We start from the raw sequence: 392,321 nt of genomic DNA, 5'->3' as shown, positions 1-392,321 counted from the left end.
CGACCGCTATCTGGCGGGCGCCACCGGGCTGCCGGCCCCGGTCGGACCGGCGGACCGGCCGATGACCGCCTGACCGCCGGGCGGTGTGACGGCCTGCCGCCGCGGCGGCCGTGGACCGCTATCTGGCGGGCGCCACCGGGCTGCCGGCCCCGGTCGGACCGGCGGACCGGCCGATGACCGCCTGACCGCCGGGCGGTGTGACGGCCTGTCGGGCGCTCTGTCCTGCGGCGTGCCGACCGGCATACCCTGCGTCCATGATCTCGACGTCGCCGTTACTCACCGTCGCCGACGGTGTCCATCTCTGGTCCCCCACGCCGAGCACCGGATGGGGGCTGGCCAACTGCGGTCTGATCGTCTCCCCCGAAGGCGCCGCCGCCTGGGTCGACACCCCCTACGACCGGCACATGGCCCAGGACTTCCTGGACCGCAGCCGGTCGCTGCTGCCCGACGGCGGACGCATCGGACGGGTGATCGTCACCCATGCCAACGGCGACCACCTGTGGGGCGCCGACGTCGTGCCCGAGGCGGAGGTGGTCGCCACCCGCGAGGCGCTCGGACACATCGCCTGGGAACCCGAACCGCGGCACCTGCACGCCATGGTGCGCGGCAGCGATCCGGCGACGCCGCTCGGCTGGTATCTCCAGCGCCACTTCCAGCGGTTCGACTGGTCCGCCACCCAGGTCGTCGAGCCGAGCCTCACCTTCGTCGGCGAGCTGGACCTGCGGATCGGCCGGGTGCCGGTACAGCTGTTCGGGCTGCCGTCCGCCCATACCACCGGCGATCTGGTCGCCTGTCTGCCGCAGCAGAAGGTGGCGTTCACCGGTGATGTCATCTTCGCGTCCGGTCCGCGGGACCCCGGCGACCACGCGGTGCACTGGGCGGGCCCTCTCGGCAATGTGATCTCCGCCTGCGAGCGGGTGCTGGCCACCGGGGCACAGGTGATCGTCCCCGGCCATGGCCCGGTCCTGGACCGGGAGGGCGTCCGTGGCCATATCGGCTATCTGGAGCATGTCCGCGACCGTGCCCATCAGCTGCACACCGCCGGGGTCCCCGCCCTGGAGGCGGCCCGCACGCTCATCGCCGAGAACACCTTTCCGTCCCTGGGGTTGCCCGAGCGGTTGGTGATCACGGTGGCCACGGAGTACCGGCATCTGAACGGCGAGGGCGACCCGCCGGACATCGTGGCGACCATGGCCGATGTCGCCCAGGTGGCCTGGGAGCTGGACCAGGGCCGGAACATCTCCTGACGACGGCCTCCCTGGATCACATGTTGATCATGTGTCCGGCGAGCCCGTGGACGGCCTCTTTCACCGCCTCGCTGAGCGTGGGGTGGGCGTGGATGTTGCGCGCCACTTCGTGGACGGTCAGATCCCACTGCTGGGCGAGGGTCAGCTCGGGCAGCAGCTCGGTGACCTCGGGGCCGATGAGATGGCCGCCCAGCAGCTCGCCGTGGCGGCCGTCGCTGATGAGCTTCACAAAGCCCCCGGGGTCGCCGAGCCCCTGCGCCTTGCCGTTCGCGGTGAACGGGAACTTCGCCACCCGCACGTCGAAGCCCTGCTCGCGCGCCTGGGCCTCGGTCCAGCCGAAGCTGGCGATCTGCGGCTGGCAGAAGGTCGCCCGCGGGATCATCACATACTCCAGCTCCATGGTCTCCGCGCCGGCGATGGTCTCGGCCGCGACGATGCCCATCGCCTCGGCCGCGTGCGCGAGCATCAGCCTGGCGGTCACATCGCCGACCGCGAAGATGTGCGGCACGCTGGTGCGGCACCGGCCGTCGACGTCGATGGCGCCCCGCTCGGTCAGCCGGACCCCGGTGTTCTCGAGGCCATATCCCCGCACCCGCGGCTGGAATCCGATCGCCTGGAGCACCCGACCCGCCTGGAGGGTCTGCCGCTGGCCGCCCGTGGTCACCATGACCTTGACCGCGGGCCCCGCGTCGTTGATCGCCTCCACCCGGGTGGAGGTCAGGACGTTGATGCCGAGCCTGCGGTAGCGGCGGGTCAGCTCGGCGGAGACCTCCTCGTCCTCCAGCGGCACGATCCGGTCCAGGAACTCCACCAGCGTCACCTGCACCCCGTAGCTGTGCATGATGTACGCGAACTCGACGCCGATGGCGCCCGCGCCCGCGATGAGCACGCTGCCGGGCAGCTCCGGTGACAGGATCTGCTCCTCGTACGTCACCACGCGCTCGCTGAGCGAGGTGCCGGGCAGCAGATTGGTGGTCGCGCCCGCGGCGATGACGCAGTGGCCGAAGGTCAGGGACTCCGTCCGGCCGTCGCCCAGCGCGACCCGCAGTTCATGGGCGCCGGTGAAGGTGCCCCGGCCGTCGTACTGGGTGATGTTGTTCTTCTTCATCAGATAGTGGATGCCTCTGACCCGGCCGTCCGCCACCTTCCGGCTGCGCTCGAACGCCACCGCGTAGTCAGCGGTCACCTCACCGTTCACCCGGATGCCGAAGGTCTTGGCCTCATGGATGAACAGCTGGGCCAGCTCCGCGTTGCGCAGCAGGGCCTTGGACGGGATGCAGCCCACGTTCAGGCACACGCCGCCCCAGTACCGTTCCTCGACGATGGCCGTGGTCAGACCGAGCTGCGCGGCGCGGATCGCCGCGACGTAGCCGCCCGACCCCGCCCCCAGGACCACGACGTCAAAATGTGCGCTCATGCGTCGCACCTTAGACATTAGAGTCGGGGTATGGCTTCAGACGAGGGGTCCGTACGGGTGGACAGCTGGATCTGGTCCGTACGGCTCACCAAGACGCGCTCGATGGCGGCCTCGGCCTGCCGCGCCGGCCACGTTCGCGTCAACGGCGAACGGGTCAAGCCCGCCCACCCGGTGCGAGCCGGGGACGAGGTGCGGCTGCGCCACGCCGGGCGGGACCGGATCGTCGTCGTCTCACGCATCGTGCGCAAGCGGGTCGGGGCGGCGGTCGCGGCCGAGTGCTTTGTCGACAACAGCCCTCCCCCGCCGCCCCGCGAGCACACCGTGCCGATCGCGCTGCGCGACCGCGGCGCGGGCCGTCCCACCAAGCGCGACCGGCGCGAGATGGAGCGGCTGCGCGGGCTGTGAGCGCGTCACCGGTCACTCGGCCGTGATCCGTACGGGCCCTTGTGCGCATCGGCCCTGGCGACCCACTCGGCGGGCGGACGCGGCGGCCGGCATGAGGAGCGAGGTCCGCGCACACGGTCTCCGCCCGCCGGCGGCCCGCGCGTTGGCGAGCCGGGTGCGGAAACCTCCGTACCCGGCTCCCTACGGCCGGTTCGGCCTCAGCGCCGGCGCCGCAGCGACGCGGCCGGCGGCCGCTCGCGCATCGCGCCGTAGGCCAGGAAGTACGCCGGCACCCGTTTCAGCCACGGCGCCCTGGTGAGCACCTCGGCCGGCCGCAGCGGCCGTCCCCGCCCGCCGGCCGGCGCGCGCCCGGCCAGCAGCGGTTGGATGACCCGGGCGTGGGCGAGGCGCTGCAGCCCCTGTGTCGCGGCGGCGGTCGGCCACCGGCGGCGCTGGACGGCGCGTACGTCGCCCAGGCCGACGGCCCCGTCGTGCAGCGGTCCTGCGAGATACCGGGCGGCGGCGACGGCGTCCTCGACCGCGAGGTTGATGCCGATCCCGAACACGGGGGACATGGCATGCGCCGCGTCGCCGATGCACAACAGCCCGGGACGGTGCCAGCGCCGCAGCCGGTCCATCCGTACGTCCAGCAGCTTCACCTCGTCCCAGTCCCGCAGCTCCGGCTTGCGGTCCGCGATCCAGGGGGTGGCGTCCGCCAACGCGGACAGGAACCGGTCCAGGCCGTCGGCGCGGCGCTCGGCATCGGCCCCCTTGGGGATCAGCACGGCGCACTGCCAATAGTCCCCGCGGTCGATCATGGCCGTCACAAAGCGGTCGCCGACGTTGCCCACCAGCCCGCGCGGATCTCCCTCGTGCCGCGGCAGCCGGAACCACCACGCGTCCATCGGGCACGCGAACTCCCGCAGGCCCAGTTCGGGCAGGTCTCTGGCGAGCGAGTCCCGGCCGTCGCAGGCCACCGTGAGGGTCGCGCGCAGCTCACCGGTGCCCCCGCCGGGGGTGCGGTCGCGATAGCGCACTCCGGTGACCCGGCCGCCCTCCATGAGGAAGGAGGTCGCCTCGGTGTTCATCCGCAGGGAGAAGGAGGGCTCCCGCGCGGCCTCGTCCGCCAGGAGATCGAGCAGATCCCACTGCGGCACCATCGCCACGTAGTTGTAGGGACCCGGCAGTGCGCGCAGGTCCCCGACGGTGAGCAGCTCCCCGTCCTGGCCGATGGGCAGCTGGACGGAGTGCACATGCCGCTGCGGCAGGGCGGCGAACCGCTCGGCGAGGCCCAGGTCGTCCAGGAGTGCCAGGGTGCTCGGATGCACCGTGTCGCCGCGGAAGTCGCGCAGGAAATCCCCGTGCTTCTCCACAACGGTGACCTCCACGCCCGCCCGCGCCAGCAGCAGACCGAGGACCATCCCGGCGGGGCCGCCCCCCACCACACAGCATGTGGTCCGCTCCATCGCATGGACTCCCTTCGCTGTCCCCGAGGCCAGAGCACCATTTTGTAACGAGTACCCAGCGGCGCCACGCCGCCGCCGGATGGCGATCGATTTGAGTCATCGCGGGCTCGCGCCCGTATCCCCGCGTGACGCTATGGGGCGCAGAAGGAGGTCTGTATGGCAGCCGAACCCGATCCCGACCGGCCGACCGGGCGTCAGGTGATCGAGCCGACCGCGATCTTCCGCCCGGTGCTGGAGCCCGACGCGGCATCGGACCCGCCGGTGGAGGAGTGGATGGAGGAGCTCCATCTCTTCCGGCCGCCGGGCGCCCCGCCTACGCCGGAGGCCCGATCCCTTGCCGAGGACGACACCCAGGAGCTGGACGGCGGCCCGGCGGCGGCCGACGCGTGGACCCCGCAGGACGCGCCGCACGCACCCCCCGGCCCGGTCCTACGGCGCCCTCCCCGCACCGCCGTCACGCTCATCGCCGGGCTCGGCGCGGGCGTCGCCCTCTCCCTGGTGCTGATGCTGCCCCGTGAGGCGGCGACCGGGGCGGCCCAGCCCGGGGCGGGCGGCAGAGCGTCGGCCCCGGCGTCCGGCGGCGCGACCGCGTCCGCGACGCCGAGCGCACCCGGGACGCCGAGCGCTCCCCCGGCACCCAGCGCGACCGTCTCGCAGGCTCCGGGCGGCGGGGGGCAGCAGAGCGTGCCGGGCAACGTGCTGACCCTTGGGGACACCGGCCCGCGGGTCATCGACCTCCAGAAGCGTCTGCTGCGGATTCCGAACGTCTATCAGGACGGGCCGGTCGACGGCCTGTACGACCAGGACCTCTCCCAGGCCGTGTCCCGCTTCCAGGTGTGGTACGGGATCCGCGGCGACGCGAACGGGGTGTACGGGGACGCCACCCGGCGCGATCTGGAGGCCCGCACCTGACGCGCCGCCCCGCGCGGCCATGATCCCAGGCGCAGCTATCCGGCGGCGCCGAAGAGCTGGGTCCAGTAGGTGCCGGCGCGGCTGCCGGTGGCGCAGCCGACGCCGATATGGGTGAAGTCGGGCCTGAGGATGTTGGCGCGGTGGCCGGGGCTGTCCATCCAGCCGCGGACCACCTCGGCCGGGGAGCGCTGGCCGCACGCGATGTTCTCGCCGATGCCGCGATGGGTGGCTCCGGCGGCCCTGGCCCGGTCCCAGGGCTCCTGGCCTTCCGGGCCGGTGTGCGCGTAGAAGTCGCGGGCGACCATGTCGTCGCTGTGTGCCTGTGCGGCCCTGGCCAGCCGGGGATCGGGGGCCAGCGGTGCCAGCCGGGCGGCGGCCCGCTCGGCGTTGGTGAGCGCGGTCACATCGGACGCCAGGCGTACCAGGCCGTCCGCCGTGAACGGCCGTGCCCACACCGCGGTCCAGTAGACATCCCCGGTGGCGGGGCCGACGGCCCGGCCGATCCCCAGATGGACGACGGCCGGATCCCGGAACGGGCCGCTGCGCTCGTGGCCCGCCAGGCAGTAGTCCACGAACTCCTCAGCGGTGCGCGGGCCGGAGACGAGGTGCTCGGCCACCGTGAGGCAGACATAGCCCTGGGCCGCGATCCGGTGGAACAGCGACGTCCCGTCGGGGCTCTCCAGCGCGAGCCGGCCGTGGGCGGCCATCGCTCCGGCATGCGCCTCGGCCGCCGCGGTCAGCCTCCCGTCGAGGGCCACCGGCGCGGCCCCGGCCCGCGACCGCGCGGCGTTCACCACCTGAAGGGCGGCGCCGCCCGCCGTACCGCCGGGGGCCGGACTCGTGGGCGGGGCCGGAGTCGTGGGCGGGGCCGGAGTCGTGCGCGGGGCCGGAGTCGTGGGCGGGGCCGGACTCGTGGGCGGGGCCGGACTCGTGCGCGGGGCCGGAGTCGTGCGCGGGGCCGGGGCGCCGTCGTCGGTGACGTCGACGCCGAAGTCCCGGGCCAGGGCGGCCAGTCCCTCCGCATACCCCTGGCCAAGCGCCCGCACCTTCCATCGGTCGCCGCGCCGGTAGACCTCGGCGAGCAGCAGCACCGTCTCCCGGGCCGGACGCGGCGGGGTGAACCGGGCGAGCAACCCTCCCCCGCCGGCCAGCACGCTCAGCACGGGCACCGGCAGCCGGCCCAGCGAGGTGCCGGGGTCGGCGGGGCTGACGACGACCGTGACCCGGTCGGCGCCGGGGCGCAGCCGGGGCGGGTGCAGGGTGACGGTCTCGCCGTGCAGCCGGGCGCCGGGCGCGGACGGCTGGTTGAAGAAGACGAAGTCGCCGTCGCCCGCGACCTTTCCGTCCGCACCGGTGATCAGCACGGACAGATCGAAGGGCCCCGGCACGTGGATCGTCAGCGCGCCGTCCGGCAGCGCCTGATTGCCGCCGGGGACCAACTCGCCCATGCCCGCTCCTCACCGCCGCGCCTGTGGGAGCAACGGCCGGGCAGGGCCGGCGGTTCCGGCCACGGCACGGCGCCCGCCCCGGACCGCGTGGGGTCCCGGGCGGGCGTGGGAGGTCAGCCGGTGGATCAGACCGGGACGGCGACGTACTTGTAGTCGAGGAATTCGTCGATGCCGACCCGGCCGCCCTCGCGGCCGAGCCCGGACTGCTTGACGCCGCCGAAGGGGGCGGCCGGGTTGGAGACCAGGCCGGTGTTGAGGCCGACCATGCCGACCTCCAGCCGTTCGCTCACCCGCAGCGAGCGGTTCAGGTCCCGGGTGAACACATACCCCACCAGGCCCCATTCGGTGCTGTTGGCGGTGGCGACGACCTCGTCCTCCTCGTCGAAGGTGAGGACGGCCGCGACCGGTCCGAAGATCTCCGTCTCCATCAGCCGGCTCGCGGGGGACACCCCGGTGAGCACGGTCGGCGGGTAGAAGCAGCCCGGCCCCTCGGGGGTGGAGCCGCCGACGAGGACCTCGGCCCCGCGGGCCACGGCGTCCGCGACCAGCTCCTCGACCTTGTCGCGGCCCGCCTGGTCGATGAGCGGGCCCACGTCGACGCCGGGGCGGCTTCCGGGGCCGACGACCAGCGCGCCCATGCGCCGGGCGAGCCGGTCGGCGAACTCGGCCGCGACGGAGGAGTGGACGAAGAAGCGGTTGGCCGCCGTGCACGCCTCGCCCATGTTGCGCATCTTCGCGGTCATGGCGCCCTCGACCGCGACGTCCAGATCCGCGTCGTCGAAGACGATGAAGGGGGCGTTGCCGCCGAGCTCCAGGGAGGTACGGACCACCGCGGGCGCGCACTGGGCGAGCAGCGTGCGCCCGACCTGGGTGGACCCGGTGAAGGAGAGCTTGCGGATGTGCCCGCCGGCCAGCAGCGGCTCCACGACCTCGCCCGCGCGGGAGGTGGTCACCACGTTCAGCACCCCGGCCGGAAGCCCCGCCTCTTCCAGGATTCCGGCGAGGGCGAGGCTGGACAGCGGGGTCTGCGGGGCGGGCTTGAGCACCATCGTGCAGCCGGCGGCGATCGCGGGACCGATCTTGCGGGTGCCCATGGCCAGCGGGAAGTTCCACGGGGTGATGAGCAGACAGGGGCCGACGGGCCGGCGCATGAGCAGCATGCGGTTCTTGCCGTCGGGCAGGGTGGAGAAGCCTCCGTCGATACGGACGGCCTCTTCGGAGAACCAGCGGAAGAACTCCGCGGCGTAGGCGGCCTCGCCCCGCGCCTCGGCGAGCGGCTTGCCCATCTCGGCCGTCATCAGCGCGGCGAGCGCGTCGGCCCGCTCCATGATGAGCTCATAGGCGCGGCGCAGGATCTCGCTGCGCGCGCGGGGTGCGGTGGCGGCCCACTTCTCCTGGGCGTCCTGGGCGGCGAGCAGGGCGCGCTGCCCGTCCGCGGGGCTCGCGTCGGCGACCTCGCACAGCACCTCACCGGTGGCCGGGTCGTCGACCGGCATGGTCGCACCGCCGGCCGCGTCGGACCACGACCCGGCGATGTACAGCTTCTTGGACACCGCCGCGAGGACGTCGTCGGCGGCGGGATACGAGGGGGTGGACATGGCGGCACTCTCCTTTGTTGGCCGCCGCCGGCCCGGGGTCCGGGCAGGCGGCGGCCGATGGCTCCCGTTGAGTGAAGTGCGGCGGTCAGGAGGCCGCCGTTCCGGCGGTCACGGCGGCGGACCAGGCACGCAGCCCCTCATCGATAGCCGTCTCGTCGACGACCAGGGCGGGGATCATCCGCACGACGTGGTTCCAGGCCCCGCACAGGAGCAGCAGCAGCCCCTCGTCCACGGCGGCGCGCTGCACCCGGGCCGCGGTCGCCGGGTCCGGCTCGCCGTCCTCGGTGACGAACTCGCTGGCCAGCATGAGGCCGAGGCCGCGGACGTCGCCGATGGCCGGGGTCTTCGCGGCCACGTCCTCGAGGCCGGCGCGCAGCCGCGCGCCCATGGCGTCGGCGTTGGCGACGAGGTTCTCGTCGCGGACCACGTCGAGGGTGGCGGCGGCCGCGGCGCAGGCCACCGCGTTGGCGCCGTAGGTGCCGCCCTGGGAGCCGGGCCACGCCTTGCTCATCAGCTCCTCGGAGGCGGCGATGCCGGACAGCGGGAAGCCGCTGGCCAGGCCCTTGGCGGTGACCAGGATGTCGGGGCGGATGCCGAAGTGGTCGTGGCCCCAGAACCGTCCGGTGCGGCCGACGCCGGTCTGCACCTCGTCCAGGATGAGCAGGAAGCCATGGCGGTCGGCCCGCTCGCGCAGCCCTTGGAGGAATCCCTCGGTGGCGGGCACATAGCCGCCCTCGCCCAGCACCGGTTCGACGATGATCGCGGCGGTGTCGTCGGGCGGGGAGATGGTCTGCAGGACGTAGTCCAGTTCGCGCAGCGCGAACCGGGTCGCGGTCTCCTCGTCCCAGCCGTACCGGTAGGCGGTGGGGAACGGGGTGACCACGACGCCGCTCATCAGGGGCGAGAAGCCGGAGCGGAAGCGGGTCCCGGAGGTGGTCATGGACGCGGCGGCGACTGTGCGGCCGTGGAAACCGCCGTGACAGACGAGGACATTGGGCCGGCCGGTCGCCTGGCGGGCGAGGCGCAGGGCCGACTCCACCGCCTCGCTCCCGGAATTGGTGAAGAACAGACTGTCGAGTCCCTCGGGGAGCACCTCGCCGAGCTTCGCGACGAGCCGCGTCAGCGGCTGGTGCATGACCGTGGTGTACTGGCCGTGGATCAGGGTCCCGACCTGCTCCTGGGCCGCGGCGACGACCCGCGGATGGCAGTGTCCGGTGCTGGTGACGCCGATACCCGCGGTGAAGTCGAGATAGCGCCGTCCGTCCTCACCGTCGATATGGACGCCCTCTCCGCGGACGGCGACCACCGGAGTGGCCTGACGCAGCTGCGGTGACAGATCGGTCATGGTTCTCTCCCACACCCACAAGGTCGGCGTATGAACGGACTCTTCGAGCGTGGTGGAGCGAGCCGGGCGAAGACAATGATCATTGTGTCGCCGGGATGTGATCGGTATGGACGATCTGTCAACGGGGGCCGGCTGGACATTGTGTCAACCGCGTGGTTGCGCAGGGTGTACCGGCTTGTCAGAGTGATCGGCATGGACGGCTCCGGCGGCACCGAACCCCGCGCCGCCGCCGCGCGGCCCGCGCCGCTCACCCTCGCCGGTGTGCTGCGGCTGCCGGTGCTGGCCGCCGGGGTGCCCGAGGTGGTCTCCGGCCACGGTGGGCTGTCCCGGCCGGTCCGCTGGGTCCATGTCACCGAGCTGCTCGATCCGGCGTCGTTCCTCAAGGGCGGGGAGCTGGTGCTGACCACCGGCATGCCGCTGCCCGAGGACGCCTCGGTGGTGCGCCGCTACGTGGACGAGCTGGCGGACGTCGGCGCCGCGGGCCTGGTCATAGAGCTGGTGCGGCGCTACCACCGGCCGCCGTCGGAGCTGGTGCGTGCCTGCCAGGCCCGCGATTTCCCGCTCGTGCTGCTCTCCAGGAGCGTCAACTTCGTGGAGGTCACCCAGATCATCCACTCGCTGATCATCGGCAGCCAGATCGAGAGCCTGCGCCGGGCGCAGGACGTTCATGACACGTTTACCGCGCTGACCCTGCGCGGCGCCGAGCCCGATGAGGTGGTGGGCATGGCGGCCGAGCTGAGCGGGCATCCGGTGGTGCTGGAGAACCTGGTTCACCAGGCCGTGATCTGCGGCGCCCTGGGCCAGGGCGCGGAGGGCGTGCTGACCGGCTGGGAACGACGGTCACGCGCCACGGCCTCGCCCGACCGCACCGGGGCCAGTGGCCCGGAGGACTGGCTGGTGACCGCGGTGGAGTACCGGGGCGAGCGCTGGGGCCGGCTGCTGATGCTCCCGGACGCCGCCGGTGCCCCGGCGGTCGGCCCCGAGCACGCGATGGTCCTGGAGCGTACGGCCACGGCCCTGACCATCGCCCGGCTCACCCATCACACCCGCTGGGAGCGGCGGGCGCAGCGCACGCTGCTGCTGGACCTGGTCGAACAGCGGTGCCGCTCGACCGGTGAGGCGCGCGCCCGGGCCGAGGCGCTGGGCATGCCGGTCCTGGGCCGCCGGCTGATCGTCGTGCTGATCACCCCCGGCCCCGGCGCCGAGGAGACGACCGAGCTGGAGGACCGGCTGACGGACGAGTTGGGGGCGGCCGGTGCCGCCGTGCTGATCGGCGCGGTGCCGGGCGGCCACATCGGCGTGCTGCTCGCCTTCCATCCCTCCACCCCCTGGCGGCCGCTGGTGGAGCGGCTGAGCCGGTCCGTCCGCGCGTCCCGTCCGGAGGCGGTCGTCAGCGTCGGCTCCGAGGTGGCGGATCTGTCCCAGACCGCCCGCTCCTTCCAGGAGGCGGCACGGGTTGCCGACGCCGCCGTTCCGGGCACCCCGGACAAGCCGTTCCACGAGCTGTGCGATATCGGGCTGCGGCAGCTGCTGTACGCGCTGCGCGGTGATGTGCGGCTCCAGGACTACGTGGAGCGGCAGTTGGGGCGGTTGGTCGACTACGACGAGCGGCACGGCACCGATCTGCTGGCGATACTGCACGCCTATCTCGACGCGGCGGGCAACAAGACGGTGGCGGCCAAGCGCGCGAGCCTGTCCCGGCAGGCTTTCTATCAGCGGCTGCACGCGATAGAGCGGCTGCTCGGCTGCGATCTGGAGTCGGGCGAGCAGCGCACCCAACTGCATGTCGCGCTCACCGCCTTCAGCGTGCTGCGGCTCTCCCGCGGCCCCGCTGCGCCCAGCTGAGGACACGGCCGTGGCCGACCCGGTCGGGGTCGGCCACGGCCGTATGCACACGAGGGCTCACTTGACGAAGTCGTCGACGACCTTCGGAGGCCAGGAGCCCACTTTGAGCACACCCATGGAGTAGGCGCGGGAGACAAGGGCCGCCCGGTTGGGGACCCGCAGCTTACGCAGCAGGCGCGTCACGTGGTATTCGACGCCCTGCCGGCTGAGGTAGAGCCGTGCGGCGAGGGGCACCGTGGACATGCCGGCGGCGATGCCCTCCAGAATGCGCGCCTCGATCTCGCTGACGATCTTCTTGCGGTCGGTGACCATGTCCACCGTGCCGCCGCCCGCGGTGGGGCGCAGCACCACCAGGATCGAGGCGACATGGGAGCTGCCCTCGCGCACGGCGACGGCCGTGAGCGCGCCGGTGAACGCGGAGCCCCCCGCTCCGACGAGGACCGCCTGAGCGGCGAAGCGATGGCGAGTGCCGTCGACGAGCCGGGTGAACTGCCACCTGAGGGACTGCTGGACGCTGGGATGGACCAGGTCGCAGAAGTCTCGGCCGCAGACGTCCGTCGAGGAGTCCTCGAACTGCCGGAAGAATGCCCGGTTGGCCTGCTGCACCGTCAAGGACGGGTCGAGACAGACGACACACACCCCGGGCTGGTCGAACTGGCGCAGAAGATCCGCGTACTCGGTCTGGTCGCATCCGGACTCGTGGGGGGTTGACCGAGCCGAATCTGCTGGAGCGGACATTCCCAAGGGACTGCCATCCCTTCCTGAATTTCTCATTACGCGAAACGAATAGCGGGCTATCCGCAGCATTCGATTTCCAATGTGATTTCAGAATGGAGACTAAGGAGCCCCGGGCACATCAGTCAACGTCAACAGGGCCCTGACCGCCCAATCCTGTGGTCGGGGGCGCCGAAGGTTCGGTCCGCACCGCAGGGTTTCGGTGGGTCGGTACGGTCGGTTCACCGGGGTTCGGAGAGCATGTCTCCCCGGCTTGAATTAGCACCGTTTACGAGACGTTTAGCCATCCATGCGAGGCAGCAGCTCGATCAGCTCGCGGCGGCCGGAGACGTCCAGCTTGCGATACGCGTGCGTCAGATGCTTCTCGATCGCGCGGGAGGTCACTCCCAGCTCATCGGCGATCTCCTGATTGGTCAGACCCCGGCCGACGAGGGAGACCACGGTGCGTTCGGTACGGGTGAGGGTGGCTTCCGGCCGTACGGCGCCCGCGCCGCCCCCGGCCGCGGTGCGGGCCCGTTCGACGAGCCAGCCGGCACCGCACGCCGAGGCGAGGGCGGATGCCTCCCGGAGGACGGCGCCCGCTTCGGCACTGCCCGTCAGCCGCCGCCCCAGCAGGACGAGCGCGCGGGCGAGTTCGAGCTCGTTGGCCGACGCGCGCAGGATGTCGACCGCTTCCCGCAGCAGACCGACTCCGCGTTCGCCGCTGTGCAGCCGGCCCTTCATCCGCAGTGCGCGGCCGAGTGCGACGGGTGCTCCCCAGGCCGTCGCCCGCTCGTGTTCCTCCTCGGCGAGCGCCAGCGCGGCGCGCGTGTCACCGAGGCGCTGCTGAAGGGTGGTCGCCAGGGGCCGCCAGGGGAACAGCACGGGGTTGCGCCAGCCCGACGCCTCCAGCTGCCGGCCGCAGGCCAGCACGGTCTCCAGGGCACTGGTCCAACGGCCCTTCCCGGCCTCCTGGGACGCCCCCAGGATCTGCAGCGCGGCGGTCAGGGCCAGGCTCGAGGACCGGCGCCGCCCGGGGCCGTCCAGGATCGACTCGACCAGCGCGGGGTCGTGCAGATCCAGGGCGACCCCGGTGAGGGCGACGGTGGAGATCGCCCCCACCTCCTGCCAGTGGGTTTCGGCCAGCCGTACGGCGCGCTCGGCATGGTCGCGGGCCTGGGCGGCACGCCCGCGCGCGGTGAGCACCATCGCCTGTTCGACGTTGACGAGCGCGTCGACCACGGTGGTGTCCTGCCGCCGGGTGTGCTGTTCCAATGCGAGCCAGGAGCTGACGCCCTGGATGGAGTCGGCGGCGACCAGCGCGATCGCCACCAGCGGCAGCGCCGTGTGCGCCCGGCCGGAGGTGGCCGGTTCGCGCTCCAGGATGCGGTGGGCCAGCCGGGTGACCTCGGCCGCGGGCAGCCGGGTGGTGACGGTGGCCGAGGTGAGCAGAACCGCCACCAGCTCGCGCTCGGCGGCGGAGCCCAGCGGCGGGTCCTGCCCCATCCCGGTCAGCCGCTCGACCGCCGCGGCCAGCTCCGCCGGGTCCTCGTGCCCGGCGTGCCGCAGCCGCGCCTCCAGCCGCAGGGCCACATCGCGCGCCGTGCCCTCCAGCGACCAGGCGGGGCCGAGGTCCTCGGCGACCTGGTGCAGCAGATCGATGACCGACGGGGGCGCCAGGCCCACGATGGCCGGGGAGATCCGCAGCGCGGCGGCGGCCCGGTGCCTGGCGGTGGTGAGCAGGGGTATGGCCTGCGATAGATGGCGTTCGCAGGCGGCGGGGTCGAAGCCGCGCTCGGCGGTGGCCAGATCGATCAGCAGCCGGGCCCGGGACTCGCCCGGCAGGGAGCCGTCCAGCAGCGCGCGGCGCAGATAGCGGGCGGCGATGTCCGGCGCCCCGCGGCGCAGCGCGGTGTCCGCGGCGGCCCGCAGCACCTCGACCGACCAGGGGTGGTGCGAGGTGGTGACGGCCATCAGCTGGGCGGCGACCAGCTCCGCCGGGCATCCGGCCTGGTAGAGCAGCGCCGCCGCCGCGTCGTGCAGCCGCTCGCGCTCCGCGACCGTCAGCGAGGATTCGACGGCGTCGCTCACCACCGGGTGGACGAAGCGCGGCTCCTCCTCGGCGGCGAGCAGCCCCAGTTGGTGGATGGCGCGCAGGCCCGCGGCGAATCCGATCGGGTCCAGCCCCGCGAGCCGCGCGATGAGTTCGGGTTCGCCCGGCTCGCCGAAGACCGCGATGGCGGCGGCCAGGTCCCGTACCGCCCGCGGCTGGGTGCGCAGACCGCCCGCGAGCCGCTCCCGCAGCTGGGAGGGGCGCATGTCGCGGGCCGCCACGGTGTGGCCGGCGGTCGGCCGGTGGCCGCTGATGGCGAGGCTCGTCAGCAGCGACCTCAGGAACAGCGGGTTGCCGGCGGAGATGTCGTGGCAGGCCCGGGCGAACTCCTCGTCGCCCGGCTCACCGAACTGCTCGCGGATCATCCCCTTGACGGCGCCGAGCGTCAGCGGGGCGGGACGCAGCACCCGCCCGGCCGCGTCGGTGACCTCGCGCAGGACGGGGTCCTGGGCGCGCGGATCGCCGTCGCGCAGGGTGCAGACGAGCACGGCGCGCATTCCGTGCAGCCGCCTGGACAGATAGGCGAGCCAGCGCAGCGACGGGGCGTCCACCCACTGCAGGTCGTCCACGAGGATCAGCAGGGGGCTGTCCGTGCTGACATCGGCCAGCAGAAGCCGCAGACCGTGGAGCATCGCCTCGGATGCGGCGGATCGGCCCTCACCGACGGGCCTGGCGTCGTCGGCGAAGACCGTACGGGCAAAGCCGCCGTGCTCCCGCAGCCAGCGCTCGCGGAGCTCCTCCGGGGCGCCGGTCAGCAGGCTGTCGAACAGCTGACGGACGACGCCGAAGGCGAAGTCCGATTCCATCGGGGCGGCGTTGGCGCGCAGGACGCGGACGTCCTCGGCCCCGGCCAGGGCGGGCAGATGCTGCAGCAGAGCGGTCCGGCCGATGCCGAGCGGGCCGGTCAGCAACAGCAGCGAGGAGGTCCCCGTACGGGCGGCCCGCAACGCGCCCGCCAGCTGTGCCGACTCGGTCTCCCGCTCAAGCAACATCCGTTCCATACCCCTCCGTCGCCCGCACCAGTGCGCGCAGCTCCACGCGCCCGCCGATGCGCAGCTTTCTGTACGCGCCGCTGAGCCGCAGCTCCACCGTGCGTCTGGTCACCGTCAGCATGTCGGCGATCTCCCGGTTGCCGTGGCCGAGTCCGGCGAGGATCGCGGTACGCCGCTCGGCCTCGGTCAGCGTGGGCCACGCCGGATGCGGGCCGAGGGCGGGGGCGGCAGGCCGGCCCAGCCGTCCGGCGAGTGAGCGCGCCCGTTCGGCCAGCTTGCTCGAGGGCCGGTGGGTGGTGGTGAACGTGGCCAGCTCGGCCACCAGCGGTGCCGCGGCCTGCAGGTTCCCCGCGTCCAGTTCGGTCTCGGCGAGATCCGTCAGCGCTCCGGCGAACGCCAGCCGGGCGGGGGTGCCACGCAAGGTGCGCACCGCCTCGCGCAGCTGCCCGGCCCGGTCCTCATGGGACACCCGCCCGGCGCCCAGCTGGGCCCAGCCGAGCGCGCTGGCCGCGCCCCACCGCCGGGCCAGCGCGATCTCCTCCTCGCTCAGCCGCCGCGCCTCGGCGTGGTCCTGGAGTGCCTCACAGGCCCCGGCGGCCATCGAACGCCAGGGCATCACGGCGGGGTTGAGGTGCCCGCGGCGCAACAGCTCACGGCCGGCGCCCCGGAACAGCTCCACCGCCTCCGCGGTCCTGCCGTCCAAGGAGGCCACCGTTCCCCTGGCGAAGAGCAGATAGGCCCAGGCCATGCCGTCCTGCGACGCGGCGGGGGCGGCCGCGAGCGCCCTGGCCTGGTCGTCATGGCCGCTCTCCAGAGCGACGGTGATCCTCACGGCGGTCAGATAGGGGGCGGAGTGCGGATGCCACTGGGACTGCGGCAGTGCCCGTTCGGCGGCGGCGACATCCCGTTCGGCCATGTCGAGCCGGCCGCGGCGCAGATTGAGTTCGCCGCGGAAGGCCAGCACCATCGCGGCGGCGGCGCGGACGCGGCGGCGGCGCACCTCGGTGTGCAGAACGTCCAGCCTGACCTCGGCCTCGTCCATGTCGTCGGTCAGACACAGGGCGCGGGCGGCGGCGAGCCGGGGCAGGATCAGCGCGGTTCCGCAGTCCTGGCCGGTGAGGGCACGGCGGGCCAGGGCCCTGGCCATGGCCAGGTCCTCGCCGCGCAGTGCCAGTTGCCAGGCGCGGGCGCCGGCCTGGGCCGGCGAGAGGGGGTCCTCGGGCAGCGGGTCGAGGTCGTGGAGCATCAGCTCGGTGTCGTCCCGGCGGTCCTCCTGGGAGAGCCAGAACAGCGCCGTCATCTCGTCCAGTTCACCGCCCCGGGCGGTGGGCAGCGCGCTCGTCACCGCGCGGCGCAGCCCCTCGACGCTGCCCCGGGCGAACCCCAGGTCGGCGGCGCGGGTACGGGCCTGGGCCAGCTCGTCGCCGGGAGTCCGGATGATCTCCTCCAGCCGGCGGTCCGCTGCCTCGGGGGCGGTCAGCACCTCGATGGCGGCCAGTTCAAGGCCCAGCTGGGCGCGCGCGGCCGGTTCCAAAGGCTCCTCCAGCGCCCTGGTCAGACAGGCGATCGCGTGCGCGGACCGGCCCGCGCGCAGCGCCGCCGCGCAGGTGCGGCGCAGCGTGTGGAGCGCCCACGGCTCGCCGACCGGCCGGGCGGCGAGGAGCAGCCGGGCGATGTCCTCGTCGGGTACGGCCGCCCGGTACGCCAGCTCGGCGGCGCGCGCGTACAGATCGGCGCGCTCACCGGCGGGCATCTGCGCGAGGACCCAGCCCCCCGCCTCCGGGCAGCACAGCCGCAGTCCGGTGCCGCCGGCGGTGGCGAGCCCGCTCGCCTCCAACGCCAGGCGCAGCCCCGGCTCGCTCGCCGTGCGTGACCCGGCGAGCGCGTACAGCAGGGGCAGGTCCACCAGTTCGCCGCAGACGGCCAGGGCGCGGACGACGGCGACCGCCGTGTCGGACAGTCCGCTGAGCGCGCGGTCGGCGTATTCGCCGCAGACGGACTCGATGATCGCGCGCAGCTCGGGCACCCGCGCGGCGACCGGCTCGTGTCCGCGGACGGTGAAGAGTGCGAGCGCCTCGTGCAGCACCGCGGGGTTGCCCACGGTGATCTCCCGCGCCGCCGCGGTGAAGGGTTCGTCGCCGGGCGTGCCGCAGATCAGGGCCACGGTGGTGGCGACGTCCCGGAGGGTGAGCGGGGCCAGCGCGAGCTGGGTGCTGCGCACCAGCCCGGAGGAGGCGACCCCGCACCAGCCCGGGTGGACGGCGCCGGTGGCGCTCGCCAGCAGGGCGACGCGGGTGCCGGGCAGCCGCCGCACGAGGGCTTCGAACCAGTGCAGTGAGGCCGGGTCCAGCCATCCCACATCGTCGGCGACCAGCAACGTCGGCCGGTCGTGGGCGGTCCGCAGCAGCTCGGCCAGGCCCGGTAAGCGGCCCTCCGGTCCCTGTCCGGCCAGGGCGTGGAGCGAGCCGTCGCTGAGCCCTTCCATGGGGGTCAGCAGCTGCCCCACCATGCCGTAGCGCAGTTCGCTCTCGCCCGGGGTCCCCCGGGCGCGCAGCACGCGCAGACCGTGGTCCTCGGCGAACCCGGCCGTCCAGCCCAGCAGCTCGCTCTGGAGGAAGCCGGGCCGGCCGGTCACCGTCATCACCGCCGGGCGGCCCTTGCCCAGCTCGGTGACCAGTTGGGCCAGCATGGCCTGCTCTCGTTCGCGGCCTGGGAACGGGAGCCCGTTGAGCTGCATGGTGTGACTATAAGCCGGGCGCATAGCCGAGGCGCGTAACCGGGCTGCCATGACGGCTCAGCGTCGGCCGCGTGAGGCGTGGACCCAGGCCGGCGCCTGGGGGTCGGGGATGTCCGGGGCGCTCATCACGGAGGCCAGTTCGGCGCGCTGAGTGAGGCTCAATTTCCGGTAGACGCTGGTGAGATGCATTTCGACGGTGCGCACGGTGACGAACAGTGACTCGGCGATCTCGCGGTTGCCCGCCCCGCGGGCGGCGAGTTTGGCGACTTTGCGCTCGGTGCCGGTGAGCAGATCGATCGGCGAGGCGGTGATCTCACGCATCCGGCCGCCCGCGGAGACCAGTCGGCGCCGGGCGTCCCGGGCGAGCGCGAGCGCGCCGCAGCCCTGGGCGAGGTCGGCGGCCGTCCGCAGCCGCTCCCGCGCGTCGCGCGTCAGGCCGGCGTCCAGCAGCGCCCCGCCGAGCAGGAGTTCGGCGCGGGCGTGCTCGGTGCGGGCGGGCGAGCCGGCGAGGTGTCCGACCGCCTCGGTGAGCAGGTCGATGCCCGCCTCGCCCGGGCTGGTCACGCCCCGGGCGACGGCGGCGAGTCCGAGCGCACGGGGCGTGTCCCAGCGCCGGGCCAGCTCGGTGCCGTGGTCGACGACGTCCCGCGCCTGGCCGGGCCGCTTCTCCGCCGCGAGGACGCAGGCGGCCTCGACCCACCAGGGGACGAACGCCGGGTTGGCGAACCCGGTCTCCTCCAGGGAGGCGCCGCAGTCCAGCAGCAGCCGCAGCGCGGTGTCGGCGTCGCCGAGCGCCCAGCGGGCCCGTGCGCGGGCCAGCAGGTAGTAGTGGTACTCCAGCACGAACCCGTCCAGGTTCGGCCGGGTGACCGCGGCCAGCAGCTCCTCGGCGCGCTCCGGTTCGCCCCGTTCGATCAGGATGAGCGCAAGGGAGGTCTGGGGCATCGTCACATTGGCGCTCCACTGCTCCTCGCCGATGATCTCCACGGCGGTCTGGGCGTCCGCCAGCGCGTCGGGGATCGCGCCGATGCCGTACAGGACCAGGGCGCGGGTGGACAGGGTGATCACATACGACCACACCGCCGCGTTCTCCTGGCCGTGCCGCAGCGAGCGGTCCAGCGCCCGCAGCGAGTCCTCGACCTCGTCGGCCAGACTCAGCGCGAACGCCGAGGTGAGCAGCGACCAGTTGCCGAGTGCGGGGCCCGGGGTGTGCAGGGCCCGGCGGGCCTGTCGCACCGTCCGCTCCGGTGACCGGCCCTCCATCGCGGACAGCACGGTCATCATGGCGAGCATCTGGCGCTGTGCGGGCGTGTCCCCGACGGGCTCGGTCATCCGCGCGAAGCGTTCCCGGACCGTGCCGATCGTCGCCTTCTCATCTGACCCGGTGATCAGCAGCGCCGATTCGACGAGGGTGCGCAACTCGGCGTCGCGGGGCTCGGGTTCGGGACCGATCTCCTGGTCGAGCTCGTCGAGCACCGCGCCGAGCACTCGTACGGCGGCCGGTGACCGCTGCACCGTGAGGCTGGTCATGCCCAGCTGCACGGCGATCGGCGCCCTGGTACGTACGTCGGGGGCGAGGGTGAGCGCGTGCTCGAGCAGGCGGATGGACTCCACCGGGTTGGTCTCCCCCAGCGCCTTGGCGAGTTGGACATGGACCGACACGCTCTGCGGCTCCGCCTCCAGGACCCGGTGCAAATAGCGGGCGGCGGCCTCGGGGGCGCCACGGTGCTCGGCCTGCGCGGCGGCCTCCCGCAGCACCCCGCGCATCCACGGCTCGGGGGTGCCGTCCACCAGCAGCAGCTGGCTGGCGACTTCCTCGGCGGGCCGGCCGATGTCGCTGAGCAGCTGGGCCGCCGTGGCGCGCAGCCGGGCGAGCGCCCTCGGCCCGGCGGCCTCCAGCACCGCCGAGCGCACCACGTCATGGGCCAGGTCCATCCGGTCCGGCGCCATCACCTCGACGCGGCGCAGCAGCGCCACGGCCTCCTCGACGCGGGCGGCGGGCACCCGGGCCAGCGCGCCGATGTGTTCCGCGTCCTCCTCCCCGAGCACCGCGACGGCGGTGGCCACCTCGCGCACCCAGTCGGGCTGACGGTCGAAGAGGGCGCGCACCGACAGGGCGACCACGTACTGGCCGACCTCGGCGATCGCGCGGATGGCCGTCTCGTCGGGCCGCGCGCCCTTGGACCGCAGCTCGCTCAGCAGCCGGGCGATCGTGAGGGGGTTGCCGCCGCAGACGGCGGCGGCGCGCTCGGCGAAGGACGGCGCGATGGGCGCCTCGAAGACCTGCCGTGCCATCTGGGCCACATCGGGGCCGGTCAGCGGGGTGAGGCGGATCACCGAGGCGCGGGGCCCGGCGGTGATGTCCGCCAGGGCCGCGGGGGCGGCCGGCTCCGCCTCGGTGCGCTGGGCCAGCACCACCAGCAGCGGAAGATGATCGGCCCGGCGCAGCAGGAAGTCGATCCAGCGCAGCGACCGCTCGTCGCACCAGTGCACATCGTCGAGGACGAGGACGAGCGGACCTTGCGCCACCAGATTCACCGCGAGCCAGTACAGGCCGTGCAGCACCGGGTAGACGGCCGCGGCCGTGGGCGGCTCCTCGTCGGCGGGGCAGGGCATGAGGGCGGGCAGGGCGCGGCCGGCGCCGCCGCGCAGCAGCGGGGAGTCCTGGGCGCCCTCGGCGGTCAGGCCCAGGCCGCCGAAGAGGGCGCGTACGCCGCTGTAGCCCGCGCCGGCCTCGACCTCACCGCATCGTCCGTGCAGGACGGTCATCGTCCGGCAGGCGTCGCCGTCGAGGAAGGCACGCAGCAGGCTCGTCTTGCCGATTCCGGTGGGGCCGGACAGGACCACGAGGCCGGACCGCCCCGCGCGGGCGGCCTCGGCGTGGCCGCCCAGCGCGGCCAGTTCGCCGGCGCGCCCGGCCAGCGTGCCGGGTAAGCCGGAGGCGTCGGTCCGGTTCAGCACGGCAGCCCCCTCCGGCCCGTCTTTTCCACGAATGTCTTTGCGAGGTATCGGAAAAGTATGCTACTCAGTGCGATCGTAAAGCTACCCGAACCGAACGACGACGATCAATTGTGGCCACATCGCAGGCCCGAGGACGGAAGGCGTGGTGAGGGCTTTCACCATCCCGTCCCCGGGCCGATCGGTATCACTTGTGTGTGGGTACGAGGCATGGAGTCGTCTATGGCATCTCCCTTCGTCGGCTCACGGTCGGTCGGTGTGGTCGGCACCGTCCTCCAGGACGGCTTCCAGGGCCGAACGGCGGGTGTGGAGCTCGAACCAGACGACCTTTCCCGCCGCGCTACGGGTGCTGCCCCAGCAGCGGGAGAGTCCCTCCATCAGATGGAGCCCCCGCCCACCCTCGTCGTCGTCGCACACCCGGCGCACCCGGGGCAGCCCGGGGTCCTCGTCGGAGACTTCACACCGGAAGGCGCGGTCGGCGGAGCAGAGCGAGAGCGTCAGCCTGATCGGCCCGACGGCGTGCCGCAAAGCGTTGGTGACCAGCTCGCTGACGAGCAGTTCCGCCTCGTCGGCGAGCTCGTGCAGCGTCCACGCCGCCACCTGAATGAGCGCGAGGCGGCGGGCGCGGGGCACCGAGGCGGGCTCGGACGGCAGCAGCCAGGACATCCCGCCGCTGGTGGCGGGTCCCGGCCGGGCAGGCCGGCGCACCGTGCTCATGGGCGCGGTGAGGGTGAGTGTCGCGGCGTTCATGCCGGCTGGTCCGGAGCCTCAGCGGGAGGACAGGGAGGCTGATGGATCATCGCTTGGTCTTTCGGTCGTCCGCCGACGGCCGACGGAATTCGTCACCGAGACCTCCAGCATGGAGTGGCGCGGCACCATCCGAGGAGGGGAGATATCCCCGGATGGGTACCTGATCCGGCCGCCGCGGCGAGGTCACGCTGGACGATGGCCGGCCGCCCTCGCGGCGGTGGGCGACGCCTGCCCAGCGGGCATAGCCTGGAAAGTGGCGGCTCGGTCCGTGCGGGCGAGCCCCGCCCGCCCGAGGCTGGTGCGAGGCATCGATGGGTGCGGTGGCAACGAGCACCTCGACCGGGCGGCAGACAGGCAGGCTGCCGGCCGAGGTGACGAGTTTCGTAGGGCGACGGCATGAGGCTGCCGAGGTCAAGCGCATGCTGTCCGCCTCGCGTCTGGTGACCCTCACCGGGGTGGGCGGGGTCGGCAAGACCCGGCTGGCGCTCCGGGTCGCCGACGACGCGCGCCGGGCATTCCCGGACGGCGTCTGGCTGACCGAACTCGCCGAGCTCGACGATCCCGCGCTGCTCGCCCAGAGCGTCACCGAGGCCCTGGAGGTACTGGACCACTCCTCCCGGCCGCCGATTGACGTCCTCGTCGACCATCTGCGGGACAAACAGGCTCTGATCGTCCTGGACAACTGCGAGCATCTGCTGGAGGCCTGCGCCCTGCTCACCGGCCGGCTGCTGCGGGAGGCGCCCCGGCTGCGGGTACTGGCCACCAGCCGGCAGGCGCTGGGCACCGCGGGCGAGCAAACCCTTGCCGTCCCGACGCTGGGGCTGCCCGACGCCGATGGCCCGCGGCTGTCCACCGGCGCGCTCGCGCAGTGCGACGCGGTGCGGCTGTTCGTCGAGCGGGCGCGGGACATCCTGCCCGGCTTCCACATCACCGAGGACAACCGGGGGGCCGTGGAGCGGGTCTGCCGGCGGCTGGAGGGCATTCCGCTGGGAATCGAGCTGGCAGCCGTACGGCTGCGCGCCCTGTCCGTCCAGCAGTTGCTGGACCGGCTCGACGACCGCTTCCGGCTGCTGACCATCGGCTCCCGGACGGTGCTCCCCCGGCATCAGACCCTGCGGGCGCTGATCGACTGGAGCTATGAACTGTGCACCGAGCGGGAGCGGTTGCTGTGGGCCCGGGTCTCGGTCTTCGCCGGATCCCTGGACCTGGAGGCCGCCGAGGCGGTCTGCGCGGGCGAGGGCATCGCCCGCGAGGAGATCCTGGACCTGGTGACCGAGCTGGTCGACAAGTCGGTGCTGCTGCGGGAGGAGCACGACACGGCGGTGCGCTACCGGATGCTGGACACGCTGCGTGAGTACGGCCGTGAGCGGCTCGGCGCGTCCGGGGAGGAGACCGCACGGCTGAGCCGCCACCGCGACTACTACCGGATGCTGGCGGCCGACGCCCGGGCGGCGCTGTTCGGACCGGCCCAGGTGCAGTGGTTCACCCGGCTCCAGCTGGAACACGCCAATCTGCGCACCGCCCTGGAGTCCAGCTTCGCCGAACCGGAGCAGGCCATCTTCGGTCTGGGCATCGCGGCCGACCTCCTCTACCACTGGATCACCAGCTACTACCTCGCCGAGGGCCGCCGCTGGCTGGACCAGGGGCTCGCCCTGTGCCACGAGCCGACCGAGATACGGGCGCGGGCGCTGTGGACCGACAGCTGGCTGGCCATCATCCAGTCCGACACCGACGCCGCCGCGGCCATGCTCGACGAGAGCCGGGACCTCGGGGACCGGCTGGGCCTCGACCCCGCCCTCGCCTATGCGGCGCTCTACTCCGGCATGGTCGCCATGTACCGCGGCGACACCGCCTCCGCGATGGCGCTCTACGAGGAGGCCGTGGCCCGCCACCGTGCCATCGGCGACCCGGTGGGGCTGGCCCTGACGCTCATCCGGCTCTCGCTCGCCCACTCCTTCGTCGGTGACTCACCGCGCGCCATCGAGCTGGGCGAGGAGTCGCTGGAGGTGTGCGACGCGTACGGGGAGGGCTGGCACCGGGCCTACACGATGATGGCGCTTGGCATCGAGGTGTGGCGCCAGGGCGACAACGCCCGCGCGGCGGCCCTGGAGAAGGACAGCCTGAACTTCAACCGCTCGCTGGACGACCCGCTGGGCGTCGGGGTCAATCTGGAAGTTCTGGCCTGGATCGCGGCCACCGACCGGGACCACCCGCGGGCGGCCAGGCTCCTGGGGATCCTGAAGACCGTCTGGCAAGCCATCGGCGCCCCCCTGTCCGGCTACGGGCATCTGGTCCACTACCACGAGGAATGCGTGGCGAACGTGGTCCGGGTTCTGGGCAAGTCGGCCTACAACGCGGCCTTCAGACAGGGTGCCAGGCTCCGTTACGACGAGGCGCTGGTCTACGCTCTCGAGGACGAACTGCCCACGGCGGAAGCGGCGGTGGGCGAACGGCCGTCGCCGCTGACCCGGCGGGAGACGGAGATCGCCCGGCTGGTCGCGCAGGGGTTGAGCAACAAGGAGATCGCCGCGGCACTGGTGATCGCTCAGCGCACGGCCGAGGGCCATATTGAGCACATTCTGAGCAAGCTCGGTTTCACCTCGCGTGCACAGGTGGCGTTCTGGGTAGCGGAACAGAGCCGGACCGCGCCCGCCGGCGGCGAGCGCCCGGCCGGCCCTCCGGGCTGACGGCTTCCTACGCGTCCAGCGGCGCTCTTCTTCATTAGGAGCGTAAGGGGCGGAATTCTATTCGACACAGGCGCACTTGTCCCGCAACTCTTCACAGACCCCACGAAAATCCTCACCCGCCCCGCGTTCGAGGGATCATGCGTCAGGCTCGAGGGACGAGCCGCAACGGCCGTGTCAGTCCATCGACGCGGCCCACGCGACCGAGGAGGTCCCGCCGTGACTGTTGCCCCAGTCGGCCATACCGGTGATGCCATGGAGCTCTTCCGTGGCACCGCCCACAGCCCGTCGTACTTCGCGCTGAACCGCGCCGGGGTCACGGGTGGCGGACAGGAGCTCGTGGACTTCTGCATCCCCTGCAATCCGTACTTCCCCACTCCCGCCATGTTCGCCGTGATGGCGGTCCGGCTGCGGGACATCCTCACCTACTACCCGAGCTCCGCGGAGACCATCACCGCCGAGCTCGCGGATGTGCTCGGGCTCCAGCCGCAGACCATGGCGATGGGCAACGGCTCGACGGAGCTCATCACCTGGATCGACCATCTGCTGGTGAAGGAGAGCCTGGCGGTCCCGATCCCCACTTTCGGGCGGTGGACCGACCAGCCGATGGAGACCGGTAAACGGGTCGACATGTTCCAGCTCCCGGAGATGAACGGCTTCGCGCTCGACCCGTCCGCGTTCGTCAACTTCGTCCGCTCCCGGGGCTCACGGGTGGCCGTGATCTGCAACCCCAACAACCCCGACGGCGGGTTGCTGTCCCGCCAGGCCGTCATCGGCCTCATGGACGCCCTCTCCGACCTCGACCTGGTCGTGATCGACGAGTCCTTCCTGGAGTTCGCCGACTCCGAGGCGTATCCGAGCGTCGTCGACGAGGCGGTGCTGCGCCCCAATGTCATCGTGCTGCGCAGCCTCGGCAAGAACTTCGGGCTGCACGGCGTCCGGTTCGGCTATCTGGTCGCCAATCCGGCGCTGGCCGTGCAGATCCGCTCCCGGCTGCCGAAGTGGAATCTCAACTCCTTCGCCGAGGTCATCGTCTTCATGCTGAAGCGCTACCGGCAGGAGTACATGGACAGCCTGCGGATGATCAGCCTCGACCGGCAGCAGATGACCAACCAGCTGGCCGGGCTGCCCGGGGTGACGGTCTATCCCTCACAGGGCAACTTCGTCTTCATCAAGCTGCCGGGTGGTATCGACGGCACCTGGGTCCGAAGCCAGCTGCTGTCCCAGCACGGGGTGCTGGTCCGCGAATGCGGCAACAAGCTCGGCAGCAGCAGTCAGTTCATGCGTCTGGTGGTGCGCTCCCAGCCGGATGTGCAGCGGCTGCTGACCGGGCTGAGCACGGTGCTGTACGGGACGTCCTTCTACGCTCCCCAGGTCGGCTACGACCAGCAGACGCCGATGTACTCGGCGCCCCAGCAGCAGTCGTTCGACTACCTGTACCAGCAGATGCCGCAGCTGGCCGCCGCGCCGGCGGCGCAGGAGCAGCCGCTCTACCCGGCGGCCGCCCTGCCGGCCTCGCAGGGCGGCGTGGATCCGTACGGGCAGCCGGCGTCCTTCCAGGGCGGCTCGAACGGATACACCCAGCAGCAGGGGCCCGCCGAGCTGGCGCCCGCGTACGTCGCCACTCCCCCGGTGCAGACGCCGTACCAGGCCCCGGCCGCGGTCCCGCAGCAGGCTCAGCAGTTCCAGACGCAGCTCCAGCCGGCCCAGAGCCAGGCCCCCCAGATGCAGCAGCCGTTGATGCAGCAGGCGCCCCAGCCGCAGAACTCCCAGTTCCCGAGGGCGCAGTTGCAGGACCCACAGCTGCAGAACGCCCTGGCGCAGACCTCCCGGATCCCGGTGGTCCAGGCCCAGGCGCCTCAGCCGCAGATGGCGACCGCCGCATACGCCCAGCCGGGGATGTCTCCGGAGGAGACGACCGTCGACAACATCCCCGTCTACGGACAGAAGACGGCGGCCGTCATACCGGAGCCGTCCCCGGTGGAGCAGACGCGGGCCATGCCCTACGACCCCGCGGATCTCGCTGCCCTTGCCGCCGAGCCCGACGAGGAGCCCACCGGGCGCGGCCCGGCGCTGCGGCGCTATCCGAGCCCGGCCGCCTATCTGCAGGACGACGGCCTGTCATGACGGTGGCCGCCGGTCCTCGCGCGGCCAGGCCGGTGAAATTCCGGCCGCCGCGCAGACGGCGATGTGCAGCAGCAGCGGGTGGGTGTACGGCTCGTTGTCGCGGGGCCAGTGCACCAGCCGTGGTTCCTCCCCCGCGAGGCCGGTCCGTCCCTCGGACGGACCGGCCATCCGGCCGCCGACGGCGTAGTGGGTCAGCGGCGGCCAGCTGACCCCGACGTCGGACTGGGGCGGCACGATCCACCACCAGCGCCCCGCGTCGGCGAGCACACAGCCCGCCCGGGGCAGCAGATCCATGACCCGGGGTCCGTTCCGCTCGGTCACCCCCACGGCGTCGTAGGCACGCCCCGTCCTTGGGGTCAGCGCACCGGCGAAGGCGTGAGTCATCCAGCGAAGGCCGGCCACGGCCGCGTTAAGGGGATCATGAGGCAACTATGCGCACCGCCGAACACACTTGGCAAGAGCCACTGTGAATTGTGCAGAGTTGCCTGTGCAGTGTGTCCGGGCCGTCCTGGGCATGGCACACTGCGCGCATCGGCAAGAGGGACGGTCAGGGAGGGTTTCAGGTGAGCGAACCGCGGTCGGCCCCGACCGTGGGCCAGGTCGTCCTCGGCAAGCGTCTGCAGGATCTGCGCGAGAAGGCGGGGTTCCGGCGCGAGGAAGCCGCGAAGGTGCTGCGGGTCGCGCCCGCCACCGTCCGCAGGATGGAGACGGCCGAGGTCGGGCTGAAGGTCCCGTATGTGCGGATGCTGCTGGACGCCTACGGCATCACCGGCGCCGAGCTCGAGGCGTTCATCACCCTGACCGAAGAGGCCAACCGGCCCGGCTGGTGGCAGCGGTTCCACGACATCCTTCCGGACTGGTTCAGTGTGCATGTCAGCCTGGAGGGCGCGGCTGAGATGATCCGGGCGTACGAGCCGCATTTCGTCCCCGGGCTGCTCCAGACCGAGGACTACGCCCGGGCCGTCATGCAGACCGGCGCCGTCGGTCAGGCGGGCACCCGAGTGGTGGAGCGCCATGTGGCGCTGCGCATGGAGCGCCAGACGCTGCTCACCCGGCCGGACGCGCCACGGCTGTGGGTCGTGATGGACGAGACCGTGCTGCGCCGCAGCGTCGGCTCACCGGCGGTGATGCGGCGGCAGGTGGACCGGCTGCTGGAGAGCACCGAGATGGCGCATATCACGCTGCAGATCTCGGAGTTCGCCTCCGGACACCATCCGGGCACCTATGGACCGTTCGCCCTCTTCCGCTTCGCTGTTCCCGAACTGCCGGACATGGTCTACGTCGAGTACCTGACCGGCGCCGTCTACCTCGATGAACGTATCGAGGTGGCTTCCCATCTGGAGGCCATGGACCGCATGGCGGCCCAGGCGGCAACCGCACGACGCACAAAGGAAATCCTCGGTGATTTCCGCAAGGAGCTCTGATCTGGATGGATCGCATTCACAACGGCATGCGCGCGGCCGACCTCGGCAGCGAGGGCTGGAGCAAGCCGTGGAGAGGTGGCAACGGCGGAAACTGCGTCGAGGCCCTGAAGCTGGACGACGGGCGGGTCGCGATCCGTCAGTCCACCGATCCGGACGGCCCGGCGCTGATCTACACCCGCAGCGAGATCCTCGCGTTCATCCGCGGCGCCAAGGCCGGCGAGGCGGACTTCCTGGTCTCCTGACGCGTCCTCGGCCGCGCCGTGGACCGCCGCCGTGCCGCGGGGCGGCGGGGCGGCTCGACCAGAGTCCGCAGGTCGTCGATCACCTCGGGCAGCGTCCCCAGGTCGTCCATCACCTCGACCAACGTCCCCAGGTCGTCCATCACCTCGACCAGCGTCCCCAGGTCGTCCATCACCTCGGCCAACGTCCCCAGGTCGTCCATCACCTCGACCAACGTCCCCAGGTCGTCCATCACCTCGGGCAGCGCCTGCCGTGTGGCAGCGGCGAGGCCCGAGGGCGTCATCGCGGGATCGTTCCCGGCGGCGGACCGTCCCAGGCGGTGACCGCCGCCTCATCGCCCACGGCCATCTTGCCGGGCCGGACCACGGAGAACTTCGCGCCGAAGACGACGCCGCCCTCGGGCCCGCGGCGGTAGCGGGCGAGGGTACGCAGTGGCTCGGGGCCCGCCTTGGCTCCGGTGCTCTGGTCGACCATGGTGACGGCACACCGCACGCCGAGCTTGGCGAAGCCCAGTTGGGCATTGCCGATGTCCATCCGGCGCACCCGGTCCTCCAGATGGGGCTCCTCCCATCCGCCGATCACGATGTTGGGCCGGAAGCGCGACATCGGCAGGGGTTCACCGCCCGCTTCGGCGAGCCGCTGGTTCAGGGCGTCCAAGGTGGACCGGGAGATGATGTGCACGGCGTTGCTGTCGGCGTAGCCGGAGGTGCCCGGTGTCCATCCGTCGGCCACCCGGTCGTGCTCCGGCGGCACGCGCACCAGCCTGCTCGGCTCGCCCAGCACCTCCGACAGCCATCCGGCCGCGTCCTCGCCCTGGTCGATGCCCTGGTACGGGGCCCCGAACAGCTGTACATCGCGCCGTGCGGACGCCACGTCGATCCCGAAACTCACCTGGCCGGCGCCCGGCGCCGAGAGGGTGAGCCGCTGCCCGTCCGGGGCGACCTCGGGGCGGATGACAGCGAGCCGGGGATACCGCCGCTGGGTGCGGAACACACCGTCCCGGTCCACGACCATGAAGCTGCGGTCGTGCGGCAGACCCGGTTCCGTCAGCGGCGCGTCGGTGAGGGAAACACCGGCGCACCCCTTGATGGGGTAGGAGATCAGCTCAACAATAGTCGGCACACGGGCACCTTAACCCGCTCCCCGCCGGCCACCACGGCATGCGCCGTCTCAGCCCCGTTCGTCGCGCTCGGTGCTGCGGCGGGCGCGGAGGGCGTCGAGGGAACGCTCAGGCCCGGGTCCACGGACCGGTGCGTCGGGCGCCACTTCCCACCCCTGGACGGTGCCCATCAGCCCGGCCACGCGGGCGTGGCCGGCACACTCGGCCGCGCAGGCCGGGCAGCCCGCCAGATGATCCTCCACCGCCTGCGCCTCGGCCGGTTCCAGCCCGCCGAGGGCGTGGGCCGCCAGCTCGACGCGTACCTGTTCACATTCCACCGTCGCCCTCTTCCCCCCAGCGTCTGTCGTCCGCAGTAGCGACACGGTGAACAGCCCCGGACGGTTCACCACGCGGGCGTGCTGATCGCCTCGGGGCACTGCCCGGTGGCCGGTGGGCGTTTCATGGCACGCTCCGCAGCGGTGTGCGCCCCCGGCCGGGCGTCCAGCCGTACGGCGCACGGCGAGGTGCGACAGGTGGGCCAGTGCGCTGGAGCGGTGACGACCCGCATATGCCGTAGGCGCGCTACGCCGCCCCGGGGATATGAACCCCCAGCTCACCGTTTCATGCCGACGGCGGAGGAGGCCGTGCGGAAATGACGGCTTCGGCGTCGCTCAGGTCCCGGTGGTGCCGGGTGAGGGGTGATATGCGGAGCCGCTCCGGCGAGCGGCTCAGCTATGAAGTCGATGTACGTCAATGATATGCGCAGCGGCGCGGTTCCCGCTATACACGGACCGCGTGATTCTCCGCCACTTCCCGACCGCCATGACGACCGGCTGATTTCGGAGAACTGCCGCGGTACGCGAGTCGTCGGCGAGAGGATGCGCCGCGGGAGACAGGGCAAACGACACGTCAAGTCCGTTGGCCGGGTACCGCGTTGAGCCGAAGCGCGGGCCAGCCCCCCCTTCTTGCCGGACCATAGCGGGGCGAGGCGGGGCGAGGTGCCGCCGGGCCTCCTATTTCCCCGCCCCCGCTCTCCTCGGCTTCGTTCCTTTCCCCGGGGCCCGGCCCGGGGGCCGGTGCGGCAGGTTCCCGGCCGGCGCCGCGCGGTTACCGCCGCCCGCCGCGGACCGGTCGCCAAGAGAGAAGATCTTGGCCTGGCGCCGACGCAATAACCCCGAAGAAGATCTTGCGCAACGCGTCCGACGGATACGGGGCTCCGCATTGGCCCACCGGCGGCCCGCCCCCGCCGAACCGCCTCGGTCCGGCTCGCAATTCGCCCGGCCGTCCGGCCCGGATCGGTAACCGATCAACGGGAAACCATCCGGCGGAATATCGGCCGCCGCCCACGGCGCGCCGAAGAATCCTTATCCCGCCGCCCGGAGGCGGCCGACGGGGCGCGATCACCAACTCCGGGCAGCGGCCGGCCGCCCGGTGACGCTTCGGTCCGTGCGCCCCCGGCCCTCGACGCGCCCGCCCATGCGCACCTGAGGGAGCATCAGTCCTCCACGGGGCGGTATCAGGCGGCGCACGGCGGTCCGTGAGGCCCCCTGCGCCTTGTGACCTGCGGAGTGCGGCTGCGGTACTCGTACAGCCCGCCGGGGCCTCCGGAGGGCACGTCGAGAGCCGTTGTGGAGAGGAACCAGCCCCATGGCCGTACGAGGAAGTCACCGCCGCCCCGCGACGCACAGCCGGGTCTCCCCGCTGTGCGCAGCCCTGACCGCGGGCAGCGTCGGCATCGTCCTGCCGTTCCTCGGCGCCGGCGTCGCCCACGCGGCTCCGGTCGAGACCTGGGACAAGGTCGCCCAGTGCGAAAGCGGAGGCAACTGGAGGATCAACACCGGCAACGGCTACTACGGCGGGCTGCAGTTCTCGCAGCACACCTGGGAGGCGTTCGGCGGCGCCGGCTACGCCCCGCGGGCCGATCTGGCGAGCAAGGCCGAGCAGATCCGGGTGGCCGAGGCGGTTCTCCGCCGGCAGGGTCCCGGTGCCTGGCCGGTCTGCTCCGCCCGGGCCCGGCTGACGCGCTCCGGGCCGTCCGCCAAGGTGGCGAGCCGCGACGGCTCCCGGAGCGCCAAACCGCCGGCCAAGCACACCCCCAAACACACCCCGAAGCGCACCCCCCACCACCCGGCCGGGCAAGCCAAGCCCACCAAACCGGCCAAGCCATCCACACGATCGGCACCCTCGACACGGTCCGGCTCCTCCCACCGCGACAGGCACCAGGTCCGGCGGGCGACGGCCTCCGGCTCGTACGCGGTGGTCCGCGGCGACACGCTGTCCCGCATCGCGACCCGTGCGTCCGTCCGCGGCGGCTGGAAGGCGCTCTACCACGCCAACCGCCGCACCATCGGAGCGAACCCCGATCTGATCCGTCCGGGGCAGCGGCTCACCCTCCCCTCGGGTGCGCGGCACCCGCACAAGGCCACGCCCAAACGCGCGACGGCGGCCCCGCCCAAACGCGCGACGGCGGCCCCCAGCCACCAGGGAGTCCGCCCGTCCGCCGCGCGCCGCCATGTGGCACCGGTCAACGGCCCCATTACCGCCGCGTACGGCGTCCGCGGCTCACGGTGGGCGAGCGGCCACCACACCGGAGTGGACTTCGCGGTACCCATCGGCACCTCCGTGCGCGCCGCCGCGCCGGGCACCGTGGTGGCCGCGGGGTGGGGCGGCGCCTTCGGCTACCAGGTGATCATTCATCATGCCGACGGGCTGTACACCCAGTACGCGCATCTGTCGGCGCTGACGGTGCGCACCGGGCAGACCGTGGAGGCGGGCCGCCGGATCGCCCGGTCCGGCAACACCGGGAACACCACCGGTCCGCATCTCCACTTCGAGGTGCGCACCAGCCCGCGCTACGGGTCCGACATCGACCCGCTCGCCTATCTGCGTGCCCGCGGCGTCAGCGTCTGACGGCTGACGCCCCTGAGATCCATTTCCGGGGGGTGGGGGAAGGGGAGGCCGCCCGAGGCACGGCTCGGGCGGCCTCCCGGCATCCGCGCGCCGGAGTCAGTACCAGATCGCGGCGGGGAGCCCCGTGTCCGCCGGCTCGGGCGGGTCGGGAAGGCTCCGGGCGGCCTGGAGCGCGATGCGGTGCGCGCTCCAGGCCGCCGCCGCGGCGTCCAGGACGTCGTCGGGCGGCACCCGGCCGGCCGGGCCGAGGTCGACGGGCAGGACGATGCCGTGGTCCGCCAGCAGCCGTCGCCGCACCGCCTGGCCGTTCCAGCTCTTCTTGCTCCAGGCCACGGGCTCGTCGCCGTTCATGGCGGCGAAGGAGACCTCGGGGTCCTCGTGCAGCCGGTAGTCGCCTCCGTCGCGGCATGCGTTGGCCTCACGCAGTTTCGCCGCGAGCCCCCAGGACTGACGGCTCATCCCATGGCCGGTGAGCCGCCGGCAGCACAGATTGGCCGCGGCGTAGTCCGCCTCCTCCCAGACCTGACGCGGCGGCACCGGGAAGACCCGGGAGCGGTGCGGGGCCAGCTTCTCCACGGCCAGCTTGTCGGCTCTCCGCGACCCGGCCGCCGGCAGCCCCAGCGGCATGTCCACCGCCACCACGGCGGCGTCCGGCACCCGGCGCAGCAGCTCCGTGAGCCCCTTGGCCGTTCCGGCGCCGGCGAAGCGGCCCTCCCGCAGGGTCACGGCGACCCAGCCGGTGGAGCAGGCGTCCACCCCCACGACGGCCGATTCGGCGCATCCGGGTGCGGGAGGGGTGTGAAACAGATCGCTACGGGAACCCATGCGCCGTATCCGACCATGTGCAGGGGCCGAGGCGGGCCGGACAGCGCGAAAGGACAGGCGATGGGCGTACGTACCTGGGTCCAGGAGTGGCCCGTCTACCGCCAGCTGACCGGGGCGGACCCGCTCGGCCGCGGCGCGGCCGCGACCTCGGCGGTCACCCGGAACCTGGCACCCCGCACGGTGACCGCCGACAAGGTGGTGAAGTCGGTCTGCCCGTACTGCGCGGTGGGGTGCGCCCAGAACGTCTATGTCAAGGACAACCGGGTGGTGCAGATCGAAGGTGACCCCGACTCGCCGGTCAGCCGCGGCCGGCTGTGCCCCAAGGGATCGGCGACGCTCCAGCTGACCACGGGCGACTCCCGCCTCCACCAGGTGCTCTACCGCCGCCCGTACGGCACCGCATGGGAGCGGCTCGACCTGGAGACCGCGATGGACATGATCGCCGAGCGGGTGATCCGCACCCGCCGGGAGACCTGGCAGCGGGAACAGGACGACGTCACCGTCAACCGCACCATGGGGATCGCCAGCCTCGGCGGCGCCACCCTGGACAACGAGGAGAACTACCTCATCAAGAAGCTCTGGACGGGGCTCGGGGTGGTCCAGGTGGAGAACCAGGCCCGGGTCTGCCACAGCTCCAGCGTCGCCGGGCTCGGCACCTCCTTCGGCCGGGGCGGCGCGACCACCTTTCTGCAGGATCTGCAGAACTCGGACTGCATCGTGATCGAGGGCTCCAACTTCGCCGAGGCCCATCCCGTGGGCTTCCAGTGGGTCATGGAGGCCAAGGCGCGCGGCGCGAAGGTCATCCATGTCGATCCGCGGTTCAGCCGCACCAGCGCCCTGGCCGATCTGTACGTGCCGATCCGGGCCGGCAGCGACATCGCCTTCCTCGGCGGCATCATCAACCACGTCCTGCGGGGCGGCCACGAGTTCCGCGAGTACGTCCTGGAGTACACCAACGCCGCGACCATCGTCAGCGAGGAGTTCCAGGACACCGAGGACCTGGGCGGGATCTTCTCCGGTCTCGACGTGGAGACCTGCCACTACGACATCCGCACCTGGAGCTACGAGGGCGCGGAGGTGCAGGCCCCGCAGGGCGACGCCGACGAGCTGTACGAGGAGCGCACCCGCCGTGGCGCGACCCTAGCGGCCGCGGCCGCCTCCGAGTCCCATGGCTCCGGTGGCGCACCCGTTCCGCCCGAACTCCACACCGACCGCACCCTCCAGCATCCGCGCTGCGTCTATCAGATCCTCAAGCGCCACTTCTCCCGCTACACACCCGAGATGGTGGAGAAGACGTGCGGGATCCCCCAGGACACCTTCCTGGAGGTCTGCCGCGCGCTGGTGGAGAACTCCGGCCCGGACCGCACCTCGGAGTTCGTGTACGCGGTCGGCTGGACCCAGCACACCGTGGGCGCCCAGTACATCCGTACCGCGAGCATCCTTCAGCTGCTGCTCGGCAACATCGGCCGCCCGGGCGGCGGCATCCAGGCACTGCGCGGCCACGCCAGCATCCAGGGGTCCAGCGACATCCCGACCCTGTTCAATATGCTCCCCGGCTATATCCCCATGCCGCATGCCCACGCGCACGAGGACCTGGACACCTTCATCGAGGCCATAAAGACCGAGAAGGGCTTCTGGGGGGAGATGCGCTCGTATGTCGTCAGCCTGCTCAAGGCGTACTTCGGCGACGCGGCGCGCGCGGACAACGACTACTGCTTCGGCCTTCTGCCCCGGCTGACCGGCTCCCACAGCACCTACCACACCGTGAAGGCGCAGCTCGAGGGGGAGTGCAAGGGCTATTTCCTGATGGGTGAGAACCCGGCCGTGGGCTCGGCGAACGCCAAGATGCAGCGGCTGGGCATGGCCAACCTGGACTGGCTGGTGGTCCGCGACTTCTCCCTCATCGAGTCCGCCACTTGGTGGAAGGACGGTCCGGAGATCGACACCGGGGAGCTGCGTACCGAGGACATCGCCACCGAGGTGTTCTTCTTCCCCGCCGCCGCCCACACCGAGAAGAACGGCTCCTTCACCAACACCAACCGCATGCTGCAGTGGCATTTCGCCGCCAAGGAGCCGGACGGCGAGGCGCGCAGCGATCTGTGGTTCATGTACCACCTGGGCCGGCGGATCAAGGAGCGGCTGAAGGACTCCACGGACCCGATGGACCGCCTCGTACACGCCCTGGACTGGTCCTACCGCACCGAGGGCCCGCTCGAGGAGCCGAGCGCCGAGGCTATCCTGGCCGAGATCAACGGCCGTGACGCACATGGCACTCCGCTGAGCGCGTACACCCAGCTGAAGGACGACGGCTCCACCTCCTGCGGCTGCTGGATCTACTGCGGTGTGTACGCCGACGGGGTCAACCGGGCCGCCCGGCGCAAGCCCCACACCGAGCAGGACTGGGTCGCGGCCGAATGGGCCTGGGCCTGGCCCGCCAACCGGCGCATCCTCTACAACCGCGCCTCGGCCGACCCCTCCGGGAAGCCATGGAGCGAGCGCAAGGCGCTGGTGTGGTGGGACGCCGGCGAGGGGCAGTGGACAGGCCATGACATCCCCGACTTCATCCCCGACCGGGCCCCCTCCTACCGGCCGCCCAAGGACGCCAACGGCCCGGACGCGCTCAGCGGGGTGGATCCGTTCATCATGCAGGCCGACGGCAAGGGGTGGCTGTACGCCCCGGCCGGGCTGGTGGACGGCCCGATGCCGGCGCACTACGAGCCGCAGGACTCACCGGTGCGCAACCCCCTCTACCCAAACCAGCAGCGCAACCCGGTACTGGTGCTGATCCCCGATGAGCACAACCCCGTCCATCCCAGCGCGGATGAGCCGGGCAGCGAGATCTTCCCGTACGTGGTCACCACCTACCGGCTCACCGAGCACTTCACGGCGGGCGGGATGAGCCGCTGGACGCCGTATCTGGCCGAGCTGCAGCCGGAGTTCTTCTGCGAGGTCTCCCCCGAGCTGGCCACCGAGCGACGGCTGGAGCACGCCGGCTGGGCGACGCTGGTCAGCGCACGCGGGGTGATCGAGGCCCGGGTGATGGTCACCGAGCGGATGTCCCCGATCAGGGTCGCGGGCCGCACCATCCATCAGATCGGGCTGCCGTTCCACTGGGGCCCCAATGGCTATACGCGCGGGGACTCGGCCAATGAGCTGGCCGCCGCCGCCCTCGACCCGAATGTGCACATCCAGGAGGTGAAGGCCCTGACCGCCGACATCCGTCCCGGCCGCCGCCCCCGCGGCCCGGAGCTGACCGCTCTGCTCGAGACCTACCGGCGACGCGCCGGTATCACGGTGCCGACCGGAACGCGGGTGCGGGGATGACCGACACCTCGAAGCGCCCGTCGCTGATCGGCCGCGATCTGCTGGCCGGGGCCGAACCGGACCCCGCCGGGGACGCCGGACACGAGGCGCATCCGCCGCGCGTGGGCTTCTTCACCGACACCTCGGTGTGCATCGGCTGCAAGGCGTGCGAGGTGGCGTGCAAGGAGTGGAACGCCATCCCGGAGGACGGGCTGGACTTCACCGGCATGTCATTCGACAACACCGGGGGCCTGGGCGCGTCCACCTGGCGCCACGTCGCCTTCATCGAGCAGAACAAGCCGCTGGGCCACGCCGAGGCCGCCGTCGACCACAGCGATGTCGATGTGCTCGCCCTCGCGCGGCGCGGCTCCGGCACCCCGCCCGAGGAAGCGGCGATCACGCCCACCACCCCCGCGCCGCCGTCCCCGGACGGGCGGACCGAGCTGCGCTGGCTGATGGCCTCGGACGTGTGCAAGCACTGCACCCACGCCGCCTGTCTGGACGTCTGCCCCACCGGCTCGCTGTTCCGCACCGAGTTCGGCACCGTCGTGGTCCAGGAGGACATCTGCAACGGCTGCGGTTACTGCGTGCCGGCCTGCCCGTACGGGGTCATCGACCAGCGCCCCGAGGACGGCCGCGTCTTCAAGTGCACCCTGTGCTACGACCGGCTGGGCGCGGGCCAGGCACCCGCGTGCGCCAAGGCGTGTCCCACCGAGTCGATCCAGTTCGGCCCGCTGGAGGAGCTGCACGAGCGCGCCGCGGCCCGAGTGGAGGAGCTGCACCGCGTCGGCGTCCCCGACGCCCGGCTGTACGGCCATGACCCCGAGGACGGCGTTGGAGGCGACGGCGCCTTCTTCCTGCTGCTGGACGAGCCCGAGGTGTACGGGCTGCCGCCGGACCCGGTCGTCACCACCCGCGATCTGCCCTCGATGTGGCGGCACGCGGGCGCCGCGGCGCTGACCCTGCTCGGCGGCATGATCGCCGTGTTCGCCGCCCACGGCCGTATGCCGCGCGGCCGTACCCGCCGCGGCCTCATGGGTCTCATGGGCCTCATGAAAGGGAAGTGCTGATGAGCGAGTCGGACGTCACCCGGGACGGCATCCGAGGCGAGCGGCCGGGGCGTGACGCGCGGGTCGGCCAGGGCCTGTGGAACGGCGAGACGCGGCCTGGCCGCGAAGGACGCGGGAGGCGCAAAGGCCGCAAGGGCGAGCAACTGGTGGTGCCGGAGGCCGAGTTCACCTCGTACTACGGAAGGCCCGTGCTCAACCCGCCCACCTGGCAGGCCCGGGACATCGCCGGCTACTTCTTCCTCGGCGGCCTCGCGGGCGCCGGGTCGGTGGCCGCGGCGGGCGCCGAGCTGACCCGCCGCCCGGTCATGGCCCGCGCGCTCAAGATCTCCTCGCTGGTGTCCATCACCGGCTCCGCCGCCGCCCTCGTCCATGACCTCGGCCGCCCGGAGCGCTTCGCCAACATGCTGCGGGTGTTCAAGCCGACCTCGCCGATGAGCGTCGGCTCATGGCTGCTGGCGGCGTACGGCCCGGTGGCCGGGGCCGCCGCCGTACTGGACGTCGGCGGCAGGCTGCCGCGTACCGGCCGGGCCGCCACCGTGGCGGCGGCGCTGCTGGGTCCGGCAGTGGCCTCGTACACGGCGGTGCTGGCCGCCGACACGGCCGTCCCCGGATGGCACGACGGCTATCGCGAGCTGCCCTTTGTGTTCGTCGGCTCGGCCGCGGCGGCGGCCGGCGGCATGGCTCTGCTCACCTCGCCGGTGGCCGAGAACGCCCCGGCTCGCAGCGCCGCCCTGTTCGGCGCGGCGCTGGAGACCGTCGCCGTCCAGGCCATGAAACGCCGCCTCGGAGTGGTCGCCGAGACCTACCGGGAGGGCCGGGCGGGCCGGCTCATGCGCGCGGCCGAGGCGCTCACGGTGGCGGGCGCCCTGGGCGGCGCCCTGCTCGGCTGCCGCAGCCGCGCCGCCGCGGCCCTCGGCGGCGCGGCGCTGCTTGCGGCCTCGGCCTGTACGCGCTTCGGCGTCTTCCACGCCGGAACGCGCTCGGCCGAGGATCCGAAGTACACGGTCCTTCCCCAACGCGAGCGCATGGCGGCCCGACAGGCGCGACAGCGGGCGCCGGAGACACAGGAGGACTGACGCCCGGAGCTACCGCTTCTTCGGCGCCGGGGTGCCTGACCCCGGCTGCGGGCCGTAGGCCTTCAGGAAACGGTCGCGGAAGGAACTCATCTTCCACACCGGGGTGTTCGGAGCGGGCATCAGCCCGTCCTGCCAGTGCCAGTCGGATATCCGGTCCAGGACGGACTTGTCGTGCGCGACGATCGCGACGGGCACATCCCGGCTGGCGTGGTTTCCGCTGACCCGCGCGAGGGGCTGGTGGTCGCCGAGGAAGACCAGCACGGTGTTCTTGCTGCCGTACTTCACCACGTAGTCGGTGAGGCTCTTCACCGAGTACTGGATCGACTTGCCGTACTCGGTCTTCACCTTGGTGGAGTCGTAGAACACGTCCCCCGGCTTCTTCCCCGCCTTCTGGATGCCCTTGTAGACCGAGCCGTCACCGACCTTGCTCCAGGGGATCGTCTTGGGAATGGGCGCCCAGGGCTGGTGGCTGGAGGTCAGGATGACCGTCGACATCAGCGGCTTGTCGTGCTTCTTGCCGTGCTCCAGGCGCTCGAATGCCTTCAGGGCGTACTGGTCGGGCATGGTCGACCAGCTGAACTTCGGTCCCTTGTAGCCGAGCTCCCTTGAGTCGTAGACATGGTCGAGGCCGTAGAACTTGCCCTCTGGCCAGTTCTTCTGGACACCCGGCATGATGCCGACCGTCCGCCAGGCGCCGGTGCGCTTGAAGGCGCTGGTGATGGAGAGGTGATCGCCCGCGGTGACGGTGCGGTAGCGGTTCTGATTGTCGATCCACAGGCCGGTCAGGAACGTGGAGTGGCCCAGCCAGCTGCTGCCGCCGTACGTCGCCGAGGTGAGCCAGCCGCTCTTGGCGGAGTACCCCGCCGCGCCCATCTTCTTGGTCGCCGCCTTGAGCGTCTCGTCGACCCCGGGCGCCATCCCCTCGTCCTCGATCGCGCTGCGGCCGTAGCTCTCGATGAAGGTGATGATGACGTCCTTGCCGCGCAGCCCGGTCAACAGCTGGTCGCCCGGGGTGTCGCCGTACGCGTCGACGGCGGCCACCTTGGCGAACTCCTTCTCGTCCTTCAAGGTCTTGCGCACCCGCTCGGCGCGGTCCTTGACGAGCGCGACCGTACTCTTCGAAGCCACCGGCACCCCGGCCACCTGCACGCCGAGCGCGGCGAACATGATCCAGACGGTCCCGAACACCAGGGTGGTACGGGTCGCCAGGGCGCTGTTGCGGGCCATCACCTTGCTGAGCCGGAGCACCGCCAGCACCATGAGGCCGAGCACGGCGAGCGCGAGGACCACAACCCCGATCACGACAGCCAGCGCCGCCGTGTGGCCCATCGAGTCCTCGAGGTACGACTCGGCGTCGTCGAAAAGTATCCAGTCGAGCACGAGGTTGAACCCTCGTCCAAGGAACTCGTTGAAGCCCATGTCGAGGAGGTTCAGGATCGTCAGCAGACCGAGGAACACTCCGCCGAGCACCGCCGCCACCCGCCTCGCCAACGGCGGCAGGAGAAGCAGCAGACCGGCTCCGAAGATCGCCTCCCCCGGGAGACGCATGAACTCCTCGGGCGTGAAGGCGAGGAGCTGATTCGGCATGAGCAGGGCGAAGAGCACCACCGCCCAGGCCAAGCCGGTGGTTGTCCACGCCACGGCCCGCGCCGCGACCGGATACCGCTGCCGCCAGCCGCCAGCCGCGACGGCCTCGCCCGCCCCGTCACGCTCGTCGCCGGTGACGGGGCCGGCACCGGCCGTGATGTCGACCGCGGCCTCGTCATCCGGACGTCCGCCGTCGGCGCCACGACCGTCAGCGCCACGACCGTCAGCGCCACGACCGTCAGCGCCACGACCGTCAGCGCCACCCGGGGCAGCGTGCCCTGCCGCTGCCTCTCCGTCGGCCGCCGCACCAGTGGTGGCACCACCCGTGGCCACCTCACCCGCTGTGGCCTCACCCGAGGTGGCGTCAGCCGTGGGAGCCTCACTCGTGGCGGCGTCATCCCCAGCGGGCTCACCCGACCCAGCCTCACCCGCAGTGGCACCCCCACCCTCGGCGGCGTCACTCGCGGCGGCCTTCTTCCCGGTGGCACCCCCACCCTCGGCGGCAGCGTGCCCTGCTGCTGCCTCTCCGTCGGCCGCCTCACCAGTGGTGGCACCACCCGTGGCCACCTCACCCGCTGTGGCCTCACCCGAGAGGGCGTCAGCCGTGGGAGCCTCACTCGTGGCGGCGTCACCCCCAGCGGCCTCACCCGACCCAGCCTCACCCGCAGTGGCACCCCCACCCTCGGCGGCGTCACTCGCGGCGGCCTTCTTCCCGGTGGCACCCTCACCCTCGGCGGCGTCACTCGCGGCGGCCTTCTTCCCGGTGGCGGCCTCACCCTCGGTGGCCTCACCGGCGGTCGCGCCATCCTCGGCGGCACCCTCGCCCTCGGCGCCCTCTCCGGTGGTCGCGTCACCCGCAGTGGCCTCACCCGCCGCGGCGGCCTCACCACCACCGGCGCCGTCACCCTTGGCACCGGCGTCCGGGGGCCCTTCCGGCGTCGGGCCCTCCTCGGTGGTTTCCTTGTCCGTATGCGGCAGCTTCGGCAGCTGACGAGAGCTCGTGTGGCGCGACAACCCGAAGGTCCTTCCGTGCGAGGCCCGGTGGTGGCAGGGCGGATCCGGCCCTGAGGGCGGAGCCGCCGTTACCCGTACGGCGCCACGGCAGCTTCCGTTCAATCACCTGGCACTATTCCCCAGCTGACTCCCCACTCGGTACGGCGGGGCGGTCGTTCATGCGCTCGTCCGCACGCGCTCGCCGGGGAAGCCGTGTGCGCGGGCGGCGATGACCGCGGTCAGTACCGGAGCCGGCAGCACCAGGACGCTCCACCGGAACGAGGCGGAGCCGAGGAGGTCGAGGAGGTCGAGGAGGTCGAGGAACTCGAGGAACAATGGGGCCATGTCCCGACGTACGCGCCGTCCGCGGCCGGCCCGCCCCGCCCCGACGTCCTGCCCCTGCGGGCTGCCCGCGCCCTATGAAGCCTGCTGCGGCCGGCTGCACCGCGGTGAGGCCCAGGCGGCCACCGCCGAGCAGCTGATGCGCTCGCGCTACAGCGCCTTCGCCGTCCGGGACGAGGCGTATCTGCTGCGCAGCTGGCACCCCACCACCCGGCCGCCCCGCGTCGGGCTCGACCCCGGGCTGCGCTGGGTAGGGCTGGAGATCCTCGGGAGCAAGGACGGCAGCGCGTTCCACCGGACGGGCACCGTCGAGTTCCGCGCGCGGTACGTGGAGGGCGGTCGCACGGGCGAGCTCCACGAGAACAGCCGTTTTGTGCGTGAGGGGGGCGCATGGGTGTACGTGGACGGTGACTCGCTCCCCTGATCCGCCCCGCACGGGCGTTTGTTCTCCATGATGTCGCCGACGCCTTCTGGTGCCCGGCCAACTCCGCCGGGATGCTGGGGCGCTGTACGTGTGAACCACACGAGTTCCCCGGCCCCATGGAGTTGCCGTGCCTCCTGTCGCGTTCGCCAGACCCATGGCGGTTGTGGCCGCGGTGTCCGCCCTTGTCCTGGGCGCCGCCGGCCAGGCCACCGCCGACAACACCCCCGCCCCGGCGCCCGAACCGCTCCCCCGGACCTCGGCCGAAATGCTGCGGCCGGTCTCGCCACCGGCCGCCGGCGCCGCCCCCGGTACCCGGTCCGTGGCCGACGGCGACGGGTTGGAGACCGCCCGCTCGACCCGTCCGGTCGCCCCCGGGACGCTGCTGACCTCGTACGACCGGCTGGAGTCCGACAAATGGCTGCGCGTCGACTCGCTGTCGGTCGACCTCACCGGGGGGACGAAGGTCGACTATCTGCACCCGGACAAGGTCGCCAAGCGCGAAGCAGTCTCCCGGCTCGCCGCCGAGCACAAGGCGGGGCCCGGACGCCGTACGGTCGCGGCGATCAACGGTGACTTCTTCGACATCAATCAGACCGGCGCCCCCGAAGGCACCGGCATCAGCGACGGCCGGATCGTCAACTCCGCCGCCGCGGCCGGGCCCGGGAGGGCCGTGGGCATTGGGCCGGCCGACGCGGGGCGCGTCCTCCAGCTCTACTTCGACGGCACGCTGACCCTCCCGGACGGCACGCATCCGCTCGCCGCGCTCAACGCGGCCAATGTCCCGGCCGGCGGCATCGGGGCCTACAACGCCCAGTGGGGCGAGGCGGACCGGGCCCAGACGGTGGACGGCGCGCGGCGCACCGCCGAGGTCACGGTCGTCGACGGCAAGGTCACCCAGGCGGCGGGCGCGCCCGGCAAGGGCGAGATCCCGGCCGGCGCGACCGTGCTGGAGGGCCGCGACGCGGGGGCGGACGCGATCTCCCGGCTGGCGGTGGGCGATGCCGTGTCGTGGGAGTACCGGCCGCGGACGGACAGCGGCGAGACCCCGCGCACCGCCGTCGGCGGCCGGGAGCTGCTGGTCGTCGACGGCAAGGCGGTCGGTCACGAGGGCGAGGGCAACAACACCGCGGCCCCGCGCACCGCCGTCGGCTTCTCCCGGGACGGGCGGACGATGCAGATCCTCACCGTCGACGGGCGACAGGCCGACAGCGGTGGGGTCACCCTCACCGAACTGGGCCTGATGATGAAGGACGCGGGCTCCTACAGCGCGCTCAACCTCGACGGCGGAGGCTCGTCCACCCTCGTCGCCCGCGTGCCCGGGAGCGATACGGCACGGGTGGAGAACAGCCCGTCCGACGGCAGCGAGCGCACCGTCCCCAACGGCCTCGCTCTCACCGCCCCCGACGGCAGCGGCCGGCTCAAGGGGTTCTGGGTGGAGACGGTGACCGACGCCGGGTCCGCGCCCACGGTCGGCCCCATCAGGGGCGGCCACCCCGAGCGGGTCTTCCCGGGGCTCACCCGCCGTCTCACCGCCGCCGGTTACGACGAGACATACGGCCCTGCCGCGGGCACACCGCACTGGCGGTCGGCCGATCAGGGGATCGGCCGGGTCGCGGCGGACGGCACGTTCACCGCACGCCACGGCGGCGACACCACGGTCTCGGCCCGGCGCGGCGCCGCCCACGGTTCCCTCGAGCTGACCGTCCTGGACCGCCTCGACCGGATCCAGCCCACCACCCGGCTGGTCGGTCTGGCCGACGCCGAGGCCACCGGCCGCTTCGGCATCGCCGGGCTGGACGCGCACGGCACCAGCGCGCCCATCGAGCCGTCCGATGTCCGACTCGACTACGACCACGCCCTGTTCGACATCGTCCCCGACGCGAAGACCGGGAACTTCACGGTGACCGCGCGCGGCGACGGGACCGCGGGGCAGGTCAAGGTCACCGTCGGGGACGTCAGCACGGTGCTCGCCGTCACCGTCGGACTGACCGAGCGCCAGGAGGCGTCCTTCGACGACGCCGGCCGATGGACCTTCAGCCAGGCCCGCGCCTTGGGCTCGGCGGAGGCAACGCCGGACGGCCACACCGGCAACGGGCTGAAGCTGACGTACGACTTCACCCGGTCCACGGCCACGCGCGCCGCCTATGTGACCCCGCCGCAGCCGCTCGCGGTGGACGGACAGCCGCAGTCGTTCGGCCTGTGGGTCAAGGGTGATGGCAAGGGAGCGTGGCCCACGCTGCATCTGAAGGACGCGGCGGGCTCGGACCAGTTGCTGCGGGGGCCGTACGTGACCTGGACCGGCTGGCGGCATGTGGACTTCACCGTGCCGGCCGGGGTCGCGTACCCGCTGAAGGTGAACCGGTTCTATCTCGCCGAGACGGCCGCCACCCGCCAGTACACCGGCAGCGTCGTGATCGACGACCTCACGGCGCGGGTGCCGCCCTCCGTCGAGCTGCCGAAGGAGAGCGTGCGCCGGGATCCCCTGATCTCGACCGCCGCGCGGACCGAGGGCCGGGACTGGCGGTTCGCGGTGATGTCGGACGCGCAGTTCGTGGCCCGCGAGCCGGACAGCCCGATCGTCGAGCGGGCCCGCCGCACCCTGCGGGAGATCAAGGCGGCGAAACCCGACTTCCTGGTGATCAACGGGGACCTTGTCGACGAGGGCTCCCCCGCCGACCTCTCCTTCGCCCGCACCGTGCTCACGGAGGAGCTGGGCGACGACCTGCCCTGGTACTACGTGCCGGGCAACCATGAGGTCATGGGCGGCAGGATCGACAACTTCACCGCCGAATTCGGGCCCGCCCACCGGACGTTCGACCACCGGGGCACCCGCTTCATCACGCTCGACACGTCGAGCCTCGGACTGCGCGGCGGCGGCCTCGACCAGATCAAGGAGTTGCGTCAGCGGCTGGACGCGGCCGCCACGGACCCGGACATCGGCTCGGTCATGGTCATCGAGCACGTCCCGCCGCGTGACCCCACTCCGCAGCGGGGCAGCCAATTGAGCGACCGGAAGGAGGCCGCCCTGCTGGAGAACTGGCTCGCCGACTTCCGCCGTACGACGGGCAAGGGCGCGGCGTTCATCGGCGGTCACGTCGGCACGTTCCACGCCTCGCGGGTGGACGGTGTCCCCTATCTGATCAACGGCAATTCGGGCAAGAACCCGGCCACCCCGGCCGACCAGGGCGGCTTCACCGGCTGGTCGATGGTCGGCGTCGACCATGTCCCGCTGAAGGAGCGGGCCGAGGCTCGCCACGCGCCGTGGAGGGGCGGGCCCGACTGGGTCTCCGTGCAGACCCGGCCGCATGTGGACGGCCTGACCCTCACCGCCCCCGCCGAGCTGCGTGCCGGGCAGAGTTCCGGGGTCACGGCGACCGTCGTCCAGGGCGAGGGGCCCAAGGCCCGCACGGTGCCGGCCGGCTTCCCGGTGAGCGCGGACTGGAACGGGTCGCCGAATCTGTACATCGGTGACCCGTCCCACGCCGGGCACAGACCGCGCCATGTGGCGGCGTTCGACCCGGTGAGCGGCAAGCTCACCGCGCTGCGCCCGGGGACGGCCACCCTCGCGGTGACCGTGAACGGCGCGACCGCGCAGGCCCGTTTCACCGTCACGGCGCGCGCCGCGGCGGCGGGATCCGACGCCGTGTAGCCGACCGGGTGCCGGAGGGCGGGGCGCTCGAGCGCCCCGCCCTCCGGCGTACCGCGGCAGGCCGGGCATCAGGTGTCCCAGACGCGGCGAACCTGTTCGAAGCGGGTGGGCAGCGGGGGACGGCGGGCGGCGTAGGTGGCGTTGGTGCGATGGACGAAGCGGCGCCAGGAGAGCACCAGCCCCTGCCGCGTGATGGGCAGCCCGGCGGCCACGGTCACGCCGTTGTCATGGGTGTGGTGCACCGTCAGCAGCAGGGCGTCCGGCACCGAACCCTCCAGCTCGGCGCAGAGCTCCTGGCGCACTCGCAGCCAGTGACGGAGGACCAGGATCGTGCCCCGGTCCAGACCGTGCCGGCGCGGGACGCGGTGCTTGCCGTGTTCGAGCGTCACCGATCCGGCGTCCAGGTCGAGCGCCGGCAGGGTGCAGCGCAGCAGGCCGCCGTAGCGCGCGCCGCTGGCGCGGGCGAGGCCGACCACCACGGCCAGCCGTACGGTCTCCGGTTTGACCCCCTCCCGCAGCGCCTCGACGGACAGCAGCCGCCAGATCCACTCGGCCTCCCCAGCCGTCACCAGCGGCCGTGGATACCGGTCGCTCACCGCGTCGGCTGTCACGCTGTCACCACCTCTCGCCACGGCATCGTCTCATCCGGCCCCTCCTGGCGGACGGCCGTGTCGCCGCCGGGCCTCCGGTGTGGAAACGCCGCAGCGGGGCACGCGGCTGAATGATCTTGATGCCGTCCACGAGGGGGGCCGCCGCCCAATGACCACTCCCGCCCGTCGACCACGTACCCGTCGCCAGTACGCCTTCAGCCTGCGGAACCTGTCGGTCTGCTGCGGGCTGATCGGCATCGTTCTCTTCGCGGCGGGGATCACCGCGAGAGCCGCCGCCCGGGCGGCCGAGGACCATCCCATCGCCGCCCTGGCGCTTGGTCTGCTGGTACTTTCGGCCGCCGTCATGATGCGCCGGCGCCGCCTTGCCGTCCGGCGCCTCGCCCTGGCCCCCGCGGGGCCCGGCGGCATGTTGACGCCGGACGCGGTTGTCCCCGCTCCCCCGGTGGAGGTTCCCTCCTGGGAGGCCGACTACGACGCGATGGACCCCGACGAGTTCGAGCAGGCGATAGCGGACCTGTGCGAACGGGACGGCTGCGAGGCCACCAGCGTCGTCGGCGGCGCCGGTGACCTGGGGGCGGACGTCCTCGCCACCACCCCGGACGGGCGGCGCCTGGTCATCCAGTGCAAGCGGTACGACGCGACCCACAAAGTCGGCTCGCAGGACGTCCAGCGTTTCGGCGGCACATGTTTCGCCGTCCACGAGGCCCATATCGCCATCGTGGTCACGACCAGCGAGTTCACCGAGCCCGCCATCGACTACGCCGCTCAGTGCGGAATCCTGTGTGTCGACGGGCAGGAGCTCGCCACGTGGGCCGACACGGGATCGGCTCCCTGGCTCTGGTAGCGACCTCACAACCCCAGGTCGCTCAGGCCCGGGTGATCGTCCGGGCGGCGCCCCAGCGGCCAGTGGAACTTGCGGTCGGCCTCCTTGATGGGCAGGTCGTTGATGGAGGCGTGGCGCTGGGTCATCAGGCCGTCGGCGTCGAACCGCCAGTTCTCATTGCCGTAGGAACGGAACCAGTTGCCGGAGTCGTCATGGCACTCATAGGCGAAGCGCACCGCGATGCGGTTGCCGTCAAAGGCCCAGAGCTCCTTGATGAGCCGGTAGTCCAGCTCCCTCCACCACTTGCGGGTGAGAAAGGCGACGATGTCCGTCCGGCCCTGGAGGAACTCCGCCCGATTGCGCCAGCGCGAGTCCACGCTGTAGGCGAGCGCCACCTTTTCGGGGTCGCGGGAATTCCAGCCGTCCTCCGCCTGGCGGACCTTCTGGATGGCGGTTTCCCGGGTGAAGGGCGGCAGCGGCGGGCGCTCGGCCATGGTGTTCTCCCTGCGCGGTGTGCGGGCGGTGGTGATGCGCACGGTACGGTCACCGCGTGCGTCTTCTGCTGATGTCCGACACCCATCTTCCCCGGCGTGCCAAAGCACTTCCCGAGGAACTGCTCGCGCGGCTGCCACATGCCGACGTCGTCATCCACGCGGGCGACTGGGTGGACACCGCCACCCTCGACCTCCTGGAAGCGCGGTCGCGGCGGCTGATCGGCGTCCATGGCAACAACGACGGGCCCGAGCTGCGGGCGCGGTTGCCGGAGGTGGCCCGCGCCGAGCTGGGCGGGGTGCGCCTGGGCGTGGTGCATGAGACCGGGCCGGCGCAGGGCCGGGAGCGGCGCTGTGCGGAGCGGTTTCCCGATCTTGATGTGCTGGTGTTCGGCCACAGCCATATCCCCTGGGACTCCACGGCGGCCGACGGACGGCTACGGCTGCTCAACCCCGGCTCCCCCACCGACCGGCGACGACAGCCGTACTGTACGTTCATGACGGCCGCGATCGAGGACGGGCGGCTCACCGCCGTGGAGTTGCACCGGCTGCCGCCCCGCCGCTGAGCGCGTCACTGGTATGCGCGCCCGCCCCGCCGCTGAGCGCGTCACTGGTATGCGCGCCCGCCCCGCCGCTGCCTGTGCCGTGAGCGCCCCGCGCCCGCCCCGCCGCTGAGCACGTCACTGGTATGCGCGCCCGCCCCGCCGCTGCCTGTGCTGTGAGCGCCCCGCGCTCGCCGCACTCGGGGTGCTGGTCGCCCGGGGGCCGAGCCGGGGCTGGCCCGACCCGCGCCCGGGGCGTGCTGATGCTGGTCCTCGTGCTGTCGGCCCGCTTCGTACGGCGTGAGCGGGCGGGGCCGCCTTTGCGGCCCCTGCCACGGCGCCGGCGAGGCCGGCGGCCGTCCGGCCCGAGCGCGCCGGCGAGGCGTCCGGGACCGAGACGGTGATCAGGGTCGCGGCGGCGCCAGCGTGGTCCTGCCCGGGCCGGTCGCAGGGACGGCCGCCCGGCGCCGGGCGGCCGAGGCCGGCGGCCCGGCGCCGGCCCCGGCCGCCGAGACGGCCCTGACGGCGGCCGGCCTGTGCTGTCCGGCCGGGGCCGCCCTGCCGCTGGGCATCCGGCCACGCAGGCGCTGCTGCGGCGGTGACGGGCCCGTCCCGAAGCGGCCTACGGATTGAACCCCGCCATTCGGGTGGAATAATCACACGTAAGGTGCATATCGGATATCCGGCTCGACGCTTGGCCGCCGAGCCCGACCACGACGAGGGCGCCATGTCTGAATCCCACCCCCGGAACGCCTCCGCTCCGGACGAACATCCCTCGGCCCCGGCCACGCCCAGATCCTCGGCCGCGGTGTTGACCGCCCATGACGCCGGTCTGCTGCTCATACGACTCGCCGTCGGACTGACCGTCGCCGCGCGCGGCGCGCAGCATCTGTTCGGCTGGTGGCACGGGCTGGGCATCGACAAGACGGCCCTGGCGTTCGCCCAGTTCGGCTACCCCGCCCCCAAGGCGATGGCGGTGATCGCGGGGCTGTGCGAGACCTTCGGCGGTCTGGCCCTCGCCGCGGGGCTGCTCACGCCGCTGGCCGGCGCCGCCGTCGCGGGCACGATGGCCAACGCGGTGGCCGCCGCCTGGCCGCTCGGCTGGTTCGGCGGATTCGAGTTCCCGATGGTCATCGGGGTCAGCGCGGCCGGACTCGCGCTGTCCGGATCGGGCCGGATCGCCCTTGACGCGCTGCTCCCTGGCCTGCGGTCGCAGCGGCTGATCTACGGCATCGCGGCGCTGGTGCTCGCGGCGATCCTGGCCGCGGTGACGATCCTGCTCAGCAAGAGCTGACGTGGGGCCGCGGCAGTCCTTGTGGTAATGGGTGAACGCGACGGACCGGTCCTCCGTATGGCTCTGTGTGCGTCCTGGCAGCCGGACGCGCGTCGTCCCGCACGGGCCGACCCCAAGACCGGAGGACCCGTACATGAACGATCGCTTCCCCCCTCCCATCCAAGCGCTCCCCGACGGTGATGCCGAAGTCCGTCTGGTGCTCCATCTGCCCTGGGACGTCGTCGCCGCGCTGGGTCAGGAAGCCGGTCGGCTGGCGGCTCAGTTCCAGCGGCCGGTGAGCCTCGACGAGGCGGTCAGCCATCGGCTGCGCAACCAGATCCATACCGTCGGCGCCCACGCCAAGCCCGTGCAGGAGCGGAGCCAGCCCGCGGCCACCGCCCCGCCCACGCCACCCCCGCTCGCGGCCCGCTCCCCCGGTGAGCAGGCCCGGCAGGCGATCGAGAAGATCAATGGCTCCTCGCATCCGCAGGGCGGCAACGGCACCGCGGGCGGCTCCGCCGACCCCTCGGCACCGCAGCATGCCGCCGCCTCCGAGGCACCAGCCGCCGACACCCGGGGCATCCTCGAGCGCCCCACCAGGGCCACGGGCACCGTCAACGGTACGGCGGCAGAGATGCCGAGATAGGCGAGCCGGCGGGAAAGCCGCGCGTTCGAGGGTGCCGTCCGGGCCGGGACGGCACCCTCGTATGTGCGGCACGGACCCCGTACCGCAACCCCGGTCGTGAGCGGCGGCCGGGCGGGGTACCCGAAACGCCGGGCACACCGCGCATACCCAATGGCATGGACGACGACCGACAGGCAGGAGATGGGAAACCATGGCGGAGCAGGCTCGCATCGGGGTGACCGGACTGGCGGTGATGGGCAGCAATCTGGCCCGCAACTTCGCCCGGCACGGCCATACGGTGGCCGTGCACAACCGGACCTACGGGCGCACGAAGGCGCTGGTGGAGCAGTTCGGTCACGAGGGCCACTTCGTGCCCGCCGAGACGGCCGAGCAGTTCGTGGCCTCTCTGGAGCGTCCGCGCCGCCTGGTGATGATGGTCAAGGCGGGGGCGCCCACCGATGCGGTGATCGAGGAATTCGCCCCGCTGCTGGAGCCGGGCGACATGATCGTCGATGGCGGCAACGCCCATTTCGAGGACACCCGGCGCCGGGAGGCCGCGCTGCGCGAGCGCGGGCTGCACTTCGTGGGGACCGGCATCTCCGGTGGTGAGGAGGGCGCGCTGCACGGCCCGAGCATCATGCCGGGCGGATCCAAGGAGTCGTACGAGTCGCTGGGCCCGCTGCTGGAGGACATCGCCGCCAAGGTGGACGGGGTCCCGTGCTGCACCCATATCGGCCCGGACGGCTCCGGCCACTTCGTGAAGATGGTGCACAACGGCATCGAGTACGCGGACATGCAGCTCATCGCGGAGTCCTACGACCTGCTGCGGCGAGGGCTGGGACTGGCGCCCGGCGAGATCGCCGAGGTGTTCCGGACCTGGAACGAGGGCCGGCTGGAGTCGTATCTGATCGAGATCACCGCCGAGGTGCTGGGCCACGTCGACACCGGGACCGGCAAGCCCTTCGTGGATGTGGTGCTCGACCAGGCCGAGCAGAAGGGAACCGGCCGCTGGACCGTCCAGACCGCGCTGGACCTGGGCGTACCGGTGAGCGGCATCGCCGAGGCGGTGTTCGCCCGCTCGCTGTCGGGCCACGCCGATCTGCGGGAGGCCGCCCAGGGGCTCCCGGGGCCGTCGGGGAAGAAGCTGACGGGCGCGGACGCGGAGCGGTTCGCCGACGATGTCGAGCAGGCTCTGTACGCGTCGAAGATCGTGGCGTACGCACAGGGCATCCATCAGATCGAGGCGGGCAGCCAGGAGTACCACTGGAACATCGACCCGGGCGCGGTCGCGAGGATCTGGCGCGGCGGATGCATCATCCGGGCGCGGTTCCTGAACCGGATCACCGAGGCGTACGCCCAGGAGCGCAAGCCCGTGACGCTGCTGACCGCCGACTACTTCACCCAGGCCCTGGGCGATGCCCAGGACGCCTGGCGGCGGGTGGTGGCCACGTCGGCCGAGCTGGGGGTGCCGGCCCCGGGCTTCTCGGCGGCGCTGGCGTACTACGACGCGCTGCGCTCCGAGCGGCTGCCCGCGGCGCTCATTCAGGGGCAGCGGGACTTCTTCGGCGCGCACACCTACCGGCGCACCGACCGTGAGGGGTCGTTCCACTCACTGTGGGGCGGCGACCGCAGCGAGCAGTCGGCCTGAGCCATTTCGGCCGTGCACCCGCCCGTCTCCAGGGGTGCACGGCCGGTCCGCCGTATCAGCGGGTGTAGCGCCGGAAGGCGGGCACCGCGGCGGCCAGGCCCAGCGTCGCCGCGGCGACCAGCAGCCCGCCCACGGTGACCGCGGTGCGGGCTCCGGCCAGGGAGCCCGCCGTGCCGTGGAGCAGATCGGCGATGCGCGGACCGCCCGCCACCACCACGGTGAACACGCCCTGCATCCGGCCGCGCATGTCGTCGGTGACCGCGGACTGCAGAATCGCGCCGCGGAACACCATGGAGACCATGTCTGCGACGCCCGCCAGGGCGAGGAACGCCGCCGCCCACCACAGGTTCGGGCTCAGGCCGAATCCCGGTCGGGGACCATTGTGACGACCCTTCGGCCCGGCTGTTCCCCCGCCTCAGTCCCCGGCGGCCGGCCGCATCGCGTGGTCGCTGTGGATCCTGCCGCCGAGCGAGGCCAGCCGGGTGCCGCTGCCGCCCCAGCGGTCGGCGATGATCTCGGCGGCGATGCTGACCGCGGTCTCCTCCGGGGTGCGGGCACCCAGGTCCAGGCCGATCGGCGAGGCAAGCCGGGCCAGCCGGTCCTCGCCGAGCCCGGTGGCGCGCAGCCGGCGGAGCCGGTCGTCGTGGGTGCGCCGGGACCCCATGGCGCCCACGTACGCGAGGGGCAGGCGCAGAGCCACCTCCAGCAGCGGCACATCGAACTTCGGGTCATGGGTGAGCACACAGACCACCGTGCGTTCGTCGATCCGGCCCGCCTCGGCCTCGGTGCGCAAATAGCGGTGCGGCCAGTCGGTCACCACCTCATGGGCCTCGGGGAAGCGGCGCCGGGTGGCGAAGACGGGCCGCGCGTCGCACACGGTGACGTGATAGCCGAGGTACGCGCCGATCCGGGCCATCGCGGCGGCGAAGTCGACCGCGCCGAAGACCAGCATCCGGGGCGGCGCGGCATGGACGGACACGAACAGGGTCAGCTCCTCGTCGGTGCGCACCCCGTCGTGGCCGTAGCGCAGGGTCTCGGTGCGCCCGCCGGCCAGCAGCCCGCGCGCGTCCTCGGCGACTGCCGCGTCCAGCCGCCCGGAGCCGAGCGAGCCGGTGGTGCCGTCGGGCCGTACGACCAGCCGACGGCCCAGCCGTCCGGCTGGATCGGGGCCCTCGACCGCCACACAGATCACCTCGGCCACCGGCTCTCCCGCCCGCACCGCCGTGGCCATGTCGCCGAATTCGGGACATCCGGCACGGTGGATGCGCTCGACATAGATGTCGATGATGCCGCCGCAGGTCAGCCCTACCGCGAAGGCGTCGTCGTCGCTGACTCCATAGCGCTGGAGCACCGGTGTCCCGGCGGCGGTGACCTCCTGGGCCAGCTCATAGACGGCGCCCTCGACACAGCCGCCGGAGACGCTGCCGACCGCGGAGCCGTCGGGCCCGACCAGCATGCTCGTCCCCGGCGGCAGCGGCGAGGAGTGCCAGGTCGCCACCACCGTGGCGCGGGCGAAGGGTTCGCCCTCGTGCCACCACCGGTACATCTCGGCCACGACGTCCCGCATGCGAATTCCCTTTCACCGCGCGCTGAATGTAAGAGGTTGATACATTCAATGTATGAGCCTCTCACATCACTCTCCGAGTAGCGACATCACTTTGCGGATCAATGGCACGGACCACCCCATGACCATCGACAACCGGACGACTCTGCTCGATGTGCTGCGCGAGCGACTCGGGCTCACCGGCACCAAGAAGGGTTGCGACCACGGCCAGTGCGGCGCCTGCACCGTGCTCGTCGACGGCGAGCGGGTGAACAGCTGCCTGATGTTCGCGGTGGCCGCCGAGGAGCGGGAGATCGTCTCGATCGAGGGCGTCGCGGAACTGACAAACGACGGTGAACTCCACCCGATGCAGCGGGCGTTCCTCACCCATGACGGGCTGCAGTGCGGCTACTGCACCCCGGGCCAGATCTGCTCGGCGATCGGAGCGCTCGGCGAGGCCCGGCGCGGCTGGCCCAGCCATGTCACCGAGGACACCGCCGCGGGCGTGGCCGATGTCGCGGAGCTGGACGCGGAGGAGGTGCGCGAGCGCATGAGCGGCAACCTGTGCCGCTGCGGCGCGTACAACGGCATTGTGGAAGCCGTTCTGGAGGCCGCAGGCGCCCCGGGCACGGACACCGCCGCCGCGAGCCCGGTCGGAGGCGTGCGATGAAGGAGTTCGCGTACGCCCGCGCGGGCGATGCCGACGAGGCTGCCGCGCTGATGACCCAGCGGCCCGACGCCACCTATCTGGGCGGCGGCACCAATCTGGTCGACCTGATGAAGCTCGGCGTCACGGACCCCGGGTTGCTCGTCGATGTCTCCCGGCTGCCGTACGACCGGATAGACCACCGCGACGACGGTTCGGTGCTGATCGGCGCCACGGTCCGCAACGGCGATCTGGCGGGCGATCCGGGGATACGGCAGCGCTTCCCGCTGCTGGCACAGGCGTTGCTGGCGGGCGCGTCCGGGCAGTTGCGCACGGTGGCCACGGTGGGCGGCAATCTGCTCCAGCGCACCCGGTGCGTGTACTTCCAGGACGTGACCAAGCCCTGCAACAAGCGCGAGCCGGGCACGGGATGCCCGGCGATCCAGGGCGCCCACCGCGATCTGGCCGTGCTGGGCACCTCCGACCACTGTGTGGCCTCCCATCCCTCCGACATGGCGGTGGCGCTGGTCGCGCTCGACGCGGTGGCGCATGTGCGGTCCCCGGACGGGGCCTCGCGCACCGTCCCAATGGCGGAGCTGTATCTGCTGCCCGGGGACACCCCGCACCGCGAGACCGTGCTCGACCACGGCGACCTCGTCACCGCCGTGGAGCTCCCCCCGCCGCCACCGGGCGCGGCGACGCGCTACCGAAAGGTGCGCGACCGCCGGTCGTACGCCTTCGCCCTGGTGTCCACCGCGACCGCGGTGTCGCTGGCCGACGACGGCTCGCTCGCGGACGTGAGGATCGCGCTCGGCGGCGTGGCGCCGCTGCCGTGGCGCGCCCGTATCGCCGAGGAGCGGCTGCGCGGCCGGCGGCCGGAGGAGGAGACGCTGCGCGAGGCGGCTCGGGCCGAGCTGGCCGCGGCGCGTCCGCTGCCCGGCAACGCGTTCAAGGTGGACCTGGCCATTGATCTCATCGTCGCGGGGATCCGCGATCTCATCGCGAGGGAGGATCGCGCATGACCACCATCGAGCAGAGCGTCGGCGCCCCCATGACCCGGGTCGACGGCCTGGAGAAGGTCACCGGCGCGGCGCGCTACGCCTATGAGTTCCCGACGCGGGACGTCGGCTATGTGTGGCCGGTGCAGGCCACCATCGCGCGTGGCCGGGTGACGGAGGTGGACGGCTCCCCCGCGCTCGCCCGGCCCGGTGTGCTGGCGGTGCTGGACTCCGCCAACGCCCCCCGGCTGAACGCGGATGCGGAGGTGGGCGCGGACCTGTTCGTGCTGCAGTCCCCCGAGGTGGCGTACCACGGCCAGATCGTGGCCGCCGTGGTGGCCACCTCCCTGGAGGCGGCGCGCGAGGGCGCGGCGGCGGTCCGGGTGAGCTATGAACAGGAGCCGCATGACGTGGTCCTGCGCGCCGATGACGAACGCGCCTACGTCCCCGAGGCGGTGACCGACGGTTCGCCGGGGTTCGTGGAGCGCGGGGACGCCGGGCGCGCGTGGGCCGCCGCTCCGGTGCGCGTCGAGGCGACGTACACGACCCCGGTCGAGCACCCGAGTCCGATGGAGCCGCATGCAACCATCGCGTCGTGGGACGAGGACCGGCTGACGCTGTACAACTCCGACCAGGGCCCGTTCATGAGTGCGCAGCTGCTGTCGGTGCTGTTCGGGATCGAGCTCGAAGCGGTGGAGATCGTGGCCGAGCACATCGGCGGGGGCTTCGGGTCCAAGGGCATTCCGCGCTCGCCGACGGTTCTGGCGGCGCTGGCCGCGAAGTCCGTCGGGCGGCCGGTGAAGATCGCGCTGACCCGTCAGCAGATGTTCCAGCTGATTCCGTACCGGGCGCCCACCATCCAGCGGGTCCGGCTGGGCTCCGAGCCGGACGGGCGGCTGACCGTCATCGACCACGAGGCGGTGCAGCAGCGTTCGACGCTGGTGGAGTTCGCCGACCAGACGGTGTCGTCGACGCGGATGATGTACGCGGCGCCCGACGTCCGGACGACGGTGAAGGTGACGCCGCTGGATGTGATGACGCCCGCCTGGTTCCGCGCTCCCGGCCACACCCCGGGGATGTTCGCGCTGGAGTCGGCCGTGGACGAGCTCGCCGAGAAGCTGGGCATCGACCCGATCGAGCTGCGGATCCGCAATGAGCCGGATGTCGATCCGAGCAGCGGCAAGCCGTTCAGCAGCCGCGGCCTGGTGCGGTGTCTGCGCGAGGGCGCGGCCCGCTTCGGCTGGGAGCACCGCGATCCGGCGCCGGGAGCCCGGCGCGAGGGCCGCTGGCTGGTGGGCACCGGTGTGGCCGCCTCGCACCACCCGGATTACACCTTCCCCTCCTCCGCGCTCGCGCGGGCCGAGACCGACGGCACGTTCGTGGTCAAGATCGCCGCGGTCGACCTCGGAACGGGCGCGCGCACGGCGCTGACACAGCTGGCGGCGGACGCACTCGCCATCCCGCCGTCGCGGCTGCGGCTGGAGATCGGCCGCGCCTCGCTCGGCCCGGCGCCGTTCGCGGGCGGCTCGATGGGCACCGCCTCCTGGGGCTGGGCGGTGGACAAGGCGTGCCGTGCGCTGCTGAAGGAGCTGGACACCTACGGAGGCGTCGTCCCGGACGGAGGTCTTGAGGTACGGGCCGACACCACCGAGGATCTGGGCAACCGGGCCGATCTGTCGCGGCACACCTTCGGCGCGCAGTTCGCCCAGGTGCGAGTGGACGGCGACACCGGTGAGATCAGGGTGGACCGGATGCTGGGGGTGTTCGCGGCCGGACGGATCATCAGTCCGCACACGGCGCGCTCGCAGTTCCGGGGGGCCATGACGATGAGCCTGTCGATGGCGCTGCACGAGATCGGCGAGGTGGATCCGGTCTTCGGTGACTTCGCCAACCACGACTTCGCGGGCTATCACATCGCCGCCCACGCCGATGTCCCGGCGTTCGAGGTGATGTGGCTGGACGAAAGCGACAACACCCCCAATCCGGTCGGCGGCAAGGGCATCGGCGAGCTGGGCATCGTGGGCGGGGCGGCGGCGATCGCCAACGCCTTCCACCATGCGACAGGACAGCGGGTGCGTGATCTGCCGATCCGGCTGGAGCGCTCGCGCGAGGCCCTGCGGGCGGCCCGCCTGGAGGCCGAGAAGCGCGGGCCAGGGTCCGGAGAGCGGCAGCGACGGGTCGGATAGGGTCTGCCGGATGGCACCCACCGGAAAGGGACGCGCGACCTACCACCACGGCGATCTGGCCGCCGCGCTGGTTCAGGCGACCCTGGAGATCGTCGACGAGGTCGGGGTGCGCGGCTTCTCCGTCGCGGAGGCCGCGCGCCGCACCCGGGTGAGCCCGGCCGCGCCGTACCGCCACTTCGCCGACCGTGACGCGCTGCTGGCGGCCGCCGCGCTGGAGATCTCGCGGCGGCTGCGGGCGCTTTACGAGGAGGCCGTGGCCGACGTGGAGTCGCCACAGGAACGGCTGGCCATGGTGGCGGGCAGCTTCGTACGTGCGGCTGCCCGCTACCGCGGCGGGCTGGACATCCTCTTCGCTCCCGGTCTGCGGGCCGCCCACCCCGAGGTGCGGGAGAGCGGCAGGGAGTTCGTGGACATGCTGCTCCCCAGCGCCTTCGCGGTGCTGCCGCCCGGCCAGGGAGCGGCGACCGCCGTCGCCCTGCTGGATGCGCTCCACGCCCTGGCCCGTGGCTATGTCGCCCAGCTGCTCGACGGAAAGTTCGGCGATCCGGCCGAGGTCGTGGAGGAGATCGCCGCCCGCGCGTCCCAGGCGGCACGGACGCTGGTGGCCGGGTACAGGATTCCGGACGGGCCGGCGGCCGGCGATGCGGTGATCTGCTGACCCGGTGACAGAATTCCGCAATCCGCTTCCCTTTCCCTGATTTTCGCGCATACCTTCGACGCGGAACGGATGTGCTGCTCCCCCACGCATCACGGCGGCATCTCCGTGCGCTCTCCCCACGGAGCACCCCTCCCGGAGGAACAGATGTCCTTAAAAGCCGGTAAGGGGCGACACAGGGCCCCTTCGCCCCTGCGCTCGCCCTACGCCATCGGCGGTCTGGGGGTCACGGTCGGCGCGGCCGTCCTCGCCACTCTGGTGCCCGCCATGGCCTCCACGACCGACCCCGCCGCAGATACCCGAGCCCGTCCGGCCCGCGCCCCCTCCGTCTCGCACCCGGAGCAGGACTGGATGGGCTCGACCCTCGCCGAGCACGAGAAGAGCGACCCGGGCGTCGCTCCCAAGGCCGCTGGGGCCGCCATGGTGGAGGGCGTGGACGTCAGCGACCATCAGGGCGCTGTCAACTGGACGTCCCTGAGGGACAGAGGCGTGCGGTTCGCCTACGTCAAGGCCACCGAGAGCGCGACGTACAAGAACCCCTCGTTCACCGCGCAGTACACGGGTGCCTCCAAGAAGGGCATGATCCGCGGGGCATACCACTTCGCGCTGCCCGACGAGTCCAGCGGCACCCGTCAGGCGGACTTCTTCGTGAGCAACGGAGGGGGCTGGTCGGACGACGGCAGGACGCTGCCACCGGTGCTGGACCTGGAGTACAACCCGTACGGAGCGGCCTGTTACGGGAAGACCAAGGCCCAGATGGTCGCCTGGATCAGGGACTTCAGCAAGAAGGTCACGGCGCGCACCGGCCGCGCGCCGGTGATCTACACGACCACCGGCTGGTGGAGGTCGTGCACCGGCAACAGCGGCGCCTTCGCCGCGAAGAACCCGCTGTGGCTGGCGCGGTACGCCGCGACGCCCGGAGCGCTTCCGGCCGGCTGGAGGAAACACACGCTGTGGCAGTACACCTCCGCCGGGGCGTTGGTGGGAGACCACAACAGGTTCAACGGCACTCTGCAGGGCCTGAAGGCCTTCGCCAAGGGGTGAGCGTCAGCCGCCCAGCGCCCCGCCGATGCCACCGATCACCCCGTCCAGGGTGTCACCGACGCCGTCCACCACGCCGCCCACCAGACCCTTGCCGTGCTTGCCGCCGGACTGCGGCGCGTGCGGCTGCTCGCCGGGCTGCTCCGCCGGGGTGGACGGGTCGGCGCTCGGGGCCTGGCTCGGCGAGGAGGGCTGCGAGGGGAAGACCTGATCGGACCGCTGCGCCGGTGCGGCGGGCGCCTGGGACGGGGTGTCCTTCAGGGGCGTGGCGGTCGGGGTGTCGGTGTCCGGCTTGGCGTGGCGCCCGGAGCCGCCGCCACTGTGCGTACCGCCGCCGCCCGTGCCCTGCCCGCTGTCCGTCTCGTCCGTACCGTCGCCGACCAGCTTCGGTTTCGCGGACTCCGAGGGCGACACATGGCTCGGTACGGGCTTGTCGTCGCCGGTGGGCTCGATGTCCGGAACCTGATCCTGCTGGGTATTGACATCGGAGCGCGCCTGGACGGACTTGTCACCGCCGGACGTCGAGTGGAGGCCGAAGGCTATGGTGCCCGCCACGCCGAGGGCGGCGGCAGCCTTCAGCGTCGTGGCACGTGCGTGCTGCGCAGGCGTCGGTCGGCTGTGTCGGCCCATCTGGCTGAGGTCTCCCCATACTGGCGTGGCTGGTTGCCGTGCACCAGTAAAGCCCGATCACGAGGGCGAGGGGCGATCCGATGCACAGGTGTTACACAGTAAAGAACGCGCCAGATGATAGCCCCCGGCCCCCGGGGCCCGACAGTGGGGTAGTCCAGGCGGAGGAACGACTCGATGGTGTCGACGATGGTCGCGGCCTCGTTCGGCAGATACGCGGCGATGACGGCGCCGGCCGGTGGATACGGCTGCGCCGGGCGTTCGGGCCGGGGCGTGGCGTCGAGCGAGAAGAGGCACTCCAGCACGATCAGCGCCGCGGAGAGCACCAGTCCGGACACCACCACCCAGTAGGCGGCCGATCCGATGTCCCAGCCCAGTTCGTACATCTGCTGGTACAGCACGAAGGGGATGCCCACGCCGAAGAGCAGCACGAGTAAGGGCGACAGCGCCGACAGCAGGGCGTGGACCGCCGCTGCGAGGGGGCGTCGGCCGGGCGCGGTGCCGCGCATCCACGCCGCGTACTTGACCGGGCGCAGATCCCGGTGACGGATCGACTCGTCCACCGCGTCCCGGGCCTTCGCCACGGCCTGTACGCGGTCCGCGCAGTCGGTCAGCGGCGCCCATCCGATGGCCGGGGTCAGCCGCACGTTCTCGTCGGCGACGACGAAGCGGGTGCCGGCCACGGTGTTCGCGGACCGCTGCAGCTCACGGCGGGCGGTGTCCTCCTCGACACCGGGCATCAGCATCAGCAGGTGGCCGTCCTCGTCCCAGCCGAGCCGGTCGCACACGCCGCCCAGCTTCTCCGCCACACCCGCCAGACGGTCGGCGACCTCGCGGCGCGCCCTCGGCCCCAGCCGGGCTTCGAGGGCGGCCATCTCGGCGACGCCGACCATGGCCACGACGCCGCCGCTACGGCTGTCGTCGGCCCTCTTCAGCTCTCGGTCGAGTTCGCCGAGGAAGTGCGGCTCGGAGTAGAGGCCGGTGCGCGGGTCGAGCAGCAGGTTCTCCACGGGGACCGGGACTCGGCGCAGTTTCGCCTCGATCCGGGCGGACAGCTCGACGGGATCGGAGGGGGCAGTGACGCAGTCGTCGGCGCCGCCACGCAGCATATCGGCGACCCCGGTCGGTCCGGGGGCGTCGGTGACCATGAGCAGCGGCAGCGCCCGGCACGGGGGCGGCACGGACCTCGCGTATCACCTCCAGGCCGTCGTGGGCGTCGTCCAGGGCGACGATGGCGTCCGGAGGGGACTACTGGACCTGCCGCCCTATGTCGCCGGGAGCCGCGTGGCTCACCTCGTGCCCGGTCGACACGAGGGTGCGGGTGAGCTCATCGAGTCTGGGTCCCGGGGCGCCGACCGCGAGCACATGCCCGCTCGCCTGGGTCGGCTGGGTCGGCTGGGTCGGATCGGATGCGCGTGATCGGGGATGGTGCGAAGTGAGCACCTGGGGAGTTCCTTTCTGCGAAAAGACGTGCGTCACCGAACGGGCCACCCGGGCATACCGAATTCCGGCCTGGCCGTGGCGGGCCACCGCCGTTCGGTAGGGAGTTTTCGCGACGACGTTTACGCCGTGGCCGTAAGCGATCCGCACAGGGAGAGGCGAGGTCTCCGGCGGGGTCCTGGCCAGGCTCGAACACGCTCCGGCGGAAAGTGCATGAGGTCCCATCCTGTTTGGATCGTGGGGGGCGGACCGAACGTCACCACTACGGCCGACCGGCCCTCTTGTTCTGCCAGTCGGAAACTCCAGTCTCAACGATCACTGTGGAACCGCACAACTCATCGCTGTAACACTCTCGTTAACCGCTTCGGGCATGTCGGTGACCTGTCGGTCCGTCGTGGGTGCCACGTCGGTGAGGTGTCGGCGCCCTCGTTCAGGCTTCTGGGGACAGGAGATTCCAGTGGTTGAAACACGAAAGGGACAGCACCATGCGGAATAAGAGAGTCCTGATTTCGGGTGCGAGCGTCGGCGGCCCCGCCCTGGCCTACTGGCTCGACCGTTATGGATTCCGGGTGACGGTGGTGGAACGAGCCACGGGGTTGCGTCCCGGCGGGCAGGCGATCGATGTGCGGGGTCCGGCGCTCGAGGTGTGCGAGCGGATGGGCGTCCTGGAGAAGATCCGTGGCCACGCCACCGGCCTGCGCGGCATGTCGACCGTGGACGACGAGGGAAAGGAACTGTTCAGCACCACCGCACACACCGCGACCGGCGGGGATCTCGACCGCCCCGATGTCGAGATTCTCCGCGACGATCTGGCGTCGATTCTCCATGGCGCGGGCGGAGATGGAATCGAGTATCTCTTCGGTGACTCGATCGCCGCACTCGCCCAAGGCTCCGACGAGGTGGCCGTCACCTTCCGCAGCGGTGCCTCGCGCACCTTCGACCTCGTGGTGGCCGCCGACGGAGTGCACTCCGCCACACGCGCGCTCGTCTTCGGCCCCGAGGAGAACTTCATCCGGCCGCTCGGGGGTTATCTGGCGGTGTGGACGGTGCCGAACTATCTCGGCCTGGACCGCTGGCAGGTGCTCTACTCCCTGCAGGGCGACCTGTGGGGAGGGATGGTGATGAGCGTCCGCGACAACACCGAGGCCCGGGTCTACGTCGGCTTCGAGTCGGACGAGCCGCCCACGCGGGTTCTCGGCGACCGGACCGCTTCGGAGCACAAGCGGCTGGTGGCCGAGCGGTACGCGGACGCGCGCTGGGAGATGCCACGGCTGCTGGAGTACATGTGGGGCGCGAGCGACTTCCACTTCGACACCGTGGCCCAGATCCATATGGACTCCTGGTCGCGCGGCCGGGTGGCGCTGCTCGGCGACGCCGGCTACTGCGGCTCCCCCGCCTCCGGCCAGGGCACCACCATGGCCCTGGCCGGAGCGTATGTCCTGGCGGGCGAGTTGAAGGCCGCGGACGGCGACCACACCACGGCCTTCGCCGCCTATGAGCGCGAGCTGCGCGACTATGTGACCGCCAACCAGGAGCTCGCCCTGGCCAACAAGGAACGGATGGAGGCCGAGATCGCCGGTGGCGACGGCGTGGCGGACCTGACCGGTTTCGGCAGCGCGGACTTCTACGAGGTGGTCGACTCGCTCGTCCTCAAGGACTACTGACCGGGGTCCTCAGCCGCGCTGAGCGGATGCGGTGAAGTTCGCCGCTGATCCCTCGCCGTTCGGCCTGGCCGAGGGCTTGGACGCCGAGAACAATCAGCACGTGACTTCGCCGTAACCGCTTAGGACACCACGTCCTTGCGGCCGAAGCCACGGAAGGCGAGCGCGAACAGCACCAGCGCATAGGTGACCGAGACCGACATCCCCTTGAGCATTCCGCTCCACTCCAGGTGGGGCTGGAGTGCGTCGGCCCAGGCGAACTGCCAGTGCGCGGGCAGGAAGTCCCGCCAGGAGCCGAGCGCCGTGACGGCGTCCAGCACACTGCCCACGATGGTCAGCCCGACCGCGCCGCCGACCGCCCCCAGGGGCGCGTCCGTGACGGTGGAGAGCCAGAACGCCAGGGCCGCGGTGACGAGTTGGGACAGGAAGAGGTACGTCACCACCAGGGCGAGCCGGGCGAGCGCGTCCCCCGGGGCGAGCTCGCCGCCCGTGGGGATCCGCAGCGGCCCCCAACCGTAGGCCAGCGTGCCCACCACGAGGGCGACGAGCGGCAGCAGCACCATCGCGGCGGCGCTGAACCCGAGCCCCACGGCCAGCTTGCTCACCAGCAGCCGGGCCCTGGGCACGGGTGCGGCCAGCAGATAGCGCAGCGAGGACCAGTTGGCCTCGGAGGCGACGGTGTCACCGCAGAACAACGCGACGGGCACCACCAGCAGAAAGGCGGCCGAGACGAACAGCGCGGTCGCGGCCAGGTTGGCACCTGAGGAGGTGGCCGTGACCATCAGGGTGATCCGGTCGTCCCGCCCCTCGGGGGTGCCGCCGATCGCGAACGCCCCGACGAGCACGAACGGCAGCGCGGCCAGCACCACCGCCATCACCAGGGTCCGGCGCCGGCGCAGCTGCCGTACGGCCTCGACCCGCAGGGGCAGGGTGTGGCGGCCGCGGTAGCCGGGCGCCGCCTCCGTCCCCTCTGCCGCCTCCCTCGTCGATGAGTTCACGCGGATCCTCCTCCGATCAGCGTCAGGAACGCGTCCTCCAGGCGCCGGTTGGGCCCGAAGCTGGTCACCGGGATCTCCAGCCGCACCAGCTCGGCGAGCAGCCGCGACGGGGCCGCCCCGTCCAGGAGGACCAGCAGTCCGTCGTCGGTGCGGCGGGTGGAGGCGACACCGGGCAGCGCGTCCACCTTGTCGACGAGGGCATCGCTCAGCTCGCCCTCGTGGCCCACCAGCACACTGCCGCCGGTGCCGGTGATGTCACCGACCGGGCCCGCCTGGATCAGCCGGCCACGGTCCATGACGACCAGATGGGTGCAGGACTGCTCGACCTCGGCCAGGAGATGACTGGAGACGATCACCGTGCGGCCGGCGGCGGCGTACCGGATCATCACCTCGCGCATCTCGCGGATCTGCGGCGGGTCCAGCCCGTTGGTCGGCTCGTCGAGGATCAGCAGATCGGGCAGGCCCAGCATGGCCTGGGCGATGGCGAGCCGCTGCCGCATGCCCTGGGAGTACGTCCGCACCGCACGCTCCAGCGCACTGCCGAGGCCCGCGGTCTCCAGCGCCTCCTCGATGTGGGAGTCGGCGGTGGGGCGCCCGGTGGCCTGCCAGTACAGCTCGAGGTTGGCCCGGCCCGTCAGATGGGGCAGGAAGCCCGCCCCTTCGACGAAGGCGCCGACGCGGGAGAGCACGGGCGCACCGGGCCTGATGGCCTGGCCGAAGACACGGATCTCGCCCTCGTCGGGGGCGATGAGCCCCATCAGCATGCGCAAGGTGGTGGTCTTGCCCGCACCGTTCGGCCCGAGCAGCCCGAGCACCTGCCCCTTCTCCACCCGGAAGGACAGCTCGCGCACGGCGTACCGGTCGGCGGACTTGGCATAGCGCTTGCCGATGCCGGTGATCTGGAGGGGTACGTCGGCCAGTTCGGGGTCGGGTGCGGGCGTGGCCGTGCGCCGCCTGCCGGTCAGCAGCAGGGCGAGCGCCACCGCGGCGCCGGCGAGCGGCAGACCCCACACCCACCAGGGCAGCGGGGCGGGCTGGGTGTGCACAGCGGGCGCCCGGGGGACGGTGAGGCCGCCGCCCGCGAGCCCGACGGTGTAGGTGGCGGGCTGGGGCGGGGAGGCGTAGCCGAGGTCGGTGGAGGAGAGCACAAGCCGCAGCCGGTGGCCCGCGATGAGCTCGTGGTCGACGGCGGGCAGCCGGAGGGTGACGGTCCGGCCCTTGGCCGCACCGGTGACGCGCAGCGGCGTGACAAGCTGCGAGGGCAGCACCTGCCGGCCGTCCGGCCCGACGTCGTACACCTTGGCGAACAGGACGGCGTCGGGTGAGTCCGCCCGCACCCGCACCTTCGCCGTGGGCGACCCGGTGATGCGCAGGGGCTTGATGAGCGGCGCGGAGTCGAAGCGGGCGAACTGGCCGGGTACGTCGAGGGAGAAGCCGAAGCCGAAAGAGGACGCCTGGGACAGCGCGGCGACACCCGGCACCGTGGAGATGGCGGGCGGGCCCGCGCCGGGCGGATTGGCGAACGACTGCTCCGGTCCGCGCAGCGGTACGGTCCGCGGTCCGTCGGCGAGCCCCGGATAGCGGTCGCTCGTGGCGCCGCGCAGCTGGACCGCCCCATTGGTGGTGTCGACGCCGCCGGTGCGGGTGATCCGGAAGGCGGGTCCGGTGTCGGCGCCCTTGTCGTCCTTGAGATAGCGGTCGAACCAGGCGCTGGTGCGTGCCTGGACGCGCGAGGTCTCCCGGTCGCCGCCGTCGTGTCCGCCGGCGGTCCAGTCGACGGCGACCGGTGCGCCGCCCGCCCGGATCGCCTTCGCCATGGCGTCGGACTGGCCGAGGGGAAAGAGGGAGTCGGACTGGCCCTGGAGGATCAGCGTCGGCACCTTGATCCGGTCGGCGACGGCCGATGGGCTGCGGGCCTCCAGCAGCCGGCGCGCGGCGGCGTCCGGCTGTCCGGCGACCGCGACGCGCTCGTACATCGCGCACAGCTGCTTCTCGAAGCGCCCGCAACTGCGAGCAGCCTCCGTGGGCTTGGGCGCGGGGGCTCCCGTGGCCCCCTGGTCCACCGGTGCCTCGCCGCCGCCCGGCGATCCCTGGCCGCCCGGGTCCCCCTGCCCGTCCCGGTCTCCCCGGCCGCCCTGGGCCGCGGAGAGATCGGCCGATCCGGTGGTGAAGAAGAGTCCGGCCCAGAGCTTCTTGAAGACGCCGTTCGGGAAGAGAGCGTCGGCGAGGTTCCAGTAGGTGATCTCGGGCACGATGGCGTCGACCCGCCGGTCGTAACCGGCGGCGAGCAGCGAGATGGCCCCGCCGTAGGAGGCTCCGGCGACGCCCACTCGTGGGTCGCCCCTGCCTTCGAGCCGTACCTCGGGGCGCTTGGCCAGCCAGTCGACCAGCCGCCGGACATCGGCCACCTCATGGTCCGGGTCGTTGAGCCCGATTCTGCCCGTGGAGGCACCGAAACCGCGCGCCGACCACGTCAGCACGGCGTAGCCGTCGCGAGCCAGCTTCTCGGCCTGCGGGCGGACATCGCCCTTGCTGCCCCCGAAACCGTGGGCGAGCAGCACCGCGGGCCTGCGGCCCGGCCCTGCCGTGAAGTACGAGGTGTCGATGCGCGCCCCCGGCATGTCCAGCACGCGTTCCTCGCGGTGGACGGCCGGAGGGCCGTCGGTGGCCGCGACCGCCCAGGTGCCGGCGCCCGCGAGGACGACCGCGGTGGCCACCGCGGCGAGCAGCCGCCGACCGCGCAGCCGGGTCTTTCGGAGATCCATGTCTGAACCCTAGACAGGAGTCGCGGACGCCGAAGCTGACACCGGGCGGATTCTCACCCCCTTCCCAGGGAGTAGCCGGACACCTCCCGTACACCGAGCGTGGTACGCCCGGCCGCTCCAAGCTTTTGGAGCAGTCATACGATGCTTCATAAGATGCGCTGGTGATCATAAAGAAACGTCTGGCGACAGGCGCGTTGGGGCTGCTCGCGGCCCTCGCCTGCGGCCTGATACTCCCTCCCGCCGCCTACGCCGACGAACCGGCGCACGCGTCCCCCAAGGTCGAGCTGGTGCTGGACGTCAGCGGTTCGATGCGGGCCCGCGACGTCGACGGCGACTCCCGGATGGCGGCCGCCAAGCAGGCGTTCAACGAGGTGCTGGACGCCACCCCCGACGAGGTACGGCTGGGCATCCGCACCCTCGGCGCCACCTATCCGGGCAAGGACCGGAAGGTCGGCTGCCAGGACAGCGAGCAGCTCTACCCGGTGGGCCAGGTGGACCGCACCGAGGCCAAGACGGCCGTCGCCACGCTGCGCCCCACCGGCTGGACGCCGATCGGGCTCGCGCTGCGCGGGGCGTCCAAGGACCTCAAGGGGGGTGACGCGACCCGCCGGATCGTGCTGATCACGGACGGCGAGGATTCCTGCGGTCAACCGGACCCCTGCGATGTGGCCCGTGAACTGGCCGCCGACAAAACCCATCTGGTCGTCGACACGCTCGGGCTGACGCTGGACCGCAAGGTGCGCGAGCAGCTCAGCTGCATCGCCGAGGCCACCGGGGGCACGTACACGGCGATCCAGCACCGGGACCAGCTCTCGAGCCGTATCAAGCAACTGGTCCGGCGTTCCGCCGATACGCCCGCCCGGACGCCGACCGCGGTGGGGGGCGCCGCACAGTGCGCCAAGGCCCCGTTCCTCGGTGCGGGCCTCTACAGCGACCGGGAGAGCTTCGGCGAACACCGCTGGTACCGGGTGCAGGTGGCGCCCGGTCAGGAGCTGCGGGCCTCGGCGAGCGTCGCCGCGGACCGCGCCGTCGACCCCGACTACGGTGTGCTGCTGCGGGCGGTGACACCGCGTGGCCGGGAACTGGTGCGCGGCAGCGAGGCGGGCAGCGGCCGCACCGATGTCATCTCCAGCGGACTGCGCTACCCGGTGGCCGATGTGGACAACGACGAGGACACGACGGGACAGACCGTGTGCCTGGAGCTGAGCCAGTCGTTCTCCGCGCCCGCGTCCGTCAAGCGCACTCCGGGCCTTCCCGTCGAGCTGGCCGTCGACGTGGTGGACAACGACGACCGGCCCGCCGATGTGGCCGCCTTCGGCCTGGGCCGCGGCTGGGTGCTGCTGGGCGTGCTCACCGTGGGCGGGCTGCTCGTGGGGTTGCTGTGGGGCTGGCTTGCCCGCTGGCGTGTCACCGTCTGGAGGACCAACTGATGCGAAGCCTTCGTACGGTGGGCGCCGCGCTCACCCTGTGCGCCGCCGCCCTCTTCACCGCCGTCGCGCCGGCGTCCGCGGATGGCCGGGACGGCAAGGACGCGCCCACCGAGGCGGGGACGAACTTCCGCACCGCCACCCGGATCGAGCAGGGCCAGAAGGCCACGGCCTCGGCCTCCACCGGCGACTATCTGTACTGGGTGTTCCCCGCTGCCGCCGGGCAGACCCCGAGGGTCGAGGCGGAGCTCAAGCTGCCGGACGGCTCGGCCCGGCATGGCAGCGCCACCTGGCAGATCGACGTCTACGACGGGCTGCGCCGCCATCAGCCGTGCGCCTCGGGCACCCCGACGCGCAGGGCGGCCCAGCAGGACGAGTCCATCAGCCTGAGCTGCACCGTGCGCCAGGTGCGGTCCTGGGCCGAGCGCTGGTCCAACGACCCGCTGGAAGGCGCGTACTACGTGCGGCTGACCGTGGTCGATCTGCCCGACCCGGATCTCGGCCTGCCGGTCGAGGCCGAGATCAAGGCGTCCGCGCGGGACGCGGGCGGGGCGCACGCGGACGGCGGGAAGGTGACCCCGCTCAACCCGGTGCTGCGGGCCGGGGTGCTCTCCGAGACGGACTCCGAGCCGCCGGAGGATTCGGGGTCGGGGTCATCGGACGACAAGGGCGATGCGGACACCTCGCACGCCGTCGCCGAGCCGGCGGACGGCTGGGGCTCCGGCTGGTGGTCGGACCGCTGGGTGTGGACCCTGGCCGGAGCGGCCCTCGCGGCGCTCGCGGGGGTGGGCGGCTACACGCTGGCCCGGGGGCCGCGCTCCCCGGGCCGCCCGCCGGCCGACGTCTGAGAACCCGGATCGCACCGCCCCTCCACTCGGAGGGGCGGTCCGTATGGGTGACTCGATGTCAGAACCGGGGCCATTGCTGAGACAAACGCGACCGCTCAGGAATAATTCTTGCCCATCAGTTGCGCAAAGGTTTCCGGGTCAGCATCGAATCCGCGAATAGCGCTCTGCATTCCCCATTCCCCCGAGTCGTCCCGAGTGAATACCGCGACCGTGGCCGCAGTGGCTTCGGAGACACCGGTGAAGTCGCTCGCCATCAGCTCGGTGTATCCCTCGGCAATACGGACATGGGTGTTCGCGACTTCCCCGAACGTCTTCCGTCCGGCACTCTGCTGGATCACTATGCCCACAACGACCCGCGAGTAATCGGCCGATATCCGGTCGAGCTCCAGGGTCATGGACTCATCGGTGCCAAAGCCCTGGCCGGTCCGGCTGTCCCTGTTGAGGGTGATGGTGCCGTCCGGCGAGCGGCTCTCGAAGTGCACGAGATACGCGGGCTCACCGTAAGGATCCCCGGCGGGGTAGGGTGCCGCGACGATGTCGAGATCGTTGGCCGGCTCACCGGTGGGGCTCGGATCCCACTTGAGCGCCACCTCGATTTTCCGAAGCCCCTTGTTGAGACCAGTCACCCGGACTCCCCTTCCTCGGCACTGTGTCGATGCTGAATGCGTGCGGCGCCAAGCGTATCGCGTACAAGGGGAGTTGAGGATTTCCGCCGGGCGCCCGCAGCGGGCCGTGGCGGGGTCTCTACTATGGGCCTCCGTACTAACGGCGGAAGGAAGCGCTCCATGCGACGGTTGGGGGAGCTCGAGGCGGAGATCATGGACCGCCTCTGGGCTTGGCAGCGTCCCACGACGGTCCGGGAGATCGTGGACGACATCAATGACCACCGACCTGTCGCCTATACCACGGTGATGACCGTGGCCACCATCCTCTACAACAAGGGCTGGCTGCTGCGCGCCAAGGAGGGCCGGGCCTGGGTGTACTCACCGGTCCGCAGCCGCGAGGAATACACCGCCGCCCTGATGGAGGACGCGCTGCGCACCACCGAGGACCGGCCCGCCGCGCTCGCCCACTTCGTCGAACAGATGGGACCCGAAGAGGTGGGCGCCCTGCACAAGGCGCTACGGACCGCAGGCCGCCGGGCCGGCCAGGCGTGACCCGAATCTCCGCCTGTCCGGGTCAGTCTTCTCACCGGCCGAGCGTGGCCAGCATGCTCCGTGCCTCTTCGGCGACCTCGGCGTCCGCGACCACGTCGTAGCGCGCGGCCACGATCTGGCTGCGCGAGGCGAAGTCGCGCTGTCCCCCGGTCATGGCATGTCCGACAAAGCCGAAGATCGCACCGAAAACGGCGCCGTAGACGATACCGCTCAAAAGCAGCACGATCACATGGTGGGGTCCCGGGGCGAACACGGACAGCAGCAGCCCGATCAGCAGGCCGAACCAGGCTCCCGTACCGGCGCCGGCGAGCGCCGCACGGCCCCGGGTGAGCCGGCCGAGCACCGTCTCCACCATCCGCAGGTCCGACCCGATGATCGCCGTGCGCTCCACCGGGAATTTGCTGTCGGCCAGGTAATCGACCGCGCGCTGAGCATCGGCATAAGTGGCGTACGAGCCGATGACCGGACGGTCGACCGCCCCCGACGGCGGTTGCTGGGTCATGGGGGACTCCCTCCGTCAAGGAGAGCGTGCGTCCGCTCGGCGCGCCCCGCAACGGGAAGCCAACTCCCACCTCGCATGATGAAATCGTTGAAATTCGGACATATCCTTGGAAGGGAGTGGATGAGAGCGCGAGGAAGTCCACCCGGACCCCCGGAGCGCAGGTGATGGAATGGGTGTACATGATCGGCACCCGGGTCCCGCACAGGCCCCGACCGGTCAGCCGGAGGAGGCCCGGCTTCGGTTGCTCGAAGCGGCCGGCGAGGGCCTGAGCGACGCCGAGCTGCTGCGGCTGGCACTCGATCATCTGGTCGCCGGGCTTGCGGGCCTCGGAGGGATGGCCCATCTGCGCGGGCAGGACGGGCTGGGACTGCGCCTGGTGGCCACCAGCGGGCTCACCGGACCGCTGGTCCATGCCTGGCAGTCCATCCGCTGGGGTGAGCCCGTCGCCCCCATGAGCGCCTTCCAGGACAGCGTCCCGGTCTGGGCCTCCCAGCCGGCGATCGGCGACGGCTCCCTGGCCCGGACCGGTCCCCCCGACCTCTGCATGACTTCCGTCCCGGTGCCCATGGACGACGGCCCGGCGATCGGCGTGCTGTCGGTGCTGACGGCCACGCCCCGAACGGGCGACACGGCGCAGCGCGAGCTCGCCCGTACGGTCACGCGCTGGGCCGCCGGGCGGCTGCCCGGGTCGTGGGCGGCCCCGGCCGGCGCCACGGGCGACGGGCCCACCCGGCCTCCGGAGGGGCGGGGGCCCGGCCCCACGCTGGAGGGGGCACTGCGCACGGCGCGGATGGGCGCCTGGGCATGGGATCTGCGTACCTCCAGCCTGACCTGCGACGATCAGGCCCAGTCGGTTCTGGGATTCGCCCCCGGTACCTTCGATGGCCAGGTCACCACCTGGCTGGGCGCCATCCACCCCGAGGACCTGCCCTGGGTGGAGGCGGTGTCCTGCCCGGAGGCGCTGCGCGACCGGGGCGTGTACAGCGTCGAGTACCGGGTGCGGCAGCCCGACGGGGCGTACCGCTGGGTGCAGGCCCGGGGGGCCGTGGTGTCCCAGGAGGGCGGTGTCCCCGCCCGGATGGTCGGCACGGTATGGGACACCACCGGAACCCGGAACGCCCGGGACTCCCTCGGCCACGCCCTGCAGTACCTGGGCGACGGATTCCTGGTGGTCGACGCGGAGGGGCGGATCACCTTCGCCAATGTCGAGGCCGAGCACTTCCTCAAAGCCTCCGGTGACCTCTTGGGCCAGGTGCTGTGGGAGCTGCCCAGGGCGCGGGCGATCGGGGTGGAGCCCCGCTTCCGGCGCGCCGCGTCCGCCAGGGCGCCCATCGACTTCCATGCCCGCCGGCCGAGCAGCGACCGCTGGTACCACCTCCGGCTGGTCCCGGTGCCCGAGGGAATGGCGATCCTGATCACCGATGTCACCGACCGCCGGGCCCTGGACGCCGAGCGCTCCGCCGCCGCCCACGCGGCCACCGAGCGGGCAACCCGAATCGCCGAGCTGACCAGCGCTCTCGCCGAGACGCTGACCGTGCGGGAGGTGGTGAAGGTGGTCGCCGACCGGGTGCTGCCGCCGTTCGGCGCCACCGGGCTGGTCTGCCAGCTGATCGACAACGAGCGGCTGCGGCTGGTGGGCGCGAGCGGATATTCGGAAGGATTCCTCACCTACCTCCAGAACATCCCCGTGCCGCGTTTCTCCCCCGTCGTGCAGGTACTGGAATCCCGTATCCCGATCTTCATTTCCTCGCCCGAGGACTACGCCGGACGATTCCCGGACGTGGTCGGCTACCTTCCGCTGAGCGGAAAGAAGGCGTGGGCGTTTCTTCCGCTGGTCGCCTCCGATCAGCAGGCCGGGTACTGCGTCGTCTCCTTCGACCGGCCGCGCCACTTCACCGAGGAGGAGCGCACCCTGCTCACCGCGCTCAGCGGACTGGTCGCCCAGGCGCTGGAACGGGCCCGGCTGTACGACGCCGAGCACACCCGCGCCCAGGAGCTGCAGCGCGGTCTGCTCCCCCGCACCCTGCCCGCGCTGCCCGCCATCACCGCCGCCGCCCGCTATCTGCCCGCGGGCGAGGGGATGGAGGTCGGCGGCGACTGGTATGACCTCATTCCACTGTCCGGGGAACGAGTCGCCCTGGTCATCGGCGATGTGATGGGACATGGGCTCTCCGAGGCAGCCACCATGGGGCGGCTGCGCACCGCCGTGCACACCCTCGCCGATCTGGAACTCCCGCCCGACGAGCTGCTCACCCATCTCAACGATCTGGTGGGCGCCCTCGGCGACGACTTCTACGCCACCTGCCTCTACGCCGTCTACGACCCGACCACCAGCCGCTGCGCCTTCGCCTGCGCCGGGCATCCCCCGCCCGCCATCATCCACCCCGACGGCACGGTTCACTCCCCCGGCTTCTCCCCCGACCCTCCGCTCGGCGCGGCGACCCCGCCGTTCGAGACCATCGAGGTCCACCTGCCCAAGGACAGCATCCTGGTGCTGTGCACGGACGGCCTCATCGAGTCCGCCACCCGCGACATCGACCGCGGCATGGCCTATCTCGCCCGGACCCTGACCAGAGCGCTCGCCACGACGCCGGGGCTGCTGGCCCGCCTGACAGCGGGCGACCGGGACCCACGCCCGGCGGACCGCAGCGACGCCAAGGTCCTCGACGACCTCAACCAGCTGTGCGACACCCTCGTCGCCGCACTGCTGCCCGAGCAGTCCCAGACCCAGGACGACGCCGCGCTCCTGGTGGCCCGGACGCATTCGACGACCCCGGACAACCTCGCCTCGTGGCCACTGCCGGACGACCCCATCGCCGCGGGCGAGGCCCGCGGGCTGGTGCGCGACCAGCTCGGCGCCTGGCAGTTGGACGAGCTGGCCATGACCACCGAGCTGCTGGTCAGCGAGTTGGTCGGCAATGTGGTGCGGCATGCCAAGGGCCCGATCCAGCTACGGCTGTTGCGCAGCCGCAGCCTCCTCTGCGAGGTCTCGGACGGCAGTCCGACCACGCCCCGGATCCGCCGCGCCTCGGACACCGACGAAGGCGGCCGCGGGCTCCAGCTGGTCGCCGCACTCTCCCACCGCTGGGGCACCCGCTTCACCCCGACGGGCAAGTGCATCTGGGCGGAGCAACCGCTGCCCACGTACTGAGCGCGGGGGCCGCTGCTCCGCCGCCCTGGCCTCGCCGGGGGTGGGCACCCCGCCGCGCCCCCGGGGGACGCGGCGGGAGCCGTGGTGGTCAGCGGTCGTCGCGGATGAGGGAACGCACCATCCGGCAGGTGGTGTCGGAGGGCGGGCGGACCCCGATCCGGGCCGCGGTGGTGCGTATCCTGCGGTTGGGCGCCTGCTCCGGGCGGTAGACGCCGGAGTTGAGCAGGGCGATGGCCAGGCGCATGGCCTTCAGGCGGCGGTTGTGGGACTCGTACCACTCACGCGGGTGCCCGGCGGGCATCCGCTTCTTCGGCAGGGTCGGAAAGCTCGGCAGTTCCGGAAGAGGGGTTACGGCAACGGCCATCGGCATCCTCCTGAGACGGTCGGGAACCTTCCCTTCAACTGCCTCTATTCTACGGCCGACCACTGACAAAGCCCCCTGGTCAGGACCGGTCCGAGCCGGTCTCGCGGTACGGTGTGCGCCATGGAGATCTGGATTAATCCGGCGTGTTCGAAGTGCCGTAGCGCACTCGGTCTGCTCGACGCGGAGGGTGCCGGCTACACCGTCCGCCGCTATCTGGAGGACGTGCCGAGCCGGGAGGAGATCCGCACGGTGCTGGACCGGCTCGGGCTGGAGCCGTGGGACATCACCCGGACCCAGGAGGCGGTCGCCAAGGAACTCGGGCTGAAGGACTGGCCGCGCGAGGAGAGCGCCCGGGACCGCTGGATCGCGGCGCTCGCGGAGCACCCGAAGCTGATCCAGCGGCCCATCATCACAGCGGACGACGGCTCGGCGGTGGTGGGACGCACGGAGGAGGCCGTACGGGAGGCTGTGTCCCGCTCCAAGGGCTGAGCGCACAAGCGCCCCTGTCCCGGTGTGATCCACGGGACAGGGGCGCGGTGCTCCGGGCGTGGTCGCCGAACCGCCTCAGCGGCGGCGTGAGGACGTCTGCCGCGGACGCAGCAGGAAGCGCTGGGTCTTGCCGCTGGACGTCTTCGGCAGCTCGGGCACGAAGTGGATGCTCCGCGGATACGCGTGCGTGGCGAACCGTTCCCGGACCAGGTTCTGCAGCTCGGCGGCGAGCGCGTCGCCCGCCTCCGTCCCGGGACGCAGCACGACGAAGGCCTCCACGACCTCGCCGTACTCCTCGTGCGGTACGCCGACCGCGGCCGCCTCCATCACCGCTTCGTGCTCCGTGAGCACGCTCTCCACCTCGACCGGGCCGATGCGGTAGCCCGCCATCAGGATGACGTCGTCGTCGCGTCCGGCGAAGAACAGATCACCCTCCTCGTCCCGCGCGGCGGTGTCACCGGTGTAGAACCAGCGTCCATCGGGGCTGAACTTCTCGGCGGTGCGCTCCGGCGCGTCGCGGTAACCGGTGAACCACATCAAGGGGCTTGCGTCGATGTCCACCACGACCCGGCCGGGGACACCGGTGGCGGCCACGGCGGAGTTGGTGTCCTCGCGCAGGATCCGCACGTCCCAGCCGGGCAGCGGACGGCCCATGGAGCCGGGCTTGATGTCACGGCGCAGGTCCGGGTGCCAGGCGTGGGCGATCGCCATGCCCAGCTCGGTCGAGCCGTAGTGGTCGCGCACGGGGACGCCGAGCGCCTCGCGCGCCCAGTCGACGACGTCCGGCGGCAGCGGTTCACCAGCGGCGGAGCAGCGGCGCAGCCGCAGATCGCCGGGGACGGGGACCTGGGCGCCACGCAGCTTCCGGTAGACGGTGGGCCCGGCGGTGAAGTTGGTGACACCGTGGCGGGACAGCACATTCCAGGTGGACTCGGCGGAGAACAGGCCGCCCAGCAGCAGGCTGCGCCGCCCGAGGGCGAGGGGCCCGATGATGGCGTAGTACAGACCGTAGGCCCACCCGGGGTCGGCGGCGTTCCAGAACACATCGGTGGGCTGGTGGCCCAGCCCGAACTCCTGGTACATGGCGAAGCCCGCCACCGCCCGCAGCGGAATCGGGACGGCCTTGGGATTGCCCGCCGTACCGGAGGTGAACAGCTCCACGATGATCCCGTCGCCGCCGGCGGCCACCGGCTCGGAGAGCGGGGCGTGTCCCTCCAGTTCGGAGAAGGCCAGGTCGGACCCGGTGGCCCGGCCGACGGTGACGATCTGCCAGGGACGCCCGGCGGTGAATCCGGACTCCGGGTCCAGCTTCGGGCGCTGGTCGGCATCCGTGATCACCACCTTGGTGCCATTGCCGGTGGTCCGCAAGCCGATGGCAGGCGGTGCGAACGCGGTGAACAGCGGTACCTGTACGGCCCCGAGCCGCCAGATCGCGAGGGTGGCGACCAGCAGTTCGGCGGACTTGCCCATCAAGGTGGCGACGCGGTCGCCGACGCCGACTCCCAGGGCGGCCAGGGCACCGGCCATCCGCGACGAACGGTCCCGCAGCTCGCCGAACGTCATGTCATGGCCGGTCATGTTCCTGTCCACCACCGTGAACGCGACGGCGTCGGCCGGGTTCCGGTCGCACAGCAGGTACGCGGTGCTCGCCGCAGGCTCACCGAAGGTCTTGAGCAGGTCAGCCATGCGCTGTTCCGGGCTGGTCAAGAGGGCTCCTAGTGCTGGGTATCCACGAGTCGCGCCAGACGGGAAGCCGGGGCATTCCCCCAGGCCGACAGCCTTCCGTTGGCCTGTACACGCTATCGCGCTCTCTGATCGGCTCGGCAGCCGCAGACGCCGTACCGGACAGGTAAGTTGGCCCTCATGTGTGTCTCGATGGACCGTGGGCCGATCCGGCCGTCGAGCCCACGCAGCGCACCTTCAAGGGCGCGCTGTGCTGGACTACCCCGACGAGGAGTTCACGGTCAGCCGGCCGACCGGATCGACCCGGTTCGGCAATCCGCAGCCCGGCGCCTTTGGCATTCCGCGTGACCGCCAACCGGCTCGCCACCGCCGAGGCCGGCAGGACGGTGGACGTCGGTGTCGCCGTGACCGCCCACAGGGGCGCCGACCGGTACGGCAAGGTCGTCCTCACCGCTCGGTTCGAGAGCGATCCCCGCAGGACCGCGAAGGCTTCCTGCACGTTGACGTCGTCGAGCGGCCGTCAGAGAACACCGAACTCGACGCTCGTGGTGCTGAGGTCTCGGCCATCATGCGGCCCGGGCCTCACCCCCCGCGGCGCATAACCGCCTCGCTGGAGCCAGGTGTGGATCACATCAGATCCCCCGTCCGCTGACCGTGACGGCTCCCTGGACTGCGCAGCCCCATCGGCCTCACGGCGCTCGCCCTCGTACCGGGCCGGAAGAGCGCCGTAGCGGATGTCCTCGATCTCGGAGAAGCCCAACCGGCGCAGTTCCTTGGCCAGTTCTTCCGGGGTGAAGCAGCTGAGAAACGACTCCCCGGCCTCGGCGACCCACGCGGCGCGCGCCTCATGGGCGGCACGCCGCTCCGGCGGCAGGCCCTCGGGTGGCTCTGCGGAGTCGAACACCACCAGCACCACCGCCTGTCGTACTCCGCTCCCCCTCGAACACCTGGTGGGCCGCGCGAAGCGCGGCCGCGGCACGAGCGGTGATGACGGAGCGGATCCATGGTGCCGGCTCCGCGCATCGCGCATCACAACGGGCCACAATGGAACGGAAGTCGCGGCGGACGGTTCAGACCGCGGTGGCGCCGGCCGCCGTCTCCACCTCCATCAGCGAGGCGCTGTGCCGCTCGGCTTCGAAGGCCGCGCGCCCGCCACGCAGCCCGAACAGCCGCTTGGACAGCAGGATGTACAGCACCGCGAGAATGTTGACGATCAAGGTGGCGATCTTCAACCAGCTGATCTTCTCGGTCAGCTCATAGATCTCCAGCGGCAGGAAGGCGGCCGTGGCCACCACTGCCAGATACTCGGCCCAGCGCTTCAGCATCCACAGCCCCACGCCCTCGACGATTTCGATCGCCGCGTAGGCACACAGGGCGGCGGCCACGAGCACCAGCGTGGAGTGGCGGTACTCGAAGGTCTCGCGGATCGTGTCGACCACCGGGGAGTGGTCGAGATCGTAGTGGAAGTGGCGGGCGACCGGGCGGAAGACGGTGAGGTACTCGTCGAAGAGCCGGTGCACCGAGTTACGGCTGTTGCTGAACTTCCACACCGCGGCGGCGGCCAGCAGGACGAACAGCCCGCGGATGACCCGCTCGACGGCGATGAAACGCATGATGATCAAGTCCTGTAGCGCCTTGCCGCGCGGGACGAGCGGGGCGTCGGCCGCGGGCCCCGCGCCATGGGGCTCGCCGAGGGCGAAGTCACCGCAGCGCAGACAGCGCCAGGCGTCACCGAGGGCGGTGGCGGCGTGCAGCCGCTCACGCAGCGTGTCCTCCGTGGGGACATAGGTGACATGTCCGCGCCGCGCACAGGTACGCCTGTTCCAGTCGATCTTCACACTCGGCCTTCCGCTCCGTATCGCGCCGCTCGGGCTTCCTCCGCAGGTCATTGACGGTACCGGGCCACCCTTCCCCGGCGGACAAGGGGGGGCGGCCGCCGCCCGAGGGGCGCATCCGCCCGGTCGGCCGATCCAGTGAAGCTCCGCTCCGCCCCGCAAGGACCCCTCGCGCCGTGCATATAAATATGACAATCCGATCTATTTCGCCCACATGAGTGCGGAGTGAACCGTGTTCCCTCACCGACACCATCGGACGGCGCTGCTCGCCGCCGCACTGCTCGGCACCGTCACCGCGTGCGGCGGCGGAACACCGGCCGCCCCGGACGCCGGGGAGAAGCCCTCGAAGACGGCGGCCGAGTCCCGGGCGCAGGCCGGATCCAAGGGGTTCACTCTGGTGGCCACCGGGGACCTCCTGGTCCATGACTCGGTCATCCGTCAGGCGCGGGCGGACGCCGGCGGCGACGGCTACGACTTCCGGCGCATGCTCGGTGCGGCCGCGCCGATCGTCGCCCAGGCGGACCTGGCGATCTGCCATATGGAGACGGTCTACGGCGCCGCCCAGGGGCCGTTCACCGGCTACCCGACCTTCAAGACGCCGCCGCAGCTGGCCGACGCCGTCAAACGGCTCGGTTACGACTCCTGCTCCACCGCCTCCAACCACACGCTGGACGCCGGAACCGACGGAGTGGTCCGCACCCTCGACGCCATGGACCGGGCCGGCCTCAAGCACGCCGGATCGGCCCGCTCGGCCGCGGAGAGCACCCGGCCGACCATCATGGAGGCAGGGGGCGCCAAGGTGGCACATCTCGCCTACGCCTACGGCACCAATGGCATCCCGGTGCCCAAAGGCAAGCCATGGCTGGTCAATCTCATCAACCCGGCGCGGATCATCAGGGACGCACGGGCCGCCCGGCGCGCCGGGGCGGAGGTGGTCCTGGTGAGCGTGCACTGGGGCACCGAGTGGCAGCAGGCGCCGGACGAACTCCAGCTCTCGCTCGCGAAGAAGCTCACCGCGTCGGCCCGTGGCGGGCGCCGTGACATCGACCTCATCATCGGCACCCACGCCCATATCCCCCAGGCGTACGAGAAGGTCAACGGCACCTGGGTGGTCTACGGGATGGGCGACCAGATCGCGGGCATCATGCCTGACAAGCGCGGGCAGATGGGCTCCGCCGCCCGCTTCACCTTCGCGCCGCCCGCCACCGCGGGCAAGGCATGGGAGGTCAAGAAGGCGGAGTTCATTCCGCACGCCGTGGACAACGACCCGATCACCCTCGTCAACCTCCCCCGCGCACTGGAGAAGAGCCCCGGCAACGCCGGCTACACCAGCGCCCTGAACCTCATCCAGGACGCGGTCCTCAGCCGGGACGCGAAGAGAGACGGCCTCACGATGGGCCGCTGACCCGCTACCGCTGGGTGCGCTGGGTGCGCTGGGTGTGGTCGGAGTACTCCGTCCCGTCCGTGCGGAAGGCCAGCCGTCCGTCCTCCACGTCGACCTCGACCGGGTGGTGCGGCCGCAGTGTGCCGTCGAGCAGCATCCGGGAGAGCGGATTGTCGATCTCGCGCTGGATCGTACGGCGCAGCGGGCGGGCGCCGTACTCCGGCTTGTGTCCGTGCTCGGCGAGCCACTGGACGGCGGCGGGGGTGAAGTCGATGGGGATGTCCTGGGCCCGCAGCCGACGCCGGGTCTCCTCCAGCATCATGTCGGTGATCTGCCGCAGCTCTTCATCGGCGAGCCGACGGAAGATCACGATCTCGTCGATACGGTTCAGGAACTCAGGCCGGAAGTGCTCGCGCAGGGGCCGCAACACCCGTTCCCTGCGCGCGTCTTCGTCGGCCTCCTCGTCCCCGGTACCGAATCCCAGCGTGCCGCGCCCGGTGATGGCCTCCGAGCCGAGGTTGCTCGTCATCACGATGACGGTGTTCTTGAAGTCGATGGTGCGGCCCTGGGAATCCGTCAGCCGTCCGTCGTCCATGACCTGCAGCAGCATGTTGAAGACATCGGGGTGAGCCTTCTCCACCTCGTCGAAGAGGACCAGCGAATAGGGCTGTCGGCGCACCGACTCGGTCAACTGCCCGGCCTCCTCGTGCCCGACGTAGCCGGGCGGAGCGCCGATCATCCGGCTGACGGTGTGCTTCTCCTGGTACTCGCTCATGTCGAGGCGGATCATGCGGTCGTCACTGCCGAAGAGAGCCTCGGCCAGCGCGCGGGCGAGTTCGGTCTTGCCGACTCCCGTGGGGCCGAGGAAGAGGAAACTGCCGCTCGGGCGGTCGGGGTCGGCGAGGCCGGCCCGGGAGCGGAGCACCGCGTCGGCGACGGCGGAGACGGCATCTTCCTGGCCGATGACCCGCTTGCGGAGGTGTTCCTCCAGGCCGAGCAGCCGCTCCCGCTCCTCCTGGGTGAGGCTGCTGACGGGGATCCCGGTCTGCCGGGAGACGATCTCGGCGATGTCCTCGACGGTGACCTCGGCGACGCGGCCGCCATGGTAATGCGTACCGGTGTCCTTGGTGAGCCGGCCGCTCAGCTCGGCGATCCGGTCCCGTAGCGCGGTGGCGCGTTCGTACTGCTCCGAGGCGACGGCCTGGTCCTTGTCCCGGGTGAGCTGCTCGACCTCGCGCTCCAGGGCGCGCGTATCGGTGCCGCGGGCGCTCGAGCGCAGCCGTACGCGCGCGCCGGCCTGGTCCATCAGGTCGATCGCCTTGTCGGGCAGGAAGCGGTCGGTCAGATAGCGGTCGGCGAGCTCGACGGCCGCGAGCAGCGCCTCGTCGGCGTAGCGGACCTGGTGGTGGGCCTCGTACCGGTCGCGCAGCCCGCGCAGGATGTCGACGGCGGCCCCGGGGGTCGGCTCGGGGACCATGATGGGCTGGAAGCGGCGGGCGAGGGCGGCGTCCTTCTCGATGTACTGGCGGTACTCCTTGAGCGTGGTCGCGCCCATGACATGGAGTTCGCCGCGGGAGAGCGCCGGCTTGAGCAGATTGCTGGCGTCCATCGAGCCGCCCTCGGAGCCGCCGCCGGCGCCGACGACGGTGTGCAGCTCGTCGATGAAGACGATCAGCTGATCGGAGTTGGCGCGGATCTCGTCGATGATGCCGGTGAGCCGCTGCTCGAAGTCGCCGCGGAAGCGGGTGCCGGCCACGACGCTCGCCAAGTCGAGCTGGACGACGCGGCGGCCGAGGAGGATGTCCGGTACGTCGGCATCGACGATCTGCTGGGCCAGCCCTTCGACGACGGCGGTCTTGCCGACACCGGCCTCGCCGATGAGGACGGGGTTGTTCTTGCCGCGCCGGGCGAGCACCTCGATGCTCTGCTCGATCTCCTCGTCGCGGCCGATCACCGGGTCGATCCGGCCCTCACGGGCCATCTCGGTCAGATCGCGGCCGAACCGGTCGAGGGTCGGGGTGGCGCTCTGGTCCCTGACGGGCCGCTGGTCCACCGGGGGGCCGAGGGGACCGGCCGTTCCTTGCGGTGCGGCCCGCGGTTCGAAGCGGGCGGCGTTGAGGATCTGCCCGGCGGTGGAGTCCCGGTTGGCGGCAAGCGCGATCAGCACATGTTCGGGGCCGATGTACGAGGCGCCCCGGGAGCGGGCTATCTCATGCGCGTCCAGCAGCGCCCGCTTGACGGCGGGGGTGACGGCGACCGAATTGCGCGGCGGGCCCGCCCCGGCCTCCTGGTCGATCTCCTGGGCGATCCGGTCGGGATCGGCCCCGGCGCGGGTGACCATGGTCCGGGTCGGCTCGGACGAGAGCGCCGCCCTCAGCAGATGCTCGGTGTCCAGGTCGGTGCTGCCGTGCTCGGCGGCGTACGAGGCGGCGGCCGAGACAAGGTGGCGCGCGGGCTCGCTCATCAGCCTGCCGAAATCGACATGCCGGGAGTCGGCACGCTGCCCGGCCGGCCCCGTTCCCAGGAAGCGGGCGAGGAAGTCGCCTAGGGGGTCTGGCCCGAAGTCCTCAGGGCCTTGGTTCCCGTTCCCCATGTCACCATTTTAGCGGTGCTCGGCCGAGTGAACCTGTTGAGCGGATTCGCGCCGCTCAGCCGCCCGCGCTTCGGCGTTCGAGGGCGACCAGCGCGGCGTCGTCACCGGGGTGGCCGCCGATATGGCTGAGCAGATCGTGGCGGAGATGGTCGACGAGGGGTTGCGGGCCCTCGCCGTCCCAGCTGGGGAGCCGTGCGGTGAGCGGGTAGAAGGTGCCCTTCGCGTCGCGCGCCTCGATCACCCCGTCGGTGTAGAGCAGCAGCAGATCGCCGTCCTCGAAGGGGAAGTCCTCGACGTGGTAGCGGTCGGCCGCGAGGTCGCCGAGCCCCAGCGGAAGCGCGGGCGCCGGGCTCTCCAGCGCCTTGACCGTGGAGTCGCGCAGCAGGATCGGCGGCGGATGCCCGCAGTTCACCATCCGCACCACATACCGGTCGTCTGGAATCTCCAGCACGGCGGCGGTGACGAACGACTCCCCCGCCCCGGGCGCCTGGTCCGCGGGTTCGGTCCGCTCCGCGGACAGGGCGGTGTCCAGATGCGCCACGAGGTCGGTCAGTGGGACGGGCCAGTGGGCGATCGCCCGGAAGGCGCCGAGCACCAGCGAGGCGTCCGCGACAGCCGTCAGCCCGCTGCCCCGGACGTCGCCGATGATCAGCCGGGTGGCGTGCGAGGTGCGCGCCGCCGCGTACAGATCGCCGCCGATCTCGGCGCCCGGTTCGGCCGCGAGATAGACCGAGGCGATCCGCAGCGGGCCGACCCGATCGGGCAGTGGGCGCAGCAGCACCTTCTGCGCCACATGCGCCACTGCCCGGACCCGGCTCAGCTCGCGGGCGCGCCGGTCGAGTACCGACCGGAACAGCACGATCAGCACGGAGACCAGGACCAGGGTGAGCAGCTCGGCCAGGCGGCTGGGCGCGGTCAGAGCGCCCTCCCAGACATTGATGCCGATCTGGGCGCCCACCGCCACGAGTCCGACGCAGCCGGTGAGCAGGGGCCCGGCGAACGACGCGGTCATCGCGGGGGCGGCGATCAGCACGGGGCCGAGCCGGACGCTCGCCGGGGCCAGCACATCGCCGATCGTGATCAGCAGAATGAGCAGCAGGGGGATCGCGGCCACGGCGGAGCGGTGCCGCCTTGGCCGGCCCGCATCCGGGGGACCCTGCCGCGTCTGCACATCTCTTGCTTACGCCTGGGTGCGGTCCGGGCGCCAGTCCCTTTCGTCTCTCCCGTGCTCACGTATACGACCCCACGCATACGACCGGCCCGCCCCGCCCCGGTGATACGGCCGGATGTCACACTCCCGGGCGCTGTGCCGTCCCTTAGCTCAGGCACACGAGAGGATCGAGGACATGGCGGAGTCGGCAGACTTCGAACGGCATCGCGACCGGCTGTGGGCCGTCGCCTATCGCATCACCGGACCGGGTCGCCGACGCCGACGACGCGGTACATGCGACCTGGCTGCGCCGGCAGGCACTGCCCGGCGGCGAGGCCGACGACCCCTGCGCGTATCTGACGACGGTCGTCAGCCGGATCTGCTACGACCTGCTCGGCTCCGCGCGCGTGCGGCGCGAAGCGTATGTCGGGCCATGGCTGCCCGGGCCGGTGATGGCGGACGGCGGGCCGGAGGACCGGGTGACGCTCGACGAGTCGGTGGGCCTTCGACGAGTCGGTGGGCCTCGCGCTGCTGACCGTGCTGGAACGGCTGACTGCCGCCGAGCGGACCGCCTTCATCCTGCACGATGTCTTCTCGGTGCCGTTCCCCGAGATCGCCGAGGTGGTGGGGCGCAGCGCGGAGTCCGTACGACAGCTGGCCTCGCGCGCCCGCAAGCGGGTCCGGGCCGAGGCGCCACGGCGATCCGTGGACCGCGGTGAGCACCGGCGCGCCTTGGACGCGTTCCTCCGGGCGGTGATGGGCGGCGACACGGACGGGCTGCTGGAGATCCTCGACCCGGAGGCCGTCTGGCGCTCGGACGGTGGCGGCAAGGTCGCCGCTGCCCGTGTCCCGGTCCTCGGCAACGAGTAGGTGGCGCGCTTCGCCCACCGTCTCACCCGGGGGCTCGACCCCACGACGATGGTGGTGCACCGGCGCGATGTCAACGCAGCCCCCGGGCCGGTCTTCGTGGACCGAACTTCCGCTATCTGTCGCAGGGGGTGAGCCTCGGCCGCCGGGACGGGCTCATCCAGTTCGTACGGGCGGACGACTCCCCGCGCGAGCGGATCCTGCGCGGGGGCGCCGCCGCCCGCGCCAAGGAGCAGGTCGCGCGCTCCACCATCCGCTTGCCGCGGCTGGCGGCCCGCCGCCCCGGGGCCGTCCGCCTCGTCCCGTACATGAGCTGAGCCCCACGGGACCGGCTGCCCACGATCTCCTCGCCACCGGTGCGGCTACTCCCTCTGACCGAACCGGTGCGGCTACTCCCTGACCGACAGGGCGAGAACAACGGTCCCGTCCTTGATCTGCTTCACCCGGATGGCCATGTCATTCAGGACGCTGAGGCCGCCCTGCCCCGTCCTTGAAGTCAGGTGCGATCCGGTCGGCGTGGTGGCCTCCAGGGTCACGGAATTCGCGGTGATGCGGCTGATGGAGAGCGAGCTGATGCCGATGGCGTCGTCGATGTCGATCGTGGTGGGCTTGGTCAGGGTGATCTGGCAGGTGCCGTCGAAGCACGCCCTGACGTCCGCGGGGGGTTTGGCGGATGCGGAGGGTTTGCGGGATGCGGGGGGTTTGGCGGATGCGGAGGGTTTGGCGGATGCGGAGGGTTTGGCGGATGCGGAGGGTTTGGCGGATGCGGAAGTGGGTGGAGCGCTTGTCGTCGTGGCGGCCGCGCTCGGCTCACTCCGCGCGCGGCTGTCGCCGTCAGCCCTGGAGTCCTTCGCGCCGTCCGCGCCACAGCCCGTGAGCCCGGCCAGGCCCAGCGCGCCGACGGCCAGCACGGCGGCGGTCCGGCGCATACCCCGGCCCGCGCCGACGCTCTTCGATCGCGTCCTCGTCACCATCGTCTTCTCCCTGCTCTTCTCCCTGCGACCTTGTGTAGTGATCGTCAAGGTAATGCCTCGACCCGGCCCGACCGTGCGATTCGGGCGCGGCGGCGAGCCGGATGTCGATCCGCGGGTCGAAACCTGGAAGGGGTAGTGGGCGGGCTGGGTGGTGAGGGTGATCCAGCGGGTGTCGGTGAATGCCTCGATGCCTCAGCGGCCTCCGAGGCGTCCGTATCCCGACTGCTTGATTCCACCGAATGGAGCCTGCGGCTCGTCCGTCACCGACTGGTCGTTCACATCGTTCACATGCACGATGCCGGTGCTGATACGGCGGGCGACGCGCAGACCATGGGTGCCGTTCTCGGCGATGATGCCGCAGGTGAGGCCGGGGTCGGCGGCATTGCCACGGCCACGGCCCGGTCGTCGGCGGCGAAGGTCTCGATCACACAGACCTGGCGGCCGAACGCCTCGGCGTGGTGGAGGTTCATGTCCGGGGTGACGCACCGAGCACCTTCGCCGGATGGACCGCGCCGTCGGGCTCACCGCCGCCGGCCACTCCTGGGCGGTGAGCACCTCGCCGCGCGGCGCGGTGATCGCGGCGGCGGCCTCCTTGGCGGCCAGCGCCGGAGTGAAGTGGGCCCACGGCGTGGTGCCCCCGGCCTCATGGGGCCATGATCTCAGCGGCCTGGGCGGCGCGGGACTCCAGCAGATCCGCCGTCGTGAGGAATACCCGCGGCGCTCGAACGGGGCCATCGCGGCCCAGGTCGGGAAGGCGGCGTCGGCGGCGGCCACCTCACCCAACGCCGCGTTCGCGGAGTGAATTCGGTTCATTGCGGCGGACGCCGGTCTCCGGCGCACCCCAGGCCATGAATCGAGTACGTCGTCGATTGAACGAGGGAGGGCGCGGGGCCTCAGCCGTGCTGCATGATCATCACGCAGGTGGTGCCGGGCTCCAACGCCTGGCAGATATGCGGCACATCACCGGGGTAGGACAGATAGTCCCCGGCGGCGAGCTCGACCGGTTCGTCGTGCGGCCCGGCCAGCACCCGCCCGGTGCTGACGATCAGATGCTCGACGGTGCCCGGCATATGCGGATCCGACTCCCGCCCCGGACCGGGCTCCACCCGCAGAAAGTAGACATCCCGCCGCGCGCTCGGCGGGCTCGAGGACAGCAGGGTGGCGCTGTAGTCGGCCCGCTCCGAGGGCACGGACGGCCCCTCCCCCGCCCGAATCAGCCGCACCGCCGGGCGGGGCGGATCGACCAGCGCGCTGAACGGCACATCCAGCGCCACACCCAGGGCCCACAGCGTCTCCACGCTCGGATTGCCGGTCGCCGATTCCAGCTGGGACAGCGTGGATTTCGCGATTCCCGCCCGTTTGGCCAGCTCGGAGAGCGACAGCCCGGCCCGCACGCGCTCCCGGCGCAGGGATGCGGCGATCCGGTCCAGCGGCAGTCGGGGGGCGGCGCCATCGGTCATCGTTCGCTCCAGAAGTACGATCGTTCGGCTTGACGAACACTTTTCCCTGTGTTCATTCTAGGAAACATGCGTTCGCTTCTCCGAACATACGATCCGCGCCTACTGCGCGACGTGGCCCTGGTCTGCCTCGCCGACGGGGTGATCGGCATCTCCTTCGGCGCGATCGCGGTCGCGGGCGGCATGCCCGCCTGGATACCCGTGGCGATGTCGCTGCTCGTCTTCGCGGGCGCCGCCCAGTTCAGCGCGGTCGGCATTCTGCTGGCGGGCGGCAGTCCGCTCGCGGCAGCGGCCACCGGGCTGCTGCTCAACACCCGCACCGCGCCCCTCAGCCTGGCCATCGCCGACTCCCTCGGGACCAGTCGCCCCGCCCGGCTGCTCGGCGCCCATCTGATCACCGACGAAACGGCCGCCTTCGCGCTCGCCGAGCCCGAACCGGCCCGCCGCCGAGGCGTGTTCTGGCTCTCGGGCCTCGCACTGTTCACCGTCTGGAACGTCTGTGTGCTCGCCGGGGCACTGGCCGGAGACGCGCTGGGCGACACCGACGCGCTGGGCCTCGACGCCGCGTATCCGGCCGTGCTGCTCGCGCTCACCCTCCCCGCGCTACGGGACCCCGGCACCCGCCGCGCCGCAGTGCTCGGCGCCGCCATCGCGCTGGCCGCCACCCCGTTCCTGCCCTCGGGCCTACCGGTCCTGCTCGCACTGGCGGGACTGCTCGCCCTCCGGAGGCCGTCATGACCCTGACCGCGATCCTCCTGCTGGCGGTGGGCACCTACGGCTTCCGGCTGGCCGGTCCGCTGCTGCACGGCCGCCTCCAGCCGCCCGCCCGGGTCCAGCAACTGCTCGCCACCGGAGCGGCGGTGCTGCTCGTCGCACTCCTGGCCACCGCCGCCCTGACCCAGGCCCAGGGCTTCGCGGGCTGGGCCAGACCGGCGGGTGTCCTCACGGGCGCCGTCCTGGCCTGGCGCAAGGCCCCGTTCATGGTCATCGTCATCGCGGCGGCCGCCACCACGGCACTGCTCCGTCTCGCGGGTGTGCCCTGACACAGGCTCGACGGGGGGGCCACCGCACCCCCGGCCGTCGTCCGGCGTAGGCGCGTGCGGCACGCGATGGGCCCACTGGACGATCGGGGCAACCACCAGCCGGCCTTGCGCACCCCGGGCAGACGTCCGGCGTGCGCCTCCGTGCGGATCCGCACCCGGGACAAGCCGAAGGCACGCAGATGGCCGCGCGGCCGTCCGTCCACGGCGTCCCGCTCGCGGACCCGCGTGGCACTGGCGTCGCGCGGCTGGGCGCGCAGCTCACGGGCGGATGGTGTTCACCTCCAAAGGCTAAATGAAAACGAAAACCATTAAGGAATATGCTCGCGGGCCATGCTCCGGGTGGCAGACTGGAGCCGGACCGGAGGAGGGGCCGATGGGGCGGGCGCGGCCGTCGATGCAGGAGCTGATCCAGCGGCGCAGACGCGCCGGGTTCGTGGGCCGGCGCGAGCAACAGGAGGCGTTCCGCGCCAACTTCGGGCTGCCCCCGGAGGACGAACGCCATCGCTTCCTCTTCCACATCCACGGCAACGCGGGCGTCGGCAAAACCTGGCTCCTCCGTCAGCTGGAGCAGACCGCCCGCCTGGAGTACGGGGCGCTCACCGCGCGTGTCGACGAGACGGTGAACAGCGTGCCCGAGGCGATGGCCGCCATCAGTTCCCAATTCGCCGGGCAAGGGCATGAGTTCGCCACCCTGGACCGGAAGCTCGCCACCTATCGGCAGCGCCGCCACGAGGCCGAGTCGATTCCGGCGGAGGGCGAGCCGCCGGGGCCCAGCGCCGGTAGCCTGACCGCCGCGCGGGCGGGGCTCGCCGGCCTGGGCATGGTGCCGGGCGTCGGAGCGCTGGCCGGGGCGGTCGACCCGCTGCCGCTCGCGCAGGGCACCGACCGGCTGCGGGCCGCGTTCAGCTCCCGCTTCCGCGACCACAAGGACGTCCAACTGGTGCTGGACCCGGTCGAGGCGCTGACTCCGCTGCTGGTCAGGGAGTTGTCGCAGGCGGCCGCCGAGGCGCCGTGGGCCGTGCTCCTCTTCGACACCTTTGAGCGCACCGGCCCCCTGCTCGGCCCCTGGCTGCGCTCCCTGCTGACCAGCGAACGCCATGGCACGCTGCCCCCGAACACCGTGTTCGTACTCGCCGGGCAGACCCGGCTCGACCCCGGCTGCTGGGCGGACCTCGCCGATGTCGTCGCCGACCTGCCCCTGGAGCCGTTCACCGACGCGGAGGCCCGGCAGCTCCTGGCCGCCAAGGGGATCACCGACGAGCCGGTGGTACGGGATGTGCTACGGCTCTCCGGCCGGCTGCCGGTCCTGGTGTCCACCCTCGCCGAGAACGCGGGCTCCCCGGGCCACCCCGGCGAGTTGGCCGACCCCAGCGCCACGGCCGTCGAGCGGTTCCTGAGGCGGGAGCACGATCCGGTGCGCCGGTCCGCCGCCCTGGCGGGCGCGCTGCCTCGGCGGCTCAACGAGGACGTCTTCCGGGCAGCCGTGGACGAGGCCGCGGCCTGCCTGTTCGGCTGGCTGCGGTCGCTCCCCTTCGTCAGCGGTCCCCCCGGATCGGCCCGGTACCACGATGTCGTCCGCGCCCCGATGCTGCGCCTCCAGCAGACCGGCTCGCCACAGCGGTGGAGCGCGGCGCACACCCGGCTGGCCGGGACCTTCGCCCGGTGGCGGGAGGAGGCGGCGGAGGGCCTGGACGCGACCGCGCTGTGGAAGCAGGACGCGTGGCGTGCGCTGCGCCTGGAGGAGTCGTACCACCTGCTCTGCGCCCGGCCGTCGGCGGCGCTGCCCGCCGTGCTGCGGGACGGGATCGACGTCTGCGACGCGGGCACGCCGATCGCCCGCCGCTGGGCGCGGATGCTGGTCGAGGCGGGCCAGGACGCCGACGCGGACGCGGTGCGCACCTGGGGGCAGCGCGCCGTGGCCGCGCTGGCGGACGAACGACGGCACGGGATCGAGCTGTTGGGGCTGCTGCTCGGGCGCTCGGAGCCGGACGACGCCGAGCGGGCGGCGGCCCTTGTCGTGCGGGGCCGGCACCACCGTTCGGCCGAGGAGTACGAGGAGGCGCTGGACGATTTCCGCCGAGCACTCGACCTGGACCCCCGCATGGTTCGGGCGCACCTGGGCCAGGCGGTGATCCACCGGGCCACCGGGGACTACGCCGCGGCTCTGGAGGCGCTGGACCGCGCCGACGCGCTGGAGCCGGGATCGAGGCGGGTCCTGCGGGAGCGCGGGGAGACCTGGCGGAGGGCGGGCCGGCACGAGGAGGCGCTGCGCCAGCTCGACCGCGTGATCGAGGCCGATCCGGCGGACCATCTGGCCCTCGGCAGCCGCGGCCAGTCCAAGGCCGCGCTCGGCAGGGTGCGGGAGGCGCTGGCGGATCTGGACCGGGCCATCGAGCTGAACGGCGACTACACCTGGGCCCTGGTCCGGCGGGCCCATGTCCGCAGCGCCCTGGGCGATGTGACGGGGGCGCTGGACGATCTCGACCGGGCCGAGGGACTGGAGCCGGACACCCCCGGGACACTGGGCGAGCGCGGCGAGGTGTACCGCTTCGCGGGGCGGTATGAGGAGGCCATCGCGCTGTACGACCGGGCGCTCACCCTCGATCCGCGATACGCCTGGGCGCTGGGGAGCAGGGCGCTGGCCAAGGAGGCACTGGGCCGGCGGACGGAGGCGCTGGCGGATCTGGAGCGCGCCGTGGAGATGAACCCCGGCTACGCCTGGGCCGTGGCGCAGCGCGAGCGGTTGCTGTCGGGCGGGGCTACCGGGGGTTCAGGAGATGCGGGAGACGCGGGGGATGCGGTGCGGGGCGGTCACGGCAACGGACCGGACGGCCACGGCAACGGACCCGACGGCCACGGCGACGGACCGGGATGAGGAGGAGGCGGAGCGCCCCGTCACCCTTCCTCCCTGGCCGCGCGTCCCTTGAGGCAGAGCGACACCGCTCGGCGCACGGCGCGCAGGAAGGCGCGGCAGCGCGGCAGGCGCCGCGGTCGTCGTGGTGCGGCGGCCGCCGCGGGCATGGGACCGGGGACGGTGGCCGCCGCAGGGACCGGGGCGGCCACCGGGTCGGCCGGGGGCGGGGAGGGGTCGGCGGTCGTGGTGGGCGGGGCGGTGGGGCACCGGGTGGCCTCGGCGCGCATCAGCGCGCGCATGGCGGCGAACACATCGATCGGCATGCGAGTACTCCTGCGGTGTCGGGCGTGGACGGCGGGCCGGGGAGGGCGTACCGCACCCGGGATCCGCGCATGGGCGCGGTAACGGGGTGGCGGACGGCCCGGGGCCGGTCAGCAGCGCAGCACGGCGGTCCGTGAGGAGAACTGGATGAGGGACGGCTCGGCCCCGGTGCCGACCGCGCGAACGCCCGTCTTCCGGCCGACGAGGCCGCTGCGGACGGTGACGACGGCGAGCGGGCCGGGCGTCGTCGGAAGGGATCGATGGGTGCCGGCCGAGGCCCGCCAGACGCGCCCGGGGTGACCGGTGTGCCCGGCCGGGTGCTCACCGTCCTCCCGGGCGCGCACCACGGCGGGCCGCGGCTCCGGGGAGCCGTCCTCGCCGGCGACCGGGGCGGTGGGGGCCACGGCGACGGGCCCTTTGTGGTCGGGGCCGGAGGGGGACACCTGGCCGGCCCCCAGGGTCAGCATCGCGTGCAGCAGGGTGGCCGCCAGCAGCAGCATGACGGCGATGGGGTACGGCCCGCCGCACGCCGCGGAGCGGCTCGTACTGCGGCGACCGTGCACCATGCGGCCTCCCTCGGCGGTTCCCTTCCAGGGAACCCCGCGCACCGGAAGACGGCACTCCGATTACCCGGAACAGTCCGGGCTTTCACTCGTGTCGGTGGTCTCCTCGAACGCGGATACCGCCACATTTCGAGAAGGACCGGTCACCGCGCGGCACGCTCAGTCCAGCAGTGCGGCCGGGGCCGCCTGCCGCCAGGAGTCGAGAAGGATGTCACGCAGCTCGTCGTTGTCGTCCAGTGCCGCGAGCCGGACCCGCACCCAGGCGAAGTTCGCCTCATGGTCGGCGATCCAGAACTTCTCCGGCTCCGCGAGCACCAGTTCGTCGCGCTCCTCCTTGGGGCACCTGACGGCCATCGAGGTCTCGTCCTCGGGCAGCGTGGCGAACATCTTCCCCGCGACCCGGAACGTGGGCATGGACCAGGCGATCTTCTCGGTCGTCTGCGGCAGCGACAGCGCGATCTGACGGACATCGTCGGACGTGGTCATGGGCTGACCGTAGAACACACCACTGACATTGATATTGGTAGGCAGGTTCCGGTGGTCGTGGCTCGCCCACTGACTGACGTCCTGCTGGGCTGTCTTCGTGTTGTCAGCGCGCCCCTCAGGCCGGTGACGGTGGCTCAGCCCCGTGCACATACGGCGTGATCGTGGTCAGCGCGACGAAGCCGAGCCGCCGCAGGATCGGACGGCTCTGGCTGGAGGCGTCGACCTGCAGATAGCGATAGCCGCGTTCGGCGGCGATCCGGACGCGGAAGGCGACCAGGGCGCGGTAGATTCCGCGGCCCCGCCAGTCCTGCACGGTGCCCCCGCCCCAGAGCCCGGCGAACCGCGTGCCCGGCGGCAGCTCCATCCGCGCCGCGCTCACCGGGCGGTCACCGGCCATGGCGAGGACCGAGACCTCCGTCTCCGGCTCCTCGGTGAGCCGGCTGAGGAGCCGATTCCTGAGGTGAGTGCTGTCGGTGCCGAATGCCCGCTGATGGACCTCCGCCACCAGGTCCACACCCGCCGCGTCGGTCACCGGGCACAGCCGGACGCCCTCGGGCAGGTGGACCTCGGTGGGCAGATCCTTGACCTCGGCGACCATCAGCGTCTCCGCGGACTCGGGGACGAAACCGGCCGTCCGGAGCCGCCCGGCGAGATCGCCGGGCCGGTCGTAGGCGTACAGCTTCCACTCGAAGGCGCGCCTCAATCCGCCGAAGTACCGTATCTGCGCCGCGATTTCCCCGTCCGCGGTGTGCTGGTCCAGAGCCGACCACAGGACCCCGTTCCAGTCGTCGGGGGTCCCGGTCTGCCGCACCACCCCACCCGCCCGCTCCACTCTCGCCCCAGGGCCGTCGGCCCGGGCGCCCTGTCTCATCTGCCGGTCGAACAGTGCCAGCACCGCGTCTCGATCCATCCCGCCAGCTGAGCACCGGGGGGACGGCCGGGCAACCGATTAACCGGCCCCGGCTGTCCGGTTGCCGGGTGCGGCGCACCCCACCCGCGACGATCATGTTTGAATGCCGGGGTGACGGATCTCGACGTACTCAAGGTGTTCTGCGGGCCCTACGGCCGTGGGGGCAATGAACTCGGCGTGGTGCGCGACGGCCGTGCGGTGACCGGCGAACCGGAGCGGCAGGCGCTCGCTGCCCGGCTGGGCTTCAGCGAGACCGTGTTCGTCGACGACCCGGAGCGGGGCGTGGTCGACATCTACACTCCGAGCGTCCGGCTGCCCTTCGCGGGCCATCCGCTGGTCGGCACCGCCTGGCTGCTGGACCTCCCCGAGTTGCTGCCGCCCGCCGGGGAGGTCCCCGCCCGGCAGGACGGCGAGTTCACCTGGATCACCGGCCGCCCCGAGTGGGCGTCGGGGCGGCGCACCCAGCGGTACGCCTCCCCGGCCGAGGTCGACGCGCTCCCCTCCCCGCCGCCGGGCGAGGGCTGGCTCTACGCCTGGGCATGGCAGGACGAGTCGGCGGGCCGGGTGCGCGCCCGCGCCTTCCCCCGGCGCGGCGACGGGATCGTGGAGGACGAGGCCACCGGCGCAGCCGCCCTGGTCCTCTCGGGCGAGCTGGGCCGCGCCCTCAACGTCACCCAGGGCGAGGGGTCTCAGATCCTCACCAGCCCCCAGCCGGACGGCTCCATAGAGATCGGCGGGCGGGTCCAGCTGGCCGAGGTCCGTTCGCTGTGAGCCGCCCGCGCGTGGGCGCCCGCCGTCAGTAGTAGTGGCGCAGCGAGGGCCACAGGTGTGACCAGGGCGCGGTGGTGCCCGAGCAGAGCATGACGGCGGCGTTCTGCTCCTCGTTGTCCACACCGTGGTGGTTGTCGACGCGGGCGACCTCGCGGCAGCCGGTGAAGTGCCGTGCGATGCGCCGGTCCCCGTCCTGACGGACCACCAGCACCGGACCGTCCGCGGAGTCGGGCGGCGGTCCCCAGTCGGCGTAGCTCATATGGCCCGAGTAGGGCCGCGGCAGTCCATGGCGCGGACCGTAGTACTCGATGGCGCCCGCCTCCCCGTAGTTCTCGGCGAGAATCACGGCACGGTCGCGGCGGCCCTCGGGGATCCGGGACCAGCCCTGCTCCACGGCGGTCACCAGGGCGGGCCAGCCGATCTGCTCGCCCTGCTCCGGGTTGACCGCGTTCGGCACGGCGAGGACACCGGGCGGCAGCACCGGCAGGGACAGCACGGCGCTGACCGCGGCCGTCAGGGCCAGGGCCGCCGCGACGGTGCGGCCCCGTGCCGTGCGCCACCCCGCCCGGATCCATCGGGCCACGGCCTCGCATCCTGCCGCGGTGAGGACGAGGAGCAGCGGAACGGCGTAGTACGGCTTGCCGCCGGTCGCCAGCACCAGCGCGCACAGCAGCGGGTACGCCACCGCCATCGCACGGGCCCAGCGGAGCGCGGGTTCGCGCCACAGCCGCAGCCATCCCGCGATCCAGACCGGTACGAACAGCGGGGAGAGATAAAGGATCTGCTGCGGGAGGAACATCACGCGGTTCTCGGTCCCGTCGTCCGAGCTGATCCCCTTCGCGACCGTGAGCTGCGGCCATCCGTGCCGCGCCTGCCACCACACGTTCGGCAGGGCGAGGAGCAGCGCGACGGCGGCACCGGCCGCCGGCCACCCGCCGCGCAGCACGCGCCGCGGCCCCACCGCGGCCACCGCGGGCAGCAGGGCGATGAGCAAGAGCACCACCAGGTACTTGTTCAGCAGACCGATGCCGACGGCCGCTCCGACCGCGATCCACCAGCGGCCGTCCCCGGTGCGCAGCAGCCGCAGCACCAGCCAGCAGATCAGCACCCATACGCACTGGTCGACGGTGGTCGTGGAGGCCAGGTGCCCGATCCCCAGGACGAACCCCGACGTGGCCGCGCAGCACGCGGCGAGCACCTGCGCCCGGCGGCCTCCGCCGAGCTCTCCGGCCACCAGGGCGACCAGGATGACGGTGGCGGCACAGCAGAGTGTCGCGGGCACCCGCACACCGGCCGGGGTGTTCCCCAAGACGGCGGTGGCCCCCCTGGCCAGCAGCGGGGTCAGCGGGGGCTGGTCGACGTATCCCCACGCCGGACGGTCGCCCGCGGCCAGAAAGTACAACTCGTCGCGGTGGAAGCCGTACCGCCCGGAGAGCCCGGTCAACACACAGGCGAGCACGGCGGCGATGCCGAGGACCTGGGCGGTGGCGAAGGGCGCCGCTCTCGGCCGGTCGTCGCCCGTCACGCTCATGGCACCCCCCCTGGCCGGCTCGGCGCCCCCCCCTGCACCGGGCGGCCCGCTCGCAGCGTAAGGGCGGGGCCCCTGACCGCGCACCCGGAATATCCCCATCCGTGCCCGTCGTCAGCGCAAGCGCCGTACGAGGTCGCCGAGGATCGCCACGCCCTCGGCGATATCGGTCGCCATGGTGGCGGCGTAGCCCAGCACCAGTCCCGGTGGGTGCCCGGGCCGCTGGCTGTGCCACGACAGCGGCTGCACCTTCACTCCACGCGCGAGCGCCGCGGCGGCGAGGTCCGTGTCGGCGAACCCGGCGTCGAAGGTGACCATCAGATGCAGCCCCGCCGCGGCGCCGTGCACCAGCGCCCCGGGCAGCCGGTCCCGGACGGCCCCGACCATGACGTCCCTTCGGCGGCGGTGGCGCAGCCGCACCTGCCGCAGCCGACGTTCCAGCTCGCCGGACTCCATCAGCCGGGCCAGCACCAACTGGGGCAGGACGGAGTTGCCGAGGTCGGCGTAGCGCTTGGCCTCGACGAGGGCGTCCCGGTACCGGGGCGGCGCCAGCACCCAGCCCACCCGCAGCGCCGGGGCCAGCAGCTTGGACACGCTCCCGGCGTACCAGACATGTTCCGGGATCATCGACCGGAGGGCCGGGACCGGGGGCCGGTCATAGCGGTGCTCGGCGTCGTAGTCGTCCTCGACGATCAGCCCGCCCTGCCCGGCCCAGCGCATCAGCTCACGGCGCCGGTCGGCGCCGAGCACCACCCCGGTCGGGAACTGGTGGGCGGGGGTGAGCAGTACGGCGGGCGCGCCCCGCTCGCGCAGCGCGTCGACCCGGACGCCCTCGGCGTCGACCGGGACCGGCGGGGTCTCCAGACGCTGGTGGCGCAGATGCTGACGGGCGCCGAGCGAGCCTGGGTCCTCCACGGCGATCGTCCGGATCCCGTCGTCGTGGACCGTCCGCCCCAGGAGCCCGAGGGCCTGGGCGGTGCCCGCGACGACGACGATCTCGTCGGGGTCGGCCCGGATCCCGCGGTTGCGGGCCAGCCAGTGGGCGATGGCGAGGCGCAGCGCCGGGGTCCCTCGGGGGTCTCCGTAGCCGAACTCGCCCGGCGCCAGCTGGGCGAGGACCAGGCGTTCGGCGCGCAGCCACCCGGTGCGCGGAAACGCGGTGAGGTCGGGCAGGCCCGGGGACAGATCGATCCGGGCCGGTGCCGCGCGCAGCGCGTCGAAGACATCGGCACCCGGGGCGGTGGTGAACAGCGGGCCGGCGGGGGCGGGCGGCCGGGCGGCGGTGGGCGCCGCCGGTGCCGTGACGGGCACCGCGACGACGATGGTTCCGCCCCGCCCGCGCCCGGCGACATGCCCGTCCTCGGTGAGGCGCTGATATGCCTCGGTGACCACGCCCCGGGACACGCGCAGTTCGGCGGCGAGCACCCGGGTGGCCGGAAGCCTGCTGCCGACGGGCAGCAGGCCGTCCGCGATCGCGAGCCGCAGTCGCCGGGCCAGCCAGTCGGAGAGCCCGCCCGCCGGAGCCTCGTCGAGGCGCAGCTGCAGAAAATCGGCACCGGGCGTTATGGACCGGTCGTCGGGGCCTTCTTTGGACCTGTTCACTGAGCCATTGTCGCGACAGGGTCAAGGGGTGACGACAGAGCGGACCCTTCGGGAGGGGCGGATGGCGACGGCGATTCCCTATGTGCACGGGTATTCGGACCGCGAGGCACGGCGGTTGGGGGACCAGGCGGACACCCTGGCCGCGCTTCTGCACACCGGCACCGCGTATCCGGCGGGCAGCCGGGTGCTGGAAGTGGGCTGCGGGGTGGGCGCTCAGACGGCGCATCTGGCCGCGTCCAGCCCCGGAGCGCGCATCGTCGCGGTGGATGTCTCCGAGGCGTCGCTCGCCCAGGCCCGTGCGCGGGTGGCGGCCCAGTCTCCCGGGGCGGAGGTCGAGTGGTGCCGCGCCAATCTGTTCGATCTGCCCTTCGCCGATGCGGCGTTCGACCATCTCTTCGTCTGCTTCGTCCTGGAGCATCTGGCCGCCGCGCTGGCCGCGCTGGCCGCGCTGCGGCGGGTGCTACGGCCCGGTGGCACCCTCACCGTGATCGAGGGCGACCACGGCTCCGCGTTCTTCCACCCCCGGAGCGCCTACGCCCGCGCGGCCATCGACGGGCAGATCCGGCTCCAGTCGGCGGCGGGCGGAAACGCCCTGATCGGGCGGGAGTTGCAGCCGCTGCTGACCCATGCCGGATACCAGGAGGTCACGGTCTTCCCGCGCACGGTCTACGCCGACCGGACCCGGCCGGCGCTGGTCGAGGGCTTCACCCGCGAAACCTTCATCGCCATGGTCGCGTCCGTCCGCCAGGACGCGCTGGCCGCGGGGCTGTCCACTGCGGCCGACTGGGATCGGGGGATCGCCGATCTGCACCGGACCGCCGACGAGGACGGCACCTTCCACTACACGTTCTTCAAGGCGGTCGCCGTCAATCCGCCCTCCGCCTCCGCGTAGTGGATCGCGATCCGCGCCCCGAGGCGGGCGTTGTTCTTGACGAGGGCGATATTGGTGCGCAGGCTCTCGCCGCCCGTCAGCTCGACGATGCGGCCGAGCAGATAGGGGGTCGCGTCCTTGCCGGTGATGCCCGCCTCGTCCATCTCGGCGAGCGCCCGCTCGATGATGCCGTCGATCCGCTCGGCGGGGATCTCGTCCGCCTCGGGGACCGGGTTGGCGATGCTCAGCCCCGCCGTCATGCCCAGGCCCCACTGGGCGCGCATGATGGCAGCGATCTCCTCGGGCGAGTCGACGCGCAGCGGGGTCGGGAAGCCGCTCACGCGGGAGTAGAACGCGGGGAAGTCGTCCGTGCCGTAGCCGAGGACGGGTACGCCCAGCGTCTCGAGCTTCTCCAGGGTGAGCCCGATGTCGAGAATGCTCTTCACTCCGGCGCTGATGACCGCGACGGGGGTGGTGGCGAGCTCGGTGAGATCCGCGCTGATGTCGAAGGTCTGCTGCGCTCCGCGGTGCACCCCGCCGATGCCGCCGGTGACGAAGACCCGGATCCCGGCCAGCGCGGCGAGCCGCATCGTGGACGCCACGGTGGTCGCGCCATGGCCGCCGTGCGCCATGACATGGGCGAGGTCGCGCACGCTGACCTTGCACACCTCGGGGCTGGTGGCGAGCAGTTCGAGGTCCGCCCGCTCCAGGCCGACGCGGGGTGTGCCGTGCAGGACGGCGATGGTGGCCGGGACCGCGCCCTGCGCGCGGATGATGTCCTCGACCTCGGTGGCCATCTCCACGTTCTGCGGAAACGGCATGCCATGGCTGATGATCGTGGACTCCAGCGCGACCACGGGACGGCCGTCGCGCAGCGCGTCCCGGACCTCCTCGGTGAGGGCCGGCCGGGGGTTGGGGGCGGTCATGTGGTCCTCCACAGTGGGGCGTTCAGCGCGGCCTCGACGAGGCGCGGGGTCAGATCGGGTCGTACGGTGGCGGGGCTCGCCACCGTCAGTGCGGCGGCGGCGTGGCCGTAGCGGGCGGCGCCGACGGGGTCGGCGCCGGTCAGTAGCGCATGGACGAACGCGCCGAGCATCGCGTCACCGGCGCCGGTGACGTCCTGGACCTCCGCCGGTGGCGCGTCGAGGAAGTGACGGCCCTCGTCGAGGGTGCTCAGCAGGGAGCCGCGGACACCGAGCCGCACCCACACATGCTGGACGCCGCGCTCATGGAGGACGGCCACGGCCCGGAGCAGCTCCCCGTCGCCGCCGTCGACTGGGCGGCCGGTCAGAGCGCCGAGTTCGGCCAGGTTCGGGGTGATGGCGAAGACGGGCCGCTCACCGGAGAACAGCGGGGTCAGCAGCGCCGCCTTGGGGACGCTCACCGGGTCGATGAGCGTCTGCACCCCGGTGGGCGCCGCGAGGTCCAGCGCGTACGACAGCGCCTGAGGCGAGAGGTTTCCGTCGAGCACCAGCATGCTCGCATGGCCGATGAGCTCGCGCGCGGGGTGCAGATGCTCGGGGCTCAGCCCATCGGTGGCGGCCATGTCCGCGATGGCCACGACCAGATCGCCCTCGGCGTCCAGCACCGCCGTATAGGTGCCGGTGGGATGCGCACTGCGGTGGACGTGATCGATGCGCACCCCGGTGGCCCGGGTCTCGCTCAGCAGCCGCTCCCCCGCGGGATCCTGTCCGACGGCGGCGATCAGATGCGTCGGGGTGCCCAGCCGCGCCAGGTTCTCCGCGATGTTGCGGGCCACCCCGCCCCAACTGGTGTGTGACCGACCCGGGTTGCTGGTGTGATACGCGACGGGCGCGAGGCTGCGCACCTTGACGTCGACGTTGGCGCCGCCGATGACCACCACCGTGTGTTCCTGGCGCAGGATGTAGCCGCGCCCCGGAATGGCACCCTTCTTCCCCAGGTTCGACAGATGGACGTTGACGGCGGCCCGGGTGATGCCGAGGGCGTCGGCGATGGCCTGGGCACCCGCCAGCGGGTCCCGTCGCAACAGCGCGAGAATCTCGCGCTCCCGGCGCGTCAGCATCATGGTTCAGCAAGATAAAGGGATACAGGACCACCGCGTTACCCAGCGCCAGCAAATCGCGAGCCGAGGGGACATCCGGCGTCCGGCTACGTCAACCCAGCGGACATCCGGCATCCCGCTACCTCAGCCCAGCGGACATCCGGCATCCCGCTACCTCAGCCCAGCGGACATCCGGCATCCCGCTACGTCAACCCAGCGGACATCCGGCATCCCGCTACGTCAACCCAGCGGACATCCGGCATCCCGCTACGTCAACCGCATGTACATCGGACCGAGCGGAGCCGCGCCCCGCAACGGGCTGAGCGTGGCTCGCCGTTGAGGACGACGCTGGGGTGCGCCCGTCCGAAATAGGGGTTGCGTCCGTTCGTCATGCCCCGGCAGGCTGGCAAACGCTCTCTGCGCGTTGCCCGAGGCGTGCGCGCGACGGCCCGCGACAACCTGCGACGGCCGCCGGGATACCAGCGGCACGAAAGGACATCAGGTGACCGCACACCCCACCGGCACAAGCCTGTGGATCAGGCAGTTCCACCCCGCGCCGACCGCGGCGACGCGATTGGTCTGTCTGCCCCACGCCGGCGGGTCCGCCTCGTTCTACTTTCCCGTCTCCAAGTCCCTCGCCCCCGAGGTCGACGTGCTCGCCGTCCAGTACCCGGGCCGCCAGGACCGCCGTCACGAGAAGTGCATCGAGACCATCCCCGAGCTGGCCGACGCCCTGCTGCCCGAGCTGCTGCCGTACTCGGACCGGCCGCTCGCGCTGTTCGGCCACAGCATGGGGGCGTCCCTCGCCTTCGAGGTGGCGCTGCGCCTGGAGATGAAGGGTGTGGTGCCGGCCGTGGTGTTCGCCTCGGGGCGGCGCGCCCCGTCCCGCCACCGCGACGAGACGGTCCACCTGCGGGACGACGACGGGCTGATCGCCGAGATGAAGTCGCTCAGCGGCACCGGTTCCCAGGTCCTCGGGGACGAGGAGATCCTGCGGATGGTCCTGCCCGCGATCCGCAGCGACTACAAGGCGGCCGAGACCTACCGCCCCACCGCCGGTCCGCGGCTGGCGGCGCCGATCCACGCGTATGTGGGCGACAACGACCCCAGGGCGACGGTCGAGGAGGCCCGCGCCTGGGGCGAGCACACCACCGGCGACTTCGATCTGCGGATCTATCCCGGCGGCCACTTCTACCTCAACGACCAGGCCCCGCATGTCATCGCGGCGATCTCTCGGGTCCTGTCCTCGCTGCCGTCCTGAGCGGCGCTCGTCTCATCGCTCGTCCGGGCGGCTCTTCAGGACGGTCCGTATGTAGCCCTCGACGGTGGCGTCGAGGCCCACGTCATGGCCGGCCCGCTCGGACAGCAGCCAGCGGTGTTCCAGCAGTTCGTAGTAGATCTGAGCGGTGTCGATCGCCCCGCGCAGCTCCCGGGGGACGCGCCGTACGGTCGGCCGGAAGACCTCGCGGACCCAGCGGTGGGCAAGCACCTCCGGGCGCGCGCCCAGCGGATCGCCGGGCGCGTAGTCGTCCTGAGTGGCCATCCATGTCTCCAGGTCGTTGAGCAGGCTGCGGGCCTGGTTCTCCTCCGCGTCCAGGCCGGTCAGCCGCAGCAGTTGCCGCTGATGATGGCCCGCGTCCACGACCTTCGGCACAAAGGTGACCGTGTCACCGTCCGGGGAGCGCTCGATCTGCATCTCCGCCACATCGAAGCCGAGGTCGTTCAGGCGCCGGACGCGCCGGTCGATGTGGTGGCGCTTCGCCACCGGATACACCGACTGGCGCGTCAGCTCATGCCACAGCTCGCCGTACCGCTCGGCGATGGCCCGCCCGAACAGCACCGGGTCGACCGAGGGGTGCAGGGAGCCGCTCGCCTCCAGGTCCATCAGCTCGCCCGCGATGTTCACCCGCGCCACCTCGACGTCGTACTCACGCTGTCCGCTGGTGAGCCGTGGCTGGATCTGGCCGGTCTCGGCGTCCACCAGATAGGCCGCGTACGCCCCCGCGTCCCGCCGGAAGAGGGTGTTGGACAGCGAGCAGTCACCCCAGGCGAAACCGCTGAGATGCAGCCTGACCAGCAGCACGGCCAGCGCATCGAGCAATCGCTTGATGGTGCTGGGCCGCATGGTCGTCTCGAACATCGAGCGGTACGGCTGCGATCCCACCAGATGCCGGGTGATCAGCGCGGGCTCCAAGGGCTCGCCGCGCTCGTCGGTGCGCCCGGTGACCACCGCGAGCGCGTCCACCGCCGGTACGGTGAGCCGGTCCAGATCGCGCAGCAGCCCGTACTCCCGTACGGCCGCCCACTCGCCGACCTCCTTGACCGCGACCACCTCGCCGCCCGCCCGGGCGAACCGGACCACGTGGCGGGAGATACCCCGGGGCAGCGTGACCAGATGCTCCTCGGGCCACTCCTCCAGCGGGATGTTCCACGGCAGATCGAGAAGAGAGGCCGGATGCTCAGGCGAGGTGGCGGTGATCTGCAGCTCCATGACACACCAGTGTGCGGCAGCGGCGTGCGATCACCGCGGCCGCTGCGCTGAAGGGCAGGCGCTCACAGCGGTCAGATCGTCAGAAATGGACAGATGCCGGCCACCGTCCGTAGGCTGATCATTAACCGGACAAGATCCGTCCATTGAGCGGCTCTGTGATCGGCATCAGGCTCGTCCTACCCGTCGATTTCCCGCGCACACGCTTCTGCCCCACCCCACCGACGGGAGCCCCCGCCGTGAGCCGTCTCGGCCGCACCACCGCAGTGATCACCGGGGGCAGCGAGGGCCTTGGCTATACCATCGCCGACGCCTTCGCCGCGCTGGGGGCCGATCTGGTGCTGCTCGCCCGCGACCAGGAGCAGCTGGACCTGGCGCGGCATGCGCTGGCCGGCCACGGGACCACCGTACGGACCGTCTCCGTCGACCTCGCCGACCCCGGCGCCGCCGCCACCGCCGCGCATGAGGTGCTGGCGCTCACCGAGCGGGTGGACACCCTGGTCAACAACGCGGCGACGGCGCACTTCAGCCCCCTCGCCCAGACCTCCGCCGACACCTTCGACTCGATGCTGCACCTCAACGTCCGGGTGCCCTATCTGCTCGCCCAGTCGCTGCTCCCGGCGCTCGTCGAGGGCCGCGGCAGCATCATCAACATCACGAGCTACTGGGCGCACAAGATGGCCGCCGACCGTCCGTCCGCCGCCTACTCCGCCACGCGCGGCGCCATCAACGCGATGACCAGGGCGCTCGCCAATGAGCTGGGGCCGTCCGGCGTCCGGGTCAACGGCATTGCCCCCGGCGCCGTCCGCACCCCCGCCTACGAGCGGGACCGTCTCGGCCCGATGAGCACCGAGGAGCGGCACGGCCATGACCGCCACGCCCGCGAGGCCTGTCCGCTGGGCCGGATCGGTGAGCCGGAGGACGTGGCCGCCGCGGCGGCCTTCCTCGCCTCCTCGCAGGCCGGTTGGACGACCGGCACCATCATGGAGGTGGACGGCGGGCTGAGCGTCCGCTGACCCGCCCGCCATACGCCGCGTCAGCACACGTCGAGCGCCGCGCCGACGATGCTGTCGGCGTCCAGACCGTGGTGACGGTAGACCGACTCCAGATCCCCCGACTGCCCGAACCGGGTCACCCCGAGATGGCTCGCGCGCACCTGATGGACGCCGCTGAGGAAGGCCAGGGTGTGCGGATGGCCGTCGAGGACGGTGACCATCGGCGCCGCCCGGTGAGCGGGAAACGCGGCGTCCAGGATCCAGCTGTCCCCCGCGCCACGGCCGGAGCGGGCCTGCACTGCCTCGAAGGGCAGCCCGGGGCTGGTCACACAGACCACGTCCGTCGGAGTGCCCTGGGCCTCCATCCGCTCGGCCGCCACCAGCGCCTCGGGCACCACGGCGCCCATGGCAGCGATCGTCACCGCCGGCCGCCCGGCGGCGCTGCGCACCAGCGGGTAGGCCCCGGCGACGACCTGGCGGCGGCGGCGCTCCCGGGCCGCCGGGTCGGCGGGCACGGCCGCGAGGCTCTGGTCGACCGGACGGGTGGACAGCCTCAGATAGGCGGAGCTGCCGTCGGGCCGCCCGAGCCGGGCGAGCGAGGCCAGCAGCGTCCACTCGACGTCGATGGCGAAGGCGGGCTCGTAGGTGACGCAGCCCGGCTGTTCGAGCCCCACCGAGGGCGTGGTGATCGACTGGTGCGCACCGCCCTCCGGGGCCAGCGTGACTCCGGACGGCGTGCCGACCAGGATCGACTGCCCGCCCGCGTAGATGCCGAACGACCAGGGCTCCAGCGCCCGTTCGACGAACGGGTCGTAGAGGACGCCGATCGGCAGCAGCGGCTGGCCCCAGCGGCTCCAGGTCGCGCCCAGCTCGGCGAGCAGCCCGACCAGATTGCCCTCGGCGATGCCGAGTTCGAGGTGCTGGCCGGTGGGCCGCTCCCGCCAGTGCAGGATCGTCTCGGGGTCGTCCTCGAACCAGTCGCGGCGGTCGTCGGCCGGCGACCACACCCCGACCTTGTTGACCCAGCCGCCCAGGTTGGTGGAGGAGCTGACGTCCGGGCAGAGTGTCACGACCCGGCGCGCGGCTTCGGGGGCCGCCCGGGTGAGGTCGAGCAGGGCGCGGCCGAGCGCCGCCTGGGTGGTGGCCTTTCCGGAGGGTGTACGGCCGATGTCGGCGGGCAGCTCCGGGACCGGGTTGAGGGTTATGGGGTCCCGACGCAGCCGCTCGGCCACCCGGGCGCACAGCTTTCCGGCCGGTGAGTCCGGGTCGAACCGCTGCCACGGCGCCTCGGGCGACATGCCGACGCGCCGGCCGAGCTCGGCCATCTGCTCGGCGGACAGCAGCGAGGAGTGGTTCTGCGGATGGCCCTCGCTGGCCAGCCCGTTGCCCTTCACCGTGTAGGCGAAGATGACCGTGGGCCGGGTGTCGTCCACGGCGCCCAGAGCCTCGCCGAGGGCGCGCAGATCGTGTCCGCCGAGGTTGCGGATCGCGGCGTGCACGGTGGCGTCGTCCAGTGGCTCCAGCAGGCGGCGCAGCGCGGCGGCGTCGGGCCCCTCCCCCGGGATCCGGGTCCGCAGCTGCTCCGGGGTGCAGCGCAGCAGCCGCTGGTACTCGGGGTTGGTCATCTCGTCGATGCGCCGCCGCAGCGCGTCCCCGCCGGGGCGGGAGAACAGCTCCCGCAGCAGCCCGCCGTACTTGACGGTGAGCACCTGCCATCCGGCGGCCTCGAACATGCCCTGCAGCCGGTTGGCGCCGATGTTGGGCACCACCCGGTCCAGCGACTGCCGGTTCACATCGACGATCCAGCAGATCTCCCCCAGCTCGCCGACCATCGGGTCGAGAATCGCCTCCCAGCAGGCGCCCTCGTCCAGCTCCGCGTCCCCGACCAGCGAGTACTGCCGTCCCGTCCCGGCGCCACCCGCCACGGACTCCGTGTAGCGGCGGGCCAGCGCGCCCCAGATCGGGGCGGTGGCGCCGATGCCCACCGAACCGGTGGAGTAGTCGACGGGGTCGGGGTCCTTGGACCGCGACGGATAGCTCTGCAGCCCGCCGAACTCGCGCAGCGTCGTCAGATACCGCTCGTCCAGCTCGCCGAGGAGGTAGTTGATGGCGTGCAGCACGGGTGAGGCGTGCGGCTTCACCGACACCCGGTCGCCCGAGCGCAACCGGTCGAACCACAGCGCCGTCATGATGGTCGTCATCGACGCGGACGACGCCTGGTGGCCGCCGACCTTCAGCCCGGTGGGGTTGGGGCGCACCCGGTTGGCGTGGTCGATGATCGCCGTGGCCAGCCAGAGCACCCGCTGTTCCACCTCGTGCAGCAGCGCGTCCTGGGGCGCGAGGCCGGCGGGGCCCGAGGGGGCTTGGGCGGCGGCAGGAGCGCTCGCGCCGGTCTTCGTGGTCATGCGGGTCCTTCTCCTCGGCTTTCGGGCGCGTCCGGGTCGGACGCGTCGCGGTCGGATCTGTCCTGGTGGGACACATCCCGGTGGGACGCGCCCTGGTGGGGTGCGCCGTGGTCCGGCGGCGTGGGCGGGGATGCCGCGTCCGCCAGTGAGGTGCGGCGGCGTGGAGATCGCCGGCGACTCGTAGTCTCCGGTCCGCTCGCGGTCCTCGCAAGGCCACGGAGGTGCCCGAGTTCCCCGGCCGGCGGCCCGGGCGTGGAGCCGGCCGGCCCCGCTCCGTACGGTGAGCTGCGGCAGTAGGCTGGCCGGCGCGCCGCGCCAGGCGGGGCTCCCGAGTCCCAGGAACACGAGAGGAACCACGATGTACGCGCTCTGGCTGCTTCTGGCAGTCGTCTCGGGCAGTCTCATAGCCGTGCAGTCCCGCCTCAACGGCGAGCTGGCGCATCGCATGCACGATCCCTACGCCGCGGCACTCATCTCCTTCGGCTCCGGTCTGGTCGTCATCTGCGCCGGGCTGCTCGCCGCGGGCGCCCGGCGTGCCCGGGACAGCCGTACGGACCAGGGCGACGGCAGGGGGCGGGGCGCGGGTACGGGGCAGGGCGCGGCCGCGGGACCCGCCGCCCTCGTCCGCGCGGTATGCGCACACCGGCTGAAGTGGTGGCAGGTGCTGGGCGGGTGCGGCGGCGCCCTGCTGGTGCTCTCCCAGGCCGTCACCGTCACCGCGCTCGGCGTGGCCCTGTTCACCGTGGCCGTGGTGGCCGGGCAGACCACCGGCGGGCTCGTCTTCGACCGCAAGGGCCTCGGCCCAGCGGGGCCACAGCCGCTGACCGGGCCCCGGGTCGTCGGCGCCCTGCTCATCCTGGCGGCCGTCGCCGTCTCCATGGCCGGCAAGCTCACCGCCGGCTTCCCGTACTGGATGCTCGTCCTGCCGCTGGTCGCCGGGGCCTGTGTGAGCTGGCAGCAGGCCGTCAACGGCCATGTGCGGGTCGCCACCGGCTCGGCCACGACCGCGACCTTCACCAACTTCGCGGTCGGTGCGACGGCGCTGGCCACCGTGTTCGCCGTGCACGCGCTCGCGGTGCACCCGCCGCGGAACCTCCCGGACGAGTGGTACGTGTACCTCGGCGGACCGGTCGGCGTGGTGTTCATAGCCGTCGCCGTCGCGGCCGTCCACCACCTGGGGGTGCTGATCCTGGGGCTGGCCACCATCACCGGTCAGTTGCTGGGGTCACTCACGCTGAACCTGGCCTTCCCCCGGGCGGGCGCCGAGGTGACCACGGCGACCTTCGTGGGCATCGGGGTGGCGCTTGCGGCCATCGCGATCGCCGCCCTTCCCCGGCGGCGCGGGCAGGGATCGCGGACGGTGACGAGCGGTGTCCGGACCGCCGCGGACACCCCGCGGCCCGACCACAGTCGCCGGTAGGCCATCAGCACCGGCAGGCCACCGCGCACCGCCGCCCACCGCCCACCACCCCGCGAGCACCATGTCCGTTTTCCGCCAGCGCGACCCCTGGCTCATGCCGCACAGTGGGGGTGTGATGAGCGAAGACAGCAGGTACGAGGCGGTGCGCAGCCGCGATGCGCGCTTCGACGGCGCATTCTTCACCGCCGTCGTGACAACCGGGATCTACTGCCGGCCGAGCTGCCCCGCGACCACGCCACGCCGGGAGAACGTCCGCTTCTTCCCGACCTCGGCAGCGGCCCAGGGCGCCGGTTTCCGGGCCTGCCGCCGCTGCCGCCCCGACGCCGTACCCGGCTCCGCCGCGTGGAACGCCCGCGCCGACGCCGTCGGCCGTGCGATGCGCATGATCGGGGACGGTGTGGTCGACCGGGAGGGGGTGGCCGGGCTCGCGGCCCGGCTCGGCTACAGCACGCGGCAGGTGCAGCGGCAGCTGACCGCCGAGCTCGGCGCCGGGCCCGTCGCGCTCGCCCGCGCCCAGCGCGCCCACACCGCGCGGATCCTGCTGCAGACCACCACGCTCCAGGCGGCGGAGATCGCGTTCGCGGCCGGTTTCTCCAGCGTGCGGCAGTTCAATGACACCCTGCGCGAGATCTACGCCGCCACCCCGACCGAGCTGCGCGCCGCCCGTCCGGGCAGGCACGCCCGGTTCGGCCCCATCGGGCGGACGGGCCGCGGTGGCGCGGCCGGGGTGCCGCTGCGGCTCGCCTATCGCGGTCCGTACGACGCCACTCAGGTCTTCGACTACCTCGCGAGGCGCGCCCTGACCGGTCTGGAGGAGGTCGTGGGCGCCCCCGGCGCGCGCACCTACCGCCGCACCCTGCGGCTGCCGCACGCCGCGGGTGTCGTCGAGGTCGACGAGCGGGCGGGCGAGGGCTGGCTGGAGTGCCGGCTGCGCCTGACCGAACTGCGCGATCTGACCACCGCCACCGAGCGGATCCGGCGCCTGTTCGACCTGGACGCCGATCCGTACGCGGTCGCCGAGCGGCTGGGCGCCGACGCGGCGCTCGCGCCCCTGGTGGCCGTGCGGCCGGGGTTGCGCTCTCCGGGCGCCGCCGATCCGCGGGAACTGGCCGTGCGCGCCGTACTCGGCCAGCAGGTCTCGGTCGCCGCCGGGCGCACCCTGGGCAACGCCCTGGTGGCCGCGTACGGCGAGCCCCTCGCCGAGCCCGACGGCGGGCTCACCCGTCTCTTCCCCGCCGCCCAGGACCTGGCGGACGCGTCGCTCGCGGAGATCGGCATGCCGGAGAGCAGACGGACGACCCTGCGCACGCTCGCCGCGGCGCTCGCCGACGGCGCGGTGCGCCTCGACGCCGGCGCCGATCGCGACCAGGCCGAGAAGGAGTTGCTGACACTGCGTGGCATCGGCCCGTGGACGGCCGGCTACATCCGGATGCGGGCCCTGGGCGACCCGGATGTGCTGCTGGAGGGGGATGTCGCGATACGGGCCGGGGCGCGCCGCGCCGGGGCGTTTCTCGAGGACTCCGAGGACTGGCGCCCATGGCGCTCTTACGCCATGCACCACTTCTGGAACGCTCCGGCAGCACAGAACACCACACGAGGAACATCATGACGCTCTACACCACCATCGACAGCCCGCTGGGCGAACTGCTGCTGGCCGGCGAGGAGTCGGCCACCGCCCGGGGCGGCACCGCGCTCGCCTCGCTCTCGGTGCCGGGCCAGAACGGCGGGGTGACGGTCGGGAACGACTGGGTCCGCGACGACCTGGCCTTCGCCGAGATCGTGGACCAGCTGCGAGCGTACTTCGCGGGCAGCCGCACCCGGTTCGACATCGAATGCGCCCCCGGCGGCTCGGACTTCCAGCGAAGGGTCTGGCAGGCCCTGGAGGCGATTCCGTACGGCACGACCGTCAGCTACGGCGAACTCGCCGAGCGGGCCGGGGCGCCGCGCGCCGCCGTCCGGGCCGTCGGCACCGCGATCGGGCGCAATCCGCTGCTGATCGTGCGCCCCTGCCACCGGGTCATCGGCGCGAACGGCTCGCTGACCGGCTACGCCGGCGGGCTGGAGCGCAAGCAGCGACTGCTGCTTCTGGAGGGCGTCGGCGGTGGCACCCGGTGAACGCGCTGATCCCCCGCCCACGGCTGCGGATCGCCCCCGGCGCCGTCCACGTCCCCGGCTGGCTCACCCTCGACCAGCAGCGCGAACTCGTGGTGGCGTGCCGCGCCTGGGCGAGTGGCCCCGTACCGATCCGGCACACCGCACTGCCGAGCGGCGGGGTCATGTCCGTCCAGACCGTGTGCGTCGGATGGCACTGGCAGCCGTACCGGTACACCCGTACCGCGGGCGATGTGAACGGGGCGGCCGTGGCCGCATTCCCGGACTGGATGGCCGACCTGGGCCGCCGCGCCCTGGTCGAGGCGTACGAGGACGAGACGGCCGGCGACGGCTACACCCCCGACACCGCGCTCATCAACTTCTACGACGGCCAGGCCACCCTCGGCATGCACCAGGACAAGGACGAACGCTCCAGCGCACCCGTGGTGTCCCTCACCATCGGCGACAGCTGCGTCTTCCGCTTCGGCAACACCCGGACCCGCGCCAAGCCGTACACCGACCTCGAACTCGCCTCCGGCGATCTGTTCGTCTTCGGCGGCCCCTCCCGCTACGCCTATCACGGCGTCCCGAAAATCCTTCCCGGCACCGGCGACCCGGCCACCGGGCTGACGGCGGGCCGACTGAACATCACCCTGCGGGTGACCGGGCTGACCGACCCCGGGAAAGAGGCTCCATCGCAGGGTTAGCAGGCCGCCAGGTCACGGGCGCGGCGCAGCCCCGCCGTGACGTCGGCGAGGGTCGCGCAGTCCACCACCGCCGCGCCCGCGGGCAGCACCAGGTCCGTCGGGGGGCGGCGGTGCGCGACGGCGTCGGCCAGATCGGAGAGTCCGGCACGCAGCCGGGCGGCGAGGGCGGGGTCCGGCCGCTGGGCGCCCTGGTCCATGCGAACGCCGCAGGCCGTGGCCGCGTCCACGGTCTTCTCCAGGGCCAGCACCACCGGGGCCCAGGCCGCCGAGTCCCGCCCGAACGGGGGATGTTCGGCGCTCGCCACCTCCGCGGCACGGCGCGCGTCGGCCAGTGCGCGGTACGCCTCGCGGCGCAGCCGCAGCCGGATCGCGTAGGGCGCGTCGGCGGTCAGGACCCGGTCGAGGTGGTCGCGGGTGGCGCGGACCGCGAGGGACAGCCGTACGGACACCTGGGCACGGGGCCCGCCGAGGCCCGGGAGCGCCCCGGCGGCCAGCACCACACCGCAGGCGAGCAGCGTGTCCACCAGCCGGGTGTACCCGGGGTCGGTGTCACCGCCGAGGTAGACGAGGGAGAGCAGCAGGGGCGTGAGCACCGCGGTCTGCAGCGCGAAGTGGCGCACCGAGACGGGGATCAGCGCCGAGCAGACGGCCGCGACGGGCACCGGCCAGGTTCCGGGAATGCCCGTGACCGGGGTGAGCAGCGTGGCGAGCCCGCCGAAGACGGCGACGCCCACCGCCGTGCCGAGGGCGCGCGAGAGGGCCCGGGAGAACAGCGGGCCCATGTCCGGCTTGACGAGGAAGGCGGCCGTGGCGGGAAGCCAGTACCAGTGGTCGCTCGGCAGTAGCCGCGCGAGCGCGGTGCTCACGCCCACGCACAGGGCCACCCGGGCCGCGTACTCCCGGCCCGCCGGGCCGAGCGCGCGGCGCAGCCGCTGCCGGTGTCCGGGCACGACGGCGCCGACGGCGGGCGCCGGTTCGCCGTCGAAGACGCGGGCGGCGAGCAGCACCGCGCGGTGCACGGCGAGATGACCGGCCGTGTAGGGCGCGGGTGCGGGCAGCCTCCCCGGCGGCTGTCCGGTGCGTACGGAGCGGGCCAGTTGGGCGGGGGCGCGCGTCACGTGGGCGGGCAGTGGCTCGTCCTCCCACAGCAGGGTGAGCGCCGCCTCGCTGAGCGCTCCGGCCACCGCCAGCCGGTCGCGCAGCCGCCGCTCCTCGTCGTCGGGGCGGTGCAACGGCAGCCGGTGGGCGTAGAGCGCCTCGTACGCGGCGTCGTAGGCGGAGGTCAGCCGGCGCCGCGCGGCCTGGCCACCGTCGGTGCCGACGGCCGCCATCAGGTCGGCGAGGGCGTCGTAGACGGCGGCCACCGCGCTCCGCCCATCGGGTCCGGCGGTCGTGCGCGGCGGCACCACCCGGGGCAGCAGCGCGGCCATCGCGATGACCCAGCCGGCGCCGGCGAGCAGCAGGCCCGCCCGTACCGCGGGGGGCTCCGGCAGCGGCATGCCCGCCCCGACCACGGCGAGCACCATCAACTGCACCCCGGCGGACGAGCACACCGGGCCGATGGCACTGATCGCGCCGGAGACGAGTCCGACGGCGGCGAGGGCGAGCGCGATCCACGCCCCGAGGCCGAGGGTCCCGAGCCAGGCCCCGGTCAGCAGACCGGCGGCCCCGGCGAGGGCCGGGAGGCCGATGCGCACCGGCCGGGTGGCCCGGGTGGCGGGGCGGTCGTTGATGTGCGCGAACATGGCGCCGAGCCCGGCGATCACTCCGGCGGACGTGTGGCCCGAGGTCACTCCGGCCGCCACCAGCGGACCCACGCCGAGGGCTCCGCGGAGCACCGCCGCCCAGGGCACGGGGCCCCGCAGCCCCCGCACCCCGCGCAGGGAGTGCGTCAGCCACTCGGGCGGTGAGGTCAGCGCGCGCAATGATCCTCCGTGGTACGGGTGGTATTGATCGGGTGGAATCAACCGGGCTTCCCTTGACCGTACGTGAGCAATGCGGATGCTTCGTAACCCGCGTATTTCCGCCATGTGAGGCGGCGGTGTTGCTCTACGTACCGACAGTAACGGACGTCCGGACACCGGGGCCGGGCGTCGGACGGTCCGCCGGGCCATGGCACGGCGATGACCGGCAGCGACCAGAACCCGCCATTGCCGCGGACGGTGAAGTGCGCAGATCGCCGAAGCCGGGACTGCGCCGCCCGGGGCTCTCCGCGCGACGCGTTGATGGCCGGTCTCCTGAGCGCGGATGCACATGCCAGGCTCATATGTGTTCGATGGTGGCCGTCTTTGAGCGGAGCGTGTTGTGCTGGGTACCGAACGCCAACTAGCCTCCCATCAGCCCGTTACCGAACGCTCGTTCAGTAATTGCTCCAGGGCATTCCGCGGCAACGGAGGAGACATGACCGACACGCTCACGGACGCGCCAGCCGGCACGGACCCGACCCCGGGCTACCCGATCGACAAGAGCATGCGCTGCCCCTTCTCCCCGCCCGCCGATCTGCGAAGGCTGCAGGCCGACGCCCCACTCCAGAAGGTCCGGCTGTGGGACGGCAGCACCGCCTGGCTGGTCACCCGCTACAACGAATTACGCTGCCTGCGGCCGGCCGCGGACCTCGCCGACCTCCCCTTCACGCACGACTCGGACGTCTACGGAGTCCACGAGCTGCCCGTCACCTGGTGACGGAGCTCCCCCGGCTCCCGTACGGCCCGCACCGCCCCGCCCCCATCGTCCGGAGATTTCCATGCTGGTGACCCCGCATCAGGACTTATGCGCCTCGGGCCTGGCCGAGTGGTGAGCACGCCGGACGACGTGGTCATCGTGGGCGCCTCGGTCGCCGGGCTCACCACGGCCGTGACCCTGCGCTCCCTGGGATACGAGGGAAAGCTCACCCTCATCGGCGACGAGCCCCACACCCCCTACAGCCGGCCCCCGCTGTCCAAGCAGATCCTGATCGGCGCCTGGCAGCCGGACCGGATCAAGCTGCGCACGGACGAGGAGCTGTCCGCCCTGGACGCCGAGCTGCTGTTCGGCAGGTCCGCCACCGGACTGGACATCGCCGCCCGGCGGGTCCTGCTGAACGACGGTGACACCGTCCCCTACGACGCTCTGGTCATCGCCACCGGCGTCATCCCGAGCAGTCTGCCCGACGCGCATCATCTCGCCGGGGTGCATCTGCTGCGCACGCTCGACGACACCCTCGCCCTGCGCGCCGAGTTACGCCGCGGACCCAGGGTGGCGGTGGTCGGGGCGGGCTTTCTGGGCGCCGAGGCGGCCTCGGCCTGCCGCAGGATGAACCTCGACGTCACCATGATCGACCCACGCCCGGTGCCCATGCGGCGTCAGTTCGGCGACCGGATCGCCGGACTGGTGGGGCAGCTGCACCGGGACAACGGGGTGTCCATGCGTTGCGGCACCGATGTGAAACGGTTCCTCGCGGAGAACGGCCGGGTGACCGGGCTCGAACTGGCCGACGGGACGACGCTGGACGCCGATGTCGCCGTGGTCGCCATCGGCGCCACCCCGGCGATCGGCTGGCTCGCCGGATCCGGTCTCGAACTGCGCAACGGTGTCGAATGCGACGCCACCTGCCGGGCGGCGCCGGGCATCTACGCGGCCGGTGACGTCGCCTCCTGGCACAACAACCACTTCGACCGCCGGATGCGGCTGGAGCACCGGCTGAACGCCACCGAACAGGCTCAGGCCGTCGCCCGCAATCTGCTCGGCGCGAACGAGCCGTTCGCCCCCGTGCCGTATTTCTGGACCGACCAGTACGACGCCCATATCCAGGCGTACGGCATCTTCCCCGCCGACGCCGAGCTCGCCGTGGTCCACGGCGAGCTCGAGGACCGCCGCTTCGTCGTGGCGTACGGCCACCGCGGCCGGGTGGTCGGAGTGCTCGGCTGGAACAGCCCCTGGGAGGTGCGCAGCTTCCGGGAACTGGTGGTCGACCGGGCGCCCTGGTCATCGATCGCCGCGGGCGCCATATGACCCGGCCGAATGACCCGGCCGACATCCGGCGGCCAGCCGCCGGTGACCGTGGCGTCAATTTTCGGCCATGCGTCACGGCGAGTCTGGCCAGGTGCTGGTCCGTCGTCTTCTCGTCCAAGGTGTCGCCGTCGCTCCACACCACTGTCGGCTGCTCGGGCTCGCGGGCTCGGTGGCCCTGGCGGCGGGCGGAGCGACGGCTGGAGCGCTGCCCGTGGGGGATGCCCTCACCCCGGACTCCGGGAGAGCGGCGCTCGGGTTGGTCAGCACCTACTTCGGACTGGTTCTGCTGGTGGCGGCGTGGTGGTGGCTGGGGCGCGCAGTGCGCGGCCCGGAGCCGCCCGGCCGGCGCAGCCTGCTGCTGACGCTCGCCACCTGGGCGGCTCCGCTGCTGCCCGCGCCCCCGCTGTTCAGCCGGGACGTGTACAGCTATCTCGCGCAGGGCGCCATGGTGCACGCGCGGATCGACGTCTATACGCATGGCCCCGTACGGCTCGGTGGCCCCCTGGCGGCCGAGGTGGCGCCGGGATGGCAGCACACCCCGACGCCCTACGGACCGGTGTCCCTGGCCTTCGAGAGCGCGATCGCGCATGCCGCGCGCGCCGAAGTGTCCCTCGGGGTGCTGGGGTTGCGGCTGCTCGCCCTGCTCGGGGTGGCGGTGATGGTGCTGGCCCTCCCCGTTCTCGCGCGGCGCTGCGGCACCGATCCGGGCGCCGCGCTGTGGCTCGGCGGGCTCAACCCGCTGTTGCTGCTGCACTTGGTGGGCGGGGCGCACAACGACGCCATCATGCTCGGACTGCTCGGCGCCGGTCTGGTAGCCGCGACGGGCCGGTGGCCCGCGTGCGGTGCGGTGCTGGTGACGCTCGCCGCCCTGGTCAAGGCACCCGCGGCGCTGGGGCTGCTGGCGGTCGCCTCGCTCTGGGCGCGCCAGGTGGAGGGCCGTAGGCGGCGGGCCGGGGCCGTGCCGGCCACCCTCGCACTGGCGCTGGTCACCACGGGCGTGGCAACGGCCGCCACCGGTACCGGGTACGGCTGGGTCACCGCCCTGTCCACCCCGGCCTCGCCCGACAACTGGGCGCTGACCAGCGCCCTCGGCCGGGCCACCGGCGCCGTGCTGGATGCCGTCGGCAGCGGTCTGGCTCCGCTGGCCACCCCGGCGTGGCATGCGCTGGGGCTGGTGGCGACCGCCGTCATCATCTCGGCCGCCTGGCTGCGTCCGCCTCGGCGCCGCCCGCTGTACGCCCTGGGGCTGAGTCTGATGGCGGTGGCGGTGCTGGGCCCCGCGATCCGGCCCTGGTATGTGCTGTGGGGGATGTTCCTCATCGCGGCGGCGGCGCCGAGCGGGGCGGTGCGCAACGCGGTCGCGGCGGCGAGCGGGGTGCTGGCCCTGGCCGTACTGCCCAGCGGGTTCGCCCCGGATTCGCGACAGCTGACGTTCGCGGTGTGCGGGGGCGCGCTGGCGCTGTGTGCGCTGTGGTGCGCACGGCGCACCCCGGGCTTCGCCACCGCGGCCGGACTGTCCGGCGCGCGGGGCGGCCGGCTGCCGGAGCGTTCGGCATGACGGGGCCCACCACGACGCGTGGACGGCTGCTGCTGGCGCTCGCTCTCACCGGGGCCTCGGCGCTCTTCCTGATCACCGTTCCGCTGCACCGGCACTGGTTCGATCTGAACGTCTACTACGGCGCCGTGGGCCACTGGCTGCGCGACGGCCGGATCTACGACTTCACCATCCCCGGGGCGGACGGGACCGAGTACGGATTCACCTATCCGCCCTTCGCCGCCCTGTGCATGCTGCCGATGGCCCTGGTGAGCTGGCCGGGCGCGATCACCATCAGCATGCTGCTCAATGTGGCCGCCTCGGCCACCCTGCTGTGCTGGCTGATCGGCCCGATCGCCCGCCGACAGGGCTGGCACCCGTGGTTCGCCTTTCTCGTGGCGGGGTGCCTGTTCGCCCTGCTGGAGCCGGTCCGGGACACCTTCAGCTTCGGACAGGTCAATCTGCTGCTGCTGGTCCTCGTGTTCTCGGACGCGTGGCTGCTGTCCACGGGGCGTGGCAGGTTCGCCGGCTGCGGAATCGGGCTCGCCGCCGCGATCAAGCTCACCCCTGCCATCTTCATCGTCTATCTGCTGGTCACGCGGCGGTGGCGGGCCGCCGGTGTGGCCACGGGCACGGCGGTGGCCGCCACGCTGCTGGCCGCCGGGGTGGCCCCGGGCGCCTCCCGGGTCTACTGGACCGAGGCTCTGTGGGACACCGACCGGATCGGGGTGCTCTCGTATGTCTCGAACCAGTCCTGGGACGGGGTGCTGGCCCGGCTGCTCGAACCGGTGCAGCCGAGCGGGGCGGTGTGGGCGGCCGGTGTCCTCGCCATCCTGGCCGTATGGGCCCGCCGGGTGCGCAGCGCGGCGGCCGTCGGGGACGAGGTGGCGGGGTTCGCCCTGAGCGGCATCGCCGCCTGCCTCATCAGCCCGATCACCTGGGTGCACCATCTGGTCTGGCTGATACCGGCCCTGACGGTGCTCGCGGACACCGCACTGCGGCCGGGCGCGCCGCCGGCCCGCCGCCGGCTCCTGCTGCGCGCGTCCGCCGCGATCTACCTGATCCTGTGCAGCAGCGTGGTGTGGCTGTGGCGCTTCGACTTCACCGGGCTGAGCGGCTTCCTCGGCAGCAACGCGTACGTATGGATCTGTCTCGGGCTGCTGCTGGCGCTTCCGCTGCGCGGCGACGCGGCGCGGCCGCGGCGCACGGAGCCGCGTCCGTCGCGGATCCCGGGAACAGGCATGTCCGGACCGATCCCGAAAGCGACGCCGTAGCCATGGAGCGACCCGCGCGCCCGCCCGTGTACCGCCGGATTCCGGTGCGCCCGATCCTGTGTCTGCTGCCGCTGGTCGTTGTCGGCGTATGGGTGTGCCGGCACCGCTCGCTGATCGGCTCCGGCGCCCGGCAGATGGTGACGGCGAATCCGTACTGGCTGCTCATGGCGGTGGCGACAACCGGGCTCGGCTGGGTCGCGGTGTCCTTCGCGCGGCAGGGCACGGTGCTGGAACGGCTTCCGGCGGGGCGGCTGTTCGTCACCCAGTTCGCCGCGGGCGCCGCCAACCATCTCCTGCCGTCGGGGATCGGCGCGAGCGCGGTCAACATCCGCTTCATGACGGGCTGCGGTCTGCCGGCCACCCGCTCCTCGGCCGCGCTCGCCCTGTACTTTCTCGCGGAGGCCATCGCCCGGATCGGGCTGCTGGCCGTCCTGCTGGTGGCCTTCCCCGAGGCGCTGCGCCTCGGCCCACTGCTCCCGGAGCGGGACGGCACAGCGGTGGTGGTGGCGGAGGTGGTGGCCGTGGTCTGCGGGCTGGTGCCGGCGGCGTTGGCGATTCGCCCGGTGCGCAGGATCGTCCGCACCTTTGTGCGGACCGCGCTGGCCGACGCCCGCTCCCTCCATCTGCGGCCGTCCCGGGCGCTCGCGCTGTGGGGCGGCTCGCTGGCGTTCCCCCTGCTGCAGGCGGCGGGTCTGGTGGCGGTCGCCCTCGCACTGGAGCTCGAGGTGCAGCCGCCGCATGTCATGCTCGCGTATCTGGCCGCCACGGCGGTGGCCGCCGTGGTCCCCTCCCCCGGCGGCATCGGCTCGGTCGACGCGGCGCTGGTCATCGCGCTCGTCGCGGCCGGGGCCCCGGTCGAATCCGCCACCTCCACGGTGCTCGCCTACCGCTTCATCACGGTGTGGCTCCCGCTGATCCCGGGCGCGCTGGTGTTGGGCACGCTGGTGCGCTCGAAGATCATCTGACGTGTCCCGGGGCCGTATCCGCCCCTCACCCGTGCCGCAGGGTGAGCACGTCGTCGGGCTGGACATCGACGTGAGAGCCGAGGCGGGAGCCGGCCCGGTCGAGGGTTTCGCCGAGCCATGCGGCGTCCTGGTGGCCGGCGTGCCGCAGCCGCAGCCGCCGCGACTGCAACGGCACCATGCGGACGTCGGTGAGTCGTCCGGTGTCCGGGTCCACCGTCACGAAGTAGAGAAGCCGCAGGTCGTCCCGGTACTGCTCATAGCCGCCGATGCCCTCGTAGTCGTCGATGAGGTCGCCGCAGCCGTAGAGGATCAGCTTGCCGCGGTACACCTCGGCGGGGCGAGGGTGGTGCGAGGAGTGACCGTGGATGATGTCGACGCCGCCGTCGATCAGGGCGTGGGCGAAGCCGATCTGGTCCGCGGAGACCGCGTATCCCCAGTTGCCGCCCCAGTGGATCGAGACGACGGCGACATCGCCCGGCCGCTTGATCTGCCGTACCCGGCCGGCGATCGCTACCGCGCAGGCGTCCGACAGCTCGGCGATGTAGTCGACCCCGGACCGGCCGCCGGTCGCGGCCCAGCGGCCCGGGATGCCACTGGAGGCCGCCCCGCAGGAGAAGACCAGGACGCGCCGGTCCTCACCGGTCGGGACGATGGCGGGGCGCCGCGCGGCGGCAACGTCTGGGCCCGCTCCCGCCGCCCGGAGCCCGGCGGCGGCCAGGGTGTCGAGTGTTTCGTGGAGTCCGCTCCGGCCGCCGTCCAGCACATGGTTGTTCGCCAGAGCGCAGACATCGGGCCGGGCCACGGTCAGGGAGGGGAGGTTGTCCGGGCTCATCCGGTAGTGGACGTCCTTGCCGGGGGCGAATTCGCCACTCGCCGTGATGCTGGTCTCCAGGTTCACCAGCCGGACGTCGGGCGCGGTCTCGTCCAGGACCGACAGGGCGTCGCCCCAGGGCCAGGAGAAGTCCACCGGCCGCGGAATGGGGCCGTTCACCTCCTCGGCCAGCTCGACATAGGCCCGGGAGTCGCGGATGTACGGCTCCCGCAGCTCCGGGTCGCCGGGGTGCGGCAGGATCTGGTCGACACCGCGGTCGAGCATCACATCGCCGCACAGGAACAGCGTCAGCGCGTCGCCGTGCACATTCCCCAACGTACGTCCCCACCTGCGGTGACGCCCACCGCCCGGTCGCGGGCTATGGTCTGCGGCGGGGCGCGGTGACCAAGGTTTACGGAGGCTTTTCCGCCGTTTCTCCCATCGGCCGTTGTGCGGTGCGGCCAGGCCAAGGAGACTGCCCCGGTTCCCGCACGCCTTCGGACGCCACAGGAGACCGGACCTGTCATGACCGCCATGGACCGTCGACGTTTTATGCAACTGGCCGGCACCACCACCGCCATGTCCCTACTGTCCGCCAGCATCGCGCGCGCCGCGGAGATTCCGGCGAACCGTCGGACCGGAAGCCTGCGGGACATCGAGCACATCGTGGTCCTGATGCAGGAGAACCGTTCGTTCGATCACTATTTCGGCACCCTGCGCGGAGTGCGGGGATTCGGCGATCCGCGACCGGTGCGGCTGCCCAGTGGCAAGCCGGTGTGGTATCAGTCCGACGGCACGAAGGACGTGCTGCCGTTCCGCCCCGAGGTGAACGACCTGGGGCTGCAGTTCCTCCAGGACCTCAACCACGACTGGAAGGGCGGACACGCCGCCCTCAACGAGGGTGCGTACGACAAGTGGGTCCCCGCCAAGACGGCCACCACGATGGCGTACTTGACCCGGGAGGACATTCCGTTCCACTACGCGCTGGCCGACGCGTTCACCATCTGCGACGCCTACCACTGCTCGTTCCTCGGCAACACGGACCCGAACCGCTACTACATGTGGTCCGGTTACACGGGAAACGACGGCAAGGGCGGCGGCCCCGTCCTCGACAACGCCGAGGCCGGCTACGGATGGACCACCTACCCCGAGCGGCTGGAGAAGGCCGGGATCTCCTGGAAGATCTACCAGGACATCGGTGACGGTCTCGACGCCGCCGGTGGCTGGGGCTGGATCGAGGACGCCTACCGCGGCAACTACGGCGACAACTCGCTGCTGTACTTCAACCAGTACCGCGACGCCAAGCCGGGCGACCCGCTCTACGACAAGGCCCGCACCGGCACCGACGCCAAGAGGGGTGACGGCTTCTTCGACATCCTGCGGGCGGACGTGAAGGCCGGGAAGCTGCCGCAGGTGTCCTGGATCGCGGCGCCGGAAGCCTTCACCGAGCACCCCAACTGGCCTGCGAACTACGGCGCTTGGTACATCGCCCAGGTGCTCGACGCGCTCACCTCGAACCCGGAGGTGTGGAGCAGGACCGCGCTGCTCATCACCTACGACGAGAACGACGGCTTCTTCGACCACGTCGTGCCGCCGTACGCGCCCTCGGCGGAGCGGGGCGGCTCGACCGTGGAAACCACCGGGGAGCTGTTCCCCGGCTCGTCCTCGCAACCGGCCGGCCCCTACGGGCTGGGGCAGCGGGTGCCGATGCTCGTGGTGTCCCCGTGGAGCAAGGGCGGCTGGGTGTGCTCCCAGACGCTCGACCACACCTCGATCCTGCGGCTGATGGAGCGGCGGTTCGGTGTGGAGGAGCCGAACATCTCGCCGTGGCGGCGCGCGGTGTGCGGCGATCTGACCGCGGCCTTCGATTTCGCACGGACCGACGCCCGCGTCCCGTCCCTTCCTGGCACCAGCGGCTATCGGCCGAAGGACCACGACCGCCACCCCGACTATGTGCCGACGCCCCCGGCGAAGCCCTCCCTGCCCCGGCAGGAGCCCGGGTCGCGCCGCGCCAGGCCGCTTCCGTACGACCTGTCCGCCGACGCCACGACCGCCGCCGACGGCACCCTGCGGATCGGCTTCGGCAATCTCGGCGAGGCCGGGGCGCACTTCCACGTCACCTCCGCCACGCACACCGGCGGGCCGTGGGGGTACACGGTGGAGGCGGGCAAGCAGCTGTCCGGAAGCTGGCCCCGGTCCGCGCAGGACCACGGCCGGTACGACATCGAGGTGCACGGACCGGCCGGTTTCCTGCGCCGGTTCACGGGCCACGCCGACGGCAAGGGGCTCCAGGTGAGCGCCCGTCATGAGCGGAAGACCGGGCAGATCAGGCTGACCCTCACCAACGAGGGCGGCACAACGGTCCGGTTCACCGTCACGGACGGCTACCACCAGGAGAAGACGGCGAGCTACCGGCTGAAGCCGGGCGAGCGCGCCGTGCACACCGCGGATCCGGAGAAGAGCCACCGCTGGTACGACCTGTCGGTGGTCTCCGACCACGACAGCGGCTTCCTGCGGCGGCTGGCCGGCCATGTGGAAACCGGCCGGGCGGGCGTGAGCGACCCCGCCCTCGCGACGGACTGAGCCCCCGCACATCACCGCGCCCGTGTCCGTCCGGTTCCTGCCGGACGGACACGTGGTGCGTCAAGGAAACGGGGCCAGGGGGCGGGTCAGGGCCGGGAGCCCGAGGCGCGGGTGCGGAAACCGGCCGGAGTCTCGCCGGACCGGCGCCGGAAGAACTTGGTGAACACCGTGGCGTCGGGGAAGCCGAGCCGCTCGCCGATGGCCGTGGCGGACAGTTCGGTGTGCACCAACAGCCGCTTGGCCTCCAGCAGCACCCGGTCGTCGATGAAGCGCTTGGCGCCGCATCCGGCGGTGGCGCGGGTCGCGCGGGTGAGGGTGCGGACGCTGTAGCCCAGTTGCGCTGCGTAGTCCTCAACCCGGTGCGTACGGGTGAAGCCGCGCTCCACCGCACGCTGGAAGCGGCGGAACGCCTCGCCGCCCGCCGCGTCGCCGCCCTGGGCGCCCGGCAAATGGGCCAGGCGCAGCACGAGCACGGCGACCAGATGGCGGACCGTCTCGATCTGCGCCTCCAGCGGCCCGGTCGTCGCCCGGTACTCGCTCTCCAGCAGGTCCAGGACGCCGCGTACGGCCTGGGCGGCTGCGCCCTCGGGGAGCAGCGGGGCCTGCCGGGTGTGCCGGTTCAGCCGGGCGGCCGCGGTGGTGGCGGTGCCCAGATAGCCGGGCGGGAAGAGCACGACGGTGCCCTCGGCGGCGGTGAGGTCGGAACGGAACTGGTGGACCTGCCCGGGGCGCACCCACATCCAGCTCCCCTCGGTCAGCTCGTGCTCGGTGAAGTCCACCGAGCAGCGCAGCACCCCGGAGCGCACGGTGATCAGCTGGTGGAAGGTGAGCCGCGCCGGGGAGTAGACGTCGAGGTCATGGCCCCGCGCGCGAGCGAACAGGCTCGGGAAGTCCAGGACCGCCGCTCCCGGCGGGGCTCCCATGGAGGGCCGGAACGGAACCTCGGCGACATCGGCGTGTCCGTTTCTGTCCATAGCGCGTCTTCAGTATACGGCTGGACTTCCCTGGTGCGCACCTAGCGTGGAGTGCACAGCGGTGACTCAGTGACCGAAAGAGACATCAACTTCCCTGTGCCCGCAAGAACCGAGGGAGCGTAGTTCAGCAGCCGGTCGCGCACCGCGTCCCGCAGGGCCACCGCCGCTGGATGGGTGGACCAGCTGAGGATGAGCCCCCGCGACCGCCGAGCCGTTGGCGGCCACCGGCGCGTACAGCCCGAAGCCGGCCATGGTGGCCAGGAGTTGCTCGGGTTCGGCCGCGGTGGCCTGCCGGTCGAGGATGTCGGCGAGCATCGGATTCGCTGGAGCGGTCACGGAACGAGCGGAGAAGTTGGCGGCGCGCACCCCCGGCCCCAGGGTGAAACCATGGCCGGGAACGACGAGCGAGGGAGCGGCGCATGAACAGCGGGGATCTGCTGGCCGACGCGTTCGAGCGGGTGTCCGAGGCGGTGCACTCGGCCGTGGACGGGCTCACCACGGACGAACTGGCCGTACGGCTCGACAGCGGCGCGAATTCCATCGCCTGGCTGGTGTGGCACCTGACCCGCGTCCAGGACGACCACATCGCCGACGCCGCGGGCACCGAGCAGCTGTGGACCGCCGAGGGATGGTACGACCGGTTCGGACTGCCGTTTCCCCCGGCGGCCACCGGCTATGGGCACCGGAGCAAGGACGTGGCGGCGGTGCGGGTGGACGCCGATCTGCTCACCGGGTACTACGACGCCGTGCACGAGCGAACGGTCCAGTACGTGCGGGGGCTCAGAAACGCCGATCTCGACCGGGTCGTGGACGAGGCGTGGACCCCGCCGGTGACCCTCGGCGTCCGGCTGGTGAGCGTCATCGCGGACGATCTGCAGCACGCCGGGCAGGCGGGCTTCATCCGGGGCGCGATCCGGCGGCGCTGACGGGCATCGCGGGAGACATGGTTCATCGGCTCGATTGACATGCAGGTAATTGCCTGCATAACGTATGGCGTGAGCTCAGAGATGGACAAGGTCTTCAAGGCGCTGGCTGACCAGACCCGGCGGTATCTGCTCGACAGGCTGCATGAGCACAACGGGCAGTCGCTGGGTGAGCTGTGCCGCCGCCTGGAGATGACCCGCCAGTCCGCGACTCAGCATCTGGCCGTCCTCGAGGACGCCAATCTGGTCACCACGGTGCGGCGGGGCCGCGAAAAACTCCATTACCTCAATCCCGTCCCCCTCCACGAGGTCCAGGAACGCTGGATCGACAAGTTCGAGCGCCCGCGGTTGCGCGCGCTGAGCTCGGTGAAACGTCAAGCAGAGGAAGCCATGGCCGACAAGCCGTCATTCGTGTACGTCATCTATATCGAATCCACCCCGGAGAAGGTCTGGCACGCGCTGACCGACGCCGATCTCACGGCCGCTTACTGGGGCCACAGCAACGTGTCGGACTGGCAGACCGGCTCCGCCTGGGAGCATCGGCGGACGGACGGCTCCGGCGTGGCCGATGTGGTCGGCACGGTGGTGGAGAGTGTTCCACCGACGCGGCTGGTGACCACCTGGGCCGCGCCCGGCGAGGAGCCCGCCGACGGCCCCTCCCGGGTCACCTTCGACATCCAGCCGCACGGTGGGATCGTCCGGCTCACCGTGATCCACGAGAATTTGGCCGACGAGGCCGAGCGGACCGCGGCGGCCAGTGGCTGGGCGGCGGTGCTGTCCAACCTGAAGTCACTCATCGAGACCGGAAGCCCGCTGCCGCAGGAGCCCTGGCTCGTGCCGTAGCCGAGGGGCGCGGCCCTCCGTTGCCCGGCGCTTGCCGCCGTGCCGGTGGGACGTTGCGAGCTCACCTGCCGGTTCCACGGTCCCGCACCGTGATGCCCAGGGCGTCGGCGAACATCGGAGCGAGCTCCATCAACTGCCCGCCGGTGATGGTGGCGCCGCGCAGCGCGTCATGTCCGTCGCTGATCTCCAGCCGGGTGGCGTCCCGCAGATCCACCTTCGCCATCCGCGCCTTGCCGAACCGCACACCCTCCAGCGCCGAGCCGGGAAACGTGACGTCGGTCAGCGCGGCACCGCTGAAGTCGACATCGCGCAGCAGGCAGTCCACGAAGCTGACGCCCCTCAGCTTCGCGGCGCGCGCGTTCACCGACTCGAACTTGCAGCGATGGAAAGTCACCCGGTGCAGCCGCGCGGTGAACATCTCCAGCCCGGCCAGCACACAGCCGATGAGCTCGCCGTCCAGCCAGTCGGTGTCCGCCAGGTCGGTGCCGACCCATCGCACGCCGTCCAGCCACACATCGTTGAAGCGGGCACCGCGGTAGCGCCCTCCGGTGAAGGTCACCGAGGAGAACGCGGACTCGATGAACCGGGCGTTGCGGCCATCGGCCTCGTCGATGTCACCGCCGTCGACATGGACGGTGTCGTAGTCGCCCCCGTCGGCCGTGGTGCCGTCGAACGGCCGCAGGTGGCTCGCGTACGGCAGATCGGCGAGCTGACGAGGGGGTGCCATCACGGACCTCACTTCTCCGGGCAGGGGGACGGAACGCATGGTCCATCATGGCCGACGGGGACCGCGCCGATCATCGCCCCGGGTGGCCGCGGTGGGCCGCCCACTCCCGTTTCAGCAGGGACATCCGTACGGCGTCGATCCACTCGCCCTCGTGCAGCAGCGCCTCACGCTCCGTGCCCTCCGCCACGAAGCCGACCTTCTCGTACACCCGGCGGGCCCGGGGGTTGAAGGCGTAGACACCCAGCGAGATGCGGTGCAGGCCGAGCCGTTCGAAGCCATGGCCGACGATCAGCCGGACCGCCTCGGTGCCGAGCCCGCGCCCCCGGCCCGCCGCGCCGATCAGCGTACGGAAGGCGCAGTTCTGGTTGGGCTCGTCCCATTCGTGGAGCACGACCTCACCCACCAGCGCGCCACTGGCCCGGTCGACGACAGCGAGATCGAGGCGGTCGTCCTGATCCTTGCGGCTGCCGTACCACGAGCGCGGCCGCGCCTCGTCGAACGAGCCGCTGCTCCCGGTGAACGTACGGACCTCGGCGTCGTCCAGAATCCGGGCCATGGCCGGCGCGTCGTCCGCGGTGAAGGGGCGCAGCACGACCTTCTCGCCGGGGAGCACGGGCTTGAGCGAGAAGCCGGCCGTCGGGCACGGGGGCAGCGATGTCATCCCTGGATTCTGGGCCAGGCGCCGGCTTCCCGTCGGCCGCGTTTACGGCGGACACCGGCGCGTACGCGGGGGGGGGCGGGGCGTAGCTGGATGCATCGCGCAACCATCCGCCCGAGATTGGCCGACGGGCGTGTCCTCCATGGGGGCGAACAGGACGATCTGCGGACCTTGCCCCTCGGCCATGGCCCCCGGAACGGGCCCCGGCACCCGGCAGGGCGCCGGGCCCGGACGGGTTTCTTCCAGGTGGGGGCCGAATTCCCCGGCGAGCACACCCCGACACCGCACTCGGCCGCGCTGTCAATCCGTCATTTCAGGGAATATCCGTGTCTTCGGTGACCCGGCTAGCTTGCTCCTGATCCTGACACCACGTCAGGGATGCGATGAGAGAGGCGGGTTCACGGACATGGCGCGAAGCCGAAGGGACATGCTGCGGGCCGCGACGGCCATGGCGGGGGCGGCCGCGGTGGGCGCCGGGGGTGGCGGCACGGCCGCCGCCACCCCCGGCGGGGCGCGGTCGAGACGCGTACTGAGTTCCGTGGGGACACGGCTCAACACCTTCCGTGACGCATCCGGCCTGGTGACCGTCTCGGTGTTCTCGCACCGCGGAAGCCCGCCCCAGCAGCACTGGATCGATGAGACCGTGCTCGTCGGCGACGGGGACATGATCGCCATCGGCGGCGGTGCCACGGCTGTCGAGTACCCCCAGGGCGCGCTGCTGACCGCGTCGTATCCGACGGACGACCTGTCCGGCTGGACGGTCAGCTCGAAGGACCACGTCGACGCGCAGGCCCATGAGCTGGTCTCGTATGTCATCGGGCTGAAGATCGCCGGGATCAGCCGGGAGGAGCTGCTGCGGTCGGTCTATGTCTCGCGCGCGGACAGCGGCCTGGCCCCGCACCCGGAGGCCGAGGCCGGCATTCCGTCGTCGGACGAGTATGTGCTGGTCGGTGGCGGGTTCCGGGTGGACTGGCACGGGTCGGGCAATCTCGCCACCGCCTCCTTCCCCGCCACCGAGACGTCCTGGAAGGCGCGGTCGAAGGACCATCTCGTCCCGGACCCTGCCAATATCCGGGTGTTCGCGATCGCGCTGCGCCGCTTCTTGCGGGTCGGGGTCGTGTCGAACAGCTTCACCAGGGCCGATTCCGGTCAGTCCCCGCACCCCGCCGCCGTGGCGTCCGTGACCCCGGGCTACGCGCTGACGGGAGGCGGCGCGGACGTGCACTACCGCGGCTCGGGCAATCTGCTCTGGAAGCTGGAGCCGACCACCACCCAGACGCCGAGCTTCGGCGCGGCCTCCAAGGACCACCATGTGTCCGACCCGGCCACCATCACGGCCTACTCGGTGGGCATCCGCGTCTTCTGACCTGCCCTGCCCCCGGCCCCTCCCCCGGCGCCGTCTCAGCGCCGTACCTGGATCAGCGCATGGGTGCCGCTGGTACGCCAGTTGGTCTCCTGAGCGTTCAGCGCGGCCACGGTGCGCTCGTCGAGACCGACGATCACATCCGACTTGAGGGTGCGCAGCGCGGCCACCGGGCCGGGGAAGTACCCGGTGCGGGCCGCGAAGGAGGTGGTCGGGGGCCACATCCGGTCGCCCACCAGGCGCCGGTAGTTCAGATCGCCCTTCATCACGGTGAGGGTGGCGTCGGCGAACTCGCCCCGCAGTTCGCCGGGCATCTCGGTGTACGGCAGCGGGGCGCGGAAGAAGTCGTGGGCCCGGACGGTGAGACGGCCGTCGCGCATGGCCGCCCACAGCCGTTCGCCGGCCTCGGCCGCGGCTCCCCGCGCACGGACCAGCCGGCCAAGGGAGTCGACGACATCCGCGGTGGTGGCGTCCGATACGTAGTACGGATACGGCTTGACCTGCAGAACGGCCCGCTCGGCGCGCCGGTGGCGCAGTACGTGGTCGATGAGGACGAGATCGGGGATCAGCTCGCGCCCGGCGTTGTCCGCGACCAGGCACAGCGTGGCCGGTGCGCCGACGGGCAGCAGCGGCCACAGCGCCTCCGTGTCGTCGGCGAGCAGCGGCGGCGCCTGTCCGCCACCGGCTTCGGTGCCCTCGGCGCTGATGCGGAAGCCGAGGTCCGCGCGGTTGCCCCAGAGCGAGCCGTGCACCAGCGCGCTCGCCTGTTCCTCGACGGGCAGCCGCAGGATGTCGTCGAGCGCGGCGAGTTCCGCGTCGGCCTCCGGGGTGCGCAGCTCGGCGTGTTTGAAGGGCCGGAAGGGATCGATGCCCCGCCAGGGGCCGTCCGTGAAGTAGCCGACCGCTTCGAGGAGTTGGCGGTAGAAGTAGCTCTCGGCCCAGAGGAAGGGCACCTCGTACCAGGAACGGCCGAAGTATCCCCGGCCCCACTCCTGCCAGCAGTCGTGATCGTACGCGGAGGGTGGAAGCGGTGTGATGACACCCTCGGCCGTGTTGTCGCGCAGGGCGTCGAGCGCACGGTGCTGTCCGGGGCCGTACGGAAAGGCGTCGCGCACCTTCTCGATCAGCGCCGGATGCCGCTCGGCCAGCACACTCCGGGAAAACGATCCGGGCTCATCGCTCAGGATCACGGGCGCGTCGGGGGTGTCGGACATGGCGCAAGGATGGCATACGTGCCGGTGGGGGCCGGTGTTTCCGCAACGGGGTGGTAGCCGGCCGGGAGGCCCGGGAGCTACCAGTGCGCGGGGCGTGTGAGCGCCGAGGGCAGTCTGGTGGCGGCGTCGCCCCTGCCCGCGTTGAGCTGGGCCTGGGTGAGGAAGAGGGCATCCGTGAGATCGGCCCCGCGCAGATCGGCGTCGCGCAGATCGGCCCCGATCAGATCCGCCGCGGTCAGATCGGCCCGCCCCAGGTCGGCCGCGATGAGATAGGCCCCACGGAGGTTGGCGCCGCGCAGATCGGCGCCCCGGAGGCGGGCCCCGATGAGATCGGCGCCTCTGCGGTTCTTCTTCCTGCCCGGGATCCTGGCCCGCACCAGCTCGCTCGTCCGCAACAGCAGCCGGCTCACCTCTGCGCGGTGGGCCGCCACGTCCAGTTCCCTGAGGTCCGGGGCGGCGCCGCGGGTGAGGCGCTCCGTCTCGTACAGGGCGTGGCGCAGCTCGCCGTGGAGGGGGCGGGCCGGCGGGAGAGTCAGCGCCTCGGTGAGGTACCACAGGAGCTCATGGAGCTGCCGCATGACGGGGAACACCGCGAACATCTCCGAGGCGGTCTCCGGGTGCTGCCGCCAGTCACGGCCCTCGAAGGTGTGCTGGGAGACCTTCTGTCCGGCACCGAAACAGTCGAAGACCGTACAGCCGGAGAAGCCCTTCTCCCGCAGCCGGGAGTGGATGCCACAACGGAAGTCGGTCCGCAGATTGCGGCAGGGCTCCCCCGCGTCCTTGGTCGTCGCGAAGTCCGCCGACGCCGCGAAGGGCAGCGCGACACAGCACAGCCCGAAGCAGCCGGCGCAGTCGGCCTGCAGTTCGAGGCGGCCCGAGGGGGTGGACGGGGCTTCGGGGGTGGATGACACCGGGCGTGGTCTCCGCTTCGCGAGGGGCACCGCGGGGTACGGCGGTGCTCGGCATGGGCCTCTATTCTCCCAGCCCGGTGCCGGTGCGGGACGAACCCCGGAAGGGTGCCGGGTTCAGTCGAGTTCAGCCAGGTTCAGCCGGGTTCAGCCGGGGATGATCAGCTCGATCCCGTAGGCGGCGATCGCCGGACACGCGGCGAAACACAGCACCGCCGTGACCGTGGCCACCTTGTCGGGCCCGCTGTGAGCGGCCCCAGGCCACGACCGGTGAGGCGATCGCCGGGATCACGATCTTCTGGATGATCGCGTACAGACGGTCGCCAACGCGGGTGTCCGGCGAAGGGGTGAGGGCGGGTTGGCGGCGGCCGCGGCCCAGCTCACCAAGGGGTCAGGGAAGCGCGGGTGTTGAGCGCCCGCGCATCGCTCCCCGTGGCCTGCCGGTAGGCGTCGGTGACCCGGGCGAGCTCCCGCGCGGTGCGCCCGCCGTCCCGGTGCATCGCCCGGTTCGCCCGTACGACGGCCGCGGTCGCCTCGCGGCGCTCGGCCTCGTAACGGGCCAGCCCGGCCGGTACGTTGTCCGCTCTCGCGAGTTCACAGGCGAGGACACGGGCGTCCACGATGGCCTGGGAGGCGCCGTTGGCGCCCACCGGATACATCGGATGCGCGGCGTCGCCGAGCAGCGTCACCCGGCCGCTCCCCCAGGACGGCAGCGGCTCCCGGTCGACCATCGGGTAGACGAGGATTTCGCCGCTGTTCCTGAGCAGGCCCGGCACATCGAGCCAGCCGAGCCGCCAGTCCTCGTAGTACGGCAGCACGTCGGCGAGCCGGGCGGCGCGGTTCCACCCCGCGTCCCCGCCCAGCGGGCCGGGCTCCGCCACCCTCACCTGGCAGACCCAGTTGATCCGGCCGCGGCCGATCGGATACGCGACCAGTTCGGCATCCCCGTCGCGCACGATCGCCATCGAGCGGCCGGTCAAAAACCGCTCGGCCTCTGTCGTACCGCGCCACATCCGGATGCCGGACCACAGCAGCGGACCGCCGTCCGGGCACAGCCGGGCGCGCACCGCGGAGTGCAGCCCGTCGGCGCCGATCAGCGCCTCGGCCTCCGTCTCCTCGGCCGTCCCCGTCGCACGGTCGAGGATCCGGGTGCGGACCGTGTCCCGCCCGGCGGACTGCCGGAAGTCCACCACGCGCGCGCCGGTCCGCACCGCATCCGCGCCCAGCCGCTTGTGGACCGCCGCGAGCAGCAGCAGTTGCAGCTCCCCCCGGTGGACCGAGTACTGCGGCCAGCGATAGCCCTGGGCGACTCCGCGCGGCTCGGCGAAGAGCCGGTGGCCGTATCGGTCGGCGTACACGTTCTCGGCGGTGGCCACGCCGATGGCGGCGAGGTCATCGCCGAGGCCGAGCTCGATGAGCTCACGGACGGCGTGCGGCAGCAGATTGATACCGACGCCGAGCGGCCGGATCTCCCGGGCGCTGTCGACGACGGTGGCGTCGATGCCCGCGGCGTGCAGGCTCAGCGCGGCGGTCAGCCCGCCGATCCCGGCCCCGGCGATGAGGACGGTCATCTCACTCGGCTCCGGCCGCGGGGCGGATCTCGGGGCGGTCCATGATGCGCAGCCAGGTGCCGTCCGGCTGACGCCGCGCGACCTGCACCCGGCCGCCGGTGTTGTCGGCGGCACGGGTCGAGGTGAGGGCCAGGTCCCCGTAGTGGACGGTCGGCAGCGCCTCCTCCACCTGGAAGGGCGCGGTCGCGTGCTCGAGCATCCGCTCGCATACGGCGCGGATGGCCTCACGGCCCACCGTCGAGGACCCCGGCGGATAGGCGAGCACCGCATCGGGTGCGTAGAGCTCGGCCAGCCCCTCGGCGTCCCGGGCGTTGGCCCGCTCCACGAACAGCCGGGCCAGTTCCTCGGGGGTGGTGGCGCGGGCGCGGGTCTCAGTCATGATCGACTCCTTTCTCCTGGTCCCCACTCTGCGGCCGCGCGAGCCAGAAGTCCAAGAGATGACAAGTCTCGTTGCTAGAATGAACGCTTATGGAACTGCATCAGCTCGGCTACTTCGTGGCGGTGGCCGAGGAGCGCAACTTCACCCGGGCCGCGGAGAAGCTGCATGTGGCCCAGCCCGGGGTCAGCGCACAGATCCGCCGGCTGGAGCGTGAGCTCGGCCAGGAACTGCTGGACCGCTCGGGCCGCTCGGTGCGGCTGACGGAGGTGGGCGCGGCCGTCCTCCCCTACGCACGTGCCGCGCTCGCCGCGGTGGAGGGCGCCCGGCACGCGGTCGACGAGCTGACCGGGCTCCTCCGGGGACATGTCGCGGTCGGGACCGTGACCTCGCACAGCGTCGATCTGCCGGGGCTGCTGGCGGAGTTCCACGACACCCATCCGGCGGTCGAGATCACCCTGACCGAGGCCACCTCCCACGAGCTCATCGAGGGGCTGCGGACGGGACGCCTCGACGCCGCCATCGTCAGCGTGGGCGCCACGACACCGCCCGGGATCGCCCTGGAGGTGCTCACGGACCAGCCGATCGTGGCCGCGGTCAGCCATGACCACGAGCTCGCCGTCCACTCCGTCATCTCACTGGACACCCTGCGCGGCCGCGCGCTGATCAGCCTGCCCCCTGGCACGGGGCTGCGCACCCGGATCGACGAGGCGTGCGCGGCCGCCGGTTTCACCCCGCACATCGCCTTCGAGGCCAGCGACCCCGAGGTGCTCGCCCAGCTGGCCGAGCGCGGCCTGGGGGCGGCGATTCTGCCGCGCTCGTTCGCCGAGGCGCGGTCGGAGCGGCTGCGGACGATCGCCATCAACCGGCCGGCGCTGCGCGGGCGGCTGGCCTTCGCCTGGCGGGCGGACGGCCCGAGCGGTCCGGCCGGCCGGGCCCTGGTCGAGCGCGCCCGCGGCGCGCTCGGCGCGTAGATCCTGCCGGTCGGCGCGGATCGGCCACCGCCGTCCGGCGCGAGGCGACGCGAGCCCGCGTGGGTCGGGGGTGGCGCTGCGTCAGACCGCGGGGACGGCCGAGGGGTTGCGGACGAGGCCGGTCAGCGGGGACTCGGTGCGCCAGCCCAGCGACTCGTACAGCGCCCGTCCCTCCGGCGTCGCCCCGAGCACCGCGGCCTCGGCCCCCGCCTCGGCCCCCGCGTTCGCCAGGGTGCGCATGACAAGACTGCCCAGGCCCTTACGGCGCTGGTTCACCGCGGTCTCGACCTGGTCGACGACGGCGGTCCGCGTCCCCGGCGGGATCGCCACCTGACCACGGGCGGCGAAGGTGCCGTCGGCGGTGACCACCAGTGCGCGGGTGAGGCCACCACGCGTCCAGGTGCGCAGCCGATAGCCGTCGGGCACCGGCGCGGACACCGGGCGCACGGCCGTCGACATCAAGAACCCGGGGTCGTCGAAGTCCCAGCCGGCGGCCATCCAGGGCCTCACGGTCTCCCTTGGCAGCATCACCTTGAGCCAGGTGCCGGGCGCCGTGAAGGTCTCCGTGAGCTTGCGGACCAGCGCCTCGTCGGCCTCGGGCAGCACATGGCGGGTCACCTGGCGGGACATTCCCACATCGAAGCTGAACCCCCACTCCTCCTCCACCGGTGGCGATGCCAGACGCGAGATGACCCAGCCCTCGACCCAGGCCCGCACCCGTTCCGGATCCACCCGAGCAATGTCCGCCCGCTCCGCTTCGGCCCGGTACGTGTCCATTTGATCCCCGTACGTAATAGGCGAGTTCGGTGGACGCAGCTTACGCCCCGCCGTTGACAGTGTGGCCGGGGAGATTCCAGAATTGCCCCATGACCATGCGCCGGTTCACCATGACGGGACATCTGAGCGCCCCGGACCGGACCGGGTGTGAGCGCTCGGGGCTCTAGCCCCCACTTCGCGCCACACGGCCACTGCCCCGCGCCACCCAGGCCACGCCGGTCACCCGGTCATTCCCCGCGGTCACCCGGTCATTCCCCGCACGATCCGGATATCGCGACGACCCGGACGGTTCACCGTGGTCTCCCGTGGCGCGAAGGCATGACTCACCTTTCCCGCCTGCCTCCTGTCACCGCATCACGTATGAGGAGAACCGCCATGACCGCCATGACCGTTGCCGACACCCAGCCGTCCGTCCTGCGTGCGGCACGGATCCCACCGGACGGCATGTACGAGGGACCGCGCGAGCTGCGGCGCCTGCCCGAGGGGTGGGAGGAGCGTCCGTACGAGCGGTTCGAGGTGGTACCGCAAGGGCGCGTCATCGGCGCCGAGATACGGGGCGTCGATCTCTCCCGGCCGCTCGAGCCCGCGCTGCGCGAGGAGCTCAACCGCGCCCTGCTGGAGTGGAAGGTGCTCTTCTTCCGCGGCCAGCACCTCACCTCGGCACAACAGCGCGGCTTCGCCCGCCACTGGGGAGAGCTGGAGACCAACCCCCTCCTCGCCACGGGCTCCAGTGAGGACGTCGTCCGCTTCGACAAGAGCGCCGGAGCCACCCCGACCTTCGAGAACGTCTGGCACGCCGATGTCACCTTCCGCGAGCGGCCCGCGCTCGGCGCCGTGCTCCAGCTGCACGAGGTCCCGCCCATCGGCGGGGACACCATGTGGGCCGACATGGCCGCCGCGTACGACAATCTGCCGACGGAGGTGAAGGACCGCATCGAGGGCGCCACGGCCGTGCACGACTTCATCCCCGGCTTCGCCCGCTTCTACGGACCGGAGCGGCTCGCCCCGTTCCAGGAGATGTTCCCGCCCGTGGAGCACCCGGTCGTCCGCGTCCATCCGGAGACCGGTCGGCGGCTGCTGTTCGTCAACACCTCCTTCACCACCCGGATCACGGGGATGGAGCGGGCGGAGAGCGACCGGCTGCTGAGCTTTCTGTGCCGCCAGGCGCATGTCCCCGAGTACCAGGTGCGTTTCCGCTGGCATCCGGGTGACGTGGCGTTCTGGGACAACCGGGCCACCCAGCACTACGCGGTGGGCGACTACGCCCCGCACCGCAGGGTGGCCGAGCGCGTCGCCATCGAGGGCGACCGGCCCGTCTGACGGGGTCTCCGGTATAACCGTTGCCAACGTGGTCAGTTGACGATCCGATGAGAGGCGACGGGTGCGATACCGGGTCCTTGGGGCGCTTGAGCTGTGGGACGGCGACAGATGGATCTCCCTCGGCCCGGCCAAGTGGCGGATGCTGCTCGCCGTGCTGCTGTGCCACGCCAACCGGACGGTGACCACCGAACGCCTCCTGGACGAGCTCTGGGGCGAAGAGCAGAGGCCCCAGAGCGCGGCCAAGCTGCTGCAGACCTATGTCTCCCGGCTCCGCCAGAGCCTGGGCGACGAGTCCGGGCGGCTCCTGATCACCGACAAGCAGGGCTATAAGGCATACGGCTACCGACTCGCCGTGGAGACGGCCGAGTTCGACGCACACCGCTTCGAGCAGCTCGTCGAGGAGGGGCGGCGCGGGCTCGACCGGGAGGCCCCCGAGGCCGCCGCGGAGCGGCTGCGCGAGGGCCTGGCGATGTGGCGGGGCGGCCCGTTCACCGATGTGCCGCCGACCCCGTCCGTGGAGGCGGAGACCACGCGGCTGGAAGACTTCCGGCTCCAGGCCCTGGACGCCCGGATCGAGGCGGACCTGCGCTGCGGCCGGCACGCGGCCGTCCTCGGCGAGCTCGAGGTGCTCACGGCCGAGCACCCCTTCCGGGAGGGGCTGCGCGGCCGGCTGATGCTGGCCCTGTACCGCTCCGGCCGGCAGGCCGACGCGCTGGCCGCCTACCGCGATCTGCACCGGCTGCTGGGCGAGGAACTCGGCGTCGAGCCGACGCCGCCGCTGCGAGAACTCCAGCAGCGGATCCTCAGCGCCGACGCCTCCCTGCTGGCGGCGCCGAGCCCCGGGCCGAACCGGTCCGTGCCCGCCGCCGCTCCCCGGCCCGCCGTCAGGGGCCCGCGTCAGCTGCCGCCCGCCAGCCCCGCGTTCACCGGCCGCCATGGCGAAGTCGCCGTGATCGAGGCGCTGCTGGAGCCATACGCGGACGACGATGCGGGACCCGGCCCGGGCGGGCGGCCCATGGTGATCGCGGCCATCGACGGCACCGGCGGAGTCGGCAAGTCGACCCTGGCCATCCACGCGGCCCACCACCTCGCCGACCGCTTCCCCGACGGTCAGCTCTACGTCGATCTGCACGGCGCCACCCAAGGGTTGTCGGCCCTCGCCCCCGGTGAGGTGCTGAGCCGGTTTCTCCGCGCCCTCGGCGTGGACGGATCGAGCGTGCCCAGCGGCACGGACGAGGCGTCGGCCCAGTTCCGCTCGCTCGTGGCGGGCCGGCGACTGCTGGTCATCCTGGACAACGCGGCCGGTGTGGACCAGGTACGGCCGCTGCTGCCCGCGGGGCCGGGCTGCGCCGCGCTGGTCACCAGCCGCGAGATGCTCACCACCCTCGAAGGCGCCACCCATCTCCATCTGGACGTCCTCCCCCGCGACCAGGCCGTCGCACTGCTGGAGCGGATCGTCGGCGCGGAGCGGGTGCGGGCCGAGCGCGCGGAGGCCGAGGAGATCACCCGGCTGTGCGGCGGGCTGCCGCTGGCACTGCGGATCGCCGGCGCCCGGCTGGCCGCCCGCCCGGCCTGGCCGCTGCGCACACTGGTGGCCAAACTGACCGACGCCCGCGGCCGGCTCGACGAGCTGCGCTTCGGCGACCTGGCCGTTCGCACCAGCTTCCAGGTGAGCTACGACGGCTTCCGGCTCGGCCGGCGCTCCGACGACCATGACGCGGTCCGCGCCTTCCGGCTGCTCAGCGCCGTACACGGACCGGATGTGAGCCTGCCGGTGGCCGCCGCGCTGCTGGATCTGTCCGCCGACCGCACCGAGAACGCGCTGGAACGGCTGGTCGACGCACAGCTTCTGGAGTGCCCCGACTCCGTCCGTTATCACATGCACGATCTGCTGCGGCTGTTCGCCTCCGAGCAGGCGGAGCGGGAGGAGTCCGAGGCCGACCGCACGGCTGCGCTGGAGCGGGCGCTGTCCTGCTATGTGGCCACCACCCAGAACGCGGTGACCCTGCTCGACCCGATCCGGCCCTGGCCGCGGCAGCCCGTCGAGGGCCGCGTGGTCCCGCTCCGGAACCGCGCCGAGGCCGAGGCGTGGCTGAAGACCGAGCTCCCCAATCTGCTGGCCGCCGTGGCCCACGCCGTGGACCCGGCCCAGCCCGAGCCCCTGGTGCGCCTCGGGATGGGTCTGACGCGGGCACTGCAGTGGTTTCTGTATCCGCGGGCCCACGCCCAGGACCTCCAGACGGTCAATGAGCTGGCCATCCGGGCCGCCCGCCGGCTGGGCGACCCGGAGAACGAGGCATGGGCGCTGGACGGGCTCGCGGGTGCGTACTGGCTGCAGCACAGCTATGACGACGTACGGTCCGCCCTTCGGTCGGCGGTGGAGATCTGGCGCTCGCTGGGCCATCGCGAAGGCGAACAGCACTCCCTGCGCAACCTCGCGGACGCGCTGGCCGAACTCGGGGTCTACGACGAGGCCATCGCCGTCCAGGAACGTCAGCTGGCGCTCGCCCGGGAGACCGGCGATCTCACGGCCGAGGTGGTCGGCCTCGGCAACCTCGGCCGGGCGCATCGCGGTCTCGGCCACCCGGAGACCGCCCTGAGCTGCTTCCGGGAGAGCCTGGAGCACGCCCGCCGGACCGGCAACATCCACCATGAGGGCTTCGCCTTGTACGAAATCGGCATCACCTACATGGAGTTGGGGAAGTTCCCCGAGGGGCGGGCCCATATGGACCAGGCGCTGCCCGTGTGGCAGCGGCCCGGGACGTACGAGAGCTGGCGGGGACACACCTGGAGCGGGCTCTTCCCCGCCTGTATGACGATGCAGATCGGCCCCGGCCCCCACTGACGCGGGGCCGGGGGTCGGGCTTACGTGCCGCCGTCTTCGGCGAGGGTGTGCGCCACCAGTGCGCTGGCGTGGCCGTGGCCCAGCCCGTGCCCGCTCTTGAGCCGGCCCACGAGTTCCCTAGGCGTCCGAGACTTCGCCGACGTCACGGTTTGCGGGCCACCCCGCCGTAGGCCCACACCCGGCGCGGGTCGGACTCGGCGCCGATACCCGGACGCCATGCGGGCAGCTGCACCAGCCCCGGGGCGAGGAGGTCGAGGCCGGTGAAGAACTTCCCGATCCCCTGGCCGTCGCGCGCGACCACGGCGACCGGGTGGGCAAAGCGGAGGACGTCGCAGTCCCGCTCGGTGTCCTCGGTGAAATCACCGGTGGCATGGGAGAGGATCAGACAGCTGCCCGGCGCGGCCCAGTCCATGAGCCGGCCGATGAGGCCGACCGGGTCGTCCTCGTCCTCGATGTAGTCGAGCACGAAGGTCAGCGCGATGGCGACCGGCTGCCGGGGGTCGAGCAGCCGGCGCAGCTCGTCATGGGCCAGGATCGCCCCGGGCGAGCGCAGATCGCCGCTGATCATCGTGGTGCCGCGGCCGGCGAGCCGGGCCTGTCCATGGCTGGCCACGATGGAATCGTTGTCCACGTAGACCACGCGGGCCCGTGGATTCAACGCCTGGGCCATCTCATGCACATTCGGGCTGGCCGGCAAGCCCGCGCCGATATCCAGGAATTGACTGATCCCGGAAGCGGCGAGATGACGCACAGCACGGTGAAGAAATCTCCGATTGGACAGCGCCGTGTCCCGAAGCTCGGGGGCGACGCGGAGAAATCGCTGGGCCTCCTCGTAATCGGCGAGGTAATTGTCCTTACCACCGACGAGATAGTTGTAGACCCTGGCCGGATTCGCCTCGGAGGCCGGATAGCGACCGTGGTCGGACGGCTGCCATTTCCGTGTCCTGAGCCCGAGACCGGGCCCGCTGCTCATCATCCGAAATTCCCCTGCCCCTCGCACTGCCTCGCCTCACCGCTTTCGGCCGGGTTCACCGCGGACGCGGTGCCGGACCGGGACGCCAGGTGACCGTTCTTCGCGGCCCCGGTTCGGCCCACGCGACCGGGTCCTTGGACCACTGGTGGAACGGCAGATCGATGTCCGCGGACACCCGGCTGAGCTGCCCCCAGGAGTACACGTCGGAGTGGGCGGCCGCGGCCCGCAGCGCCGCTTCGAGGCAGGCGCGCGCGGTCCGCTCGGCCCGACAGGTGCCGCTCGGGCCGGAGCCTTCCTCTCCGCCGGAGACCTGGAAGGTGCTCCACGCGTACAGGGCTTGGTCCTCGGTGTGAAGCTGGTGCTGCTGGTCGACGTTCACGGGCCCTCTCCAGACACATCCCCAGCGGGCGGCTGTAGCGACGCGTTCAGCATCAAGGAGGGCAGCTCAGCGGCGGTATAGCGGCGGTCTAGAAGTGGCTGCGGCCCACTCCGGGCAGGCAACACCGGTGGAGTCGGCCACAGCCACCGCCCCCGCCGCGCGCCGCGCTACGTGCCGAGCTTCACCCTCACTCGGCGAGCCACGCCACGACCTCACGGTTGATCTGCTCGGGCCGCTCCAGGTGCAGGAAGTGCCCGGCGCCGTCGACCAGTTGCATCCGGGAGCCCGCGGGGAGGTGGTCCTTCGCGCCCCGCACGACGTCGGCGCCGATGCAGCCATCGGCGGTGCCGTGCAGATACAGGGTGGGCGTCCGACCGCTCGCGGTGGTGGCCGCCTGCTCGGCCGCGTATGCCTCGACATGGCGGGACGGGTCGAACAGGGCCCGGTAATAGCCTATCGCGGCGGCCAGATTGGCCGGGTCGCGCAGGCTCTCCTTGACGTGCTCGATGTCCTCGGCGGCATCGTGGTAGCCGGGCGACCAGTCGCGCCACAGCCCGTCGATGAGGGCCATGTCGTGCGCCGCCGCGCCCGCCTCGGCCAGCGGCGTCTGGAACAGGAAGATGTAGAAGGAGCGCTTGAACTGCCCGTAGTCGTAGTGGAAGAAGTCGGCCAGCACCCCGCCCAGCGGAGGCACGGACATCGTGACCGCCTTCCGCCAGCGCTCGGGGGCATGGCCGGTGGCACCGTACGCGGCGATGGCGCCCCAGTCGTGCCCGATGAGCACGGCGTCGCCGTCGCCGCCGAGCGCCTCGTGCAGCGCGTTGGCATCGGCGGCGATCGCGCCCGCCTGATAGGCGCCGTCGGACGGTATGCCGGTGGGTGCGTAGCCCCGCATAAAGGGGGCGACGGCGTGGTAACCGGCGTCCGCGAGTGCGGGCAGCAGATGGCGCCAGCCGTGAGCGGTGTCGGGGAAGCCGTGCAGGCAGAGCGCCAATGGCGCGTCCGCCGGGCCCGCTTCGAAATAGCCGAAATCAAGTCCGTTCGCGTTGACGCTCTTCACCTTTGTCACGGTGAAAATGCTAAGGCACCGTCAGGAGGGCGTCGACAGGGGGCGATCCGGCTGCGCGCCGGGCGCCAGGAGTGGCAGACTGCGGGCTGTACCCGTCCGGATTTCCGCTGACGGCCCACCTGTGTGATGCACCGGCCCAACCCGAGGAAGGCCCTATGACCAGCCCGACCAGCTCCGTCGCGGACCGCCGTGAGGCCATGGTGCACCGTGGTTTCCTCTACCGCGACGAGGCCGAGGTGGTCGATGTCTGCGTCCCCTTCCTGCGCGAGGGCCTGGAGGCCGACGACGCCGTGGCCGTCGTGGCCGCCACGTCCAACATCACCGCCCTGCGGGACGCCCTCGGGCCGGACGCCGCGTCGGTGCAGTTCGAGGAGGCGCTCAACTGGTACCAGCATCCGGTCCGGACCATCGCCGCGTACGACTCCTTTGTGAGGGCCGAGGCGCCGCGCCGGGTCCGGGTCATCGCCGAGCCGGTGTGGCAGGGGCGCACTCCGCTGGAGGTCCTGGAGTGGGCGCGGTACGAGTCCATCGTCAATGCCGCCTTCGCCTACTCCGGCGCCCGCGCGATCTGCTGTTACGACCGGCGTCTGCTGCACCCCGAGATCCTCGACCACGCGCGCCGGAACCACCCCGAGATCATCGACGGCCGGGGCCCGGAGACGAGCGACGCCTACACCGCTCCCGGCCCGTTCAGCGCCACCTGCGACCGGCGCCCCCTCCCGGCCGCCCCGCGCACGGCCGAATCCCTGCCGATCACCACGGCCGGTCTGGATGCCGTGCGCACCTTCGTGGCCGAGCGGGGAAGCCGCTGGGGCGTGGGCCATGACGCGCTGCGCGATGTGGTGGCCGCCGTGGCGGAAGTGGCCACCACCGCCATCCGGCACGGCGGGGCGCCGTCACGGCTGAGCGTCTGGGCCCAGGACGGCGATCTGGTCAGCGAGATCAGCGGACCGGGCCACTGGTACCCCGACTCGCTGTGGGGCTTCTCCGCGCCGGCCGACTCCGAGCCCGCGTTCGGGCTGTGGGGCGTGCGGATGCTGTGCGATGTCGTGCAGATGCAGGCCGACGCGGACGGTACGTGCATCCGGCTGCGCACCCGGATCTGACCGCTCCGCGGCCACGGCGGGTGAGCGAACGGGCGCCGGGTGCGACCCGTGAGGTGCGGCGTCACACTGGATAAGAGGGGGCGACGACCGTGAAGCGGGGTGTGTGCCTATGGGCGGGCTGCCACCCGACCCGCGCCGCCGGCGCCGGGGCGCGAAGGGCGTCCCGAAGGTCCGGGACCTGCCCACTCGTATCGACGCCACCGGCTACCGCCGCGAGACGGACGCGCTGGGGACGGTCGAGGTCCCCGCCGACCGGTACTGGGGCGCACAGACCCAGCGGGCACTGGTCCACTTCTCGATCGGCGAGGACCGGATGCCCCAGGCCGTCCACCACGCCTACGGCTATGTCAAGAAGGCCGCCGCGCTGGTCAACGGCCGCGAGGGCCGGCTTCCCGGGTGGCAGGCGGATCTGATCGCCCATGTGGCCGACGAGGTCGTCTCCGGGGCACTGGACGACCACTTCCCGCTCTCCGTGTGGCAGAGCGGCTCCGGCACCCAGACCCATATGAACGTCAACGAGGTCATCAGCAATCGCGCGATCCAGCTGGTCGGCGGCGCCATGGGGACCAAGGAACCGGTGCATCCCCACGACCACGTCAACATGGGCCAGTCCTCCAACGACACCTTCCCCACGGCCATGCACATCGCCGCGGTCAGCACTCTGCACGACCCTCTGCTGCGCCAGGTGAGCCTCCTGCAGGAGGCGATCGCCGCCAAGTCCCGCACCTGGTACGAGGTCGTCAAGGCCGGCCGCACCCATCTGCAGGACGCGCTGCCGCTTACCGTGGGGCAGGAATGGTCCGGCTACGCGGCCCATCTCTCCGACGCGCTCGAACGGCTGCGCGCCACCCTGCCGGATCTGTACCAACTGGCCATCGGCGGCACCGCCGTCGGCACCGGATGGGGGGCTCCCGAGGGGTTCGGCGCCGCGGTGGCGGAGGAGATCGCCGAAGCCACCGGCCATCCGTTCCGGACGGCGGCCAACTCCTTCGCGGCGCAGGGCGGTCTGGACGCCATGGTCGCCGCCTCGGCCGGGCTGCGCGGCCTCGCCGTACCCCTGATGAAGATCGCAGGCGATATCCGCCTGCTGGCGTCGGGCCCCCGCTGCGGCATCGGCGAGTTGGTCCTGCCCGCCAATGAGCCGGGCAGCTCCATGATGCCCGGCAAGGTCAACCCGACCCAGTGCGAGGCGATGATGATGGTGTGCGCGCAGGTGCTCTCCGAGGACAACACGGTCGCACTGGCGGGCAGTCAGGGCAACTTGGAGCTCAACACCATGCGGCCGATCGTCATCAACAACTTCCTGCACTCCGCCTGGATCCTGTCCGACGCGTGCGAGAAGCTGCGCGTGTACTGCGTCGAGGGCACCGAGCTGAACCGTGAGCGGATCGACGGCCATCTCGCGCGGTCGCTCGCGCTGGTCACCGCGCTGGTCCCGGAGATCGGACACGACAAGGCCGGACGGATCGCGCTGAAGGCGGCCGGCGAGGGCACGACGCTGCGCGAGGCGGCCATCGCCAGCGGCCTCATCGGCGCCGAGGACTTCGACCGTCTCGTCGACCCCCGGAAGATGGCCCGCCGCACCGGCTGAGGTCCCACGTCCCGTGGTCGGCCAGCGGACCCACCTCCAGACCGGCCGCCCGGCATTCGGCCACCAGAGCGGGCAGCGCGGCCAGCGCGGCGCGCCAGCAGCCCGCCGCGGCCGTCCGGTCGGAGTCGTGCAGCAGTACGGTGGCGCCGCCGCGCAGGTCGCGCCGTACGGTGGCGAGCACCGACTGCGGGGTGGCGTTCGCGGACCAGTCCCGGCCCCAGGCCGACCACAGCACGGGGCTGAGCCCGGCCCGTACCGCCGCGAGCCATCGGCCGCCCGTCAGGATTCCGTACGGGGGCCGGTACCACCGCGGCACGGTGCCCGTGACCAGGCGTACGGCGCGGGCCGCCTGGGCGACCTCCCGTACGTCCCGGGCCACCGTCGGCAGCCAGGGGCGGCTGTGGGTCCAGCCGTGGACCGCGAGCTCATGGCCGCGCGCGGCGATCTCGAGCGTCGTGCGCGGACAGCGCATCACCTCCTCGCCCAGGACGAAGAAGGTGGCCCGCACCGCGAGCTCGTCCAGGACGTCCAGGAAGCGCGGGGTGACGCCGGGGTCAGGGCCGTCGTCGAAGGTGAAGGCCACATGGTCGGGGCGCCCGTCACCCGCCAGGGCCGGGAAGAGGGCGCGCCGCGGCCCGGCCAGCCAGGTGCCCGCCGGGGCGATGTGCGCGGCCGCCACCAGCAGCGCCGCGGTGCGCGCCACCGCACCGGACCGCCGGCGCGCGCTCATGGCCTCCTCCCGCCGTCGTCCGGGGCGTCCCGGCCGCCGGGGACCGGTGGCCGGGATGGACCGGTGGTCCGCCGTTCCGTACCCGTCGGGTCGGAGCCGTTGACCGTGTCCCAGCCGTCCGCCATGGCGGGCGAGCGGGTGAGTCCGACGATGCCGGCCGCCATCAGGGCGATGCCGACGATCTCGGGCAGGGTGCGCAGCCCCAGTTCGACGCGTTCGCCGAACAGCACCCAGCCCAGCGCGATGCTGACCAGTGCGTCGCCGAGGGTGAGCGCGGGCTGGGAGGCCGCCAGGGTGCCCGCGCGCAGTGTGCCCTGGAGCAGCAGAAAGCTCAGCAGGCCGACGGCGCACACCGCGTAGAGCGGCCAGCTGGTGAGCACGGCGGCCACGCCTCCGGAGAACCTGCCGGTGAACTCCTTGATCAGGGCCGCGGTGCAGGCGAAGCAGATGGCGGTGGCGCTGCCGAGCACGGCGGCGCGTGCCGCGCCCCGCAGCGCGCGGGCCACCGCCAGCAGGGCACCCACGGCGAGGACCACCGCCACGCCCACGGGGAGCCAGCGGCCGTTCTGTGCCATGGCGTGGCCGCGCGAGGGGTCGGCGGCGGCGAGGAAGAGCGCGAGCCCGGCGGCGAGCGTCACGAACGACAGCCAGGTCCGGCCGTCCGGGCGGTGGCGGAAGACCAGGCTGCCGACCACCAGGGTGAACAGCAGCTCGCTCACCAGCAGCGGCTGCACGACGGAGAGCCTGCCGACGGCCAGCGCGCCCACCTGGGCCACCGCGGACACCACCATCGCGGCGGCTCCGGCCAGCCAGTACGGGCGGCGCAGCAGATGTGCCAGCCGCAGCGCGTTCTGCCGGATCCCCCGGGCACCCTGCTGCTCCCGGTCCTGGTCCATCGCGGCCCGCCGCTGCAGCACGGACGCCGCGCCGTTGCCCAGAGCGGACAGCAGCGCCAGGAGGACGGCCAGGAGGCTCACCGGAAGTCACCCGAAGCGGGAGGCCAGCCGGTGGTACAGCCGGGGTGCCACGGCGCGGACCAGCCCGGGCAGGCGCATCCAGGCCGGTACATACACCTCGTCACGCCCTCCTTCGACCGCGTCCCAGACCGCGTCGGCGATCCGCTCGGGCGGCAGTGGGCGTGGCAGCCGACGGGTGTACGGGCTGCCGCGCCGGGCGAAGAACGGCGTGTCCACCACGCCGGGGACCACATGGGTGACGCGTACGCCCGCCCGGCTGAGCTCGTAGCGCAAGGCGTCGGCGAAGACGCCGAGCGCCGCCTTGGCTGCGGAGTACACCGCCTCGCCCTGCACACCGACGCTGCCCGCGACCGATCCGATGAGCACGATGTGGCCGCGTCGCTCGGCCACCATATGCGGCAGCACCGCGCGCACGAGCCGCATGGCGGCGAGCAGATCTACGCGGACCACCCGATCGATGGCGGTGTGCGGCATGGTGCTGAAAGGGCCCGCCCAGCCCACACCCGCCCCGGCGACGAGCAGATCCACCCGACCGGCGGCCCGCAAGGCCTCCCGAACGAGGTCCCGGCTTCCCTCGGGCATGGCCAGATCGGCGGGCAGGGCGATGGCCGAGGTCCGGGCGGCCACCCGGTCCAGACGTTCCCGGTGCCGGCCGCTGACCAGCAGCCGCCAGCCGTCCTCGGCCGCGAACCGGTCCGCGATGGCGGCGCCGATGCCCGAGGAGGCGCCGGTCACCAGCGCGACCTTGGTGTGTGTGGCAGCGGGGCTCCCCGTGCCGCGCACCGGGCCGCGATGGAGGAGGACGTCCGGGAGGGGACGGATCATGGCATCTCCCTGTCTCGCTGTCACGCCGCCGGCCGGCGGCGCCGGCCGCCGGACACGCGGTTTGACGGCACGCGGAGCGGATACCTCCAGTGAGCCATGAGGAGCCGAGGCTCGCACCATCGGAGGTGATCATGCGTCTGCCGTCCGCCCGCGTCGATGCCCCGGTGGCCGGCCGTGTCCTGGTCGTGAGCGCCGGGATGGGCGCCGGCCATGACGCGGTGGCCCACGAGCTGGTGCGCAGGCTGGAGGCCCTGGGACACGGGGCGGTCCGGGTCGATGTGCTGGAGCTGCTGCCCGCCGGGATCGGGGCCGGGCTGCGTTCCTTCTACCGGACCACGATCCGCCATGCCCCCGTTGTCTACGCGGGCATCTACCGGGCGTTCTTCCGCCCGGGCAGCGGTCGGCGGCCCGGCAGCGCCCCGCTGGCCGCGCTGGCCGAGGACCGGCTGCTGGCCGTCGTCGGACGGGAGCGGCCGAATGTGGTGGTGCCGGTGTTCCATCTGGCCGCGCAGCTCACCGGCCGGCTGCGGGAGCGCGGTGCGCTGGCGGTGCCGAGCGCCGTCGTGGTCACCGATTTCGCGGTGCACCGCCAGTGGCTGCACCCCGGCAACGACCTGCATCTGTGTGTCACCTCCGAGGCCGCCGACACCGTGCGCCGGGCGCTGGGGCGGCCGTCGGTGGCCACTGGCCCCGTGGTGGCGGCGCGCTTCTTCGGCCCGGCGCCGGGGGCGGCGCGGTGGCGGGGGCTCTTCGAGGACCGTGCGCCCGGGAGGCCGCCGGTGCTGCTGTCCGTCGGGGCGTGGGGGGCCGGTACGCGGGTGGCGGCCACGGCACGGCTGCTGGCCGGCGCCGGATATCTGCCGGTGGTGCTGTGCGGCCGGGACGAGCGGCTGCGCCATCAACTGGCGCGGTCGCCGGGGGTGCTGGCTCGCGGCTGGGAGCCGGACATGCCCGGGCTGATGGCCGCCTCACGGGCCCTGGTGGACAACGCCGCCGGGCAGACGGCGCTGGAGGCGCTGGCCGTCGGGGTGCCGGTGGTCGGCTACCGCCCCATCCCGGGGCACGGCCGGGAGGGCGTCCGCCGCATGGACGCGCTGGGCCTGTCGGACTGTGCGATGGACTCATGGGATCTGCTGCGCCTGCTCGACGCGCTCACCGAGCCCTCCCGGATACGGGAGCGCCGTATCTCGGCGGGCCGCCGGCTGTTCGCCGAGGACGCCGCCGTCCGGGTGGCCGAGCAGGCTGCCGGGAGGACGGCGGCGCCGCGCTGAGCCCGAGGGCCTAAGCGGTTACCGCGAAGTCAGGTGCTGATCCTTCTCGGCGTCCAAGCCCTCGGCCAGGCCGAACGGCGAGGAATCAGCGGCGAACCTCACCGCATCCGCTCAGCCCGCCTTCTGGACGAACTCGGTGGTGTACGTCTTCTTCAGGTCCACCGTGGTGTTCTTGAGGTTCGGGTTGAACGCCTTCAGGACGCGCTCGACGGTCGCCGGGCCGTCCGCCGGCATGACCCCGTCCTCGGTGAACATCGGCAGGGTGCTCTTGATGGCCTCCGCGTACAGCTTGGCGCCGCCCTGTGCGTAGTCGCCCGGCATCTTGGCGGCGATGTCCTCGGCGGAGTGCGTGGACATCCACTTCAGGGTCTTCACCAAGGCGTTGGCCAGCTTCTGCACCGTCTCCTTGTGGCCGTTGACCCAGTCGGTGTTCATGTAGAGGGAGGAGGACGGGTACGGGCCGCCGAGCGCGTTCTTGGACCCCTCGGGCGTTCTCATGTCGATGAGGACCTTGCCGAGCTTCTGGTCCACGATCTGTGCGACCGTCGGATCGGTGGTCATCCCGCCCTGGATGGAGCCCTGCTTCAGGGCCGAGATGAAGGTCTGGCCCGCGCCGACGGCCACCGGGGTGAACTCACTGGTCTTCACCCCGCTGTCGACCGCGAGGTACTTGGTCAGGAAGTCGGTGGAGGAGCCGATGCCCGTGACACCGAGCTTCTTGCCCTTGAAATCCTTGGGGGACCTCACCTCGCCGGCCGCCTTGTCGGAGACCACCTCCACCTCGCCGGGGGCGTGGGCGAGCTGGACCACGGACTCCACGTGCTTGCCCTTGACCTGCAGATCCAGGGTGTGGTCGTAGAAGCCGACGACCCCTTGCACATCGCCCGCGACGAGCGAGGTGGTGGCCTGCACCCCGGCGGGCTCGGTGAGCAACTGGACGTCGACGCCCTCGGCCTTGAAGTAGCCGAGCCGCTGAGTGAGCATCGCGGGCATGTAGATGACCTTGTCGAGGCCACCCACCATGATCTTCACCTTGCCGTCCTTGCCGTCGCCGGAGGCCTTGGAGTCGCCGCCGCATGCGGTGAGGGTGGTGAGAGCGAGCGCCGCGGCGATCGCGGCCGCGGAGAACTTGGCAGTGCTGCGCATGGTCACGTCCTTGTGAAGAGAGAAAGAGGGCGAGAGACGAAGAGAGAGACGAAGGGAGGAAGCGGGCAAGGGGGTCAGCGTTCGGAGCCGGGCTGGGAGGGCTTCCAGCGGAAGAGCCGCTTCTCGAGGAAGGTCAACAGCCCCTCGGCGAGCAGTGCCACCACGGCGAGGATCGCCATGGCCGCGTACACACCGGCGGCGTTGAAGGTGCCCTGCGAGGCCGACACCAGCAGCCCGAGCCCCTTGGTGGCGCCGATGTACTCACCGACGATCGCGCCGATCAGCGCGAAGCCGAAGCTGACATGGAGGCTGGTGAAAATCCAAGAGGTGGCGGAGGGAATGACCACCTGGAGCGTGACCTGACGGTCGCCGGCGCCGAGGATCCGCGAGTTGGCCACCAGGTTCCGGTCGACTTCCCGGGCGCCCTGGAAGGCGTTGAAGAAGACCGGGAAGAAGACCAGGACCACGGCCGAGGCGACCTTCGAGGCCGGCCCGAGGCCGAACCAGATGAGGAAGATGGGTGCGAGGACGATCCGCGGCAGCGCGTTGAGTACCTTGATGTACGGGCCGAGCACATCGGCGAGGAAGGCGATCCGGCCGAACGCGATCCCCAGGACCACACCGGCCACCACGCCGATGCCCCAGCCGAGGAGGGCCTCGTAGAGCGTGTACCAGATCTGCTCCCACAGCGAGCCCTGTGCCGTGCCGTGCAGTGCCCACTGCTTGAGCTGGTCCCAGATCTTCGAGGGCATCGAGAAGTTGAACGGATCGATGACGGAGGTGCGGGCGAGCCACTCCCACAGCCCGATGACCCCGGTGAGCACGAGCGCACGGGTGGTCTGGACGAGGATCGCGCGGTTGCGGGCGGCCCGGGCCCGGGCCCGGGAGCGGTCCGTACCGGGGGTCTTGGCGATGGCCGGACCGCACGCCGCGGCGACGGTCTCGGGCGTGGTCTCAGACATGGACCGCTCCCCTCTCGCGGGTGATGCGCACCTCTTCGCCGAGCGAGGACCAGATCTCCCGGTAGATCTCCACGAACCGCGGCTCCAGCCGCACCGCCTCGACCTTGCGGGGCCGTGGCAGATCGATCTCGAAGACCTCCTTGACGGTGGCCGGTCCCGCCGTCATCACCACGACCTTGTCGGCGAGCGCGATCGACTCCTCCAGATCGTGGGTGACGAAGACGACGCAGGCGCCCGTCCCCGCCCACAGCTCCAGCAGTTCGTCCGACATCAGCGCCCGGGTCTGGACGTCGAGTGCCGAGAACGGCTCGTCCATCAGCAGGATCTCGGGGTCGTTGACGAAGGTCGCGGCGAGCGCCACCCGCTTGCGCTGGCCGCCCGAGAGCTGATGCGGATAGCGGTCCTCGAAGGACGAGAGGCCCACGCGGGCCAGCCACTCCCGGGCCCGCTCCCTGGCCTCGGCCTTCGGCACACCGCGGAAGCGCGGACCGGCCATCACATTCGAGAGCACGCTGCGCCAGGGGAAGACCGCGTCCTGCTGGAAGACGAAGCCGACCTTGGAGCCGATGCCATGGACCGGCTCGCCGGCCACCAGCACCTCGCCCTCGGTGGGCTCCTCCAATCCGCTGATCAGGGTCAGCGTCGTGGACTTTCCGCATCCGGTGGGGCCGACCACGGCGACGAACTCACCGCGCCCGACGGTCAGATCCAGATCTTGGACCGCGGTGTGAAGGGCCCCGGACGGAGTCCGGAACGCCTTGCTCGTTCCCCGCAACTCGATGGCGGGGCTGGTGTGGCTGCTCATGGCCGGGAGGCTAGAAGTGACCCCGGCCACACCGGCAGTCTTGTGGGCACTACCTGCCCTTGCGCTCACAAACCCTGTTCTGCTCGTTTTGCTCGCGCCTGGGCAACGAAACCGCTACGGAGACTGGGCATGCGCCCCGGGCCCCCTTACGGTGCGTTCACAGCACCATAAACGACGGAAACTTCTACCGCTCACGTGCGGGGACGGCACGGGAGACGGGAGACGGCGAAAAGAGGGATGACCGCCATGCGCATGCGCTGGCCCCGGCGCGTATCCGCTCAGGTGCTGGCCATTCAGCTGGCCCTCACCGGTGGGGTGATGGTGCTGGCCACCGGCCTGTTTCTGGCCCCGCTCAGCTCCGAGATCGACCATCAGGCGATGCACAAGGCCCTGGCCATCGCCCAGACCACCGCGGCCGATCCGGACATCGCCCGGGATCTGACGACCACCGGTCCCGGTGCGTCGGGTCCGGTGCAGCGCGCGGCCGAGCGGATCCGCCGGGCCACCGGGGCGCTGTACATCGTCGTCATGGACTCCCGCGGGGTGCGCTGGTCGCACACCAACCCCGCGCGAATCGGTGGACATGTCTCCACCGATCCGAGCGTCGCGCTCGCCGGCCACGAGGTCATGCAGATCGACGTCGGCACCCTGGGCCGCTCGGCCCGCGCCAAGGTGCCGCTGCGCACCGACGGCGGAAAGGTGGTCGGCGCGGTGTCGGTCGGCATCGGCTACGGCAGTGTGCGCGACCAACTGCTGGCCACGGTTCCCCGGCTGCTGCTGTACGCGGGCGCGGCGCTCGCGGTGGGCGTGCTCGCCGCGGTCGCCGTCTCGCGCCGGCTGCGCCGCCGTACGCACGGTGTGGCGTTCGCCGACATCTCGGCGATGCTCGACGAGCGCGAGGCGATGCTGCACGGCATCCGCGAGGGCGTCGTGGCCTTCGACCGGCAGGGCCGGATCCGGCTCATCAACGACGAGGCCCGCCGGCTGCTCGGGGTCGGCGCGGACGCCACCGGGCGCACCCTGGAGGAGGCGCTGCCCCCGGGCCGTACGACCGATGTGCTGGCCGGACGGGTCGACGGGGCCGATCTGCTGACCGTCAGCGGCGGCCGGGTGCTGGTGACGAACCGCATGCCGACCAAGGACGGTGGGGCGGTGGCGACGCTTCGCGACCGCACCGAGCTGGAGCTGCTGGGCCGGGAGCTGGACAGCACCCGTGGGCTGCTCGACGCATTGCGCGCCCAGGACCACGAACACGCCAACCGGCTGCACACCCTGCTCGGGCTGCTGGAGCTTGGACTGCATGAGCGGGCGGCGGATTTCGTCGCCGGACTCACCAGCACCCACCGGTCCTCCGCCGAGCAGATCTCCGAGCGGGTGCACGACCCTCTGCTGTCGGCGCTGCTCGTCGGCAAGTCGGCCATCGTGGCGGAGCGCGGGGTGACCCTGCGCATCTCGCCCTCGACGCTGCTGCCCGGCCGGGTGGTGGACCCCCGCGATCTGGTGACCGTGCTCGGCAACCTCATCGACAACGCGCTGGACGCCGTGGCCGAGCACCCCGCCCGCACCCCTTTCATCGAGGTCGAGCTGCGGGCAGAGGGCACCACCGCGGTGGTGCGCGTGAGTGACACCGGCCCGGGGGTGTCGCCCGCGATGCGCGACCACATCTTCACCGAGGGCTGCTCCACCAAGCTGCCGCCCCTCCCAGTCTTCCCGGAGGGCGGCCGACCTCCCGGCGAGGAGCCCGCCGCCGCACCCTCGCGTCGCCGGGGCATCGGCCTCGCCCTGGTGCGGCGGCTCGCCGAGCGGTACGGGGGCATGGCCCGGGTCACCGCCCGGGCGGGTGGCGGGGCGGTGTTCACCGTCGTCCTGCCCGAGGCGCTCACCGGGGACGACACACCCACTCAAGAGTTCACCGCAGCAGGAGAGTCACGATGATCGACGTACTTGTCGTGGACGACGACTTCCACGTCGCCGAGATCAACGCTGCCTATGTGGCCCAGGTGCCGGGCTTCCGGGTGACCGCCCGCGCCCATACCGCCGCCCAGGCCCTGGCCACGGTGGAGCGCGGCCATGTCGACCTCGTGCTGCTCGACCACTATCTCCCGGACGAGACCGGGCTGACGCTGGTGCGGCGGATGCGGCAGCTCGGCCACCACGCCGACGTCATCATGGTGACGGCGGCCTGCGATGTGGCCACCGTCCAGGCCGCCATGCGCTTCGGCGCGCTGCAGTACCTGGTCAAGCCGTTCAACTTCGCCGGGCTGCGGGCCAAGCTCGACGGCTACGCGGCGCTGCGGCGCACCCTCGAAGGGCTCGGCGGGCGCGGTGAGACCGGACAGGAGCGGGTGGACCGGATCTTCGGCGCGTTCGCAGCCGCCGACACATCCCGATCCACCCTCCCCAAAGGCCACTCCGCCCCCACCGTCGACCTCATTCGCCGGGTCCTCGACAAGGCCGACCATCCGCTCTCCGCCCACGAGGTGGCGGAGCGCACCGGTATCAGCCGCTCCACGGCCCAGCGCTATCTGAAGTACCTCGAGCACGCGGGCCGCATCAGCCTCACCCTCAAGTACGGCGACACCGGGCGTCCGGAACACCGCTACACCTGGGTGGCGGTGAACTGACCGGTGGACCGCCCGGCGAGCCGACGGGGTGTTCAGCTCGTGGCCGCGGCCTCGTACAGGCCACGGCCGGAGCGCTGGGCCCGGTCCGCCGAGCGCAGCCGCTCCAGCGTGTTGCGCACCGAGTTCACATTGGTACGCGTCTCGTCGCGACCCAGGGCCTCGTTGACCTCGGAGGCGCGCATGGGGCGGCCGGCCTTGCGCAGGGCGGCGAGCACATTCTCGGCGAGCCCGGTGGAGCGCTCGGACGCGCCGGCAGTGGCCTTGGGGGCCTTGTCGGCCGTCTTCGCCGGGGCCTTGACGGCCTTGGCAGCCGTCGCCGTGGTGGCCTTCGTGCCCTTGGCGGCGGTCTTGACCGCCGCCCTGGTGGCCTTGGGGGCCTTCGCCGCGGCCTTCGTGGCGGTCTTCTTCGCGGCGGCGGTCTTCTTGCTCGCGGTCTTGCTGGCCCGTCCGGCCGCGGGGGCCTTGGCCTTGCTGCGCTGACGGCCGATGGCTGCCTTGCGCGTGGCGGCGGGCGTCCGGGCGGCGGAGGCCGTCTCGGCGGCCGACTGCACCTCCTCTGCCGCCACGGACCCGGCGGCCACGTCCGCTGCCGGGGCGGTGGCGGGGGTCGTGCCCTCTGCCACGGACTGGAGCGCCGCCACCGCGGTGTCATCGGCGGCGGGCCCCGGCACCACGGCGGTCGAGAGCGCCTGGAGGCTGCTCAGGGCGGTGCTCACCGCATCCAGCCGCTTGGTGACGGCCTCCAAATCACCCTTGAGGGCCTCCTGTTGCCTCTGCAGCTGAGGGAGCTCGGCCTCCAGCGCCTCGATCGTCGATCCCACACTGCTGTCCGCGCTCAACACGCTCAATGCGTTCACCATCAGTTCGTCCCCTTTCTGGGCGTCTGCGCCCATCGCAGCAGCGATTATGCCTGCTGTCAGAAGTGTGCGGTGCCCTGTGTGCCACTACGCAAAACAACCAAGTCCGTCTCAGCGCCCAATCCCCGGCCATCTTCCCGCGAAGACACACGCCCACAACACCATGTGTGCGGGAGTGATGTCATCCGGAAGGGTGGCGGCGCAACGACCATGACGCGGCATCAGGCGCCGTGCCGGGCGCCGGCCATGCCGCAGAAAGCCACCGCGGCACACCCCGAACTCCTGTGTACATTAAGCAGAAACCTAGAGGCTCTAGGTTTTGAGGCCGATGGAGGTGGCGCATGGTGCGGGCCGGTCTGACGACCGAGCGTGTGGTGAGGGCGGCGGCGGATCTGGCGGACATCGTCGGGCTCGACAGCGTCACGGTGTCCGCCCTCGCGCGGAGTTTCGGGGTCAAGGACGCCAGTCTGTACTCGCACGTCAAGAGCATCGCCGACCTCCGGGCGCGGGTCGCCCTGCTGGCCGCCGACGAACTCGCGGACCACTTCGGGACGGCGGTGGCGGGCCTGGCGGGCAAGGACGCCCTGATGGCGTTCGCCGACGCGTACCGCGGCTATGCGCAGGAGCACCCCGGGCGGTACGCGGCCACACAGCTGCCGATGGACCCCGCCCTGATCGCTGAGTCCCCCGGCGCGCTCCGCAAAATCGAGCTCACCTACGCGATGCTGCGCGGGTACGGGCTGGCCGAGCCGGATCTCACCGACGCGGTACGGCTGCTGCGCAGCACCTTCCACGGCTTCATCAGCATCGAGGCGGGCGGCGGATTCGGGCACTCCCGCAAGGTCCAGGCGTCCTGGGAGCGGGCCGTCGAGGCCCTGCACCTCGCGCTGGAGAACTGGCCCTCCGCGCCCGCCGAACAGACGTCCTCCCGGACTTCCGGGACCTCGAGAAAGCGACGTACCTCATGAGCGCACACGAACCGAGGACCGGCACCCTTCGGGTGCCCGGCGCGACCCTCCACTACGAAGTGCGGGGCACCGGCCCGGTGCTGCTGCTGATCCCCGGCGGGGCCGCCGACGCGGCCGCCTTCGACCAGGTGGCGCCGGACCTCGCCGACCGGTACACGGTGGTGACCTACGATCCGCGCGGCATGTCCCGCAGTCCGCTCGACGGCCCGCTCGCCGACCAGCGGGTCGAGGAGCACAGCGAGGACGCGTACCGGCTGCTCGAACTGGTGTCGCCGGGCGGAGAACCGGCGTATGTGCTGGGCCTCAGCTCTGGCGCCATCGCCGCGCTCGACCTGGTGGCCCGTCATCCGGAGCGCATACGGCTGGCGGTCGCGCACGAGCCTCCGGTGGTGAGGCTACTGCCGGACGCCGCGAAGCAGCGGGCGTTCTTCGCCGAGGTTCGCGAGGCATATCGGCGGGAGGGCGTCGGGGCGGCGGTGGCGGTGATGTCTGCCGGCACCGGCCCGGAGGACGGCGGCGCGCCGCCCGAGCGGGAGAAGGAAGCCACGGTGGAGCTGCCGCCGCGTTCGCCCGAGGTCCTTGAGCGGATGATGGCCAACTTCCCCTACTTCCTGGAGCACATCCTGTGCTCGTTCAGCTCCTACACCCCGGATGTGGCGGCCTTGCGGGCCGCCTCGGAGCGGCTGGTGCCGGCCGGGGGACGGGACTCCCACGGGCTTCTTCTGTACCGGCCGCCCGTGGCGCTCGCCGAGCTGCTGGCCACCGAGATCGTGGACTTCCCCGGCGGCCACACGGGCCTCAGCGAGCACCCGAAGGAGTTCACCGAGGTGTTGCGGGAGACGCTGTCGCGGCGCTGAGCGGATGAGCGGAGCCGGCGATGGCCATGTCACGGCGTCATTGACGTGCTCCCTGGCCTAAAGTCCAGGGATTTGGGCCTGGGTCGTCTGACCCTGCCGGGGGCTTCCTGCTTCAACGCGCTGTGCGGGCACGTGTGCCCGTCTTACCGGCACTCCACAGGCGTTTAGCGTCTCCACCCGTCCGGTGGCGACGATTCGGCGTCCTTCGAAGAGGACGTTGCGGGCTGCGTTGTGGTCACGGTCGTGCAAGGTGCCGCACTCGGCGCACGTCCACTCCCGGACGTGCAGGGGCTTGCGGCCCTCCCTAAATCCGCAGACCGAGCAGACCTGAGAGGACGGGAAGGCCCGGTCCACCTTGGCGAAGGTGCGGCCGTGCTTGACCGCCTTGTACTCCAGCATGCCGACGAACGCGGACCATCCCGCGTCGTGCACGGACTTGGCGAGCCGGGTGCGCCCGAGGCCGGACACCGCGAGGTCTTCCACGTACACCGCTTGGTTGTCGCGAATGATCCGTGTGGATGCCTTGTGGTGCCAGTCCCGGCGCCGGTCCGCCACCTTGGCGTGCTGGCGTGCGACCTTGATGCGGGCCTTGGCCCGGTTCTTCGATCCCTTGGCCTTGCGGGACAGCTCCCGCTGAAGGCGCTTGAGTTTCTTCTCGGCCCGGCGCAGGAAGCGAGGGCTGTCGATCCTGCGTCCATCGGACAGGACGGCGAAGGCGGACAGACCGAGGTCGAGACCGGCGTCGGTCTCAAGGCCGGGGAGGATGTCCGGCTCGGTGTCCACGACGAAGCTCAGGAAGTACCGGCCGGAGCTGTCCTTGGTGACGGTCAGGGACGTGGGGGCGGCCGGAAGCCGGCGGGACCACGTGACCTTGAGGTTACCCACCTTGGCCGCGTACACCCTGCCGTCGTCCTGGAGGGAGAAGGCATTGGTGTTCAGGCGGATCGACTGCCGGGTGTCCTTCTTCGATTTGTAGCGGGGAGGGCCGACCCCGCGGCCCTCCCGCTTGCCCTTGATCGAGTCGAAGAAGTTCTTGTAGGCGGTGTCCAGGTCCCGCAGAGACTGCTGCAGAACGACCGCCGACACCTCGGCGAGCCAGGCGCGTTCCCCGGTGCGCTTGGCCTGGGTGATGCGCAGCCGGGACAGTTCGGCCGACTTCACATACGGCAGCCCTGCCGCGTGTGCTTCCCTCCGGTCGCGCAGGCAGTCGTTCCACACCACGCGGGCGCATCCGAACGCCCTGGCCAGCGCTCGGCGCTGGGAGGCGTCCGGGTAGGCCCGGTAGTTGTAGCGCAGCCGCACACCCACGATCCTACGACGATTCGTCTCATGGATGGACAGAATGGGGCGGAACGACTACAGGCGGGGCAGACACGTTGTTTCGGCGAAGTTGCCGCACCAGCCGGGGAGCGTCGCCGCCCGGCGCGGGCCGATGGCATGGAAGAACGCCGACACCGCGTACTCCTTGGTGTGCACCGAGAGGAACATCCGCTCGGGGTCCTCCGCCTGCTCCCATACGTCCTCGATCAGCCAGAAGGAATCGTCGCCCGGCCCGCCGTCGTACATGGCGTCGATGCGCTCTCCGGCGGCGGTCAGCCGCTGGAAGGAGTGCAGCGCCTCGGCCTCGACCTCGTCGTCACGCCCGAAGGTCTGTGCCCAGGACCGGAAGTCGGGCAGCGGCGCCTCCTGCCACCGCCGCCAGGCCCGCCGGGCGCCGGGGTCGGCGCGCTCCGCCTCGATGAGGGGCAGCATGCGGGGTGCGAGCCCGGCGATGAACGTGTCGTCGTGGGCGGTGATGGCCCAGGCTGAGGTCATTCCCATGGCGGGGACGGTAGGGCGCGCCACTGACAGCGGCTTCACCCCGCCGGGTGGGGCGCGGGCGCCGGTTACGCACCGGCGTCCGCGTGTTGCCGCGCGGCCAGGGCGTGGGCCGCGTCCCGCGTCGCGGGGTACAGCTCGCGGTACAACCGGTAGAGGCCGTCGTAGGTCCCGGCCGTCTTCGGGTCGGGCTCCACCGTGTGCGCGACCGGGTTCCACTCCGCGATGTCCGTCGCCCCCGCATGCCCCGTGCCGACCGCCGCGAGGAAGGCGTCGCCATAGGCGGCGCCCACGGTGTGCCGGGGCACGTCCTGGGGACGGCCCGTGACGTCGGAGACGATGCGGGTCCACAGCTCCCGCGCGCCGCCGCCGACAGCGACCAGGCGGCGGATGTCGCCGCCCGCCTCCTGCATGGCGGCCAGATTGTGCCGTACGCCGAAGGCCGTGGCCTCCAGGGCGGCGCGGTACAGATGGCCACGGCCGTGACGGAGCGTCAGTCCGAGAACGAGTCCGCGGGCGTCCGGGTCGAAGAGGGGGGTGCGTTCGCCCGCGAAGTACGGGAGCATCAGCAGCCCCTCCGCGCCCGGGGCGAGAGCCGCGGCCTCGGCCACCAGGGTGTCGTAGTCCGCACCTGTGAGATCGCGCAGCCATCCGGTGACGGCGCCGGAGGTGGCCATGCCCGCCGCCAGACAGTACGTCTCGGGGAACGCGCCCCGGGTGGACCACAGATGTGGGTCGGGGGCGGGTTCGGTGACCACATTGACCAGGAACATGGTGGTGCCGTACATCAGCATCAGATCCCCCGGTGCGATGGCCCCCACCGCGCTCGCCTCGGCCCAGGCGTCGATGGTGCCCGCGATCACGGGGGTGCCCGCCGGGATGCCGGTGGCGGCCTGGGCCTCGGCGGTGACCTGGCCGGCCACCTCGGTGGGCCAGACCAGCCGCGGCCACTCCAGACCCGGTGCGATCTCCTCACACCACTCCCCGATCCAGGTGCCACGCCGCAGATCGTAGAGCGGGGTGCACTGGCTGGCGGAGTGGTGGTCGAGGACGTACGCACCGGTCAGCCGGTGCACGAGATACGAACTCGCCATGAACCAGCGGCGGGTACGGGCGTAGACCTCGGGCTCCTCCTCCCGTACCCAGGCGAGCTTCGGCCCGAGGGCCTGGCTGGTGAGCGGCGAGCCGCAGCGGTCGAGCACCCGCTGATCGCCGTAGCGCGCCCGCTGGGCGGCGATCTGGTCGCCCGCGCGGGTGTCCACCCCGTACAGGATCGCCGGGCGCAGCGGGGTGGCATCGGCCTCGGCCGGCAGCAGGCAGGGGCCGATACCGCTGACGCCCACCGCGGCGATCCGCTCTCCGGCGGGGGCGGTGGCCAGCAGCTCCGCGCTGAGGGCCGTGAAGTCCCGCCACCACACGGCCTCCGCGTCGTGCTCGGCCCGGCCGGGGCGCGGGGTGGCGGTGGTGTGCTCGCGGGCGGCCTGGGCGACCAGGGTGCCATCGGTCCGGACGAGGACGCCCTTGGAGCCGGAGGTGCCGATGTCGATGCCGAGCAGCAGTGTCATGTCGTTCCTCGCCAGTCCTCTCCCCGGGGGCGCACCGGGCGCGTACATGGGCCGTACTGCCGTCCGTTGTACCCCCCTTCGCCGGTGTCCCCTGTCCTGGCCCCTCGTTGAGCAGAGTGTCAGAGGGATTGCCCATGGCATGTGCCCGGCCTCCGGCCGTCCCGTTGACGCGAATCCATCGTTTGAACCACGGAGTACGGCCGCAGAAAACCACTATTGGCCGGGATCGGGGGCGTGTGCTGAATCGGAGCGCGGAAGCCGAGGGTGGCGGACCGGACGAGCGGGGGCGCGGCGCCGGGCCGCCGGCCGGTGCGCGCAATGAACTCAGCGGGACGGTGACGGGCCCGAGCGTGCAGGCCGGGACCGTGTACGGCGGCATCCACATAGGGAAGCACGGCACGCCGGTGGAGCGCGTACCGTGGCAGCTTCCCCCGGCGGTCCGGCTCGCCAACCGCACCAGGGAGCTGGCGGCGCTGGAGGACTGCCGCGACCGGGCCGCCCGCCATGGGCATCCGGTCCTCGCCGCGGTCAGCGGGCTGGGCGGGGTCGGGAAGACGGTGCTCGCGCTCTCCTGGCTGCGCTCCTTACGGGCGCACTTCCCCGACGGCCAGCTGTATGCCGGTCTCGGGGCGCAGTCGCCGGGCGGGACGCCGGCGGACCCGATGGAGATTCTGAGCCGGTTTCTGCGGGCGCTGGGAGTGCCGCCCCGGCAGATACCCGCGGCCATGGATGAACGGACGGACCTGTACCGGTCGTTGACCGCCGAGCGGCGGCTGGTGGTGCTGCTGGACGACGCCGCCACCGCCGCGCAGGCCAGGCCCCTGCTGCCGGGCGGGCGGAATGTGGCGGTGGTGACCAGCCGCTGGCGGCTCCCCGGCCTGTCCGTGGACGGCTGCTATCCCGTCCATCTGGAACCGCTGGACCCGGACGCGGCGGTGGAGCTGCTGGCGTTCACCCTGGCCGACGACCGGGTGCGGGCCCAGCCCGACGACGCGCGTGCCCTGGTGGAGCTGTGCTCCGGACTGCCGCTGGCCGTACGGGTCGCGGGCGCGCGACTGGCGGCCCGCCCCCGGCGCCCGATCACCGTGATGGTGCGGGCGCTGGCTCATGAACACGACCGTTTGGAGGGGTTGGCCATCGAAGGCGACCGCGGAGTACGGGCGGCACTCGATCTGTCGTACGGCGGACTGGCCCCGGACGCCGCCCGTCTCTACCGGCTGCTGTCGCTGCATCCGGGGCCGGACTTCACCGGCGAGGTGGCGACCGCGGCGCTGGGCGTCGCCGACGACGCGGCCGGTGAGGTGGCGCGGCTGATCGATGTGCTGTACGACGCCAATCTGATCGGTGAGACCGGGGACGAGCGCTATCGGTAGCACGATCTGGTGCGGCTGCACGCCGCCGCGTTGGCGGAGACGGTCGACGGGGAGCCGTCGTGCCGGGCCGCCACCCGTCGTATCTTCGACCACTATCTGGCCTCGGCCACCCGCGCCGAGGAGATTCTCGATCCGCATCACCGCTCGCTGGGCCGCACGTACGGGGACGATCCGCCGGTGGTCAAGGACTTCGAAGGCGGCGGGGGTGACATCGCCGATACCGCGCTGTCCTGGCTGGACGGCGAGCTGCTCAATCTGATGGCGGTGCTCAAAAGCGCACGGCGGACCGGGTACCCGGGCGTCACCTGGCAGCTGGCCGACGCCATGTGGTCCCTGTTCATGCGGCGAAAGCACTACGAGGAGTGGCGCACCGCCCATGAGGAAGGGGCCGAGGCGGCACGGGAGTCGGGCGATACGGCTGCCGAGTGCCGCATGCTCACCTCCGGCGCCATGGGCGAGCTGGACACCGGGAACCATGCCCGCGCCCTGGAGATGTTCGAGCGGGCCGCCGGGCTGTTCGAGCGCGAGGGGGACGAACTGGGCTTCGCGCGCACCCTGAACTACCGGGGGCTGGCCTATCAGGGGCTGGGGCGGCTGTCCGAGGCGGCGGAGCTGTTCACGCGGGCCGCCGAGGAGCTGCCGCGCTGCGGGGATCCGCGGGCCGCGGGTCTGGCCCGGTTCAATCTGGCCGAGGTGGCGCTGGCCGGGCGCCGGTACGAGGAGGGAATCGGCGACGCGCGGGCCGCGCGCCACGCCCTCCAGGAGGCGGGCGACCCGTACAACGCCGCCCGAGCGGCGCGGGTTCTCGGCCGCCTTCAGCTGGGGCTCGGCGATCTCGACGCGGCCGAGGAGTGGCTGAACGAGGCCCTGAGCGATCTGCGCGGCGTCTCCGACTTCGAGACGGCGCGCACGGTGGAGGTGCTGGCCGAGCTGGCCGAGCGGCGTGGAGAGCGGGGGCTCGCCGACGAGCGGTACCGGGAAGCGCTGGTCCTGTACGGAACGCTGGGGCTGCCCTCGGCGGTCGCGGCGGTACGGGCCCGTCTGGGCGGGGGTGTCACCGGCTCGGGGGAGTGAGACGGGCCCGCGGCGCTACGGCTCCGCCCTGAGCAGTACGGTCTGCTCCGGCGCCGCTCCCCCGGCTCCGGTACGGGCCGGGATCAGTCGAGCCGAGGAGGGGGCGAGCGCCTCCGGGGGGACTCCGGCGACCAGCCAGGCGTGCACCAGGGAGGCCCAGTCCGGCCAGGGCAGGTCCCACGGCGGGGCGGCGGCGCCGAACGCGGTGGACCGCTTGCGCATCCGCAGCCGCGCTCCCCCGCCGATGCCGAGCCGCAGCCAGCAGTCCTGACCGTGGTAGGCCGCCGTGACCAAGGCTCCCGGGTGGCGGCGGGCGAGCGCGCCCGGCCGCCCGGGGCCGCCGCGGGTCACCAGCACATCGGCCACCATCCGCCACCGGTGCGGCGTCGGGACGCCGGCGCGGACGTGGCGATCCAGGACCGGGGCCGTGTCCCGGTCCCCACGTAACACGTGGACGCGGGCCAGGACCACCGCCACTCCGGCGCCGACGGCACCGGGGCCCCGGCTCACCGGTTCCGTGAGGGTGGCGAACGAGCGGGGGTGTGGGTGGCGCTGGGGTGTCAGCAGCACGGCCGTCATGCCGCCACACCTCCGTGAGCGTCCGGGCCGATGGCGGGGGACGGCCGGGCGGGCTCGGTGACCGGGCGGACGACCGGGGGCCGCAGGCGCAATTTCCGGTAGAGCAGCGCGCGCATATTGCGGGCGAAGCCCCCCGGCTCGGAGGTGATGCGCGCCGCCACCCGGGCGTAGCACTCGGGACGGTAGCGGGCGGAGCTCTCCTCGAGTTGCTCACGCAGCGGGCGCGCGCCGTCCAGCCGCGGCGCGATGGAAGCCAGCTCTGCCATGGGCGAGTCCGGTGCCACCTCCACCTCGGGGAAGCCGGCCAGCAGGACGGGCACACCGGTCGCCGCACCGTACAGCGCCATCGAGCCATGGTCGGTCACCACATAGTCGGCTGCCACGAGCGGCCCCAGCTCATCGGCCCGTTGACCGACGACCACCAGACCGCAGCGGCACAGCCCGGCGAGCCACGTCCGGATCTGCCACTCGCCGTGCGCGTTCCAGGCGTTGGGGTGAAGCATCGCGACGATCCGGAACTCGTCTGCCGGCAACTCGGTGACCAGCCGCTCCAGCACCTCCGGTGTCTGCCCGAGCAGCGACCGCGGACCCCAGGTGGAGGACGCCACGACGAGCTTCTGACGGTGGCCGGCCCCCAGCGCCGCCCGGTACAGGGCGCGCGAGGGCAGACTCGCCATGATGCGGTCGTAGTACGGATCGCCGACCACCGCCGCCGCGGGGAGCGCCTCCGGGCACTGCCGGCGCAGCCGGGCCAGCTCCTCCCTGTGGGAGAGGACGACGGTGTCCGGGACCACCGCGCCGTCGCGGACCAGCCACTGCCGGTTCAGACCATAGACCTCGCGGCCCAGGGCGGCGAGGCCACGCCGCCCGCCGGGGACGAACTTGTTGTGCCCGGCGCCGTGCGGCAGCACGATCACGGGCGCGTGCAGCTCGTGCAGGGAGCCGTGGGCGGCCGCGACCGCCAGATCGAACGCGACCTCCACGGCCTGGTGCCACGGCAGCACCACTGCCCTGAGGCCCTCCAGGAACTCCGCCACCCCATTGCTGAAGACATCGGGTGCCGCGGTGAAGACCACCTGCACCCGCAGATCCCCCTCGAAGAGCCGCACCACCTCCAGCAGCCTTTTGCCGGATGTCACCGTGTGCACCACGGCCAGAACCTTCTTGCGCACCTGACGGGTCGCCCAGCGCTCCACGTCCAGACGTATGGGCACATGACGCCAGGGGACGCCTGCCACGACATTCATCGAACTCCTCCCGAGCCTTTGTCCGTGATGCGCGGACCGGTCCGCGCACCGCCTCGGACCGGATGTGCCCCGGCCCGTGGACGAACGACTTGCGGAAACCTTGCAACCGTCCTGCGGCGAGGACGCCGGGCCGCGAGGGCGCATCCGGTCCGAGGCGGTTCGCGTGATCCGGGCGGCGTATGCGCCCCTCTGCCTCGATGCGCCCTGTCTGTACGGAAAGAACGGCGCAACGGTGGAAGTGCGGGGAACGCGAAGAGCAGGGACGACCAGCCGGGGGGATGCTGGTGGAACTCCGAGTCTTGGGACCCCTGGAGCTCTGGCACCAGGGCCTCCAGTGGACGCTGGGTTCGCCGAAGGAACGGTGCGTGCTGGCGGTGCTGGGGGCCGCCGCGGGCGAACCGGTCTCCGTGGACGCCCTGATGGACCGGGTCTGGGGAGACCGGCTCCCTCCCCCGACGGCCGCGGCCACCCTGCACAGCTATCTCTCCCGGCTGCGGGGCCGGCTGCGGCGGGTGGCCGACGCCGACACCCGGCTCGAGCGCCCCTCACCGCGCACCTACCGGCTGCGTATCGCCCCCGAGGCCGTCGATCTGACGCGTTTTCGGCTCCTGCGCGACCAGGCCCGACGGACGGTGACGGGCGGCGGGGTGGAGTGGGCCGTCGATCAGCTGCGCGAGGCGGAGGGGCTGTGGCGCGGGGAGCCGTTCGGGGAGCTCACCGGGGCCTGGGCCGAGACGCTCCGCGGCCGGCTGCACGAGGATCTGCGGGCCGTGCGGGAGGAGCGGATCCGCCTGGAACTGCGCCTCGGCCGGCACGCCGATCTCATCGGCGAGTTACGGACGCTGGTCGACGAGGACCCGCTGGCGCAGGGCGCCGTCGCCGAGCTGATGCTGGCGCTCTACCGCTGCGGCCGGCACAGCCAGTCACTCGCGCTCTACCACACCACCCGGCGCAGGCTGGACGATGAGCTCGGGCTCGCCCCCAGCCTCGAGCTGCAGCGGCTTCATCAGCGGGTGCTCGAACAGGACCCCTCACTCGACCTTCCCGCCACCGACCCGGTCCAGCAGGCCCCGAAGGAGAGCGGCCCCAACCATCTTCCCTGCGACAACCGGGATTTCACCGGCCGGGACGACGAGCTGCGCGGTCTGCTGACGGACCCCGATCCGCAAGGCACCGCCCCGCCGCTGACCGTGGTCCACGGCATGGCGGGGGTCGGCAAGAGCGCTCTGGCCGTCCATGCCGCGCATCTGCTGCGCGACCGCTACCCGGACGGGCTCTTCTATGTGAATCTGCGGGCCCACAGCGATCAGCCGCCGTGTGACCCCGGCGAGGCGCTCGCGACCCTGGAGGACGCGGCGGACAAGCAGCTGTCCGAGAACCGGCCCGGAAGCTTCGACGCACGGGCGGCCCGCTGGCGGGACTGGCTGGCACACCGCCGCGCCCTGCTGGTGCTCGACGACGCCGGATCCGCCGAGCAGGTGCGCCCCCTGCTGCCCGGGAGCGCCGGCTGCCGGGTGTTCGTCACCAGCCGCCATCAGCTCGCCCAGCTGGACGGCGCGCGGTCGGTCGGCCTTGAGGTGCTGTCGGTGACCGAGGCCGCGTCGCTGTTCACCCGCATCGTCGGCGCGTCCCGGGTCGGCGACGCCGAGGCGCTCCACCGGGTCGTCGGATTGTGCAGCTACCTCCCTTTGGCGATACAGCTCACGGCGCATCGCTTCCGTCATCGCGACTCCTGGGATCTGCAGGACCTCCTCGACCGGCTGACCGAGGCGGCCGATCTTCTGGAGGAGATCGACATACGGTCGGGTATCGCCACCGCGTTCCAGCTCTCGTACGACCAACTGGTCCCCAGGGACAAGCGGTTGTTCCGCGCCCTCGCCCTGCATCCCGGGCCCGACCTCACCCTGCGCGTGGCGGCCGTCCTCGTGGGGACCGATGCCGCCGAGGTCCGGCGCGGCCTGGAGGAGCTGCTCAACTGCCACCTCCTCGAGGAACCGGTGCGCGGCCGCTACCGCTTCCACGATCTGGTGCGCGACTTCGCCGTACGGGTGAGCCGGGCGGAGGAGCCGGAGGCCGTACGGCACGAGGCCGTACGACGGCTGCTCACCCACTACCTCACCGCCGCCGACCACGCCGACCGCATCGCCCATCCCCAACGCCGCCGGATCGCCATCGACCAGGAACTTATGGCCGAGAGCGCACCCGTATGCGCCGACGCGGACGAGGCGGCGGCATGGCTCGACATGGAGCGGCGGAATCTGCTGGCCGCGGCCCATGAGGCGGCGGCCACCTCACCCCGGCACGCCACGCTCTTCCTGCACGCGCTGGCCCAGTCACTCAAGCTCTGGGGCGCCTGGGAGGTGGCTGCCGAACTCCATGACGCGGCCCTGGCCCATCTGCGCGACCGGGGTGACACCCGGGCGCTGGCCCACACTCTCATGGAGCGGGCCGAGATCCAGTGTCATGACGACTACGAGGAGGCCCTGCGCTGCGCCGAGGAGTCCCTCGCGCTCTTCCGCGAGCTCGGGGACCGGCAGGGCGAGGCCGATGCCCTCTTCCAGGCGGGGCGCGCCCATCTGTCGGCCGGGCGCCGGTCGGCATCGCTGGCCGCTCTGAGCACGGCGCTGACGCTCTTTCAGCGGATCGGCGACCGCCGCGGCGAGGCCGAGACCCTCAATGTGCAGGGCGTGGCGCTGCACTTCGCGGGCGAACTCGACGAGGCGCTGAGCCGGTTCCGCGCGGTGTACCGGATCCAGAAGCTCATCGGTGATCTCCATGGCCAGGCCACGGCCCTGCTCAACGCGGGCGAGATCTACTGGTTGGAGATGCGCTACGAGGAGGCGCGGGGCCTCTACGAACGCGCCCTCGCCCTGGCCCGGCGCATCGGCGTCCGGCGCCAGCTGACCAGCCTCTACACCAATCTGGGCAATGTGTGCCGGGCCACCGGCCAGACCGAAGAAGCGCTCGCCTACTTCCGCAAGGCGCTCGCCAGCTACCGGGCGAGCCGGGATCCGCGCAGCGAGGCCAACACCCTGCTCAGCATGGGCAGCGCCTACCACGAGGCCCACCGGGACCGTGAGGCCATGGAGCACTTCACCATGGCCGAGCGCATCGCCCGTCGCATCGGCAATCCGTACGAGCGGCAGAGCGCGCTGATCGGCATCGGTACGATCCAGCGGACCTCGGGGCAGTACACCGCCGCGCTGAAGACCTACGACGAGGCGCTCCAGGTCGCCGAGGAGATCGAGATCCCGCTCGGCATGGCACATGCCCATGACGGGATCGCCCAGACCGTGCGCCAGACACACGGCGCCGAGGCCGCCAAGTGCCACGCCCGGCGGGCGCTCGCGCTCTACCGGAAACTCGGGGTGGCGGAAGAGGCGGAGCGAGTGCGGCGGTCGCTCGCCGAGCGGTAGCCGACCGGGCCGGTCACCAGTACATGATGGACTGGGGCCACTGTGCGATTGCAAACCCGTACAACGTGGAAAACAGCACGAAGTGCTCCAAAAAGGGTTTTTTCAAGGAAATTGGAGGCCGACCGGCTCCGCCGATCTTGTTTGCTGATGCTAGCAGCAATGACAGAGTGCTTTTGTACCCGGCGCGCGGCTTGACAAGACGCATGCCCGACACCCGGTGGACACGATTCCGTTTCGCCTCCGCCATACCGGAGAGGCTGCATGGCGGATGACCATCGGCCCGTAGAACACACCGGTGTCCGGCCCGGCCGGGCGCCGCGGACGGAGGGAATGTGGCTTACAGCACACCCGGGAAGCCCACGCCCGAGGAGATGTCGACGGTCGGCGGCGGCCGGGCGGGGACGCGGCCAGGCCGGCGTGGCCTGCTCGCGGCGGCGGCCGGTGCCGGCCTGCTCGCCGCCGGTTGCGGCGAGCAGGCCGATCACTTCTCCGGAGCGGGAGCCAAGGACGGCAAGGGGTCCGCCGGCCCGTCCGAACCGGCGAAGCACGCCAAGCCGTCCATCAGCTCGCCATCGCCGTCCCCACGACCGCGGCCCGAGCTGCCCCGTGGTGGCCGGGAGTTGTCCCGGTACCGGCTGGTGGGCTACTGCGGACTGCCCGGCGCCGCCGCGCTCGGCCGCCTCGGCACCGGGGATCTCGACCAGCGCGTCCGGCAGATGGAGAAGACCGCCCGCGCTTACGCCGCGGACCGTAAGCCGCAGCCCGTACTCGAACTTCTGGCGACGGTCGTCAACAGCGCCGCGGGCTCCGACGGCACCTATCGCACCCGTACCTCCCCCGATACCATCCGCCGCTTCCATGACATGGCCAAACGCCATCGGGCCCTGCTGCTGCTGAACATCCAGCCGGGCCGCGCGTCGGCCCTCGGCGAGGTCAAGGCGCTCCGCGAGTGGCTGGTCCACCCCGATGTGGGCATAGCGCTGGACCCGGAGTGGGACATGGGTCCGGGCGAGGTGCCGGGCAACAGCTACGGCCACACCAGCGGCGCCGAGCTGACCGAGGTGGCCCGCTATCTCTCCGGCATCGTCAAGGAACACGATCTGCCGGAGAAACCACTCGTCTACCACCAGGTGGCCGTCTCCGTCGTCCGCGACCAGTCCGCGCTGCGCCCGCAGCCGGGAGTCGTCCTCATCAAGAGCGCGGACGGCATCGGGTCGCCGGGCATGAAGCGGGACACCTGGCGCCAGCTCGTCAAGGACATGCCCGACGGCCTGCGTACCGGCTTCAAGCTCTTCTACGACGAGGACACCGAGGGAAGCCGGCTGATGACCCCCGAGGAGGTCCTGGCGCTGCGGCCGCGGCCGGACTACGTCATGTTCGAGTGACCACGGCGACCAGCGGCCGCCACGCGGCCGCCCCCGATAACCGGACGGAGCCGGCGGACCGGGGGCGGCGGAAAAGCGGACGGCGGGAGGAGTGGCTCATGGACGCGGTGCCGCCTGCACGGTGAGGGGCTCGTGCGTGGCCGTCTCGCCGGAGCCGGGGCGGATGAAGCGCATGGCGACGCAGGCCCCCGCGTACAGCACGGCCACCACCAGCAGCAGGGCCTGGTACCCCATGAGCAGAGCCAGATACTCGAGGGTGCCGCCGGTGAGGGCGCCCAGCAGGTTGGCGCCGAAGGCCGACGTGGGGTCCGAGGCTCGGGCCAACCGGTCGGAGAAGATGAGATTGGCGCAGAAGATGGGGGCGAAGGCCAGCGCGATCGCGGCGGCCAGCCGGGCGGCGAACGGCAGCCCGAGCACCACATGGGTCGGGACGAGCCAGGCCACGGCCAGGCTGGCGAAGAGCAGAAGTTGCAGGGCGAGCTGGTTGAGCCGGCGCATCCGCCGCCGTACTTCCACCGCGCACAGCACGGCGAGCAGCACTCCGGCGAACACCATGGCGTTGACCAGCCATGTGGTGCCGAAGTAAAGGGCGAAGCCGATGACGTTCTTTGTCTCGAGCAGCATGAACGCGGCCCCGAGCAAGAACATGTCGGCGTAGCCGGCGGTCTTCCTGAGCCGGACCCCGGTCAGCCGCACCGACAACAGCGTCACCAGCAGGATCGCGCCCAGCACCCCGAGATAGAGGGTCGGGATGGTGCGGTGCAGCAGATAGGGGAAGGGGTGGTCGTCGGAGGCGGCCGAGGGCACCTTTCCCGACGGACGCCATACGGAGGTGGCGCAGGACTGGTCGCCCGATGTGGCACCCGCCACCAGGACCGCGGCCTTCTTCCCGCCGTAGTGGGTGATGCAGGGCGCGTGTCCGAAGACGGAGGTCGACGTGCCACCGAAGCGGTCGATGAGCCAGCTCTGCCGGTAGTAGTTGTACATGGCGAACGCGCCGCCGGGGGCGAGATGGCGGTGTGCCGCCTCGAAGGCCTGCCGGGTGAACAGATAGCTCTCGAGGCGCAGATTGCTGGCTCCCGACACCAGGGTCAGGGAGTCCGGCAGTGCGAGGACGATCAGGTCGTAGCGGGCGTTGGTCCGCTCCAGGAAGGCCCGTCCGTCGTTGATGTGGACGTGCACCCGTGGGTCGTCGTACGGGCGGGCCGGGTGCAGTGACGCGCCGATCTCCTGCAGCCGGGGGTCGATTTCCACGGCGTCCACTCGCTGGGCCCCGTGGGCGAGGGCGAGGGCGACGTCGTTGCCGTTGCCCGCCCCGATGACCAGGACCCGGCGATGGGGGTTGTCCGGTGTCTCGCGGTAGGGCTGCTCATACGGTGACCCCGGCTGCGTCAGCGCCTTCAGCGGGGCGATGCTCTGGTGCGGAACGCCGTTGGCGGCGATGTGGTAGTCCCGGGAGGCCGAGGTCGAGCGTTTGACCTCGATCTTGTAGTACGGGGACCAGGAGATGCCGCCCGCCACCGATTCGAGCGCCAGGACCGCCACCATCACCCCGAGCGGGACCGTGTACCGAACGGTGTTGCGGCGTCCGCCCAGAACGAGCAGGGCCACCGCGGCGACGGCGCCCCAGACCACCGACGGCGCGCGCAGCCAGGACAGCAGCGCGAAGGACACGGACCCGGTCAGCGAGCCCAGGAGGTCGTAACGGTACGCCTCCAGCGACGGCAGCCGCCGGAAGAGATCCGCCGTCATCTTCCCGATCGCGGTCATGATGAGCGCGGTCAGTCCGAACAGGATGGGCAGGGTCACCCACTGCGGCAGACCGGTGGTCTTGACCGCCGTGAAGTAGATGACCTCGCCGCTGGTCTGCCGGACCTGTACGGGGAACTCCCGCACCAGCACGACGAGAAGGGCGAGCGGAACGGGCGCCCAGCGGGTGAGCCACTGCCCACGGCCGGCCGGGAGGAGGAATCCCAGGCCGATCCCGAGGAAGGAGCCCAAGAGGATGAAGTTCGAGAAATAGCTCAGATGGACGATATTGGCGCCGGTCCACCGGATCAGCGCCAGCTCGACGAAGAGCATGGTGGCGCTGGCCAGCAGCAGCCTCGCGCGCACGTTTTGCGGTCCTGGGCTGTGCTCCATGTCGGCACACGCTGTCATCCGAAGCGGGGCAGGTCGAGCACCCGCACGGCCCGTGCCGTCGGCCGGATGGCGGGCACCCAAGGGGCCGGATACCGTCACCGCGCCACCCGTATGCCGGCCGTACGCGCAGCGCCGCCCCACCCGAAAGAAGGACATCCGCGCAGGTCAACGGCGTGGCGTTCGGCCAGGCGTCAGGGGAATCCGGCAGCCGCGGGCGGACGGCCACGGGGAGCCCGGCCCCTCTCCCCCGGCCCCCGCGGTACGGCGTTCGGGTCACGGCCGGGATCGCATCCGTCACCTGATGGGGCCAACGCGTGCCGGGGCCGGATGGTGCCGATCGGCGTGGGCGGGTGTCGTGGCGTCAGCGGTGCCGGCGGTCAGCGTTCCTGCGCGGTGGGACGCACCATGAGCTCGTTGATCGCGGCATGCGGGGGCCGCGTGACCATGAAGGTGATGCAGCGGGCGATGTCCGCGGCGTGCAGCCATGACTCCCGCGGCATGCCATGGGCGACGGCTGCGACTCCGCCGGCGGCCGTCATCTCCGTCCTGGTCATGCCCGGCTCCACCACGCCCACCCGGACACCGCGCCCCGTGACCTCCTGGCGGAGGGACTCGCTGAAGGCGGTCACCGCGTGCTTGGTCGCGCAGTAGACGCTGTTCTCGGGCCGTGCCAGCCGGCCGGCGGTCGAGCTGATGTTCACGAGGTCGGCGACCCCGCGCGGGCCGTCGGCGGCCGCCGCCAGCAGATGCGGCAGCGCCTTCTGCGAGGTGTGCAGCACGGCCCTGACGTTGAGGTCGACCATCCGCTCCCAGTCCTCCGGGTCGCTGAACTCGAACGGGCCGACCGCCGCATAGCCGACGCTGTTCACCATCACATCGAGCCGCGCGAAGCGCTCCACGGCGTCGTCGATGGCCTGTCTCGCCCGGGCCATGTCCCGGAGGTCGGCGGTGAGGGCGACACATGAACGGCCCTCGTCCCGGATGCCGGCGGCCAGCTCCTCCAGCCGGTCGGCGCGGCGGGCGACCAGCGCGACATCGGCGCCCTCCCGGGCCAGCGCCAGGGCGGTGGCCGCTCCGATGCCGCTGGAGGCGCCGGTCACCACCGCCGCGCACCCCGCCAGCGGAGTGGCGGCGTTCCCGGTGTGTCCGGCCGTCCGGCCGTTGCCGGTGTTCGTGTCCGTCACCCTGGCTCCCTGGTGTCGCGGGCGGTGTGGAGGCGACGCGGGCGCGCGGCCTGGGCGGGGCCCGTGGATGGTGCCGGGCTCCCCTGGATCCGGTACCCCCGCCGCGCCGGTGGATTGCCTCCGTTCGTCCCATCGGACCAGGCGCCCGGTCAGCGAGCCCGGGCCGCGCCACCACGGCGGCGGCCCGGCGGGTGTGGTGGGGCCGATAATCCGACCGGCGTATGCCTGTAGGCCGTTGGGGTCGCGCTGCTGTCCAGCCTGTGCACCCTGCCGCCGCCGCGCGGCGACCATCGGTCCCTGAGCCTTCGCACGCCGAGACCGGCGCATGACCACCGAGTCCACCCCGTCCGCCACACTCGCCCAGGGAGCCGAGATCATGCCCCAGTACTTTCGCGACTCGCCCGAGTCTCTCGTTCCCGACGCGCTCGCCGGCTTCGCCGCCGCCCACGCCGGCCTCGTCGAGCACCATCCGGACCATGGCTATCTCCGCGCCCGGCACACCGCGCCGAGCCGCCGTGTCGGGCTGGTCTCGGGAGGCGGCAGCGGCCATGAGCCGCTGCACTGCGGGTTTCTCGGCGCGGGGATGCTGGACGCCGCATGCCCCGGCCGTATCTTCGCCTCGCCCCACAACCGGCAGATCTTCGAGGCCAGCCGCGCCGTCGCCGGACCCGACGGCGTCCTGCAGATCGTCAAGAACTACACGGGCGACCGCATCAATTTCGGCATCGCCGCAGAACGCCTCGCCCACGAGGGCATCCGTTGCGCCCGTGTCCTGATCGACGACGACCTCGCCACCGACTCCGACGACATCGCGGTCGGCCGGCGCGGCACCGGCGCCACCTTGATGGTCGAGAAGATCCTCGGCGCCGCCGCCGACGAGGGGCGCGGTCTGGACGAGCTGGTGGCCCTCGGCACCGGTCTGACCCGCCGTGCCCGCAGCCTCGCCGTCGCCTCCGCCGCCCACACCACGCCCGCATCCGGCGCCCCGGCCTTCACCCTCCCCGACAACGTGCTGGAGTTCGGGGTCGGTATCCACGGGGAGCGCGCCGAGGCCACCACCCCGCACGCACCGCTCGGCAAGCTGGTCGAGACCATGACGGACCAGCTGCTCGCCGCCCTTCCCGACACCGTCCAGCCACGGGTGCTCGCCCTGATCAACGGGCTCGGCTCGATCACCGCGCTGGAGCTGTACGGCATCCGGCACGCCCTCGCCAAGGCCCTGGACGACCGGGGCGTCACCCTCGAACGGTCCCTGACCGGAACCTTCGTCAGCGCCCTCGACATGCGCGGCTTCTCGCTGTCCCTGCTCGCCACCGACGACGAGGCGCTGCGGCTGTGGGACGCCCCGGCCCGTACCCCGGCTTGGCCCCTGTGACCCCGCGACCACCCCAAGGAGCCCCCGCACCCATGTCCGAGCACCCCGGCCCGCACCCCCTGACCCACGCCGCCGTCATGGACTGGCTGACCCACTTCGCCGCCACCGTGCGCTCCGTCGAACCCGAGCTCACCAAGCTCGACCAGCAGGCGGGCGACGGTGACTTCGGCGCCAATCTCACCACCGGAATGGACGGCGTCCGCCGCGCTCTCGACGCCCTGGCGGCCGAACGCGCCGACGGCACCAGCACCGTGAACGGCCACGGTGCCGACGCACCGCTCGCCGCCGCCGCGCGGGTCTTCCTCGACGATGTCGGCGGCACCAGCGGGCCGCTGTTCGGCCTGCTCTTCCAGGAGCTCGCCGACGCCCTGCGCCTGGCCGCCCCCGCCCCGCCCGGGACCGCCGCGCTGGCCACCGGTACCGCCGCCGGAGCGGCCGCGATCCAGCGGGTCGGCGAAGCCGAGGTCGGAGACAAGACGATGGTCGACGCCCTTGTCCCCGCCGCACGCGCGCTCGCCGCGTGCGACCCGGCCACCGACCCGGCACGCGCGCTCCACCTGGCCGCGGTCGCCGCCCACCGTGGTGCCCGTTCCACGACCGGACTGCGCGCCCGGCGCGGCCGCGCCAGCTACACCGGCGACCATGCGCGCGGTGTCCCCGACCCCGGCGCCCTGACCGTCGCCCTGCTGTTCGCCTCCGCCGACGACGAGCTGACCGCGCTGAGCCGGCTCCCGCGGTCCTGACGGCCGCATCACGGAGGTCCGGGCGGTGAACCGTGGCGCCGTGGCGCGCGTACTGGCCCGTGAGTCCTGGGCCGTGTGATCCGAGCCTCGCAGTCCCGCGCCGCCGCATGGGATGGGCCGAGCCGGGCAGGCGACCAGGACTCGGTAGTGGTTGTTGACCCAATCGAAGGTGCCCGGGAGACCCAGTGCAGCACGACACCCCCACCCGTGTGGCCCCGCCCCCGGCCGTCCCTGGGCCGCGGGGCGGCAACGCGTCGGCAGGCCGCACCCGCGACGCGTACTTCGACAACGCGAAATACCTCACGATCGTGCTGGTGGCCTGTGGCCACGCATGGGAACCCCTCACCTACGGCAGCCGGGCCGCCACCGCGATCTATCTCACGGTGTACGCCTTTCACATGCCCGCCTTCGCCCTCATATCGGGCTACTTCTCGCAGAGTTTCGACATGGCGCCCGGGCGGCTGAAACGGCTGCTCACCGGGGTGGTCGTGCCGTACGTCGTCTTCGAGGTCGCGTACACCCTCTTCTACCGCTGGGCCCAGGACGACCCGGATTATCCCATCAGCCTGCTCGATCCCTGGTATGTGTTGTGGTTCCTGGTCGCGCTGTTCGTATGGCGGATCACCACGCCCCTGTGGCTCTCGCTGCGCCATCCGGTGCCGGCCGCGCTGGCCGTCTCCGCGCTCGGCTCCCTGTCTCCGGACACCGGCGGCGATCTCGCCCTTCAGCGTGTGCTGGCGTTCCTCCCCTTCTTCGTCCTCGGGCTCACCCTGCGCCCGGACCACTTCACCCGGCTGCGCACCCGGCGGGCGCGACGGATCGCCCTGCCGGTGGGGGCCGGGGCGTTGTGCGCGGCGTACGTGGTGGCGCCGTGGTTCGACGCGGAGTGGTTCTACCACCGCAAGAGCGTCGCGCTCCTGCATGTGCCGCGCTGGGCCGGTCTTCTCAGCACCCCCGCCCTCTTCGCTCTGGCGCTCGTCCTGACGGCCTGCTTCCTGGCCTGGGTACCGGGGCGCCGGACCTGGTTCACCGCGCTCGGCACGGGGACGATGTACGGCTATCTGCTGCACGGCTTCCTCATCAAGTCGTCCCGCTTCTGGGGCTGGTACGACCATCCGTGGCTGCACACGCCGCTCGGCGAACTGACCGTCACCGGCGCCGCGGTGGCCATGATCACAGTGCTGTGCACCGACCCTGTACGGCGTGTGCTGCGCCATGTGGTCGAGCCGCGGATGGCGTGGGCGTTCCGGCCCACCGGGAAGTGAGCCCGCCGTCGGCGACGGCCCGGCGGGTCTGCTCGGCGATCAGATCGGCGTTGATGGCCGCCGCGGCGCGGACACCCGCGGCGCCGGCCCCCGCCACCTGCTCGACGGGGTGGCTGACGTTCCCGGCCACTCACACACCGGAGACGGCGGTCGCGCCGGTCGCGTCGGCGGGGATGGCACCGCCGACCACATGGCCGCCCCACGACTCGTAGCGTCGCTCACCCTCCCGGCCCCCGGCCACCCTCTGTCCTTCGTATCCGCTCATGCGCACTACCTCCGTTTCTCCGAGGGGGCGTGCGCGCAGCCGCCATAACTTGACAAACATTATTGCCGAGGCGGCAAATGAGGGTATGGCTGACGACGACCTCACCGATGTGCTGACCGCCGTAGGACCACGGCTGCGCACCCTGCGCCACACCCGCGGCACCACACTTGCGCAGCTCAGCGAGGTGACCGGGATCTCGCTGAGCACGTTGTCACGGTTGGAGTCGGGGCAGCGCAAGCCGACGCTGGAGCTTCTGCTGCCGCTGGCGAAGGCGTACGGGGTGCAACTGGACGAGCTGGTCGGCGCACCCGCCACCGGGGATCCCCGGATCCATCCGCGGCCCTTCACCCGGAACGGCCAAACCTTCGTGCCTCTGACCCGCTACCTGGGCGGTCTGCACGCATACAAGCAGATCATGCCGGCCCGGAAGTCGGCCGAGTACGACCGGCCGGAGCAGCGGGTGCACGAGGGCTATGAGTGGCTCTATGTACTGTCCGGGCGGCTGCGGCTGGCGCTGGGCGAGCACGATCTCGTCCTCACCGCGGGTGAGGCGGCCGAATTCGACACCCGCACACCGCACGGCTTCGCCAACGCGGGCGACCAGCCCGTGGAATTCCTCAGCCTCTTCGGGGCACAGGGCGAGCGGATGCACGTCCGGGCCCGCTCCACCGCCACCTGACCTGTGGGGCTCACCCCGACGGCTCGTCCGGTACGGGCTGCTCGGGGTGCACACCTCCGGTCTGCGGCCTGCCCCGCCGTCCCGTCCCGGACTCGTCCAGGTCGGGAACGTCGTCCGCATGGTCCGGCGCCTCGTCGGCGTCCTCGACATCCAGGGGGTCCGGCCCGCCCTGCGCCTGCTGGTCGGGCAGATCCCTCGGGATGGCGTGATCGTGTTCCTCGGATTCTTCCGGTCGCCGGTCGCCGGTCACGAGCCGCTCCTTTCCTCGGTGAACAGGGCACACGCTCTCCTGTGCACGTACCCCGGACACCGCGGCCAATGCGCCACCGGCCCCGGAAGGACCGTCGCGGGCACGGTCCGGATGCCCCTCAGCCGTGCTCGGCGAAGGCCGCGGCGATGTCCTCGCGGCCGGCGCCGACGTCAAGGGGTGAGCCGCCGGGGAAGACGGCGGAACGAGCGCCGCATAAAGATCTCCTAAATCAATGTGAACACAACTCGCGCCCCGCCCGTATCAACAGCCGGGTCGAACCTCGTCCCTTGCGGAAGGGCGATCCGTAACCCCCCCAACAGGAGGTCAAGTTGAGCCATAAGCGCGTACCGAAGCGAAAGATCGTGTTCGCGGGGGCCGGGGCCGCCGCGGTCGCGGCGGCCGCGATACTCCTGCCCAACGCCAACGCCTCGCAGGACGACAAGGCGGCGGACGCCCAGCCCAAGAAGGTGAACGCCGCCTCGGCGGCGGACATCGCCGCACAGCTCGCGGCGCAACTGGGCGAGGCATTTGGCGGGTCCTACTACGACGAGGACAAGCAGCAGGTCATCGTCAATGTCGTCGGCGACGACAACGATGTGGACGTCGAGGTCAAGAAGGCCGGGGCGGTGGCAAGAAGCGTCGAGAACAGCGCCTCGGACCTCAAGGCCGCGGCCAAGACGCTGAAGACGAAGGCCACCATCCCGGGCACCGCGTGGTCCGTCGATCCCAAGACCAATGAGCTCCGGGTGACCGCGGACTCCACCGTCACCGGCGCGAAGTGGGACACCCTGCAGTCCACCGTGAAGTCGCTGGGCGCGGGCATGGCCACCGTCAAGAAGTCCGCGGGCGAGTTCAAGACATTCGCCGCGGGCGGCGACGCCATCTTCGGCGGCGGCGCACGCTGCTCGCTGGGCTTCAACGTCACCACGGACAGCGGCGCCCCCGGCTTCATCACCGCGGGCCACTGCGGTGTCGCCGCCAAGCAGTGGTCGGACTCGCAGGACGGCGCCCCCATCGCCACGGTTCAGAAGGCCACCTTCCCGGGCGACGGCGACTTCGCGCTGCTCACCTACGACGACGCCAACACCGACGCCCCGAGCACGGTCAACACCGGCGGCCAGACCGTGAACATCACCAAGGCGGCCGAGGCCACGGTCGGTCAGAAGGTGCAGCGCATGGGCTCCACCACCGGGCTGAACGACGGCACGGTCACCGGTCTCGACGCCACCGTCAACTACCCCGAGGGCACGGTCAGCGGGCTCATCCAGACCGATGTCTGCGCGGAGCCCGGCGACAGCGGCGGGTCCCTGTTCTCGGAGGACAGCGCGATCGGGCTGACCTCCGGTGGCAGCGGAGACTGCACCGCCGGTGGCGAGACCTTCTTCCAGCCGGTGACGACGGCACTGGATGCGGTCGGCGCCAAGATCGGCGACGGAGCGGCCGCTGGCGGCGCGGGCGCGGCCGAAGACGGCGCGGGTGCCGCCGACAATGGGGCGGGCGCGGCCGACAACGGCTGACGACCCCCGCGACCCGGGTGTCCCGCGCCGTCACCGCGGGACACCCGGGGGCCCGGCGCGGTCGCCCTGGGCCGGGGCGGCTGTCAGCGGGTGGCGAGCCCCGCGCGTACCCGCTCCAGCGTGAGCGGCAGATCACGGATGCGCACACCCGTGGCGTGATACACCGCGTTGGTGATCGCCGCCGCCGTGCCGACGATACCCAGCTCCCCGACACCCTTGGTACCGAGCGGATTGAGCTCGTCGTCCTCCTCCTCGATCCAGTACGCCTCGACGTCCCGGATGTCCGCGTTGGCCGCCACATGGTAGGTGGCGAGGTCATGGTTGGCGAAGTCGCCGAACGCGGGGTCGACTTCGAGCTGCTCGTGGAGCGCCATCGACAGGCCCATGCACATCCCGCCGCACAGCTGCGACCTGGCCGTCCGGGGGTTGACGATGCGCCCGGCGGCGAACGACCCCAGCAGCCGGTCGACCCGTACCTGACCGGTGACGGCGTCCACCCGCACCTTCGCGAACTGGGCGCCGAAGGAGTGGCGCGAGAGTTTTTTCTGCGCCTCGACGTCCTCGGTGGTGTCCGCCACCGCCTCCAGCCCGCAGGGCGGGATCGCACCGGTCAGCTCGTCGGCCTTCTTGGCCAGCACCCGGCACACCTTGCTCACCGCCCACCCCCAGGAGCCCGTGCCGGTCGAGCCGCCGGCCCACGGGGCCTGTCCGTAGACGCTGCGGCCGACGTCGAGGGTGACCCGCTCCAGCTGCACACCGAGTTCGTCCGCCGCCACCTGGGTCAGCGCGGTGCGGGCTCCGGTGCCGATGTCGGCCGCGGCGATCCGTACGACGAAGGTGCCGTCGGGCTCGGCGCGGGCGGTCGCGGTGGCGGGCCGGGTGTAGACGGGGTAGTTGCCCGCCGCCACTCCGGTGCCGACCAGCCACCGCCCCTCCCGGCGGCGGCCCGGGGCCAGGTCGCGCCGCGCCCAGCCGAAGCGGGCCGCGCCCTCGCGCAGACAGGCCACCAGATTGCGGCTGCTGAAGGGGCGCCCGGACTCGGGTTCGACGGAAGGCTCGTTGACCACCCTGAGCTCGACGGGGTCCATCTCCAGTGCGTAGGCCAGCTCGTCCATCGCGCACTCGAACGCGAACGTACCCGGCGCCTCGCCCGGGGCCCGCATCCATGAGGGCGTGGGCACATCCAGCTGCGCCAGGCGGTGGATGGTGCGGCGGTTGGGCGCGGCGTACATGATGCGCGTGGGGGTGACGGTCTGCTCGCAGTACTTGGAGAGCGTGGAGCTCTGCTGGAGGGCGTTGTGCGAGATCGCGGTCAGGCGGCCGTCGCGCTCGGCGCCGAGCCGGACGCGCTGCACGGTGGGTGTGCGGTACGAGACCATGGTGAACATCTGCTGCCGGGTCGCCGCCAGCTTCACCGGGCGGCCCACGGCGCGGGCGGCGAGCGCGGCGAGCACGGTGGGCGGGCGGGGAATCGCCTTTGAGCCGAAGCCCCCGCCGACGTGGTCCGCGACGATCCGTACGTTCCCCTCGGGGAGGCCGAACAGTTCGGCCAGCGAGGTGGCCGTCATCCAGGGGCCCTGGTCGCCGTTGTAGAGGGTGAGGAGGTCGCCGTCCCAGACCGCGAGGGCGGCGTGCGGCTCCATCGGGCTGGTGTGTTCAGGGGGCGTGGTGTACGTGACGTCGACGACGACCGGGGCGGTGGACAGGGCGGAGTCCACATCACCGGTCTCCGTCTTCCCGGGGTAGCCGCCGTTGACCGTGTCGGGGACGAAGGCGCGCGGATCGTCGTCCCTCAGCTCGACGTCGTGATCGCCCACGTCGTAGGCGACGCGTACCGCCGCACCGGCCTGACGCGCCGTCTCGTAGCTGTCCGCGACAACGGCGGCCACGATCTGACCCCGGTATGCCACATCGGGGGACTGGAGCACGGCGAGTTCGGGGTCGCCGGTCGGACGCAGCCGTGGCACACTGCCGCTGTCCAGTACGGCGACGACACCCGGCAGGGCGAGCGCCGCGCTGCCGTCGACCGAGCGCACCCGGCCACGCGCGATGGTGGACTGCACCGCCCAGCCGTACAGGGCGTCGGGCACCGGGTACTCGTACGCGTAGAGCGCGGCTCCGGTGACCTTCTCGCGCCCCTCGACCCGCGTCACCCCCGAGCCCACGGTCCGCTCGAGCGTGGTCATCGCTGCTCCCCTCCGACGAGGTCGCCTACGACGGTGGTGATGAGATCCACGGCAAGGTCGATCTTGAACGCGTTCCGCGGCAGCGGGCGCGCCGTCGCGAACTCCTCCCGCGCCGCGGCCCGCAGCGCCTCCTCGGTCGGCCGCTCCCCGATCAGCAGCCGCTCGGCCTTCGCGGCCCGCCACGGCTTCGGGGCCACTCCCCCGAGCCCGAGCCGGATCTCGCGCAGGGTGCCGTCGGCCGCCGTGGCGGCCACGGCGGCGACCGACACCAGCGCGAACGCGAAGGACCAGCGGTCGCGGACCTTGCGGTAGCTCATGACGGCGCCGCCCGGTGGCGGTGGCAGCTCGACGCCGGTGATCAGGTCGCCGGGCTGCAGCACCGTCTCGCGATCGGGGGTGTCCCCGGGCAGCAGATAGAAGTCGGCCAGCGGCACCGGGCGGGGGCTGCCGTCCACCCGCCGCAGATGGACGACGGCATCGAGCGCGATCATCGCTACCGCCATGTCGGACGGGTTGGTGGCGACACACGCGTCGGACGTGCCGATGACAGCGAGGTCGCGATGGCTGCCCCTGATGGCCGAACAGCCCGTCCCCGGCTGCCGTTTGTTGCACGGCTTGGTCACGTCCTGGAAGTACACACAGCGGGTGCGCTGAAGCAGATTGCCGCCGGTCGTCGCCACTGCCCTCAACTGTCCCGAGGCTCCGGACAGCACCGATTCGGCCACTGCCGGGAAGCGTTCACGGATGCCGCGGTCTCCGGCGAGCTCGCTGTTGGACACCAGCGACCCGATCAGCACCCCGCCGTCGGCGCGGTGTTCGATGTGGTCGTACGGAAGCCGGGTGATGTCGACGAGCATGGCCGGCTCGGTCACCCCGAGCTTCATCAGGTCCACGAGGTTGGTGCCGCCGGCCAGATACACCGCCTCGGTCGAGTCCGCCACCAGCGTGGCGGCGGCATCGGGGGCGGTGGCTCGCTCGTAGACGAAGGGTTTCATCGCACACCTCCCTGGGCCGTGGTGCGGGCCGGGGACACGCCGCCTGCCCCGGCGGCCTCCCGGATCGCGTCCACGATGCCCGTATAGGCCCCGCAGCGGCACAGGTTGCCGCTCATGCGCTCCCGGATCTCCTCGGCGTCCAGGGCCTCGGGGGCTGCGACGCCGGCGGCCACGTCCTCGGTGACATGGCTGGGCCAGCCGCGCGCGGCCTCGGTGAGCGCGCCGATCGCCGAGCAGATCTGTCCCGGTGTGCAGTATCCGCACTGGAAGCCGTCGTGTTCCAGGAACGCCCGCTGCAGCGGATGGAGTTCCTCCGGAGCCGCGAGTCCCGCGATCCCCTCGATGGTGATGATGTCACGGCCCGCGGCCGCCACGGCGAACACCAGGCAGCTGTTGACCCGCTCGCCGTCGATCAGGACCGTGCACGCTCCGCACTGCCCGTGATCGCATCCCTTCTTGGACCCGGTCAGCCCCAGATGCTCGCGCAGAGCGTCCAGCAACGTCACCCGGTTGTCGAGGGTGAGGGGCCGGTCAGCACCGTTGACACGCAGCGTGAGTTCGGTGTGATACGTGTGAGCTGTCACATCCCTCAGCGTGGCATCGGGGTCAGGGGACCGCATCTCCAGCCCAGGTGGCCGCCGGGCCGCGGGGTCATGTGCCCGATGGCGGCGGCATCCGCAGATGGGCCAGGTCCGGAGGGACCGGGGCGCGGGGGCGGTAGAACGGCGGGGCCGGGTCCGCGGCGGGCGAGTCGGCCAGCCGGAAACGCTCGCGCAGCCGCCCGTAGAACTCCGTCGGCGCCAACCGCACCAGCCGCAGCCGCTCCGGCGCCCGGTAGGCCGCAGCCCAGTCGCCGGGCTCCAGCACCCCGCGCAGCTGTCCGTCGATGCTGACGGCCACCCGGCCCGAGGTCGGCAGCACCCGTACGGCCACCGCCTCGTCCACCGCCGCTACCACGGTGCGGTCGAAGGCGATGTGCGGGGCGACCGGGGTGAAGATCACCGCGTCCATGTGGGGAGAGACGACGGGGCCTCCGGCGGAGAAGCTGTAGGCGGTGGATCCGGTGGGGGTGGCCACGATGATCGCATCGGCCGAGTAGGAGGCGAGGAGCTGCCCCGAGATGTACACCGCCAGTCTGGCCTGGCGGTCACGGGCGAGCTTCTCGAAGACCAGGTCGTTGACGGCGGTGACGTCCAGCGGGATCCCCCAGCCGGGCTCCTCGGGGATGTCGCGCCGGACCCTCGGAGGGGGCAGGGCCGGGCCCCGTCCGTAGCGCAGCAGCACCTCCATCTCCGGGGGCAGCTCCAGCGGCCGTGACGCCCGCAGCGTGAGCATCATGCGGTCCTCGACCGTGGCGCGGCCGGTGTGCACGGCGTCCAGCGCGTGTTCCACCTCATCGGGGGTGATCTCGGCGAGGAAGCCGACCCGTCCCACATTCACCCCCAGCGCCCTGGCCCCGCTCTTGGCGGCGATCCGCGCGCCGCGCAGAAAGGTGCCGTCCCCGCCGAAGGTGACCACCAGATCGGGATGTCCGGCGGCCGCGGACTCCTCCTGGGCGCTGCGCCGCGGCTGGTCGTCGCGCCAGACGTCGATCTCGGCGCACGGGATGCGATGGGCGGCCGCCCACGTCCTGGCGGTGTGCGCCGCCGCGACGGCGGTGGGGCGGGCCTGGTGGACCACCAGGCCGAGCCGGTTGACCGACATGGCCCCACCGTAGCCGCACCCGGGACGCGGCGCCGCACGGCGCGGGCCTGCGGCCGACACCACAGGCCACCGGCAGGCGAACACGCAGCCAGTACTGCGACATCAACCACAACTGGCGTCAGCACAAGGCGGCCGCCCGTACACCGCGGTGAAGCCGGTCGAGGCAGTGCTGGAGGCGCTGGAGATCATCGACCGGCAGGACACCGCCCGCGCCTCGCAGGCGTACGCCCTCACCGGTGGCGCGATCACCTCGCACGTCGGCGGTGCCCGCGGCGGATCCGGAGCCGGCGGCAGCCCCGTCGGCGACCTGAGGTGGCGGGCCCGGCCGGACATCAGTCCAGGCCGGAGGCCTTGAGCACATCGTGGGCCGTGCCGCCGTCGATGCGCTCGCCCAGCTCCCGCAGCACGGTCGCCCCCTGGCGCAGGGTGCCGCGTTCGCGGGAGCGGCGGGCGCCCGCGTCGAGCCGGTGCCACAGCAGCGGATTGGCGACGAGCACATCGGGGTCGAGCTCCACGAAGCCGCCGTACGCGTCGCGCAGCACCAGGCGCGTGGTGACGGAACCGTACCGGCACACCGCGACCAGGGCGTCGGTACACACCCGGCGCTCGCGCAGCAGACCGCGTACGGCGAGCCAGCCGTCGCCCGCGGTGACACGGGGCGGTTGCAGCACCATGAACACCACGGCGCCCAGCGCGGCCCACAGATCGGCGCGCAGCGGGGTGAGTCCGCCGGAGCCCCAGTCGAGCAGGGTCGTCGAAACGGCGAACGCCAGCGCGCAGTACACGGCGCACCGGGCGTCCGCGTGCCAGTGGCGGTCGCCGTAGGACTGCCGTCCCATACCTGCCACGCTAAGGCGCCGGGGCCCGGGCACGCCTGCGGGGATTCAGCCGACGTGGACATGGGGGCGGCGGTCGCGGTCGGGCTCGGCCTCGCGGAGCACCTCGCGGGTGACGGGGGCGACTTCTCCCTGACCGAAGAGGAAGAAGCGCAGGAAGTGCGCGAGCGGATTGCCCTCGGTCCACTCGAAGTAGATGTGCGGCCGCTGCCCGCTCACGTCCCGCACCTGCAGGAGCACCGCGGCCAGCGCGTTGGCGACGGTGGCGCTCTGGAGGGTTAGCACCCGGTAGCGGCCGTGCACCACCTCTCCGTGCACATGCAATTCGCTCTCGAACTCGGACGGGTCGGCGACGGTGACCTCGATGAAGATCATGTCCTCGTCGGGCGGGATGTCGTTGTCCTCACGGATCTGGTGCAGCTTCTCCCGGTATTCGGCCAGGTCGCGGGCTTCGGGTTTGTTCGCGATGAAGCGGATCCTGCGGTGGGAGATGTCCCGGATGAACCGCTCGGCCATGGGGTCGAAGGTGACGCTGGTGACCCGCAGCTCAAAGGCGCGGGCGACCCGGGACAGCAGCGATACGGCCATGATGCCCGCGATGAAACAGGCGCCGATCTTGACGCCGTCGGGCCGCTCGATGACATTCACCGCCGTCGTGTACAGGAAGATCACCGAGATGATGCCGAAGGCGATGGTCCAGCCACGCTGCCGGGCGCGCCGCGCGGCGATGGTGACGGCGATGGCGGCGGAGGTGATGAGCACGAGGACACCGGTGGCGTACGCACCGCCCTGGGCATCCACATCCGCCTTGAAGAGCCAGGTCACCAGGAAGGCGATGAGGATGAAGACCAGCGCCATGGGGCGGACCGCACGCGCCCAGTGCGGTGCCATGCCGTACCGCGGGAGATAGCGCGGCATGAGGTTGAGCAGCCCTGCCATGGCCGAGGCGCCGGCGAACCACAGGATGGTGATGGTGGAGGCGTCATAGACGCTGCCGAAGGCGGACCCCAGGTACTCGTGGGCGAGATACGCCAGCGCACGCCCATTGGCCTGCCCGCCCGGCTCGAACTCGTGCTGCGGGATGAGCAGGGTCGTGATGAAGCTGGAGGTGATGAGGAAGACGCTCATGATCACCGCGGCGGTGGTCAGCAGCTTCTTGGCGCCCTGGATACGGCCGATGGGGCGCTCCTCGGTGTCGCCGGGCTTCCCCTCGATATGCGGCATGACGGCCACGCCCGTCTCGAACCCGGACAGGCCGAGGGCCAGTTTCGGGAAGATGATCAGGGCTACCCCGACCATGACCAGGGGGTCGCCGTGTTCGGCGGTCAGGGCGTGGGTCCAGTCGGGGATCACATGCGGCGCGCTGACCACATGCCACAGCCCCACCGCCACCACGACGGCGTTGAGCAGCAGATACGCCGCCACCAGCGCCACCGCCAGCCCGATGGCCTCGGTGAACCCCTTCAGGAACACCGCGCCGAGCATGCCGACGAGGATCATCGTCACGGGCACCTCATGGCCGTGCAGGGCATCGGTGAGGTGCGGGTTCTCCACCAGGTGGGCGGTGGCGTCGGCGGCGGACAGGGTGATGGTGATGAGGAAGTCGGTGGCGGCGAAGCCGAGCAGGGTGAGGACGAACAGCTTGCCCTTCCAGAAGGTCAGCAGCCGCTCCAGCATCGCGATGGAGCCCTGGCCGTGCGGGCTCTCCGCGGCCACCCGCCGGTACACCGGCAGCGCGCCGACCAGGGTCACCACCACCAGGACGACGGTGGCCAGCGGGGATAGCAGCCCGGCCGCGAGGGCGGCGATGCCCGGCTGATAGCCCAAAGTGGAGAAGTAGTCGAGGCCGGTCAGGCACATGACCCGCCACCACGGCCGGCCGCGGTGAGCACTCTCGGGCTCGGCGTGCGGACCGGGCTGGCGCTTGGCCATGTCGGTCAGCCCCTCCAGCAGCCACGCGCGAAGGCGGTGCCGCAGCCCGCCGTCGGGGGCGGCGCCTTCGGGAGTCGAGAAGGCCACCGGGGTGCTCCTGTCGTACCAGTACAGCAAGGTGTTCTCGGCCAGCAGTGATCTTTCGGCCAGCGTATGCGGACCGGCCGTCGCCCACCCGATCGGCGCCTCCGGCAGAAGGACGAAGATCCCACCCGGACACCGGAAGACATCGCTTTCTCAGACGACGTTCATTTTCGGTCCCTACGGTTGTGGCTCATGGACACCAAGACCGACCAATCCACCGCCCCCGCAGCGCAGCCCGCAGAAGCCGAAGAAGCAACGGCGGAGGGTGTCCCGAGCGCTGCACCCGACCGTCAGGGCCCGATTGACAAAACCCCCGGTGGGACAGCCCCCGCCGCCACTCCCCGGGGCGCCACGCCCGGCGTCCTGCCGGGTGCCGCCGCGGTCGTCGGCGCGGGCCTCGGCCTCGCGTCGCTCACCGGCACCTGGCTCGGCACCATGCTGCAGGAACGCGCGCAGCTGACGGGGCAGATCAAGGCCCAGTCCGGGGCCGCCGCCGACCAGATCGCCACGGTGTACGGCACTCCCTGGCACACCACGGCCCTCGTCAACGGGCTGTTCGCACTGGCCGCCGTAGTGATCGCGGGTGTGGTGCTTGTGCGGCGGCGGCTCGCGCCGGCCACGGCGCCGTGGGTCACGGCGGTGGCCTGGGGAGCGGTCGCGCTCGGGGTGATCGGGCTGCTGATCGCCGCCGCGATGGGGCTCGACGTCTTCACCTCGCTTCCGAAGGTGCCCTCCTCCCCCGCCGGCGGCGGCCCCGCCGGCTGATCCGGGCCCACCCACCACCGAACGCGCCCCGTGAGCGGACCCCGCTCACGGGGCGTTCGTGTGCGGACGTGTGACGATTAACGTCCCGGTAGCGGGACAGTCGGAGGGTGAAGGGCCCGCCCCGCCGCTCCTGGCGGGGCGGGCCGCGAAGACGAGGCATGGAGTTTCCCCCCGATGAGCGAATCCGCAGCGCCACCCTTCGATCAGCAGAACCCTCCGGACGCCGGGGACACCCCGGGCACCCGGGACACCCGGCACACGCCGTCGGACCGGCCGCAGGGCGAGGACGCCAAGACCCGCGTCACCGTCTTCGTCGCGCTCGCCGCCAATCTGGTGATCGCGCTGGCCAAGGCGGTGGGCGGGGTCTTCGCCGGCTCGCCCGCACTGCTCTCGGAGGCCGCTCACTCGGTCGCCGACAGCCTCAACGAGGTGTTTCTGCTCGCCTCCCTCAAGCGCAGCAAGCGCTCCCCCGACGCCCGGCACCCCTTCGGGTACGGCAAGGAGCGCTACTTCTGGTCGCTGCTCGCCGCTGTCGGCATCTTCGTCATGGGCGGCTGCTTCTCCTTCTTCCAGGGCGCCGAGGCGCTGCACTCGGGCAGCTCGGAGGAGCACAGCGGCTATGTCGTCGGCCTCGTGGTCCTGGTCGTGGCGCTCCTCGCCGAGGGATCCTCGCTGGTCCGGGCGCTGGTCCAGGTCCGTGGCCACGCCCGGGAGTCGGGTCGCGGCATGGTCGCCGAGCTCCGCGGTGGCGACGACCCCACGCTGCGGACCGTACTGGCGGAGGACTCCACCGCCTGCCTGGGTGTGGTGTTCGCCCTCCTCGGCATGTGGCTGCACATGGTCACCGGCGATGTGGTCTATGAGGCGACGGCCTCGTTCCTGATCGGTGGGTTGCTCGTCTATGTGGCCTACCGGCTGGCCAAGGAGTCGCGCGGCCGGCTCATCGGTGAGGCGGTCGACCCGGCCCAGCGCCGGGAGCTGCGGCGGTTCCTGGAGGAGCAGCCGGAGATCGACACCGTGACCTCGCTGCTGACGATGCGTATGGGCAATGACTCGACGCTGGTCGCGGCGCGGATCGATCTCGTCCCCGGTCTCGACAGCGAGGAGGTCGAGGAGGTCCTCGTACGCGTCAAGAAGGCGATGGCGAGGACATGGCCGGACGCAAACCAGGTCTTTCTCGATGTCACCGACGCCTCGGCCAGGGACCGTGCGAGGGCCCGCGAGGACCGCCGGGCACTGGACGAGGCGGTGGCCGCGGAAACGGCGGACGGCTCCTCGTGAGATTGACGTACGCCCGTGCGGGTACCCGGCTTCACACAGGCCGGTAACAGCCAACTTGTGTACGGAGGCAATACTCATGGGCTTGGGCGGTTGCATCCTCATGATAGCGGTGGGAGGTATTCTCACCTTCGCGACGGATTGGAACGCCAATGGATTCAATGTGCACTTGGTCGGCCTGATCCTCATGGCAGTCGGCATCATCGGCACCTGCGCGTACGTCAGCGTCTACAAGCGCCGGCGCGTGGTGGAGACCACCGTGCCCCCTGTGGTCGAGGACCCCGACCATCACCGGCACCATCACACCCTCTGAGTGCCGGACCGCACCGCATCCGACGAGGTGGCCCCCGCCACGGCGGGGGCCACCTCGTCGTCCGTATCCCCGGGAGGACACGATGAGCAGCGAACACAGCGGAGACAGGGATACCGGTGGCCGCCGGGCCGCGCTGTTCGATGTGGACGGCACGCTCATGGACACCAACTACCTGCACGCCGTCACCTGGTGGGAGGCGTTCCGGCAGGCGGGGCACACGGTGTCCATGCGGGAGATCCACTACTCCATCGGGATGAGCTCCGACAAGCTCCTCGGCCATCTGCTGGGTGAGGACCGGGACAGGTCCCAGGACGACCATCTCAGCAGCGCGCACAAGACCTTGTACGGGGAGTACTTCACCCGATTGCCCGCCCTCGAAGGCGCCGGAGATCTGCTGCGCGCGGTGGCCGACCGTGGCTGGTACGTGGTGCTGGCCAGCTCGGCGAGCAAGGAGGAGCTGGCCGTCATGCGCGCCGCCATCGGCGCCGACGAGGCCATCGGCGCCGCGCTCAGCTCGGACGACGTCGAGGAGGGCAAGCCGGCCCCGGACCTGATCGTCCAGGGCCTGGAGCGCGCGGCCGTCCCGCCCGGGAACGCGGTGTTCATCGGTGACACCATCTGGGACGTCAAGGCGTGCGAGAAAGCCGGGGTGCGCTGTATCGCGCTGCAGTCCGGCGGCATCTCCCGCGAGGAGCTGTCGGACGCCGGCGCCGAGGAGGTCTACCACAATCCGGCGGACCTGCTGCGCCGGCTCGACGACACTCCGCTGGGGCGCTGACCTGAGGTCATCTTCGCCCGTCCGGCATCGGGCGGCGACCGTTCGGCGCGATACGGGGAATGCAAGCGGAATGCCCGACACCGCACTCATCGTCATCGACATGATCAACACATACGAGCACAAGGACGCGGAGCTGCTCCTCCCGTCCGTCCGCGAGGCGCTGCCCGCGATGCGCCATCTGGTGCACCGGGCCCGCGAGGCGGGCATCGAGGTCATCTATGTCAACGACAACTTCGGCCGGTGGCGCTCTCACCACGACGAACTGCTGCAGACCGCCCTGAAGGGCCCGCACGCCGATCTGGTCGAGCCGATCCGGCCCGACGACGATTCGCTGTTCGTCGTCAAGGCGCGGCATTCGATCTTCTACCAGACACCACTGGAGTATCTGCTGGGGATGCATGGCATCAATCGCATCATCCTCGTCGGCCAGGTGACCGAACAGTGCGTGCTCTACTCGGCCCTCGACGCCCATATCCGCCATCTGACCTCCATCGTGCCCCCTGACGCGGTGGCACATATTCACCGTGATCTGGCCGACGCCGCGCTGCAAATGATGGAGCGCAATATGGACGTCGAGATCTGTGCCTCCAACGACGTCCGGTTGAAGCGGTAGCTCACTCGTCCATGTGGGCCGCGATGTCCTCCACGCACTCCCGCAGCGCGGGCACCTGCGCGCGCAGTTCTTCCGCGTCGTTCAGGACCACCGTCGCGGCGAGGGAGACCGCGAGCCGCGGGGCGCGCTCGAGGCATGGGGCAGGACCGCGGCGATCGCGCGGACGCCGGTCTCGTTCTCCTCGTCGACCTCGGCCCAGCCGCGTTCCCGCGCCGCGCGAGGTCCGCGCGCAACTCCCCGGGGTGCACGAGCAGGACGTCGGAGCCGTGCGGAATGCCGACGACGACGGGCGGATCGGTGCGCGCGGCGAGCCGGCGCATCGGCGCGGCCGCGGCCGAGTAGCCGGCGGGAGAGCGCTGGAAGCCGCGGGACAGCTCGCGGGCGCCCGGAGCGTAGCGCCGGGCGCCCGCGTCGCCCCCCATGTCGCGGGCGGCTCCGCCTCGTTCCGGCCGCGCGCCGTACGCCTCGTGGCCGGACAGAGCACCGCTTCGCCGCGGGCCGGGACCTGGTCAACTCCTACTCCGCGCGGCTGACCGGTGCACCGCCGGCCGCGCCACGCCGAACGGCCGGGAACCGCCCCCAACGGTTTGTCCGGGATAGGAAGAGGGCACCCGGCATCCGATTCCGCACCTGGAGGCGAGAGGCGATATGACGCTTGTTTCCCGTAGCCCCGTGGCACGCGCATGGCGGCGGTGGCGACGGCCGCGCGACATGGACGTGCCACGGAACCCCATGGACGTGGAGGACGCCAATCGGCGGTTTGTGATGTACGGGGTGATGCCGCTGTGGTTCGTCCCCGCGGTAGCCGACTGGATCATGCATCGCCGGACGCGGATCGAGGACACCTCGGGCACCCGGGAGTCGGCGCTGCACGCGCTGATGATGACGGAGGCGGGCATCCCCGTCGCGATGGGGCTGCTCGCCCGGGTCAATCCCCTGGTGCTGTCGGTGATGGGAGGTGCCGCGCTCGTCCACGGAGCCACCGCGCTGTGGGATGTCAGCCTGGCCACCGGCGAGCGCGAAGTGCGCCCGGTGGAACAGCACATCCACAGCTTCCTCGAGGTCCTGCCGCTGTCGGCGCTGGCGTTCACCTCCTGTCTGCACTGGGATCAGGTACGCGCGGCACTGCGTGGCGGGGACAGGGCCGAGGACTGGAAGCTGCTGCCCAAGGAGAACCCGCTGCCCGCCCGCTACCTGGCGGCGATCGGGCTCGGCGTCGGCGTCTGCGTCGCCCTGCCCTACGCCGAGGAGATGCGACGCTGCGTCCGGGCCGCCAGGGCCCGTAAGGCGGCGTGAGCCCATGCCACGACCCCACTCACGGACGGCCACCGTGGCCGAACGGCTGCCCCACCCGCGCGTCCTGGCCCCGGAGGCGCACGGACCCGAGCATGTCACCGTCGATGGATCGGGCCGGATCCTGACCGGGACCGCCGACGGGGCGATCCGGCGGCTGACTCTGACGGGCACCCAGGACCTCGCCCGCTCCGAGGTGATAGCGGAAACCGGCGGCCGTCCGCTGGGGCTGGCCCCCTCCCCCGACGGCGGGCTGATGGTGTGTGACGCACGGCGAGGGCTGCTACACGTGGACCCGGACGACGGGTCGGTACGGGTGGTCGCCGACGAGGTGGAGGGCCGGCCGCTGCGGTTCTGCAGCAATGTGGCCACGGCGGCGGACGGCACCGTCTACTTCACCGTGTCCAGCCGCCGCCATGGCCTGGAGGAGTGGCTGGACGACATCCTGGGGAACATCGGCACCGGCCTGCTGCTGCGCCTGCGCCCGGGCGGGCGGCCGGAGGTGCTGCTGGACGGCCTGCGGTTCGCCAACGGAGTCGCGCTGGCCGCCGACGAGTCCTTCGTCGCCGTGGTCGAGAGCGCCGCGTACCGGATCAGCCGCATCTGGCTGACCGGCGATCGGGCGGGTGAGCGCGACACCCTCATCGGCGATCTGCAAGGCTTTCCGGACAACCTCACCCGCGGTCCCGGCGGACTGTTCTGGGTGGCCCTCGCCGGGCCGCGGGAGCCACTCGTGGACCTGCTGCACCGCGCCCCGGCCCGGCTGAGGATCGCCGCGGTGCCGGTCGTGACCCGCGTCCGGCCCCGCCCGCGCCCCACGGTCGGCGCCGTGGCGGTCGATTCCGACGGCCGGGTCGTCCGCTACCTGGTGCGGCACCGGGCCGCGTACCGGATGACCACGAGCGTCTGCGAGCTGGGCGGCCACCTGGTCATGGGCAGCCTGCTGGAACGCGGCATCGCGGTGTGCGCGCTGCCGGCGGCCGTGCCCTGACGGCGGACGCCGGGCCCCTCAGTGCGCCGCCCGGTCATGGCACGATCGCGTCCACGTATCCGCCGTCCACCCTGACCGCGCCTCCGGTCGTCGCCGACGCCTGCGGCGAGCTGAGGTAGACGACCATGTGGGCGATCTCCTCGGGTTCGATGAGCCGTTGCAGCAGGGACTGCGGACGATACCGTCGCATGAACTCGCGCTGCGCCTCATCCCAGGGCAGGTCGTTGCCCACCAGTTCGCGCACGAAGTCCTCCACTCCCCTGGTGTGGGTGGGGCCGGCGATCACGGAATTGACCGTGACGCCGGTGCCGGCGGCCTCCTTGGCGAAGCCGCGGGAGACGGCGAGCAGCGCCGTCTTGGACGTGCCGTAGTGGATCATTTCAGCGGGGATGGCGATCGCGGAGTCGCTGGCGATGTTCTGGACGCGCCCCCAGCCGCGCTCCTTCATGCCGGGCAGATAGTGGCGGATCAGCCGTACGGCGCTGAGGACGTTGGTGTCGAAGTAGGAACGCCACTGGGCGTCGGTGATCTCCAGGGGCGGCTGGGCGCCGAAGACGCCGAGGTTGTTGACGAGGATGTCGGTGACGGGGACCTGGTCGTACAGCGCCGCCGCCCCCTCCTCCGCCGCCAGGTCGCCGACGACCGTGATGATCTCCGCCGCGGGCACCCGCTCGCGCAGCCGGTCCGCCGCCGCGGCCAGGCGGTCCATCTGACGGCCGGTCAGGACGACGGCGGCGCCGGAGGCGGCCAGGCCGGTGCCGATGGCGTGGCCGATGCCCTGAGAGGATCCGGTGACGACAGCGGTCCTGCCGGTGAGGTCGATGTGCACTGCCCCGTCCTTCCACTCGCCTGTCGCTTGGCGGTACCCGCCCGACCGTACGCAACGGGTCCGGTCACGCGCCGGATCGCGCGGCCACGGCGCGCCGGACGGCGAGGGCAGGGCAGGGCTCAGGGGCGGGCCCGCACCGACCGGCCCGGCTCACCACCCGGTGGAGTAGTCGCGGTACCGGCGGCGCGGGCTGGGACGAATCGCGAAGGTCGAGAGAATCCCGATGAACCCCACGGCGATGACCAGCAGCCCGGCACCGAACTGCCGACCGTATTCCACGATGTCGTCCACCGTCGGCAGACCGGCGCCCGATTCCGAACTCCCTTGCGCGAGGGCGTCGTTGTTGACCTGCCCGCCCGAGGCGCCGGGCGGGGCGGCGCCCTGGGCCATGGTGGTGCCCGGGATGCTCACCCCGAGGGCCGTCAGCGCCTTGGTCACCGGCTGGAAGAAGGTCACACCGCCCCCGGTGCAGTCGCCGCTGCCACCGGAGGTGATGCCGAGCGCCACGCCCTGGGCGAAGAGCGGCCCACCGCTGTCGCCCGGCTCCGCGCACACGGTGGTCCGAACCAGGCCGCTGACACTGCCCTCGGGGTAATTGACCGTCGCGTTCAGCCCGGTCACCTTGCCGGAGTGCAGCCCGGAGGTGCTGCCGCTGCGGAACACCTCCTGGCCCACGACGGGGTCGCCGACCCCGGTGACCCGCACCGCCTGGCCCTTTCCGACGTCCAGGACGCTGCTCTGGTCGAGCGAGCGGTTGTCGTACCGGATCAGCGAGTAGTCATTGCCAGGGAAGCTGCTCTGGACCGTGGTCCCGATGTTCGTGGCCCCCGAGGTGTCCGTGAACCAGGGGGTGCCGGTGGGTCCGCAGTGACCGGCCGTCAGGATGAAACCGGTCTGGCCATTGGTGACATTGAATCCGGCGGAGCAGCGGCTGCCGTTGGTGAACATCGGGGCGGCGCCGGCGGTCCTGGTGGTGAAGGAGCCCGTCGTCCGCTCCATGGTCACCTCGTCGCCCACTCGCGCGCCGAGGTCCTTCATCCGGGACCAGCGGGTGGCGGAGACGGTGCTGTCACCGAGCACCACCACCTTGTTGGACTTGGGGTCCACCATCCAGGCGGTGCCCGCCACCCGGGGCGCCGAGCGCAGCGTCTTCGTCGCGGAGTCCAGCTGACTCATGCTGTACCGCACCCGCTTGGGCTTCGCCCCCGCCCGGCTGACCTCGGCCGCCGCCTCCGCGTCGGTCACCGCGACCACCGGGCGCCCCTTGGAGTCGATCCAGTTGCCCGCCGTACGGGAGGTGCCGAGCCGGGACACCAGACGGCCTCCGAGATCGTCGCCCCGCGCCCCCAGAACATGCGCGCCACCGTCTCCGGTGGCCCCGCGAGCCGATTCCGCCGCACCCGGTGCGAACTGCGCGACCATCACACCGCCGCAGACCAACGCGCCGACCGCCGCGAACCGTACGACTCGGCGCCCACCTCGCCGCATGTGCTTCACCACCCTGCCTCCTCCTTCGTCGACCCAGCCATCCAGCCCCGGGGCCTCGACGGTGTAGGCCCTCCCCCTCATACGGGCGGAACCGGCGTCGCGCTCACCGCGGCGGCGGGCGGTTACGGAATGCGCGGGATCCGCTGGTGGAAGCAGACCCGGTCGAGCCCGGGGCCGTCGTAGTCGCTGTGCACGCGCAACCCGCCGATCTCGCGGTCGCCCGGCTCAAGGGTGAAGCCCATGGCGCGGTGGAAGGCGATGGAACCGGCGTTCGAAGGGGAGGTGATCGCACGTATCCACCGCGCCCTGAGTGCCGGGGCTCAGCGTCCTGAGCCCTGAGTCCGGGCCTGGGTCTGCTGAGTCCGCAGGGAGCGTGGGCCGCCGCGGGTGGGTGTCCGCTCGCGGCGGCCCCGCCCCCTCATCCCGGCGCGGCCAGCGGCCGTCCGCAGCGCGGATTCCACCGTCCCGAGCGGCCGCTGAGCTCGGTCGCGGTCAGCGGCGCGGCATCGAGGCGCCAGAAGGTCTGCGCGGGAAGGGCGAGAGCGTGGACGAGTGCGGCGCGGACCACGGCAGGCTCGGCGACGGCCAGTACCCGCCCCTCGTGCCCGGCCCATGCCTCCAGCTCATCCCGGCGCGGCCAGCGGCCGTCCACAGCGCAGATTCCACCGTCCCGAGCGCCCGCTGAGCTCGGTCGCGGTCAGCGGCGCGGCATCGAGGCGCCAGAAGGTCTGCGCGGGAAGGGCAAGGGCGTGGACGAGTGCGGCGCGGACCACGGCAGGCTCGGCGACGGCCAGTACCCGCCCCTCGTGCCCGGCCCATGCCTCCAGCCATGCCCCGACCCGTTCCACCAACTCCAGCAGCGACTCGCCGCCGTGCGGCGCCACCGCCGGATCGGCCAGCCACTCCCCCACCTCCTGCGGCGTCCGGCGCCCGACGTCGTCCAGCGAACGGCCCCGCCAGCGGCCCACATCGAGGTCGCGCAGCTCCGGCGCCACGGCCGCGTCCAGCTCCAGCGCCGCGGCGGTACCACGGCAGCGCTGGGAGGGTGCGGTGAACATCACATCGTGACGGGGCAGAGCGCCCGCGGCGGCCCCGGCGCGGCGCGCGGCGGCGGCGTCCGGCGGGGCGTCATCGAACCGGACCTGTCGCAGCGCCGCGTTGACCACGGGCGTCACGAGCGTGATACGCCCCACCTTGTCCCCTTCGGTCGCGCCATGCGCCCCATGGAGGAGCGCACATTCCGGCCATCGCGCCGTAGCGGTGACCAGCCGTCGCGCGCTACCGTCTCATGGACAACGACGGCGTGACGGAAGTCCGGTGAGAACCCGGCACGGTCGCGCCACTGTGTGTCCGGCAAAGTCCCCGTTGACCCGGGGCCACCCGTCGGGCGAGTCAGACCCAGCGCCGTCGTACGAGTACCAACGACCGGGACGCGTGCTCCCCAGGAGGTTCCACCATGGCTCAGTCCATCTCTCCCGCACCCAGCGCTCAGCCGGTGCCGGAGATCACCCCCGTCTCGCTGAAGGCCATCGCCCCGTGGGCGCTCTTCTTCGGCGTCCTGATGCTGATCCTCCTGTACTTCGTCGGCGCCGAGCAGGGCGCCACCGCGCTCGTCTCCGGCGAGAATGTGCACGAGTGGGTGCACGACGGCCGTCATCTGCTCGGCTTCCCCTGCCACTGACACCGATCCCAGATCCTCAGCCTCAGTCCCAGGGGAATCGAGAAGTTCATGAACTCCATATCTGTCCGGGCGCTGCTCGTCCGGGGCATGCTCGCGGGGCTCGCCGCCGGGCTGGTGGCGCTTGTCGTGGCGTATCTGCTGGGCGAGCCGCGGGTGGACTCGGCCATCTCGTACGAGGACGGTCACAGCCATGAGCACGGTGTCGAGCTCGTCAGCCGCACCATGCAGTCGACCGCCGGTCTGGCCACCGGTGTGCTGATCTACGGTGTCGCCCTCGGCGGCATCGCGGCCCTCGCGGTCTGTGTGGCGCTCGGCCGCATCGGCCGGTTCGGGCCGCGCGCCACCGCCGCGCTGGTCTCGCTGGGCGCGCTGGTGGCGGTGTACCTGGTGCCGTTCTTCAAGTACCCGGCCAATCCGCCGTCGGTGGGCGACCCGGAGACCATCGGCAAGCGCACCACGCTGTACTTCCTGATGGTGGTGCTCAGTGTGCTGCTGGCGGTGGGCGCCGTCATCCTCGGCAAGCGACTCGCACCGCGGCTGGGCAACTGGAACGCCACCGTGGCCGCGTCGGTCGCCTTCATCGCGGCGGTCGGCCTCGCCTATGCCTTCCTGCCCTCGGTCAACGAGGTGCCGGCGGACTTCCCGGCGACCCTGCTGTGGCAGTTCCGGCTGGCGGCCCTGACCATCCAGGCCGCCCTGTGGGGCTCCTTCGGGCTGCTCTTCGGACACTTCGCCGAGCGGCTGCTGTCGCCGCGCCCCATCGCGGTGGAAACGGCGGCGCACGCGAGCGCTGCGGACGACACCACCGGCACGCGGGCGAGCGCACCCGCCGCCCGCTGACCCGTCCGCTCCCCCGGCCGCCGCCTGTTGTCGCAGCTATGGCGGTTGGTGTCGGGGCGGGGGCGGCGGCTTCGCGCCCCGCCACCCGGAAGATGCCCGGGCCGGCCCGGACCGGGCACGTACCGGCACCGCCCACCCGCTGATCACCGATGTGTGACCCGCCTGGCGGACACCCGCCACCCGCCGAGCGCACCTGGGGTGCACACCACGAAAAACCCCTTCACGGTTGAGACATCCGTCATCACCGACTGGGTTGGGGTGCTGTGGTATGCGTATGATCGGGCTTGGGCATGCTGGGCTGTTCATCGAGACCGCGGCGGGATCGGTACTGTGCGATCCCTGGGTCAACCCCGCCTTCTTCGGCTCCTGGTTTCCGTTCCCGGACAACACCGATCTCGACTGGGCGCACTACGGGCGCGCCGCGGACTATCTGTACGTCTCCCATCTGCACCGGGACCACTTCGACGCGGAGAATCTGCGGCGCAACGTCCGCAAGGACATCACCGTGCTGCTTCCCGCCTTCGCCACCGATGAGCTGGAGCGCGAGCTGCGCGCGCTCGGGTTCGCCCGCTTTCTGCACACCCAGTCCGGCACCCCGGTGGAGCGCGACGGTCTGCGCATCATGATCACCGCGCTGACCGGTCCCGGCGACGGCCCCATCGGCGACTCGGCGCTGTCGCTGGACGACGGCGAGACCGTGCTGCTCAACCAGAACGACGCTCACCCGCTGGACATCGCGGCGATCCGGGACTTCGGCGAGGTCGACGCCTACTTTGTGCAGTTCTCCGGGGCGATCTGGTATCCCATGGTCTACCATCTGCCGCACTCCGCGAAGCAGGAGTTCGCCGCCCGTAAGCGGCAGGGCCAGTTCGACCGGGCACTGCGCTATATCGACGCGGTGCAGGCCCGGCACGTGTTCCCCAACGCGGGGCCGCCGTGCTTCCTCGACGAGGAGCTCTTCGAGCACAACGGCACCGGCCGGGACGGGGAGTCCATCTTCGTCGACCAGCTCGAGTTCCTGCGGCAACTCGCCGAGGCGCGGCCTCAGGTGTCGGCGCATCTCCTGCTGCCGGGCACGGTGGCGGAGCCCGAGGGCACCGCGTGCAAGCTCACCCACCGCTACACCGCGAAGGAGATCGACCACATCTTCGGCGACAAGCGGGCGTATCTGCGGGACTTCGCCCGCAGGCAGCAGCCCGCGCTCGCCGCGGAACGCGCCTCGCGTGCCCCCGCGCTGCCGCGTGAGCGACTGCTGGCCGAGCTCAAGCAGTGGTGGGAGCCGCTGTTGGCGCGTGCGGACCACATCTGCACGGGCGTCGGTGGCCCCGTGCGGCTGAATGTGGGCGAGGTGCCGATCGTGATCGACTTCCCGGCGCGGGAGGTCCGGGTGTGGAACGGCGAGCGGTGCCGCTACACCCTGTCCACCACGGGCGATCTGGTTGCCACCAATATCGCGCGGCACGAGGTGGACTGGTCCAACAGCCTGCTGCTGTCGATGCGGTTCACCGCCAGCCGGATCGGGCCGTACAACGAGTTCCTGTATGTGTTCTTCAAGTGCCTGTCGATGGAGCGCATCGAATACGTGGAGAACTACTACGACTCCTGCCAGGACGACGGCCAGGAGACCGAGATCGACGGCTGGCGGGTCCAGCGCCGCTGCCCTCATCTGCGCGCCGACCTCGGCCGGTTCGGCCGGATCGACGGCGATGTACTCACCTGCACCCTGCACGGATGGCGCTATGACCTGCCCACCGGCCGCTGTCTGACCGCGGACGGCCATGACATCCGCGCCACTCCCCTCAGCCAGGCCCAAACCGGGCCCAGCTGAGGCGCTGGCGGATACCTACTTGATCTTCCACTGACCCGTCTGCTCGGCGAACCCGCTGTTCATCGTGAACTGGAGCGTGGCCACCGTGGACGCCTTGGGCACCTCCAGGACGATCCAGCCGAGCGCCTTGTCGCCCGCGGGGAGCTTCAGATCGGAGGTCATCTGCGGACCCGCGGTGATCTCGCCGATGGTGGCCTCGAAGCGCTGGCCCTGGCTGTCCGCGACCTGGACACCGTTCGACGGGCTGTCGCTGTAGGTGGCGGACCCGGTGTTGACGAGCTGGATCTGAGCCGCTACCCAGCGCTTTCCGGCAGCCGGCGTGCTGAACTCATCGGCGCTCTTGGCCGGGTCGAGCCACTTGATGACGGTGACGTCCAGCTTCTCGCCCGCTTCCTGGCCCTTGAGCGAGATCGTGTCGCCGACCCGCGCCACCTTGGGCTTGTGGGGCTTGCCGGCGGCGGACTCGTCCTTCGCCTCCGTGTCCTTCGCGTCCCTCGCTTCCTTGGCGGCGCCATGCGCGGCACCGGCCTTCGAGGACGCCTTCACCCTGGTCTTGACATCGGAGCCGCCGTCGCCGCCGCATGCGGTGAGCGGCAGACACAGGATCGCGATGGAGAGCGCGGCGGTGCGGATGCGCATAAGTCCCCCTTGAGAGTGCGTGGTGGATACATGTGGGGGGAGAGCGCACTGTATCCGATGTGGTGATGAGGTGAAAGGATGGTGCGAAATCGTGATCAAGCCCCCTTCACCGCAGCCGGGCCACCGCGTCCGGCACCGCGTCCAGGCACCAGCGGCCTCCGGACCGCTTGCCTTAGAGCGCTCTTCAGCTCCTAGCGTCTGCCGCGGTACGAGACGACCGACACGAGGGGACCACCGTGCGCTACACACTGTTCGGCAGGACCGGTCTGCGGGTGAGCGAGCTGAGCCTCGGCACCATGACCTTCGGCGAGGACTGGGGCTGGGGGGCCGCAAAGGAGACGAGCCGGCGGATCCTCGACGCCTACGCCGACGCGGGCGGAAACTTCATCGACACCGCCAACAACTACACCGACGGGAGCTCCGAGACCATCCTCGGTGAGCTGCTTGCCGACCGCCGGGAGAGCTTCGTCCTGGCCAGCAAGTACACCTGCGCCACCCGCAGGGGCGATGTGAACGCGGCCGGCAACCACCGCAAGAACCTGGTGCGGTCGGTGGAAGGCAGTCTGGAGCGGCTGGGCACCGACCGTCTCGATGTGCTGTGGGTGCACGCGCGGGACAACTTCACCCCGGTCGAGGAGGTCATGCGGGCCCTCGACGACCTCGTACGGGCGGGCAAGGTCCTCTACCTCGGGGTGTCCGACTGGCCCGCCTGGGAAATCGCCCAGGCCAACACCCTGGCCGAGCTGCGCGGCTGGACGTGCTTCGCGGGTTCCCAGATGCGGTACAGCCTCTTGGAGCGCACTCCCGAACGCGAACTCCTGCCGCAGGCCCACGCCTTCGGCCTGGCCGTCCTCGCGTGGGGCCCGCTCGCGGGCGGGAAACTCACCGGCAAGTACCGCCGGGGCCAAACGGGCCGGCTGGTGGACGCCCGCACCTGGGACAACCGGGCGGACCACAACGAGGAGGCCACCATCACCGAGGTGCTGGAAATCGCCGAGCAGGGCGGCTGGAGCCCCGCGCAGGTGGCCCTCGCATGGCTGCGCGGCCGCCCCGGCACCGTCATCCCGGTGATCGGCGCCACCAAGGAGGCCCAGCTCGCGGACAATCTCGCCAGCGTCGACGTCGAGCTGGACGCGGACGCCGTCGCACGGCTCGAGGCGGCTGGGGCGGTGCCGCTCGGCTTTCCGCATGACTTCCTGCGGGAACCGGGCATCACCGAGAACGTCTACGGCGACCGCTGGGCCGATATCGAGGACCGCGGCGGCCCCCACCGCCGCATCCCCGGCAGCATCCGCCAGGTGTCGTCCACGGCGGCGAGCATCCCAGGGGGCCCGTTCATGGTCCCTCAGACGAGTTGGACCAGCGACGACAAGGAGTGAAGCCCTGTATCCGAGTCCCCGCAGCCGGCCGGCTCCTCCGCCCGGCGGACGCGACCTCTCCCAGCGCCGGCGCCACCGCCCACGGCTGTCTCGCGCCGCCTTCCCCGGGGCATGGGCCCGGGCTGATCGTCATCCAGGAATGGTGGGGACCGGAGGACCACATCGCCGATGTCACCGAATGGCTGGCGCGGGAGGGCTTTGTGGCGCTGGCCCCCGATCCGTACGGGGCCAGGGTCGCCCATGACGCGGACGAGGCAGCCCGGATGATGTGCGGGACCTGCCCGTGGAACGCGGCGTCGGCCGCTCTCCGGGGCGGTCGACTATCTGCTCGCCCGCCCCGAGGTCACCTCCGAGACCGTCGGGTCGGTCGGCTTCCGCATGGGCGGCGGCTTTGTCCTCCACCAGGCCGCGGCGGACCCGCGGGTCGGCGCCGCGGTCCCCTTCTACGGCGTCATCCAGGGCTCCCTGCCCGACTTCTCGGGGCTGAAGGCCGAGATTCTGGCACACTTCGGGGAAACCGACGCCAGCGTGCCGCCGGATTGTCTGGAACCGCTGCGGGAGGCCATTCGGAAAGTCCGGAATCACGCCGGACTTCCGCCTCCACCCCGCCGGGCACGCCCTTCTTCAACGACCGGCGGCCCCAGACGTATCACGCGGAGTCGGCCTGGCGGAGCACCGTCGACTTTCTGCATCGACGGCTGGGCTGACCCCACGAAACGTCCTTCACTTAAGCCTTCATTAACCCTTAAGGCCCTTTTAAGGTACGACCCGAATGGCGGCTGCCGTTCAGCCCTCCTCCAAAATTCCTGAAGAAATTTTCCGAGCGGGATGAGACGACCGCGACTCCGGTCCGTATGGGTGTACGAGCAGCTCGAAAAAAGGAGTCGTAAATGACACGCAAAAGGACGCTCAGCCGCCAGAAGAAGCTCGCTCTGCTGGTGGGCTCGCTTGCCCTGGCCGGTACGGGCGCCGGGGTGATGGCAGCCACCAGCAACGCCAGCACCGAAGGCGCGGCCCAGTCGTCCTCGGCCTGCACCGGCCTGGAGGATGCGCTGGCCAAGAACGAGCAGTTCATTGCGAACCAGCAGGCCAATCCGGACGCCCAGTCCGAAGCCCGGATAGCCAACCGGCAAGCCGTCATCGAGGAGATCAAGCGAAAGCAGGAGGCGTCGGGCTGCCAGGCCGGTGAGGGCGCCGCCGACCAGGCCGCGGGTGACGACGCGGCCGCGGGTGACGACGCGGCCGCGGGTGACGACGCGGCCGCGGGTGACGACGCGGCCGCGGGCGACGCGGCCGCAGGTGACGACGCAGCCGCAGGTGACGACGCAGCCGCGGGCGGCGAGGTCGTCTGCGCGGGCTCGACCGTGACTTTGTCCGGCGAAGGCGGGGCCCCGGCCGCCTCCAGCAGCGAATTCCCCGTCGGCACCAAGCTCAAGGTGACCAACCTGGACAACGACAAGTCCACGACCGTAGAGGTCAAGTCCGTGTCGGGCAGCTGCGCCCTGCTCAACAACGCCGCGTTCGAGCAGGTCCGTGAGGCCGGCAAGTTCCTGATCCGGAACGCCCGGATCGAGAAGGTGGGCTGACCCGGCCGCCGTCCACCTGGCGGGCGGTGATGCGTCATGGGGCGCACGGGTGTCCCTCGAAGGTGAACACCCGTGCGCCACTGCGCGACCGTAGCCGTTGCCCGATGTGCAACATCGCAGGTGGACGCGGACGGCCTTCGGGCGCGAGAGCCGCTTGGCACACTATTTTCAGGCCCGTGACCGCCATGTCCGCTGTGACCGCTATCGCAGGGTGAGCCCGGTGCGCGTGGGTACTCGATTGCCATGGATAGACATGAGCAGCCCACGCTCACTCCCGATCTGCCGCCGGTCGTCGATGTACCGGACCTGACATTCCCCGCCCGGGGACGTCACTCCGAGGGGTCGAAGAGCACGGCGGAGCGGGCGGGCGACAAGGAATCCCCCACCTCCTCATCCGGCTCCCGGGACCGTCGCATGACGGCGTAGCCGACGTTCACACCACGTCACCACATGGTGTCACCCAAACATCAGGGCCGTGGGGCCCGGCGGCTGAGCCGCAACGTGAGGCCGTCCGGCATCAGGGTGAGACGCTCGGTGATCCGCAACCGGTAGCCGGGGTCGGGGTGCAGATCGTAGCGACGCACCAGCAGACCCAGCACCAGTACGGCCTCGTGCAGGGCGAATTGGCGGCCGATGCAGGCACGGGCCCCGGTGCCGAAGGGCTTGAAGACCTGAGCGGGCCGGGAGCGCACGCACTGTGGGGCGAAGCGGTCGGGGTCGAACGTTTCGGGGTCCGGGCCCCACACCGCGGGATCGCGGTGCAGCATCGCCGTCAGTACGAGCGCCCACGCGCCTCGCCGCATGGGATGGGCCCCGCCGAGCAGGGCGTCCTCGCGAGCCTCCCGTGAGAAGGCGGGCGCGGTGGGCCACAGGCGCAGCGCCTCGTCCAGAACCCGGCGCACATAGCGGAGCTTGGCCACCTGCTCGTACGCCGGGGCCAGTGTGTCGCCCCAGACCCGGTCGACCTCGGCCTGGGCGCGGGCCAGGACGCCCGGGTGGCGGGCGAGGTAGTGGAGGGCGAAGGACAGGGCGCCGGAGGTCGTTTCATGGCCCGCCACCAGGAAGGTGATGACCTGGCGGCGGATGTTCTCGGGCGAAAGCCGCTCCCCGGTGTCCGGGTGCGCCACCTCCAGCATCCGGTCCAGCAGATCGCCGTGGCCGCCCGCGCTCCCGGCACCGCGGCGGGCGGCCACGATGGCGTCGACGGTGCGGTTGAGATACGCCATATCGGCCGCGTTGCGCCGCTCGGCGCGCAGCAGCAAGGGCGTCAGCGCGGGCGGTACGACATTGCGGCGCTGCGCGAAGGAGAGCGTGCCGACCATGGCGGCTACGAAGGGGTGCGGCCGGTCGCGTTCGAACGAGCCGAAGTCGTGGCCGAAGCCGGTTCTGGCGATGGTCTCCAGCGTCAGCTTGGTCATGTCGCGCGGTACGTCCACCGCGGCGCCGGACTTCTCCCGGTCGTCCCAGCGGTCCGTCAGCCGACCGGCGACGTCCATCATCGCCTGGTGGTAGCCCTCCATCGCGGCACGGCTGAACCCGGGCGCGAGGATGTCGTGTGCCAGCTGCCAGTTCGGCTCGTGGTTGTACGCCGTGAAGAGGCCATCGCCCACGACCGGCCGGAGATTGGCGACCCCCAGGCCCACATGTTTGGCGAAGCGCGACTCATCGGCCATGTCGGCGGCCAGCTCCGCGCCCCAGACGAACACGACCTCCTTGCCGAAGGCCTTCCGGCGGAAGATCGGACCGAGGGAGCGGGCCAGCCGCATCGAGTCCTGGACGGGGGTGCGGATGTTCGCGCCGAGCGCGTCGCCGATCAGCGGCAGCCGGCGCGGCGGATGCGGGATGCGGTGGAGCTCCGGCCAGCCGAGCTCCGCGCTGCGAAATCCGCTGGGCACCATGGCACTCCCCGCCGGCCGCGTCGTCTGCGCCATGCGCGCCATCTCCCTCACGGGCTTGTTGAATGTGGGTTCAATAGCGCCCCAGTGTGAATCCGCTGTTGAACCGACGTCAAGTAAAGTGGCGCCATGGCTGCCCATCCCCCCGAGCGCCCCCGCCGTCGGCTGAGCACCGAGGAGCGCACGGAGCAGTTGCTGTCCGTGGGGGCGCGGCTGTTCGCCCAGCATCCGTACGACGATGTGTGGATCGAGCAGGTGGCCGAGATCGCGGGCGTTTCGCGCGGGCTGCTGTACCACTACTTCCCGACCAAACGGGACTTCTTCGCCGCCGTCGTCCGTCGCGAGAGCGAGCGGATGCTGCGGCTGACGGCGGCGGTCCCCGGCCTGCCGTTCCGGGAGCAGATCAGCACCGGGCTCGACGCCTTTCTCGGGTACGTCGAGGAGTATGCGTCGGGCTTCCGCGCCTTCCACCGCGCGGAGGCGGCGGGCGATCCGACGGTGCGCACGGTCTACCGCGAGTCACTGGCCGCACAGGAGCGGCAGATCCTGGATGCGCTCGCCGCCGACCCCTCGACCTCCGGTATCCCCGCGGATCTGCCCGCCCTGCGGCTCGCCGTACGGGGCTGGCTGGCCTTCATGGTGGCCGTCTGCCTGGAGTGGCTCGACGAGCCGGCCCTGACCCGAGAACAGGTGCGCGAGCTGTGCGCGCGGGCGCTGCTCGGGGCGCTGACCCCTACGGTCTGAGCCGCTCGGAGCGGCGTTTTCGGCCAGGCCTGCCCGGGCCGGGATTTTCGGCCGGGCTCGCTGCGTTGAGGCTGATCACAGAGAACACTGTGCAAGCTGTGACGACCGACGATGGGACGGATGACATGCCTCTTGAGGGTGAGTACGAGCCGAGCCCGGAGCAGTGGGTGCGCGACCAGGTCGAGCTGATCGAGAGCTCCGGGGGCACCAAAGGAACGACGATCCGGGGTCTTCCCGTCGTCCTGCTGACGACGCGGGGCGCGAAGAGCGGCAAGATCCGCAAGACCCCGCTGATGCGGGTGGAGCACGAGGGCGCCTATGCCATCGTCGCCTCGCTGGCCGGCGCGCCCAAGCATCCGGTCTGGTACCACAACGTGGCGGCGGACCCCCGGGTCGAACTGCGGGACGGCACCGTGCGGCAGGACATGACGGCGCGCGAGGTCACCGGCGAGGAGAAGGCCCTGTGGTGGGAGCGGGCGGTCGAGGCGTACCCCGACTACGCCGATTACCAACGGAAGACCGACCGCCGGATCCCGGTCTTCGTGCTGGAGCCGGCGGCCACCGGGCACTGAGCGGGCAGGGGCCCGGCGCGAGAGCACGATCAACCGACCCTCAAGGATGTGCGCCACATGACCGCAGCGAACAACACCGGCTTCGCGCCGATCTACGACAGCCTCGTGGCGGAACAGGGCGATGTGCCCGCGGAGGCACGGGAGGTCGCGGAGGAAATGCAGCGGGAAGCCGCCCGGGCCCTGGACTGGAGCAGGACGCACCGCAGCGACTGAGGCGCCCCGGTCCCGCCTTTGTGAGAGACACCACCCGTGACCTCGGAGCGGCCGTCCCCGCCGGGAGGCCGCTCAAGTCCCCTCACGTTCGATAAGCTTCCAACGACGGACTGTGATTGATGCCGTCGACGCTCATCTCACGAGGGGAATCAGGTGACTACAGGGGTCGAGACTTTCGAGTTTCAGGTCGAGGCGCGCCAGCTCTTGCAGTTGATGATCCATTCGATCTACTCGAACAAGGACGTGTTTCTACGTGAGCTCATCTCCAACGCCTCCGACGCGTTGGACAAGCTGCGCCTCGAAGCGCTCCGCGACGCAAGCCTGGAGGCGGACACCTCTGATCTCCATATCGCTCTGGAGGTCGACAAGGAGCGCCGCACCCTGACCGTCCGCGACAATGGCATCGGCATGTCGCACGACGAGGTGGTGCAGCTCATCGGCACCATCGCGAACTCGGGCACCGCCACATTCCTGAAGGAGCTGCGGGAGTCGAAGGACGCGGCGGCCTCGCAGGACCTCATCGGGCAGTTCGGCGTCGGTTTCTACTCCAGCTTCATGGTGGCCGACGAGGTGACGCTGCTGACCCGGCGCGCGGGCGAGAGCCAGGGCACCCGCTGGGTGTCCAGCGGCGAGGGCACCTACACCATCGAGGAGGTCGATGACGCCCCTCAGGGCACCGCGGTCACGCTGCGGCTCAAGCCCGAGGACACCGAGGACCACCTCTACGACTACACCTCGCCCTGGAAGATCCGGGAAATCGTCAAGCGCTACTCGGACTTCATCACCTGGCCGATCAAGATGGCGGCCGAGACCGCTGACCGGGCCGAAGAGCCGGACGAGAGCGACGACAGCGCGCCCGAGCTCGAGACCGTCAACTCGATGAAGGCGCTGTGGGCGCGGTCCAAGGACGAGGTCACCGACGACGAGTACCACGAGTTCTACAAGCACATCAGCCACGACTGGAACAACCCCCTGGAGACCATCCGTCTGCAGGCGGAGGGAACCTTCGAATACCAGTCGCTGCTCTTCATTCCGTCCCAGGCACCGCGGGACCTGTTCATGCAGGACCGCAAGCGGGGCGTTCAGCTCTATGTCAAGCGCGTCTTCATCATGGACGACTGCGAAGCGCTGATGCCGGAGTATCTGCGCTTCGTCAAGGGCGTGGTGGACGCGGCGGACCTGTCGCTGAACGTCTCGCGTGAAACCCTTCAGCAGGACCGCCAGATTCAGCTGATGCGACGGCGTCTGGTGAAGAAGGTGCTCTCGACGGTGAAGGACATGATGTCCGGCAACCCCGAGCAGTACGCGACGTTCTGGAAGGAATTCGGCCGCGTCCTCAAGGAAGGGCTGCTCGGCGACTTCGAGAACCGCGACACCATCCTCGAGGTCTGCTCGTTCGCCTCGACGCATGACGCGGAGGAGCCCACCTCCCTGCGGAGCTACGTGGAGCGGATGAAGGAGGGGCAGCAGCACGTCTACTACATGACGGGGGAATCGCGGTCGATCATCGAGAGCTCGCCCCATATGGAGGCCTTTCAGGCCAAGGGGCTCGAGGTGCTGCTGCTCACCGACCCCATCGACGAGCTGTGGGTCGACGCCGTTCCCGAGTTCGACGGCAAGCAGCTGCGGTCCATTGCCAAGGGCCAGGTCGATCTCGACTCCGAGGAGGAGAAGAACGAGGAGGCCGAGGCCGAGCGGGAGCAGCGGCAGAAGGACTTCGCCGACCTTCTCTCCTGGATGACGACAACGCTCGGCGACCACGTCAAGGAGGTGCGGCTCTCGTCACGGCTCACCACCTCCCCCGCCTGTATCGTCGGCGACACCCACGACGTCACCCCGGCCCTGGAGAACATCTACCGCGCCATGGGGCAGCATGTGCCCGAGACCAAGCGGATTTTGGAGCTGAACCCCACGCATCCGCTGGTGAGCGGATTGCGCACGGCACACGGTGAGCGCGGGGACGACCCCGGGCTGGCCGAGACCGCCGAGCTGCTCCACGGCATGGCGCTGCTCGCCGAGGGCGGCGAGCTGAGGGATCCCTCGCGCTTCATCAAGCTGGTGGCCGGCCGGCTGGAGCAGACGCTTTAACGCACTTGGCAACACACCGCTCGACCCCGCGGGGCGTGCCCTTGTGAGTCCGCCCCGCGGGCGTCAGCCGCGGCCGGTGCCGATGCCGGCGGCCGCGGCGCCGATCAGCTGCCGAAGCCCGTCGCAGTAGACCCGGTGGTCGACCAGCGCGGGCAGGACGAGGTTCATCCGGCCGCTCAGCACCGGGAAGTCCTCGGGGTCCAGTGCGGCGCTGGAGTGGGCGCGGAAGGGCGGGGTGCGCTCGGTGCTCGTGCCCGACGAGGCGATCGTCGCGGCGCGGCAGGCCCTGTGGGACGAGCGCAGGCTCGCCGTGGAGCACGCCGCGGCCACCGCGTTCGCGGGCGTCACCTGCGGTGCGTACCGGCCGCGGCCCGGTGAGAAGGTCGCCGTGGTCCTGTGCGGGGCCAACACCGACCCCGGGGATCTGACGCACGCCCGGTAGACCATGGGTGCGGGCTCCGCACGGCGTGCCGCACGGAGCCCGCCGTCTCGGCTACTCCCCCGCGTACGCCTTCCGGAGGGCGTCGATGTCCAGCTTCTTCATCGAGAACATCGCCTCGGTGGCCCGCTTCGCCCGCTCCGGGTCGGATCCGGCCGTCATGTCGATGAGCACGGTGGGGACGACCTGCCACGACACCCCGAACTTGTCCTTCAGCCAGCCGCAGGGGCCCTCCTCGCCGCCCTCGGAGAGCCTGCTCCAGTAGTAGTCCACCTCGTCCTGGTCGTCACAGTGGATCTGGAGGGACATGGCCTCGTTGAAGGTGAACTCCGGTCCGCCGTTGAGTGCGACGAACTTCTGGCCGTTGGCCTCGAACTCGACGGTCAGCACGGAGCCGGCAGGGCCGGGACCGGCCTCGGTGTACCGGCCGATCCGGCCGAGCCGGGAGTTCTTGAAGATCGAGACGTAGTGCTGAGCCGCCTCTTCGGCCCGGCCGTCGAACCACAGACATGTGGTGAATCCGTCGCTGGCCATCGGTGCCTCCTGCTGCTGGGAGTGTTTACCTGTACCGACTGCTGCCGCGCCGCGAACTCATCGCTGTGGGCCGGGCTCCTTCGCGGGCCGATTCTCCGTGCCGTCCGTGATGTAGTGGTGCAGTCGGCTCGACCCCTCCAGCATGGCCGTGGCGCGCTGGATCAACTGCTCCTGACGCCGGGCGATGGCCTCGCGCAGCGCATCGCTGCTACCGGTGCGGCGCAGCCCGTCGAGGACGGGCTGGATCTGGGACAGGGGATAGCGGCCCTGGCGCAGCATGCTGATCATGCGCACGTCCCTTACGTCGGTCGGGCTGTAGGTGCGGTAGGTGGTGCCGGGCTCTCGGCGGGGGGCCAGCAGACCGGCCGACTCCCACACCCGCAGGGCCGAGGTGCGTACTCCCAGATGGGCGGCCACCTCGCCGATGCGCAGATTCGAGCGGGGCAGGGCGGGGCTGTGCGGGGTCTGCTCGGCGACCGCTTCGAGCGCCTCGCCCGTCGCCTGGAGGGACAGCCGCTCCTCGTGCAGCGCGGCGTGGCCGGCGTTCACCAGGGTGAGCGCCTCGGGAAGATTTCCGGCGTGGACGGCTCGCATGACCGCGCGAGCGGTCTCCGTCCCGTATCCCCTCAGCAGCGCCTGGTAGGCCAACAGCGCCCGGCGGTGGCGGTCGTCGAGCCGGCGGTAGCCGGCGGGGGTGCGGGTGGCCGGGGGCAGGACGCACGTGTCGACGTAGTTGCGGATCTGCTGGGTGGAGACACCCGCCATGCGCGCCAGATCGATGGGGCGGAGCCCGGCTTCCATCACGCTCATGGGTGGGCACCTCTCCGGCGGGGGTTCACGGGCGAGTTGAATGTTATCGCGTGAATTCCGAGGCCAGTCGCGCGGATTCCGCTCAAACTCTTCACAGGCACTTCAATGAAACACTTGAAGGCATGGATGTCAGCGAAAGCCCGTCACCCAGCGCTTCCAACGTCCCCCACTACCACGACCTCCGCGGACCCGCTCCGGATCACACCGCCGCGGACAGCCATGGCCTCATCCAGGTCCGTGGCGCCAGGGAGAACAATCTGACCGGTGTTTCCCTCGATATCCCCAAGCGACGGCTCACCGTCTTCACCGGGGTCTCCGGCTCCGGCAAGTCCTCACTTGTCTTCGACACCATCGCCGCTGAGTCACAGCGGCTGATCAACGAGACCTATACGGCGTTTGTGCAGTACTTCATGCCGACGCTGGCCCGCCCCGACGTGGACTCGCTGCGCAATCTGAGCGCGGCGATCATCGTCGACCAGGAGCGGATGGGGACCAACTCCCGCTCCACCGTGGGCACCGCCACCGACGCCCACACCCTGCTGCGGATTCTGTACAGCCGGATCGGCACCCCTTATGTGGGCCCTCCGCTCGCCTTCAGCTTCAACACGGCCGAGGGCATGTGCCCCCACTGCGAGGGGCTCGGCAGGATCTCCGAGATCGACGTCGGTCAACTGGCGGACCGGGAAAAGTCGTTGAACGAGGGAGCGATCAACGTCCCCGGGTTCGGGGTGGACACCTGGCACTGGCAGGTGATGGCGCTCTCCGGCCTCTTCGACCCCGACACCAAGCTCAGGGACTACACACCGGACCAGTGGGAGGACTTCCTCCACAAGCCCGCGACCAAGGTCAAGGTGGGGAAGAACAACCTCACCTACGAGGGTCTGGTCACCAAGGTCCGGCGGCTGTATCTCGCCAAGGACCGGGAGGCGATGCAGCCCCAGGTGCGGGCGTTCGCCGATCGGGCGGTCGCCCTCAGCCGCTGCCCCGCCTGTGACGGTACGCGGCTGAACGAGGCCGCCCGGTCCTCGTTCATCGACGGCCGCTCCATCGCCCAGTGCTCGGCCCTGCAGATCAGCGATCTGGCGGAGTTCATCCGGACCGTACGCCACCCCTCCCTCGGCCCGATTCTGGAGACGCTGCGCGCGACGCTCGACTCGCTGGTCGAGATCGGCCTCGGATATCTGAGCCTGGACCGCGAGTCGTCCACGCTCTCGGGTGGCGAGGCCCAGCGGGTACGGATGGTCCGGCACCTCGGCTCCAGCCTGACCGATGTCACCTATGTCTTCGACGAGCCCACAGTGGGGCTGCATCCCCATGACATCCAGCGGATGAACGGTCTGCTGCTCCAGCTCCGCGACAAGGGCAATACGGTGCTGGTCGTGGAACACAAGCCGGAGACGATCCGGATCGCCGACCATGTGGTCGACCTCGGCCCCGGCGCGGGCACGGCGGGCGGACAGGTCTGCTACGCGGGCGATGTGGCGGGGTTGCGCGCCTCCGACACGCTGACCGGGCGCTGTCTCGACCACCGCGTGGAACTGCGCGAGAAGGTACGCCGGCCGTCCGGGCAGCTGCCCATCCGGGGCGCCCGACGGCACAATCTGCGGGATGTGGACGTCGATATCCCCCTCGGTGTCCTCACCGTGGTCACGGGGGTCGCCGGGTCCGGCAAGAGCTCCCTGATCCATGGTTCGCTCTCCGGGCGGGACGGTGTGATCGTGGCCGACCAGTCGGCGATCCGTGGCTCCCGGCGCAGCAATCCCGCCACCTACACGGGGCTGCTCGACCCGATCCGGGCGGCGTTCGCCAAGGCCAACGGGGTCAAGCCCGGTCTGTTCAGCGCCAACTCCGAGGGCGCCTGCCCGGCCTGCAAGGGCATCGGGCTGATCTACACCGATCTGGCGATGATGGCCGAGGTGGCGTCGGTGTGCGAGAGCTGCGAGGGGAAGCGGTTCCGGCCCGAGGTGCTGTCGTACCGGCTGCGCGGGCGGAACATCAGCGAGGTCCTCGGGATGTCGGTGGCCGAGGCTTGTGAGTTCTTCACCACCGGTCACGCACGGGTGATCCTCGACCGCCTCGCCGCGGTGGGGCTTGGCTACCTCGGGCTCGGCCAGCCGCTCACCACGCTGTCCGGCGGCGAGCGGCAGCGGCTCAAGCTCGCCATCCATATGGCGAGGAACGGCACGACCTATGTCCTGGACGAGCCGACCACCGGGCTGCATCTCGCCGATGTGGACCAACTGCTCGCCTTGCTCGACCGGCTGGTGGATTCCGGCAACACGGTCGTCGTCATCGAGCACCATCAGGCCGTGATGGCCCATGCGGACTGGATCATCGACCTCGGGCCGGGGGCGGGCCATGACGGCGGTCAGGTGGTCTTCACCGGCACCCCCGCCGAACTCGTCGACACGGGCACCTCCCTGACCGCCGTGCATCTGCGCGACTACGTCAGCGAAGGCTGAGCGGATGCGGTGAAGTTCGCCGCTGATCCCTCGCCGTTCGGCCTGGCCGAGGGCTTGGACGCCGAGAAGGATCAGCACGTGACTTCGTCGTAACCGCTTAGGGGTCCGTGGCCGGTGGTCCCGGTCCGGGACCACCGGCCACGGCGTCGTCCTCAGCGCGGCGGGGGCACCGGCGCGCCCTCGGGGGGCTGGATCTTCGCGTACGCGGCGGGGGCCGCGTCCGCCACGGCGGGCGCCGCCGCCACATCCCGTGGCATCAGGGCATCACGGGCCGCGCCCGGGTCCCAGCCCGTCTCGACCACGCGCTTTTGCACCAGGATGGCCGCGCCCAGCACAGCGAGGCCGATCAGCAGGATGACCACGAGGCCGGCGGCGCCACCGGCCTTGCCGGCGTTGCCGATGAGCGCGCCGAACCAGCCGAAGTCGGCGTCGCCGAAGGTGGTGTTCTGGCCGCCGAACGCGCCCAGCACCTTGAGCAGCAGGGCGGGCAGGAAGGTGATGAGCACACCGTTGAGGAACGCGCCCACCACCGCGCCGCGCCGGCCGCCCGTCGAGTTGCCGTAGACCCCCGCCGCGCCACCGGTGAAGAAGTGCGGGACGAGGCCCGGCAGCACCAGGGCGAGGCCGAAGGCGGGGTTGAAGACCCAGGTGAGCAGGGCGAGGCCGACCAGTCCGCCGGTGAAGCTGGAGATGAAGCCGATCAGCACCGCGTTCTGCGCGTACGGGAAGACGATGGGGGCGTCCAGAGCGGGCAGCGCGCCCGGTACGACCTTGGCCGCGATGCCCTGGAAGGCCGGGACGAGCTCGCCGAGGATCGTACGGACACCGAAGAGGATGACCGCGACGGCGATGCCGAACTGGAGCCCCTGCATCACCGACTGCATCAGATAGTTGCCCGTGTCGGTGGCCATGCCACCGGTTGCGGCGAACGCCTTGAAGGCGGTCTCCTCCCCCGCCTTGACGAGGTACAGCACCGCCATGACCAGATAGATCACCAGCATGGACAGGGCGGTGGCCACCATCGAGTCGCGCAGAAAGCGCAGGCCCTCGGGAAGCTTCATCTCCTCGGTGGAGCGACTGCGCTTGCCGACCACCTTTCCGGCCGCGCCCGCGACGATGTATCCGGCCGTGCCGAAGTGTCCGATGGCCACGGTGTTGTTCCCGGTGACACGCTTGGTCCACGGATGCGCGAAGGCGGGCATCGCGACCAGCATCACGCCGAGGAGCACGCCGCCGACCGCCACCACGGCGACGGTCGAGTGCTCGACGTTCGCCAGGACCACGGTCAGCAGCGTCGCCATGAACAGCATGTGGTGCCCGGTCAGAAAGACATAGCGCAGCGGGGTGAAGCGGGCCAGCAGCAGGCTGACCACAAAGCCCAGGATCATCAGCCAGGCGACGCGGGAACCGAATTGGTCCTGGGCGATGCCGACGATGGCCTCATTCGTCGGGATCACGCCGTGTGCGCCCGTGACGCCCTGGATCATCTTTCCCAGCGGAGCGAGGGAGTCGGTGACCAGTCCCGCTCCTGCGCCGATCAGCAGAAAGCCGAGGGTCGCCTTGATGGCGCCGCCGACGATCTGACCGGTGCTCTTCTTCATCGCGAGGAGTCCGACGGCGGTGATGATGCCGATCAGATACGCGGGTTCGCTCAGTATCTCGTTGACGAGAAACGTGGCGAGGGTGACAAACCAGCCCATGGTGCTCTTCTTTTCCCGTCCTAGACGTCGTACGTGTCCCGGAGCGCCGCGTCCACCTCGGCGGTGCTCGTGAAGTCCTGGATGACCTTGACCGGCCGTCCCACATCGCCGAGGGTCCTGGCGATCTCACGTGAGGTGATCAGGGCCACGGCCTCGGACGCCTTGCCCTTCGCCGAGATGGTGTCGGTCGCCTCCACGGTGATGAACGCCGACCAGCCCCAGCGGTCCAGGACCTGCTCCAGGGTGTTCTTGAGAAACAGGCTGGTGCCCACGCCGTTGCCGCACACGGTGAGGATCTTGTGCATCGAGGACGCCTTGGCGCCCGGTGTCGCCGCGGTCTTCTGTGGCGCGGTGCCGACGGGGGCCGGGCCGTCGCCGGTGAGAACCGCGTGCAGGGCCTCGGGTGTGGGTGCCGACCCGAGGGCGGCGGCCGTATCGGGATCGCCCAGCAGCCGCGCCAGACTCCCCATCGCCGCGGTGTGTGCGCCGGAGTCCTGGGCGGCGAGGGCCACGACCAGGGTGACGGGGTCGTTGGACTCGTGCCCGAATTCCACCGGTTCGGCGAGCCGGACCCAGGACATCCCGGTTTTGAGTACGGCGGGTGACGGGCGGGAGTGGGCGAAGGCCACGCCCGGGGCTATGACGATGTACGGGCCGTTCTCCTCGACGTTGGCGACCATCTCGCCGGTGTACTCATCGGTGGTGACGCCCGTTTCCACCATGAGACCGCCGGCGATGCGGATCGCCTCAGGCCAGTCGTCCGCCCGGACGTCGAGCCGGATGGACTCGACGGGGAGCAGGTCAGTGAGGTCTTCCATGCACGGCATCTTTCCTGACCCCTCATGGACACACCGGAGCGGGTCCCTCCGTTTTTGCCGCGGCGCATAACGATGCGGTGAACACGGGCGGATGAGCGCGGCCACGGACACGGCGAGGAGCTGGATCCCCGAGAACCGGGCCGGCGGGCCGAGGAGGCGGCGCCGGGTGGCGGGCCGCGGGAAGGGTCCAGGCCGCGGGGAGAGCGAGGCAGATCAGCGCCAGGGACACCCTCACGGCGGCCGGTGCCCCGGACAGTGGGACGCGGCGGATCAGGGGCGGCGGCCCCAGGCGGAGACCATCGGGGCGGTGGCCAGGTCGAGGCGTCCGGTCGCGACGTTGGCCAGATGGCGGTCGATCTCCTCGTCCGTGGCGAGCCCCGCCGCCACCAGACGCTCCCGGATCTGCCGCACGGTGGCCGCTTCGAGGACTGCGCAGGCGGGTGAGGTGATCGGGAAGTAGGCGTCGGCCCGTACGTCCTCCAGACCGGCCTCGCGCAGCAGCCGCGGCAGGGTGCGGCCGTAGGCGAGGTCGGCGCCGCGCGTGGCCATCAGCTCGCGGAAGCCCGAACGCAGCCGGTTGGCGAGGCGCTGTTCGGGGCCCGACTCGTCCGGGCACAGCAGGGGCTGCAGCCCGGGGTCGGCGTCCTCCAGAAGCAGCGTGCCGCCCGGCCGCAGCGCCTCGATCATCCGGCGCAGCGCCTCGGCGCGGTCGGGGACATGCACCAGCACCAGCCGGGCGTGCACGAGGTCGAAGCCCCCGGCCGGTGGCGGATCGGCCGCCACGTCGTGGCGGAGCGCCTCGATCACGCCGTCGGCGGTGTCCCCGAGCCAGGACACATCGAGATCCGTGGCGATCACGGTTCCGGTGGGGCCGACCCGTTCCGCCAGCCCGGTCGGTACGGAGGCGCCGCCCGCGCCGACCTCCCAGCACCGCATGCCCTCGGCGAGCCCGAGCTGGTCGATGTGGCGGAAGGTCACTGGATCGAACAGCTCGGCGAGGGCGCCGAAGCGGATGCCCGCCTCGGACTGCCGGTTGTCGAGCAGATAGCCGTGCGTGTCGTCCGCGGTGTCGTTTCCAGCCATGCCGCGATCATGGCAGACGCGCGCCTCCGGTCCGCCGCGGGCTCAGCCGGTGTGCGTCGCGTAGGGCGTCTCGGACGAGGCGGGGCTCTGGCTGTGACGGGGCCGGCGGCCGAAGCGGGAGCCGAGCCAGCCGAGGAGGAAGCCGGCGGGGATGGTGAAAAGGCCGGGGTTGCGGAGGTCGAACCACTTGAAGTCGCGGTCGGGGAAGACCGCGAGGGGGTCGCCGGAGACGGTCGGGGAGAAGGTGAGGGCGAGGACGGTGAGGGCGAGGCCGCCGTACAGGGCCCAGCGGAATCCGGTGATGGTGAAGCCGGACCACATCGTTCCGTAGAAGAGCACGGGGGCCAGGGCCGAGGCCGATGCCGCGAAGGTGAAGGAGATCAGCACCTGGCGGCTCCAGTGCTGCGTCACGATGGCCAGGACGACGGCGGTGACGCCGACGACCACGACCGCCGCACGGGCGGCGGCGAGTTCACGGTCCGGGGAGAGCCGGTCCTTGAACATGACCTTGGCCAGGACGTCATGGGCGAGGGAGGCCGCGGCGGCCAGGGTGAGTCCGGCGACCGCCGCGAGGATGGTGGCGATGACCGCGCAGGCCACGATGGTGAAGATCAGACTGCGGTGGGCCGAGGGGGAGTCGGGGTCGAGCGCGCGGGTCAGAAGCAGCAGGGCGTCGCTGCCGGTGGGGTCGGAGGCGCGCAGCGTACGGGCGCCCACGATGGCGGTGGCTCCGGCGCCGACGATGACGATGAGGACCAGGACCGTGGTGACGGCGCCCACGGCCCACGTGGTCGCGGCGCGGGCGGCCTGGATGCCGCGGATCGGATGGAGCCGCATCGTGATGTGGGGCATGCAGGCCGCGCCGACGGCGAGGGTGAGCTGGACGCTGATGATTTCCATCCGGCCACTCGCGGATTCGCCGTACTGACGGCCGGACTGCCAGAAGGCGTCGCCGTGGCCGCTGGCGTCAGCCGCGGCGCCGAAGAGGGTGGCAGGATTCCAGGAGAAGCGCTCCAGCACCAGGGTGGCGAGGAGGACGAACGCGAGGAGCAGCAGGACGGTCTTGATGATCTGGATGAAGCCGGTGCCCTTCATGCCGCCGAGAGCGGCATAGCAGACCATGAGCGAGCCGATGAAGATGATGCAGCCCGTGACCGCTCCGCTGCCGGGGATGCCGAGCATCAGCGCCATCATGCTCCCGGCACCGCCCAGCTGGACCAGCAGCAGCGGCATGGTGACCACCAGCGCCACGACGGCGATGCCGATACGGGCGGGGCGCTCGCTCAGCCGCTCGGAGAGGATGTCGCCGAGGGTGAACCGCCCTCGCCCGCACAGGGGTCCGGCCATCAGCAGCATGAACACCAGGATCGAGAGCACGCTGGACGTGGCGACGAGTACGCCGTCGAAACCGGCCATGGCGATGGTGCCGGTGGTGCTGAGCACGGTGGCGGCGGAGATGTAGTCACCGGCGATGGCCAGCCCGTTCTGCATCGGGCTGAGCCCGCTCGTACCGAGATAGAACTCGGTGGGGTTGTCCTGGCCGGTAGCGGCGAAGATGCAGAGCAGGAAGCATACGGCGATAAAGCCCGCGAAGAGCACGAACGCCACGGTTCTGGGGTCGAGGAGGCTCACTGCTCCGCCTCCCCCGCGGCGACGGTCTGCCGGTGGTACCGGACGAGGACGGCGAGCAGCACGCCTGCGTCCACGCCCATCAGCAGGGCGCCGACGGTGAATCCCCCGCCCGCCTCGATGTTGGCGACTCCCTCGGCGGCGCAGTTCACCACCACGGCGGCCGCATGGCAGCTGAGCGCGGCGCAGGCCGCCCGCGCCGCCCACGGCCAGGGCCGCTGCCAAGGGGAGCGCCGCATCGGCGGGGGCGGGGCGGCGGTGCGGGGCGGAATCGGGCTCGCGTAGGGCGCCGTCGCGGGCGGCTCCATCGTGGCGCACCCTGATGCCGCAGGGCGCCCCGGTGCCGCATGACGTCCTGGCGCCGCCACGGCGGTGTGCGTCGGGCGCGGCCTGATCGGCGGGCCCCAGGGGTGGTCGTGGTCGGACATGACGCGGCTCCTCGTGGCGGATTCCGTCCCGTTCCGTATGGACGGACCGCCACGACAGCAGGTCAGCGCGGTCGCGTACAGCCCAACCGCCGGACCGTGTGGCAGGGGCACATGTTCTGCCCGCCATGACTGTGCACGCCCACACTCTTCCCGGTCACGGCACCCTTGTCAGGACACCAGCAGCCGGTGTGCGGACAGGGCGAGCGACAACTCGACCACGTTGCGCGGGCGGTCCAGCGACCGTCCGATCAACTGCTCGTAGCGGCGCAGACGGTTGAGGACCGTGTTGCGGTGGCAGAACAGCAGCTGCCCGGCGCGGCGCGCCGATCCCTCGGCCTCCAGCCATGCGGCCAGGGTCGTCAGCAGCATCTCCCGGTCGGCGGGTTCGAGCTCCAGGACGGGCCCGAGCATGCGCTCGGTGAGCGCCGCACCCAGATCCGGGGAGGACACCACCAGGGCCTCCGGATAGTGGTCGTCCAGCAGCGCCGCCTCCCCGGGGGCTGGGCGGGTGCGCAGGGCCGTATCGGCGAGCCGGCGGGCGGTGCTGACGGCCGCGAGACCGGTCACGGCGGGGCTGACTCCCGCCCGTGCGCCCGGTGGCATCGTCAGCGCGCGCACCAGCTCCTGCGGGCCGGTGTCTCCGAGCAGCACGATGGCGTGGGAGGCGCCCTCCCCCGTATGCCACACCGCACGGCAGCCTCCGTACACCTCCGGCGGGCGCGGCGCACCGGGCGCCATGTCGACGTCCTCCAGCGCCACGACCGCGTAACGCCCCTGCTCGGGCAGGCCGAGGACCTCTTCCGCCTGGGGGAAGTCGCTCACCCGGGCGGTGCCGTCGAGCAGGCCCGCGACGATGATCCGGTAGCGGTTCTCCCGGTGCCAGGCGAGCTGCCGTCCGACCTCGTGGTACGCCTCGGCGACCAGGGTGCAGTGCTCGTCGACGAAGTTCCATACGTCTGCGGCGACGTGCACCAGCGAGCGGGCGCCGAGCGGATCGTCACGCGACGCCGTCTCCAGGAGGTGCTCCCAGACCACGGTGCAGCCGATCCGGAACGCGTGCAGAAGCGCGTCCAGCGGAAAGCCCTGGGCAGCGCGCTCGGCACCGATCCGCCAGGAGCACGATCTGGCCGCCTCGCGCATCTCCTTCGGATACAGCAGGGAGCGTACGTTGTTGCTCAGCGAGTCATGGACCTCGCGCCACAGTTCATGCGGGTCGACGCAGCCGGCACGGTAGGCGGGCTCCCGCTTCTTCATCAGGGCGACGATGCGGTCCGTCAACCGCGGCACCTCGTCGACGAGTACGCGGGCGGCGCGGTGGAGCAGTGCGACGGTCTCCGCGTCGGCCCGCGACGGTATCGGAGGACGGGCGGCGGGCATCCGGGGCAACGACCGGACCCGGTCGGCGGACAGGCGGGTGGCGGGGCGCCCCGCCGCGGGGACGGAGGCGCGGGAGCCGGTGACCGGGTGCATGACGACGTTCCTCCACCTGTGACGTGCAAAGCGCGGCTCAGCGCTGCGGCATGACCACGGCCTGGTGTGATACCAGACCTCACCGCTATTGCACCACCGGCATACCGCACGGTCGGCCACTTCGGCGCATGTCGTTCGATCCCGCGGCTCATACAGAGGCCGCTGATGGGCACGGCTTCGCGGCGGCCACTGGAATCAGTGGCCGCCGCGCCCCCGTTATGGCCGGCGGGCGGAGCCCGCCGATGTGGATGAGGTGCGGGCCCGGCTTACCAGCCCTTGGTGACGCGGTGGGCCGTCAGGGAGCCGCAGTTGGACCCGTACGTCCAGGTGGACTGGTTCTCGATGCCCCCGGCCCAGTCCACGCACTTCCCGCGCCCGTTGCCGTACACCGGGCCCGCGTACGTGGTGTACGCGCCGCCGTCCTCCGCCGCCTCGTCGGCCCCCTGCACATAGAGGTAGGCGAACATCGGGACCGGCTTGCCCGCGGTGTTGCGGACGGTGACCACGCAGTTCTTGCCCTTGGCGGAGTTGTAGGTGAGGAAGACGGTGCCCTTCGTCCCGATAGGCGCCGAGTTCACCACCTTGTACCCGCTGCCGCACGCCCCGTTGTACGCGGCCCTGGTGGCGGCCGAGGCCTGCGGCGCCAGGGCCACCGTGCCGGCGGCGGCGGAGGCGAGGACCGCCACGGCGGCCATACCACGAGAAAACTTCATTTATCCCCCTTTTGATCATCAGGCGCTGTTTGCGTCTGTCTAGGTGACATGTAGGGGGCGTGGATGGTTGTACGCCTCGGACTACTTCTCCCACGGCCCTGCGACGGCAGATTGAACGGATGGCCCGGACCGCCCGTACCCCGTACTACGCGGGGCGGGCGATCCACCCCGCGCGCACGGAGCCAGGAGGACTGCATCGGATGACCTCGCACCGCACCGCCACGGTGGCCGCTCTCCTCGGGGCGGTGCCGTGTCTGCTCACGGGACCGGCCGCGCAGCCCGCCCAGGCCCACGGAGCTCCGACCGACCCCATCAGCCGGACGGCGGCCTGCTCCCCCGAGGGTGGGCGCGCGGCGCGGTCCGCCGCGTGCAAGGCGGCCGAGGCGGCGGGCGGCCAAGGACCGGCCGACTGGGACAATCTGCGCATCGCGGAGGTCGGGGGCAAGGACCGCCAGAAGATCCCGGACGGAAAGCTGTGCAGCGCGGGGCTGGACGCGTACCGGGGTCTCGATCTGGCGCGGGCCGACTGGCCCTCGACGCGACTGCGGGCCGGGGCGGACCTCACGCTCACCTACCGGTCGACGATTCCGCACACGGGGACCTTCGAGCTGTATCTCACCAAGGAGGGCTACGATCCGAAGCGGCCGCTGAAGTGGTCGGACCTGGAGGCGAAGCCGTTCGCCACGGCCAAGGACCCGGCACTGGTCGATGACGCCTACCACATCAAGGCCACGCTGCCGTCCGGCCGGAGCGGCCGTCAGCTGCTCTATACGATCTGGCGCAACACCAGCACGCCCGACACCTATTACTCGTGCTCGGACGTCGTGCTGACCACCTCGGCGCCGGAGTCCTCGGCCCCCTCCCAGCCCTCGGCCGCTCCGTCGAGCCCGCCGACGCGGCGCGCCGCCTCGGCTGCTTCTTCCCCCGCTTCTTCCCCCGCTTCCTCTGCCGCTTCCGCCTCGGCTGCCGCGGACAGCGGTGAGGACACCACGCCCATACTCCTCGCCAGTGGCGCGGCGGTACTGGTGTTCGGCGCCGGCGTCGCCGCCGCCATCCGGAGGCGCCGCCCGAGCCGATGACGCGGGCCGGTGGGCCGGGCCGCGCCCGGCCTTGAGGCCCTCTCCGTGTCGCCGTACGTTCCTCCTCATGGCCACCACAGGACACGCCGCCCACACCGCGCGGTCCAACACTGGGACCAACGCCGGACCTTCCGGATCTTGGAGGAGCCATGCCCGCACCTCTGTTCAGCCGCCGCCACGGCATGCGTGCCGCGGCCGCGGCGGCCGTCACGCTCCCGCTCGCCGCCCAGCCCCAGCACCCCGCCGCGGCCGCCCCCACCACGGCCACCGACCCCATGGCGGCCACCGACCCCACGGCCGCCGCCAAGGGCGGTTCGCGGCTGAGCGTCATGACGTTCAATCTGCGCTTCGCCAGTGACTCCGAGCCCAACTCCTGGGCGCAGCGACGCCCCGTCATGCGGGAGCTGCTGCGCCGCACGCGACCGCAGGTGCTGGGCACCCAGGAGGGGCTGTACGGCCAGCTGCGCGATATCGCGCATGACCTCGGGCCGCACTACGACTGGACCGGCACCGGCCGGATGGGCGGCAGCCGCGACGAGTTCATGGCCGTCTTCTACGACACCGGGCGGCTCGAACCCGGCGAGTACGACCACTTCTGGCTGTCCGACACCCCGTATGTGATCGGCTCCAACACCTGGGGCGGCGCCGTGGTCCGCATGGTCACCTGGGTCCGCTTCCACGACCGGCGCACCGGTAAGGAGTTCTACGCGCTGAACACCCATCTCGACCACCGCGGCCAGAATGCCCGGGAGCGCTCGGCCGCCCTGATCACCGAGCGGCTCGGCGCTCTGGACGCCGCCCTCCCCCGCCTGGTGACCGGTGACTTCAACGTGGCCGCCCACGGCAACCCGGTCTACGAAGCGATGCTCAACGGCGGGTCGCTCGTGGACTCCTGGGACACCGCCGAACGCCGCAGCGCGCAGTACGCGACCTTCCACGGCTATCGCCCGCTTGTCCCGGACGGCGACCGGATCGACTGGATCCTCACCTCGCCCGGTGTGCGCACCCGCTACGCCGCCATCAACACCTTCTCCGGGGGTGGCCAGTTCCCCAGCGACCATCTGCCGGTGCAGGCGGTGCTGGAGCTGTGACGTGTCGAGGGGCGCTGCCCACCCCCACGGCCCTAGCCGCAACGTGCTTCCCTGGCGGCGGGCCGCAGCAGCCGGAGCAGGGTGGCCGCCGCGAGCAGTGCCACACAGCCGGTGAAGATCAGGCCCGCCGCCCGCAGGCCGACGGTGACGGACAGCGCCCCGACCCCGATCACGGGGATCGCGAGGGCCAGATACATCAGAACGAACAGCGCGGAGGTGACCTCCGCGCGCCGGTCGGCCGGGCTCCGCCGGGTCACCACGGCCACAGCGGCGTGGAAGGAGAGCCCCTGTCCGGTCCCCGCCACCGCCGCTCCCACCACCAGCAGGGGCAGCGACGCGACGGCCAGCGACCCCGCGATGGCGGCCATGCCCGCCACCAGCACCGCGCATCCCCCGGGCAGCGACCATCGCTCGCCCAGCCGCCGCGCCAGCAGCTGCCCGGCGATGGACATGGCGAACACCGAGAACGCCACGGCACCGGCCACGGCCCGGTTCCGTTCCCCCTCCACCTCGCGCAGGAAGAGCGGGCTCACCGAGGTGAACAGCCCCAGCGTGGCGAACCCGGCGAACCCCGCCATGGCCGCGGCCACGAACGTCGAGCGCATCTCCCGGGGCACCCGCAGCCGCTGCGGCCGCAGCGGCGGACGGTGCCTGGCCCGTACGGTCTCCGGGATGCACAGCACCGCGGCGGCGGCCACAGCCACCAGCGCCAGGTCCACCACGAACACCAGACGCAGCGGCGCCGGCGCGTACTGCGCCAGCACCCCCGCCAGCAGCGGCCCGAGGCCGAGGCCGCCCAGGTTGGCCACCGTCGCGACAAGCGTGGCGGCACCGCGCCACCGCTCGGGTGCCTGTTCGATCACGGCGACGGTGGCGGCCCCGGTGACCAGCCCGGCGGAGAGCCCGGAGAGGATACGGCCCGCGAAGAGCAGCGGCAGCCCGTCGGCGGACAGGAAGCACACCGCGCTCGCCGCCGACAGGACGAGTGCGGTCAGCAACACGGGCCGTCGGCCGATGAAGTCGGACAGATGGCCGAACAGCAGCAGGGCCGCGACGACCCCCAGCGCGTAGACGGCGAAGATCACCGTCACGGTCAACGAGGAGAAGCCCCAGCGCTGTTGATACAGGTCGTACAGGGGCGTGGGCAGCGTCGTGCCGCTCATGGTGATCACAAAGGCGTAGGCGGCGGCGACGAACGGCCAACCGCGTTCCGTGGAGTACCGGCGAGTCCCCATAACGGCTGATTTCATCACATAGGGGGCGAAATCGCGGTGCGGTGGCCGTCGCCGTCCGCCGGTTTGCCGGACCGGCAACGATCCTCGCCACGCGGAGGCGGCGACCGCATGATCCTGGGCGGGGCCGCTCGCGGTGGCCCCGGACGTATCGAGGAGGACGCATGCCGCAGCCCACCCCTTCGCCCGTCTCGCTGCCGGACGCGCGGCACCGGCTGGTCGAGGTCCCCGGTGGCCGGATCCATCTGGTGGAACAGGGCACCGGCCCCCTGGTCCTCCTGGTCCACGGCTTTCCCGAGTCGTGGTATTCGTGGCGCCGTCAGCTCCCGGCGATCGCCGCGGCGGGATTCCGCGCGGTCGCCCTCGATGTCCGCGGCTACGGCCGGTCGTCGGCGCCGCACGCGGTGGACGCGTACCGGATGACGGCCCATGTCGCCGACAACGTCGGGGTCGTACGCGCCCTCGGCGAGGAGACCGCGATCGTGGTGGGCCATGACTGGGGCTCACCCATCGCGGCCAACTCAGCGCTGCTGAGGCCCGACGTCTTCACCGCCGTGGGGCTGCTGAGCGTCCCGTACGCGCCGCGAGGCGGCCCCCGGCCCACCGACGCCTTCGCCCGGATCGGCGGGGACGAGGAGTTCTACGTCGGCTACTTCCAGACCCCGGGCCGGGCCGAAGCGGAGATCGAGCCCGATGTCCGGGGGTGGCTCGCGGGGTTCTACGCGGGGCTCTCGGCCGACACGATGGACCCGGGCGGCGAGGGCGGCCTGTTCTTCGTGCCCGAGGGCGGCAGGCTCCGCGACCGCTTCCCCACCGGTGGCCTGCCGGCCTGGCTGAGCGAGGACGACCTCGATGTCTACGCCGGGGAGTTCGAGCGGACCGGGCTGACCGGGGCCCTGAACCGCTACCGCAATGTCGACCGGGACTGGGAGGACCTCGCCGCCTGGGACGGGACGCCGATCACCCAGCCCACGCTCTTCATCGGCGGGACGCTCGACGCCTCCACCGCCTGGATGTCCGACGCCATCGAGGCGTTCCCCACCAACCTGCCCGGTCTGGTCTCCTCGCATCTCCTCGACGGCTGCGGCCACTGGGTCCAGCAGGAGAGCGCCGACGAGGTCAACCGCCTGCTGGTGGACTGGCTGCGCCCGGTGGCCGGTTACGAGGGGTAGCACCCGCACCGTCATGATCCGGTCGCCGTATGAGGCAGGACTGGCTGCGCCAGGTGGCCGGTTACGAGGGGTAGCCCCCGCACCGTCATGATCCGGTCGCCGTATGGGGCAGGATGTCAGCCTACGCCGGTGCCGCACACGCGTTCCCCGGCGCAGTCCGTACCTCCCATGCTCGAACAGGTGACCACGTGACCACACACAACTCCAGACCGGACGCCACCTTGGCGACGGAGCGCCGTACGTTCATTCCTGACGCGCTCTCCGGCCCTCGGGGCGGTGACCGGTGAACCGGGCGCTCACCTTGCATGACGTCATCATCGTCGGTGCGGCGCTGGTCTGCGGCGCGGCGGCCGGTGTGCTGCTGCGCGTGGCGCTGCGCTGGCTGAGTGAGCGGGCCAGTCGCACCCGCTGGAGCGGCGACGACATCATCGTCGACACACTGCGCTCGCTGGCCCCGTGGGCGGCGATGGCCGCCGGCGTGTCGGTGGCGGCCGCGGCACTGCCGCTGACCCCCACCGTCGGACACGACGTCAACCAGACGCTGGTCGCGGTGCTCATCCTGGTCACCACGGTCACCGCGGCGCGGGTGGTGGCCGATCTGGTGCGCTCGGTGGCGCTGTCCCGGTCGGGAGTGGCGGGAACCGCCACCATATTCGTCAACATCACGCGGATCGCGGTGCTGGCGATGGGTGTGCTCATTCTGCTGGAGACCCTCGGCGTCTCCATCGCTCCCCTGCTCACCGCCCTGGGTGTGGGCGGTCTGGCGGTCGCGCTGGCCCTGCAGGACACCTTGGCCAATCTCTTCGCGGGCGTGCACATCCTCGCTTCGAAGACGGTGCAGCCCGGCCATTACATCCGGCTCAGCAGCGGTGAGGAGGGGTACGTGGTCGACATCAACTGGCGCAATACGGCGGTGCGCCAGCTGTCGGACAACCTCGTCATCATCCCGAACGCCAAGCTCGGCAACACCATCATGACCAACTATCACCAGCCGGAACAGCAGATGTCGGTCATGGTGCGGGCGCGCGTCGGCTACGGCAGCGATCTGGACCATGTGGAGCGGGTGACGATGGAGGTCGCCGGAAAGGTGATGGCCGATGTCGAGGGCGGTGTCATCGACCATGAGGCAGCCGTCCGGTTCCATACCTTCGGGGAGTCCGGCATCGACTTCTCGGTCTTCCTGCGGGCCCTGGAGTTCAGCGACCAGTACCTCATCAAGCATGAGTTCATGAAGGAACTGCACCGCCGTTTCCGGGACGAGGGCATCGAGATCCCCCTGCCGACCCGCACCCTCGTCCTGCCCGAGCAGGACCGGCCGCCCGTGCCCGGCCGCCCCGTGATCTGACACCTCACGACAGCAGCCGGCGCTCGGTGGCGACCGCCACCGCCCCCGCCCGGGTCTCGACCCCCAACTTGCCGTAGATCCGGCCCAGGTGGGCCCTCCCGCGAGGACCGCCGAATATACGATTGCTCATTACCCCGGTCATATGTTGGAGTTCGTACACTCCGTCGACCTTCCGACAGATCATGTGACGCACTTCATATCAACACAGACAAGGCATAACCACAGGTAGTGAGTCTCGTACACTTTTAGTACGTACTGTTGCGTGATGGATAGACGAATTCATGGAGCCCCAAGAGGTTACTCATGCAGCCCTTCGTACTGAACCACGCAATCCCGGCGGAAGAGTCGCCGGTCAGCGTTCCCTACTCGTATAACGCCGCCCTGCAGTTGAATGTCCTCTCCGACGGACGGCCCGCCATCACCGACCGGGCGGTGCTTCTCGCCACCGGTACGACCACGTCGACAGCCGGTTCCAAGACGCACTTCGACGACTGACCGATACCGCCCATCCATGACCGTACTCATTCTGACCTGCCGTGAGGACGTGACGGCAGACTTGGTGGTAGCCGAGCTACGTGAACAAGGCGTCCCCTTGGTGCGCTTCGATCCGGCCGACCTTCCGGATCAGGCCGCACTGTCGACGGAATTCGAGCGCGGTGACTTCACCGGCTATCTGTCGACGGAGGGACGCCTCGTCAGCATCCATGGGCTGCGGTCCATCTGGGTGCGCAGACCGGGCGAGCCGGCGGCGCGCGCGGCGAAGCCGTCGGAGTGGCTGACCGCCGAGTGCGGCCAGGCCCTGTACGGGATGCTGTACTCCACCGCGGCACGCTGGATGAACCATCCCGGTGCCGCCGAACCGGCTCGTCGCAAACCGTTTCAAGTACGGATCGCCCAGCGCAGTGGTTTCGCCGTTCCCCCCACCCTCGTCACCACCTATCCCCGTGCGGCGCATGAGTTCGCGGCCCGGTTCGGGGACATCGTGGTGAAATCCGCCTCCGGTCCGCCGGCCGTCGATCCCCCGGTCGCGCTGCCCACCACCCGCATCGGCCCCGACACGGATTTCTCCCATGTCGCGGCCGGAGCCACCCTTCTCCAGCGCTACATTCCCAAGCGAGCCGACATCCGGCTCATCTGTGTCGGATCGGAGTCGTTCGCGGCACGGAAGATCGCCGCCTCCGGTCAGGTGGACGGGCGCTTCGGCGACCACGGCCATCCTTGGGAGGCCGTGGAGGTGCCCGCTCGCATCGCAGCGGCCGTCCATGCGTACATGAGCGTCACCGGTCTCGCCTACGGGGCCTTCGACTTCGCCGAGGACACCGAGGGGGTCTGGTGGTTTCTGGAGTGCAATCAGGGCGGCCAGTTCGGCTTTGTTGAACTGGAAACCGGTCAGCCCATCGCCGCCTCCATCGCCTCCTGGCTGGCCGCCCCCCGTACCGGCTATGGCAGTTGACCGGGAACGGAAAGCGGGAATTTCTCATCGCCCCTTCATTTGAATGCACGCGTCAAAAAGCGACGGCTGCGGAGCGTGACGCCCGGCGACGCCTTGTGGAACGCACCAGGTGACCGACCGGCCCGGAGGACATGACATTCGTCCTCCGGGCCGGCCGGTCGTATCCTGAATCCAGTGCTCCTGCTCCCTCAGCGCGGGAGGTCCGAATGGCCGCCGCCCCGAGCCTGCGCCCCTGCAAGGCGGACGCACCCCGCTATCTGCCCATCGCCGAGCACGGGCTGATCGGCGATCTGCGCACCTCCGCGCTCGTCGGCACGAACGGAACCATCGACTGGTACTGCCCGGTCCGCTTCGACGCCCCCAGCGTCTTCGCGGCGATCCTGGACTCCGACCGCGGCGGGTCGTTCGAGCTCGCCGCGGATGTACCCGCCCGGACGAAGCAGTTCTACTTCCCCGACACCAACATCCTCATCACCCGGTTCTTCGCGGACGACGGAGTCGGCGAGGTCCAGGACTTCATGCCGATCGTGGACGACTCGCGGGAGGCGGACCGGCACCGGCTGATCCGCCGGGTGCTGTGCGTGCGCGGCTCGCTGCCGTTCATCGCGCGGATCGCCCCCCGGTTCGACTACGGCCGGGCGTCGCATACGGTGCGCGCCCAGGAAGGCCATACGGTCTTCGAGTCGCCCGGTCTCTCCCTCGCGCTGACCTCCAGCGTCACGGTGGAGACCGACGGGCAGGACGCGATCGCCACCTTCAAGCTGGCGGAGGGCGAGGCCGCGGTCTTCGCGCTCGACCGGATCGGCGGCACGGTGCAGCCGCGGACCTGTCCGCTGACGGAGGCGGAGGACCTGTTCGACGCGACCGTACGGTACTGGCGCCGCTGGATCTCCCAGTCCCGCTACCGCGGACGCTGGCGGGAGATGGTGCACCGCTCGGCGCTCACCCTCAAGCTCCTCACCTACGCGCCGACCGGCGCTATCGTGGCGGCCCCCACCGCCAGCCTGCCCGAGCAGGTCGGCGGCGAGCGCAACTGGGACTACCGGTATGTCTGGATCCGCGACGCCGCGTTCTGCATCTACGCGCTGCTCAGGCTCGGCTTCACCCAGGAGGCCGAGGCCTTCGTGCGCTTCCTGTCCGAGAACGTCCACCTGAGGAAAGGCCCCAGCGGCCCCCTGCAGATCATGTACGGCATCGACGGCCGCAGCGAACTCCCCGAGCAGGAACTCCGCCATCTGGAGGGGCATCTGGGCTCGGCCCCGGTCCGGATCGGCAACGCGGCCGTCAACCAGCTCCAACTGGACATCTACGGAGCGCTGGTGGACTCCCTCTACCTCTACGACAAGTGGGGGCAGCCGCTCGCCAGCGAGCACTGGGACACCCTGTGCGGACTGGTCGACTGGGTCTGCGAGAACTGGGACCAGCCGGACATGAGTGTCTGGGAGACGCGCGCCGGCCCCCAGCGCTTTCTGTACTCGCAGCTGATGTGCTGGGTCGCGATCGAGCGGGCCATGCGCATCGCCCGCCGCCGCGGCCTTCCCGCGGACATGCCCCGCTGGTCGCACGCCCGCGACACCATCTACCGCCGGATCATGGAGCGCGGCTGGTCCCCGGAGCGGCGTGCCTTCGTCCAGCGCGAGGGCGAGCATGTGCTCGACGCCTCCGTCCTGATGATGCCGCTGGCCAAATTCATCTCCCCCACCGATCCCAAGTGGCTGTCCACGCTGGACGCACTGGGCGAGGAGCTGGTGTCCGACTCCCTGGTCTACCGCTACGACCCCAGGGTGAGCCCGGACGGGCTGCGCGGCGAGGAGGGCACCTTCTCCATCTGCTCGTTCTGGTACGTCGAGGCGCTGTCCCGGGCCGGCCGGGTGGACGATGCCCGGCTCGCCTTCGAGAAGATGCTGACGTACGCCAACCATGTCGGGCTGTACGCGGAGGAGATCGGGCGCACCGGCGAACAACTCGGGAATTTCCCCCAGGCCTTCACGCATCTGGCCCTCATCAGCGCGGCGTTCAACCTCGACAAGGCGCTGGGCTGACCGCGCGGCGCGGACGATAGGTTAGAGCCGACCATTTGCAGGCCCGTCTAAGGACGTTCATGTCACAACCACCTCCAGTCGGCAATCCCTATGGCGCGGTTCCCGGCGGCTCGTACGGCCCGCCCCAGCCCACGCGGACCGCTCCGGCGGCGCCGCCCCAGTCCCAGTCCCAGCCCCAGCCCGGCTACCCAGCCCAGTCCGGTGCGCACGGCCAGCCCCAGCCCGGCTACCCGACCCAGCCCGGTGCGCACGGCCAGCCCCAGCCCGGCTACCCAGCCCAGCCCGGTGCGCACGGCCAGCCCCAGCCCGGCTACCCGGCCCAGCCCGGTGCGCACGGCCAGTACACCTGCCGGGTATGCAATGTGGCCGGGGCGGCGGACGTCACCTTCCGCAGCCATCAGGGGCTGCTCGTCCTCATGACGTTCCGTAAGCTTCCGGGGCCGTTCTGCCGGACCTGCGGCACGGCGATCTTCCGGGACATGACCACCAGGACGCTGTGGCAGGGCTGGTGGAGCCCCTTCTCGGCGGCCTTCTTCAATCCGTTCACCATCATCGCGAACCGGGTGGCGCTCTCAAAGGTCAACCAGCTGCCGGACCCGTCCCACACCCCGTCGGGGCCCCGGCTCGATCCCGGCAAACCCGTTCTCCAGCGTCCGGCCTCGCTCGTGGCGTTGGTCCCGGTGCTCTGGGTCCTGACCCTGGTCGTGATGGCCGTGGCGGGTTAGGGCCGCCGAGCGGCGCTCGATAGAGTTGCCGTTCATGGACAACGGGGAGGGGTCCGCCGCCGGACCGGAACACGGCGGCCACGACACGCGGGAACGGTGGCAGGCGCCGAGCGCGGTCGAGGGGGAACTGTACGAGGCGAAGACGCGGGGCGACTGGTCCGCGTACTTCGATGTGCTGGCACGCACGGATCTGTTCGTCGCCGACTCGTACGCCCGCCTCCAGCGGCGCCCGGACACGGTCCTGTTGACGCCGTACTGGTATCCGCAGGTCCAGGCCAACTGTCTGCCGGTCTTCACCGAGGGCATGCTGCCCGCCCCCCATCCCGAGACGGTCTTCCTCTCCCACTCCCTGGGCTGGTTCGCCAAGCAGTGGGAGAGGAACGATCCGCCGTGGATCGTCGTCAACCCCGGCACTCCCTGCGAGACCTTCTTCCCGACGGGACCGGAGCACCGGGCCCTGTGGAGCGAACACGCCGACCGCGTCTCCGGTTCCGACGGCTGCGGCCATCCCCATCTGCGGCTGCGCGCCCTGCGGGTGGGCGGAGCGACGGAGGGGCCGGTGGCCCATGGACTGGCCTGTGGAGCGCTGCTGTCCGTCAAGAACGGCGAACTGTGGAACTCCATGGCCTACCACGGCCGGGGCTACAGCTATGAGAAGAACCTGCTCAAGGAGTGGTGGGGGGTCACCAGCCGCCAGGAGTGGCAGCGCACCCAGGAACTGCTGCTCGGCGCCGAAATGATCAGTGGCGTCTGGGAGTTCGCCCTCAGTGTCCGCCGCTCCCTGGCCCTGGACTTCGCCGGGCCGGTCGGGGTCGATCACTGGCGGACGGTCGCCGAGCGCGTACTGCGGCGCAACGCCGCCGAATCCACCGAGGCCAAGATCGGCCCCGATGGGGTCACCACGGCCGAGCCCCGCGATCTGGCCGAGGTCGAGGCCCAGGTCACCGGGGTGCAGCGGCTCATCGGCCGGATCGCCCGGTACGAGGCGCGGTTCCGCGCGGACGGACTGCTGGCGGAGGGCACGTTCGTCCGCAGCGTGGAGGCATGGGACTACGGACGGGCCTCGGCGATGGCCCGCTTCGGACTCGGCGCCCGCTACTGCACCCTCGCGGAGGCCGAGCAGGCCGTCCTGCGCGCGAGCCGGGCGGCCCGGAGCACCTATCGCGCGTGGGAGGAGTTCTCCGCCGGGTACATCCTCGGGCGGTGTCTCCACTTCGACGAGGAGGAGTTCGGCACCTGGTACGAGGACATGGTCACCGCGCACCGGATCCTCACCACCGACCCGGCCAGCCCCTGGCTCACCCTCTCCTGGACATAGCCGCACGGCCGCACCACGGCCCGCGCTCGGGCGGGACCGGGTCCGCCGAACGGCGGACCCGCCTCCGCCATGCGGCGGCGTGGCGCGCTGGGCGCGGATCGCCGCGTACGCCATCCCTGTCACCGTGTTGCCGTCCGGGCTGTGGCGGATCGCGGTGGTGGTCTTCGGGGACGGTGGCGACCATGGCGAGGGCGACCTCCCCTCGTGGTTGCCGGGCCCGGTGCGTGTGGTCTTCCTGTCCGTCTTCTCCGAGCTGGTGGCGTTCACCGGGATCGGGCTGGTGGCCGTCCGGGGCCAGGTCCTTTCGCGCTGGATCCCGGGTCTGCGCGGACGGAGGGTGCCGACCCCGGTCGCCGTCGTCCCCGCCGCGCTCGGCGCACGACGGCGGCGCCGGGCGGTCCCGGTAGGACGGTGGCGTTGCGCAGGGCGCTCCACGCCGGGCCATCACGCTGCGTGATGCGATCATGACACAATGATGCCTGCAATGGTCAGCCCGCGAGAACTGAATCACACAAGGTGCGGTCCGCGCACCGCGCGGCAGTAGTGTCGCCCGCAAGCTTGTGTCGTACCGGGCAGTAGAAGGGGTCACGCATGTTCCGCAAGGTGCTGGTCGCCAACCGGGGAGAGATCGCCATTCGCGCCTTCCGCGCCGGCTATGAGCTGGGCGCGAGAACCGTCGCCGTGTTCCCGCACGAGGACCGCAACTCGCTCCACCGCATGAAGGCGGACGAGGCGTACGAGATCGGGGAGCCGGGGCACCCGGTACGGGCCTATCTGTCCGTCGAGGAGATCGTCCGCGCGGCGCGCAAGGCGGGCGCGGACGCGGTCTACCCGGGATACGGCTTCCTGTCCGAGAACCCCGACCTCGCGCGCGCGTGCGAGGAGGCGGGCATCACCTTCGTGGGCCCCGACGCCGAGATCCTCGAGCTGACCGGGAACAAGGCGCGCGCGGTGGCCGCGGCCCGTGCGGCCGGGGTCCCGGTGCTCGGTTCCTCGGAGCCGTCCACGGACGTGGACGGGCTGGTCCGGGCCGCGGACGAGCTCGGCTTCCCGGTGTTCGTCAAGGCCGTCGCCGGTGGCGGCGGGCGCGGGATGCGCAGGGTCGAGGACCGGGAGGTGCTGCGCGAGTCGATCGAGGCGGCGGCGCGCGAGGCCGAGTCCGCCTTCGGCGATCCGACGGTGTTCCTGGAGAAGGCCGTCGTCGAGCCCCGCCACATCGAGGTGCAGATCCTCGCCGACGGCCAGGGCGATGTCATCCATCTGTTCGAGCGGGACTGTTCGGTGCAGCGCCGCCACCAGAAGGTCATCGAGCTGGCGCCCGCGCCCAACCTCGACCCGGAGCTGCGGGAGCGGATCTGCGCGGACGCGGTGAAGTTCGCCCGGCAGATCGGGTATCGCAACGCGGGCACGGTGGAATTCCTGCTCGATCGCGACGGCAACCATGTCTTCATCGAGATGAACCCGCGCATCCAGGTCGAGCACACCGTGACCGAGGAGATCACGGACGTCGATCTGGTCCAGTCCCAGCTGCGGATCGCCAGCGGTGAGACGCTGTCCGACCTCGGTCTCTCCCAGGACACCGTCTATATTCGCGGCGCCGCGCTCCAGTGCCGGATCACCACCGAGGACCCGGCCAACGGCTTCCGCCCGGACACCGGCATGATCAGCGCCTATCGCTCACCGGGCGGCTCGGGGATCCGGCTCGACGGCGGTACCGCCCACGCCGGTACGGAGATCAGCGCGCACTTCGACTCCATGCTGGTCAAGCTGAGCTGCCGGGGCCGGGACTTCACCACCGCCATCGGCCGCGCCCGGCGCGCCGTGGCCGAGTTCCGGATCCGCGGGGTGGCCACGAACATCCCGTTCCTGCAGGCCGTGCTGGACGACCCGGACTTCCGGGCCGGGCAGGTCACCACGTCCTTCATCGAGCAGCGGCCGCATCTGCTGACCGCACGTCACTCCGCGGACCGCGGCACCAAGCTGCTCACCTATCTCGCCGATGTCACGGTGAACAAGCCCAACGGCGAACGCCCGCGCCTGGTCGACGCGGTCACCAAGCTGCCACAGGTGCCCGACACCGCGCCGCCCGCCGGCTCCAAGCAGCGGCTCACCGAGCTGGGCCCGGACGGCTTCGCACGGTGGCTGCGCCAGTCGCCGACGATCGGGGTCACCGACACCACCTTCCGGGACGCGCACCAGTCGCTGCTCGCCACCCGGGTACGGACAAAGGATCTGCTGGCCGTGGCCCCGGCGGTGGCCCAGACCGTGCCCCAGCTGCTGTCGCTGGAGTGCTGGGGCGGCGCCACCTACGACGTGGCGCTGCGCTTCCTCGCCGAGGATCCCTGGGAGCGCCTGGCGGCGCTGCGTGAGGCCGTACCCAACATCTGTCTGCAGATGCTGCTGCGCGGCCGTAACACCGTGGGCTACACCCCGTACCCGACCGAGGTGACGACGGCCTTCGTCCAGGAGGCGACGGCCACGGGTATCGATATCTTCCGGATCTTCGACGCGCTCAACGACGTCGGGCAGATGCGGCCCGCGATCGACGCGGTGCGGGAGACGGGATCGGCGATCGCCGAGGTCGCGCTCTGCTACACCTCCGATCTGTCCGATCCGTCGGAGACGCTGTACACCCTGGATTACTACCTGCGGCTGGCCGAGCAGATCGTGGACGCGGGCGCGCATGTGCTGGCCATCAAGGACATGGCGGGGCTGCTGCGCGCCCCGGCCGCCGCGAAGCTGGTGTCCGCGCTGCGCCGGGAGTTCGACCTGCCGGTGCACATCCACACCCATGACACCGCGGGCGGCCAGCTCGCCACCTATCTCGCGGCGATCCAGGCGGGTGCGGACGCGGTGGACGGCGCGGTGGCCTCCATGGCGGGCACCACCTCGCAGCCGTCGCTGTCGGCGATCGTGGCCGCCACCGACCACTCCGAGCGCCCGACCGGGCTGAGCCTCGAGGCGATCGGCGGTCTGGAGCCGTACTGGGAGGCCGTCCGCAAGGTCTACGCACCGTTCGAGGCGGGCCTGGCCTCGCCGACGGGGCGCGTGTACCACCATGAGATCCCCGGCGGGCAGCTGTCCAATCTGCGGACCCAGGCCATCGCGCTCGGCCTCGGCGACCGCTTCGAGGAGATCGAGGCGATGTACACCGCCGCGGACCGGATCCTCGGCCATCTGGTCAAGGTCACCCCGTCGTCGAAGGTGGTCGGCGATCTCGCGCTGCATCTGGTCGGGGCCGGGGTGTCGCCGGAGGACTTCGAGGCGGAGCCGGGGAGGTTCGACATCCCGGACTCGGTCATCGGCTTCCTCCGCGGCGAATTGGGCAACCCGCCGGGCGGATGGCCCGAGCCCTTCCGCAGCAAGGCGCTGGAGGGGCGTGCCGCCTCCAAGCAGGTGGCCGAGCTGTCCGCCGAGGACCGTGAACTGCTGGAGAAGGACCCGCGGGCGACGCTCAACCGGCTGCTGTTCCCGGGCCCGACGAAGGAGTTCGAAACCCATCGCCAGGCCCACGGCGACACCAGTGTGCTCGACAGCAAGGCCTTCTTCTACGGGCTGCGCCCCCGCCAGGAGTACACCGTCGACCTGGAGCCCGGTGTCCGGCTGCTCATCGAGCTGGAGGCCATCGGCGACCCCGACGAGCGCGGTATGCGCACGGTGATGTCCGCGCTGAACGGCCAGCTGCGCCCGATCCAGGTGCGGGACCGCTCGGCGGCGTCCGACGTACCGGTGACGGAGAAGGCCGACCGGTCCAACCCCGGCCATGTCGCCGCGCCGTTCGCGGGTGTGGTGACGCTGGCGGTCGCCGAAGGCGACGAGGTCGAGGCGGGCGCCACCGTGGCGACGATCGAGGCGATGAAGATGGAGGCCACCATCGCCGCGCCGAAGAGCGGAAAGGTGGCCCGCATCGCCATCAACGCGATTCAGCAGGTGGAGGGCGGCGACCTGCTCGTCGACCTCGGCTGACCGCTGCCGGGACCAGCGCGTCCGCGCCGCCGCCACCGGCACTCGGTGGCGGCGGCGCGGGTGTCCCGGCGGTGCGGCCGGGCAGCCGGCCGGCGGACAGCGCGCCCAGCGCGGCCACGGCCGCGAGCACCGTCAGCGCCGGTCCCATCGCGGACAGGAAGGCGCCGGCCGCCCAGCGCGGACCGTCGCCGGCTGCCCGGCCGCCGGCGGTGTCCGGCGCGGCGAGGCTCATCAGCATCGTCGCGGCGGCGACCCCCAGCATGGGGCCGATGTTCATGGCGGTCTGCTGAAGTCCCCCCGCCACCCCGGCGGTCTCCACGGACGCCCGGCGCACGATGACGGCGGTCGCGGTGACCATCACCACGCCGAAACCGGCGCCCAGCAAAAGGAAGCAGCCACCGATCTCCCCGGCACCCGACCCCCGGTCGAGACGGGACATCAGCAGGACGCCGGCGGTGACGAGCGTCATCCCCGCCACCGCCGACCGCCGAGGCCCCTGACGGCGCATCAGCAACGCTGCCGCCGGGGCGCCCAGCACCATCATCATGGCCAGCGGCAGTCCCCTCAGGCCGCTCTGGAGCGCGTCCAGCCCGAGGACGTCCTGCATGAAGTACGTGCCGAGGAACAGCGCCCCGAAGAGCGACGCCGACGCGGCCACCAGCACACCGAGCGCCGAGCGCACGGTGGCCGACCGCAGCACGCTCGGCGGCACCAGGGGGCTGCGCGTACGCCGCTCATGGAGGACGAAGGCGACGCCCGCCACCACGGTGGCCACCGGCCCCGGCGCGGTCGCCGCCGTCCATCCGGTCTCCGGGATCGCGACCAGCGTGTGCACCAGCCCTGCCAGCGCCACCGCCAGCAGACCGGCGCCGGGCAGATCGAGCCGGACATCGGCCGCTCCCCGGGGCGCCTTTGGGGTCCGGACGGCGAGAGCCAGTACGCCCACGGCGAGCGCGGGGATGACATTGAGGAAGAACACCGCCCGCCAGCCCAGGTGTGCGGCCAGCGCGCCCCCGACGACCGGACCGGCCGCGGCCGCCACTCCGATGGCACTCGTCCGCAGCGCGATGGGCCTGGCCAGCCCCTCGGGCGGATACGCGGCGCGCAGCATTCCGAGGGTGGCCGGCTGCAGCAGCGCGCCGAAGGCCCCCTGGGCGACGCGCAGTCCGATGACCCAGCCGACGTCGGCCGCCAGCCCGATCCCCGCCGAGGTGGCGCCGAAGCCCAGCACCCCGACGGCGAAGATCTGACGATGGCCGTAGCGGTCGCCGAGCCGGCCGGCGAAGACGAGCAGGCCCGCCACGGCGATCAGATAGCCGGTACTGGTCCACTGCACCTGGGTGAACGTGGCCCGGAGGTCCCGCTGCAAGGTGGGCTGCGCGACGGTCAGCACGGTGCCGTCCAGCGCCACGATCACGGCCCCGGTGACACTGCCGACCAGGGTGAGGCGCCGCTCGCGCCGGGTGCTCACCGGGCCTCCGGCCCGAGATGCGCGTCCAGCGCGGCACGCAGCAGCGGATCGACATCGTCGGCACCCACCGCGAGCTGAAGGCTGCCCCACCCCCAGAGCTGGGCGATACCGTGCAGATTCGCCCACAGCGCCCCCGCGACGACCCGCGGCTCGGCACCGGACGCCGGCCGCGCCCGGTCCACCAGCTCCACGAAGGTGGCGAAGAGCGGCAGGCTTGTCTCCCGCAGCCCGAGATGGTTGCTCTCCAGCAGATCGTGACGGAACATCAGCTCGAACATCCCGCGGTTGGTCAGCGCGAAGTCGATATAGAGCCGCCCCAGCGCCATGAGCCGCCCCCGCGGATCGGCCCGGCGGTCCCCGGCCGCCTCCATGACCCTTACGGCCAGATCCTCGAAGCCCCGGCGCGCGATGGCGGACAACAGGGCCACATGCGTGGGGAAGTAGCGCCTCGGTGCCCCGTGTGACACGCCGGCCCGACGGGCGATCTCCCGGAGGGAGAGGGCCCCGGCCCCCTCCGTGGTCACCAGTTCCACTCCGACGTCCACCAGCCGGGACCGGAGACCCATGCCCTGCTCATGCTCAGCCATAGACACTGTCTACCATGATCGAGTAGACAGTGTCTACATCCGATGCCGAGCGGCGCCACGCCGCGACAGCGAGCCATGACCAGGGCATGACGTGGGAATTCTCGGGCACTCGGGATGACATGGAGACGCTGAACCGATGGGAACGAACCCTGGAGCGCTGGGAGGAAGCGGTCGTCGCCAAGGTGTTCCGCAGCGAGCCCGTGGAGCTTCTCGGCGCCCTGCGACGCGAGTGCGACGACCACGCCGTGGTGTGCGGTCCGCACCGGGTGGTGGTCCCCAACGTCTACGACGTCGAGCTGGCCGACGCCGTGTACGGGGAACTGGAGCGACGCGGCTACTCGGTGGGAGAGGAGCTGACGGACCATCTGGTGCGGCACGCGGAGAAGAACGGCTACGAATGGGCGGGTCCGCCCACGGTGCATGTCACCCGGTCCGGCGCCGTACCCAACGGCCGGTACCGCGTGGAGAGCAACCCCATGGCCCAGATCCGCGCCGAGGCGTTCACCGCCCCGGTACCGGCTGACGCCGGGCCCGGCGCGGCCCACACCGGGCCAGGGGAGACCGCGTGAAAGGGTGGTGCGATGACCTCCGACAGCGGTATCCACCGGCGTGTCACGCTCGCCACCTGGCCGACGCCCCTCGAACCCGCGCCTCGGCTGGCCCGCGCGATCGGGCTCGGCGCCGATGACCTCTGGGTCAAGCGCGATGACCTGATCGGGCTCGGCGGCGGCGGGAACAAGATACGCAAGCTGGAGTGGCTCTGTGGCGCGGCGCTGGCCGACGGGGCCACCGTCCTGGTGACCACGGGCGCGCCGCAGAGCAACCACGCACGCCTGACGGCGGCCGCCGGTGCCCGGCTCGGACTCGACGTGGTCCTGGTACTCGCCGGGACACCGGGGGCGTCGGCGTCCGGCAATCTGGCGCTCGACGGGCTCTTCGGCGCCACGGTGGTGTGGGCCGGGGACGTCGACGGCGAGGGGCTCGCCGCCACGGCCGAGCGGGTTGCCGAGCGGCTGCGACGCGACGGTGGCGTACCGGCGTTGATCCCCTTCGGCGGCTCCAGTGTGCTCGGGGCTCGCGGCTACCTCGCCTGCGGGCAAGAGCTGCTCACCCAGGCCCCTGACGTGGAGACCGTCGTGGTCGCGGCCGGCTCTGGCGGCACGATGGCCGGACTGGTCGACGCGCTGGGCCCCGCGCGGGTGCTGGGCGTCCACTGCGGCGCCGTCGCCGATCCGGCCCTGACCGTCTCCGCGCTGGCCTGCGGCCTGTCCGGCGCGGACCACCCCCCGCACGAGCTTCGGCTGCGCCTCGACCAGGTGGGCGCCGGCTACGGCACGCTGACCGAGCCGGTCATGTCCGCCCTGACCCTGGCCGCCCGCACCGAGGGCCTGGTGCTCGACCCGGTCTACACCGGCCGTGCGATGGCCGGTCTGATCGCGGCGGTGGCGGACGGCGACATCGTCGCCGGGCGACGTACGGTCTTCCTCCACACGGGCGGCCTGCCCGGCCTCTTCGGCCACCCGGCGGCGCTCGCCCGCGCGGAAGCCGAGCTGTCCGCGGAGGACGCGAAGGGCACCGCTCCACGCTGAGGTCGGCTTGTGGAACGGCCCCGTCGCCGCTGAGAGCCCTGCCGAGCCGCCCCCGTGGCGGCCCGCCGCGGCTGGGGAGACCCGCCGCGCCACCCCGACGCCGTCCCCGGCCTCGCCGCCCTCACCACCACCTACCGGCAGCTCCGCAAGGCCCGCGAGGACGCCAAGGACGAGCCCGGAGCCGCCGACCTCTACTACGGCGAGATGGAGATGCGCCGCCACAGCCACGACTGGCGGCGTCCCGAGCGCCGGCTGCTCCAGGCGTACTGGCTGCTCTCCGGCTACGGCCTGCGCGCCTCGCGCGCCCTCGGCTGGCTCGCCTGCGCCATGACGGCCACCGTCCTGCTCATGATGGGGATCGGCCTCCCGGATACACCCGCCCGCCCGTATCCCTCCGGTTCCGGCCTACTGGGCGCCCAACCCCCAACGTTGCACCGGCCGTTCGACGAGCGTTTCACGGCGGCCCGCGCGCACAAGGCCGCCGAGGTCGTCCTCAACTCCGTGGTCTTCCGCTCGAGCGGCCCCGGCCTCACCCGGGCCGGCGGCTACGTCGAGAAGGCGTCGCGCCTCACCGAGCCGGCGCTGCTCGGCCTCGCCGTGCTCGCCATCCGTGGCCGTCTCAGGCGGGGGTGACAGCGGACGAGCGCGCGTGCCCGTTTGTCCGCCCGGCGCGCGCCCGGTGGTTCAAGAGCGCATAAAGAAGTGTGCGTCGCTTGAGCAAACGGGCTCCGTGATCCGTATTCGGCGGTGCAAGGCATCATGCACACACTGGTGCACGCATCATGCGCACACTGCTCGATACAACGACCGGCGCCCCCGCCAGGAGGGTCTATGCGATCCAGGTACTTCGTGACAGGAACCTCTCTCCTCATCGGTTCCGTGGTGGTCACCCTCGCCGTCATCATGTCGCCCGTCCTCACCGGGCAGCAGCAGCAGACCGCCACGGCCGCGACGAAGACGACGTCCACGCAGTACGGACCGCTCAGCGGCGCCGACAAGGACTTCGTGGTCAAGGTCCGCCTCGCCGGGCTGTGGGAGTTCCCGGTGGGTGAACTGGCCCTCCAGAAGGGCACCACGAAGGCGGTGAAGACCGCGGGGGACCATCTGATCAAGGGGCATGCGGGGTTGGACGCCGCGGCGCGGGACATCGCCCCCAAGCTCGGCATCACCCTGCCCAACAAGCCCACCCCGCAGCAGCAGGGGTTCCTTGACACCCTGACGGCCGCGACGGGCAAGGACTTCGACGGTCAGATGGCGCAGATCCTGCGCATCACCCACGGCCAGATCTTCAGCGCGATCGCCAAGATCCGGGCGACCAGCAAGAACAGTCTGGTGCGTCAGCTGGCCACACAGGCCAACAACACCGTGCTGGACCACATCACCCAGATGGAGAACACCGGGATGGTCGACTACGACAAGCTCCCGGCCCAGATCACCGCCACCCCGACCAACGGTCCCGACTTCACCAAGGCGCCCATGCCCGCCCCCGGCGAGCCCATGGTCGTCCTCTCCGAGGCCAACGCCAACCGGGGCGGCAAGGCGTCACCCACTCCGTCCGCTCCCGCCACGCCGTAACCTCTCGATATGTGACCGTCCGTCCCCGCCCATGAGCTCGCCCAGCCGCCAAATCGCGCCACTCTGGGCGATGCTCCGGGCCGGAGGACCGCCGAGCGTCGCCGCCGACGCCCTTCGGCCACCCTGCGCCGATCTTCATGCGGAATCGACTAACCCAGACCCTCTCCTGGTCTATCCCGGACATCCGCAATAGGACGGTGGAATATGCGCCCACCGTCTGTGGCCGGGCGCGCCCCCTCTGCGCTCTGAATCGTTCGCATTCACCGGGCCCGGGCACGGGCACGACCTCCGGCGCTCCGGCACCCGACGGCCGGTCTGAAGCCCTCGCCACGCGGTAAAGACGCAGCTCGGACAGGTCGGTCCCGGAGCGCGGAGCCCGAGGCGATTGTTGCCCGGGGCGTGTTGCGCCCCCTGTGCGCCGCCGAGGCTCTGGGGCCGCCGGCGCACAGGGGAGTCACAGGGGCGCGGACCTTACTACAACGCCCCCGCCGTCTCGGAGCATTGCTGGATTTCACCCCCTAGTGCTGAACCCTGCGTAACCTCGCCGTCACTGGCGAAGCCATCGGCGCGCGCCACGGGCAACGCAGGGAGGAGAGCGACCGCATGCCCGGAATCGACGAGTGTCTGCTGGAAGCGATGACCGTGAACGGGGCCCGCGGAGCGGCCCTGATCGAGTGGACCAGCGGACTCGCGCTCGGCATGATCGGCGAGGTACGGGACGACGACCCCGAGGCCACCGCGGCGGAGACGGCCGAGCTGGCCCGGATGGCCGCCGAACAGACCGCGTTCGCGGCGGTGAAGCCGAGCCACGGCGGCGCGGCGGACGCGAGCGACGCCGACGACGCCGATGGAGCACCCCCCGTCGAGGACGTCATCGTCACCACCCGCACCTGCTACCACCTGCTGCGCTTCCTCGACACGGCCTTCGACGGCGGCGTCTTCTTCTATCTGTGGCTCGATCGCCGCGAAGGCAATCTGGCCCTCGCCCGGCTGCGGTTACGCGACATCTCCCAGCGTCTGGCGCTGATATGAGGGACATGAGAGCCCGCCAGGCTCCCCGCCTCGCCGAGCTCGCGGCCGAGCGGGCCAGTGGCGCCCTGCTGTGCGACGCGGGCACGCTCTACCTGATCGACGGCCAAGTCGTCCATGCCGAGAGCCCCGTGGCCCCCGGGATCGACGTTCTGCTCACCACCGGCGGACGACTCACCGCCGACACCTGGCGGGAGGCGGTGGGCCGAACGGGCCCCCTCGGCGGCGTCGGCCGGTTCCTCGTCGACAGCGGGCGGCTGTCGGACGCGGAGCTGGAGATCTGCCATCTCGGCGCGCTGTTCGACGCGGCCTACTTCGCGCTGGGCGGCGGCAGCGGACCGCGCGGCTTCCAGCGGGGCGCGGCGCACTGGCTCGGACCGGTGCGCCCGGTGGGCGCGGTGGCCGTCGAGCGGGAGACCCGGCGCCGCGGCAAGCTGCTCGATGCCCTGTGGCCGTATCCACAAGTCGACACCGAGCCCGTGGTGCTCCGCCGCCCGGACGGCCGCGCCCCGGCCGTCACCCGCCGTCAGCGCGCGGTGCTGGCGCTGGCCGACGGAGTTCGTACACCCGCCGGGATCGCCCGCGCCCTGGGCCGGCCCGCGTTCCACACCCTGATCGACATACGGCGGCTGGCGGCCGCCGGTCATGTCGAGACGCCCCGGCCGTCCCCTCCCGCCCAGCACCTCCCTCCCCTACCGCCGGCCCCGGATCGCGGTCCCGCCGCGATCGTCTTCACCGATCCCGACATCGACCTGCTGCGTCGGGTCCGTGACGCCTTGGAGGCAACCCTGTGATTCCCCCGACCGCCCCGGCCGCGCTGTGCGCAGCGTCATGAGACGCACCCTGCGGCAGCGCACGGAAAGGAGGCAGCTGTTGGCCGCCGAACCCGACGTGCTGGAGGAGCTGCGCCGGTTGCGGGCGCGCGTGGCTCATGTGACCGGCGCCCTGGCCGCCACCAGCGATGGCGTCGTCCTGGCCCATGACGCGGGCACCGTCGAACCCGACGGCGTCGCCGCGCTGACCGCGGCGGCCCTCGGGGTGGCGCAGTCGCTGGCGGGCGCCACCGGCCGGGGCGCCTTCCGTGAGCTGCTGGTCCGCGGCGAGGACGGCTATGTCGCGACGTACGCGGCCGGGTCCACGGCCGTCCTGACCGTCCTGGCCGGTGAGCGCACCAACGTCGGCCGCCTCCATATGGAGGCCCGCCGGTCGGGTGCCCGGCTCGCCGATCTCGTGAACGGCGCACTCCGCCGGGCCGAGCAGCCCTGACCACCATGGCTTCCCCCCGACGGCGCCGCCCCCAGCGGCGCCGGCACCATCCGCACACGCAACCACCGAAAGGAACTGCCACGATCATGGCGAACACCCAGACCGCGCTCAAAGAGGCGATGACATCCATCGAAGGCACCCTCGGCGTCGCGCTGGTCGACTATTCCAGCGGTATGGCCCTGGGCACCCTGGGCGGAGGGAAGGAACTCGACCTCACGGTGGCCGCCGCGGGCAACACCGATGTGGTCCGCGCCAAGGTGCGCACCATGGAACAGCTCGGCCTCAAGGACGCCATCGAGGACATCCTGATCACCCTCGACACGCAGTACCACCTGATCCGGCTGTTGAAGGGGCGGAACAGCCAGGGCCTCTTCCTCTATCTGGCGCTGGACAAGAACCGGGCGAATCTGGCGATGGCCCGGCACCAGCTGCGCAAGATAGAGGCGGACCTGGAGGTCTGATCCGTCCGGCCCGGCCCGGGCGCGGGGCGCCGAGAGACGTGCGGCGCCCCGCCTTCGCTACTCCGTGGGTGGCCTCGGCCTGGCGGACGATCGCCTCGGGGGTCAGCGCCTCCCTCATGGCGGATCCGGTACCACTCCGCCTCCGCCTCCGCCTCCCGCACGTACTCCAGGTCGGTGCGGTCGGGGTCGCCGACGTAGAACAGATAGCCCAGGACCCGTACGGAGTCGCGCTCCCGGCCGTCGCCGAGGAGGGCCGCCACGGGGACGTCGAGATGCTGTCCCAACAGGTCCAGCAGGGCCGATTCGACGGCCGTGACGGCATGGACGGTGGTGCGCAGATCGAAGGTCTGGGCACCTCGGCCAACGGCATCACGGTCGCCGAACCGGTCCCCGATCTCCCGCAGGACGCGCTTGTCATCGCACCCGCGCGCCGAGGACGAGGGACTCGGCGTCGCGCAGGGTCTGTGTGATCCTCTCGCCTCCGGGCACCTCCCCCAGGCCCGTGCGTCCCCTGGACTGGAGCACGACCACATTGCGGGTGAAGTACGGGCCGTGCGCGCCGGAGAGGTTGAGCTCCATGCAGTCCCGGCCGGCGACCGGGTAGACGGAGAACGAGGTGACGATGGGTTGGCTCTTCATCGCGATCCTTGCGTCGGTGGTCGTCACGGGATGAGGGAGCGGCCTGCGCGGGGACCTCGGCGGACGTCGGTTACTCCTTCCATGCCGCACACGTCTCACCGGTCTTCTCCCAGTATCTGAGCCAAGTGCACAGCATCCTGGCCCTGGTCAACGGCGGCTGGCGGATTGCCATGGGCGGAGACTTCTCTGCAGAGATATCTATGCAGAGGATCCTCTGCATTCTAGGATGCCGACATGTCCGACGACCGCTCCCCCGCAACACCCCATCCCGCCAAGCCGACCCGCCGTATCGACGCGCACAGCCTGCGCGGGCTGGCGCACCCCTTGCGGATGCGCATCTTCGAACTCCTCAGCCTCGACGGCCCGGCCACCGCCACCCTCCTCGCCGAGCGGCTCGGGGAGAACACCGGGACCGTCAGCTGGCATCTGCGGCATCTCGCCGAGCACGGTTTCCTCGAGGAGGAAACCGGGCGCGGCACGAAGCGTGAGCGGTGGTGGCGGAGGGTCGGGGTCACCAATGAGCTGAACATCTCCGACTTCAGCGATGATCCCGACTCCCGCGGGGCGCTGTCGGTCTATCTGCGGGAGCTGGTGCGACAGTATTTCGGCCGGGTCATGAACTACGTCAGCGAGGACTGGGACGAGACCTGGCGCAGCGCCGGCACCGTCTGCGACTGGCGTGACCTCCGGCTGACACCGGATCAACTCCGTGCGATGAATGCCGAGTTGCGAGCCGTCATCGAACGTCACACTCCTGACCCGGACACCGACCCCGCGCCGGACGCACTTCCGGTCGTCGTGCAGCTCCAGTCCTTTCCCCGCAGGAAGCGGGACACCGCATGAGCCGGGGCGCACGGGGTGGCCTGCTGCGCCGCCACCGCGATTTCCGGCTGCTGTGGTGCGGTGAGACGGCCGGTAAGTTCGGTACGGCGGTCGCCGGGGTGGCGATGCCGCTGATCGCCGTGTCCACGTTGGACGCCAGTACGTTCGAGGTGGGTCTGCTCACCGCCGCCACCTGGATCCCCTGGCTGGTCATCGGTCTTCCGGTCGGCGCCTGGGTGGACCGGCTGCGGCGAAGACCGATCATGCTGACCGCCGCCGGGATCTCCGTGCCGCTGTTCGCCGGGGTCCCGCTCGCCGCCCGGGCCGGGTGGCTGAGCGTCCCGCTGCTGCTGTCCGTCGCGCTGCTGACGGGCACGGCGGGAGTGTTCTTCCAGACCGCCTACAGCGCCTACCTCCCCACCCTCCTGGACTCCGAGGACCAGCCGGAGGGCAATGCGAAACTGCACGGCAGCGCGTCCGCCGCGCAGATCGCCGGGCAGGGCTCCGGCGGTGTGATCGCACAGTGGGCGGGGGCGGTGAACGGGATGTTCGCCAACGCCGTCACCTTCCTCGTCTCCCTTTTCTGCCTGGCCGGGATCCGCCACCGCGAGCCCCGCGCCAGCCGCCCCGAACGCCGCCCCGGCGCGCTCGCCCGCGAGGTCGGCGCAGGGCTGCGGCTGATCGCCGGCGACCCCTGGCTGCGTACCCTGACGCTCTTCGCGGCCGCCTCCAACGTGGCCCTGATGGGGTATCAGTCACTGCGGGTGGTCTTCCTGGTCCGTGAGGTCGGGCTGTCCCCCGGGCTGGTCGGCTCACTCGCCGCGGCCGTCAGCACCGGAGGCGTCGCCGGCGCCTTCGCCGCGCGCCGAGCGGCCGACCGGGTCGGCACGGCCCGCGCGACTCTCCTCTTCGAACTCGGCCTGGCGGTGTGCGCCCTGCTCATCCCGCTGACCGTCGGCGGAGCAGGGGTGCTGTTCTTCGTGGCGGGCGGCTTCTGTGTCTCCGCGGGCGTGGTGGCCGGCAATGTGCTCAAGGCGAGCTTCCAGCAGCGCTACTGCCCGGCGGAGCTGCTCGGCCGTCTCACCGCGAGTTCTTCGTTCCTCACCTACGGGGCGCTTCCCCTCGGCGCCCTGCTCGGCGGCGCGCTCGGCACCGCGCTCGGCCTGCGCCCCGCGATGTGGATCACGACGGCGGGGATTCCGCTCGCCGGGCTGATCCTGTTCTTCTCCCCGATCCGGCGGTCCCGGGACCTGCCGACGTCCCGCCGCCCGGCGGGCGGCGCGATGCTTCCCGTGGTCCCCGATGACGAACCGGTAAGGAGTCCTCACCCATGACCACTTCACGCGTCCGCCGGGCGGCGGTGCCACAGGCGCTGACAGCCGCCAAGGAATTCAGGGGGGACCCCCTTACGCGTCGGCGTTCGCTTGACCGACCGCGCACGCCCGGCCCCGGACACCCGAGCAGTGGACGCGCGCCATCTTCGAGGGCGCTCCGGCTCCGCTGCGCCGGTTTCTGGTGTGGGGGTGGAGCCTGGTCCTGGGCCGGCCGGGCCCGAAACACTCGCCGCGGCACATCCTGGGGTGACTCGTCTCCGATGACGGTACCGGCTCCGTCACCCTCACCGCGCACTCGCGGCTGGTCGCCGCGTACAACGTCGTGGTCGTTGCGGACGCGAGCGTCACCTGGGTGACCTTCGTACGCTTCAACCGGCGCCCGGCCCGCCCGGTGGGGGCGGTGGCGGCGCCGACCCACCATCTGGCGGTTCCGTTTCTCCTGGGGCGTGCGAGCCGCCGGTGAGCGGGGCTCCGGGAAGAGCGGGCCCGGCAGCCGGGCTACGCTCGAAGGGAAGGGCTCGGTTCGTGCGGGCTGCTCTCCATGCCCCGCCGTGGAAGGGAGCGCTGCCGTGTCGGTCACCTCACCCGGGTCGTCGCCGGTCTCCCTGCCCCGGGAGCGCGACTGCCCGTTCGATCCCCCCAGTGCCTACGGTGAGATGCGCGAGGAGCGGCGGGCCAGCAGGCTGGCGTTTCCGGACGGGAAGGTGGGCTGGCTGCTCACCCGCTATGAGGACGTACAGGATCTGCTCGCGGACGAGCGGTTCACCGCGGACCGCCGACGGACCTCCTCGCCGGTGAGCGCGGTGCCGATCCCCGAGGACGACCGCCGTCGGCTGGGCTCGTTCATCGGCATGGATCCGCCCGAGCACACCCGCTATCGACGCCTGCTGACCAGATGGTTCACGGTCCGGCGGATGCGTGGGCTGCAACCGCGGATCGAGGAGATCATCACCGGCCGGCTGGACGCGATGGAGCGCGCCGGGCCGCCGGCCGATCTGGTGGAGGCGTTCGCGCGGCCGGTGCCGTCGCTGGTGATCTGCGAGCTGCTGGGGGTGCCCTACGGGGACCGGGGCGCCTTTCAGCGGTGGGCCTTCGAGCTGTTCCGGGTCGATGGGACCGAGGCGGAGATCTACGCGGCCAGGGACGCCCTATGGGACTACATGCGCGATCTGATCGAGGTGAAGCGACAGCAGCCGGACGACGCCCTGCTGTCCAGGCTCGTCCACGGCGCACTGGAGAAGGACCCCTCGCCGCCGCTCAACGACGACGAGCTCACCGGCGTGGGACTGCTGTTGCTCCTGGCCGGCCATGAGACGACGGCGAACATGCTGGCGCTCGGCACCTACGCCCTGCTGTGTCATCCCGGGCAGTCGCGGCTGGTGCGCGAGCGGCCCGAGCTCGTCGATCAGGCGGTCGAGGAGCTGCTGCGGTATCTGACCATCGTGCAGTTCGGGACCGTCCGGGCCGCCCGGGAGGACGTGGAGATCGCCGGAGTGCGGGTGCGGGCCGGGGAGACCGTGGTCGCGTCGATCGCCGCGGCCAACCGGGACCCCTCGCACTTCCCCGACCACCCCGATGAGCTGGACATCACCCGCGACGCGGCCCACCACATCGCCTTCGGGCACGGCATTCACCAGTGTCTGGGCCAGCATCTGGCGCGGATGGAGATGCGGACGGGCTATCCGGCCCTGCTCCGGCGCTTCCCCTCGCTCGGTCTGGCCGTGCCGCCCGACCAGGTGCCGCTCCGCGACGACATGCTCATCTACGGAGTCCACCGGCTCCCGGTCACCTGGGAAGGGTGATCATGATGCGTATCGAGGTGGACCGCGGCCGGTGCCGCGGGGCCGGTCAGTGCGCGCTGCACGCGCCGGAGCTCTTCGATCAGTCCGAGGACGACGGCCTGGTGGTCGTGCTGGACGACCGGCCCCCGCCCGAGCTCCAGGAGAAGGCCCGGCTCGCCGAGCGCCTCTGCCCGAACAGCGTCATCCGCACCATCGACGACGACAGCACCTGAGGGACCGCTCAGGAGCCGCCTGAGGGACCGGCCAGGAGCGCCTGAGGGGGCCGGTCAGGCGGCCACCGGCAGCTCCGCCCAGCGCGTGACGCGGTCGTCGCCGGTGCGGGTGCCATGGCGCGCCGAGAGTGCGGAGACAATGGCGAGCCCGCGCCCGTGTTCATCGGGCTCGATCTCCTGGTCCCGCAGCCGATCACCGGGCGCCGGGCCGCCGTCTGTGACCTCGATCCGCAGGGCCGGGCACCCCTCGTTCTCGCTCCAGCGCAGCCGCAGGACAGCCGGGGGCAGCGCGTGGAGTACGGCGTTGGTGATCAGTTCCGAGATCACCATGAGCGCGTCGTCGAGACAGTCGGCAGGCAGCTCCCACTCGATCAGGAGCGCCTGCGCCCGTCGTCGCACGGGGGCGACCGCCTCATGGATGTGCGGCACCGAGAAGAGATATCCGTCAGTGTCATCCGATCGTGCCGAGTCCGGAACCTCGTCCTCGGTCGCCATCGGCGCGCCCACCGCCTCCCCGCACTCAACCGGGGAGCCGATGCGGCGCGCGGTGGCACCTGCCTGCTCCACCACATGCCCTACGAAGCCGGCCACCGGAAAACTGAGCTGGTCCGCCACATCTCCTCCTCTCCTCGCCGGGTTGATGTCCTTGATGAGCCCCTCTGGGCCACCTATCGTCATACTGGAACTCATGTCCTGATAGGGACGCTATGGGCCGCCACCCACCGGGGTCAACGAACCCGAGTCGGCATTGCCGAACGTTTGGACCGCCTGCTCAGCAGGCTGAGCCCATGGCCGAAGAGCTACGATCGCGTCATGGCCGGCCCGGTGCAGTCCATCGAGCGGGCGGCGGCGATTCTGCGGCTGCTCGCCCAGGGTTCCGGTCGGCTCGGCCTGGGCGAGGTGGCGGCCTCACTCGGACTGGCGAAGGGCACCACCCACGGCATTCTGCGCACCCTGCAGAGCGTCGACTTCGTCGAACAGGACAGGACCACCGGCAAGTATCAGCTCGGCGCGGCGCTGCTGCACCTGGGAACCAGCTATCTCGACATCAACGAGCTGCGGTCCCGCTCCATCAACTGGGCCGACGCGCTCGCCGCCCGCAGCGGTGAGGCAGTTCGCCTCGGCGTGTATCTGGAGGGCCAGGTCCTCGTCGTCCACCACGTCTTCCGGCCCGATGACACCTTTCAGACCCTGGACGTGGGCTCACTGCTGCCGCTGCACGCCAGCGCACTGGGCAAGGTCCTGCTGGCGTTCGGGGCGGCACCCGTGGAGCCGCTGATGGAAACACCACCGGAGGCCTATACCCGGCACACGCTCGTCTCCTCCCAGCAGCTGGGCAAGGCACTGGGCGAGATACGGGAGACCGGCTGGGGGGCCGCCAACCAGGAAATGACGATGGGCGAAGCGGACATCGCGGCGCCGGTACGCGGACAGGGCGGCCTCATGGTGGGCGCCATCGGTGTGTCCGGCTCCGTCGAACGCCTCTGCGACAGCAAGGGCCGGCCCCAGCCGTCCCTCGTCGGGCTGACCCGCGACGCCGCACGGGCGATCTCCCGCGACCTCGGCGCGAGCCGATGGTGACCCCCGTGCCCTGCTCGAACCCGCGAAGGCAGGCCAGGCCATGGTTGAACGCTATGTGATGTCCATCGACCAGGGCACCACTTCCACCCGGTGCATCCTCTTCGACCACCGGGGACGGCTGGTGTCCGTCGCCCAGCGAGAACACCAGCAGCACTACGCCAAGCCCGGCTGGGTGGAGCACGACCCCATCGAGATCTGGGCCAATCTGCGGAAGGTCGTCCCCCGTGCGCTGGGCAACGCCCGGATCGATGCCGGCCAGATCGTGGCGATCGGCATCGCCAATCAGCGCGAGACCACGGTCGTCTGGGACCGCCGCACGGGCGAGCCCGTGGGACATGCCATCACCTGGCAGGACACCCGCACCAGCGCCCTGGTCGAGGAGGCGCGGCGCACCACCGGTGACGACTTCTTCCTGGACCGTTGCGGGCTGTCGCCCACGACCTACTTCTCCGCGCCCCGCATCCGCTGGCTCTTCGACCACGTCAACGGGTTGCGCGAGCGCGCGGAGCGCGGCGAGGTGCTCTTCGGCACCATGGAGAGCTGGCTGATCTGGAATCTCACCGGCGGGCCGGCCGGTGGGCTGCACATCACGGACGCCACCAATGCCAGCCGCACCATGCTGATGAACATCCGCACGCTGACCTGGGACGATGAGCTGCTGGCGTATTTCGGGGTGCCCCGCGCGATGCTCCCGGACATCCGGCCCTCGGCCGACTGCTACGGCGTGGCGGGCTCGCTCCTGCCGGACGTGCGTATCTGCGCGGCCCTCGGCGACCAGCAGGCGGCGCTGTTCGGCCAGACCTGCTTCGCCTCCGGGGAGGCCAAGTGCACCTACGGCACCGGCAGCTTCCTGCTGCTCAACACCGGTACCAGCCTCATCCGGTCCCGCCACGGACTGCTCGCCACGGTGGGCTACAAGATCGCGGGCGAGCCGACGGTCTACGCCCTGGAGGGGCCGATGGCGGTCACCGGCGCGCTGGTGCAGTGGTTCCGCGACGGGCTGGGGCTGATCCACAGCGCCCCGGAGATCGAAACCCTCGCCCGCACCGTCAAGGACAACGGCGGCTGCTATATCGTGCCCGCCTTCTCCGGGCTGTTCGCCCCGCACTGGCGCAGCGACGCGCGGGGCGTCGTGGTCGGGCTCACCTCGTACATCACCAAGGGGCATCTGGCCCGTGCCGTACTGGAGGCGACCGGCTGGCAGACCCGCGAAGTCGTCGACGCCATGAACGCCGACTCGCCCCAGCCGCTGAAGGAGCTGAAGGTCGACGGCGGCATGACGGCCAACCATCTGCTCATGCAGATCCTGGCCGACGTCCTCGATGTGCCCGTGGTGCGCCCCATGGTGTCCGAGACCGTCTCGCTCGGCGCCGCCTATGCCGCGGGTCTCGCCGTCGGCTACTGGCCGGACCTGGAGGGGCTGCGCCGCAACTGGCACCGCGCCGCGCAATGGCTGCCCTCGATGGATCCCGGGCGGCGGGAGTCGGAGTACGAGACCTGGAAACGGGCTGTCCAGCGGTCGTACGGCTGGGTCAGGTCGTAGCGGGCCGGAGCAGAAAATCACGGGTTTCGAGAATTGGCGCCGAGGCGGACGTGTGATCGCCATGGAGAGGGGTATTCGAGCCAGCTGCGGTTGGTAACAGCCGCTCTGGGCCCAGAGCCATTCCACAAGCCCCGATCCATGGACGGAATCATGACCAGCCCTTCCGATAACAGCAACGTTTCCGCCACCCAGCACGCCCTCGGCGAGCTGGCGGCCGACCGCGCGGACGAGGAGGCGCTGACCACGCTTGCCAACAGCGAGGTCCTGCTTCCCTCCGCCGAAACCGGCGAGGAGACGGATCCGCAGGCAGTGACCCTGCCCGTGTTCCAGCAGGAGGACGGCGCCCAGCTGGTGCCGGTCTTCACCTCGGCGGACCGTATGCACCAGGCGCTGCCGCAGATCGAGCGGTACCACCTGGTACCGCTGGGCGCCCTGGCGCAGGGCTGGCCCTCCGACGAGCTCTCGTTGACCATTGACGCGGGCGCCCCGGAAGCGGTCACCCTGTCGGCCAATGGCGTACGGAGCCTGCTGACGCACTCCGCCTGACCCGACACGGTCCGCCCGGTGACCTCCGGGCGGGCCCCTCTTCCCTTTTCACCGGTTTCACCGGCCGGTTTCACCGGCTTGCCGTCGGCCTACGGCGGGGCATCGCCGCGCGCCGCGGTCTGCCGGAGCACCTCCGGAAGGCCGCCCAGCCCGTTTCCCCTGGGTGCGCGCGGACGTACCGCACCCGCTCGCCGAACTCGCCATGCGACGTTCCTGAGGGCCATGGGGCGGTGGTCGGCGTCCAGCCAGGCGCCGCCGCGCGTCGGACCCGCCCGACGCGCGGCTGAGCGCCGCGGGGCGCCCGGGGCCGGACCGCGGGAGCCGGGCCTGCTGATTGGCCACCTTCCCGGGCCGTCGTCTACAGTCGCGTAGACATTCATTGTGTTACGCACAAGACACCGGCGGGACGGATCACGTGAGCGCGATCAACATCGGACAGGCCGTCGTTCTCGGCGTCGTGGAGGGGATCACGGAATTCCTCCCGGTCTCCTCCACCGGCCATCTGAAGATCACCGAAGGGCTGATGGACATCCCGGTCGACGACAAGTCCGTCGTCGCCTTCACCGCCGTGATCCAGGTCGGTGCCATCGCCGCCGTCCTGGTGTACTTCTTCAAGGACATCCTCCGCTTCGCCACCGCGTGGGGACGCGGCCTGGTCAACCGCGAGGAGCGGTACCACCACGACTACAAGTTCGCCTGGTGGGTCATCTACGCCACCATCCCGATCGTGGTCGTGGGCCTCGCGGCCAAGCCGCTCATCGAGGGGCCGCTCGCCTCCCTGTGGGTGGTGGCCGGATCACTGATCGTCGGCAGCGGGCTGATGTGGGCGGCCGACCAGATGGGCCGGCACAAGCGCGGGGAGGACGACACCAGCTTCAAGGACGCGATGCTGGTCGGATCCTCGCAGATCCTCGCCCTGCTCTTCCCCGGCTTCTCACGCTCGGGCGCCACCATGTCCACCGGGCTCATCCTCGACCTGGACCGCGTCGCCGCCACCCGGCTCTCCTTCTTCCTGGGTATTCCGTCGCTGACCGGCGCGGGGCTGTACGAGCTCAAGGACGCCACGGGCGGCGGTGTGGGCACGATTCCGCTCGCGGTCGGCACGGTGGTTTCCTTCGTCGTCGCCTACGCCTCGATCGCCTGGCTGCTGAAGTTCGTGGCCAAGCACTCCTTCAACGCCTTCGTGATCTACCGCGTCATCATCGGAGTGGCGCTGTTCGGGCTGCTCGGCGCGGGCGTCATCAACGCCTGACGCCGCCCCGCCGCTCGCTCACCCACACCCGCGGATCCCCCACCGAGGTTAGCCGGGCCCGGCGGAGGGGGACGTGACGAGAGGTGGTCCGCGCCGTCGGGCCAGTGCGTCGGACGAGGGAGGGGCCGCCGGTGAGCGGTGCGGATGAGGGGTACGGAGGGCGCAGGATCGAGCGGGGGCCGACCCAGGACGGCTGTCCGGTGCGGAGGGGGGCCGACGGGGTCTGGCAGGTGCGGGGGTACGAGGAGGCCCGCACCGTGTTGCGCTCCACCGCCACCGTGCAGGCCGGGCTCGGCGTCGAGACCGTGGAGAGGCTTCCCTCGCGGATCCGGCGGCCGGTTCTCTACCGGGACGGCCCCGAGCACCGTGAACACCGGCGGCAGACCGCCCGGTTCTTCACCCCTCGCCGCGTGGACGAGCGGTACCGCGAGGTCATGGTCCGGGTCGCGGAGGACCGGATCGCCGCCCTCCGGGAGACGGGCCAGGGGCGGCTCGACGATCTGAGCTTCCATCTGGCGGTCGAGGTGGCCGCCGCCGTGATCGGTCTGACGGAGAGCAGGCCCGGCATCCGGCGGCGGCTGGAGCGCTTCTTCCCCGACACGTTCGGGCGGCCGGGGCTGACCAGCCTCCATGGGCTCTACTGGATGGTGCGCCAGAACACCAACTGGCTGCGGGTCTATCTGGGCGACGTACGCCCGGCCGTGCGCGCCCGCCGCAGGGTCCGGCGTGACGACCTGATCTCCCATCTGCTCGACGAGGGGTGTGGGTCCGGCGAGATTCTCGGCGAGTGCCTCACGTTCGCCGCTGCGGGGATGGTGACCACGCGGGAGTTCGTCAATGTGGCGGCCTGGCATCTGTTCACCGACACCCGCGCTGCTCGCCCGGTACCGGGCGGCGGGCGAGGCGGGCAGGATCGCGATCCTGCAGGAGATCCTCCGGCTGGAGCCGGTCATCGGGTGCCTCCGCCGCCGTACGACCGCCCCGCTCCAGCTGGGGAACGGGGGCGGCGAGGGCGGCGTGACGGTGCCGGCCGGGGCGCTGGTCGACCTGCTCATCGACAGCGCCAATACGGACGAACGCACGGTGGGCACATGTCCCGGGCGGGTCCGTCCCGGGCGCGGGATGGCCGAGGGCGCCGGCGCCCCGGGCCTGTCCTTCGGCGACGGCCCGCACAAGTGCCCCGGCGCCCATATCGCGATCCTTGAGACGGATGTCTTCCTCAGCCGTCTGTTCGCTCTGCCGGGACTCCGGATGGCCGCCCCGCCCCGGGTCGGCTTCAAGGACGAGATCAGCAGCTATGAGCTCCGCGACTTCACCGTCGTTCTCGCCGACCCCACCTCACCTGACCACCGAGCCGCTGGAGAGACCTCATGACACCGTCCGTGCCACTGATCGAGGGCCACTGCGACGCGCGCTTCGCCGGGGTCCGGGAGGCATTCGAGGCGAATTTCGCCGAACGCGGCGAGCTGGGTGCGGCGGTGGCCGTGCGGGTCGGCGGACAGAGCGTGGTCGATCTGTGGGGCGGCTGGGCGGACAGCAAGCGCACCGTCGCGTGGGAGCGGGACACGCTGGTCAATGTGTGGTCGACAACCAAGGGGCCCACGGCGCTGTGCGCCCATGTGCTGATCGACCGGGGCCTGCTGGACCTGGACGCGCCGGTGGCCACGTACTGGCCGGAGTTCGCCGCGGCGGGCAAGTCCTCGCTTCCGGTGCGGTATCTGCTGTCGCACCGTGCGGGCCTGGCCGGGCTGCGGGAGCCGCACTCCGTGGCCGAGCTGTACGACTGGGAGCTGACCACGCGGCGGCTGGCGGCCATGGAGCCGTGGTGGGAGCCCGGTTCGCAGTCCGGTTACCACGCGCTGACGTACGGCTTTCTGGTCGGCGAGGTGATCCGGCGGATCACCGGTCTGCTGCCGGGCGCGTTCCTGCGGCAGGAGATCACCGGGCCGCTGGGCCTCGACTTCACGATCGGCCTGCCGGAGAAGGAAGCCGACAGGGTGGCCGAGCTGGTCCACGCGCCGGCCGCCGCGAACGGCGAACGGGCCGCGTCCTTCTCTCAGTTGCCGCCGGCCGCCCTGGCCGCCCTCGGCAATCCACCGGTCGCCGCCGCCGAGGCCAACAGCCCCGCGTGGCGCGCCGCGCAGATTCCGGCGGCGGGCGGCCATGGCACCGCGCGCGCCGTCGCAGCGCTGTACGACATCGTCGCCCGCCGGGGCCTGGCGGGCGATCGCCGGGTGCTCTCCGCGGAGGCCGCCGAGCGCGTCCGGGAGGGCCAGGGCGCCTGTCGCGATCTGGTCCTGGGCGCGGCCTTCGGCCATGACACGGAGGTCGGCCTCGGCCTGTGGCTGAGCGGCCCGCAGGGGGCGTACGGCCCCAACCCCCGCGCCGTCGGCCATGACGGCTTCGGCGGCTCCTTCGGTCTGGCCGACCCGGAGGCGGAGGTCGGCATGGGCTATGTGATGAACCGGATGGGCCCCCATCTGGCCAACGACCCCCGCAAGATGGCCCTGATCGACGCGGTGTACGCGGCGCTGTGACAGGCGTCGGTCAGCCCCGTGCGTACAGTTCCCGCCGCGCCGTGGTGAAGCGGGCGAGGACGTCCGGCAAAGGGTCGATGCCGATGCCGGGGGTGGTCGGGACGGGCAGATGACCGTCCTGGAGGACGAACGGCTCGGTGATGTCCTCGGCGAAATACCGGCTGGACGCCGAGGTGTCGCCGGGCAGGGTGCATCCGGGCAGTGCGGCCAGCGCCAGGTTGGGGGCGCGGCCGATACCGGTCTCCAGCATGCCGCCGCACCACACCGGAACGCCGTGGGCGGCGGCGAGGTCATGGATGCGACGTGCCTCCGGATAGCCGCCGACCCGGGCGGGTTTGATGTTGATGACCCGGCAGGCGTCCAGCGCGATCGCGGACGCGGCGTCGCGCGCGGTGTGGATGGACTCGTCCAGACACACCGGGGTGGTCAGCCGCTTCTGCAGCTGGGCGTGGGCGTAGAGGTTGTTCTCCTCCAGCGGCTCCTCGATGAGCAGCAGGCCGAAGTCGTCCAGTTTCCGCAGATGTTCGGCGTCGGCGAGGGTGTACGCGGCATTGGCGTCGACCTGCAGCGGCAGCGCGTCGCCGAACCGCTCTCGCACGGCGCGCACCGGTTCCAGGTCCCAGCCCGGCTCGATCTTGAGCTTGATGCGGACGTAGCCCTCGGCCAGATACCGCTCGACGTCGTCGAGCAGCTCGGGGAGCGTGGGCCTGATGCCGACGGAGACTCCGGCGGGCACCCGGTCGTGGACCGCGCCGAGGAAGGTGGCGATCGGCATGCCATAGGCGCGCAGCTCGGCGTCGAGCAGAGCGGTCTCCAGGGCCGCCTTGGCGAGCTCATGGCCCTTGACGGAGGCCATCGCGGGCGCGAGGGCCGCGACCGTCGGCTCGGGAAGGGCGGTGACGCGCGGCAGCAGGAAGTCGCGGATCACGATCTCGGCGCCGGCGACGAACTCCGGGCAGTACAGCGGCTCCGGATCGGCGGCGAACTCGGACCAGCCCTCGGCCTCGTCCGTCACGACATGCAGCAGAAAGGTGTCCTTGCTGGTCATCGTTCCGAACGAGGTACGGAAGGGGGTGCGGAGCGGCAAGGCGACATGGAGCAGTTCGACGCGTTCGAGCCTCATGCGCGGGGTTCCTCCGAGGTCGTGTGCGGGGTGTGCGGGGTGTGCGAGGTCAGCACGTACCAGCCGTCGCGGGACATCCCGGTCGCCCGGAAGCCCTCGGCGTACGCGTCGGTGAGGACCTCGCGCACGGCGTGGCGCCAGCGCAGCGCGAGGGCCGGGTCGGCGGCGCGCAGGGCGACGATGTCCTTGGGCACCCTGCACCACAGCCGCCCCTCGTCGCGGGCGGCGAGCGGACCGCCGTCCGGGGCGTGGCGGAGGACGGTGGCGGTGGCGCGGTCCTCGCTGTGGGCAGTGGGGCCGGAGGTGTCCACCGGCTCCGCGGTGAGGTCCCAGGCGGCGGTGAGCCGGTCGCTCTCGTCGCCGTCGTTCACCCCGTCGTTCATCGGCCCGTAGAGGTCGATCAGATACTCGGCCCCGACGGCACCCAGCTTGACCAGGTTGAAGCGGGCATTGCGGCCGACCAGCGGGTCGAAGGTCCAGCGCATGGTGCTGGCGCCGTGCTCGAGCGCCCAGAGCCGCTGGGCCTGTTTGACGGCGAAGCCCACGCCCCGGTCGGAGGCGGTGGCCGCCGCCACGAACGAGTACACCTCCCGCGCCGCGGGCGGTCCGAAGACGGCGACCGACGCGCCGACCGGTCCTTCGCCCGGCGCGGATCCGGTGGCGGCGTACGCGGCGTGCACCGCGCCACCCGCGTGGACGAGGCTGTGCAGGACCTCCGTCGGATACGGCGGGGTGTCGCGTGGCATACGCCACACATCGGCGAAGAAGTCGGCCACCGCGCGGATTCCGGCCACATCGTCCACGGTGCGGACCGTGACCCCGGCGGTGCGGGCGGCGGCGGTGGCGCGTGCGCCGACGTCGATCGTCACAGGTGTCATGCCCCGAGTCTCCAGGGCCGCGATCGGGTGCGGCTTGTCCGGATGGACAAGACCCGCCTATGGTCCTGTGGCGATCAGCCAATACCCGCACGGAAGGCCCGGCACCACCTCATGGACATCCGCACCCTCGGCGAGCTCATCGACACTCTCGGTGAGGCCACGCTGCGGCTGCTCACCGCCCCGGCCGGGCGCGCCACGCCGGTGACCGAGGTTCTGCTGTACGACGCCCACGCCCCGCTCCCGGCCCGCGCGCCCGGCGCCCTGCTGCTGGCGGTCGGGGTACGGGCGGACGCGGCCGGGCCGGTGGTGCGCGAGGCGGCCGCCGCCGGGATGGCCGGGCTCGTCGTACGGGGTGAGGGCGCGGGCGACGAGGGCGAAGGCGGCGGACCACTGGCGGAGGCCGAGGACCGGGGACTGGCCCTGCTCGCCGTGGACGAGGACGCCGCCTGGCACCATGTCCATCTGCTGCTCGCCCAGGCGATCGGCGCCCGGCCCGGCGCCACCGGCGGCGGGCGAGCGCTCGGCGATCTCTTCTCGCTGGCGGGCGCCGTGGCGGCGGCCGTGGGCGGCGCCACCGTCATCGAGGACCCGCGGCAGCGCATCCTCGCCTACTCCACCGTCCCCGGGCAGCCCGTGGACGAGTCCCGGCGGCAGAGCATTCTCGGCCGCCAGGTGCCGGACAGCCCCGAGAACACCGAGCAGTACCGGGTGCTGTTCGCCTCCCAGGGGCCGGTGCGCCTCGCCGCCCTCGGCGACGGCGAGCTGCCCCGACTGGCGATCGCCGTCCGGGCGGGTGGCGAAACCCTCGGCTCCCTGTGGGCCGTCGACGACGGGACCCTGGCCCCCGACGCCGTGGAGGCCCTCACCCAGGGGGCCTCCACGGCTGCCCTGCTTCTGCTGCGGGCGCGGGCGGGCGAGGAGCTGGCCCGGCATCTGACCAGCGATCTGCTGCGCCGTCTCCTGGACGGCACCGCCGACCCCGCCACCGCCGCCCACCGTCTGGGCTTCGTCCCGGGAATCCCGGTGCGGATGGTGGCGTTCACGCTCGACGGCGCGGCCTCCGCGCCGGACGGGGAGCAGGCCGCGCTGCGGCTGCTGGATCTCGTACGGCTCCAGTGCGAGGCCCGGTACGGACGGCATGCCTGCGTATCGCTCGACGGGGTGGTGTACGCACTGCTGCCGGCGGCCGGGGAGCCGGGCGGGCGGGGCGGGGAGCGGCAGCGGCGGCTCGCCGAGGACATCGTGCGGCGCGCCGGACAGGCGCTGCGGGTGCCGGTGCGGGCCGGGCTCGGCGAGGTGGTGCCGGACCTGGCGGAGATACGTGGCTCACGGGCCGACGCCGATCTGGTGCTCCGGGTCCTCGGGCCGGACGAGACGGTGGCGGCCGTGCACGACGTACGCCCCCGGGTGGTCCTGCTGCGGCTTGCCGAACTCATGTCCGCTCGGCGGGAGTTGTCGGCAGGGGGGTGGCGGGACGTCCTGGCGTACGACGCCGAGCACGGCACGGACTACGCCAGGACGCTGGTGTGCTGGCTGGACGCGGGCGGCGATATGGCGCGGGCGGCGAAGCTGCTCGCCGTTCATCCCAACACCTGCCGCTACCGCCTCCGGCAGGCGCAGGCACACCTCGGCCTCGACCTGGACGACCCGGACGAGCGGCTGGTGCTGTGGCTCCAGTTGCGGACGCTCGCTGGGCTGCGGGCGGCCGGCTCGTAGGGGACGTCAGCCGCCGAGCCAGTCGGCCAGCCGCGTCTCGCACGCGCGCAGCTGGGCGATGGGCACGTACTCCCCCGCCGTGTGCGCGAGGGACGGGTCCCCGGGGCCGTAGTTGAGCGCCGGGGTGCCGAGCGCGGCGAACCGGGCCACATCGGTCCAGCCCAGCTTGGGGCGGGGCGCCACGCCCAGGAACCCGACGAGCGAGGCGGCCGCCGGCTGGCCCAGGCCCGGCAGAGCCCCCGGTGTGACCTCGGTGATCTCGACCTCGTACGCGGGGAAGAGGTCCCGCAGATACGCCTCGGCCTGCCGCGCCGAACGGCTCGGCGCGAACCGCAGGTTGACGGTGACCACGCACAGGTCGGGGACGACGTTCTCGGCAACGCCCGCGCGTACGGCGACGGCGTTCAGCCCCTCGCGGTACTCCAGACCGTCGATGACGATGCGCTCCGCCATGTGGTCGTCGAGGCGCTGGAGGACGGCGGCGGCGCGGTGGGCGGCGTTGACACCCCGCCAGGAGCGGGCGGTGTGCGCGCGCTCGCCGCGTACCGTGATGTCGGCCATCAGCATGCCCTGACAGCCCGCCTCGACCCCGGCGTCCGAGGGCTCCATGAGGATCGCCAGATCGGCCCGGAGCAGCTCGGGGCGCTCGGCCGCGATCCGGGCGAGGCCATTGCGGTCGGCCGAGACCTCTTCGCATTCGTAGAACACATAGGTCACCTCGTGCACCGGGGCGGTGAGCGTCGCCGCGAGCCGGAGGGCGACCGCGACGCCACCCTTCATGTCGCAGGCCCCGAGGCCGTGCAGCAGCTCGCCCTCCAGCCGCGCGGGGAGGTTCCCCGCGGCCGGGACCGTGTCGAGATGCCCGGCGATGACGACCCGCCGCTCGCCACCCCCGCCGGTTCGGGCCACGACGGAGTTGCCGATCCGCTCGACCGTCAGATGGGGCAGGGCGCGCAGCGCGGTCTCGACGGCGTCGGCGAGGACGGCCTCGTCGCCGCTCTCGGAGGGGATGTCGACCAGGGCGCGGGTCAGGGACACCACATCGGCGGTCGGGTCCAGAAAGGTCATCGGGGTGCGGTCTCCTCGGGGCGCCATGACGGTGGAGGGCTGTCGTACCTTTGATGATGCGGAGCCGGGCACAGGGGCGGGTGTGCGCATCGGCCAAGACGGCAGGGCACGCTTTGGCCATCCGGCCAAGGGCGGTAGGTCTCCCGCGTTCACACAGGTCGGCGCACCAGCAGATCCCCCGGGCCGGTGCGCTGATGCGGGACCGACCGGCCCGCGCGGGTGGTGGTGATCAGGCCCGCGCCGCGCAGGGCGGCGGCGTGGGCGGACGCGGTGGCGTTGCTGACGCCCAGCCGGCGGGCGAGTCCGCCGGTGGTATGGGGGTCCGCGAGGAGGTGCGGCGCGTCCAGGCGAGTGCGCCCGACCACGGCGGCCAGCGCCTCATCGGGGCTGTCCGCCCCGGCCGGCGTCAGCGGCAGGCCCCGGCCGGCCGGGTAGGTCAGGACCAGGGGGTGGCCGGGGAGGTCGGCGACGTGGGGGTGGCCGGTCCAGTGGAAGGTGGCCGCGGGGCTGATGACCGCCGACGGCCGGAACACGCTCGTCGGCGCCATCGGCCCGAGCTCATCGGTGCGCCTGGTACGCGGCCTGGTGCGCTCCTTCTTCGACCGTCACCTGCCGACGCGTCCCCACCGGCCGGGCACCGTCCAGGGCTAAGTACCGAGTCGCTTCGCTATCCGGGAGCGCATGGTATCCATCGAGAAGCCCCGGGGGTCGACCTTGCCCGGCTGCCACTCCCGATGGCCGATCACCGACCGCTGGGTCCAGCCGTGGGCGCGGCAGATGGCGGCGGAGACCTTCTCGATCGCCAGCTTCTGCGCCTCCGGCCAGGGGTCTTCGCCATCGCCGAGGTTGATGCACTCGAAGCCGTAGAAGTGGGGGTTGCCGTCGGTGTCGGCCTCGTTGTCGACGGGCAGGTCGGTCTCGTTGATGACCGCCCTGAGCACATCTGCGTCGCCCGTACCGGCGTGGTTGGCGCGGCCGTGGCCGACCATGTGGACCGCGCCCGCCTTGTCGATGACGCCGTGGCACAGCGGGCCCGGCAGCGACGCGTGGCCGTCGTAACACAGCTTCACCGAGGAGTCGGTGCCCTTGGTGACGGTGTGGTGGATCATCACACCGTTCACCGGGCCCCAGGCGCCCTTGGAGTTGCGGTTGTGGTGGCGCCAGTCGCGGTATTCGTGCACCTCCAGCCCCTCGTCGCGCAGTGCCTTCAGCAGGCGGGCGGCGGTCAGTGGAGTGGCCATCGTGAATGTGCTCCTTCAGCGTTGGTGGACATGAGGAAGTACGGAGAGCGCGATCATGTGACTCAACGGTCATGGCCGGCCGCGGCCGGTGGACTTCCGGCGCGCCGCTTTGACTCCGTCATGCGTCCACCACTCGTCCGTCATTCGCCGGATGCGCGGCCGGTGTCCAGGCGTGCGGCGTGGGCCGCCGCGGTGAGCACCACGGCCGCGAGCACCCATGTGATCCAGTCGCCCGGATTGGGAAGCCACTGCCTGCCCAGCGCGACCGGGTAAATGGCCGCCGCGTAGACGGCGGGGACGGCGCGGCTCACGTAGCCCTTTCTGGCGGCGCCGAGGAACAACAGCGGAGCCAGGAGTCCGGCGGAGAAGATCACGCCCACCACCCACAGCGCGCGGCGCCGCGGGCCGGCATACAGGGGGGCTGGGGCGGATGTGCCGGCGGGGTAGTCGTTCACGGTCACCTCTCGGCGTCGATGCGGTCGCGGGGCGGGGCGTCGGTCTCCCCGCCCTCCTGTCGCGTTACGGCCCAGCTCACGGGCCGTCCGTGCGAGCACTGTGCAGCCTCCCCCACCCAGGGGCCCTCGCTGCCGAAACATGCGTTTCTCACAGTCGCTTGATTACAAAAGCAACTGTTATGACGCCCTGAGGGGTGAAAACGTGAGCCGAGTGGACAGGGGTGAGTCCGGGGGATGTCCGCACGAACCCGTCGGAGGCGGCTCGCATCGTGCCGCGGCGGCGGGACAGGCACCGACGACAGCCCTCGGTTCCGGCATGCGCCCCACGGGGCGCCGGCCCGCTGTCCCCCGAGCCCTGCCCGGGCTCACTGGACCGACAACGGGAACGGCTGGGTGATGAGAATCAATGCCACTCACGACGGCGCGGACGGCGCGCCAAGCGGCCGGAGACGGAGATGGCGCCGGTGCGTGGCGCTGGGCGTGGCGGCTGTGCTGGCCGGCGGGGGAATCGCCGCCCTGAACACGGCAGGATCGCCCGCGTCGCCCGGCACCTCGCGGCCCGCGCAGCCCGCGGCGGCCATCGCCTCGCACACCGGCCCGTTGACGTCCGAGGAGGCGCGGAAGGCGTCCCGCATCGCCGTCGGGGATGCCACGGGGCAGGACCCCTCGCCCCGGGGCAAGGGCGACAGGAGCAAAGGCGACAGGAGCAAGGGCGACAGGAGCGGCGAAGGCGGCAAGGAGCGGAACGCGACGGGCGGTTCCGGGGCCGAGGTGCTGGACACTCACCGCCCGCTGCGTGACAAGTCGGCGCCCGCCGCCCCCGACAGTGAGGCCGAGGTCCAGCTCTACGACTACGCCTCCGACACCCTGATCACCCGGCTGGTCGATCTGCGCTCCCGGAAAGTGATCCGCTCGGACCGCCGGCGCGGCGTCCAGCCGCCGCCCACCCTGGCCGAGGTCCGGCAGGCGGTGAAGATCATCCTGGCCGACCGCCGTCTCGGCCCGGGGATGCGCGACTCCTACGCGTCGGAGACGAAGAAGACGCTCGCCTCGCCCTCCCAACTGCTGGTGCAGGGAATGGCGTTCCTGCACTCCCGCGCCCGGGGCGTGAGCGGCGCGCAGAAGGTGTCGCGGTGCGGTGTCCACCGGTGTGTGCAGCTGTTCGTCCGCATCCCGGGCGGCAAGTGGATCGACACCAGCAGGATCGTCATTGATCTGTCGGCCCGGCGCGCCACCGTCATCGGCCTGTGAGGGGAGCCTCGTTCGTGTTTCGTCTCTTTCGCCATGCCCGGGTCCTGATGGCCGTGGCAGCCCTGCTGATGCCGGTGATGCCGGGCCCGGCGTCCGCCGCCCCCCGCCCGCCCGCGGCCGCTCCCTCCTGTGACAAGGCCCATCGCATCGACAAGACGCTCAAGAGTGGTGCCCGCTGGCAGATGTGCTGGGACATCGACCGCTCCACGGGGATGGTGCTGAGCGATGTGACGTACACCCCCAACCGTGGTACCCCGACACGTGTCCTCAAGAGCGCCTCGCTCGCCGAGGTGCATGTGCCCTACGACAGCGGACAGCCGCGCTTCTACGATGTCTCGGCCATCGGCTTCGGCGACCTCGACCTGGGCACCCTCACCAAGCTCTCGAAGGACGACTGTCCCACCGGCACGCTCTCCAGCTTCCGGAACGTGCCCGTGATGTGCAGCCAGGAGCAGCCCCGGCCGTTCGCGTACAAGAGCGCGGTGGAGAAGAGCGTGCTGCACGGGAGCGATCTGGTCGTGTTCTCGGTGTCCGAGATCGGCTGGTACGACTACATCACCGAGTGGCGCTTCTCGGACGACGGCACCATCACCCCGCGGTCGGGCGCCACCGGGTCCCTCTCACCGTTCCAGTTCTCCGACGCGAGCAGCGGATGGCCGACCGGAGTGGGCTCCAAACGGTTCAGCGAGAACCACAGCCACAACATCTTCTGGCGGCTGGACTTCGATGTCGAGGGACAGTCGAAGAACATCGTCGAGCAGTACGACTACCGGGGCAGCGGCACCGCCAAGCGCACCACCAAGCGCACCGTCCTGACCCAGGAGACGGCGGCGGACCTCGCGCCCACCCGCTTCTGGCGGGTGGTGAACCCCACCGCCCTCAACGGCGACGGCCACCCCAAGTCCTGGGAGATCGACGTCCACGACAGCGATCAGTACCGGGGGCCGGCCGAGACCGAGAAGTTCACCCACCACGACGTGTACCTCACCACCTACCGGGGATGCGAGCGGCTGGCCTACGGCAACTCGGCGCCGGACTGCGCCCCCTCGGTGGACGCGTACACCAACGGCGAGAAGCTCACCGATCCGGTGGCATGGGTCAGCGTCGACTACCACCACGTGCCCAGGGACGAGGACCAGGACCCCATGCCCACCCACTGGCAGGGCTTCCGGATCGTCCCCCGGGACGTCACCGCCACCAGTCAGCTGCCGTGACCTCACGGCCCACCGTCCGTCCCGTCCGTGGCAAGGAGTGCACCGTGTTCCACCGGTCACCGATACCGTCCACAGCCGAGCAGCGGTCCAAGGCGCGCCGCATCCTCGAGGACCGCCTCTGCGCCCTGGCCCGCGCCCACCAGGTGCCAGGCGCCCAACTCGCCGTGTACAGCGGCGGATCCACGCTCGCCGTGGAGACCGGCGTGCTTGACTGTGATACCGGGGAGCCGGTCACCACCGACACGGCGGTGCCCATCGGCTCCATCACCAAGTCCTACACCGCGACCGTCGTCACGCTGCTGGTGGCGGACGGGGACGTGGAGCTGGACGACCAGCTCAGCGACCATGTGCCGGAGCTGCGGCGGGCCGGTCCGCCGTGCACGGTACGGCAGGTGCTCAGCCATACCGCCGGGCTCCCCTCCGGTCCCGACTCCGACCAGGTGGCCGCGCTGACCGCCTCGCGCTATCTGTTGGACCACTGCACCGACCGCACCCTGGTGATGCCCCCGGGCACCGACTTCTCGTACTCCAACGCCGGCTATGTGGCGGCCGGCCGGCTGATCGAGACCGTCACCGGGATGAGCTGGCAGGAGGCCATGCGGTCGATCCTGCTGGACCCGCTGGGCACGCCCGCGTCCTTCATCGGCGCCCCCGGCCACCGGCCAACCGCCCGCGGCCACTCGGCCAACAAGGCGACCGGCAGGACGCGCCCGGTCCGGCAGAACCTGGCCCCCGCCGAAGCCGCGGCCGGCGGCCTGATGACGAGCGCCCTGGACCTGATGGCCCTGGCCCGTGTCCACATCGGCGACGGTGTGCCCAGGCTGCTGCCGCCCCAACTCGCGGAGGAGATACGGCGTCCGGTCCCCGGCGCCGACCCCGGTGTCCTCGCCGACGGCTGGGGGCTGGGCTTCGCGCTCTTCCGGCACGAGGACGCCCTCTGGTTCGGCCACGACGGCAACGCCCAGGGCACCTCGTGCCATCTGCGGGCGGATCCCCGTACCGGTGTCGTGGTCGCCTTCACCAGTAACGCGGGCAGCGGCACCGAAATGTGGCACGAACTGGCCGGCACCCTCGAGGAGATCACCGGCATCGGCCTGCCCGGCACCCCGTCCCGGCCGGAGGGGGCCACCCCGATGGCTTCGACGGCGCAGTGCACCGGGGTCTATCTCAACGGTGACATCGAGTACCAGGTGACGATGAACGACAGCGGCACCCTCGCCCTGTCCGTGGACGGTGACTCCCCCGCGCCCCTTGTCTGTCATGAGGATCTGACCTGTGATCTGGTCGATCCGTCGTCCGGACGCCGGATCCCCGGCGGTCGTTTTGTGCGCGATCCAGGGACCGGCGCGGTCGACCGCATCCAGCTCTCGGGCCGGATGGCCCGCAAGAGCGCCCTCGTCTGAGGCGCCGCGCCCATTCCCCCACCGGGACGGACTCCCCACTCTCCCCAAGGCCGCCCGTGGTGATCACCTCTCTCCGCCCGTTCACCCGCTCTGAAGGGCCGCCCCACCATGAAGGACCAGTACGTCATGTCATCCGGTCCGGCCTCCGCTCCCCAGGACGCCGTGGACCTTCCCTCCGCGCGGTGGAACGCCACCGCCTGTGCCGCCTCCCGCGCGCCGCTGGGCGCGCTCTTCGAGTCCTGGGCGGCCCGCACCCCGCAGGCGCCCGCGCTGGTGGCCGGGGACCGGACGTGGTCCTTCGCCGAGGTCGACGCCTGGGCCAACCGGCTGGCCCACCATCTCATCGGGCGCGGTGTGGGACCCGAGCGCGTGGTGGCCCTGGTGCTGCCGCGCTCGGCCGAACTGGTGGTGGCCGAGCTGGCGGTGGCGAAGGCCGGCGGCGCGTTCCTGCCGGTCGACCCGGCCCACCCCGAGGAGCGCCGCGCCATGATGCTGGCCGACGCCCGCGCGACCGTGGTGCTCGAGGACCCGGAGCGGATCCGGTCCGTGACGGGCCCCGGCCACCGGCCCGGTGACGAGGACCGGCTCGCCCCGCTGCTTCCGGAGCATCCCGCGTATGTCATCTACACCTCCGGCTCCACGGGCGTGCCCAAGGGGGTGATAGTGCCGCACTCCGGGCTCGGCAACTTCTCGGCCGCAACGGCCGCCCACTACCGCGTCGAGCCGGGCGACCGGGTGCTCCAGTTCTCCTCACCGAGCTTCGACGCCTCCGTCCTGGAGCTGTGCTCCTCGCTGCTCGCGGGGGCGGCGCTGGTGGTGCCCCCGGAGGGGCCGCTGCTGGGCGCCGAACTGTCCGCGGTGGTGCGTGACCACCGGGTGACCCACGCTCTGATCCCCCCGGCGGCGCTGGCGACGGTGCCGGCGGAGGAGGTACGGGCGGGGCTGCCGGAGTTCCGCACCCTGATCGTGGGCGCCGAGGCATGCCCGGCCGATTTGGTGGACCTGTGGGCACCGGGCCGGCGGCTGGTCAACTCCTACGGCCCGACGGAGGCCACCGTGGTGGCCACGTGGACCGAGGCCCTGGAGGCGGGCTCCGGCACCCCGCCGATCGGCCGCCCGCTGCCCAACACCCGGATCCACGTGCTGGACCAGGCGATGCGGCCGGTGCCGGTCGGGGCCACCGGAGAGCTGTACATCGGCGGCGCGGGGGTGGCCCGCGGCTATCTCGACCGCCCGGGGCTGACCGCCGGGCGTTTTGTCGCCGCCCCCTTCGGCCCGCCCGGCTCCCGGATGTACCGCACCGGCGATCTGGCCCGCTGGCGGGCCGACGGACAGCTGGAGTACCTCGGCCGGACCGACCACCAGGTCAAGATCCGCGGCTTCCGGGTCGAACTGGGCGAGGTGGAGGCCGCGCTGACCCGGCATCCGCGGGTGGGCGCCGCTGTCGTCACCGTCCGGGAGGACGAGCCCGGTCGCCGGCGACTGGTCGCCTATGTGGTGCCCCCGAGCGAGGGGACGCCGCCGCGGGCCGCCGAGCTGCGGACCGCGGTGGCCCGGATGCTGCCGGCGCACATGGTGCCGTCGGCCTATGTCGTCCTGGACGCGTTCCCCCTCACCACGCATCGCAAGATCGACCGGCAGGCGCTGCCCGCACCGCGCTCCGCCCCGGACGAGGACACCCGGCACATCGCGCCCCGCACCCCGGCCGAGGCCGCCCTCGTCCGCCTCTGGGCCGAGGTGCTGCCGGTGGAGACCGTGGGGGTCGAGGACGACTTCCTGGGGCTGGGCGGCGACTCGATCCTCGGCGTCCGGCTGCTGTCCCGCATCCGGGCGGAGCTGGGCCTGGAACTGACGCTGCGTGAGCTGCTGGACGCCCGGACCGTGGCGCGGCTGGCGGGCGCGCTGCCCGCCGGCCCCGTCGATCCCTCCGCCGCCTCCGAGCCGCCGATTCCGCCCGCGCCGCGCGACCGTCCGCTGCCGCTGTCCGCGGCCCAGCGCCGGCTGTGGTTCCTGGACGATCTGACCTCCGGCGGCATCGAGTACAACACCGGGGCCGGGCTGCGGCTGAGCGGCCCGCTCGACCCGGACGCCCTGGGCCGGGCGCTCGAGGCGCTGGCCGCCCGGCACGACGCGCTGCGCACCACCTTCGCCACCGTCGACGGGCACGGTGTGCAGCTCGTGGCCGAGCACGGGACGTTGCCCCTGGAGCGGGCCGATCTGGGCGGGCGTCCGCCCGCGAAGCGCGCCGAGGCCCTCGAGGCCCGGCTGACCGAGGAGCTGAGCCGCCCCTACGACCTGGAGCAGGGTCCGCTGACCCGGGCGCTGCTCATCCGGCTCACCGACGACGACCACGTCCTGCTGCTGGCCCAGCACCACATCGTCACCGACGGCTGGTCGGTCGGGGTCCTGGTCCGCGAACTGGCCGCGCTCTACGCGGCGGAGGTCACCGGGACCGACCCGGCGCTCCTCCACCCGCCCGTGCAGTACCCGGACTTCGCCGCCTGGGAGCACACCCGGCCCGTCCCGGCCCGGCGGGAGGCCGATCTGAAGTACTGGCGGACCCGGCTCGCCGGAATGCAGACCCTGGAGCTGCCCACCGACCGGCCCCGCCCGCCGGTGCGCACCACCGCGGGCGCGGTGCACCGCCGCGAGCTGCCCGCCGATCTGGTGGCGGGCCTTACCCGGCTCGGCCGGGAGCGGGGCACCACGCTGTTCACCCTGCTCGCGGCGTCCGCCGCGGTGCTGTTCTCGCGCTACTCGGGCCAGCGGGACGTCGCCTTCGGCACCGTCACCAGCGGACGCCACCGCAAGGAGCTGGAGCCTACCGCCGGCTTCTTCGTCAACACGCTGGTGCTGCGTGCCGATGTCGACGGGGACAGCACGGTCGAGCAGTTCGTCGACGCGATACGCGAGACGGTGCTGGACGCCTTCAGCCATGACGAGCTGCCCTTCGAACGCGTCGTCGAGGAGCTGGCCCCGCAGCGCGACCCCAGCCGCAACCCGCTGGTGCAGGCGCTGGTCGTCCAGCAGAGTGCCATGGTGCCCGCCCGGGAGGCCGAAGGCGTGCGGATCACCGAGCACGCGCTGCCGCGCCCGGCCGCGCGGTTCGATCTGGTGCTGGAGTTCCTGCCCCGGGACGACGGTTCGCTCGGGCTGACCGTCGAGTACAACTCCGATCTGTTCGACGCCCGGACGATGGTACGGATGGCCGGGCATCTGCACCGGCTGCTGGCCGCGATGGTGGCCGATCCGGGCACCCCCCTGATCGAACTGCAGATGCTGAGCGACGCCGAGTGGCACACCCTGCTCGACCGCTGGAACGGAACGGGGCAGGCCGCCTGCGAGGCGACCCTGCCCGAACTCTTCGCGGCCCAGGCGGCGTCGCGGCCGTCGGCGCCCGCCGTGACCTGCGGGAACACCCGGCTCTCGTACGAGGAGGTCAATCGGCGCGCCAACCGGCTCGCACGGCTGCTCATCGACCGGGGAGTCGGCCCCGAGCAGCTGGTGGCCCTGGCGCTGCCGCGCTCGGCCGACCTCGTCGTCGTCCTGCTGGCGGTGCTCAAGGCGGGTGCCGGATATCTGCCGGTGGACCCCGCGTACCCGGCCCGGCGCATCGCGTTCATGCTGGAGGACGCCGCGCCCTCGGTGGTCCTGACCACTGCCGAGGTGGCCGGCTGCCTCCCCGGGGGAGCCGGGCCCCTCGTCCTGGACGACGAGGCGGTCCGCGCCGATCTGGCGGGCCGGGCGGACGGCGACATCACCGACGCCGAGCGGACCCGGCCGCTCAACCCGGCCCACCCCGCGTACGTCATCTACACCTCGGGATCCACCGGCAGGCCCAAGGGGGTGGTGGTCACCCAGCAGAGCGTGGCCGGACTGGCGGCCTGGGCCGCGGCCGAGCTGGGACCGGAGGGGCTGACCGACGTGGTGGCCTCGACCTCCCTCAACTTCGACGTGTCCGTCTTCGAGATCCTCTGCCCCCTGCTGGTGGGCGGCAGCATCGAGGTGGTCAGGGATCTGCCGGCGCTCACCGACCCCGAGGGCCGGCCGCGCGCGGCGGGGCTGATCAGCGGCGTGCCGTCGGTGTTCGCGCGGCTCCTGGGCGGGGACGCGCCGGACGTCGGGGCCGGGACCGTGGTGCTGGCGGGCGAGGCCCTGCTCGCCCGGACCGTACGCGACATCCGCGAGGCCATGCCGTCGAGCCGCATCGTCAACATGTACGGGCCGACGGAGGCGACGGTGTACGCCACCGCCTGGTTCTGCGAGGGCGCCGCGCCCGAGCAGGCGCCACCGATCGGCCGGCCGGTGGCGCACACCCGGACGTACGTCCTCGACTCGACGCTGCGGCTGGTCCCGCCCGGGGTGACCGGCGAGCTCTACCTCGGCGGCCAGGGACTGGCCCGCGGCTATCTCAACCGGTCGGGGCTGACGGCCAACCGCTTTGTCCCCGACCCCTTCGGGCCGGCCGGCAGCCGGATGTACCGCACCGGGGACCTGGTCCGGTGGACCAGCGACGGCCAGCTCGAATACATGGGCCGGGTCGACAACCAGGTGAAGATCCGCGGCTTCCGCATCGAACTGGGCGAGGTCGAGACGGCCCTGCTGCGCCACCCCGAGGTGGCCGAGGCCGTCGCCGTGGCGAAGGAGACCGGCGGCCACAAGCGGCTGATCGCCTATGCCGTCCCCGCTCCGGGGGCCTCACCGGACCCCTCCGGGCTGCGCGGGTTCCTGCGCGACGGCCTGCCCGACTACATGGTGCCCGCCTCGGTCCTCCTCCTGGAGCGGATGCCGCTCAACCCCAACGGCAAGCTGGACCGCGGCCGGCTCCCCGACCCTGACTGGGCCGCGGCGGCGACGGCCGGCTATGTGGCGCCGCGCACCGCGACCGAGCGGACTCTCGCCAAGGTCTGGGCCGGGATCCTCCGGGTGGAGCGCGTGGGCGTGGAGGACAACTTCTTCACCCTCGGCGGCGATTCGATCCTCAGCATCCAGGTGGTCTCCCAGGCGCGGCAGGCCGGGCTCTCGGTCACCTCGCGCGACGTATACCGCCATCAGACGATCGCCGCCCTCGCCCTGCACCTGGACACCGCGGCCCCGGCCGCGCGGCCGGACGCCGTGGAGGAGGAGACCGCCACCGGGGACCTGCCGCTGACCCCCATCCTGAAGTGGCTGTTCGAGGCCGACCCCGGGCGGGCCGGGCACTTCAACCAGACTCTCTCGCTCGTCCTGCCCGAGGACGTGGACGAGGAGGCGCTGCGAGGCGCGCTGGCGGCGCTCATGGACCACCATGACGCCCTGCGCTCCCGGTTCCACCGCAAGGACGGCGACGGCTGGTACCAGCGGATCGAGGCCGAGGCGCGGGCAGACCTGACGGACGTCCTGCGCCGCCACACCGGCGACGGCGCCCCGTGGCTGGGCGCATTCGACCTGGCGGAGGGGCCGCTGCTGCGCGCGGTACTGGAGGAGGCGGGCGCCGGGGCGCGGCCGGTGCTCCATCTGACCGTGCACCACGCCGTGGTGGACGGGGTGTCCTGGCGCGTTCTGCTGGAGGACCTGGACAGCGCCTACCGCCGGCTGGCGAAGGGCGCGCCGGTCGGGCTTCCGGCCGCGTCCGCCCCGCTGCGCCGCTGGGCGCTCCGGCTGAACGACCACGCGGCGGCCGGGGGCTTCGCTGACGAGACGGACTACTGGACCGGGATCGCCCGGGACTGCGACCCGTCGCTGCCCCGGGACCGCGACGGCGCCAACACCTATGCCTCGGCCCGCTCGGTCACCGTCACGCTCGGCCCGGACGAGACCTTGGCCCTGCTCCAGATACTGCCCGAGGTGTACCGGACGCAGGTCAACGATGTGCTGCTGAGCGCGCTGGCCCGGGTGCTGACCCGGTGGACGGGGCGCGACCGGATCCCCGTGGACGTGGAGGGCCACGGCCGCGAGGAGATCTTCGAGGAGCTGGATCTGTCCCGTACGGTCGGCTGGTTCACCACCCGCTTCCCGGTGGTGCCCGTCCTTCCGCCAGGGGATTGGGGCAAGGTCCTCAAGTCCGTCAAGGAGCAGCTGCGGGCCGTACCGCGCCGGGGGCTCGGATACGGGCTCCAGCGCCATCTGATCCGCCCCGAGGGCTTCCCGGAGGGCCCCACGGCCGGGATCAGCTTCAACTACCTCGGCCAGTTCGGGTTGCCGGGCGACGGTGACGGGCTCTTCCGCGGGCTCCACCGGGAACTGGCCCTGGACGCCGACCCGGCGGCCCTGCGTCCGCATCCGCTGGAGGTGGTCGGCCGGGTCGAGGACGAGCGGCTCACGTTCACCTGGTTCTACTCCTGGAATCTGCACCGGGAGGAGACCGTCGGGCGGCTGGCGGAGGAGTTCCGCCAAGCGCTGGGCGAGATCGCCCGGCACGGCGCCGCGCCCGGCGCGGGCGGCCGCACCCCGTCCGACTTCCCGCTCGCCACTCTCGACCAGGCATGCGTGGACCGGCTGGTGGGGGACGGCAGCGGGGTGGAGGACATCTACCCGCTCACCCCCACCCAGGCGGGCATGCTGTTCCACGGGCTGGCCCAGGAGGATCAGCGCGCCTACTTCCAGCAGCTCACCTTCGTCCTGGACGGCGTGCCCGATCCCCGGGCGCTGGCCGCCGCCTGGCAGCGGGTCACCGATCGTACGCCGATGCTGCGCGGCCGCGCGGTGTGGGACGGGGTGCCCGAGCCGCTGCAGGTGGTGGAGCGGGGCGTGCGGGTGCCGGTCACCCACCTCGACTGGAGCGAACTGCCCGCGCCCGAGCGCGATGAGGAGCTGCGCAGGACCCTCGCCGAGGACCGGGACAGGGGGCTCGACCTGGGCACCGCACCGCTGATGCGGCTGGCGCTGGCCCGGCTGTCCGCCACCGAGGTGCGGGTGGTGTGGACCTTCCACCATCTGCTCCTGGACGGCTGGAGCCTCTTCCAGGTGCTGTCCGACGTCTTCCACTGCCACGCCCGGGCGCGTGACGGGGCGTCCGATATGGCGGCCGGTCTGCCCAGCCGTCGCCCGTTCCGCGACTATGTGGCCTGGCTGCGGGAGCGCGACTGGTCGCAGGCGGAGGAGCACTGGCGCGCCCGGCTCGACGGTCTGTCGGAGCCCACCCCGCTGCCCTTCGACCGCGAGCCCACCGAGACCCATCACGCGGAGTCCACCGAGGCGGTGCGCGTCACGCTGCCCGCCGGCACCTCGCGCCGGCTGGAGGAGCTGGCCAAGGGCGCGGGTCTCACCATGAACACCCTGTTCCAGGGGGCGTGGGCGGTGCTGCTCGCCCGGCAGAGCGGGCGCAAGGACGTCGTCTTCGGGACCACGGTCTCCGGGCGTCCGCCGGAACTCCCGGGCGCCCCGGCGATGAGCGGACTGTTCATCACCACGGTGCCGACCCGGCTGTCGGTGCCGTCCGAGGGCACCCTGCTGTCCTGGCTGAGCTCGGTGCAGACGGAGCAGTCCGAGGACCGGCGGTTCGACTTCGTCCCGCTGACCCGGCTGCGGTCCTTCACCTCCCTCGCCGACCGGGTGAACCTCTTCGACTCCCTCGTGGTCTTCGAGAACTACCCGGTCGGTGGGGACCTGGCCGCAGCGCACGGTCTGGAGCTGCGGGAGCTCGACGGGATCGAGACCACCAACTACCCGCTGTCCCTGGTGGTCTACCCCGGCGAGGAGCTGGTGCTGCGGCTCGGCTACGACCCGGGCCTGTTCGACGAGGCCACCGTCGGACGCCTGGCCGAATACCTCTCGGTGCTGCTCACGTCCATGGCCATCGGCCCGGACGGCGCGCCCGCACGCCTGCCGATGCTCGCCCCCGCCCGGAGCCGGCAAGTGCTGCGGGAGTGGAACGACACCGCGGCCCCGCTGCCCGAGGGCACGGTGGCCGAGCTGTTCGCCGCGCAGGTACGGCGCACGCCGGACGCCCCGGCCCTGGACGGCGAGGGCGGCCCGGTGAGCTACCGGGAGCTCGACGCGCGCGCCAACCGGCTGGCCCACCGGCTCATCGGACTCGGTGTCCGGCCCGAGCACCCGGTGGCGGTCCTGATGAACCGGTCCGTGGAGCTGGTGGTCGCCCAGCTGGCCATCGTCAAGGCGGGCGGGGTGTACGTACCGCTGGACACCCGCGCACCCGAGGACCGGCTGCGCACGGTGCTGGCCGAGGCGGCGGCGGAGGTGCTGCTGACCGACCGGGCCCATGAGTCCGCCGCGGACGGCCTCGGGCACGGCGGGCGGACGCTGCTGGTGGAGGCCGGCGGCGACCTTGGCGACGGACCGTGTGAACCGCCCCGGGCGGAGCTCTTCCCGGACAACACGGCGTATCTGATGTTCACTTCCGGCTCCACCGGACGGCCCAAGGGGGTCGCGGTGCGCCACCGCGACATCACCGCCCTCGCCTTCGACCGCGCCTTCGCGGCGCACGATGCGGTGCTGGTGCACTCCCCGCAGGCGTTCGACGCCTCCACCTACGAGCTGTGGGTACCGCTGCTGCGCGGCGGCCGGGCCGTGCTGGCGCCAGACGGGGACGTGGAAGCCGACACCGTACGCCAGGCGATCGCCGCGCACGGGGTGACGTGTCTGTGGCTCACCGCCGGTCTCTTCCGGCTGCTCGCGCAGGAGGCGCCGGAGTGCCTGCGCGGCGCCCGCGAGGTGTGGACCGGCGGCGAGGCGGTGCCCCCGGCGGCGGTACGCCGGGTGCTCGACGCATGCCCGAAGCTGACGGTGGTCAACGGCTACGGGCCCACCGAGACCACGACCTTCGCCACCCGGCGCCCCTTCCGCGCCGGGGAGGAGCTGCCGGCGACGCTGCCCATCGGACGGCCGCTGGACAACACCCGCGTCCATGTCCTGGACGCCTTCCTCCAGCCCCAGCCCCCGGGCGTCCCCGGTGAGTTGTACGTGGCGGGCGCGGGTGTGGCCCGTGGCTACCACGACCGCCCCGGGCCGACGGCCGAGCGGTACGTCGCCGACCCCTTCGGGCCGCCCGGCTCGCGCATGTACCGCACCGGGGACCTCGTGGCCTGGACGGCCGACGGCGAACTGCGCTTCGTGGGCCGGTCCGACGACCAGATGAAGGTCCGGGGCTTCCGGATCGAACCGGGTGAGATCGAGGCGGCGCTGACCCGCCACGAGGCCGTCGCGGAGGCGGTCGTCGCGCTCGCGCGCGAGGGGGAGCGCACTCTGCTGGCCGCCTATCTGGTCCCGGTGCGCGGCGACGCGGTGCCGGACCCCGAAGAGCTGCGGTCCTTCCTGGGCGCCGTCCTGCCCGACTACATGGTGCCCGCGGTCTTCGTCACCCTCGACGAACTGCCCCTCACCGGCAACGGAAAGGTGGACCGCCGCCGACTGCCCGCACCCGACTGGACGGCTGCCTCGGGCGCGGGCCACGTGGCACCGCGCACCGACGCCGAGCGGGCCCTCGTGGAAATCTGGGCCACCCTGCTGGGCCGGGACCGGATCGGGGTCGAGGACAACTTCTTCATGCTCGGCGGGGACTCGATCCTCTCCATCCAGGTCGCCTCCCGCGCCCGGCAGGCGGGGCTGTCCTTCACGCCCAGGGAGCTGTTCCGGCACCCCACGATCGCCTCGCTCGCCACCGTCGCCCAGGCCACCGCGCACCCCGCCGCGGATGCCGGGCCGGTAACCGGGGAAATGCCGCTCACCCCGATCCAGCACTGGTTCTTCGCCACCCAGAGCGCCCGGCCCGAGCACTTCAACCAGTCCGTCCTGGTCGAACTCGACCGGGATCCCGACCCCGAGGCGCTCCGGCGGGCGCTGCGCGCGCTGCTCGAGCACCATGACGCGCTGCGGACGCGCTTTACGCGCCGGGCGGACGGGAGCGTACGGCAGCACTGCCCGCCGCCGGACGAGGCGGGCCCGGAACCGCTGCGCGAGGTGGACCTGTCGGGGCTCGGCCCCCGCGAGCTGCGGACCGCCGAGGACGCGGCCATGGCCGAGGCCAACGCCGGCTTCGAGCTGGAGCGCGGGCCACTGCTGGCCGCCCGGCTGCTGCGCCCCGGGGACGGGGCACCGCCGGCGCTGTTCCTGACGGTGCACCACCTCGTGGTGGACGGGGTCTCCTGGCGGGTACTGCTCGAAGACCTGGACACCGCCTACCACCAGGCGCTCCGCGGCGAACGACCCGATCTGGGCGCCCGCACCACCTCGCTGCGGGACTGGTCCCGGCGCCTTGCCGAGCACACCGCGGCGGGCGGCTTCGACGCCGAACTCCCGCACTGGACGGCGGTGTCCGCGGACTGCGCCGCCACACTGCCCGTCGACGGCCAAGGGGACCTCACCGTCGCGGCCATGAAGACGGTCACCGTCCGGCTGGACCGGCGCCGGACCACCGCCCTGCTCCAGCAGGTGCCCGGGGTCTACCGCACCCGCGTCGACGACGTGCTGCTGGCGGCGCTGGGCCGGGTGCTGGCCGACTGGACCGGGCGCGAGAAGGTGGCCGTCGATCTGGAGGGGCACGGCCGGGAGGACCATCTGCTCGACGGGGCGGACCTCTCCCGCACCGTCGGCTGGTTCACCACCCTGTTCCCGGTGGCGCTCGAGCTCCCGGCCGGCGGCTGGGGCGAGACGCTCAAGTCCGTCAAGGAGCAGCTGCGGGCCGTGCCCGAGCGGGGCATCGGCTACGGGGCGCTGCGTCATCTGGCCCCGTCCGCCGGGCTTCAGGACGCGGCCCAGCCGCAGATCAGCTTCAACTACCTCGGCCGGTTCGACTGGTCCGCCGCCGGAGAGTCCCTGGTCCGCACCGTACGGGGCGGGCTGGGCGGTGACGCGGCACCGGAGTCGGCGCGCGCGCATCTGCTGGACGTGGTGGGCCGGGTCGAACAGGGCCGCCTGGAGATCACCTGGTACTACGGCTCCGGGACGCACACCAAGAAGACGGTGGACCGGCTGGCCCGCCGGATGCTGCGCGCCCTGGAGGAGATCGTCGGCCACTGCGCCGAGCCCGGGGCCGGCGGCCGTACCCCGTCGGACTTCCCGCTGGCCCGGCTGGACCAGGCCGCGGTGGACCGGGTGGCCGGCGACGGCCGGGCGGTGGAGGACATCTATCCGCTGACCCCGATGCAGGCCGGCATGTTGTTCCACAGCCTGGTGGACCCCGCCTCGGACGCCTACGTCAACCAGGTCCAGCTGACGCTGACCGGGGTGACGGACCCGCTGGCGCTGGGAGCGGCATGGCAGCGGACCGCGGACGCCAACCCGATCCTGCGCACCCGGCTGGTCTGGGAGGACACGCCGGAGCCCCTCCAGGTCGTCCGGCGCCGGGCCGCCGTACGCATCGTCCACCAGGACTGGACGCGGCGGCCCGAGCGGTGGCGCGAGGCCGAACTGGCCCGGCTGCTGGCCGAGGACCGGGCCGAGGGGATCGACCTCGGGGCCGCGCCGCTGATGCGGCTGACCGTGATCCGGCTGTCGCCCGACGAGGTCCGGCTGATCTGGACCTTCCACCATGTGCTGCTGGACGGCTGGAGCGCGGCGCAGGTCTTCGACGAGGTGTGCGAGCGGTACGCGGCGCTCACCAACGGACGCGGCGCGGACGTCCCCGCGCGCCGGCCCTTCCGGGCGTATCTGGACTGGCTGAGCGCCCAGGACGCGGCGGAGGCCGAGCGGTTCTGGCGGGATGCGCTGGCGGGCTTCACCTCCCCGACGGAGCTGCCGCGGGACCGGCCCGCGGTCGAGGCGCACCGCACGGCCTCCTCCGGTACTCACCGGGTGACCCTCGGCGCCGGGGAGTCCGCACGGCTGCGCACGACGGCCCAGCGGAACGGGCTGACCATGAACACGGTGATGCAGGGCGCCTGGGGGCTGCTGCTGTCCCGGTACAGCGGGGCCGATGACGTGTGCTTCGGCACGACCGTCTCCGGACGTCCGGCCGCGCTGCCGGGCGTCGAGTCCATGGTCGGGGTGTTCATCAACACCGTGCCCACCCGGGTCCGGGTGGACGGCCGGAGCCGGCTGCTGACCTGGCTGCGGGAGCTGCAGGGCGCCCAGTCGGAGTCCCGGCGCTTCGACTTCGTCTCCCTGGCGCAGCTGCGGGGCTGGAGCGATGTCCCGGGCGGGCTCAATCTCTTCGACTCCATCGTGGTCTTCGAGAACTACCCGTTCGACAGCGAGGCCATCGCGGCGCACGGGCTCGCCATCCGGCAGGAGCGGGATCTGGAGCCGACCAACTACGCGCTCAGCGTGGTGGTGGCGCCCGAGGAGCGGCTGTCCATCTCGCTGGACTACGACCCCGCCGCCTTCGACGCCTCGACCATCGAGCGGCTGGGTTCGTGTCTCCGCGCGCTGCTGGAGGAGATGGCGGCCGGCCCCGGACGGCGGCTGGACGAACTGCCGCTGATCGGCGAGGCGGAGAGCCGGCGGATCCTCACCGAGTTCAGCGGCCCGGTCTCCCCCGCGCCACGGGCGGTCCTGCCCGGGCTCTTCGAGGCGCAGGCGGTCCGTACACCGGATGCCGTGGCCGTGGTCGGGGAGGACGGGCGGCTGACCTACCGGGATCTGAACGAGCGCGCCAACCGGCTGGCCCGGCTGCTGATCGCCTCGGGGGCGGGTCCGGAACACTTCGTCGCCCTCTCGATGCCGCGCACCCCGGACCTCGTGGTGGCCCTGCTGGCCGTGTTCAAGAGCGGCGCGGGATATCTGCCGGTCGATCCCGCCTACCCGGCGGAACGCATCGCTTTCATGATCGGCGACATCGCCCCGGACCTGGTCCTGACCACGCGGGAGGTGGCGGACAAGATTCCCGCCGGACCCGCCCGGATCCTGCTGGAGGACGTCCGGTCCCTGCCGGCCGGTCAGCCCGCTCATGACGTCACCGACGCCGAGCGGACGTCCCCGTTGTCCCCCGGCCACCCGGCCTATGTCATCCACACCTCGGGATCGACCGGTACGCCCAAGGGCGTGGTGGCGACCCATCAGGGTGTCGCGGCGCTGGCGGCGTGGGCGGCTGAGGAGTTCGGGGCGGGGGGCCTGTCCCATGTGGTGGCCTCCACCTCGCTCAACTTCGATGTATCGGTCTTCGAGATCATCTGCCCGCTGCTGACGGGCGGTTGCCTGGAGATCGTCCGCGATCTGCTCACCCTGGCCGAGCGGACGGAGCCCTGGGCCGCGAGCCTGATCAGCGCCGTGCCCTCCGCGCTGGGGCAGGTGCTCGGCAAGGGATCGGTCGCCGTCACCGCCGACACGGTGGTGCTGGCGGGTGAGGGTCTTGCCGCCCGTACCGTCCAGGAGGTCCGCGCGGCCATCCCGGGCTGCCGGGTGGCGAACATCTACGGCCCCACCGAGGCCACCGTCTACGCCACCGCCTGGACCTGCGACCCCGCCGACCCGGGCCGGACCCCACCCATCGGCGCCCCGATCGCCGCGACCCGCGCCTATGTGCTGGACGCGCGGCTGCGGCCGGTGCCCGTCGGGGTGCCCGGGGAGCTGTATCTCGCCGGCCCGGGCGTGGCGCGGGGCTACTTCGGCCGGCCCGGACTCACCGCCCAGCGGTTCATGGCGGATCTCTTCGGCCCCGCGGGCAGCCGGATGTACCACACGGGCGACCTGGTCCGCTGGGACGAGCACGGGCAGTTGGAGTACCTGGGGCGGACCGACGACCAGGTCAAGGTGCGCGGCTTCCGGATCGAACTGGGCGAGGTCGAGGCCGCGCTGGCCCACCACCCCGATGTCGCCGAGGCCGCCGCGGCCGTCATCGACACCTCGGGCCACAAGCGGCTGGCCGGGTATGTCGTCCCGGCCTCGGGAGGCGCGGTGGATCCCGAGGCGATGCGGGTGTTCCTCGCCCGGAGCCTGCCGGACCATATGATCCCGGCGGCGATCGTCACGCTGGACCGGCTGCCGCTGGGCACCAGCGGCAAACTCGACCGGCGCGCGCTGCCCGCACCGGTCTGGGCCGCCCCCGCCACCGGCCACATCTCGCCGCGTACCGAGACGGAGAAGACCCTCGCCGCGATCTGGGCCGAGGTGCTGGGGCTGGAGCAGGTCGGCGTCGAGGACAACTACTTCACCCTCGGCGGCGACTCCATCCTCTCCCTCCAGATCGTCTCCTCGGCCCGACGGGCCGGGATCGAGCTGACGCCCCGCCACCTGTTCGTCCACCAGACGGTCGCCGCCCTGGCCGCCGCCGCGCAGGACGTGCAGGCCCCGGCGGCCACCGCCGAACAGGGGCCGGTCGTCGGCGAGGTGCCGCTCACCCCGATCCAGCACTGGCTCTTCGAGAGCCTCCCGGAGAGTCCCTGGCACTTCACCCAGTCGGTCTCAGCGGAGCTGACCGGACCGGTGGACGAGACCGCGCTGGGCGCCGCACTGGCGGCGCTGCCGGTCCACCACGACGCCCTGCGGATGCGGTTCGAGCGCGCCGGGGACGGGCCCTGGCGCCAGCACAACGCCCCGCCCGGCGCGGCCCCGATGCTCGATGTCCATGATCTGTCCGCCCAGGCACCTGATCGGCGGGCCGACGCGATGCGCGAGGCCGCCGGGCGGGTGCAGGCCGGATTCGACCTCGCCCAGGGGCCGTTGTTCAAGGCCGTGCTCTTCCGCCGGGGCGACGACGAGCGACCGGTGCTCTTCCTCACGGCCCACCACCTGGTGGTCGACGCCGTCTCCTGGCGCATCCTGCTGGAGGATCTGGACACCGCCTACCGTCAGATCACGGCCGGGCGGCCGGTCGAGCTCGGCGGCAAGACCACCTCGTTCCGGGAGTGGTCGCAGCGGCTGCGCGACCACGCCGCCGCCGGGGGCTTCGACGACGAACTCGGCCACTGGACGGCGGCGGACGGATGCGCGGAACTCCCCACGGACGGCGAGGGGCCCAACACCGCGGCCTTCGAGGAGTCGGTGACCGTCCGGCTCGACGGGGAGGAGACCCGCGTCCTGCTGCGGGACGTGCCGGGCGCCTATCTGACCCGGATCGACGATGTGCTGCTGTGCGCGCTCGGCCGGGTGCTCGGCCGCTGGACCGGCCATGACCGGGTGCTGGTGGATCTGGAGGCGCACGGCCGCGAAGAGATCTTCGAAGGGGTCGATCTCTCCCGTACCGTCGGCTGGTTCACCAGCATGTTCCCGATCGCGCTGGAGATCGGCACCGACGCGGGGCTCGAGCGGACGTTGAAGGCCGTCAAGGAGCGGCTGCGGGCGGTGCCCCGCAAGGGACTGGGATACGGGGCGCTGTGCCACCTGTCCCCGGCGGCCGCCCCCGGCCTCCCGGACGCGCCCCGGATCAGCTTCAACTATCTGGGCCGGCTCGACTGGCAGGTGCCGGGCGACGGCGGTCTGGGGCTCGCCCCGCACGGCGGACTGGACGGGGACATGAGCGGAGAGGAACCCCGGCCGCACCTCATTGATGTGATCGGCAGGGTGGAGGACGGGCAGCTGGAGCTCTCCTGGTCCTACTCCAGGTCGGTGCACCGGCGCACCACCGTGCTCCGGCTCGCCGAGGAGATGCTGGCGGAGCTACGAGCGATCGTACGGCTCTGCACCGGGCCGGAGGCGGGCGGACGGACGCCCTCGGACTTCCCGCTGGCCGCCCTGGACCAGGAGAGCGTCGACCGGCTGGCGGGCGACGGGCGGGACGTGGCGGACATCTATCCGCTGACGCCGACCCAGACCGGGCTGGTCTTCCATGGGCTGGCCCAGCGCGACCAGGGGCTCTATGTGGAGCAGGCGACCTTCGTCCTGGACGGTGTCCGGGACTCCCGGGTCCTGGCCGCCGCCTGGCAGCATGTCGTCGGCCGCACCCCGGTGCTGCGCAGCGAGATGGTGGTGCGGGATGTGCCCGAGCCCCTGCAGATCGTGCGCCGCACGGCGGCCGTGCCGGTCGAGGAGCTCGACTGGAGCAACATGACGGAGGACGAGCGCTCGGCCGCGCTGCGGCGGCTGCTCGAGGAGGACCGCGCCCGGGGGATCGATCTCACCGCGGCCCCGCTGCTCCGGGTCACCCTCGCCCGGCTCTCGCCGACGGAGGTCCAGGTGCTCTGGACCTTCCACCATGTGCTGCTCGACGGCTGGAGTGTCTTCCAAGTCCTCTCCGATGTCTTCGCCGCCCATGCCGCCCTGGCTGCCGGAGAGCAGCCCAGGCTGGAAGCCCGTCGGCCGTTCGCGGACTATGTGGCCTGGCTCGGCCGGCAGGACCGTACGCAGGCCGAAGCGCACTGGCGGCACGCGCTGGCGGGATTCGCCGCTCCCACTCCTCTCCCCTATGACCGCAAGCCGACGCCGGAGATTGCCACCCGCTCCTCCGAGTGGCTGTCGCACCGGCTCGATGAGCAGGACACCACCGCCCTCCAGGACTTCGGCCGACGGCACCGGCTCACGCTCAATACGATCGTCCAGGGCGCTTGGGGATTACTCGTATCTCGCTTGAGCGGGGAGTCGGACGTCTGCTTCGGGGCGACGGTCTCCGGACGGCCGACGGAGCTGCCGGGCGCCGACTCCATCACCGGCATCTTCATCAACACGCTGCCCGTACGGCTGGAGGTGCACGGCGACGCCGCAGCGGCCGCCTGGCTGCGCACGCTCCAGGACGAGCAGGCGGACGCGCGCGGCTTCGGCCATGTGCCGCTGTCCCAGCTGCGGGGCTGGAGCGAGGTGCCGGGCGGGGTGAACCTCTTCGAGAGCCTGGTGGTCTTCGAGAACTACCCGATCAACGACTCCGCGGCCGCCGAGCACGGACTGCGGGTGCGCGGCCTCCAGGCGCTGGAGTCCACCAACTACGCGCTGACCGTGGTCGTCTCGCCCGGCGCCGAGCTGTCGGTCGAACTCGGCTACGACCCGCGGCTCTTCGAGAAGACCACCGCGCGTGCCCTCGCCGACCGGCTGACGCATGTCCTTCGCGCCCTGGCCGCGGCCCCCGACGATCTGCCGCTGGACCGGGTCGACATCCTGTCGGCCGCCGAGCGCGGGCGGCTCCTGGTGGACTGGAACGACACCGCCCGGCCGGTCCCGCCGACGACGCTGGCCCAGCTCTTCGAGGCGGCGGCGGACCGCCGGCCGGACGCGCCCGCGGTCCTCTCCCCCGACGGGGGGCTGTCCTACGCGGAGCTGGACGAGTGGGCCAACCGCCTCGCCCACCGGCTCATCGCCCAGGGCGTCGGCCCCGGGGAGATCGTCGCCCTCGTGCTGCCGCGGTCGGTGGAGATCGTGGTCGCCCAGCTCGCGGTGGCCAAGGCCGGGGGCGCCTACCTGCCGGTCGACCCGGACTACCCCGCCGAGCGCATCGCGCTGATGCTCGGCGACGCCGCCCCGCTCGTCACCCTGGAGGGGACGGCCGGCGTCCACACCGGCGAGGGCCCCGCACACCGGCCCGCCGACGCGGACCGGACGCGCCCGGTCGACCCGGACGACCCGGCGTATGTCATCTACACCTCCGGGTCCACCGGCACGCCCAAGGGCGTGGTGGTCACCCACCGCGGGATCGGGAGCTTCGCCGCCGCCGAGGCCGAGCACTACCAGGTGCGGCCGGGCGACCGGGTGCTGCAGTTCGCCTCGCCCAGCTTCGACGCCTCCGTCCTGGAGCTGTGCATGGCGCTGCCGGCCGGAGCCGCCCTCGTGGTGCCCGAGCCCGGTCCGCTGCTGGGCGGGCATCTGGCCGAGGTGCTGCGCGAGCGGAGCGTCACCCACACCCTCATTCCGCCCGCCGCGCTCGCCACCCTGCCCGCCGGGACCGAGAAGGAGCTGCCGGAGCTCCGTACCCTGATCGTCGGAGGGGATGCCTGCGGCAGCGAGCTGACGGCCCGGTGGGCCCCGCACCACCGCATGATCAACTCCTATGGGCCGACCGAGACCACCGTGGTCGCCACCTGGTCCGAGCCACTGGTCGCCGACGGCTCCCCGCCGCCCATCGGACGGCCGATCCCCAACACCCGGGTGTATCTGCTCGACGCGCGGCTGCGCCCGGTGCCGCCGAGGGTCCCCGGCGAGCTGTGGATCAGCGGCCCGTCGCTCGCCCGGGGCTATCTGGGCCGCCCCGGGCTGACCGCCTCCCGCTTTGTCGCGAACCCCTTCGGGCCGGCCGGCTCCCGGATGTACCGCACCGGCGATCTCGCCCGCTACGACACCCAGGGCCGCCTGCATCACCTGGGGCGCACCGACCACCAGATCAAGCTGCACGGCTACCGCATCGAGGCCGGTGAGGTGGAGGCCGCCCTGGGCGGCCACCCGCTCCTCCTGGAGGCCGTGGTGACGGTCCGGGAGGACGAGCCCGGTGTGCCCCGGCTGGTGGCGCATCTCGTGCTCGCGCCCGGTGCCACCGCGCCGTCCGGCGCCGAGCTCCGGGACCGTCTGGGCCGGACCCTGCCCGCGTACATGATCCCGTCGGCGTTCGCCGTCCTGGACCGCCTGCCGCTCACGGAGAACGGCAAGACCGACCGCGCGGCCCTGCCCGCGCCCCGCCCCGCCATCGTCGCGCCGGCCGCGCATGTCCCGCCGCGCACCCCCACCGAGGAGGTCATCGCGGAGATCTGGGCCGAGGTGCTGGGGGTGGCGAAGGTCGGCGCCGAGGACGAGTTCTTCGCCCTGGGCGGTGATTCGGTCCGCAGTCTGCTGATCGCCTCCCGCGCCAAGGAGGCGTTCGACATCGATCTGACGCCCCGGGACATCCTGACCGCGCACACCGTCGCCGCCCTCGCCGACCTCGTCGAGGAGCGGATCCTGTGCGAACTCGAAGACGCCGCTCTCGGCGGCAGCGACCACGACGAACGGTGAGGAAAGAGAACATGACGTCTTCGAGGAACAGCCGTGCCTCCGCCCTGCCCGAGGAGCTCCGGGAGGCCCTGCGCCGCCGTCTGGCGGGCAAGGCCGGGCGCACCGGGGCGATCCCCCGCGCGGACCGCGCCCAGCCGCTTCCGCTGTCCTTCGCGCAAGCGCGCCTGTGGTTTCTGCACACCCTCCAGCCGGACGAGGCCGGATACAACAGTGCGGTGGCGCTGCGGCTGACCGGCGCCCTGGACCCGGCCGCGCTCTCCTGGGCGCTGGACACCCTGGTGGAGCGCCATGAGGCGCTGCGGACCGTCTTCGAGGACGGCGACGGGCAGCCCACACAGGTGGTGCGTCCGGCCGCGCCGCTGCCGCTGGCGGTGGCGGACCTCGACGGTGCCGAACGCGGCCAGGAGCCGCTGGAGCGGCGGCTGCTCGCGGAGTACTCGCGCCCGTTCGACCTGCGGACCGGTCCGCTGCTGCGGGCGCTGCTGATCCGCGTGGCGGGCACCGAGCACGTACTGCTGCTGACCGCCCACCACATCGTGACGGACGGCTGGTCCATGAGCGTGCTCGTGGACGAGGTGTGCGCGCTCTACGACGCCCGGGTGGCGGAGGGCGAGCGGGAACCGCTGCCTCCGGTGCCGGTCCAGTACCCGGACTTCGCGGTGTGGCAGCGGGAGCGGCTGGCCGGGCCGGCGCTGGAGAAGCAACTCGACTACTGGAAGGAGCGGCTGGAGGGTGGCGTCCCCCTGGAACTGCCCACCGACCGGCCACGGCCCGCGGTGCGCGGCTCGGCGGGCGCGGTGCATGAGTTCACCGTGGCCGGCGGCACCGCGACCCGGCTCCGGGAGCTGGCCGCGGAGCGGCGGACGACCCTGTTCACCGCGCTGGTCGCCGCGTGCCAGGGGCTGTTCGCCCGCTGGTCGGGGCAGGACGACATCGCGATCGGCACCGTCACCTCGGGCCGTGGCCGCACCGAGCTGGAGCGCGCCGTCGGCTTCTTCGTCAACACCGTCGTCCTGCGCTCCGCTGTGGACACCTCACGCTCGTACCGCGAGCTGCTCACCGACGCCGGTGCCACGGTCCTCGACGCCTTCTCCCACGACGAGACGCCCTTCGAGCGGCTGGTGGAGGCCGTGGGCGCGCGCCGGGACGCGGGCCGCAACCCGCTGTTCGACGTCATGGTGCTGCTCCACTCCGCCCCCAGGGCCACGCCCCGGATGGCCGGGCTGACGGTGACAAGCGTCGATGTGCCCCGCCGGTCGGCCACCTTCGACCTCAGCGTGGAGTTCCTGGAGGACGGTGAGGAGCTGCGGGGCCTGCTGGAGTACAGCACCGAGCTCTTCGACGCCGGGACCGCCGAGCGGATGGCCGGGCATCTGCTGGTGCTGCTGGACGCGGTGACCACCGAGCCGGACCGGCCGCTGCGGGAGCTCCCGCTGCTGACGGACGAGGAGCGGCGGCAGGTGACGGACGGCGGGCGCGGCCCCGCCCTGGCCGTCCCGCCGGTCACCTTCCCCGCGGTGTTCGAGGAGCGGGCCGCCCGCACCCCGGCGGCGACGGCGCTGGTCGCAGGCGACGAGGTGTACGACTTCGCGGGGCTCAACGCGGCCGCCAACCGGCTGGCGCACCATCTGATCGCCCAGGGGGTCGGCCCCGAGCGGGTCGTCGGGGTGAAGCTGCCGCGCACCGCCGACATGGTGGTGGCGATCCTCGCCGTGCTCAAGGCGGGCGGGGTCTATCTGCCCATCGATCCCGAACTCCCCGCCGAGCGGGTCGCGTTCCTGATCGCCGACGCCGAGCCGATGCTGGTGCTCGACGAGACGGCGCTGCGTACGGTCCCCGCCACCCTGCCGGCGTCCGATCCCACGGACGCCGACCGGACCGGCGCGCTGCACCCGGACGCCGCGGCCTACGTCATCTACACCTCCGGCTCCACCGGCCGCCCCAAGGGCGTGGCCGTGGACCACCGGGCGATGGTGAATCTGCTGGTCAACCACCGCCATGGGCTGGTGGCGGAGGCGGGCGGCGGGCCGCTGCGCGTGGCCCTGACCGCGTCGTTCTCGTTCGACACCTCGCTGGAGGGCCTGCTGCTGATGGCCGACGGCCATGAGCTGCATCTCATCGACGAGGCGACCCGGCTCGATCCGGCCGCGCTCGTCGCGTACATCGCCGAGCACCGGGTCGACTTCCTGGATCTCACCCCGTCGTATCTGCGGCAGCTCCTCCCGGCCGGGCTGCTGGAGGATCCCCGGCACCGCCCCCGGGTGCTGATGCTGGGCGGCGAGGCCATCGGGCAGACGCTCTGGCGGCAGTTGGCGGATGCCTCCGGCACCACTGCGTACAACTTCTACGGGCCCACCGAGTGCACCGTGGACGCGCTCTGGGCCCGGATCGGCGGGATCGGCCGTCCGGTGGTGGGTCGTCCGCTGGGCAATCTGCGCGCCCATGTGCTCGACGCCCGGCTGCGGCCGGTGCCGGTGGGCGTCGCGGGAGAGCTGTATCTCGCCGGCGACCAGCTGGCCCGGGGATATGTGCGCCGCCCCGGGCTGACCGCGGGCCGCTTCGTGGCCGACCCGTTCGGGCCCGCCGGAAGCCGGATGTACCGCACCGGCGATGTGGCCCGCTGGACCGCAGAGGGGCAACTGGACTATCTCGGCCGCGCGGACGACCAGGTGAAGATCCGCGGCCATCGGATCGAACCGGGCGAGATCGAGGCCGCGCTGCTCGATCTGCCCACCGTCGCCGAGGCTGCCGTCGTCGCCGTGACCGACGACCGTGACCACGCCCGGCTGGCCGCCTACTACGTACCGGCCGCCGCCACTGAGCCGCCCACCGCGGCGGAGCTGCGCGCCGCCCTCGGGCGGGCCCTGCCGGATCACATGGTCCCCTCCGCCTTCGTGGCCCTGGCCGCCATGCCGCTGACCACCAGCGGCAAGCTGGACCGGCGGGCGCTGCCCGCCCCGAGCCCCGACGAGGCCCAGCGGGAGCACGCGTACACGGCCCCCCGGACCCTGGTGGAGAAGGAGCTCGCGGGGATCTGGGCCGAGGTGCTCGGCGCGGACGCGGTCGGGGTGACGGACAACTTCTTCGAACTCGGCGGCGACTCGATCCTGTCCATCCAGGCGGTCTCCCGCGCCCGCCGGGCCGGGCTGCGGCTCACCTCGCGGGACATCTTCCTCCACCAGACCATCGCCGATCTGGCCGCCGCGCTCGCCCCGCGGAGCACCTCCGAGCCCCACACCGACGACGCCGCCGCCGACCGGACGGACGACACGGGCCCGGCGCCGCTCACCCCGATCCAGCACTGGTTCTTCGCCGCCCATGGCCCGCTGGGCCACTTCACCATGTCGATGGTGGTCGAGCTGCCGTACGACGTGGACGAGACGGCGCTGAGCACCGCCCTGGACACCGTGGTCGCCCACCATCCCGCCCTGCGCACCCGGTTCGTCCGCGAGGGCGGGACATGGCGGCAGGAGCCGGTCGAGGCGGTGGCGGGGCCCTCGCTGGCCCGCCATGACCTGTCCGGGCTGTCCGGGGACGAGCAGCGTACGGCGGCCGAGGCGGCCGCCGAGGCCGCCCGCGCCGCACTCGACCTGGAAGCGGGTGAGTTGCTGCGCGGGGCGCTTCTGGTACGCGGGGCGGGCACCCGGCCGCGGCTGTTCCTGACCGTGCACCACCTGGCCGTGGACAGCGTGTCGTGGCGCATTCTGCTCGGCGATCTGGAGACCGCCTACCGGCAGGCCACCGCCGGGGAGCCGGTGCTTCTGGAGCCGGCCGGCACCCCCTTCACCCGCTGGGCCCACCGGCTGGCCCACCATGTCCGCGGCGGACGGCTGGACGGCGATCTGGCGTACTGGGAGGGCGTACGGCAGGCGGGCGGCACGGACCTCCCGGTGGACCGTCCAGGCCGCGCCACCGCGGGATCCACCCGCACGGTGCGGGTGCGGCTGGACCGGGACGCCACCGACGCGCTGCTGCGCCGGGTCCCCGGGGTGTACCGGACGCAGGTCAACGACGTGCTGCTCAGCGCGCTCGGCCGGGTGCTCGCCGACTGGACGCGGTCGGACCGGGTGCTGGTGGCCATGGAGGGCCACGGCCGGGAGGAGCTGGACGACACCGTCGATCTGTCGCGTACGGTCGGCTGGTTCACCACCCAGTACCCGGTGGCGCTCACCCTGCCCGGCCACGGCTGGGGCGCGGTGCTGAAGTCCGTGAAGGAGCAGCTGCGCGCGCTGCCCCACCGGGGACTGAGTTATGAGGCGCTGGCGCACTTGAGCGCACCGGACTCCCCGGCCCGCGCGCTGCGCGACGCCCCGCTGCCCGGCATCTGCTTCAACTACCACGGCCAGTGGGACTCGGCGCCGGGCGACGACGCCTTCACGCTCACCGGCGAGACCCTGGGACGGGATCTCGCCCCCGAGGAGCCCTCGACATATCCGCTGGACGTCTCGGGTGTGGTGGCGGCCGGCGAACTGGAGCTGACCTGGCTCTACTCCGATCTCGTCCATGACGAGGCCACGGTGCGGCGGCTCGCCGACGCCATGGTCGGGGCGCTGCGCGAGATCGTCTGGCACTGCGCCCAGCCCGACGCGGGGGGCCGTACGCCCTCGGACTTCCCCCTCTCGCGGCTGGACCAGGCGGGCGTGGACCGGGTGGTGGGCGACGGGCGGGAGACCGAGGACGTCTATCCGCTGACCCCGCTTCAGGAAGGCATGCTCTTCCACCGTCTGGTCGGCGGTGAGGAGGACGTCTATGTCGACCAGGCCACCCTGGTCCTGGACGGGGTGGGCGATCCGCACGCGTTCGCCGCCGCCTGGCAGGAGACGGTCGACCGCACCCCCGTGCTGCGCACGGGGGTCGTGTGGCAGGACGTCGAGCGGCCCCTGCAGTTCGTACGCCACCGTGCGGCCCTCCCCGTCGCGCACCTGGACCTGCGCGCGCTGACCGAAAAGCGGCGCGAGACCGAGCTGGAGCGGCTGCGGGCCGAGGATCTGGCCGGGGGCGTGGATCTGAGCACGCCGCCGCTGATGCGGCTGACCATCGCACGGCTGCCCGCGGACCAGGTGGCGCTGGTCTGGACCTCGCACCATCTGGTGCTGGACGGCTGGAGTCTGGCCCAGGTCTTCACCGAGGTGTGCGAGCGGTATGCCGCGGCCGTCCGGGGAGGCCGCCCGGCCCTGCCCGCCCGCCGGCCCTTCCGCGACTATCTGCGGTGGCTGGACGGCCAGGACGGCCGGGAGGCGGAGGCACATTGGCGGGAGGTGCTCGCCGGCTTCACCGCGCCCACGCCGCTGCCGTACGACCGCACACCCCGCCAGGCCCATCGCGCCCGGTCCTCCTCGACCCTGTCGGTGGCGCTCGCGCCGGACGCGTCGGCGCGGCTGCGCCGTACCGCCCAGCGGTGCGGGCTCACCGTCAACACAGTGGTGCAGGGGACGTGGGCGCTGCTGCTGTCCCGGTACAGCGGCGAGGAGGACGTGGTCTTCGGCACCACCGTCTCGGGCCGCCCGGCCGAACTGGCCGGGGTGGAGTCGATGGTGGGCATGTTCATCAACACCCTGCCCACCCGGGTGCGGGTCGAGGGTGCCCGGAACACCGCGCAGTGGCTGCGGGAGCTCCAGATCGCGCAGTCCGGGTCTCGCCGGTTCGAGTCCGTGTCGCTGGCCCAGATGTCGGGGTGGAGTCAGGTGCCCGCGGGCACCGCCCTCTTCGACAGCATGGTCGCGTTCGAGAACTATCCCTTCGACGACTCCTCGGCGCGCGAGGCGGGGCTGCGGATCCTGGACGTCCGGTCGACGGACGCGACCAACTTCCCGCTGAGCCTGCGGGCCCATCTCTCCGACCGGCTCGGCTTCGACCTCGGCTATGACCCCGGGCTGTTCGACGAGCGGACCGCGGCGGCCCTCGCCGACCGGCTGTGCCTGCTGCTCGGCCAGATCGCGGCGGACCCCGACCGGCCGCTGCGAGCGCTGCCGTGGACCACGGCCGAGGAGCGCGAGCGGCTGCTCGTGGAGTGGAGCGGCGCGGGCGCGGCGGACCGTGGGACACCGCGGCGGACCCTGGTGGAGCTCTTCGAGGAGCAGGCGGCCCGCACCCCCGATGCCACCGCCGTCAGCTGCGCCGGGGCGTCGCTGACGTACGCCGAACTCGACACGCGGGCGGGCCGGCTGGCCCACCGGCTGGCGGCCGAGGGCGCCGGGCGGGAACGGTATGTGGCGCTCGCGCTGCCCCGCTCGCCGGAGATGATCGTCGCGATCGTGGCCGTGCTGAAGACCGGTGCGGCCTATCTGCCCATCGATCCGGACCAGCCGGCCGCCCGGGTCGCCCCCATGCTCGCCGACACCGAACCGGTGCTCCTGCTGACCATCGGCGATCTGGAGACCCGGTTCGCCCCCGACACCGCGGTGCCCCGGCTGTGCCTGGACGACCCCGGCCTCGCGGCCGATCTGGGGCGCCGCCCGACCGCCGTCCCGGCCGGTTCCGGGCCGCTGCCGGACAGCCCCGCGTACGCCATCTACACCTCGGGGTCCACCGGTGTGCCCAAGGGCGTGGTGATTCCGCACGCCAATGTGGTCCGGCTGTTCTCCCGTACCCAGGCGTGGTTCTCCTTCGACGAGGCCGATGTGTGGACGATGTTCCACTCGTACGCCTTCGACTTCTCGGTCTGGGAGATCTGGGGGCCGCTGCTGCACGGCGGCCGGCTCGTCGTCGTCCCGTACGCCGTCTCGCGCTCGCCCGAGGACTTCCTGCGGCTGCTGGCGGACGAGCGGGTGACGGTGCTCAACCAGACGCCCTCGGCCTTCTACGCCCTGATGCGCGCCGATGAGGAGAACCCGGGCACCGGGGCGCTGCCGGCGTTGCGCCGGGTGGTGTTCGGCGGCGAGGCGCTCGATCCGCGCCGGTTGGCGGGCTGGTACGCACGGCATCCGGACACCGCGCCCGTTCTGGCCAACATGTACGGGATCACCGAGACCACCGTGCATGTCACCCACACCGCGCTCGACCGGGACAGCGCGGCCCGCGCCACCGGAAGCGGCATCGGCACCGGCATCCCCGATCTGCGGGTCTACGTCCTGGACTCCGGTCTCCAGCCGGTGCCGCCGGGGGCGGTGGGCGAGCTGTATGTGGCGGGAGCGGGGCTGGCCCGCGGCTATCTGCGCCGTCCGGGGCTGACCGCGTCCCGCTTCGTCGCGGACCCGTTCGGGCCCCCGGGGAGCCGGATGTACCGCTCCGGCGACCGGGCCCGGTGGCGCGGCGACGGCGAGCTGGAGTATCTGGGCCGGGCCGACCACCAGGTGAAGATCCGCGGCTTCCGGATCGAACCCGGTGAGATCGAGGCCGCCCTGTCCGCCCATCCGGGCGTCGCCCATGCCGTGGTGACCGCGCGGGAGGACCGGCCCGGGGCGCGGCGGCTGGTCGCCCACACGGTGGCGGCCGATCCGTCCGCACCGCCGCCCACCGCCGCCGAGCTGCGGGAGTTCCTGCGCCGGGCGCTGCCAGAGCACATGGTCCCCGCCGCCTATGTGCCGCTGGACGCCCTGCCGCTGACCGCCAACGGCAAGCTCGACCGCGCGGCGCTGCCCGCCCCCGGCGCGGACGGCTTCGCGACGAGTGCCGAGCGGATCGCGCCCCGCACCGACGCCGAACGCACGGTGGCCCGGGTCTGGGCCGAGGTGCTGGGGGCCGAGGAGGTGGGCGCCGAGGACAACTTCTTCGCCCTGGGCGGCGATTCGATCCTGGCCATCCGGGTGGCTTCCCGGTTGCGGGCGGCCTTCGGCACGGAGGTCTCCCCGCGCTCCCTGTTCACCCATGCCACCGTCGCCGCCCTCGCCGCCGTGCTGGCCGCACCGGCCGGCGCCACGGACGGCGGGGCAATCCAAGCGGTGCCACGGGGCGCCGATCTGCCGCTGTCCTTCGCCCAGCAACGGCTGTGGTTCCTGGACGCCTTCGACGACGGCGGCACCGAGTATGTGACCCCGTTCGCGCTGCGGCTGCGCGGCCGGCTCGACACCACCGCCCTGCGCACCGCCCTGGACGGCCTGGTGGCCCGGCACGAGCCGCTGCGCACCACCTTCGCCGAGGTGGACGGCCGCGGGGTGCAGCGGGTGGGTGAGCCGTACGGGGTGGAACTGCCGTCGTACGACCTTGAGCCCTTCCCCGCCGCCGAGCGTGAGCGGGAGCTGGAGCGGCTGCTGACGCGGGAGGGCGCCACCGCCTTCGATCTGCGCACCGGCCCGCTGCTGCGGGCGTCCCTCATCCGGCTGGACGACACCGAGCACATCGTTACCCTGACGATGCATCACATCGTCACGGACGGCTGGTCCACCGCGGTCATCAGCGCTGATCTGAGCGAGCTGTACGCGGCGGCGCTGGCCGGGCGGTGTCCCGCGCTGACGCCGCTGCCGGTGCAGTACGCCGACTGGGCGGCCTGGCAGCGCGATCCGCGCGGCGGCGCGGCCGCGATGGAGCCGCAGCTTCGCCACTGGCGCGAGAAGCTGGCGGGGCTGGCCCCGCTGGAGCTTCCGACCGACCGTCCGAGGCCGCCCGTCCAGACGAAGAACGGCGCGCTGCTGGAGTTCCCCCTGGACGCGGAGCTGGTGGCACGGCTGCGCGAGACCGGACGGCGCAGCGGCGGCACGCTCTTCATGACCCTCCTGGCCACCTGCCAGGCGCTGTTCGCGCGCTGGTCGGGGCAGGAGGACATCGCGGTGGGCACCGTGACCTCCGGCCGGGAGCGCCCCGAACTGGAGCGGCTGGTCGGGATGTTCGTGAACACCCTGGTCCTGCGGTCCCGGGTGCGTACGGACCGTCCGTTCGCCGAGCTGCTCTCCGAGGTGCGCGGGAGAGTCCTGGACGCCTTCGCCCACCAGGATGTGCCGTTCGAGCGGATCGTGGACGAGCTCCAGCCGGAGCGGGACACCAGCCGCACCCCGCTCTTCCAGGTCATGGTGGCGCTGCACAACCTGGGCAGCGAGGTGCCGAGCCTGCCCGGCCTGGCCGTGGAGGCCGTCCGGATGCCGAACCGGACCGCCGGTTTCGACCTGGGCATCGACTTCGTGGAACACCAGGACGCGCTGACCGCGTTCGTGGAGTACAACACCGATCTGTTCGACGCGGCCACCGTCGAGCGGATGGCCCGTCAGCTGCGGCTGCTGCTCGAAGCGGTGGCGCGGGACCCCGGCCGTACGGTGGGCGAGCTGCCGCTGCTGTCCGCCGAGGAGCGCCGGACCGTGCTGGAGGCGTGGAACGACACCGCACTCCCGGTTGCGGACACGACGTTCCCGCGCCTCTTCGAGGACCAGGCGGCCCGCACCCCGCGGGCCACGGCGCTCGTGGCCCCCGGGGTCAGCTGGGACTTCGCGGAGCTGAACGCCCGCGCCAACCGGCTGGCCCACCATCTGATCGGGCTCGGCATCGGCCCGGAGAAGGTGGTCGCGGTCAGACTGCCGCGCACCGCCGAGCTGATGGTGGCGCTCCTCGCGGTGGTCAAGGCGGGCGGGGTTCATCTCTACATCGATCCCGAACTGCCCGCCGAGCGCATTCGGTTCCTGCTGGAGGACGCGGCGCCCGATACCGTCCTCACCCCCGGGCTCCTGCGGGACGCTCCCCTCGACGCCCTGCCCGTCACCGACCCCACGGACGACGACCGGCTCGCCCCGCTGCTTCCCGCCAACACCGCGTACATCAGCTACACCTCGGGATCCACCGGCCGCCCCAAGGGCGTCGCGGTCGAACACCGCCAGCTGGTCAACCTCTGCCATGACCATATGGCCGAGCTCATCGATCCGCACACGGCCGAGGTTGGCCGCCCGCTGCGCGCCGCGCTGACCGCCACCTTCTCCTTCGACACCTCCTGGGAGGGCCCGCTGTTCCTGGCCGCGGGCCAGGAGGTGCATCTCGTCGACGACGCGGTACGGCTCGACCCGGCCGCCCTCGTCGCCCTGGTCCACGCCCGTGAGCTGGACTTCCTCGACCTCACCCCCTCGTATCTCCATGAGCTGGTGGCCGCCGGGCTGTTCGCCGAGGGCCGCCACCACCCCCGGGTCGTCATGGTGGGCGGCGAGGCCCTCGGGACCGCCCTGTGGCGGGAGCTGCGCGCGCTGCCCGGCGTGGCGGCGTACAACTTCTACGGACCCACCGAGTGCACCGTCGACGCCGTGTACGGACGCCTCACCGACCTCGGGGACCGCCCGCTCATCGGACGGCCCGGCCGCAATTTGCGGGCCTATGTCCTGGACGGCGGGCTGCGGCCGGTGCCTCCCGGGGTGCCGGGCGAACTGCATCTGGCCGGAGCCCAGATCGTCCGTGGCTATCCGGGCCGGCCCGGCCTCACCGCGGAGCGCTTCATCGCCGACCCCTACGGCCCGCCCGGCACCCGGATGTACCGCACCGGTGACCGGGCGCGCTGGGCGGCGGACGGGGTGCTGGAATTCCTCGGCCGCACCGACGAGCAGATCAAGATCCGTGGCTTCCGCATCGAGCCCGGTGAGATCGAGGCCGCGCTGTTGGACCATCCGGCGGTCGCGGACGTGGTGGTGGTGGCCCGGGAGGACACCGGCCATCGGCGGCTGGTGGCCTATCCGGTGGCCGGCGGGCCGGACGGCGATCTCGACCCGGCGGAGCTGCGCGCCTGGCTCAAGCGCGGCCTCCCCGACTACATGGTCCCCGCCGCGTTCGTCACGCTGGACCGGGTGCCGCGCACCGACAGCGGCAAGGTCGACCGGCGCGCGCTGCCCGCACCGCCCGTCCAGCCGGACGCGGCCACGCCGTACGTGGCGCCGCGCACCCCCGCCGAGACGGAGCTCGCCCGCGTCTGGGCCGACGTGCTCGGTGTCCCCCGGGTCGGCGTGGAGGACAACTTCTTCGCCCTGGGCGGCGATTCGATCCTCAGCATCCAGATCGTCTCCCGCGCCCGCCAGGCCGGTCTGGCGCTCACGTCCAAGGATGTCTTCCGCCACCAGACCATCGCGGAACTCGCGGTGGTCACCGGCTCCATCCGGAAGCCCGGGCGACCGTCCGCCACGGCACCGTCCGGACCGGCACCGCTCACCCCGATCCAGCGCTGGTATCTCGACGGGCGGGGGCCCGGCGATCCGCTGCACTTCACGATGACGCACCGGCTGGAGCTCACCGGCGACCTCGACGAGGCCGCGCTGCGGCACGCGGTGGACGCGGTCGTGGCCCATCACGCGGCGCTGCGCACCCGTTTCCTGGCCACCGGCCAGGGGTGGCGGCAGGAGGTGATGGCCACCGCCCCCGGCGCCGTCCTCGAACGGCACGATCTGTCCGGACTCGACGAGGAGTCCCGCTCGCGCGCCGTACAGGAGGCAACGGTGGCGGCACAGACGGGTCTGGACGTCACCGAGGGCGCCGTCGTGCGGGTGCTGCTGTTCGCCTTCGGGCCGGAGCGGCCACCGGAGTTGCTGATCACCGCCCACCATCTGGTGGTGGACGGCGTCTCCTGGCGCATCCTGCTCGGCGACCTGGAGACCGCCTACCACCGTGCCGCCGCCGGTGGCCCGGCCGCGCTCCCCCCGGCGAGCGGCGCCGTGACGCACTGGGCCGTCCGGCTCGCGGAACACACGCACTCCGGCGCCTTCGACGGCGAGCTGGAGTACTGGACACGCATAGCAAGGACCGCGCCCGCCGCGCTCCCCACAGACCGCGAGGGCGTCAACACCCACCGGACGGCGGGCACCGTGACCGCCGTTCTGGGCCGCGCCGAGACCGACGCGCTGCTGCGCGAGGTGCCCGGTGTGTATCGCACCCAGATCAACGATGTGCTGCTGAGCGCGCTCGGCCGGACCCTGTCGCGCTGGACCGGCCAGGACACCGTGCTGATCGGGATGGAGGGACACGGCCGCGAGGACCTCTTCGAGGAGCTGGATCTGTCGCGTACGGTGGGCTGGTTCACCGCCGAGTTCCCGCTCGCGCTGACCGTCGCGCCGGGCGCCGGCTGGCGGGATACCCTGCGGTCCGTCAAGGAGCAGTTGCGCGCCGTCCCGCACCGCGGGCTGGGCTACGGCGCGCTGCGCCACCTCGCCCCGGACACCCCCGGGGCCGCCGAGCTGCGGGACGGTCCGAGCCCGCGGATCGGGTTCAACTACCACGGCCAGTGGGATGTCGCCGCCGCGGACGGTGCGGCGGCCTCCGGCCTCTACCGCGCGGCCCTGCCGGTGACCGGCCAGGACGCGCCTCCCGGCGAGACCCGCGGCTATCTGCTGGAGATCACCGGGGCGGTCCAGGACGGGCGGTTGGAGCTCGGCTGGACGTATCCGACGCGGATGTACGACGAGTCCACGGTGCGCCGTCTCGCGGACGAGGTCATCGCCGCGCTGCGGGAGATCGTCGCGCACTGCGCGGACCCCGGTGCGGGCGGCCGCACCCCCTCCGACTTCCCGCTCGCCCGGCTCGACCAGCGTCAGGTGGATCTGATCGCCGGTGACGGCCGGGAGGTGGAAGACGTCCATCCGCTGACCCCGTTGCAGGCCGGCATGCTCTTCCACGGCCTCGTGGACACGGCGGGGGCCTACTTCGACCAGGTGGCGATCCGGATCGGCGGCATCGCGGACCCGGACGCCTTCGCCGCCGCGTGGCAGCGGGTGGCCGACCGTACGCCGGCGCTGCGCGGCGCCGTCCGCTGGGAGGGCCTTGAGGAGCCCGTCCAGGTGGTGCACCGGACGGTGGAGCTGCCCGTCGCGCACCACGACTGGCGCGGGCTCTCGCCATCCGCGCGGGAGGCCGCGCTGCGACGGCTGCTGGCCGAGGACCGGGCGGCCGGGATGGAGCTCACCACGGCCCCGCTGGTCCGGATCGCGGTGGCCCGGCTGCCCGGTGACGAGATCACGCTGGTGTGGACCTCGCACCATCTGATCCTGGACGGCTGGAGCACCGGCCAGATCTTCGCCGAGGTGTGCGAGGTGTACGCGGCGCTCGTCGAGGGACGTCAGGCACGCCTGGCCGCTCGCCGCCCGTTCCGGGACTTCCTGCGCTGGCTCGGGGAGCAGGACCACGAGCGGGCCGAGGGGTACTGGCGTCAGGTGCTGGCGGGGTTCGGCGCCCGGACACCGCTGCCCTACGACCGGCCACCCACGGAGGCGCACCGTGCCACCTCGGGCGCGCTGACCCGGCTGGAGCTCACCGAGGAGGTCTCCGCGCGGCTGCGCGAGACGGCCCGCGGCCATGGGCTGACCGTCAACACTGTGGTGCAGGGCGCCTGGGCGCTGCTGCTGTCCCGGTACAGCGGCGAGCAGGACGTGGTGTTCGGCACCACGGCCTCGGGCCGTCCGGCCGAGCTGCCGGGCGTGGAGACGATGGTCGGCATGTTCATCAACACGGTCCCCACCCGGACCGTGGTCGAGGGCGGCCGCGAGGTGGTGCGATGGCTGCGGGAGCTCCAGGAGCAGCAGAGCGAATCCCGGCGCTTCGACTTCGTCTCCCTGGCCCGGATCCAGGGCCACAGCGCGGCGCCGGGCGCCGGGGCGCTCTTCGACAGCATGGTGGTGTTCGAGAACTACCCGTTCGACGAGTCGTCGGCGGCCGGTGCCGGGATCGCCATCCGGGAGGTGCGGGCGGAGGACGCCACGAACTTCCCGCTGTGCCTGCGCGCCTATCTCGGCGACCGGCTCGGGTTCGACATCGCCTATGAACCCGCGCTGTTCGACGCGGCGACGGTGGAGCGGGCGGCGGCCCATCTGGAGACGCTGCTGACCGGCCTCGCCGACGGCGCGGGGCGGACCCTGGACGAGCTGCGGCTGCTGACTCCGGCCGAACACCGTCGGGCGCTGCGGGAGTGGAACGACACGTCCCACCCGCTGCCCGGGGGCTCGCTGGGGCAGCTGTTCGCCGAGCAGGTCCGGCGCACCCCGGACGCCGTGGCCCTCACCGGTGCCACCACGCTCAGCTACCGCGAACTCGACGACTGGGCGGGCCGGTTGGCCGGTGCTCTGACGGAGTCGGGGGTGCGCGTGGAGGACCGGGTGGCGCTGCTGATGGAGCGCTCGGTGGAACTCGTCGTGGCCCAGCTCGCGGTGGTCAAGGCCGGCGGGGTGTATGTGCCGGTGGACGTGCGCGCGCCACGCGAGCGGCAGCGGGTCCTGCTGGATCAGGCGGGCGCGGCGGTCGTGCTGACGCCCGAGGAGGTGGCCGCCGCGCGCGAGGGCGAGTGCGCGGCTCCCGAGGTCCGCGTGGACCGGGACAACCTGGCCTATGTGATGTTCACGTCCGGGTCGACGGGGGTGCCCAAGGCCGTGGGAGTGCGCCACGGCGATGTGGCGGCGCTCGCCCTCGACCGCGCCTTCGCCGGGGGCGGGCACGCACGGGTGCCGCTGCACTCACCGGTGGCGTTCGACGCCGCCACCTACGAGGTGTGGGTGCCGCTGCTGGCCGGCGGCCGGGTGGTGGTGGCCCCGCCGGGCGAGCTGGATGGCACGGCGCTGCGCCGTCTGGTGGCCGACCACGGGGTGACCGGGCTGTGGCTGACCGCCGGGCTGTTCCGGCTGCTGGCGCAGGACGACCCGGACTGCTTCACGGGGCTGCGCGAGGTGTGGACCGGCGGCGATGTGGTGCCCGCGGCCTCGGTGCGCCGGGTGCTGGCCGCCTGCCCCGGGGTGACCGTCGTGGACGGGTACGGGCCGACCGAGACGACCACCTTCGCCACGTGCTTCCCGATGTCCGCCGCCGACGGGGTGCCGGGGGTGGTGCCGATCGGCCGGCCGCTGGACAACATGCGGGTGTACGTCCTGGACGCGCGGCTGCGGATCGTCCCGCCCGGTGTCGTCGGCGAGCTGTTCATCGCCGGGAACGGAGTGGCGCGCGGCTATCTCGGCCGGCCCGGCCCGACCGCCGCGTCCTTCGTCGCCGATCCGTACGGGCCCGCCGGGTCGCGGATGTACCGCACCGGCGACCTGGCGCGGTGGCGGCCGGACGGCACGGTGGAGTTCCTCGGACGCGCCGATGACCAGGTCAAGGTCCGCGGCTTCCGGATCGAGCCGGGCGAGGTGGAGGGCGTCCTGGCCGCACACCCCGGTGTCCTGGACGTCGCCGTGGTGGCCAGGGAGGACCGGCCCGGGGTGAAACGGCTGGTGGCCTATGTGGTGCCGGCCGACGGCGTCCCGGCGGTGGATCCGGCCGGGCTGCGCGCCCACGCGGCGGCCGGACTCCCGGACTACATGGTGCCGTCCGCGATCGTCCCGCTCGACGCGCTGCCGCTGAGCCCCAACGGGAAGCTGGACCGGGCGGCGCTGCCCGCCCCCGGCCCCGCCGCCGACCGCGCGCCCTACCGGGCGCCGCGCGAGGGGGCCGAGCAGCTCGTGGCCCGCGTCTGGGCCGACGTGCTGGGGGTCGAACGGGTCGGCGCCGAGGACGACTTCTTCGCGCTCGGCGGCGACTCCATCCTCTCCATCCGGCTCACCTCGCGGCTGCGGGAGGCGTTCGAGACGGAGATCTCGCCCCGGCTGGTGTTCACCCGTCCCACGGTCGCCGCCCTGGCCACGGCCCTGGACACGGCGGAGAGCCGCACCGGGCACGGTCCCGCGCCGATCGCACGGCTCGGCCGCGACGCGGAGCTGCCGCTGTCGTTCGCGCAGCAACGCCTGTGGTTCCTCGACTCCTTCGAGCCGGACAGCACCGAGTACATCACTCCGCTGGCGCTGCGGCTGCGCGGAACCCTCGACGCCAGAGCGCTCGGCGCCGCGCTGACCGCGCTGGTGGCCCGGCACGAGTCGCTGCGCACCACCTTCGAGGCGGTGGACGGCCGAGGGGTGCAGATCGTCCACGAGCCCCCTGAGATCCGGCTCACCCCGCACGATCTGTCCCGGCTGCCCGCCGGGGAGCGGGAGGCGGAGCTCATGGAGCTGCTGGCGTACGAGCGGACGCGCCCGTTCGACCTGCGGCGCGGCCCCCTGCTGCGGACCGGGCTGATCCGGATGGGCGAGAACGACCATGTGCTCAGCCTGACGCTGCATCACATCATCACCGACGGCTGGTCCACCGGGGTGCTCACCGGCGATCTGCGGGAGCTCTACCGGGCGGCGCTCAGCGGCGAACCGGCCGCGCTGCCACCGCTGCCGGTACGGTACGCGGACTACGCGGCCTGGCAGCGCGCCGAGCTGTCCGGACCGCACGCCGAGGAGCAGCTCGCCTACTGGAAGCGCCAGTTGGCCGGGGTGCCACCGCTCGAGCTGCCCACCGACCGGCCCCGGCCCGCGGTGCAGACACGCAACGGCGCGACGGTGGAGTTCGAGGTGGCGGCGGCGGTGAACCGGCGCCTCAAGGAGTTCGGGCAGGCCCGGGGAACCACGCTGTTCATGACGCTGGTGGCGGCGTCCCAGATTCTGCTGGCCCGGCTGTCGGGGCAGCGGGACATCGCGGTGGGCACGGTGACCTCGGGCCGTGATCGCGCCGAGGTGGAGCGGCTGATCGGCTTCTTCGTCAACACCCTGGTGCTGCGCTCCACGGTCGATCCCCGGGCCGGTTTCACCGACTTCCTGGCCGAGGTGCGTTCGACCGTGCTCGACGCCTTCGCCCACCAGAGCGTTCCGTTCGAGCGGGTGGTGGACGAGGTGCAGCCGGCCCGGGACACCAGCCGGACACCGCTCTTCCAGGCCATGGTGGTGCTCCAGAACATCCCGGGCCAGGCGATGGACCTGCCCGGCCTGACCGTTGAGGACATCGCCCTCGACGTCCACACCGCGAGCTTCGATCTCACCCTGGAGTTCGCGGAGGCCGACGGTGGCGTGCTGCGCGGGCTGGTCGGCTACAACACCGATCTGTTCGATGCCCAGGCCGCCGAGCGGATGGGCACGGCCGTCCAGGCTCTGCTCGCCGGTATCGCCGACGATCCCCAGCGGCCGGTCGGCGCGCTGCCGCTGACGACCCCAAAGGAGCTGCGGCGCGCGCTCGTCGGGTGGAACGACACCCGGCGCGAGGTGCCCGCGGCCACGCTGCCCGAGCTGTTCGAGCGGCAGGCGGCGGCGTCCCCGGACGCGGTGGCCGTCCGGTACGGGGGGCGTGACCTCACTTTCGCCGAGCTGGAGTCGGCGGCGAACCGGCTGGCGCACCGGCTGATCGGGCGCGGCGTGGGGCCGGAGCGTCTGGTGGCGCTGGTGCTGCCGCGGTCGGTGGAGACGGTGGTCGCGCAGCTGGCCGTGGCGAAGGCCGGCGGTGCGTTCCTGCCGGTGGACCCCGGCTATCCCGAGGAGCGCATCGCGTTCATGCTGCGGGACGCCGCGCCCCTGGTGGTCCTCGACGACGCGGCCTCGGTGTGGGTCGAGGACTGCCCGGCGGGGCCTCCGGAGGACCGGGCGATCGCAGCGGACCACCCCGCCTATGTCATCTACACCTCCGGATCCACCGGGGTGCCCAAGGCGGTCGTGGTCACCCACGCCGGGCTGGCGAGCTTCTCGGCGGCCGGCGCCGCACACTACGACGTGCGGGCCGGGGACCGGGTGCTCCAGTTCGCCTCGCCGAGCTTCGACGCCTCCGTACTGGAACTGTGCGTCTCCCTTCCTGCGGGGGCGTCGCTGGTGGTGGCGGAGGAGGGCCCGCTGCTGGGAGAGCGGCTGGCCCAGGTGCTCGACGAGCAGCGGATCACCCATGCGCTGATCCCTCCGGCGGCGCTGGCCACCGTGCCGGAGGCGGCGCGGCAGGCGGGACTGCCCCAACTGCGCACCCTCATCGTCGGGGGCGACGCCTGCTCCGCCGAGCTGGTGGACCGCTGGGCACCCGGGCGCCGGATGGTCAACTCCTATGGCCCGACGGAGGCGACGGTGGTGTCCACCTGGTCGTCGCCGCTGACCGCCGGTGCGGGGCTGCCGCCGATCGGGCGGCCGATCTGGAACATGCGGGCCTATGTGCTGGACGAGGCGCTGCGCCCGGTGCCGGTGGGCGTGGCGGGGGAGCTGTATGTGGCGGGCGCGGGCCTGGCACGCGGCTATCTGGGCCGGCCGGGGCTGACCGCCTCCCGTTTCGTGGCGGACCCCTTCGGGCCACCGGGAAGCAGGATGTACCGCACCGGCGATGTGGTGCGCTGGACCGGCGACGGTGAGCTGGTGTTCGTCGGCCGGGCCGACGACCAGGTGAAGGTCCGCGGCTTCCGGATCGAACCCGGCGAGGTGGAGAGCGCGCTGCGGCGCAGCCCCGAGGTGCGGGACGCGGTGGTCGCCGTACGGGACACCCCGCCCACCCCGGAGCAGCCCTCCGGGGCGAAGCGGCTGGTGGGCTATGTCGTCCCGGCGCCGGACGCCTCGCCGACCGCCGCCTCCCTGCGCGACTTCCTGGGACGGATCCTTCCGCCGCACATGGTGCCCTCCGCGTTCGCCACCCTGGACGCCCTCCCGCTCACCCCCAACGGCAAGGTAGACCGCCGCGCCCTGCCCGATCCGGATCCGGCACCGTCCTCCGGGGCGGGCCATGTCGCCCCGCGCACCCCACTGGAGAGCCGGATCGCGACGATCTGGGCGGATGTCCTCGGCCTGGAACGGGTCGGCGTCCACGACAACTTCTTCGACCTCGGAGGGGATTCGATCCTCTCCATCCAGGTGGTCTCCCGCGCCCGGCAGGCGGGGCTGCGCCTGTCCACCAAGGACCTGTTCACCCATCAGACGGTGGCCGCGCTGGCCGGGGTGGCCACGGCCGAGCGGGACGAGGGCCGAGCGGAGCCGGTCACCGGGCCCCTCCCGCTCACCCCGATCCAGCGCTGGTTCTTCGCCACCCACACCGTCAATCCGCACCACTTCAACCAGTCCGCGCTGCTGGAGCTGCACCAGGGGCCGGACGAGGCGGCGCTGGAACAGGCGCTGGCCGCCCTCCTGGTCCACCATGACGCGCTGCGCATGCGGTTCACCCGCGAGGACGGTCAGTGGCGGCAGTACGACCCGGAGCCCGGGGAGGCCGAGGTGCTGGCCCGCCACGATCTGTCCGGTCTGCCACCGCACGAGGCGGACCTGGCGATGGAGAAGGCGGCCGACGCCCTGCACGCGGGTTTCGTCCTGGAGCGGGGACCGCTGCTGAAGGCGGCGCTCTTCCGGCTCGGCGACGCCCGGCGTCCGTTCCTCTTTCTGACGGCCCACCATCTGGTCATCGACGGAGTGTCCTGGCGGATCGTGCTGGACGACCTGGACACCGCCTATCAGCAGGCCGTCCGCGGCGAACCGGTCGACCTCGGCCCCAAGACCACCTCCTTCCGCGACTGGGCCCGGCAGCTGGCCGGGCATGTCGCCGAGGGCGCACTGGACCACGAGGCCGACCACTGGTCCACGGCGCTGGACGCCCAGCCGCTGCCGGTCGACCATGAGACCGCCGCCCCGGGGGCCGAAACCCGGGCGGTACCGGTGGAGATCGACGCGGCGGACACCGAGGCGCTGCTGCGCTCGGCGCCCACCGCCTACCGCACCCGGATCAACGACGTCCTGCTCGCCGCCCTCGCGCTGGCGCTGTCGCGCTGGACCGGCCACCCCCGGATCGCCGTGGAACTGGAGGGCCATGGGCGCGAGGACGTCATCGAGGGCGTCGATCTCTCCCGGACGGTGGGCTGGTTCACCACGATGTATCCGGTCTCCTTCGAGCTGCCGGACACCGCGGACGGCACGCCCACCGACTGGCGCGGCCTGGTGAAGTCGGTCCGCCGCCGGCTGCGGACCGTCCCCGGCAACGGATTGGGCTGTGGGGCGCTGCGCACCTTCGGCACCCCCGCCGTGCGCGAGCGGCTGGCCGGGGCCGGCTCCGGACCGCAGATCGTCTTCAACTACCTGGGCCAGTGGGACGCCCGGTCCGCGCAGGCGCAGGGCAGCCTCGTCCACGCCGAGCACGGATCCTTCGGCCAGGACCACGACCCGCGCGAGGGCGGTTCGCATCTGCTGGAGGTGGTGGGCGCGGTGCAGGACGGCCGGCTCGGTTTCACCTGGCACTACCACCCCGATGTGCACGAGCGGTCGACCGTGGAGGCGGTGGCCGCGGACTTCGCGGACGCGCTGCGCCGGATCGCGGCGGACTGCCGGGGCGCCGTATGACCGGGGCCCCGCCGGTCTCCCCACCGGTGCCACTGGCGCGCAACCGGGACTACCGGCTGCTGTGGGCCGGCCAGGCCCTCTCGGAGTTCGGGTTCCACGCCTCGATGATCGCGTTTCCGCTGCTGGTGCTGGCGCTGACCGGCTCGGGCGCGGCCTCCGGCCTCGTCATGGGGACCATCGCCGCGGCCCAGATGGTGGCCGGGCTGCCGGCCGGTGTGCTGGTGGACCGGTACGACCGCAAGGCGATCATGCTGGGGTGCGAGGCCGCCCAGGCGCTGTCCGCCATCAGCCTGGTGGTGGCGGTGTGGACCGGCACGGCCACCGTGCCGCACATGGTGGTCGTCGCGGCGGTGTTCGGGGCGAGCGCCGCCCTCTTCGAACCGGCGGAGAGCGCGTCGCTGCCGGCTCTGGTGGCGGAGGCCCATCTGCCCACGGCGGTCGCGATGAACACGGCGCGCTCCTCGATGGGGCAGCTCTCCGGCACCGCGAGCGGCGGCTTCCTCTTCGCCGCGGGGCGCTCGATGCCGTTCCTCGCGGATGCCGTCACCCACACCCTCTCCTTCTTCGCCCTGCTCTTCGTCCGGCTGCCGAAGCGGGAGCGGCCCGCCGCCCGGGGCGGCCATCTCGGCCGCGAAGTGCTGGCCGGGCTGCGGTGGGTGTGGCAGGAGGGCGGGATCCGGGCCACCGTGGTGTGCGCGGTGGTGCTGAACCTGTTCTTCAGCGCCTTCTACATCGTCGTCATCGTGCTGGCCGGAACCCGGGGGGTGCCCTCCGGGGAGGTGGGGGTGATGGCGGCCATGCTCGGGGCGGGCGGGCTGTTCGGTGCGCTGGCGGCGCCCGTACTGCACCGGCGGCTCGGCCCCTACCGCGCCATCGTCGCGGTGTTCTGGGCCCTGGCCGCGCTCACGCCGGTCGCCGCCCTGGTGCACAGCGGCTATCTCACCGGGGTGCTGTTCGCCCTGATGGCACTGTTCCCTCCGACGGCCAACACCGCGATCATGACGGAGCAACTGCTGCACACCCCCGACGAGCTGCGCGGCAGGCTCACCAGCACTCTCGTCCTGGCCTGCGGGGCCGCCGGCGCCGCGGGACCGGCGCTCGGCGGCCTGCTCGCCCAGGTCCTCCCCGGGGACCGGGCGATCCTGGTCTGCTCGGCCGGTATCACCGCCGCGGCCGTCTTCGCCACCGCCAGCCCGGCCCTGCGCCGGCTGTCCCCGAACCGCCCGCCCGGGAAACGGGCCGCGGGGGCCTGACCACCCGTCCATCACCGTCCATTACCGTCCATCACCGCCCATCACTGCCCGCCACTATCCATCACCTATCAATCACTGTCCCTCACCTATCGATCACCACACGACAGGAGAACACCCACCATGGACGACAACGCCCGCTACCAGGTGCTGCGCAACGACGAGGACCAGTACTCGCTGTGGCCCGCCGACCTCGACGTCCCCGCGGGCTGGCAGACCGTCGGCAAGGAGGGCACCAAGGACGAGTGCTCCGCCTACGTTGACGAGGTATGGACCGACATGAGGCCCCGCAGCCTGCGCGAACGCATGGACAACGTGGCGTCCTGAGCCTGGTTGAGCAGGTGGTTGAGGGGCCGCGCCGGCCCCTCAACTGCCGCCCCCGGGGGGGCGGTTACGATCCTGTGGTGAGACGCCGCGATGCATGGGGATCGCGCCTCGACCGGAGGAGAAACATCACGTGAGCGCGCAAGGAATAGCGTCCCAGACCGGGAGCGGGCCGGAGCCCCCCAACACCCCCCTCAACCAGGGGCGGCCGCACAGCGCCCGGATGTACGACTACTTCCTGGGCGGCAAGGACAACTATGTGGCCGACCGTCAGGCCGCCGCCAAGGTGCTCACGTTGTGGCCGGGCGTCATGATCGCCGCCCGCACCAATCGCGCCTTCATGCAGCGCGCGGTCCGGTTCCTGGCCGTCGAGCGGGGTATCCGCCAGTTCCTGGACATCGGCACCGGCATTCCCACCCGGCCGAATCTGCATGAGGTCGCCCAGTCGGTGGCCCCGGAGTCGCGGGTCGTCTATGTGGACAACGACCCGATCGTGCTCGCCCACGCCCAGGCCCTGCTGAGGAGCGCTCCCCAGGGGCGTACCGCCTATGTCCACGCGGACATCACCGAGCCCGAGACGATCCTGACCTCGCCGGACCTCACCGACGTGCTGGATCTGTCCCAGCCCGTCGCGCTGAGCCTCGTCTCCCTGATGCACTTCGTCCCCGACGAGTGGGACCCCTACGGGCTCGTCCAGCGGCTGGTCGAGCCGCTCGCCCCCGGCTCCTATCTGGTGCTGAGCCATATCACCCCGGACTTCGACCCCGAGGCGACCCAGAAGACCGTGCAGGTCTACCACAGCCAGGGCATCGAGGGGAAAATCCGCACCCGGGACGAGGTGGAGCGCTTCTTCACCAGCCTTGAGCTGGTCGAGCCCGGGCTGGAGGTGCCGCACCGCTGGCGTACCGACCTGGCTGTCACGGACTCGCTGGTGGAGACCGGCGATGTGACCGATGAGGAGGTGTCCTTCTGGGCGGGCGTCGCCCGTAGGCCCTGACTCCAGGGGTTCGCCCGGGGTGCGCGACACGGACCCGGCTACGCCCGGGCGGCCCGCGATTCCCCGCGGGCCGCTCCGATGCCCGCCGTGACCACGAGCGCGGTGCCGGTGATCTGCGCGGCCGTGGGGGTCTGTGCGATCAGGACAAGGCCGGCCAGCAGGCTCACCGCCGGTTCGAGGCCGGCCAGGGTGCCGTAGGTGGCCTTGCCGATGTGCTGAAAGGCCCTCATCTCCAGCAGGAACGGCACCAGCGGCATCAGCACCGCGATGCCCGCCGCGGCGGCGAGGGTCGTGAGGTCGAGTGCCGTGAGGGCTGCGGGAGCGCCGAAGGGCGCGGCGACGAAGGCCGCGACCGTGAGCGACACGGCCAGCCCGTGCTGGGCCGAGAAGCGGCTGCCGACGTAGGCCGTGCCGATGACATAGAGCGCCCAGCAGGTGGCCGAGCCCAGTCCGAAGAGGATGCCGACGGTGTTCGCGGCGCCGCTCCAGGGCGAGGTGAGCAGCAGGACCCCGGCCGCGGCGAGGCCGAGCCAGGCCAGTTGACCGCGCCGCCGGGACGCGGCGACGGCCACCGCGAGCGGGCCGAGGAACTCCAGGGCGGTGGCGGTACCGAGCGGAAGCCGCGCGGCGGCTTCGGAGAACAGCAGCATCATGCCCGCGCTGACGGCGCCCAGCGCCACGGTGGCGAGCAGATCGGCGCGGGGTGTCGTCCGCATCACCCGCCGCAGGGATCGCCCGGTGAGCACGAGCAGAACGGCGGCCGCGAGGGTCAGCCGCAGCCAGGTGGTCCCGGCCGGCCCGAGCGTGTGGAACAGCTCGGTCGCCAGGGCGCTGCCGGTGTGCAGCACGATCATGGCGATGAGGACGAGCACGGCTCCGGACACACGGGGGGATCGGGCGTCTCCGCCGACGGCGCCGGTCGTGGCACCGGTCGCCGCGGTGGAGGTGGTGGGGACGGTCATGCGCTCATTGGACCGGGACGCGTTCGTTTCTGTCCACGGGCCAATGGTGGACGTGTTGGCCACTATCAGTGGAGAATGTGTGCGTGACGGCAGAGGACACCGGACGGCTCCCCGATCTCGGCCGGTTGCGGCTGCTGGTCGAGTTGCAACGGCTCGGCACCATGGCAGCGGTGGCCGAATCCACCGGGTACGGGACCTCCGCGGTCTCCAAGCATCTGTCCGTGCTGGAGCAGGAGATCGGGGTGCGGCTGCTGCGGCCGGTCGGCCGCCGGGTGCGGCTTACCCCGGCCGGTGAGCGGCTGGTCGAGCACGCCGTCGCCATTCTCGCCTCCGTGGAGGAGGCACGGGCGGAGCTGACCGGCGGGGCCGAGCCGGCCGGGCGGGTGCGGCTGGCGAGCTTCTCCACGGCGGTCGAGCCGGTGGTGCTGCCCGCGCTCAGCCGGCTGCGCGAGCGGTATCCGCGGGTCGAGGCCGAGGTGCGGGAGCACGAGCCCGAGCAGTCCGTGCACCTGTTGCGGTCGGGTGGCATCGATCTGGCGGTGGTGTACGACTACAGCCTGGTGCCGCGCGCCGTGCCACGGGAGCTGAGCGCCCGGCAGTTCCGGGAGGAGCCGCTGTATCTGGCCGTACCCGCGGGCCATCCGGGCGCCGGCCGCCCCGTCGAGCTGGCCGGGCTGCCGGACCTCGCCGCCACGGGCTGGATCGCCAATTCGCGGGGCACCGATGACGACGAACTGGTGCGGCGGGTGTGCGCGATCGCCGGGTTCATGCCCCGGATCGCCCACCGCGTGGACAGTGCGCATCTGGTGAACAGCCTGGTGGGTGCAGGTCTGGGGGTGGCGCTGCTGGCCGAGTCGGGGATCGGGCGATCCCGTACGGATGTCGTCTTCCGGCCGCTGGAACCACTGGCCGGCACCCGTCGCGGCTTTCTGCTGACGCGCGCCGGCCAGTGGTCCTGGCCACCGATCGCGGCCATGGTCGACTGCCTTACGTCAGGGTCCCGCCTCCCCCGTCCAGATGGGCCAGGAAGTCCAGCAGCGCCGCGTTGACCTCGTCGGGGCGCTCCTGCTGGGTCCAGTGGCCACAGCCCTTCAGCAGCACGCTGCGGTACAGCCGCGGCACGATGGTGTCGAGGTGTTTGATCGCCTTGTCCACGCCGCGCAGGGAGAGCACCATGTCGCGGTCGCCCGTGACGAACAGGGCGGGCACATCGATGCCGCGTCCCTGGAACGCGGTGAGCAGTTCGTTGTTGCGCGCGATGTTCCGGTACCAGTTGAGGCCCCCGGTGAAGGCGCGGTCACCGTGCCGGGCGTAGTCGGTGGCGAAGGCGGCGATGTCGTCCTCGGTGAGCCATCCGGGCAGCCGCTCCGGCTCCGGGGCCGTGTCCAGGAAGGTGGCACCGTCGGGGATGACCCAGGGTTGTGGCGAATCGTTGGCGGGGTTGTCGCCGGAACCGCCGTACAGGACGCGGCGGAACGTGGCGGCCGGGTCCTGCCCCAACTCGGCGTCGGCGACTCCGGGCTGCTGGAAGTAGACCTGGTAGAAGCCGTCCCCGTACAGCTCACGGGCGAGCGACGGAGGAGCCAGTCCGGCCGGCAGGTTCGGCGGGACGCTGAGCCCGGCGACGGCCCGTACGACATCGGGACGGAACATCGACGTGGCCCAGGCGACCGGCGCGCCCCAGTCGTGGCCGACGACGACCGCCCGCTCCTCACCGAGCGCGTGGATCAGGCCGATGACATCGCCGGTGAGATGCAGCAGGCTGTACGCGTGGACGTCATCGGGCTGGTCGCTGCGGGCGTAGCCGCGCTGATCGGGCGCCACCACCCGGTATCCGGCGGCCGCCAGCGGTCCGAACTGATGGCGCCAGGAATACCAGCTCTCCGGAAAGCCGTGCAGCAGAAGGACCAGTGGCCCCTCCCCCTGTTCGGCCACATGCAGTCCGACCCCGTTGACATCGACATAACTGTGCTTGACCGCGTCGGTCATGGATGACTCCTCACTGGAAAGAAACGGCCCGGACGAGGTCGATGGCCCGGCCGAGCGTGGTGAGACGGGCCTCGAGGGTGTCCCCGGCCGGGTAGAGGCGGACGGTGGTGACCCCGGCGTCCCGCCAGATCCGCAGCCGTTCGCGGACCATCGGCTCGGTGCCGATGAGGGTGGTGCTGAGCACCATCTCGTCGGTGATCAGGCCGGCGGCACCCTCGTGATCACCGGACTGCCAGCGCTCTCGGACGGCCGCCGCGACCTCGGCCCAGCCCTGGCGGCTGTAGGCGTCGTTGTAGTAATTGGTGGTGTTCGAGCCCATCCCGCCGAGGCTGAAGGCGAGTTCCTTCTTGCGCGGGGCGACGATCGCGCGCAACCGCTCCTCGTCCTCGGCGAAGTTGACCTCGGCGCCCTGGCAGACGTCCAGATCGGCGCGGGTGCGCCCGGAGGCGGCGAGCCCCTCGTCGAGATGACCGAAGTAGGCCGGCCCGGCGCCCTCGGGGACAAAACTGGTGCCCAGCCAGCCGTCGGCGATCTCTCCGGTCAGCCGGAGCATCTTGGGGGACAGCGTGGCGAGGTAGAGCGGGATGTGGTGTTCGGCGCGCATGGAAAGGCGCATGGGTTTGCCCTCGCCACCGGGCAGCGGAATCTGGAACTCCCGTCCCGAGTGGGCGATCTTCTCCCCCGCCAAGACCTGCCGGAGGATCTGTACGGTCTCCCGGGTCCGGGAGACCGGGCGGGCGAACGGAACGCCGTGCAGGCCCTCGATCACCTGCGGACCGGAGGGGCCGAGGCCGAGCAGAAAACGCCCCTGGGACAACCGGGAGAGGGTGATGGCGGTGCGGGCGATCAGCACCGGGCTGCGGGTGGCAAGCTGGATGATCCCGGAGCCGAGCAGCAACCGTTCGGTGCGGGCGGCGAGATAGCCCAGTGGTGAGGGGGCGTCGGAGCCCCATGCCTCGGCCACCCAGCAGATGTCCATGCCGAGCTTCTCCGCCTCGGTGACGAAGTCGACCGTCTCGGACCAGTTGCCGTCGGACGCCTCGACGGTGGTGGCGGTGCGCATCAGACGCCCGCCCCTCCCCCGGCCTCGGCTTGCTGCTTGATTGCCGCGAGCGTGGCGGTGATGCCGCTCTCGAACTCGCGCAACCGGACGAAGACGATCTTCTGCTCCTTCTCCGGCATCCGTTCGATCGCGAACGACAGCCCCGAAGGACCGGGGCCCATCCGCACCCACTGGCTCAACCTCGTGCCACCGTCGTACGGCTGGAGGGTGAACCGCCAGCTCGCGGCGGGATGTTCGGGGTCCTGTACGGCCCAGCCGAAAACGCGCGGCGGCTCGTACTCCACGATGTACGAGGTCGTCTCCCACTCGCCGAGGTCCCGGTGCTTGCTGCGTCCGGTGAACCGGGCGCCCAGCGCGGGGCGCGCCGCCGCGTCCTGCCAGGTGACCGACTGGAGTTCGGCGCTCATGGCGGGCATCCGTTCGATGTCCGACACCAGTTCCCAGACGCGCTCCACAGAGGCGTCGATCCAGGTGTCCACCTCCACGGTCGGTGTGTCGGCATACCGCGCACCCGTCCACTCCATCGCCGCTCAGCCTCCTTGCCTCGGGCAACCACTGCTGCGACCACGAGAGTTGCGTAGATAGACTCACCTGTCAAGGCAGAATCCCGGCAGCACGGTCACCCGCCGGGACTCAGTCCGCGAAGCGCGCCCTGACCTCCGGCCGCTCGGCCAGCCGGGGCGGATAGCCCGGACCCAGCCGGGCACGGGTGTTCTCGGACGTCATCGGCTCACCGCACTCCGAGCAGACCACCTCGGCATGGCTGTCGTGTCCGCACCGGTCATGGCGGAACACCACGGGCGGCCCGTCCTCGCCGCTCAGCCAGCGGTCGCCCCACCGGACCATGGCCATGATCACCCCGAAGAAGTCGCGCCCCTTCTCCGTGAGCAGATAGTCGTAGCGCACGGGGTCCGTCTGGTACGGGCGCTTCTCCAGCAGCCCCTCGTCCACCAGCCGGCGGAGCCGGTCGGTCAGGGTGTTCCGCGCTATCCCCAGGGACTGCTGGAACGCGTCGAACCGCCGGATACCGTAGAACGCCTCACGCAGCACCAAGGGCGTCCACCAGTCACCCAGCAGATCCATGGTGCGCGCGACCGAACAGGGCCACTGGGCAAACGACGTGCGTCTCATACGCGCCAGGATACGGACGTCTCAACGTAGGACCCAGCAGGTGAGGCGCGTACGGCAACCGCCGAGGCGGGAAGCGGATGTCGGCCCCCGCTAGGCTCGCGTCATGACCGACACGTGGAAACCCACAGCGGCGGGGGTGCTGCCCAGCAGGTGAGGCGCGTACGGCAACCGCCGAGGCGGGAAGCGGACGTCGGCCCCCGCTAGGCTCGCGTCATGACCGACACGTGGGAACCCACAGCGGCGGGGGTGCTGCGGCTGCCCTCGGGACGGCTGGTGCGCGGGCGCGGGCTGCGGCGGCCGCTGCCACCGGGCCCGGTGCCCATGTTCGCGCTGTATCTGCTGGGCCGTGAGCCACCCCCGGTCGGCTGGGAGGCCCGGTGGCTTCGCTGGCCGGACTTCCGGCTGCCGTCCGACCGCGCGGCGGCCGTCCACGCCCTGCGCGAGGCGTGGACGCGAGCCGAGGACGAACGCGTCGAGATCGCCTGCGGTGGCGGATACGGGCGGACCGGTACGGCCCTGGCCTGCCTGGCCGTGCTCGACGGCGTCCCCCGCGGCGAAGCGGTCGCCTACGTCCGCGGCCACTACGCCTCCCGGGCCGTGGAGACGCCCTGGCAACGCCGCTACGTCACCCGCTTTCCCTAGGTCGGACGGCCGGCCTCTGCTGCTCCTTGAGCAGGGCGTCGACCACACGCCCGAACAGCAGCCGGCCGGACCAGGCCGTCGGCGCGTCGAACAGCCGGGGCAGTCCCCGCACCCGGGCCTCCTCACACCACACGACCCGTGACCCGCCGCCGTCCCCGGGGCGCACCTCGATCTCGGCCCAGCCCCTGACCACCGAGCCGCGCTTCTCCAGACGGCAGAACCCCGCGCCCTCGTCCGTCGGCGGGTCCCAGCGCACGACCTCCATGGGGTCGTCGAACCCGGCCCGGCCGACACCGGTGCGCACCACGACCACCGTGCCCGGCCTCGTCGGCCCCGCCGGCCGGACGGTGACCGCGCTCAGGGGTACGTGGGCGGCATGGCGCTCCCAGTCGGTGAGCCGCCGCCAGGTCTCGGCGGCGGGCAGCGACGACTGTCGTTCGATGCGGAAGAGGGCCACAGCGGGATCGTAGGCGACGCGGGCCGCGCCCGCCGGATCAGGCAACCCCCGTCCGGCCGGGGCCCGGCCTCGGCGGCGCGGTGCCGGACGGTAACAGCCGTCCATTGATGAACCAGACGGGTGTGTCGTTGACGGTCATGCGGAAGGGCCCTTCGGAGCAGTGGTGAGGGGATCGCTCGCCCCGGGCCCGGCAGGGGCGGACGGCTCGGCGGGCCCGGCAGGGGCGGACGGCTCGGCGGGCCCGGCAGGGGCGGACGGCTCGGCGGGCCCGGCAGGGGCGGACGGCTCGGCGGCGGTGAGACTGCCCAGGAGGGCCAGCGCCCGTTCGGAGGAGCTTCCCGATTCGGCCTGGTAGACCACCAGTTGTTGTCCCGGGGCGCTGTTGACGGTCAGTGCTTCGTACTCCAGCACGAGTTCGCCCACCACGGGGTGGCGGAAGCGCTTGGTCTCATGGGTCTTCTGGCGGATCTCATGGCGCGCCCACAGTCTGCGGAAGGTCTCGCTCTTCAGCGACAGCTCGCCGACCAGATCGATCAGCTGGGGATCGTCGGGGTCGACACCCGCCCCGGCCCGCAGCCCGCCAACGGTGTTGACCGCCACCCGTTCCCAGTCCGGGTAGAACTCCCGCGCGTCCGGGTCGAGAAAGACCAGCCGCACCAGGTCCCCCTGGTAGGTGTGGCCGTCGAACAGCGCCTGACCCAGGGCATTGTGGGCCAGGACGGTCAGACACCGCCCCAGTACGACGGCGGGTGTCCGGGGCCAGTCGGCCATCATCCGCACCAGCGTCGGGCTGACCCGCTCACGCCGCCGGGGCCCGCGCCGCCGCGCCGGCGCCGGTCGCGCCAGCTGGTGCAGATAGGACACCGCGTCGTGGTCCAGGGCCAGGGCCCGGGCCAGAGCGTCGACCACCTGCACGGAGGGGCTGCGCTCGCGCCCCTGCTCCAGACGGACGTAGTAGTCGGTGCTCACCCCCGCCAGCATCGCCACTTCCTCCCGCCGCAGCCCCGTCACCCGGCGCCGGTGGCCGGCCGGTAGCCCCAGGTCCTCGGGGCGCAGCAGTTCGCGGCGGGCACGCAGAAACCGTCCGAGCAGGTTGTCGCTGTCCATGCCCTCGACACTAGATCCGCGAGGCGGTTAGCGGGGCGGTGGAAGGTGGCCGGGATACTCCTGGGCTCGACTCTCCCCCGAAGGGGAGGGCGGCACGGGAGAAGGGGTGAAGAGGCCCTCCAGGGCCCTGGTCATGTGGTCGCCGGTGAGCGGATCGGCGACGCCGCCGGTGGTGTAGATGCCCCGGTCCAGCTTGACGCCGCGGGTCATCGCACCGAGCAGTCCGGCCAGTTCGGCGCCCGGCAGGACGGGGCGATGGCCCGTCCGCTCGAACAGGGCGTCCAGCATGGTGCCGATGCGCCGGCTGAACCGCTCCTCGTGTTCCACCAGGGCGATGGCCGCGTTCCGGTCTCGGTGGGCCATCAGCCGGAATTCGAGATGGATGAAGACCCACCGCTCGTCCAGGGCCCCGCCGCTGATGATCTCGGCGAAGATGCGGGCCAGTTGGGGGGCGAGGTCCCGCTCGGTGTCCACGTCGGCGATCCGGTCACCGATGTGTTCGGCGGTGCGGTCGCTGTGGCGGCGGAAGACGTCGAGGAAGAGCTTCAGCTTGTTGTCGTAGTTCGAGTAGAAGGCCCCGGTGGTCCTGCCCGCGCACTGGCAGATGTAGCCGATCGAGGCGCCGTGGAAGCCACGTTCGGCGAAGGCCCGCTCCGCTCCGGCGAGCAGCGCTTCGACGGTCTTCGACCGTTGCGGCGGCATGCGGTGACTCTCTCCCCCCGGTCGTGTGGACCTGGCCGGATCCGTACGGTAGCCGACCCCTGATCCTTCGCCGGTAGGGAACCCTACCGGTAGGGTTCCCTACCGGCGAAGGATCAGGGACGATCACGAGGGAGCCTTTGTGAACGCACCGATGCCCACGGCCCACGACGACCTCCCCTCCTACCCCCGCGAGCGGGACGACTACATCAACCCGGCCCGCTCACTGCTCACCGGACAGCCCGTCACCCCGCTGAGGTTCGTCGGCGGCAGCGCCGGCTGGCTTGTCACCGGATATCACGAGGCACGCGAGGTGCTGCTGGATCCGCGGTTCAGCGCCGAGCGCTGGCGGGGGGACGACCCCGTCCGGGCCGTCCCGGAGTGGGTCCGGGCGAACAAGAGCAACGGGACCGGCTCGTTCCTGTTCATGGACGCGCCGCGGCACGGCCACTACCGCGGGCTGCTCATGCGGTACTTCACCGTGCGGCGGACGCGCGAGCTGGAGGGGCGCGTCGAGGCCATCGTGTCCGACCAGCTGGACGCCCTGGAAGCGGCGGGCAAACCGGCCGACCTGGTACGCCACTTCGCGATGCCGATTCCCTCGCTGGTGATCTGCGAGATGCTGGGCGTCCCGTACGAGGAGCGGGCGACCTTCCAGTCCGTCGCGACGCAACTTCTGCGCCAGGACCGCACCAACGAGGACTTCATCGCGGCGCGGGCCACGATGGGCGCGTTCATGGGAGCGCTGATCGAGGCCAGGCGCAAGGAGCCGCGGGACGATCTGATCTCCAAGCTGACCATGGTCGCCGAGCTGACGGACGCGGAGATCAACGGCATCGCGGCGCTGCTGCTGGTCGCCGGGCACGAGACCACTATGAACATGCTCAGCCTCGGCGTCTTCGCCCTGCTGCGCGACCCCGGGCAGCTGGCGCGGCTGCGGGCGGACGACTCGCTGGTCCCGGGGGCCGTGGAGGAGCTGCTGCGGTACCTCAGCATCGTCAACGCCTTCCCGGTCCGGATCGCCCTGGAGGACGTGGTGGTCGGCGGCGTCACGGTCAGGGCCGGTGAGAGCGTCGCGGTCTCGGTCCCGGCGGCGAACCGCGACGAGGCGCTGGTGAAGGACCCCGACACGCTCGACATCGGACGCCCCCGCAGCAGTCACCTGGCCTTCGGGTACGGCATCCATCAGTGCCTCGGGCAGCATCTGGCCCGCATCGAGCTCGCCGCGGGCTACCGCGGTCTGCTCGGCCGCTTCCCGGGGCTGCGGCTCGCCGTGGCCCCGGAGGAGGTCCCGATGCGCAGCGACATGGTCATCTACGGCGCGCACGAGCTGCCCGTCACCTGGTGAGGACCGTCGCCTCCGGCCACCGGTGAGCTGCGCACGGGGGCGGGGGCGGGCATGGTGGAGGGGAACCGCCGGGTACGTACCGGCGCCGGAGGGGCGGAGGTGACGACCCGTGACCGTGCCGAGTGAGGAGCCGCGCCCCGCACCCGTGCTGCGGCGTCCGCCCGATCCCGCCGACCGCGTCATCTGGGAGCCCAGCGAGCGTTGGGTGCGCGGCACGAAGGGCGATGTGACGGTCGTGGACAGCCGCCGTCCGGTGCTGGTGTGGGAGCCGGGCCGCCCCGTGCCGCTGTACGCCTTCCCACGCGAGGACGTCCGTACGGACCTGCTGCGCGAGACCGTGCGGCCCGCCACCGGGCGCCATGCCGGGGCGACGGTCTTCTACGACCTGGAGGCCCGTGGTGGGACCGTCACTGAGGCGGCATGGACCTACCCCGGCGAGGAGCTGGCGGGATACATCGCCTTCGCATGGTTCGGACGGGAGGTGCTCGACCACTGGTCCGAGGAGGACGAGGAGATCTTCGTCCACCCGCGTGACCCGCACAAGCGGGCCGACGCGCTGCCCAGCGCCCGCCATGTCCAGGTCGGAATCGAGGGCACGATCGTGGCGGACACGCGCTCCCCGGTGCTCCTGTTCGAGACGGGTCTGCCCGTCCGGTACTACCTCCCGCGCGAGGACGTCCGCCTCGATCTGTTCACCCCCTCCGGCCACCGGACCCGCTGCCCGTACAAGGGCGAGGCCACCGCCTACTGGTCCTGGTCGGGCGGCGGGGACGTGCCGCCCGACATCGCCTGGAGCTATCCCGATCCGCTGCCGGCCGTGGGCGCCATCGGGGACCGGGTGGCCTTCTACAACGAGGCCGTGGACCTCACCGTCGACGGGGAGCGCCTGGAGCGCCCGGCCAGCGGATTCATCCGGCCCCGGCCCCGGCCGCGGTGAGCCGGTGCTCCAGGGTCTCCTCCAGGCCCGCCGGCAACGCACCCGTGTGCACCACGCCCAGCCGCTGGGTGGCCCGGGTCAGCGCGACATACAGATCGCTCGTCCCGAACTCCGCCGGCTCCGCCACGATCACCGTGTCGAACTCCAGCCCCTTGGCCTGCCGCGGATCCAGCAGCACCACCGCGCTGGTCAGGTCCGGTGCACGGCCGGCGGACGCGGCCGGCACGGCGGCCGACAGGGCGTCGTGGTGGGAGCGTGGGGCGATCACCGCCAGGCGCCCCTCGGTGCGGGTCTCCTGGGCCACGGCGGCGGCCACCGCGCCCGGCAGATCGTCGGTGCGGACGGCCCAGGGGCGTACGCCCGTGGCGCGGATCGAGCGCGGCGGTTCGAAGTCCGGGTCCGCGGACCGGGCCACCTGGGCCGCGATCGCCATGATCTCCGTCGGCGTACGGTAGTTGACGCCGAGCCTTGTGTGCTCCCAGCGGTCCCGCAGGTATGGGCCCAAGATGGCCTCCCAGGAGCCGCAGCCGCCCGGTTCCGCGGTCTGCGCCGGGTCGCCGACCAGCGTCAACGAACGAGTCGGACAGCGCCGCATCAGCAGCCGCCACGCCATCGCGGACAGCTCCTGGGCCTCGTCCACGATGATGTGGCCGAAGGCCCAGGTGCGGTCGGCGGCGGCGCGTTCGGCCGCACTGCGGTGGTCACGTTCCTCGGCCCGGTCCGCCAGCCGCTCGGCGTCGATCAGGTCGTGGGCGCCCAGCACCTCCGACTCCTCGTCGTCGCGGTCATCGAACTCCTGGGTGCGCGAGCCGTAGGAGAGGTCGAGCACGCCCTGCGCGTACGCGATGCGCTCCTGTCGCTCCCCCTCGGCGGCTGCGCGGGCCGCCGAGTCGTCCTCGCCGAGCAGCTCGGCGGCCTCGTCCAGCAGGGGGACGTCGGCGGGGGTCCACTCGCCACCCGTGCGGCGGATCGCGGCGGCGTCGGCGTCGGGGAGGTGGACGGGGTCGGCGAGGTAGTCGGCGACGAGCTCGTGCGGGGTGAGCGTCGGCCACAACTCCCCGATGGCGGCGTGCACCGCGGGGTTGGCCGCGATCGCCTTGCCGAGCAGGGCGACGTCGTCCGGGCCGAGCAGGTTGGGCCCGCCGAAGGGATCCGCGCCGATCCGGTCCACCAGCTGCTCGGTGAGCCCGTCGATGACGCCGAACGCGAAGTGCGGACGGGCGAGGTTGTGCGGCAGCCCGCTCTCCCGGGCCCGGTGGCGCGCGTCGGACGCGATGTCGGCGTCCAGCACCAGCTCGCCGTCGTCGTGGTCGATGACGGTGGCAGGGTCGGGCAGCGTCTGCCGGTCCCGTACGAAGCGGGCCAGGGCGTCCGCCATCGCCGCGCGCCCCTTGACCTCGGCGGCCCCGGGGGTGTCGGTACCGGTGGCCGTCACGCCCGGGAAGAGCTCGGCGGGCGTGGCGAGCAGCACACCCGTCTCACCGAGCGAGGGCAGCACCTCCCCGATGTAGCCGAGGAACCCCGGGTTGGGCCCGACGATCAGCACCGCGCGACGGGCCAGCAGCTCGCGGTGGGCGTACAGCAGATACGCGGCGCGGTGCAGCGCCACGACGGTCTTCCCGGTGCCGGGGCCGCCCTCGACCACGAGCACGCCGTGGTGCGGGGCGCGGATGATCCGGTCCTGCTCGGACTGGATGGTCTGCACGATGTCGTGCATCCGGCCGGTACGGGCCGTGTCGAGCGCGGCGAACAGCACCGCGTCCGCGTCCGTGCCCTCGTGGCCGGTCCGTATCGGGTCGGAGAGGTCCAGGATCTCGTCGTGCAGGGCGGTGACCCGCGGGCCCTCGGTGGTGATGTGGCGCCTGCGGCGCAGCCCCATGGGAGTGTGACCGGTCGCCAGGTAGAACGGGCGCGCCACCTCGGCCCGCCAGTCCACGACGAGCGGGGTGCGGTCGGCGTCGTCGCGCCGGATGCCGATACGGCCGATGTGGTGATCGCTGCCGTCGCGGAACACCAGCCGGCCGAAGCACAGCCCCCGCTCCCCCGCGTCGAACGCGGCGAGCAGCCCGGACCGCTCGGCCACCAGCACGTCGCGCTCCAGCCGGGCCTGGAGGTTTGTCTCCGCCCTCGACAGAGCCGAGTTGACCGCCGCCTCGGCTCCGGCCCTCAACTCGGCGAGACGCTCATGGAGCAGATCGAGAAATTCCTGCTCCCCACGCAATTCCTCGTCCACGTTTGACAATGCAACTCCCGCCGCGATACGATGCCTTCATCGGGTTTAACCATGTCTGGAATTCATCAGGACATGGAATTCCCTAATATACGCAGAGAAACGCCCCGGTCGTCAAGGCGACCGGGGCGTTTCTCTCTCTTGCTTTTCCCTATGTGGCTTCCTGGCGGCCTCGGGACTTGCCCGCGAGTCCTTCACTTCCCGGTCACGTCACGGCGGGGCTCCGGACCCGGTTCCGCAACCCTGGCGGCCTCGGGACTTGCCCGCGAGTCCTTCACTTCCCGGTCACGTCACGGCGGGGCTCCTGACCCGGTTCCGCAACCCTGGCGGCTGATCGTTTTGCAGGGTGAGCGGCGGATTTGCCCCGGGCCAGGGGCGGTGTGTCACAGTAGGCCGTCCTGGTGGGCCGGGCGCGTCATGGGCGCTGCCGCCGCCGGGGTCCCCCAACCTTCCGTGGACGGCTCCGGCCGCGCCGCCCGCGCGTCCGGGCCGTCGCCCGTCCCTTTCCTCCTTCCCCTGAGAGCGATGCAGGCAACGACTCTTCCTCCACGCGTTCTTCCACGCGCCGCGGACCTGTTCGACCAGGGCCTGGAGCGGCGACCAGGCTCCGCCCTGCTGCGATTCGGTGCCGCGCGCGAGCGACCTGCCGGGCGGATCGGCTGGGCCGGTGACGGGGCCGCCGCCTGGCTCGACGACGACCGGGGCCATGTGTGGAGCGTCGGCGAGCCGGTGGCCGCCGCCGGGCTCATTCTGCGGGCCGCGCAGGGCCTGCCCGAGCGGGTGCGGGATTTCACCGGGCCGCGCGGCACCGACGAGCTCATCGCGCGCCATCTGCCGATCTCCGATGTGATCGAGTGGATCTTCCGCTGGACCCTGGAGGAGCCTGAGGTCCAGCGCGGCGAGGAGCGCGTGGTCGAGCTCGACGAGCGCCATCACGACGAGCTGCTGGCGTTCCTCAGGGAGCACAGCCCGGCGCATTCGACCGGCCCCGGTTCCGCCGGCATCAGCCTGTGGGCCGGGATCCGCGACCACGACGGGCGGCTGGTGGCCTGCGGGGCCCTGAACAGTCTGCGGGACAGCGGGGCTCCGCTGATGGCGTCGGTGGCGACGGACGCCCGGCTGCGCGGCCAGGGCCTCGGCGCCGCGCTGACCTCATGGCTGACCCGGTACGCCATCCGTCGGCACGGGTACTGCACGCTGTGGCAGCTCGCCGACAACACGCCCGCCGAACGCCTCTACGACCGCCTCGGCTACCGCAACGAGGATCCCTGCGTGGCGGCGCGCATCGCCACGCGCTGACCGGCGCGTGAAGCGCACAGCTTTCAGTTGAGCAGGTCCGCGACGGTGGCCGCGAGGGTGGCCTGCGGCGTCAAGGTGCCCGCGAAGGCGACCGCGGCGCGGGTCATGGCGGCCGGACAGGCGGCTCCGTCGGCGCGGGCCGGCCAGGCGGCCGCGCAGGCGGTCAGGAGCGCCACGGCCGACCAGGCCGGAGCGAAGAGCCCCACTACGTCCGGCGGTAGATCGTGATGGAGTGGCCGACCTCGTCGATCTGCTCGCTGCTGTCGATCAGTGCCGCCAGCCGGCCCTCGGCCTTCGCGACCGACGAATCCGACACGACGAGCAGCCCGCGCACCTGATTCGTGGGCGCCTTGCGCGGGTCGGAGGCGTGGATGCCGTACCACGACGGCACACCGCTGCCCTTGTAGACGAGCCAGATCTTCTCGCCCGGGTACCGCTGCCGGAGGCGGTCGGCCAGCCGGCCGAGGTCCTGGCCCCAGTCGACGTTGGCGTCGTGCAGGCGCAGATGGGTCTTCGAGGGGCCGCCGAACGCCTCGTTGGAGTACGGCAGATAGTACGGATACGTACGCAGCGAGCCGGCCGCCACGAACAGCACCAGCGCCGCCGTCACGGCATGGGCCCAGCGCCGCCGGATGAGCACCATGCCTGCCGCCGCGACCGCCAGGAACATGGGCATGAAGAGGGCGTACCGGACGCCGAAGTTACGGGCCCCGCCCATGGCCGCGAGCAGCAGAACGGCCGTGGGCACGAGGACGTACGGCGCGGCCGGCCGGAGCCGGGGAACCGCCACCATCACGACGGCACCGGCGAGCCACAGCGCGAGCATGCCCAGCGGCGTCTTCACCAGCAGCGCGACCGGCAGGTAGTACCACAGCGAGCCGTCGTACTGCCGGCCGAGCAGAAAACCGCGCCAGGTCGTGTTCTCGAAGCCGAACTGGATGCGCATCCCGTCCCGGTACGCCTCCGGGAACGGCAGCCAGTCGACGGCGAGCCCGCGCAGCCCGTGGACGGCGGGCACGTGTTCCCGCGCCGTCCAGCGCAACCGCGGGTCGACGGCGAGGTAGGCGGCCCACACCACGGCGACCGCCACCAGCGCCACGGCGAGCGCCGCCGCCCCGGCGAGCGCGAGACGCCGCACCGCGACGCGCGGGGTGGGATCGTCCGTCCGGCGGGCGGACCACACCGACCAGGCGGCCAGGAGCAGCAGCACCGGGACCGCCGGAAGCGTGCTCATCTTCGTGGCCACGGCCGCGCCGAGTGCCGCCCCGGCCGCCGGAAGATACCCGCGTGGCCGCCGCCGCGCCCGCCACAGCAACCAGACCGACGTCAGCACAAAGCCGGCCGCCGGTACGTCGAGCGTGGCCAGCGAGCCGTGCGCGATGACGTCCGGCGAGAACGCGTACAGGGCGAGCGCCACCACCCCGCCCACGGTTCCGACCAGGTCACGGGCGAACGCGAGGACGACCAGCCCGAACAGCAGCGTCAGCGCGATCACCGGCAGCCGCGCCCGCAGCATCAGCCGCCAGGGATCGTTGCCGGACTCGTACAGCACCCGCCGTCCGAGGGCCGTCTGGTCGCCGGCGGAGGCGGTGTCGAGGTGCACGGGGGTGAAGGCCAGCCCGGTCGCGATGATCAGCTTTCCCAGCGGCGGGTGCTCCGGGTTGTAGCGCAGGCTGTGCTCGCGCAGATAAACCTCCGCCGTGCCCACGTACACGGGTTCGTCGATGGTCGGAGTCTGCTCCACGGCCGTCGTCACCATGGCGACCGCCATCTGGACGAGAAGAACGGCCACGGCGAGCGTCAGCAGCCACCGCCGGTGCCGCCGAAGCCTCTCGATGCGGCCCGGCGGCTTCCCGGCGGTCGGGTTGACGCTGTCGATGACGCCCGTCCACTGCATGGCAGCAGACGCTAACGTGCCCGAGCGCCTGTTCAGGGCTTTTGATCAGAAACTCAGCACAAGGCGTCAATACGGCCTCAGCGGGCCGCGCCGAAGTCCTGCGTCCAGTAGTTGCCGGACTTCGAGAGACCGACGCCGATCTCCTTGAAGTGGCAGTTCAGGATGTTGGCCTTGTGGCCGGAGCTGGACATCCAGCCGTCCATGACGCTCTTGGGGGTGGAGTAGCCCTGGGCGACGTTCTCGCCGTAGGTGCTCCAGCTGTAACCGGCCCGCTCGATCCGGTCGCCCGGCGACGACCCGTCGGAGCCGGTGTGCGACATATTGCTGTGGGACGCCATGTCCTCGCTGTGGTCCTGGGCGGCCTTCGTCAGCTGGTCGTTCACCTTCACCGGCTCACAACCGGCCTTGCCGCGCTCGCTGTTGACGAGGTCGACGACCTGGTCCTGGGCGCTGGAGGCCGTGGGGGCGGCGGAGCTTGTGCCGTCCTGGGCGGCCATCGCTGCGGAGGGTACGCCCACGGCGGCGAGGGCGACGGCGGCGACGGCTATCTTCCGGTGGTGTGTCCTGCTGCTGCGGTGCTTGCTCATCCTTGACCTCACTACGTCATCGCGGCACGCCCACCCCCCTCACGGCCGGCTCTGAGCGATGCCACGCCAAAGCCGCCGAGGCGCTTCGTGGGCCGTCATTCTTAGAGCCGTCGCGTCGGCGGGGCAACAAATGTTCGGTACTACCCGACTTCGTAGCGCGGACGGCGCTTGCGATGTGCGCCGAGTCATGCTGACCCGGCTCCGGGGATCGCCCGCGTCGCTGTCATGCCGTCAGAAGCTTTGGGTGTCCAGGGGGTCAGCGGAGGGCGGCGATGCGTTGCCGGTCTTCACAGGACGGAGGGCGCAAATCCACCAGAGTGGATAAACCTCTTATGTCGCCTAGGAGGTTTGCACGTTCCGTACCTTTTACGCCTGGGGCGGGTGTGAAAGATGTCATGAGATGGTGAACAGATCGAGCAGGCCCCGAGGGGCGTCGCCGCGGAAGCAGAGGCCCAGGCCCCGGGCGGACAGGATCGCGGACGCCTCACCGCGCGGGAACAGCGCCCGCCCATAGGCGGAAAGCGCGGCCTCGGTGTCGCCGGGGTGGGCAGCCAGGGCGGCGCCGAGTTCGGCGCCGTCGAGCATCGCGAGATTGGCACCCACACCGGCGAAAGGCGACATCAGGTGGGCGGCGTCGCCGGCAGAGTGACGCGGGGGACGCGACCCCAGCGGTGCGCGGCGGGCAGGGCGTGGATCCCGCGGGGCACCAGGGGGGCCGTCGGCGTCGGCGTCGGCGTCGGCGTCGGCGTCGGCGTCGGCGTCGGCGTCGGCGTCGGCGTCGGCGATCAGGGCTCGCAGACTCTCGTCCCAGTCGGCGAAGTGCTCCAGCACGGCCGCCTTGGCGGTGTCGGTGAGCCATACCGGCCCGCAACGAACACGTTCGCTACGAACAAGGTCGCAGCGAATGCGTTCGCAACAGCCGCTTCACCGCTCCGCCAAAGGGGTGCCGGGCGGACGCGGACGCACGGTAAACGGGCACCTGTCCTGTACGTCACGGGATGACGACACGAAAGGACACCTGATGAGAACCGTCACCGGGCGCACCGACCATGTCGTGGTGGTCGGTGCCGGACTGTCCGGGCTGGCGGCCGCGCTGCATCTGCTGGGCGCGGGGCGCCGGGTGACCGTCCTCGAAAGGGCGGCCCTGCCCGGCGGGCGGGCCGGGCGGGTGGAGCGCGGCGGCTACCACATGGACACCGGCCCGACCGTGCTGACCATGCCGCATCTGATCGAGGAGGCGTTCGCCGCGGTCGGAGACCGGATGGCCGACCGTTTGGACCTGATCGGGCTGCACCCCGCCTACCGCGCCCGCTTCGCCGATGGCGGCCACCTTGACGTCCACACCCGGGCCGACGCGATGGAGCGCGAGGTCCACCGCTTCGCGGGCGCCCGCGAGGCGCTCGGCTACCGGCGGCTGCGGGCCTGGCTGGAGCGGCTCTACGCGGTCCAGATGCGGCGTTTCATCGACGCCAACTACGACTCCCCGCTGCGGCTCCTCCACCCCGATCTGGCCCGCCTGGCCGCGCTCGGCGGATTCGGCCGGCTCGACGCCCGCCTCGGCCGCTTCCTCACCGACGAGCGGGTGCGCCGGGTCTTCAGCTTCCAGTCGCTGTATGTCGGGGTGCCGCCCGCGCGGGCGCTGGCCGCGTACGCCGTCATCGCCTACATGGACACCGTGGCCGGGGTCTACTTCCCGCGCGGTGGCATGCACGCCCTGCCCCGCGCCCTGGCCGACGCCGCCGCCGACGCCGGGGCGGAGCTCCGCTACCGGCACCGCGTCACCCGCCTGGAGCGCACGGGCGACCGGGTGACCGCCGTGCTGACGGACCAGGGCCGTATCCCGTGCGACACCGTGGTGCTCACCCCCGATCTGCCGGTCGCCTACCGGCTGCTGGGCCGGCGGCCACGCCGCCCGCTGCGGCTGCGGCACGCCCCGTCGGCGGTGGTGCTGCACGCGGGCACCGACCGCACCTGGCCGCAGCTGTCGCACCACACCCTGTCCTTCGGCGCGGCCTGGAAGAGCACCTTCGATGAACTCACCCGCACCGGACGGCTGATGACCGATCCGTCCCTGCTGATCACGCGCCCGACGGCCCATGACCCCGGCCTCGCACCGCCCGGACGCCATGTGCACTACATCCTCGCCCCCTGCCCCAACACCGACATCGGCCCCGGCCCGCGCGTCTGGCGGGAGCTGGCGCCCCGGTACCGCGACAGCCTGCTGACCGAGCTGGAGCGGCGCGGGCTGACCGGGATCGGCGCGGCCATCGAGGAGGAGTGCCTGGTGACCCCGGTGGACTGGACCGCCGAGGGGCACGCCGCGGGGACGCCGTTCTCCGCCGCCCACACCTTCGTCCAGACCGGCCCGTTCCGCCCGCGCAATCTGGTGCGCGGGGTGGCCAACGCGGTGCTGGCCGGCTGTGGCACCACCCCCGGTGTCGGGGTACCGACCGTGCTGCTCTCGGGCAAGCTGGCCGCGGCCCGTATCACCGGCCTCCGGCCGGGCGGCGGCGCCTGATGACCGAACGGGAGCTGAACGCCGCGGGCATCACCCACCCCGCGCTGCGCGCCGCGTACACCCGGTGCCGGGCGCTGAACGCGCACCACGGCAAAACCTACTTCCTGGCCACCCGGCTGCTGCCGGTCGCCCGCCGCCCGGCCGTGCACGCGCTGTACGGCTTCGCCCGCTGGGCCGACGACATCGTCGACGACCTGGTGAGCGACGCGGGCCCCGCCGAGCGCGCCGCAGCGCTCGACGCGCTCCAGCTCCGGCTGACCGCCGGGCTGCGCACCGGGGAGAGCGATGAGCCGGTGGTACGGGCCCTGGCCCACACGGCCGCCGTGTACGGCATCGACCACCGGCACTTCACCGACTTCATGGCCTCCATGCGCGCCGACCTGGAGGTCACCGACTACCCCACCTACGATGACCTGCGCGCTTACATGCACGGCTCGGCGGCCGTCATCGGACTCCAGATACTGCCCGTCCTCGGCACCGTCGTGCCGCGCGCGCAGGCCGCCCCGCACGCCGCCGCCCTGGGGGTCGCCTTCCAGCTCACCAACTTCCTGCGGGACGTGGGCGAAGACCTCGAGCGGGGCCGGGTCTATCTGCCCGGCGACCTGCTCGCGGCGCACGGCGTCGACCGGGCGCTGCTGGAGTGGAGCCATGCGACCGGCGCGCGTGACCCGCGCATCGTGGCCGCGCTCCGCGCCGCCGCCGAACTGACGCGTGGCGTGTACCGGGAGGCGGCCCCGGGCCTGGCCATACTGGACCCGGTGTCCCGGCCGTGCATCCGTACCGCCTACGTCCTGTACGGCGGCATCCTGGACGCCATCACCGAGGACGGTTACTCCGTCGTGCACCGCCGCGCCGTCGTCCCGCGCCGCCGCCGCGCCGCGGTGGCGCTGGACGGCCTCGGCCGGGTGGCGGCCGCCCGGCTGCGCGCCCGCGCCGGCCGATGGGGGCGGTCCCGGAGGTCCGGGCGCCGCACGGCCGTCGGCGCGACGGGCGGGAGCGCCTGAGCCGTCGGGAAAGCTCACCCGCGGGAAAGCTCAATACCCGGGAGTACGGGAGGACATCGCATGGCCGACGACCGTCCCCGGCGCGGACGCTACGCGCTGCGCCTGCGCCCGCGGCCCGTGCCCTGGGAACGGCAGCCGCCCACCTGGCGCCAGGCCCGGCCCGGGATCGTCGCCGACGCGCTGAAGCGCGCCCAGGCCCGGCCCGGCGGCAACTGGTATGTGCTGGCCGCCGGCCGCGACATCCGCCCGGGGCGCCCGTTCGGCCGTACCGTCGCGGGCGTCGAGGTGGTCGCGTGGCGGGGCGCCGACGGCCGGCTGCGCACCGGCCCAGGTGCGTGCCCGCACCTGGGCGCCCCGCTCAAGGACAGCCCGGTCCGTCGCGGCACCCTGATCTGCCGCTGGCACGGACTCGCCCTGGACGGCTCGGGGTTCGCGGGCTGGGAGCCCTTTCCGGCGTACGAGGACGGCGTCCTGGTCTGGGTCAGGCTCGACCGGGCCGGTGGCGAGACCCCGCTGGAGCGGCCGGTCGTCCCGGCCCGGCCGCATCCCGCGGGCGCGGTGGACGCGGTCTACACCGGCGTGGGCCGCTGCGAGCCCGAGGATGTGGTGGCCAACCGGCTCGACCCCTGGCACGGGGCGTGGCTCCACCCGTACTCCTTCGTCGATCTGACAGTGATGCAGACGCCTGCCACGCCCGCCGGAGAGGGCACGGCGGACGGCGACGGGTTCACGGTCGAGGTGTCCTTCAAGGTGGCGGGGCGGGCCACGGTCCCGGTCCGGGCGGTGTTCACCGCGCCCGGCCCCCGTACGGTCGTCATGCGCATCGTGGAGGGGGAAGGGCAGGGGTCCGTGGTCGAGACGCACGCCACGCCCCTGGGTCCGGACGCGGCGGGGCGGCCACGCACCGCGGTGATCGAGGCGGTGGTCGCGGCCTCGGACCGTCCGGGCTTCGCCGTCGCCCGTGCCGCGGCCCCCGTGCTGCGCCCCCTGATCCGGGCGGTGGCCGGCCGGCTGTGGCGTGACGACCTGGCGTACGCGGAACGGCGGTGGGCGCTGCGCAGCACGGGAGCGTTCCCGGGGTGAACGGCCGGCCCGGCAGCCGGCGGCCGGTCGGCTCAGTCTCCGCCGAGCCTGGCCAGGGCGCGCAGGGGCGCCAGGCGGCCCTTGTGCGGGACCGTCCACAGGGTCTGGCCACGGACGCCCCACTGTGCCAGCAGCGCGTTGGCGGCGAGGAAGCCGGTCGTCGCCGCGCGTTCCATCAGTGCCACCGGCAGGACGGTACGGACCAGATCGCCGGCCAGCACGACCCGCGGATCCGGCGTACGGACCGTCGGCCGGCCGGCGAAGCCGCCCACCGGGAACAGCGGGCAGTCCGCGCGCCACTCATCGCAGCGGCTGACGATCCGCGCGTCCCGTGTCTCCGGATAGACGCGGTGCAACTCGGCGACGAGCCGGTCCTGTTGCGTTCGGCGGTCGGCGCCGGGATCGACGGCGTAGGCGTGCAGTTCGACCACCGAACCGCCGCTCCGGGCGGCCCAGCGCGCGGCCTCGCCCTCCCAGCGCTCCAGCACACTGACGTTGTCCAGCGGGCCGTAGCCGCTGGTCCCGAGGAATCCGGGGCGGTCCGGCGCCACCGGCCGGTCCAGCCACAGCCGGGACACCAGGAACGGCGGTGCGGTGCGCAGCCGTCCGATGCCCGCCCGCCACGGGCCGTCGCCCAGGCGCGGCGAGCCGGCCACCACCTGCCGCAGCCCGCCGGTGTCCAGCGCCAGGACGACCGCGTCGTGGTGGTGGAGGTGGCCGCCGGCGGTGACCCTCAGCCTGCCACCGGTCCCCGGATCCACGCTCTCCACCGGAGTGCCGGTCCGCAACTGGACCCCATGGCCGGTCAGATATCGGGACAACGGCCCCCACAGGGTCCGCGGGAACGGCTCGCGGACGACATCGAAGAGCAGGCCCTCGGCGGAGCCGAGGAAGTAGATGTGGAACATCAGGGCCAGCTCGGCGGCGGACAGCTCACCCGGGTCGGCGAAGAAGCTCCGCGAGAACACCTCGAACGCCAGATGCCGCGCGGTCTCCGGAAACCGGATCCGGGTGAGGAAGTCCCGTGCGCTGACGCCGTCCAGCCGCTCGTACACCTCCGGCACCCGCACATCCAGCAGCGGCAGCGCGGCGGCCGGCCGCATCCGGGCCAGATCGCGCAGGCCGAAGCTGGGACTGAACGCGACGAAGCCCAGCGCGCTCAGCGGCGGGGTACGGGGCACCCGGGCGAAGCTGTCGTACAGACCACCGCTGTGCCGCAGCGGATAATCGGGCAGCCCGGTGAACATGCCCAGGCCCGGGTCGATGCGCCGCAGCAGGCCACGCAGGTTGTAGTACTGCCGGAAGAAGGCGTGGAAGCCTCGGCTCATGGTGGCCCGTGAACCGTCGGCCAGCCGCACCGACCAGCCCGCGAGCCGCCCGCCCAGGTGCGGCTCGCGCTCGTACACCGTGACCCGTACACCGCGTTCCGCCAGGCAGGTCGCCGCCGCCAGTCCGGCGATACCACCGCCGGCCACGGCCACGCTGGGCGCCGGGCCGGTGATCCGGTCCCGGCCGGGCGGCGCCACCACCACCTGGGCCCGGCGGTCCCGGCCCCAGCGCGCTGTCGCCACGCCGTCGTCCTGTCCCGGCGCCAACATCAAGGCGTCTCCTCGCGGTTCGGCACCCGACCGAGGACGGTGTGCACGACGCCCGTCTGCCAGCCGGGCATGGGCACCACCCGCACCTGGGTGAAGCCCGCCCGCCGGATGCGCGCGCCAAGGGCGGGCGCGGTGTCGAACTCCACGACGCTGCGCCACAGATGGCGGTAGAGCCCGCGGTCCCCGGTGAGCGACCCGGCGGGCTGGACGATCGCCCGGCACACCGCGGTCCACACGGCCCGGTGAGCGGGATGACCGCTGAGAGTGTATTCGTGGACCGCGAGCCGGCCGCCGGGGGTGAGCAGTGCGCGCGCCGTGGCGAGCACCGCGTCCGGCTCGGTGACATTGCGCAGGAGGTAGGCGGCGAAGACGGCGTCGAACGGTCCCGTGACGCCCGCGTCGGCCAGCCTCTCCACCGGGGCGTGCACAAAGCGCACCCGGGCCGGCCAGGTCTTGGCGCCGGCCCGCGCCAGCATTCCGGCCGAGACGTCCACGGCGACGATCCGCGCCTCCGGCGCCGCGGTGAGCAGCGCGGCGGTGGACGCCCCGGTGCCGCAGCCGAGGTCGAGCAGGCGCAGCCCGGCTCCGCGCGCGGGCAGCCCCAGTCGCCGGGCGGAGCGCCGCAGATGGGCGTGGTAGCCGGGGTTGACGGCCACGAGCCGGTCATAACGGAGCGCCGCGTGGTCGAAGGCGGCGGCCAGGTCGTCGTCGCGCAACAGGGTCATCTGGGGGTCGCTTCCTGTGGGGCGATGTCGGGTGGAGAGGGGGTTGGGGGGCGCCGGCGCAGCCACGGCAGTTCGGCGACGGTGCGCAGCATCGCCGGGACGGGGGTGCGCAGGCCGATGGCGATGTCCTCGACGGCCCGGGTGTGCCCGTCGAGGAAGCGCAGCAGCCGCTCCATCGGCACCTGCCGGAACAGGCCGGTGAAGAACGCCGCTCCGTCCACCCGCCCGGCCGCCAGCGCCCGCAGCAGGACCGCGTCCATGGCCCGGAACCGCGCCGGGTGCGGCCGCGGTGGCACCGGAGAGCGGCCCGCATGCCAGGCGTCCGCGACGGCCCGGGTCTGCCGCTGTACGGCGGCGAAGGTGTATCCGGTGGACGGGCGGGTGGCGCCGCCGGCCGCGCCGATACGGAACACCGAGGCGCCCGCGCGGCGCCGGAAGCGGGCGTCGGTCATCGGGATCACGCCCTGTTCGACCGCGGTGACCTCCCACTCCCCCAGGCCCAGCACCTGGCGCGCGTAGTGTGCCAACGCCCGGTCGTACGCCGCGTCGTGGAGCACCGCCGGGGAGAACTCGGTGTACTCCACGAGCGCCTCGCGCGCGCTCAGCGGCAGCACGTAGCCGAAGGACAGGCCGATCGCGGGCTGCGGGGTGCGGAAGTCCATGAGGTCCGCCACCGCCGGGTCGAAGCGTGGCCGTTCGGTGCGGACGAACCAGCCGCGGAAGTGCTGGAGCAGTGTGGTGCGCGCCGGCGGCAGCCGCCGCGGCGGCCGGGAGTCGAACGCCCACCGGCCGCGCAGCACCACCGGTTTCCCCGCGCCGTCCGCGCCCCGCACCTCGGCGCCGCCCGGCCCGTCGGCCACGGTGTGCACGGCGGCCACCACCCGGCGGAACCCGGGGTGTCCGTCGGTCCGCCGCCCCACGAACGCCTCGAAGTCGCCGGAGCGGAGCATCTTGTAGCGCAGGCCCGCCGGCCGGCCCACCACCGGCTCCCCCTCGGCAGCCCGCACCCGGAGCCGCCCCCACGAGCAGGTCAGCGCCTCGTCGAACTCGCCGCCCGGCGGCTCCCAGTAGCACCACGTCCGCTCCGGCGGGCGCAGCGGGCCGGGCGGGGCGTCGACCAGTGTCACCCTGGCCGCCCGGCCGCCCGGCACCGGCGAACACAGCCGGTAGGCGAGCGAGAGCCCGGCGGCGCCCGCCCCTACGATGAGGATTTCCTCGTCCCGCACGACGGCTCCTTCCGCACCTCCCGACCGGTCCGTATGCCCAGCCTCCCGCACTTATGTCCCCTATGGACGCACGACGGCGGACGTGTCGCGGCCGGGTCGGTCACGCGGATCGCCGACTCAAACACCGGAGATGGGGAGTTCATGTGATGATTCGGTGTCCCGGGCCGCCCGGTCCGGGGACATGGAGAGGAAATTCTTCGTGAAGTCAACGACCTTCAGATCCGCCGTGGGGGCAGCGCTGACCGCTGCCCTGGCGGCCGTGGCGCTGCCCGCCTCGGCCGCGAGCGCGGCGGCGCCGGCCGGGACCGTGGACGGTGCGACCGCCACGTCCTTCGGCCGGATCGCCGACGCGGTGCTGACCCAGCGCACGGCGGCCCTGCTGGACCATCAGAACCGATCGGCACGGCGTCTGGCGCCGCTCGCCGACAAGAACGTGCGCCTGTCGGCGGGGCAGACCAGGACGGAGGAGAGCGCGCTGTCCTCGCTGCGTGGCCGCAAGACGCGACTCGCCGCCTTGGGTGAGGCGTACACGGGCGCGGACACCAGGGTGGCCGTGGACAAGATACGGGTCAAGGGCGGTCAGGCCACGGTCCAGGCGACCGAGACCACGACGCTCACCTACAAGAAGATCCGTGGCGACGAGCCGAGGACGACCGGCTTCCAGGCCCACCACGAGCTGAAGTTCGCCGCCTCGGCGAACGGGAAGTGGCAGCTGATCGGCATCCGGTCCACGGATGACGGTCCGATGGCGGTCAACGAGCCCGGCAAGGCGGCGGTGGCGAGGACGACGGCCGCGCCCACCGCGACGCCCGCCGCCACGTCAAGGCCCTCGCAACAGCAGCAGAAGCCCGCGGGGGCGTACGACTACAAGGCGATGGCCGCCTACGCGGAGAAGTACTGGTCGAACTACAACCCCGCCTACCGCAAGTTCAACGACGCCGGCGGGGACTGCACCAACTTCGTGAGCCAGGCCATGAAGGCGGGTGGCTGGGCCAACAAGGGCGGTGTGTACGACGACTACCGCAATTGGTGGTACGACTCCTCGTACCAGTCGACGTCCTGGGTGGGCGCCAACGAGTGGTCCTGGTTCACCCTGGACTCCAAGCGGGCGGCCAATCTGTCGAACGTCTACTACCTGGGCGTCGGTGACGTCCTGCAGATGGACTTCGACAAGGACGGGTCCAAGGACCACACGATGATCGTGACCTACCGCAGCTCCAGCGGTGTCCCGTATCTGACCTACCACTCGGTGAACACCTACCGCAAGTCGGTGGCCAGCATCATCGCCTCGTACCCGAACTCGCTGTACTACGCCTACCGCACCTGACGGCACCCCTGCCGCAAGGGACCCCGCCCGACGGCACCCGCCCGGCGGTGGGGTCCCCCGGGCGCGGGCGGCCCCGGCGTCATGACCGGCCGGCGCTCAGCCCGTCGAGGGTGAGGTCCAAAAGGCGCTCGGCCTGCTCACGCTGTTCGGGCTTGCCCGCGGCGAGGGCGATGCCGGTGAGACCGGCGAACAGATCGGCCGCGCCGATGTCCGACCGGATCGTACCGGCGGCGACGGCCGCGTCCATGAGCCGTGAGAGAGCGGCCTGGATCATCTCGTGGCTCTGCGCATGGAGGTTGACGCCCGACGCGACGACGGCCCGCAGGGCGTCCGCCATGCCCAGCTTGGCGTTGGCGTAGTCGATGAACCGCCCCATCCAGGCGCGCAGGGCCGCACGCGGCGGCAGGGTCTCCAGGAGGTCGGGGGCCGCGTCGCACAGGCGAGCCAGCTCATCGCGGTAGACGGCCTCGATCAGCAGCTCCCGGGTCGGGAAGTTCCGGTAGAACGTGCCGGCGCCGACGCCCGCCTCCTTGGCGATGCGCTCGAGGTGCGCGTCCAGCCCCTGTTCCGCGAAGACGCGCACCGCGGCGGCCAGGATCTTGTCCCGGTTGCGCTGTGCGTCGGCCCTCAGCGGGCGTCCCTCGCCTCTGGCCATCGGCCGCTCCCCCCCTTTCCTTGCCCGTCATGCCCGTTCGCTAAGGAGAGGCGCGTCCACTTAGCGTACCGCGCCGCCGCTCACCGAGTGCGGCGCGGATGCCGGATGCTCGGCGGCCTGCCCGGGCGATCAGCACGCGCCGACGATCATCAGCAGGCCCGCTACCGCCGCGCCGAGGCCGATCGTCAGCAGGTCCGTCTCGACGATCCGCGTCGCCCGTCCTGCGGGCCGTCCCCTACCGCATCTGCCGCCGCACCAACTCGTGCAGCTTCCCGCCCGGGTTGGCCATCAGCTCGGCCGGGGCGCCCTGTTCGACGATCCGGCCCTCCTCCATGACGAGCACCCGGTCGGCGTCCATGACGGTCGACAGCCGGTGTGCGATCACCAGGCGGCTGGCGTGGAGACGGCGGGTGCTGTCGATGACGATCCGCTGGGTCTCGTTGTCGAGGGCGCTGGTGGCCTCGTCGAAGAAGAGGATGCGCGGCCTGCGGATGAGGGCCTGGGCGATCATCAGGCGCTGGCGCTGGCCGCCGGAGATCGCGCCGCTGCCGGCGATCATCGTCTGCAGACCCATCGGCATCCGGCGGATGTCCTCGGCCAGACCCGCCAGTTCGGCCGCCTCCATGGCCTCCTCGGGGGTGAACGGCTCGGCGCCGCGGATGCAGTCGAGCACGGTTCCGCCCAGGGGCTGGGCGCTTTGGAGCACCACCCCGCACTGGCGGCGCACCGCGGCCTGGTCGAGGGCGGAGAGGTCCTGGCCGTCGTAGAGCACGCTGCCGGACACCGGCCGCTCGAAGCCGATGAGAAGCCGCAGCAGCGTGGACTTGCCGCAGCCGCTGGGGCCGACGACCGCCACGAACTCACCCGGCCGGATCTCCAGCGAGACGTCGTCCAGGACCAGCGGCCCGTCCTCGCCGTAGCGGAAGGTGAGGTTGCGTGCCCTCAGGTCGCCCGAGAGGACGCCGGGCTGGGCGCTGCCGCCACGCACCTCGGGCGGCTCGTCCAGGATCGGCTTGACCTGCTCGAACATGGGCAGTGCCGCGAACACCGAGACCAGCGCGTTGGTGAGCTGGGTGACGGAGGTGAGCAGCATGGTGACGGAGGTGTTGAACGTCAGGAAGGCGCTGGCCGACATGGTGCCCCGGGCCGGACCGGCCAGCAGCATGAACACGACGAGCGAGCACACCGGGAGGTAGACCGCGTCGAGGACCTGGGTGAGGTTCTTGATGCGCCCGGTGCGCTGATGCAGATCGCGGGAGTGGGCGAACCCGCGGGCCCACGCCGCGTAGGCGAAGTTCTCGGCCGCGGCGACCCGGAGCTTGGGCAGGCCGCGCAGCGTCTGGAACGCCTGGTTGTTGAGCTTGTTCTCGCTCTCCACCAGCCGCCGCTGCCAGCGCACCTGCCACAGCCCCATGCCGAGGAAGACCCCGGAGATGACCACCAGCATGGCCATCACCGCCAGCGCCAGGGAGACGCTGTAGTACAGCAGCAGGGCGAGGTTCATCGCCCCGATGGTGCCGGCCTGCAGCACCATCGGGGCGGTGCCGGACAGCAGCCGGCGCACCGTGCTGATGCCCATCGCGGCGCTGGCCAGCTCGCCGGTGGAGCGTTGGGTGAAGAACTTGGTGGGCAGCCGCAGGAGCCGATCCCAGATCGCGGGCTGGAGTGTGCTCTCCAGCCGCCCCTCCAGCCGCAGCAGGGTCAGGTTCTGCAGCAGCATGAAGGCGGCCGCCACGACGCTCGAGACGATCAGCGCCAGGGAGACCTGGACGATGGGGCTCTTCTCGGCGCGGGGGACGAATCCGCCGAGCACCTGACCGGTGGCGACCGGCACCAGCGCGCCCAGAGCCACGGTCACCAGCCCGGCGAGGACGAGGTTGCGCAGGTCCGGCGCGACGCCGCGGGCGGTGAAGCGCAGCAGCCGCCACACCGTCATCCGCCGCTCGGGCAGCGGGTGGTAGAACATCACGGCGCGCGGCTCGAACTCGTCCGCGTTGTTCTTGCCGATCCGCATCCGCAGGCCCGAGGCGGGGTTGACCGCCTCGTACCGGCCGCGCCGCCACAGCAGCGCCACCGGGGCCCCGGACAGCGCCCGATAGCCCACCAGCGGTCCGGCGTCCTCGCGCCACCACCTGCCCTCCAGCCGGACGGCGCGGGTACGGATCCGGGAGACGACCGCGATGCGCTCCACCGGGTCCGTACGATCGTCGACGGGACCGCCTCTCGGCGGCTCGGCCAGGGTGATCCCGGTGGCCTGGGCCACGCTGCGGCAGACCGCGTAGACGGCGTCGTCGGTGATCTCCTCCGAGGACCGGGGTGTTCGCCGCGGCCCTCCGATGGAGGCGATCAGCGCCTGGTCGGCGCGCGAGCGGACCGCCTCACCGGCCCGGATCCCGGCCGCCGTGCGATCCGCGTGGACCCGCTCCATGGTCTCGATCCAGCGGTCCACGGCCATGCCGATCCGGTGCTGCTGGTTGACCATCCGCTGCCACAGCGCACCGTCGATCAGCAGGTCTCCGGCGGCCTGAGCGCTGTACTCGGCGCCGTACCGGACGCTGCCGGGCGGCACCGGAAGCCACAGCAGGTCCTCGTCGGCCGCCCCCTCGCCGTCCGTCACCCCACCGTCCAGCGGGGCCTGGAAGAGGACGCCGAGACTGCGGCTGATCCCGAGCGCCACTGCGTGCTCCAGCGGCGTCGGCGGCGTTTCCTCAAAACCGGTGCCGCCCGCGTACATGTCGTAGCCGTAGCCGCCGCCGTACGTGTCGTACTGCTCCGGCCGGTACAGCTCGCGCAGCGGGATACGGCGCAGGGCACAGTCCTGCGAGGGCCGGCCCAGCAGGGTGTGGCGCGGCCCCTCGACCGGCCCGGGGAGAGCGGCGCCGCTCTCCAGCCGGCCGAGGAAGTGCCAGTGCCCCTCCTCGGCCGCGTCGACCGCGAACAGGTCCAGCGCGCCACCGACGACGAGCCAGAGCACCTGGGGGCCCTCCAGCGGGAGGCTGCGCAGTCCGGCGCAGTCGACGCTCGTGCCCAGCGCCCCCAGCACCTGGACCACCGCGTCGCCGCCGCCCGCTTCCACGGCCGCGGCCGGGTGAACGGACGCCATGTCAGTGCTCCTTCATCAGCTCGGCATACGGGCCACCGGCCGCGGCGAGCTCCTCGTGCCGGCCGCGTTCCACGACCGTGCCATGGTTCAGGACAAGGATCTCGTCGCTGTCGCGCACGGTGGAGAGCCGGTGGGCGATCACCACACACGCACAGCCCCGGCGGCGCAGATTGTCCATGACGATCTGCTCGGTCTGCGCGTCCAGGGCGCTGGTCACCTCGTCCAGCACCAGGACGCTGGGGCGGCGGACCAGGGCCCGGGCGATCTCCAGCCGCTGCCGCTGGCCGCCCGAGAAGTTGCGCCCGTCCTGCTCGACCCGGCAGTGGATCCCCTCGGGGCGTCGCATGATCACGTCGTGGAGAGCGGCGTCGCGCAGGGCGGCCACCACCGCGTCGTCCGGGATCGACGGGTCCCACAGCGTCACGTTGTCCCGCACCGTGCCCTCGAAGAGGAAGACGTCCTGGTCGACGAAGGAGACCGAGGCTGCCAGCGCGCCGCGCGGGATGTCCTCCAGCCGCTGCCCGTCGACACGGATGGTCCCCTCCCACGGGCTGTAGAGACCGGAGACCAGCCGGGACACCGTCGACTTGCCGCTGCCCGAGCCGCCGACCAGCGCCACCTGGCGGCCGGGGCCGACGGACAGCGAGAAGTCACGCAGCAGCGGCTCGTCCAGCGGGTTGTAGCCGAAGGTGATGCCCTCCAGGGTCACATGGCCGGTCAGCCGGCGGGTGTCCGCCGCCGGCTCGTCGCGCTCGTAGAGCGTGTCCACCGGGAAGCTCTCCACGTCCTTGAGCCGGGCCACGTCCGCGGAGAAGTCCTGGATGCGGCCGGCCACGCCGTTCAGCCGGGTGATGGGCGCGGTGAAGCGGGTCACCAGCGCCTGGAAGGCCACCAGCAGGCCGATGGAGATGTGGCCCTCGACGGCCCGCAGCCCGCCGATCCACAGGATGAGCGCGCTGTTGAGCGTGGCGAGGGTGGGCGCGACCACAGCCAGCGCCGAGCTCGGTACGCCCAGCCGCTGCTGCTCCTCCAGCGTGATGGCGTGCTGGCCCGCCCAGCGGCGGAAGAATCCGTTCTCGCCGCCGGTGGCCTTCATGGTCTCGATGAGCTGGAGACCGGTGTACGAGGTGGTGGTCAGCCGGGCGGTGTCGGCCCGCAGCTTCTGGGTCCTGGTGGCCCGCAAGCGCACGACCACGCGCATCGCCACCACGTTGAGCAGCGCCAGTCCGACGCCCACCAGGGTGAGCTGGGGATCGTAGGTCCACAGCAGCAGGGCGTAGAGGACGACGACGATCCCGTCGACCGCCGCGGCGGCCAGATCGCGGGCCAGCGTCTCCGCGACGGTGTCGTTGGACCGCAGGCGCTGCACCAGATCCGCCGGACTGCGCTGGGAGAAGAAGGTGACGGGCAGCCGCAGCAGATGGCGCAGGAACCGCGCGCTGCTGAGGGTGGAGGAGATGATGCGCCCGCGCAACAGGTTGGCCTGCTGGACTCCGGTCAGCACCGCGGTCAGCACCAGCGCCACGGCCATGGACGCGAACAGCGGCGCCAGCATCGAGGACTGGCCGCCGATGAGGAACGCGTCGATGAACGTGCGGCTGAGCGCCGGCACCGCCGCCCCCACCGCCACGAGCAGCAGACTGGCCAGCAGCGAGGCCAGCAGGGTGCCTGTCGTCCCGCGCATCCGCGCGGGCACGGCGCCCAGCACACCGGGGCGGCGGCCGCCCCGGCGGAAGGACGCGTCGGGCTCGAAGACCAGGACGACACCGGTGAAGCTGGTGTCGAACTCCTCGATGGGCACGAAACGGCGCCCCTTGTCGGGGTCGTTGATGTGGACGCCGCGCTTGCCGAACCGCCGCCCCATGCCGTCATAGACGACGTAGTGGTTGAACTCCCAGAACAGGATCGCCGGCGCCTGGACCTCCGCCAGGCCCTCCGGCTCCATCTGCATGCCCTTGGCGCGCAGCCCGTAACTGCGCGCGGCCTTCAGTACATTGCTGGCGCGCGACCCGTCGCGCGAGACGCCGCAGGCGATCCGCAGCTCCTCCAGCGGGACATGGCGCCCATAGTGTCCGAGCACCATGGCGAGCGACGCCGCACCGCACTCCAGCGCCTCCATCTGGAGCACGGTGGGGGTGCGCACGGTCTTGCGCCGGGGCTTCCTCGGGCCGTCCCCGCCGCGCGGGGCGCGGCGTCGTCCCCGGGACGGTTCCAGGCGGCGGCGTCCGCTGCTCCCGGCGGGTGCCGGCCGGGGCGGTCCGGCCTCGTTCGTCGTGGTCACGGGAGCAGCCAATCGATGGGGTGCCGGGCGGCCAGATGGATCGTGCCGTCGGCCGGGGTCATGGAGGCGAGGGCGAAGGGCGGGCCCTCGGGAGAGGACCATCGATAACCGGAGCGGCTCGCGGAGGACCGGTCCAGTCGGACCGTCACCGCGACCGGCGGGCCCTGCTTGGAGAACTCCTCGCCGAGCTGCTCGCTGCCGAGGAAGGAGCCGATCTGCTGGCGCGACTGGGCGGTCCGGCCGACCGCCCGGACGTGACCGCGCAGCACCCCGTAGGTCTGCGTCGGCGCCGAGGACACGCTGAGGTCGACCGCCGAGCCGACCGGCACGGACGCCGCCCGGTTCGCGGGCAGGAACAGGGTGGCGGTCAGCGGGTCGTCCTTGTGGCGCACGCGCTCCACCGACGCGACGTCGGCGCCGGTGTTGAGGACGGAGCCGATCGAGACGGCCAGGGTGGTGAGCCGGCCGGCGGCGAGGGTGCGCACGACCGAGGCGCCGCGCGGGGTACGGACCTTCAGCAGCGGTGCGCCCGCGGGCAGAGTGCTGCCCTCCTTGGCGAGTACGGAGGTCACCTGACCCGCGATCGGGCTCTGCAGTACGTAACTGCCCTGCCCGTGGGTGAGGATGCCGGAGGCGCCGAGCGTGTTCGACACGGTGCCCGTCACGGCCCAGACGCAGGCCGCGGCCATGACGACGAGCGTGACCGTCAGCGCGAGCCATCCCTGGGGGCGGGCGTAGCGGACCGGCAGATCGATGTCCTCTGCCGACTGCAGCTTGGAAAGGGCCTGCTGGCGGAACTGCACGAGAGTCTTTCCTCAACCGCAAGGGAATGGATCAGGGCACCGCGGCGCGGGCCCGGGGGGGGCGGCCACGGACGGCCGAGTGCCCCGGACCAGGCGGGCCCGGGGCACAGAGCCGGTCGCTCAGCGGAGCCGAGCGACCGGTGGTGCCGCACGCGGCGGCACCGGAAGGCGGTGTGGCGCGCCTCAGAGACCGGCGACCGCACCGGCCGTGGCGACAACACCGGTGGTGTTCAGGCCGGTGAGGCCGTCGACGGTGCCGGTGGCGGTGCCGGCGACACCGGCGACCGGGGCGGTGACGGCGTCAACGGTGCCCAGGGCGTTGCCCACGACACCGAGCCCACCGGCCACGTTGTCCAGCTCGGCGTCGGAGATCTCCTGGGTCGCGACCTTGGGTGCGGAGTTCATTATTGCGTCTCCCTTGGATGACTATCTCGAATGACGTGCGTCGGCCCGCGGTCGCCGAATGCATCGGGTTCCACGGCACGGCCACGGGATTCCGGGAACCGGGATTCCGTGAACGCCTCAGCGCGAAAGGATGTAACCACGGCTGATCGCTGCGCAGCCAATCAATCAACGTGCGGAATCGCACATTCCGGCACTTTCCGATCACACGCCACCCACGCGCGCCCGCGTTTTCGGTTCGTTTTCTTCACACAATGGTCACCACTTGCTCCACAGCGCTCCCCCGCCTCGCCGGGTCAACCGCGCAATCCCGGCGAAGCCGCTGTGACCAGGGCCGTCGCGGGCCCCTGACCGGGTCCTACGCATGACGTCTGTGTAATAGGTGTGCCGATCAGTTGAAGGCTGGACCAGCGATGGTCATATTCGGCGTCCGGCACGTTTCGGGACGCGGCCGTGCACATGACGCGGACGCCATGATTTCCGCTGACGCCGTCGGGACACCGGCGGGCGATGCGCCGCACAGTCGGACGAAGCACCTGATGCCGACATAGCGGATCAACACGGTGAACAGTCCATGTGTGTAATGTCCGCCGAAGAAGCGCACCCACCACGAGCGTCGGATACGCCCCGCATTGAAGGAAAAGACCGTCATGCGCTCGGTGATCGACCTGGGGTCAGGGGGCGGCCCGGAACCTGGGGAGCGGCCGGCTCGACACCGGAGGCGGAGGTGACGGCGGCGACGAGTTCCGGCCAGACCCTTGCCAGGCATCCAGGCCCTTGCCAGGCATACCGTCCCATTATGTGAGGTATGTCGTGATTACGGGTAAGGAGTCCTCGTGACCACCAACCCGAGGCGACGGGTCACGCTCGTCCTGGCCGTCCTCGCCGCCCTTGCGGCGGCGCTGCTCGCGGCCGGAGGAAGCGCCCGCGCCGAAACGGACGTGGACAAGATCGGCCACGCGCTGCGGAGCAACCCCGTGTACGTCGATCCCGGCGCACGCGACAGGCTGAGTCCCGGGCAGGCACACGATCTCGCGGGCCGCATCCGCGACACGGGCGTGCCCGTCTACGTCGCCGTCCTGCCGGACAACCCCGCATACGGAGGCGACCGGATCTTCGACCGGCTGCGGACCGCCGTCGACCGTCCTGGCGTGTACGCGGTCGCGATGGGTTCGAAGTTCGGCGCGGCCTCCGATGCGTCCGTGCTGCCGGGACGCACCGCGCAGGCGCTGGCGCAGCAGAACCTGCGCCAGCACCCCCATGACCTCCCCGCCGCCCTGGACGGCTTCGTGGCCGACGTGGCATCGAAGGCCGACCGGGGCGCGCAAGGCTCCCCCGGCCTGTCCCTGGGGGACGCGGTGGCGGTGCTGGTGCTCCTGGCCGTGCTCGGCGGAGGCGGCTGCTACATGCTGCGGCGCACCCACAAGCGCCGCCGGGAGCAGGAACGGGCCGAGCTGGAGCAGGTGCGGGGCGCGGTCGACGAGGACATCACCGCCTACGGCGAGAGGCTCGGCACGCTCGGTTTCAGCCCGTCCGACCCGGCGTCCACACCCGAGATGGTGGACGACTACGGTCGCGCCCTGGACGCGTACGAGAAGGCCAAGGCGGAGTCCGCCGCCGCCCGGCGCCCCGAGGACGTACGGGCGGTGACCGAGGCGCTGGCGGAGGGCCAGTTCGCGCTGGCGGTGCTCGACGCCCGCCGCGAGGGCGGCCCGCTTCCCGAGCGGCGCCCGCCGTGTTTCTTCGACCCCCGGCACGGCCCGTCGGTCCGGGACGTCGAATGGGCCCCTGAGGGCGGCGCCCAGCGTACGGTGCCGGCGTGCGCCGCCGACGCCACGCGCATCGAGGACGGGCTCGACCCGGACGCCCGCACCGTCGCCGTCGGCGGCGGCCGGCGCCCGTACTGGGAAGCCGGCCCGGCGTACGCCCCGTGGGCGGGCGGATACTTCGGCGGTTACGGGTCGATGCTGCTGCCGGGACTGCTGATCGGAACGCTGCTGGGCGAGTCCATGGTCCCCGGCTACGACCCCACCGACTTCGGAGACGGCTACGGGAACGGCGGCGACTTCGGAGGAGGCTTCGGCGACGGCGGCGGCTTCGGCGACGGCGGCGGCTTCGGCGACGGCGGCGGCTTCGGGGGCGGCTTCGGCGACGGCGGTTAGCGCACCCGCCGGGCCGTCTCGTCGCGTGGCACACGGCGAGGCCCCGCCGCGACGGGGGAAACGCGGCGGGGCCCACCGTGCGGGTGCCCAGGCAGGGGGAGGTCATGCCCAGGAATCCCCCGCGGGTTCCTGATCACGCGTCAGCGTGTCACCCGGCCCGGCACGGCGCCCCGCGCGAACGGAACGACGAATTCCGTGAAGGCGGGTCCCAGCGCGGGGGCCGCGGTCGTGCCGTATCGGCCCCCGCACCGAATTCGGGGCGGCGAAATGTCCGGTGCGGATTGCGTTCGACGACCTTCGGGGAAGCACCCCCTCGGCGCATTCGAGGTCGGCCCGGGTGTTCGACCTTCTCCGGACAACAGCCCTTGTCAGGCGGGGTACGCGAGGTACATCAACATGTAACGGACGAGGAGAGACAGCACGGCCGCCGCTCTCCCGATCATCCGGCGAGATTCAGTCCGTCCCCGAGTCCGACGGAAGCAGCACTCGTTGACGAGCCAGTAACCTCATAGCTAATTTCGCACGCGCACCGTTTTACCTGAGAATCCAAAGCTGCGCATTCGACATGCATGCCCGAATTATCTCCGTTTCCCCCCGCATCAGCGATTAGTTCGGAGAAAACATGTCAGCCACAGGGGAATTTGGCGATCTTGTCATCGGCATTACTCCGTTCGGAGAACCGGACGCCAGACTCACCACGGCGATCTGCCGCGCGGGCGGTCTGGGAGTGCTTGACCTTGGAACAACGGGCCGAAGAGCCCGGGAGGCATGGGAGCGCACGCACGGCTGGGTGGCAGACGGCCGGTACGGGGTGCGGGTGGCGGCGGGCTGCCGCCTCACACCCGTGGACCTGCCGGACGCGACGGCCTCCCCCACGGAGCGTCCCCCGCGAGGCGGCGGTCCGCACACCGTGGTGCTCGGCGCGGACGCGCCCTGGCCACTTGACGCCGTCGTGGATCGCTGTCGTGTGCTGGTCGAGGTCACCAGCCCGGACGAGGCTCTCGACGCGGTCCGGGCCGGGGCACACGGGCTGATCGCCCGGGGCGGTGAGAGCGGCGGCCGGGTCGGTTCGCTGAGCACGTTCGTCCTCCTGCAACGGCTCCTCGCCGAGCCCGGGCTGTCCGTACCGGTGTGGGCCTGTGGCGGCATCGGACCGCGGACGGCCGTGGCGGCCGTGATCGGGGGCGCGGCCGGGGTGGTGCTGGACACCCAACTGGCCCTCCTCGCCGAAGCGGGCCTGTCGGAGGAACGGGCCGCCGCGATCCGCTCCATGGACGGTTCGGAGACCGCCGTCGTCGGCGGGCATCGCGTCCTGCGGCGACCGGGGCGCGCCCCTCGGTCCGGGCCCCCGCTGCCGGTGGGCCAGGACGGCTTCCTCGCCGCGCGTTTCGCCGAGCGCTGGCGGGACGCCGGCGGTGCCGTACGGGGCATGACCCACGCCGTCCGGGACGCCGTCCGGGACGCCGTACGCGAAGCCGCGCACGAGGGCTCCGCCGCCTCGGCGCCGCGCCCCGGATCTCCGCGGGCCACCGGCCTCGGCACCCGGCTGCCGGTCGCGCAGGGCCCGATGACCCGGGTCAGCGATCAGGCGGGATTCGCCGCGGCCGTGGCGGCGGACGGCGCGTTGCCATTCATCGCGCTCGCCCTGGCCGGGCGGGAGCAGGCGCGCACCATGCTGGAGGAGGCCAAAGCGGCGCTGGCCGGGCGGCCCTGGGGCGTCGGTGTGCTCGGCTTCGCCCCCGAGGAGATCAGAAGCGCGCAGTTGGAGGCGGTACGGGAGATCCGCCCCAGCCACGCCGTCATCGCGGGCGGACGGCCGTCACAGGCCGAGGCACTGGAGCGGGAGGGGATCGCCACCTTCCTCCACGTGCCCTCGCCGGGGCTGCTGCGCCAGTTCCTGCAGGCCGGGGCCCGGCGGTTCGTCTTCGAGGGCTCCGAGTGCGGCGGCCACGTCGGTCCGCGCCACAGCTTCCCGCTGTGGGAGGCCCAGCTCGCGGTCATCGAGGACTTCCTGGACGGCGCGGCCGGCACCGCGGGCGGCACCGCGGCCGCCGATGGCGCCGGCATCGAGATCTACTTCGCCGGCGGGGTGCACGACGAGCGGTCCGCCGCGATGGTGGCCGCGCTCGCCGCGCCGCTGACCCGGCGCGGCGTCGGCCTCGGGCTGCTGATGGGCACCGCGTATCTGTTCACCGAGGAGGCGGTGGCACACGGCGCCATACAGCCGCTCTTCCAGCGCCAGGTGGTGGCCGCCGAGCGCACCGCGCTGCTGGAGACCGCCCCCGGCCACGCCACCCGATGCGTGGACAGCCCCTTCACCGAGAGCTTTTCGGCCCTCCAGGAGCGGCTGCGGGCGGACGGGGTGCCGGACCGGGAGCGGTGGGAGCGGCTCGAGCGGCTGAACGTGGGGCGATTACGGATAGCCAGCAAAGGCGTGGACCGTGGCCCCGACGGCGAGCTGGCCCCGGTCGGGGAGGAGCGCCAGCTCAGCGAGGGCATGTTCATGGCCGGTCAGGTGGCGGTGCTGCGCTCGGCCACCACCACCCTCGCGGCCCTGCACCACGCGGTCGGCCCGGCCGCCGCCGACTTCCTCGCCGGGCGTGCGGAAGCGCTGCGTGAGCGCTTGGGCGTGGACGAGGCGCCCGCGAAGGCCGAGGCGCCCCCGCCGCTGGAGGTGGCCGTGGTCGGCATGGCCTGCATGTTCCCCGGAGCGCCCGATCTGGCCTCGTTCTGGGCCAATGTGGTGGGCGGCGTGGACGCCGTCACCGAAGTCCCCGCCGAGCGCTGGGACCCCGCCGTGCACTACACGGGCGACAAGGACGGCGCCACCGCCTCCAAGTGGGGCGGCTTCCTGCCGCGCATCCCCTTCGACCCGCTGCGCTACGGCATCCCCCCGGCCGCGCTCGGCTCCATCGAACCCGTACAGCTGCTGTCCCTGGAGGCCGCCCGCCGGGCCCTGGACGACGCCGGATACGGCGACACCGGCAGGTCGCTCGACCGCTCCCGTACGTCCGTGGTCTTCGGCGCCGAGGCGGGCAGCGACCTGTCCAACGCGCAAACGCTGCGCGCCGTCCTGCCGTCGTACTTCCGCGAGGTGCCGGAGGGCCTGACCGGGCAGTTGCCCCGGCTCACGGAGGACTCCTTCCCCGGCATGCTCGCCAACGTCATCTCCGGGCGGATCGCCAACCGGCTGGACCTCGGCGGCGCCAACTACACCGTGGACGCGGCATGCGCGTCGTCGCTGGCCGCCGTCGACGTCGCCTGCAAGGAGCTGACCGCCGGCACCAGCGACGTCGTGCTGTGCGGCGGCGCCGATCTGCACAACGGCATCAACGACTACGTGCTCTTCTCCTCGGTGCACGCCCTCTCCCCCACCGGCCGCTCCCGGACCTTCGACAGCGCGGCCGACGGCATCGCGCTGGGCGAGGGTGTCGTGTGCGTCGTCCTCAAGCGGCTGGCCGACGCCGAACGGGACGGCGACCGGATCTACGGCGTCATCAGGGGCGTCGGCTCCTCCAGCGACGGCCGCTCGCTCGGGCTGACCGCCCCGCGCCCCGAGGGCCAGCGGGCCGCGCTGGAGCGCGCGTACGCCAACGCCCGCGTCTCCCCCGCCGAGGTCGGCCTGGTGGAGGCGCACGGCACCGGCACGGTCGTCGGCGACCGCACCGAACTCACCGTTCTCGGCGAGGTGTTCGCGGCAGCCGGGGCCGCACCCGGCGCGTGTGCGCTCGGCTCGGTGAAGTCCCAGATCGGCCACACCAAGTGCGCCGCCGGGCTGGCCGGGCTCGTGAAGACCGCGCTGGCGCTGTATACCGGCGTCAAGCCGCCGACGCTGCATCTGAGGCGTCCGAACACCGCCTGGGACGCGGAGCGCAGCCCCTTCGCCTTCCACACCGAGGCGCGGCCGTGGTCTACGCCACCGGCCGAACGAACCGCCGGAGTCAGCGCGTTCGGCTTCGGGGGCACCAACTTCCATGTGGTGCTGGCCGCGAACGGCCAGGGCGCGCCGCCCGCGCACGGTCTGGACGCCTGGCCCGCCGAACTCTTCCTCTTCCGCGGGGGCGACCGGGCGGCGGCCCTGCGCAGGGTCGAGGAGATCCTGCACCTGGCCGAGGCCAACGACACCGCCGGGCGGCCGTGGCGGCTGCGGGACCTCGCGCTGACCGTCTCCCGGCGCGCCGACGCCGGGCACGAGCCGGTGCGGGTCGCGGTGGTGGCCTCGGATCCAGCCGATCTGGCGGGGCGGTTGCGGCGGGTGCTGGCGGGCGATGTGCCGGAGGGCGATCCGCGGAAGCCGGTCGGGCTGTATGCGGGGCCTGATACCGCCGCGGGCGAGCAGGCGCCGGGCCAAGTGGCTTTTCTCTTCCCCGGGCAGGGCAGTCAGCGGCCCGGGATGTTCGCGGAAGCGCTCATCGCCTTCCCCGAGCTGCAGCGGCATCTGCTCCTCGGGCGCCGTTACGCCGAGGCGCTGTATCCCCCGGCCGCCTTCGACGAGGCGGGGAAGGCGGCACAGCGGGCCGCGCTGACCGATACGCGGGTGGCGCAGCCCGCGCTGGGCATCGTCGGGCTCGCCGCGTACACGCTGCTCACCTCGGCCGGGGTGCGGCCCGACATGGCGGCCGGGCACAGTTACGGCGAGCTGGTCGCGCTGTGCGCGGCCGGTGCGCTCGATCCCCGCACGCTGCTGGAGCTGAGCGCCGAGCGGGCGACCGCCATCCTGGGCGCCGCCGAGGCAGCCGGGGACGAGCCGGGCACGATGGCCGCCGTGACCGCCGCGCCCGAGGAGATCGCGCGGGTGCTGCGGGGTGCCGGGCTCGCCGGGCGTGTGGTGGCCGCCAACCACAACGCGCCGCGCCAGACCGTCATCTCCGGTCCCGGACGGGACGTCGAGGAGGCGGTGCGGCTGCTGCGGGAGGCCGGGCACGCGGCCAAGCGGATCCCGGTGGCCTGCGCCTTCCACAGCCCGCTGGTGGCCGGGGCCGGGGCGCGCTTCGCCGAGGCGCTGGCCGGCCGGCCGGTGCGGGCGCCGGAGTTCGACGTCTGGGCCAACCGCACCGCCGCCCCGTACGGCGCGGAGCCGGACGCCGTCCGCGCCGAACTCGCCGCACAGGTCGGCGCTCCGGTCCGCTTCGTGGAGCAGATCGAGGCCATGTACGAGGCGGGCGCCCGGGTCTTCGTGGAGGCGGGGCCCGGCACGGTGCTCACCCGGCTGGTCGGGGAGATCCTCGGTGACCGCCCGCACCACGCTGTCGCGTGCGACGGGCGGCGGCCCGGCGCCGAGGGCCTGCGCGGGTTCCTCGACGCCCTCGCCCGGCTGGCCGTCGCCGGGGTGCCGGTGCGTACGGGCCACCTGTTCCACGGCCGTGGTGCCGTGGTGGCGGATCCAGCCGCGCCGCCGAAGCGGCCCGGCTGGACGGTGGACGGACACCTGGTCCGCACCGCGGACGGTGAGCTTCTTCCCGGTGCGCTGGCACCGGCCCGACGAATCGTGGAGGCGACGGTGAGCCAGGCGGATCGGACGGATGGCGGCGGATACGGAGACAAGGACGCCCTGATCGCCGAGTTCCTGAGAACCAGCCGGGAGATGGTCGCCGCCCAGCGGGACGTCCTTCTGACGTACTTCGGCTCCTCGCCGGACGCACGGATCGCGGCACCGGCCGCGCCCGCCCCGGTGGCCGTGCCCGTGATCGCTTCGCTCCCCGCTCCGGCCGAGCCCGCCGCACTCGCGGCGCCCGCCGTCGCGCCGACGGCGCCCGAGACGGCACCGGTCGCCGGGGACGCCGTGCTGCGCGCGGTCTCCGAGATCATCAGCGAACGCACCGGCTATCCCGTCGACATGATAGAACCCGACCTCGACCTCGAAGCCGACCTCAGCATCGACTCCATCAAACGGGCCGAGATCGCCGGGGAGCTGGCGAGGCGGCTCGGGGTCGCGGGCGCCGGTACGGCCACGCTGGGCGACGAGGAGCTGGAGGAGCTGGCCAAGGCCCGTACCACCGCGGCTGTCACCGACTGGCTCACCGCCCGTCTCGTGCCCGCCCCCGCTGCCGCCCCCGCCCCGGCTGTCGCGGAGGCGGACCCCGAGGGCTCCGCCGTGCTCGGCGTGGCGCCCAAGCGGCTTCGGCTGATACCCGTGCCGCTGGCGGGCGGGGCGGACGAGGGCGCCGCGCCGCCCGATCTGACCGGCACGCGCTTCGCGCTGCTCGGCGGGGAAGGCGACGGGGTGGCCGACGCGGTCGCCGCCCGGCTGGCCGGGCACGGTGCCGAGGCCGTGGCCCTGGCCGCCGGTCATCTGCTCACCGAGGAGGACGGCCGGGTGGACGGCGTGCTGCTGCTGGACCCGGTGGCCGGGTCCGGCGCGCCCGTGCTGCCGGAGGCGTTCGGCGTGCTCCAGGCGGCGCTGCGGCGCGGTCCGCGCCGGCTGCTGGCCGTCCGGCGGGACGACCCGCGGGGCGTGCGATCGGCCGGGTTGCGCGGGGTGTTCCGCACGGTCGCCAGGGAGTACCCGGACACGGCCGCCACGCTGCTGGAGCTCCCCGCCGAGACGGCCGCGTCCGCCGCGGCCGTCGCCGAAGCGCTGCTGGATGAGGTGCTCGCCCCCGGCCGTACGCCCGTCGTGGTGCGCGCCGCCGACGGGCAGCGGCACCGGCCGTCCCTTGTGGAGGCCCCGCTCGGGGCGCTCGCGGGTTCGGGTGCCGGGCCCGCGGGCGACGGCGCGGCAGAGGCAGCCGCGATAGGTCTCGACCCGGACAGTGTGGTGGTCGTGGTCGGCGGGGCGCGGGGGATCAGCGCGCGGTTCGCCGCCGCCCTCGCGTCCGCAGCCCGCTGCCGGATCGAGTTGCTCGGCCGTACGCCGGAGCCGGCCGGCCCGGAGGACCCGGCCACCGCCGCGGCGCACGACGAGGCGGCCCTGCGCGCGGCGCTCGCCGCCCAGGGCGGACGTACACCCGCCGAGATCCAGCGGGAGGCCGCCCGGGTCCTGGCGCGGCGTGAGGTCGCGGCGACCCTTGAGGAGGTGGCCGCCCTGGGCAGCCGGGTGCGCTACCGCTCGGTGGACTTCCGCGACGCGGAAGCGGTTCTCCAGGTTGTGAAACATATCCACGCCGACCATGGGCGGCTGGACGGCCTCGTCTACGCGGCGGGCGTGATCGAGGACCGGCTGATCGCGGAGAAGTCCACCGAGTCCTTCCAGAGGGTGTTCGGCACCAAGGTGGACGGCGCGAGCACCCTGCTGGACGCCGTGGCCGAGCTGCCCGGAGGCCCGGCGTTCGCGGTGCTGTTCGGCAGCATCTCCGCCGTCCTCGGCAACCGCGGCCAGGTGGACTACGCGGCGGCCAACGACGCGCTGGAAGCCCTCGGCGCGCGGTGGCGCGCCCGCACCGGCCGCCGGGCGCTGACCGTGCACTGGGGCCCCTGGGCGCCCACCGGCGCCCACGGCGGGATGGTCACGCCGGAGCTCGGCCGCGAGTACGCCAGGCGCGGTATCTCGCTCATCGACCCCGAGGAGGGCACGCTGGCGCTGCTGCGCGAGCTGGCCTGGGGCGACGAGTCGGCCGAGGCCGTCGTCTACACCGCCTCGGGCTGGTGAGCACGGCGGACGGGCACCCGCGCAGGCAGCCGCCGGTGGCCATCGTCGGGATGTCCGTGCTGCTGCCCGGCTCCCCGGGACTGGACGCGTACTGGCGCAACCTGGCCGACGGCCTGGACGCGATCACCGACGTCCCGGCCGGGCGGTGGGACGCCTCTTTCTACGACCCGCGGGCCGGCGCCGGCGATCCGGCCGCCCCCGACCGGGTGTACTGCCGACGGGGCGGCTTCGTCGACGAGTTCGCGCAGGTGGAGGCGGCCCGGTTCGGCATCATGCCCCACTCGGTGCCCGGCACCGAGCCCGACCAGCTGATCGCCCTGAGCGTCGCGGCGGCGGCCCTCGCCGACGCGGGTGGCGAGGACCGGCTGCCCGACCGGCAGCGGGTCGGCGTGGTGCTCGGCCGGGGCGGCTATCTCACCCCGGGTCTGGTCCGGCTCGACCAGCGGGTGCGCACCGCGCACCAGCTCGTACGGACCCTCGGCGAACTGCTGCCGGAGCTCGGGCCCGACCAGCTCGACCGGGTGCGCGGCGCCTTCACCGAGCGGCTCGGCCCGGACCGGCCCGAGGCGGCCATCGGTCTGGTGCCCAACCTCGCCGCCTCGCGCGTCGCCAACCGGATCGACCTGCGCGGACCCGCGTACACCGTGGACGCCGCCTGCGCTTCCTCCCTCGTCGCGGTGGACCAGGCGGTGGGCGAGCTGGCCTCCGGGCGGTGCGATGTGATGCTGGCGGGCGGTGTGCACCACTGCCACGACATCACCCTGTGGAGCGTCTTCTCGCAGCTGCGCGCGCTGTCCCCGAGCCAGCGGATCCGCCCCTTCCACCGGGCGGCCGACGGCCTCCTGATCGGCGAGGGCACCGGCGTGGTCGTCCTCAAACGGCTCGCCGACGCGCAGCGCGACGGGGACCGGATCTACGCGGTGATCCGCGGCACCGGCGTGGCCTCGGACGGCCGCGCCACGGGCCTGGTCAACCCGGACCCGGGCGGCCAGACACGGGCCGTACGGCAGGCGTGGCGCGCGGCCGGCCTCGACCCGCGCGAGCCGGGCGCGATCGGGCTGCTGGAGGCGCACGGCACGGCGACACCCGCCGGGGACTCGGCCGAACTGGCCACGCTGGCCGAGGTGTTCGGGCCCCGGGAGCCGGGTGGGGACGCGGCCGTCATCGGCTCGGTGAAGTCCATGATCGGTCACACCATGCCCACCGCCGGTGTCGCGGGTCTGGTCAAGGCCGCCCTGGCGGTCCACCACGGGCGGCTGCTGCCGACACTGCACTGCGACGACCCGCATCCGGCGCTGGCCGCCACCCGCTTCCGTACGATCGACTCGGCCGCGCCCTGGGAGGCTCCGGTACGGCGCGCGGCGGTGAACGCCTTCGGGTTCGGCGGCATCAACGCGCATGTGGTGCTGGAGCAGCCACCGTCGGCTCCGGTGAAGCGGCGTCCGATGGCCTTCGTCACGGAACCGGAGCGGGTCCTGGCCCTCGCCACGGACACCCCGGAGCGGCTGGCCGAACTGCTCGCGGCGGACGACGCGACCGTACGCTCCACCGTGACGGCGCGGGACGCCCGTACCAGGCTGGGCATCGTCGAGCCCACCGCCAAACGGCTCTCGCTCGCGCGGCGCATGGTCGCGGCCGGCCGCCCGTGGCGCGGCCGCAGCGACATCTGGTTCACACCGGCGCCCCTGCTCGGCGCGGACTCCGCGCCCGCCGGGAAGCTGGCCTTCGTCTTCCCCGGCCTCGAAGCCGAATTCGAACCTCGGGTGGACGGCGTCGCCGAGTACTTCGGCCTGCCCCGCACGGCCCGCGACCGCCCGGACGAGGCGGCCGGCGTCGGTGACGTCGGCCGCCATGGCGTGGGCGTCTTCGGCCTCGGACGGCTGCTGGACGCGGCGCTGCGGCGGATGGGGGTCGTGCCGGACGCCGTGGCCGGGCACAGCGTCGGCGAGTGGACCGCCATGGCCGCGGGCGGCCTCTACGCCGGTGCGGCCGTCGACGCCTTCCTCGACTCCTTCGACCCCGACGCGCTGCGCGTGCCCGGCCTCGCCTTCGCCGTCCTCGGCGCCGGCGCGCGGCGGGTGCTCGACGCACTCACGGAGCGGGCGCCGGGCCGGATCGTGCTCTCGCACGACAACGCGCCGAGCCAGTCGATGGTGTGCGGACCGCGGGCCGATGTCGAGGAGTTCGTCGGGGCCATGCGCGGCGAGGGGGTGATAGCCCAGGTCCTGCCCTTCCAATCCGGCTTCCACACGCCGATGCTCGCCCCCTGGATCGGCCCCATGCGCTCCGCGGCGGAACGCTTCGAGCTGCTCCTGCCGCCCAGCGTCCCCGTCTGGTCCGGGACGACCGCCGCGCCGTATCCGGCGACCGAGGCCGAGGTGCGCGAACTGTTCCTGCGGCACCTGCTGGAGCCGGTGCGCTTCCGGGAGCTGACACAAGCGCTGTACGAGGCGGGGTTCCGCGCGTTCGTGCAGGCCGGAACCGGCCAGCTGGCATCGCTCATCGGTGACACGCTGCAGGGCCGCGACCATCTGGTGGTCGCGGCCAACTCCCCCCACCGCGACGGCGTCGCCCAGCTTCGCCGCGTGGCCACGGCCCTGTGGACGGAGGGCGCGCAGGTGGACCCGACGCTGCCACGTGAACGCTTACGCCCGAGGCCCGCGCTGCCGCCGATACGACTCGACCTGAGCGGTGAGCTGATCTCCCTACCCGAACCCACCCTGGCCACCCTGCGGGGCGAGTTGGCCCCGGCCGTGCAGCCCGGGGCCAGGGGCGCAGCCCCGGCCTCCCGCTCCGGCAACGGCGACCACCGGGTGGTGGACAAGCGTTGCGCGGGGCGGAACGGGTGGGCACCACCCCACCCGCATCCGGCAACGGCGAGCACACCCAACGGCGCGCAACCGCACCCGCCCACCCCATGGGCAGCCGAACTCGACGCCCTGCTCCGCGAGACGGCTGACACCGCGACCGAGGTGATCGCCGCCAGCCGCACAGCGCCCCCGCACACATACGATCTGCACGTCTCCACCGAGACCATGCCCTACCTCCGCGACCACTGCTTCTTCCCCCAACGCCCCGGCTGGCCGGACGAGTCGGACCGCCGGCCGGTCGTCCCGGCCACCACGATCGTCCAGCACCTCATGGAGGGGGCGGAACGAACAGCGGGCAACGCCGTGGCCGTCGCCGTGCACGGCGCCCGCTTCGATCAGTGGGTGACGGCGGCGCCCCCCAGCACCGCCCCGGTCACCGCGACCCCCACCTCGACATCCCACTACACCGTCACCTTCGGGCGCAGCTCCCGCGCCACCGTGGAAGTGGCGCCCTGCCACCCCGCCACCCGCCCCGCCCCCTGGCGCATCGACCCCGCGACCGAGCGCACGCCCGACCACACCGCCGCGCAGATCTACCACGAGCGCTGGATGTTCCACGGCCCGGCGTTCCAGGGCCTCTCCGAGCTGACGGCGATCGGTGAGGCACACGTCCGTGGCACGCTCACCACCCCGCCCGCTCCCGGCGCGCTGCTGGACAACGTCGGCCAGCTCCTCGGTTACTGGATCATGGCGACCCGCACCGAGCGGACCGTGGTCTTCCCGGTCGGCGTGCGACGGATCCGCTTCTTCGGCCCACATCCGCGTCCCGGCACACCCGTGCAGTGCCTGGTCCGCATCACCTCGCTGACCGACGCGGCGCTGGAGGCCGACGTACAGCTGCTGATCGGTGGCCAGGTGTGGGCAGAGCTGTCCGGCTGGCGGGACCGCCGGTTCGACAATCACCCGGACACCCGGCCCGTGGAGCGGTTTCCGCAGCGCAACACGCTGTCCCGGCCGCAGCCGGGCGGCTGGTCGCTGCTGCACGAGCGCTGGCCGGATCTGGCATCGCGCGAGCTGATCATGCGTAACCACCTGGGCGGCGCCGAGCGGGCCGCATACGAGCGGCAGACCCCGCGCGGCCGACGGCAGTGGCTGCTGGGCCGGATCGCGGCCAAGGACGCCGTACGGCGGTGGCTGTGGGAGCGCGGGGAGGGCCCGGTCTTCCCCGCCGAGATCGGCATAAGCGACGACGAGCACGGCCGCCCGTACCCCATCGGCGTCCACGGACGGACCCTGCCCGAGCTGGGTCTCTCGTTGGCGCACCGGGCCGAGGCCGGGGTCGCCCTGGTGGTGCCGCGCCGCGCCGGGGACCCCGGCCCCGGCCCGGGCATCGCCATCGAGGAGATCACGGATCGCGACGATCCCGCTCTCACGGCAGCCTTCTCACCATCCGAACTCGCACTCCTCCGCGCCGCCGACGGCAGGTCGACACCCCGGTGGGCCACCACTGCCCGGGCCGCGAAGGAGGCAGCCGCCAAGGCCGACGGCACCGGCATCCCTGGTGGGCCGGCGGAGGCCACCGTGGTCGGCATAGAGGTGGCACCGGACGACAGCGAGGGCGACCCGCGAGGCGCCCGGCTCGTCGTCGACGTGGCCACGCCCCCCGGGCGCCGGCCGCGCCGCTACGTGGTGCACAGCACCACCCTCGCCAACCCGCCCGGGTTGCCGAGCAGGGACTACGCCGTGGCCTGGACGACCGGCCCGGACCATGACGCACCCCACGAGGAGACGGATCAGTGAGCACCGCCAAGCAGACGCGGACCGCCCCGGCACCCACAGCCGACGAACCGACCGTGCTCGCGGACATCGCCGGGATGCTCCGCGGCATGCTGGACGAGTACGGCCTGGACGACATCGAGGTCACCATGGAGACCCGCTTCACCGAGGATCTGGAGCTGGAGAGCATCGACCTGGTGACTTTGGCGGGCAGCCTGGAGGCCCGGTACGGCCGACAGGTCAACCTCGCCGCCTTCGTGGCCGATCTGGAGCTCGAGGAGATCATCGACCTCAGCGTCGGGCAGCTGGTGCGATACGTCGTCCGGTGCCTCAGGGCAGCCGAGGAGGGCTGACCCATGGCGATGATCCATACCGGCGACGGGCCGGACGACGTCAGACTGCATGTACAGCGGCTGTCCCCACCGGACGGACGCCCGCCCACCGCCACCGCCGTGCTCCTCCACGGCCTGCTCACCGACTCCCTGGCCAGCTGGTACTTCACCGTGGCACCGGACCTCGCCGCCGCCGGGCTGGAGGTGGTGATGTACGACCAGCGGGGGCACGGCCGCAGCGAGCGCCCGGACTCCGGCTATCGGCTCGACGCGTTCGTCACCGACCTGGAGCGGCTGCTCGACCGGTTGGAGATCACCGGTCCGGTGCATCTGATGGGCAACTGCTTCGGCGCAACGGTGGCGTTCGGGTACGCCGTGCGCCACCCGGAGCGCGTGGCCGGCATCTGTGCGATCGAGGCGAAGCCCGCCACCGAAAGCTGGCTGACGGAGATCAGCGGGATATTCCGCCGCGTCGTCGCCGAACTGCTGGGCCACGAGGCGGAGTCGCTGGCCTGGCTCAGCGCCCACCGGGGCGCCCACACCGCGCGGCTGGCCAAGCAGGCGGCCCGGCTGGTCCGTACCACCAGCATCGCCGAGGACGTACCGGAGAGCCGGACGGTGAGCGAGGAGCAGCTCCGCCGGGTGCGGTGCCCGGTGCTCGCCGTGTACGGCGCGGACTCCGACCTCGCCGGGCAGGAGGGGTGGTTGGAGTCGGTGCTGCCCGGCACCCGGACGGTGGTGCTGCCGGGACAGGGGCACTGGGTGCTGGCCGAGGCCCCCAAGCACATTCGCGAACTGCTGCTGTCCTGGACCCGCGAGCCGGGGGCCGGGGCCCCGGCAGCGGTCGCTCCGCTGGAGGCGGACGCGCCATGAGCGATCCCGGAAGCGCGGCACCCGCCGCCCCACGCCGCTTTCTCTTCGTGGTGCCGCCGCTCGTCGGGCACATCAACCCCACCGTCGGCCTGGGGACCGAACTGACCGCCCGAGGCCACCAGGTGGCCTGGGCCGGGCTGCCGGAGGTCGTGGGTCGGCTGACCGGGGACCGGGCGAGGATCTACCGCTGCGCCGGGCCGCTGCTCGGCGAGGGCGGGGCGGAGCGCCCGCCGGACGTGCGCGGTCCGGGTGCGCTGAAGTTCCTGTGGGAGCGGTTCCTGGTGCCGCTCGCCGAGGCCATGGCCCCGGATGTCCGCAGGGCGATCGAGAAGTTCCGCCCGGATGTGGTGGTCGCCGACCAGCAGACCGTCGCGGGCGGGCTGGTGGCCGAGCGGCTGGGCGTACGGTGGGCCACTTCGGCCACCACCTCGGCGGAGTTCACCGGCGCGCTGGACGGCATGCCCAAGATCGACGCCTGGCTGGACGGGCTGCTGCGCGAGGTGCGGGGCCGGATCGGCGATCCCGGTGGCACGGCCGACCCCCGGTTCTCACCGGACCTGGTGCTGGCCTTCACCACCGAGGAGCTGGCCGGGCGCCCCGTCCGGGCGGACGACCGCATCCGATACGTGGGCCCGTCCATCGCCGAGCGCCCGACCCCGGCGGACTTCCCATGGGAGTGGCTGGACCCCGCGCGCCCCACCGTGCTGGTCACGCTCGGCACCGCGAACGTGGGCGCCGGGTCGCGGTTCCTCGCCGAGTGCCGGGAGGCCGGACGGGCCCGCGCCGACCGCTTCCAGACGGTCATCGTCGATCCGGCGGGCTCACTCGGCCCGGCCGCCCCGGACGACAAGGACATTCTGACCCTCCCCCATGTGCCGCAACTCCCGCTGCTGGAACGGGTGGGCGCGGTCGTGTGCCACGCGGGGCACAACACCGTGTGCGAGGCCCTGTGGCACGGCGTCCCGCTCGTCGTGGCCCCGATCCGCGACGACCAGCCCGTCGTGGCCGCGCAGGTGGTGGACGCGGGCGCGGGCGTCCGGGTCAGGTTCGGCAGGGTACGGGCGACGGCGCTCGGTGAGGCGCTGGACGCGATCCTGTACGAATCGGGCTACCGCGCGGCGGCCGAGCGCGTCGGCGTGTCCTTCCGCGCGGCGGGCGGCGCGGCCGCGGCGGCCACCCATCTGGAACGGCTGGCCGCCGAGGCCGCCGCCCGGACCACTCCCGAGGGGGAATGATGAGCCACGGCACCGACGTACCCAAGACGCCCGGGACGACACCCGGCACGCCCGCCGCACCCGGGCCACCCGCCGCACCCGGGACAACACCCCGGACACCCGCCGCACCCCGACCACCCGCCGCACCCGGGACAACACCCCGGACACCCGCCGCACCCGGGCCACCCGCCGCACCCGGGACAACACCCCGGACACCCGCCGCACCCCGGCCACCCGCCGCACCCGGGACAACACCCCGGACACCCGCCGCACCCCTACCACCCACCGCACCCGGGACAACACCCCGGACACCCGCCGCACCCCGACCACCCGCCGCACCCGGGACGCCCGCGAAGCCGTCCCGCGCCGGGACCGTCGCCGCCCTTCGCCCGCGCTACCAGGCGGACCTGGCACACGGCACCGAGCGGTTCTTCGAGCCACGCCGCACGGACTGCCCGTGGTGCGGCTCGGCGCGGCTGAAGCGGCGGCTGCTCACCAAGGACCGGTACCAGAACAAGCCGGGCCGCTTTCTGCTCGACAGGTGCCGGGACTGCCGCCATGTCTTCCAGAACCCCGCGCTGAACCCGGACGGGCTGGAGTTCTACTACCGGGACTTCTACGACGGGCTGGGCGAGCAGGAGCGCGGCGACGTCTTCTCCCGACGGCGGAAGATGTACCAGGGACGCGCCCAGTCCCTGGAGCCGGGGGCCGACCCTCCGAAGGCATGGCTGGATGTCGGCACCGGCCACGGCCACTTCCCCGAAGTGGCCCGTGCCGTCTTCCCCGGCACCCGCTTCGACGGGCTGGACTTCACCGACGGTGTCGACCTGGCCGAGCGGGCGGGACGGATCGACCACGGCTTCCGGGGCAGCTTCCCCGATCTGGCCCGGGAGCGGCTGGCCGAGAGCTACGACGTGGTGAGCATGTTCCACTACCTGGAGCACAGTACGGACCCCCGCGCCGAACTCCACGCCGCCCGTCGGGCTCTGCGCCCCGGCGGCCGTCTGCTGGTCGAGGTGCCCGACCCGGAGTGCTGGTTCGCCCGTCTCTTCGGCCGCTTCTGGCTGCCCTGGCTCCAGCCCCAGCATCTGCACTTCCTCCCCGTGGCCAACCTGCGCAAGGAGCTGGCCGCGCTCGGCTTCACCGTGGTCGTCGAGCAGCACCGTGAGCCGTCCGACACCGTCGATCTGCTGGGCGCCGTATGGCTGACGGTGAACGCCGTCGCCCCGCCCGAGGACTCCCCCTCGCTGGCCGAGCCGCCCGGCTGGGCGCGCCGGCTGCTGCGCCGCGCGCTCCTGCTGGCGGCCGTTCCCGCCCTCCTCGGCGCCACCACGCTGGACCGGCTGCTGCTCAAGCCGCTGGCGGGGCTGGGAAAGGTGTCCAACGCCTACCGGGTGGTGGCCCGGCGCGACTGACACCCGGCGGCCGGCGCACCGAGGCGCGATCCGTGGTGTGCCCGCCGCGGCACCCGCCATGAGGCGATGAGGCGGGCGTGGGGTGAGGATGGAAGTGTCGAGGTTCGGCCATCCTGTTCCCTCGAGGAGGTGGGCGACCATGAGTTTCTCCTCCGACAAGCCTCATGGTGCCGATCAGCCCGGTACCGATCCACCTGGTACCGATCGGCGGGACGAGCGTCCCTTCGGCGCCGACAATCCGTACGCCGGTCTGCTGAACACCCTGTCCAACGCCACCTGGCAGGTGGTGCTGACGGCGGGCGTGGTCGCGATCGCGCTGGGCATCATGGTGCTGGCGTGGCCGGGGGCCACCCTGGTGGTGGTCGGCGCGCTGTTCGGCACGTATCTGCTGGTCAGCGGGATCTTTCAGCTGGCCGGGGCATTCGGTGCGCATGTACCGGGGCATATGCGTGTGCTGAGCTTCATCAGCGGTGGGCTGAGCGTGGTGCTCGGTCTGCTCTGTTTCCGGGGGCCGGCCCAGTCGATCCTGCTGCTCGCCCTGTGGATCGGATTCGGCTGGCTGCTGCGGGGCGTCATGCTCACCGCCACGGCGATCTCCGCCGAGGGGCGTCCGGCCCGTGGCTGGCAGCTGGCCCTCGGCGTCCTCACGGCACTGGCCGGGATCCTGCTGATCATCCTGCCCTTCGGCTCCATCACCGCGCTCGCCATCGCGGCCGGGGTCTGGCTGATCGCCCTGGGCGTCATCGAGGTGATCCACGCCGTCCAGTTGCGGGCCGAGCTCGGCCATGGAACCCCGCGCAAGGCACATCGCGGCTTCCACTTCCGTTCACAGCCTCATCCGCAGCCGTAGGCGGCCCGCGCGGCTGCGAGGCCTGGCGCGTAGCGTTGATCTACGGCGGAGCGGTGCAGGGGGTCGAGCGCGTAGGGAGAGCACGAATGATCGTGGCAGAGCAGATCGACCGCATCATCCGGTTCGACGGACGTGGACTTCCGGTGGTGTCCGCCTATGTCGGGCTCCGTGCGGAACCCGCCGATCTCGTCGCCCGCCGCGCGCATGTGAGGGACGTGCTGAATGAGTACGTCAGGCCGGTGGCGGAGGACACGTCGCTGTCCCACGACGTCCGGATGTCCCTGCGCGACGACATCGAGCGCATCGCGGTGACGGTGTCGCAGGAGAAGTACAAGCCGGGGACGGTCGCCGCCTTCTCGTGCAGCGGGCGTGACTTCCTCGAGGTGGTCCAGCTGCCGAGGTCCATCCGGGACCGGGGCACGGTGGATTCGACGCCGTGGGTCCGGCCGATGCTCGCCGTCCTGGACGAGTACCACCGGGTCTGTGTCGTACTGATCGACAAGGCCTGGGCCCGGGTCTGGGAGCTGTACCAGGACGAGCTCCGCGAGCTGGAGAAGGCCCACGACCGGACCTTGCGGAAGAGGGATTACGCGAGCGGCCTCGCCGAGGCCCGGGTCCGCAACAAGGCCGACGAGATCACCAAGCGCCACTTCCGGCGGGCCGCGGGGATGGTGGACGAGCTGTTCCGGACGTACGACTTCGATCTGCTCGTCCTCGGCGGCCACTCGTACGAGGTGACGCACTTCGTGGAGTTCCTGGCCCGCGATCTGCGGGAGCGGATCGCCGGGACGTTCGAGGTCGATCCGAGCACCGCCACCCAGGGGGACATCCGGGCCGGCGCCGGGCCCATCATCGAGCGCTACGAGCTCGAAGAGCAGCAGCGCATGGTCGGCGAGGTCCTGGAGGCGGCGGCGGAGGGGAAGCCCGCCGCGGTCGGCCTGCAGCGCTGCCTCTGGGCGGGGTCTGTGGCCGCCATCCAGCAACTGCTGGTCCAGGAGGGCGAGACCGCTCCCGGCGTGGTGTGCGATCGGGACGGCTGGCTGGCCACCTCGGGGGACACCTGCCCGTTGTGCGGAGAGCGGACGCGGCAGACTCCCGATGTGATCGACGAGCTGGTGGAGGCGGTGATCGACGAGGGCGGCGCGACCAAGCATGTGCGGGCGGACACGGAGCTGCGCAAGCACCTCACCGTCGCCTCGCTTCGTTTCCCGCTGCCCCCCGAGCCGTAGGCGTCGGGAGCCGGCGAATCCCCGGCCCTCCACTCTTGACTTCGGACAAATCAGGGTGAATCGTCAGAAGTAAGAGCCGGTCCCTCGCAGGCGCGGGAGCGACACCGGCGGGACGTCACGCCGATGCACTCGCGCCTGCGATACCGGTCAGGCTCCCGGCGGCTCCCATTGAGGTCGGAGCTCTCAGTGACGACTGAAGTTGCGACGTCGATGGTGAAATTCCGGGGGCCGTTCACTGTGCCCACGCCCCCTGCCGGAATGATTCGGAACCCCCTCCTGTTTGCATAGTTCAATCGTGAACCATTCAGGAGGGTGAGCGCGGTGCAGTTCGGGATCTTCACGGTCGGAGATGTGACGGCGGACCCGACCACGGGCACGGCGCCGAGCGAGCACGAGCGGATCAAGGCGATGGTCGCCATCGCCCTGAAGGCGGAGGAAGTGGGCCTCGACGTCTTCGCGACCGGCGAGCACCACAACCCGCCGTTCGTGCCGTCGTCCCCGACCACCATGCTCGGCTACATCGCGGCGCGCACCGAACGCCTGATCCTGTCGACCTCCACCACACTGATCACGACCAACGACCCGGTGAAGATCGCCGAGGACTTCGCCATGCTGCAACACCTGGCCGGCGGCCGGGTCGACCTGATGATGGGGCGGGGAAACACGGGGCCGGTCTACCCGTGGTTCGGGCAGGACATCCGCCAGGGCATTGCGCTGGCGATCGAGAACTACGCGCTGCTGCACCGGCTGTGGCGCGAGGAACTGGTGGACTGGGAGGGGAAGTTCCGTACCCCGCTGCAGGGCTTCACCTCCACTCCCCGCCCGCTGAACGGTGTACCGCCGTTCGTCTGGCACGGCTCCATCCGCTCGCCGGAGATCGCCGAGCAGGCCGCCTACTACGGGGACGGCTTCTTCGCCAACAACATCTTCTGGCCCAAGGAACACTTCCAGCGGCTGATCGATCTCTACCGGCGGCGCTTTGCCCACTACGGCCACGGCACGCCCGAGCAGGCGATCGTCGGCCTCGGCGGCCAGGTGTTCATACGCCCGAAGTCCCAGGACGCGGTGCGCGAGTTCCGCCCGTACTTCGACAACGCCCCCGTCTACGGCCATGGCCCCTCCCTGGAGGAGTTCACCCGCGACACCCCGCTGACGGTGGGCAGCCCGCAGGAAGTGATCGACAAGACGCTGACCTTCCGCGAGAGCTTCGGCGACTACCAGCGTCAGCTCTTCCTCGTCGACCACGCCGGGCTGCCGCTGAAGACGGTCCTGGAACAGCTCGACCACCTCGGCGAGGTCGTCCGGGCGCTGCGTACCGAGTTCGCCAAGGACCGCCCCGCCACCGTCCCCGACGCCCCCACCCACACCTCCCTCGTCGCCGGGCGCGACGCGGAGGCGGCCACGAAGGCACCCTCCAGCCCGGACCTCTCCTAGGGGCCCCTGGCCGTACCGGAAAACCGTGTGCCGCGGCCCCCGGTACGGGCCACTGTGTCCGGGGAACATCGCCGGTGCGACTGCTCCACCGCGCGAGTGGAAATGGGGTCCGGGGGGACGACCCATGTCGCGGCGCGTGGCAGGCGGCGTTACAACGGGACCATGAACCAAAAGGCCTATCGCCCGGGTGAGCATGTCCCGGAAAGCGGCATCTACCGATGTGACTGCGGCGAGATCCACGAGTGGAGCACCGACGTCAAGGGGAAGAAGTTCCCGCCGCTGCCCCCCGGCTGCCACGGCGCCACCTGGGTCCTGCAGACCCCTGCCCATCGCCACTGAACGGCGCGGTGCGCGGCCCGGATGCGTTTGGCGCCGGTGAGGTTGCGTTGGAGCCAGTCTTTGACCAGGGCGCGTTGGCCGGCGGTCAGCGCGTCACCCAGCACTGAGTTCGCGGTAGTCGGTGGCGATCGCCGGGGGCGTGGTGGTGTCGCGCGGGTCCTGGGGGCCGACTCTGTTCAGCTCGGACTCGTAGTGGTCCATGCGGCTGGCGGTGTCTCCCAGTCCGCGCGGACAGGCGGTCAGCCGCCCCGGACCGCCGAAGTCACACATCAGCAGGACCGCCGATGTCACACATCAGCAGGTTGCCGGCGGTCCCGTCGCTGTAGCGGATCGCGGCGTCGCACAGTTGCCGGATGGTCATTCCGGTCGCGATGTGATCCAGTCACCAGTAACGCACGGCGGGAGGGGCCGGAGGGGTCAAAGGGCATTTTGCGTACCTTCTCTCACTTGTCTGCCGGGTCGAGTGTCCGCCCGGCGAGCCGGGTCCTTGGGCGCGCGACGCCCGGTCGCCGTCGCCGCGCTCACGCAGCGGCGGCGCTATGTCGACATCGCTGTCCATCATGTCTCCCCACGGGGCGTTCGCCTGGGCGGCCTTGGGCGCTCACCTCGGCGGCGGCCGTTGGGCGGCAAGCGCGCCCCGGTCAGAAGGCCAGCAGCAGGACGTTCAGGAAGATCACGACTGCCACGGCGGCCAAGGCGCAGGCCACGACACGGCGTTTGAGGTGGTCATAGCGGTGCTGGTACTCCTCGCGAAGCTGCAGTGCGCGCGCGGCGATGCGGGAGACGGTCACCCGCGAGAGATCGAGCTGCCGACGGGCCAAGAGTTCCACCAGCTCCTCCCGCTGGGCGGTGGTCGGCCAGTCGAGCCCGTCCACCAGGGACTCGGCCTCGGTGCGGGTACGCTCGATCTCCGCTTGCCACAGCAGGTACCCCTCCATGGTGGCGATGCCCGCCTCGACGCTGGGGCCGTCCGGCGTTCGGCTGTCGGTCATGGCGCGGCCTCCTCAGTGCCCCTCACCCCCCGGGGGGCGCGAGGGGCGCTCACGCTGCGGCTCGGGTTCGACCACGTCACGCCGGCCTCGGTGGGTGGCCAGTTCCAGGGCCGAGAGGTCCGGGTAATGCAGGTCGAAGGCGGGTGATTCGGAGCGGATACGGGGCAGCGTGAGGAAGTTGTGGCGCGGGGGCGGGCAGGAGGTGGCCCACTCCAGCGAGCGTCCGTAGCCCCAGGGATCGTCGACCTCGACCTTCTGCCCGTACCTGGCCGTCTTCCATACGTTGTAGAAGAACGGAAGCGTGGAGAGGCCCAGCAGGAACGCGCCAATGCTGGAGACCGTATTGAGCACGGTGAATCCATCGGCTGCCAGATAGTCGGCATAGCGGCGCGGCATGCCTTCGGCGCCGAGCCAGTGCTGGATGAGGAAGGTGGTGTGGAAGCCGATGAACAGGGTCCAGAAGTGGATTTTTCCGAGGCGTTCGTCGAGCATTTTTCCGGTGAACTTGGCCCACCAGAAGTAGAAGCCTGCGAACATCGCGAAGACCACGGTGCCGAACACGGTGTAGTGGAAGTGCGCGACGACGAAGTACGAGTCGGAGACCTCGAAGTCCAGCGGCGGGGAGGCCAGCAGAACGCCGGTGAGCCCGCCGAAGAGGAAGGTCACCAGGAATCCGACGGACCACAGCATGGGCGTCTCGAAGGACAGCGAACCATTCCACATGGTGCCGATCCAGTTGAAGAATTTCACCCCTGTCGGGACCGCGATCAGAAAGGTCATGAAGGAGAAGAACGGCAGCAGCACCGCGCCGGTGACGAACATATGGTGGGCCCACACCGTGGCGGAAAGCCCCGCGATGGAGATCGTCGCGGCGATGAGCCCGATGTAGCCGAAGACCGGCTTACGGCTGAACACGGGGAGGATCTCGGTGACGATGCCGAAGAACGGCAGCGCGATGATGTACACCTCGGGATGGCCGAAGAACCAGAAGAGGTGCTGCCACAGCACAGGGCCGCCGTTCGTTGGATCGTAGATGCGCGCACCGAATTTCCGGTCCGCCTCAAGCGCCAGCAGCGCGGCGGCCAGGACGGGGAAGGCGAGCAGCACGAGCACACCGGTCAGCAGGATGTTCCAGGTGAAGATCGGCATCCGGAACATCGTCATGCCGGGCGCCCGCATGCAGATGATCGTCGTGATGAAGTTGACCGAACCGAGGATGGTCCCGAAGCCGGAGAAGGCCAGGCCCATGATCCACAGGTCGCCACCGACACCGGGCGTACGGATGCTGTCGGACAGCGGGGTGTAGGCGGTCCAGCCGAAGTCGGGGGCGCCCTGCGGGGTGAGGAAGCCGCTCACCGCGATCAGCGAGCCGAACAAGTAGGCCCAGTAGGCGAACATGTTCAGGCGCGGGAACGCCACATCCGGCGCACCGATCTGCAGCGGCATGATCCAGTTGGCAAAGCCCGCGAACAACGGCGTGGCGAACATCAGCAGCATGATCGTGCCATGCATGGTGAACGATTGGTTGTACTGCTCATTTGAAATCATCTGCAGACCCGGGCGAGCCAGTTCGGCCCTGATGAGCAGCGCCATGATGCCGCCGACCAGGAAGAACCCGAACGAGGTCGCCAGGTAGAGGGTGCCGATCTTCTTGTGGTCGGTGGTCGTCAGCCACTCCACCACGGCCCGCCCGGCATTGCGCCGCCGCGCCTGCGGCCCCAGCGGTTCGGTTTCCTGAACAACAGTCACAGCCCGAGCTCCTCACCCGCACCTGATCGGTCTTCTCGCCGGGCTGACGGTACAGATGCCTCACAGGGCGACAAAGAGGCTCGCCGCCGTTCACGATCAGTCACATCAATCAACCTCAGCGGCAGACCTTATGGAGCGACCGGTTGCTATACCGTCCTCGGGTAGAGCCGCGTTGCTGAGCCGCGTTCCCGAAATCCGGAGGCCACCACCGTGCCCCGACGTCCGCAGGCGTTGTTCGCGATGAGCGCCGAGACCCTGCCCAGCGTCTATCCGCCCGACCTGCTGGACCGGATTCGGGCCCGCGTGGACATCGACCCCACGCTGACGGCCGAGGACTTCGGCGATCCCCGGGTGCGACGTGTGCTGGCCGAGGCCGAGATCCTGCTCACCGGATGGGGTTGTCCGTACATCGATGCCCCGGTGCTCGATGCGGCGCCCAGGCTGCGCGCCGTGCTCCACGCCGCGGGATCGGTGAAGGGGATCCTGGCGCCCGGCTGGTGGGAGCGGGGCCTGATCGTCTCGTCGGCCGCCACCGCCAACGCGCTGCCCGTCGCCGAGTACACCCTGGGCATGATCCTGCTGGCCGGGAAGGACGCGTTCGCCGCCCGCGAGCGGTATCGCGCCCGGCGCACCTTCACCACCGGCGAGATCCAGCCGGGGATCGGCAACTTCGGGCGGCGCGTCGGCATCATCGGGGCCTCCCGTATCGGCCGCCGCCTCATCGAGCTCCTGCGGCCCTTCGACTTCCAGGTGATGCTGGCCGATCCCCATGTCGGCGAGGACGAGGCGGCCGCGCTCGGGGTGCGGCCGCTCCCCCTCGACCAGCTGATGGGGGCCGGCGACATCGTCACCGTCCACGCACCGGCCCTCCCCGAGACCCGCCATATGATCGGCCGGCATGAGCTGGCGCTCATGCCGGACGGGGCCGTGCTCATCAACACCGCGCGCGGCAGTCTCGTGGACACCGACGCCCTGGCCGAGGAGGTGCGTACCGGCCGGATCAGCGCGGTGCTGGATGTGACCGACCCCGAGCCGCTGCCCGCCGACTCCCCGCTCTTCGGCCTTCCGAACGTCTTTCTCACCCCGCATCTGGCCGGCTCGCAGGGCAACGAGGTACGCCGTCTGGGGCTGTCCGCGGCCGACGAACTGGAGCGGCTGCTGACCGGGCGCCCGCTGGTCCACCAGGTCGACCCCACCGCTTTCGAGCGAATCGCCTGACGCCACGGGATGTGTTCAACTCCCGGAAGATGTGGCGCGCTTGCCGTGATCCCCCACTCGTAAGGGCGGACCCCCGTGAGCGTTTCCGGGCGAACTGCGCTGACCACCGCGGCCGGTACGGCAGTGGCGGCCACTCCCCCGGCGCAAGGCAGCGGAGACCGTTCCCGGCGCAGGCAGCCGAGACCGTTCCCGGCCATGGCTCCACGCTGGGGGACGTTCCGCGAGACGGCGGACCGGGGAGGGGCAGTACCTCGACATCGCCGGTAAGAACATCTTGTGAACGCGGATCGCACATCATGAGGTCGTCTCCGCGGTCCGCGAATCAGGCGCAACTAGGCGCTATGGCGGGATTCTGACGCCACGACTGCCCAGATCTTGAGGAAGTTCTGGGCAGAACTATTGACGGCTGGTTCACACGCCTGAAACATGCATCGCCAAGAGAGCGCTCCCCCACGTCCTCATCGTTCATTTTCTGAACAAGGAGAGTCGCGCATGTCCACACCCCCCACCGACGGCTCGGCCACCAGCAGAACACCCCTCCCGCGCCGCAAGGTGCTTGTCACCATGACCGCGGCGGTCTCCGCCCCGAGTCTGCTCGCCCTCTCGTCACCGGCATCCGCGACGTCTGCTGCGTCCGTTCCCACCGCGGCCACCGGGCGGTCCGCCGCCGAGCTGCCCGGCGGGGGCGACCTCGGCCCGAACGTGCTGGTCTTCGACCCCTCCACGCCCGGCATCCAGGCCAAGCTGGACCAGGTGTTCAAGCAGCAGGAGTCGGCCCAGTTCGGCACCGGCCGCTATGCGCTGTTGTTCAAGCCGGGCACGTACCACGGCCTCAACGCCCAGCTGGGTTTCTACACCTCCATCGCGGGCCTCGGCCTTTCCCCCGACGACACCACCATCAATGGGGATGTCACGGTCGACGCGGGGTGGTTCGACGGCAACGCCACCCAGAACTTCTGGCGCTCGGCGGAGAACCTCGCGCTCGTTCCGGTGAACGGCACCAACCGCTGGGCCGTCGCACAGGCCGCGCCCTTCCGGCGGATGCACATCAAGGGCGGACTCAACCTCGCCCCCGACGGCTACGGCTGGGCCAGCGGCGGCTACATCGCCGACAGCCGGATCGACGGCACGGTGGGCCCGTACTCACAGCAGCAGTGGTACACCCGCGACAGCTCGGTGGGCGGCTGGCTGAACGCCGTGTGGAACATGGTGTTCTCCGGCGTCGAGGGCGCCCCGGCGCAGAGCTTCCCCGACCCCCCGTACACCACTCTGGCCACCACACCGGTCTCCCGCGAGAAGCCCTTCCTCTACCTCGACGGCGGCAGCTACAAGGTCTTCCTGCCGGAGAAGCGCACCAACGCGCGCGGCACCACCTGGGGCAGCGGCACTCCCCGGGGCACCTCCGTGCCGCTCAGCCAGTTCTACGTGGCCAAGCCCGGGGTCACCGCGGCGACTCTCAACGCCGCGCTCGAGCAGGGCCTCCATCTGCTGCTCACACCGGGGATCTACCACCTCGACCGGGCCGTCGAGGTCAAGCGCGCGGGCACCGTCGTCCTTGGCCTCGGATACGCCACCCTGGTTGCGGACAACGGAGCGACGGCGATGAAGGTCGCCGACGTCGACGGGGTACGGCTCGCCGGATTCCTCATCGACGCGGGGCCGGTCAACTCCTCCACCCTGCTGGAGGTCGGTCCCGAGGGCGCGTCCAAGGACCACTCCGACAACCCGATCACGGTCCAGGACGTCTTCATCCGCATCGGCGGCGCGGGCCCCGCCAAGGCGACCACCAGCATGGTCGTCAACAGCCGGCACACCATCATCGACCACACATGGATCTGGCGAGCGGACCACGGCGAGGGCGTGGGCTGGGAGACCAACCGCGCGGACCACGGCCTCCGCGTCAACGGCGACGACGTCCTGGCGACCGGCCTGTTCGTCGAACACTTCAACAAGTACGACGTCCAGTGGCACGGCCAGCGCGGCCGGACCGTCTTCTTCCAGAACGAGAAGGCCTACGACGCCCCGAACCAGGCGGCCATCCAGAACGGCTCCGTCAAGGGCTACGCCGGCTACAAGGTCGCCGACTCCGTGACCGCGCACGAGGGCTGGGGCCTGGGCAGCTACTGCTACTACAAGGACGATCCCACGATCCGCCAGGACCACGGATTCGCGGCCCCGAACACCGCGGGTGTGAAGTTCCACAACCTGCTCGTCGTCTCGCTCGGCGGCAAGGGTCAGTACGAACACGTCATCAACACCACCGGATCGGCCACCGTGGGCGACAGCACGAGGCCGTCCACCGTGGTCTCCTACCCCTGACCCCCCACGGGCCGGCCCCCCCACCGTCGCGGTGGGGGCCGCCGGCCCGGGCGGGACGGAGCGCACACTCTCTCAGCCTTCCGACGCCTCGAGCAGATCGCGGACCTCCTCGGCGGTCGGCTCCTGCGGCTCTTCCTCAAGGAGCGGCCAGCGGGTGATGCCGACCGATGTCAGGACGGGCAGGTCATGGCTGGCGATCAGCAGCGCGCCCCGGTAGGAGTCGAGCGCGCGGTCCGGGTGCGCGCCGGGTCTCACTCCGCCGCCTGCGCGATGGCGGTCACGAGCGCGTGAGCGGTTCTGCGTACCCGCAGCATCACCAACGGCACATCTCCTCCTGGGGGCGACGAGGTCACGGTGTCACCGCAGGACACTACATGAGAACGGTATCCATTTTCATGTACGGTGAGGGCAACACCACCGACCGACCGACCAGGAAAGACCCATGCGTCATGGCCGTGCCCAAGCGGAAGATGTCCCGGAGCCACGCCCGCCACCGTCGCGCCCAGTGGAAGGCGAGCACACCGGAGCTGGTGACGATCACCATCGACGGCCGTGGCCGAGGCGTACCGGAAGATGCTCTCCGGCGCCGCCCGCTTCCGGATGGTGCTCACCACCCGCTGAGGCATGGGCCGCCGGTCCCGTCCGAGCGGTTTCGTCCGGCGAGAGCGGGAAACCCGGTGTGGCCGGGCCGCCCCTTCAGGCCACCCGAGGACGTACGGAGCGCACATGAAGCTGTCGTTTCTCGATCCGCTCTACACGCGGCCGGGCCCCTGGGCCAGCGTCTACCTGGACACCTCGCGGGATATCGGGGATCCGGACAAGGCGATCGAGCTGCGCTGGCGCCACCTGCGCAAGGACCTGTCCGACCAGGGTGCCGACAACGCCACCATCGCCGCCCTGCGCACCGCCGTGGGGAGCGACCGGGACGTGTCCGGACGACACGGCCAGGCGCTGTTCGCCGCGCACGGGCGGCTTGCGCTGGCCGAGGAGCTCCCGGAACCGCCGGTGGCCGACACGGCCCGCGTCGCCACGCTTCCCGATGTGCTGCCCCTGGTGCTGCAGCACGCCCCGGACATCCCGTATGTGGCCGTCGACCTGAGCCGGGTCTTCGCCGAGACCGACCTGCAGGAAGACGTGGCGGTGTACTACGAGGCCGGGCGATGGCCCATGAGCCGGGTGGCCCCGGAGCCCCGCCTCAGCCATGTCGGCTCGGCCAGGGACTGGCCGCGGAACGCGTTCGCGGTCGCACACGAGATCGAGAACCTGCGCCAGTGGAGCGGTGCGGAGACGATCGTGCTGCGCAGCGGGGAGGGCGACGAATGGCTGCGCGGCGTCCTCGTCAACCACCTGCCCAAGTCCACGCAGCAGCGCGTCGTCACCGTGCCCGACCGCGGGCGGCCGATAGCGGAGCCCGGCCGGGCCCTGCTGGAGGCGGAGCTGAGCGAGACCCTGTGGGCAACGGTGAACGAACGGGACAGGACCCTGATGCACCGCTATCTGGCGCAGCGGGCCCGGCACCCGGACACCACCGAGGGAATGCCCGCCACGCTCACCACCCTGCAGCGCGGCCAGGTGCACGCGCTCCTGCTCAACCACCCCGTCGAGCTTCCGGAGTCCTTGTGGACGGGGCCCGAGCCCACCCACATCACCCTGGAAGAACCGGACCTCCATGACCTCGGCGTGGACTTCGGACAGCAGGAGCCCGCCGGGGCCGCGATGGTACGGGCCCTCGTGGGCACCGGCGCCGAGCTGATCGTGGTGCCGCGGGAGGAGCTGCCGCTGGAGGACGGGGTGGGCGTGCTTCTGCGCTACCACCTCTCGTAGGCGTAAGGCGTCTGCGGCCCTCAAGGGACCTCCGGCCCTCAGAGGACCTCCGGGGGGGACCGGCCCGCTGGGCGGAGGGAAGGCCAGGCCCAGAGCCTCCAGGTCCTCGTCGGTCAGCTCCAGGTCCAGCGCCTCGCGATTCTCCCGGACGTGCTCCGCCCGGCCGGACCGGGGGACCGCGGGCACGGCCTGCCTGAGCACCCACGCCGGCGCCGCCTGCGCAGGCGTCGCACCGGCGAAGTTGCCCCGCGCCGAAGCCGCCCCCGCGTGTTCGTGGAACCGGCCTCCGGGCCGTGACCGCTCCCGTGGGGTGTCACATGTCCCGCCGCACGAGGAAGGCCAGCAGCGTGCGCAGTTCTTCGGCCGGCCGTGGCGCCGGCGACACGCTGTCGAGACAAGCCTCCACGGCGGCGATATGGCGGTGGGCCTCCTCCAGCGCGGCGGCGCGGCCACCCGCCTGCTCGATCAGCTCGGCCGCACGCCGGGCGGTGGCGTCATCCGGCGTGTCCGGGGAGTCCAGCAGGGTGGCCAGACGCCCGGTGGCGGGGCCGGAGGCGTTCAGGGCGGCGAGTACGGGCAGGGTCTTCTTCCGCTGCCGCAGATCGCCGTGGACGGGCTTGCCCGTGACACCGGGGTCGCCCCAGATGCCCAGCAGATCGTCGACCACCTGGAAGGCCACTCCCATGTGCCGGCCGGCCCGGTCGAGGGCGGCGACCGTGTCGTCCGGTGCGCCGGCGAGCGCGGCGCCCAGGGCGGCGGCGCACCCGAGGAGTGCGCCGGTCTTGTGCTCGGCCATCGACCGGTATTCGTCGGGCCGTACCGCCTCGGGGCCGGTCCAGGGGCGTGACGCGAAGAGCAGATCGTCCGCCTGGCCGCGGACGAGGTCGCCCAGGGCGGCGGCCAGACGGCGTACCGCGAGGGGGCCGCGGGCGCCCGGCACGGTGGCCAGTGTCTCCACGGCCAGTGCGAACAGCGCGTCACCGACGAGCACGGCCGGGCCCGTTCCGTACGCCTTCCACACCGTGGGACGCGCACGCCGCGTCGGATCGCCGTCCATGATGTCGTCGTGCAGCAGCGAGAAGGTGTGCACCAGCTCCACCGCGACCGCCCCGGCGACCGCGGCCTCGCCGGGTGCCCCGGCCGCCTCCGCGCACAGCACGGCCAGTGCTTGCCGCACCCCCTTGCCGCCCGTCACTTCCGTGGGGGTGCCGCCCACCTCGCACCAGCCGAAGGAGTACGCGGCCATCTCGCCGGGCCACGGGTGCAACCGCTCGACCGCCTGAGCCAGCGCGGGCCGCACCAGTGCGCGGCAGCGATCGAGGATCTGACGCGCCGTCGCGGTGTCCTCGCCCACTCCGCGCAGCGCCGGGAACGCCGCCGTCACCGTCCGGCCCCCACAACCGCCGCCGCACCGATGGGGCTCGGGCCGGTGCCGTCCTCCACTCCCTCCGGGAGACCGAACTCCTCCCGCGCGCGGTCCACCATCCGGCGGGCGTGCCGCAGCCCGATGCGGTCCAGTACCCGGGCGAGTTCGGCCAGGTCGGTGGCCGTCTCGACGCGATCGCGGCCCAGCCGCGCCAGGGCCTTGACGAGTCCGAGCCTGGCCAGGGCCTCGCCGCGTGGCTCGCTCATGGCGCGGAATTCCTCCAGGGCCTGGCGGTAGACGTCACGCGCCGCCTCGTAACGGCCCGCGCGGTAGAGCACATTGGCGCGCATCTTGTGGTTGTAGGCCAGCGCGCTGGAGAGGGTCATCTCGCGGCAGGCCACTTCGGCCTCGGCCAGCAGCCGCAGCGCGTGGTCCGCGTCCCCGTCGCGTACGGAGACGATGTCGGCCAGGCCGCGCAGCGCCCAGGCGTGGCCGCGCCGGTCCTCGGCTTGCTCGGCTATCTCCGCGGCCTCCTCGAACATCGCGTAGGCCGTGTCGTACGACCCGGTGTTGCGGTGTATCTGGGCGATGCCCTCCAGCGCCCACACGGTGTGCCGGGCCTCACCGCGCTTGCGCGCCTCGGCGAGGAGCTGCTCGTGCAGCGCGCCGACGGCCTCGTAGTCCCCCTGGATCCGGCCCGTCTCCGCCATCCCGGCGAGCGAGTAGCCGCGGACGACGATGTCCCCTCCGCGTTCGCCGAGTTCGGCCGCGAGGCCGAGCAGACGCCATGCCAGCGCCAGCGCGCCCCGCTGCCGGGCGAGCGTGCCTCCGCTCCACAGCGCCCACGCCATCGCCCCGACGTCCCGCGCCGTCCGGGCCGCGCGATAACTGGCCTTCCACTCGCGGTCGGCGTCCGTCACCTGCCCCAGCCTGCGGTGCGCCTCGGCGACCGCCAGCCCCGAGCGGGCCGCCTCGCGCGGCGAGCCGGTCCGCTCGGCCGCACGCAACTGCTCGGTGCCCGCGGCCAACACGTCGACCAGCGAAGAGTTCACCGAGAGGGCGGTGAGGGAGCCCTGATACTCCGGTGCGAATGCCTTGCCGTACATGGATTGCCTTTCCGTCTGCGATCCGGGGGGGGGAGCGCCGGGCTTTATCTATACACCACGCGTATACACGGGGCGTATAGAAGGACGGAGACGAGCCCTGTCAGGTTGCTCCGCCACGCCGCCGCGCTCGCTGTTGATCAAGACGTCGGTCGGCGTGGTGAGGTTGACCGTGCGACGCACATCCTTGCGGGCGTCCAGTTCGGCCTCGGTCGGCTCGTTCCGGGCGCGGGCACCGAGCGTAAAGCAGGGGGATGTGTCCGATCCCTGCGCCAGGTTCCCGGCATGACGGAATTCGTACTGGTGGCGGGCACGTGGCTGGGATCGTGGGCGTGGCACGAGGTGGTGCCCGAGGTGCGTGCCGCCGGGCATGGCGCTCATCCCCTGACGCTGTCCGGCCTCGCCGACAAGCAGGGCGTGCCCGCCGGGCAACAGACCCACGTACAGGACATCGTCGGCGAGATCGAACGCCTCGATCTGCGCGATGTCGTCCTGGTCGGGCACAGCTACTCGGGCATCCCGGTGGGTCAGGCCGCCGAGCGGATCGGCGACCGGCTGGCCCGCGTGGTGTTCGTGGACTCCAACGTGCCGGCCCATGGGGAGTCGTTCTTGTCGGCGTGGCCGGACGGCCGGGCGATGGTGGAGGCGTCGATGGCCGAGAACGGGGGCTTCTGGGCGCCCCTGACCGCCGCCGACTACGCGGGCCAGGGGCTGACGGACGATCAGATCGTGCGGATCGTGGGCGGTTCGACACCGCACCCGGGCGCCACACTGACCGAGCCGGCCGTGCTGGCGCGTCCGCTCGGTGAACTTCCGGCGACCTACATCAAGTGTCTCCTCGACGGCGCCGAGCCGATGGCCGACGTGGCCGAGCTGCTGACCGGCGAGCGCTGGAGGCTGGTCGAGCTGGACACCGGCCACTGGCCGATGTTCTCCCAGCCGCGTGAGCTGGCACGCATGCTGCTGTCGGCGGCCATGGAATCCTGAGTCCCGGTTCGAAACCGCTTCTCCCGGCTCCGCCGCTTCCCCTCTAAAGGGCCTCCACGACCGGGAGTTACCCTCAGAAACCCTTTTCCCACGGCTCCCCCTGCCTCACTATGGGCACTCCTATTACCGCCGGTGACAGCCGGTGCGCTGGGACGCGCACCGGTCGGTCGCCGGCCGCCACTGTCGGCTGCCGTGCCAGTTGTGGGCGGGCGGCCGGGTACGAATGTGAACGAGGAGTCGCGAGGGTGTCCGACCAGCATGGGACCGAGCCGGGGGCCGCCGCGGAGAAGCGGCCGTACGCCCAACTGTCCGACGCGGAACTCACCGAGCGGATCCGCGCCGGGGCACCGACCGCCCTCCCCGCCACACAGGAACTGCGGGCCCGCCACCTTCCCTGGGTGCTGTCCTACGCCCGGCTCTGCGGGCGGAACCAGACCGACGGGAATCAGCTCGCCGAGTTGTCCTTCGGCCTCGCCGCACAGGAGACGTGCCGCGGAATCGACCCCTTGGGGCCGTGGCGCCACCATCTGATGCTGCTCGTCCAGCGGGTGGGCGCCACATGGGCGGCGGGTGGCCGGCGGGAGAGGCTGGATCCCGGGTTCGCCCAGTGGCTCGACGGCTCGGGCATCACCCTGGGCGACGGCCCCGGGCGGCCACGTCCGGAGGAGCGCTCGGCCATGCTCGGCGGCTTCCTGACGCTGTCGGCGCGCACCCGCGGCGTCCTGTGGTACGGGGTGGTGGACGACGAGCCCACCGCCACGGTGGCCACCCACCTGGGCACCGCGCCGCACACCGTCGAGACCCTCGGGGGCACGGCACAAGGTGCGCTGCGCGAGGCGTGGCTGCGGACCCATCTCGAGCGCGGCGGCGACCCGATGTGCCGGGGGTTCCGCGGCATCATCGAAGCGGCGGTACGCCCGGGCGCCGCCCGCCACAGCGACGACCTGGACCGGCATCTGGCCGGATGCCCGTCGTGCGCCGGGGTGTTCAGCGACCTGGTGCGGATGGGCGAGGATCCACGGACCGTGATCGCGGACGGACTCCTGGGGTGGGCTGGAGCGGCCTACGTCATGGCGGGCCCGGTGCGCGAGCTCCCCACGGCGGAGGCCATGGCACGGCCCCACACGGCGGCGGAGCGGCCGGACACGTCCGCGTCCACGGGCCCCGTGCTCGCCCCGCTCCCGTCCTCCCGCGCTGCCGCGGACGGACCGGCGGGTCTGGGATCCGACGGTACGTGGCGACGCGGTACCTGGACGGTGTCCTGGCCGTCCGCGGCGGTCGGACTGGTGGTGATGGCCGCGGTGACCGCGGTGACCACGACCGTCGTCGTGCTGGCGTCCGACTCCGGCGGCATGACCCCGGCCGGCGACCGTGCCCACACACTTGCGCCGACGCCCACCGCGGCCCCGCCCACCGGCTCCGCCCCGCCGCCGAGCGCCTCCCCCACGCCGCCGAAGAAGCCACCGCGCCCGTCACCCCCCGGCCGCGCCACGGAGGCTCCGCCCACCCCGACGCCTCCCACCTCCGCTCCCCCGAGCACCAGCCCGCCGACTCCCGTCCCGGTTCCGGGCGACGGCTACACGGCGGTGGTCAACTCCGCCACCGGGCTGTGTCTTGACATCCGCGACGGGCGGCTGGAGAAGCGCACGGACGTCATCACGGCGCCGTGCACGGGGGCGGACACACAGCGGTGGCGGCTGGATTCCCGCGGCCTCCTGCGCACGGCGGCCGACCCCGACTTCTGTCTGGACTCCCGCGGGGCCAGCGACCGGGGCGTCGGCATCTGGCCGTGCTCCTCAGCCGACGGGGACAACGGCCAGAACCTGGGATTCGTGGTCGACCGCGACGGGGCGATACGCCCCTTCATCGCTCCCGACTTCGCTCTCACCCCGGACGACGACTCCCCGGGCAGCTCCTTGGAACTGCGGTCGGCCGAGGACCGGGACGACCAGCGCTGGACGGCGGGCTAGCGGGGCCGGCCCACCTGGTGGCCGCCGTGGGAATCCGCCCGCGGCGGCCGTCCGCCCCCGGTTCCCGGCCGGCCATGAGCTCGGTCAGACGGCGGGCTCGACCTCGAGGTACCGGCGGCCGCGGGGCCCCCGGTACTCCAGTGCCTCCCACCCCAGGCGGCGCAGCACGGCCGCGCACTTGCTCAGCTCGTCCTGTGCCGCGTAGGCGGCACCGCTTCCCGGCGGGCCCAGCCAGTCGACGCGCACCGCCCCGGCCTGATCGGCCGCCCGCACGCGGTAGCCGGTCGCGACGCGGCCGCCGTCCGTACCGACGGCGGACGGCGGGATGCCCGCCGCCTCCAGGGCGAGGGCCACGGCGCGCACCGGCCGGTGGCGCTCCCACGCGGCGGGCACCTCGTGCGGGGCCGCGGTCCCGGTGTTCATCAGCCGCCGGATCTGCCGCAACCCCTCGAACGCCGACCGCACGGCGGTCTCCCGGTCCCGGGGGCTCCCAGCCGGGAGCCCACCATCGCCGGTCGCCACCTCGAACCCCTCCGTGCGGCCGGCGCCGTCATCAGCTCTCACCCCGCCATCCTTCAGCGGGGCGCGCCCGGGGTCCAGCCCCCGGGCGCGGCTCTCACAGGGCCGTCATGACGTGCTTGATCCGGGTGTAGTCCTCGAAGCCGTACGCCGAGAGGTCCTTGCCGTAGCCGGACTTCTTGTAGCCGCCGTGCGGCATTTCGGCGGCGAGGGCCATATGGGTGTTGATCCATACGCAGCCGAAGTCCAGGGCCTTGGACATCCGCATGGCCCGGGCGTGGTCCTTCGTCCACACGGACGAGGCGAGCGCGAACTCCACCCCGTTGGCGTAGGCGACGGCCTGGTCCTCGTCGGTGAAGGACTGGACGGTGATGACCGGGCCGAAGACCTCGTTCTGGATGATCTCGTCGTCCTGCTTGAGGCCGGAGACGACCGTCGCGGCGTAGAAGTAGCCGCGCTCGCCGACCCGGTGACCGCCCGCCTCGACCTTCGCGTGCTCGGGCAGCCGCTCGATGAAGCCGGAGACCTGGGCGAGCTGGTTGGCGTTGTTGAGCGGGCCGAAGAGGGCGTCCTCGTCGTCGATGTCCCCGCCGGTCTTCGCCTCGGCCGCCGCCTCGGCCAGCGCCGCGACGAACTCGTCGTGGATCGACTCGTGGACCAGCACCCGCGTGGCCGCCGTGCAGTCCTGGCCCGCGTTGAAGAAGCCGCCGAGCGAGATGCCCTCGACCGCCGCGGCGATGTCGGCGTCCTCGAACACCACCGCAGGGGCCTTGCCGCCCAGTTCGAGGTGGACGCGCTTGAGGTCCTTCGACGCGGACTGGGCGACCTGCATGCCCGCCCGGACCGAACCGGTGATGGCGGCCATCGCCGGGGTGGGGTGCTCGACCATCAGCCGGCCGGTCTCACGGTCGCCGCACACCACGTTGAAGATGCCGGCCGGAAGGCCCATGTCCTTCACGATGTCGCCGATGATCCCAGCGAGCAGCACGGTGGACGCCGGGGTGGTGTCGGACGGCTTCAGGACGACCGTGTTGCCCGCGGCGATCGCCGGGGCGAACTTCCACACCCCCATCATCAGCGGGTAGTTCCACGGTGCGACCTGCGCGCACACACCGATCGGCTCGCGCCGGATGATAGACGTCAGGCCGTCCATGTACTCGCCCGCCGACCGTCCCTCCAGCGAACGCGCGGCCCCGGCGAAGAACCGGATCTGGTCGACGATCACGGCGACCTCCTCGGTGAGGGTCAGGGCGCGCGGCTTGCCGGTGTTACGGCACTCCGCCTCCGCGATCTCCTCGGCCCGGGTCTCCACGGCGTCGGCGATCCTCAGCAGCAGCTTCTGCCGGGTGGACGGCGTGGAGTCCCGCCAGGCGGGGAAGGCCGCTTCGGCGGCGGCCATCGCCGCGTCCACGTCGGCGGCGCCCGAGAGGGGCGAGTGCGCGTACACCTCGCCCGTGACGGGGTTGATCACATCCAGGCGGCGTCCGTCGGCCGCGTCGACGTAACTGCCGTTGATGTAGTTGCGCAGCTCTCGAAGCTCGCTCATCGCTGATGTCCTCATTGGTTCCCTGCACCGCCGCGCTCCGCGCCGATGGCATGTCCGATTGCGTTTGTCGTCCGGCGACGCGTGGCCTCACGCCACTCGAGGGTCAGGCCCCGGCCGCTGCCGAGAGGTGTTCGTGCACGGCCAGCCAGCGGCCGGTGACCTGGCGGTGGAAGATGATCGTCTCGCGCTCGTGAAGGGTCTCCTCACCGGCCGTGGTGGCGACCGTGGTCTCCACCTGGTGGCTGAACACGGCGGTGTCGCCCAGGAGCTGGACCAGCCGGTCGGTGGAGATGCAGGAGACGACGCGGAAGTCGTCCTCGGTGACCCATCGGTTCCACAGGGCCCGGTAGGCCGCGGTGGAGGTGAGGCGTTCGGGGATGGCGTAGAAGACGAACGTCGCGTCGGGCGCGAACGCCGCGAAGTAGTCGTCGAGGCGGCCTTCGCCGAACGCGGACACAAGGGCGTCGGCGGCCTTGAGGACCTCGTCGTTCATGGGTGGTGCTCCTTGCGGGGTCGGGTGGTTCAGCCGACACGGGCGACGGCCCGTACGGGCGCGCCGTCGGCGGCGGGCAGTCGCAGCGGCAGCAGGGAGACCTCGATGGGCTCTCCCACCGCCTGCGCCGCGAGCAGCGGGGCGAGACCGGTGAGGTTCTCGGCGATGACGGCGTGGGCGCCGCACAGGACCCGGTGGGCGGGGAAGTCGTCGGCGGGGGTGGGATCGACGCTCAGCGCGTCGATGCCGATGGTGCGGACCCCGGCGGCGACCAGGAATTCGGCGGCTTCCCGGGTCAGATACGGGTGGTCGAGGTAGTCGTCCGTGCCCCAGTAGAGCGACCAGCCGGTGGCCACGAGCACGATCGCCCCGGGCCGCAGGCGGCCCTCGAAGAGGGAGGGCCCGAGCGGCGCGCGGGACCGCGCGCCGCGGGCGTCGATCACGACGGCCTCGCCCCAGAAGCGCTCCAGGGGCAGCTGGTCGAGGGTCGGCAGGGCGTCGTCGATGTGGAACGGCGCGTCGACATGGGTGCCGGACTGCGAGCCCATGTCGAGGTGCAGGACGTTCACACCCTCGGCGGTGACGCTGAGCGCCGGGGCGACGGCCACCTGAGGATCACCCGGGTACACCGGCATCCCGGTGGCGATCTCCACGGAGAGGTCGACGAGGCGCACCGCTGCCTCACACCCCTTCCGCCACCGCGGGCACGGGCGCGCCGGCCTCCGTGGTGATCGGCGGCACGGGCGCGTCCGAGGCACGGACCCAGCGCGGCCCCTCGGGGCCGTAGACCTCACGCGGCTCGGGGAAGAGCCACAGCAGCGCCATGTAGACCAGCGCCGCGATGCCGATGCCCACCGGCAGCGAGAGGTCGACGCCGTCGGCCAGGTTGCCGAGCGGACCGACGAACTGCCCGGGAACGTTGACGAACAGCAGGGCGAACACCGCCGAGGTCAGCCAGGCGCCCAGGCCGCGCCAGTTCCAGCCGTGCTCGAACCAGTAGCGGCCGCCGCGCTGGCGCCGGTTGAACACCTGGAGGGAGTCCGGGTCGTACCAGCCCCGCCGGGTGACGAAGCCGAGCACCATGATCACCATCCAGGGGGCGGTGCAGGTGATGATCAGCGTCGCGAAGGTGGTGATGGACTGGGACAGGTTGGCGGCGAAGCGGCCGAGGAAGATGAACCCGGTGGAGAGCACTCCGACGAACAGCGTCGCCTGCACCCGGCTGAACTTGGTGAACACACTGGAGAAGTCCAGGCCGGTGCCGTAGAGCGAGGTGGTGCCGGTGGACAGGCCGCCGATGAGCGCGAGCAGGCACACCGGAAGGAAGTACCAGCCGGGCGCGATGGCCAGCAGGCCACCGACGTAGTTCGGGGCGGTCGCCTCCATGTACGGGGCCGCCTTCTTGGCGATGATCGAGGCGGTGGCCAGGCCGAAGAAGAACGGCAGGATGGTGGCGATCTGCGAGGCGAACGCCGCCGTGATGACCTTGCGGCGCGGGGTCTCGGCCGGGATGTAGCGGGCCCAGTCGCCGAGGAAGGCGCCGAAGGACACCGGGTTGGACAGCACGATCAGCGCCGAGCCGATGAACGCGGGCCAGAACCCCGTCGTGGACACCGAGGCGAACGCACCCTGGTAGCCGGGGTCGAAGTCGCCGGCGAAGGCGAAGAAGCCGAGGACGAACAGCGTCGAGGCCGCCACCACCGCGATCTTGTTCACGAAGAGCATGAAGCGGAAGCCGTAGACGCACACGACCAGCACCAGCAGCGCGAAGACGCCGTAGGCGATCGCGAACACGCCGTCGTTCTGCGGTACGTCCATCAGCCGGTGCGCGCCGCCGACGAGCGCGTCGCCGGAGGACCACACCGAGATCGAGAAGAACGCGATGGCCGTGAGGAGCGAAAGGAAGGAGCCGACGATCCGCCCGTGCACACCCAGGTGTGCCGAGGACGAGACCGCGTTGTTGGTGCCGTTGCGCGGGCCGAACACCGCCAGCGGGGCGAGGATCAGCGAGCCGGCCACCAGACCGAGCACGGTCGCCGCGAGGCCCTGCCAGAAGGACAGCCCGAACAGGATCGGGAAGGCCCCGAGCACACACGTGGCGAAGGTGTTGGCACCGCCGAAGGCGACCCGGAACAGGTCCAGGGGGGTCGCGGTGCGATCAGCGTCGGGAATGCGCTCCACACCGTACTGTTCGACTTCGGTCAGGGCTGGGGAGTCCGTCATCTGGGGTCCTCCTGGAGGGCGAGCAGGCTGATCAGGTCGTAGGCGACGTGGGAGGCCGCGACCGAGGTGATCTCGGCGTGGTCGTACGCGGGAGCGACCTCCACGACGTCCGCGCCGATCAGATGGCACCCAGCCAGCCCGCGCAGGATCTCCAGGAGCTCTCGCGAGGTCAGGCCGCCCGCCTCGGGGGTGCCGGTGCCGGGGGCGTGGGCCGGGTCGAGGCAGTCGATGTCGATGGAGATGTACAGCGGGCGGTCCCCGATGCGCTGGCGCAGCTGGTCGGCGACCTCGTCGGCGCCGCGCCGGTAGACGTCGGCGGAGGTGACGATGCCGAAGCCCAGCTTCTCGTCGTCGGTGAGGTCCTTCTTTCCGTACAGCGGACCCCGGGTACCGACATGCGAGAGGGCGGAGGTGTCGAGGATGCCCTCCTCCACGGCCCGCCGGAAGGGCGTGCCGTGCGTGTACTCCGCGCCGAAGTAGGTGTCCCAGGTGTCCAGGTGCGCGTCGAAGTGCAGCACCGCGACCGGGCCGTGGCGTCTCGCGGCCGCCCGCAGCAGCGGGAGCGCGATGGTGTGGTCGCCACCGATGGTGACCAGGCGGGTGCCCTCGGTCTGCAGGCTGCCGGCGGCGTCCTCGATGGTCTCGATGGCCTCGTTGATGTTGAAGGGATTGACGGCGATGTCACCGGCGTCGGCCACCTGCTGGGTGGCGAACGGCGACACGTCCAGGCCCGGGTGATAGGGGCGCAGCAGCCGGCTGGCCTCGCGGACCGCCGACGGCCCGAAGCGGGCGCCGGGCCGGTAGGAGACACCGGCGTCGAACGGGACACCGACCACCGCCACGTCGGCGCGGGCCACCTCGTCCAGACGCGGCAGCCGGGCGAAGGTGGCAGGTCCGGCGAAGCGGGGGACCCGGGAGGAATCGACGGGTCCTCGGGGTTCGGTCATGGTGGTGCAGTCCCTTCTCACATGCGCCGGAGCGGGTCCGGTCGGCCGAGTGTGCACAGCGGGGGTCCCACACGACAATCGTTTTGCACACAAAGAGCTACGCTGTCTTTGTGGCGAACAACAAAGAGCAGCGGGTGACCGTCGGAGACCTGCTCTCCTCCCCGGCACTGCAGCTTCGCCTGCTCGCGGGCTCCGCCGGCCTGCACCGTTCCGTTTCCTGGGCCCATGTCAGCGAGCTGGACGACCCCACCCCCTGGTTGCTCGGCGCCGAGATGATCATGACGACCGGGATCGCGATGCCGCGATCGGCCGCCGGACAGCGGACCTATCTGGAGCGGCTCGACGACGCCGGCGTCACCGCGCTCGCCGTCTCCGCCCAGCTGCACATGCCCCCGCTGCGCCAGGCGTTCTTCGACGCCGCCGAGGAGCGGGGGATGCCGGTACTCCAGGTCCCGCTGGCCGTGCCGTTCATCGCGGTGGCGCAGGAGGTCGCCGCCGCCGTCCAGGAGGACGCCCGCCACCGGCTCGGCGCGCAGCTCCAGGTCTTCGGCGCGCTGCGCTGGCTGACCTCGGAGAACCTGGACACCGCGACGCTGTTCAACCGCCTGGAGAAGCTGTCCGGGTACGACATCTATCTGTGCACCACCCAGGGCCGCCCCCTGCTGCCCGGCGTGCCCGCGCCCGACGCGTCCGTGATCCCCGGCTCGGCGGACGCCCCGCCGACCATCCCCGGCGGGTTCGCCCTCCCGGTCCCCTCCCCCGGTGGCACGGCGGGCTTCCTCATCGCCTTCGAGCGCGAGGGCGCCCGCCCGGCGGGCCTGGCCGTGGTGCAGCACATCGCCACGGTGGCCGCTCTCCAGCTGGCCATGGTCCGCACCGAACGGGAGACCCTGCGGCGCGAGGGCGCGGAGATCCTCGCCGAGCTGCTGCAGGGCGCCCTCGACCCGGCCGTCGCGCGGCGCCACCTGCTGCGCCACTCCATCAAGGGCGAGACGGTCCTGGCGGTGGTCCGGGGCGTAACCGAGGACGCCGTCCTGCGCGCCCTGGAGGACGAGCCGTGTCTGCTGCTCAACCGCGGCGAGGACCGCTACCTTCTCGGCTCGCCGAGCCTCGGCGACGCCATCGCGGCCCTCCCCGGCGTCGCCGCCGGGATGAGCCGCCCCTTCAGCCCCGGCGCCTCGCTGCGGCTGGCGCAGCGCGAGGCCCTGTGGGCGGCCTCCCACGCCGCCGCGTCCGGCAGCGCCCTCGTCCGGTACGGCGACGATGTCACCGGCCGCTGGCTGCCCGACGACCCCACCGCGCTCCATGCCCTCGTGGAGCATGTGCTGGGCGAGGCGCTGCGCTATGACGCCGGGCATGGCTCGCGGCTGCTGCCCTCGGTGCGCACCTGGATGGAGCGCGACCGCCGTACGGACGAGGCCGCCGCGGCCCTCCACGTCCACCCCAACACGCTCACCTACCGGCTGCGCCGCTTCAGCGAGCTCACCGGCCGCGATCTGTCCGCCACCAGCGCCTTCGCGGAGGTCTGGCTGGCCATCCGGGCCGCGGGGCAGCTCGGGCTGCTCGACTGACCGTCAGGTTCAACGGGGGCCTCCGCGTTCATCGGCCAGAGTGGACCGCGGGTGGGGATCGCGTTCCCTCGTCTACCATGCCTTGATCGTTTCAGCAACGTCTCCCTTTTCCGTCGCCGCTGGTTATGATCGGCGTCCCTCTGATAGCCCATGAGCCGGACCGACGTCCCCTGCTCTCCCAGGCAGGCCGCCGGGCCCGGCCGTTGGTTCGCCCCGCCCCCTCCGCCCACGAGGACTGATGACTTCCACCGACCCAGAGGCCCCACGGCCTCCGAGAACCGGCCGACAGCGCGTCGTGCGGCTTCGCACCCTGCTCATCTGGCTCGCGGTGGTGCCGACCGTCGCGATGGGCCTCCAGGTCGCCGTCTCCGCGGACCGCTTGATGCAGCAGTCGGCGAATCTCCGTGCCCAGGTGGCGGCCGGCCAGCTCGCGGGTAAACCTTTGTACAAGCTCATGGTCGCGATGCAGCGCGAGCGCGCGACGACGGCCGCCAGCTGGGCGGGGTCTGCGGTCTCACGGGCGGAACTGCGGGCCAAGCGCGCGGCCACCGACCGGGCCGAGGCCGCGTTCCACCGGGCCGCCGACCACGGCCTGCGGAAGTCCGGGCAGGCGGACGACCATCTGCACATGGTGGAGGACCGCCTGGACGACCTGGATGCCTACCGGGAGCGCGCGGACGCCCGTCGCGGCGGTGTGGACCGCACCATCGGCTACTACACGGGCACGATCGGCCACATCATCCGGGTGTACGAAGCGCTCAGTCACATGGATGACGCCGAGCTCACACGGGCGGCCCGCCCGGTGGTGGCGATGTTCTCGGCGTCGGAGGTGCTGGCGCAGGAGGACACGATTCTCTCCACCGCCGGTCCGGGCAAGCAGCTGACCCGCTCCGCTTTCGGCGCGTTCACCAACGCCATCGGTGCCCACAGCTTCTTCTACGGCACCTGGATCGTCCCGTATCTGCCCGACGAGGACCAAAAGTTCCTCCGGGCAATCATCGACTCGGACGCGTGGAAGACCAAGACCCGCATCGAGAGCGCGGTCATCTCCGACCACCAGGACACCCGCACCGGCGTAGAGCTTCCCCAGCAGGTCGAGAGTTGGCCGGTCGTCTACCACACCTTCGCCGCGGAGTTGGACAATCTCAACGTCGTGGAGCTGGACGAGGTACTCACGGACGCCGACGCCAAGGCCGACCAGCTGGACGAACAGGTCGCCTGGCTGATCGGGGGCAGCGCGGTCGCGCTCCTCGTCGTCGTGGCCGTCGTCGTCTTCACCACCCGCACCGTGCTGCGCCGCATGGACAGGCTGCACAAGAACACCGTCACCATCGCCGAGCAGACGCTGCCGGACGTGGTGTCACGCTTGCAGCAGGGCCGCCCCGTCGATGTCGGCACGCTCCCCGAACCCCGGGGTGAGCGGGACGAGGTCGGGCGCATCAGCGACGCGTTCGCGCGCGCCGTCGCCGTGTCCATCGACGGGCACCGGCAGCTGGCGGACGAGCGCCAGGGCTTCGGCATGTTCGCCGCGGGCATCGCCTCCCGTACCGGCAACCTGGTCAGCCGTCAGCTGAGCCTCACCGAGGACCTCCAGGACACCTTCGGCCACGACGAGGCGCTCCTGGCACAGCTGATGAGGTCCGACCAGCTGACCGTCGGCATGCGGCGGCAGATCGAGAACCTGCTCATCCTGGCGGGTGGCGAGATCCCGGATCCGCACACCGAGCCCATGCGCGTGGCCGATCTGCTGCGCGAGGCCGCCTCGGAGGTCGAGGACTTCCGGCGCATCGACCGGCACGCCATGGACGAGGTCAGCGTGGAGCCGCGGGTCATCAGCCAGATCAGCCACCTCCTCGCGGAGCTGCTGGACAACGCCACCCGGTTCTCCCCGCCGGCCTCGAAGGTCATCATCCGGTCCGAGCTGGTGTCCGACGGGTTGTCGGTGGAGGTCGAGGACCGCGGTCCTCGGGTGGCTCCCGAGCGCTACGAGGAGATGAACGGGCGGCTGCACTCCGCGTCGTACGCCGTCCTGGCGGAGAACGCCCACCGCCTGGGCCTCTTTGTGGTCGGCCACCTCGCCGACCAGCTCGGGGCCAAAGTCACCCTGCGCCGCTCGGTGTTCGGCGGTACCTCAGCCGTCGTCGTCATCCCCGAGGAACACCTCGTCAAGACCGAGCAGCCGGCGGCCCCCGAGCCGGCGCCCACACCCCCCGCACCACGGCGCCCTGAGGAGAGCGAGCCCGAGCACGAGAGCGAGCCCGAGCACGAGAGCAAGCCCGAGCACGAGAGCAAGCCCGAGCACGAGAGCAAGCCCGAGCACGAGAGCAAGCCCGTCCGCTCCGCGGCCCCGGCGGGCCCCGCTCCCACCGGGACCAAGCTGCCCCGCCGGCAGCGCACCAAGACAAAGGCGGACCAGGCGAAGCCGGCGGACCGCCCCTCCCGGCCGCCCCTGCCCGAGCGCGTACCGCAGAGCCACTTGGCCGAGCAGCTCCGCGAGCCGCGCGCGGTGCACCACATGGGCGAGGACACCGCGACGCCGGAGGAAGTGGCCGACGCCTGGGCGGACTACGAAGACGGCACGGAAAAAGTAGAAGCAGAGCTCCGACGGGATCAGCCATGACGACGCCTAACGATGCGATCTACAGCATCCTGGACAACAACCTGAGCAGAATCGCCGGCATCGAGGGAGCGGTGCTCCTGTCCAACGACGGGATCAAGCTCAGCGCCTACTTGCTGGAACGGGATCAGGCGGAGCGAGTGGCCGCGGCGTCCTCCGGTATCGCCGCCACCATGAAAGCGATCTCCCGCGAGATCGGCGGCGGCCGGGTGATCCGCCAGCTGGTGGAGATGGAGGACATGTACCTGTGCATCGTCGGATGCGGGGAGGGCAGCACGCTCATCGTGGTGACCTCCCGCAAGGCGCGGCTCGGGGAGCTGGGTGGCGAGGCGGTACGGGCCTCCCAGGCGCTCGGTGAGTGGCTGGGCACCCCCGAGCGCGCTCGGAGCCCCAAGCAGTAATGGCGGACGATCCGGCGCCCGGAAGGCCCCGCCGACCGCGGCTGTACGCCCTCACCGATGGGCGTACGGCCGCCCCCCGCGCGGCGCTGACCATGGACACGATGATCACGGCGACGGACGCCGCGGACGACCAGAGCAGCCTGTCCACCGAGTGGCAGGCCATCCTCGACATGTGCCGGCCGCCCAACGGGCGCGCGGTCGCCGAGATCGCCGCCCGTATGGGGATGCGCCTCACCCCGATGGCGGTCCTGCTCGGCGAACTCGCGGACCGCGGTCTGGTCCACCACCGGCCGCCCCTGGAAGCGGCCGAGACCTCCAATGTCCAACTGCTCATGAGAATCAGGGACAGCCTTGCCCGCATATGACAACGCTCCCCAGGAAGAGTCCCCCGTCAAGATCTTGATCGCCGGGGGATTCGGCGTCGGCAAGACGACCCTGGTCGAAGCGATCTCCGAGATCGAGCCACTGCGCACCGAGGAACGACTGACGGCCGCGGGTGCCGGGGTCGACGATCTGGACGGCATCGAGGCCAAGACGGCGACCACCGTCGCGATGGACTTCGGCCGTATCACCCTCAGCGACGCCGGAGTCGTCCTCTATCTGTTCGGCACCCCGGGCCAGGAACGCTTCTGGTTCATGTGGGACGACCTGCTGAACGGGGCGCTGGGAGCGATCGTGCTGGTCGACACCCGCCGCCTGGACCGCAGCTTCGCGGCCGTGGACTTCTTCGAGAACCGCGGGCTGCCCTTCGTCGTCGGCGCCAACTGCTTCAACGGCGAGCAGTTGTACACCGCCGAGGAGATCAGGGCCGCTCTGCACCTGGGCAATCCGGACACGCCCATCCTCATGCTCGACGCCCGCTCCCATGACGATGTCCGCGGCGCGCTGCTCGCGCTCATGGACCTGCTCATCGCCAAGGCGCAGGCGGCGGCGGCCCAGGTATGACGGCCGGCCGGCCGCCGGGCGGACTCGCCACTCTGTGCGAAGGCCGCGTACACACAGCGACCAGCGGTGAAGGCCGGGACCTGCCCGAGTACAATCGGCACCAGCGGGGGCAGGGCCGCGTGACAGCGAGCGGAGGCCTTCCATGACTGAGCCAACCCCCTCCCGGGCCGCAGACAAGCGGGACACCGGCGAGCGCAAGGAAACCCCTCACCCTGACTTTCTGAGGACGACCCCCTCCCAAGCCGAAGGGGAGCGGGACGACGAAAAGGACGCCGGTCACCCGGACTTCCTGAGGACGACTCCGTCGCAAGCCGAAGGAGAGCGGGACTAGGAAACACCCCACCGGCCGTCAGCCCCGGTCACCGGTGCAGATTCCGTTCTCCCCAGCTCAGGCGGCGATTTCGGCACGGTGGCGGGCGGCGACTTCGCGCTGCACGCTGCCGAGGTGGTCTTGACCGTGGACAGGGTGACGTAGAGCCCGGCGGCCAGTTCCTCATGGGTGCGGCCGCGGGCGACCAAGTACCACGTCGAGTTCGCGCCGGGTCAGCGGCTCGAGCGGTCTGTGCCGCCCTTTCGCGGTGTGCACCGGACGGGCCTCGGACGTGGCCGTACGGCCGCGCTGGGGGGCCGTCCGCCGCCGCGGCCCGCACCGCCTCGGTGAGCGGGCCGGGAGCGCCGTCTTTGAGAAGGAAGCCGCAGGCGTCCTTGCGCAGTGTCTCGTAGACGTAGGCGTCGAGGTCGAAGGTGGTGGCGATCAGGACGTTCATGGGGTCCTGGACACCGGGCCCGGCCAGCAGCCGGGTGGCCTCCAGGCCGTCCAGCTCGGGCATGCGGATGTCCAGGAGGCCCACGTCGGGATGGTCTCGCGTTCCCGGGCCCGGAGCGTGTCGTACAGCCGCAGACACAGCCCCCCGCCGCCGGAACCGCGGCCGCCGGCACGATGGCCGGTGCGGTGTCCGTCCACGCCTCCGCCGGGCTCTGGGCCCAGTCGGGCGGCTATGAAGACGCGGCCCTGCTGGGGTGCTCGGCGGCTGCGCTCGGCATCCCGGGGCCGGGCCGCTACCCCTCGCCGGTGAAGAACGCGGGCGCTGACGGCGGCTCAGGCTCGTCAGACCAGGAGGACCGGGGCCAGCCGACGCAGGTCCTCCAGCTGCTGGTCGAGTGTCCGCGCGAGGGGTTGTACGCAGACGTGGTCGGCGCCGGCCCCGTAGTGCGCCCGGATGTGCTCACCCAGCTTCTCCGGGTCGCCCCAGGGGACGACCGCGTCGATGAGCTCGTCGCTGCCTCCGTTCTTGAAGTCGGAGTCCGAGAAGCCCAGCTCGCGCAGGCTGTTCAGATAGTTGGGCAGGGTGAGATACAAGGACGCGTACGCGCGGGCGGTGGCCCGGGCCCGCTCGGGGTCGGTGTCGACCACCACGGCCTGCTCGGGGGCGAGGAGGGGATCGGGGCCCAGGGTCTCCCGGGCCCTGCGGGTGTGTTCGGGCGTGACGAAGTAGGTGTGGGCGCCCTGGGCCCGCGTGGCGGCGAGCTTCAGCATGTTGGTGCGCAGCGCCGCGAGCACACGCGGCACCTGCTCGGGCAACGGAGCGTCGTAGGGCGTGGCGTCCATGGCGTCGAGGTAGGCCCGCATGGTGGACACCGGCTTGCTGTAGTCGTGTCCGCGGCTGGTCACCAACGGGCTGTGGCTGACACCGAGGCCCAACACGAAACGGCTCTGCCACGCCTCGGCGAGTGTGTTGGCGCCGTTGGCCGCGGCGGTGGCGTCACGGCCATAGATGTTGGCGATGCCGGTTGCGATCATCATCTGCCGGCTTGCGGAGAGCAGGAGCGCCGCATGGGTCAGCGACTCCTTTCCGTTGGGGAACTCCACGAACCACAGGGTCCGGTAGCCGAGGTCCTCGATCGCGGCGGCGGCGCGCCGCTCCTCGTCCGCCGCCGCCGTGGACAGCGAGGCGAGCCATACGCCCGTGCGGCCCAGGCGCCGTTTGAGGGCGGGCCGGTCCACGGGCGCGGGTGCGGGGCGTTCAGCCATGCCAGTGCTCCTCGCTGTGCTCGATCTTTCCTGTCGGCGGCCCCCGGTGTCAGTTGCCATACACACGCTCAGGGTGGACGAAGACGGCGGCACGGCGCTCTTCGGCCATCGCGCGGTCATAGGCCCCCCAGTCGTCCTGGGTGCCGCCCGCGGCGGTGAAGATCTCACGCAGCAGCCGCCGCAGGCGCTCGCCGTCGATGCCGTCGTACGGGTCGTCGGGGCCCGCGATCTCGGCCCGGCCCTCGACGGTGGCCCAGTTCCACCCGGCGCGGAACGTGAGGGCGGTACGCGGTCGTGCCCGCAGGTGGGCGAGTTTGGTGGGGCCATAGGTGACAAAGGCGACCACCGGTTCGTCGGTCACGGGATGGTCGATGATCCCGGCATTGACCACCGACGCCTGGATCGAGCCGTCGGCACGGGTGGTGGCCACGACCGCCAGGTTGTGATCGGCGGCGGCGATCCGGACCACGTCCTTGAGATCGGTCATCGGGTGCCTTTCTCCGCGGACCGGGTGTTTCCACGATGGCTCCCGTCCGCACAGGTCACAACCGCGGTGTCAGCCCGCCGCCCCGGTTCAGGCTCCTGCCGGCGTCGTCGTACACGGCGGCCGCTCGGCGCCGGCCCCGGCGAGGAGCGCGTCGCGGGCGCGAGTCGGCGACTCGGCCGTTCGAGTTACGTGCCGACCAGGGGAACCGCACCATCGAATGGTCGGAAACCGTGTCCGCGTTCCTTCATAGCGTCGCTGTACACACGGATCCCAGAAGTCCGGCAGGCCGCACGGCGCTACGAAGGCGTCTCAGAGCCCAGCCGCAACCGTGCCAGGGCGATTGAGGTGACCACGATGGACAGTCTCCGGACCGATGGGCGCGAGGGCGGACGGGCCACAGCGCCCTTCGCCGCCGCCGACGTATCCACCACCGCCGGCGTCGCCCCGCAGCCCGGCGAGGCGCCCGGGACGGCCATTCCGGCCGCCGCATCGCTGACGGGTGTCTACGGGGCCGTCGGCCCGGTCCAGTCCGCCGCCACCTGGCCGATGCGCACGCGCTGCGGGTGATCGCCGACCGATACGGACGCGGTCTTCTTGCCTGTCTTGAAGTCGATCGCGGTGACCTGGTCGGCACCGCTCTCGGAGACGACACAGGACGTGCCGTCGCCGCTCACCGTCGCCCAGTACGGCTTCGAGGCCGGCACCAGGGGGCCCTCCTGGAACGAGGCCCGGTCGACGATCGTGGCGTAGTCGTCCATCGTCCCGGCGACGCACACCTTGGTGCCTTCCGGGCTCATCGACAGACCGTGGTGGCGGGAGTCGTTGACCCAGGTGGTGCGGTCCTCGCTGGTGGCCGGGTTCTTCGGAAGGGTCTTAGCACGGGTGATCTTGTCTGTGGCCACGTCGTACTCCAGGAAGCCGTTGAAGAACGAGACCTGGAAGTACAGCTTCGACCCATCGGGGGTGAAGGCGACGGGCCGGACGGCGTCGGAGAGGTCCTTGCGGCCGAAGGCGTCGAGCCGCTCGCGCATGTCGATGACCTTGACCTGCTGGTAGGTGTTCGCGTCGACCACGGTGATGCGCCGGTCGCCCTTCGTCCAGTCCCACGACGGGTCGTCCAGTGCGGTGTTGACCTCCCCGATCGACATGTTCCACAGATACCTGCCGCCATCGGTGAAGACGTTCTCATGGGGCTTGTCCCCGGTGGCGAACGATCCGAGCTGCTTTCCCGTCTCGATGTCGAGGACATGCACCGTGTTGGACGTCGACGCCGAGACCGCGACCCGCTTGCCGTCGGGCGATACCGCCATGTGGTCCGAGCGGAATCCCGATACGGGGAAACGCCAGTTGAGCTTCCCCGTGGCCAGATCGATGGACACCACATCGGCGAAGCTCGGCCGGGAGACGACGATGTCCGAACCGTCCGGGGTGGAGTACATGTCGTCGACGAACTGGTCGTGTCCTTCTCCCGGTCCCTGCCGGATGCCCAGGAAGAAGGCGAGCTTGACGGGGTTGAGGTAGATCTCCGTCAGGCGCTGCCGCTTGTCCGGTATGACGTTGATCCGGCCGATCCTGGCGAGGTCACCGCTGGACTTGATGACGTCGGCGGTGCCGTCCCAGTTGTTGCCCACGAACATCACCTCCCGCAGCCCGGCGGCCGTCGGCCGCGCGGAGGCGCTCACCGCCGTGGCACCGGTCACGGCCAGTGCCACGGCTAGGGACGCCGACAGTACGCGCCGGGTACGCCAGGCTGCACGGACAGGCATGGTCACTCCATTCGAGGTGGCGGGACTGTCGTCGTCATCACGGCTCTGCCCATGGAGCGGGGCGGGGCGGCTGGACGCCGCTTACCGGAAAGTAATGAAGGGAGTCGCGTCCCACAAGAGTTCGGACGCGGGAAAATGACACACGCTCACCTTCCCCCCTTGGCGGGCCCGAGGTCAGACCGGCGGGCCCGTGGTCAGACCGGCGGGCCCGAGGTCAGACCGGCGGGCCCGAGGTCGCCCCGGCCGGAGCCGTCCTGAGGTGGTCGGCGCCCGAGCGCACCGCCCACACGAACACCGCGAGCGAGAGGGCTCCCACCGCCACCGAGTCGTACGGCGCCGGCAGCCGGCCGGAACCGCCGAAGGTGCCCAGCCACGACAGCAGGGTCAGCGCGGTCAGATGGAACACCAGCCAGGCGCCGTGCCGCAGCTCGTCGAGCGCCGGACGGCCCTCGGTGCCACGCCGCTGCAGTATCAGGAACAGCGGGACACCGGCCAGCACGAGCGGCAGCGCGAGCCGCAAGTCGTGCCAGCCGGACCAGAAGACGAACTCGGTGGCCACCACGAAGCTGATCGGTGCGATCCAGCGCACCCCCGGCACCTGGCCTTCCGAGCGTGGCGCTCCCCGCTCCCGGTCGTGTGCCCGGAACGCCGCGACGGCGACCGCCGAGGCCGCGTAGATGAGCAGATACATGTCGCCCATCACGCTCACGATGTCCTGCCAGCCACCGAACGGCAGCATGAAGACGATGATGACCACCAGATTGAGCAGCAGCGCCCGGTGCGCCACGCCGGACCGGGGATCGATCCGCATGAAGAAGCGGGGCAGCAGGCCGTTCTTGGCCAGGGCGTACGTATGCCGGGCGTTGATCGCCACCCCCACATAGGCGGAACCGCCCGGGGAGATCACCGCGTCGGCGTAGAGCAGCGTGGCCAGCCAGTGCAGATTGAGAATCAGGGCCAGCTCGCCGAACGGCGAATCGAAGTTGACGCCCTTCCAGCCGTGGCTCAGCAGGGACTCGGGCACGGTGAACAGAAAAGCCAGCTGGAGCCCGAGATAGAGAAGCACGGCCAGACCGATCGCGGTGAGCACCGCGGCCGGCACGTTACGGCGCGGGTTGCGCGCCTCTCCGGAGAAGTCGAGCGGGGCCTGGAAACCGTTGACGGAGTACACGATGCCGCCGCCGGCGAGCGCGGTCAGGCAGGCCGCGTAGCCGTACGGTGCGAAGCCGCCGTGGTCGGTGAGGCGCCCGGAGTGTGTGCCCGAGAGGAACAGGGCGACGACCGTGACGACCGGGATGACGACCTTGAACACCGAGATCAGGTTGTTCAGCCGGGCGAACATCCGCACGGCGAACCAGTTGAGCGCCGTCAGCAGGACGCTCAGCCCGACGGCCACCCCGAGGCCCGAGGCGGTGAGGGTGTCGCCGTGGTACAGCCCGGGCAGGTAGTGCGCGGCGTACTCCATGATCGCGCTGATCTCCGCCGCCGTACCGCCGACCGAGAGCACGACGGACCACCCGACCATCGTGCCGACCAGCCGCCCGCTGGCGTACAGCGGCCAGCGTACGGTGCCTCCGCCCTCCGGACGGGTGGCCCCGAGCTCCACCATGACCAGCGCGACCAGGGCGCACAACACACCCGCGGCGACCCAGGACAGCAGGGCGGCGGGTCCGGCGGCCTGGGCGGCGTACATGGCCGCGAACAGCCAGCCCGACCCCAGGATGTTGGAGAACCCGATCGCGGTCAGGCCCCAGAAGCCGAGATCCTTACGGAGCCGGCGTTCCTCGGCGAGGACAGCCGGAACGGCTGGAAGCTCCGGTGGCTGATTCTGCGGCGGCACGTGGCACGTCTCCTCGGATGATGCAGGACATACGAGTGCACAGCCTGCCACGCGGGACGGCGGGGACCGTCCAGGGGGTAGCCCGCTTGACGTGCGGATACGGGGTACGCGGCGTGGCAGGTGCCGCCGAGCGGACGAATCGGCGGCCGGCCACGAAAATGAAAGGGAGTGCCCCGTGGTACGGCCCCGGCCTTACTGTCCGGAGCGGTCGTACCGGACCGGTAGCACCGGCCGGCGGCTCGGCATCACCTCGCGCCCAGGACGCCGTCGTGCAGCCGTCCCTCCGCGTAGTCACAGGTGCCCTCGGCCCGGAACTGCAGCGCCGCCCGCGTCACCTCCGCTCCCAGCCCGCGCAGCTGTGCGCCGACCGATGGATCCGTGAGGTTCGCCTCGGGGTCGAACGCCCGGCTCGCTCGCGGTACGGCGATGACCAGCGGGACGGACCAGCCGCGCAGCGCCCGGACGATGAACTCCATCGAGTTGATCGTCTGCAGGCCCTGTACCCCTCCGGCGGTGGTCAGCATGCCGACGGGCTTGTTACTGAGGTAGGGCGGGTCACGGTCGGCGAGGAGGGTGAGCCAGTCCACCGCGTTCTTGAACGCGCCGCTGACCGACCCGTGGTACGTGGGGCTGCTCCACAGCAGGGCATCGGCCCCATAGGTGATGTCGGCCAGGGAGCGGGCGGCCGGCGGGATCCTGTGCTCGGGCGTGTAGAGCGGCAGATCCAGCCCGCCCAGGTCGATCACATCCGTTTCGGCGCCCGCTGCGGCGGCCCCCTCGATCGCCACCCGCAGTGCCGCGAGGCTGGTCGAGGTGGTCCGCAGTGAACCACCCATGCCGACGACGAGCACCGGGTGCGCCATCCTGGTCCACCCCTTCCGGCGAGGGCGAAGCGCGGCTTCTTCAGACCATCACCACCGGCACGGTCGTGCAACTCAGCGTTCGGGCTGCCTCCCTGGCGGAGTCTGCGCGAGCCAGTCAGCGAGGCGGGTGTCGTACAGCCGCGCCCCGTCCCCGGGCAGGAGGGTGCGCTTCTGGAGCGGAGCGCCGACATGGTGTCCGAGTTCCGCCTCGGCCCCGGCTCGGAGGAGATTCGTAGTCGAGGTTCGGAACAATTCCATCACCGCGTCGTCCGCGAACGAGGGTGAATTCGCCACATCGACCAGGACCTGTGCGCCCTGGCGCACTTCGGCAAGGCCCTCGCCGGTGAGCGTATTGACAGCCGTGCGGGGTGACGCCGGGATCGCGTCATGGCCCTGTTCGCCCAGTGTGCGCACGAGTGCGGACCGACCAGGCCGGTACCACCGATGACGACGATCCTCACGACAGACCCTTCGATGCCGCTCCCTTGATCCACGGTAACCGGCTGCCCTGCCGGACGGACCACATCAGGTGCGCCGGACGAGTTAACCTCCGGCGCGGTTCCCCGATTGCTGGCGCGCCTCCTTCGTTAAATCTGATCGTCAGTTCCCTCGCAACGACTCATCCGGAGGAATCACATGCGCATTGCGAAGAAGGCAGCGTTTTTGACCGCGGCGGCCGCCACGGCGGTGCTCGTCGGAGCCGGCGGCGCCGCCGCCTACGGTGGCAACGGCCTCGGTGGCTTCGGCGGCTTCGTACACCAGACCAACACGTGTGACGCCCGCACCGGCGACAACACTCAGGTCGGCGCGGACGGCCCGACCGGCGACATCAACATCACCCCCGCCTGCACCAACTTCATCAGCGGCTGACCGCTGAAGGAGCGTCGGCGACCGCGGTCGCCAAGCCATGGCGCTCCTCCCGTGCCCCCGGACGCACGCGTCCGGGGGCACGTGACTGCGTGGCGACGGTGGCCCGGACGGACCACATCAGGTGCGCCGGACGAGTTAACCTCCGGCGCGTTTCCCCGGTCACTGATGCACTTTCTACGTTAAATCTGATCGTCAGTTCCCTCGCAGCGACTCATCCGGAGGAATCACATGCGCATTGCGAAGAAGGCAGCGTTTCTGACCGCGGCGGCCGCCACGGCGGTGCTCGTCGGAGCCGGCGGCGCCGCCGCCTACGGCACCGGCTCCGGCTCCGGCGCCGCCGCCGCCGGCCTCGGTGGCTTCAGCGGCTTCATTTTCCAGAGCAACGACTGTGACGCCGCCACCGGCGCCAACACTCAGGTCGGCGGAGCCGCTCCGACCGGTGACATCAACGTCACCCCCACCTGCACCAACATCGTCAGCCGCGGCTGACCCCTGAAGGAGCGTCGGCGACCGCGGTCGCCGAGCCATGGCGCTCCTCCCGTGCCCCCGGATGCCACGCATCCGGGGGCGCGTGGCAGCGTGGCGACGGTCGGGACGCCACGTGGCGACGAGGGCGGCGGCGAGGAGGAGTTCGGCGATGTCGCCGCCGTAGTACATGATCTCCGCGCCACCTTGGACCTCGGCGGCGGGGGCGCGGATGCCGGGGAGGAAGCCGCCGTACATCAGCTGCGCGATCGTGGCATGGGCGGCGATGGCGATCCCGAGGACG

At 72.0% G+C, this 392,321-nt stretch carries 301 protein-coding genes, 17 pseudogenes and 1 riboswitch (1 of these 319 cut by a window edge); of the genes and pseudogenes, 167 read left to right on the top strand and 151 right to left on the bottom strand.

Annotated features, from left to right (window positions below; genetic code table 11):
• Nucleotides 1-254: 254 nt before the first annotated feature.
• Nucleotides 255-1,247 (top strand): MBL fold metallo-hydrolase, encoded by a 993-nt coding sequence (locus tag ABZU99_RS10880; RefSeq protein ID WP_355948317.1) that lies wholly within the window; start codon nt 255-257, stop codon nt 1,245-1,247.
• A gap of 16 nt (nt 1,248-1,263) precedes the next feature.
• On the opposite strand, the gene lpdA is transcribed toward ABZU99_RS10880, so the two are convergent.
• Entirely contained in the window at nt 1,264-2,664 is a 1,401-nt protein-coding gene (lpdA, locus tag ABZU99_RS10875; protein ID WP_355948314.1) for a dihydrolipoyl dehydrogenase, read from the bottom strand.
• A 30-nt stretch (nt 2,665-2,694) separates the two neighbouring features.
• Here lpdA and ABZU99_RS10870 point away from each other — a divergent pair, with 30 nt between their 5' ends.
• On the top strand, nt 2,695-3,069 hold the full coding sequence (locus tag ABZU99_RS10870) for an RNA-binding S4 domain-containing protein (RefSeq protein ID WP_355948312.1): 375 nt from the start codon (nt 2,695-2,697) through the stop codon (nt 3,067-3,069).
• Nucleotides 3,070-3,266: 197 nt separating this feature from the next.
• Here ABZU99_RS10870 and ABZU99_RS10865 read toward each other — a convergent pair whose 3' ends face one another.
• Nucleotides 3,267-4,514 carry an FAD-dependent oxidoreductase gene (locus ABZU99_RS10865; protein ID WP_356049284.1) on the bottom strand — a complete coding sequence of 416 codons (1,248 nt, stop codon included), beginning with the start codon at nt 4,512-4,514 and terminating at the stop codon, nt 3,267-3,269.
• 156 nt (nt 4,515-4,670) lie between these two features.
• On the opposite strand from ABZU99_RS10865, the gene ABZU99_RS10860 reads away from it, so the two are divergent.
• Nucleotides 4,671-5,426, top strand: coding sequence for a peptidoglycan-binding protein (locus ABZU99_RS10860; RefSeq protein ID WP_356049286.1), 756 nt, complete (start codon nt 4,671-4,673; stop codon nt 5,424-5,426).
• A 35-nt stretch (nt 5,427-5,461) separates the two neighbouring features.
• Here ABZU99_RS10860 and ABZU99_RS10855 read toward each other — a convergent pair whose 3' ends face one another.
• From ABZU99_RS10855 to ABZU99_RS10845, 3 genes are all read right to left on the bottom strand, one after another.
• Entirely contained in the window at nt 5,462-6,874 is a 1,413-nt protein-coding gene (locus ABZU99_RS10855; RefSeq protein WP_356049288.1) for a CAP domain-containing protein, read from the bottom strand.
• A gap of 125 nt (nt 6,875-6,999) precedes the next feature.
• Nucleotides 7,000-8,472, bottom strand: coding sequence for an NAD-dependent succinate-semialdehyde dehydrogenase (locus ABZU99_RS10850; RefSeq protein ID WP_356049290.1), 1,473 nt, complete (start codon nt 8,470-8,472; stop codon nt 7,000-7,002).
• An 85-nt stretch (nt 8,473-8,557) separates the two neighbouring features.
• Nucleotides 8,558-9,817, bottom strand: coding sequence for an aminotransferase class III-fold pyridoxal phosphate-dependent enzyme (locus ABZU99_RS10845; RefSeq protein ID WP_355948297.1), 1,260 nt, complete (start codon nt 9,815-9,817; stop codon nt 8,558-8,560).
• A gap of 192 nt (nt 9,818-10,009) precedes the next feature.
• On the opposite strand from ABZU99_RS10845, the gene ABZU99_RS10840 reads away from it, so the two are divergent.
• On the top strand, nt 10,010-11,662 hold the full coding sequence (locus ABZU99_RS10840) for a PucR family transcriptional regulator ligand-binding domain-containing protein (RefSeq protein ID WP_355948294.1): 1,653 nt from the start codon (nt 10,010-10,012) through the stop codon (nt 11,660-11,662).
• A gap of 57 nt (nt 11,663-11,719) precedes the next feature.
• Here ABZU99_RS10840 and ABZU99_RS10835 read toward each other — a convergent pair whose 3' ends face one another.
• The 5 genes from ABZU99_RS10835 to ABZU99_RS10815 all read right to left on the bottom strand — a co-directional run bounded on the left by ABZU99_RS10835 (nt 11,720) and on the right by ABZU99_RS10815 (nt 21,926).
• Nucleotides 11,720-12,400, bottom strand: a complete 681-nt coding sequence (locus tag ABZU99_RS10835) for a LuxR C-terminal-related transcriptional regulator (RefSeq protein ID WP_355948291.1) — start codon at nt 12,398-12,400, stop codon at nt 11,720-11,722.
• A gap of 276 nt (nt 12,401-12,676) precedes the next feature.
• A complete protein-coding gene (locus ABZU99_RS10830; protein ID WP_356050204.1) occupies nt 12,677-15,481 on the bottom strand; it encodes an AAA family ATPase in 2,805 nt (934 codons plus the stop codon).
• Entirely contained in the window at nt 15,471-18,218 is a 2,748-nt protein-coding gene (locus ABZU99_RS10825) for an AAA family ATPase (RefSeq protein ID WP_356050199.1), read from the bottom strand. The genes ABZU99_RS10830 and ABZU99_RS10825 overlap by 11 nt, the downstream gene beginning before the upstream one ends.
• 57 nt (nt 18,219-18,275) lie before the next feature.
• Nucleotides 18,276-21,179, bottom strand: coding sequence for an AAA family ATPase (locus ABZU99_RS10820; RefSeq protein ID WP_356227791.1), 2,904 nt, complete (start codon nt 21,177-21,179; stop codon nt 18,276-18,278).
• 240 nt (nt 21,180-21,419) lie between these two features.
• The gene (locus ABZU99_RS10815; RefSeq protein WP_355948282.1) at nt 21,420-21,926 is read right to left on the bottom strand and encodes an ATP-binding protein; all 507 of its coding nucleotides are present in this window, start codon (nt 21,924-21,926) and stop codon (nt 21,420-21,422) included.
• Nucleotides 21,927-22,297: 371 nt separating this feature from the next.
• Here ABZU99_RS10815 and ABZU99_RS10810 point away from each other — a divergent pair, with 371 nt between their 5' ends.
• On the top strand, nt 22,298-24,613 hold the full coding sequence (locus ABZU99_RS10810) for a LuxR C-terminal-related transcriptional regulator (protein ID WP_356050197.1): 2,316 nt from the start codon (nt 22,298-22,300) through the stop codon (nt 24,611-24,613).
• A gap of 252 nt (nt 24,614-24,865) precedes the next feature.
• Nucleotides 24,866-26,737 (top strand): aminotransferase class I/II-fold pyridoxal phosphate-dependent enzyme, encoded by a 1,872-nt coding sequence (locus ABZU99_RS10805; protein ID WP_356050203.1) that lies wholly within the window; start codon nt 24,866-24,868, stop codon nt 26,735-26,737.
• On the opposite strand, the gene ABZU99_RS10800 is transcribed toward ABZU99_RS10805, so the two are convergent.
• Nucleotides 26,732-27,121 carry a hypothetical protein gene (locus ABZU99_RS10800; RefSeq protein ID WP_356050196.1) on the bottom strand — a complete coding sequence of 130 codons (390 nt, stop codon included), beginning with the start codon at nt 27,119-27,121 and terminating at the stop codon, nt 26,732-26,734. The two genes, ABZU99_RS10805 and ABZU99_RS10800, sit on opposite strands and share 6 nt — an antisense overlap.
• A gap of 179 nt (nt 27,122-27,300) precedes the next feature.
• Here ABZU99_RS10800 and ABZU99_RS10795 point away from each other — a divergent pair, with 179 nt between their 5' ends.
• Together ABZU99_RS10795 and ABZU99_RS10790 are read left to right on the top strand one after the other, a co-directional pair.
• Complete coding sequence (locus ABZU99_RS10795; protein WP_355948275.1) at nt 27,301-28,161, top strand: helix-turn-helix transcriptional regulator; 861 nt, start codon at nt 27,301-27,303, stop codon at nt 28,159-28,161.
• 5 nt (nt 28,162-28,166) lie between these two features.
• The gene (locus ABZU99_RS10790; protein WP_355948272.1) at nt 28,167-28,403 is read left to right on the top strand and encodes a DUF397 domain-containing protein; all 237 of its coding nucleotides are present in this window, start codon (nt 28,167-28,169) and stop codon (nt 28,401-28,403) included.
• Here the strand turns inward: ABZU99_RS10790 and ABZU99_RS10785 are convergent.
• Genes ABZU99_RS10785 through ABZU99_RS10775 form a run of 3 tightly spaced genes read right to left on the bottom strand, consistent with a single transcriptional unit; the run spans nt 28,331 to nt 29,838 of the window.
• Nucleotides 28,331-28,684 carry a hypothetical protein gene (locus ABZU99_RS10785; RefSeq protein WP_356050195.1) on the bottom strand — a complete coding sequence of 118 codons (354 nt, stop codon included), beginning with the start codon at nt 28,682-28,684 and terminating at the stop codon, nt 28,331-28,333. The two genes, ABZU99_RS10790 and ABZU99_RS10785, sit on opposite strands and share 73 nt — an antisense overlap.
• The gene (locus ABZU99_RS10780) at nt 28,681-29,523 is read right to left on the bottom strand and encodes an MOSC N-terminal beta barrel domain-containing protein (RefSeq protein ID WP_356050194.1); all 843 of its coding nucleotides are present in this window, start codon (nt 29,521-29,523) and stop codon (nt 28,681-28,683) included. Before ABZU99_RS10780 ends, ABZU99_RS10785 begins: the two co-directional genes overlap by 4 nt.
• A 48-nt stretch (nt 29,524-29,571) precedes the next feature.
• Nucleotides 29,572-29,838, bottom strand: a complete 267-nt coding sequence (locus tag ABZU99_RS10775) for a zf-HC2 domain-containing protein (protein WP_356050193.1) — start codon at nt 29,836-29,838, stop codon at nt 29,572-29,574.
• A 1,309-nt stretch (nt 29,839-31,147) separates the two neighbouring features.
• On the opposite strand from ABZU99_RS10775, the gene ABZU99_RS10770 reads away from it, so the two are divergent.
• Entirely contained in the window at nt 31,148-32,410 is a 1,263-nt protein-coding gene (locus tag ABZU99_RS10770) for a transglycosylase family protein (protein ID WP_356050192.1), read from the top strand.
• 96 nt (nt 32,411-32,506) lie between these two features.
• Here the strand turns inward: ABZU99_RS10770 and ABZU99_RS10765 are convergent, their stop codons facing one another.
• The gene (locus ABZU99_RS10765) at nt 32,507-33,235 is read right to left on the bottom strand and encodes a DUF429 domain-containing protein (protein WP_356050191.1); all 729 of its coding nucleotides are present in this window, start codon (nt 33,233-33,235) and stop codon (nt 32,507-32,509) included.
• Between the two features lie 60 nt (nt 33,236-33,295).
• On the opposite strand from ABZU99_RS10765, the gene fdh reads away from it, so the two are divergent.
• The 3 genes from fdh to nrfD are packed head-to-tail and all read left to right on the top strand — an operon-like array spanning nt 33,296 to nt 38,684.
• Complete coding sequence (gene fdh, locus ABZU99_RS10760; protein WP_355948256.1) at nt 33,296-36,559, top strand: formate dehydrogenase; 3,264 nt, start codon at nt 33,296-33,298, stop codon at nt 36,557-36,559.
• The gene (locus tag ABZU99_RS10755) at nt 36,556-37,608 is read left to right on the top strand and encodes a 4Fe-4S dicluster domain-containing protein (protein ID WP_355948253.1); all 1,053 of its coding nucleotides are present in this window, start codon (nt 36,556-36,558) and stop codon (nt 37,606-37,608) included. The genes fdh and ABZU99_RS10755 overlap by 4 nt, the downstream gene beginning before the upstream one ends.
• A complete protein-coding gene (gene nrfD / locus ABZU99_RS10750) occupies nt 37,608-38,684 on the top strand; it encodes an NrfD/PsrC family molybdoenzyme membrane anchor subunit (protein WP_356050190.1) in 1,077 nt (358 codons plus the stop codon). The genes ABZU99_RS10755 and nrfD overlap by 1 nt, the downstream gene beginning before the upstream one ends.
• A gap of 9 nt (nt 38,685-38,693) precedes the next feature.
• Here nrfD and ABZU99_RS10745 read toward each other — a convergent pair whose 3' ends face one another.
• Together ABZU99_RS10745 and ABZU99_RS10740 are read right to left on the bottom strand one after the other, a co-directional pair.
• Entirely contained in the window at nt 38,694-40,604 is a 1,911-nt protein-coding gene (locus tag ABZU99_RS10745) for a sulfatase-like hydrolase/transferase (protein ID WP_356050202.1), read from the bottom strand.
• Nucleotides 40,605-41,441: 837 nt separating this feature from the next.
• Entirely contained in the window at nt 41,442-41,609 is a 168-nt protein-coding gene (locus ABZU99_RS10740) for a hypothetical protein (RefSeq protein WP_356050189.1), read from the bottom strand.
• Here ABZU99_RS10740 and ABZU99_RS10735 point away from each other — a divergent pair.
• Both ABZU99_RS10735 and ABZU99_RS10730 read left to right on the top strand, forming a co-directional pair.
• Nucleotides 41,608-42,030: a YchJ family protein gene (locus ABZU99_RS10735; protein WP_355948247.1), complete on the top strand. Its 423-nt coding sequence runs from the start codon at nt 41,608-41,610 to the stop codon at nt 42,028-42,030. The two genes, ABZU99_RS10740 and ABZU99_RS10735, sit on opposite strands and share 2 nt — an antisense overlap.
• Before the next feature lie 154 nt (nt 42,031-42,184).
• Nucleotides 42,185-45,679, top strand: coding sequence for a phosphodiester glycosidase family protein (locus ABZU99_RS10730; RefSeq protein ID WP_356050201.1), 3,495 nt, complete (start codon nt 42,185-42,187; stop codon nt 45,677-45,679).
• 68 nt (nt 45,680-45,747) lie between these two features.
• Here ABZU99_RS10730 and ABZU99_RS10725 read toward each other — a convergent pair whose 3' ends face one another.
• The gene (locus ABZU99_RS10725) at nt 45,748-46,290 is read right to left on the bottom strand and encodes a tyrosine-type recombinase/integrase (protein ID WP_356050188.1); all 543 of its coding nucleotides are present in this window, start codon (nt 46,288-46,290) and stop codon (nt 45,748-45,750) included.
• A gap of 148 nt (nt 46,291-46,438) precedes the next feature.
• Here ABZU99_RS10725 and ABZU99_RS10720 point away from each other — a divergent pair, with 148 nt between their 5' ends.
• Nucleotides 46,439-47,134, top strand: coding sequence for a restriction endonuclease (locus ABZU99_RS10720; protein WP_356050187.1), 696 nt, complete (start codon nt 46,439-46,441; stop codon nt 47,132-47,134).
• Nucleotides 47,135-47,139: 5 nt separating this feature from the next.
• Here the strand turns inward: ABZU99_RS10720 and ABZU99_RS10715 are convergent, their stop codons facing one another.
• The gene (locus tag ABZU99_RS10715; protein ID WP_356050200.1) at nt 47,140-47,607 is read right to left on the bottom strand and encodes a nuclear transport factor 2 family protein; all 468 of its coding nucleotides are present in this window, start codon (nt 47,605-47,607) and stop codon (nt 47,140-47,142) included.
• 56 nt (nt 47,608-47,663) lie between these two features.
• Here ABZU99_RS10715 and ABZU99_RS10710 point away from each other — a divergent pair, with 56 nt between their 5' ends.
• The 4 genes from ABZU99_RS10710 to gndA all read left to right on the top strand — a co-directional run bounded on the left by ABZU99_RS10710 (nt 47,664) and on the right by gndA (nt 51,692).
• The gene (locus ABZU99_RS10710) at nt 47,664-48,170 is read left to right on the top strand and encodes a metallophosphoesterase (RefSeq protein ID WP_356050186.1); all 507 of its coding nucleotides are present in this window, start codon (nt 47,664-47,666) and stop codon (nt 48,168-48,170) included.
• Between the two features lie 703 nt (nt 48,171-48,873).
• The gene (locus ABZU99_RS10705) at nt 48,874-49,440 is read left to right on the top strand and encodes a DoxX family protein (protein WP_356045263.1); all 567 of its coding nucleotides are present in this window, start codon (nt 48,874-48,876) and stop codon (nt 49,438-49,440) included.
• Nucleotides 49,441-49,573: 133 nt separating this feature from the next.
• Complete coding sequence (locus tag ABZU99_RS10700) at nt 49,574-50,065, top strand: hypothetical protein (protein ID WP_356045261.1); 492 nt, start codon at nt 49,574-49,576, stop codon at nt 50,063-50,065.
• A 190-nt stretch (nt 50,066-50,255) separates the two neighbouring features.
• Complete coding sequence (gene gndA / locus ABZU99_RS10695) at nt 50,256-51,692, top strand: NADP-dependent phosphogluconate dehydrogenase (protein WP_355949775.1); 1,437 nt, start codon at nt 50,256-50,258, stop codon at nt 51,690-51,692.
• Between the two features lie 55 nt (nt 51,693-51,747).
• Here the strand turns inward: gndA and ABZU99_RS10690 are convergent.
• Nucleotides 51,748-52,059, bottom strand: a pseudogene (locus tag ABZU99_RS10690) (MFS transporter); the annotation flags it as partial.
• A gap of 48 nt (nt 52,060-52,107) precedes the next feature.
• Nucleotides 52,108-53,259, bottom strand: coding sequence for an XdhC/CoxI family protein (locus tag ABZU99_RS10685; RefSeq protein WP_355949778.1), 1,152 nt, complete (start codon nt 53,257-53,259; stop codon nt 52,108-52,110).
• Nucleotides 53,260-53,311: 52 nt separating this feature from the next.
• Between ABZU99_RS10685 and ABZU99_RS10680 the strand changes: the two genes are divergently transcribed.
• From ABZU99_RS10680 to ABZU99_RS10660, 5 genes are all read left to right on the top strand, one after another.
• Nucleotides 53,312-53,905 carry a 2Fe-2S iron-sulfur cluster-binding protein gene (locus ABZU99_RS10680; protein WP_355949781.1) on the top strand — a complete coding sequence of 198 codons (594 nt, stop codon included), beginning with the start codon at nt 53,312-53,314 and terminating at the stop codon, nt 53,903-53,905.
• Nucleotides 53,902-54,903, top strand: coding sequence for a xanthine dehydrogenase family protein subunit M (locus tag ABZU99_RS10675; RefSeq protein ID WP_356045247.1), 1,002 nt, complete (start codon nt 53,902-53,904; stop codon nt 54,901-54,903). The genes ABZU99_RS10680 and ABZU99_RS10675 overlap by 4 nt, the downstream gene beginning before the upstream one ends.
• Nucleotides 54,900-57,065 (top strand): xanthine dehydrogenase family protein molybdopterin-binding subunit, encoded by a 2,166-nt coding sequence (locus ABZU99_RS10670; RefSeq protein ID WP_356045244.1) that lies wholly within the window; start codon nt 54,900-54,902, stop codon nt 57,063-57,065. Before ABZU99_RS10675 ends, ABZU99_RS10670 begins: the two co-directional genes overlap by 4 nt.
• A gap of 10 nt (nt 57,066-57,075) precedes the next feature.
• On the top strand, nt 57,076-57,723 hold the full coding sequence (locus ABZU99_RS10665) for a TetR/AcrR family transcriptional regulator (protein WP_356045241.1): 648 nt from the start codon (nt 57,076-57,078) through the stop codon (nt 57,721-57,723).
• A gap of 144 nt (nt 57,724-57,867) precedes the next feature.
• The gene (locus tag ABZU99_RS10660) at nt 57,868-58,764 is read left to right on the top strand and encodes a lysozyme (protein WP_356045238.1); all 897 of its coding nucleotides are present in this window, start codon (nt 57,868-57,870) and stop codon (nt 58,762-58,764) included.
• 3 nt (nt 58,765-58,767) lie between these two features.
• Here the strand turns inward: ABZU99_RS10660 and ABZU99_RS10655 are convergent, their stop codons facing one another.
• Nucleotides 58,768-59,316: an extensin gene (locus ABZU99_RS10655; protein WP_356045236.1), complete on the bottom strand. Its 549-nt coding sequence runs from the start codon at nt 59,314-59,316 to the stop codon at nt 58,768-58,770.
• 20 nt (nt 59,317-59,336) lie between these two features.
• Entirely contained in the window at nt 59,337-60,569 is a 1,233-nt protein-coding gene (locus ABZU99_RS10650) for a hypothetical protein (protein ID WP_356045233.1), read from the bottom strand.
• A 744-nt stretch (nt 60,570-61,313) separates the two neighbouring features.
• On the opposite strand from ABZU99_RS10650, the gene ABZU99_RS10645 reads away from it, so the two are divergent.
• Nucleotides 61,314-62,492 carry an FAD-dependent monooxygenase gene (locus ABZU99_RS10645; protein WP_355949802.1) on the top strand — a complete coding sequence of 393 codons (1,179 nt, stop codon included), beginning with the start codon at nt 61,314-61,316 and terminating at the stop codon, nt 62,490-62,492.
• 119 nt (nt 62,493-62,611) lie between these two features.
• Here the strand turns inward: ABZU99_RS10645 and ABZU99_RS10640 are convergent, their stop codons facing one another.
• Nucleotides 62,612-63,487, bottom strand: a complete 876-nt coding sequence (locus ABZU99_RS10640; RefSeq protein ID WP_356045231.1) for an ABC transporter permease — start codon at nt 63,485-63,487, stop codon at nt 62,612-62,614.
• Nucleotides 63,484-66,252 (bottom strand): alpha/beta fold hydrolase, encoded by a 2,769-nt coding sequence (locus ABZU99_RS10635; RefSeq protein WP_356045229.1) that lies wholly within the window; start codon nt 66,250-66,252, stop codon nt 63,484-63,486. The genes ABZU99_RS10640 and ABZU99_RS10635 overlap by 4 nt, the downstream gene beginning before the upstream one ends.
• A 161-nt stretch (nt 66,253-66,413) precedes the next feature.
• Here ABZU99_RS10635 and ABZU99_RS10630 point away from each other — a divergent pair, with 161 nt between their 5' ends.
• Both ABZU99_RS10630 and ABZU99_RS10625 read left to right on the top strand, forming a co-directional pair.
• Nucleotides 66,414-67,682, top strand: a complete 1,269-nt coding sequence (locus ABZU99_RS10630; protein ID WP_356045227.1) for a VWA domain-containing protein — start codon at nt 66,414-66,416, stop codon at nt 67,680-67,682.
• Complete coding sequence (locus ABZU99_RS10625; protein ID WP_356045225.1) at nt 67,682-68,527, top strand: hypothetical protein; 846 nt, start codon at nt 67,682-67,684, stop codon at nt 68,525-68,527. Before ABZU99_RS10630 ends, ABZU99_RS10625 begins: the two co-directional genes overlap by 1 nt.
• Nucleotides 68,528-68,622: 95 nt before the next feature.
• Here the strand turns inward: ABZU99_RS10625 and ABZU99_RS10620 are convergent.
• Nucleotides 68,623-69,171 (bottom strand): annotated as a pseudogene (locus ABZU99_RS10620) (TerD family protein); the annotation flags it as partial.
• A 141-nt stretch (nt 69,172-69,312) separates the two neighbouring features.
• Here ABZU99_RS10620 and ABZU99_RS10615 point away from each other — a divergent pair.
• On the top strand, nt 69,313-69,684 hold the full coding sequence (locus tag ABZU99_RS10615) for a BlaI/MecI/CopY family transcriptional regulator (protein WP_356045223.1): 372 nt from the start codon (nt 69,313-69,315) through the stop codon (nt 69,682-69,684).
• A 31-nt stretch (nt 69,685-69,715) separates the two neighbouring features.
• On the opposite strand, the gene ABZU99_RS10610 is transcribed toward ABZU99_RS10615, so the two are convergent.
• Nucleotides 69,716-70,186: a general stress protein gene (locus ABZU99_RS10610; protein ID WP_355949818.1), complete on the bottom strand. Its 471-nt coding sequence runs from the start codon at nt 70,184-70,186 to the stop codon at nt 69,716-69,718.
• Nucleotides 70,187-70,427: 241 nt separating this feature from the next.
• Between ABZU99_RS10610 and ABZU99_RS10605 the strand changes: the two genes are divergently transcribed.
• On the top strand, nt 70,428-73,337 hold the full coding sequence (locus tag ABZU99_RS10605; protein ID WP_356227789.1) for a SpoIIE family protein phosphatase: 2,910 nt from the start codon (nt 70,428-70,430) through the stop codon (nt 73,335-73,337).
• Between the two features lie 88 nt (nt 73,338-73,425).
• Here ABZU99_RS10605 and ABZU99_RS10600 read toward each other — a convergent pair whose 3' ends face one another.
• On the bottom strand, nt 73,426-73,701 hold the full coding sequence (locus ABZU99_RS10600) for a hypothetical protein (RefSeq protein WP_355949824.1): 276 nt from the start codon (nt 73,699-73,701) through the stop codon (nt 73,426-73,428).
• Between the two features lie 120 nt (nt 73,702-73,821).
• Here ABZU99_RS10600 and ABZU99_RS10595 point away from each other — a divergent pair, with 120 nt between their 5' ends.
• Nucleotides 73,822-74,190 carry an arsenate reductase family protein gene (locus ABZU99_RS10595; RefSeq protein ID WP_355949826.1) on the top strand — a complete coding sequence of 123 codons (369 nt, stop codon included), beginning with the start codon at nt 73,822-73,824 and terminating at the stop codon, nt 74,188-74,190.
• 75 nt (nt 74,191-74,265) lie between these two features.
• Here ABZU99_RS10595 and ABZU99_RS10590 read toward each other — a convergent pair whose 3' ends face one another.
• From ABZU99_RS10590 to ABZU99_RS10580, 3 genes are all read right to left on the bottom strand, one after another.
• The gene (locus ABZU99_RS10590) at nt 74,266-75,876 is read right to left on the bottom strand and encodes an AMP-binding protein (RefSeq protein ID WP_356227787.1); all 1,611 of its coding nucleotides are present in this window, start codon (nt 75,874-75,876) and stop codon (nt 74,266-74,268) included.
• Nucleotides 75,877-76,393: 517 nt separating this feature from the next.
• Entirely contained in the window at nt 76,394-76,777 is a 384-nt protein-coding gene (locus ABZU99_RS10585) for a hypothetical protein (RefSeq protein WP_355949832.1), read from the bottom strand.
• A 166-nt stretch (nt 76,778-76,943) separates the two neighbouring features.
• Nucleotides 76,944-77,711: a DUF2127 domain-containing protein gene (locus tag ABZU99_RS10580; protein WP_355949835.1), complete on the bottom strand. Its 768-nt coding sequence runs from the start codon at nt 77,709-77,711 to the stop codon at nt 76,944-76,946.
• Between the two features lie 229 nt (nt 77,712-77,940).
• On the opposite strand from ABZU99_RS10580, the gene ABZU99_RS10575 reads away from it, so the two are divergent.
• The gene (locus ABZU99_RS10575) at nt 77,941-79,113 is read left to right on the top strand and encodes a CapA family protein (protein ID WP_356045213.1); all 1,173 of its coding nucleotides are present in this window, start codon (nt 77,941-77,943) and stop codon (nt 79,111-79,113) included.
• 4 nt (nt 79,114-79,117) lie between these two features.
• Here the strand turns inward: ABZU99_RS10575 and ABZU99_RS10570 are convergent, their stop codons facing one another.
• Together ABZU99_RS10570 and ABZU99_RS10565 are read right to left on the bottom strand one after the other, a co-directional pair.
• A complete protein-coding gene (locus ABZU99_RS10570) occupies nt 79,118-81,685 on the bottom strand; it encodes an ATP-dependent Clp protease ATP-binding subunit (protein ID WP_356045210.1) in 2,568 nt (855 codons plus the stop codon).
• Nucleotides 81,686-81,740: 55 nt separating this feature from the next.
• Nucleotides 81,741-82,799 carry a PP2C family protein-serine/threonine phosphatase gene (locus ABZU99_RS10565; protein ID WP_356045207.1) on the bottom strand — a complete coding sequence of 353 codons (1,059 nt, stop codon included), beginning with the start codon at nt 82,797-82,799 and terminating at the stop codon, nt 81,741-81,743.
• A 232-nt stretch (nt 82,800-83,031) separates the two neighbouring features.
• Between ABZU99_RS10565 and ABZU99_RS10560 the strand changes: the two are divergent.
• A pseudogene (locus ABZU99_RS10560) lies at nt 83,032-83,816 on the top strand (sigma-70 family RNA polymerase sigma factor); the annotation flags it as partial.
• Between the two features lie 17 nt (nt 83,817-83,833).
• Nucleotides 83,834-84,019 carry a hypothetical protein gene (locus ABZU99_RS10555; protein ID WP_355949846.1) on the top strand — a complete coding sequence of 62 codons (186 nt, stop codon included), beginning with the start codon at nt 83,834-83,836 and terminating at the stop codon, nt 84,017-84,019.
• A 72-nt stretch (nt 84,020-84,091) separates the two neighbouring features.
• Here the strand turns inward: ABZU99_RS10555 and ABZU99_RS10550 are convergent, their stop codons facing one another.
• Both ABZU99_RS10550 and ABZU99_RS10545 read right to left on the bottom strand, forming a co-directional pair.
• Nucleotides 84,092-84,676, bottom strand: a complete 585-nt coding sequence (locus ABZU99_RS10550) for a hypothetical protein (RefSeq protein WP_356045286.1) — start codon at nt 84,674-84,676, stop codon at nt 84,092-84,094.
• Nucleotides 84,677-84,802: 126 nt separating this feature from the next.
• A pseudogene (locus tag ABZU99_RS10545) lies at nt 84,803-85,214 on the bottom strand (aldehyde dehydrogenase family protein); the annotation flags it as partial.
• On the opposite strand from ABZU99_RS10545, the gene ABZU99_RS10540 reads away from it, so the two are divergent.
• Complete coding sequence (locus ABZU99_RS10540) at nt 85,179-85,478, top strand: hypothetical protein (RefSeq protein ID WP_356045204.1); 300 nt, start codon at nt 85,179-85,181, stop codon at nt 85,476-85,478. The pseudogene ABZU99_RS10545 and the gene ABZU99_RS10540 overlap by 36 nt on opposite strands.
• 91 nt (nt 85,479-85,569) lie before the next feature.
• Here ABZU99_RS10540 and ABZU99_RS10535 read toward each other — a convergent pair whose 3' ends face one another.
• On the bottom strand, nt 85,570-86,136 hold the full coding sequence (locus tag ABZU99_RS10535; RefSeq protein ID WP_356045201.1) for a helix-turn-helix domain-containing protein: 567 nt from the start codon (nt 86,134-86,136) through the stop codon (nt 85,570-85,572).
• Nucleotides 86,137-86,202: 66 nt separating this feature from the next.
• On the opposite strand from ABZU99_RS10535, the gene ABZU99_RS10530 reads away from it, so the two are divergent.
• Both ABZU99_RS10530 and ABZU99_RS10525 read left to right on the top strand, forming a co-directional pair.
• On the top strand, nt 86,203-86,871 hold the full coding sequence (locus tag ABZU99_RS10530) for an AzlC family ABC transporter permease (protein WP_355949851.1): 669 nt from the start codon (nt 86,203-86,205) through the stop codon (nt 86,869-86,871).
• Complete coding sequence (locus tag ABZU99_RS10525; protein WP_355949853.1) at nt 86,868-87,176, top strand: AzlD domain-containing protein; 309 nt, start codon at nt 86,868-86,870, stop codon at nt 87,174-87,176. Before ABZU99_RS10530 ends, ABZU99_RS10525 begins: the two co-directional genes overlap by 4 nt.
• Nucleotides 87,177-87,271: 95 nt before the next feature.
• Here the strand turns inward: ABZU99_RS10525 and ABZU99_RS10520 are convergent.
• Nucleotides 87,272-87,439, bottom strand: a pseudogene (locus ABZU99_RS10520) (30S ribosomal protein S14); the annotation flags it as partial.
• A gap of 110 nt (nt 87,440-87,549) precedes the next feature.
• Here ABZU99_RS10520 and ABZU99_RS10515 point away from each other — a divergent pair.
• A complete protein-coding gene (locus ABZU99_RS10515; RefSeq protein ID WP_356045198.1) occupies nt 87,550-90,051 on the top strand; it encodes a tetratricopeptide repeat protein in 2,502 nt (833 codons plus the stop codon).
• Between the two features lie 20 nt (nt 90,052-90,071).
• Here ABZU99_RS10515 and ABZU99_RS10510 read toward each other — a convergent pair whose 3' ends face one another.
• From ABZU99_RS10510 to ABZU99_RS10495, 4 genes are all read right to left on the bottom strand, one after another.
• The gene (locus ABZU99_RS10510; protein ID WP_355949858.1) at nt 90,072-90,353 is read right to left on the bottom strand and encodes a hypothetical protein; all 282 of its coding nucleotides are present in this window, start codon (nt 90,351-90,353) and stop codon (nt 90,072-90,074) included.
• 108 nt (nt 90,354-90,461) lie between these two features.
• Nucleotides 90,462-90,917 (bottom strand): hypothetical protein, encoded by a 456-nt coding sequence (locus ABZU99_RS10505; protein WP_356045196.1) that lies wholly within the window; start codon nt 90,915-90,917, stop codon nt 90,462-90,464.
• 156 nt (nt 90,918-91,073) lie between these two features.
• Nucleotides 91,074-91,400: an MmcQ/YjbR family DNA-binding protein gene (locus ABZU99_RS10500; protein WP_355949864.1), complete on the bottom strand. Its 327-nt coding sequence runs from the start codon at nt 91,398-91,400 to the stop codon at nt 91,074-91,076.
• Between the two features lie 115 nt (nt 91,401-91,515).
• Entirely contained in the window at nt 91,516-92,310 is a 795-nt protein-coding gene (locus tag ABZU99_RS10495) for a GNAT family N-acetyltransferase (RefSeq protein WP_356045192.1), read from the bottom strand.
• A 111-nt stretch (nt 92,311-92,421) separates the two neighbouring features.
• Here ABZU99_RS10495 and ABZU99_RS10490 point away from each other — a divergent pair, with 111 nt between their 5' ends.
• Nucleotides 92,422-93,081, top strand: a complete 660-nt coding sequence (locus ABZU99_RS10490; protein WP_355949869.1) for a PhzF family phenazine biosynthesis protein — start codon at nt 92,422-92,424, stop codon at nt 93,079-93,081.
• A 25-nt stretch (nt 93,082-93,106) separates the two neighbouring features.
• Here the strand turns inward: ABZU99_RS10490 and ABZU99_RS10485 are convergent, their stop codons facing one another.
• Complete coding sequence (locus tag ABZU99_RS10485; protein WP_355949872.1) at nt 93,107-94,612, bottom strand: glycosyltransferase family 39 protein; 1,506 nt, start codon at nt 94,610-94,612, stop codon at nt 93,107-93,109.
• Nucleotides 94,613-94,723: 111 nt separating this feature from the next.
• Nucleotides 94,724-96,211 carry a PLP-dependent aminotransferase family protein gene (locus ABZU99_RS10480; protein WP_356045189.1) on the bottom strand — a complete coding sequence of 496 codons (1,488 nt, stop codon included), beginning with the start codon at nt 96,209-96,211 and terminating at the stop codon, nt 94,724-94,726.
• A 61-nt stretch (nt 96,212-96,272) separates the two neighbouring features.
• Here ABZU99_RS10480 and ABZU99_RS10475 point away from each other — a divergent pair, with 61 nt between their 5' ends.
• The gene (locus ABZU99_RS10475) at nt 96,273-97,103 is read left to right on the top strand and encodes a methyltransferase domain-containing protein (protein WP_356045187.1); all 831 of its coding nucleotides are present in this window, start codon (nt 96,273-96,275) and stop codon (nt 97,101-97,103) included.
• Here ABZU99_RS10475 and ABZU99_RS10470 read toward each other — a convergent pair.
• Nucleotides 97,052-98,008: a pseudouridine-5'-phosphate glycosidase gene (locus ABZU99_RS10470; RefSeq protein WP_355949881.1), complete on the bottom strand. Its 957-nt coding sequence runs from the start codon at nt 98,006-98,008 to the stop codon at nt 97,052-97,054. The two genes, ABZU99_RS10475 and ABZU99_RS10470, sit on opposite strands and share 52 nt — an antisense overlap.
• Entirely contained in the window at nt 98,005-99,129 is a 1,125-nt protein-coding gene (locus ABZU99_RS10465) for a PfkB family carbohydrate kinase (RefSeq protein WP_356045184.1), read from the bottom strand. Before ABZU99_RS10465 ends, ABZU99_RS10470 begins: the two co-directional genes overlap by 4 nt.
• A gap of 478 nt (nt 99,130-99,607) precedes the next feature.
• Between ABZU99_RS10465 and ABZU99_RS10460 the strand changes: the two genes are divergently transcribed.
• Nucleotides 99,608-100,366 carry an alpha/beta fold hydrolase gene (locus ABZU99_RS10460; protein WP_356045181.1) on the top strand — a complete coding sequence of 253 codons (759 nt, stop codon included), beginning with the start codon at nt 99,608-99,610 and terminating at the stop codon, nt 100,364-100,366.
• 12 nt (nt 100,367-100,378) lie between these two features.
• Here the strand turns inward: ABZU99_RS10460 and ABZU99_RS10455 are convergent, their stop codons facing one another.
• Nucleotides 100,379-101,596 (bottom strand): DUF4032 domain-containing protein, encoded by a 1,218-nt coding sequence (locus tag ABZU99_RS10455; protein WP_355949890.1) that lies wholly within the window; start codon nt 101,594-101,596, stop codon nt 100,379-100,381.
• A gap of 236 nt (nt 101,597-101,832) precedes the next feature.
• Here ABZU99_RS10455 and ABZU99_RS10450 point away from each other — a divergent pair, with 236 nt between their 5' ends.
• Complete coding sequence (locus ABZU99_RS10450) at nt 101,833-102,609, top strand: SDR family oxidoreductase (protein WP_355949892.1); 777 nt, start codon at nt 101,833-101,835, stop codon at nt 102,607-102,609.
• Between the two features lie 20 nt (nt 102,610-102,629).
• Here the strand turns inward: ABZU99_RS10450 and ABZU99_RS10445 are convergent, their stop codons facing one another.
• Complete coding sequence (locus tag ABZU99_RS10445) at nt 102,630-104,993, bottom strand: pyruvate dehydrogenase (RefSeq protein ID WP_356045178.1); 2,364 nt, start codon at nt 104,991-104,993, stop codon at nt 102,630-102,632.
• 358 nt (nt 104,994-105,351) lie between these two features.
• Between ABZU99_RS10445 and ABZU99_RS10440 the strand changes: the two genes are divergently transcribed.
• The 4 genes from ABZU99_RS10440 to ABZU99_RS10425 all read left to right on the top strand — a co-directional run bounded on the left by ABZU99_RS10440 (nt 105,352) and on the right by ABZU99_RS10425 (nt 109,211).
• Entirely contained in the window at nt 105,352-106,413 is a 1,062-nt protein-coding gene (locus ABZU99_RS10440) for a DMT family transporter (protein WP_356045175.1), read from the top strand.
• Nucleotides 106,414-106,528: 115 nt separating this feature from the next.
• Nucleotides 106,529-108,022: an AlkA N-terminal domain-containing protein gene (locus ABZU99_RS10435; RefSeq protein ID WP_356227784.1), complete on the top strand. Its 1,494-nt coding sequence runs from the start codon at nt 106,529-106,531 to the stop codon at nt 108,020-108,022.
• Complete coding sequence (locus ABZU99_RS10430; protein WP_355949902.1) at nt 108,019-108,528, top strand: methylated-DNA--[protein]-cysteine S-methyltransferase; 510 nt, start codon at nt 108,019-108,021, stop codon at nt 108,526-108,528. The genes ABZU99_RS10435 and ABZU99_RS10430 overlap by 4 nt, the downstream gene beginning before the upstream one ends.
• The gene (locus tag ABZU99_RS10425; protein WP_356045169.1) at nt 108,525-109,211 is read left to right on the top strand and encodes an alpha-ketoglutarate-dependent dioxygenase AlkB; all 687 of its coding nucleotides are present in this window, start codon (nt 108,525-108,527) and stop codon (nt 109,209-109,211) included. Before ABZU99_RS10430 ends, ABZU99_RS10425 begins: the two co-directional genes overlap by 4 nt.
• Here the strand turns inward: ABZU99_RS10425 and ABZU99_RS10420 are convergent.
• Nucleotides 109,208-111,136 carry an FUSC family protein gene (locus ABZU99_RS10420; protein WP_356045166.1) on the bottom strand — a complete coding sequence of 643 codons (1,929 nt, stop codon included), beginning with the start codon at nt 111,134-111,136 and terminating at the stop codon, nt 109,208-109,210. The two genes, ABZU99_RS10425 and ABZU99_RS10420, sit on opposite strands and share 4 nt — an antisense overlap.
• Nucleotides 111,137-111,611: 475 nt before the next feature.
• Here ABZU99_RS10420 and ABZU99_RS10415 point away from each other — a divergent pair, with 475 nt between their 5' ends.
• The 5 genes from ABZU99_RS10415 (at nt 111,612) to ABZU99_RS10395 (ending at nt 116,974) form a co-directional block, all read left to right on the top strand.
• Entirely contained in the window at nt 111,612-111,893 is a 282-nt protein-coding gene (locus ABZU99_RS10415) for a hypothetical protein (protein ID WP_355949909.1), read from the top strand.
• A 111-nt stretch (nt 111,894-112,004) separates the two neighbouring features.
• Nucleotides 112,005-113,201: an FAD-dependent oxidoreductase gene (locus ABZU99_RS10410; RefSeq protein ID WP_355949912.1), complete on the top strand. Its 1,197-nt coding sequence runs from the start codon at nt 112,005-112,007 to the stop codon at nt 113,199-113,201.
• Nucleotides 113,202-113,268: 67 nt separating this feature from the next.
• A complete protein-coding gene (gene mptB, locus ABZU99_RS10405) occupies nt 113,269-114,759 on the top strand; it encodes a polyprenol phosphomannose-dependent alpha 1,6 mannosyltransferase MptB (RefSeq protein ID WP_356045161.1) in 1,491 nt (496 codons plus the stop codon).
• Nucleotides 114,756-116,009 carry a glycosyltransferase 87 family protein gene (locus tag ABZU99_RS10400; protein WP_356045159.1) on the top strand — a complete coding sequence of 418 codons (1,254 nt, stop codon included), beginning with the start codon at nt 114,756-114,758 and terminating at the stop codon, nt 116,007-116,009. Before mptB ends, ABZU99_RS10400 begins: the two co-directional genes overlap by 4 nt.
• A 2-nt stretch (nt 116,010-116,011) precedes the next feature.
• Nucleotides 116,012-116,974 carry a lysylphosphatidylglycerol synthase transmembrane domain-containing protein gene (locus ABZU99_RS10395; RefSeq protein ID WP_356045157.1) on the top strand — a complete coding sequence of 321 codons (963 nt, stop codon included), beginning with the start codon at nt 116,012-116,014 and terminating at the stop codon, nt 116,972-116,974.
• Between the two features lie 25 nt (nt 116,975-116,999).
• Here the strand turns inward: ABZU99_RS10395 and ABZU99_RS10390 are convergent, their stop codons facing one another.
• Nucleotides 117,000-118,112 carry a CapA family protein gene (locus ABZU99_RS10390; RefSeq protein ID WP_356045283.1) on the bottom strand — a complete coding sequence of 371 codons (1,113 nt, stop codon included), beginning with the start codon at nt 118,110-118,112 and terminating at the stop codon, nt 117,000-117,002.
• A 198-nt stretch (nt 118,113-118,310) separates the two neighbouring features.
• On the opposite strand from ABZU99_RS10390, the gene ABZU99_RS10385 reads away from it, so the two are divergent.
• Nucleotides 118,311-120,368 carry a phosphocholine-specific phospholipase C gene (locus tag ABZU99_RS10385; RefSeq protein ID WP_356045154.1) on the top strand — a complete coding sequence of 686 codons (2,058 nt, stop codon included), beginning with the start codon at nt 118,311-118,313 and terminating at the stop codon, nt 120,366-120,368.
• An 86-nt stretch (nt 120,369-120,454) separates the two neighbouring features.
• Here ABZU99_RS10385 and ABZU99_RS10380 read toward each other — a convergent pair whose 3' ends face one another.
• Nucleotides 120,455-121,342 (bottom strand): AraC family transcriptional regulator, encoded by an 888-nt coding sequence (locus ABZU99_RS10380; RefSeq protein WP_355949926.1) that lies wholly within the window; start codon nt 121,340-121,342, stop codon nt 120,455-120,457.
• Nucleotides 121,343-121,761: 419 nt separating this feature from the next.
• Here ABZU99_RS10380 and ABZU99_RS10375 point away from each other — a divergent pair, with 419 nt between their 5' ends.
• Together ABZU99_RS10375 and ABZU99_RS10370 are read left to right on the top strand one after the other, a co-directional pair.
• Nucleotides 121,762-122,268 (top strand): DUF664 domain-containing protein, encoded by a 507-nt coding sequence (locus tag ABZU99_RS10375; protein ID WP_356045151.1) that lies wholly within the window; start codon nt 121,762-121,764, stop codon nt 122,266-122,268.
• 81 nt (nt 122,269-122,349) lie between these two features.
• The gene (locus ABZU99_RS10370; RefSeq protein WP_355950014.1) at nt 122,350-123,108 is read left to right on the top strand and encodes a metalloregulator ArsR/SmtB family transcription factor; all 759 of its coding nucleotides are present in this window, start codon (nt 122,350-122,352) and stop codon (nt 123,106-123,108) included.
• A 61-nt stretch (nt 123,109-123,169) separates the two neighbouring features.
• Here the strand turns inward: ABZU99_RS10370 and ABZU99_RS10365 are convergent, their stop codons facing one another.
• The gene (locus tag ABZU99_RS10365) at nt 123,170-123,835 is read right to left on the bottom strand and encodes a pentapeptide repeat-containing protein (protein ID WP_356045148.1); all 666 of its coding nucleotides are present in this window, start codon (nt 123,833-123,835) and stop codon (nt 123,170-123,172) included.
• Nucleotides 123,836-123,905: 70 nt separating this feature from the next.
• On the bottom strand, nt 123,906-124,496 hold the full coding sequence (locus ABZU99_RS10360) for a GNAT family protein (protein WP_356045145.1): 591 nt from the start codon (nt 124,494-124,496) through the stop codon (nt 123,906-123,908).
• Between the two features lie 403 nt (nt 124,497-124,899).
• Between ABZU99_RS10360 and ABZU99_RS10355 the strand changes: the two genes are divergently transcribed.
• Nucleotides 124,900-125,859, top strand: a complete 960-nt coding sequence (locus ABZU99_RS10355) for a hypothetical protein (protein ID WP_356045142.1) — start codon at nt 124,900-124,902, stop codon at nt 125,857-125,859.
• Nucleotides 125,860-125,894: 35 nt separating this feature from the next.
• Here the strand turns inward: ABZU99_RS10355 and ABZU99_RS10350 are convergent, their stop codons facing one another.
• The 4 genes from ABZU99_RS10350 to ABZU99_RS10335 form a co-directional block, all read right to left on the bottom strand.
• On the bottom strand, nt 125,895-127,070 hold the full coding sequence (locus ABZU99_RS10350) for a damage-control phosphatase ARMT1 family protein (protein WP_356045141.1): 1,176 nt from the start codon (nt 127,068-127,070) through the stop codon (nt 125,895-125,897).
• Between the two features lie 77 nt (nt 127,071-127,147).
• On the bottom strand, nt 127,148-127,981 hold the full coding sequence (locus ABZU99_RS10345; RefSeq protein ID WP_356045138.1) for a pentapeptide repeat-containing protein: 834 nt from the start codon (nt 127,979-127,981) through the stop codon (nt 127,148-127,150).
• Between the two features lie 377 nt (nt 127,982-128,358).
• Entirely contained in the window at nt 128,359-129,549 is a 1,191-nt protein-coding gene (locus tag ABZU99_RS10340; RefSeq protein WP_355949943.1) for a flavin-dependent oxidoreductase, read from the bottom strand.
• Nucleotide 129,550: 1 nt separating this feature from the next.
• On the bottom strand, nt 129,551-129,928 hold the full coding sequence (locus tag ABZU99_RS10335; protein WP_355949945.1) for an SgcJ/EcaC family oxidoreductase: 378 nt from the start codon (nt 129,926-129,928) through the stop codon (nt 129,551-129,553).
• An 89-nt stretch (nt 129,929-130,017) separates the two neighbouring features.
• Here ABZU99_RS10335 and ABZU99_RS10330 point away from each other — a divergent pair, with 89 nt between their 5' ends.
• Nucleotides 130,018-130,899 carry a LysR family transcriptional regulator gene (locus ABZU99_RS10330; RefSeq protein ID WP_355949947.1) on the top strand — a complete coding sequence of 294 codons (882 nt, stop codon included), beginning with the start codon at nt 130,018-130,020 and terminating at the stop codon, nt 130,897-130,899.
• An 81-nt stretch (nt 130,900-130,980) separates the two neighbouring features.
• On the opposite strand, the gene ABZU99_RS10325 is transcribed toward ABZU99_RS10330, so the two are convergent.
• Nucleotides 130,981-131,676: a GNAT family N-acetyltransferase gene (locus tag ABZU99_RS10325; protein ID WP_356045134.1), complete on the bottom strand. Its 696-nt coding sequence runs from the start codon at nt 131,674-131,676 to the stop codon at nt 130,981-130,983.
• Nucleotides 131,677-132,060: 384 nt separating this feature from the next.
• On the opposite strand from ABZU99_RS10325, the gene ABZU99_RS10320 reads away from it, so the two are divergent.
• Complete coding sequence (locus ABZU99_RS10320; RefSeq protein WP_356045280.1) at nt 132,061-132,996, top strand: TauD/TfdA family dioxygenase; 936 nt, start codon at nt 132,061-132,063, stop codon at nt 132,994-132,996.
• 61 nt (nt 132,997-133,057) lie between these two features.
• Complete coding sequence (locus tag ABZU99_RS10315) at nt 133,058-135,841, top strand: BTAD domain-containing putative transcriptional regulator (RefSeq protein ID WP_356045131.1); 2,784 nt, start codon at nt 133,058-133,060, stop codon at nt 135,839-135,841.
• Nucleotides 135,842-135,861: 20 nt separating this feature from the next.
• Here ABZU99_RS10315 and ABZU99_RS10310 read toward each other — a convergent pair whose 3' ends face one another.
• The 4 genes from ABZU99_RS10310 to ABZU99_RS10295 all read right to left on the bottom strand — a co-directional run bounded on the left by ABZU99_RS10310 (nt 135,862) and on the right by ABZU99_RS10295 (nt 138,262).
• Nucleotides 135,862-136,059 (bottom strand): DUF4287 domain-containing protein, encoded by a 198-nt coding sequence (locus ABZU99_RS10310; RefSeq protein ID WP_355949955.1) that lies wholly within the window; start codon nt 136,057-136,059, stop codon nt 135,862-135,864.
• Entirely contained in the window at nt 135,984-136,814 is an 831-nt protein-coding gene (locus tag ABZU99_RS10305) for an SAM-dependent methyltransferase (protein ID WP_356227780.1), read from the bottom strand. The genes ABZU99_RS10310 and ABZU99_RS10305 overlap by 76 nt, the downstream gene beginning before the upstream one ends.
• 55 nt (nt 136,815-136,869) lie before the next feature.
• Nucleotides 136,870-137,193 carry a hypothetical protein gene (locus ABZU99_RS10300; protein ID WP_355949960.1) on the bottom strand — a complete coding sequence of 108 codons (324 nt, stop codon included), beginning with the start codon at nt 137,191-137,193 and terminating at the stop codon, nt 136,870-136,872.
• Between the two features lie 187 nt (nt 137,194-137,380).
• Complete coding sequence (locus tag ABZU99_RS10295) at nt 137,381-138,262, bottom strand: alpha/beta hydrolase (RefSeq protein WP_355949963.1); 882 nt, start codon at nt 138,260-138,262, stop codon at nt 137,381-137,383.
• 155 nt (nt 138,263-138,417) lie between these two features.
• On the opposite strand from ABZU99_RS10295, the gene ABZU99_RS10290 reads away from it, so the two are divergent.
• Nucleotides 138,418-139,368, top strand: a complete 951-nt coding sequence (locus ABZU99_RS10290) for an MEDS domain-containing protein (RefSeq protein ID WP_356045125.1) — start codon at nt 138,418-138,420, stop codon at nt 139,366-139,368.
• A gap of 109 nt (nt 139,369-139,477) precedes the next feature.
• Nucleotides 139,478-140,959, top strand: a complete 1,482-nt coding sequence (locus tag ABZU99_RS10285; RefSeq protein ID WP_356045122.1) for a class II fumarate hydratase — start codon at nt 139,478-139,480, stop codon at nt 140,957-140,959.
• On the opposite strand, the gene ABZU99_RS10280 is transcribed toward ABZU99_RS10285, so the two are convergent.
• The 3 genes from ABZU99_RS10280 to ABZU99_RS10270 are packed head-to-tail and all read right to left on the bottom strand — an operon-like array spanning nt 140,895 to nt 143,491.
• The gene (locus ABZU99_RS10280; RefSeq protein WP_356045119.1) at nt 140,895-141,689 is read right to left on the bottom strand and encodes a polysaccharide deacetylase family protein; all 795 of its coding nucleotides are present in this window, start codon (nt 141,687-141,689) and stop codon (nt 140,895-140,897) included. The genes ABZU99_RS10285 and ABZU99_RS10280 overlap by 65 nt on opposite strands.
• The gene (locus tag ABZU99_RS10275) at nt 141,686-142,666 is read right to left on the bottom strand and encodes a DMT family transporter (protein WP_355949974.1); all 981 of its coding nucleotides are present in this window, start codon (nt 142,664-142,666) and stop codon (nt 141,686-141,688) included. Before ABZU99_RS10275 ends, ABZU99_RS10280 begins: the two co-directional genes overlap by 4 nt.
• Before the next feature lie 6 nt (nt 142,667-142,672).
• A complete protein-coding gene (locus ABZU99_RS10270) occupies nt 142,673-143,491 on the bottom strand; it encodes an SDR family oxidoreductase (RefSeq protein WP_355949977.1) in 819 nt (272 codons plus the stop codon).
• Nucleotides 143,492-143,622: 131 nt separating this feature from the next.
• Here ABZU99_RS10270 and ABZU99_RS10265 point away from each other — a divergent pair, with 131 nt between their 5' ends.
• Entirely contained in the window at nt 143,623-144,762 is a 1,140-nt protein-coding gene (locus ABZU99_RS10265; RefSeq protein WP_356045115.1) for a galactosyldiacylglycerol synthase, read from the top strand.
• A gap of 111 nt (nt 144,763-144,873) precedes the next feature.
• On the opposite strand, the gene ABZU99_RS10260 is transcribed toward ABZU99_RS10265, so the two are convergent.
• The 3 genes from ABZU99_RS10260 to ABZU99_RS10250 form a co-directional block, all read right to left on the bottom strand.
• Nucleotides 144,874-145,908: an ABC transporter substrate-binding protein gene (locus ABZU99_RS10260; RefSeq protein WP_356045112.1), complete on the bottom strand. Its 1,035-nt coding sequence runs from the start codon at nt 145,906-145,908 to the stop codon at nt 144,874-144,876.
• Between the two features lie 74 nt (nt 145,909-145,982).
• Nucleotides 145,983-146,870, bottom strand: a complete 888-nt coding sequence (locus ABZU99_RS10255; RefSeq protein WP_355949985.1) for an ABC transporter permease — start codon at nt 146,868-146,870, stop codon at nt 145,983-145,985.
• Complete coding sequence (locus tag ABZU99_RS10250) at nt 146,863-147,675, bottom strand: ABC transporter ATP-binding protein (RefSeq protein ID WP_355949988.1); 813 nt, start codon at nt 147,673-147,675, stop codon at nt 146,863-146,865. The genes ABZU99_RS10255 and ABZU99_RS10250 overlap by 8 nt, the downstream gene beginning before the upstream one ends.
• Before the next feature lie 246 nt (nt 147,676-147,921).
• On the opposite strand from ABZU99_RS10250, the gene ABZU99_RS10245 reads away from it, so the two are divergent.
• Nucleotides 147,922-149,610: a sensor histidine kinase gene (locus tag ABZU99_RS10245; protein WP_356045108.1), complete on the top strand. Its 1,689-nt coding sequence runs from the start codon at nt 147,922-147,924 to the stop codon at nt 149,608-149,610.
• Nucleotides 149,607-150,299 (top strand): response regulator, encoded by a 693-nt coding sequence (locus ABZU99_RS10240; protein ID WP_355949994.1) that lies wholly within the window; start codon nt 149,607-149,609, stop codon nt 150,297-150,299. The genes ABZU99_RS10245 and ABZU99_RS10240 overlap by 4 nt, the downstream gene beginning before the upstream one ends.
• Before the next feature lie 32 nt (nt 150,300-150,331).
• Here the strand turns inward: ABZU99_RS10240 and ABZU99_RS10235 are convergent, their stop codons facing one another.
• Nucleotides 150,332-151,159 carry a prephenate dehydrogenase gene (locus tag ABZU99_RS10235; protein ID WP_356045105.1) on the bottom strand — a complete coding sequence of 276 codons (828 nt, stop codon included), beginning with the start codon at nt 151,157-151,159 and terminating at the stop codon, nt 150,332-150,334.
• A 338-nt stretch (nt 151,160-151,497) separates the two neighbouring features.
• Here ABZU99_RS10235 and ABZU99_RS10230 point away from each other — a divergent pair, with 338 nt between their 5' ends.
• Nucleotides 151,498-152,124 (top strand): WHG domain-containing protein, encoded by a 627-nt coding sequence (locus tag ABZU99_RS10230; protein ID WP_356045103.1) that lies wholly within the window; start codon nt 151,498-151,500, stop codon nt 152,122-152,124.
• Entirely contained in the window at nt 152,121-152,981 is an 861-nt protein-coding gene (locus ABZU99_RS10225; RefSeq protein ID WP_355950002.1) for an alpha/beta hydrolase, read from the top strand. The genes ABZU99_RS10230 and ABZU99_RS10225 overlap by 4 nt, the downstream gene beginning before the upstream one ends.
• 57 nt (nt 152,982-153,038) lie before the next feature.
• On the opposite strand, the gene ABZU99_RS10220 is transcribed toward ABZU99_RS10225, so the two are convergent.
• The 3 genes from ABZU99_RS10220 to ABZU99_RS10210 all read right to left on the bottom strand — a co-directional run bounded on the left by ABZU99_RS10220 (nt 153,039) and on the right by ABZU99_RS10210 (nt 156,364).
• Nucleotides 153,039-154,283, bottom strand: coding sequence for an RNA-guided endonuclease TnpB family protein (locus tag ABZU99_RS10220; RefSeq protein ID WP_356045102.1), 1,245 nt, complete (start codon nt 154,281-154,283; stop codon nt 153,039-153,041).
• Between the two features lie 54 nt (nt 154,284-154,337).
• Complete coding sequence (locus tag ABZU99_RS10215; protein ID WP_356045099.1) at nt 154,338-154,802, bottom strand: hypothetical protein; 465 nt, start codon at nt 154,800-154,802, stop codon at nt 154,338-154,340.
• Between the two features lie 65 nt (nt 154,803-154,867).
• A complete protein-coding gene (locus ABZU99_RS10210) occupies nt 154,868-156,364 on the bottom strand; it encodes an FGGY-family carbohydrate kinase (RefSeq protein WP_355941588.1) in 1,497 nt (498 codons plus the stop codon).
• A 236-nt stretch (nt 156,365-156,600) separates the two neighbouring features.
• Here ABZU99_RS10210 and ABZU99_RS10205 point away from each other — a divergent pair, with 236 nt between their 5' ends.
• Together ABZU99_RS10205 and ABZU99_RS10200 are read left to right on the top strand one after the other, a co-directional pair.
• Nucleotides 156,601-157,737, top strand: coding sequence for an NB-ARC domain-containing protein (locus ABZU99_RS10205; protein WP_356045096.1), 1,137 nt, complete (start codon nt 156,601-156,603; stop codon nt 157,735-157,737).
• 9 nt (nt 157,738-157,746) lie between these two features.
• The gene (locus tag ABZU99_RS10200; protein ID WP_356045093.1) at nt 157,747-158,811 is read left to right on the top strand and encodes a tetratricopeptide repeat protein; all 1,065 of its coding nucleotides are present in this window, start codon (nt 157,747-157,749) and stop codon (nt 158,809-158,811) included.
• A gap of 15 nt (nt 158,812-158,826) precedes the next feature.
• Here ABZU99_RS10200 and ABZU99_RS10195 read toward each other — a convergent pair whose 3' ends face one another.
• Nucleotides 158,827-159,390 carry a hypothetical protein gene (locus tag ABZU99_RS10195; protein WP_356045090.1) on the bottom strand — a complete coding sequence of 188 codons (564 nt, stop codon included), beginning with the start codon at nt 159,388-159,390 and terminating at the stop codon, nt 158,827-158,829.
• Nucleotides 159,387-160,637, bottom strand: coding sequence for a hypothetical protein (locus tag ABZU99_RS10190; RefSeq protein WP_356045088.1), 1,251 nt, complete (start codon nt 160,635-160,637; stop codon nt 159,387-159,389). The genes ABZU99_RS10195 and ABZU99_RS10190 overlap by 4 nt, the downstream gene beginning before the upstream one ends.
• A 284-nt stretch (nt 160,638-160,921) precedes the next feature.
• Between ABZU99_RS10190 and ABZU99_RS10185 the strand changes: the two genes are divergently transcribed.
• Nucleotides 160,922-164,053: a tetratricopeptide repeat protein gene (locus tag ABZU99_RS10185; RefSeq protein ID WP_356227777.1), complete on the top strand. Its 3,132-nt coding sequence runs from the start codon at nt 160,922-160,924 to the stop codon at nt 164,051-164,053.
• A 332-nt stretch (nt 164,054-164,385) separates the two neighbouring features.
• Entirely contained in the window at nt 164,386-165,438 is a 1,053-nt protein-coding gene (locus ABZU99_RS10180; protein ID WP_355941602.1) for a hypothetical protein, read from the top strand.
• A gap of 96 nt (nt 165,439-165,534) precedes the next feature.
• Here the strand turns inward: ABZU99_RS10180 and ABZU99_RS10175 are convergent, their stop codons facing one another.
• Complete coding sequence (locus ABZU99_RS10175; protein WP_355941605.1) at nt 165,535-167,553, bottom strand: spermidine synthase; 2,019 nt, start codon at nt 167,551-167,553, stop codon at nt 165,535-165,537.
• Between the two features lie 404 nt (nt 167,554-167,957).
• Nucleotides 167,958-168,764 (bottom strand): SDR family NAD(P)-dependent oxidoreductase, encoded by an 807-nt coding sequence (locus tag ABZU99_RS10170; RefSeq protein ID WP_356045081.1) that lies wholly within the window; start codon nt 168,762-168,764, stop codon nt 167,958-167,960.
• A gap of 376 nt (nt 168,765-169,140) precedes the next feature.
• Between ABZU99_RS10170 and ABZU99_RS10165 the strand changes: the two genes are divergently transcribed.
• The 3 genes from ABZU99_RS10165 to ABZU99_RS10155 all read left to right on the top strand — a co-directional run bounded on the left by ABZU99_RS10165 (nt 169,141) and on the right by ABZU99_RS10155 (nt 172,147).
• The gene (locus tag ABZU99_RS10165; RefSeq protein WP_356045078.1) at nt 169,141-170,139 is read left to right on the top strand and encodes a dihydroxyacetone kinase subunit DhaK; all 999 of its coding nucleotides are present in this window, start codon (nt 169,141-169,143) and stop codon (nt 170,137-170,139) included.
• Nucleotides 170,140-170,216: 77 nt separating this feature from the next.
• Nucleotides 170,217-170,882: a DAK2 domain-containing protein gene (locus ABZU99_RS10160; protein ID WP_355942269.1), complete on the top strand. Its 666-nt coding sequence runs from the start codon at nt 170,217-170,219 to the stop codon at nt 170,880-170,882.
• A gap of 209 nt (nt 170,883-171,091) precedes the next feature.
• On the top strand, nt 171,092-172,147 hold the full coding sequence (locus tag ABZU99_RS10155; protein ID WP_356045277.1) for an acyltransferase family protein: 1,056 nt from the start codon (nt 171,092-171,094) through the stop codon (nt 172,145-172,147).
• Nucleotides 172,148-172,277: 130 nt separating this feature from the next.
• Here the strand turns inward: ABZU99_RS10155 and ABZU99_RS10150 are convergent, their stop codons facing one another.
• Nucleotides 172,278-172,412 carry a hypothetical protein gene (locus ABZU99_RS10150; protein ID WP_355941611.1) on the bottom strand — a complete coding sequence of 45 codons (135 nt, stop codon included), beginning with the start codon at nt 172,410-172,412 and terminating at the stop codon, nt 172,278-172,280.
• Between the two features lie 85 nt (nt 172,413-172,497).
• On the opposite strand from ABZU99_RS10150, the gene ABZU99_RS10145 reads away from it, so the two are divergent.
• On the top strand, nt 172,498-173,091 hold the full coding sequence (locus ABZU99_RS10145; RefSeq protein WP_355941614.1) for a helix-turn-helix transcriptional regulator: 594 nt from the start codon (nt 172,498-172,500) through the stop codon (nt 173,089-173,091).
• Nucleotides 173,092-173,101: 10 nt separating this feature from the next.
• Here ABZU99_RS10145 and ABZU99_RS10140 read toward each other — a convergent pair whose 3' ends face one another.
• Nucleotides 173,102-173,341 (bottom strand): hypothetical protein, encoded by a 240-nt coding sequence (locus ABZU99_RS10140; RefSeq protein WP_355941617.1) that lies wholly within the window; start codon nt 173,339-173,341, stop codon nt 173,102-173,104.
• Nucleotides 173,342-173,670: 329 nt separating this feature from the next.
• Here ABZU99_RS10140 and ABZU99_RS10135 point away from each other — a divergent pair, with 329 nt between their 5' ends.
• On the top strand, nt 173,671-174,858 hold the full coding sequence (locus ABZU99_RS10135; protein WP_356045074.1) for a S1 family peptidase: 1,188 nt from the start codon (nt 173,671-173,673) through the stop codon (nt 174,856-174,858).
• An 83-nt stretch (nt 174,859-174,941) separates the two neighbouring features.
• Here ABZU99_RS10135 and ABZU99_RS10130 read toward each other — a convergent pair whose 3' ends face one another.
• Genes ABZU99_RS10130 through ABZU99_RS10115 form a run of 4 tightly spaced genes read right to left on the bottom strand, consistent with a single transcriptional unit; the run spans nt 174,942 to nt 179,743 of the window.
• Nucleotides 174,942-177,044, bottom strand: coding sequence for a xanthine dehydrogenase family protein molybdopterin-binding subunit (locus ABZU99_RS10130; protein ID WP_356045071.1), 2,103 nt, complete (start codon nt 177,042-177,044; stop codon nt 174,942-174,944).
• Nucleotides 177,041-178,039 carry a xanthine dehydrogenase family protein subunit M gene (locus tag ABZU99_RS10125; RefSeq protein ID WP_355941624.1) on the bottom strand — a complete coding sequence of 333 codons (999 nt, stop codon included), beginning with the start codon at nt 178,037-178,039 and terminating at the stop codon, nt 177,041-177,043. The genes ABZU99_RS10130 and ABZU99_RS10125 overlap by 4 nt, the downstream gene beginning before the upstream one ends.
• A complete protein-coding gene (locus ABZU99_RS10120) occupies nt 178,036-178,659 on the bottom strand; it encodes a 2Fe-2S iron-sulfur cluster-binding protein (protein ID WP_356045069.1) in 624 nt (207 codons plus the stop codon). Before ABZU99_RS10120 ends, ABZU99_RS10125 begins: the two co-directional genes overlap by 4 nt.
• Nucleotides 178,660-178,690: 31 nt before the next feature.
• Nucleotides 178,691-179,743: an NAD(+)/NADH kinase gene (locus ABZU99_RS10115; RefSeq protein WP_355941630.1), complete on the bottom strand. Its 1,053-nt coding sequence runs from the start codon at nt 179,741-179,743 to the stop codon at nt 178,691-178,693.
• 89 nt (nt 179,744-179,832) lie between these two features.
• Here ABZU99_RS10115 and ABZU99_RS10110 point away from each other — a divergent pair.
• Nucleotides 179,833-180,008 (top strand): annotated as a pseudogene (locus ABZU99_RS10110) (radical SAM protein); the annotation flags it as partial.
• A 67-nt stretch (nt 180,009-180,075) separates the two neighbouring features.
• On the opposite strand, the gene ABZU99_RS10105 reads toward ABZU99_RS10110, so the two are convergent.
• Both ABZU99_RS10105 and ABZU99_RS10100 read right to left on the bottom strand, forming a co-directional pair.
• Nucleotides 180,076-180,582 carry a hypothetical protein gene (locus ABZU99_RS10105; RefSeq protein ID WP_356045067.1) on the bottom strand — a complete coding sequence of 169 codons (507 nt, stop codon included), beginning with the start codon at nt 180,580-180,582 and terminating at the stop codon, nt 180,076-180,078.
• Nucleotides 180,583-180,627: 45 nt separating this feature from the next.
• Nucleotides 180,628-182,511 carry an amino acid transporter gene (locus tag ABZU99_RS10100; RefSeq protein WP_356045275.1) on the bottom strand — a complete coding sequence of 628 codons (1,884 nt, stop codon included), beginning with the start codon at nt 182,509-182,511 and terminating at the stop codon, nt 180,628-180,630.
• 276 nt (nt 182,512-182,787) lie between these two features.
• Between ABZU99_RS10100 and ABZU99_RS10095 the strand changes: the two genes are divergently transcribed.
• From ABZU99_RS10095 to ABZU99_RS10065, 7 genes are all read left to right on the top strand, one after another.
• Complete coding sequence (locus ABZU99_RS10095) at nt 182,788-183,360, top strand: hypothetical protein (RefSeq protein ID WP_355941636.1); 573 nt, start codon at nt 182,788-182,790, stop codon at nt 183,358-183,360.
• Nucleotides 183,361-183,534: 174 nt separating this feature from the next.
• Nucleotides 183,535-184,641, top strand: coding sequence for a cation diffusion facilitator family transporter (locus ABZU99_RS10090; protein ID WP_356045064.1), 1,107 nt, complete (start codon nt 183,535-183,537; stop codon nt 184,639-184,641).
• A gap of 76 nt (nt 184,642-184,717) precedes the next feature.
• Complete coding sequence (locus ABZU99_RS10085; RefSeq protein ID WP_355941641.1) at nt 184,718-184,951, top strand: hypothetical protein; 234 nt, start codon at nt 184,718-184,720, stop codon at nt 184,949-184,951.
• An 82-nt stretch (nt 184,952-185,033) separates the two neighbouring features.
• The gene (locus ABZU99_RS10080) at nt 185,034-185,729 is read left to right on the top strand and encodes an HAD family hydrolase (RefSeq protein WP_356045061.1); all 696 of its coding nucleotides are present in this window, start codon (nt 185,034-185,036) and stop codon (nt 185,727-185,729) included.
• Nucleotides 185,730-185,799: 70 nt separating this feature from the next.
• On the top strand, nt 185,800-186,342 hold the full coding sequence (locus ABZU99_RS10075) for an isochorismatase family cysteine hydrolase (RefSeq protein ID WP_356045058.1): 543 nt from the start codon (nt 185,800-185,802) through the stop codon (nt 186,340-186,342).
• 711 nt (nt 186,343-187,053) lie between these two features.
• Nucleotides 187,054-187,638, top strand: coding sequence for a diguanylate cyclase (locus tag ABZU99_RS10070; RefSeq protein WP_355941650.1), 585 nt, complete (start codon nt 187,054-187,056; stop codon nt 187,636-187,638).
• Nucleotides 187,639-187,642: 4 nt separating this feature from the next.
• The gene (locus ABZU99_RS10065; protein WP_356045055.1) at nt 187,643-188,626 is read left to right on the top strand and encodes an SMP-30/gluconolactonase/LRE family protein; all 984 of its coding nucleotides are present in this window, start codon (nt 187,643-187,645) and stop codon (nt 188,624-188,626) included.
• 34 nt (nt 188,627-188,660) lie between these two features.
• Here the strand turns inward: ABZU99_RS10065 and ABZU99_RS10060 are convergent, their stop codons facing one another.
• From ABZU99_RS10060 to ABZU99_RS10045, 4 genes are all read right to left on the bottom strand, one after another.
• Nucleotides 188,661-189,455, bottom strand: coding sequence for an SDR family oxidoreductase (locus ABZU99_RS10060; RefSeq protein WP_356045052.1), 795 nt, complete (start codon nt 189,453-189,455; stop codon nt 188,661-188,663).
• Between the two features lie 150 nt (nt 189,456-189,605).
• Nucleotides 189,606-190,952: a S1 family peptidase gene (locus ABZU99_RS10055; RefSeq protein ID WP_355942278.1), complete on the bottom strand. Its 1,347-nt coding sequence runs from the start codon at nt 190,950-190,952 to the stop codon at nt 189,606-189,608.
• A gap of 409 nt (nt 190,953-191,361) precedes the next feature.
• Nucleotides 191,362-191,595 carry a histidine phosphatase family protein gene (locus tag ABZU99_RS10050; RefSeq protein ID WP_355941657.1) on the bottom strand — a complete coding sequence of 78 codons (234 nt, stop codon included), beginning with the start codon at nt 191,593-191,595 and terminating at the stop codon, nt 191,362-191,364.
• Nucleotides 191,567-192,136, bottom strand: coding sequence for a histidine phosphatase family protein (locus tag ABZU99_RS10045; protein WP_355941659.1), 570 nt, complete (start codon nt 192,134-192,136; stop codon nt 191,567-191,569). Before ABZU99_RS10045 ends, ABZU99_RS10050 begins: the two co-directional genes overlap by 29 nt.
• Nucleotides 192,137-192,251: 115 nt before the next feature.
• A riboswitch (cobalamin riboswitch) is annotated at nt 192,252-192,341 on the top strand.
• A 58-nt stretch (nt 192,342-192,399) separates the two neighbouring features.
• Between ABZU99_RS10045 and ABZU99_RS10040 the strand changes: the two genes are divergently transcribed.
• The 3 genes from ABZU99_RS10040 to ABZU99_RS10030 all read left to right on the top strand — a co-directional run bounded on the left by ABZU99_RS10040 (nt 192,400) and on the right by ABZU99_RS10030 (nt 195,292).
• Complete coding sequence (locus tag ABZU99_RS10040; protein ID WP_355941662.1) at nt 192,400-192,624, top strand: CbtB-domain containing protein; 225 nt, start codon at nt 192,400-192,402, stop codon at nt 192,622-192,624.
• A 48-nt stretch (nt 192,625-192,672) separates the two neighbouring features.
• Nucleotides 192,673-193,464, top strand: a complete 792-nt coding sequence (locus ABZU99_RS10035; RefSeq protein WP_356045048.1) for a CbtA family protein — start codon at nt 192,673-192,675, stop codon at nt 193,462-193,464.
• Nucleotides 193,465-193,732: 268 nt separating this feature from the next.
• Nucleotides 193,733-195,292 carry a Rieske 2Fe-2S domain-containing protein gene (locus ABZU99_RS10030; protein ID WP_355941668.1) on the top strand — a complete coding sequence of 520 codons (1,560 nt, stop codon included), beginning with the start codon at nt 193,733-193,735 and terminating at the stop codon, nt 195,290-195,292.
• 15 nt (nt 195,293-195,307) lie between these two features.
• Here ABZU99_RS10030 and ABZU99_RS10025 read toward each other — a convergent pair whose 3' ends face one another.
• The gene (locus tag ABZU99_RS10025) at nt 195,308-195,931 is read right to left on the bottom strand and encodes a DUF4352 domain-containing protein (RefSeq protein ID WP_355941671.1); all 624 of its coding nucleotides are present in this window, start codon (nt 195,929-195,931) and stop codon (nt 195,308-195,310) included.
• A 236-nt stretch (nt 195,932-196,167) separates the two neighbouring features.
• Here ABZU99_RS10025 and ABZU99_RS10020 point away from each other — a divergent pair, with 236 nt between their 5' ends.
• The 4 genes and pseudogenes from ABZU99_RS10020 (at nt 196,168) to ABZU99_RS10005 (ending at nt 199,322) form a co-directional block, all read left to right on the top strand.
• The gene (locus ABZU99_RS10020; protein ID WP_356045045.1) at nt 196,168-197,310 is read left to right on the top strand and encodes an aldo/keto reductase; all 1,143 of its coding nucleotides are present in this window, start codon (nt 196,168-196,170) and stop codon (nt 197,308-197,310) included.
• Nucleotides 197,311-197,357: 47 nt separating this feature from the next.
• Nucleotides 197,358-198,017, top strand: a pseudogene (locus ABZU99_RS10015) (dienelactone hydrolase family protein); the annotation flags it as partial.
• Between the two features lie 183 nt (nt 198,018-198,200).
• Nucleotides 198,201-198,896: a hypothetical protein gene (locus tag ABZU99_RS10010; RefSeq protein WP_356045042.1), complete on the top strand. Its 696-nt coding sequence runs from the start codon at nt 198,201-198,203 to the stop codon at nt 198,894-198,896.
• 243 nt (nt 198,897-199,139) lie between these two features.
• On the top strand, nt 199,140-199,322 hold the full coding sequence (locus ABZU99_RS10005; RefSeq protein WP_355941679.1) for a hypothetical protein: 183 nt from the start codon (nt 199,140-199,142) through the stop codon (nt 199,320-199,322).
• Nucleotides 199,323-199,363: 41 nt separating this feature from the next.
• Here ABZU99_RS10005 and ABZU99_RS10000 read toward each other — a convergent pair whose 3' ends face one another.
• Nucleotides 199,364-200,827, bottom strand: a complete 1,464-nt coding sequence (locus tag ABZU99_RS10000) for a cytochrome P450 (RefSeq protein WP_356045039.1) — start codon at nt 200,825-200,827, stop codon at nt 199,364-199,366.
• Nucleotides 200,828-200,920: 93 nt separating this feature from the next.
• Between ABZU99_RS10000 and ABZU99_RS09995 the strand changes: the two genes are divergently transcribed.
• The 5 genes and pseudogenes from ABZU99_RS09995 to ABZU99_RS09975 form a co-directional block, all read left to right on the top strand.
• Nucleotides 200,921-201,535 carry a TetR/AcrR family transcriptional regulator gene (locus ABZU99_RS09995; RefSeq protein ID WP_355941685.1) on the top strand — a complete coding sequence of 205 codons (615 nt, stop codon included), beginning with the start codon at nt 200,921-200,923 and terminating at the stop codon, nt 201,533-201,535.
• A gap of 125 nt (nt 201,536-201,660) precedes the next feature.
• The gene (locus tag ABZU99_RS09990; protein ID WP_356045272.1) at nt 201,661-202,107 is read left to right on the top strand and encodes a nitroreductase family deazaflavin-dependent oxidoreductase; all 447 of its coding nucleotides are present in this window, start codon (nt 201,661-201,663) and stop codon (nt 202,105-202,107) included.
• 57 nt (nt 202,108-202,164) lie between these two features.
• Nucleotides 202,165-202,320, top strand: coding sequence for a hypothetical protein (locus ABZU99_RS09985; protein ID WP_355941687.1), 156 nt, complete (start codon nt 202,165-202,167; stop codon nt 202,318-202,320).
• A 153-nt stretch (nt 202,321-202,473) separates the two neighbouring features.
• Nucleotides 202,474-204,408: a molecular chaperone HtpG gene (gene htpG, locus ABZU99_RS09980; RefSeq protein ID WP_356045036.1), complete on the top strand. Its 1,935-nt coding sequence runs from the start codon at nt 202,474-202,476 to the stop codon at nt 204,406-204,408.
• Nucleotides 204,409-204,616: 208 nt separating this feature from the next.
• Nucleotides 204,617-204,850: pseudogene (locus tag ABZU99_RS09975) on the top strand (threonine/serine dehydratase); the annotation flags it as partial.
• A 51-nt stretch (nt 204,851-204,901) separates the two neighbouring features.
• On the opposite strand, the gene ABZU99_RS09970 reads toward ABZU99_RS09975, so the two are convergent.
• The gene (locus tag ABZU99_RS09970; protein WP_356045034.1) at nt 204,902-205,381 is read right to left on the bottom strand and encodes a VOC family protein; all 480 of its coding nucleotides are present in this window, start codon (nt 205,379-205,381) and stop codon (nt 204,902-204,904) included.
• Between the two features lie 57 nt (nt 205,382-205,438).
• A complete protein-coding gene (locus ABZU99_RS09965) occupies nt 205,439-206,191 on the bottom strand; it encodes a MerR family transcriptional regulator (RefSeq protein ID WP_355941696.1) in 753 nt (250 codons plus the stop codon).
• A gap of 122 nt (nt 206,192-206,313) precedes the next feature.
• Between ABZU99_RS09965 and ABZU99_RS09960 the strand changes: the two genes are divergently transcribed.
• Nucleotides 206,314-208,653: an excinuclease ABC subunit UvrA gene (locus ABZU99_RS09960; protein WP_355941699.1), complete on the top strand. Its 2,340-nt coding sequence runs from the start codon at nt 206,314-206,316 to the stop codon at nt 208,651-208,653.
• A 152-nt stretch (nt 208,654-208,805) separates the two neighbouring features.
• On the opposite strand, the gene ABZU99_RS09955 is transcribed toward ABZU99_RS09960, so the two are convergent.
• From ABZU99_RS09955 to ABZU99_RS09925, 7 genes are all read right to left on the bottom strand, one after another.
• Nucleotides 208,806-210,353, bottom strand: coding sequence for a PTS ascorbate transporter subunit IIC (locus ABZU99_RS09955; RefSeq protein ID WP_356045030.1), 1,548 nt, complete (start codon nt 210,351-210,353; stop codon nt 208,806-208,808).
• A gap of 20 nt (nt 210,354-210,373) precedes the next feature.
• The gene (locus ABZU99_RS09950) at nt 210,374-211,171 is read right to left on the bottom strand and encodes a PTS sugar transporter subunit IIA (protein WP_356045027.1); all 798 of its coding nucleotides are present in this window, start codon (nt 211,169-211,171) and stop codon (nt 210,374-210,376) included.
• Nucleotides 211,172-211,441: 270 nt separating this feature from the next.
• The gene (locus ABZU99_RS09945; protein ID WP_356045025.1) at nt 211,442-212,254 is read right to left on the bottom strand and encodes a methyltransferase domain-containing protein; all 813 of its coding nucleotides are present in this window, start codon (nt 212,252-212,254) and stop codon (nt 211,442-211,444) included.
• A 42-nt stretch (nt 212,255-212,296) separates the two neighbouring features.
• Entirely contained in the window at nt 212,297-213,886 is a 1,590-nt protein-coding gene (locus ABZU99_RS09940; protein ID WP_356045022.1) for a cation acetate symporter, read from the bottom strand.
• Nucleotides 213,883-214,191: a hypothetical protein gene (locus tag ABZU99_RS09935; protein WP_355941714.1), complete on the bottom strand. Its 309-nt coding sequence runs from the start codon at nt 214,189-214,191 to the stop codon at nt 213,883-213,885. Before ABZU99_RS09935 ends, ABZU99_RS09940 begins: the two co-directional genes overlap by 4 nt.
• Before the next feature lie 288 nt (nt 214,192-214,479).
• The gene (locus ABZU99_RS09930) at nt 214,480-215,781 is read right to left on the bottom strand and encodes a helix-turn-helix domain-containing protein (protein ID WP_355941717.1); all 1,302 of its coding nucleotides are present in this window, start codon (nt 215,779-215,781) and stop codon (nt 214,480-214,482) included.
• A 266-nt stretch (nt 215,782-216,047) separates the two neighbouring features.
• Nucleotides 216,048-216,494: a spore-associated protein A gene (locus tag ABZU99_RS09925; protein ID WP_355941719.1), complete on the bottom strand. Its 447-nt coding sequence runs from the start codon at nt 216,492-216,494 to the stop codon at nt 216,048-216,050.
• Nucleotides 216,495-216,694: 200 nt separating this feature from the next.
• On the opposite strand from ABZU99_RS09925, the gene ABZU99_RS09920 reads away from it, so the two are divergent.
• Together ABZU99_RS09920 and ABZU99_RS09915 are read left to right on the top strand one after the other, a co-directional pair.
• The gene (locus ABZU99_RS09920; protein WP_356045269.1) at nt 216,695-217,573 is read left to right on the top strand and encodes a lytic polysaccharide monooxygenase; all 879 of its coding nucleotides are present in this window, start codon (nt 216,695-216,697) and stop codon (nt 217,571-217,573) included.
• Between the two features lie 149 nt (nt 217,574-217,722).
• Nucleotides 217,723-218,664, top strand: a complete 942-nt coding sequence (locus ABZU99_RS09915) for an endonuclease/exonuclease/phosphatase family protein (protein ID WP_356045018.1) — start codon at nt 217,723-217,725, stop codon at nt 218,662-218,664.
• A gap of 32 nt (nt 218,665-218,696) precedes the next feature.
• Here ABZU99_RS09915 and ABZU99_RS09910 read toward each other — a convergent pair whose 3' ends face one another.
• Nucleotides 218,697-219,899, bottom strand: a complete 1,203-nt coding sequence (locus ABZU99_RS09910; protein ID WP_356045015.1) for an MFS transporter — start codon at nt 219,897-219,899, stop codon at nt 218,697-218,699.
• 161 nt (nt 219,900-220,060) lie between these two features.
• Between ABZU99_RS09910 and ABZU99_RS09905 the strand changes: the two genes are divergently transcribed.
• Both ABZU99_RS09905 and ABZU99_RS09900 read left to right on the top strand, forming a co-directional pair.
• Entirely contained in the window at nt 220,061-221,068 is a 1,008-nt protein-coding gene (locus ABZU99_RS09905; protein ID WP_356045012.1) for an alpha/beta hydrolase, read from the top strand.
• A gap of 283 nt (nt 221,069-221,351) precedes the next feature.
• Complete coding sequence (locus tag ABZU99_RS09900) at nt 221,352-222,413, top strand: mechanosensitive ion channel family protein (RefSeq protein ID WP_355941731.1); 1,062 nt, start codon at nt 221,352-221,354, stop codon at nt 222,411-222,413.
• Between the two features lie 4 nt (nt 222,414-222,417).
• On the opposite strand, the pseudogene ABZU99_RS09895 reads toward ABZU99_RS09900, so the two are convergent.
• Nucleotides 222,418-222,510, bottom strand: a pseudogene (locus ABZU99_RS09895) (DNA-binding response regulator); the annotation flags it as partial.
• A 206-nt stretch (nt 222,511-222,716) separates the two neighbouring features.
• Between ABZU99_RS09895 and tgmA the strand changes: the two are divergent.
• The 7 genes from tgmA (at nt 222,717) to ABZU99_RS09860 (ending at nt 231,917) form a co-directional block, all read left to right on the top strand.
• On the top strand, nt 222,717-222,908 hold the full coding sequence (gene tgmA, locus ABZU99_RS09890) for a putative ATP-grasp-modified RiPP (protein ID WP_355941734.1): 192 nt from the start codon (nt 222,717-222,719) through the stop codon (nt 222,906-222,908).
• A 16-nt stretch (nt 222,909-222,924) separates the two neighbouring features.
• A complete protein-coding gene (gene tgmB / locus ABZU99_RS09885; RefSeq protein WP_356045009.1) occupies nt 222,925-223,866 on the top strand; it encodes an ATP-grasp ribosomal peptide maturase in 942 nt (313 codons plus the stop codon).
• Between the two features lie 206 nt (nt 223,867-224,072).
• Nucleotides 224,073-225,908, top strand: coding sequence for a glycoside hydrolase family 15 protein (locus ABZU99_RS09880; protein ID WP_356045006.1), 1,836 nt, complete (start codon nt 224,073-224,075; stop codon nt 225,906-225,908).
• Between the two features lie 59 nt (nt 225,909-225,967).
• Complete coding sequence (locus tag ABZU99_RS09875; RefSeq protein ID WP_356045003.1) at nt 225,968-226,633, top strand: hypothetical protein; 666 nt, start codon at nt 225,968-225,970, stop codon at nt 226,631-226,633.
• A gap of 34 nt (nt 226,634-226,667) precedes the next feature.
• Nucleotides 226,668-227,951: a DUF1266 domain-containing protein gene (locus ABZU99_RS09870; protein ID WP_356045000.1), complete on the top strand. Its 1,284-nt coding sequence runs from the start codon at nt 226,668-226,670 to the stop codon at nt 227,949-227,951.
• Between the two features lie 79 nt (nt 227,952-228,030).
• Nucleotides 228,031-228,408: a hypothetical protein gene (locus ABZU99_RS09865; RefSeq protein WP_356044997.1), complete on the top strand. Its 378-nt coding sequence runs from the start codon at nt 228,031-228,033 to the stop codon at nt 228,406-228,408.
• Nucleotides 228,409-228,542: 134 nt separating this feature from the next.
• Nucleotides 228,543-231,917 (top strand): pyruvate carboxylase, encoded by a 3,375-nt coding sequence (locus ABZU99_RS09860; RefSeq protein WP_356044995.1) that lies wholly within the window; start codon nt 228,543-228,545, stop codon nt 231,915-231,917.
• Here the strand turns inward: ABZU99_RS09860 and ABZU99_RS09855 are convergent.
• Together ABZU99_RS09855 and ABZU99_RS09850 are read right to left on the bottom strand one after the other, a co-directional pair.
• Entirely contained in the window at nt 231,865-233,388 is a 1,524-nt protein-coding gene (locus tag ABZU99_RS09855; protein WP_356044992.1) for an MFS transporter, read from the bottom strand. The two genes, ABZU99_RS09860 and ABZU99_RS09855, sit on opposite strands and share 53 nt — an antisense overlap.
• Nucleotides 233,385-233,975 (bottom strand): TetR/AcrR family transcriptional regulator, encoded by a 591-nt coding sequence (locus ABZU99_RS09850; RefSeq protein WP_356044990.1) that lies wholly within the window; start codon nt 233,973-233,975, stop codon nt 233,385-233,387. The genes ABZU99_RS09855 and ABZU99_RS09850 overlap by 4 nt, the downstream gene beginning before the upstream one ends.
• A 119-nt stretch (nt 233,976-234,094) precedes the next feature.
• On the opposite strand from ABZU99_RS09850, the gene ABZU99_RS09845 reads away from it, so the two are divergent.
• The 8 genes from ABZU99_RS09845 to ABZU99_RS09810 all read left to right on the top strand — a co-directional run bounded on the left by ABZU99_RS09845 (nt 234,095) and on the right by ABZU99_RS09810 (nt 239,895).
• A complete protein-coding gene (locus ABZU99_RS09845; protein WP_356045266.1) occupies nt 234,095-234,544 on the top strand; it encodes a DUF3662 domain-containing protein in 450 nt (149 codons plus the stop codon).
• A gap of 12 nt (nt 234,545-234,556) precedes the next feature.
• Nucleotides 234,557-235,564 (top strand): D-cysteine desulfhydrase family protein, encoded by a 1,008-nt coding sequence (locus ABZU99_RS09840; RefSeq protein ID WP_356044988.1) that lies wholly within the window; start codon nt 234,557-234,559, stop codon nt 235,562-235,564.
• A 54-nt stretch (nt 235,565-235,618) separates the two neighbouring features.
• Nucleotides 235,619-236,197, top strand: coding sequence for a hypothetical protein (locus ABZU99_RS09835; protein WP_356044986.1), 579 nt, complete (start codon nt 235,619-235,621; stop codon nt 236,195-236,197).
• A gap of 198 nt (nt 236,198-236,395) precedes the next feature.
• A complete protein-coding gene (locus ABZU99_RS09830; RefSeq protein ID WP_355941769.1) occupies nt 236,396-237,139 on the top strand; it encodes a DUF4142 domain-containing protein in 744 nt (247 codons plus the stop codon).
• A gap of 603 nt (nt 237,140-237,742) precedes the next feature.
• Nucleotides 237,743-238,171 carry a hypothetical protein gene (locus ABZU99_RS09825; protein ID WP_355941772.1) on the top strand — a complete coding sequence of 143 codons (429 nt, stop codon included), beginning with the start codon at nt 237,743-237,745 and terminating at the stop codon, nt 238,169-238,171.
• A complete protein-coding gene (locus ABZU99_RS09820; RefSeq protein WP_356044982.1) occupies nt 238,168-238,962 on the top strand; it encodes a transcriptional regulator in 795 nt (264 codons plus the stop codon). Before ABZU99_RS09825 ends, ABZU99_RS09820 begins: the two co-directional genes overlap by 4 nt.
• Before the next feature lie 37 nt (nt 238,963-238,999).
• A complete protein-coding gene (locus ABZU99_RS09815) occupies nt 239,000-239,434 on the top strand; it encodes a roadblock/LC7 domain-containing protein (protein ID WP_355941778.1) in 435 nt (144 codons plus the stop codon).
• A gap of 86 nt (nt 239,435-239,520) precedes the next feature.
• Nucleotides 239,521-239,895, top strand: coding sequence for a hypothetical protein (locus ABZU99_RS09810; RefSeq protein WP_355941781.1), 375 nt, complete (start codon nt 239,521-239,523; stop codon nt 239,893-239,895).
• 70 nt (nt 239,896-239,965) lie between these two features.
• Here the strand turns inward: ABZU99_RS09810 and gudD are convergent.
• Nucleotides 239,966-240,534 (bottom strand): annotated as a pseudogene (gene gudD / locus ABZU99_RS09805) (glucarate dehydratase); the annotation flags it as partial.
• 234 nt (nt 240,535-240,768) lie between these two features.
• Here gudD and ABZU99_RS09800 point away from each other — a divergent pair.
• The 4 genes from ABZU99_RS09800 (at nt 240,769) to ABZU99_RS09785 (ending at nt 244,704) form a co-directional block, all read left to right on the top strand.
• Nucleotides 240,769-241,377: a helix-turn-helix domain-containing protein gene (locus ABZU99_RS09800; RefSeq protein WP_356044978.1), complete on the top strand. Its 609-nt coding sequence runs from the start codon at nt 240,769-240,771 to the stop codon at nt 241,375-241,377.
• A complete protein-coding gene (locus ABZU99_RS09795) occupies nt 241,374-242,690 on the top strand; it encodes an MFS transporter (protein WP_356044975.1) in 1,317 nt (438 codons plus the stop codon). Before ABZU99_RS09800 ends, ABZU99_RS09795 begins: the two co-directional genes overlap by 4 nt.
• A gap of 569 nt (nt 242,691-243,259) precedes the next feature.
• A complete protein-coding gene (locus ABZU99_RS09790) occupies nt 243,260-244,492 on the top strand; it encodes a cytochrome P450 (protein ID WP_356044972.1) in 1,233 nt (410 codons plus the stop codon).
• A gap of 5 nt (nt 244,493-244,497) precedes the next feature.
• Nucleotides 244,498-244,704, top strand: a complete 207-nt coding sequence (locus tag ABZU99_RS09785; protein ID WP_355942286.1) for a ferredoxin — start codon at nt 244,498-244,500, stop codon at nt 244,702-244,704.
• Nucleotides 244,705-244,758: 54 nt separating this feature from the next.
• Here the strand turns inward: ABZU99_RS09785 and ABZU99_RS09780 are convergent, their stop codons facing one another.
• Nucleotides 244,759-245,319, bottom strand: a complete 561-nt coding sequence (locus ABZU99_RS09780) for an ATP-binding protein (RefSeq protein WP_355941793.1) — start codon at nt 245,317-245,319, stop codon at nt 244,759-244,761.
• Between the two features lie 198 nt (nt 245,320-245,517).
• Here ABZU99_RS09780 and ABZU99_RS09775 point away from each other — a divergent pair, with 198 nt between their 5' ends.
• The 6 genes and pseudogenes from ABZU99_RS09775 to ABZU99_RS09750 all read left to right on the top strand — a co-directional run bounded on the left by ABZU99_RS09775 (nt 245,518) and on the right by ABZU99_RS09750 (nt 252,163).
• Nucleotides 245,518-246,285 (top strand): IclR family transcriptional regulator, encoded by a 768-nt coding sequence (locus ABZU99_RS09775; RefSeq protein WP_355941796.1) that lies wholly within the window; start codon nt 245,518-245,520, stop codon nt 246,283-246,285.
• 40 nt (nt 246,286-246,325) lie between these two features.
• Complete coding sequence (gene glpK / locus ABZU99_RS09770) at nt 246,326-247,828, top strand: glycerol kinase GlpK (RefSeq protein ID WP_355941799.1); 1,503 nt, start codon at nt 246,326-246,328, stop codon at nt 247,826-247,828.
• 150 nt (nt 247,829-247,978) lie between these two features.
• Nucleotides 247,979-248,374: an SseB family protein gene (locus tag ABZU99_RS09765; protein ID WP_355941802.1), complete on the top strand. Its 396-nt coding sequence runs from the start codon at nt 247,979-247,981 to the stop codon at nt 248,372-248,374.
• 415 nt (nt 248,375-248,789) lie between these two features.
• Nucleotides 248,790-249,626 carry an undecaprenyl-diphosphate phosphatase gene (locus ABZU99_RS09760; RefSeq protein ID WP_355941805.1) on the top strand — a complete coding sequence of 279 codons (837 nt, stop codon included), beginning with the start codon at nt 248,790-248,792 and terminating at the stop codon, nt 249,624-249,626.
• A 200-nt stretch (nt 249,627-249,826) separates the two neighbouring features.
• Nucleotides 249,827-251,000 (top strand): annotated as a pseudogene (locus ABZU99_RS09755) (cytochrome P450).
• The gene (locus tag ABZU99_RS09750; RefSeq protein WP_356044966.1) at nt 250,997-252,163 is read left to right on the top strand and encodes a serine hydrolase domain-containing protein; all 1,167 of its coding nucleotides are present in this window, start codon (nt 250,997-250,999) and stop codon (nt 252,161-252,163) included. The pseudogene ABZU99_RS09755 and the gene ABZU99_RS09750 overlap by 4 nt, the downstream one beginning before the upstream one ends.
• A gap of 10 nt (nt 252,164-252,173) precedes the next feature.
• On the opposite strand, the gene menC is transcribed toward ABZU99_RS09750, so the two are convergent.
• Together menC and ABZU99_RS09740 are read right to left on the bottom strand one after the other, a co-directional pair.
• Nucleotides 252,174-253,286: an o-succinylbenzoate synthase gene (gene menC, locus ABZU99_RS09745; protein ID WP_355941811.1), complete on the bottom strand. Its 1,113-nt coding sequence runs from the start codon at nt 253,284-253,286 to the stop codon at nt 252,174-252,176.
• Entirely contained in the window at nt 253,283-254,164 is an 882-nt protein-coding gene (locus ABZU99_RS09740) for a chorismate synthase (protein ID WP_356044963.1), read from the bottom strand. The genes menC and ABZU99_RS09740 overlap by 4 nt, the downstream gene beginning before the upstream one ends.
• Before the next feature lie 111 nt (nt 254,165-254,275).
• Between ABZU99_RS09740 and ABZU99_RS09735 the strand changes: the two genes are divergently transcribed.
• Nucleotides 254,276-255,880, top strand: a complete 1,605-nt coding sequence (locus ABZU99_RS09735) for a helix-turn-helix domain-containing protein (protein ID WP_355941817.1) — start codon at nt 254,276-254,278, stop codon at nt 255,878-255,880.
• 6 nt (nt 255,881-255,886) lie between these two features.
• Here the strand turns inward: ABZU99_RS09735 and dapE are convergent, their stop codons facing one another.
• The 4 genes and pseudogenes from dapE to ABZU99_RS09715 form a co-directional block, all read right to left on the bottom strand.
• Nucleotides 255,887-256,948, bottom strand: a complete 1,062-nt coding sequence (gene dapE, locus ABZU99_RS09730; protein ID WP_356044961.1) for a succinyl-diaminopimelate desuccinylase — start codon at nt 256,946-256,948, stop codon at nt 255,887-255,889.
• Nucleotides 256,949-257,097: 149 nt separating this feature from the next.
• The gene (locus tag ABZU99_RS09725; RefSeq protein ID WP_356044958.1) at nt 257,098-257,496 is read right to left on the bottom strand and encodes an ArsR family transcriptional regulator; all 399 of its coding nucleotides are present in this window, start codon (nt 257,494-257,496) and stop codon (nt 257,098-257,100) included.
• A gap of 108 nt (nt 257,497-257,604) precedes the next feature.
• A pseudogene (locus ABZU99_RS09720) lies at nt 257,605-258,189 on the bottom strand (N-acetylmuramoyl-L-alanine amidase); the annotation flags it as partial.
• A gap of 140 nt (nt 258,190-258,329) precedes the next feature.
• A complete protein-coding gene (locus ABZU99_RS09715) occupies nt 258,330-258,644 on the bottom strand; it encodes a hypothetical protein (protein WP_355941827.1) in 315 nt (104 codons plus the stop codon).
• 468 nt (nt 258,645-259,112) lie between these two features.
• Between ABZU99_RS09715 and ABZU99_RS09710 the strand changes: the two genes are divergently transcribed.
• From ABZU99_RS09710 to ABZU99_RS09675, 8 genes are all read left to right on the top strand, one after another.
• Entirely contained in the window at nt 259,113-259,895 is a 783-nt protein-coding gene (locus ABZU99_RS09710; protein WP_356044955.1) for a hypothetical protein, read from the top strand.
• Between the two features lie 14 nt (nt 259,896-259,909).
• Nucleotides 259,910-261,109: a copper amine oxidase gene (locus ABZU99_RS09705; protein WP_356044952.1), complete on the top strand. Its 1,200-nt coding sequence runs from the start codon at nt 259,910-259,912 to the stop codon at nt 261,107-261,109.
• A gap of 44 nt (nt 261,110-261,153) precedes the next feature.
• Nucleotides 261,154-262,512: a serine hydrolase domain-containing protein gene (locus ABZU99_RS09700; RefSeq protein ID WP_356044950.1), complete on the top strand. Its 1,359-nt coding sequence runs from the start codon at nt 261,154-261,156 to the stop codon at nt 262,510-262,512.
• Nucleotides 262,513-262,638: 126 nt separating this feature from the next.
• Nucleotides 262,639-281,232 carry a non-ribosomal peptide synthase/polyketide synthase gene (locus tag ABZU99_RS09695; RefSeq protein WP_356227773.1) on the top strand — a complete coding sequence of 6,198 codons (18,594 nt, stop codon included), beginning with the start codon at nt 262,639-262,641 and terminating at the stop codon, nt 281,230-281,232.
• Between the two features lie 11 nt (nt 281,233-281,243).
• Nucleotides 281,244-301,238 (top strand): non-ribosomal peptide synthase/polyketide synthase, encoded by a 19,995-nt coding sequence (locus ABZU99_RS09690; protein ID WP_356044944.1) that lies wholly within the window; start codon nt 281,244-281,246, stop codon nt 301,236-301,238.
• On the top strand, nt 301,235-302,491 hold the full coding sequence (locus tag ABZU99_RS09685; RefSeq protein ID WP_356044941.1) for an MFS transporter: 1,257 nt from the start codon (nt 301,235-301,237) through the stop codon (nt 302,489-302,491). Before ABZU99_RS09690 ends, ABZU99_RS09685 begins: the two co-directional genes overlap by 4 nt.
• A gap of 120 nt (nt 302,492-302,611) precedes the next feature.
• Nucleotides 302,612-302,815 carry an MbtH family protein gene (locus ABZU99_RS09680; RefSeq protein ID WP_355844516.1) on the top strand — a complete coding sequence of 68 codons (204 nt, stop codon included), beginning with the start codon at nt 302,612-302,614 and terminating at the stop codon, nt 302,813-302,815.
• Nucleotides 302,816-302,945: 130 nt separating this feature from the next.
• The gene (locus ABZU99_RS09675) at nt 302,946-303,809 is read left to right on the top strand and encodes an SAM-dependent methyltransferase (protein ID WP_356044939.1); all 864 of its coding nucleotides are present in this window, start codon (nt 302,946-302,948) and stop codon (nt 303,807-303,809) included.
• Between the two features lie 38 nt (nt 303,810-303,847).
• Here the strand turns inward: ABZU99_RS09675 and ABZU99_RS09670 are convergent, their stop codons facing one another.
• Entirely contained in the window at nt 303,848-304,771 is a 924-nt protein-coding gene (locus ABZU99_RS09670) for an EamA family transporter (RefSeq protein WP_356044937.1), read from the bottom strand.
• Between the two features lie 83 nt (nt 304,772-304,854).
• Here ABZU99_RS09670 and ABZU99_RS09665 point away from each other — a divergent pair, with 83 nt between their 5' ends.
• Nucleotides 304,855-305,820: a LysR family transcriptional regulator gene (locus tag ABZU99_RS09665; RefSeq protein ID WP_356044934.1), complete on the top strand. Its 966-nt coding sequence runs from the start codon at nt 304,855-304,857 to the stop codon at nt 305,818-305,820.
• On the opposite strand, the gene ABZU99_RS09660 is transcribed toward ABZU99_RS09665, so the two are convergent.
• The 4 genes from ABZU99_RS09660 to ABZU99_RS09645 form a co-directional block, all read right to left on the bottom strand.
• Nucleotides 305,759-306,760: an alpha/beta hydrolase gene (locus ABZU99_RS09660; protein ID WP_356044931.1), complete on the bottom strand. Its 1,002-nt coding sequence runs from the start codon at nt 306,758-306,760 to the stop codon at nt 305,759-305,761. The genes ABZU99_RS09665 and ABZU99_RS09660 overlap by 62 nt on opposite strands.
• A 10-nt stretch (nt 306,761-306,770) precedes the next feature.
• The gene (locus tag ABZU99_RS09655; protein ID WP_356044928.1) at nt 306,771-307,823 is read right to left on the bottom strand and encodes an LLM class flavin-dependent oxidoreductase; all 1,053 of its coding nucleotides are present in this window, start codon (nt 307,821-307,823) and stop codon (nt 306,771-306,773) included.
• On the bottom strand, nt 307,823-308,347 hold the full coding sequence (locus ABZU99_RS09650) for an SRPBCC family protein (protein ID WP_356044925.1): 525 nt from the start codon (nt 308,345-308,347) through the stop codon (nt 307,823-307,825). Before ABZU99_RS09650 ends, ABZU99_RS09655 begins: the two co-directional genes overlap by 1 nt.
• A gap of 109 nt (nt 308,348-308,456) precedes the next feature.
• The gene (locus tag ABZU99_RS09645; RefSeq protein ID WP_355941867.1) at nt 308,457-308,954 is read right to left on the bottom strand and encodes a helix-turn-helix domain-containing protein; all 498 of its coding nucleotides are present in this window, start codon (nt 308,952-308,954) and stop codon (nt 308,457-308,459) included.
• 213 nt (nt 308,955-309,167) lie between these two features.
• Here ABZU99_RS09645 and ABZU99_RS09640 point away from each other — a divergent pair, with 213 nt between their 5' ends.
• Nucleotides 309,168-309,596 carry a protein-tyrosine phosphatase family protein gene (locus ABZU99_RS09640; protein ID WP_356044921.1) on the top strand — a complete coding sequence of 143 codons (429 nt, stop codon included), beginning with the start codon at nt 309,168-309,170 and terminating at the stop codon, nt 309,594-309,596.
• Here the strand turns inward: ABZU99_RS09640 and ABZU99_RS09635 are convergent.
• The 3 genes from ABZU99_RS09635 to ABZU99_RS09625 form a co-directional block, all read right to left on the bottom strand.
• The gene (locus ABZU99_RS09635) at nt 309,580-310,053 is read right to left on the bottom strand and encodes an SRPBCC family protein (protein ID WP_356044918.1); all 474 of its coding nucleotides are present in this window, start codon (nt 310,051-310,053) and stop codon (nt 309,580-309,582) included. The genes ABZU99_RS09640 and ABZU99_RS09635 overlap by 17 nt on opposite strands.
• Before the next feature lie 135 nt (nt 310,054-310,188).
• Complete coding sequence (locus ABZU99_RS09630) at nt 310,189-311,160, bottom strand: helix-turn-helix domain-containing protein (protein ID WP_356044915.1); 972 nt, start codon at nt 311,158-311,160, stop codon at nt 310,189-310,191.
• 27 nt (nt 311,161-311,187) lie between these two features.
• Complete coding sequence (locus ABZU99_RS09625) at nt 311,188-311,862, bottom strand: TetR/AcrR family transcriptional regulator (protein WP_355941874.1); 675 nt, start codon at nt 311,860-311,862, stop codon at nt 311,188-311,190.
• Between the two features lie 139 nt (nt 311,863-312,001).
• On the opposite strand from ABZU99_RS09625, the gene ABZU99_RS09620 reads away from it, so the two are divergent.
• On the top strand, nt 312,002-313,207 hold the full coding sequence (locus ABZU99_RS09620) for a cytochrome P450 (protein ID WP_355941877.1): 1,206 nt from the start codon (nt 312,002-312,004) through the stop codon (nt 313,205-313,207).
• Nucleotides 313,208-313,322: 115 nt separating this feature from the next.
• On the top strand, nt 313,323-314,144 hold the full coding sequence (locus tag ABZU99_RS09615) for a DUF427 domain-containing protein (protein WP_356227795.1): 822 nt from the start codon (nt 313,323-313,325) through the stop codon (nt 314,142-314,144).
• On the opposite strand, the gene ABZU99_RS09610 is transcribed toward ABZU99_RS09615, so the two are convergent.
• Nucleotides 314,116-316,365: an ATP-binding domain-containing protein gene (locus ABZU99_RS09610; RefSeq protein WP_356049794.1), complete on the bottom strand. Its 2,250-nt coding sequence runs from the start codon at nt 316,363-316,365 to the stop codon at nt 314,116-314,118. The genes ABZU99_RS09615 and ABZU99_RS09610 overlap by 29 nt on opposite strands.
• Nucleotides 316,366-316,899: 534 nt before the next feature.
• Here ABZU99_RS09610 and ABZU99_RS09605 point away from each other — a divergent pair.
• On the top strand, nt 316,900-317,673 hold the full coding sequence (locus tag ABZU99_RS09605; RefSeq protein ID WP_355941880.1) for a GNAT family N-acetyltransferase: 774 nt from the start codon (nt 316,900-316,902) through the stop codon (nt 317,671-317,673).
• Nucleotides 317,674-317,696: 23 nt separating this feature from the next.
• Here the strand turns inward: ABZU99_RS09605 and ABZU99_RS09600 are convergent, their stop codons facing one another.
• From ABZU99_RS09600 to ABZU99_RS09585, 4 genes and pseudogenes are all read right to left on the bottom strand, one after another.
• On the bottom strand, nt 317,697-317,879 hold the full coding sequence (locus ABZU99_RS09600; protein WP_356049728.1) for a hypothetical protein: 183 nt from the start codon (nt 317,877-317,879) through the stop codon (nt 317,697-317,699).
• Nucleotides 317,879-319,570 carry a phospholipid carrier-dependent glycosyltransferase gene (locus ABZU99_RS09595; RefSeq protein ID WP_356049730.1) on the bottom strand — a complete coding sequence of 564 codons (1,692 nt, stop codon included), beginning with the start codon at nt 319,568-319,570 and terminating at the stop codon, nt 317,879-317,881. The genes ABZU99_RS09600 and ABZU99_RS09595 overlap by 1 nt, the downstream gene beginning before the upstream one ends.
• A 77-nt stretch (nt 319,571-319,647) precedes the next feature.
• Nucleotides 319,648-320,157, bottom strand: coding sequence for a CAP domain-containing protein (locus tag ABZU99_RS09590; RefSeq protein ID WP_356049732.1), 510 nt, complete (start codon nt 320,155-320,157; stop codon nt 319,648-319,650).
• A 393-nt stretch (nt 320,158-320,550) separates the two neighbouring features.
• Nucleotides 320,551-321,003: pseudogene (locus ABZU99_RS09585) on the bottom strand (FAD-dependent monooxygenase); the annotation flags it as partial.
• A gap of 175 nt (nt 321,004-321,178) precedes the next feature.
• Between ABZU99_RS09585 and crtI the strand changes: the two are divergent.
• Genes crtI through ABZU99_RS09570 form a run of 3 tightly spaced genes read left to right on the top strand, consistent with a single transcriptional unit; the run spans nt 321,179 to nt 324,762 of the window.
• The gene (gene crtI / locus ABZU99_RS09580; protein WP_356049734.1) at nt 321,179-322,675 is read left to right on the top strand and encodes a phytoene desaturase family protein; all 1,497 of its coding nucleotides are present in this window, start codon (nt 321,179-321,181) and stop codon (nt 322,673-322,675) included.
• Entirely contained in the window at nt 322,675-323,679 is a 1,005-nt protein-coding gene (locus ABZU99_RS09575) for a phytoene/squalene synthase family protein (RefSeq protein WP_356049736.1), read from the top strand. The genes crtI and ABZU99_RS09575 overlap by 1 nt, the downstream gene beginning before the upstream one ends.
• A gap of 60 nt (nt 323,680-323,739) precedes the next feature.
• Nucleotides 323,740-324,762, top strand: a complete 1,023-nt coding sequence (locus tag ABZU99_RS09570; RefSeq protein WP_356049738.1) for a DUF5914 domain-containing protein — start codon at nt 323,740-323,742, stop codon at nt 324,760-324,762.
• Nucleotides 324,763-324,794: 32 nt separating this feature from the next.
• Here the strand turns inward: ABZU99_RS09570 and ABZU99_RS09565 are convergent, their stop codons facing one another.
• From ABZU99_RS09565 to ABZU99_RS09555, 3 genes are read right to left on the bottom strand one after another with little or no spacing between them, the layout of a single operon-like run.
• Nucleotides 324,795-326,360: an FAD-dependent oxidoreductase gene (locus tag ABZU99_RS09565; RefSeq protein WP_356049740.1), complete on the bottom strand. Its 1,566-nt coding sequence runs from the start codon at nt 326,358-326,360 to the stop codon at nt 324,795-324,797.
• Nucleotides 326,360-327,085, bottom strand: coding sequence for a class I SAM-dependent methyltransferase (locus ABZU99_RS09560; RefSeq protein ID WP_356049742.1), 726 nt, complete (start codon nt 327,083-327,085; stop codon nt 326,360-326,362). The genes ABZU99_RS09565 and ABZU99_RS09560 overlap by 1 nt, the downstream gene beginning before the upstream one ends.
• A complete protein-coding gene (locus tag ABZU99_RS09555; protein WP_356049746.1) occupies nt 327,082-328,311 on the bottom strand; it encodes a lycopene cyclase family protein in 1,230 nt (409 codons plus the stop codon). Before ABZU99_RS09555 ends, ABZU99_RS09560 begins: the two co-directional genes overlap by 4 nt.
• A gap of 199 nt (nt 328,312-328,510) precedes the next feature.
• On the opposite strand from ABZU99_RS09555, the gene ABZU99_RS09550 reads away from it, so the two are divergent.
• Nucleotides 328,511-329,638 carry an amidase domain-containing protein gene (locus tag ABZU99_RS09550; RefSeq protein ID WP_356049748.1) on the top strand — a complete coding sequence of 376 codons (1,128 nt, stop codon included), beginning with the start codon at nt 328,511-328,513 and terminating at the stop codon, nt 329,636-329,638.
• Nucleotides 329,639-329,717: 79 nt separating this feature from the next.
• Here ABZU99_RS09550 and ABZU99_RS09545 read toward each other — a convergent pair whose 3' ends face one another.
• The 5 genes from ABZU99_RS09545 to ABZU99_RS09525 form a co-directional block, all read right to left on the bottom strand.
• Nucleotides 329,718-330,293 carry a helix-turn-helix domain-containing protein gene (locus tag ABZU99_RS09545; protein WP_355941913.1) on the bottom strand — a complete coding sequence of 192 codons (576 nt, stop codon included), beginning with the start codon at nt 330,291-330,293 and terminating at the stop codon, nt 329,718-329,720.
• A 235-nt stretch (nt 330,294-330,528) separates the two neighbouring features.
• The gene (locus ABZU99_RS09540; RefSeq protein ID WP_356049750.1) at nt 330,529-333,396 is read right to left on the bottom strand and encodes an NHLP bacteriocin export ABC transporter permease/ATPase subunit; all 2,868 of its coding nucleotides are present in this window, start codon (nt 333,394-333,396) and stop codon (nt 330,529-330,531) included.
• Between the two features lies 1 nt (nt 333,397).
• Entirely contained in the window at nt 333,398-335,677 is a 2,280-nt protein-coding gene (locus ABZU99_RS09535) for an NHLP family bacteriocin export ABC transporter peptidase/permease/ATPase subunit (RefSeq protein WP_356049752.1), read from the bottom strand.
• Nucleotides 335,674-336,480 (bottom strand): HlyD family efflux transporter periplasmic adaptor subunit, encoded by an 807-nt coding sequence (locus tag ABZU99_RS09530; protein ID WP_356049754.1) that lies wholly within the window; start codon nt 336,478-336,480, stop codon nt 335,674-335,676. Before ABZU99_RS09530 ends, ABZU99_RS09535 begins: the two co-directional genes overlap by 4 nt.
• 183 nt (nt 336,481-336,663) lie before the next feature.
• Nucleotides 336,664-336,885 carry a type A2 lantipeptide gene (locus ABZU99_RS09525; RefSeq protein ID WP_355941925.1) on the bottom strand — a complete coding sequence of 74 codons (222 nt, stop codon included), beginning with the start codon at nt 336,883-336,885 and terminating at the stop codon, nt 336,664-336,666.
• Nucleotides 336,886-337,718: 833 nt separating this feature from the next.
• Between ABZU99_RS09525 and ABZU99_RS09520 the strand changes: the two genes are divergently transcribed.
• The 11 genes from ABZU99_RS09520 to ABZU99_RS09470 all read left to right on the top strand — a co-directional run bounded on the left by ABZU99_RS09520 (nt 337,719) and on the right by ABZU99_RS09470 (nt 358,904).
• A complete protein-coding gene (locus ABZU99_RS09520; protein WP_356049756.1) occupies nt 337,719-339,044 on the top strand; it encodes a hypothetical protein in 1,326 nt (441 codons plus the stop codon).
• Nucleotides 339,045-339,666: 622 nt separating this feature from the next.
• The gene (locus ABZU99_RS09515; protein WP_356049758.1) at nt 339,667-346,632 is read left to right on the top strand and encodes an SDR family NAD(P)-dependent oxidoreductase; all 6,966 of its coding nucleotides are present in this window, start codon (nt 339,667-339,669) and stop codon (nt 346,630-346,632) included.
• A 50-nt stretch (nt 346,633-346,682) separates the two neighbouring features.
• Nucleotides 346,683-351,242: a beta-ketoacyl synthase N-terminal-like domain-containing protein gene (locus ABZU99_RS09510; RefSeq protein WP_356049796.1), complete on the top strand. Its 4,560-nt coding sequence runs from the start codon at nt 346,683-346,685 to the stop codon at nt 351,240-351,242.
• The gene (locus tag ABZU99_RS09505; protein ID WP_356049760.1) at nt 351,239-351,571 is read left to right on the top strand and encodes an acyl carrier protein; all 333 of its coding nucleotides are present in this window, start codon (nt 351,239-351,241) and stop codon (nt 351,569-351,571) included. Before ABZU99_RS09510 ends, ABZU99_RS09505 begins: the two co-directional genes overlap by 4 nt.
• Nucleotides 351,572-351,574: 3 nt before the next feature.
• Entirely contained in the window at nt 351,575-352,423 is an 849-nt protein-coding gene (locus ABZU99_RS09500; protein WP_356049762.1) for an alpha/beta hydrolase, read from the top strand.
• Complete coding sequence (locus tag ABZU99_RS09495) at nt 352,420-353,658, top strand: glycosyltransferase (protein WP_356049764.1); 1,239 nt, start codon at nt 352,420-352,422, stop codon at nt 353,656-353,658. Before ABZU99_RS09500 ends, ABZU99_RS09495 begins: the two co-directional genes overlap by 4 nt.
• A complete protein-coding gene (locus tag ABZU99_RS09490) occupies nt 353,658-355,052 on the top strand; it encodes a class I SAM-dependent methyltransferase (RefSeq protein ID WP_356049766.1) in 1,395 nt (464 codons plus the stop codon). Before ABZU99_RS09495 ends, ABZU99_RS09490 begins: the two co-directional genes overlap by 1 nt.
• A gap of 139 nt (nt 355,053-355,191) precedes the next feature.
• On the top strand, nt 355,192-355,902 hold the full coding sequence (locus tag ABZU99_RS09485; protein ID WP_356049768.1) for an HdeD family acid-resistance protein: 711 nt from the start codon (nt 355,192-355,194) through the stop codon (nt 355,900-355,902).
• Nucleotides 355,903-355,988: 86 nt separating this feature from the next.
• Nucleotides 355,989-357,131: a hypothetical protein gene (locus ABZU99_RS09480; protein ID WP_356049770.1), complete on the top strand. Its 1,143-nt coding sequence runs from the start codon at nt 355,989-355,991 to the stop codon at nt 357,129-357,131.
• Between the two features lie 321 nt (nt 357,132-357,452).
• Entirely contained in the window at nt 357,453-358,565 is a 1,113-nt protein-coding gene (locus ABZU99_RS09475) for an LLM class flavin-dependent oxidoreductase (protein WP_356049798.1), read from the top strand.
• Between the two features lie 162 nt (nt 358,566-358,727).
• Entirely contained in the window at nt 358,728-358,904 is a 177-nt protein-coding gene (locus ABZU99_RS09470) for a hypothetical protein (RefSeq protein ID WP_356049772.1), read from the top strand.
• Between the two features lie 174 nt (nt 358,905-359,078).
• On the opposite strand, the pseudogene ABZU99_RS09465 reads toward ABZU99_RS09470, so the two are convergent.
• The 3 genes and pseudogenes from ABZU99_RS09465 to ctaD form a co-directional block, all read right to left on the bottom strand.
• Nucleotides 359,079-359,280: pseudogene (locus tag ABZU99_RS09465) on the bottom strand (hypothetical protein); the annotation flags it as partial.
• Between the two features lie 265 nt (nt 359,281-359,545).
• Nucleotides 359,546-359,896 carry a hypothetical protein gene (locus ABZU99_RS09460; RefSeq protein WP_355941952.1) on the bottom strand — a complete coding sequence of 117 codons (351 nt, stop codon included), beginning with the start codon at nt 359,894-359,896 and terminating at the stop codon, nt 359,546-359,548.
• Between the two features lie 12 nt (nt 359,897-359,908).
• On the bottom strand, nt 359,909-361,618 hold the full coding sequence (gene ctaD / locus ABZU99_RS09455; RefSeq protein ID WP_356049800.1) for a cytochrome c oxidase subunit I: 1,710 nt from the start codon (nt 361,616-361,618) through the stop codon (nt 359,909-359,911).
• Nucleotides 361,619-361,855: 237 nt separating this feature from the next.
• Here ctaD and ABZU99_RS09450 point away from each other — a divergent pair, with 237 nt between their 5' ends.
• Together ABZU99_RS09450 and ABZU99_RS09445 are read left to right on the top strand one after the other, a co-directional pair.
• A complete protein-coding gene (locus ABZU99_RS09450; protein ID WP_356049774.1) occupies nt 361,856-362,863 on the top strand; it encodes a hydroxyacid dehydrogenase in 1,008 nt (335 codons plus the stop codon).
• Between the two features lie 492 nt (nt 362,864-363,355).
• A complete protein-coding gene (locus ABZU99_RS09445) occupies nt 363,356-365,182 on the top strand; it encodes a coagulation factor 5/8 type domain-containing protein (RefSeq protein ID WP_356049776.1) in 1,827 nt (608 codons plus the stop codon).
• A 72-nt stretch (nt 365,183-365,254) separates the two neighbouring features.
• Here the strand turns inward: ABZU99_RS09445 and ABZU99_RS09440 are convergent, their stop codons facing one another.
• Nucleotides 365,255-365,437 carry a hypothetical protein gene (locus tag ABZU99_RS09440; protein WP_355942327.1) on the bottom strand — a complete coding sequence of 61 codons (183 nt, stop codon included), beginning with the start codon at nt 365,435-365,437 and terminating at the stop codon, nt 365,255-365,257.
• 194 nt (nt 365,438-365,631) lie between these two features.
• Between ABZU99_RS09440 and rpmF the strand changes: the two are divergent.
• A pseudogene (gene rpmF / locus ABZU99_RS09435) lies at nt 365,632-365,736 on the top strand (50S ribosomal protein L32); the annotation flags it as partial.
• 172 nt (nt 365,737-365,908) lie between these two features.
• Nucleotides 365,909-367,006 carry a hypothetical protein gene (locus ABZU99_RS09430; RefSeq protein WP_355941967.1) on the top strand — a complete coding sequence of 366 codons (1,098 nt, stop codon included), beginning with the start codon at nt 365,909-365,911 and terminating at the stop codon, nt 367,004-367,006.
• A 313-nt stretch (nt 367,007-367,319) separates the two neighbouring features.
• On the opposite strand, the gene ABZU99_RS09425 is transcribed toward ABZU99_RS09430, so the two are convergent.
• Both ABZU99_RS09425 and ABZU99_RS09420 read right to left on the bottom strand, forming a co-directional pair.
• Nucleotides 367,320-368,390, bottom strand: a complete 1,071-nt coding sequence (locus ABZU99_RS09425) for a polyprenyl synthetase family protein (protein ID WP_356049778.1) — start codon at nt 368,388-368,390, stop codon at nt 367,320-367,322.
• Nucleotides 368,387-369,478, bottom strand: coding sequence for a tetratricopeptide repeat protein (locus ABZU99_RS09420; RefSeq protein WP_356049780.1), 1,092 nt, complete (start codon nt 369,476-369,478; stop codon nt 368,387-368,389). The genes ABZU99_RS09425 and ABZU99_RS09420 overlap by 4 nt, the downstream gene beginning before the upstream one ends.
• 282 nt (nt 369,479-369,760) lie before the next feature.
• Here ABZU99_RS09420 and ABZU99_RS09415 point away from each other — a divergent pair, with 282 nt between their 5' ends.
• Both ABZU99_RS09415 and ABZU99_RS09410 read left to right on the top strand, forming a co-directional pair.
• Nucleotides 369,761-370,462 carry an alpha/beta fold hydrolase gene (locus ABZU99_RS09415; protein ID WP_356049782.1) on the top strand — a complete coding sequence of 234 codons (702 nt, stop codon included), beginning with the start codon at nt 369,761-369,763 and terminating at the stop codon, nt 370,460-370,462.
• A 245-nt stretch (nt 370,463-370,707) separates the two neighbouring features.
• Nucleotides 370,708-372,432, top strand: a complete 1,725-nt coding sequence (locus ABZU99_RS09410) for an RICIN domain-containing protein (RefSeq protein WP_356049784.1) — start codon at nt 370,708-370,710, stop codon at nt 372,430-372,432.
• 84 nt (nt 372,433-372,516) lie between these two features.
• Here the strand turns inward: ABZU99_RS09410 and ABZU99_RS09405 are convergent, their stop codons facing one another.
• From ABZU99_RS09405 to speB, 6 genes are all read right to left on the bottom strand, one after another.
• Nucleotides 372,517-372,996: a hypothetical protein gene (locus tag ABZU99_RS09405; protein WP_355941985.1), complete on the bottom strand. Its 480-nt coding sequence runs from the start codon at nt 372,994-372,996 to the stop codon at nt 372,517-372,519.
• A 52-nt stretch (nt 372,997-373,048) separates the two neighbouring features.
• Nucleotides 373,049-374,497 (bottom strand): gamma-aminobutyraldehyde dehydrogenase, encoded by a 1,449-nt coding sequence (locus ABZU99_RS09400; RefSeq protein WP_355941988.1) that lies wholly within the window; start codon nt 374,495-374,497, stop codon nt 373,049-373,051.
• Between the two features lie 103 nt (nt 374,498-374,600).
• Nucleotides 374,601-374,990, bottom strand: coding sequence for a nuclear transport factor 2 family protein (locus ABZU99_RS09395; RefSeq protein ID WP_355941991.1), 390 nt, complete (start codon nt 374,988-374,990; stop codon nt 374,601-374,603).
• 29 nt (nt 374,991-375,019) lie between these two features.
• Nucleotides 375,020-375,664 carry a cyclase family protein gene (locus tag ABZU99_RS09390; protein WP_356049787.1) on the bottom strand — a complete coding sequence of 215 codons (645 nt, stop codon included), beginning with the start codon at nt 375,662-375,664 and terminating at the stop codon, nt 375,020-375,022.
• A 7-nt stretch (nt 375,665-375,671) separates the two neighbouring features.
• Nucleotides 375,672-377,213, bottom strand: coding sequence for a cytosine permease (locus ABZU99_RS09385; protein WP_355941997.1), 1,542 nt, complete (start codon nt 377,211-377,213; stop codon nt 375,672-375,674).
• Nucleotides 377,210-378,160 (bottom strand): agmatinase, encoded by a 951-nt coding sequence (speB, locus tag ABZU99_RS09380; protein ID WP_355942000.1) that lies wholly within the window; start codon nt 378,158-378,160, stop codon nt 377,210-377,212. The genes ABZU99_RS09385 and speB overlap by 4 nt, the downstream gene beginning before the upstream one ends.
• 110 nt (nt 378,161-378,270) lie before the next feature.
• On the opposite strand from speB, the gene ABZU99_RS09375 reads away from it, so the two are divergent.
• The 6 genes from ABZU99_RS09375 (at nt 378,271) to ABZU99_RS09350 (ending at nt 384,025) form a co-directional block, all read left to right on the top strand.
• Nucleotides 378,271-379,731 carry a PucR family transcriptional regulator gene (locus ABZU99_RS09375; RefSeq protein ID WP_355942003.1) on the top strand — a complete coding sequence of 487 codons (1,461 nt, stop codon included), beginning with the start codon at nt 378,271-378,273 and terminating at the stop codon, nt 379,729-379,731.
• Between the two features lie 295 nt (nt 379,732-380,026).
• Entirely contained in the window at nt 380,027-382,351 is a 2,325-nt protein-coding gene (locus ABZU99_RS09370; protein WP_355942006.1) for a nitrate- and nitrite sensing domain-containing protein, read from the top strand.
• Nucleotides 382,348-382,749, top strand: a complete 402-nt coding sequence (locus ABZU99_RS09365) for a roadblock/LC7 domain-containing protein (RefSeq protein WP_355942009.1) — start codon at nt 382,348-382,350, stop codon at nt 382,747-382,749. The genes ABZU99_RS09370 and ABZU99_RS09365 overlap by 4 nt, the downstream gene beginning before the upstream one ends.
• Nucleotides 382,749-383,114, top strand: coding sequence for a DUF742 domain-containing protein (locus ABZU99_RS09360; protein ID WP_355942012.1), 366 nt, complete (start codon nt 382,749-382,751; stop codon nt 383,112-383,114). Before ABZU99_RS09365 ends, ABZU99_RS09360 begins: the two co-directional genes overlap by 1 nt.
• On the top strand, nt 383,101-383,694 hold the full coding sequence (locus ABZU99_RS09355) for an ATP/GTP-binding protein (RefSeq protein ID WP_355942014.1): 594 nt from the start codon (nt 383,101-383,103) through the stop codon (nt 383,692-383,694). Before ABZU99_RS09360 ends, ABZU99_RS09355 begins: the two co-directional genes overlap by 14 nt.
• A gap of 142 nt (nt 383,695-383,836) precedes the next feature.
• Nucleotides 383,837-384,025, top strand: a complete 189-nt coding sequence (locus ABZU99_RS09350) for a hypothetical protein (RefSeq protein ID WP_355942330.1) — start codon at nt 383,837-383,839, stop codon at nt 384,023-384,025.
• A 28-nt stretch (nt 384,026-384,053) separates the two neighbouring features.
• Here ABZU99_RS09350 and ABZU99_RS09345 read toward each other — a convergent pair whose 3' ends face one another.
• Nucleotides 384,054-384,524 (bottom strand): hypothetical protein, encoded by a 471-nt coding sequence (locus ABZU99_RS09345; RefSeq protein WP_356049545.1) that lies wholly within the window; start codon nt 384,522-384,524, stop codon nt 384,054-384,056.
• Between the two features lie 80 nt (nt 384,525-384,604).
• On the opposite strand from ABZU99_RS09345, the pseudogene ABZU99_RS09340 reads away from it, so the two are divergent.
• A pseudogene (locus tag ABZU99_RS09340) lies at nt 384,605-384,757 on the top strand (RpiR family transcriptional regulator); the annotation flags it as partial.
• A 45-nt stretch (nt 384,758-384,802) separates the two neighbouring features.
• On the opposite strand, the gene ABZU99_RS09335 reads toward ABZU99_RS09340, so the two are convergent.
• On the bottom strand, nt 384,803-385,726 hold the full coding sequence (locus ABZU99_RS09335; RefSeq protein WP_355942017.1) for a TIGR03620 family F420-dependent LLM class oxidoreductase: 924 nt from the start codon (nt 385,724-385,726) through the stop codon (nt 384,803-384,805).
• 49 nt (nt 385,727-385,775) lie between these two features.
• Nucleotides 385,776-386,213 carry a TIGR03618 family F420-dependent PPOX class oxidoreductase gene (locus tag ABZU99_RS09330; RefSeq protein WP_356049535.1) on the bottom strand — a complete coding sequence of 146 codons (438 nt, stop codon included), beginning with the start codon at nt 386,211-386,213 and terminating at the stop codon, nt 385,776-385,778.
• A gap of 354 nt (nt 386,214-386,567) precedes the next feature.
• Between ABZU99_RS09330 and ABZU99_RS09325 the strand changes: the two genes are divergently transcribed.
• Nucleotides 386,568-386,780 carry a hypothetical protein gene (locus ABZU99_RS09325; RefSeq protein ID WP_356049533.1) on the top strand — a complete coding sequence of 71 codons (213 nt, stop codon included), beginning with the start codon at nt 386,568-386,570 and terminating at the stop codon, nt 386,778-386,780.
• Here the strand turns inward: ABZU99_RS09325 and ABZU99_RS09320 are convergent.
• From ABZU99_RS09320 to ABZU99_RS09305, 4 genes and pseudogenes are all read right to left on the bottom strand, one after another.
• On the bottom strand, nt 386,717-387,979 hold the full coding sequence (locus ABZU99_RS09320) for a YncE family protein (protein ID WP_355942023.1): 1,263 nt from the start codon (nt 387,977-387,979) through the stop codon (nt 386,717-386,719). The genes ABZU99_RS09325 and ABZU99_RS09320 overlap by 64 nt on opposite strands.
• A gap of 214 nt (nt 387,980-388,193) precedes the next feature.
• Nucleotides 388,194-389,819, bottom strand: a complete 1,626-nt coding sequence (locus tag ABZU99_RS09315) for an APC family permease (protein ID WP_355942026.1) — start codon at nt 389,817-389,819, stop codon at nt 388,194-388,196.
• Between the two features lie 245 nt (nt 389,820-390,064).
• A complete protein-coding gene (locus ABZU99_RS09310; protein ID WP_355942029.1) occupies nt 390,065-390,682 on the bottom strand; it encodes an NAD(P)H-dependent oxidoreductase in 618 nt (205 codons plus the stop codon).
• Between the two features lie 186 nt (nt 390,683-390,868).
• Nucleotides 390,869-391,143 (bottom strand): annotated as a pseudogene (locus ABZU99_RS09305) (NAD-dependent epimerase/dehydratase family protein); the annotation flags it as partial.
• Between the two features lie 175 nt (nt 391,144-391,318).
• On the opposite strand from ABZU99_RS09305, the gene ABZU99_RS09300 reads away from it, so the two are divergent.
• The gene (locus ABZU99_RS09300) at nt 391,319-391,552 is read left to right on the top strand and encodes a hypothetical protein (RefSeq protein ID WP_355942031.1); all 234 of its coding nucleotides are present in this window, start codon (nt 391,319-391,321) and stop codon (nt 391,550-391,552) included.
• 192 nt (nt 391,553-391,744) lie between these two features.
• Here ABZU99_RS09300 and ABZU99_RS09295 read toward each other — a convergent pair whose 3' ends face one another.
• Nucleotides 391,745-392,321 carry the end of a cytochrome c oxidase assembly protein gene (locus ABZU99_RS09295; RefSeq protein WP_356049530.1) on the bottom strand. The gene runs 614 nt beyond the window's last position, so 577 of the gene's 1,191 nt are visible here — the last part of the coding sequence; its start codon lies beyond the right edge, outside the window; it ends in the stop codon at nt 391,745-391,747.

This window comes from Streptomyces sp. NPDC005266 (assembly GCF_040607655.1).
GTDB lineage: Bacteria > Actinomycetota > Actinomycetes > Streptomycetales > Streptomycetaceae > Streptomyces.
The sequence above is the reverse complement of the archived record's forward strand: the minus strand, read 5'-3'. Positions and strand labels throughout refer to the sequence as shown.

Excerpts from the sequence above, each read along its gene's own strand:
- ABZU99_RS09650 (WP_356044925.1), bottom strand. The coding sequence starts at position 308,347 with ATGGAGTGGACGGGTGCGCGGTATGCCGACACACCGACCGTGGAGGTG.
- ABZU99_RS09795 (WP_356044975.1), top strand. The coding sequence starts at position 241,374 with ATGAGCCGGGGCGCACGGGGTGGCCTGCTGCGCCGCCACCGCGATTTC.
- ABZU99_RS09800 (WP_356044978.1), top strand. The coding sequence starts at position 240,769 with ATGTCCGACGACCGCTCCCCCGCAACACCCCATCCCGCCAAGCCGACC.
- ABZU99_RS10815 (WP_355948282.1), bottom strand. The coding sequence starts at position 21,926 with ATGAACGCCGCGACACTCACCCTCACCGCGCCCATGAGCACGGTGCGC.
- ABZU99_RS10470 (WP_355949881.1), bottom strand. The coding sequence starts at position 98,008 with ATGACCGCCCCCAACCCCCGGCCGGCCCTCACCGAGGAGGTCCGGGAC.
- ABZU99_RS10075 (WP_356045058.1), top strand. The coding sequence starts at position 185,800 with ATGCCCGACACCGCACTCATCGTCATCGACATGATCAACACATACGAG.
- ABZU99_RS09740 (WP_356044963.1), bottom strand. The coding sequence starts at position 254,164 with ATGACACCTGTGACGATCGACGTCGGCGCACGCGCCACCGCCGCCGCC.
- ABZU99_RS10735 (WP_355948247.1), top strand. The coding sequence starts at position 41,608 with ATGTCCCGACGTACGCGCCGTCCGCGGCCGGCCCGCCCCGCCCCGACG.
- ABZU99_RS10120 (WP_356045069.1), bottom strand. The coding sequence starts at position 178,659 with ATGCGGTCCCCTGACCCCGATGCCACGCTGAGGGATGTGACAGCTCAC.
- ABZU99_RS10105 (WP_356045067.1), bottom strand. The coding sequence starts at position 180,582 with ATGGGACGGCAGTCCTACGGCGACCGCCACTGGCACGCGGACGCCCGG.
- ABZU99_RS09630 (WP_356044915.1), bottom strand. The coding sequence starts at position 311,160 with ATGGACAGCGACAACCTGCTCGGACGGTTTCTGCGTGCCCGCCGCGAA.
- ABZU99_RS10000 (WP_356045039.1), bottom strand. The coding sequence starts at position 200,827 with ATGGCGCAGACGACGCGGCCGGCGGGGAGTGCCATGGTGCCCAGCGGA.
- ABZU99_RS10535 (WP_356045201.1), bottom strand. The coding sequence starts at position 86,136 with ATGACCGATGGCGCCGCCCCCCGACTGCCGCTGGACCGGATCGCCGCA.
- ABZU99_RS10035 (WP_356045048.1), top strand. The coding sequence starts at position 192,673 with ATGAACTCCATATCTGTCCGGGCGCTGCTCGTCCGGGGCATGCTCGCG.
- ABZU99_RS10435 (WP_356227784.1), top strand. The coding sequence starts at position 106,529 with ATGAGCGAAGACAGCAGGTACGAGGCGGTGCGCAGCCGCGATGCGCGC.
- ABZU99_RS10675 (WP_356045247.1), top strand. The coding sequence starts at position 53,902 with ATGAAGGAGTTCGCGTACGCCCGCGCGGGCGATGCCGACGAGGCTGCC.
- ABZU99_RS10340 (WP_355949943.1), bottom strand. The coding sequence starts at position 129,549 with ATGACCGTCCTCATCGCCGGGGCCGGGATCGGCGGGCTGACCGCCGCG.
- nrfD (WP_356050190.1), top strand. The coding sequence starts at position 37,608 with ATGAGCGAGTCGGACGTCACCCGGGACGGCATCCGAGGCGAGCGGCCG.
- ABZU99_RS10880 (WP_355948317.1), top strand. The coding sequence starts at position 255 with ATGATCTCGACGTCGCCGTTACTCACCGTCGCCGACGGTGTCCATCTC.
- ABZU99_RS09985 (WP_355941687.1), top strand. The coding sequence starts at position 202,165 with ATGACCGCAGCGAACAACACCGGCTTCGCGCCGATCTACGACAGCCTC.
- ABZU99_RS10730 (WP_356050201.1), top strand. The coding sequence starts at position 42,185 with ATGGCGGTTGTGGCCGCGGTGTCCGCCCTTGTCCTGGGCGCCGCCGGC.
- ABZU99_RS10130 (WP_356045071.1), bottom strand. The coding sequence starts at position 177,044 with ATGACCACGCTCGAGCGGACCGTGGGCTCGGGGGTGACGCGGGTCGAG.
- ABZU99_RS10615 (WP_356045223.1), top strand. The coding sequence starts at position 69,313 with ATGCGACGGTTGGGGGAGCTCGAGGCGGAGATCATGGACCGCCTCTGG.
- ABZU99_RS10765 (WP_356050191.1), bottom strand. The coding sequence starts at position 33,235 with ATGGGTTCCCGTAGCGATCTGTTTCACACCCCTCCCGCACCCGGATGC.
- ABZU99_RS10685 (WP_355949778.1), bottom strand. The coding sequence starts at position 53,259 with ATGCGGGACGTCGTGGCCGAGATGTACCGGTGGTGGCACGAGGGCGAA.
- ABZU99_RS09445 (WP_356049776.1), top strand. The coding sequence starts at position 363,356 with ATGTCCACACCCCCCACCGACGGCTCGGCCACCAGCAGAACACCCCTC.
- ABZU99_RS10600 (WP_355949824.1), bottom strand. The coding sequence starts at position 73,701 with ATGGCCGTTGCCGTAACCCCTCTTCCGGAACTGCCGAGCTTTCCGACC.
- ABZU99_RS09815 (WP_355941778.1), top strand. The coding sequence starts at position 239,000 with ATGAGACGCACCCTGCGGCAGCGCACGGAAAGGAGGCAGCTGTTGGCC.
- ABZU99_RS10260 (WP_356045112.1), bottom strand. The coding sequence starts at position 145,908 with ATGCGCAGCACTGCCAAGTTCTCCGCGGCCGCGATCGCCGCGGCGCTC.
- ABZU99_RS09320 (WP_355942023.1), bottom strand. The coding sequence starts at position 387,979 with ATGCCTGTCCGTGCAGCCTGGCGTACCCGGCGCGTACTGTCGGCGTCC.
- ABZU99_RS10800 (WP_356050196.1), bottom strand. The coding sequence starts at position 27,121 with ATGACTCACGCCTTCGCCGGTGCGCTGACCCCAAGGACGGGGCGTGCC.
- ABZU99_RS09430 (WP_355941967.1), top strand. The coding sequence starts at position 365,909 with ATGAAGCTGTCGTTTCTCGATCCGCTCTACACGCGGCCGGGCCCCTGG.
- lpdA (WP_355948314.1), bottom strand. The coding sequence starts at position 2,664 with ATGAGCGCACATTTTGACGTCGTGGTCCTGGGGGCGGGGTCGGGCGGC.
- ABZU99_RS09910 (WP_356045015.1), bottom strand. The coding sequence starts at position 219,899 with ATGGGGACTCGCCGGTACTCCACGGAACGCGGTTGGCCGTTCGTCGCC.
- ABZU99_RS10855 (WP_356049288.1), bottom strand. The coding sequence starts at position 6,874 with ATGGGCGAGTTGGTCCCCGGCGGCAATCAGGCGCTGCCGGACGGCGCG.
- ABZU99_RS09825 (WP_355941772.1), top strand. The coding sequence starts at position 237,743 with ATGCCCGGAATCGACGAGTGTCTGCTGGAAGCGATGACCGTGAACGGG.
- ABZU99_RS10285 (WP_356045122.1), top strand. The coding sequence starts at position 139,478 with ATGGGCGGGCTGCCACCCGACCCGCGCCGCCGGCGCCGGGGCGCGAAG.
- ABZU99_RS10500 (WP_355949864.1), bottom strand. The coding sequence starts at position 91,400 with ATGACCACGTCCGACGATGTCCGTCAGATCGCGCTGTCGCTGCCGCAG.
- ABZU99_RS10385 (WP_356045154.1), top strand. The coding sequence starts at position 118,311 with ATGACCGCCATGGACCGTCGACGTTTTATGCAACTGGCCGGCACCACC.
- ABZU99_RS10645 (WP_355949802.1), top strand. The coding sequence starts at position 61,314 with ATGCGGAATAAGAGAGTCCTGATTTCGGGTGCGAGCGTCGGCGGCCCC.
- ABZU99_RS10265 (WP_356045115.1), top strand. The coding sequence starts at position 143,623 with ATGCGTCTGCCGTCCGCCCGCGTCGATGCCCCGGTGGCCGGCCGTGTC.
- ABZU99_RS10195 (WP_356045090.1), bottom strand. The coding sequence starts at position 159,390 with ATGACGGCCGTGCTGCTGACACCCCAGCGCCACCCACACCCCCGCTCG.
- ABZU99_RS09480 (WP_356049770.1), top strand. The coding sequence starts at position 355,989 with ATGATCGTGGCAGAGCAGATCGACCGCATCATCCGGTTCGACGGACGT.
- ABZU99_RS10440 (WP_356045175.1), top strand. The coding sequence starts at position 105,352 with ATGTACGCGCTCTGGCTGCTTCTGGCAGTCGTCTCGGGCAGTCTCATA.
- ABZU99_RS09625 (WP_355941874.1), bottom strand. The coding sequence starts at position 311,862 with ATGCCGCCGCAACGGTCGAAGACCGTCGAAGCGCTGCTCGCCGGAGCG.
- ABZU99_RS09485 (WP_356049768.1), top strand. The coding sequence starts at position 355,192 with ATGAGTTTCTCCTCCGACAAGCCTCATGGTGCCGATCAGCCCGGTACC.
- ABZU99_RS09930 (WP_355941717.1), bottom strand. The coding sequence starts at position 215,781 with ATGCACCCGGTCACCGGCTCCCGCGCCTCCGTCCCCGCGGCGGGGCGC.
- ABZU99_RS10210 (WP_355941588.1), bottom strand. The coding sequence starts at position 156,364 with ATGACACTGCTGCTCGGCATCGACATCGGCACCTCCGGCTCCAAGGGC.
- ABZU99_RS10570 (WP_356045210.1), bottom strand. The coding sequence starts at position 81,685 with ATGGGGAACGGGAACCAAGGCCCTGAGGACTTCGGGCCAGACCCCCTA.
- ABZU99_RS09560 (WP_356049742.1), bottom strand. The coding sequence starts at position 327,085 with ATGACCCTGTTGCGCGACGACGACCTGGCCGCCGCCTTCGACCACGCG.
- ABZU99_RS10370 (WP_355950014.1), top strand. The coding sequence starts at position 122,350 with ATGGACAAGGTCTTCAAGGCGCTGGCTGACCAGACCCGGCGGTATCTG.
- ABZU99_RS09640 (WP_356044921.1), top strand. The coding sequence starts at position 309,168 with ATGACCGACACGTGGGAACCCACAGCGGCGGGGGTGCTGCGGCTGCCC.
- ABZU99_RS10525 (WP_355949853.1), top strand. The coding sequence starts at position 86,868 with ATGACCCTGACCGCGATCCTCCTGCTGGCGGTGGGCACCTACGGCTTC.
- speB (WP_355942000.1), bottom strand. The coding sequence starts at position 378,160 with ATGACCGAACCCCGAGGACCCGTCGATTCCTCCCGGGTCCCCCGCTTC.
- ABZU99_RS10515 (WP_356045198.1), top strand. The coding sequence starts at position 87,550 with ATGGGGCGGGCGCGGCCGTCGATGCAGGAGCTGATCCAGCGGCGCAGA.
- ABZU99_RS10445 (WP_356045178.1), bottom strand. The coding sequence starts at position 104,993 with ATGACCACGAAGACCGGCGCGAGCGCTCCTGCCGCCGCCCAAGCCCCC.
- ABZU99_RS10495 (WP_356045192.1), bottom strand. The coding sequence starts at position 92,310 with ATGGATCGAGACGCGGTGCTGGCACTGTTCGACCGGCAGATGAGACAG.
- ABZU99_RS10550 (WP_356045286.1), bottom strand. The coding sequence starts at position 84,676 with ATGGTGACGAGGACGCGATCGAAGAGCGTCGGCGCGGGCCGGGGTATG.
- ABZU99_RS09655 (WP_356044928.1), bottom strand. The coding sequence starts at position 307,823 with ATGCGCACCGCCACCACCGTCGAGGCGTCCGACGGCAACTGGTCCGAG.
- ABZU99_RS10350 (WP_356045141.1), bottom strand. The coding sequence starts at position 127,070 with ATGTCCGACACCCCCGACGCGCCCGTGATCCTGAGCGATGAGCCCGGA.
- ABZU99_RS10860 (WP_356049286.1), top strand. The coding sequence starts at position 4,671 with ATGGCAGCCGAACCCGATCCCGACCGGCCGACCGGGCGTCAGGTGATC.
- ABZU99_RS09945 (WP_356045025.1), bottom strand. The coding sequence starts at position 212,254 with ATGGCTGGAAACGACACCGCGGACGACACGCACGGCTATCTGCTCGAC.
- ABZU99_RS10715 (WP_356050200.1), bottom strand. The coding sequence starts at position 47,607 with ATGGCCGAGCGCCCGCCGCTGCCGCCCTTCACCCGGGAAACCGCCATC.
- ABZU99_RS09365 (WP_355942009.1), top strand. The coding sequence starts at position 382,348 with ATGACGACGCCTAACGATGCGATCTACAGCATCCTGGACAACAACCTG.
- ABZU99_RS09495 (WP_356049764.1), top strand. The coding sequence starts at position 352,420 with ATGAGCGATCCCGGAAGCGCGGCACCCGCCGCCCCACGCCGCTTTCTC.
- ABZU99_RS09880 (WP_356045006.1), top strand. The coding sequence starts at position 224,073 with ATGGCCGCCGCCCCGAGCCTGCGCCCCTGCAAGGCGGACGCACCCCGC.
- ABZU99_RS09575 (WP_356049736.1), top strand. The coding sequence starts at position 322,675 with ATGACCGAACGGGAGCTGAACGCCGCGGGCATCACCCACCCCGCGCTG.
- ABZU99_RS09350 (WP_355942330.1), top strand. The coding sequence starts at position 383,837 with ATGACTGAGCCAACCCCCTCCCGGGCCGCAGACAAGCGGGACACCGGC.
- ABZU99_RS09595 (WP_356049730.1), bottom strand. The coding sequence starts at position 319,570 with ATGCAGTGGACGGGCGTCATCGACAGCGTCAACCCGACCGCCGGGAAG.
- ABZU99_RS10115 (WP_355941630.1), bottom strand. The coding sequence starts at position 179,743 with ATGTCGGTCAACCGGCTCGGCCTGGTGGTCCACCAGGCCCGCCCCACC.
- ABZU99_RS10755 (WP_355948253.1), top strand. The coding sequence starts at position 36,556 with ATGACCGACACCTCGAAGCGCCCGTCGCTGATCGGCCGCGATCTGCTG.
- ABZU99_RS09960 (WP_355941699.1), top strand. The coding sequence starts at position 206,314 with ATGGATGTCAGCGAAAGCCCGTCACCCAGCGCTTCCAACGTCCCCCAC.
- ABZU99_RS10230 (WP_356045103.1), top strand. The coding sequence starts at position 151,498 with ATGGTGCGGGCCGGTCTGACGACCGAGCGTGTGGTGAGGGCGGCGGCG.
- ABZU99_RS10335 (WP_355949945.1), bottom strand. The coding sequence starts at position 129,928 with ATGACTGAGACCCGCGCCCGCGCCACCACCCCCGAGGAACTGGCCCGG.
- ABZU99_RS09565 (WP_356049740.1), bottom strand. The coding sequence starts at position 326,360 with ATGTTGGCGCCGGGACAGGACGACGGCGTGGCGACAGCGCGCTGGGGC.
- ABZU99_RS10740 (WP_356050189.1), bottom strand. The coding sequence starts at position 41,609 with ATGGCCCCATTGTTCCTCGAGTTCCTCGACCTCCTCGACCTCCTCGAC.
- ABZU99_RS10475 (WP_356045187.1), top strand. The coding sequence starts at position 96,273 with ATGGCGACGGCGATTCCCTATGTGCACGGGTATTCGGACCGCGAGGCA.
- ABZU99_RS09570 (WP_356049738.1), top strand. The coding sequence starts at position 323,740 with ATGGCCGACGACCGTCCCCGGCGCGGACGCTACGCGCTGCGCCTGCGC.
- ABZU99_RS10400 (WP_356045159.1), top strand. The coding sequence starts at position 114,756 with ATGACGGGGCCCACCACGACGCGTGGACGGCTGCTGCTGGCGCTCGCT.
- ABZU99_RS10255 (WP_355949985.1), bottom strand. The coding sequence starts at position 146,870 with ATGTCTGAGACCACGCCCGAGACCGTCGCCGCGGCGTGCGGTCCGGCC.
- ABZU99_RS10610 (WP_355949818.1), bottom strand. The coding sequence starts at position 70,186 with ATGACCCAGCAACCGCCGTCGGGGGCGGTCGACCGTCCGGTCATCGGC.
- crtI (WP_356049734.1), top strand. The coding sequence starts at position 321,179 with ATGAGAACCGTCACCGGGCGCACCGACCATGTCGTGGTGGTCGGTGCC.
- ABZU99_RS10030 (WP_355941668.1), top strand. The coding sequence starts at position 193,733 with ATGCGTATGATCGGGCTTGGGCATGCTGGGCTGTTCATCGAGACCGCG.
- ABZU99_RS10485 (WP_355949872.1), bottom strand. The coding sequence starts at position 94,612 with ATGAGCGTGACGGGCGACGACCGGCCGAGAGCGGCGCCCTTCGCCACC.
- ABZU99_RS10785 (WP_356050195.1), bottom strand. The coding sequence starts at position 28,684 with ATGACGCCCTCGGGCCTCGCCGCTGCCACACGGCAGGCGCTGCCCGAG.
- gndA (WP_355949775.1), top strand. The coding sequence starts at position 50,256 with ATGGCGGAGCAGGCTCGCATCGGGGTGACCGGACTGGCGGTGATGGGC.
- ABZU99_RS10290 (WP_356045125.1), top strand. The coding sequence starts at position 138,418 with ATGACCAGCCCGACCAGCTCCGTCGCGGACCGCCGTGAGGCCATGGTG.
- ABZU99_RS10310 (WP_355949955.1), bottom strand. The coding sequence starts at position 136,059 with ATGGCGTCCGGGTATCGGCGCCGAGTCCGACCCGCGCCGGGTGTGGGC.
- ABZU99_RS10665 (WP_356045241.1), top strand. The coding sequence starts at position 57,076 with ATGGCACCCACCGGAAAGGGACGCGCGACCTACCACCACGGCGATCTG.
- ABZU99_RS09850 (WP_356044990.1), bottom strand. The coding sequence starts at position 233,975 with ATGGCTGAGCATGAGCAGGGCATGGGTCTCCGGTCCCGGCTGGTGGAC.
- ABZU99_RS10365 (WP_356045148.1), bottom strand. The coding sequence starts at position 123,835 with ATGGCACCCCCTCGTCAGCTCGCCGATCTGCCGTACGCGAGCCACCTG.
- ABZU99_RS10790 (WP_355948272.1), top strand. The coding sequence starts at position 28,167 with ATGGATCGCATTCACAACGGCATGCGCGCGGCCGACCTCGGCAGCGAG.
- ABZU99_RS09810 (WP_355941781.1), top strand. The coding sequence starts at position 239,521 with ATGGCGAACACCCAGACCGCGCTCAAAGAGGCGATGACATCCATCGAA.
- ABZU99_RS09515 (WP_356049758.1), top strand. The coding sequence starts at position 339,667 with ATGTCAGCCACAGGGGAATTTGGCGATCTTGTCATCGGCATTACTCCG.
- ABZU99_RS09925 (WP_355941719.1), bottom strand. The coding sequence starts at position 216,494 with ATGAAGTTTTCTCGTGGTATGGCCGCCGTGGCGGTCCTCGCCTCCGCC.
- ABZU99_RS10080 (WP_356045061.1), top strand. The coding sequence starts at position 185,034 with ATGAGCAGCGAACACAGCGGAGACAGGGATACCGGTGGCCGCCGGGCC.
- ABZU99_RS10700 (WP_356045261.1), top strand. The coding sequence starts at position 49,574 with ATGAACGATCGCTTCCCCCCTCCCATCCAAGCGCTCCCCGACGGTGAT.
- ABZU99_RS10245 (WP_356045108.1), top strand. The coding sequence starts at position 147,922 with ATGCGCATGCGCTGGCCCCGGCGCGTATCCGCTCAGGTGCTGGCCATT.
- ABZU99_RS10770 (WP_356050192.1), top strand. The coding sequence starts at position 31,148 with ATGGCCGTACGAGGAAGTCACCGCCGCCCCGCGACGCACAGCCGGGTC.
- ABZU99_RS09545 (WP_355941913.1), bottom strand. The coding sequence starts at position 330,293 with ATGGCCAGAGGCGAGGGACGCCCGCTGAGGGCCGACGCACAGCGCAAC.
- mptB (WP_356045161.1), top strand. The coding sequence starts at position 113,269 with ATGCGTCACGGCGAGTCTGGCCAGGTGCTGGTCCGTCGTCTTCTCGTC.
- ABZU99_RS09460 (WP_355941952.1), bottom strand. The coding sequence starts at position 359,896 with ATGACCGACAGCCGAACGCCGGACGGCCCCAGCGTCGAGGCGGGCATC.
- ABZU99_RS10680 (WP_355949781.1), top strand. The coding sequence starts at position 53,312 with ATGAGCCTCTCACATCACTCTCCGAGTAGCGACATCACTTTGCGGATC.
- ABZU99_RS10830 (WP_356050204.1), bottom strand. The coding sequence starts at position 15,481 with ATGTTGCTTGAGCGGGAGACCGAGTCGGCACAGCTGGCGGGCGCGTTG.
- ABZU99_RS10225 (WP_355950002.1), top strand. The coding sequence starts at position 152,121 with ATGAGCGCACACGAACCGAGGACCGGCACCCTTCGGGTGCCCGGCGCG.
- ABZU99_RS10040 (WP_355941662.1), top strand. The coding sequence starts at position 192,400 with ATGGCTCAGTCCATCTCTCCCGCACCCAGCGCTCAGCCGGTGCCGGAG.
- ABZU99_RS10330 (WP_355949947.1), top strand. The coding sequence starts at position 130,018 with ATGGAACTGCATCAGCTCGGCTACTTCGTGGCGGTGGCCGAGGAGCGC.
- ABZU99_RS10085 (WP_355941641.1), top strand. The coding sequence starts at position 184,718 with ATGGGCTTGGGCGGTTGCATCCTCATGATAGCGGTGGGAGGTATTCTC.
- ABZU99_RS10160 (WP_355942269.1), top strand. The coding sequence starts at position 170,217 with ATGGACTGGCTGACCCACTTCGCCGCCACCGTGCGCTCCGTCGAACCC.
- ABZU99_RS10190 (WP_356045088.1), bottom strand. The coding sequence starts at position 160,637 with ATGAATGTCGTGGCAGGCGTCCCCTGGCGTCATGTGCCCATACGTCTG.
- ABZU99_RS10025 (WP_355941671.1), bottom strand. The coding sequence starts at position 195,931 with ATGCGCATCCGCACCGCCGCGCTCTCCATCGCGATCCTGTGTCTGCCG.
- ABZU99_RS10165 (WP_356045078.1), top strand. The coding sequence starts at position 169,141 with ATGCCCCAGTACTTTCGCGACTCGCCCGAGTCTCTCGTTCCCGACGCG.
- ABZU99_RS09680 (WP_355844516.1), top strand. The coding sequence starts at position 302,612 with ATGGACGACAACGCCCGCTACCAGGTGCTGCGCAACGACGAGGACCAG.
- ABZU99_RS10510 (WP_355949858.1), bottom strand. The coding sequence starts at position 90,353 with ATGCCGATCGATGTGTTCGCCGCCATGCGCGCGCTGATGCGCGCCGAG.
- ABZU99_RS09605 (WP_355941880.1), top strand. The coding sequence starts at position 316,900 with ATGCAGGCAACGACTCTTCCTCCACGCGTTCTTCCACGCGCCGCGGAC.
- ABZU99_RS10870 (WP_355948312.1), top strand. The coding sequence starts at position 2,695 with ATGGCTTCAGACGAGGGGTCCGTACGGGTGGACAGCTGGATCTGGTCC.
- ABZU99_RS09685 (WP_356044941.1), top strand. The coding sequence starts at position 301,235 with ATGACCGGGGCCCCGCCGGTCTCCCCACCGGTGCCACTGGCGCGCAAC.
- ABZU99_RS10540 (WP_356045204.1), top strand. The coding sequence starts at position 85,179 with ATGGACCGCGCCGTCGGGCTCACCGCCGCCGGCCACTCCTGGGCGGTG.
- ABZU99_RS10375 (WP_356045151.1), top strand. The coding sequence starts at position 121,762 with ATGAACAGCGGGGATCTGCTGGCCGACGCGTTCGAGCGGGTGTCCGAG.
- ABZU99_RS09540 (WP_356049750.1), bottom strand. The coding sequence starts at position 333,396 with ATGGCGTCCGTTCACCCGGCCGCGGCCGTGGAAGCGGGCGGCGGCGAC.
- ABZU99_RS10850 (WP_356049290.1), bottom strand. The coding sequence starts at position 8,472 with ATGTCCACCCCCTCGTATCCCGCCGCCGACGACGTCCTCGCGGCGGTG.
- ABZU99_RS09920 (WP_356045269.1), top strand. The coding sequence starts at position 216,695 with ATGACCTCGCACCGCACCGCCACGGTGGCCGCTCTCCTCGGGGCGGTG.
- ABZU99_RS09860 (WP_356044995.1), top strand. The coding sequence starts at position 228,543 with ATGTTCCGCAAGGTGCTGGTCGCCAACCGGGGAGAGATCGCCATTCGC.
- tgmA (WP_355941734.1), top strand. The coding sequence starts at position 222,717 with ATGCAGCCCTTCGTACTGAACCACGCAATCCCGGCGGAAGAGTCGCCG.
- ABZU99_RS09335 (WP_355942017.1), bottom strand. The coding sequence starts at position 385,726 with ATGGCTGAACGCCCCGCACCCGCGCCCGTGGACCGGCCCGCCCTCAAA.
- ABZU99_RS09995 (WP_355941685.1), top strand. The coding sequence starts at position 200,921 with ATGGCTGCCCATCCCCCCGAGCGCCCCCGCCGTCGGCTGAGCACCGAG.
- ABZU99_RS10705 (WP_356045263.1), top strand. The coding sequence starts at position 48,874 with ATGTCTGAATCCCACCCCCGGAACGCCTCCGCTCCGGACGAACATCCC.
- ABZU99_RS10395 (WP_356045157.1), top strand. The coding sequence starts at position 116,012 with ATGGAGCGACCCGCGCGCCCGCCCGTGTACCGCCGGATTCCGGTGCGC.
- ABZU99_RS10090 (WP_356045064.1), top strand. The coding sequence starts at position 183,535 with ATGAGCGAATCCGCAGCGCCACCCTTCGATCAGCAGAACCCTCCGGAC.
- ABZU99_RS10465 (WP_356045184.1), bottom strand. The coding sequence starts at position 99,129 with ATGATGCTGACGCGCCGGGAGCGCGAGATTCTCGCGCTGTTGCGACGG.
- ABZU99_RS10125 (WP_355941624.1), bottom strand. The coding sequence starts at position 178,039 with ATGAAACCCTTCGTCTACGAGCGAGCCACCGCCCCCGATGCCGCCGCC.
- ABZU99_RS10250 (WP_355949988.1), bottom strand. The coding sequence starts at position 147,675 with ATGAGCAGCCACACCAGCCCCGCCATCGAGTTGCGGGGAACGAGCAAG.
- ABZU99_RS10670 (WP_356045244.1), top strand. The coding sequence starts at position 54,900 with ATGACCACCATCGAGCAGAGCGTCGGCGCCCCCATGACCCGGGTCGAC.
- ABZU99_RS10150 (WP_355941611.1), bottom strand. The coding sequence starts at position 172,412 with ATGAGCGGATACGAAGGACAGAGGGTGGCCGGGGGCCGGGAGGGTGAG.
- ABZU99_RS09360 (WP_355942012.1), top strand. The coding sequence starts at position 382,749 with ATGGCGGACGATCCGGCGCCCGGAAGGCCCCGCCGACCGCGGCTGTAC.
- ABZU99_RS09955 (WP_356045030.1), bottom strand. The coding sequence starts at position 210,353 with ATGGGCTGGTTTGTCACCCTCGCCACGTTTCTCGTCAACGAGATACTG.
- ABZU99_RS09935 (WP_355941714.1), bottom strand. The coding sequence starts at position 214,191 with ATGGAGCCGCCCGCGACGGCGCCCTACGCGAGCCCGATTCCGCCCCGC.
- ABZU99_RS09500 (WP_356049762.1), top strand. The coding sequence starts at position 351,575 with ATGGCGATGATCCATACCGGCGACGGGCCGGACGACGTCAGACTGCAT.
- ABZU99_RS10455 (WP_355949890.1), bottom strand. The coding sequence starts at position 101,596 with ATGGAGCTGCAGATCACCGCCACCTCGCCTGAGCATCCGGCCTCTCTT.
- ABZU99_RS09385 (WP_355941997.1), bottom strand. The coding sequence starts at position 377,213 with ATGACGGACTCCCCAGCCCTGACCGAAGTCGAACAGTACGGTGTGGAG.
- ABZU99_RS09765 (WP_355941802.1), top strand. The coding sequence starts at position 247,979 with ATGACCAGCCCTTCCGATAACAGCAACGTTTCCGCCACCCAGCACGCC.
- ABZU99_RS10010 (WP_356045042.1), top strand. The coding sequence starts at position 198,201 with ATGACACGCAAAAGGACGCTCAGCCGCCAGAAGAAGCTCGCTCTGCTG.
- ABZU99_RS10360 (WP_356045145.1), bottom strand. The coding sequence starts at position 124,496 with ATGACATCGCTGCCCCCGTGCCCGACGGCCGGCTTCTCGCTCAAGCCC.
- ABZU99_RS10865 (WP_356049284.1), bottom strand. The coding sequence starts at position 4,514 with ATGGAGCGGACCACATGCTGTGTGGTGGGGGGCGGCCCCGCCGGGATG.
- ABZU99_RS10625 (WP_356045225.1), top strand. The coding sequence starts at position 67,682 with ATGCGAAGCCTTCGTACGGTGGGCGCCGCGCTCACCCTGTGCGCCGCC.
- ABZU99_RS10325 (WP_356045134.1), bottom strand. The coding sequence starts at position 131,676 with ATGGACACGTACCGGGCCGAAGCGGAGCGGGCGGACATTGCTCGGGTG.
- menC (WP_355941811.1), bottom strand. The coding sequence starts at position 253,286 with ATGAGGCTCGAACGCGTCGAACTGCTCCATGTCGCCTTGCCGCTCCGC.
- ABZU99_RS09840 (WP_356044988.1), top strand. The coding sequence starts at position 234,557 with ATGACCTCCGACAGCGGTATCCACCGGCGTGTCACGCTCGCCACCTGG.
- ABZU99_RS09400 (WP_355941988.1), bottom strand. The coding sequence starts at position 374,497 with ATGAGCGAGCTTCGAGAGCTGCGCAACTACATCAACGGCAGTTACGTC.
- ABZU99_RS09735 (WP_355941817.1), top strand. The coding sequence starts at position 254,276 with ATGGACATCCGCACCCTCGGCGAGCTCATCGACACTCTCGGTGAGGCC.
- ABZU99_RS10845 (WP_355948297.1), bottom strand. The coding sequence starts at position 9,817 with ATGACCGATCTGTCACCGCAGCTGCGTCAGGCCACTCCGGTGGTCGCC.
- ABZU99_RS09750 (WP_356044966.1), top strand. The coding sequence starts at position 250,997 with ATGACACCGTCCGTGCCACTGATCGAGGGCCACTGCGACGCGCGCTTC.
- ABZU99_RS09970 (WP_356045034.1), bottom strand. The coding sequence starts at position 205,381 with ATGGCCAGCGACGGATTCACCACATGTCTGTGGTTCGACGGCCGGGCC.
- glpK (WP_355941799.1), top strand. The coding sequence starts at position 246,326 with ATGGTTGAACGCTATGTGATGTCCATCGACCAGGGCACCACTTCCACC.
- ABZU99_RS10720 (WP_356050187.1), top strand. The coding sequence starts at position 46,439 with ATGACCACTCCCGCCCGTCGACCACGTACCCGTCGCCAGTACGCCTTC.
- ABZU99_RS10430 (WP_355949902.1), top strand. The coding sequence starts at position 108,019 with ATGACGCTCTACACCACCATCGACAGCCCGCTGGGCGAACTGCTGCTG.
- ABZU99_RS10380 (WP_355949926.1), bottom strand. The coding sequence starts at position 121,342 with ATGGACAGAAACGGACACGCCGATGTCGCCGAGGTTCCGTTCCGGCCC.
- fdh (WP_355948256.1), top strand. The coding sequence starts at position 33,296 with ATGGGCGTACGTACCTGGGTCCAGGAGTGGCCCGTCTACCGCCAGCTG.
- ABZU99_RS09660 (WP_356044931.1), bottom strand. The coding sequence starts at position 306,760 with ATGACCGACGCGGTCAAGCACAGTTATGTCGATGTCAACGGGGTCGGA.
- ABZU99_RS10660 (WP_356045238.1), top strand. The coding sequence starts at position 57,868 with ATGTCCTTAAAAGCCGGTAAGGGGCGACACAGGGCCCCTTCGCCCCTG.
- ABZU99_RS10355 (WP_356045142.1), top strand. The coding sequence starts at position 124,900 with ATGGCGCGAAGCCGAAGGGACATGCTGCGGGCCGCGACGGCCATGGCG.
- ABZU99_RS10835 (WP_355948291.1), bottom strand. The coding sequence starts at position 12,400 with ATGTCCGCTCCAGCAGATTCGGCTCGGTCAACCCCCCACGAGTCCGGA.
- ABZU99_RS09785 (WP_355942286.1), top strand. The coding sequence starts at position 244,498 with ATGCGTATCGAGGTGGACCGCGGCCGGTGCCGCGGGGCCGGTCAGTGC.
- ABZU99_RS09965 (WP_355941696.1), bottom strand. The coding sequence starts at position 206,191 with ATGAGCGTGATGGAAGCCGGGCTCCGCCCCATCGATCTGGCGCGCATG.
- ABZU99_RS10590 (WP_356227787.1), bottom strand. The coding sequence starts at position 75,876 with ATGGCTGACCTGCTCAAGACCTTCGGTGAGCCTGCGGCGAGCACCGCG.
- ABZU99_RS09990 (WP_356045272.1), top strand. The coding sequence starts at position 201,661 with ATGCCTCTTGAGGGTGAGTACGAGCCGAGCCCGGAGCAGTGGGTGCGC.
- ABZU99_RS10320 (WP_356045280.1), top strand. The coding sequence starts at position 132,061 with ATGACCGTTGCCGACACCCAGCCGTCCGTCCTGCGTGCGGCACGGATC.
- ABZU99_RS10065 (WP_356045055.1), top strand. The coding sequence starts at position 187,643 with ATGCCACGACCCCACTCACGGACGGCCACCGTGGCCGAACGGCTGCCC.
- ABZU99_RS09775 (WP_355941796.1), top strand. The coding sequence starts at position 245,518 with ATGGCCGGCCCGGTGCAGTCCATCGAGCGGGCGGCGGCGATTCTGCGG.
- ABZU99_RS09300 (WP_355942031.1), top strand. The coding sequence starts at position 391,319 with ATGCGCATTGCGAAGAAGGCAGCGTTTTTGACCGCGGCGGCCGCCACG.
- tgmB (WP_356045009.1), top strand. The coding sequence starts at position 222,925 with ATGACCGTACTCATTCTGACCTGCCGTGAGGACGTGACGGCAGACTTG.
- ABZU99_RS09490 (WP_356049766.1), top strand. The coding sequence starts at position 353,658 with ATGAGCCACGGCACCGACGTACCCAAGACGCCCGGGACGACACCCGGC.
- ABZU99_RS10095 (WP_355941636.1), top strand. The coding sequence starts at position 182,788 with ATGGACACCAAGACCGACCAATCCACCGCCCCCGCAGCGCAGCCCGCA.
- ABZU99_RS09820 (WP_356044982.1), top strand. The coding sequence starts at position 238,168 with ATGAGGGACATGAGAGCCCGCCAGGCTCCCCGCCTCGCCGAGCTCGCG.
- ABZU99_RS09395 (WP_355941991.1), bottom strand. The coding sequence starts at position 374,990 with ATGAACGACGAGGTCCTCAAGGCCGCCGACGCCCTTGTGTCCGCGTTC.
- ABZU99_RS09845 (WP_356045266.1), top strand. The coding sequence starts at position 234,095 with ATGGAGACGCTGAACCGATGGGAACGAACCCTGGAGCGCTGGGAGGAA.
- ABZU99_RS09725 (WP_356044958.1), bottom strand. The coding sequence starts at position 257,496 with ATGGCGCCGACGAGCGTGTTCCGGCCGTCGGCGGTCATCAGCCCCGCG.
- ABZU99_RS10280 (WP_356045119.1), bottom strand. The coding sequence starts at position 141,689 with ATGAGCGCGCGCCGGCGGTCCGGTGCGGTGGCGCGCACCGCGGCGCTG.
- ABZU99_RS09415 (WP_356049782.1), top strand. The coding sequence starts at position 369,761 with ATGACGGAATTCGTACTGGTGGCGGGCACGTGGCTGGGATCGTGGGCG.
- ABZU99_RS09690 (WP_356044944.1), top strand. The coding sequence starts at position 281,244 with ATGACGTCTTCGAGGAACAGCCGTGCCTCCGCCCTGCCCGAGGAGCTC.
- ABZU99_RS09950 (WP_356045027.1), bottom strand. The coding sequence starts at position 211,171 with ATGGAAGACCTCACTGACCTGCTCCCCGTCGAGTCCATCCGGCTCGAC.
- ABZU99_RS09330 (WP_356049535.1), bottom strand. The coding sequence starts at position 386,213 with ATGACCGATCTCAAGGACGTGGTCCGGATCGCCGCCGCCGATCACAAC.
- ABZU99_RS10215 (WP_356045099.1), bottom strand. The coding sequence starts at position 154,802 with ATGGGAATGACCTCAGCCTGGGCCATCACCGCCCACGACGACACGTTC.
- ABZU99_RS10805 (WP_356050203.1), top strand. The coding sequence starts at position 24,866 with ATGGAGCTCTTCCGTGGCACCGCCCACAGCCCGTCGTACTTCGCGCTG.
- ABZU99_RS09590 (WP_356049732.1), bottom strand. The coding sequence starts at position 320,157 with ATGAGCAAGCACCGCAGCAGCAGGACACACCACCGGAAGATAGCCGTC.
- ABZU99_RS10305 (WP_356227780.1), bottom strand. The coding sequence starts at position 136,814 with ATGAGCAGCGGGCCCGGTCTCGGGCTCAGGACACGGAAATGGCAGCCG.
- ABZU99_RS10145 (WP_355941614.1), top strand. The coding sequence starts at position 172,498 with ATGGCTGACGACGACCTCACCGATGTGCTGACCGCCGTAGGACCACGG.
- ABZU99_RS09420 (WP_356049780.1), bottom strand. The coding sequence starts at position 369,478 with ATGTACGGCAAGGCATTCGCACCGGAGTATCAGGGCTCCCTCACCGCC.
- ABZU99_RS10070 (WP_355941650.1), top strand. The coding sequence starts at position 187,054 with ATGGACGTGCCACGGAACCCCATGGACGTGGAGGACGCCAATCGGCGG.
- ABZU99_RS10100 (WP_356045275.1), bottom strand. The coding sequence starts at position 182,511 with ATGGCCAAGCGCCAGCCCGGTCCGCACGCCGAGCCCGAGAGTGCTCAC.
- ABZU99_RS09670 (WP_356044937.1), bottom strand. The coding sequence starts at position 304,771 with ATGACCGTCCCCACCACCTCCACCGCGGCGACCGGTGCCACGACCGGC.
- ABZU99_RS09310 (WP_355942029.1), bottom strand. The coding sequence starts at position 390,682 with ATGGCGCACCCGGTGCTCGTCGTCGGCATGGGTGGTTCACTGCGGACC.
- dapE (WP_356044961.1), bottom strand. The coding sequence starts at position 256,948 with ATGACCTTTCTGGACCCGACCGCCGATGTGGTGTCCCTGACCCGCGCC.
- ABZU99_RS10240 (WP_355949994.1), top strand. The coding sequence starts at position 149,607 with ATGATCGACGTACTTGTCGTGGACGACGACTTCCACGTCGCCGAGATC.
- ABZU99_RS09695 (WP_356227773.1), top strand. The coding sequence starts at position 262,639 with ATGTCATCCGGTCCGGCCTCCGCTCCCCAGGACGCCGTGGACCTTCCC.
- ABZU99_RS10270 (WP_355949977.1), bottom strand. The coding sequence starts at position 143,491 with ATGATCCGTCCCCTCCCGGACGTCCTCCTCCATCGCGGCCCGGTGCGC.
- ABZU99_RS10005 (WP_355941679.1), top strand. The coding sequence starts at position 199,140 with ATGGATAGACATGAGCAGCCCACGCTCACTCCCGATCTGCCGCCGGTC.
- ABZU99_RS10825 (WP_356050199.1), bottom strand. The coding sequence starts at position 18,218 with ATGCAGCTCAACGGGCTCCCGTTCCCAGGCCGCGAACGAGAGCAGGCC.
- ABZU99_RS10595 (WP_355949826.1), top strand. The coding sequence starts at position 73,822 with ATGGAGATCTGGATTAATCCGGCGTGTTCGAAGTGCCGTAGCGCACTC.
- ABZU99_RS09525 (WP_355941925.1), bottom strand. The coding sequence starts at position 336,885 with ATGAACTCCGCACCCAAGGTCGCGACCCAGGAGATCTCCGACGCCGAG.
- ABZU99_RS09510 (WP_356049796.1), top strand. The coding sequence starts at position 346,683 with ATGTCCGTGCTGCTGCCCGGCTCCCCGGGACTGGACGCGTACTGGCGC.
- ABZU99_RS09645 (WP_355941867.1), bottom strand. The coding sequence starts at position 308,954 with ATGAGACGCACGTCGTTTGCCCAGTGGCCCTGTTCGGTCGCGCGCACC.
- ABZU99_RS10635 (WP_356045229.1), bottom strand. The coding sequence starts at position 66,252 with ATGGATCTCCGAAAGACCCGGCTGCGCGGTCGGCGGCTGCTCGCCGCG.
- ABZU99_RS10415 (WP_355949909.1), top strand. The coding sequence starts at position 111,612 with ATGACCGACACGCTCACGGACGCGCCAGCCGGCACGGACCCGACCCCG.
- ABZU99_RS09915 (WP_356045018.1), top strand. The coding sequence starts at position 217,723 with ATGCCCGCACCTCTGTTCAGCCGCCGCCACGGCATGCGTGCCGCGGCC.
- ABZU99_RS10505 (WP_356045196.1), bottom strand. The coding sequence starts at position 90,917 with ATGGTGCACGGTCGCCGCAGTACGAGCCGCTCCGCGGCGTGCGGCGGG.
- ABZU99_RS10235 (WP_356045105.1), bottom strand. The coding sequence starts at position 151,159 with ATGGTGAACGCATTGAGCGTGTTGAGCGCGGACAGCAGTGTGGGATCG.
- ABZU99_RS09830 (WP_355941769.1), top strand. The coding sequence starts at position 236,396 with ATGCGATCCAGGTACTTCGTGACAGGAACCTCTCTCCTCATCGGTTCC.
- ABZU99_RS09905 (WP_356045012.1), top strand. The coding sequence starts at position 220,061 with ATGCCGCAGCCCACCCCTTCGCCCGTCTCGCTGCCGGACGCGCGGCAC.
- ABZU99_RS09470 (WP_356049772.1), top strand. The coding sequence starts at position 358,728 with ATGAACCAAAAGGCCTATCGCCCGGGTGAGCATGTCCCGGAAAGCGGC.
- ABZU99_RS09870 (WP_356045000.1), top strand. The coding sequence starts at position 226,668 with ATGGACAACGGGGAGGGGTCCGCCGCCGGACCGGAACACGGCGGCCAC.
- ABZU99_RS09875 (WP_356045003.1), top strand. The coding sequence starts at position 225,968 with ATGTCACAACCACCTCCAGTCGGCAATCCCTATGGCGCGGTTCCCGGC.
- ABZU99_RS10530 (WP_355949851.1), top strand. The coding sequence starts at position 86,203 with ATGCGTTCGCTTCTCCGAACATACGATCCGCGCCTACTGCGCGACGTG.
- ABZU99_RS10840 (WP_355948294.1), top strand. The coding sequence starts at position 10,010 with ATGGACGGCTCCGGCGGCACCGAACCCCGCGCCGCCGCCGCGCGGCCC.
- ABZU99_RS09325 (WP_356049533.1), top strand. The coding sequence starts at position 386,568 with ATGGACAGTCTCCGGACCGATGGGCGCGAGGGCGGACGGGCCACAGCG.
- ABZU99_RS09345 (WP_356049545.1), bottom strand. The coding sequence starts at position 384,524 with ATGCCCGAGCTGGACGGCCTGGAGGCCACCCGGCTGCTGGCCGGGCCC.